The sequence below is a fragment of the Citrobacter freundii ATCC 8090 = MTCC 1658 = NBRC 12681 genome, assembly GCF_011064845.1.
In the GTDB taxonomy this organism is placed as follows: Bacteria; Pseudomonadota; Gammaproteobacteria; order Enterobacterales; family Enterobacteriaceae; genus Citrobacter; species Citrobacter freundii.
Genome location: NZ_CP049015.1, coordinates 628760 through 1090132 on the forward strand (window position 1 = coordinate 628760; position 461373 = coordinate 1090132).

Here is a 461373-nt window from a genome sequence, read left to right on the forward strand (position 1 = left end):
ACGTGCATATAACGTCTACCTTTATTGGTTGAACTATTATGATTTTGGTTGAGATGTTACATATATTGGTTAACCATTGATGCGATGAATGTCACATTGCGTTACATGTTTACATTATTACTGAGCAACAGGGCCGTAAAATGGCGATCTCAATAGAATAAATCGTGATTTGGTTAACCAATTTTAAGCTTCAGGTTGACATGTCATACCAAAAGGAGGAATTTATGTGCCATATCGTCGAGTCCATAACGTAACGAGGAATAAAACATGGAACAGACATGGCGCTGGTATGGTCCTAACGATCCGGTCACCTTAGCGGATGTACGTCAGGCGGGTGCCACAGGCGTTGTCACCGCCTTACACCATATCCCGAACGGGGAAGTGTGGACGGTTGATGAGATCCTAAAACGCAAAGCCATTATTGAGCAGGCGGGCCTGGTCTGGTCGGTCGTCGAAAGCGTGCCGATCCACGAAGACATTAAAACCCGTTCCGGCAACTATCTGCAGTGGATCGCCAACTACCAGCAAAGCCTGCGTAACCTGGCTCAGTGCGGTATTCGTACCGTGTGCTACAACTTCATGCCGGTTCTCGACTGGACCCGTACCGACCTGGAATACGTTCTGCCGGACGGCTCCAAAGCGCTGCGTTTTGACCAGATTGAGTTTGCCGCCTTTGAGCTGCATATCCTCCAGCGTCCGGGCGCGGAAGCGGACTACACCGCCGAAGAGATTGCTCAGGCAAATGAACGCTTCGCCACCATGAGCGATGAAGACAAAGCGCGTCTGACCCGCAACATCATCGCCGGTCTGCCGGGTGCGGAAGAGGGCTACACGCTTGACCAGTTTCGCCAGCATCTGGCGCGCTATAAAGATATCGACAAAGCCGCGCTGCGTGAGAATTTTGCCGTCTTCCTGAAGGCGATTATTCCGGTGGCGGAAGAAGCAGGCGTACGCATGGCGGTACACCCGGACGATCCGCCGCGCCCGATCCTTGGCCTGCCGCGCATTGTTTCCACCGTGGAAGATATGCAGTGGATGGTCGATACGGTCAACAGTATGGCGAACGGTTTCACCATGTGCACCGGCTCCTACGGCGTGCGGGCGGACAACGATCTGGTCGACATGATCAAACAGTTTGGTCCACGCATTTACTTCACCCATCTGCGCTCCACGCTGCGTGAAGATAACCCGAAAACCTTCCATGAGGCGGCGCATCTTAATGGCGATGTCGACATGTACGAGGTGGTGAAAGCGATCGTTGAAGAAGAACAACGCCGTAAAGCCGAGGGTAAAGAGGATCTGATCCCGATGCGTCCGGACCATGGCCACCAGATGCTGGACGATCTGAAAAAGAAAACCAACCCAGGCTACTCCGCGATTGGTCGCCTGAAAGGGCTGGCGGAAGTGCGCGGCGTTGAGATGGCTATCCAGCGCGCTTTCTTTAGCCGCTAAAGCGAGTTGCCGGCCACCTGTCTGGCCGGCTTTTTCTTTTCTCATCCGTTGGCCTTTCAACGGGTTCTGGAGTTCACGATGACAACGACAATTGCCAATAGCGACCTGCCGGTTGCGCGCCCTGCATGGGACCGCTCGCGCCTGCAATCCCGCATTGTTCACCTGGGATGTGGCGCTTTTCACCGCGCACATCAGGCGCTGTACACCCATCATTTGCTGGAAACCACTGACAGCGACTGGGGGATCTGTGAAGTTAACCTGATGCCGGGTAACGACTGCGTACTGATTGAAAATCTGCGCAAGCAGCAACTGCTGTATACCGTGGCGGAAAAAGGCGCGGACAACACCGTGCTGAAAGTGATCGGGTCAATGAAAGAAGCGCTGCACCCGGATCTTGACGGCTGTGACGGTATTTTACAGGCGATGGCGCGCCCGCAGACGGCAATTGTTTCGCTGACGGTCACCGAAAAAGGCTACTGCACCGATGCGGCCAGCGGTCAGTTAGATCTCAATAACCCGCTGATTAAACACGATCTGGCGAATCCGACCGCGCCGAAATCGGCGATTGGTTACATCGTACAAGCGCTGTACCTGCGCCGTGAGCAGGGGCTGGCGGCTTTTACCGTGATGTCCTGCGATAACGTGCGTGAAAATGGGCATGTGGCGAAAGTCGCAGTACTGGGGCTGGCGCAGGCGCGCGACCCGCAGCTGGCGCAGTGGATTGAAGCTAATGCGACTTTCCCGTGCACTATGGTCGACCGCATTGTTCCGGCGGCGACGCCGGAAACGTTGCAGGAGATTGCCGACCAGTTGGGCGTTTACGATCCGTGTGCTATCGCCTGTGAGCCGTTCCGTCAGTGGGTAATTGAAGACAATTTTGTCAACGGTCGTCCTGACTGGGACAAGGTTGGCGCACAGTTCGTGGCCGACGTGGTGCCGTTTGAAATGATGAAACTGCGCATGCTCAACGGCAGCCACTCTTTCCTCGCATATCTGGGCTATCTCGGCGGCTATGAAACCATCGCCGATACCATGACCAATCCGGCGTACCGCAAAGCTGCGTTTGCGCTGATGATGCAGGAGCAGGCGCCGACGCTCTCGATGCCGGAAGGCACCGATCTCAACGCCTACGCGACACTGCTGATCGAGCGTTTCAGCAACCCGTCTCTGCGCCACCGTACCTGGCAGATTGCGATGGACGGCAGCCAGAAACTGCCGCAGCGCCTGCTGGATCCGGTGCGTCTGCACCTGCAAAATGCCAGCGGCTGGCGTCACCTGGCGCTGGGCGTGGCGGGCTGGATGCGTTACACCCACGGTGTGGATGAGCAAGGGCAGGCCATTGATGTTGTCGACCCTATGCTGGCTGAATTCCAGCACATTAACCAACAGTACCAGGGCGCCGAGCGCGTGACGGCGCTGCTGGGGCTGTCTGGCATTTTTGGTCATGACCTGGCGGAAAACGCTGGCTTTGTGGAGACCATTATCGCGACGTATCAACAGCTATGTGAACACGGCGCACGTGAGTGCGTTGCGGCATTAAGCGCTGACGCATAACCTCCGAACTATGACGGGTCAATCAAAATATTGGTTTGGTTGACCCGTTTTCTGTTTTTGCCCTCCCGCAAATGCTATAGTTCGATACCTATTCCCCGTATCTGATTACACGCATCTGACGGACATAACACGATGAAATCGAACACTTCTCAGCAAAGACCCTACCAGGAAGTGGGTGCCATGATCCGCGATCTGATTGTCCAGACGCCGTACCAGCCCGGTGAACGCTTGCCGCCAGAGCGTGAAATTGCCGAGATGCTCAATGTCACTCGCACGGTGGTTCGCGAAGCGTTAATCATGCTGGAAATTAAAGGCCTGGTGGACGTGCGCCGCGGAGCCGGGATCTACGTGCTCGACAATGCGGATGCGCAGACTATCGACAGTACGGATGCAAATCATTGCAATGATGCGGGCCCGTTTGAACTGTTGCAGGCGCGACAGCTGCTGGAAAGCAACATTGCCGAATTTGCCGCGCTGCAGGCTACCCGCGAAGATATCGTCAAAATGCGCCAGGCGTTGCAACTGGAAGAGCGGGAGCTGGCTTCCAGCGAGCCGAACGGTTCTGAAAGCGGCGACATGCAGTTCCATCTCGCCATAGCTGAAGCCACGCATAACAGCATGCTGGTGGAGCTGTTTCGCCAGTCATGGCAGTGGCGTGAGAACAACCCGATGTGGATCCAGCTCCATAGCCACCTCGACGATACCCACTACCGGAAAGAGTGGATGGGCGACCATAAACAGATCCTGGCTGCATTAATCAAAAAAGATGCCCGCGCGGCCAAGCTGGCCATGTGGCAGCATCTGGAAAACGTCAAACAGCGTCTGCTGGAGTTTTCAAATGTCGATGACATTGATTTTGATGGTTATCTGTTTGATTCCTGGCCGCTGGATAAAGTTAACGCCTGATTTCCCTTCCTCTCATACGCGGGCTATTGCGGCCCGCACCGCGTTTTCCGCATTCTCATTCATTGCCCGGCAGGGCCGCTTTTCACGTTCTGAAAGTCACGTAAAAAATTGTTTCCATCGCCTCGGATGAACATTTTTTCGTCCCCTTTGTGCGGTGTAAATTGATTTAAATCAATTAAAAACAACTTATTTTCGCATGCGAAAAAATGTGTTATTTACCTTATTTTTACCTTTCCGTGCTTATTTTTAGACAAAACGGGTCTGGGTCAAGTGAGAATCAACGCGATCTCTGCAGTAATCAGGATAAGGTTTACCGGCATAACTACACATAAAAACAAGCGGTTCGCGTAAATGTAGACATTAATAACGATGCGTAACTTATTGGTCATAATGATGTTTTGAGTTGTGATATGTCTAATGTAAATTCCTCATGTTTTTTTAATCAAATGAATAAAAGACAATATGCGTAAAGTTAACATTACACATTATTCCATAATCAAGTTATCTTTCATTTGAAATATCGTTCCATTTTTCTGCTTTTTATTAACAGTTTCATTACTATTATGCCTGTATTTTGCCGTTGACATGTTTTTACACTAACTGCATATTTCATCGCCATAAGCGTGTTATTACGTTCAGGAGTTGAAAATGCCATCTCGAGACTATCCCGATATTCGAAAACCCAGAGGGACCCGATCAAAAGATATGGTTCTTTTAAGTGCCCGTGTCGATACCTCTTTGTGGGAATATGTGCGAACGCTGGCATTTGAAACCCGTAAAAGTAAACAAGATATTATTGCTGAAGCATTAATGTTGCATCGCTCAGTTAATGAGAGTGAAAGTCTCGAGTAATTATCGCTGTCCGGTTTTGATTGAAAATCCAAAAATGAATTATGTCTTGCCACTTCATTATTACCTTCATTGGTATTTTTTTGGTGTGTTATTGGTATTGCCCCTTAATCCATAGCTGTAATGGCATTAGGGGTAACCTCCGTTCATGCAGCGGAAATTTATAATAAAGATGGCAACAAGCTGGATCTCTACGGCAAAGTAAAAGCAGCCCATTCCTGGACTGATGGTACTAATGCTGATGAAACCTACGCACGTCTGGGTTTTCGCGGTGAGACGCAAATCAACGATCAACTGACCGGTTACGGGCAATTTGAAAGTCAGTTTGATGCCGCTAAAGCAGAAGGTTCGCAGAATGGCGTTAATACACGTCTGGCGTTTGCTGGCCTGGATTATGGTCATGACGTCAGTTTTGACTATGGTCGCAACTATGGTATCGCTTACGATGTGGGAGCTTATACTGATACTCTCTCAGAGTTCGGCGGTGACTCCTTTGAAAATACTGACCGCTTCCTTACTACACGCACTTCTGGCGTTGCAACACTTCGCACCAAAAATCTGTTCGGTGCCGTTGATGGTCTGAATGTTGGCGCGCAATATCAGGGTCAGGACGATACCAATAAGGATCCGACGAAACAACACGGCAATGGCCACGGCTTCTCCCTGGGTTATGACAACATTGCGGATTCTGGCATATCTGCAATTGCGGCCTATACCAACAGTTCTGTGACTGCTCAGCAGAAACAAAAAGGTTGGAATGGCGAAAACGCAGAGTTCTGGGGCGCGGGTCTGAAATATGATGCTAATGCTATCTATGTAGCGACTATGTACGGAGAGTCCCACAACCTGATTCAGGATGCGGACAAAGCTGAGCACTTTGAAGCGATGGCTGCGTATGTGTTTGATTTTGGTCTGCGTCCGAACGTGGCTTACGTCCACGCGCGTGATAACAACAATAATGACCTGATCGAATACGTCGCGCTGGGTACAGACTACTACTTCAACAAAAACATCGTGGCTGATGTAGGTTACAAAATTAACCTGCTCGATGGTAAAGACAGCGATAACCAGGTTGCTGCGGGTCTGACCTATCAGTTCTAACTTTTTGTTCTGGTATGAAAAAGGCGTCCTGGTTAAGACGCCTTTTTTTATATCTGCCGGCGTTTAAACCGGCTGACTCTCTTCCTGCTGTACACCGCTAAACAGCCATTGCCAGAGGCCCATTGCCATAAAAATGTTGTTGATAACAGGAAGATAATAAACAATCCCAGTGCGCCAAACCAGCCAAAGTCTTTATAATCCTTTAGCGTGCCAATTAAACCCGCCAAAATAATCAACCCCAGTAATATTTTTTTAAACCACGACATGTATTTTCCCGAAGATAGTGTTGATGTTGAATTAACATGTCCATTTTTACGCGTTTTAAATTGAGTTTATAAATGAACGGACGGGAATTATAAATTGTCTGGCGGGTCATTACCGATTATTTTAGGTTTATTAAATGTTGACATTTAATTGCGGACTAATCCGAATATACCTTCTTTAGAAGGTTGCCGGTTATACCCTTTTTGGCGAGGCGAAACGCTGTTTGTATAATTGCGTGAGGCTGATAAGTGCCGCAATCAACAACGCGACGGCGCCGCACACCGTGGCGTTAACGATCGCCAGTGCGCCGCTTCCCAGCAGGCTGGTTAATAGCGGACCAAGTATTTGCCCAATGCCGTAAGTCAGAGTGACCAGGCCCAGCAGATTAATATTGCGCGGTACGCTAAGTTGTCGGGCAAGCGGCATCACCAGTGAAGTGGTTCCCATAAACGTTGCGCCAAAACCCATGCTGCTTATCACCAGCAGCGGCAAAGAGCCGCTGGCGAGCGTCATGAGCACGCAGGCGCTTTGAATCAGCAAATTCGCCGTCAGGCATTGCAATACTCCCCAGCGTCGGGCGGCCCACAGCCAGGCGAAACACCCCGGAATTATCGATATGCCGACCAGCGACCAGAGATGGGCAGTCAACAGCGGCGAACCGGCGCTTTTCGCCATTAGCGGCAGGTAGGTGGCGACAATGATGTAGCCAAATCCGGCCAGCCCGTACAGCAGCGCCAGCAGCCACCAGGACATAGGCTGATGCTCTGTTTTTACCGGGGCCGCGGCGGGGAGCACGTGGTCGCGAGATGGCAGGAGTATAACCAGTAGCACAAAGAACAGAGCCGAGGCTGCCGCCGCGCCCAGCCAGAGCGTGTGCGAGGACAGCGCAAAATGCAGACCGCTAATGACATATTCATTGCCCAGCAAAATGCCTGCGCCAACGCCGGAGAACAACGCCGCGATCACAAAGGGATGCCGGGTATGATGCAGAACGATCATCGAGCCAAAGATCATCATACCGGCACTGGCGACGCCCGCCAGAAAGCGGATCAGCATCACCAGCGCGGGCTGCGTTAAGCTGGCCATCGCCAGAATCAGCCCTGCGGTAGCGAGCGCGGACGTTAGCAACATTGGACGTAAGCGTGAGGGAAGATGAAAGAGCCCAAAGGAGAAGAGCAGGCTTCCCGCCAGATACCCGGCGTAGTTGGCGCTGGCAATCCACGAGAGTTGGTCAAACGTAAATTGACCTTCTGACAGCAGTACCGGCAGCATTGGCGTATACAGAAAGCGCCCAATCCCCATGCCCAGCGTTAAGACCAGCATGCCAAAGAGCGCGACACTGATGGCATGGCGATTTGAATCTGGGCTTCCCTGGGGCATACGGACTCTCATTTCGCGCTGTTAGCTGATAATTGTTATATTACATACGTAAATGATAATGAAAAGTAAAAATAAAACCGCGTAACGCTGAATGCCATCAAAGGTTACGGCTGTAGACCCGCGAGGCTTCTCCCCACGGATGATAGCCCGGCCCGTTGAAGTAAAACCCTGCTTTCTCGTATAAACCTTTCAGGTCAGTACACAGATGGAGCTGTGTAAAACCCAACTGTCTGGCCTGCTGTGCAATATGTTCGATCAGGCGAAACGCCAGACCGTGACCACGATAGCGAGGATCGATATAGAGCGCGCATAGCCACGGCCACAGTTCGCCGCGACTAATAAAATCATTGGTGATCAATCCAGCGCAGCCAACAATGCTGCCACCATCCTGTAGCCAGTACCACTGCGGTAGCGGGTTCTTTGCGCCAATACAACGGCGCAATGCATCCTCGTATACCGCCATGGAGTCTTCTGAGGCCCATTGCTGCTGAAAGTAAGCGGTGATCTCGTGCAGCTTTTCTGGCGTCTCGCGCAGGGAAAAAATGCGGATGTTCATCGTCATTGAATCTTTCTCCTTAAAAATTCGCCAGCGTCAGCAGGGACGGAATTTGCGACAACAGATATAACACCAGCCCGATTGAACCGCCAACCAACGTGCCGTTGACGCGAATAAACTGCAAATCTTTACCGATGTTTAACTCAATTTGCTGCGACATATCGCGTGCATCCCAACTTTTCACCGTGTCGCTAATATGGCGCGTCAGGAAGGTGGCGAACTCCGGGGCAACTTTATGCGCAGCCTGCTCCAGATGCCCATTTAGTGAGGCACGCAGGGCGCTGTCGGCTACCAGCGTTTCGCCGAACCACTGCCCGGCGCTGGCGATGCGCTGCTTCACGCGGGAATCATCTGCGTTAATGTCGGTTTTCACCCACTGACGCAGGTCTGCCCACAGCTCGCCAAGATAACGGTTGAAGGCTTCATCTTCCTTCAGATAGCTTTTCATGCTTTCGGCCCGCGCGGTCATCTCCGGATCGTGTTTGAGCTTATCGATGAGCTTAAATGTAGCGCGATCGAAGGCATGGCGGATCTGATGCGCGCGATCGTGGCTGATGTCATCCAGCAAGGAGTTAACGGCATCAGACACCAGCTCGGCGCTGTGCTCGCCCAGCCATTCGGTTGGCAGGATCTTCGCTTTCAGCGGATGTTCGGTTTCCAGCCAGTGCACTACTTGTCTGGCGATAAACGCTCGCGAGCTGTCGCGCTGGAGCAGGGCGATCAGTTGGGCGATCAGCGTATCGAGCAGCACCTGATGGCGATTGTTTTTGGTCATGCTTTCCAGCATCAGCGCGCTGGTTCCGGAGAGATCGACCTTGTCGATAGCCTTGTGCACCGCCCGCTTGATCAGCCGCTGAATGCGCGAGTCGTCGGTCAGTTCGAGAAAACCGCTCATGATCTGCAACAGATGCTGGCCGATGCGCTGGGCGTTTTCCGGCTGGCTGAACCAGGTGCCGATCAACAAGGCCGGTTCATGGCGGCGGATCAGGGCTATCAGCGACTGGGTATCGAGGAATTTCTCTTGTACAAACTGACCAAGATTTTCGCCGATCCGATCCTTATTGCGCGGGATAATAGCCGTGTGTTGCGAGATAAACGGGATCGGCACCCGGCGAAAAAGCGCCACCACGGCAAACCAGTCCGCCAGCGCGCCGACCATCGCCGCTTCGGCAATCGCTTTGATCCCGAGTACCCAGAAGTTAGGTGGCAGAAATAGCGTGATGACGAAGGTCGCGGCAGCGATCAGCAGCAATGAGAGCGCCAGTCGCTTGGCACGTTTGAGTTCAGCAATTTTATTCATAGGCTTAAGGATAGAGCCAGACGAGGGGATCGCGCAAAAAATGTGGTGCGCCTCCCATTTTCAGGTGGGCTGGGTTTACTCCGGGATCCAGTTATCCCACGCCGGTAAGGGACCAAGTTCTGCGACCAGAAAATCGATAAACGATCGCACCTTCGGATTGCTGTACTTGCTGGGAAAGTACAGCGCATACAGGGCATGAGTTTCACAGGTGATGGTGCCGTCGAGCATCAGCGGCGTGATCTCCTCTTTTTGAATATGATCGCCAATCAAATAAGTGGGCAAATATGCCACCCCCTGATCTTCTAACACCGACTTCAACAGCACCAGGCTGCTGTTGGCCTGGATCGGCATATGTAGTTTCAACTGATGCAGTCGATCCTGTTCATCTGCCACCTTCAGTACCGGCGTGAGGCCCGGGTAAACCAGGCAATCATGATCTACCAGATCGCTGCGACGCTGGGGCATGCCTTTTTTAGCGAGGTAGCCGGGTGAGGCACAGTACGCCCAGCGAACGGGCACCAGCTTGCGCATCGCATAGTTTTGCGGCGGCGCGGTGGAAATTCGCAGGGCAATGTCGAAATCCGTTTCGTTCAGATTGACGAAGTTATCGTTGAGATCGATATACAGATTCACATCCGGGAACTGGGAGCGGTATTTATCCACCAGGTTCACCAGCCGGGAATAACCAAACGCAATTGAGCAGGTTATGCGTAATTCACCCTGCGGGCTGTGGTAATAACCGGAGGTGGTATTCAGCGTTTCATCGAATTCTTTCAACAGCTTATTAGCGCGGTTGAAGAGATATTGCCCGGCGTCGGTCAGAGTAATACTGCGGGTGGTGCGTTTAATTAATGTCGTGCCTAACGTATCTTCCATCGCTGTCAGGCTTTTGCTGACCGCAGACGGCGAGACGTTGAGCTGCGCCGCGGCTTCTGACAATCCTCCGCAGTCGACGATTTTAGTAAAAAACTCCAGATGCTTGAGTGAAATCGGCGTACTCATAATTTCCTTAAATTCACAAGTGATTTGCAAAAACGGTACGAATAGGCCGTTACATTCGCCTTTTAAACATGCAACTATTGAATCACAGGAAACAACTTGCTGGCAAAATGAAAAAATAACAACTTAGGTGAGTTACGTCACAAATTAAAAGGAGGCGAAACGGAAACTCATCACATTGTGAATTTAATCTCATTAATTATTATTCTAAAGGTACCGATTATGTGGTCACGACTAGAACCCTACAGATCGTCGATTATTTTATTAGTTGCTCTGGTGATTGGCGGCTTATTAGGTATTTATGCCCCATCGTTTGCAAGTAAACTCCAGCCAATAGGTCAGATATTCTTAAACCTGTTATTTATGATTATTGTGCCGCTGGTGGGGATCAGCGTCATGTCTTCGATCGCCAGTATGACCGACCTGAAAAGGTTGGGGCGTATTATGGCGATTATCTTTATTGTTTCGATCGCGATGGCCTTTATTCCGGCGGCAGGGATCGTCGCGCTGGCGCTCTGGTATAACCCGGCGCAGGGCGTCACTATCGATCTCTCGCAGTCGGTGCAGGCGGGCAGCGGCAAGATGGATTTTGTCAGCATGATCACCACCAGCGACTTTATTGGGCTGTTCTCTAAGTCCAATATTCTGGCACTGATCGTGATGGCGATCATCGCCGGTGTGGCGATTGGCCAGTCGGATCAGGCCGGTAAACGCATTGCGTCGCTGCTGGAAGACGCCAATACCGTGATCATGAAGATCGTTTCGATCATTATGAAGGTCGCGCCGATTGGTCTGGGCTGCTACTTCGCCGCCACCATGGCCAGTCAGGACTCTGCACTACTGTTAACCTTTGCCCGTGCCATCGGCCTGTTTATGGTTGCCACGCTGGTCTATTTTGTTTTTGGCTCGATTCTCTATTCGTATATTGGCGGCGGTATTCCGGCGGTCAAAGCCTTCTGGCGTAACGCGATTGAACCGTCTGCAACTGCGCTGGGGACCTGCTCTTCGCTGGGGACGCTCCCGGTGACGCTGCGTGCCGGTAAGGCGATGGGGATTAACCCGGAAATCGTTGATGTTTCCATTCCACTGCTGGTTAACCTGAACAAAGGCGGTGTGGCGATGATTGCCGCGCTGAAAATCGTCTTTATCTATTCCGTGCTGGGCATGGAATTCACCACCGAAACCTTCTTCCTGACGATGCTGATTGCGGTGCTCTCCGCCATTATCGTTGGTGGCGTGCCGGGCGGGGCGTTCCTCGGTGAAATCTTTATCGTCACCACGCTGGGCCTGCCGATGGAGGCAATCCCGATGCTGGTGGTGCTGGGCACCATTACCGATGCGCCGGCCACACTGATTAACGTTATCCATGATTTGAATGCGGCGCAGATTGTTGAACGGTTCGCTGGAAAAAAGCAGACCAACACTGAAATAAACTCTACTGCTGCGGTGGTATAGGTTTCACACGGATTAAGAACAGGAGATGTTATGAAAGACGCAATGAAGCTTGAGACGCAACTGGTTGTTGCTGGTCGTGACAAACGCTACACCCAGGGAGCGGTGAATCCGGTTATCCAACGTGCCTCTTCACTGGTATTTGATACCGTGAAGGACAAGAAATTTGCCACCGCCAATCGCGCAAACGGTGAGCTGTTTTACGGTCGTCGCGGAACCTATACCCACTTTGCCTTCCAGAAGGCAATGAGCGAACTGGAAGGCGGCGTTGGCTGCGCGCTGTACCCATGTGGTGCTGCGGCGGTGACCAATGCGATTCTGGCGTTTGTTCAGGGTGGCGATCATATCCTGATGACCGGCGCGGCCTACGAGCCAACCCAGGATTTTTGCAATAAGATCCTGAGTAAATTCAATGTTGAAACAACGTATTACGATCCGCTGATTGGTGCAGGTATCGTCGATCTTCTGCGTCCGGAAACGAAGGTTGTATTCCTTGAGTCACCAAGTTCTATCACTATGGAAGTCCAGGACGTGCCGGGGATGGTGAAGGCTATCCGCGCGGTGAATCCGGAGATTGTCATTATGATCGACAACACCTGGGCGGCGGGTGTGCTGTTCAAAGCGCTGGATTATGGCGTGGATATTTCCATTCAGGCGGGAACGAAGTACACCATCGGTCATTCGGACGGCATGCTGGGCACGGCGGTGTCTAACGCCCGTTGTTGGGATCGTCTGCGCGAGAACTCCTATCTGATGGGGCAAACGCTGGATGCCGATACCGCCTACAACGGCAGCCGCGGATTGCGTACCCTGGCGGTACGCCTTAAGCAGCATCAGGAGAGCAGTATCCATATTGCTCGCTGGCTGTCGGCAAGACCGGAAGTGGCGCGGGTGAACCATCCGGCGTTACCGGAATGTCCGGGCCATGAGTATTTTCAGCGTGATTTTACCGGAAGCTCAGGCCTGTTCTCATTTGTGCTGAAAAAGAGACTGACCGACGAACAGATGGCGAATTTCCTCGATAATTTCTCGCTGTTCCATATGGCCTATTCGTGGGGTGGATTTGAGTCGCTCATTCTGGCGAACCAGCCGGAAGAGCTGAACAGCATTCGCCCGGCTGGAGAGGTGGATTTCAGCGGCACGCTGGTCAGGGTGCATATTGGCCTGGAGGATATTGGCGACCTGATTGCCGATCTCGAAGCGGGATTTGCACGCATTGCGTAAGGTGATGTGAGCGTAGCCGGATGCGGCGCAAGCGCCTTATCCGGCCTACATAGTTGTCGTAGGCCGGATAAGCGGGCAGGTTAGTTTTCAGTGACTAACGTCGTTGCCTCATGTTGGCGTACCCGTTTGAGTAAGCCTGCCAGAGTGAACACGACAGCGAGCCCCGCCACAACCGCCAGCAGATGAAACGAAATCCTGCCGCCGTTAAACCATAACCAACGCCCAATTTCGACAGAAACCGCCATCACCGTCAGGATCACCATATTCAGCGATGCCGAGACCGTTCCTTTAGGTAAGTTGTTGGAAAAAAGTGTAAAGCGGAACAGCGTCGGGAAGATCATCCCAATACCAAACGCATACAGGCTGGTTCCCAGCACCGACCACAGCCAGACGTGCGGCCACAGCAAATTGCCCGCGATCAGCACCGCTAACCCGCTCAGTTGAACAGGCACGGCGCGCCAGATAAAACTGGGTTGGGTTGGATCCTTCACAAAACGCACCACCACCATATTGGCGACGATCACTGCACCAAACACCGGGGCCTGTGCCCAGGCAAACTGCGATGTAGTCATGCCGCCCGCATCAATCAGGATCACCGGCGAGACTGCCACCCAGCTCATCATCGGGATATAGCTTAGCGATAGCGTGGCTGCGCCAAACAGGAATACCCGGTTGCGGAAAACGTCGCGGAAATCACGCAGTACGCCGCGTGCGCTGAACGGCACCGCGCCGCGCTGGACGGTTTCCGGCATGGCTAACGCTAGCCCAATCAGGGCGATAAGCCCCATGACGGCGATAATGGCAAACAGGATCTTCCAGTGTACAAAGTGCATTAGCGCTGCTCCGGAGAGCGGGCCGATAACCGGTGCAACCAAAACAATGGAAGTGATTATCGCCATTAACTTAATGGCCTTCGTTTGCCCAAACGCCTCCTGTACCGTGACATAGCCAACGGTTGCGATAAAGCAAATGCTGGTGCCCTGCACAAATCGGGCGATCAGAAATTGCGTCATTGAAGTAGTAAACAGCGTGGCAGCGCAGGCGAGGGTAAAGATTAACGCCCCCGCAATCAGCACGGGTCGACGGCCAATCCGGTCGGAAAGCGGCCCCAGCAGCCATTGCAGCGCCATGCCGCCTGCCAGATAGAGGCTCACCGCAGCGGGCGCCAGGCTGACGTCGGCGTTGAAATCGCGTACGACATTAATGATGCCGGGCTGAATCAAGTCCGTCGACAGATAGGCGGCGAAATCATACAAAATCAACGCAATAGGAAAAAATAGCGTCGTAGCGCGTTGGGAGAAAAACGCGAGAATCCGTTGCATAAAACAGCTCCTTGTCGGGAGAAAACCCTCAACGGGAATAGCGAAATTCAATACCGTCTTTGAGACGTCAGGCCGATGACAGAATAAAAGCAGACTGCAAATGTACTGAATTTCATGTAATCAAAAACGCTGCCTGCGTGAAGCGCAAACAGGAGAAACGCTCACTAACGCGGGGTCAGAAAACGTAACGATTACAGGTAACAATCAGCACATCGCACCTCAGGAAGAGTAGGTTGAACGGGTAATAACCATCCGCAGTGTAATGCGGATTGGATATTAATTAAACGAGTTTATCCTGTTTATGTGTAGAAAATCGCACCGCAAATCAGACTACGATGCTCTGCAAAAACCGCAGCGCGATAGCACAGCCGAAGATAATCAATACACCGCCAGCTATACGCTCTACCCACAAGATCCCTCTGGTTAACCGCCGCTGGATCTGCGGTAAGCCGATGAACATCACGATCAGCAGATCCCAGCACAGCACCACGCTGGTCATCCAGATCCCGCTCATGGTTTGTTGTAGCAGCGTCACTGACGGGCCGAGCAGGGCGGTCATTAGCGCCAGATAGAACAGTGCATTTTTTGGGTTAAGCAGTGACGAACCCAATCCCAGCAGCAGCTGTTTACCAAATCCTGGACAGGTAGACCGGGCATCTGTTCCGGTCAGAGTTTGCGGGCGACTGCGTATCAGCAGGCTGCCTATCCACAATAAATAGAGCGCGCCCAGCAGCTCAATAATGGTAAACAGCAGGGGAAGCTGGCGCAGGATCCCCCAACCGATAATTGCCAGCAGGATATACAGCCCGTTGCCGATAGCGATCCCCACGCACAGCCCGGTGCTGTCGCGCATCCGGTATCGTACGGCATAACCGACCAGTAAAAAGAAGTCCGGACCGGGGCTGAGTAGTGCGACAAAATGTGCCAGCGCCAGCGCGGGAAAAGCAGACGGAAAAAGTACAGAAAGCAGCGACATAGCGACCTCAGACAATGAATCTGAGATCACCGTACGCCTGACGCAGCGCTAATTATTGTCTGATATTGATCGCCCCAACGCGTACTGGCGCGGTGTGGCGGCGGTGTAGCGAACAAAGGTGCGATGGAAATGGCTCTGGTCGGCAAACCCGCTCTGATAGCCGACATCGGCAATTTCGTCCCCGGCCCGCAGCCGCTGGCGGGCATAGTCAATCCGTATGATGTTCAGATAACTTCCTGGCGTCAGCCCGGTGTCCTGCTTAAAGGTACGGATCAGCGTTTCTTTACGCATGTGACACTCATGTGCCAGCTCATCGAGTGAGGGCGGAGCCTGCAGGTTGGACTGCAACCGTTCGCGCAGATACTGGCTGGCGGCGCTTAGGTTTTCCGGTGCTACCGACTGCAACGGCAGCGAACGTAGCAATGCTTGTGCGGCATCCGTTACCCGCGTCGTTTGCCGTTGCTGCATAAGTGCCACGAGGTTTACATAGTGCTGGAACAATTGCCGATCGCGGATAACGGGATCGCGCGTGCAAAGCCGCTGATTGTTGTTCTGCGCAGGCAGACTAGCAAGACACCATCGGGCATCAAGATAAAGCATGTGATAGCTGCGAAACTGCCCGTTAACGGGGTTGCAGCTGTGGGGTGCCAGTGGCGGGATCACAATCAGATCGCCCACCTGCAGATGGTATTCCTTGCCATCGCACAGGCAGCACGTTTCCCCCTCGAGAATTGCTCCAATCGAGAGCTGAGAGTGGTGATGCCGCTTATAGGCCTGCTGGCTTTGCCAGGTGCTGCGCAGTTCCAGCCACGGGAGCTGTTCATCACGCCAGAACGATTGTGGAATATCCCGGGTGTGCGTCACATCGCGTCCTCCCTGAAAGTAATGATTCGTTATAGCACAGGCCGAGTGGTGAAAAAGTGGGAATGTGCATTGAGATAGCGATTCTGCGTGACGGGTTCCAGACAAATGCAGACGTTACATAGGGACGTTTTCATCCCGGAAATCGTCTCGCAAACAGAGAAAGTTGCAGGTGAGGGTGTGGCTTCCTTATGGGGTTTGTTGAGCAAATTGTTTCCTTGCTACTTACTGGAGTGACTAATGACAGCCAGATAAAGACGCTGTTTAATTATATTTTGCAAACTGGCGATGCACCTCGCTTCAGTGAGTTTATTCGTGGGGTTGCTGAACGTTCACCGCAGCATAAGGAGCATTTGATGACGATCGCGGACAGATTGCATGAGGCTGGATTTCAAAAAGGGTGGCTCGAAGGTCAGCAGGAAGGCGCGCAAAAAGGCAAGCAGGAAGGTCTTATTGAGGGGCAACGTACTGAAGCGTTGCGTATTGCCCGCACCATGCTGGCCGACGGTACTGATCTCAGCACGGTGCAAAAAATTACCCGACTTTCCGTTGACGATATTCAGGGCGTAAGCCATTAAAAATGGCTTAATCCGTGCTATCGCCAGCCCGGTAGCACCGGGCGGTCTGATTTACTCTATCGCCAACTTTACCGCCTCGCCGAGCTTCTGCATCACTTCCCGATGCTTCTCGTTTGGCGGCAACGCGCAGTTGATGCGTACGCAGTTGCGATACTTTCCTGATGCGGAGAACAGCGAACCCGGCGCAACCTGGATTTTGAGGCGACAGAGCTGCTTAGCGACACAGACCATATCGACCTGGTGCGGCAGCTCAACCCACAGCATAAAGCCGCCTTTTGGTCGGGTGACGCAGATCCCGCAGGGGAAGTATTCCCGTACCCAACAGGTGTAGATCTCCATATTGCGCTGGTAGATCTGACGCATACGGCGAACATGCCGATGATAATGCCCCTCGCGCACGAAAGCGGCGGCCGCCAGCTGCGTAGCAGGAACGTTAGTGCCGATGACGGCATATTTCATATGCAGAAATTTATCGTGATAACGACCGGGAATAACCCAACCGACGCGCAACCCCGGCGCCACGGATTTGGTAAATGAACTGCACAGTAGCACCCGACCATCGCTGTCCCAGGAGTGTATTGTGCGCGGACGGGGATATTCCGTGGCAAGCTCTCCGTACACATCATCTTCAAAAATAACAATATCGTGCTGCTGGGCGAGGGCGAGCACCGCCCGTTTACGCGCATCCGGCATAATAAATCCGAGGGGATTATTGCAGTTAGGAACCAGAATCACCCCTTTAATCGGCCACTGATCCAGCGCCAGTTCCAGCGCTTCAATGCTGATCCCTGTATCCGGATCGGTTGGGATCTCTATAACTTTGATCCCTAATCCGCGTAGCAGCTGCATCGTGCCGTAATAGGCGGGCGATTCTACGGCGACGATATCCCCTGGCTGGCAGACTGCCAGCAGCGCCAGTGACATCCCGCTCTGACTCCCGCTGGTGATCACAATATCATCCGCATTGATGACCGAACCTCCGTCCAGCATGAGCCGGGCAATCTGTTGACGCAATTCGCGACAGCCTGGTAATTCATCGTAGCCCAGAACCGCCTTGAGATTATGCTGCGCCACGCGACTTAGCTCGCGCCAGAGCGGCTTCAGGCTGGGTTGATTGATATCGGGCACGCCACTGCTAAAAGGGATTATCGATTTGTCTGCATGACCTGCAAGCATGTCCAGCACCTGATCCCACTGGGTTATCTCGACTGGACGTTGGACCGGGCGCGACATCAGCGGCACCGGCGGCTGTGCTTTTTGTGGTGCGACAAAATAACCGGAACGCGGCTGCGGCGTGATCAGCCGTAGTTGTTCCAGCGTCTGATATGCCTGCTGGACGGTGCTGATGCTGACCCCGTGCTCCTGGCTCAGGCTGCGTACCGAAGGCAGTTTTTCGCCATGGCGATACAGACCTTGCTCAATGCGTTCGGCCAGCAGATTGGCCAGATGTTGGTAACGCGTCATGCTGTATCCCTCATGGGTACCATACAGATTAACAAACCGGTACAGATTGGCGTGAAAAAAGCGATGCAGAACTCTTTTTAACCAATCTGTATGTTAAATAAAAGTACTTTGTGAGTCTGTATTGTTTTGGGCCAAATCCGTGAAGATAAAGCCTCTGGCAAGGCGGGGAGGCAAGGTATGGAATTTCACGAGAATAAAGCAAAACAGCCGTTTATTGGGTTTGTACTGATCTGGCGGGCATACAAGGCGTGGCGGCTGCGAGCGCAAACGCGGCGCCTGTTGCAACAGATGAGCGACGAGCGGCTGCGGGACGTCGGACTGCGACGCGATCAGGTGGAGTGATTTTCTTTCATCGACAGAGGCTGGGGTTATCGCCCGGCCTCTTTTGTATTCATGAGATTTATCAATTCATGCTTCTGAATGCAGTGTTTCTTGATACTTACCCTGATAAGTATTATTTTCTTCTCAGCGATGAGGGGAAGGATACATGACTGAAGATGAACTGTTTGCCCGCCGCCCGATGGGGATGCGCATGGCAATGGTGGTGCGCCAGTGGCGGGCCATTATTGATGCAGCCATTACCGACACTGGCCTGACGCAGTCAAGCTGGACGGTACTGATGCAGCTGTATCAACTGGGAGACAACGTCTCGGTCAGTGAACTGGCGGAGGTGCAGGGTATTGAACTGCCGCCGCTGATGCGCACCCTCTCACAGCTGGAAAAACACGGCTATCTGCTGCGTTCCACATCGCCTTATGACAAACGCATTCGCCTGCTCACGCTGACCGAGCAAGGCCGCGCAAGGCTGGAAGAACTAAACCGGGTGATTGAGAACTACCAACATCGTGTCACGTGTACCATCCCCGAAGCGGAGCTTGCCGCCTTTAGCTCGACCTTAAATCAACTCGCCTGCAATTTGCGGACAATCCGCGAAGAAGACAATCAACACTAAAAAACTATGATGACCCCAGAACAAAAATTTGCCCGTTGGGTAAGGGTGAGTATTGCCGCTTTCCTGGTAATATTCGCCTGGTTTATCGTTGCCGATATCTGGATCCCGCTAACACCGGACTCTACGGTGATGCGTGTAGTAACGCCTGTTTCCTCACGCGTATCCGGCTACGTCTCGCAGGTGCATGTGCATAACAATAGCCAGGTGAAAAAGGGCGATTTGCTGTACGAACTGGATCCGACGCCGTTTATCAATAAGGTCGAGGCTGCGCAAATCGCCCTTGAGCAGGCAAAGCTGAGCAACCAACAGCTGGATGCGCAGATCGCCTCTGTGCGTGCCAACCTGCGCACCGCGCAATTCAACGCCCGGAACGACAAGACCACCTTTGACCGCTATCAGCGCCTGAGCGCCATGCAGAACGTGTCGCAAGCCGATCTCGACAAGGTGCGCACCGCCTGGCAAACCAGCGAGCAGTCGGTGTCGGCGCTCAATGCCAGTATTCAGAACCTGCTGATCCAACGGGGCGAGCGCGATGAAAACCGCAACGTGACGCTGCAAAAATACCGTAACGCGCTGGAAGAGGCGCAACTGAACCTCGGCTGGAGCAAAGTGTATGCACAGACCGACGGCACGGTGAGCAATCTCCAGCTTAGTCCCGGACTTTATGCCACTGCCGCCACGCCATTGCTGGCGCTGGTCAGCCACCAGACCGATATCGTGGCCGACTTTCGCGAGAAAAGCCTGCGCCACACCCGGGTGGATACCGATGCCGCCGTAGTGTTCGACGCCATGCCGGGCAAGGTTTTCTCTGCTCGCGTTACCAGCAGCGATGCCGGTATTCTGGCAGGTCAGGAGCAGGTTAACGGCCAGCTGTCGCAACCGGAACAGTCTACCCGCTGGGTGCGCGATGCCCAGCGTATGCGTATTCACGTCGCGCTGAACGAACCGCTCGACACGCCGTTGCCGACCGGGGCACGCGCCACAGTGCAGTTGTATAACAGCGAAGGGATGTTCGCCCGCACCTTTGCCGGAGCGCAGATCCATCTCGTTAGCTGGCTGCATTATGTCTATTAACACCCTGGCTCACGTCTTTACGCCGCACGGGAATATTGTCTACACCGCCAATGATTTTCGCCAGACCCTGCGTATCTCGGTTGCCGGGACAATCGCGCTGAGTATCTCGACCTTTTATAACGTGCAGTACGGCGTGTTCTTTGTGGTTTATCCGCTGATGCTGCTGTCGCTGGTACCGGTGTTCAACCGCCATGTGGCCAAACAGTTTGTGTTCAGCGCGGCGGTGAATTGCGTCGAAATGGTGCTGATTGTCGGCTATCTCTCACAATGGCCGCTGATTATGACGCTGGTGGTATTTGGCCTGTACGTGATGCGTTTTCGTTTGATGAGCAAAGGACCGCTGTTTCTGTTCGGCTCAATGGGCGTGGTGTGCCAGAGCACGATGCTCAATTTTATGAGCTATCCCACCACCAACTGGCATACGCTGATGTTCTCCAATATGGAAGCCTGCGTCATGGCGGTGGCGCTAAGCGCGTTGCTGCATTATCTGATCCCGGACGTGGAACCCCGCCAGCCGCCGCCGCGCATTGAGAAAGATGACGCCCGGGTTCGCCACGAGTCGCTGCTTTCTGGTTCGGTGGCGACAATGATTTTTGTGGTCTTTCAGATTTGCGACTTGAGCGATTCGCTGTCGGCGCTGATGGCGGGCATTTTGATCCTGTTTCCGATGCATTATCGCGGCGCGGTGTTGAGCTCTCTCTGGCGCGTGGTCGGCGTGGTGCTGGCCTGCCTGTATATTCTGCTGGTGCAACTGCTTATCTATGATTTCAGCAACCATATGCTGTTGATGATGCCGCTGATTGGCCTTGGACTGGCGTTCAGCGCCCGCCTGCACGTGATGGAAAAAGTCGGTGCGGGCGTGGGTTTTGCCAGTATCACCACCATCGGCATTATGTTCGGCCAGAACCTGCATCCGGATCAGGACCTGGTGTTCAGCGATCTCTATCGCATCACTTCCGTTACCGTCGCGCTGCTGGCCACGTTAACGATGGTATTTCTGGTGCACCGCGTTTTGAACTGCTTTGCGGCGACACGATTTGTGATCACCGAGTGAGTGGGGGGCCAGTGCCGGATGGCGGCTGCGCCTTATCCGACCTACAGAAGAAGGTTTGTAGGCCCGGTAAGCGCAGCGCGCGGGGATTATCCCTGTCTGCGTGTCTTGGCTGAAATTACGTCGATAAACTCCTGCACCTGCTGTTGCTTACGCGCGGACAGCTTGCACACCCGACGCAGCGACTGTAATAACGCCGGTTCTTCCGGCTCCGGCAGTTTTGCCGTCAGCACAATGCAGCCTGGCATCACTCTGACATCGAATGGGGTTCCAGTGGTAAAACCGGCGGCGGCCAGCCACTGGCCTTTCATAATAATTGCCGGAACATGCGTGTAATCCGGATAACGACTCGCATAGCTGACGGTACCCAGACGATTATTTGCCGGGGAGACTTCTGGATCGGTGAATTCTGCAATAGAATGCGGGGTAGTCATGATTGCTATTCCTTCGAAATAGGGATTGTGATTAGCGAGGCGCTCGTGTTGCAGCACGGGCGTCTTGCGATAAATACCTGGATATATCATCAGGGAATAGAAGGAAAGTCCAGCTGAAAATGAATGAAAATAACGGCGTGGATGCGGGGATGGATTATTTCTGGTGATGGGAATAAAGCGGCTATTTAGCCGCTTTATTGATTTCTGTGAGCGGGTTAATTTATGGCGGCGTCGGTGAGGGCGTCGGCCAGGTGGAGCTGGGTTTGTTGGGCGGATTGGAGCGAGATTTTTAGGTTTTCACAGATAAAAATATATTCTCTTATTTTTGACAAGATCAAATTTTGTTGATTAAGAGGTGGTAATGGAATTGTTATACCTCTGATCTTACCTACACTGAGATTATATAAACCGCTGGTGGTAACAGCGAGCCGTTGCATTTCTTTAATACCAGATGGAGAGTTTAGGTATAATGCAATAAATTCTTGATGTCCGTCCATTATTCCTCGAACTCTTATCAAATGATTTTGATAAACACATTTTTCTATTGGAGCCAGCCAAATAGCACAACGACCAATTTCATCAGCACTACCATTACCTTCAACAATTAGAATGTCATTTTTTTTCAACGACCAAAAAGTTAACTCATGAGGTTCTAGTTCGAATCTCTCAAGCTCATCAATATTAATATTGCCTCTTTGAACATTAGCAACCCGTAAATAAGGAAAATGGTTCTTAATAGGTCGTCTCTTGGGTTGTTTTTGTATTCCGCCGGAAACAAACGTTAAGTCATCAATACAGCACCATTCCCACCCATCCGGCAGCTCAAACGGTTTTTCCTCATCGCTAATCGGTGGCAACGGTTTTTGCTTTTTAATTTTCCCGTCTTTCACCAGTTGCGCTTTTTCCTGAGCAATACGTTTGAGCAGTTCAGAGGCCGGTTCATCGTTCGGATCCTGCGGCACCAATTTGCCCATCACCGCCAGTTGCAGAATGGTCTGTTTTAAGGCGTCAATGCTGGCTTCGGTGGTAAACAGCGTGTCGAAATGCTCGCTGATACGCGCCCAGTTTTTGGCCAGTTCATCGGCGTTCTGGCTGTCGGTTAGCGTGGTTAGCAGGATTTCAACCAGCTGTTGATGGGCGTCCAGACTGGTCAGGGAGTGCTGTTCTAGTTGGTCGCAGAGAGACATAAGCCTATCTATAGTGTCGACAATACGTATTTGCTCATTTAACGGAGGAATGGGCATGAGCAAAGGCTCAATATCTGTTTTAGATACGGCAACAAAGGTTGTACCTGTGGCTAATTCCTCAAGACGTCGTTGGGATGCTTTGAGTATGTACAAAAGATATTCATGTGGTGCATCACTCAAACAACGTATTGCCGCCAATCCCCTACCAATACAACAATGATAAGGTGATAAATTAGTTGGACCGACTGGTGCTCTAACAGAAAGTAAAACATCATTTTTTTGCGCTAGCTTTGTTGGTGATGTGCACCAATATCTGGCGGTAGGATACTTTTTCCCAAAATCCGCTTTCCCCTGGAAAAAAGGAATCCCTTCTTCGCTTTGATTGTAATATTGTGAGGAAGGACTTTGACCCATTTCAATATAAAATGCCTCCCCTAGTCGCACCCATTCCCACCCCGCCGGCAGCTCAAACGGTTTATCTTCCTCGCTAATCTCCGGCAGCGGCTTCTGTTTCTTAATTTTCCCCTGCTTCACCAGCTCGGCCTTTTCCACCGCAATGCGTTTGAGCAGCACCGACGCCGGTTCATCGTTCGGATCCTGCGGCACCAGCTTGCCGCGCACCGCCAGCTCAAGAATCAGCTCGCGCAGCTTCTTAATGCCGTACAGGTCAATCTTGCCCGAGCTGCCGCGCCCTGCCGTGGAGCGGGTTTGCAGCGCCGTGGTCCAGGTATCGATGTGGTCGACAATCAGTTTTTCCACCGCCATCAGTTGACCTCCTTACCGGAGAGCGCCGCGCCGAGAATATCGCGCAGCTGGTGGCGCAGGGTCTGGATCGCTTCCTGCTGTTTGGCATATTGCGCCAGCAGTTCATCCGGGTCGTGGCTGACGGTTTCCGCCTGGTGCGGGTTTTTGATATCGAGGTTAAAGTTGCGGGCAATCACCTCGTCGATGCTGACCTTCCACGCCTGCTCGTTCTCGACGCGGCTGGCGAAGCTGTCGGCCTCGTTGCCCCACCAGTCGATCTCGGCCTGGAATTCGTCAAACTTCATCGGTTTGGTTTTGCTGTAGTTCTTCACGCCCGCCGGGTACGGGTGCTCGTAGAACCAGATCGTTTTCGTCGGCTGGCCTTTGGTAAAGAACAGCAGGTTGGTTTTGATCCCGGTGTACGGGTTAAACACGCCGTTTGGCAGACGCACGATGGTGTGCAGGTTGCACTCCTCGGTGAGCAGCTTTTTGATCTTGGTTTTCACACCTTCGCCAAACAGCGTGCCGTCCGGCAGCACCACCGCCGCGCGGCCGTTTTTCGCCAGCACTTCAATAATCAATTGCAGGAACAGATCCGCCGTCTCGCGGGTCTGCATCTCTGCCGGAAAGTTCTTCTCGATGCCGTCTTCTTCGGTGCCGCCGAACGGCGGGTTGGTGACGATCACATCCAGCTGTTCATCCCACGACGACAGCGGCTTGTTGAGGGTGTTGTCGTGACGAATTTGCACCGGCACTTCGATGCCGTGCAGCAGCATATTGGTGGTCGCCAGCAGGTGCGGGAGCTGCTTTTTCTCCACGCCGTGGATCTGCTGTTGCAGCGTCTGGTGATCGGCCACGCTCTTTACGTAGTTGTTTTTTACGTGATCGAACGCGCAGGCGAGGAAGCCGCCGGTGCCGCAGGCCGGGTCCATAATTGACTCGCCGAGCTTCGGATCAACGCGATCGACCATAAAGCGGGTGACGGCGCGCGGGGTATAAAACTCACCGGCATTACCCGCTGATTGCAGATCTTTGAGGATCTGTTCGTAAATGTCGCCGAACAGGTGGCGTTCGCTGGCGCTGGTGAAGTCGATTTCGTTGAGCTTGTTGATCACCTGACGCAGCAGGGTGCCGTTTTTCATGTAGTTATAGGCATCGCTGAACGCCTGTCTGACCACAAAGCCGCGCGGGTTTTTATCGATGGGGGCGGTGAGGTTTTTCAGCGCCGGGAACAGGTCATCGTTGACGAACTCCAGCAGGGAATCGCCGGTAATGCCTTCGGCGTTTGCCGCCCAGGTGCGCCACAGGTAGCGCTGTGGGATCGGATACTGATAGTTATCCTGCTCCAGTTCCAGCGCCTCTTCCTGGGCGTCAAAGATTTTCAGAAACAGCAGCCAGGAGAGCTGGCCGAGGCGCTGCGCATCGCCGTCCACGCCGGCGTCTTTGCGCATAATGTCCTGTAAGGATTTGATAACTGAACTGATTGACATGATGTATTCCATGTTTCATTAACAATAAGGCCTTCTGCTACGCGGTGGCAGCAGAAGGCGCAAAAGGGGAGTGGTTACGCGGAGCGGGGCGGTAAGTGGTAGATTTCGCTCTCCAGCTCGCTGATGGCCTGATTATACCCGTTACGGTCGCCGAATCCGCTTTTAATGATCTCCGGCAGCGTACCCATGCTGTCGAACGGCTTGAGCTTCAGCACCTGAATACTCTCTATTTCCTGCACGCCCGCATCGGCGTATTTATCCAGCAGCGTATTCAGTACCGCCTGCGCGGCGTCGGAGTATTTGGTGAAGTAATTGCGCTTACGCACGTTCTCCGCCCGCTCTTTGCGGGTTAACGGCGGCTGACCATACACCACGTGGCACAGCATGTCGAACGGGTCGAGCTCTTTCCCGACCTCTTCCGCCAGCACTTCCCAGATGATCCCCTGCTGCTCCAGCTCCTTGATGATGGCCTCTTTGCGCTCGGCGTCCTGCCATTTGCGGGTGAAATCATCCAGCGAGGCGTACTCTTTGAGCAGCGTTTTGCGGGTGTAGTCTTTGAAGGATTCGGTGACTAGCTTGCCGTCGGCGTCGTAATACTGCACGCGCTGGGCGATCACGCCGACGGCCACGCCGTTGACGTGAAACTTGCGCACTTTGTTTTCTTCGTCTTCCGGCAGCGGGCCGACATCGTCTGCACCGGTGACGGTATACGGCGCGGGATCTTCATCGGCACCGGTAACAACGTCTTCAACCTCTTCGTCGTGCTCTTCGAACTGCTCTTCAAAATCAGACTCCGGGTCGGCGATATCTTCCGGCGTGGTGTCCATCACCTTTTCCGGGATGCCGTCGAAGCGCTCGTCGGCGAACAGTTCGGTAGCCTTTTTGAAGTCGAGGATGGTGAACCATAGCTTGCCGTAGCGTTCATCAATGCGGGTGCCGCGGCCGATGATCTGCTTGAATTTGGTCATCGACTGAATGTTTTGGTCCAGCACCACCAGTTTGCAGGTCTTTGCGTCGACGCCGGTGGTCATCAGCTCGGAAGTAGTAGCGATAACCGGATAGGCCTTTTTGGGATTAATAAAGTTATCCAGTTGGGCTTTGCCGATGTCGTCATCGCCGGTGATTTTCATCACGTACTTGTCGTTCTTCTTGACCTGCTCCGGGTTGAGATTGACCAGCGCGCGGCGCATCCGCTCCGCGTGATCGATGTCGTTGCAGAAGATGATGGTTTTATCCATCGGGTTGGTGCGCTTGAGGTAATCGGTGATGGTTTTCGCTACCAGTTCGGTGCGCTCATCAATCACCATCGTGCGGTCAAAATCTTTCTGGTTGTAGATGCGGTCGTCGATCAGCTCGCCGTTTTTATCCGTCTGGCCTTTGGTCGGGCGCCAGCCCTGGAGATCGACGTCGATGTCAACGCGCACCACTTTGTATGGGGCAAGGAAGCCGTCTTCGATGCCTTCTTTCAGCGAGTAGATATACACCGGGTCGCCGAAGTAATCGGTGCTGGAGACTTCATGGGTCTCTTTCGGCGTGGCGGTTAAGCCAATCTGCGTGGCGGCGCTGAAGTAGTCGAGGATTTCGCGCCACGCGCTGTCTTCGGAAGCGCTGCCGCGATGGCATTCGTCAATCACAATCAGGTCAAAGAAATCCGGCGCTACCTGTTTAAAGGCTTTTTGATCTTCCTCCGGGCCGGTGATGGCCTGGTACAACGCGAGGTGGATTTCAAATGCCGGGTCGATGGTACGCCCGGTGACCTTGGTCATCGCCGTGCCAAACGGCAGGAAGTCGTTATTTTTGGTCTGATCGACCAGAATGTTGCGATCGGCGAGGAACAGGATCCGCTTCTTACTTTTCGCTTTCCATAAGCGCCAGATAATCTGGAAGGCGGTATAGGTTTTTCCCGTTCCGGTCGCCATCACCAGCAGAACGCGGTTCTGCCCGGCGGAGACGGCTTCAATGGTTTTGTTGATGGCCTGTAGCTGGTAATAACGCGGCGCTTTGCCGCTGCCGTCGTCGTAGTAGTCCTGAGTAATCACCGGGAGCTGAGCGGCGGTGTAGCCTTTTGATAAGCAGAATTTTTGCCACAGTTCCGAGGGAGAAGGGAATTCGCCGAGGGTAATCGGTTTTTCCATTAATTCGCCGTCAGCAACCGTGGCATCACGGAAAATAAAACCGTCGCCGTTAGTGGCAAAGACGAAAGGAACGTCCAACAGGCGCGCGTACTCGATGCCTTGCTGCATCCCTTTGCCGATTTCGTGTTTGTTGGCTTTGGCTTCAATGACCGCCAGTGGAATCCCCGGCTTGTGATACAGCACGATATCGGCAGATTTCACCGTTCTACGCGCCGCGACTTTGCCGCGCACGATGACCTTACCGTCCCGGAGTTTGACCTCTTGTCTGATTTGCGTTGTGTCGTTCCAGCCAGCATCAAGGATGGCGGGCATAACGCGTTTGGTGATGATGTCTGCTTCCGTCAGGGTACTCAGGTTCAGGTCAGCCATGTCCGTTCTCTACCGATAATGGGATTGCTCTGATTTTACACAATATTGTTATGCAAGCCATGAACAGAAATGGCTTTGCTACCGCGCTTTGCACGTTACTCAATCTCCAGCTCATCAAACAGCTGTAAATCCACGTCCAGCAGCTCGACCGCATTGCTGCGTCGAATCCCGACGTTATTTTCAATCAACATTTCAAGCAGGCGATCGCCGTCAATCAGCGTGATAGGGGCGGCTCCCGGAAACAGTGCTGCTTCCGCGCATTTGGCGGCAAACTTGCCAGTAGTGATCAGCGTGCCGCGAATGGCTTTGTGGTAAGGCAGTGCGCCGCGTAGCTGATCGATATACGGACGCGTGATGGTGTTCTGCATCCGTTTTACCTGCACCACTTCGGTGATGGTGGTAATGCCCACCTGTACCTGACCAATCACGTCCACGCCTTTATCGCCGGAGGCTTTGGTCACTTCAACCTGTTCGTAGCCCATGGCTTCCAGCAATTGCCCAACAAGATGCTCAAACTTGTACGGATTCATGGTGCTGATTTGTTCGCGCAGCAGCTCTTTTTGCTGCTCGTTGTAGCGCTTCACGGCGTCCAAAAGCTCTTTACGCGGATCGCTTTTTCGTGCCGGTAGCGCTTTTCCAAGCCAGACGCGTCCGGCATCGGTGATGCGATAGCTCATGCCTTCGCGGTTCACCATCTCACGGTCGATCAGGTTATACAGGCGAGAGTAGAGTGTGCTTTTTACTGAACTGGCAGAGGCGAATTTGGAGTGCTGGTGCAAAAAGGCCTGCCATTCGGGAAGTAAATCCGCGCGACGCGACATTTCCCTGCCTGCCAGCAGTTCCAGAAGCTGCAGGATGCCTTCCTGATCGTCTAATGAGCGCAATGTCTTTTCGTCATCATGCAGAAATTGTTGCCCACGGGGAGTGGGTTGCCAGGCATCATCTGGCGTGCTTTTCATCAGGTCAAACTGAGGATAGTTAAGGAATAAGTAGCAGCCGTAGCTGTGGCGAGGGTTCAGAATATGGTTATCGGTATCCCAGATGCGGCGGGCGATTTCGGCATCTTCACCTGACAAGCGCTCGCTGATCCACAGATCCGGTTCGGACCAGTCAACGGGTTGTTGCGGTGTTCCTGTTTGCTCGTGAATGGCAGTAATCATATCGCGCACGGCTTTCAGGGAATAGCCTGAAACGGCTTTCATCATCGCTTTTACCTGGGCGTAGGTCGGAAAAAGCGGGGTAATCACTTTGTAATTTTTCACGTTGGTCCCTTAACGAGTGCAATGGCAATAGCTTGCCACACCAGGTGAAAAATTCCATGGGATGAATCACTTATCGGAATGAAAACTGCCTGTGCCGGATGGCGGCTGCGCCTTATCCGGCCTACTAAAGTTCATCCTATCAACAGCAAAATGTGATGTTATTTCCAACAATTTCGCTATAATCATAAGATAATTGTAGATACATTTTTGTATATACAATTAGGGATGAAATACATGCCAATGGAGTTTGAATGGGATGCAAACAAGGCACAAAGTAACCTGAGAAAACACGGTGTCCGGTTTGAGGATGCGGTGCTGGTGTTTGACGATCCCCAACATCTTTCGCGGCAGGATCGGCATGAGAACGGTGAGTATCGCTGGCAGACCATCGGCCTCGTTCATGGCATTGTGGTTATTCTGGTTGCCCATAGCGTTAGGTTTGAAAGTGGCTTTGAAGTCATTCGTATCATCAGTGCCAGAAAAGCAGACAGTAAGGAGAGGAGTCGTTATGAACATGGTTAAGCATAAACGCGGCAGCATATCTGCGCTGAGTGCTCAGCATGAGGCTGAACTGAAAGCGCTGGCGAATAAACCGGACGATGATATCGATTACAGTGACATTCCCGTGACCGAAGATAAGCAGTGGTCAGAGGCCACACGCGGTAAGTTTTTCCGTCCGTTAAAAACGCAGGCCTCGGTGCGTATTGATGCCGATGTGATGGAGTGGCTGAAACGTCCAGGAAAAGGATATCAGACGCGCCTTAATGCCATTTTGCGCGAAGCGATGCTGCGCGAGCAAAATAAGAAATAGTCAGAATATACTGGGGCAGTGAATGCCGGATGGCGGCTGCGCCTTATCCGGCCTACAAAAAATCTACTTCTTCAACCCCGCAAACGCGGCTCTGATCTCGTCTTCCGGCAGGTTAATGCCGATAAACACCAGTTGGCTGTACGGTTGTTCGTCGCCCCACGGGCGGTCCCAGTCGGCGCTGTACAGGCGCTGGACGCCCTGGAACAGCAGGCGATTTGGCTCGCCTTCAATCCACAGCATACCTTTGTAGCGCAGCAGCTTCTCAGCGGATTCCAGCAGCAGATTTTCCATCACTCGGGACACGTCGCTGATGTTCACCGGGTAATCCAGCTCGACGACGATCGAGGAGATATCGTTTTGCTTGTCGGCGATAAAGTGGAAGCGCGGTTTGGCGCTGACCACGTTTTCTTCCAGCATGAAACCGTTGGTGTCGAACAGCAGGGATAGGTCGATATCGCCATGCGTGACGGTATACACCGGGGCGCGGGCGTTGATGCGCGCCAGGCGCTCACGCAGTTTTTCGCTTTCACCTGCTACGTCGGTTTTGGTCAGCAGGATGCGGTCGGCGTAGCCCACCTGAGACTGGGCAATGGTGAACTGGTTCATCTGCTCGTCGGCATGCACCGCGTCAACCAGCGCAATCACGCCGTCCAGCAGGTAGCGTTCGCAAATTACTTCATGGGAGAAAAAGGTCTGAATAATCGGGCCGGGATCGGCCATGCCGGTGCATTCGATCACCAGACGGTCGAAATTGATGGTGCCTTTGTCGAGGTTGTCGAGCAGATCGAGCAACGCGTCTTCCAGTTCGCTCGAACGGGTGCAGCAGATGCAGCCGTTGGTCAGGGTTTTGATCTGTGTTGCGCGATCGCCAATCAGCTGATCGTCCACCGAGACTTCGCCGAATTCGTTTTCGATAACGGCAATCTTGTAACCGTGCTGCTCGTTGAGAATATGGCGCAGCAGGGTGGTTTTACCCGCGCCAAGAAAGCCGGTGAGTAGGGTAACTGCAATCGGGGTCATTCACTTCTCCTTCTAACAGCAACTGCTTCCGCCGCTACCGTAGCGGGCTTCCTGGCGCTCGCGGAAGAATTCTTCGTAGGTCATGTACGGCTTATCGGGATGGTTGGTCTTCATGTGCTCGACGTAGTTGTCGTAGTCCGGAATGCCAATCAGCATTTTCGCCGCCTGACCGAGATATTTTTTTGCCTGACCTAAAGTACCAAACATTCTGCCGTCCTGTTAATGAATAAAGCCGGATGGCGGCTTGCGCCTTATCCGGCCTACATACTGCACATTTTGTAGGCCGGATGAGCGCAGCGCCATCCGGCAATTACGGCTTAATGATGTGAAGAGGTTTTCACGCCGCCTTCCGGCACCGGTACATACGGTGTCTCTTTATCAGATCGACCGTCGATGGCGCGGGCTTTCTGCCAGGTACGGAACCCGTAGAAAATGATGCTGTACACCACCACCAGGAACAGAATACTTAAGCCGGCGTTGGTGTAGTTGTTGATGACGATATGGTTCATATTGGCAATCTGCTGCGCGGTCAATTCACCGCCGTTAGCAATCTTCTCTTTGTACTGACTTGCCATAAAGAAGAAGCCTTCCATCTGTGGGTTGGTGCTGAACAGTTTCAGACCCAGCGCCCAGGTGGTGCAGATCAGCAGCCATACAGCCGGAACAACGGTAACCCAGATGTATTTGGTACGTTGCATTTTAACCAGCACCACGGTGCCGAGAACCAGCGCCACGGCAGCCAGCATCTGGTTAGAGATACCGAACAGCGGCCACAGGCTCTTCACGCCGCCCAGCGGGTCAACCACGCCTTGATACAGCAGGTAGCCCCACAGGCCTACGCAGCCCGCAGTACCCACGATGCCTGCAACTAGGGAGTCGGTTTTCTTCAGGAACGGAACGAAGTTACCCAGTAAATCTTGCAGCATAAAGCGGCCAGAACGGGTACCGGCGTCCAGTGCGGTCAGGATGAACAGCGCTTCGAACAGGATACCGAAGTGGTACCAGAAGCCCATGTCAGCCATCGGCAGCACTTTGTGGAACACGTGGGCGATACCTACGGCCAGCGTCGGTGCGCCACCTGCGCGGTTCAGAACGGACGGCTCGCCGATGTCTTTCGCGGTTTGCAGGATCTGCTCAGGTGAAATCACAAAGCCCCAGGAGCTGACGGTTGCCGCTGCGTGTGCGGTAACGTCTTTCAACTGCGCCATAATCAGCGGGGCGTTCTCACCGCTCATTTCATGCAGGTTCGGCATGGTGATGCCAAGGCCCGCAGGCGGGGTGTTCATTGCGAAGTACAGACCCGGTTCGATGATGGACGCAGCAACCAGCGCCATAATCGCCACGAAGGATTCCATCAGCATCGCGCCGTAACCAATGAAACGCGCGTCGGTTTCACAGGCAAGCAGCTTCGGTGTAGTACCGGAAGCGATCAGCGCGTGGAAGCCAGATACCGCACCACACGCGATGGTGATGAACAGGAACGGGAACAGAGCGCCTTTCCACAGCGGGCCAGTACCATCAACGTACTGGGTCATCGCCGGCATTTTCAGTTCCGGGTTGAGAATAACAATCCCCACCGCCAGACCGACGATAACGCCGATTTTCAGGAAGGTAGCCAGATAGTCGCGCGGGGCAAGGATCAGCCATACCGGCAGCAGCGCGGAGATAAACGCGTAACCGATCAGGGTGAAGGTAATGGTGGTGTCTTTAAAGGTCAGCGCCGGGCCCCAGTACGGGTCGTGCGCAATCACGCCGCCGAAGTAGATGGAGGCAACCAGCAACACAATACCAATCACCGACACTTCGCCCACGCGTCCTGGGCGCAGGAATCGCATGTAGATCCCCATGAACAGCGCGATAGGTACGGTTGAGCAGACGGTGAACACACCCCACGGGCTTTCAGCCAGTGCTTTCACCACGATCAACGCCAGTACCGCGAGGATGATGATCATGATTAAGAAGCAGCCGAACAGCGCAATGGTTCCCGGCACCGGGCCCATCTCTTCTTTGATCATCTCACCCAGAGATGCGCCGTTACGGCGAGAAGAGATAAACAGCACCATGAAGTCCTGTACCGCACCGGCCAACACTACGCCCGCCAGCAGCCACAGCGTACCAGGCAGGTAGCCCATCTGCGCGGCCAGTACCGGCCCAACCAGCGGACCTGCACCTGCGATAGCGGCAAAGTGGTGACCAAACAACACGTTACGGTTGGTTGGAACGTAGTTCAGACCATCATTGTTGATGACCGCCGGCGTGGCGCGCGTCGGGTCAAGTTTCATCACCTTTTGGGCGATGTACAGACTGTAGTAACGATAAGCCACCAGATAAACAGAAACTGAGGCGACTACGATCCACAGGGCACTAATGTGTTCACCCCGACGTAATGCCACTACCGAGAGGCAGAATGCACCGATGATTCCGAGAATCACCCAGGGTATGTGCTTGAATATCTTTTTCGTATCCATAGTAAAACCTGGTATCTAATTAATAATTGGCCGAAGCCGCGTGGGTTAGATCTTGTGTTTGAGGAGGTTATTTGACTGCTATGTTGGGGGGATCTTGCCAGAGAATTACGCGCGTAAAGTAAGGTAAATAAGTGAGCGGTTGTATGTCAGCTTAAGCGGTCCCAAGTGTCAGCGAGCGGTAAGCGGTGGGGACTAACGGGTATATTTATGTGATTGAGATCACTAATAAACCCGCTTAGCGCTTTAGCAGACGGCGTAGATCGACGAATCGTCGATGCTGAGATCGATTCAACTAGCACAAATTTCATAAAGTTTTCCCTTTCCAGGCCGAAAATTCTGACATCTGTCTAGCGGAAAGAGAAAACATGTTAAAACGTATGAAGATTGTTACCAGCTTACTGCTGGTATTGGCGCTATTTGGCCTTTTACAGCTCGCCTCGGGCGGCTTGTTTTTTAACTCACTTAAGAATGACAAAGAGAACTTTACCGTTCTGCAAACCATTCGCCAGCAACAGTCTGCGCTGAACGCCACCTGGGTTGAGCTGCTGCAAACGCGTAACACCCTGAACCGGGCAGGCATTCGCTACATGATGGATCAGAGCAATATCGGCAGCGGCGCGACCGTTGCCGAGCTGATGCAGGTGGCGAGTACGGCGCTGAAGCTGACGGAAAAAAACTGGGCGATTTACGAGTCGCTCCCGCGCGATCCGCGCCAAAGCGAAGCCGCTTTCCAGGAGATCAATCGCACCTATGACATCTATCACGGTGCGCTGGCGGAGCTGATCCAGTTACTGGGTGACGGGAAGATCAACGCGTTCTTTGATCAACCGACGCAGAGCTATCAGGATGGCTTTGAGAAGCAGTATATGAGTTACATGCAGCAGAACGATCGCCTGTATGACATCGCGGTGGAAGATAACAACAGTTCTTACAGCCAGGCGATGTGGGTGCTGATCTGCGTGCTGATTACCGTACTGGCGGCGATTATTGCGGTGTGGTTTGGTATTAAACTGACCCTTATCTCCCCAATGAACCGTCTGATTGACAGCATTCGTCATATCGCCAGCGGCGATCTGGTGAAGCGCATTGAAGTGGAAGGTTCCAACGAGATTGGGCAACTGGCGGAAAGCCTGCGTCACATGCAGGGTGAGCTGATGAATACCGTGGGTGACGTGCGTAACGGCGCCAACGCGATTTACAGCGGGGCCAGCGAGATTGCGATGGGCAATAACGATCTCTCCTCCCGTACCGAACAGCAGGCGGCCTCTCTGGAAGAAACCGCAGCCAGCATGGAACAGTTGACGGCAACCGTGAAGCAGAACGCCGAAAACGCGCGTCAGGCCAGCCATCTGGCGCTGAGTGCGTCGGAAACCGCGCAGAAAGGCGGCAAAGTGGTGGACAACGTGGTGCAAACCATGCGTGATATCGCTTCCAGTTCGCAGAAGATCGCCGACATTATTAGCGTCATCGACGGCATTGCCTTCCAGACCAATATTCTGGCACTCAACGCCGCGGTAGAAGCCGCACGTGCGGGCGAGCAGGGCCGTGGATTTGCGGTGGTTGCGGGTGAAGTACGTAACCTGGCCCAGCGTAGTGCGCAGGCCGCGCGCGAGATTAAGAGCCTGATTGAAGACTCGGTCAGCCGTGTGGATGTTGGTTCAACGCTGGTTGAAAGCGCCGGTGAAACCATGGATGAGATCGTCAATGCGGTGACCCGCGTGACCGATATCATGGGTGAAATCGCCTCTGCTTCTGATGAACAGAGCCGCGGTATTGATCAGGTTGGTCTGGCCGTTGCCGAGATGGATCGTGTGACGCAGCAGAACGCCTCGCTTGTGGAAGAATCCGCCGCTGCCGCTGCCGCGCTGGAAGAGCAGGCCAGCCGCCTGACTCAAGCCGTTGCCGTGTTCCGTATTCAGCATGACCAACAGCGCGCGCGTGACGTTGCGGCCGCTAAACCGGTTTCAACGGTCCAGCCGCGTAAAGCCGCGGTAGCGGATGCCGGGGATAACTGGGAAACGTTCTAAGACTGTGATGCCGGATGGCGCTATCGCTTATCCGGCCTACGGGAATGTTACGTAGGCCCGATAAGGCGTAGCCACCATCGGGCAATTAGCGCAACATCAGGCGCATGGCGCAGCGCGATTCATATGCCAGTCCATGCGCCGCTTCCTCTTCTCTTTTCTGGCGCAACTTTGCAGGCAGCGTCTCTTCAGCCAACATTTCAAATCCCAGACGCGCGTACCATGGCGCATTCCACGGCACATCGCGGAAGGTGGTCAGCGTGAGCGACGTGTAACCTTTCTCGCACGCCTGTTCGGCAACATAGCAAATTAATCGGCGGCCAATTCCTTTTCCCTGCCACTCCTGATGCAGCGACAGTTCCGCAATAAACAGCGATGAATCCAGCGTTTCGGCGACTAAAAAGCCGACCGGATGCTCATCGGCCAGCACCAGCCAGCTCAAGCCAGTGGCGGCAAATGCCTGATGCTGAGCAGCCGATATAATCTGGTCATCAGCAATCCACGCCAGTTCCGGGATCTGTAAAAAACGTTGCCCCGCAGATCGTTCGATGGCGGGAAGAGCGGCTGTATCTGCCAGAGTAGTTGCGCGTAAGGTGATGTTCATACGAGGAGCATAACATGCCCGATAAGCACGGTGTTATCGGGCATCTGGAGGATTAATCTTTACGTGGATCGCTAATGGGCTGGCGAACCAGGAAGATGTAGGCAAGGGCCCCCACCATGGTGACACAGCCGCAGATGATCAGCGCCAGGCGGAAAGAGTTGGTGGTATCAACAATAAATCCGGTGACGATCGGCGCAAACGACGCGCAGATAAAGCTGGCAAAGTTCTGGATACTGCCCACGGAAGCGGTCATGCGTGAGGCGACGGCGACGTGGATCAGGCCCCAGCACGAGGTACCGGCGAAGTGGATACAGAACAACGCCATACCGATCAGTAACACGGCTGCCATTGACGTTGTGGCCTGCGGCACAACGAAGGTGAAGGCTGCAGAGCAGAACATCCCGGCGATTATACAAATCTTACGGCTCTTAATCGGCGCCATACCGCCCTTCACCAGCCAGTCGGTGACAAAACCGTTAATCAACATGCCGGCTGCGCCAAACAGGAACGGGATCGCCGCCATTAATCCGGTGCTTTTTAAATCCAGGTTGTAGGAGGTTTGCAGGTAGCCCGGCAGCCAGGCCAGGTATAACCATGCGGTATAGTTGATGCCGCTAAAGCCCAGCATCATGCCCCACATAGTGCGGTTGCGAAACAGACTGCGCCATTCGGCAAAGCTCAGCGGATCGCGGCGGGCATTGACGCTACCAGCGTTCAGGTACGCTTGTTCCGTGGCGCTCAGCTCAATTTGCTCGCGGTTGCGATACAGCATGTACCAGCCGATGGCGAGGAAAATACCCAGCACGCCAATGGTGATGAACATCCAGCGCCAGCCCATTACCAGCATCATGGCAGCCAGAATCGGCGGGCTAATGGCAACCCCGATGGTGGAGGCGGCGTTGAATAATCCCATCGGGCGGCCGCGCTCTTTGATGTTAAACCAGTCGTTGATGACCTTTACGCCGCACGGGTTCATTGGCGCTTCGCCGATCCCCATCCCGATACGCACCAACACAAACTGGGTGAAGCTGTGTACCATGCCAGACATTGCCTGAAACAGCGACCAGAAGAACATCCCCAGTCCCAACATAATGCGCGGACCTTTGCGATCCAGCAGCGGGCCGCAGGGCAATTGCGCAATACCGTAAGCGAGAGAAAATACCGACAGCAGCACGCCGATTTGCGTGGCGCTTAGCCCCAGTTCTTCACGAATCGTTAAGTTGGCGACCGACAGAGAACTGCGGTCGAGGTAATTAATAACCGCAGCAAAAAATAATAAAATCATTGCCGTGGTTTGAATACGTTTTATTCGGCTACTGCGTTGCACCATGCCCTCAGGCGGAACATTAATATCCACAGATGATGACGTGCCAAACGAAGAACTCGGGTCGAGGGTAATATTATTTTTTTCCACGCCGGACTCCTGAACCTCAATAATTTATTTTTCACACAGCAGAACTGTGCAGTATTGAAAAAATACCGGTGATGAATCAATTTGCTCATCACCGCTCACAAAAGTTTTTAATGCAGTCGACTTAGCGTGAGCATAGGCAAGAGGTATTTTTCAGGCGTTTTTATTTTTATAAAATCGTGCTCCCGGTAATGATTTGCTGTTTTTTATCGGTACTTAATGGGCGGCGCTATGACTCTGGTTGATGGAACGAATCATTGATTGTTTGGCTGAATTCAAATGGTTACAGAGCGCCAGGGTGGCATCCAGGTCGCTGCGGCAGATCAGCGCGCTGAGGATGGTCATATGCTCATCGATGGCAATGATGTTGCGTTGTTTGAGGTCGCTCTCATCCCACTGATAGTGGAAGTGGAAAATCACGGAGATGATTTCAAGTGATTGATTGAAAAATATATTATCGGCAGCAGAGAGCAGCAAGGCATGAAACTCACGGTCTAACTGCGAGAACATACGAAAGCTGCTGCCGATGCTGTCGCGCAGGATCCGGTGGCGTTCCAGCAGCGTTTTCGCTTGCAGCCAGCGTGGGTCATCGTCAGGCAGATTGAGAAAATGCTGCAGGGAATGGGTTTCCAGCATTTCTCTGAGTTCAAACAGCTGCTCCGCATAGGCCTGATCGAACTGCTTCATGCTCCACTGACCGCGTTTTTCGTTTTTGATCAGGTTGTAACGTTCGAATTTTAAAAGATATTCCCGTACGACTACCGGACTGACGCCCGCGGCTCTGGCAAGCTGCAGTTCGGAGAAGCTCTCGCCTGCACGCAGCTGGCGCTGGTTGATCATGGTGAAAAAAGCCTGCTCAAAAATCCGGTTTTGCTCGGTCATGGAGGCGGTGGTGCAGGCAAAACCGTCGTCATGGTCGGGTTTACGCACGATAACATAGTGGCTGCCGACCTGGGTCAGCACGCCGCACTCGCCTAAGTGGCTCAGCATATGACGCACGGTGGTGCGGCTGATGTTGTACATCTCCGCTAGTGCGCTTTGCGACGGGAGAGGGGAAGGGATATGACCACGCGCCATATCATCGATAATCTGGTTAATCACATTGTGGCGTAAGTTCTGCGAACGGCTCATGGCTTCTCCTTTTTATCTATTAAAACCCGATTTAAAACATTTTTATGCGCTGGGATTCACAGATTGTGTTTCTGCTTTCTCCGTCTTTTTTATTTTCGTTGATATCTGAGGCAACAAAAAACAGGAGAGCAGAATCATGTCTACGATGAATACGTTGATTTGCCAGGAACCTAAAAAATTAGTCTGGAAAGAACGCGAAATACCTATTCCGGGTGAGAGCGAAGCATTAATAAAAATTAAATCGGTAGGGATTTGTGGTACCGATATTCATGCCTGGGGTGGCAATCAACCTTTTTTCAGCTACCCACGTGTATTAGGGCATGAAATATGTGGGGAAATTGTCGGGCTGGGTAAGAATATACAGAATCTGAAAAATGGTCAGCAGGTGGCGGTTATTCCTTACGTGGCCTGCCAGCAGTGTCCGGCATGCCTGAGCGGGCGCACCAACTGCTGCGAGAAGATTTCAGTAATTGGCGTGCACCAGGATGGCGGTTTCAGTGAATATTTGTCCGTTCCGGTGACCAACCTGCTGGATGCGCAGGGGATTGACCCGCAGGCGGCGGCGCTGATTGAGCCTTATGCCATCAGCGCGCATGCGGTACGCCGGGCGGCGGTGGCGCCGGGTGAGCAGGTGCTGGTGGTCGGCGCTGGTCCGATTGGCCTGGGGGCTGCAGCGATTGCCAAAGCCGATGGCGCACAGGTGGTGGTCGCCGATACCAGTCCCGCACGCCGAGACCATGTGGTTTCCCGCCTGGGACTTCCGGTTATCGACCCATCCGCTGAAGATTTTGATGCGCAGCTGCGCGCTCAGTTTGGCGGTTCGTTGGCGCAAAAGGTCATTGATGCCACGGGGAATCAGCATGCGATGAATAACACGGTGAATTTGATTCGTCATGGCGGCAGCATCGTTTTCGTTGGGTTGTTTAAAGGCGATTTGCAGTTCTCTGACCCTGAGTTCCACAAGAAAGAGACCACCATGATGGGCAGTCGCAACGCCACGCCGGAAGATTTCGCCAAAGTGGGCCGCCTGATGTCGGAAGGCAAATTGACCGCCGACATGATGCTTACGCACCGTTACGCGTTTGCCACACTGGCTGAAATCTACGAGCGGGATGTGATCAACAACCGTGAACTGATTAAAGGCGTGATCACGTTCTGAGAGGGAAAACAGGATGAAAACATTGAATCGACGTGATTTTCCGGGAGCCAGCTACCCAACGCGTGTGATCCAGTTTGGAGAAGGTAACTTTCTGCGGGCGTTTGTCGACTGGCAACTGGATATCCTCAACGAGCATACCGATCTGAACGCTGGCGTGACCATCGTTCGGCCAATTAATACCAATTTCCCGCCGTCGCTGAATACCCAGGACGGGCTGTATACCACGCTGATTCGCGGGCTAAACGAGCAGGGTGAGGCGGTGAGTGAGGCGCGGCTTATCCGGTCGGTGAATAACGAAATCAACCCGTACCAGGATTTCGCGGCGTATCTGACGCTGGCGCACAATGCGGATATTCGTTTTGTGTTTTCAAATACTACCGAAGCCGGAATTAGCTATCACGCGGCAGACTGTGTGGATGATGCGCCGCCGGTGAGCTTTCCGGCCAAACTGACGCGCCTGCTGATGGAGCGCTTTAACCACTTTGAGGGCGCGGTGGATAAGGGCTGGGTAATTATCCCGTGCGAGCTTATCGACTATAACGGTGAGGCGCTCAAAACCCTGGTACTGCGGTATGCGCAGGAGTGGCATCTTCCTCCGGCATTTGCCGACTGGGTGGAGACGGCAAACACGTTCTGTTCCACGCTGGTTGACCGTATTGTCACCGGCTACCCGCGCGAAGAAGCCGCAGCGCTGGAGGCTACACTTGGCTATCACGATGCGTTTCTCGATACCGCGGAGCATTTTTACCTGTTTGTGATCCAGGGGCCGCAGTGGCTGGCAGAGGAGCTGAAGCTGGCGCAGTGTCCGCTGAATATCCGTGTAGTGAGCGATATCAAACCGTACAAAGAGCGCAAAGTCGCTATTCTCAATGGCGCGCATACGGCGCTGGTGCCGGTGGCGTGGCTGTGCGGGTTGGAGACCGTTGGCGAGGCGATGCAGGATGCTGATATCCGCCGCTTTGTCGAGCGGGCGATTAGTGAGGAGATTATTCCGGTGTTGGATCTCCCGGCGGACGAACTGCGAGAATTTGCCGACGCGGTGAGCGGGCGTTTTCAGAACCCCTACATTCGCCACCAGTTGCTTTCCATTGCGCTTAACGGGATGACTAAATTCCGCACCCGAATTTTGCCGCAACTGTTGGCGGGTGAGCAAAATGGGCGCTGGCCAGTGCGGTTAACGTTTGCCCTCGCTGCGCTGCTGGCGTTTTATCGCGCAGAGCGTAACGGGGAACGCTATCCGATACAGGATGATGAGCAGTGGGTAAGCCTCTATGCCAGCCTGTGGCCGCGAGTTGGCAATGATTTAACGCTGCGTGAACTGGTGGATGCAGTGCTTGGCGATGCGGAGCACTGGGGAGAGGATTTGACGTTGTTACCTGGGCTTGCCGGGCAGGTGACGGCCAACCTGGAGATGATTCTGGTGCAGGGTATGCGCCAGGCGGTGAACGGTCTGGAATAAGGTTGCCATGCAGCGCCCGGTGTGGTGTTGGGCGCTGTTTTTTTTATCCCTGAGCAGCCACTATTTTGATTTCAACCATCCCGATCCCCAGCTTACGCGGCGAGTGGCCGAGAATATTGCCCTCGTTGGTGGCAACCGGATCGGGCGGGACAATCACCAGCGTATCGGCGTCCGACGGATTATCAAAATGCAAGGTGGTGGTGCTGACATCATGGCCTAACACCAGCGTCTGTTCCTCGTTGCCAACGCGCACGGGAATAGGGCGATTAGCGTTGTCGCCGAAGGCTTTCGCGGTAATGACCAGATCGAATTTCTTCGGCAACGGGGCTTTGTATTCGATGGTTACTTCTTCGCTGAGCTGCGCATTGGACCAGCGTCCCCAGGATTCGGGGCGTGAAATACCGCTAAATTGTTTCACCTCTTCCGGCGCGCCCGCCACGTTGAAAACGAAGCTATCTGCTTTGTAGCGAATGTCGTTATCGACAATTTTCAGCGTATCGACGTTACCTTTGTAGCGCTCCATGTCGATCACCGTATCTTTAAATACGGTTTTACTTTTCCATTTGGCTTTGTCGACGTGCTGCACAATTTGCTGCCCGCCTAACTGACCCTGTGAAACGCACCAGTCGGTAGAAAGCGCCAGCTCCGGCGCCCACAGTTGCGCCATTTTGTAGCAGCGATCGACCCAGACAAAGTTATCGCGCGGGGCGAAATCCGCCAGCTGGAAGCGCAGCGGGGCCGAGTATTCGCTTTCCGGCAGCGGCTCGACGCGTTTGTCCGATACACGCAGCAGCAACGGCAGGCGGAAATGGCTGCCGGAGAAGGAGATCATATTTTTGTCCTGGTCGACGGTGAACTCTTTCATCTCTTTCGGGAAATTCCACAGGCGAATGATATCGGGCTTCCACGCCAGCATTTTTTCTTTAATGTTCAGGAATACTTCCGACACGGATTCGCTAGACAAGCTGCTACGGCCAAGACCGATAAAGTTATCGCCGCCGAGAATATCCAGTACCGTTGCGCCGTTATCCATCGTATTACGTTTTACCGCCAGCGTGTCCTGTTGCGGTTGGTCGCCGCGCAGCACGAAGAACAGGTTGTTACGATCCTGCTTGTTCAGATACTTCCATGCGGTGTTGTTCATCGCCAGATGATCGGAAGAAACAACGATAACGGTATCTTTAAACCACGGCGATGCTTTGATTTTATTGATAAATTCGGCAATGTTTTCCTGGCTGCAACTGACCGCGCTGAACGACTGGTTGGCCTTCCCGTCGATGTCATAACGTTTACGGTTGCAGCTACGTGAGATAAATCCATCCGGATGATGGGTGTCCACGGTCAGGGTAAACAGTGAAAAACGCTGGCCCGAGCGCGAAAGCTCTTCGAATTTTTTCCATGCTTCGTCCAGCACGGTATCGTCGTAGAAGCCCCAGTCGTTACGATAGGCCGGGTCCGCCACCACGCTTTTTAACTCTTCCGCACCGTACAGATGGTCAAAGCCGTGAGATTTCAGGAACACGTCTTTGCCGGCAAAGCGCAGGTTGGCACCCTGCACAAAGTAGTTCTGATAGCCGGAGTTTTTCAGGATATCGCCCAGACAGATATTGTTAGGGAAGAAACTTGAGACCGACGCCGAGGCGTTGCCTTCAAATGGCGCAAACAGCGGAATACCGCACTGGGAGGCGACCATGCCAGCGATGGTGTAATCGGTACCCGGCAGTTGCATGGTATTGCTGAAATCCAGACCTTCATTTTTTAACGCGCCGAGCTCCGGGGTCAGATCCGGGAACGCGTCGTTATTAAAATAGGTGCGCTCGAGGCTCTCACCGTAGATATACACCAGGTTCAGCTTCGGGTTGGGAATGGTTTTCGACGGCTCTTTATAATACGTCGTGAAATCCGGATCGCCATCGCGCGACTGCGACTTCACCAGTTCGGTTATCTGGTGAAACGCCGGGCTGGCGTCAACGGAGGCCAGCGCCAGCAGCAGGGCCAGCAGACTGTAACCCACATGATGCGGGTGATGGCGACGGCGGCGCAGGATCCAGCCGAGCGCGACAAAAACCGTCGTCAGCGCCAGCGCGATGCCGACCCCCGGCAAAATATATTTTCCAATCCCCGCGCCGGTCAGACTGTTGGTCAGCGTGTACAGAACCGCATCATTGATCCCGTCGCCGGTGAAATAGTCACTGGCGTACAGCGTGATATTCAGGACAATAAAAATCCCCAGCACCGATAACGTGGCGGCAAACCACCAGGTGTTGCGACCCGCTTTCCAGGCGTAAATCAGCACTGAAGCGAGAAACAGAGTGATGGAGATTAATTCTGACAACGGTCGATCCTCAGTAAACCGGGCACATGCCTGGCAGGCTAATCATTAGGGGGAAAGCACAATGTAATAGCGTTGTTACATTGCTGCAATTGTAGTGACATTAAATTACGTTGTTATTCAGAATTGGTTTAGATATGCGCGTTTTTGTGGGGAATTACTATTTATTTGAAATGTGAATGCATTGACGGAAATAAATAGATGCCGCGCAGGTTATACGCGGCATGTCGTGCGTCAGGAAATGAAGTTCATGCCCTGTTTTAACACCAGATCGCAGGCCTTGGTTTTAACCTGCTTCGCCAGCGAGCTGTTGCCAATCGTGTTCAGGTCCAGCTGTTGACCATCTTTGGCGTTGAGCAGACCCTGAATCCCGTCCATATAGTTGGTGTCTTGCTTCTGCTCAGGAGCACTGAGCCCCAGTTTATCCAGCACCTGGTTTTTGACGTTTTGCGTGTCGGTGACCGAGGCCAGCTTCTGTTTCGCGCAATATTCCAGGATCCCGGCGGCGTTATTCATGCTGCTGGAGGTCAACGACTGATTGCTGCCATTCAGCAGGCTGGTCAGGGAAGAGAGCGACGAGCTGCTTTGCGAGCCGGAGCTTTGTTTGCTTAGCTCACTGGCCGCGCTGGAGAGCGAATCCTGCCAGGAGGCGGCGAAAACGCTGGTGGAGATGAGCGTGCTGGCGGCAAGCGCACAGCACAGCAGACGTTTGGTAGTTTTCATCATTATATGCAACTCGTGTTATGCCTTTTCAGCGCAGTATAGCGCTGGCAGTCTTAGGAGTGGTCCTAATACGTTAATACTCTTTACCGGTGACCCGACTACGGTAGCTTTCCCAGTTAAAAATGACCCACAGGCTGTTGCCAAGGCGCATACGATCCATCACGCGCTCGCCCAACAGCTTGTTCATTTCATCCATATTGCTGTTAGTTAACATGCCGGTCGGACGTTTTGAGGATGAACGGCGATCGACAATTTGATTAATAATCACTTTTTCATAGCGGGATTCGGTCTGCATGCCGATCTCGTCGATCACCAGCAGATCCACATTGCTCAGATCGTTGAGTAGCTGTTCTTCGCTGGTTTCACGATTGCTGAACGTTTCTTTCATCGCCGACATGATATCGGCCACGGTAATGATCAGTACCGACTTGCCGCGCAATAGCAGTTCGTTGCAGATAGCGGCGGCCAGATGGTTTTTGCCGGTGCCGGGTTTGCCGGAGAAGATAAAGCTGGCGATGTTGCCGTCAAACTCTTCAACGTATTGGCGGGCTTTGCTCAGGGCGTTCATCTGACCTTCGCACTCTACCCGATAGTTTTCGAACGAACAGTTCTGATGCAGCGGACGGATACCGGATCGGTTGAATGTGCGCTGCATTTTCATGGCCCGGTTTTCGCGGGCCAGCGCTGCGGCACGAATTTCACCTTGCTCTTTTTGCCATGCCAGCAGCTCCTCGCCCGTTTTAAAGGCGGGCTCGACATTAGGTGGCATCATTTTTTGCAGACGTTTCATCAGGTCGCCAACGTTTTTCATCGTTATCCTCTAAAACCCGGTGGAATGTGGCTGTCAGGTTCACTGACGCTGTTCACATCGCGCTTTGGCATTCCGCCATTGCTGGCCCGTCCAATCTGAATGCTGCGCGCCAGTTTTTGCTGCCACTGAATATGGTGAAAGACTTTGCCTTCAGCCTGCCAGTAGGCAACAAATGAGGCCAGTTCTTCAGCAGTAACCGGCTCTCGCAACGCTACGCCCCATAAAGCGGCCTGACGCTGAAAATCGGCATCAGGCTGCCAGGCAGCGTACATCGCAAATTTCCCCATTGGCACGGCAACGGGAGCGGTTTGCGGCTCTTCATAAAATTGATCATCCAATGTCACATCGCTTCCCGGGCGTGACAGTTTCTCCTCAAGCGCCAACAGCTCAGCCAGTCTCGCAGGCGTCACCGCGTAAAACGCTGGTGCATTGTTAGCGAATACGGCTACGGCGCCACCCGCAGACTTGGCCAGCACAGCGTGGTGATCGTGTAGTAAGGCGTCAATGCTCGTGACGTCTGGCGTCAAAATTTTGCAGGGCATAATGTTTCTCAATACTGAACAACAACCGAGAAGGGGACTGCTTTTATAGTAACACAGAGAAGAAGGAGAGCAGCAGGTGAGGGGAGATTCCCCTCTCTGCACGGTAATAAAGAAAGTGCACCGTTAAACGCGTGGACGTTTGCGATACAGCCATAATCCTGGCACGGACAGACCGATGGAGAGCGCACCGACAATCGATGAGGCTTTCAGGAAGTTGGTCAGCAGGGTAATCATCAGCACTTCGCTGTAACCGAAATGGCCGATTTTTACTGCTGAGATCATGGCGGTGTAGGCGGAGATCCCGGGAAACATGGGGATTACTGCCGCGACGGTGAAGACTTTCGGATGCGCCAGATACCAGCGCGACCACTGGATCCCAATGCAGCCGACCAGCAGCGACGCCATAAATGTTGACCATTCAATATTAAACCCTGCGGTCATCATCACCATTCGTGAGCCGTGACCGAGTGCGCCGAGTAATGCGCACCATGGGAGCGCCCGATGGGGGACATTGAATACCATGGCAAAGCCAAGCGCCGGGATCGCCGACAGGATCATATCCTGCATTAGCGCCAGTATGAAATCGATCACGCCCATCCGCGCAGCCCCCATAAGGTCATCGACACGATCACGCCAATACAGGTCGCCAACGTAAGCAGACTGGCAATAGCCCAGCGAGCGAGTCCGGTATTAATGTGTCCCTTAAACATATCCGCGACGGAGTTGATCAACGGAAAGCCCGGAACCAGCAGTAGCACGCTGGCGGCCATAGCGATAGTCGGAGTATTGCTAAAGGTCGGCAACGTCAGCAGCAAACCTGAAATGGTGGTCGCCACAAAGGCGGTGATGCAAAAATTGATTTGCGGATGTAAATGCCGGGATGCCAGTATCTGGCGGATATACATCGCCACCATGCTGGCAAAAAAGGTGATCACCGCACCATCCCATCCGCCGTTATTGAGTTTACAAAAACAGGCGCAGGATAAACCGACCATCAGGGCGACCAGCCATCTTGGATAGCGCAGTGGTTTAATCTGGCTAAAGCGTTTCTCTACGCCTTTAACATCCAGCAGTTTATGTTCCGCCAAAATGACAATGTGCTGCACTTCCGTCACGACGTGCATATTAATGCCGCGATCCTGATTTTTTCGCGTTGATGTCAGGCATTGCCCATCTTTAATGGTGGTCAGGACGATAGCGTTAGAGGAGATAGCGCTTTCTACACTATCCATGCCAAGCGCCAGCCCGAGGCGGGTGGATAGCTCGTCAACCAGCGCGCTTTCTGCCCCATGCTGAAGTAAAAAAAGACCGCATTGAATACATAACCGTGTAACCGTTCGCTGTGACGACTGCTCTGTTTGCATGGTTCGCTCTGACTGAAAAGGATCTCTTTGAGTGACGAATGTTTACTTTTATCATGAAGCATGAGCCCGCTGGCTCTGGCTAAGATCAATCTTTGTGTCGAAAAAAGACACCGACGATACGGTTATGGCATATTAACACTTCCCACTCGCCGAGGTATGAGAGGGCGCATGACTGTAATGTAGCGTTATTTACCCGGATGGCAAATACATAAGCCATGCTAACGATCTATTGTAGTTATTTTAATTTTACAAATAACGTATTTATGCGTAATCATGTAATAATAGCTTGACAGTTTGGCTTTATCTGGATTGTAGTGCCAATACTTTTATTTTAATAAACGCCAAGGATAAGCAATTCACCCCGTTTATTGTTCGGAGTATTTTCCCGTGAATTAATGGCTATTAATTTATTCGGGAGAACTGAATTAAGTATGATTACGGACTGGTGAGTGTGGAGGGGATATGTTGCAAGGACGCTGCAAAAACGCAATTATTATTAGTAAATCACCGATTATACAGACCGGGCTTAAAGGTATAATACAGGCGCAGTTTGCCGATTACGAACTTACATACTGTTGTTCTGTTGAAGAACTAACATTATTACAACTACGGTACGCTGATTTGGTGATTGCTGATTTAACTGGAGACTGCAATTATCCTCGTTCAGTCTGCGAACAATATTATTCTTTATTATCTCAATACCGTGATATTCACTGGGTCTTTCTCGTCTCTCGTATTTTTTATCCTTTGGCTATTGAGCTACTGATGTGTCCTGTCAGTTCGCTGCTCTCTGATGCAGAGCCGATAGAAAGTTTAGTGAGCGTCATTCACGCAGGAAATGCGCGAGCAGAAAGAATAAGTAAGACACTACTTTCTCCACCTGCCATGCCGCAATTGTTAGATCATAGCGCGCGCTCAATAGTCCTCACTCTCTCTGAAAGGAAAGTGTTGCGCCTCCTTGGGAAAGGCTGGGGAATTAATCAGATTGCGATGTTGCTGAAGAAAAGCAATAAAACAATCAGTGCCCAAAAGAATAGCGCTATGCGTCGCTTGTCGATAAATAGCAATGCAGAAATGTATGCCTGGATAAATAGTTCTCAAGGATCGCGAGAACTTAATTTACCTTCAGTTTATGGAGAAACCACGGAATGGAAAGCAGAATCATCAAAAGAAACGTTGCACTGGTAGAAAAGTGTACAATGAGCAGTGTAGGTATTAATAGTTTATTTAATACCATGCCAGATGACCAATATAAACTTCATCTCTTTTCTAGCCAGCCCACTTTTAGTCAGGTAATGTTAAAGATGTCGTTTTCGGCAGTTATTTTTTCTCTCTCTGCAATCAGAAGCGATCGCAGAGCTGGGTTGGCCTATTTAACGGAACTGGCGATAAATTTTCCACGGATTCGCCGTGTGGTGATTGCCGATGATGACGCTGAAGCGCGTTTAATTGGCTCCTTGTCCCCCTTGCCGCTGGATGGCGTTGTGAGTAAAGCTTCTTCGTTAACGGTGCTACAGGACGCTTTATTTACGGCGTTAAGCTGCCCAAGCCGAGGAACCGAAAGCACGAAAAACCATTGGTATATTAATCAAAGCCGCATGCTCAGTCCGACAGAACGAGAAATACTGCGCTTTATGTCAAATGGCTATTCGATGCCGCAGATTGCCGCTCAGCTTGAACGGAACATTAAAACCATTCGGGCACACAAATTTAATGTGATGTCCAAACTGGGAGTAAGCTCAGATGCCGGGTTACTGGATGCTGCCGATATCCTGCTGTACCTGCGTGCTGGCGAGCCAGCGCCTTTTATGCAGGCGGCTTCGTGACAGGCAACGTTGACGTGCTTTGTGCCGGGTTTGGTCGCCGATTTGGCGCGTGAAGCATTACTGACACACGTCAACCCAGGTGGCAGAAGTCAGTTCAGCCATCCTCTCAGGCGTGATGCGAACCGCGCTGTGGATGGCACCTGCGGCAGGCAACACTTCAGCGTAGTGCTTCAGAGAAACATCACAGTACACTGAAATCGGTGTTTCTAATCCGAAGGGGCAAACGCCGCCAACGGGATGCCCCGTCGCGCTCACGACCTCATCACTACTCAACATACGGGCTTTGGCACCGAACGTACTCTTTAGCTTTTTATTATCCAGTCGGGCATCACCTTTTGCCACGACCAGGATGATGTCGTTCTTCACCTTTAGCGAAAGTGTTTTCGCTATCTGGCCAGGTTCAACGTTATGGGCTTTTGCTGCCAGATCAACGGTTGCTGTGCTCTGATCTAATTCGATAATCTCAATATCTGGTGCATGTTGCGCCAGGAATTGACGTACTGATTGCAAACTCATTCTTCTCTCCCTATCGCTTACAGATAACCCTGCACAGCAGAAAACATGCAGGATGTAATTTGTCATAGGGGCAACCGCACTGTAAATATTTTATTGTAACAATATAGCAACATCAGCAGTTTTTCGATCGTCTTCACAATCAAAGAAACCGGTTACAGTAACCGGTTGCAGAATGCTGAAATGACGATTAATACTGAAGTTGTCACTTCCTCTGTATCACATAATAAGAGCCATCTATGAAACTTAACTCGAATAGCGGTAGTGCTGGTGTTCCTCCCGGCACGGTTGCGAAAAGTGGTAATGGGCTTTACGTGGTGGTGTTGATGCCAACACGGTTGCAAGGTTTTGCACAACGGGAGAACGGCTATGTCTACTAACCATGCTGTGTTTAACGTGATTTTCCGCTTTGTTGAAAACTATGTTAGCCCTGTTGCCGGGCGCATCTCTTCACAACGTCATGTCATGGCTATTCGTGACGGTTTTATTTCGGCGATGCCTTTTATGATTGTAGGCTCTTTTCTGCTGGTTTTTGCCTATCCGCCGTTTTCTCCCGATACCACCTGGGGATTCGCCCGTGCGTGGCTGGATTTAGCAAAACAGTTTGAAGGCCAAATCCTCACACCGTTTGATATGACGATGGGGATCATGTCGGTCTACATATGTGCGGCTATTGCTTATAACCTGGGCAAGCACTATGTGAAGTCGTATCAGTTAGATCCGTTTATGTGTGCGATGCTATCAATCATGGCTTTTTTGCTGATTGCCGCGCCAAAAACCAAAGGCACGATGCCGGTTGATAGTCTGGGAGGAACGGGGATTTTCACCGCCATCCTGGTAGCCATTTACTGCGTTGAAATGATGCGCTTCCTGAAGGCGCACAACATTGGCATCCGTTTACCCGATCAGGTGCCGCCGATGATCAAAAACTCTTTCGATCTGCTGATCCCGGTGCTGGTGGTGGTGCTGACGCTGTACCCGCTAAGCCTGGCGATACAGTCGCAGTTTGACATGCTGATCCCGCAGGCCATTATGGCCATTTTCAAACCACTGGTGTCGGCTGCAGATTCTCTCCCGGCGATCCTGCTGGCGGTATTGATCGGCCATCTGCTGTGGTTTGCCGGTATTCACGGCGCGGCTATTGTGTCGGGAATGCTGCAAATGTTCTGGCTCACCAATCTCGGGATGAACCAGTCGGCGCTGGCGCAGGGTGCGCCGTTGCCGCATATCTTTATGGAAGCGTTCTGGACGTTCTTCATTGTGGTTGGTGGTTCCGGCGCGACGATGGGGTTGGTGATTTGCTATCTGCGGAGTCGTTCCGCTCATCTACGCTCGATTGGGCGTCTGAGCGTGGTCCCCAGCATTTTTAATATTAACGAACCGGTGATATTCGGTACGCCGATTGTCATGAACCCGGTGTTTTTTATCCCCTTCCTGCTGGCTCCGATGGTGAATGCGGTACTGGCGTGGGCGGCGATGAAACTGGATTTAATTGGGCGGGTAATTTCAGTGGTTCCCTGGACGGCCCCGGCACCGGTTGGCGCCGCATGGGCGTTAGGTTGGGATTATCGTGCGGCTATCCTGGTGGTGCTGTTGGCGCTGGTATCGGCCGTTATCTACTTCCCGTTCTTTAAGGTCTACGAAAAGCAGTTATTAGCGCAGGAAAAAGAAGAAGCGCAGCGTATGGAAGAGGAAAACCAGCAAGTTGCATAAATATCTGGCGAGGGGCTACGGCTCCTTGCTTACTTCAGCGTGCAGTCTCCGCATTGCTGAACGTCAGGCAGGCGATAGCGTTGGCAGCAGGTTCTGCGCACTAACAGCCCTTCACGCGGAACAACGGTACGCCATAGAGGATTATCCTGACCGCAGGAAAGTTGTTTCTCAAAAAAGCAGGTCTGGCGCAGCGTGGTCAGCAGTTCTTCACCTAACAACGGCTTCATTTCCGTTAAATACCAGTGAATTAAGTATCCGGTGTTGCTCCAGATAAGCTTTGCGTTGATCTCACCCGTTGCTTCCAGCGCCTGCACAACCGGCGTTAGCGCTGAGAGAATCAGTGTTTCCATGCGTTGTTGAGGAGACAGGGCTGTAGCCAGATGATCCTGATGGACATCGATCCAGAAGCAGGCTGCTCGGCCCGTTTCGTGGAATTCTACGTGCATGTGTTCAGGAGAGACGTCTATAGCCTCTTTTTGCGTCAGCAGGGCCACCATTAACGGAGGCATCATCAGGCCAATATACCATTGCGCCCAAAGAGATATCAGGGGCTTATTTTCGCGGGGCAGCGTGGGCTGGTTGCGATAGATATGGTCTGAATAAACAGCGAGCAATGAACTTAGCGTCGTCGGTTGCGTCCATTCATGCAGCGTCATTGCACCTGGCACAGGCGTTTCGTCAAGACGAATGAAGTCCAGCAAGTGCTCGCGAGTTTTGGCTATCGTTGCGCGTACGGCAGCAGCCAGCGAGGGCATCTCTGAGGGGAGATGGCTACGCCAGATGACATCTTCAACGATCGGTGCGGAACGATAAGCCATGTCGATATAAGGATGTTAATCTTAATGATAATGATTGCTAATCCTATAATTGGTGTTAGGCGATAGCAAGATCTTTGTCGCCATCTCGGGTGGCACCGCACAGAAAGCTCAGATAGAAGGGCAGTTTACCCGTAGCTCATCGCTGACCAGAGTATTGTTACGCCCAAGATTCTTGGCCTCGTAAAGGGCTTTATCCGCTTTGGCAATAGCAGCATCAATATCCTGTTCGACCAGAGGTGCAATGCCGATACTGACGGTTACGTTGGTTGCCACGCTCTCATTAAACATGTGAGGGATTTTAAGGTCGTACACTTTCTGGCGGATACGTTCGGCGGCAGCCTGGGCCTGCTGTGGATCGACTGCGGTCAGCAAAATCATAAACTCTTCACCGCCAAAACGCGCCACCACATCCCTGGAGCGGACGGAGTCTCGGATGGCGGCAGAAACACGGATCAACGCCTGGTCGCCCATCATATGTCCGTAATGATCGTTATAGGATTTGAAATGGTCGATATCCAGCAGCAGAACGAAGTGTCTCGAATTACTTAGGGCCAACAGCGTATCGAGCCGGTGTTGCAGCCCCCGGCGATTATACAAACCGGTTAGCGGGTCGAGCATGCTGAGCCCGTTCAGGGTTTCTCGTTCTTCCAGCAGTTTGTACATCAGTTGCTGAGCGAACCCATCGTAGCGCTTTTGTATCACATGCTGGATGGCGATACCGGCCATAGGCAGCGCCATAAAATAGAAAATCCGCAAACCATGCTCGCTGCCGTTAAGCCATAAACAAACGGCGACGGAGGGGAGTGAGTGGAGCGTAAACGCGATGATATTATTGGCAAAAGCGATAGAGCCAATAAACAGTACGCTGAGAAGCGCTATTAACAGGAAATAATAATCATTCTGACCTAAAGCATTATATTTCAATAATATGTGTAACGCCCATAACAAGCCAAAAACGATTGAAATAAAAGGGAGATTAATTCTTTTATCTGCGTATTTCCCATGCCATACCAGCAGCAGTGTACTCATCACCAGTATCAGCAACGCCGATACTGATAAGGCTTTGACCGCAAACAGTGGGAAAAAAAGCGTAAACAGCGCGGAGACTGCGTTGAGCAGCAGAAACAGTCGTAAAGAGAGTTGGTATTTTTTGGTGCGCAGAGTTCGCCAGGATTGTACTGTCATAGGTAAATATTGTTAGTTATCTGCAATGTACGAAGGTGTGTTGGTAAATAAAACAAATAACGAACGGGGTATCATTCGCAGAGGTTTTTATTGTTTTTAGTTGAAGAGCTAACCGGTGAGCAATTTATCACCTTGGGTTATTCATGTCATCAATCGTTAAGTAAAACTCATATAATTGATAGTGCTTCACGGCTGACAAATGAGAAATTTTATCATATGATATTGGTTATCATTATCAGTGTCATAGGTGGAATCATGTTGCAACGTACGCTGGGCAGTGGATGGGGTGTTCTGCTGCCGGGAATGCTGATTGCCGGGATGGCATATAGCGACCTGTCGGTCTACGTATGGAAGGTGATGATTGTATTAGGATTACTACTGACTTCGCTCATGTTGTACCACAAGCGTTTACGGCACTTTGTTTTGTTACCTTCATGCGCGGCGCTGATTGGTGGCATTGTTCTGGTAATGATGAACTGGAATCAGGGATGAACAAAACTAGAGAAGGAAATCGAGAGGGAAATAAGATAATTGGTGCGAGGGGGGGGACTCGAACCCCCACATCCTAAGGACACTAACACCTGAAGCTAGCGCGTCTACCAATTCCGCCACCTTCGCACAGTCATCTTATTTGTTTGATATCGCCTCGTTGGTGCGAGGGGGGGGACTCGAACCCCCACATCCTAAGGACACTAACACCTGAAGCTAGCGCGTCTACCAATTCCGCCACCTTCGCCCAGTGCGAGCAATATCAACGTGGATTATGGTGCGAGGGGGGGGACTTGAACCCCCACGTCCGAAAGGACACTAACACCTGAAGCTAGCGCGTCTACCAATTCCGCCACCTTCGCATACCATCGACACTCAAAAAGTATCGTTACCACGGAGGCGAATTCTAGAGATTTTATGCAGGGCGTCAACTGTTAATTATCGAACTTAACGTGATTGCCGAAAAAAAAGGCGTTTCTTCTGCTTTGGCGTTTTATGCAGGCCGGATAAGCGATAGCGCCATCCGGCGTTGCTCGGTGTCACGCCAGATGGCGGCGTAAACGCCTTATCTGGCCTACAGCGGTTAGGCTTTTTTCGCCTGGCGCGTCATGATGGTGCGATAGACCTTAAAGCGCCCGGTCTGCGCGATAACTTCGTGGAAGCCAAACACTTCATCCAGAACCTTCGGATAAGGCAGGAAGGCGTTTGCCACGATACGCAGTTCACCGCCACTGTTCAGATGACGCACGGCGCCGCGAATCAGCGTTTGCGCGGCATCAAGGCTGGTCTGCATTCCGTCGTGGAACGGTGGGTTGGAGATGATCATATCAAATCGGCCCGTTACGTCAGAAAAGACGTTACTGGCGATGACGTCACCTTCAATGCCATTGGCTGCAAGCGTTGCGCGGCTTGCTTCAACGGCGGCGGCGCTAACATCGCACAGGGTTAAGCGCACTTTCGGCGAGTGGCTGGCCAAGGCGACGGAGAGAACGCCTGCGCCACAGCCGACATCCAGCACTTTGCCTTTGGTGTGCGGCGTCAGCGTGGAGAGCAGCAGTTGGCTGCCAACATCCAGGCCGTCACGGCTGAAGACGCCCGGCAGCGTTTTGATGGTCAGATTTTCTGTCTGGTATTCATCCCAGTATTTTTCTGCATCAAAGACCGGCTGTTTTTCCAGACGACCGTGGTACAGGCCACAGCGACGTGCGCTGTCGACTTTGTTTAACGGTGCGTATTCGGCCAGCATCTGCTCTGCGCTACGTACGCCGCTGCGATTCTCACCGACAACAAAAATATCGGTGCCAACCGGTAACAGCGACAGAATGTTCATCAACTGGAACTGGGCTTCCGGCTTATTCTTCGGCCAGTAGTAGATCAGCGTATCGCTATCGGCAACGTCATCGGCCTGCGCGATGAGGCTGAAGCGGACGTTGTCGCCCATCTGGCGGTTAAGCACCTGCCAGTGGTGAAGCTGCTGAGTGTGCGCTCGGCTGGCGGCGCTTTCAAAATGGGCAGGCAGGTCATCCTGCAAATCACCGGCAAACAGAATACGGCTTTGTTCGAAATCATCACTGTGGCGCAGCAAGACTTCACTTGCCGGGGTAAAAGCAGACATGGAATGCTCCTTAAATTGTACAGCGGGGGATTATAGTTGTTTGATGGCACGGATTCGACAAATTTGCTATATTTGCGCCCCTGATAGACAGGAGTGTTTCGCTATGACATCCCGACGAGACTGGCAGTTACAGCAACTGGGCATTACGCAGTGGTCGTTGCGTCGTCCTGGCGCACTGCAGGGCGAGATCGCGATTTCCATTCCTGCGCATGTCCGTTTGGTGATGGTTGCTGCACAGTTACCCGCGCTAACCGAACCATTGATGAGCGATATTTTACGCGCATTAACCGTCAGCCCGGATCAGGTTTTACAACTGACGCCTGACCGTGTCGCCATGCTGCCGCAAGGCAGTCGCTGTAATAGCTGGCGGCTGGGAACCGAAGAGCCGCTGCTGCTGGAGGGCGCTCAGGTCGAGAGTCCTGCGTTTAATGAATTACGGGAAAACCCAGCGGCACGCGCCGCGTTATGGCAACAAATCTGCGCATATGAACACGATTTCTTCCCTCGAACCGACTGATTTACCCGCAGCATTTCATATTGAAAAACGCGCCCACGCTTTTCCGTGGAGTGAAAAAACATTTGCCAGCAACCAGGGCGATCGCTATCTCAATTTTCAGTTGAGGGTTGATGACGTGATGGCGGCTTTTGCGATTACGCAGGTCGTGCTGGATGAAGCTACGCTGTTCAATATTGCCGTCGATCCTGACTTTCAGCGCCGTGGGCTGGGGCGTGAGCTGTTGGAGCATTTGATCGATGAGCTGGAAAAGCGTGGCATTTTGACGCTGTGGCTTGAAGTGCGCGCTTCGAATGCGGCCGCTATCGCGCTGTACGAAAGCTTAGGCTTTAACGAGGCGACGATCCGTCGCAATTACTATCCAACGGCCGATGGTCACGAAGACGCCATCATCATGGCGTTGCCAATCAGCATGTAAGACAAGGTGTAATGATGAAGAAGTGGGACTGGATTTTCTTTGATGCCGACGAAACGCTGTTTACATTTGACTCGTTTACCGGCTTACAGCGGATGTTTCTCGACTATAGCATTACCTTTACCGCTGAAGATTTTCAGGACTACCAGGCCGTGAATAAACCGCTGTGGGTGGATTACCAAAACGGCGCGATTACCTCATTACAACTGCAGCATGCCCGTTTTCAGAGCTGGGCCGAACGCCTGAAGGTTGAACCGGGCCAGCTTAATGATGCATTCATCAATGCGATGGCGGAGATCTGCTCGCCGTTGCCGGGGGCGGTTTCTCTGCTCAATGCGATTCGTGATAAAGCGAAAATCGGCATCATTACTAACGGCTTTACCGCGTTGCAGCAAATCCGCCTTGAGCGGACGGGGCTGCGCGATTATTTCGATCTGCTGGTGATTTCTGAGCAGGTTGGGGTGGCAAAACCTGATTCCCGTATTTTTGACCATGCGCTGGAGCAGGCGGGCAATCCTGACCGTTCTCGCGTGCTAATGGTGGGTGACACCGCAGAGTCCGATATTCTTGGCGGCATTAACGCCGGGCTATCCACCTGCTGGCTAAATACGCATCACCGCGAGCAGCCAGCGGGCATTCAGCCGACCTGGACCGTAGCGTCATTAAGCGAACTGGAGCAGCTCCTGTGTAAACACTGATTGCCTCCCCCCCGTTGATGGGTAAAATAGCCGCAATTTTTCGTATTCAACTTGCCCGGCCCGTTGCCGTGCTTACCTAAGAAGATTTGACTATGACGTTGTCTCCTTATTTGCAAGAGGTGGCCAAACGCCGCACTTTTGCCATTATTTCTCACCCGGATGCCGGTAAAACGACAATTACTGAAAAGGTACTGTTATTCGGACAGGCCATTCAGACCGCCGGTACGGTAAAAGGCCGTGGCTCCAGCCAGCATGCAAAATCTGACTGGATGGAAATGGAAAAGCAACGTGGTATCTCCATTACCACCTCTGTGATGCAGTTTCCGTATCATGACTGTCTGGTGAACCTGCTGGACACCCCGGGGCACGAAGACTTCTCCGAAGATACCTATCGTACTCTGACGGCGGTGGACTGCTGCCTGATGGTTATCGATGCTGCAAAAGGCGTTGAAGATCGTACCCGTAAGCTGATGGAAGTTACCCGTCTGCGCGATACGCCGATCCTGACCTTTATGAACAAACTCGACCGTGACATCCGCGATCCGATGGAGCTGCTGGATGAAGTTGAGAACGAACTGAAAATCGGCTGTGCGCCGATCACCTGGCCGATTGGCTGCGGTAAGTTGTTCAAAGGTGTCTACCACCTTTATAAAGATGAAACTTACCTGTATCAGACCGGTAAAGGCCACACCATTCAGGAAGTGCGTGTTGTTAAAGGTCTTAACAACCCGGAACTTGATACTGCCGTGGGTGAAGACCTGGCGCAGCAGCTGCGTGACGAGCTGGAGCTGGTGCAGGGCGCGTCCAACGAGTTCGACCATGAGTTGTTCCTTGCGGGCGAAATCACCCCGGTCTTCTTCGGTACCGCGTTGGGTAACTTCGGCGTTGACCATATGCTGGATGGCTTAGTGGAGTGGGCGCCTGCGCCGATGCCGCGTAAAACCGACACCCGCGTCGTCGAAGCCTCAGAAGAGAAGTTCACCGGTTTCGTGTTTAAAATTCAGGCCAACATGGACCCGAAACACCGTGACCGTGTGGCGTTCATGCGTGTGGTATCCGGCAAGTATGAGAAAGGCATGAAAATGCGCCAGGTGCGCATTGGTAAAGACGTGGTGATCTCCGATGCACTCACCTTTATGGCCGGTGACCGTTCTCATGTGGAAGAAGCGTATCCGGGCGATATTCTCGGCCTGCATAACCACGGCACAATCCAGATCGGCGATACCTTTACCCAAGGCGAAATGATGAAGTTCACCGGTATTCCGAACTTCGCGCCGGAGCTGTTCCGTCGTATTCGCCTGAAGGATCCATTGAAGCAGAAACAGCTGCTTAAAGGGCTGGTTCAGCTTTCAGAAGAGGGTGCAGTGCAGGTATTCCGTCCGATCGCCAACAACGATCTGATCGTCGGTGCGGTGGGTGTGCTGCAGTTTGACGTGGTGGTTTCACGTCTGAAGAGCGAGTACAACGTTGAAGCGATTTATGAATCCGTCAATGTGGCGACTGCACGCTGGGTAGAATGTTCTGACGTGAAGAAATTCGAAGAATTTAAGCGTAAGAACGAAATTCAGCTGGCGCTGGATGGCGGCGATAACCTCACCTATATCGCGCCAACCATGGTTAACCTGAATCTCACCCAGGAACGTTATCCGGACGTTCAGTTCCGTAAAACACGCGAACACTAATCGACCTTCCAGGGCACGGTATCCGCCGTGCCCTGCAACTTTCCCTGTCTTTTAAATCCCTTGCGGAATGTTCTTAAAACTTCGCGTTTTTCTTTTGTTTGCCTGTTTTTTAGTCAAATTGGGCAGCGATCACGAAATCCTGAACTATATTTAACAATGTGATGACATAAATATCGGCGTTAAATGCTTTTTAGGCTGCCTGTTGCAGCTTCTATTGCTGATATTTATTCCACTTACAAAATTAGTTGCTGGTTCAGGCCGTGTAACGGCAGAGCCTGGCTTTTAGCAAAACATACAGGAATACATCGATGACAATGACAGGACTTAAGATTTCTAAAACGCTGCTGGCCGTGATGCTGACCTCCGCTGTTGCAACGGGTTCTGCTTATGCAGAAAACGCCACGACGGATAAAGCGCAATCCGGCGTCGAAAGTGCGGGGCAGAAAGTCGATAGCTCTATGAACAAAGTCGGTAATTTCATGGATGACAGCACCATCACCGCGAAAGTAAAAGCCGCGCTGGTGGACCACGATAGCATTAAGAGCACCGATATTTCCGTCAAGACCGATCAGAAAGTAGTAACGCTAAGCGGCTTTGTTGAAAGCCAGGCGCAGGCTGAAGAAGCGGTGAAAGTGGCGAAAGGCGTTGAGGGTGTGACCTCCGTTAGCGACAAACTGCACGTGCGTGATAGTAAAGAAACCTCCGTTAAAGGCTATGCGGGCGATACGGCAATCACCAGTGAAGTAAAAGCCAAGCTGCTGGCCGATGATATTGTCCCTTCACGCAAGGTGAAAGTTGAGACCACCGATGGCGTTGTGCAACTTTCAGGCTCTGTCGATTCACAAGCTCAAAGCGATCGCGCTGAGAGCATCGCCAAAGCGATCGATGGCGTGAAAAGCGTCAAAAACGACCTCAAAACTCACTAATTAGACTTAATTCGCCCTCCTGACGTTTGTCGGGAGGCGTATTGTGCACCACACTGAAAATATCGCCGATGGGTAGCCTGAGCGCTCATATCAAGCGGTGAAATTAACTATGGTAAAGGAGAAGCATATGTTTCGATGGGGCATCATATTTCTGGTTATCGCGTTAATTGCCGCTGCACTGGGTTTTGGTGGACTGGCGGGTACCGCTGCAGGCGCAGCGAAAATTGTTTTTGTGGTGGGTATCATTCTGTTTCTGGTCAGCCTGTTCACCGGGCGTAAACGACCCTAGTACGTAAACCGTAAAGATAACTTGCTACTGAGCCAGTCCAGCGGACTGGCTTTTACGGTTTTAGCTGCAGGCAATTTGCGTTACTTTGTTGTCCTATTACAAAAACAACAGGAAGGCAGAGGTGGGGCAGAGAATACCCGTCACGCTCGGTAATATCGCGCCGTTATCGTTACGTCCGTTTCAACCTGGCAGTATGGCGCTGGTGTGCGAGGGCGGGGGACAAAGAGGCATCTTCACCGCAGGCGTACTGGATGAATTCATGCGCGCGCAGTTCAATCCCTTTGATCTCTTCTACGGGACGTCCGCTGGTGCGCAAAACCTTTCAGCTTATCTCTGTAACCAGCCCGGTTACGGTCGTAAAGTCATCATGCGTTACACTACCCGACGTGAGTTTTTTGACCCGGTGCGCTTTGTGCGCGGGGGAAACTTAATCGATCTCGACTGGCTGGTGGATTCGACCTCGTCCCAAATGCCGCTGGCGATGGACAACGCTGAGCGCTTGTTTGCCGCGGGGAAAGCGTTTTATATGTGCGCCTGTCGGGGTGATGACTACACGCCGGGCTATTTTTCGCCGAACCGGCAAAACTGGCTCGATCTTATTCGTGCCTCCAGCGCGATTCCCGGGTTCTACCGCACAGGGGTTGTGCTGGACGGCGTGAATTACCTGGATGGGGGCGTCAGCGACGCCATTCCCGTGCAGGAAGCGGCGAAGCAGGGGGCGAAAACGCTGGTGGTTATCCGCACTGTGCCTTCGCAAATGTATTACACCCCGCAGTGGTTCAAGCGTATGGAACGCTGGCTGGGCGAAAGCAGCCTGCAACCACTGTTGAATCTGGTGCAGCACCATGAAGCCACCTATCGCGCGATTCAGAGCTTTATTGAGAAACCGCCGGGCAAGCTGCGTATCTTTGAGATTTACCCTCCCAAACCGCTCCACAGCATGGCGTTGGGAAGCCGTATTCCGGCCTTGCGGGAAGACTACAAAACCGGACGTCTGTGCGGTCGTTACTTCCTCGCTACCGTCGGCAAACTGCTGGGGAAAAACGTGCCGCTGCCTCGTCAGACGCCGAAGATTGTGGTGCCGGGACCGGTGGTGGTTCCTCCCGCGCCGGTGGCCAACGATGCCCACGCGCCGGTGGTGGCCAATGCGCCTCAGGCCAACGATACAACGTTTAATAATGAGGATTTGGCGTGAGTTATCGTTTTATCGATACGCACTGTCACTTTGATTTCCCGCCGTTTACCGGCGATGAACCTGCCAGCATTCAGCGCGCGGCGGAGGTTGGTGTACAGAGCATTATCGTTCCGGCCACCCAGGCGGCGAATTTTTCCCGTGTACTGGCGTTAGCGGAAAATTATCCTCCGTTATTTGCCGCGCTTGGTCTACATCCCATTGTTATTGAACAACATAGTGATGACTGCCTGGACCAGTTGCAACAGGTGCTGGATAAGCGCCCACAAAAGCTGGTGGCGGTAGGTGAGATTGGATTGGATCTGTATCGCGACGATCCGCAATTCGACAAGCAAGAGCGAGTGCTGGAAGCGCAACTTAAGCTGGCGAAGCGGTACGAACTGCCGGTGATCCTGCATTCGCGACGCACGCATGACAAGCTGGCGATGTACCTTAAACGCCATGCTTTGCCACGAACAGGCGTGGTGCATGGGTTTTCCGGGAGCGTGCAGCAGGCCGAACGCTTTGTGCAACTGGGATACAAAATTGGCGTGGGCGGCACCATTACCTATCCGCGCGCCAGTAAAACCCGCGAGGTAATGGCGCAGTTGCCGCTCGAGTCGCTGTTGCTGGAAACCGACGCGCCGGATATGCCGCTCAACGGCTTTCAGGGGCAGCCTAATCGCCCGGAGCAGGTAGTCAGAGTCTTTGACGTCTTATGTGAACTGCGCCCGGAACCTGCGGACGTGATCGCTGACGCGCTGTATCGTAATACCACGGCGTTGTTTGATTTTTGAATTCCGGATGCGGCGCTATTGCATCGCATCCGGCCATCACAGGTACAGCGCCGGGAAAATCAAATTATCCACCCCACGTTCGCGCAATCTTTGCGCCAGGTGTTCCACATCCTCCGGCGTGGCGCTCGGCCAGTCCTTCGCTTCGCCATACACCCCGTGCGCATGAAAGGCATTCAGCCGTACCGGCACGTCACCTGAACCTCTGATAAACGCCGCCAGCGCATCAATATGCTGTAGATAATCCACCTGACCAGGGATAACCAGCAGGCGCAGTTCCGCAAGTTTCCCTTGCCCGGACAGAAAGGTAATGCTTTGTTTAATCAGCGTGTTATCGCGACCGGTCAACTGACGATGACACGTGCTGTCCCAGGCTTTTAAATCCAGCATTACGCCGTCGCACACCGGCAGCAGCTTCTGCCAGCCGGTTTCGCTCAGCATGCCATTGCTGTCGACCATACAGGTCAAGTGTTGCAGTTGCGGATCGGTTTTGATCGCACGAAACAGCGCCACAATAAACGGTAGCTGGGTTGTCGCTTCGCCGCCGCTGACCGTAATTCCCTCAATAAACAGTGCTGCCTTGCGAATATGCTGCAGCACCTCATCAACGCTCATGGTCTGCGCCATCGGCGTGGCCTGCTGGGGGCACATATGAAGGCAGGTGTCACACTGCTGACACAAATCGGACTGCCACCACACTTTCCCCGCGCTCAGGCTCAGCGCCTCATGCGGGCAATGCAGCACACACTCCCCGCAGTCGTTGCAGCGTCCCATCGTCCACGGATTGTGGCAATTTTTACAGCGCAGATTACATCCCTGCAGAAACAGAGCCAGGCGACTGCCCGGCCCGTCGACGCAGGAGAAAGGGATAATCTTACTTACCGAAGCGCATCTGCTGTTCATGGCTAATCACGCGAGGTTGTCGTTCCAGAATGCGCGTATTACGCGCTGCTTCTTCGCCAAGCCAGGTGGTGTTGGTGCGAGAACCTTCGGCGCGATATTTTTCCAGATCCGACAGACGCACCATGTAACCCGTAACGCGAACCAGATCGTTGCCGCTCACGTTGGCGGTAAACTCACGCATCCCGGCTTTAAATGCGCCGAGGCACAGTTGCACCAGCGCCTGAGGATTGCGCTTGATGGTTTCATCCAGCGTGAGAATGTCGCTGATCCCGGCGTGATAAAACGCGTGATGTGGCGCGACGGTTTGCAGATGAGTGATCGGGTCTGGTTCATCGCCGTAAGGCAGGCGTGCACCCGGTGTGGTGCCGATGTCAGAACTGATCCCCGACTGTGCATGCAGCATCGCGCGCTGCTTCCAGCCATATTTCACCGGGGTGCTTTCGACAAACTCCGCCAATTGGGCGCTGATGCGATAGCCAAGCTGATTGGCGAACTCATCTTTTCCGTAGCGCGCATTTTGTCCCGCCTTATCGCACAGTAGATTCACCGCCTCCGCCAGGCCATACATGCCGAACATAGGCACAAAACGTTCGGGATCAATCAACCCTTCCTGCACGAGGAAGCTATTCTCAAAGAAATGTGATTTTTCATAGAGGAATTCACATCGTGAATCAATGATGGCGATTTGCTGTTGACAATAGTGCGGTAGGGTGCGCGTAAAGAAGTCATCGACAGAGGCGCTGCGCTCTGCGATGGCTTTCAGATTAAGCCTGACCAGCGTGCTACCACCCCCGGCGAGCGGCAAAGAGTTGTAACAGCTGACGACGCCATACTGACTTTTTGTGAAAATTTTATCATTTTCAGGGCCATTGGAAATATGCGGCTTACTGCACTCGCAGATATTTTTCGCCACGCTGAGCAGCAGATCGTCAGGTGTGATTTGCGGGTCATAAATGAATGTCAGATTAGGCGAAACCTGCTTTAATTCTGCATCTGCGCGTAAAATTGCACGGGTAACTGGAGTATCGGCGGGGCCGATATTGGCATGCATAAACGCGTCTGGCAGGGTTCTGTCGAGATAACGCCAGAAACGTTTTATTCGAATATCGATCTCTTCTTGTGTTAGAATTCTAACATACGGTTGCAGCAGCGCATCGAGCTGGCCGAGATAAACCGGCATCGACGTCACTGACGGAACGTGGTGGTACATGATGGTGAGTAAGGATAACGCATCATCAAGATCGCTGGCGCCTTCCAGCTCCAGCCACGATGAACCATTGGCCAGAAAACGCGCGTAATCGGGTAAAACGTAGCGCGGTTTGAACGGGGCATGACCTTCGTACATATCGCAGATTACCCCATCATCCAGCGCCTGACGTGCCTGTGCAGGTAGTTGCGGATAAGGCAGCGCGTTTTCAGCTTCCAGCGCCAGAAAGTGGCGTTTCTGCTCAGGGCTGAGCACCGGGCTGGTCACGATTTGTTGGCAACGCTGTTGCAGCGCGAGTTCGCTTGAAGTGGGCATCGTTGATTCCTTTTTGTCCCGAAGGTGTAACGCCATTGTAGAAAGCAACGCCGCCACAACCTTTGATCCGGATGCGCCTGATGCCACGGCATCCCTTTAGAAAAGGTAATTTATTTGAAGTAGATCTCATTAGAGTAATGCAAATCTGTATGTGGTTTTCATTAACTGTGATGTATATCGAAGTGTAATAGCGAGCGGATGTTAGAATACTAACAAACTCGCAAGGTGAAATTTTATACGGCGATGCCGTTGGAGAATGTTATGACCGATTTAACAGCAAGCAGCCTGCGTGCACTGAAACTGATGGACCTGACCACCCTGAATGACGACGACACCAATGAAAAAGTGATCGCGCTGTGTCATCAGGCGAAGACCCCGGTTGGCAACACCGCCGCAATCTGTATCTATCCGCGTTTCATCCCTATTGCGCGTAAGACTCTGAAAGAGCAGGGTACGCCGGATATCCGCATTGCAACCGTCACCAACTTCCCGCACGGCAACGACGACATCGAGATTGCGCTGGCGGAAACCCGCGCGGCGATCGCCTACGGTGCCGATGAAGTTGACGTGGTGTTCCCGTACCGTGCGCTGATCGCCGGTAACGAGCAGATTGGTTTTGATCTGGTTAAAGCTTGCAAAGACGCGTGTGCGGCGGCAAACGTGCTGCTGAAAGTGATCATCGAAACCGGTGAGCTGAAAGAAGAAGCACTGATTCGCAAAGCGTCTGAAATCTCCATCAAAGCCGGTGCTGATTTCATCAAAACGTCTACCGGTAAAGTGCCGGTCAATGCGACGCCGGAAAGCGCACGCATCATGATGGAAGTGATCCGCGACATGGGTGTTTCTAAAACAGTAGGTTTCAAACCGGCTGGCGGCGTGCGTACTGCAGAAGATGCACAGCAGTTCCTGGCGATTGCCGATGAACTGTTTGGCGCTGACTGGGCTGATTCTCGTCACTACCGTTTTGGCGCATCCAGCCTGCTGGCTAGCTTGCTGAAAGCGCTGGGTCACGGCGACGGCAAGAGCGCAAGCAGCTACTAAGCCCGTAGGCCGGATAAGGCGCAGCCGCCATCCGGCATTAAGACGACTGCCGGGTGGCGCGTTGCTTACCCGGCTTACAACGGCCTTCTACTCTTTTCCCCTGGGGGTTACCGTGTTTCTCGCACAAGAAATTATTCGTAAAAAACGTGATGGTCATGCGCTGAGCGATGAAGAAATTCGTTTTTTTATCAATGGCATTCGCGACAATACCATCTCTGAAGGGCAAATCGCCGCCCTGGCGATGACCATTTTTTTCCACGATATGACAATGCCTGAGCGTGTTTCGCTGACCATGGCAATGCGTGATTCAGGAACCGTGCTGGACTGGAAAAGCCTGCAGTTGAACGGCCCGATTGTGGATAAACACTCTACCGGCGGTGTAGGTGACGTAACGTCACTGATGTTAGGCCCGATGGTTGCTGCGTGCGGCGGCTATATTCCGATGATCTCCGGGCGTGGCCTGGGGCATACCGGCGGTACGCTCGATAAACTGGAAGCGATTCCTGGATTTGACATCTTCCCGGACGACACGCGTTTCCGTGAAATTATTAAAGACGTGGGTGTGGCGATTATTGGGCAAACCAGCTCGCTCGCACCGGCGGATAAACGTTTTTATGCCACCCGCGATATTACCGCGACGGTGGATTCCATCCCGCTGATTACCGGTTCCATTCTGGCGAAAAAACTGGCGGAAGGGCTGGATGCGCTGGTGATGGATGTGAAAGTGGGCAGCGGTGCTTTTATGCCGACCTACGAGCTTTCTGAAGCCCTTGCTGAAGCGATTGTCGGCGTGGCAAACGGTGCGGGTGTACGTACCACCGCGCTGTTAACTGATATGAACCAGGTGTTGGCCTCCAGCGCAGGTAACGCGGTCGAAGTCCGCGAAGCGGTGCAGTTCCTGACCGGTGAATACCGCAATCCACGTCTGTTAGACGTCACCATGGCGCTGTGCGTGGAAATGCTGATCTCCGGCAACCTGGCGAAAGATGACGCCGAAGCCCGTGCGAAATTGCAGACGGTGCTGGATAACGGCAAAGCAGCAGAGATTTTTGGTCGCATGGTGGCGGCGCAAAAAGGCCCGACCGATTTCGTCGAAAATTATGCGAAGTACCTGCCGACGGCAATGCTCAGCAAAGCGGTATATGCTGATACCGAAGGCTTTGTCAGCGCGATGGATACCCGTGCGCTGGGAATGGCGGTTGTTTCCATGGGTGGCGGTCGTCGTCAGGCATCGGACACCATTGATTACAGCGTTGGCTTTAGCGATATGGCGCGTCTGGGCGACAGCGTAGACGGACAGCGTCCACTGGCGGTGATCCACGCCAAAGACGAAGCCAGCTGGCAGGAAGCGGCGAAAGCGGTCAAAGCGGCAATTAGCCTTGACGATAAAGCGCCAGAAATTACACCGACAGTCTATCGTCGTATTACCGAATAACTGTATACTGATCTGATCGCTTTTTTGCGGCGCAGATGTATGGAGAACAAGATGAAACGTGCATTTATTATGGTGCTGGACTCCTTTGGTATTGGTGCGACTGAAGATGCGGATCGCTTTGGCGACGTAGGTTCAGACACTATGGGACACATTGCAGAAGCCTGTGCGAAAGGTGAAGCTGACAATGGTCGCAAAGGTCCACTGAATCTGCCTAACCTGACCCGTCTGGGCCTGGTGAAAGCTCACGAAGGTTCTACTGGTAAAATTGCTGCTGGCATGGACGGCAACGCGGAAGTGATTGGTGCCTACGCATGGGCGCATGAACTTTCTTCCGGGAAAGACACGCCGTCTGGCCACTGGGAAATCGCGGGTGTTCCGGTTCTGTTTGACTGGGGATATTTCTCCGATCATGAAAACAGCTTCCCGCAAGAACTGCTGGATAAACTGGTAAAACGTGCCAACCTGCCGGGCTACCTCGGCAACTGCCACTCTTCTGGTACCGTGATCCTGGATCAACTGGGTGAAGAGCATATGAAAACCGGCAAGCCGATTTTCTATACCTCCGCTGACTCCGTGTTCCAGATTGCCTGCCACGAAGAGACTTTTGGCCTGGATAAGCTCTATGAGCTGTGCGAAATCGCCCGTGAAGAGCTGACCGAAGGTGGTTACAACATCGGTCGTGTTATCGCCCGTCCGTTTATCGGTGATAAAGCCGGTAACTTCCAGCGTACCGGTAACCGCCACGACCTGGCCGTTGAGCCGCCAGCACCGACCGTGCTGCAGAAACTGGTCGACGAAAAAGATGGTCACGTGGTTTCCGTCGGTAAAATCGCGGATATCTACGCTAACTGCGGCATCACCAAAAAAGTGAAAGCCACCGGTCTGGACGCGCTGTTCGACGCCACCATCAAAGAGATGAAAGAAGCCGGTGATAAGACCATCGTCTTCACCAACTTCGTTGATTTCGACTCTTCCTGGGGACATCGTCGCGATATCGCCGGTTATGCTGCGGGCCTGGAACTGTTCGACCGCCGTCTGCCTGAGCTGATGGAGCTGGTGGGTGAAGATGACATTCTGATCCTGACCGCTGACCACGGCTGCGACCCAAGCTGGACCGGCACTGACCATACCCGTGAACACATTCCGGTACTGGTTTACGGCCCAAAAGTGAAACCTGGTTCTTTAGGTCACCGTGAAACCTTCGCGGATATCGGTCAGACGCTGGCGAGCTACTTTGGTACGTCGCCGATGGACTACGGTAAAAATATGCTCTGATGCAATTGCCCGGTGGCGCTTCGCTTACCGGGCCTACGGTTTTGTAGGCCGGGTAAGGCGCAACCGCCACCCGGTAAAAACAACAATATAAAAGGAACTGAAGATGGCAACTCCACATATTAATGCAGAAATGGGTGATTTCGCTGACGTCGTATTGATGCCGGGCGACCCACTGCGTGCAAAGCATATTGCTGAAACTTTCCTCGAAGATGTTCGTGAAGTGAACAACGTTCGCGGTATGTTAGGCTTCACCGGTACTTACAAGGGCCGTAAGATTTCCGTAATGGGCCACGGTATGGGTATCCCGTCCTGCTCCATCTACACCAAAGAGCTAATCACCGACTTCGGCGTGAAGAAAATCATTCGCGTAGGCTCCTGCGGCGCTGTGCGTATGGACGTTAAACTGCGTGACGTGGTTATCGGTATGGGTGCTTGCACCGACTCCAAAGTTAACCGTATCCGTTTTAAAGATCATGACTTTGCAGCTATTGCTGACTTCGACATGGTGCGTAACGCAGTTGATGCGGCAAAAGCGCTGGGTGTAGACGCTCGCGTTGGCAACCTGTTCTCCGCTGACCTGTTCTACTCTCCGGACGGTGAAATGTTCGACGTGATGGAAAAATACGGCGTGCTGGGCGTGGAAATGGAAGCGGCGGGTATCTACGGCGTGGCGGCGGAATTCGGTGCGAAAGCGCTGACCATCTGCACCGTATCCGACCATATCCGTACCCACGAGCAGACCACTGCCGCTGAGCGTCAGACGACCTTCAACGACATGATCAAAATCGCACTGGAATCCGTTCTGCTGGGCGATAAAGAGTAAGTTTTGTTGTGGCCCGGAGGCGCTGCGCTGGCCGGGCCTACGGGAATGCCGCTATTAATGCCTGATGGCGCTTCGCTTATCAGGCCTACGGGAGCGGTCTTGTAGGCCGGATAAGGCGCAGCCGCCATCCGGCAATTCGCCACTAATCGCTTAGCGCACGGCCTTTGCTACCCAAGCAGCCAGCTCACGCAACTCGCTTTCCTGATCTGGATACTCCGCAAGCAGCGCTTCACAAGTCTGCTGTAAAATATCGGCGCGATACTGGCAGCCCTGTAGTCGTTCTGCCAGTACTTCCAGCGGCGCAGGATTGAGGCTATCGGTGTAGACTTGGGTGCGGGTAATCACGCCTTTTTCGACGTCAAAATGAAGCTCTACGCCGCCCCAGGTGAAACGTTCGTCCAGTAAATGTGAAAAAGCAGGCGCCTGGCCAAAATTCCACTCCCAACTGCTCTGGCGGGCAAATGTTTCGGCGAAGTTCGGCAGATCCGGCGCTTTGTCTGGGGAGATGATCTCGGCTTCTACGCGTTCGCCGTAGTGGGCGAAAAAGGCTTCCGTGATGGCCTGACAGACCTGTTGATGAGTGATGCCCGGTAACAGCTCGGTCAAATTCGCTACGCGCGAGCGAACCGAAGTGATGCCTTTGGCGGCAAGTTTCTTTTTATCGGGATTGAGATAGTTTGCCAGGCGGCTGAGATCGGCATTCAACAGCAGCGTGCCGTGGTGGAATCCGCGATCTTTCGTTTCCCGATAAGCAGAGCCGGAAACTTTGCGATCGCCGTCCGGCGTTTTCACCACCAGATCGTTACGCCCGGAGGCATCAGCTTCTACGCCCAGCGAATTCAGCGCATTGAGGACGATCGCGGTGGAGATGGTTTTGTCGTATTCCGGTTTACCAGCCATAAAGGTAAAGCAGGTATTGCCTAAGTCATGGAACACCGCGCCGCCACCGCTGCTGCGCCTGGCGAGCCGCACGTTGTCTTCTTCCATGCGGCGTGTATTACACTCTTTCCACGGGTTTTGCGCCCGGCCAATTACCACCGTATCGGCGTTACGCCACAAGAACAGAACGCGCTGCGTGGCGGGCATCTGGCGAAAAATGCACTCTTCGACCGCGAGGTTAAACCACGGATCGTAAGAGTCTGAGATAAGCAGGCGTAGTGTTGTCATGGTTGATTTCCCTTCTGTTTTACAGTTTTTACAGCTTTTATTCTATCTTCTCGTTGTCTTCTTCCTGCACCGGTTTGTTGGCAGTGAGAAGGAAAGGAGATTGCTGCCAGCGGGTACGCTTACCTTGCAATAAGGTGCGGGTCAGCACTACACCGATTGCCAGTGACAGTAGCAGCATCAGGCGTAAGATGTTGGTGGTGTTATCCACCTGCTTGGCTTCAGTGGCAAGAGTGTGGGTATCCAGCGTCAGTCGCAGATAGCCCAGCGGACCATTTTTTCCCTGAATGGGTTCGACGATCTGCTGGTTAAAATAGCCCCCGGCTTTTTTGCCGTCGAGCGCCAGACGATCACGAACATTGACGCTCTCACCGGTGCGCGTAATCAGGTCTCCCTGTTCGTCGTACACGCCTGCGTCCAGAATACGGCTACTCTCCGTCAACTGCGTGAGCACCGCCTTAATACGCTTTTCATCCGGCGTTTCAGTACGCATCAGCGGGGCGACGTTCAGCGAGACCTGACGGGCCAGCGTGCGGGCCAGCTCTTCGAGCTGCGGATTACGCTGCTGCTGGTGGCTTTGACTAAACCAGGAAGCCCCCTGCATCAGCGCGACGAGCAGCGCAAGGCAGGACAATACAATCACTGCACGATGAAGTCGGAATTTCAGTTTTGTGCGAGCCATATTCCACCTGCTGAAAATTTGAGACTTAATGTTGCCAGAAGCGCTGGTTACAGGGTAGCCTCATGCGTTATTTTCCCCTGATGATTCCGACCCGAACGATTTTACAGGAGCTTTAATGCCTAACATTACCTGGTGCGATCTACCTGAAGATGTCTCTCTGTGGCCAGGTCTGCCCCTCTCTTTAAGCGGTGATGAAGTGATGCCGCTGGATTACCACGCGGGCCGCAGTGGCTGGCTGCTGTACGGTCGTGGGCTGGATAAACAACGGTTAACGCAATACCAGAGTAAACTGGGCGCGGCGATGGTGATCGTGGCGGCGTGGTGCGTTGAGGATTATCAGGTAATTCGTCTGGCGGGCTCGTTAACGCCGCGTGCGGCAAAACTGGCGCATGACGCCAAACTGGATGTTGCGCCGCTGGGTAAAATTCCGCATCTGCGCACGCCGGGTTTACTGGTGATGGACATGGATTCAACGGCTATCCAGATCGAATGCATTGATGAAATTGCTAAACTGGCCGGAACCGGCGAGATGGTTGCCGAAGTCACCGAACGCGCAATGCGCGGCGAGCTGGACTTTACCGCCAGCCTGCGCAGCCGCGTGGCGACGCTGAAGGGCGCTGATGCCAATATTCTGCACCAGGTGCGCGAAACATTGCCGCTAATGCCAGGCCTGACTCAGTTGGTGTTAAAACTGGAAACGCTTGGCTGGAAAGTGGCTATCGCTTCCGGCGGGTTTACTTTCTTTGCCGATTATCTGCGCAACAAGCTGCGCCTGACGGCAGCTGTGGCGAATGAGCTGGAGATCATGGACGGTAAATTTACTGGCAACGTGATCGGCGATATCGTCGATGCTCAGTACAAAGCCAGTACTCTGACCCGCCTGGCGCAAGAATATGAGATCCCGATGGCGCAGACGGTGGCGATCGGCGACGGTGCCAACGATCTGCCGATGATCAAAACGGCCGGGCTGGGGATTGCGTATCATGCGAAACCCAAAGTGAATGAAAAGACGGAGATTACTATCCGTCACGCTGACCTGATGGGCGTGTTCTGCATTCTCTCTGGCAGTATGAATCAGAAATAATGAGGTAAAACGTGGCAAAAGCTCCTAAACGCGCCTTTGTTTGTAATGAATGCGGGGCCGATTACCCGCGCTGGCAGGGGCAATGCAGCGCCTGTCAGGCCTGGAATACCATTACCGAGGTGCGCCTTGCCGCATCGCCAACGGTGGCGCGCAACGAGCGACTCAGCGGCTACGCCGGAAATGCGGGCGTTGCAAAAGTGCAGAAGCTCTCTGACATCAGCCTTGAGGAACTGCCGCGTTTTTCTACCGGATTTAAAGAGTTTGACCGCGTGCTCGGCGGTGGTGTGGTACCCGGCAGCGCCATACTGATTGGCGGTAACCCTGGCGCGGGCAAATCAACGCTGCTGTTGCAAACGCTGTGCAGGCTCGCCGAGCAGATGAAAACCCTGTACGTCACCGGCGAAGAGTCGCTGCAACAGGTGGCGATGCGCGCGCATCGGCTTGGCCTGCCGACGGCGAACCTGAACATGCTGTCGGAAACCAGTATCGAACAAATTTGCCTGATTGCTGAAGAAGAACAACCGAAGCTGATGGTGATCGACTCCATTCAGGTGATGCACATGGCGGATATTCAGTCTTCGCCGGGCAGCGTGGCGCAGGTGCGTGAAACCGCTGCTTACCTGACGCGCTTTGCTAAAACGCGCGGCGTGGCGATTGTGATGGTCGGCCACGTCACCAAAGATGGCTCGCTGGCCGGGCCGAAGGTACTGGAGCACTGTATTGACTGCTCGGTGTTGCTCGACGGCGACGCCGATTCCCGCTTCCGTACACTGCGTAGCCATAAAAACCGCTTTGGCGCGGTGAATGAGCTGGGCGTCTTTGCCATGACGGAACAGGGGCTGCGTGAAGTCAGCAACCCTTCTGCAATTTTCTTAAGCCGTGGCGATGAAGTCACTTCCGGTAGTTCGGTGATGGTAGTCTGGGAAGGCACGCGCCCGCTGCTGGTCGAGATTCAGGCGCTGGTCGATCACTCAATGATGGCGAACCCGCGTCGTGTGGCGGTCGGTCTGGAACAGAACCGTCTGGCGATTCTGCTGGCAGTGTTACATCGTCATGGCGGCTTGCAGATGGCGGATCAGGACGTGTTCGTTAACGTAGTTGGCGGCGTAAAAGTCACCGAAACCAGCGCCGACCTGGCGTTGCTGCTGGCAATGGTCTCCAGCCTGCGCGACAGGCCGCTGCCACAGGATTTAGTGGTCTTTGGCGAAGTGGGGTTGGCGGGAGAAATCCGTCCGGTACCCAGCGGGCAGGAGCGTATTTCGGAGGCGGCGAAACACGGTTTTCGCCGGGCGATTGTTCCTGCCGCTAACGTACCGAAAAAAGTACCGGAAGGGATGCAGGTCTTTGGCGTTAAGAAGCTTGCGGATGCGTTAAGCGTGTTTGACGACCTATAATCAAATACCCGTACGTACTGAATTTGTAGGCCTGATAAGCGATGCGTCATCAGGCAGTGTTACGCGATTTTTCCAGCAGGAGGCTCTTGTGTCATTTGATTATCTGAAAACCGCCATTAAGAAAAAGGGTTGTACCCTGCAACAGGTGGCAGATGCCAGTGGCATGACCAAGGGATATCTAAGCCAGCTTCTGAATGCCAAAATTAAAAGCCCCAGCGCGCAAAAGCTGGAGGCGTTGCACCGTTTTCTCGGACTGGAGTTTCCGCGCCAGCAGAAAAATATCGGTGTGGTATTTGGTAAGTTTTATCCGCTGCATACCGGCCATATCTATCTTATCCAGCGCGCCTGTAGTCAGGTTGATGAACTGCATATCATCATGGGCTATGACGACACGCGCGATCGCAGCCTGTTTGAAGACAGTGCCATGTCGCAACAGCCTACGGTGCCCGATCGTCTGCGCTGGCTGCTGCAAACCTTTAAGTATCAGAAAAATATCCGTATTCATGCCTTCAACGAAGAGGGCATGGAGCCGTATCCACACGGTTGGGACGTGTGGAGCAACGGGATCAAAACGTTTATGCAGGAGAAAGGGATCCAGCCAAACTGGATCTACACCTCTGAAGAATCAGATGCCCCGCAGTATCTCGAACATCTGGGGATCGAAACCGTGCTGGTGGATCCCAAGCGGACGTTTATGAGCATCAGCGGCGGGCAAATCCGTGAAAACCCGTTTCGCTACTGGGAGTATATTCCGACCGAAGTGAAGCCGTTTTTCGTGCGCACCGTGGCGATCCTCGGCGGGGAGTCGAGCGGTAAATCGACGCTGGTGAACAAGCTCGCCAACATCTTTAACACCACCAGTGCGTGGGAATATGGGCGTGATTACGTCTTCTCCCATTTGGGCGGCGACGAGATGGCATTACAGTATTCTGACTACGATAAAATCGCCCTGGGACAAGCACAATACATTGATTTTGCTGTTAAGTACGCCAATAAAGTGGCGTTCATCGACACCGATTTTGTGACCACTCAGGCTTTCTGCAAAAAGTATGAAGGGCGTGAACACCCGTTTGTGCAAGCGCTGATTGACGAGTATCGCTTCGACCTGGTTATCCTGCTGGAAAACAACACCCCGTGGGTAGCGGATGGCTTGCGCAGCCTTGGAAGTTCGGTTGACAGAAAAGCGTTTCAGACGCTGTTGGTCGAGATGCTGCAGGAGAACAATATCAATTTTGTGCACGTTCAGGAGCCGGACTACGATGGTCGCTTCCTGCGCTGCGTGGAGCTGGTGAAAGAGTTGATGGGCGAGCAGAGATAGGTTTTTAATGCCGGATGCGCTGCGCTTATCCGGCCTACAAGTCGCACTAACCTCGTAGGCCGGATGTGGCATCACGCCGCCATCCGGCGCTTAACGCTAATTACTTAGAAATACGCTTGTACTTAATACGCTTCGGCTCCAGCGCATCGGCGCCCAGCGTGCGTTTCTTGTACTCTTCGTATTCGGTAAAGTTACCTTCGAAGAACTCAACCTTACCCTCATCCTGGTAATCCAGAATGTGGGTCGCGATACGGTCAAGGAACCAACGGTCGTGCGAGATAACCATCGCGCAGCCCGGGAACTCCAGCAGGGCGTTTTCCAGCGCGCGCAGGGTTTCGATATCCAGGTCGTTGGTTGGTTCATCGAGCAGCAGCATGTTGCCGCCAACTTGCAGCAGCTTCGCCAGGTGCAGACGACCACGCTCACCGCCGGACAGCTCGCCAACGCGTTTACCCTGATCCACACCTTTGAAGTTGAAGCGGCCCACGTAGGCACGGCTTGGCATTTCGGTGTTGCCGATCTTCATGATATCCAGCCCGCCGGACACTTCTTCCCACACGGTTTTGCTGTTGTCCATGGCGTCACGGAACTGGTCAACGGAGGCCAGTTTGACGGTTTCACCCAGCGTGATGGTACCGCTGTCAGGCTGTTCCTGGCCGGACATCATACGGAACAGGGTTGATTTACCCGCACCGTTCGGACCGATGATGCCGACGATAGCGCCTTTCGGTACAGAGAAGCTCAGGTCGTCAATCAGCACGCGATCGCCGTAGGATTTACGCAGATTGGTAACTTCAACGACTTTATCGCCCAGACGTGCTCCAGGTGGGATAAACAATTCGTTGGTTTCGTTACGTTTCTGGTATTCAGTGTTGTTCAGCTCTTCAAAGCGTGCCAGACGGGCTTTGCCCTTAGACTGACGGCCTTTCGCGCCCTGACGAACCCACTCCAGCTCTTTCTCAATGGATTTACGGCGAGCCGCTTCCTGAGAGGCTTCCTGGGCCAGACGCTGATCTTTCTGCTCCAGCCAGGAAGAGTAGTTACCTTCCCATGGAATACCTTCACCACGGTCCAGCTCCAGGATCCAGCCGGCAACGTTGTCGAGGAAGTAACGGTCGTGGGTAATCGCCACCACGGTACCTTCGAAGTCGTGCAGGAAGCGTTCCAGCCACGCGACGGATTCGGCGTCCAGGTGGTTAGTCGGTTCGTCGAGCAGCAGCATGTCTGGTTTTTCCAGCAGCAGGCGGCACAGCGCGACGCGGCGGCGTTCACCACCGGAGAGATTCTCAATTTTAGCGTCCCAGTCCGGCAGACGCAGGGCGTCAGCGGCACGCTCAAGCTGCACGTTCAGGTTATGACCGTCGTGCGCCTGAATGATCTCTTCAAACTTGCCCTGCTGTGCGGCCAGCTTATCGAAGTCAGCGTCCGGTTCGGCGTACTTGGCGTACACTTCATCCAGACCTTTCAGCGCGTTAACCACTTCGGCAACCGCTTCTTCCACGGATTCACGAACGGTATGTTCCGGGTTCAGTTTTGGTTCCTGTGGCAGGTAACCGATTTTAATGCCAGGCTGTGGGCGAGCTTCACCTTCGATATCAGTATCAATACCGGCCATGATGCGCAGCAGGGTAGATTTACCCGCACCGTTCAGACCGAGAACACCGATTTTGGCGCCAGGGAAGAAGCTCAGTGAGATGTTTTTAAGAATATGACGTTTCGGCGGAACGACCTTGCCGACACGATGCATGGTATAAACGAATTGGGCCACGTTGGACTCGCCTCTATGTTTATCCCGTCATACTTCAAGCCGCAGATGCGTTGGCTGTGTCGTTCACCCCAGTCACGTACTTTTGTACGCTCAGGGGATTCACTTCCTCGCCGCCTTGCTGCAACTTGAATTATTTAGGGCTAATTATTGGTAAATAGTTATCAAAGGCGAAGTGTAGCCTTTTTCATTGTCCAATCCCAGCCAGCAGATCCCACTCGCAACAAAAGTAAAAAAGTGTCCGTGACGTGGCGCATTCTGCAATGTCTGGTTAGCATGAATGAATTAAGCGGCATGATGCTGCACAGACGTAACATGAGAAGAGGAAGAGCTTGTGGACAAAGCCAAACAATTTACCTGGCGCCTGCTGGCTGCCAGCGTATGTCTGCTGACGGTCAGTCAAGTAGCGCGAGCGGATTCCCTGGATGAGCAGCGCAATCGCTATGCGCAAATTAAGCAGGCCTGGGATAACCGGCAGATGGATGTCGTAGAGCAGATGATGCCTGGCCTGAAGAACTATCCTCTGTATCCTTATCTGGAATATCGCCAGATCACTGACGATCTGATGAATCAGCCCACCATTACCGTCACCAATTTTGTGCGCGCCAACCCGACGCTGCCCCCGGCGCGTACTCTGCAATCTCGTTTCGTGAATGAACTGGCGCGCCGCGAAGACTGGCGTGGGCTGCTGGCGTTCAGTCCGGAAAAACCGGGCACCACCGAAGCGCAATGTAACTATTACTTCGCGAAATGGAGTACCGGACAAACTGAAGAAGCCTGGCAGGGGGCGAAAGAACTGTGGCTGAGCGGAAAAAGTCAGCCGAACGCCTGTGACAAATTATTCGGCGTATGGCGTGCCTCAGGCACCCAGGATCCGCTGGCGTATCTGGAGCGTATTCGTCTGGCGATGAAAGCCGGGAATACCGGACTGGTCACGGCGTTGGCCGGACAGATGCCCGCGCAATACCAAACCATTGCTTCAGCGATCATCGCGCTGGCCAACGATCCGAATTCGGTAATGACCTTTGCTCGCACCACCGGCGCAACGGATTTCACCCGACAGATGGCGGCGGTCGCCTTTGCCAGCGTGGCGCGTCAGGATGTGGAGAATGCCCGCCTGATGATCCCTTCCCTGGTGCAGGCGCAACAGCTGAATGACGAGCAAACCCAGGAGCTGCGCGACATTGTCGCCTGGCGTCTGATGGGCAATGACGTTACCGACGAGCAGGCCAAATGGCGTGATGATGCGATTATGCGCTCCAACTCCACCTCGCTTGTGGAGCGCCGGGTGCGCATGGCGCTGGGAACCGGCGATCGTCGTGGCCTGAATACCTGGCTGGCGCGTCTGCCAATGGAAGCCAAAGAAAAAGATGAGTGGCGCTACTGGCAAGCGGATCTGCTGCTGGAGCGCGGACGCGATGCGGAAGCCAAAGAGATCCTGCACCAACTCATGCAGCAGCGCGGTTTCTATCCGATGGTGGCGGCACAGCGCCTGGGCGAAGAGTACGAGCTGAAAGTGGATAAAGCACCAGCTAACGTTGATTCTGCGCTGACTCAGGGCCCGGAAATGGCACGCGTACGCGAGCTAATGTACTGGAACATGGATAATACCGCGCGCAGTGAATGGGCGAATCTGGTCACCAGCCGTACCAAGTCCGAGCAGGCTCAGTTGGCGCGTTACGCGTTCAACAATCACTGGTGGGATCTAAGCGTTCAGGCGACGATCGCCGGAAAGTTGTGGGATCATCTGGAAGAGCGATTCCCGTTGGCCTATAAAGATCTTTTTACCCGTTACACCAGCGGCAAGGATATTCAGCCAAGCTATGCGATGGCGATAGCGCGTCAGGAAAGCGCCTGGAACCCGAAAGTGAAATCACCGGTTGGCGCAAGCGGGCTGATGCAGATTATGCCGGGTACGGCGACGCATACGGTGAAAATGTTCTCGATTCCAGGTTACAGCAGTCCGAGCCAGCTATTGGATCCTGATACCAACATCAACATCGGAACCAGCTATTTGCAGTACGTGTATCAGCAATTTGGCAATAACCGCATCTTTGCGTCAGCAGCCTATAACGCCGGTCCGGGACGCGTTCGCACCTGGCTTGGCAATAGCGCTGGCCGCATTGATGCCGTCGCGTTTGTCGAGAGCATTCCATTCTCAGAGACGCGTGGTTATGTGAAGAACGTGCTGGCTTACGATGCGTACTATCGCTATTTCCTCGGCGATAAACCGGAGTTGATGAGCGACGCAGAATGGCAACGTCGTTACTGATCGTGTCGATTGTGTTATGCTATCGTACTCGTTAAAGAGTACAAAAGGGGGAGGCAAGCACGCTTCCCCCGCAACGATGGCGATATCTTATGACTCAGCAATCACCCTATTCAGCAGAGATGGCAGAACAACGTCACCAGGAGTGGTTACGTTTTGTCGATCTGCTTAAACACGCCTACGAACAAGATTTACACCTGCCACTGCTCAATTTGATGTTAACGCCGGATGAGCGTGAAGCGTTGGGCACGCGTGTGCGTATCATTGAAGAGCTGCTGCGCGGTGAGATGAGCCAGCGTGAGCTTAAAAACGAGCTCGGGGCGGGGATTGCTACTATTACGCGAGGGTCGAACAGCCTCAAATCCGCACCGGTGGATCTGCGTCAGTGGCTGGAACAGGTGTTGCTCGGGAAAAATTGATCCGCCGGATGTGGCTTTGCCTTATCCGGCCTACGATTGAACATCCGGCACAATGCTATAAATACACCGCGTTATGAAACGGGCTGAGCGCCAGAATCACCGCCTGGTGGTAGACGCTCGAACGCGTCAGCTTACCCGCGGTAAAGACGCCGATTGCGCCCTCTTTACGGCCAATCTCATCAATACCTGTATAGTCCGACATCACCGGGCCGAGTGCTTCACCTTTGCGGACTCTGTCGAGAATGACAGCAGGCAATGGCAGCGTGGCTGAACGGGCTTCACCGCGCTGGATGCCGTTATCAATCACCACCCAACTGAAGGTGGCATCGTCGTCAATTCCTGCTTCAATGGCGACCCAGAAATCAGCCTGTGGGTGCTGGCGGCGAGCGTTATCAACGCGATTTCGTGCGCCAGTGCGCGTTTCCTGGTTTCCGAAAGGTTGTTCCGGCACGCCACTCTCGACGGCGACGGGTTCAATATGGCAGGATCCTTCCCCGAAAATCTCTTCAAATGCCCGCAGAATTGCCTGAATTTTGGCAGGATTGGTGGTCGCAGAGATAACCTTGTGCATAATTAAGCTCAGTTTGAAAATTCATCGCATCGCAGTATAACGGAAAAAAAGCATGTTACAGGTATACCTTGTTCGCCATGGCGAAACGCAGTGGAACGCCGAGCGACGTATTCAAGGCCAGTCAGACAGCCCACTAACCGCTAAAGGTGAACAGCAAGCCATGCAGGTGGGTGAACGCGCTCGCTCGTTTGGTATTACGCATGTCATCAGTAGCGATCTTGGTCGTACACGACGCACCGCAGAAATCATCGCCCAGGCCTGTGGCTGTGATATCACCTATGACTCCCGTCTGCGCGAGCTAAATATGGGTGTGCTGGAAAAACGTCACATCGATACGCTGACGCCGGAGGAAGAGGGCTGGCGTCGCCAGTTGGTGAACGGTACGGTGGATGGGCGTATCCCTGAAGGGGAATCGATGCAGGAATTGAGCGATCGCGTCAACGCAGCGCTGGCATCCTGTCTGGAATTGCCGCCGGGAAGTCGTCCGCTGCTGGTCAGTCACGGTATCGCGCTGGGTTGCCTGGTGAGTACAATTCTTGGATTACCGGCATGGGCTGAACGTCGCTTGCGTCTGCGCAACTGTTCTATTTCTCGCGTTGATTACCAGGAAAGCTTATGGCTGGCGCCGGGATGGGTCGTTGAAACGGCAGGGGACATCTCACATCTGGACGCCCCTGCGTTGGATGAACTACAGCGCTAGCGGCGAATCGGAATCAGGAATTCGCAGCGCAGGTTGATCGGGCGATCTCCCGCTTTGGCATCTTCTGCCGGGTAATATCGCTCGATATCCTGTCCTTTACGGCGCGTCAGGTTCAGCATTGGCATGCATGTGCCGTAAACCGTCAGGATAAACTCTTGCACGCCGGTTCCCAGCCCTTCGTAGGTAAACATCACGTACTCGCCACCCTGTAACAGGATAGGCTGCGCCGACGGCACATAGCCATTGGCCTGTTCCGGCGTCAGTGCAGTGGTGTAAAACACTTCCTGCTCGTCATCTTTTTCAATGCTCGGACGCGTTTCGTTAAGCCCGTACAGGACTGGCGGGATCGCAGGAGCCTGACTGAGGAAGTCGCGCCAGAACTGAATACGCATTTCATGACGGAAATCTGAAATCTGTTCCAGCGAGCAGGAATAGCTTTGCGTGGTGCCGAGTAGTTGCGTATCTTCCAGGGTGACAAACTCGTGCGCAGGCATCGCAAATTCACCTAGGCGCATTGGCGGGCGAATACCAAACGCACTCCATTCCGGGGAGCGACGATACAGCGCAGGCGTTTGGGAAAACTGTTTCTTGAACGCGCGAGTAAAGGTTTGTTGAGAGTCGAAGCGATATTGCAGCGCAATATCCAAAATTGGGCGCGCAGTCAGGCGCAGCGCCACTGCAGATTTCGATAAACGACGGGCGCGGATATAGGCGCCAATAGCATGGCCCGTCACGTCCTTAAACATTCTCTGCAGGTGCCACTTGGAATAGCCCGCTTTTGCCGCCACATTGTCAAGCGACAAAGGCTGATCCAGATGACCTTCCAGCCAGATTAATAGGTCGCGAATAATGCCAGCCTGATCCATAAAATATCCTCATCCTTTCAACAACGAGTACCTGACGTCAGGTATGAGGATAATAGCATTTTTTGCTGTTTTAGCATTCAGTGTTTTTTTTGCTCATAAATGCTTTTTTCGGACATACGAAAGCGTGATTATTGTAATCCTGTGATCTGTATACGTTTTATCTTAGAATGTCGAATAATTGCACAGAGTAACTTTTAAAAATGGTAACAATATGAAATATAAGAGCTTAGTCATTTCCTCAATTCTGCTGATGTTGGCGCAGGTTGCCCATGCGGAGCAGATTGGATCTGTCGATACGGTGTTCAAAATGTTCGGCCCGGATCATAAAATTGTGGTCGAAGCGTTTGACGATCCGGATGTTACCAACGTGACCTGCTACGTGAGTCGGGCGAAGACTGGCGGCATCAAAGGTGGTCTGGGGCTGGCGGAAGATACCTCCGATGCCGCCATTTCCTGCCAGCAGGTTGGGCCGGTAGAACTGAGCGACAGAATCAAGAACGGTAAAGCTCAGGGCGAAGTGGTATTTAAAAAACGTACCTCGCTGGTGTTTAAATCTTTACAGGTCGTGCGTTTTTACGATGCGAAACGTAATGCGCTGGCCTATCTGGCTTATTCAGATAAAGTCGTCGATGGATCGCCCAAAAATGCCATTAGCGCGGTACCCATCATGCCGTGGCGGCAATAATAAGGAAGCACAATGCAACAGCCGTTGATCTGGTTGGTTGAGGATGAGCAGGGAATCGCTGATACGCTTATCTACATGCTGCAGCAAGAGGGGTTTAGCGTAGAGGCGTTTGAGCGCGGATTTCCCGTGCTGGAGAAATCTCGCCAGCAATGCCCTGATGCCATCATTCTGGATGTCGGGCTACCGGATATAAGCGGTTTTGAACTGTGCCGACGTTTACTTGAACGCCACCCGGCGTTGCCGATCATGTTTCTGACCGCACGCAGCGATGAAGTGGATCGCCTGTTGGGGCTGGAAATTGGCGCGGATGACTATGTTGCCAAGCCTTTCTCGCCGCGTGAAGTGTGCGCTCGTGTGCGTACGCTGCTGCGGCGGGTGCAAAAATTCTCCACGCCTTCATTGACAACGCGCTGTGGGGATTTTGAACTTAATGAGCTGGCCGCGCAGATTACCTGGTTCGGCATGCCGTTGAACCTGACGCGCTATGAATTCCTGCTGCTGAAAACACTGCTGATGTCGCCGGGACGTATTTACTCCCGCCAACAACTGATGGATTTAGTCTGGGCCGATGCGCAGGATACCTTTGACAGAACGGTCGATACCCACATCAAAACGCTGCGCGCCAAGCTGAGGGCCATCAACCCCGAGCTTTCCCCCATCAACACGCATCGCGGTATGGGATACAGCCTGAGGAGCGCCTGATGCGCATTGGCATGCGTTTGCTGCTCGGCTATTTTTTGATTGTTGCCGTCGCTGCCTGGTTCGTTCTGTCGATCTTTGTGCAGGAAATTAAGCCAGGCGTCCGTCGAGCGACTGAAGGCACATTGATTGATACCGCCACGCTGCTGGCTGCGCTGGCGCGTGATGACTTACTCTCTGACACCCCCACCAACGGCAAGCTGGCGCAGGCCTTTTCGCAACTGCATAACCGCCCATTCCGCGCCAATATCAGCGGCATTAACAAAGTACGTAATGAATACCATGTCTACATGACGGACGCGCAGGGCAAGGTGGTGTTTGATTCAGCTAACCAGGCCGTCGGTCAGGACTACTCCCGCTGGAACGACGTGTGGTTAACGTTACGTGGGCAGTATGGCGCTCGTAGTACGCCGCTAAACCCGGATGATCCGGAAAGCTCGGTGATGTACGTTGCCGCGCCGATTGTAGACGGTGGTCGTATTATCGGTGTGCTCAGTGTCGGCAAACCAAATGCAGCGATGGCGCCGGTGATTAAACGCAGTGAACGGCGAATGCTGTGGGCCAGCGCCGTATTGCTGGGTATTGCCCTGGTGATTGGCTTCGGGATGGTATGGTGGATAAACCGCTCCATTGCCCGGCTGGCGCGTTATGCCGATTCCGTTACTGAGAATCGCCCCGTCCCACTGCCTGATTTAGGCAGTAGCGAGTTACGCAAACTGGCGCAGGCGCTGGAAAGTATGCGTCTGAAGCTCGAAGGCAAGAACTACATTGAGCAGTATGTCTACGCGTTAACGCATGAGCTGAAAAGCCCGCTGGCGGCCATTCGTGGCGCGGCAGAGATACTGCGCGAAGGTCCGCCGCCAAACGTGGTAGCGCGCTTTACCGATAATATTCTGACGCAAAATGCGCGCATGCAGGCGCTGGTTGAAACCTTGTTACGTCAGGCGCGACTGGAGAATCGGCAGGACATTACGTTGACGCCAGTGGCGGTAGATGCACTGTTTGCTCAGCTCAAAGAGGCGCGTAGCGTGCAGCTGGCGGCAAAAAACATCACGCTGACCATTTTGCCTTCATCGCTTAGCGTCGCAGCCGATCCCGCGTTACTGGAGCAGGCATTGGGGAATTTACTCGACAACGCTATCGACTTTACGCCACAGGACGGGACGATTGTGCTGAGTGCACATCAGCACGAGGATCGGGTCACGTTGCAGGTTACCGACAGCGGTAGCGGGATCCCTGACTTTGCGTTGCCGCGTATTTTTGAGCGCTTCTACTCGCTGCCCCGTGAGAATGGACACAAGAGCAGCGGTTTGGGGCTGGCGTTTGTCAGTGAAGTTGCACGACTGCATGAAGGCGCGGTGACATTATCTAACCGACCAGAGGGCGGCGCACAAGCTTCGTTTACGCTTCACCGTCACTTCACATAACTTCAAATTCTCCGCACATAGCTGTTCTACCTTGCTGATATTGCAAAGGAGAACGCTATGTTGAAATCACCCCTGTTCTGGAAAATCGTCACTCTGGGTGGCGCCATGCTGCTGCTGTTAATTCCCCTGACAATGGTCAGGCAGATAATCGTAGAGCGATCGGATTATCGCAATGACGTTGAAGATGCAATCCGCCAAAGCACCAGCGGACCGCAAAAGATGGTCGGCCCGTTGATAGCCATTCCGGTGACAGAGCTTTATACCTCGCTGGAGGATGGCAAAGAGATCCAGCGTAAGCGAAGCTATATCCATTTCTGGCTGCCGGAGTCGTTGGTGGTTGAGGGGGGTCAGAACGTTGAAGCGCGTAAAATCGGTATTTATGAGGGCCAGGTCTGGCACAACGATATCTCGGTGAAGGCCGAGTTTAACGCTGAACGTTTGCGTGATTTAAACCATCCCAACGTCAGCGTCGGCAAACCATTTATCGTGGTTGGCGTGGGGGATGCGCGCGGGATTGGTGTGGTGCAAGCGCCGCAGGTCAATGGAACGTCGCTGGCGGTTGAGCCGGGGACGGGGTTGGATGGACGTGCGCAGGGGATCCACATTCCGTTACCCGACGCGAGCTGGGCGGAGCAAAACCTGAGCATGACGCTGTCGCTGAATTTGAGCGGAACAGGAGATTTCTCCGTTGTTCCGGTTGGCCGTAACAGTGAAATGACCTTAACCAGCAATTGGTCGCATCCCAACTTTCTTGGGGATTTTCTTCCGGCTAAGCGCGAAATCAGTAAGTCTGGATTCAATGCCCAGTGGCAAAGCAGTTGGTTTGCCAATAACCTCGGCGAACGCTTTGATGGCGAAAAGATTGGCTGGGAGGGAATGCCTGCATTTAGCGTCGCTGTCGCCACGCCTGCGGATCAATACCAACTGACGGACAGGGCGACAAAATATGCCATTTTGCTGATTGTGCTGACCTTTATGTCTTTCTTTGTTCTTGAAAGCATGACCAGCCTTCGACTGCACCCGATGCAGTACCTGCTGGTGGGATTATCGCTGGTGATGTTTTATCTGTTGCTGCTGGCGTTGTCAGAACATATTGGTTTTACCGCCGCGTGGATTACGGCGAGTCTGGTGGGGGCGTTGATGAACGGTGTGTATCTGCAGGCGATATTACAGGGTTGGCGTAAGAGTATTTTGTTCACCGTAGCGCTGCTGGGGCTGGATGGTGTGATGTGGGTGTTGCTCCGTTCACAGGACAGCTCTTTACTGCTGGGAACCGGCGTGCTGTTGGTCGCGTTGTGTGGCGTGATGTTCCTGACGCGTCATCTTGACTGGCACTCGCTGGCACAGCCAAAACCAAAGCCGACAGAAATTCCGGAGTCTCAGCCTGCGCAGAGTGACGAGTTTCGCTTATGGAAATAGGGTTGTGGTGAAATGAAAAACGGCGCATATTGCGCCGTTTTTTTACCTGTGAGGATCGAATTAATCCTGCAGGTCGCCGCAGAAACGGTAGCCTTCACCGTGAATGGTGGCGATGATTTCTGGCGTATCCGGCGTTGATTCGAAATGTTTACGAATGCGGCGGATAGTCACGTCAACGGTACGGTCATGCGGCTTCAGTTCGCGACCGGTCATTTTTTTCAGCAGTTCTGCGCGAGACTGGATTTTGCCCGGATTCTCACAGAAGTGAAGCATGGCGCGGAATTCGCTGCGTGGCAGTTTATACTGCTCGCCATCAGGACCAATCAGAGAGCGGCTGTTGATGTCCAGCTCCCAGCCATTGAATTTGTAGCTCTCGACGCTACGGCGTTCTTCGCTGACGGTACCCAGGTTCATGGTACGCGACAGCAGGTTACGAGCACGGATAGTCAGTTCGCGCGGGTTAAACGGCTTGGTGATGTAATCGTCTGCGCCGATTTCGAGGCCGAGAATTTTATCGACTTCGTTATCACGGCCCGTCAGGAACATCAGCGCAACGTTAGCTTGTTCGCGGAGTTCGCGCGCTAACAGGAGGCCATTTTTCCCAGGCAGATTGATATCCATAATCACAAGGTTGATGTCATATTCAGAGAGAATCTGATGCATTTCCGCGCCATCTGTCGCTTCGAATACATCATAGCCTTCTGCTTCGAAAATGCTTTTCAACGTGTTGCGTGTTACTAACTCGTCTTCAACGATAAGAATGTGCGGGGTCTGCATGTTTGCTACCTAAATTGCCAACTAAATCGAAACAGGAAGTACAAAAGTCCCTGACCTGCCTGATGCATGCCGTAAATTAACATGATCGGCGTAACATGACTAAAGTACGTAATTGCGTTCTTGATGCACTTTCCATCAACGTCAACAACATCATTAGCTTGGTCGTGGGTAGTTTCCCTCTGGACCCGACAGTGTCAAAAACGGCTGTCATCCTAACCATTTTAACAGCAACATAACAGGCTAAGACATGCCGGACACCCAATAAAACTACGCTTCGTTGACATATATCAAGTTCAATTGTAGCACGTTAACAGTTTGATGAAATCAACGTATCCAAATGTTTGCTTTCATCACAAAATTGCAATATTACAACTAGTTGCACGCGCTAATTAATAAATGTAATGAATCCAACCAATGCGATCCATTTTAAATTAAATTATCATGGATAAACAGAAGGATATGCAACTTTTGTTAACATAAAAGGCAATAGTTCAGCCTGGAAATAGTTTAGCATTTTTTACTGGATGCGAAATGCTTTTTCAGTGATTTCTGTTAAAAATATGTAAATTCGCGCTGCGTAATATGTTGATGCACGTCACATTATTACCTGCACATAGGCTAAAAGAGTATCGAAATGCGTTTAACAATTATTCTGGTTGCCCCCGCCAGAGCGGAAAATATTGGTGCGGCAGCCCGTGCGATGAAGACCATGGGATTCACCCAGTTGCGGATCGTTGACAGCGAGGCCCACCTGGAACCTGCCACGCGATGGGTTGCGCATGGCTCGGGTGATATTATTGATAATATTAACGTTTTTCCAACGTTAGCCGAGGCGCTTCACGACGTGGATTTTACCGTCGCGACCACGGCGCGCAGCCGCGCGAAGTTTCATTATTACGCTACGCCGGTCGAACTGGTTCCCCTGTTGCAGGAAAAATCAACGTGGATGGATCACGCCGCGCTGGTTTTTGGTCGTGAAGATTCGGGGCTGACCAACGAAGAATTGGCTCTGGCGGATGTCCTCACCGGGGTACCGATGGTGGCTGACTATCCATCACTCAATTTGGGGCAGGCGGTGATGGTGTATTGCTATCAATTAGCAGGTTTAATACAACAACCGGCCAGAAACATTGAGATGACGGATGAGCATCAGCTACAGGCATTGCGCGAACGTGTTTTGCGTTTATTAGCCACGCTGAACGTTTCTGACGACATTAAGTTGACGGACTGGCTGCAACAGCGAATGGGTCTGTTAGAGCAGCGAGACACGGCAATGTTGCACCGTTTTTTACATGATATAGAAAAAAATCTAACAAAATAAAGTTTTGATCAATTTTTGTTGTGCAGTGTTTTGCTCTGGTTTCAAGTGGGCGAGACATGCTGTATTGGTTGAAAGTAAAAGGGCAAGCAGTCGCTCATGAACAAGTTTCGGAATGTGATCAATTTAAAAATTTATTGACTTAGGTCAGCAGATACTTTAACCCTAAAAGAATACAAGACAGACAGATAATAATTACAGAGCACACAACATCATGAAACGCATCAGCATCACTATTACCACAACCATCACCATTACCACAGGTAACGGTGCGGGCTGACGCGTACAGGAAACACAAGAAAAAGCCCGCACCTAAACAGTGCGGGCTTTTTTTTCGACCAAAGGCAATGAGGTAAACCATGCGAGTGTTGAAGTTCGGCGGTACATCAGTGGCAAATGCAGAGCGCTTTCTGCGGGTTGCCGATATTCTGGAAAGCAATGCCAGACAGGGGCAGGTCGCGACCGTGCTCTCTGCCCCCGCAAAAATTACCAACCATCTGGTGGCGATGATTGAGAAGACCATCGGTGGTCAGGATGCTTTAGCCAATATCAGCGACGCCGAACGTATTTTCTCTGAGCTATTGGTGGGTTTGGCCGCCGCGCAGCCGGGTTTTCCGTTGGCCCCGCTCAAAGCCTTTGTTGAACAAGAGTTTGCCCAGATTAAACACGTCCTGCATGGCATCAGCCTGTTGGGACAGTGCCCGGACAGCATCAATGCCGCGCTTATCTGCCGTGGCGAAAAAATGTCGATCGCCATCATGGCAGGCCTGCTGGAAGCGCGCGGGCACAACGTGACGGTCATCGATCCGGTGGAGAAATTGCTGGCAGTCGGCCATTACCTCGAATCTACCGTTGATATCGCCGAATCTACGCGCCGCATTGCCGCCAGCCGTATTCCTGCGGACCACATGATTTTGATGGCCGGATTTACCGCCGGGAATGAGAAAGGTGAGTTAGTGGTGCTGGGGCGTAATGGCTCCGACTACTCTGCCGCCGTACTGGCCGCCTGTTTGCGCGCTGATTGTTGTGAGATCTGGACCGATGTTGACGGCGTATATACTTGCGATCCGCGCCAGGTACCCGACGCCCGACTGCTGAAGTCGATGTCTTATCAGGAAGCGATGGAGCTTTCTTACTTCGGCGCCAAAGTGCTGCACCCGCGCACCATTACCCCTATTGCCCAGTTCCAGATCCCTTGCCTGATTAAAAATACCGGCAATCCACAAGCGCCTGGCACGTTGATTGGCGCCAGCAGTGATGACGACGATTTGCCGGTAAAAGGTATTTCTAATCTCAATAACATGGCGATGTTTAGCGTTTCCGGCCCAGGAATGAAAGGCATGGTGGGTATGGCGGCACGCGTTTTTGCCGCAATGTCGCGTGCGGGCATCTCGGTAGTGCTGATCACCCAATCCTCTTCCGAATATAGCATCAGCTTCTGCGTCCCGCAGGGCGACTGCGCGCGTGCGCAACGCGCCATGCAGGATGAATTCTACCTCGAACTGAAAGAAGGCCTGCTGGAGCCGCTGGCGGTAACTGAGCGTCTGGCTATCATCTCTGTTGTTGGCGATGGTATGCGTACTCTGCGTGGCATTTCGGCGAAATTCTTTGCCGCATTGGCTCGCGCGAACATCAATATCGTGGCGATCGCCCAGGGGTCGTCTGAGCGTTCTATTTCGGTGGTGGTGAACAACGACGACGCGACCACCGGCGTTCGCGTGACCCATCAAATGCTGTTCAACACCGACCAGGTGATTGAAGTGTTTGTGATTGGCGTAGGCGGCGTGGGCGGTGCGCTACTGGAGCAGCTTAAACGTCAGCAAACCTGGCTCAAAAAGAAGCATATCGATCTTCGCGTGTGCGGCGTGGCGAATTCGAAGGCTCTGCTGACCAACGTCCATGGACTGAATCTGGAGAACTGGCAGTCGGAGCTGGAAAGCGCGAAAGAGCCATTCAACCTTGGGCGCTTAATTCGCCTGGTGAAAGAATATCATCTGCTTAATCCGGTGATTGTCGACTGTACGTCAAGCCAGGCGGTGGCGGATCAGTATGCTGATTTCCTGCGCGAAGGCTTCCATGTGGTTACGCCGAACAAAAAGGCCAACACCTCGTCGATGGATTACTACCATCAGTTGCGTTTTGCCGCCGCGAAGTCCAGGCGTAAATTCCTCTACGACACCAACGTGGGCGCAGGCTTGCCGGTAATTGAAAACCTGCAAAACCTGCTCAGCGCAGGTGATGAATTGCAGCGTTTCTCCGGTATTCTTTCCGGCTCGCTGTCGTTTATTTTCGGCAAGCTGGATGAAGGCATGAGCTTCTCGCAAGCCACCACCATGGCGCGTGAGATGGGCTATACCGAGCCCGATCCGCGTGACGATCTTTCCGGCATGGATGTGGCACGTAAGCTGCTGATCCTCGCCCGTGAGACCGGTCGTGAGCTGGAGCTTTCAGACGTGGTCATTGAGCCAGTTCTGCCAAACGAGTTTGATGATTCCGGTGATGTATCCGCGTTTATGGCGAAATTGCCACAGCTGGATGACGTCTTTGCCGCGCGCGTGGCGAAAGCCCGTGATGAGGGAAAAGTATTGCGTTATGTTGGCAATATCGAAGAGGACGGCGTTTGTCGCGTGAAAATTGATGCAGTAGACGGCAACGATCCGCTGTTTAAAGTGAAAAACGGTGAGAACGCGCTGGCATTCTATAGCCACTACTATCAGCCGTTACCATTGGTTCTGCGCGGATATGGCGCGGGTAACGACGTGACGGCAGCGGGCGTCTTTGCCGACCTGCTACGCACCCTTTCATGGAAGTTAGGAGTCTGACATGGTGAGAGTTTATGCCCCGGCTTCCAGTGCCAATATGAGCGTCGGGTTTGATGTGCTTGGTGCGGCAGTAACTCCGGTGGACGGTTCGCTGTTGGGCGATGTGGTGTCCGTTGAGGCGGCTGATCAGTTCAGCCTGAACAACCTTGGGCGCTTTGCCAACAAGCTGCCGTCAGAGCCGCGCGAAAATATTGTCTATCAGTGTTGGGAGCGATTCTGCCAGGTGCTGGGTAAAACGGTTCCGGTGGCGATGACGCTGGAAAAAAATATGCCGATTGGCTCCGGGTTAGGCTCCAGCGCCTGTTCCGTCGTGGCGGCGCTAGTCGCTATGAACGAACACTGCGGTAAGCCGCTCAACGATACGCGCCTGTTGGCGATAATGGGCGAGCTGGAAGGGCGTATCTCCGGCAGTATTCATTACGATAATGTTGCCCCGTGCTTTTTGGGCGGCATGCAGTTAATGATCGAAGAAAACGGCATTATCAGCCAGCAGGTGCCAGGCTTTGATGAGTGGCTATGGGTACTGGCGTATCCGGGGATTAAAGTGTCGACGGCAGAAGCGCGGGCGATTCTACCTGCGCAGTATCGCCGTCAGGACTGTATCGCCCACGGGCGACATCTGGCTGGATTTATCCATGCCTGCTATTCCCGTCAGCCTGGGCTTGCCGCGAAGCTGATGAAGGACGTCATTGCTGAGCCGTATCGTACCCGCTTGCTGCCAGGCTTTAGTCAGGCGCGTCAGGCGGTAACAGAAATTGGCGCGCTGGCCAGCGGGATCTCCGGGTCAGGGCCGACGCTGTTCGCCTTGTGCGATAAGCCGGATACGGCGCAGCGCGTTGCAGATTGGCTGAGTAAAAATTACCTGCAAAATCAGGAAGGTTTTGTTCATATTTGCCGGCTGGACACGGCGGGCGCACGGGTACTGGGATAATCAATGAAACTGTATAATCTGAAAGATCATAACGAGCAGGTCAGCTTTGCGCAGGCCGTCACGCAAGGGCTTGGCAAGAATCAGGGATTGTTTTTTCCGCACGATCTACCGGAATTCAATCTGACAGAAGTGGATGAGATGCTGAACCAGGACTTCGTTAGCCGCAGCGCGAAGATCCTGTCCGCATTTATTGGTGATGAGATCCCTCAGGAAATTCTGGAAAAACGCGTGCGTGCTGCATTTGCTTTTCCGGCACCGGTTTCTCAGGTTGCCGCAGATGTCGGCTGTCTGGAACTGTTCCACGGCCCTACGCTTGCATTTAAAGACTTTGGCGGGCGCTTTATGGCGCAAATGCTGACGCACATCAGCGGCGACAAGCCGGTAACCATTCTGACGGCGACCTCAGGTGATACTGGCGCGGCGGTTGCACATGCCTTTTATGGCCTGAAAAATGTGCGCGTGGTGATCCTCTACCCGAACGGCAAGATCAGCCCATTACAGGAAAAACTGTTCTGTACGCTGGGCGGTAACATTGAAACTGTAGCGATTGATGGCGATTTTGATGCCTGCCAGGCGCTGGTGAAACAGGCGTTTGATGACGAAGAGCTGAAGGTGGCTCTGGGACTGAACTCGGCTAATTCAATTAACATCAGCCGTCTGCTGGCGCAAATCTGTTACTACTTTGAGGCTGTGGCTCAGCTACCGCAAGAGGCGCGGAATCAGCTGGTGATTTCTGTTCCCAGCGGTAACTTTGGCGATCTGACCGCCGGGCTGCTGGCGAAATCACTGGGCTTGCCGGTGAAGCGTTTTATCGCGGCGACTAACGTTAACGATACGGTTCCGCGTTTCCTTGCTGAAGGTGAGTGGGCGCCGAAAGCGACTCAGGCGACGTTATCGAATGCGATGGATGTCAGCCAGCCGAACAACTGGCCGCGCGTGGAAGAACTGTTCCGCCGTAAAATCTGGCGTCTGAATGAGCTGGGTTATGCCGCCGTTGATGATGCCACGACTCAGGACACCATGCGTGAGTTACATGAGATAGGCTACACCTCAGAACCGCATGCGGCGGTGGCTTACCGTGCGCTGCGTGACCAACTGAACCCTGGCGAGTACGGCCTGTTCCTTGGTACTGCGCATCCGGCGAAGTTTAAAGAAAGCGTTGAAGAGATTCTTGATCTGACGCTGGCGTTGCCAAAAGAGCTGGCGGAACGCGCGGACTTGCCGCTGCTTTCTCATCACCTGCCTGCTGATTTTGCGCAACTGCGTAAGCTGATGATGACCCGCAGTTAACGGTGGTGCCCGCTGGCGCTTTGCTTAGCGGGCCTACAAAACCTGTAGGCCGGATAAGGCGTTAGCCGTCATCCGGCATGTAAATTATTGCTCGTGGCGTTTAAACACCAGTTCGCCGTTTCCTGACGCTTCTTCATCAAAGAAATAGCCTTCGCTGTTAAATGCGGTCAGCTGTTCCGGCTGCGTTAAGCGGTTCTCAATGATGTAGCGGCTCATCAGGCCGCGCGCTTTCTTGGCATAAAAGCTGATGACTTTGAACTTGCCGTTTTTCTCGTCTAGGAAGACTGGTTTAATCAGCTCGGCATTGAGCTTTTTCGGCTTCACGGATTTAAAATACTCATCCGAAGCGAGGTTAATCACCACGCTGTCGCCTTGTGCTTCAAGTGCTTCATTAAGTTTATCGGTGATGATATCTCCCCAGAACTGGTAGAGATCTTTACCCTTCGCATTGGCCAAACGAATGCCCATCTCCAGACGATAAGGCTGCATCAAATCCAGCGGACGTAGAACACCGTACAGTCCGGACAACATCCGTAAATGCTGCTGAGCGAAGTCGAAATCCGCCTCGCTGAAGGTTTCAGCCTGCAGCCCGGTATACACGTCGCCCTTAAATGCCAGAATGGCCTGGCGCGCATTGTCCGGCGTGAAGTCAGGCTGCCAGTCATGGAAACGCGTGGCATTCAAATCCGCCAGTTTGTCGCTAATTCCCATCAGCTTGCCAATCTGCGGCGCAGAGAGCTGGCGCGCCACATGGATAAGCTGCTGAGAGTGATCCAGCAGTTCGGGTAGCGTATGGCGTGTTGTTGCCAGCGGACTTTGGTAGTCGAGCGTTTTTGCAGGTGAAATCAGAATCAGCATATCCAGTCCTTGCAGGAAATTTACTGCGACTTTAGCAAAAAAAACGACAGATTTGATCGATGGTTGTGATTGCCGCGCTATCCGCGCGGCGTTTCATCCCAGCTTTCGGGGGCAAGCTGTTGTCTGATATCAGGATAACGGTGCGGATCGAATTCCGGGCGCACCCCGAGTTTACGCTGGCGCAGATAATCGCTGGCGATGGTATGGACAACCGGAGAAAGCAGCAAAATCGCCGTCAGGTTAGTGATGGCCATACAAGCCATAATGATATCGGCCAACTGCCAGACCAGCGGGAAGCTGACAAACGTTCCGCCGATAATGGTGCTAATGGTAGCGATTCGCAATAGCCAGATGACGCGCATATTGTCCAGTTTCAGAAAGACGAGATTGTTCTCCGCATAGATGTAGTTGGCGACGATCGAGCTAAAGGCAAACAGAATCACAATAAAAGCCACGAATCCGGCTCCCCATTCTCCCGTCAGCGTTACCATTGCTTTCTGAAGTAACTGGATGCCTTCCATTTGCACATAGCTGGTGCCATTGCCTGCCAACAGAATAATCATCGCGCTAGCCGTACAGACCACGAGAGTGTCGCCTAATACCCCAATCATTTGCACAATGCCTTGTGCCGCAGGATGCGGTGGCCAGGAGGCGGCCGATGCGGCTGCATTCGGCGTAGATCCCATTCCGGCTTCGTTAGAAAACATGCCGCGCTGAAAACCGTTGGCAATAGCCTGGCTTAGCGTATATCCGGCCGCACCCGCTGCTGCTTCCTGCCAGCCAAAGGCGCTTTTTATAATGGTGACGATAATGTCGGGAAGCTGCCCGATATGCCACAGACAGATGATGATGCTACATCCAACCCACAGCAGTGCCATCATCGGAACGAACCATTGCATCAGGCGTGCGACGCCTTTAATACCGCCGACGATGACCAGTAATGACACTATTGCCAGTGCGATACCGGAGAAGAGGGGAGGGATGTCAAAAGCAAAGGTCAACGCACGAGAGACCGAGTTCGCCTGAACGCTGTTAAAAATCAGTCCATAGGCAATCAGTAAAAAGATGGCAAAAAGGACGCCCATCCAGCGCATGCCCAGACCACGTGCCATATACCACGCAGGACCACCGCGGAACTGTCCTTTGCTATCGCGTTCTTTATACAGTTGGGCAAGTGAGCACTCGGCGAATGACGTTGCCATACCAATGACCGCTGAGACCCACATCCAGAAAATGGCTCCAGGACCGCCAGCGGCGATCGCCAACGCTACGCCGGCCAGGTTCCCGCTACCGATACGCGCGGCAAGGCTGGTGCACAGAGCCTGAAAGGAAGTTAAACCGCCCGGCTGCGGGCTAATGCTGTTTTTAAGACTTGTGCCAAACTGGCGAATGTAGCGGAACTGCACGAACCCTGTACGCCAGGTGAACCAACATCCTGCGCCAAGCAGGAGGTAGATCATCACCGATCCCCAGAGTATTTCATTAATAAATGAGAAAAAATCAGGCATTAACATCCCTCTTGTTGATGCCGGTAAGCGCGAAGATTTCCGTGTAAGCGCTACCAATAATCGACCAGTATATACCTTGTCATGAGAGTGATTGCGGGAGTTTATCATAACAATCGTTATATCCCGCAATTGCGCATCACAGGCTTTGAGATGCGTAATCAGGGCTGAGCAGCGGGTCGGACAATCCAGGCGGTTGCGCTGAGAGTGCGTCGTGCTATCATCAGGGAAGATCGGTTACATCCCCCTAACAAGCTGTTTAAAGAGAATCGCTATCATGACGGACAAATTGACCTCCCTTCGTCAGTTCACCACAGTAGTGGCCGACACCGGAGACATCGCGGCAATGAAGCTGTATCAGCCTCAGGATGCCACAACTAACCCTTCTCTCATTCTTAACGCAGCGCAGATCCCAGAATACCGCAAGCTGATTGATGACGCTGTAGCCTGGGCTAAGCAGCAGAGCAACGACCGCGCACAGCAGATCGTCGACGCGACCGACAAACTGGCAGTAAATATCGGTCTGGAGATCCTGAAACTGGTCCCGGGTCGTATTTCTACTGAAGTTGACGCTCGTCTGTCTTACGACACCGACGCGTCCATCGCGAAAGCAAAACGTCTGATCAAGATGTACAACGACGCTGGCATCAGCAACGATCGCATTCTGATTAAACTGGCTTCAACCTGGCAGGGCATCCGTGCCGCTGAGCAGCTGGAAAAAGAAGGCATCAACTGTAACCTGACTCTGCTGTTCTCCTTCGCGCAGGCACGTGCATGTGCAGAAGCTGGCGTATACCTGATTTCTCCGTTCGTTGGTCGTATTCTTGACTGGTACAAAGCCAACACCGACAAGAAAGAGTATGCACCGGCAGAAGATCCGGGTGTGGTTTCCGTAACGGAAATCTACGAGTACTACAAACAGCACGGTTACGAAACCGTGGTGATGGGTGCGAGCTTCCGTAACATCGGCGAAATCATTGAGCTGGCAGGCTGCGATCGTCTGACGATTGCTCCGGCACTGCTGAAAGAGCTGGCGGAAAGCGAAGGCGCTATCGAACGTAAACTGTCCTTCTCCGGCGAAGTGAAAGCGCGTCCTGCACGCATCACCGAAGCTGAGTTCCTGTGGCAGCACAACCAGGATCCGATGGCTGTAGATAAACTGGCGGACGGTATCCGTAAGTTTGCTGTAGACCAGGGTAAACTGGAAAAAATGATCGGCGATCTGCTGTAATCATTAACGCGTGGCCCTGATATGGGTCACGCTACCTCTTCTGAAACCTGTCTGTCCTTCCTTTCGCAGTGTATCATTCTGTTTAACGAGACTGTTTAAACGGAATAATCATGAATACTTTACGCATTGGCCTGGTTTCCATTTCTGACCGTGCTTCCAGCGGCGTTTACCAGGATAAAGGTATCCCGGCCCTTGAAGAGTGGCTGGCATCTGCCCTTACCACCCCTTTTGAGCTGCAAACGCGACTGATCCCGGATGAACAGGCGATCATCGAACAGACCTTATGCGAGCTGGTGGATGAAATGAGCTGTCATCTGGTGCTGACTACCGGCGGAACGGGTCCGGCACGTCGCGACGTGACCCCCGATGCTACGCTTGCCGTGGCTGACCGCCAGATGCCAGGCTTTGGCGAACAGATGCGCCAGATAAGTCTGCACTTTGTGCCAACGGCTATTCTCTCCCGCCAGGTCGGTGTGATTCGCAAACAGGCGTTGATCCTGAATCTGCCTGGGCAGCCGAAATCGATCAAAGAAACGCTGGAAGGCGTGAAAGATGCCGACGGTAAGGTTATCGTACCGGGTATTTTTGCAAGTGTACCGTATTGTATACAGTTGCTGGATGGGCCGTATGTGGAAACCGCACCGGCTGTTGTAGCATCTTTTCGTCCTAAAAGCGCAATTCGCGATACAAACAGCTGAAAGTAGCCCGATCGTGACATAAGTGCCAATCACAGTGGAGTATTGAATTGTTTACGATATAGTAATTTTTGCTTTACATATATCGACAGACAGATTCAATAACTCCACTGACTGATGGTTTGCTATGTCACAACACACTCGACCGCTGAATCGCCAGGATTATAAAACTCTTACGCTTGCTGCCCTCGGCGGCGCGCTTGAGTTTTATGATTTCATTATCTTCGTCTTCTTTGCCGCTGTTGTTGGTGAACTCTTCTTTCCGGCAGACATTCCTGAGTGGCTACGTCAGGTGCAAACCTTCGGCATTTTTGCCGCCGGATATCTGGCGCGTCCGCTGGGTGGCATCATCATGGCGCACTTTGGCGATCTGGTCGGGCGTAAGAAAATGTTCACCCTGAGCATTTTGCTGATGGCGATACCGACGCTGGCGATTGGTCTTTTGCCTACCTACGCTTCAATGGGGATCCTCGCACCGCTGCTGTTACTGCTGATGCGCATTTTGCAAGGCGCTGCCATCGGCGGAGAAGTGCCGGGCGCGTGGGTGTTCGTGGCGGAGCACGTACCGGAGCGCCGCATCGGCATTGCCTGTGGCACGCTGACCGCCGGGCTGACGGTGGGGATTCTGTTGGGGTCGGTGGTTGCGACGCTAGTGAATACCAACCTGACGCAACAGGCGGTGCATGACTACGGCTGGCGTATCCCGTTCCTGCTGGGGGGCGTTTTTGGGCTGGTGGCGATGTACCTGCGCCGCTGGTTGCAGGAAACGCCAATCTTCCTCGAAATGCAGCAGCGTAAAGCACTTGCGCAAGAGCTACCGGTGAAGTCGGTGGTGAGTAAGCATAAAAAAGCGGTGGTTATTTCAATGCTGCTGACCTGGTTGTTATCGGCCGGGATTGTGGTGGTGATCCTGATGTCACCAGTCTGGTTGCAGAAGCAGTATGGCTTTGCACCCGCGCTAACGTTACAGGCCAACAGTGTCGCTACCATTATGCTGTGCGTCGGCTGTCTGCTGGCCGGATTTATTGTCGACCGGGTCGGCGCCAGCAAAACCTTTATTGTCGGCAGCCTGCTGCTGGCCTGTTCGAGCTGGTTTTTCTATCACCTGACCGGCAGCCATCCTCAGCACTTGTTCCTGTTATACGGGCTGGTGGGATTATGCGTTGGCGTAGTCGGCGCAGTGCCTTATGTCATGGTGCGGGCGTTTCCGGCGGAAGTCCGTTTTACCGGTATTTCCTTTTCCTATAACGTCTCATATGCCATTTTTGGTGGTCTGACGCCAATCGCCGTGACGATGTTAATGAGCGTGTCGCCAATGGCTCCGGCCTGGTATGTGCTGGCGTTATCGCTGGTGGGGTTAGGTCTGGGAATTTGGCTGCGACAGGATATTTATCATCGCGATACGAGCGTACAGGGAGAGTTACAGCGTTTGTAAGGAATACCCCCCCGTCAGGGGGGATATTGTCAGATTAGTGCGCTTCACCAATCGGCAGGATGGTACGGCCAAACTGTTCGTTCAGCACTTCACCCATCGCCAGGTAAATAGCGCTTGCGCCACACACTAAGCCAACCCAACCCGCTACGTGAATGATTGCTTCGTTACCTGCAATGTTGCCAACGGCCAGCAGGGCGAACAGCACTGTCAGGCTCAGGAACACGAACTGCAGCATGCGCGCGGCTTTCAGCGTACCGAAGAACATGAACAGAGTGAACACGCCCCACAGACCCAGGTAAGCGCCCAGGAACTGACCATTGGTTGCATCCGCGAGGCCCATTTTCGGCATCAGCAGAATCGCAACCAGCGTCAGCCAGAACGAACCGTAGGAGGTAAAGGCGGTTAAACCGAAGGTGTTGCCTTTTTTATATTCCAGAAGACCGGCAAAAATTTGCGCGATACCGCCGTAGAAAATGCCCATCGCCAGAATAATAACGTCTAAAGCGAAGAAACCCGCGTTATGCAGGTTAAGCAGAATGGTGGTCATGCCAAAGCCCATCAGGCCCAGCGGTGCCGGATTAGCCAACTTAGTGTTGCCCATAATTCCTCAAAATCATCATTGATTGAATGGTGAAATAGTTTCCCCAAATAACGATCACTGTCTTCGGGGCGCGGCATAATAATCAGGGGAGAGGGCACTGTCTATGATCTAACGAAGGGAAAACGAATTATTTTCCCTGTGATGGGCATCACGCTTGTGCGTGGTTGAACATTCTGCGCAGGCAGGCAATGTGGAGTACAGCCGGGATCGTCACCCGATAAGCGCTGCCGCTCACCGCTTTAACCCCGTTTAAAGCCGCACCTACCGGGCCGCCAAGTCCGGCTCCGCGCAGTAATCCGTGCCCGATTACGCTGACGGCGGCGTGGGTTCGCAGAATTTTGGTTAACTGGCCGGAGAGCAGGTGAGAGACGCCTTTTGCCAGGTGACGATCCTTCAATAATAACGGTAGCAGTTCTTCCAGTTCAGAAACTTTTGCATCGACAGCCTGCAGAAATTCCTGCTTTTGTCCGGCATCCATTTTTTGCCAGGCATTGCGTAAAAAGTGCTCCAGCAGAGACTGTTCAATTTCGAACGTGGACATCTCTTTATCAGCTTTAATCTTCAGACGCTTCGAAACGTCCAGCAAAATCGCCCGATACAGTTTTCCATGTCCACGGAGTTTATTGGCAATGCTGTCGCCCCCATAATGCTGCAGTTCGCCAGCAATCAGTTGCCAGTTGCGGCGGTGCTGTTCCGGATGTCCTTCCATCGATTTAAATAAATCGTTGTGGTTGAGAACGCTCGACAGACGGGCTTTCCCCTTTTCATTATGTGTAAGCAGGCGGGTAATATTGGCGAGCTGCTCCTCACTGCAATGCTGAAGAAAATCGAGATCGTCGTCATTCAAATAGGTGACATTCATGTTTCTATGGCTTTTGAATAAAAGTATGGGGAATTAGTCGTCGCCGATGATTTTCAGCGTCGCCATATCAGAAGAGTTCACCGTATGGCCGGAGAAGGTAATTTTTTTCACGCAGCGCTTATTGTCGTTGTCGCTATTGATGTTGATCCAATTGGTCGTTTGCCCTTCTTTGATGGAGGAAGGTACGTTCAGACTCTGGCTGGACATGCGGGCAGCTTTGAAATAAACCGATGCACCACTGAGCTGTAAATCACCATGATCGGCCGTAAGTTGAATGCGTTTCACCACGCGGCAAACGGGAAGTTTCAGCGTCAGATCGTTGGTTTCATTACGAGGCATGGCGATCACGCCGAGGACTTTATGATCGTTAGCGTGTGCGGCGCTGCTTAGCAGCAGGCCCATAAGCAGGCTGGCGGAAAGGGTTAATACGGATTTCATGGAATTTCTCTTTGACGGCTGTAAAAGTGTGTCGTTTCAGACCATCTTACCGCTGTCAGAATCATGATTCATGCTTGTAATCTTTTCTTTTTATTACAATTTTTATGTGAATGGCTGTGCTGATTTTATCTGTTTTATGAATTAATTTTTATTTGAGACTATTCATTTTTTAATCTTTTAACCTTTTTTCTGCGATTTTATTGCCACAAGGCTAAAAAAAATTTTCATGCCCCCCTTGATGACGTGGGTTACGACCCCATCTTGTAAGCAACCGCAGTGGTGAGTCTGAAAAAAAACGATTCAGGGTAGTTGAAACCGCACGTTTCGCCCTTATTACAGATTCACAACCACATGATGACCGAATTTTTAGTGGAGACGTTTAGATGGGTAAAATTATTGGTATCGACCTGGGTACTACCAACTCTTGTGTAGCGATTATGGATGGCACTACTGCACGTGTGCTGGAGAACGCCGAGGGCGATCGCACCACGCCTTCTATCATTGCTTATACCCAGGATGGTGAAACTCTGGTTGGTCAGCCGGCTAAACGTCAGGCAGTGACAAACCCGCAAAACACCCTGTTTGCGATTAAACGCCTGATTGGCCGCCGCTTCCAGGACGAAGAAGTACAGCGTGATGAAGCCATCATGCCGTACAAAATCATCGGTGCTGACAACGGTGATGCATGGATTGACGTAAAAGGTCAGAAACTGGCACCGCCGCAGATTTCTGCTGAAGTGCTGAAAAAAATGAAGAAAACGGCTGAAGATTACCTGGGTGAGCCGGTAACTGAAGCAGTTATCACCGTACCTGCATACTTTAACGATGCTCAGCGTCAGGCAACTAAAGACGCCGGTCGTATCGCAGGTCTGGAAGTAAAACGTATCATCAACGAACCAACCGCAGCTGCGCTGGCTTACGGTCTGGATAAAGAAGTCGGCAACCGTACTATCGCGGTATATGACCTCGGTGGTGGTACTTTCGATATCTCTATTATCGAAATCGACGAAGTTGACGGCGAAAAAACCTTCGAAGTTCTGGCAACCAACGGTGATACCCACCTGGGTGGTGAAGACTTCGACAGCCGTATGATCAACTACCTGGTTGACGAGTTTAAGAAAGATCAGGGTATCGACCTGCGTAATGACCCGCTGGCGATGCAGCGTCTGAAAGAAGCCGCTGAGAAAGCGAAGATCGAGCTGTCTTCCGCTCAGCAGACCGACGTGAACCTGCCGTACATCACTGCAGACGCGACCGGTCCGAAACATATGAACATCAAAGTGACCCGTGCGAAACTGGAAAGCCTGGTTGAAGACCTGGTTAACCGTTCTATCGAGCCGCTGAAAGTTGCTCTGCAGGATGCTGGCCTGTCCGTATCTGATATCAACGACGTTATCCTCGTTGGTGGTCAGACGCGTATGCCGATGGTGCAGAAGAAAGTCGCTGAGTTCTTCGGTAAAGAACCGCGTAAAGACGTTAACCCGGACGAAGCCGTAGCAATCGGTGCTGCTGTTCAGGGTGGTGTATTGACCGGTGATGTTAAAGACGTGCTGCTGCTGGACGTTACCCCGCTGTCTCTGGGTATCGAAACCATGGGTGGCGTAATGACTCCGCTGATCGCGAAAAACACCACTATCCCGACCAAGCACAGCCAGGTGTTCTCTACCGCTGAAGACAACCAGTCTGCGGTAACCATCCATGTGCTGCAGGGTGAACGTAAACGTGCTGCTGATAACAAAGATCTGGGTCAGTTTAACCTGGATGGTATCAGCCCGGCTCCGCGCGGTATGCCGCAGATCGAAGTTACTTTTGACATCGATGCCGACGGTATCCTGCACGTTTCCGCGAAAGACAAAAACAGCGGTAAAGAGCAGAAGATCACCATCAAGGCTTCTTCTGGTCTGAACGAAGAAGAAATTCAGAAAATGGTTCGCGAAGCAGAAGCGAACGCAGAATCTGACCGTAAGTTTGAAGAGCTGGTTCAGACCCGTAACCAGGGTGACCATCTGCTGCACAGCACTCGCAAGCAGGTTGAAGAAGCAGGCGACAAACTGCCGGCTGACGACAAAACTGCCATCGAGTCTGCACTGACCGCGCTGGAAACTTCTCTGAAAGGTGAAGACAAAGCGGATATCGAAGCGAAAATGCAGGCGCTGGCACAGGTTTCCCAGAAACTGATGGAAATCGCTCAGCAGCAGCACGCACAGCAACAGGCTGGTGCAGCAGGCGCTGATGCTTCTGCAAATAACGCGAAAGATGACGACGTTGTCGACGCCGAGTTTGAAGAAGTGAAAGACAAAAAATAATCGCCCTTTGAACGGGTAATTACTGGCACGGGCGAAGAGGTTTCCTCTCCGCCCGTGCACGCATGTTAGGGGCAGATAAAAAGAGATGGCTAAGCAAGACTATTACGAGATTTTAGGCGTTTCCAAATCAGCGGAAGAGCGTGAAATCAAAAAGGCCTACAAGCGCCTGGCCATGAAATATCATCCGGACCGCAACCAGGGTGATAAAGAGGCCGAAGCCAAGTTTAAAGAGATCAAAGAAGCGTACGAGATCCTGACCGATGCGCAAAAACGTGCGGCCTACGATCAGTACGGTCATGCTGCGTTTGAGCAAGGCGGTATGGGCGGCGGCGGCGGTTTTGGCGGCGGGGCTGACTTCAGCGATATCTTTGGTGACGTGTTTGGCGATATCTTTGGCGGCGGTCGTGGTCGTCAGCGCGCCTCACGTGGTGCTGATTTACGTTACAACATGGATCTCACTCTGGAAGAAGCCGTGCGTGGCGTCACCAAAGAGATCCGTATTCCGACTCTGGAAGAGTGTGACGTCTGCCACGGTAGCGGCGCAAAGGCGGGCACTCAGCCGCAAACCTGTCCAACCTGTCACGGTTCCGGTCAGGTGCAGATGCGTCAGGGCTTTTTTGCCGTACAGCAGACCTGTCCACACTGTCAGGGCCGCGGTACGCTGATCAAAGATCCGTGCAACAAATGCCACGGGCATGGTCGCGTTGAGAAGAGCAAAACGCTGTCTGTTAAAATCCCGGCTGGGGTTGATACCGGCGACCGTATCCGTTTGTCTGGTGAAGGCGAAGCCGGTGAGCATGGCGCGCCAGCAGGTGATTTGTACGTTCAGGTGCAAGTAAAACAACACCCAATTTTCGAACGTGAAGGCAATAACCTCTACTGCGAAGTGCCGATTAACTTTGCGATGGCTGCTCTGGGCGGCGAGATTGAAGTCCCGACGCTGGACGGTCGCGTGAAGCTAAAAATTCCGGGCGAAACGCAAACTGGCAAACTTTTCCGCATGCGTGGAAAGGGCGTCAAGTCTGTACGCGGTGGCGCTCAGGGAGACCTGCTGTGCCGCGTGGTAGTGGAAACCCCGGTTGGCCTGAACGACAAGCAGAAGCAACTGCTGAAAGATTTGCAGGACAGCTTTGGCGGCCCGACGGGTGAACAAAACAGTCCGCGCTCCAAAAGTTTCTTCGACGGTGTGAAGAAGTTCTTTGACGATCTGACTCGCTAACGACAAGCCAAAAAACTTTCTCGTTTGAAAAAACCGGTATTCCCTTTTAAGGGAATACCGGTTTTTTATTGTCAAGGATAAAAGTGAGTTGGATGGCCTTGAATGTGAGTTTTCTAACATGTCAGGTAAATATATTAGGGGAGGTTAGTAAGAAGATATTGATGCGCTTACTAACAAATATGAACTTATCATATCTACAGCAACATTATTTGACACATTATTTTAAGCAGTCATTATCTATTCTGATGTGAGATTTACATCACTATCTTGTAATTACATTTGTTTAATATTTATCACCGCAGCGAACCTTCATTCATTGATGAAAAAATTATAATTATGGGGAATAAATTCAATGCCTCGGATAAAGGAAATACTACTGGCTAGTCTTGTATTAGCCACTCCAGCTCTTTTTAGCCAAAATGTACAAGCTCTGGAATATAAAAACTCTTTTGGGTCAATTAACGCTGGTTATGCAGACTGGAATAGCGGTTTTGTGAATGTGCACCGCGGTGAAGTTTGGAAAGCAACGGCTGATTTTGGCGTCAATTTTAGAGAGGCTGAATTCTATTCTTTTATTGAAAGCAACGTATTAAACCATGCAGTGGCGGGCCGTAACCATACCGTCTCTGCTATGACCCATGTGCGTCTTTTTGATTCTGACTATACCTTCTTTGGCAAGATATACGGTCAATGGGACAACTCATGGGGTGACGATCTGGATATGTTTTATGGACTCGGTTATCTGGAGTGGAGTGGAGATTGGGGTTTCTTTAAACCTTATATCGGCTTGCATAACCAATCAGGTGACTATGTATCACCGAAATATGGACAGACCAGTGGATGGAATGGATATGTTATTGGTTGGACTGCTGTTTATAACTTCTCTTTATTTGGTGAAAGCTTTGTTTTATCTGACTGGAATGAAGTCGAGATTGATAGAAATGATGCTTACACGGAGCAGCAATTCGGTCGAAATGGTTTAAATGGAGGATTAACGCTGGCATGGAAGTTTTATCCACGATGGAAGGCATCTGTAACGTATCGTTATTTTGAGAACAAATTAGGTTATGACGGATATGGGGATCAGATGATTTATATGGTCGGATATTCATTTTAATTAAAATTAAAGGAACTGAAATGAAAAGAACAGTCATTGCCAGCATGATTGGGCTGGCACTGTGCGCCGGGAGCACATTACAAACCGCGCAGGCTGCTGCGGATAAACGCCCTAATTTAGTCATCATTCTTGCGGATGATTTGGGTTATGGCGATCTGGCGGTTTATGGTCATCAAATCGTTAAAACACCGAATATCGATAAATTGGCTCAGGATGGTGTGAGATTTACGGATTACTATGCGCCAGCTCCGCTTTGCTCCCCTTCTCGTGCTGGGTTATTGACTGGACGTATGCCGTTCCGCACGGGGATCCGTTCCTGGATCCCGGAAGGGAAAGATGTGGCATTGGGCCGTAATGAGCTGACGATTGCTAATCTGCTGAAAGCGCAAGGCTACGACACGGCGATGATGGGTAAATTACACCTCAATGCCGGCGGTGATCGAACAGACCAACCGCAAGCTAAGGATATGGGGTTTGACTATGGCCTGGTGAATACAGCCGGGTTTGTGACCGATTCCACTTTAGATAACGCGAAAGAGCGCCCACGCTATGGCACCGTGCATCCGACCGGATTCGCGCGTAATGGCAAACCGATTGGCAGAGCAGAAACATTTAGCGGTGAACTGGTTAGTTCAGAAGTCGTTAACTGGCTGGATAACAAGAAAGACGATAAACCGTTCTTCTTATACGTTGCATTTACCGAGGTCCATAGCCCGCTGGCCTCACCGAAAAAGTACCTCGATATGTATTCGCAATATATGAGTGCCTACCAGAAACAGCATCCGGATCTGTTCTACGGTGATTGGGCTGATAAACCTTGGCGTGGCACAGGTGAGTATTACGCCAACGTCAGTTATATGGATGCTCAGGTTGGTAAAGTAATGGATAAGATAAAGGCAATGGGTGAAGAAGATAACACCATTGTTATCTTTACTAGTGATAACGGACCTGTCACTCGTGAAGCGCGTAAAGTGTATGAGTTAAACCTGGCGGGTGAAACGGATGGTCTTCGCGGTCGTAAAGATAATCTGTGGGAGGGCGGGATCCGCGTTCCGGCAATTATCAAATATGGTAAGCATATTCCGCAGGGAATGGTGACAGATACGCCTGTCTATGGCCTCGACTGGTTGCCGACGCTGGCAAACATGATGAACTTCAAGCTCCCTACCGATCGCACCTATGATGGGCAGTCTTTGATTCCATTGCTGGAACAGAAAACCTTAAAACGTGAAAAACCGCTGATTTTCGGTATCGATATGCCATTCCAGGATGACCCTACTGATGAATGGGCTATTCGTGATGGCGACTGGAAAATGATCATCGATCGTGAGAATAAACCCAAGTACCTCTATAACCTGAAAAAAGATCGTTTCGAGACACTGAACCAGATCGGCAAACAGCCTGATATTGAGAAACAACTCTACGGTAAATTCCTGAAATATAAACAGGATATTGATAACGACTCGTTAATGAAAGCACGCGGTGATAAGCCTACGCCGGTCACCTGGGGCTAATCGAATAATTATAAGAAATACCATGTATGCCACTTAGGGCTCTGCCCGCCTGGCTCAGCGTTTTAGCTCTGAGCCAGGTTCTTTTATTTATAGGCTTGAATGATGATGAGCAGGAAAAGTTGCCAGGTCATGATTAAACCGACGGGTTCGGTATGCAATCTGGATTGTAAATACTGTTTTTACCTGGAGAAAGAGAAGCTCTATCCCCAGAGAAAAGCCAATTACAGGATGTCTGAAGATACGCTTGAATTGTTTATCAAACAGCATATCGCCGCGCAGGATGTGGATGAGGTGATTTTTGCCTGGCAAGGAGGGGAGCCAACGTTGATGGGGCTGCCATTTTTTCGACGGGCGGTCGAACTTCAGCAGATATACGCGGGTGAAAAGACAATAATCAATACTTTCCAGACCAACGGTATTTTGATTGATAACGAATGGGCGATGTTTTTTAAGCAGCATAACGTCCTGGTTGGGATTTCTATTGACGGTGATGCAGCTTTGCATGATGAATGGCGCGTTACGCGTTCAGGAAAGCCGACACACGAAAAGGTTGAGCAAGCCATTAAATGTCTGGTACGTCACGGTGTCGAGTTTAATACGCTGACGGTCGTTAACCGTACAAATATGCGTTATCCGCTGCAGGTCTATGAATATCTTAAAAGCATTGGCAGCCGCTATATGCAGTTTATTCCGCTGGTTGAGAGAGGTGGTGACGCAGGATTGGCACATCCTGTTGATAAACAAACTGTAATGATGTCCTGGTCTGTTGATCCCATCGAATTTGGCCATTTTCTTAATGCAATCTTTGATGTCTGGATCCGTAACGACATTGGCGATGTAGGTGTACAGATTTTCGAGCAAACTTTAGTGGCCTGGTGTGGATTACCGCCACAGGTATGTGTATTTGCGCCAACCTGCGGTAGTGCGTTTGCGCTGGAAATGAATGGTGATGTCTATAATTGCGATCATTTTGTTTACCCACAGTACAAACTGGGAAATATCCAGGATATGACGTTGCGCGCAATGAACAACAGTCAACAGAATCGACAGTTTGGCGACGATAAGCGCCGAACAATGGCACGGGAATGTCATGCCTGTCAGTGGCAGTTTGCCTGTTATGGTGGTTGCCCTAAGCATCGTTTTTTACCTTCGGTTTCTGGTTCTTCGAATCAAAACTACCTGTGCGCGGGTTACCAGGCTTTTTTTGCCCATACCAGCCCAACGATGAATGCGATGAAAACGCTCTATGAAAATGGATTTTCACCCGCAGAGATAAAATCAATATTTGTGTGATAGCAATATTCGCAGGGAGTGAATATGTTTTCTCAAATCAATGTAGATGTGTGTAAAACACCCGATTGTAAAAACCTCGGAGTCTTTAATAGCCCTGATTATTTGGCACAGGGGAAAAATATCCTGTGCCGGGAATGTGGCTTTTTTTTCCCTATCATTTCTGAGCGCTCTCTTAACCTTTTTCGTCAGTCGGTAAACCAGTCATGGAAGGGGTTGGTTAAGGTTTGCCCAACATGCGGCAGTTCCTCATTAAAAAAGTATGGTTTTTCCGCTCAGGGGGAACCGCGAGTTTATTGCCTGCAATGTCATAAAACGTTTATTTCTCCTGTCAGGCATAAAGACGATCCTCGTCTGGAAGATCTTGCCCGGCTTATCCTGGAGGGTGCTTCACTTGTTGATATTCGTACGGCGCTTTCTGTCGACAGCACGGGCCTGAACCGCGTTCTACTAAAATTATCCCGTAAGGCAAATCAGGCTGAACGTGAGTTTGTTATTCCGAAATTCGACCTGGTGATGAGTACGCGTGCTTTTCGGATTAGATTTAACGGTAGTGACAACAGTCTGTATGTTCTGGTTACCGTTGAGGAGAATAGCGGTCGGGTTATTGCCGTTTCGACTAATTATTCAACCCAGCCTGTTGAGGGTGAGTACCAGTATGCTTCCTACTATGAAGAACGTTTACCCCCCGGAACGTTAGCGCATCTTGTCCAGCGCAAGGAACTGATGACAATGCGACGAAATACCTTGTTTGATGTGGATTATGGTCCTGCAACGCTATACAGAAACGATTCCGGAATGCTGGTAAAACCTGTCCTGCCGGCTTATCGGCATTTTGAGTTAGTCAAAACACTTACTGATGAACGCTCCCTCAATGTTCAGCATTACATTGACCATGAGTGCTTCATATTAGGTGGTTGTATGATGGCTAATTTACAGCACGTTCAGCAAGGGCGCTGCCATATCTCGTTTGTGAAGGAAAGAGGGGACAGGCCTGCGCAAAGTGATATTCCGTACCGCATGTTTCAAAGTGGGGGGATTCGTAATAATGTCTGGCGTACCTATTCTACCCAAGATTATGCGATAGCGGCATGTAACCTAACGAGTAATAAAAAAACAGGCATGCTACGTCATGCTACGCTTGCCGGAGCAACGGAATTTATTACGTACATCAATAATCATCCGTTTCTGACACAAATTAACCATATGTCACCCGGTAATGTCGTCTCAACGCTGGATTATCTCCGCTATGCATTCAATGCCCGTCACATCGAACGACATGACTACTAAGAGTACTGATTTTCAGCCGTTCCCACCTGGATTCATTCTTCGTAAAAACCGATCTATCAATCACAAATAATCTAATTTTAACGAGCTTTTTGAGGGTGTAAGATAGTATTTACGAAGTATTCACCCAATAGAGAGAATAAAAGTGAAACATCTGCATCGTTTTTTTAGTAGTGACGCCTCGGGGGGCATCATTCTGATCATCGCTGCCGTGGTCGCTATGCTGATGGCAAACATCGGGGTAACCAGTGGATGGTACCACGCCTTTTTGGAAACGCCCGTTCAACTGCGGGTTGGCGCGCTTGAGATCAACAAAAATATGCTGCTGTGGATCAACGACGCGTTGATGGCGGTGTTCTTCCTGTTGATTGGTCTGGAGGTGAAGCGTGAGTTGATGCAAGGCTCGCTGGCCAGCCTGCGTCAGGCAGCGTTTCCGATCATTGCCGCTATCGGGGGCATGATTGTCCCGGCGCTGCTGTACCTGGCATTCAACTATGCCGATCCCATCACCCGTGAAGGGTGGGCGATCCCGGCGGCAACGGACATCGCTTTTGCGTTAGGTGTGCTGGCGTTGTTGGGCAGCCGCGTTCCGCTGGCGTTGAAAATATTCCTGATGGCGCTGGCGATTATTGATGACCTCGGCGCTATCGTAATCATCGCACTGTTCTACACCAGCGATCTCTCGCTGCTGTCGCTGGGCGTTGCCGCGTGTGCCATTCTCGTCCTGGCGGCCTTGAATCTGTGTGGCGTGAGACGTACCGGGATTTATATTCTGGTGGGCGTGGTGCTATGGACTGCGGTACTGAAGTCCGGCGTGCATGCGACGCTGGCTGGCGTGATCGTCGGTTTCTTCATTCCGTTAAAGGAAAAACACGGGCGTTCACCGGCGAAGCGACTGGAGCATGTTCTGCATCCATGGGTGGCATACCTGATCCTGCCACTGTTTGCCTTCGCCAACGCGGGCGTTTCACTGCAGGGCGTTACTATTGATGGACTGACCTCGGTGTTACCGCTGGGGATCATTGCTGGTTTGTTGATCGGCAAACCGCTGGGTATCAGCCTGTTTTGCTGGCTGGCGTTACGCCTTAAGGTGGCGCAATTGCCGGAGGGAACGAACTTCCAGCAAATTATGGCGGTCGGCATTCTGTGCGGCATTGGCTTTACGATGTCGATTTTCATCGCCAGCCTGGCGTTTGGGAACGTCGATCCTGAGCTGATTAACTGGGCGAAACTGGGGATCCTGATCGGTTCCTTGCTGTCGGCGGTAATAGGTTACTGCTGGTTACGCACCCGGTTGAACGCGTCAGCCTGACGGGATAACCCTTTTGTGACAATTTTCAGGGAGTGAGTATGTCTCATATAAACTACAACCACCTGTACTACTTTTGGCATGTCTATAAAGAAGGTTCGGTGGTTGGCGCTGCAGAAGCGCTTTATCTGACGCCGCAGACCATTACCGGGCAGATTAAAGCGCTTGAGGAACGTTTGCAGGGAAAGCTGTTCAAGCGCAAGGGGCGTGGACTGGAGCCTAGTGAGTTAGGCGAATTGGTTTTTCGTTATGCGGATAAGATGTTCACCTTAAGCCAGGAAATGCTGGATATCGTGAACTACCGCAAAGAGTCTAATTTACTGTTTGATGTCGGCGTGGCGGATGCGCTATCGAAGCAGCTGGTCAGCAGCGTGCTGGATGCCGCTGTGGTTGAAGATGAACAAATCCATCTGCGTTGTTTTGAGTCAACACATGAGATGCTGTTGGATCAACTCAGTCAGCATAAGCTGGATATGATTATCTCCGACTGCCCGATCGACTCTACGCAGCAGGAAGGGCTGTTCTCAGTGCGGATAGGCGAATGCAGCGTGAGTTTTTGGTGCACCAAACCGTTGCCTGAAAAACCCTTCCCGGCCTGCCTTGAGGAGCGTCGATTACTGATCCCTGGACGTCGTTCAATGCTCGGTCGTAAGCTGCTGAATTGGATCAACTCACAAGGATTGAATGTCGAAATCCTCGGCGAGTTTGATGACGCTGCGCTGATGAAAGCGTTTGGCGCAACGCATAATGCCATTTTCGTTGCACCTACGCTGTATTCACACAATTTCTATGCCGATGATTCTATTGTTGAAATTGGACGCGTAGAGAATGTGATGGAGGAGTATCACGCCATATTTGCTGAAAGGATGATCCAGCATCCGGCGGTGCAGCGTATTTGCAATACGGACTACTCAGCACTGTTCAAGTCGCCACAGGTCTAAACGCCTTCATGTTGCCGGCTGCGGTGTACTAACCGCAGCCGGACTGTGACTACAGTTTCAACATATTACGATACTGCCCGCCTTCGCGGATAAATACCGGAATTCTGTTCAGGGGAGCGTCATAGCGCAGCGTTTGTCCTCCCTGATAGCTCTCGCCGGTTGCAAGATCCGTCCATGTTTCACCTTCCGGTAGCCAAACGTCACGCTCGCGCATACCTTCAAGCATGACGGGCGCAACCAGCAGGTCGGGGCCAAAACAGTACTGGTCGGTAATCTCCCAACTCCTTGTCTGTTCTGGGAATTCAAAAAACAGGGTGCGCATAACCGGGGCATTGCGTTCGTGTGTTTCCGCCATCACCGCTTTGATGTACGGCTTTAACTTTTCTCGCAACGTCAGACAGCCGGTCAACACTTCGCACACCTCTTCACCATAGCTCCACACTTCGTTTGCCGCCCCGGTCGGACACTGGGCAATACCGTCACGGTAAGGATGTTCTGGTAAAATCTGCGGATCGCGGTTGCCGTGCAGGCGCATCACTGGGCTAAACACGCCCCACTGGAACCAGCGAATCAGCAACTCATGAAAGTGTGGGTCGTGAATATTGCCGCCATGAAAGCCGCCAATATCTGTTGTCCACCACGGGATACCTGCAATACCCATGTTCATCCCGGCGGCAAACTGATTGCGCAGAGAACGAAACGATGAGTGGATATCACCTGACCAGACCAGCGCGCCGTATTTCTGACTTCCGGCCCAGGCGCAGCGTAGCAGGTTGATAACCTGGTCTTCGCCATCGGCTTTCATGCCGTCAAAAAAGGTTTTGGCGTACATTCGCGGGTAGATATTGCCCACTTCCAGCACCGGTCCGGCGTGGTAGCGATAATTATCGTAGTCGTAAACGCTGAACTCCGGCTCGGCTTCGTCTAGCCAGAAGAGCTTCACGCCTTTATCGTAATAGTTGCGTTTTGCTTTACCCCATACGTAGTCGCGAGCGTCGGGATGGGTGGCATCAAAGAAAGTGGTATTGCCGAGGAAATCCATATTAATCGGCAATCCGCGCTCTGTTTGCACCAGCCAGCCGTTTTCGCGCATCTCCCGATAACTCTCGGTTCGGCTATCCACGGTTGGCCAGACGGAGACCATTAGCTCAATACCCAGCGATTTTAGCTCGGCGATCATGGCATCGGGATCGGGCCAGTCCCGCGAGTCGAACATCCAGTCCCCCTGATTTGGCCAGTGGAAGAAATCGATCACGATTACCGAGATGGGGAGATTGCGCCGTTTGTACTCGCGGGCGACGGCGAGCAACTCCTCCTGAGTGCGATAACGTAACTTGCACTGCCAGAAGCCCATGGCGTAATCCGGCATCATCGGCGGCGTGCCCGTGGCGAGCGCATACGCCCGGCTAATTTCTGCCGGGGTATCGCCAGCGGTGATCCAGTAGTCCAGCTGCTCGCTGATTTGAGCTTCCCACTCGGTCACGTTGTGGGCGAATGTCACGCGGCCGACCGCCGGATTGTTCCATAAAAATCCGTAGCCCAGGCTTGAGAGCATAAAGGGCACCGAGGCCTGAGAGTTGCGCTGGGCCAGTTCGAGCACGCATCCTTTGAGATCCAGATTGGCCTGCTGATATTGGCCCATGCCGTAAATTTTTTCCCCTTCGGTGGCTTCGAAGCGGGCTTTAAGTGAATATTTCCCACCCTGAATAGGGCGGAATTCGCGTCCCTCAAGGTTGAGTGCGCTGACGTACTGGCCGTGAGAAGATTCATCCTCGCCAATTTCGCCCCGCAGGCGCCAGAACTCCTGCAACAGGGGTTTGTGTGGATGACGGTAAAAGGTAACTTGTCCTTTTTGATTGACGATAGCGATAATTTTGCCGTTGGTCATTGTCGCCTGGTGGTGCTCATAATCGATGTGGCAGTGGCTTTCTGCGACTGGCTCAGTCAATGCCCAGTCTTCATTTCTCATTACCGGCAGATGACGACCACTGCGTACGCGCAGGCTGTTCTCGCCCCAGGGTTCAATCCACAAATAGCGATCGTTTTGCTGCCAGACCAGACGACGCGGGTCATGTTGCACAAATGGCATGGTGGTGCCTCCATATTTTGAGGGTAAAGATTAAGAAAGTTATTGGGTGATGGTTTCCAGATCGTGGCGAATCGTCTCTTCCATTGCTTCGTACTTACGGAAGAAAAGTAGCGGGATCGCCGCGAGTGCGAAGAGTAGGGCGGGCGCCCAGATAAAGGCCCAGGTAATGCCTTCCAGGCCCGCAGCGCTTTGGGCATGGTTCGGGACATAGCCAAAACTGTTCATGATCCAGGCGGCGAAAGCGGTACCCAGACCACTGCCCATCTTGATGCAGAAAGTACTGCCGAAGGCGATAAGAATGCCCGTGGCCTTGATGCCCGTTTTCCAGGCACCGAAGTCGACGGCAAAGCCCAACATGGCAAACGGCATTGAGCAGGCGATTCCGCTACCGATATTGCCGAGCACCCAGGCCGCGATGAGGAAAGGTATGTTGTCCGCCGCCAGCCACATCAAGACGCCGCCGAACGTGGCGACCAGCAAGCCTCCTACCCATATCCAGGTTTTAGCCAGGAATTTGCTAAAGAAAGGGATGGCGATGATGAACAGGATCTGAATCGTCGCCAGACTGTTAATCAGCGGAACCAGGTCTTTGCGATCGAGGTTGTAGGTCAGATAATAAACAATGGTTGTGGACCGCTGTTGCAGGGCAATCCAGAAGATCAGATTGGCCAGCACCATCAGGATCCATGGCCAGTTACCTTTCATTGCCGTGAAACTTTTTTTCATCGGCAGTTTGGGTTCTTGCTGTATTTTATCCGCATCCATTTCGCGGATATTTTTAAAGGCGAAAAGCGTTAGCGAACAGGATATCGCAGCAAACAGAATTGCCGTGTAAATAAATCCGGCATGATCATTTCCGTTGCCTAAAAATGCAACCAGGGGTAATGCTGTGGCATTCATTAATAAAACCCCAATTTGTCCCCCGGTCATTCTCCAGGAATTTAATACCAGCCGTTCCTTAGGGGACAGAGTCATTAGAGGTAATATTGCGCTGAGCGGTGTATTGAGTCCGGTAAATAAAATACTGGCAATCATGTAGGATATTGCTGCATATATGGCTTTTCCTGTCATACTGATATCTGGAGACCAAAATGACAGCGCGCTGAATACACCAAAAGGCAGCGGTAGCCATAAGAACCAGGGACGACATTTACCGTAACGTGAACGTGTTTTATCGATAATGATCCCCCAGATTGGGGCATCTATACCATCTACGATACGCGCCAACAGCAGGATGACACCTGCTACGGCGAGACTAATACCCGCAACGTCAGTGTAGAAATATAAGATGTAGGTTGAGCCGAAACAGTACAGTAGATTACCTGCCACATCCAAAGAGCCGTAGCTAATACGCTGTAGTAAAGATAATGATGCTGACCCGCAAGACTGGGTATCCTCAATAACAGAACTCATAATAATAACTCCGATATTGGTGCGATACGCCCAGAAAAACAACTTTTACTTTCCAAGCAAGTTTTAAATATTATTTTTTATGTCGTTACTGAATTTAACCTCAGATTAAAATGAGTGAGTAAGGTGTACATGGAAAGTAGTTGACCCTACCGCAGCAATCAATTATCAAATCTTACATCAGGATTGCGTTTATTCGTTTTTGAATGAGCGATGTTTCTATTTGCTAAGGTGGTCACAGTTTTTTTAATAATGAAATAAAAAAAGGAAAACAGTGAAAGAAAATAACTTTCAAGTATTACGCGACGCGACGCGACGCGACTAACTAAGGGAGGGATAGCTGAAAAAACAGGCTGGTCAGGAAGAGCGTGGGCGAGTGAGAACAACATCAGTGGTTGAAGAGAAAAACGCCAGATAGCAGGCATAAAAAAACCCGCTTGCGCGGGTTTTTTCACAAAGCGTCGACAAGCAGGCGATTAAGCCAGTTTGTTGATCTGTGCAGTCAGGTTTGCTTTATGACGTGCAGCTTTGTTTTTGTGGATCAGACCTTTAGCAGCCTGACGGTCCACGATTGGTTGCATTTCGTTAAATGCTTTCAGTGCAGTAGCTTTGTCGCCAGCTTCGATAGCTGCGTATACTTTCTTGATGAAAGTACGCATCATAGAGCGACGGCTAGCGTTGTGCTTGCGGGCCTTTTCAGACTGAACGGCGCGCTTCTTAGCTGATTTGATATTAGCCAAGGTCCAACTCCCAAATGTGTTCTATATGGACAATTCAAAGGCCGAGGAATATGCCCTTTTAGCCTTCTTTTGTCAATGGATTTGTGCAAATAAGCGCCGTTTAAATTCCAGCACTCGTTGCGTAGTGATGGCGCAGGATTCTACCAGCTTGCGTGGCGTGAATACAGCTTTTCGACGAGAAAAATTGCATTGGTGTACCCGTGAAGGGCGTCAATTTGTTTCATAACAATGAAAACCATCCTCTTTCTGTTTCGTAGAAACAATCGCCGGTTAACCTTGACCGCGGTACAGGGTATACTTTCACGATTTTCACTGTTTTGAGCCAGACATGAAGCTGATACGAGGCATACATAATCTCAGCCAGGCCCCGCATGGGTGTGTGCTGACTATTGGTAATTTCGACGGTGTGCACCGTGGCCACCGTGCGTTGCTGCAAGGCTTACGGGAAGAAGGGCGCAAACGCAATTTACCGGTGGTGGTAATGATTTTCGAGCCACAGCCGCTGGAACTTTTTGCGACGGACAAGTCACCTGCGCGCCTTACCCGCCTGCGGGAAAAACTGCGTTATCTGGCCGAATGCGGTGTGGACTACGTGCTGTGTGTGCGTTTTGACAGGCGTTTCGCCGCATTAACGGCGCAGACCTTCATCAGCGACCTGCTGGTGAAGCGCCTTGGTGTACAATTTCTTGCCGTTGGCGATGATTTCCGCTTTGGCGCTAGCCGTGCGGGCGATTTCTTGTTATTACAGGAAGCGGGCGCTGAGTATGGTTTTGATATCACCAGCACCCAAACCTTCTGTGAAGGCGGTGTGCGTATCAGCAGCACCGCAGTACGTCAGGCGCTGGCCGAAGATAACCTGCAACTGGCCGAAAGCCTGCTTGGGCATCCTTTTACTATCTCAGGACGCGTCGTTCACGGTGATGAGTTAGGGCGCACCATCGGTTTTCCGACGGCAAACTTACCGCTTCGTCGTCAGGTTTCTCCGGTGAAAGGTGTTTATGCGGTTGAAGTGATGGGACTGGGTGACAAACCGTTGCCCGGCGTCGCCAACATCGGCACCCGCCCGACGGTAGCAGGCGTACGCCAGCAGTTGGAAGTGCATCTATTGGACGTTGTAATGGACCTGTATGGTCGCCATATAGATGTAGTACTGCGTAAAAAAATACGCAGCGAACAGCGATTTGCCTCGCTGGATGAACTAAAAGCGCAGATTGCGCGTGATGAGTTGACTGCCCGTGAATTTTTTGGGCTAACAAAACCGGCTTAATGCCTATACGAGTTTTAAATACGGAACCGAGAATCTGATGAGTGACTATAAATCAACCCTGAATTTGCCGGAAACAGGGTTCCCGATGCGCGGCGATCTCGCCAAGCGCGAACCGGGAATGCTGGCGCGTTGGACTGATGATGACCTGTACGGCATCATTCGTGCGGCCAAAAAAGGCAAAAAAACCTTCATTCTGCATGATGGCCCTCCTTATGCGAATGGCAGCATTCATATTGGTCACTCGGTTAACAAGATTCTGAAAGACATTATCGTGAAGTCCAAAGGACTCACGGGCTATGACTCGCCGTACGTTCCGGGCTGGGACTGCCACGGTCTGCCGATCGAGCTGAAAGTAGAGCAGGAATACGGCAAGCCGGGCGAGAAGTTCACCGCTTCTGAGTTCCGCGCCAAGTGCCGTGAATACGCTGCTACGCAGGTTGACGGTCAGCGTAAAGACTTTATCCGTCTTGGCGTACTGGGCGACTGGTCGCATCCGTACCTGACCATGGACTTCAAAACCGAAGCCAATATCATTCGCGCGCTGGGTAAAATCATTGGCAACGGCCATCTGCATAAAGGCGCGAAGCCGGTGCACTGGTGCGTTGACTGCCGTTCCGCGCTGGCGGAAGCGGAAGTTGAGTATTATGACAAAACCTCCCCGTCCATCGACGTGGCGTTCCACGCTGCCGATCAGGATGCGGTGAAAGCGAAATTTGGCGTTTCTGACGTCAACGGCCCGATCTCTCTGGTTATCTGGACCACTACCCCGTGGACGTTACCGGCGAACCGCGCAATCTCTCTGGCACCTGATTTTGACTATGCGCTGGTGCAGATTGACGGCCAGGCTGTGATTCTGGCGAAAGATCTGGTTGAAAGCGTCATGCAGCGTATTGGCGCGGCTGAATACACCATTCTCGGCACAGTGAAAGGCGCTGAGCTGGAACTGCTGCGCTTTACCCATCCGTTTATGGGCTTTGACGTGCCGGCTATCCTTGGCGATCACGTTACGCTGGACGCGGGTACCGGCGCGGTCCATACCGCTGGCGGTCACGGTCCGGATGACTACGTCATCAGCCAGAAATACGGTCTGGAAATCGCTAACCCGGTTGGCCCGGACGGCGCATATCTGGCGGGTACCTATCCGGATCTGGACGGTGTGAACGTCTTTAAAGCCAACGACAAAATCGTTGCGCTGCTGAGCGAAAAAGGCGCGCTGCTGCACGTTGAGAAGATGCAGCACAGCTACCCATGCTGCTGGCGTCACAAGTCACCGATCATCTTCCGTGCGACCCCGCAGTGGTTCGTTAGCATGGATCAGAAAGGCCTGCGCGCGCAGTCGCTGAAAGAGATCAAAGGCGTACAGTGGATCCCGGACTGGGGCCAGGCGCGTATTGAATCGATGGTTGCCAACCGTCCTGACTGGTGTATCTCCCGTCAGCGTACGTGGGGTGTGCCGATGTCTCTGTTTGTTCACAAAGACACCGAAGAGCTGCATCCGCGCGCTATCGAACTGATGGAAGAAGTGGCTAAACGTGTTGAAGTTGACGGTATCCAGGCGTGGTGGGATCTCGATCCGAAAGATATCCTCGGCGACGAAGCTGACCAGTATGTCAAAGTCCCGGATACGCTGGACGTGTGGTTCGACTCCGGTTCAACCCACTCATCCGTCGTGGATGTGCGTCCTGAGTTTGCGGGCCATGCGGCAGATATGTATCTGGAAGGTTCTGACCAGCACCGTGGCTGGTTCATGTCTTCCTTGATGATCTCCACCGCCATGAAAGGCAAAGCACCTTATCGCCAGGTACTGACCCACGGTTTCACCGTTGATGGTCAGGGCCGTAAGATGTCCAAATCTATCGGTAACACCGTTTCTCCGCAGGACGTGATGAACAAACTGGGCGCGGATATTCTGCGTCTGTGGGTTGCTTCTACCGACTATACTGGCGAAATGGCCGTTTCTGACGAAATCCTGAAACGTGCTGCCGACAGCTATCGTCGTATCCGTAACACCGCGCGCTTCCTGCTGGCGAACCTGAACGGGTTCGATCCGGTTAAAGACATGGTGAAACCGGAAGAGATGGTGGTGCTGGATCGTTGGGCGGTAGGTTGTGCGCAAGCGGCGCAGGACGAAATCCTGAAAGCCTATGAAGCCTATGACTTCCACGAAGTGGTACAGCGCCTGATGCGCTTCTGCTCCGTAGAAATGGGTTCGTTCTACCTCGACATCATCAAAGACCGTCAGTACACCGCGAAAGCGGACAGCGTGGCGCGTCGTAGCTGCCAGACTGCGCTGTTCCATATTGCAGAAGCGCTGGTTCGTTGGATGGCGCCGATCATGTCCTTCACCGCCGATGAAATCTGGGGCTACCTGCCGGGCGATCGTGAGAAGTACGTCTTTACCGGTGAATGGTACGAAGGTCTGTTTGGCTTAGGTGAAACCGAAGCGATGAACGATGCCTACTGGGACGAGCTGCTGAAAGTGCGCGGCGAAGTGAACAAGGTTATCGAGCAGGCGCGTGCGGATAAGAAAGTCGGCGGTTCTCTGGAAGCGGCAGTGACCCTGTACGCTGAACCTGAGCTGGCGGCGAAACTGACCGCGCTGGGTGAAGAGTTGCGTTTTGTACTGCTGACCTCTGGTGCGACGGTTGCGGATTATGCGGCTGCTCCTGCTGATGCTCAGCAGAGCGAACTGCTCAAAGGTCTGAAAATCGTACTGAGCAAAGCTGAAGGTGAGAAATGCCCGCGCTGCTGGCATTACACTACCGACGTCGGCCAGGTGGCGGAACATGCAGATATCTGCGGACGCTGTGTCAGCAACATCGCCGGTGATGGCGAACAACGTAAGTTTGCCTGATGAGTAAGCCTCTTTGTTCAACAGGACTACGCTGGCTGTGGCTGGTGGTAGTCGTGCTGATTATCGATTTAGGCAGCAAATACCTGATCCTCCAGAACTTTGCTCTGGGGGATACGGTGTCGCTGTTTCCGTCGCTTAATCTGCACTACGCGCGTAACTATGGTGCGGCGTTTAGCTTCTTAGCTGACAGCGGCGGCTGGCAACGTTGGTTCTTTGCCGGTATCGCTATCGGTATTTGCGTCATCCTGATGGTGATGATGTATCGCTCGAAGGCGACGCAGAAGCTGAACAACATCGCGTATGCGTTAATCATTGGCGGTGCGCTGGGCAACTTGTTTGACCGCCTGTGGCACGGCTTCGTGGTTGATATGATTGACTTTTACGTCGGCGACTGGCATTTCGCGACCTTCAATCTGGCCGATACAGCTATCTGTATCGGGGCGGCATTGATTGTTCTCGAAGGCTTCCTGCCGTCGAAAGAGAAAAAAGCCGCATAAAAAAATGCCGGATGGCGCTATGCTAATCCGGCCTACAATTTACTGCGATCCTTGTAGGCCCGGTAAGCGTAGCGCCACCGGGCAGACAGGCGGCAGCAATTTTAAAGAGCAACCTGCATGTCTAAATCAGTACAGAGTAACAGTGCGGTGCTGGTGCACTTCACCCTTAAGCTCGACGATGGCTCCACCGCAGAGTCAACCCGCAATAACGGCAAGCCTGCGCTGTTTCGCCTGGGCGACGGTTCTCTGTCTGAAGGACTGGAGCAACACCTGCTGGGGCTAAAAGAAGGCGATAAAACCACCTTTGCTCTGGAGCCGGATGCCGCCTTTGGCGTATCAAGTCCGGACTTAATTCAGTATTTCTCGCGTCGGGAATTTATGGACGCGGGCGAGCCAGAAATTGGCGCTATCATGCTCTTTACCGCAATGGACGGCAGTGAGATGCCTGGCGTGATCCGTGAAATCAACGGTGACTCGATCACGGTTGATTTCAACCATCCGCTGGCTGGGCATACCGTTCATTTTGATATTGAAGTGCTGGAAGTCGAACCGGCACTGGAGGCGTAAAATGCAGATCCTGTTGGCCAACCCGCGCGGTTTTTGCGCTGGCGTAGACCGCGCTATCAGCATTGTCGAAAACGCGTTGGCTATTTACGGCGCACCGATTTATGTCCGTCATGAAGTGGTACATAACCGTTATGTGGTGGATAGCCTGCGCGAGCGCGGCGCTATTTTTATCGAGCAAATCAGCGAAGTGCCGGATGGCGCGATCCTGATTTTCTCCGCTCATGGCGTGTCTCAGGCGGTGCGTAACGAAGCCAAAGGCCGCGACCTCACGGTTTTTGATGCAACCTGTCCGCTAGTCACGAAAGTGCATATGGAAGTTGCCCGCGCCAGCCGTCGTGGCGAAGAATCCATTCTGATTGGTCACGCCGGACACCCGGAAGTCGAAGGCACGATGGGCCAGTACAGCAACCCGCAAGGCGGAATGTATCTGGTTGAATCACCAGATGATGTGCTGAAACTGAATGTGAAAAATGAAGGCAAATTATCCTTCATGACGCAGACCACGCTCTCCGTTGACGATACTTCTGACGTTATTGATGCTTTGCGTCAACGCTTCCCGAAAATTGTCGGACCGCGTAAAGACGATATCTGTTATGCCACCACCAACCGTCAGGAAGCGGTTCGCGCGCTGGCGGAACTGGCTGATGTTGTGCTGGTGGTCGGCTCGAAGAACTCCTCTAACTCCAACCGTCTGGCTGAACTGGCACAGCGAATGGGGAAAGCGGCGTATTTGATTGACGATGCGACCGACATCCAGGAAGCGTGGGTGAAAGAGGCGAAGTGCGTAGGCGTGACGGCCGGAGCCTCGGCGCCGGATATCCTGGTGCAAAACGTGATTGCTCGCCTGCAGGAGCTTGGCGGTGGGGAAGCTATTCCGCTGGAAGGCCGCGAAGAGAACATCGTTTTCGAAGTGCCGAAAGAGCTGCGTGTGGATGTTCGTGAAGTAGAGTAAGTCTTTCCGGTTACGATTATGAGAAGATGCCAGACTTAACGTCTGGCATTTTTTATGGAGAAACCATGCGCTTACCGATCATTCTTGATACCGATCCCGGCATTGATGATGCCGCCGCCATTGCCGCCGCGCTGTTTGCCCCTGAGCTGGATCTGCAACTGATGACCACGGTAGCAGGCAATGTGTCGGTGGAAAAAACCACCCGTAATGCGTTGCAACTGCTGCACTTCTGGAATGCGGATGTTCCACTGGCGCAGGGAGCATCGATGCCGCTGGTGCGGCCGCTGCGTGATGCCGCTTCCGTGCACGGCGAGTCCGGTATGGAAGGGTATGAATTTGTCGAACACGACCGCCAGGCGATGGCAAAACCCGCCTTCCAGGCGATTCGCGATGCGCTGATGCATGCCCCGCAGCCCGTGACGCTGGTGGCAATTGGCCCGCTGACCAACATTGCGCTGCTGCTGACCCATTATCCTGAATGCGTATTCAACATTCACCGTCTGGTGATTATGGGCGGCTCTGCCGGGCGCGGGAACTTCACACCCAACGCCGAGTTTAATATTGCTATCGATCCCGAGGCTGCCGCAAAAGTCTTCCAGAGCGGGCTGGATATTGTGATGTGTGGGCTGGATGTTACTAACCAGGCCATGCTCGCCCCGGACTATCTGGCGACGCTCCCCCAGCTTAACCAGACGGGAAAAATGCTGCACGCGCTGTTTAGCCATTACCGTAGCGGCAGTATGAATACGGGGCTGCGAATGCACGATCTGTGTGCCATTGCCTGGCTGGTGCGCCCGGAACTGTTTACCCTGCAGTCGTGTTTCGTGGCGGTTGAAACCCAGGGCGAATATACCTCAGGTACGACGGTGGTGGATATCGAAGGACGTCTGGGGCATCCAGCAAATGCGCAGGTTGCGCTGGGTCTGAACGTTGAAGGTTTCCAGCAGTGGGTGGCAGAGGTGCTTGCACTGGCCCCTTGAGGCTGTGATCCGGCCCGCAATATGCAGACAGAATTAGCAGGTTAATCGATTAATCTGCTAATCTGATCCTGTTGTTCTCCTCGGGCCGGAGACACATATGAACCTTTCTTTTATCCAGCCACCGCAGGTGGCGTGGGCAAGCGGCGCTTTGGCCGATGGCCCGTTATTGCGCAAATCTACCCGTATTCAGGATCTTACTGACGTTTTTGCCGATGAAAACGCCCGTCAGCAATTGGCTGGTGAGCAGGTCGTGTATGACGTTGAGATGCTGGATACGTCTTCCGCTGAAGGTGAACTCTACACCGGCGTTACCCATCTTTATCCTGGCCGGGTCGGCTGCGAGTATTTTATGACCCGCGGGCATTTCCATGAGCGCCGCGAACAGGGGGAAGTCTATTTCGGTCTGCGTGGCGCTGGTTTGCTGCTGTTGCAAACCGAACAGGGCGACACGAGGCTGGAAAAGGTATTCGCCGGATCCATCCACATTATCCCCGGCTTTACCGCGCACCGGTTAATCAACACCGGGGAAGAGGTACTGTCGGCGCTCGCCGTATGGCCGGGGATTGCGGGTCATGATTATGCGGCGCTCGCCAGGGGCTTCAGAATAAGAGTCTTTGAGGAAAATAATCGGGTTCAGGCGAAGGAGGTACAGAATGGCTGACTTAGCGCATTCTTACGGCCTCGATATGACGGTTCATCATCGCCCGCTTGGCTTTAGCTATGGGGATGAGGTTACCGGGCCGATGCCGGAAATTCGTCAACTCGATGACATCCGCTCCTCGCTGCGCGATCCGCACTGTGAAGGGCCGCAAGAGGTGTATGCCATTGCGATGGATGTGGCGCGAATGCAGGATCGCGAAGAGTTGAAAAAGCGGATGCTGTTATTTGGCGTGGTGACTTATGCGGCGGGACGACTGGGGGAAGAGCCGGTGCGTAGTCAGGGACATATTCATCGTATCAGTCAGCACAGCGGCTGGTCCCCGCCGGAGCTTTACGAAATCTGGCAGGGAAAAGCGATAATCTATATGCAGGAGTATGTTGAGGATGACCCTGGTCGCTGTTTTGCTGTAATTGCCGGACCCGGTGAGAAAGTGTTGGTACCACCCGGCTGGGGGCATGCGACCATATCCGCAGATCCGGATGTCCCGTTAACCTTTGGTGCGTGGTGCGATCGTGAATATGGTTTTGAGTACGACGCCGTGCGTGCGCATAAAGGGTTGGCGTGGTACCCGTTACTGCAGGGAAACAACGTTATCTGGCAGCATAATCCGCGTTACATTCCCGGACGATTGCAGGCCGTAACGCCCCGACAATATACGGAGTTCTCAATTAGTTCTGCACCAGTTTACCAGCAGTTCATCGAGGACCCGGCGCGCTTTCAATTTATCTCACGCCCGGACAAATATCCCGAGCTGTGGCAAAACTTTCACCCATAAAGAGCCGGGGCATAGCCCCGGTTGTATCGTTTTCTGTGTATTACCCCGCAAACAGGCCCGTGGCGACGCCAAGCGCCGCCAGGACCAGCAGCAATACCATCGCTTTCACTGGCGACACACCACGCTTGGCCATCAGATACCAGGTGCCAAGTACCACTATCAGCGGCAGTAACTGCGGGAAGATACCGTCCAGCATTTGTTGAACATGGATATTCACCCCATCTTTGGTAATAAATTCCAGCCCGGTACCAAGCTTAACGTAACTTGCCGCCACGCCCCCCATGACAAACACGCCCAGCAGCGATAATGCTTCACGCAGACGGGCAGACTTGCTACTCACCAGCATTTCCACCGAGCCGGAACCCATCTTGTAGCCTTTCAGGAACAGGAACCACGAGCCGGGAATTATGATAGCCAGCCAGGCAACGGTATAAAACAGCGGCCCCAGAATATTACCGCCGGCCGCCAGGGCCATGCCGATGCTGAGCAGGATAGGGATCAACATGCCGGGGATCATTGAATCGCCGATCCCGGCAATAGGGCCCATCAGACCAACCTTCAAGGTATTGATGGTCTCGCCATCGATCGGCTCACCGTTCGCTTTTTTCTCTTCCAGCCCCAGCACCATGCCATTTACGATCGCGCCTATCTGGGGTTCCGTATTATAAAACGAGGCGTGGCGGCGCAGCATCTCTGTACGTTGGGTTGCGTCGGGATAGAGCTTTTTCGCCACCGGGAGCATACTTAGGCAAAAGCCAAAAGACTCCAGACGCTCAAAGCTCATCGATGACAAGTTGTGCATCATCCATGCGCGCCAGCAGCGGCGAAGATCTTTACGCGTAAGTGTACGTTCTTCCATCAGAATTCATCCTCATCATCATCTACCGACTTTGCAGTCGCGGCCTGCGGCGGTTCCGGTTTGTAGTTGTAATGGATCAACGCCAGCAGCGAACCGACGATCACCAGCGCGACCATGTTGAGTTTTAAAAAGACGATGCAGACAAAACCGACGAGGAAGTAGATCAGCATGGTGTAGTTTTTGATGATCTGCTTGAGCAAAATCGCGATCCCGACTGCAGGTAAAATGCCGCCCAGTACGTTCATCGTCGACAGAACAATTTTCGGCAAACTGTCCATAAAGCCGCTGATGTATTGTGCCCCGAAGTAAACCGCAATAAAGGTCGGTACAAAACGCAGGACAAAGTTTGTCACCTGTGGCCAGATGGCGCTGTTCAGGTAAATGCCGCGTTCGTCGCCCCGTTCCAGCGCCACATCTGCCCGGTGATTCCAGAAGGAGTTCAGTACCATCATCGCGTTAAACAAAATGGTTCCGGCTATACCGATAGTTGCCGCCAGCGCGACCGCGACCTCGGGGCCTTTTCCGGAAAGGATCCCTAAAGCAATTGCCGGGTAAGCCACAAAGTTGAGGTCGGCGGGCATCGAACCGCCGGGTGTAACCATCGCGATATACACCGCCTGAACCGCGACGCCAATCATGATCCCGGTTTTAATGTCGCCGAGGATAATCCCGACCAGCATTCCGGAAATCAGCGGGCGGGTGATCAGGTACCAGCCGCCGGTCAGTCCCAGCAACCAGGGGCTGCTAAGGGCGCCGAGATAGCAAAGTATGCCAATCAACGTAGCTTCGATAATCATCGTGCGCTCCTTATTTCAGCTTCTGACGTGCGTCCTGCCAGCTGTAGCAACTGGCATCAGGCACCAGGCGAAACTCAACCAGGTGGCCATGCTGTGTCAGCCAGTCAAAGGCGGCAATTTCATCCCCGTTGACCGACTGATTCGGGCCGATGGTGGTGGTATCAGCACGAGCACTCATTGGACCCACATTAATCTTGCCGTTGGCATTTTTCAGGCTGATACCAGCTTCTTCAATGCGTTTGAGCGTCACGGGGGATTTGCCAATGACGAAATAACGTTTCTCGCTGGCAATGACTTTCGGCAGTTTTTCAATTGCGGTGGCCGTATCAAACAACCAGACTTTGGTGTCCTGCACAGCACCTTTCATCACCGAAGAGAGCAGAGGGTCGGCCGCGACGGCGTCGTCTATAGCGACAATTCCGTCACAGGGCAGCTCTTTGGCCCAACGTGTCACGAGCTGCCCATGGATTACGCGGTCATCGATACGTACAAAAGAAATACTCATAGTGGTTTCCTTTAAAAATCGTCGGACTGAACGGATAAAACCGGGACGGCTTTAATCAGCGTGGGTACCGTCAACGCCAACAGCTCGACGGCTGCGGCATGAACGTCCGTTAAATGGCAGATCTCTTCGCTTTGTAACAACATTGGGAAATTGACTCCCGCTACCACGGCAACAGGAGGAACCGTTTGTGCAGAAAACGCATGATGGCAGGCGACATTCCAGGGGGTACCGCTTTGCATGTCACACAGCACCAGAACGCCGTCAGCGCCTTTCCCGGCTCTGGCGAGGACCTGAGAAAACGTCTGCTTAAACCCTTCGATACCTGCCTGTTCACTCAGCGTGACGGGATAAACATGCGGTAATTCTCCGTAAACCATACGACCGCTGGCGAGAAGCGCTTCCGCCAGGGGACCATGGGTGGCAACAATAACGTTAATCATGCGCTTATCCTCTGACCCAGGCTTTAATCGTGGCAAGCTGTTGACCGATGCCTTTGCCAAACGGCGAAATGCGATACTCTCCAACGGCGGCTGGGATGATAAAGGTCTCTGCATAGTTGACGACAAACGGGGCAAACGCGCCGCTCGGGCTTTCGACAACGGCCTGAGCTCCTTCGACAAGGTTAAGGACGTTTACGCCGCCATGGGTATGGTGAGTGACCGGTGCCGTAAACCAGTGGCGACGCGTTTCGATAAATTCGCGTTCGTGCATCCCGGTTCTTTCTTCTCGCCAACCTTCTCCTTCAGCGATGGGGTCAATACGGTTGACCAGATTGTCGTGTACCCATTGCGTGTCACGCTGCCAGTCAATAACCTGTTGGCCGTGATCCAGATGCACCGGACGCGGTAAGCCGTCTAATCCTAAGCGACCCCAGTCCCACAGTTTGAAGGTGAAAATATACGGCGTTGCGCTGATCTCCAGCACCATGGTGCCTGCTCCTGAACAGTGGACGGTTCCGGCGGGGATCAGGAAGTGATCGTGTTTATGCGCAGGGATCTGGTTCACGAATCGTTCATCATCAAACGTTTTTTCACCACGCCCCGCTGCCCGGAGAGCGTCGAGCATATCTTGCGGCGCGATCCCGGTTTTGGTGCCGAGATACACCACGGCGTCCGGCTCGGCTTCGAGGATGTAATAGCTCTCATCCTGGGTATAGTGCATGCCAAACTGCTGCTGAATGTATTCGGTGAGCGGATGAACCTGAAAGCTCAAATTCTGGCCACCAATAGTGTCAAGAAAGTCAAAACGGATCGGGAATTCCGCGCCAAAGCGCGCATGGACTTTTTCGCCCAGCAGTGGGCGGGGACAGGTCAGCACCAGATCCTGAGAGGGGATCTCGATCCGCACGTTGCCAAAACGCAGTAACAGGCTGTTTTCCTCGGGCACGCAATCAAAACACCACGCGTAATTGGGGGCTGAGGGATCGAGATCGAAGCGTTGTTTCATCCATTGCCCGCCCCAGACGCCAGGGTCAAAGAAAGGGGCAACGCGAAACGGTTGTTGGGTGGTTTGTTGCAGACCGGCGCGTAGCGCGTCGCCGCTGACCATCGCGGGACTATTTTTTACCGTGGTATCGAGCAAATAATCGGCACGTTTGAGTAACGGCGTTTTGTGTTTGTCGAAGACCCGCCATTCAATGAAAAAAGCACGTTTGTAACGACGAAGAATATCTTCATCCTGGTTTTTTGCCCCCCAGTTACCCAGCCCGTCATGGCGCATGCGCTGCTGAATTTCCCAGCGCGGAAGGTCAGCATAAACCAGCACGTCACCCGGGTGTGCCAATGCAGCGCCAGAGCCGTATACCACGACCAACCCTTCACTAATGGCATCAATCTGTTGGCGGAGCTGGCTGAGTTTGTCGCTATCAAAAAATTCATCCAGGTGATGACAGGAAAGCACGCCGAATACGCGATCGTCGGTCAGGTTACGCGCCAGTAAATCATGCAGGGCCTGCTCATCGCAGCGGGCGGATTCAATATTCAGCACCAGTGCGGCATCTAATGTCGTAACGAGCTGTTGCTCCAGCTCGTCAAGCCGCACGCCCGGATAGCAATCCACGATCAATACGGTTTTGGCTGCGCCAGATACTTTGGTGTTAATCACTGAATGGATCGACGACCAACCCTGCCAGGCGTGGTTGTCATAGCCCTGAATGCTAACCTCAGGGAATTTATTATAGGTTGTACGCATTTTCTGTCTCCGTGTTGGCTTATTTAAGATTAATCGATTAACCTTATTTTCATAGTGTGGTTAACGCGATTAACCCGCCATATTCAGGATCCAGCGCGGTGAAAAGCACGTTAGCGTGATGTGAATCACACGTAAAAAGACAAGATTTCGGTTATTCGATTAACCTTTGCAATAAATTCAGGAGAAGTCATGACAACAGTCACGTTGGCGCAGGTAGCGGAACGCGCGGGAGTCTCCACGGCAACCGTTTCAATGGTATTGCGTAACCGGGGACGCATTTCTCAGGCCACGCGTGACCGCGTGCTCAAAGCGCTGGACGATACTGGCTACGTTTATAATCAAACCGCCGCCAACCTGCGTAACCGGAGCAGTAATCAGGTCGGATTGTTGTTACACGATATCACTAACCCTTTTTACGGTGAGATGACGGCAGGGCTGAGCCATGAGATGGAGCGGCATGACCTGCTGCTGTTTCTGGCAAACAGCGAAGAGTCAGGAGAACGGCAGCAAAAATTTGTCGACTCGTTGATGCGCAATAATGCCTGCGGCATGGTGCTCTGCGCGGCGCGTGAAACGCCGACATCCTTCTTCGAAGCGCTGAAACGGCGCAATATTCCCGCCATCATGGTGGTCCGTCCCCTTAGCGATCCTGATTTTGATTTTGTGGGCACCGATAACTTTCTCGGTACGCAAATGGCCACCACCCATTTAGTCAAAATGGGGCACAAGAATATTGCGTTTATTGGGGGGAGCCCAAGTTCCGGGAGCCGGGCGCAGCGTATAGGTGGATTCACCAGCACGTTGCTGGAGCATAGAATATCGCCTAATCCGGAATGGATAGTGGCGACGCAGGCCAGCCAAATTGATGGCGCAAAAGCGGCGGAGTCTCTTCTTCTGCGCTTCCCGCAAATTACCGCTGCCGTTTGTTATCAGGATATCGTGGCGCTTGGGGTCATGCAGGCATTACGTAAAATGGGGCGTGAACCAGGGCGCGATTTTGCGCTGGTGGGGTTCGACGACATCACCGAAGCGGCGCTGGTACAACCTGCGCTCACCACTGTGTCGGTGGCGGCAAAAGAGATTGGTCGCAAGGCTGGGGAGCTGCTTTACAGTCGCATTCAGGGAAATGACGAACCACCGAAACGTATTATTCTGCCGCCTGCGCTGGTGGTCAGAGAATCATGTGGTTTTAGCTGATCGTCATGCCTTTTACTGATATCTCTGCCTGTTTATCATTAAATTCTAATTATCGACGTTTTCGGCTGGCGGCGCAGCGTTGTGCTGGTTAATCTGAAAACGATTTACGTAAAATTAACAAAAGAGAATAGCTATGCATGATGCACAAATCCGCGTTGCCATCGCGGGAGCCGGAGGACGCATGGGGCGTCAGTTGATTCAGGCCACTCTCGGCATGGAAGGCGTACAGCTGGGCGCGGCGCTAGAGCGCGAAGGTTCCTCCTTATTAGGAAGCGATGCCGGAGAGTTAGCGGGAGCCGGGAAAACGGGCGTTACCGTACAAAGTAGCCTTGAAGCGGTGAAAGATGATTTCGATGTTTTCATCGATTTTACCCGCCCGGAAGGCACGCTGACGCATCTGGCGTTTTGCCGCCAGCACGGTAAAGGGATGGTGATTGGCACCACCGGCTTTGATGACGCGGGTAAACAGGCTATTCGTGATGCCGCGCAGGAGATTGCTATCGTTTTCGCCGCGAACTTTAGCGTCGGCGTGAACGTTATGCTTAAGCTGCTGGAGAAAGCGGCGAAAGTGATGGGCGATTACACCGATATTGAGATTATTGAAGCCCACCACCGCCATAAAGTTGATGCGCCGTCAGGCACTGCGCTGGCGATGGGCGAGGCGATTGCCGGGGCGCTGGATAAAGATCTGAAAGACTGCGCAGTCTATTCGCGTGAAGGTTACACCGGCGAGCGCGTACCGGGCACGATCGGCTTTGCCACGGTGCGGGCGGGGGATATCGTTGGTGAGCATACCGCGATGTTTGCTGATATTGGCGAGCGTATTGAGATCACGCATAAAGCGTCCAGCCGCATGACTTTTGCGAACGGTGCGGTGAGATCGGCAATTTGGCTAAAATCAAAGTCAAATGGTCTTTTTGATATGAAAGATGTGCTTGATTTACGTAATTTATAGCTTTTACTACCCTTCGTGATGTGGTTATTGTAATCATAATTATTTGATTGCATGGGGCAATATTTTATTGCCCTTTAATTTTTATCTTTTGAATGTATTTTTTCTTTTAAATGAGTGTTTGTATATGTTTTGTTGGGTTTTTATGTTACCTCAATGTAAATTTTGACCAAATGGTCCACTTTTTTCTCTCCCGCATTCTGTTTTTACACTCTTTGCCTACCGCAAGCGTTTTCCACCACAAGTTAGCTGATCTTTTTGCCTGTTAAATCGTGTGATTTATCCCAGTGGCGCAAAATAATAATAAAAATTACCCTTTTGGGTAGACTTTTACGTGGGCTATCTCTAGAATGCCGCCGTTTGCCAGAAATCCATAGGTAAGCAAATTTGCATTGATTCATGAGGTGTTAATGAATTAATATGCAAATAAAGTGAGTGAATATTCTCTGGAGGGTGTTTTGATTAAGTCAGCGCTATTGGTTCTGGAAGACGGAACCCAGTTTCACGGTCGGGCCATAGGGGCAACAGGTTCGGCGGTTGGGGAAGTCGTTTTCAATACTTCAATGACCGGTTATCAAGAAATCCTCACTGATCCTTCCTATTCCCGCCAAATCGTCACTCTTACTTATCCTCATATCGGTAATGTCGGCACCAATGAAGCCGATGCAGAATCTTCACAGGTACATGCGCAAGGCCTGGTCATCCGCGACCTGCCGCTGATTGCCAGCAACTTCCGCGATACCGAAGACCTCTCTTCTTACCTGAAGCGCCATAACATTGTGGCGATTGCTGATATCGATACTCGTAAGCTGACGCGTTTGCTGCGTGAAAAGGGCGCACAGAACGGCTGCATCATCGCGGGCGATAACCCGGATGCGGCGCTGGCACTGGAAAAGGCAAAAGCTTTCCCTGGCCTGAACGGTATGGATCTGGCGAAAGAAGTGACCACCGCGGAGCCTTATAGCTGGACGCAGGGTAGCTGGACGCTGGCGGGTGACCTGCCGGAAGCAAAATCTGCCGATGAACTGCCGTTCCACGTTGTGGCTTACGATTTCGGCGCTAAACGTAACATTCTGCGTATGTTAGCGGACCGCGGCTGCCGCCTGACGGTTGTACCGGCGAAAACCTCAGCAGAAGACGTTCTGAAGATGAATCCGGACGGTATCTTCCTGTCCAACGGCCCTGGCGACCCGGCGCCGTGCGACTACGCGATTACCGCGATTCAGAAATTCCTCGAAACCGATATTCCGGTATTTGGCATCTGCCTCGGCCATCAGCTGTTGGCGCTGGCGAGCGGTGCGAAGACCATTAAGATGAAGTTTGGCCACCACGGCGGCAACCATCCGGTAAAAGATATTGATAACAACACCGTGATGATCACCGCGCAGAACCACGGTTTTGCTGTAGATGAAGCCTCCATGCCTGCCAACCTGCGCGTGACCCACAAGTCACTGTTCGACGGCACTTTGCAGGGGATTCATCGTACCGACAAACCGGCATTCAGCTTCCAGGGGCACCCTGAAGCGAGTCCGGGGCCGCACGACGCTGCACCGCTGTTCGACCACTTTATCGAGTTAATTGAGCAATACCGTCAGTCCGCGAAATAATCAGGAGTAAAAGAGCCATGCCAAAACGTACAGACATAAAAAGTATCCTGATTCTGGGCGCGGGTCCGATTGTTATCGGTCAGGCGTGTGAGTTTGACTATTCCGGCGCACAGGCGTGTAAAGCCCTGCGTGAAGAGGGTTACCGCGTTATTCTGGTGAACTCCAACCCGGCAACCATCATGACCGACCCGGAAATGGCCGATGCCACCTACATCGAGCCGATTCACTGGGAAGTGGTACGCAAAATCATTGAGAAAGAGCGCCCGGATGCGGTGCTGCCAACCATGGGCGGTCAGACGGCGCTGAACTGTGCGCTGGAGCTGGAACGCCAGGGCGTACTGGCTGAATTCGGCGTGACCATGATTGGCGCAACGGCGGATGCCATTGATAAAGCGGAAGACCGTCGTCGCTTTGATATCGCGATGAAGAAAATTGGTCTCGACACCGCGCGCTCTGGCATCGCTCACACCATGGAAGAAGCGCTGGCGGTTGCTGCTGACGTGGGCTTCCCGTGCATCATCCGACCGAGCTTCACCATGGGCGGCACCGGCGGCGGTATCGCTTATAACCGTGAAGAGTTCGAAGAGATTTGCGAACGCGGTCTGGACCTTTCCCCAACCAACGAGCTGCTGATTGATGAATCGCTGATTGGCTGGAAAGAGTACGAGATGGAAGTGGTGCGTGATAAAAACGACAACTGCATCATCGTCTGCTCCATCGAAAACTTCGACGCGATGGGCATCCATACCGGTGACTCCATCACCGTAGCACCTGCCCAGACGCTGACCGACAAAGAATATCAAATCATGCGTAACGCCTCGATGGCGGTACTGCGTGAAATCGGCGTGGAAACCGGCGGTTCTAACGTCCAGTTTGCGGTAAACCCGAAAAACGGTCGCCTGATTGTCATCGAGATGAACCCGCGCGTATCCCGCTCCTCGGCGCTGGCGTCCAAAGCTACCGGCTTCCCGATTGCGAAAGTCGCCGCCAAGCTGGCCGTAGGTTACACCCTCGACGAACTGATGAACGACATCACCGGCGGCCGTACTCCGGCCTCGTTTGAGCCGTCCATCGACTACGTTGTGACGAAAATTCCACGCTTCAACTTCGAGAAATTCGTTGGTGCTAATGACCGTCTGACCACGCAGATGAAATCTGTTGGTGAAGTGATGGCGATTGGCCGCACCCAGCAGGAATCGCTGCAGAAAGCGCTGCGCGGTCTGGAAGTGGGCGCGACCGGCTTCGACCCGAAAGTCAGCCTGGACGACCCTGAAGCGCTGACCAAAATCCGTCGCGAACTGAAAGACGCTGGCGCTGAGCGTATCTGGTACATCGCCGATGCCTTCCGTGGCGGCCTGTCCGTCGATGGTGTGTTCAACCTGACCAACATCGACCGCTGGTTCCTGGTGCAGATTGAAGAGCTGGTGCGCCTGGAAGAAAAAGTCATTGACCTTGGCATCAACGGCCTCGACGCTGACTTCCTGCGCGTACTGAAGCGCAAAGGCTTCGCTGATGCGCGTCTGGCAAAACTGGCCGGCGTTCGCGAAGCGGAAATCCGCAAACTGCGTGACCAATATAACCTTCACCCGGTCTACAAGCGCGTGGATACCTGTGCGGCAGAATTCGCGACCGACACCGCTTATATGTACTCCACTTATGAAGATGAGTGTGAAGCGAATCCGTCCGTCGACCGCGATAAAATCATGGTGCTGGGTGGTGGTCCAAACCGTATCGGTCAGGGCATTGAGTTCGACTACTGCTGCGTACACGCTTCGCTGGCGCTGCGTGAAGACGGCTACGAGACCATCATGGTCAACTGTAACCCGGAAACCGTCTCTACTGATTACGACACTTCCGACCGCCTGTACTTCGAGCCAGTCACGCTGGAAGACGTACTGGAAATCGTGCGTATTGAGAAGCCGAAAGGCGTCATCGTACAGTACGGCGGCCAGACCCCGCTGAAGCTGGCGCGTGCGCTGGAAGCGGCAGGTGTACCGGTAATCGGCACCAGCCCGGATGCCATCGACCGCGCGGAAGACCGTGAGCGTTTCCAGCAGGCGGTTGACCGTCTGAAGCTGAAGCAACCGGCGAACGCTACCGTAACGGCTATCGAACAGGCTGTTGAGAAGGCGAAAGAGATTGGCTACCCGCTGGTGGTGCGTCCGTCGTATGTTCTCGGCGGCCGCGCGATGGAAATTGTCTACGACGAAGCCGACCTGCGTCGCTACTTCCAGACTGCGGTCAGCGTTTCTAACGATGCGCCGGTACTGCTGGACCGTTTCCTTGACGATGCGGTTGAAGTGGACGTGGACGCTATCTGCGACGGCGAAATGGTGCTGATTGGCGGCATCATGGAGCACATCGAACAAGCGGGCGTACACTCCGGTGACTCCGCATGTTCTCTGCCAGCGTACACCCTGAGCCAGGAAATTCAGGATGTGATGCGTCAGCAGGTGCAGAAACTGGCCTTCGAACTGCAGGTTCGCGGTCTGATGAACGTTCAGTTTGCGGTGAAGAATAACGAAGTTTACCTGATTGAAGTGAACCCGCGTGCGGCGCGTACCGTTCCGTTCGTCTCCAAGGCAACTGGCGTACCGCTGGCGAAAGTTGCGGCGCGCGTGATGGCCGGGAAAACACTGGCACAGCAGGGCGTAACCAAAGAAGTTATCCCGCCGTACTACTCAGTAAAAGAAGTGGTGCTGCCGTTCAACAAATTCCCGGGCGTTGACCCGCTGTTAGGGCCAGAAATGCGCTCTACCGGGGAAGTGATGGGCGTGGGCCGTACCTTCGCGGAAGCGTTCGCCAAGGCACAGCTGGGCAGCAGCTCCACCATGAAAAAACAGGGGCGTGCGCTGCTCTCTGTTCGCGAAGGCGATAAAGAGCGCGTGGTTGACCTGGCGGCGAAACTGCTGAAGTTTGGTTTTGAGCTGGATGCAACGCACGGCACGGCGATTGTGCTGGGCGAAGCGGGTATCAATCCACGTCTGGTGAATAAGGTGCATGAAGGGCGTCCGCACATTCAGGACCGTATCAAGAATGGCGAGTACACTTACATCATCAACACCACCGAAGGTCGTCAGGCGATTGAAGACTCTAAGCTGATTCGCCGTAGCGCCCTGCAGTACAAAGTGCATTATGACACTACCCTGAACGGCGGTTTCGCGACGGCGATGGCGCTGAATGCCGATGCCACTGAGAAGGTGACCTCGGTACAGGAAATGCACGCGCAGATCAAAAAGTCATAAACAAAGAGTCCGGTGATAATTGCGTTAATCGGACCTGCAATATAATCTTGAAAGGGTTTCTGTAAAGAAACCCTTTTTTTATCTCTCGTAAGGTCATTCCTGGCCAAATGCAGTTTCATAACCACATTTTCAATGTAATAAGCACGATATTGCTCACACTAATCAACATTCAAGTCGCATACTATCTTTTATATCCACAATTTTAATATGGCTTAGTTTTTATTAATTTGGACAGGCCGTAGCCAGATTTTTAATTTGTGAAATGGTGTGCTTATGTGTGAAAAATATGTTGAAAGACCGCTTTATTTGTTAATTGCTGACTGGATGATGGCTGAAGATCGTTGGATCACCGCAAAAGAAATTTCCCGCCATTTTGATATTGAACACTGCAAAGCAATTAATACGCTCTCTTATATTCTGTCGGAAGTGGGAGAAATTGTTTGTGAAGTTAAGATGATCCCTAATCAGATTGCAGGCCGGGGCTGCCAGTGCCAGCGTCTGGTAAAAGTCATCAGTATTGATTCTCACCTCTACAACCGATTGAGCCACAATTTGCAGGAAAAAAAGGTGAGTGTGGCGAAAACGCCGCGGCTGTCTGCCGTTCCCCCAACAGAGCTCAACCGTGAGCAGAAATGGCAGATGATGCTCTCCAAGAGTATGCGTCGCTAATTGTTAGTTGCCTGATGGCGGCATAAACGGTGGTTGACGCGTAGGCCGGATAAGCGTGAGCGCATCCGGCATCAATTACTGTGCTGATTTGGGTTTTACGTCCGTCGTGCCTTTCAGGCGCGGCCGGTTTTTTTCGACCCGCGTTAATGGCTGCGTCTCGTGTAGGCTTGTTTGGCAGCGGGTTGCAAGGTCCTGATACTCTTTGGTGTTCAGCCGTTTCCAGTGCAGCTCCTGATCTGTGACTTCACGCAATACGCGAGCGGGTGAGCCCACCAGCATCTGCCTTGCCTCCCCCTGAAATCCGGCTTTGACAAAGCTCATGGCGGCGACAATGCTCTCTTCACCAATCACTGCGCCGTCCATAATGACGCTGTTCATGCCGATCAGCGCATCTCTGCCCACCACGCAACCGTGCAGGATTGCGCCATGGCCGATATGCCCATTCTCATGCACGATGGTGTCAGTGTCGCAATAACCGTGCATGATGCAGCCATCCTGCAAGTTAGAACCTGCCTCCAGAATCAGGCGACCATAGTCACCGCGCAGTGAGGCATGTGGGCCGACGTAGACGCCAGCCCCCACGATCACATCACCAATCAACACAGCGCTGGGATGAACATACGCCTCTGGATGCACTACCGGAATCAGGCCTTCAAAGGCGTAATAGCTCATCTGTTATCAGCGTCCTTTCCACACCGGATCGCGTTTTTCCGCAAACGCCTGCGGTCCTTCGAGCGCATCTTCGGAGTGCAGCACTGACGGATAGTGCTTCAGCACGCCGCTGCGGATGTAGCGGTAGCCTTCTTCTACCGGCATTTCGCTGGTCGCGCGATAAATCTCTTTCAGCGCGGCGATCGCCAGTGGGGCGCTATTCACCAGCTGCTGCGCCAGTTCGCGCGCACTATCCATCAGTTCGCTCTGGCTGACAACGCGGTTGATGATACCCCAACGCAGCGCTTCTTCGGCACTCATTCGTCTGCCGGTCATCACCATTTCGTTGACGATAGCCGGTGGCAGTAGCTTCGGCAGACGGAGAACGCCGCCGCTGTCAGGCACGATCCCGAGCTTGGCTTCCGGTAGCGCGAAGCTGGCATTTTCCGCGCAGACGATAAAATCCGCCGCCAGCGCCAATTCAAAACCACCGCCAAACGCATAGCCGTTTACCGCAGCGATGACCGGTTTATCGAGGTCGAAAATTTCGGTTAAACCGGCAAAGCCGCCTGGGCCAAAATCGGCATCCGGCGCTTCACCTTCAGCTGCCGCTTTTAAGTCCCAGCCCGCAGAAAAGAATTTCTCACCGCCGCCGGTGATTATCGCTACGCGTAATTCCGGGTCATCACGAAAATTAAGAAACGCTTCACCCATGGCAAAGCTGGTTTTGGCATCAATGGCATTGGCTTTAGGCCGGTCGAGGGTAATTTCCAGAATCGGGCCGTTACGAGTCAGATGTAATGATTCACTCATAGTTCATCTCCAGATAAATAGATTTCCCGGCAGGAGGAATTCCTACCGGGAGGGTTATTTCAGATTTTTTTTGATTATTTTTCCTGAACAATTGCGCGGCAGGTCGGTTCTTATCTCCATAAACGAGGGAACCTTGAATTTCGCCATATTGTTTTCGCAGAAGCTGAAGAACTCGGCTTCGCTTAATGTTTCACCTTCATTAAGGACGATAAACGCTTTAATGGCTTCATCACGGATTGAATCTTTAATACCGACAACCACAATGTCCTGAATTTTCGGATGCGCAGAAATAATATTTTCCAGCTCGACGCAGGAGACATTTTCTCCGCCGCGTTTAATCATGTTGCAGCGTCTGTCGACGAAATAAAAATAGCCATCCGCATCCTGATAGCCCGAATCTCCGGTATGTAACCAGCCTTCAGGTTCCAGCGCTTTGGCGGTAGCCTCCGGCTGGGCATAGTACTCTTTGAAGATTGTTTTGCCCGGCACGCCTTTAATACAGATTTCGCCAATTTCTCCGGCGGGCAGGGGACGGTTGTGATCGTCACGGATTTCGGCTTCATAGCTAAATCCCACGCGGCCAATGGAGGGCCAGCGTCGTTTGTCACCGGGACGGTCGCCGATAATACCGACGATGGTTTCAGTCATACCGTAGGAGGTCAGCAGCCTGACGCCAAAGCGTTCGGTAAAGGCGTCTTTTTCCTGTGCGGATAAATTGAGATAGAACATTACCTCGCGCAGGTGATGCTGTCTGTCGGTTGGCGCGGCAGGTTGTACCATCAGCGTTCTGATCATCATCGGAATGCATTCGGTAACCGTCGCCTTATATCTATGCACCTGATTCCAGAACGCCCTGGCACTGTACTTCTCTAGCAGCACAAAGGTGCTGCCAGCGGAGAATGCGGGCATTGTGGCGGTACACTGACAGTCGATATGAAAAGCGGGCATCACCGTCATGTAGACGTCATCATCGCGCAGAGCGATTTGCCAGGAAGTGTAGTAGCCTGCAAAACGCAGGTTGTAGTGGGTAATCACCACCCCTTTAGGCCGTGAAGTGGTGCCTGAGGTAAACAGAATTTCCGCCGTATCGTCAGTGGATAACGCGGGCGTATAACACAGCGTAGTCGACTGGCGGGATTGCAGTTGGGTAAAGTGGCTCACGCCGTCGTCAACCGGAAGCTGTTCGCCAATCAGACAGATATGATTAAGCGGTGTGGTATTTTCCAGCCGTATCTGGCGGTACATAGGATAAAACTGGGCGCTGGTGACCAGCAGGCTTACCTGGCTGTTTTGCAGGATCCAGGCACTTTCTTCGCCCAGTAAGCGGGCATTAATCGGTACCATAATGGCGCCAATTTTTGCCAGCCCAAACCAGCAAAAAATGAATTCCGGACAGTTATCCAGATGCAATGCGACCTTATCGCCCTTGCGGATCCCTAAGGAATGGAACAGGTTTGCCGTGCGGTTAATCTCTTCATTGAGCGAGGCATAGCTAAACTGCCGAACGACTCCTTCGCAGGATTCGAAAATTAACGCCGTTTTATCTCCGTACACCCCGGCCAGGTCGTCCCACATCTGACGTAAGTTTTGTCCGCCAACGATATCCATATTGCTTTATCCACTGAAATCAGGCGTGAGCGCTAACCCACTCGCGGGTCAGCGCGTCGCGTTTATTCCTCAACTCTGGCCAGGCCTTTGCCGACCAGCTCATTTATGTCTGCTTCGCTATAACCAATGTTTTTCAGAATGGCGGCAGTATCCATGCCATGTGACGGCATGCCACGCCAGATTTTCCCCGGGTTGTTTTTAAATTTCGGCATGATGTTTGGCCCTTTGCAGGTGCGGCCATCCATTGTTTGCCACTGAGTAATGGATTCACGAGCAACGTACTGAGGGTTGCCTTCCAGTTCCGGAATGGTCAGCACCTTCGCGCAGGCGATATTCAGCTCAGCAAAACGCGCCTGGACTTCGGCGATGGTGTGTGTTGCCAGCCACGCGTCCAGTTTCTCTTCCACGAGCGGGCCGTAAGGGCATTCCACGCGATGGATAAGCTGGGTGCCTTCCGGTACTTCCGGTGTGCCAAGAATGTGGGCGAGGCCAATATCTTTGAAGCACTCGTTGATTTGCGTGATGCCGACCAGCTCCATGACGATATAGCCATCGGCGCATTTATACAGGCCGCAGCCAGCGTAATACGGGTCTTTGCCTTTGGTCATGCGTGGGCAAATTTCGCCGCCGTTGAAGTAATCCATCATGAAATACTGACCCATGCGCAGCATCACCTCGTACATGGCGATATCGATGCTTTCACCTTTACCCGTTTCGCGGACTTTGTGCAGAGCCGCCAGCGCCGCTGTCGTCGCGGTCATCCCGGAGAAGTAATCGGCGGTGTACGGAAAGGCTGGCATTGGCTGATCCACGTCACCGTTTTGGATCAGATAGCCACTGAACGCCTGTGCGATGGTGTTATACGCCGGAAGATTGGTGTACTCCTCGGTACCAAACTGGCCGAAGCCGGAAAGGTGGGCGATAACCAGTTTCGGGTTATGTTCCCACAGCACTTCATCGGTAATACCGCGGCGGGCAAAGGCCGGGCCTTTACTGGCTTCAATGAAAATATCGGTGGTTTCCATCAGCTTCAGAAACGCTTCCCGGCCTTCATCTTTGAAAATATTCAGCGACAGGGCATGCAGATTACGGCGTGAGAGCTGCGGATAGTTAGGTTGCACGCGGATGGTATCGGCCCATGCGACGTTTTCAATCCAGATAACCTCAGCACCCCATTCGGCGAACATCTGTCCGGCGAACGGACCGGCAATTTCGATCCCTGAAAAGACAACGCGTACCCCGGAAAGCGGGCCGAAGGATGGCATTGGTAAATGATTCATCATTTTTCTCCTGGCATTTTTTTGTAGGCCCGGTAAGCGCAGCGCCACCGGGCATATTGCCGGATGGTGGCGTAAACGCCTTATCCGGCCTACGAAACGAACGAATCAACGGTATTGCTTCAATACCGCACGACCCAACGTCAGGATCTGCATTTCGTCAGAACCACCAGAAACACGGTCAACGCGCAGGTCACGCCAGAAGCGCGTGATGCGATGGTTACCCGCGATACCCACGCCACCCAGCACCTGCATGGCGGTGTCTACCACCTCAAATGCCGCGTTGGCGCAGAAGTATTTGCACATGGCCGCGTCGCCCGAGGTAATAGTGCCGTTATCCGCTTTCCATGCGGCTTCCAGCAGCATGTTTTTCATGGAGTTCAGTTTGATCGCCATGTGCGCGAACTTCTCCTGAATCAGCTGGAAACGGCCGATCGTTTCGCCAAACTGTACGCGTTGGTTGGCATAACGCGCTGCGTCTTCAAAAGCGCACATTGCCGTACCGTAGTTGGTCAGTGCGACGAGGAAGCGTTCATGGTCAAACTCTTCTTTCACGCGGTTGAAGCCATTACCTTCCCGACCGAACATGTCTTTCTCGTCCAGTTCAACGTCATCAAAGGTGATTTCACAGCAGCTATCCATGCGCAGACCGAGTTTCTCCAGTTTGTTGACCTTGATACCCGCCTTGCTCATGTCAACAAACCACTCGGTATAAACAGGTTTATCCGGCGATGCACCATCTCTCGCCATCACTACGATGTACGGGGTATAGGCGCTACTGGTGATAAAGCACTTACTGCCATTAAGATAAACCTTACCATTTTTACGTGTATAAGTGGTTTTCAGACTGCCAACATCCGATCCCGCTCCCGGTTCTGTGATCGCCGAGTTCCACATCTGCTTACCGGTCCCCTGGAACGCCATGATTTTATCAATTTGCTCTTGGGTACCTTCACGCAGAAAAGTGTTAAAACCGCCAGGTAATTGGTACAACACGTAAGTCGGTGCGCCAAGACGTCCGAGTTCCATCCAGACGGCGGCAACGGTGACAAAACCGGCTTCCAGCCCGCCGTGTTCTTCCGGGATCAACAGGCTATCGATGCCCATATCCGCCAGTGCTTTTACAAAACGCTCAGGGTAGACGCTGTCGCGATCGCACTCGGCAAAATAAGCTTCCCAGTTCTCACTGGCCATCAGTTCACGAATACCGGCGACAAACAGTTCCTGCTCGTCATTTAAGTTGAAATCCATCTTTCAGCCTCTTGATCAATTGGGTTAATAAGAATTACTTGTCTTTCCAGTGCACTTTGGCGTCTTTAATAAAGGACAGCGTCACCATGATGTTGACGAAGAACAGCGGACATCCTCCGGCGATAATTGCGGTCTGAATGGGCTTCAGCCCACCCAGCGCCAGCAGAACGATGCCGATGACGCCGACCAGAACGGACCAACCGATACGCACCAACAGCGGCGGTTCTTCACCATCGCGAACTTCGCGACAGGTGGACATCGCCAGGGTGTAGGAGCAGGCGTTAATTAGCGTGACGGTTGCAATAAAGCAGAGGATAAAGAAGCCCCACATGGTGGCGGTGCTGAATGGCAAGGCGGCCCAGGTTTCGATAATGGCGCGCGCCACGCCGTGTTGTTCAATCAGCTGCGGGATGTTGAGAATGTTTTTATCCATCAGCAGCAGCGTGTTGCTGCCAAGGACTGTCCACAGGATCCAGGTGGAAGCGGTCAGGCCCAGCACCATCCCAAAGCACAGTTCACGTACGGTACGACCTCGAGAAATACGCGCCAGGAAGATACTCATCTGGATGGCGTAAATGACCCACCACGCCCAGTAGAAAACAGTCCAGCCCTGCGGGAATCCGCCTTTGCCGATGGCATCGGTATAGAACAACATGCGCGGCAGATACATCAGCAGCATGCCGACCGAGTCGGTGAAGTAGTTCATGATGAAGCTGGCGCCGCTGACGATAAACACCCAGCCCAGCATCAGGAAGCTCAGGTAGCTACGCACGTCGCTGGCGATTCTGACTCCTTTTTGCAGGCCACAGGCTACGCAAATGGCGTTCAGAATGATCCAGCAGGTAATGATGATGGCATCTAATTGCAGCGTATGCGGAATACCGAACAGCCATTGCATACACTCAGTTACCAGCGGCGTCGCCAGACCGAGGCTGGTACCCATCGCGAAGATCAGTGCCACCAGGTAGAAGTTATCAACGATGGTGCCGAACAGCCCTTTCGCATGCTTTTCGCCCACTAACGGTACCAGCGTGGAGCTGGGACGGATGACGTCCATCTTGCGCACAAAGAAGAAATAGGCGAAGGCCACAGAAAGGAAGCTGTAGGTTGCCCACGGCAACGGCCCCCAGTGGAACAGGCTGTACGCCAGACCGATCTCTTTCGCACCCGTGGAATTGGGCTCCAAAGCGAACGGCGGGGTAGAGATATAGTAGTAGATCTCGATGGAACCCCAGAACAGCACCGCGGCGGATGTACAGGAGGCGAACATCATAAAAATCCAGCTGGCGGTACTAAACTCGGGTTTTTCGTCGCCTAATTTCTTTTTGGCATACGGGCCAAAGACTAACCAGAACCAGCCGAAGAGCATGACGACCATATACCATTCGAATGCCCAACCCCAGACGTTGGTGACATAACTGAATACCGCATTAATAACGACGTTAGCGGCATCAAGATCTCTTACTGTTAGCCAACAAAGTATCCCAACAATTATTAATGGCGGAAAAAAAACCTTCGGTTCAATTCCCGACTTTCTCTTTTCATTTTTCATAAGTGAATTCCAGTGTGAAAACGAAATTTATTTAGCGTGCCCGTATGTGATCGTTTGTTTATTTATTATTAATGATTTGTTGATGACTTTTTAACCTCTGGGGCGCCTCAGTGAGTAACTCATAATGGGTATTCATTTCCGGCTATTCTGTTATGTGCGTCACACTTTTTTATGCTGGTTATTTTGTCTGGAAATCTGGATAATTTCCTTATTAATCAAAATCTTGATATTGGTTTTTTAACTTTTTTAAGTGACTGGCGTTCAATATTGTTGAACCAGCAGACAATATTGAAAATTTTCATATTTGACGTGATTCTTTCAATATTGGTGAGGCATGTAACACTATTGAAAGTTACGAATTTCAATGTGTGACATTTTCAATATTGGTGATTAAGGTTTTATTTCCGAATTAAAGAGCGTGATATCTGTATTTAACACCGCCGATATAAATACGTTTCCTTCATGATTTCTGGAGATGCAATGAAGATAATTACTTGCTACAAATGCGTACCTGATGAGCAGGATATTGCGATTAATAATGCTGATGGAACACTCGATTTCAGCAAAGCAGATGGCAAAATCAGCCAATATGATCTGAATGCGATCGAAGCGGCTTGCCAGTTAAAACAGCAGGTGGGAGAGGCTCAGGTTGTGGCCATGAGCGTCGGAGGCAAAGCGCTGACCAATGCAAAAGGGCGCAAAGATGTGCTTTCCCGTGGCCCTGATGAACTGATTGTTGTCATTGACGATCAATTTGAACAGGCGCTGCCGCAACAAACTGCCACTGCGCTGGCTGCCGCCGTGCAAAAATCCGGTTTTGATCTGCTTATTTGCGGCGACGGTTCTTCCGATCTTTATGCTCAGCAGGTTGGTCTGCTGGTGGGCGAAATGCTGGACGTGCCGGCGATAAACGGCGTGAGCAAAATCCTCTCTCTTACCGACAGCACTCTGACGGTAGAGCGTGAACTGGAAGATGAAGTTGAAACCCTGAGTATCCCGCTTCCGGCGGTTATCGCGGTCTCTACTGACATCAACACCCCTCAAATCCCTTCCATGAAAGCCATTCTTGGTGCGGCGAAAAAACCGGTTCAGGTTTGGTCACCTGCAGACATTGGGCTGAACAGCGTGCAGGCGTATTCCGCACAACAGGTTGCTGCGCCGAAACAGCGCGAGCGTCAGCGCGTTGTCATTGAAGGTGACGGTGAAGAACAGATTGCCGCGTTTGTCGAGAATCTTCGCAAAATCATTTAATTATCAGGGGATGTTATGAACAAATTTTCCAGTATCTGGGTATTCAGCGATACCCCTTCTCGTCTGCCGGAACTGATGAATGGTGCGCAGGCTTTAGGTGAAAAAGTTAACACGTTTGTGCTCAGCGATGCGGACAGCGCAACGGCATGTCATTTAGGCGCGGATCATGTCTGGCTGCTCAGCGGCAAACCAGAAGACCGTATGGTTGAAGACTACGCCGATGTGATGGCTCAGACCATTCGTCAGCACAGCGAGGGCGGCGCGGTGCTGCTGCCGAATACACGTCGGGGCAAGCTGTTAGCGGCAAAGCTGGGCTTTCGCTTGTCGGCTGCAGTCTCAAATGACGCCAGCGCAGTCGCGGTGCAGGATGGAATAGCGGCGGTCAAACATATGGTCTACGGTGGCCTGGCGATGGGAGCAGAAACAATCGCTTCACCGTTTGCCGTGATCACTCTCAGTAGCGGAACGTTTGACGCGCAGCAACCGGATACCACCCGCAGCGGCGAGATGCATACCGTACAGTGGCAGGCTCCGGCCATTGTCGTGACCCGTACGGCAACTCAGGCGCGTCAGAGCAACAGCGTCGATCTCGACAAAGCCCGTCTGGTGGTCAGCGTGGGACGCGGTATTGGTAGCAAAGAAAATATCTCGCTGGCAGAAGCGCTGTGCCAGACGATTGGCGCTGAGTTGGCCTGTTCCCGTCCGGTGGCGGAAAACGAGAAGTGGATGGAGCATGAACGCTACGTCGGCATCTCCAACCTGATGCTTAAGCCTGAACTGTATCTGGCCGTGGGGATCTCCGGGCAGATCCAACATATGGTCGGCGCCAACGGCGCACAGACGATTTTCGCCATCAACAAAGACAAAAATGCGCCGATTTTCCAGTATGCAGATTATGGCATCGTTGGCGATGCGCTGAAGATCCTGCCTGCGCTGACGGCTGCCTTAGCGCGTTAAACCATTCGGGCAGGATGCGAAGGTATCCTGCCGCTGACAGGAGTACGTATGTCCGAAGATATCTTTGATGCCATCATAGTGGGTGCAGGTCTGGCTGGTTCGGTTGCGGCGCTGGTGCTGGCTCGGGAAGGTGCACAGGTGCTGGTTATCGAGCGCGGCAATTCTGCTGGCGCGAAGAATGTCACCGGTGGGCGCATGTATGCGCATAGCCTGGAGCGCATCATTCCCGGTTTTGCTGAGCAGGCCCCCATTGAACGCATAATCACCCACGAAAAGCTCGCCTTTATGACCGACAAAGGGGCGATGACCATCGACTATTGCAATGGTGAAGAGGCCGCATCGTCGCAGGTTTCTTATTCCGTCTTACGTAGCAAATTTGACGCCTGGCTGATGGAGCAGGCCGAGGAGGCGGGCGCCCAGCTTATCACCGGTATTCGTGTGGATAACGTTGTGCAGCGCGAGGGTAAAGTCGTGGGCGTGGAAGCCGACGGCGATATTCTGGAAGCCAAAGTGGTGATCCTCGCCGACGGGGTGAATTCTCTGCTGGCTGAAAAGCTGGGTATGGCAAAGCGCGTCGAGGCATCGCATGTTGCCGTCGGCGTAAAAGAGCTGATCGAACTGCCAAAATCGGTAATTGAAGATCGTTTCCAGTTACAGGGGAACGAAGGTGCAGCCTGCCTGTTTGCCGGATCGCCAACCGATGGGTTGATGGGCGGTGGCTTTCTCTATACGAATGAAACAACCCTTTCTCTGGGGCTGGTCTGCGGCCTTCATCACCTGAAAGACGCGAAAAAATCGGTCCCGCAAATGCTGGAAGATTTCAAACAGCATCCGGCGGTTGCCCCACTGATCGCCGGTGGCAAGCTGGTGGAATATGCCGCGCACGTCGTACCTGAAGCCGGTATGAATATGCAGCCTGAACTGGTGGGGGACGGTGTGCTGATTGCCGGTGACGCTGCCGGAATGTGTATGAACCTCGGCTTTACCATTCGCGGTATGGATCTCGCCATTTCCGCAGGCGAAGCGGCGGCGAAAACGGTGCTTTCAGCGATGAAGCGTGACGACTTTAGCAAGCAGTCGCTGGGTGAATACCGTCAGCATCTGGACGATGGCCCGATGCGCGATATGCGTATGTACCAGAAGCTTCCTGCTTTTCTTGATAACCCGCGCATGTTTACCGCCTATCCCGAAATGGCGGTCAGTATCGCACGCGACCTGTTCACCGTAGATGGTTCCGCCCCAGTGCCAATGCGTAAAAAAATCCTGCGCCATGCGAAGAAAGTGGGCTTCATCAACCTGATGAAAGATGGCCTGAAAGGAGTGACCGTATTATGACATCTCCCGTCAATGTGGACGTCAAACTGGGCGTCAATAAGTTCAATGTCGATGAAGACAGCCCGCATATCATTCTCAAAACCGATCCTGATAAACAGGCGCTGGCAGTGCTGATTAAGGCCTGTCCAGCAGGGCTGTATAAAAAACAGGACGACGGCAGCGTACGGTTTGATTACGCCGGATGCCTGGAGTGCGGAACGTGCCGCATTCTCGGGCTCGATACAGCGCTGGAAAAGTGGGAATACCCGCGTGGGACATTTGGCGTGGAGTTTCGCTACGGTTAATAAGTACGAGGTTGTGCACCCGTAGGCCGGATAAGACGCGCTAGCGTCGCCATCCGGCAATCATGTGACGCCAGTGCCGGATGGGGGCGTAAACGCCTTATCCGGCCTATAGATGATGCTTTGCCCGTGTTGAAACAGGAAGTCGCTATGCAGCAGCCCAGGAACTTTGATGACATCAAATTTACCTCTATTCACCGCCGGATAATGCTGTGGGGAAGCGGTGGGCCATTTCTGGATGGTTATGTGCTGGTGATGATTGGCGTAGCGCTGGAACAGCTCACGCCAGCATTGAAACTGGACGCACAGTGGATTGGTCTGCTGGGTGCCGGCACGCTCGCCGGTCTGTTTGTGGGGACGTCGCTGTTTGGCTACATTTCCGATAAGGTCGGGCGGCGCAAAATGTTCATCATCGATATTATCGCCATTGGCGTGATATCGGCAGCAACCATGTTTGTTTCCTCGCCCGTTGAGCTGTTGGTGATGCGTGTGCTGATCGGCATTGTGATTGGTGCCGATTATCCGATTGCTACCTCGATGATTACCGAGTTCTCCAATACCCGCCAGCGCGCTTTCTCCATCGGTTTTATCGCCTCGATGTGGTATGTCGGCGCCACCTGTGCCGATCTGGTCGGTTACTGGCTGTATGATGTTGAGGGAGGATGGCGCTGGATGCTGGGCAGCGCGGTGATCCCCTGTATTTTGATCCTGATTGGGCGCTTCGATCTTCCTGAATCGCCGCGCTGGCTGCTGCGTAAAGGTCGGGTGAAAGAGTGTGAAGCGATGATGATCAAACTGTTCGGCGAACCGGTGGTGTTCGACGAAGAGGCGCCGCAGGAGACGCGTTTTCTCCAGCTGTTTAACCGCCGTCATTTCCCGTTTGTCCTGTTTGTTGCCGCTATCTGGACCTGTCAGGTGATCCCGATGTTCGCCATTTATACCTTTGGTCCGCAGATTGTTGGACTATTGGGGCTTGGTGCCGGGAAAAGCGCCGCGTTGGGCAATGTGGTGATAAGCCTGTGCTTTATGCTGGGGTGCATTCCGCCCATGTTCTGGCTCAATAGCGCGGGTCGCCGACCGCTGTTGATTGGCAGTTTTATTATGATGACGCTGGCGCTGGCTGTACTGGGGTTAATTCCTGATATGGGGGCGTGGCTGGTGGTGCTGGCATTTGCCGTGTACGCGTTTTTCTCGGGGGGACCGGGAAACCTGCAGTGGCTATACCCAAACGAACTGTTCCCTACCGACATTCGCGCGTCTGCCGTCGGGGTGATTATGTCCTTAAGCCGCATCGGTACTATTGTTTCAACCTGGGCGCTGCCGGTATTCATCACCAAATACGGTATCAGCAATGTCATGCTGATGGGCGCAGGAATTTCGCTGATTGGCCTGCTTGTGTCCATCGCTTTCGCCCCAGAAACGCGAGGTCTGACGCTGGCGCAAACCAGTCAAATGACGATTCGCAGTAAGCCCGTGACCAGGGCGGGCTATTAGGAGTGTTCTGTATTTTCCCTGCAACTCAGTCAGTTAGCCTACAGTTAACTGGGTATATCACTGAAAACAACTGAAAAGCAGGGAGAACACCATGCAAAAACATATCCTGATCACCTCAATTTTTACCGCAGCAGCACTGTTTACCGTGGTCGGTTGTTCCTCAAACCAGGCGGTTAAAACCACCGATGGCAAAACAATCGTCACTGACGGCAAACCGCAGGTTGATGATGATACTGGTCTGGTGTCGTACAAAAATGCTCAGACGGGTAAGACGGAACAGATTAACCGCGATCAGGTTAAGGATATGAGCGAACTGGACAACTAGTTCAGTTTTCTCCATTCAGCCACTCAATAATATTGACTGTTAGCCTGTGGATTAAGTGACTAAACTCACTGTTATTACAATAATGCAGTGACACAGGCTAATCATGATTCTCATCATTTATGCGCATCCCTATCCGCAGCATTCGCATGCGAATAAGCGGATGCTTGAACAGGCAAGGACGCTGGAGGGCGTGGAGATACGCTCGCTCTACCAGCTCTACCCCGACTTCAATATCGATATTGCCGCTGAACAGGATGCGCTGGCGCGCGCTGATTTGATCATCTGGCAGCATCCGATGCAGTGGTACAGCACACCTCCATTACTCAAGCTGTGGATGGATAAAGTCCTTTCGCACGGCTGGGCGTATGGCCATGGCGGTACTGCGCTGCACGGTAAACAACTGCTGTGGGCGGTGACGACCGGCGGCGGTGAAAATCACTTCGATATTGGCTCCCATCCCGGATTTGATGTGCTTTCTCAGCCTTTACAGGCAACAGCGCTCTATTGCGGCCTCAAATGGCTGCCGCCGTTTGCGATGCACTGTACGTTTATCTGTGATGATGAAACGCTGCAAGCGCAGGCGCGTCACTACAAACAGCGTCTGATGGAATGGCAGGAGGCACACCATGGATAGCCATACGCTGATACAGGCGCTGATTTATCTCGGATCGGCGGCGCTGATTGTACCCATCGCCGTACGGCTGGGATTAGGGTCGGTACTGGGGTATCTCATCGCCGGATGCATTATCGGACCCTGGGGTCTGAGGCTGGTGACGGACGCCGAATCCATCCTGCATTTTGCGGAGATCGGTGTGGTACTGATGCTGTTTGTCATCGGTCTGGAGCTGGATCCGCAACGTTTGTGGAAATTGCGGGCATCGGTGTTCGGCGGCGGTGCGCTACAGATGGTGGTTTGCGGCGGCTTAATTGGTTTGTTCTGTATGTTCCTTGGCCTGCGCTGGCAGGTAGCGGAACTGATCGGCATGACGCTGGCGCTTTCCTCAACGGCTATCGCTATGCAGGCAATGAATGAACGCAACCTGATGGTTTCGCAAATGGGCCGCAGCGCGTTTGCCGTGCTGCTGTTCCAGGATATCGCTGCTATTCCATTGGTGGCGATGATCCCGTTACTGGCGGCGAGCGGCGCATCGACTACGCTTGGGGCGTTTGCATTGTCTGCCCTGAAGGTAGCCGGCGCACTGGTATTGGTGGTGGTATTGGGGCGTTATGTCACACGTCCGGCCTTGCGTTTTGTTGCGCGTTCGGGCCTGCGGGAAGTATTCAGTGCCGTTGCGCTGTTCCTCGTGTTTGGCTTCGGTCTGCTCCTGGAAGAGGTTGGCCTGTCGATGGCGATGGGGGCCTTTCTGGCCGGGGTGCTGCTGGCAAGCTCTGAGTATCGCCACGCGCTGGAAAGCGACATTGAGCCATTTAAAGGATTGCTGCTGGGACTGTTTTTCATTGGCGTGGGGATGTCTATCGACTTTGGTACGCTGATTGATAATCCCTTGCGCATTATCATTTTGCTGGTCGGTTTCCTGGTTATCAAAACCGTCATGCTGTGGTTGATAGCAAAACCGTTGCAGGTGCCGAACAAGCAGCGTCGCTGGTTTGCCGTATTGTTAGGGCAGGGCAGTGAGTTTGCCTTTGTGGTGTTTGGTGCGGCGCAAATGGCAAATGTGCTCGATCCTGACTGGGCGAAATCGCTGACACTGGCGGTGGCGTTGTCGATGGCGGCTACGCCGATTTTGCTGGTGATTTTGACGCGTCTGGAAAAATCGGCGACTTCGGAAGAGCGGGAAGCCGATGAAATCGATGAGGAGCAACCGCGGGTGATCATCGCTGGATTTGGGCGATTTGGCCAGATAACCGGTCGTCTGTTGTTGTCGAGTGGGGTCAAAATGGTGGTTCTTGATCATGACCCGGACCATATCGAAACGCTGCGTAAATTCGGGATGAAGGTTTTCTATGGCGATGCGACCCGGATGGATCTGCTGGAGTCTGCCGGGGCGGCGAAAGCTGAAGTCATTATTAATGCCATTGACGATCCGCAAACCAGCCTGCAGTTAACCGAAATGGTGAAAGAGCATTTCCCGCATCTGCAAATTATTGCTCGTGCGCGCGATGTGGATCATTACATCCGCCTGCGCCAGGCGGGCGTGGATATGCCGGAACGCGAAACCTTTGAAGGTGCACTGAAGACCGGACGTCTGGCGTTGGAGGGGCTCGGGCTTGGGCGCTATGAGGCACGTGAGCGGGCCGACGTATTCCGCCGATTCAATACCATGATGGTAGAGGAGATGGTGAAAGGGGAAAATGACGCGACTTCCCGCGCGGCCGTTTATAAACGCACCAGCGCAATGCTGAGTGAAATTATTGCGGAAGATCGTCAGCACTTATCGTTAATTCAACGCCATGGCTGGCAAGGCACGGATGAAGGTAAGCATACGGGCGACGTCGCCGATGAGCCGGAAGTGAAACCGTCAGCATAGGGTAAAAAATGTGATGTTCTGCAAACTTTACTGCTAATTGGCTGTTTTTGAACTACTGTAATGCTGGCGTACCACCTTAAATAGGTCGGTTCGCCAGCAGAACGGAAAATTTTCCTGTTCATCCTCTTTCCGCCAGTCGACGAAAGATTGCGCTTTCCGTATAGTGGCGACAATTTTTTTGTATCCGGGAAATATTCAATGATCAGTCTGATTGCGGCGTTAGCGGTAGATCGCGTCATCGGTATGGAGAACGCCATGCCGTGGAACCTCCCTGCCGATCTCGCCTGGTTTAAACGTAATACCTTAAACAAGCCGGTTGTCATGGGACGCCACACCTGGGAATCCATCGGGCGACCGTTACCTGGGCGTAAAAATATCGTCATCAGCAGCAAGCCTGGCACTGACGATCGTGTGCAGTGGGTGAAGTCTGTTGATGAAGCCATTGCGGCCTGCGGTGATGAACCAGAGATTATGGTGATTGGCGGTGGGCGCGTGTATGAGCAGTTCCTGCCAAAAGCGCAGAAGCTGTATCTGACGCACATTGATGCTGAAGTCGAAGGGGATACGCATTTCCCGGACTACGAACCGGATGACTGGGAGTCGGTGTTCAGTGAATTCCACGATGCCGACGCGCAAAACTCTCACAGCTACTGCTTCGAGATTCTGGAGCGTCGTTAATCCTGTAAGTGCCGGATGGCAGCGAAAAGTCTTATCCGGCCTACTCTTGTGCCAGATGTAGGCCTGATAAGCGTAGCGCCATCAGGCATAAATCTCTCAGGCGTTGACCGCTTCGCCAGGATCCAGATTCAGATGGCGATTTGATGGCTGCACAAAGTACTGTTTGTCTTCCCAGCGCAGACAGGTGAGATCGCCTCCCCAGCAACACCCCGTATCCAGCGCGTAAATACCTTCTGGTGTGCCTTTGCCTTCCAGCGATGCCCAGTGCCCGAATGCAATGCTGTACGCTTCACTGACAGGTCCAGGAATGGCAAACCACGGCTTCAGCGGGGCAGGTGCGTCTTCTGGTGACTCTTTGCTATACATATCCAGTTGACCGTTGGGGAAGCAGTAACGCATGCGGGTAAAGGCGTTGGTAATAAAACGCAGGCGTGCCAGCCCCGTTAGTTCCGGGGTCCAGTTATTGGGCATGTCGCCGTACATTGCATCAAGGAAGAAGGGATATGAGTCGCTCGACAACACGGCTTCAACATCGCGAGCACAGTCTTTTGCCGTCTGCAGGTCCCACTGTGGGGTGATACCGGCATGCGCCATCACCAGCTTCTTCTCTTCGTCTACCTGCAACAGCGGTTGACGGCGGAGCCAGTTAAGTAATTCGTCGGCATCCGGTGCTTCGAGCAGCGATGTGACCCTGTCTTTAGGTTTATTACGACTGATACCAGCAAATACGGCCAGCAGGTGTAAATCGTGATTACCCAATACTAACCGCACGCTGTCGCCCAGTGATTTCACGTAGCGCAAAACGTCCAGCGAGCCCGGCCCACGAGCGACCAGATCGCCGGTGAGCCATAGGGTATCTTTTTTGGAATTAAAGTCTACCTGATGCAGCAAGGCTACCAGTTCATCGTAACAACCGTGAACGTCGCCAATAAGGTATGTCGCCATAGTTATTGTTTTAATGAATGAGTGTTGGAACGGCGAGTCGGAATACGGGAATGTCGATGGTAAAGGCGATGCCTTGTTCATCGATCATTTCGTAGTGACCCTGCATGGTGCCCAGCGGCGTTTCAATCACCGCACCGCTGGTATACTGGTACTCTTCGCCGGGTTCGATATGGGGCTGGACGCCAACCACGCCTTCACCCTGGACTTCTGTTTCGCGGCCATGACCATTAGTGATTAACCAATAACGCCCCAACAGCTGCACAGGCGCTCGCCCCAAATTGCGGATAGTTACGGTGTAAGCAAAAACGTAACGTTCATCATCAGGTGAGGATTGCGCCTCAATGTAGACGCTTTGTACCTGAATGCACACTCGGGGCGAATTGATCATGTTTAACTCTCCTTCGATGGCGCGTTTTCTGACAGATAGTTAGCCATCCGGCAGTATTGCGCGACAGAGATATTTTCCGCTCGCATCGCCGGATCAACGCCCAGCTCTGTCAGTACTTCAACGCTAAATAGGTTGCCGAGACTGTTACGTACCGTTTTACGGCGCTGATTAAACGCTTCGGTGGTAATACGGCTCAGCACACGAACATCTTTAACCGGGTACGGCATCGTCGCGTGAGGGACCAGACGCACAACAGCTGAATCAACTTTAGGCGCTGGCGTAAATGCGGAAGGCGGTACTTCAAGTACCGGGATCACATTGCAGTAATACTGCGCCATGACGCTTAATCGACCATACGCTTTACTGTTTGGCCCTGCAACCAGACGATTGACCACCTCTTTTTGCAACATGAAATGCATGTCGGCAATGGCATCAGTATAGGAAAAAAGATGGAACATGAGTGGCGTGGAGATGTTGTACGGCAGGTTGCCGAATACACGCAGCGGCTGTCCCATCGTTTGTGCCAGTTCGCCGAAGTTCATGGTCATAGCATCTTGCTGATAAATCGTCAGCTTAGGCCCTAAAAACGGGTGTGTCTGTAAGCGTGCTGCCAGATCGCGGTCTAGTTCAATGACCGTGAGCTTGTCCAGACGTTCGCCTACTGGTTCGGTCAATGCCGCCAGGCCTGGGCCGATTTCGACCATAGCCTGACCTTTCTGCGGGTTGATAGCAGAGACAATACTTTCGATCACAAACTGATCGTTGAGGAAGTTCTGCCCGAAACGTTTACGGGCTAAATGGCCCTGATGGACTCGATTATTCATTGGTATTAACAATCATTTTGATGGCGAGATTAAGCGCCGTAATAAAACTGCCGACATCTGCTTGTCCATGGCCCGCGAGTTCAAGTGCGGTGCCGTGATCGACGGATGTGCGAATAAAGGGCAGGCCCAGCGTGATATTCACACCGCGACCAAATCCCTGGTATTTTAGCACGGGGAGACCCTGATCGTGGTACATTGCCAGCACGGCATCCGCGTGGTCGAGATATTTGGGCTGAAAAAGCGTATCTGCGGGCAGCGGGCCGTTTAATTTCATCCCCTGCGCACGCAGTTCATCGAGTACCGGAATGAGGGTGTCTATCTCTTCCGTTCCCATATGACCGCCTTCACCAGCATGCGGGTTAAGACCGCACACCAGAATATGTGGATCGGCAATGCCGAACTTAGTGCGTAAATCATGATGCAAAATGCCGATCACTTCCTGAAGCAGGGCGGGCGTAATGGCGTCGGCAACGGCTCTGAGCGGCAAATGCGTGGTTGCCAGGGCAACGCGCAGCTCTTCGGTCGCCAGCATCATAACAACTTTCTTTGCCTGTGAGCGCTCTTCAAAAAACTCGGTATGCCCGGTAAACGGAACGCCTGCGTCATTGATTACGCCCTTGTGAACCGGACCGGTGATCAACGCCGCAAACTCACCTTGCAGACAACCATCGCAGGCGCGAGCCAGCGTATCCACTACATATTGCCCGTTTTCTACCGCCAACTGACCCGCGACAGCAGGTGCCCGCAGCGCAACCGGTAACAGCGTCAATGTGCCTGCTGATTGCGGTCTGGCTGGGGTATCTGGAGAGTAAGGGAGGAGTGAAAGCGGTAAACCGAGCATCGCTGCTCGGTCACTGAGAAGTCCTGCATCCGCACAGACAACGAGTTCTACAGGCCAATCGCGCTGGGCGAGCTGAACCACCAGGTCCGGGCCAATCCCGGCGGGTTCGCCGGGAGTGATAACAACACGTTGAGTACGAGCCATTAGTTGCTCAGAACTTTAACGTAAGCGCTGGCGCGCTGTTCCTGCATCCAGGTTGCTGCTTCTTCCGAGAATTTACGGTTCATCAGCATACGGTAAGCTCTGTCTTTCTGCGCCGCGTCAGTTTTATCAACGTTACGCGTGTCCAGCAGTTCGATCAGATGCCAACCGAAAGAGGAGTGCACCGGGGCGCTCATCTGGCCTTTATGAAGTTTGGTCAGCGCATCGCGGAAAGCTGGGTCGAAAATATCCGCTGCAGCCCAACCCAGATCGCCGCCCTGGTTGGCAGAGCCTGGATCCTGAGAAAACTCTTTAGCGGCTGCCGCGAAGGTCGTTTTACCGCTCTTAATATCTGCCGCGATTTGTTCCAGCTTCAGACGCGCCTGCTGATCGGTCATGATCGGCGACGGCTTAAGCAGAATATGGCGGGCGTGAACTTCAGTCACGGAGATGCTCTGGCTTTGGCCACGCATATCATTGACTTTCAGGATGTGGAAGCCGACGCCTGAACGAATTGGGCCGATGATATCGCCTTTTTTCGCAGTGCTTAACGCCTGGGCGAAGATACCCGGCAGCTCCTGAATACGTCCCCAACCCATCTGGCCGCCTTTCAGCGCCTGCTGGTCAGCGGAATAAGTAATAGCCAGTTTGCCGAAATCACTACCGTTACGCGCTTCATCAACAACAGAGCGCGCCTGGCTTTCAGCCGCGTTAACCTGGTCGGAAGTTGGGTTTTCCGGTAATGGGATCAGAATGTGGCTCAGGTTCAGTTCGGTGCTGGCATCGTTTTGGTTGCCTACCTGTTGCGCCAGGGCATCCACTTCCTGAGGCAGGATGGTGACGCGACGGCGAACTTCGTTGTTACGCACTTCAGAGATGGTCATCTCTTTGCGGATCTGGCTACGATAGGTCGAATAGCTTAAACCATCCTGTGCCAAACGACTGCGCATCTGATCCAGCGTCATGTTGTTCTGCTTGGCGATGTTGGCAATAGCCTGATCCAACTGCTCGTCAGAGATTTTAACACCCATCTTCTGACCCATTTGCAGGAGGATTTGATCCATGATCAAACGTTCCAGGATCTGATGACGCAGCGTGGCGTCGTCCGGTAACTGCTGACCAGCCTGACCCGCATTAAGTTTTACTGACTGCATTAAGCCATCGACGTCGCTTTCGAGAACGACGCCGTTATTGACGACGGCTGCGACTTTATCGACTACCTGTGGGGCAGCGAAACTGGTATTCGCGATCATGGCGATACCGAGAAGCAGCGTTTTCCAGTTCTTCATACTTTTTCCATTTCAATTAACCGCGATGCGGATTACGTTGTAAATCAATCAGATCATAAAGCGCTTTGATACGGCAAAATATTCGAACGCAACATTTGGTTGGTGCCGAGACCGTAGTTGGAGCTCAGGCCGCGCAGTTCGATATTAAAGCCGATCGTGTTGTCATAAATCGCGTGTTTCTGGGTGTTATCCCAGCCGTTCAGCTTACGTTCGTAACCGAAGCGAATGGCGTAACAGCAGGAGTTGTACTGCAGCCCCAGCATTGAATCTGCTTCTTTGTTCACGTTGGTATCGAAGTAGTAAGCGCCAACAATCGACCAACGGTCGGCGATTGGGAAGCTTGCCACTGCGCCCACCTGTGAGATCCCGTTTTTATACTGCTCTGCCGTAGAGTAGTAAGACGGCAGAGTAGCCTGGATATACTCCGAGCTGGCATAACGGTAGTTCAACTGCAGCATACGGTTTTCGTCGCGACGATATTCGATACTGCTGCTACTGGTTGCAACGCTGTCCAGACGGGTATCGTACTGGATCCCACTGCGTAACCCCCAGCGATCGGAGATGCGCCAGTAGGTATCGCCCGCCCATACCAGTGAGCCCGTTTTGTCGTCATTCTCCCATTTAATGTTGTCATCGCCGGTGCGAGACTCGGTGAAATAGTAGATTTGACCCACGGATATATTAAAACGTTCAACGGCTGCGTCATCATAAACGCGAGATGTGACCCCGGTTGTGACCTGGTTGGCGGAGGCAATGCGGTCCAGACCGCCATAGGTACGGTCACGGAACAGGCCGCTATAGTCGGATTGCAGCAGGGACGAGTCATAGTTATAGATATGACTTTGGTCGCGATACGGTACGTACAGGTACTGCGCGCGCGGCTCCAGCGTCTGGGTATAACCCGGCGCCAGCATTTGCATGTCACGCTCAAACACCATCTTGCCGTCAACTTTAAACTGCGGCATGACGCGGTTAGCTGAATCATCGAGCTTGGTGTTCTGCGGGTTGCTGTTGTACCAATCCAGATTAGTCTGCTGATAGTGCGTTGCCAGCAGTTTTGCTTCGGTATTGATGCTTCCCCAGTTGTTCGACAATGGCAGATTGATGGTCGGTTCAAGGTGAACGCGCGTCGCTTCCGGCATGTTGTCGTTGGTGTTAACGAAGTGCACCGCCTGACCATAAATACGGGTATCAAACGGACCAACGTCATTCTGGTAGTAGTTGACGTCTAACTGCGGCTGCGCAGAGTAGCTGTTACTGTTTTGCGCGTCGAAGACCTGGAACTGCTTGGTCGAAACTGTGGCATCAAAGTTCTGTACCGCGTAGCCGACGCTGAATTTTTGCGTGGCGTAGCCGTCGGTACTGGAACCGTATTTGTTATCGAAATCATTAAAGTAGCTGGTGTCGCTGACCTTGGTATAGTCAACGTTGAAACGCCACACCTGGTCCATCACCCCAGAGTGTTGCCAGTAAAACAGCCAGCGACGTGAATTGTCATCCTTCGGATGTTCGTCCTCATACACTTTATCGGAGTTCAGGTAGTCGAACTCCATCAGGCCCGCACCCGCTTGGGTGAGGTAGCGGAATTCGTTCTCCCACATGATCCCGCCACGACGGTGCATATAATGTGGCGTGATGGTGGCGTCCATGTTGGGCGCAATGTTCCAGTAATATGGCAGGTAGAACTCAAAATAGTTATTAGTGGAATATTTTGCGTTCGGGATCAGGAAACCGGAACGGCGCTTATCGCCGACGGGTAACTGTAAATAAGGACTGTAAAAGACCGGAACCGGACCCAGTTTAAAACGGGCGTTCCAGATCTCTGCGACCTGTTCTTCACGGTCGTGGATCACCTCGCTACCGACGACGCTCCAGGTATCGGAACCTGGCAGACAGGAGGTAAAGCTACCGTTTTCCAGAATGGTATAACGGTTTTCGCCACGCTGTTTCATCAGATCGGCTTTCCCGCGTCCCTGACGGCCCACCATCTGGTAATCACCTTCCCAGATGTTGGTATCTTTGGTATTCAGATTCGACCAACCCTTCGGCCCCTTCAGAATAACCTGATTGTCATCATAATGGACGTTGCCCAGCGCATCGACGGTACGTATTGGCTCCGGCTGGCCTTCAGCCTGCTTCTGATGAAGCTGTACTTCGTCGGCCTGCAGGCGGCTGTTACCCTGTGCGATGTCCACGTTGCCGGTAAACACCGCGTCATCGGGATAATTCCCTTTAGCGTTGTCGGCATTGATGGTGACGGGTAATTCATTAGTCTCGCCCTGTACCAGAGGACGGTCATAGCTCGGCACGCCCAGCATACACTGTGAGGCGAGATCGGCTGCCAGGCCCTGATGGCTATAGAGGGCACTGGCAATCATGGTGGCCAGAAGAGTGGGAATACGTTTTTTCATACGTTGTATTTATTGTTCCATCATCAGTAGCGTCGCGCGTGACAAACGGTCACAGCCTAACTTATCTCATCTTCACTGCGCTAGTGTTAATCCTGCCCATTTAGGCATCCGTGGTGTTAGGCACGGCATTGAATGACAGGTATGATAATGCAAATTATAGGCGATGTCCCACAATTGACCGCAGCCGTAAATCGGTAAAAGCACCTTATATTGTGGGACATAGCCTGGCTGAGAGCATAAAGATTTGGGGAGTCTATGCAGTATTGGGGAAAGATAATTGGTGTAGCCGTGGCCTTAATGATGGGTGGCGGCTTCTGGGGTGTGGTTCTGGGGCTGTTAGTTGGCCACATGTTCGACAAAGCCCGCATGCGCAAAATGGCGTGGTTTGCCAACCAACGTGAACGCCAGGCGCTGTTTTTTGCCACCACTTTTGAGGTGATGGGACATCTGACCAAATCCAAAGGTCGCGTCACGGAAGCCGATATTCATATCGCCAGCCAGTTGATGGATCGGATGAATTTGCACGGTGATTCGCGAACGGCTGCACAACACGCCTTCCGGGTAGGAAAATCGGATAATTATCCATTACGTGAAAAGATGCGTCAGTTTCGCAGCGTCTGTTTTGGTCGATTCGATCTGATCCGCATGTTTCTGGAAATTCAAATCCAGGCGGCATTTGCCGATGGGTCGTTACATCCTAATGAGCGTGAAGTGCTGTATGTGATTGCTGAAGAGTTGGGGATCTCACGTACCCAATTTGATCAGTTCCTGCGCATGATGCAGGGCGGCGCACAGTTTGGCGGCGGATATCAGCAGCAGTCTGGCGGCGGTAGCTGGCAGCAGGCGCAACGCGGCCCGACGCTGGAAGACGCCTGTAATGTGCTGGGTGTGAAAACGACCGATGATGCGACTACCATAAAGCGCGCTTACCGTAAGCTGATGAGCGAGCACCATCCGGACAAACTGGTCGCGAAAGGTCTGCCGCCAGAGATGATGGAAATGGCGAAGCAAAAAGCGCAGGAAATCCAGAAGGCTTACGAGTTAATCAAAGAACAAAAAGGCTTTAAATAATAATTATGCCGGATGCGGCTAGCGCTTTATCCGGCCTACGGTAATGAATGTAGGCCGGGCAAGCGAAGCGCCCCCGGCATAAATTGGCTCAGAATTTAAAAATCCGCCGGGACTTTAAACGTCATACTGTTGCCGTATTCGGGATGCGTGATGGTTAGCATCTCGGCGTGCAGCAGCAGGCGGGGTGCCAACGCCAGCGCTTCAGGCAGAGCATAGAAGCGATCGCCGAGGATTGGATGCCCTAACGCCAGCATATGCACACGCAGCTGGTGGGAGCGTCCGGTAATCGGTTTAAGCACGACCCGGGCGGTGTTATCCGCCGCGAACTCCACCACCTCATACTCTGTCTGCGCTGATTTCCCGGTCTCATAACACACTTTTTGCTTTGGCCTGTTCGGCCAGTCGCAAATCAGCGGTAAATCAACCAGACCCTCGGCCGGAGCGGGATGCCCCCAGACGCGTGCAACATACTGTTTTTTCGGTTCGCGCTCGCGAAACTGGCGTTTTAGCTCGCGCTCTGCCGCTTTGGTTAGCGCGACTACAATCACGCCGCTGGTGGCCATATCCAGACGATGGACGGATTCAGCCTGCGGATAATCGCGCTGGATACGCGTCATCACGCTGTCTTTGTGCTCATCCAGACGACCCGGCACAGACAACAAACCGCTCGGCTTGTTGACCACCATAATGTGCTCATCCTGATACAGGATGACCAACCAGGGTTCCTGCGGCGGATTGTAGTTTTCCATCCCCATGTATGGCTCCGTTACTGATGCGTCACGACGATCAGGCGCAGGGCATCCAGACGCCAGCCCGCCTGATCCAGGCTTTCCATCACCTGCTGACGGTTGCTTTCAATTGCGCTGAGTTCGTCATCACGGATGTTCGGGTTAACGGCACGCAGCGCTTCCAGACGGGAGAGTTCCGCAGTCAGTTTTTCGTCCGCTTCTTTACGCGCCGCGTCGATCAGCGCGCGGGCTGATTTTTCCACCTGTGCTTCACCGAGTTGCAGAATAGCATGAACGTCCTGCTGCACGGCGTTGACCAGTTTACTGCCGGTGTGGCGGTTAACGGCGCTGAGCTGACGGTTAAAGGTTTCGAACTCAACCTGTGCAGCGAGGTTATTGCCGTTTTTATCCAGCAGCATACGTACCGGCGTTGGCGGCAGGAAGCGGTTCAGCTGCAGCTGTTTCGGCGCTTGCGCTTCAACCACATACACCAGCTCAACCAACAGAGTTCCGACCGGCAATGCTTTGTTTTTCAACAACGAAATGGTGCTGCTGCCGGTGTCGCCAGAGAGGATAAGATCCAGACCATTACGGATTAACGGATGCTCCCAGGTAATAAACTGAGCGTCTTCACGCGACAGAGCGACATCACGCTCAAACGTAATGGTGCAGCCATCTTCCGGCAATCCAGGGAAATCTGGCACCAGCATATGATCGGACGGTGTCAGCACGATCAAATTGTCACCACGGTCATCCTGATTAATACCAACGATATCAAACAGGTTCATGGCGAAGGCGATCAGGCTGGTATCATCGTCCTGTTCTTCAATACTCTCAGCCAGTGCCAGCGCTTTTTCACCGCCGTTAGAGTGGATCTCCAGCAGACGATCGCGACCTTGCTCCAGCTGAGCTTTCAGCGCGTCATGTTGTTCGCGACAGGTTTTGATCAGATCGTCAAAGCCATCGGTATTTTCTGGTTCAGCCAGGTAGCCGATCAGATTGTTATAGACCGTGTCGTAGATGGTACGGCCGGTCGGGCAGGTATGTTCAAACGCATCCAGACCTTCATGGTACCAGCGCACCAGCACGGATTGTGCGGTTTTTTCCAGGTACGGAACGTGGATCTGAATATCATGTGCCTGACCAATACGGTCCAGGCGGCCAATACGCTGTTCCAGCAGGTCCGGGTTGAACGGCAGGTCAAACATCACCAGATTGCTGGCGAACTGGAAGTTACGCCCTTCGGAGCCGATTTCAGAACACAGCATTACCTGGGCGCCGCTATCTTCTTCGCTAAACCAGGCTGCGGCGCGGTCACGCTCAATGATCGACATCCCTTCATGGAACACGGCAGCGCGGATACCTTCGCGCTCGCGCAGAACCTGCTCCAGCTGAAGCGCGGTGGTGGCTTTTGCACAGATAACTAATACTTTTTGCGAGCGGTGGCTGGTCAGATAGCCCATCAGCCATTCCACGCGCGGGTCAAAGTTCCACCAGGTGCCGGTATCGCCTTCGAATTCCTGATAAATCTGTTCCGGGTAGAGCATATCGCGCGCCCGGTCTTCCGCGCTTTTACGCGCACCCATAATGCCGGAGACTTTAATCGCCGTCTGGTATTGGGTCGGCAGCGGCAGCTTGATGGTGTGCAGCTCGCGTTTTGGGAAGCCTTTCACACCATTACGGGTGTTACGGAACAGCACGCGGCTGGTGCCATGGCGGTCCATCAGCATCGAAACCAGCTCCTGACGCGCGCTCTGGGCATCTTCGCTGTCGCTGTTTGCCGCTTGCAATAGCGGCTCAATGTCCTGCTCGCCAATCATGTCGCCTAACATGTTCAGCTCACTGTTACTCAGCTTGTTGCCTGCCAGTAACATAGCGACGGCGTCGGCGACCGGACGATAATTTTTTTGCTCTTCAACAAACTGGGCGAAATCGTGGAAACGGCTGGGGTCCAGCAGGCGCAGACGAGCAAAGTGACTTTCCATGCCCAGCTGCTCCGGTGTAGCGGTTAGCAGCAGGATGCCCGGCACACGTTCTGCCAGTTGTTCAATGGCCATATATTCGCGGCTGGGCGCGTCTTCGCTCCACACCAGGTGATGCGCTTCATCGACGATCAGCAGATCCCATTCGGCGTCACACAGATGCTCCAGGCGCTGTTTACTGCGACGGGCAAAGTCCAGCGAGCAGATGACCAGTTGTTCGGTTTCAAACGGGTTGTAGGCGTCGTGCTGCGCTTCTGCATAACGCTCATCATCAAACAGGGCAAAACGCAGGTTGAAGCGACGCAGCATTTCGACCAGCCACTGGTGCTGTAATGTCTCCGGCACGATGATCAGCACGCGCTCTGCGGCGCCTGACAGCAGCTGTTGATGCAGGATCATCCCGGCTTCAATGGTTTTACCTAAACCCACTTCGTCTGCCAGTAAAACGCGAGGGGCATGACGACGGCCAACATCATGGGCAATGTTCAGCTGGTGAGGAATCAGGCTGGTACGTTGACCACGCAAACCACTCCACGGCATACGGTATTGTTCGCTCTGAAATTTACGCGCGCGATAGCGCAGAGCAAAGCGATCCATGCGGTCAATCTGGCCGGCAAACAGGCGATCTTGTGGTTTGCTGAATACCAGTTTGCTGTCGAGTAGTACTTCACGCAGCATGACACCGGTTTCTTCGGTATCCAGGCGGGTTCCGATATAGGCAAGCAGGCCGTTTTCTTCTTTTACTTCATCGACATGCAGTTGCCAGCCTTCATGGCTTGTTATCGTATCGCCTGGATTGAACATCACGCGGGTCACGGGGGAATCACTGCGCGCATACAGACGGTTTTCGCCCGTCGATGAGAAAAGTAATGTGACGGTTCGCGCATCCATGGCGACAACGGTACCAAGTCCCAATTCGCTTTCTGTATCGCTGATCCAGCGTTGACCAAGTGTAAAAGGCATATATGTTCGGCTCTATATCTTTAGTTGCAGGCAATACTCACCCTCTGCCAGAGTAAAGTGGCAGCAAGTGTATTGGGGTCCAGGAATGGAAAGGGCGCTATGGTACTGGATGGCGACGGTTTCGTCACGCGTCAAAATAACCCCAGTTGCCCTGTGAGTAGTGTAGCAAAATTATCGTCAATAAAGGGAAGAATTCCCTCGGCAACGGGTTGGATCTGGCGTGTCAGATAATGCTCGTAATCGAGCACAGATAGCTGATAATCAACAGGTTCTGGGCCATTGACCGTCCAGACATATTTTATGGTTCCGCGATTTTGATACTGCGGTGGACGCCCCAGCTTTACATTCTGCTCATCGGCGAGGCGCGCGGCGCGCACGTGTGGTGGAACATTTCGCTGGTATTCGCTTAACGGGCGGCGCAGGCGTTTGCGGTACACCAGTTGTTCATCCATTTCACCGGCCATCAGACGGTCAATAGTCTCGCGAACAAACTCCTGATAAGGTTCGTTACGAAAAATTCGCAGGTATAGCTCCTGCTGAAACTGTTGGGCCAGCGGCGTCCAGTCGGTTCGTACCGTTTCCAGTCCCTTAAACACCATACGTTGCTCAGTACCGTCCTGAATCATCCCTGCATAGCGTTTTTTACTGCCGGTATCTGCACCGCGAATGGTCGGCATCAGAAAGCGACAAAAATGGGTTTCAAATTCCAACTCCAGCGCACTGGTCAGGTTTTGTTGTTTCAGCGACTGCGCCCACCAGTCGTTGACGTAGCTCACCAGCTCACGGCCAATCCGGGCGGCATCATCTTCTGAGTGCGCCTTTTTCAGCCAGACAAAGGTCGAGTCGGTATCGCCATAGATAACGTCGTAGCCCTGAGCTTCAATCAGTGCTTTGGTCTGGCGCATGATCGCATGACCGCGCATGGTAATGGACGAGGCCAGTCTCGGGTCGAAAAAGCGACAGGCGGTGGTTCCCAGCACGCCGTAAAATGCGTTCATGATGATTTTCAGCGCCTGCGAGAGCGGCTTATTGCCGCGGCGTTTTGCTTCATCGCGACCATGCCAGATCCGGGTCACGATTTCCGGCAGGCAGTGCTTTTCACGTGAGAACCAGGCGTCAAGGAACCCTTCGGTGCTGTGCTCCGGATCCGGCTGCGCCATTCCTTCGATAAGCCCCACCGGATCGATTAAAAAAGTACGAATTATTGAGGGGTACAGACTTTTGTAATCCAGCACCAGTACCGAGTCGTATAAGCCGGGGCGCGAGTCCATCACGTAGCCACCGGGGCTGGCGTGCGCGGGGACTTCACCCAGGTTCGGTGCCACATAACCCGCCCGGTGCATTCGTGGCAGGTAGAGATGTCCGAAGGCGGCAACTGAACCACCGTGCCGGTCGACCGGCAGACCGTTGACCGTCGATCGTTCCAGCAGAAATGGCATGATCTCGGTTTTATGAAAAATACGCGTGACCAACTCACAGTCTTTGAGATTGTAGGTGGCGAGCGCGGGCTTATCCTGGGCAAACCGGCGATCGATTTCGTCCATCCTGTCCCAGGGATTATCAATTGACTTCCCTTCGCCCAGTAGCTCCTGCGACACCGTCTCCAGCGAAAATGACGAGAAATTCCAGAATGCGGATTTGAGCGCCTCAATGCCGTCGATAATCAGGCGACCTTTAGCCTGCGCGAAGAAAACGCCGTTTTTGAAGCCATGCTCGCGCCACTCCAGCTCGCTATTGTCACGACCAAAACGCAGGGGAATGCGGTAACGTTCGGCGTGCTTTTGCAGGACGCGTAAATCGAATTGCACGACGTTCCAGCCGATTATCACATCAGGATCGTGACGGGCAATCCAGTCATTGAGCTTTTCCAACAACTGCGGGCGGCTTGCAACGTACTCAAGTTCAAAATCCAGCGCAGAGGCATCACCGTTTGCCGGGCCGAGCATATAGACAATACGCTGCCCACAGCCCTCAAGACCGATGCAGTAGAGTTCGCCGTGGCGCGTGGTTTCGATATCCAGCGATACCCATTTTAGCGGTGGTCGATAGTCAGGGTTCGGCTTCAGGCGGGCATTAACCAGCATGTCGTCATGTCTGTCGCCTTCGACCCAAACAGGGGAGGTGATAAAGCGCTCCATCAGATACCGCTCCGGCGGCCGTACGTCGGCTTCGTAGACGGTGACTGCGTTTTCGCGCAGCAGTTTTTCCAGCCGCATAAGCTGGCGATGTGAGCGGCAATACAGGCCGGAAACGGGCTGGCGATGGAAGTCTTGCAACTGAAGAGGCGTCAGGCGATAGCCGTTTTCAGTACGTAATAATGACGTGACGCGAGGAACCTGACTAGTGGGAATAAACGCGACTGACTCCTGAGGCGCAAGCGTGACCTGCAGCGGCCCATCGTCTGTAGCCAGCCAGAATGAGACCTCTGTTCCCTGCGGAGTGTCCCGCCAGTGTCGGGTTAGAATAAAGCCTGCCTGCGCCACGCTGTGTATCCGTCAAAAAGCCAGACACTATTATAGCCTGGTTTACATGATTGTACTGTTATTTTGTACAGTTATTCGGCGTAAGACGCGGTACCCGCTGGAGTAAAAAGCGTCTCTGAGTAAAAAATGTGTTGTGTCAGCCTGGGTTATCTTCGTATTTAATATATGAATATCGTGCCTAAGACGAGTTGCAGTGAACTATTTTATTGGTGTGGCTGTTGTTTTAAATGGCGATTGTCCATCTGGGTTATGTATTGAATTGATATTATAAAGTCCATTATCAGATGTTTGCTGTTTTTCGGATTTGTGCTTATTTATTTTTGCTACATCTTTCTCGGATTCAGGAAAAGTTACTTTTTTTATTTGTGTTTATTAATGGTTGATGTAAAGATTTTATTCGAAGCATCCGGATATGAGTTTTAAATATAATATATATTTAATCGTGTTTATTGCCGAATAGAAACGGATTTTCAGTTCGAATTCGTCGGGAATCTCTCTGTAGAATTTGGTTTTTATCTCGGGATATAATTTATTTTCAGCTTACTGTTCGGGTGCTTCTTAATACATATCCGGGAAAGTGATGAGATGGAGTTTTTATGAATGTTTATACTCAGGCAATTTTGCCTGGATACCAGCACTATCTATTTGTTAATACTCAGCTATCAAACCCATTAATTAAAGCTGTGAGCAAATATATTGAGTACAAAACATGGACCGGACAAATTTGGCGGACTGAAATAATTGAAAGTGGAAACGCTTTTTTTCACTGGCAGGGGCATGACAGAAGAAATGGTCATCGTGATACGGTAATTAATTATTTGTTGTGTGGGCAGAAATGGCAGTCAACGATAACAGATTATATTTTCTTCCATTCACTGGAAGGAGAGGAAACTCATGGGAATTATGACAATGTGATTGAGTATGTTTCTTCTAATAACTGTGTTTATCAAAGTGCTTTTGCTGAATATATAGCCGAGTAGAAATAAAGCGCGCGACGATCAAAACGCGCTTATATAAAGGTTACTGCCCGTAGTAGGCTTTAGCACCGTGTTTACGCAGGTAATGCTTATCTAACAGGGTTTGTTGCATATCTGGCAATTGCGGCGCGAGCTGGCGACAGAAGATCCCCATGTAGGCGACTTCTTCCAGCACGATGGCGTTATGCACTGCATCTTCGGCATTTTTTCCCCAGGCAAACGGACCGTGAGAGTGCACTAGCACGCCAGGCATCTGCGCGGCGTCAATACCTTGTTTCTCAAAGGTTTCAACGATCACATTGCCGGTTTCCCATTCATATTCGCCGTTGATTTCTTCGTCGGTCATTTTCCGTGTGCAGGGAATCGAACCGTAGAAATAGTCCGCATGGGTGGTACCCGTGGCCGGAATCGACTGACCCGCCTGCGCCCAGATGGTTGCATGACGCGAATGGGTGTGAACAATGCCGCCAATGGTCGGGAATGCCTGATACAGCAGTCGGTGCGTTGGGGTATCGGAAGAGGGCTTCTTCTGGCCTTCGACTACTTCACCCGTGGCGATACTGACTACCACCATATCGTCTGCGGTCATTACGCTGTAATCGACCCCGGAAGGTTTAATCACAAACACGCCGCGCTCGCGATCGACGGCGCTGACGTTCCCCCAGGTCAGGGTGACCAGATTGTGCTTAGGCAACGCCAGATTGGCTTCCAGTACCTGACGTTTAAGATCTTCTAGCATGTTAACTCCTGAATGCCGGATGGCGCTTCGCTTATCCGGCCTACGGTGATTTGTAGGCCCGGTAAATGAAATGCCACCGGGCAATCCGTTTCGACAATTAACGTTTGAACCCGTAATACACTTCGTTCCAGCGCAGCGCGTCCTTAAAGGCCGGCAGGCGGGTATCGTTATCGATCACCGCGATCTCGATATCGTGCATTTCAGCGAACTGGCGCATATCGTTCAGATCCAGCGCGTGGCTGAACACGGTGTGGTGCGCGCCGCCGGCCAGGATCCAGGCTTCAGATGCGGTCGGCAGATCGGGTTGAGCTTTCCACAGCGCGTTAGCTACAGGCAGTTTCGGCAGGGAGTGCGGTGTCTGTACCGTGTCGATGCAGTTAACCAGCAGGCGAAAACGATCTCCGAGATCGATCAGGCTGGCAACCACGGCCGGGCCGGCTTTGGTGTTGAAGATCAGACGGGCGGGATCGTCTTTACCACCAATGCCGAGGTGCTGTACGTCGAGGATCGGTTTCTCTTCCACCGCGATGGACGGGCAAACTTCCAGCATGTGCGAACCGAGTACCAGATCGTTGCCTTTCTCGAAGTGGTAGGTGTAATCCTCCATAAATGAGGTGCCGCCCTGCAGACCGGTTGACATCACCTTCATGATGCGAAGCAGAGCGGCGGTTTTCCAGTCGCCTTCGCCCGCAAAGCCATAGCCTTGCTGCATCAGACGCTGTACGGCCAGACCCGGAAGCTGTTTCAGGCCGTGTAAATCTTCAAATGTGGTGGTGAAGGCGTGGAATCCACCCTGTTCCAGGAAGCGCTTCATCCCCAGTTCAATACGGGCAGCTTCCAGGACGTTCTGACGTTTTTCACCGTGGACTTGCGTCGCCGCCGTCATGGTGTAAGTGCTTTCATACTCATCGATTAGCGCGTTGATTTCGCCGTCGCTAATTGCGTTCACGACCTGCACCAGATCGCCCACGGCCCAGGTGTTTACCGAGAAGCCGAACTTGATCTGCGCAGCGACTTTATCGCCATCGGTGACCGCAACTTCGCGCATGTTGTCGCCAAAGCGGCAGACTTTCAGGTGGCGGGTATCCTGTTTGGACACGGCCTGGCGCATCCAGGAGCCAATACGTTCATGCGCTTGTTTATCCTGCCAGTGACCGGTGACCACGGCATGCTGCTGACGCATACGTGCGCCGATGAAGCCGAACTCACGACCGCCGTGCGCGGTTTGGTTCAGGTTCATAAAGTCCATATCAATGCTGTCCCACGGCAGGGCGGCGTTGAACTGGGTGTGGAACTGAAGTAGCGGTTTATTAAGGATAGTCAGGCCGTTGATCCACATTTTGGCCGGGGAGAAGGTATGCAGCCAGACCACAATCCCTGCACAGCGATCGTCGTAGTTAGCGTCACGACAGATTGCGGTAATCTCGTCAGGGGAAGTGCCCAGCGGTTTTAATACCAGCTTACAGGGCAGTTTGGCTTCAGTATTCAGTGCGTTAACGACGTGCTCCGCATGTTGGGTTACCTGACGCAGGGTTTCAGGGCCATACAGATGCTGGCTACCAATCACAAACCACACTTCATAGTTATCAAAAATCGTCATTGTCGTGTCCTTAATGTGTCAGGGTTGCCAGGTCTACCGGGGCTTGTTGCGCCGGAGCGGCAGTCGGAAGGTATTGTTGTTCAGCGCTTACCGCCCACTGCTGATAGCGGCGGTAGAGTTGTTCAAAACGTTGAGCCTGCTCTGGGCGAGGTTGCAGCGTGTTTTCCACGGCGCTTGCCATTTGCTGCTGAGCGGCTGGGATATCCGCGTGTACTTTCGCGGCAACGGCAGCGAAGATAGCCGCACCGAGTGCGCAGCACTGGTCTGAAGCGACAATCTGTAGCGGGCGGTTCAGCACGTCACAGCAGGCCTGCATGATGACCGGGTTCTTGCGCGCGATACCGCCAAGCGCCATTACGTTGTTAACCGCAATGCCTTGTTCGGTGAAGCATTCCATAATGGCGCGTGCGCCAAAGGCCGTGGCGGCAATCAGCCCACCGAACAGCGCTGGCGCGTCAGTTGCCAGGTTCAGATCGGTAATTACCCCTTTCAAACGCTGGTTGGCATTGGGCGTACGGCGACCGTTGAACCAGTCGAGCACCACCGGGAGATGCTCCAGTGATGGATTTTTCGCCCATGCTTCAGTGAGTGCAGGCAGCAGCTGTTTTTGACTGGCTTTAATCTGGGACTGCAGTTCCGGATGCTGTGCGGCAAGCTGTTCCAGAGGCCAGCTCAGCACGCGGCTAAACCAGGCATAGATATCGCCGAATGCAGACTGGCCAGCTTCGAGGCCAATAAAACTAGGTACCACGCTGCCATCAACCTGGCCGCAAATGCCTTTCACCGCGCGTTCGCCAACGCTGTGTTTGTCGGCAATCAGAATGTCGCAGGTCGACGTGCCGATGACTTTCACCAGCGTGTTAGGCTGTGCGCCTGCGCCAACCGCGCCCATATGGCAGTCAAAAGCACCGCCTGCAATCACCACGCTTTCCGGTAGCCCCAGGCGCTGTGCCCACTCAGCGCACAGGGTGCCAACCGGCAGATCCGCGGTGAAGGTATCGGTAAACATTGGGTATTGCAGATGGCGGTTGAGGATGGGGTCGAGTTCGTCAAAGAAACTGGCTGGCGGCAGACCACCCCAGCTTTCATGCCACAGGGATTTATGTCCGGCGCTGCAGCGACCGCGACGAATATCCTGTGGGCGTACGGTGTTGGAGAGCAGGGCCGGAACCCAATCGCATAGCTCAATCCACGAGACCGCAGCTTCGGCTACCGCATGGTCCTGACGAGTTACATGCAGGATTTTGGCCCAGAACCATTCGCTGGAATAAATGCCGCCGATATAGCGGGAGTAATCGATCTTGCCCGGTGTGTGGCACAGGCGGGTGATTTCTTCGGCTTCTTCTACTGAGGTATGATCTTTCCACAGGACAAACATTGCATTCGGGTTTTCCGCGAACTCCGGACGCAGTGCCAGTACGTTACCGTCTGCATCGATGGGCGCCGGGGTTGAGCCGGTACTGTCAACGCCGATCCCGACCACTTCCGCGCGCTGTTCAGCGCTCAGTTCGGCCAATACGGTTTTCAGCGCCGCTTCCATGGATTCAATGTAGTCGCGCGGATGATGGCGAAACTGGTTGTTTGGGCCATCGCAATACTGCCCTTCCTGCCAACGTGGATACCACTCAACGCTGGTGGCGATCTCTTCGCCGGTGGCACATTCCACCGCCAAAGCGCGTACTGAATCACTACCAAAATCGAGGCCAATTGCAATCGCCATCGTCTTACTCCATCCAAAAATACGGGTATGGATAAACAGTAGTGAGTAGCGATAAAAACCGTCAGGCAGGATCCGCTAATCTTATGGATTAAAATGCTGTGGCATCACAAAGTGTGACGCTGTGCAAATAATCAATGTGGACATTTCTGCCGTAGTTATAGACACTTTTGTTAGCCGATTTTGACGTTGGCGTAGTACATGTTTTTTACAAAGAGCTTTTCACAAGCGGGATTGGTGGTCCATTACCGCAAATACAGCGGCCCGCAGGGGCGACAGCGATGATGTCTGGCGTAATATGGACAAATTGTTTCTTGGCAGGACATAGGGAGTATTGAAATTATGGCTGAAACGCAAAACGATCCCCTGTTGCCAGGTTATTCGTTTAACGCGCATTTGGTGGCCGGATTAACCCCCATTGAGGCGAACGGATACCTGGATTTTTTTATCGACAGGCCGCTGGGTATGAAGGGTTATATCCTCAATCTCACCATCCGTGGCGAAGGGGTTATCAATAATCAGGGCAAGCAGTTTGTCTGTCGGCCTGGCGATATTCTGTTGTTTCCACCAGGAGAAATTCACCACTACGGACGCCACCCTGACGCCAGCGAGTGGTATCACCAGTGGGTTTACTTTCGCCCGCGCGCCTACTGGCAGGAGTGGCTGACCTGGCCAGCCATTTTTGCCCAGACCGGTTTTTTCCGCCCGGATGAAGCGCATCAGCCGCATTTTAACGAGCTGTTTGGGCAGATAATTAACGCCGGGCAGGGAGAAGGTCGTTATTCCGAACTGCTGGCGATTAATTTACTGGAACAGTTGTTGCTCCGACGTATGGAAGCCATCAATGAATCGCTACACCCGCCCATGGACAACCGCGTCCGCGATGCCTGCCAGTACATCAGCGATCACCTGGCGGACAGCAATTTTGATATCGCCAGCGTCGCGCAGCACGTCTGCCTGTCGCCTTCCCGTTTGTCGCATCTGTTCCGTCAGCAGTTAGGTATCAGCGTATTAAGCTGGCGCGAGGACCAGCGCATCAGCCAGGCGAAGCTATTACTGAGTACCACACGTATGCCCATTGCCACCGTAGGTCGCAATGTTGGTTTTGACGACCAGCTCTATTTCTCTCGTGTTTTCAAAAAATGTACCGGCGCCAGTCCGAGCGAGTTTCGCGCTGGATGTGAATAAAAAGTGAATGATGTATCCTGAAAGTTGTCATAACTCGCAATCTATTCAGACAATTGATGGCTTGACGAAGTTGAGAGGGGTTATCAAAATCCCTGCTTCGTAAATCTGACGGACACATTATGCAAGCATTGCTGGAACACTTTATTCTCCAGTCCGCCCTGTACTCTCTGATCGCCGTACTTCTGGTGGCTTTTTTGGAGTCGCTGGCGCTGGTTGGCCTGATTCTACCCGGGACCGTGATGATGGCGGGGCTGGGTGCGCTGATTGGCAGCGGTGAACTGAACTTCTGGCATGCCTGGCTTGCGGGCATTATAGGTTGCTTATTGGGGGACTGGATCTCTTTTTGGCTGGGCTGGCGCTTTAAAAAGCCATTGCACCGTTGGTCGTTCATGAAAAAGAACAAGGCGTTGCTGGATAAAACCGAGCACGCCCTGCATCAGCACAGCATGTTTACTATTCTGGTGGGGCGTTTTGTCGGACCGACGCGTCCGCTGGTGCCGATGGTAGCAGGCATGCTGGATCTGCCTGTCGCTAAATTTATCGTCCCGAATATTATCGGCTGCGTGCTGTGGCCACCGTTCTACTTCCTGCCGGGGATCCTGGCGGGAGCGGCAATTGATATTCCTTCTGATATGCAGAGCGGGGATTTCAAATGGTTGCTGCTGGCGACGGCGGTGTTGCTCTGGGTTGGCGGCTGGTTTTGCTGGCGGCTATGGCGCAGTGGCAAAGCGGCTGTCGATCGCTTAACGGCGTATTTCCCCCGCAGCCGTTTGCTGTATCTGGCGCCGTTGACGCTCGGGATCGGTGTGGTTGCGTTGGTGGCGTTACTGCGCCATCCACTGATGCCGGTGTATATCGATATTCTGCGTAAAGTCGTGGGTTACTGACGAATCTTTTGCCGGATGGCGGCTTCGCCTTATCCGGCAACGCATTATGCTTTAATGCCCAATAGCGCCGAGGCGCTAGCGTTGCCGCTTAACAGATCGTCCGTATCGCCCTGCCAGGCGATGCGCCCGTCGGCGACCACAATCGAGCGGGGCGCAATTCGCGCCGCATCTTCTACGCTGTGGGAAACCATCAGTAACGTCAGCTGCTTCTCGCGACAGACTTCGGCCACCAGCGTTAGCATCTCCTGGCGCAGCGCGGGATCAAGTGCAGAGAACGGTTCATCAAGCAGTAAAATAGGTTGTTCCCGCACCAGACAACGCGCCAGCGCCACGCGCTGCCGCTGCCCGCCGGAAAGCTCACCGGGGAGGCGTTCCAGCAGAGAGTCGATCCCCATTTGCTGGGCGATGTGGAGTATTTTCTCCCGCTGCGATGCGTTAAGCTTCAATCCAGGATTCAGGCCCAGGCCGATGTTTTGCTGTACGCTCAGATGGCTGAACAGGTTGTTTTCCTGAAACAGCATAGAAACAGGACGGCGCGAGGGTGGTGTCGTGGTGTGATCTTCACCGTCAATCACCATGTTACCGCTGGCAGGCGTGAGAAAGCCGGCAATCAGATTCAGTAGCGTACTTTTCCCGGCGCCGCTGGGCCCGAGTATCGCTATCTGATCACCGCGCGCGACCGACAGCGTAAAGCGCATGGGCAGATGGTGATAAAGCCATGTGATATCAATCAGTTTTAACATTTCGACCCGGCAATTTCTCAATAACGGTAAACAGCGTAAAGCACAGGATCAGCAGTAATAACGCCGTAACTGCGCCATCCTGACTGCGATAAGAGCCAATCTGCTGATATAAATAAAACGGCAGGGTGCGGAAATCCTCATTACCAAATAACGCCACTACGCCAAAATCGCCAATCGACAGCACGCAGGCAAACGCCATCGCCTGTGCCAGCGGGCGCTTCAGGGCGCGCAGTTCAACCACTTTCAGGCGCGACCATCCCTCAATGCCCAACGACTGGCACAACATACTATAGCGCGCAGTGACGTCACGCATTGGGTTTTCCAGCACCTTCAAAGCATAAGGGATCGCCATCAGCGCATTGGTAAAAATGACAATGCCGTCGGCAGATTCGGGAAGCCCAATAGTGTTATTGAGCAGCAGAAAGAAGCCGGTTGCCAGCACGATACCCGGCATGGCGAGGATCATCATGCCGCTCAGCTCCAGCATCTGACCTGCCAGCACCTGCTGTCGTGCACGAAGTTCACGACTGCTCCATAACAGCATCATGGTGAGTATGACGCATAACGCTCCTGCTGCTAATGCGATGCGCAGCGAGGTTCCCAGCGCCTGCCACAGCACTGGCTGCATCAGTACATCCAGAACATGGCGGTTTAAGCCATCGACAATCACCGCCAGCAGCGGCGGCAGCAACAGCAACAGGGCCAGAATAATCAGGATTGCGTCAGTCAGTCGGCTGTGCAGGCGATCGTCAGGATCGCGCCAGCCTTGTACCAGGGTAGCACCGGGAGCAATCGCGCGGCTCAGACGTTGACTGAGAAGCACCAGCGCCAAACAACAAACCATCTGGATCAACGCCAGCATGGCTGCGCGGGCAGGATCGTAATCAAAATTCAGCGCCTGATAGATAGCCAGCTCGATGGTCGTGGCCTGTGGCCCGCCGCCCAGCGACAGAACGGTGGCGAAGCTGGCGAAGCACAGCATAAAGATGAGTGCTGCGACGGGCAGGATCTGACGACGCAGCCACGGCCATTCAACAAAACGGAAGAAATGCCAGCCGCGCATCCCGAGTTGAGCGGCTAACTGTCGCTGTTCGCCGGGAATATTCTCCAGCGACTGCAACAGCAGACGGCTGGCCATTGGCAGATTGAAAAAGACGTGCGCCAGCAGAATGCCCTGCAAACCGTAAGGCGAAAAGGTCCATTCCAGCCCGAAGACATGCCAGAGTGAGGCCAGCCAGCCCTGACGACCATAGACGCTAAGAATACCGAAGACCGCGACCAGCACCGGCAGGATTAACGTCATGGCGCACAGGCGCAGCAGCGCCAGACGTCCTGGAAAACGGCGACGATAGAGCGCTCTGGCAAGGAAAATCGCCGGGACAACCGACAGCACAGCGGATAGAAAAGCCTGCCAGAAAGAAAAGCGCACCACGTGCCACAGGTAGTCATCTTGCCACAGCGAGAACCACTCTCCCTGCGGGGCGTTAAACCACAGTGCCAGAAACGCGGCCAGGGCAACGGCCACCATCAGCGTGGCGGCGGTAAGCCCTGGAACCAGCCAGCCGGGGATTAACGGCTGACGGCGCGTTGCCATTCGCTAATCCATGCCTGACGTTGAGTTGCAACCTGCTGCGGCGTAAATTCCAACGCGGTGGTCGGTTTATTCAGGTGCTCGAATCCTGACGGCAGGGCGACTTGCGTCACAGGATACATCCAGTTGCCGGTCGGAATCGCATTCTGGAATGCCGGAGACACCATGAACTTCAGGAATTTCTCGGCCAGTTCCGGCTGCTTGCTGGCCGCTGTGCGGGCGGCGACTTCCACCTGCAAATAGTGGCCTTCACTAAAATTAGCGGCGGCGTAGTTGTCTTTTTTCTCGGCGATGATGTGATAGGCCGGAGAGGTGGTGTAGCTGAGCACCAGATCGCTTTCACCTTTCAGGAACAGGCCGTAGGCTTCGCTCCAGCCCTTGGTGACGGTGACGGTTTTGGCTGCCAGTTTCTGCCACGCCTCTGGCGCTTTATCACCATAGACTTTCTGCATCCATAGCAGCAGACCCAGACCTGGCGTGCTGGTGCGTGGATCCTGATAAATGACGCGCCATTTTTGGTCGCTCTCTACCAGTTCTTTCAGGCTTTTGGGCGGATTCTTCAGCTTGCTCTTATCATAAACGAAGGCGAAATAACCGTAGTCAAACGGCACGAAGGTATCGTTTTTCCAGCCGCCGGGTACGTTAACGGTGTCGTTTGCTACACCACTTTTGGCAAACAGTTTGGTTTGTGTGGCGGCTTCCAGAAGGTTGTTATCCAGACCCAGCACGACGTCGGCTTTGCTGTTTTTTCCTTCCATGCGCAGGCGGTTAAGCAGCGAGACGCCATCTTCCAGCGCGACCAGTTTCAGCTCGCAATTGCAGTCAGCTTCAAAGGCTTTTTTGATTGTTGGGCCCGGGCCCCAGTCAGCTGCGAACGAGTCGTAGGTATAGACGGTCAGTACAGGTTTGGCGAAGACAGGCGCTGCGCACAGCAGTAAAAGCGGAAGACATTTTTTAAACACTTTGCACCTCAAGAGTTGGGTGGCAAAGGACTTGAGATAAGCCTCAAATCCCTTCGCCGGCATTATCCGGATCAGGTTCGACGGGTATCTCTCAGCCCATACGCAGATCGAATGATTTTGTGTATGTTTTTATTTAGCACCCCGTTGAGAACGGCGTTAGTGTAATGATTTTGTTGCTTAGCAGCAATTAAGGATCCGGCGGAGCAAACCACGCCGATTTAAAATCAAACCAGCCGAGGGTATTCATGCGCAGCCCGCGCATACTGCGCTGTCCCTGAATGATCAGCCAGTGGTGGATTAATGGCACAATGGCCTTTGTGGCGAGCAGCTGTTGGCACCATGCTGCCAGGCTCATTTCGCCCGTTCGCCAGCGAGCCGCATCGTTTTCCCAGTCCCGCGAGATACAGTTTTGCAGCAACGGGACTTCGCATAAATGGGCGAACAGTGAGAAGTCGAGCGGTAGGGTAAAGTTGGCGCTGTTGAGCCAGATATCGCTGACGATTTCACCTGCATGCCATTGATCGTAGTCGATCTCCTGAATATTCAACTGCACCTGATGTTGCGCGAGCAATGTCTTCATGATCTGCGCGATAATCCGGTGTTCGATGTGATCGCGATAGTAAGTGATTGTCAGCGTTTCCAGCCCGGCGGGTTTTTCACCATGGCCGGGTTTTGCGTGATGCCAGCGGGGGAGTAAACCATACGCGGGAAACCACAGTCGCTGGTACTGTTCGTCGGCGTGGCAGATTAAATTCGTTGGCGAGAGAATGCGGCTTACCCATTCACGGACCTCCTGGTTAGTGCCACGGTGGCTACGCGCATCAAACAGCAGGTAGTAGCAACCTTCTTCGAGGCGGCTTTCGATCGCCTTTTCATCCTCTGTGGGACCTTTTAGCGTTAACCCGCCGCCAGGCTCTTCTCCGATGTCGGGTAATACCCAAACGTTAACTTCGTCGATCAGGGCCCGGTAGCCAAAGTAATCATCAAATGCATGAATTTTCAGTTGGTTATTGGTGTTTCGTATTACCGCATACGGACCGGTACCAATCGGGTGACTGGAGAAGTTGTTTAGCGTTTCCCATTCCCGCGGCAGGATCATGGCGGGGACCTGCCCCAATAGCCAGGGAAGCCAGCGGTCTGGCTGGGCCAGATGGATATCCAGCGTCCAGGCCGTGGGAGAGACGATCTGCGTGATGTGTGAGTACAGCGGCAGGCTGTTAATGCGCATCAGTGAGGCGATAACATCTGCCATTTCCAGCTCGCGGCCATGATGAAAATGGATCCCCGGACGCAGGAAGAATCGCCAGTGTAAAGGTGAAATTTGCTGCCAGTGATGGGCAATGTCCGCTTCCAGTTCCCCATTTTCCTCATTTACCCGAATTAAGGCGCTGAAGATTTGCCGGGCGATATGGGTTTCGGAGCGGCGTAATGCCGTGCCGGGGAGCAGGTTGTGCATGGGGCGATAATAGAGAACGCGCATGATATGCCGACCCTGGCGAAAGCTGCGACCCAGATGGGAGACCAGCATTTGCCGTACGGCCGTTTTATCACCGACCAGTTGCACCAGTTGATCGATGCGATCCTGTTCCAGTAGGTCTTCTGCGCGCTGCTGCTGGAGCGCCAGCCCGGTATAGAGGAATGTCAGCCGCGAGCGTTTACCTCGTCCAACTTCAGCTTCCCACGTTAACCAGCCGCGATCTTGCATGGTATTAAGCAGCGTACGCATATGGCGGCGCGAGCAGCTCAGCAGATCCGCCAGCTCGTTGAGCGTCGTGTCTTGCGTTTTGCCGTCACAGCATTGCCACAGACGGATGAACTGTTGTTGCAAACGACCAGAAGACATAAAAGGGGAACTCCTGCGGAAAACTCAGCAATTTTATAATCCCTATATTAAGCCAATAATAGATTCCGATGAAGCGATGAGACAACGAAGGGGTCATCTATGCGTCAGTTCTGGTTGAAGTACTTTACCACGACGGAAAAATCGTCCTGGTTGGCTTGCCTGAGCGCACCGCAGCGCTTAAAGATGCTCGAAGAGCTGATGCAGTGGGAGATGACATCTGACTCCTGAATTGGAAATTGCAGACATCATGTGTGACTGAGTATTGGTGCAGGCTGTATCCTGCCATTATATCTGAGCATCGCTGGTGGCTATTTTTTCACATGGCAAGGCGCGAACAGTGAAATTTGGTGAACCAAATAAGGTGTGAGCAACACAGCTATGTGAAAAAATGGCCCCAGCCCTCCGGGACGCGTGTAAAAAACGCATACTCTGCGTTGTCAGGCTTGGGAATAGATTTCTATACCCAGCGCCCTCCGCCTGGATTATGCGTTTTTTACCCAGCGTCGATGCCAGATATAATGGCAGGATACAGCCTCGTTCACCCGCCAGCAGGTATTATCTGCTGGCTTTTTTCGTTTCAGCTGCGCTTAAAAGGAAAGATATGCTCTGGATTATGACCATGGGACGGCGCCTCAACGGCGTTTACGCGGCATTTATGCTGGTCGCTTTTATGATGGGCGTGGCGGGGGCATTGCAGGCACCCACCCTGAGTCTGTTCCTGAGCCGTGAAGTCGGGGCGCAGCCATTTTGGGTCGGGCTGTTTTACACCGTCAATGCGATTGTCGGGATCGTCGTCAGCCTTGGCCTGGCGAAACGATCCGACAGCCAGGGCGATCGGCGCAAGCTGATCATGTTTTGCTGCCTGATGGCGATTGGCAATGCGCTGCTGTTTGCCTTTAATCGCCACTATCTCACGCTGATCACCTGCGGTGTGCTGCTGGCCTCGCTGGCGAACACCGCCATGCCGCAGCTGTTTGCGCTGGCGCGAGAATATGCTGATAACTCCGCGCGTGAAGTGGTGATGTTTAGCTCGGTGATGCGTGCGCAGCTTTCGTTGGCCTGGGTGATAGGACCGCCACTGGCATTCATGCTGGCGCTGAATTACGGCTTTACGGCGATGTTTTCCATTGCCGCAGGTATTTTTGCCATTAGCCTAGTGCTGATTGCGCTGATACTGCCGTCTGTCGCGCGGGTGGAGCAGCCTGTAGACGTGCCGCTGGAACAGACCGGCGGTTGGCAGGACAAAAATGTGCGTATGTTGTTTATTGCCTCCACGCTGATGTGGACCTGCAACACCATGTACATCATTGATATGCCACTGTGGATAAGTCTTGAACTGGGCTTGCCGGACAAGCTGGCCGGGATCCTGATGGGGACGGCGGCTGGGCTGGAAATTCCGGCGATGATTCTGGCAGGCTATTACGTGAAGCGCTTTGGTAAACGGCGAATGATGATCGCGGCCGTAGCGGCAGGCGTGCTGTTTTATATTGGTTTGATCTTCTTTCACAGCCGTATGGCGCTGCTGGTGCTGCAACTGTTTAACGCGGTATTTATCGGTATTATCGCCGGGATAGGCATGCTGTGGTTTCAGGATCTGATGCCTGGACGTGCGGGGTCAGCGACCACATTATTTACCAACAGTATTTCAACGGGAGTCATTCTGGCAGGGGTGATTCAGGGGGCAGTTGCGCAAAGCTATGGTCACTATGCCGTCTATTGGGTGATTGCGGTGATTTCGGTGGTTACGCTGTGGATGACCGGGCGGGTGAAGGACGTTTAGTCCGGCGCAGTCCTGGCGTCGTAGTGCCCGGCCTGGCGATATTTTGCATTAGTTTTTGTCGTTTTTGTCGGCCGGATAAGGCGTTTACGCCGCCATCCGGCAACCTGTCCCTACGGCCTGAACGCGTTACGCTTATCAGGCCTATCCTTCTTTTTTTATCTTGCACGTAAATGTAACGTTGATCACATAACGATCATTTTCCTCTTCCTGGATCTTCTTTTTTCTACTGTTACGCGTATACAGTTACGCGTAACAGTTATCAAAAAAGGAGTTTTTTCATGAAAAACCTATTCGACCTGACCGGTAAACGCGCGCTGATTACCGGTTCCGCTCAGGGCATTGGTAACCTGCTGGCCAGCGGTCTGGCGGCGCACGGTGCTGAGATTGTTATTAACGACATTACCCAGCAGCGGGCGCAGGCGGCGGCGGACAAACTGGTGGCCGAAGGCTATCGCGCTGTTGGCTATGGATTTGATGTTACCAGCGGGGAAGAGGTGGCGTGCGCCATCGCGCAAATTGAAAAGGACGTTGGGGCCATTGATATTTTAATTAACAACGCCGGAATCCAGCGTCGTTATCCCTTCACCGAATTCCCGGAGACTGAATGGGACAAAGTGATTGATGTAAACCAGAAATCGGTCTTTCTGGTATCACAGCAGGTTTCCCGCTACATGGTGCAACGCCGCCGCGGGAAGATTATTAATATCTGCTCAATGCAAAGTGAATTAGGTCGTAAAACCATTACCCCCTACGCGGCGTCAAAAGGCGCGGTCAAAATGTTAACCCGTGGCATGTGCGTGGAACTGGCGGAATACAATATTCAGGTCAACGGTATTGCTCCCGGCTATTTCGCTACCGACATGACCACCGCGCTGGTTAACGATGAAGCATTCTCCGCCTGGCTGTTCCAGCGCACGCCCGCTGCTCGCTGGGGTAACCCGGAAGAGTTGATCGGCGCGGCGGTTTATCTCGCTGCGCCCGCCTCTGACTTTGTGAATGGGCATCTTCTGTTTGTCGATGGCGGCATGCTGGCCGCTGTTTGATCGCTAACGAGGCCGCGGGAAGCAACCTCATCCTTTAATGATAATCCAAGGAGTGAGTATGAATATGCTCGCAAAACTGCCAGCGCGTCGCTGGTGGTATTTAATGCCGATTATTTTTATTACCTACAGCTTAGCTTATCTCGACCGCGCCAATTACGGCTTTGCCGCTGCCGCTGGTATCGAACACGATTTAGGGATCACCCAGGGCACGGCCTCGCTGATTGGCGCGCTCTTTTTCCTGGGATATTTCTTTTTCCAGGTGCCTGGCGCCATGTATGCCGTTAAACATAGCGTCCGTAAAATGATTTTTTACAGCCTGATCCTCTGGGGGCTTTGTGCCGCGGCGACCGGCTTTGTCAGCAATATCCCAACGCTGATGGCGATCCGCTTTATTCTCGGCATCGTCGAAGCGGCGGTGATGCCCGCGATGCTGATTTATATCAGCAACTGGTTTACCAAAACTGAACGCTCGCGCGCCAACACCTTTTTAATTCTCGGTAACCCGGTCACAGTGCTGTGGATGTCGATTGTCTCTGGCTACCTGATTGAAGCCTGGGGCTGGCGCGAAATGTTTATCATTGAAGGTATTCCTGCGGTGATCTGGGCTTTCTGCTGGGTGATTCTGGTGCGCGACAAACCGGCGGATGCGGGTTGGTTGAGCGAGCAGGAGAAGCAGGCGTTACAGCAGGCGATGGACCGCGAGCAGCGGGACATCAAACCGATGCGCAACTACGGTGAAGCGATGCGTTCACGCAGCGTCATTATGCTTTGCGCGGTGCATGCGCTGTGGAGCATCGGGGTGTATGGCTTCATGATGTGGATGCCGTCGATTCTGAAAAACGCGGCGCAGATGGATATTGTGGCGGTGGGCTGGCTGGCGGCAGTGCCGTATCTGGCGGCGATCTGCCTGATGCTGACGGTTTCCTGGCTGTCCGATAAATACCAGAACCGTAAGCTGTTTATCTGGCCGCTGCTGCTGATTGCTGCCATTGCGTTCTTTGCCTCGTGGATGCTGGGCAACCAGTCCTTCTGGCTCTCTTACGCGCTGCTGGTCGTGGCCGCCGCCTGTATGTATGCGCCTTACGGACCGTTCTTTGCGCTGATCCCCGAACTGCTGCCGCGCAACGTCTCCGGCGTGTCGATGGGAATGATCAACAGTTTTGGCGCGTTAGGGGCATTCCTCGGCGCGTGGCTGGTGGGTTACCTCAACGGCGTGACCGGCGGGCCGGGCGTCTCCTACACCTTCATGGCGATTGCTCTGCTGTCATCGGTGGTGCTGATGTACTGCGTTCGTGCGCAAAATGAAACCACGTCGCCGTCGGCTGAGATGGTAACGCGTTAAGGTTGAGCGAGGAGTGCAGTCGCTAACCGGCTGTGATAAGGTTCTCTGCGAGCATAATGGGATGTTGGTCGTAGAGAACCTCATGAAAAACAATCGGATGACATTACAGGATATCGCTAATCTGGCCGGTCTGAATAAGATGACGGTCAGCCGTTATCTGCGTAACCCGAATCAGGTGTCGCAACGCAGCCGTGAATTGATTTCGAAAGTGATGGAAGAGAACAACTACATTCCTAACCGCGCGCCGGAAATATTGCTCAATGCGCGCAGTAAAACCATCGGCGTGTTGATCCCTTCTTTTCGTAACCAGATTTTTGCCGACGTGCTGGCGGGAATTGAATCCGTCACCTCGGCTTGCCAGTACCAGACGTTGATCGCCAACTACGAATATGACGCCGAGCGTGAAGAACGCGAGGTGCTGAATCTGCTCTCTTACAATATCGACGGCCTGATCCTCACGGGAAAGCTGCATACCGAGCGGATGATCCAGTACGTGCGCGCCAGCGGCGTACCTGTGGCGGAACTGATGGATATTAGCGGCCAGTATCTTGATATTCAGGTTGGGTTTGATAACGAAAAAGCCGCGTTTGAAATGACGCAGGCTTTTATCGACAGCGGCAAACGCAGCATTGCTTTCTTTGGCTCGATGGACGACCCCCGCGACCTTAGCCGTTTTCGCGGTACCGGGAAAGCGCTGGCAGCGCAGGGGCTGGAAGCGTACCACCTGGCGCCAAAAACGATTTCGTCGGTGGCGCTGGGCCGCAAGATGTTTCAGCAGGCGATGGCGGAAAAGCCGGATATTGACGCTATTTTCTGTACCAACGATGACCTGGCGGTTGGCGTGCTGCTGGAGTGTCAGGCACAGCAGTACGATGTGCCGGGAAAAATGGCGATTGCCGGTTTCCACGGGCTGGAAATTGGCCGCGCGCGGCTGCAAAAAATCGCCAGCGTGATTACACCACGCTATGAGATTGGCAAAACGGCGGCAGATATTCTGATTAAGCGTTTGAACGGTAAAGATGCGCCGGGCAGCGTTAACCTCGGTTACCAAATCTATTACGGCGATACGCTGTAGGCGAAGAGTAGAGGCTGGCCACCGTGCGGTGACCAGCGGGAGAGATTACTGCATAAACGCTGGCTGCTTGTCTTCGTATTCGGTGATGGCCGCTTCATGCTGCAGCGTCAGCCCGATGCTGTCCAGACCGTTCAGCATGCAGTGGCGGCGGAAGTCGTCGATTTTAAAGCTGTAGGACTTATCGCCCGCTTTCACCACCTGCGCTTCCAGATCCACTTCAAATTTAATGCCCGGATTGGCTTTCACCAGGGTAAACATTTCATCTACCTGCGCGTCGCTCAGAGTCACCGGCAGCAGTTGGTTATTGAAACTGTTGCCGTAGAAGATGTCGGCGAAGCTTGGGGCAATCACCACTTTAAAACCGTAATCGGTCAACGCCCACGGCGCATGTTCGCGTGACGAACCGCAGCCGAAGTTTTCGCGCGCCAGCAGAATTGATGCCCCTTTATATTCCGGGAAGTTCAAAACGAACTCAGGATTTGGCTGTTGCCCTTTTTCGTCCAGAAAACGCCAGTCGTTAAACAGATGAGCGCCAAAACCGGTACGCGTAACCTTCTGCAAAAACTGTTTGGGAATGATTGCGTCGGTATCAACGTTGGCGGCATCCAGTGGGACAACCAGGCCGGTATGCTGGGTAAATTTCTCTGCCATGGTAGTTTCCTTATTTGATGCTGCGAATGTCGGCAAAATGACCGGTAACGGCGGCAGCGGCGGCCATGGCCGGGCTGACTAAATGCGTGCGACCACCGCGGCCCTGACGGCCTTCAAAATTACGGTTGCTGGTGGAGGCGCAGCGCTCGCCCGGATTCAGGCGGTCATTGTTCATGGCCAGACACATGGAACAGCCTGGTAAACGCCATTCGAATCCTGCTTCGATAAAGATCTTGTCCAGACCTTCTGCTTCCGCCTGCGCTTTCACCGGACCAGAGCCCGGCACCACCAGTGCCTGTACGCCTGGCGCAACTTTACGTCCTTTGGCGATTTCCGCCGCGGCGCGTAAATCTTCAATACGCGAGTTGGTGCAGGAACCGATGAACACTTTATCGATAGCCACTTCCGTTAACGGAATACCTGGCTTCAGCCCCATATACGCCAGCGCTTTTTCAGCCGATGCGCGCTCAACGGGATCGGCAAAGGATGACGGGTCGGGAATATTATCGTTCACCGAAATGACCTGACCCGGGTTTGTTCCCCAGGTGACCTGCGGCGCAATCTCTTCCGCTTGCAGGGTGATGACGCTGTCGAAAGTGGCGCCTTCATCCGTTTGCAGGGTTTTCCAGTAGGCGACCGCGTCGTCAAAGTCTTTGCCTTTCGGTGCATGCAGACGGCCTTCGACATAGTTGAAGGTGGTCTGGTCTGGCGCGACCAAGCCCGCTTTCGCGCCCAATTCGATCGCCATGTTGCACAGGGTCATGCGGCCTTCCATGCTCAGCGCGCGGATGGCTTCGCCACAAAACTCAACTACGTGTCCGGTACCGCCTGCACTACCGGTTTTACCGATAATCGCCAGCACAATATCTTTGGCGGTAATGCCAGGGGCTGCTTTACCGTTGACTTCAATCTTCATGGTTTTGGCGCGCCCCTGTTTCAGGGTCTGCGTCGCCAGAACGTGTTCAACTTCAGAGGTGCCAATACCAAACGCCAGCGCGCCGAACGCGCCGTGTGTAGCGGTGTGGGAATCGCCGCAGACGATGGTCATACCCGGCAACGTCACGCCTTGTTCTGGCCCCATCACGTGAACGATACCCTGATACGGATGGTTCAGGTCATACAGCTCGACGCCAAATTCGTTACAGTTCTTAATCAGCTCTTGCATCTGGATGCGTGCCATCTCACCCGACGCGTTGATGTCTTTGGTCTGGGTAGAGACGTTGTGATCCATGGTGGCAAAGGTTTTACCCGGCTGGCGTACCTGACGGCCATGCGCGCGCAGGCCATCAAACGCTTGCGGAGAGGTCACTTCATGCACCAGATGTCTGTCGATGTACAACAGCGGGGTTTCGTTTTGCGCTTCAAAGACGACGTGCGCATCAAACAATTTTTCGTATAACGTTTTGGCCATGATTACACCCCTTCTGCGACGTAACGGGCAATGATGTCACCCATTTCATCGGTACTGACTGCGGCAGCGCCACGGGCTAAGTCACCGGTGCGGATGCCTTCTTCTAATGCGCGGTTGATGGCGCTCTCAATTGCGGTTGCCGCATCATTGGCATCCAGGCTGTAGCGCAGCAGCAGCGCCAGCGACAGGATTTGGGCGATAGGGTTGGCAATGTTTTTCCCGGCGATGTCAGGAGCGGAGCCGCCAGCAGGCTCGTACAAACCGAAGCCCTGATCATTCAGGCTGGCGGACGGTAACATACCCATTGAACCGGTGATCATGGCGCACTCGTCAGACAGAATGTCGCCAAACAGGTTAGAGCACAGCAACACGTCGAACTGGGAAGGATCTTTGATCAATTGCATCGTCGCGTTGTCGATGTACATATGCGCCAGTTCAACGTCTGGGTATTCATTAGCAATTTCATTGACGATTTCGCGCCACAGAATAGACGTTTGCAGTACGTTAGCTTTATCAATCGACGTGACTTTACGGCGACGTTTACGGGCGGATTCAAACGCGATACGCGCAATACGTTCGATCTCGAAACGGTGATAAACCTCGGTATCAAAGGCTTTTTCATGTTGTCCGCTGCCTTCGCGGCCTTTTGGTTGACCGAAGTAAATTCCGCCAGTCAGTTCGCGTACGCACAGGATGTCGAAACCGTTCGCGGCAATATCTGCGCGCAGAGGGCAAAACGCTTCCAGACCCTGATAGAGCTTAGCTGGGCGCAGATTGCTGAATAATTTGAAGTGCTTACGCAATGGCAGCAGCGCGCCACGCTCTGGCTGCTGGTTTGGCGGCAGATTTTCCCATTTCGGGCCGCCAACGGAGCCAAACAGAATGGCGTCAGCTTGTTCACAGCCTTCAACCGTTGCAGGCGGCAGCGGCTGACCGTGGTTATCGATAGCGGCACCACCCACGTCGTAGTGGCTGGTGGTAATGCGCATGTTAAAGCGGTTGCGGATTGCGTCCAGTACCTTCAGGGCTTGCGCCATCACTTCCGGGCCAATACCGTCACCCGGCAAAACAGCAATATGATAATTCTTCGACATCACACGGTTTCCTTGTTGTTCTCGTTGTTCTGAGCTTTGCGTTGCAATTCTTTTTCGACTTCTTCGGCGCGCCAGATGTTGTTCAGCACATGAACCATTGCTTTAGCGGAAGATTCGACGATATCTGTCGCCAGACCGACGCCGTGGAAACGACGACCGTTATAGTTGGCAACGATATCCACCTGACCCAGCGCATCTTTACCGTGCCCTTTGGCGGTCAGGCTGTATTTCACCAGTTCGACGTTGTACTCAGTTACACGGTTGATTGCCTGATAAATGGCATCGACCGGACCGTTACCGTTCGCCGCTTCGGCTTTGACTTCTTCACCACAGGCCAGCTTGACGGAGGCGGTGGCGATGTCGTTTGAGCCGGACTGCACGCTGAAGTAATCCAGACGGAAATGCTCCGGTTCTTCCTGCTGTTTATTAATGAAGGCCAGCGCTTCCAGGTCGTAATCAAATACCTGACCTTTTTTGTCCGCCAGTTTCAGGAATGCGTCGTACAGGTTGTCCAGGCTGTATTCATTTTCTTTATATCCCATCTCGTCCATACGGTGTTTCACCGCGGCACGTCCGGAACGGGACGTCAGGTTCAGCTGTACCTGGTTCAGGCCGATGGATTCAGGCGTCATGATTTCGTAGTTTTCACGATTTTTCAGTACGCCGTCCTGATGGATGCCGGAAGAGTGGGCAAAGGCACCACTACCGACAATGGCTTTGTTAGCAGGAATAGGCATGTTGCAGATTTGGCTGACTAATTGACTGGTGCGCCAGATCTCCTGGTGATTGATGCGGGTCTGTACATTCAGGATATCTTTACGCACTTTGATCGCCATGATCACTTCTTCCAGTGAGCAGTTACCGGCGCGTTCGCCGATACCGTTCATCGCGCCTTCCACCTGACGCGCTCCGGCGTGAACGGCTGCCAGTGCGTTGCCTACGCCCAAACCTAAATCATCATGGGTGTGTACGGAGATGATGGCTTTATCGATATTTGGTACGCGTTCATACAGGCCAGAAATGATTGCCCCAAATTCGAAAGGCATGGTGTAACCGACGGTATCGGGGATGTTAATGGTTTTGGCTCCCGCGTTAATGGCAGCTTCAACCACGCGAGCCAAATCGGCGATAGGGGTACGGCCTGCATCTTCGCAGGAGAACTCCACGTCATCGGTATAATTACGCGCACGCTTAACCATGTAGACCGCGCGCTCAATGACCTCATCCAGCGTACTGCGTAATTTCGTCGCGATGTGCATCGGCGAGGTGGCGATAAACGTATGAATACGGAAAGCCTCAGCGACTTTCAGAGATTCTGCGGCAACGTCGATATCTTTTTCTACGCAGCGAGCTAAGGCACAAACGCGGCTGTTTTTAACCTGACGAGCGATAGTCTGAACTGACTCAAAGTCGCCCGGTGAAGAAACGGGGAAACCCACTTCCATCACGTCAACGCCCATACGCTCAAGGGCCAGCGCAATCTGCAGTTTTTCTTTCACACTCAGGCTTGCCTGTAACGCCTGTTCACCATCGCGTAAGGTGGTATCGAAAATAATGACTTGCTGGCTCATGGTTTAGGTCCTTGGTTTCTTAGGGCGCCTTGCTTCGAGCATAAAAAAACCCGCGCAACGGCGCGGGTTTTTTGTCTTAACTGGAGCTGACTTAATGCTGAATGTCGTCCACCAGTCCACCGCGCAACGAAGATGCGTTTAGTAGTAGTAGACCGTTGAAACGAGCAATGTAAGTCATCAATTAAGCTCCAGGCGAATGCGATATGCTTTTAGTGGTACTGGATATGAAGACTGATGTCAACCCTCACTCCAGCAAATGCCTCGTTAGAGGGGGGAAGTTTCTGCAAAACTTAAGCGAATTGTGCTGAATTTTTCGGGCTACATAAAATTAATCAGTTGATGGTTGTACATAATTTTCATGTTTTGACATATTTGAGCATAGTTATTTGCATTTATTGTAACGGCGAACTGAAGGAAAAGTCGCTCTTGGAATTTCATATCTTAATGATTTATCTGTTTTTATAGTAATTATGAATGGCTATGGGTGGTGTAACACCACAAAATTGATAAATTAATGTTAACTTTTAATGTATTAATAATATAAACATTTAATTAAAACTTAAATACACATTCACTATACGTATGATTGTATATTCGCCATGCTTATGGTTATATTGTTTTTGAAATTTAAACATATGAATCACCGTGCAGTGACACTGCCACACTGCGATCGCATTGGTCTTTTGTTCATTTAGGTTTGTGCCTTTATGTTTTCCTAATTTTAATGTTTTTTCTTTTTCTCATCTTATATGTATGGTAAATCATATTAACGGAGATTATTTCTTCACTCCGTCTGGGAAAAGGGAGTTTAGAGTGACAGTGGAGTTAAATATGCCAGAAGTAAAAATAACAGATAAAACAAATATTATAGATATTGGGAAACCACAGCTTCGCATGGTTGATCTTAATTTATTAACCGTCTTTGATGCGGTGATGCAAGAACAAAACATCACCCGTGCCGCGCATACTTTGGGGATGTCGCAACCTGCTGTCAGTAATGCGGTCGCGCGCCTGAAAATTATGTTTAATGATGAGCTTTTTGTTCGTTATGGACGCGGTATCCAGCCGACAGCAAGAGCCTTCCAGCTATTTGGTTCTGTTCGTCAGGCATTGCAATTAGTGCAGAATGAACTGCCTGGATCGGGTTTTGAGCCAGCCAGCAGCGAGCGCGTATTCAATCTTTGCGTATGCAGCCCATTGGATAATATTCTGACCTCGTTGATTTATAATAGGGTTGAGCAAGTTGCACCAAACATTCATGTCGTATTTAAATCTTCACTCAATCAAAATACAGAGCATCAATTACGTTACCAGGAAACTGAATTCGTTATTAGCTATGAAGAGTTCCGACGTCCTGAATTTACCAGTATTCCGTTATTCAATGACGAAATGGTGTTAGTGGCAAGTAAAAAGCATCCGCGCATTAGTGGTCCTTTACTGGAAAGCAATGTCTATAATGAACAGCATGCGGTGGTGTCACTTGATCGCTTCGCATCATTCAGCCAACCGTGGTATGACACACCGGATAAACAATCCTCCGTGGCTTATCAGGGCATGGCATTAATTAGCGTTCTTAATATTGTGTCGCAAACGCATTTGGTCTCTATTGCGCCACGTTGGTTAGCAGAAGAATTTGCCGATTCTTTAGAACTACAGATCTTGCCTTTACCGTTAAAATTGAACAGCCGCACATGCTATCTTTCATGGCATGAAGCCGCAGGCCGGGATAAAGGACATCAATGGATGGAAGAGTTGTTAGTCTCCGTTTGTAAGCAGTAGCATTTAGCAGAGTAAACCGGACGGTGCATCCTGTTTATTCTGCTTTTAACTTTATAACTGAAATTTTATGCTGAACTCTATTTTTTACGTCTGTCCAAAAGTGTCAAAAAATAGAGTAATCGCTGTAAGTCCCCATTTTTAAGCGATTATTTATCATACTGATTGCTTATGCTGGTTTAATTCTCCGTTTATTCGCGTCTTTCCTCCTTTTTATTCTTATTTACTCCAGTGCCACCCCTTCGGAGTCAATTGCCATGCGTCATCGTCAGCGGTTAATGTGTTGTTAAACCGCAATTCATTATAAGAGTGAGGCAAGCCATGGAGATGTTGTCTGGAGCCGAGATGGTCGTCCGATCGCTCATCGATCAGGGTGTGAAGCAGGTATTCGGTTATCCCGGAGGGGCCGTCCTCGATATTTATGATGCCCTGCATACGGTCGGCGGTATTGATCATGTGCTGGTCCGCCATGAACAAGCGGCGGTACATATGGCTGATGGCCTTGCGCGTGCCACGGGAGAAGTGGGGGTCGTATTGGTCACCTCCGGGCCGGGGGCGACCAACGCGATTACCGGGATCGCAACGGCTTACATGGATTCCATTCCGCTGGTGATCCTCTCCGGACAGGTCGCAACGTCGCTGATTGGCTACGATGCCTTCCAGGAGTGCGACATGGTAGGTATATCCCGCCCGGTGGTGAAACATAGCTTCCTGGTCAAACAAACGGAAGATATCCCGCAGGTGCTGAAAAAAGCCTTCTGGCTGGCAGCAAGCGGTCGTCCGGGGCCAGTGGTGGTGGATTTGCCGAAGGATATTCTGAATCCGGCGAAGAAACTGCCTTATAGCTGGCCGGACTCGGTGAGTATGCGCTCGTATAATCCGACGACGACGGGACATAAAGGACAGATAAAACGGGCGTTGCAGACGCTGGTCGCGGCGAAGAAACCGGTTGTCTATGTGGGCGGTGGCGCGGTCAATGCCGCTTGCCATGAGCAGTTAGCTCAGATTGCTGAAGCGCTGAATCTGCCGGTTGTCTCCTCGCTCATGGGGTTGGGCGCGTTTCCGGCCACGCATCGTCAGGCGCTGGGCATGTTGGGCATGCACGGTACCTACGAAGCCAATATGACCATGCATCATTCCGATGTGATCTTTGCCGTTGGCGTTCGCTTTGACGATCGAACGACGAATAACCTGGCAAAATATTGTCCTAATGCGACCGTGCTGCATATCGATATCGATCCGACCTCTATTTCCAAAACCGTTACTGCGGATATTCCGATTGTGGGGGATGCCCGCCTGGTGCTGGATCAGATGCTCGAACTACTGGAGCAGGAGAAATCTCAGCAGCCGCTGGATGATAATCGTGACTGGTGGCAACGGATTGAGCACTGGCGTGCCCGTCAGTGTCTGAAATACGACACGCAAAGCGAAAGTATTAAGCCGCAGGCGGTGATTGAAACCATCTGGCGTCTGACGAAAGGGGAGGCGTATGTGACCTCTGACGTTGGCCAACACCAGATGTTTGCCGCACTTTACTATCCGTTCGATAAACCGCGTCGCTGGATTAACTCAGGCGGCCTCGGGACTATGGGATTCGGTTTACCTGCGGCGTTAGGGGTGAAAATGGCTTTGCCGGATAAAACGGTAGTGTGCGTCACCGGGGATGGCAGCATTCAGATGAATATCCAGGAGCTGTCGACGGCGCTGCAATATGAACTGCCGGTGCTGGTACTCAACCTTAACAACCGTTATCTCGGCATGGTCAAACAGTGGCAGGACATGATCTACTCCGGGCGTCACTCACAGTCTTACATGCAGTCGCTGCCCGATTTCGTGCGCCTTGCTGAGGCTTATGGACATATCGGTATCCAGATTAATCGGCCTGAAGAACTTGAGAGCAAGTTGGGCGAAGCGCTGGAACATGTGCGTAACCATCGTCTGGTGTTTGTCGATGTCACCGTCGACGGTAGTGAACATGTCTACCCGATGCAGATTCGTGGGGGTGGGATGGATGAAATGTGGTTAAGCAAAACGGAGAGGACCTGATTATGCGCCGGATATTATCAGTATTGCTTGAAAACGAGTCAGGTGCATTATCGCGTGTGATTGGCCTCTTCGCCCAGCGTGGTTACAACATTGAAAGCCTGACCGTCGCGCCGACCGACGATCCGACCTTATCGCGGATGACGATTCAGACGGTAGGGGATGAGAAAGTCCTTGAGCAGATCGAAAAGCAGCTCCACAAACTGGTGGATGTTCTGCGCGTTAGCGAGCTGGGACAGGGCGCCCACGTTGAACGAGAAATCATGCTGGTGAAAATCCAGGCCAGCGGTTATGGCCGGGAAGAAGTGAAACGCAACACGGAGATTTTCCGCGGGCAAATCATCGATGTCACGCCTTCTATCTACACCGTACAACTGGCGGGCACCAGCGATAAGCTGGATGCGTTTCTGGCAACGCTGCGTGAAGTCGCTAAAATTGTGGAAGTTGCTCGCTCCGGCGTGGTTGGGCTTTCCCGCGGCGATAAAATCATGCGTTAATCATGATCGGGTTCTTAATTCGCAAGCCCAACGACTCAGGTTGGGCTTTTTTTTGCGAAATCAGCGGTAACCAGAGACAAAAGCGGTTGCCGGAGTCATTATTCTGCGCTTAGATGTTAATAAATTTAACCCATGCCATCACAAAGGTTATGGTTTGTACATTTTACGCAAGGGGCAATTGTGAAACTGGATGAAATCGCTCGGTTGGCCGGCGTTTCGCGAACGACTGCAAGCTACGTTATTAATGGCAAAGCAAAGCAATATCGCGTAAGCGACAAAACGGTTGAAAAAGTCATGGCGGTGGTGCGCGAGCATAATTACCACCCGAATGCCGTGGCGGCCGGGCTGCGTGCTGGACGCACACGTTCTATCGGGCTGGTGATCCCGGATCTTGAGAACACGAGCTATACCCGGATCGCAAACTATCTGGAGCGCCAGGCGCGTCAACGTGGGTATCAGCTGTTGATTGCCTGCTCTGAAGATCAGCCAGATAACGAAATGCGCTGTATTGAGCATCTTTTACAGCGCCAGGTCGATGCCATTATTGTGTCGACTTCCTTGCCGCCTGAACATCCGTTCTACCAACGCTGGGCAAACAGTTCATTCCCGATTGTGGCGCTGGATCGTGCACTGGATCGCGAACATTTTACCAGCGTTGTGGGTGCAGATCAGGATGATGCGGAAATGCTGGCGGAAGAGTTACGCAAATTCCCTGCTGAAACCGTCCTCTATCTGGGCGCGCTTCCTGAATTATCCGTCAGTTTCCTGCGCGAACAGGGTTTTCGTACCGCGTGGAAGGACGATCCGCGTGAAGTCCATTTCCTGTACGCCAACAGCTATGAGCGGGAAGCTGCAGCGCAGCTGTTTGATAAATGGCTGGAAACGCACCCAATGCCTCAGGCGTTGTTTACCACGTCGTTTGCTCTGTTGCAGGGGGTGATGGATGTGACCCTGCGTCGTGATGGGCAGTTGCCGTCTGATTTAGCGATTGCGACTTTTGGCGATCACGAACTGCTCGACTTCCTGCAGTGCCCTGTTCTGGCAGTGGCACAGCGCCATCGTGATGTCGCGGAACGCGTGCTGGAGATTGTACTGGCAAGTCTGGACGAACCGCGTAAACCAAAACCAGGTTTAACGCGTATACGGCGTAATCTGTACCGTCGCGGTATTCTCAGCCGTAACTAAGTTCCCTCAATTGATGACGTCGGCGGGATAAGCCTCTGACGTCTTCAGTTTTTCTATTCTCAGAAATAACCGCATTATATTTAAGAATATTCTTTAGAATTATCTGAAATGTATTCTTGAAATACCCCGAATTAAAAATGCAACTATCCATTTTTGGGTTATTGATACGTAACGACGCGTTACGGTTGTATTATTTTGTTACATGCATGTGTGGATTTGCCGAATTAACAAACACTTTGCTCTCGTATTGCGGCCATCTGGTGCTTACCTTGGTCCTGCGCGGCGTACAGACCGATTAACTGGTACTGTTAACTCGCTGCATATTGTCCTAAAATGCCGCTCGCGTCGCAAACTGACACTTTATATTTTCTTCTGATGATATTCAGTTGTTTTAAACAATGATGAGTTGTTGGATTTTTTTCTTACAAATATTCATGACGTTAATTTGCTTCGTTTGCTGTACGGATTTTGTTCAACGCTGATATTAGCCGTAAACAATGGGTTTTTTGCTCCGCTAAGCGCCGCGACTTGCTTGACAAGGTTTTCCTCCGCTCCGTAAACTCCTTTAAGTGGGAATTTGTGGGATAAAGTGGTAATCGGGGGTGAGACTGGCATGTTCCGGGGAGCAACGTTAGTTAATCTCGACAGTAAAGGGCGCTTATCCGTGCCTACCCGTTATCGGGATCAACTGCTTGAGAGCGCTACCGGTCAAATGGTTTGCACCATTGACATCCATCACCCGTGCCTGCTGCTGTACCCCCTGCCTGAATGGGAAATAATCGAGCAGAAGCTATCGCGTCTGTCGAGCATGAATCCAGTTGAGCGTCGCGTACAGCGCTTATTGTTGGGTCATGCCAGCGAATGTCAGATGGATAACGCTGGTCGATTACTGATAGCGCCCATTCTGCGGCAACACGCAGGGCTAACGAAAGAAGTGATGCTGGTTGGGCAGTTCAATAAGTTTGAGCTGTGGGATGAAACGACCTGGTATCAACAGGTCAAGGAAGATATCGACGCTGAGCAGTCTGTTACTGGCGCGTTGTCGGAACGATTGCAGGATTTGTCTCTATAAAATGACGGAAAATTATAAACATACAACGGTGTTGCTGGATGAAGCCGTAAACGGCCTGAATATTCGTCCAGACGGCATCTACATTGACGGGACATTTGGTCGCGGTGGTCACTCACGTCTGATCCTCTCCCAGCTTGGCGAAGAGGGGCGTTTACTGGCAATCGATCGCGATCCGCAGGCTATTGCCGTTGCTAAAACGATTACCGATCCTCGCTTCTCCATCGTACATGGACCTTTCTCTGCGCTGGCTGACTATGTCGCTGAGCGTGGACTGACCGGTAAGATCGACGGGATTCTTCTCGATCTGGGCGTTTCTTCACCGCAGCTCGATGACGCAGAGCGCGGTTTTTCGTTTATGCGTGACGGTCCGTTAGATATGCGTATGGACCCAACACGCGGTCAGTCAGCGGCCGAATGGCTGCAAACCGCCGATGAAGCAGACATTGCCTGGGTGATTAAAACCTTTGGCGAAGAGCGCTTCGGCAAACGCATTGCCCGAGCCATCGTGGAGCGTAACCGCATCGAACCGATGACCCGCACCAAAGAACTGGCGGAAGTTATTGCGGCGGCAATGCCGGTGAAGGACAAATTCAAACATCCCGCGACCCGTACCTTCCAGGCGGTGCGCATTTGGGTGAACAGTGAACTGGAGGAGATAGAGCAGGCGCTAAAAAGCTCGCTCAGCGTGCTGGCTCCAGGTGGTCGCCTTTCGATCATCAGTTTCCATTCGCTTGAAGACCGCATTGTGAAACGCTTTATGCGTGAACAAAGCCGTGGTCCTCAGGTACCGGCTGGAATACCGATGACCGAAGCGCAGATCAAAAAACTGGGCGGCCGTGAGTTAAGAGCACTAGGCAAGATGATGCCGGGTGAAGAAGAGGTCGCTGAGAATCCTCGTGCCCGTAGTTCAGTTCTGCGTATTGCAGAGAGGACGAACGCATGATCAGCAGAGTGACAGAAGCCCTCAGCAAAGTTAAAGGATCGATAGGAAGCAACGAGCGCCATGCCTTGCCTGGCGTGATCGGTGACGATCTTTTGCGGTTTGGGAAGCTGCCACTCTGCCTGTTCATTTGCATTATTTTGACGGCGGTTACCGTCGTGACAACAGCGCACCACACGCGGTTACTGACTGCGCAGCGTGAGCAACTGGTCCTGGAGCGAGATGCGCTGGATATCGAATGGCGTAACTTGATCCTTGAGGAGAACGCGCTCGGCGACCATAGCCGTGTTGAACGGATCGCAACGGAAAAGCTGCAAATGCAGCATGTCGATCCCTCACAAGAAAATATCGTAGTACAAAAATAAGGATAAACGCGACGCATGAAAGCAGCGGCAAAAACGCACAAACCAAAACGCCAGGAAGAACAAGCCAACTTTATCAGTTGGCGTTTTGCGTTACTGTGCGGCTGTATTTTGCTGGCACTGGGTTTTCTGCTGGGTCGCGTTGCCTGGCTGCAAATCATCGCGCCGGACATGCTGGTGCGTCAGGGTGATATGCGCTCTCTACGCGTCCAGGAAGTGTCTACATCGCGCGGAATGATTACCGACCGCTCTGGTCGTCCGCTGGCGGTGAGTGTTCCGGTTAAAGCTATATGGGCCGACCCGAAAGAAGTACATGATGCCGGCGGAGTGAGCGTTGGCGAACGCTGGAGAGCGCTGTCAACCGCGCTGAATCTCCCGCTCGATCAACTGGCTTCCCGCATTAACGCCAACCCGAAAGGGCGCTTTATCTATCTGGCGCGTCAGGTAAACCCTGACATGGCTGACTACATCAAAAAACTGAAGCTGCCAGGTATCCATCTGCGCGAAGAATCCCGCCGTTACTACCCTTCCGGGGAAGTGACTGCTCACCTCATCGGTTTTACGAACGTCGACAGCCAGGGCATTGAAGGCGTTGAGAAGAGCTTCGACAAGTGGCTCACCGGACAACCGGGCGAGCGTATTGTACGTAAAGACCGGTATGGCCGCGTCATTGAAGATATCTCTTCTACCGACAGCCAGGCGGCGCATAACCTCGCGTTGAGCATTGATGAGCGTTTACAGGCACTGGTCTACCGTGAACTGAATAACGCCGTGGCGTTCAACAAGGCGGAGTCAGGCAGTGCGGTACTGGTGGATGTGAACACCGGTGAAGTGCTGGCAATGGCCAACAGTCCGTCCTACAACCCGAACAATCTCACCGGTACGCCAAAAGACGCGATGCGTAACCGCACCATTACCGACGTGTTTGAACCGGGTTCTACCGTTAAACCGATGGTGGTGATGACCGCGCTGCAGCGCGGTGTGGTACGCGAAAATACGGTCCTCAACACTATCCCTTACCGAATTAATGGTCACGAAATCAAAGACGTGGCACGTTATAGCGAATTAACCCTCACCGGGGTTTTGCAGAAGTCGAGTAACGTCGGTGTTTCCAAGCTGGCGTTAGCGATGCCGTCCTCAGCGTTAGTAGATACTTACTCACGTTTTGGGCTGGGAAAAGCGACCAATTTGGGGTTGGTCGGAGAACGCAGTGGCTTATATCCTCAAAAACAACGGTGGTCTGACATAGAGAGGGCCACCTTCTCTTTCGGCTACGGGCTAATGGTAACGCCGTTACAGTTAGCGCGAGTCTATGCAACGATCGGCAGTTACGGCGTTTATCGTCCACTGTCGATTACTAAAGTTGACCCTCCAGTTCCGGGCGAGCGTATCTTCCCGGAAGCGACCGTACGTACCGTGGTGCACATGATGGAAAGCGTGGCGCTGCCCGGCGGCGGCGGCGTGAAGGCGGCGATTAAAGGTTATCGTATCGCCATTAAAACCGGTACAGCGAAAAAAGTAGGGCCGGATGGCCGCTACATCAACAAATACATTGCTTATACCGCAGGCGTTGCGCCTGCGAGTCAGCCGCGCTTCGCGCTGGTTGTTGTTATCAACGATCCGCAGGCGGGTAAATACTACGGTGGCGCCGTTTCCGCGCCGGTCTTTGGTGCCATCATGGGCGGCGTACTGCGTACCATGAACATCGAGCCGGATGCGCTGACAACGGGCGATAAAAATGAATTTGTGAATAATCAAGGCGAGGCAACAGGTGGCAGATCGTAATTTGCGCGACCTTCTTGCTCCATGGGTGCCGGGTGCACCGGAGCGAGCACTGCGGGAGATGACGCTTGACAGCCGTGTGGCTGCATCGGGCGATCTCTTTGTCGCAGTATTAGGTCATCAGGCGGACGGGCGTCGGTATATCCCGCAGGCGATAGCGCAAGGTGTGGCTGCCATTATTGCAGAAGCGAAAGATGAAGCTACTGATGGTGAAATCCGTGAAATGCACGGCGTTCCGGTCATCTATCTTAGTCAGCTTAACGAACGTTTATCTGCACTGGCAGGCCGTTTTTACCACGAGCCTTCTGAGAAAATGCGTCTGGTCGGCGTGACCGGGACCAACGGTAAAACCACCACCACCCAGCTGCTGGCACAGTGGAGCCAACTGCTTGGCGAAACCAGCGCGGTGATGGGAACAGTAGGCAATGGCCTGCTGGGCAAAGTGATCCCGACGGAAAATACCACCGGTTCAGCCGTTGATGTCCAGCATGTGCTGGCGGGGCTGGTTGCGCAGGGCGCAACGGTTGGCGCAATGGAAGTCTCTTCACACGGTCTGGTTCAGCATCGCGTGGCGGCGCTGAAGTTTGCCGCATCAGTATTTACTAACTTAAGCCGTGACCATCTCGACTACCACGGCGACATGGAACATTACGAAGCCGCGAAATGGCTGCTGTATTCCACGCACCATTGCGGTCAGGCCATCGTCAATGCGGATGATGAAGTCGGTCGTCGCTGGCTGGCGAAACTCCCGGATGCGGTTGCCGTTTCGATGGAAGACCACATCAACCCGAACTGTCACGGTCGTTGGTTAAAAGCGGTTGACGTGAAGTATCACGACAGCGGGGCAACGATTCGTTTTACCTCCTCATGGGGCGACGGTGAAATTGAAAGCCGCCTGATGGGGGCGTTTAACGTCAGCAATCTGCTGCTGGCGCTGGCAACGCTGCTGGCACTGGGCTATCCGTTAGCTGATTTACTGAAAACGGCGACACAATTGCAGCCGGTTTGCGGGCGTATGGAAGTGTTCAGTGCGCCGGGTAAAACCACCGTGGTTGTTGATTACGCCCATACGCCAGATGCGCTGGAAAAAGCGCTACAGGCGGCACGTTTGCACTGTACTGGCAAACTGTGGTGCGTCTTTGGCTGCGGCGGCGATCGCGATAAAGGCAAACGTCCGTTGATGGGCGCAATTGCCGAGCAGTTTGCAGATGTTGTCGTGGTGACTGATGACAACCCGCGTACCGAAGAGCCGCGCGCCATTATTAACGACATTCTGGCGGGGATGCTGGATGCCGGACAGGCGAAGGTGATGGAAGGTCGCGCAGAAGCGGTGACAAACGCCATTATGCAGGCGAAAGAAAATGATGTGGTGCTGGTGGCCGGTAAAGGTCATGAAGACTACCAGATCGTTGGTTCACAGCGCCTCGATTATTCTGACCGCGTCACGGCAGCGCGTCTGCTGGGGGTTATCGCATGATTAGCGTAACGCTCAGCCAACTGGCGGAGATCCTCCGTGGCGAATTGAAAGGGGCCGATCTGACCCTTGATGCCGTAACAACCGATACGCGTAAAGTGACGCCGGGCTGCCTGTTTGTGGCACTGAAAGGCGAACGCTTTGATGCCCATGATTTTGCAGACAAAGCGCAAGAGAGCGGGGCCGGTGCGCTGTTGGTCAGCCGCCCGTTGGACACCAACCTGCCGCAGCTGATTGTTAACGATACGCGTCTGGCGTTTGGTGAACTGGCTGCGTGGGTTCGCGCCCAGGTTCCGGCGCGCGTTGTCGCGCTGACCGGCTCATCCGGTAAAACGTCCGTCAAAGAGATGACGGCTGCCATTCTGAGCCAGTGTGGTAACACCCTATATACCGCGGGCAACCTGAATAACGACATCGGTGTACCGATGACGCTGCTGCGCTTAAACAACGATTACGACTATGCCGTGATTGAGCTCGGTGCCAACCATCAGGGCGAAATCGCCTGGACCGTCGGCCTGACGCGTCCGGAAGCGGCGCTGGTGAACAACCTGGCCGCCGCGCACCTGGAAGGCTTCGGCTCTCTGGCGGGCGTTGCGAAGGCAAAAGGTGAGATTTTTACCGGTCTGTCAGCGAACGGTATCGCCATTATGAATGCCGACAACAACGACTGGCTGAACTGGCAAAGCATCATCGGCGATCGCAAAGTCTGGCGTTTCTCCCCGAATGCAGCCAATAGCGACTTTTCGGCGACCAACGTTCATGTGACCTCGCATGGCACGGAATTTTCTCTGCAAACGCCGACCGGAAGCATTGATGTCCTGCTGCCGTTACCGGGTCGCCATAATATCGCTAACGCCCTTGCGGCGGCGGCGCTCTCTATGGCGGTAGGCGCGACGCACGAGGCGATCAAAGCGGGGTTGAAGGATCTGCAAGCGGTACCGGGGCGTCTGTTCCCGATTCAACTCGCGGAAAATCAGCTGCTGCTGGACGACTCCTATAACGCGAACGTCGGTTCGATGACCGCAGCGGTGCAGGTGCTGTCTGAAATGCCGGGCTATCGCGTACTGGTCGTTGGCGATATGGCAGAGCTTGGCGCAGAAAGCGAAGCATGCCATGTACAGGTGGGTGTTGCTGCGAAAGCTGCAGGCATCGACCGTGTACTGAGTACGGGAAAACTGAGTCAGGCAATTAGCGACGCCAGTGGCGTTGGCGAACATTTTGCGGATAAAAGTACGCTGGCCGCGCATCTTAAAGCATTGATTGCAGAACATCAGGTCATGACGATTTTAGTGAAGGGTTCACGTAGTGCCGCCATGGAAGAGGTAGTACGCGCATTACAGGAGAATGGGACATGTTAGTTTGGCTGGCCGAACATTTGGTCAAATATTATTCCGGCTTTAACGTCTTTTCCTATCTGACGTTTCGCGCCATCGTCAGCCTGCTGACCGCGCTGTTCATCTCTTTGTGGATGGGCCCGCGCATGATTGCCCGCTTACAAAAAATGTCCTTTGGACAGGTCGTACGTAACGATGGTCCGGAATCGCACTTCAGTAAACGCGGTACGCCAACCATGGGTGGGATCATGATCCTCACCGCGATAGTTATCTCCGTACTGCTGTGGGCATATCCGTCGAACCCGTACGTATGGTGCGTGCTGGTGGTATTGATTGGCTACGGCATTATCGGTTTTGTCGATGACTACCGCAAAGTGGTGCGCAAAGATACCAAGGGCCTGATTGCCCGCTGGAAGTACTTCTGGATGTCGGTGATTGCGCTGGGTGTAGCCTTTGCGCTGTACCTCGCCGGTAAAGACACCCCGGCTACCGAGCTGGTGGTGCCGTTCTTTAAAGACGTGATGCCGCAACTGGGTCTGTTCTATGTTCTGCTGGCGTACTTCGTGATTGTGGGGACCGGCAACGCGGTCAATCTTACCGATGGCCTGGATGGTCTGGCGATTATGCCGACCGTGTTCGTAGCAGCGGGTTTTGCGCTGGTGGCATGGGCTACCGGTAACATGAACTTTGCCAACTATCTGCACATTCCCTACTTACGCCATGCAGGCGAACTGGTGATCGTCTGTACGGCGATTGTCGGCGCGGGATTAGGTTTCCTGTGGTTTAACACCTATCCGGCGCAGGTCTTTATGGGTGACGTCGGTTCGCTGGCGCTGGGTGGCGCGCTGGGCATTATTGCCGTGCTGCTGCGTCAAGAGTTCCTGCTGGTAATCATGGGCGGCGTATTTGTTGTAGAAACACTGTCGGTCATTCTGCAGGTTGGCTCCTTTAAGCTGCGCGGACAGCGCATCTTCCGTATGGCGCCGATTCACCATCACTATGAACTGAAAGGCTGGCCGGAACCGCGCGTCATTGTGCGCTTCTGGATTATTTCGCTGATGCTGGTGCTGATTGGCCTGGCAACGCTGAAGGTACGTTAATCATGGCTGATTACCAGGGTAAAAAAGTCGTCATTATCGGTCTGGGATTGACCGGGCTGTCCTGCGTGGATTTCTTTCTGGCGCGTGGCGTGACGCCGCGCGTGATGGATACCCGTGCGACGCCGCCTGGTCTGGATAAATTACCGGAAGCAGTTGAGCGTCATGTTGGTAGCCTGAATGATGACTGGCTGCTGGCCGCCGATCTCATCGTCGCCAGCCCTGGTATTGCCCTGGCGCACCCTTCGTTGAGCGCTGCTGCTGATGCCGGGATTGAAATTGTTGGCGACATTGAGCTGTTTTGTCGCGAAGCACAGGCACCGATCGTCGCGATCACCGGTTCCAACGGGAAAAGTACCGTCACTACGCTGGTCGGCGAGATGGCGAAAGCAGCCGGCGTGAACGTGGGGGTTGGCGGAAATATTGGCCTGCCCGCGTTGATGCTGCTGGATGACGAACGCGAGCTGTATGTACTGGAGCTGTCGAGCTTCCAGCTGGAGACAACCTCCAGCTTACAGGCCGTAGCCGCCACCATTTTGAACGTCACCGAAGATCATATGGACAGATATCCGTTTGGCTTGCAGCAGTACCGTGCGGCCAAACTGCGTGTCTATGAGAATGCGAAAGTGTGTGTGGTCAATGCTGATGATGCGCTGACCATGCCGATTCGCGGGGCGGATGAGCGCTGCGTGAGCTTTGGCATCAATATGGGTGACTATCATCTCAATCGTCAGCAGGGTGAAACCTGGCTGCGGGTGAAGGGTGAAAAAGTCCTGAACGTGAAAGAGATGACGCTTACCGGCCAGCATAACTATACCAACGCCCTGGCGGCGCTGGCGCTGGCGGATGCTGCGGGTCTGCCGCGGGCGTCCAGCCTGAAAGCGCTGACTACCTTTACCGGTCTGGCGCATCGTTTCCAGTTGGTACTGAATCATAACGGTGTGCGTTGGATCAACGATTCAAAAGCCACCAACGTCGGCAGCACCGAAGCTGCACTGAATGGTCTGCACATTGAGGGTACGCTGCACCTGCTGCTGGGCGGTGACGGGAAATCCGCCGACTTTATGCCGCTGCAACGTTACCTGACTGGCGACAACATTCGTCTGTACTGCTTTGGTCGCGATGGCGCACAGCTTGCCGCTCTGCGCCCTGAGGTTGCGGAACACACTGAAACCATGGAGCAGGCAATGCGTCTGCTCGCACCGCGTGTGAAGTCGGGTGATATGGTGCTGCTGTCGCCAGCCTGTGCCAGCCTTGACCAGTTCAAGAACTTTGAGCAACGTGGTGACGTCTTTACCCGTTTGGCGAAGGAGTTGGGTTGATGCGCTTCTCTCTCCCTCGTCTGAAAATGCCGCGCGTACCGGGACTGGGTGTCCTGGCGTGGATCTTCGCGGCACTTAAAGGCTGGGTGATGGCTTCGCGTGATAAAGACGCGGACAGCCTGATCATGTATGACCGCATGCTGCTGTGGCTGACTTTTGGTCTGGCAGCGATCGGTTTTGTGATGGTGACATCGGCATCGATGCCCGTAGGGCAACGCCTGGCAGGCGATCCCTTCCTGTTCGCTAAACGTGACGCGCTGTATATCTTCCTCGCGTTCTGTCTGGCGATGGTGACGCTACGTCTGCCGATGGAGTTCTGGCAAAAGTACAGCACGACGATGCTGATCGCCTCGATCATCATGTTGTTGATCGTTCTGGTGGTGGGGAGCTCCGTTAACGGGGCATCGCGCTGGATCGCGCTGGGTCCACTGCGTATTCAGCCTGCGGAATTCACCAAGCTGTCGCTGTTCTGTTATCTCGCCAACTACCTGGTGCGTAAAGTCGATGAAGTGCGTAACAACCTGCGCGGCTTCTTAAAGCCGATGGGTGTGATTCTGGTGCTGGCAATCTTGCTGCTGGCGCAGCCTGACCTTGGTACGGTAGTGGTGCTGTTTGTCACGACGCTGGCGATGCTGTTTCTTGCTGGAGCGAAACTGTGGCAGTTCATTGCCATTATCGGTATGGGGATTTCGGCGGTAGTGCTGCTGATCCTTGCCGAACCGTATCGTATTCGCCGCGTAACCTCCTTCTGGAACCCATGGGAAGATCCGTTTGGCAGCGGCTACCAGTTAACGCAATCGCTGATGGCTTTTGGTCGCGGTGAGATTTGGGGACAGGGGTTAGGTAATTCGGTGCAAAAACTGGAATATTTACCGGAAGCGCACACCGACTTCATCTTCGCCATCATTGGGGAAGAGCTGGGTTATATCGGTGTGGTATTGGCACTTTTAATGGTATTCTTCGTCGCTTTTCGCGCGATGTCGATTGGCCGCAAAGCGCTGGAAATTGACCACCGTTTTTCAGGCTTTTTAGCCTGTTCCATCGGGATTTGGTTTAGCTTCCAGGCGCTGGTAAACGTCGGTGCGGCAGCTGGTATGCTGCCAACCAAAGGTCTGACGTTACCGCTGATCAGTTATGGTGGTTCCAGTTTGTTGATTATGTCGACGGCCATCATGTTTTTGTTACGTATTGATTATGAAACGCGTCTGGAAAAAGCCCAGGCGTTTACACGAGGTGCACGATGAGTGGTCAACCGAAGCGGTTAATGGTGATGGCAGGCGGTACCGGTGGGCATGTGTTCCCTGGGCTGGCGGTCGCGCATCATTTAATGGCTCAGGGCTGGCAAGTTCGTTGGCTGGGCACCGCCGATCGTATGGAAGCGGACTTAGTGCCGAAGCATGGCATTGAAATTGACTTTATTCGCATCTCCGGTTTGCGTGGCAAAGGTGTCAACGCTCTGCTTGCCGCCCCCGTGCGTATTTTTAATGCCTGGCGTCAGGCGCGCGCCATCATGAAGCAGTTTAAGCCTGATGTGGTGCTGGGTATGGGCGGCTACGTGTCCGGCCCTGGCGGTCTGGCAGCCTGGTCATTAGGCATTCCGGTTGTACTGCATGAGCAGAATGGCATTGCGGGATTAACCAACAAGTGGCTGGCGAAAATTGCCACTACGGTGATGCAGGCTTTTCCTGGCGCTTTTCCGAATGCGGAAGTGGTGGGTAACCCGGTACGCACCGACGTTCTGGCGCTGCCGTCGCCCGAAGTACGTCTGGCAGGGCGTGAAGGCCCGGTTCGCGTGCTGGTCGTCGGGGGTTCTCAGGGAGCACGCGTATTGAACCAGACGATGCCGCAGGTTGCCGCAGAGCTTGGTGACGCGGTGACTATTTGGCATCAGAGCGGCAAAGGTGCGCAGCAAACCGTTGAACAGGCATATGCTGACGCGGGACAACCGCAGCACAAGGTCACTGAGTTTATTGATGATATGGCAGCCGCCTACGCGTGGGCGGATGTCGTAGTTTGTCGCTCAGGTGCGCTGACGGTAAGTGAAATTGCTGCCGCAGGTTTGCCTGCGCTGTTTGTGCCTTTCCAGCACAAAGACCGACAGCAGTACTGGAATGCGCTGCCGCTGGAGAAAGCGGGCGCCGCCAAAATTCTTGAGCAGCCGCAGTTTACTGTGGATGCCGTCGCTAACACCCTTTCCGGGTGGTCGCGAGAAACCTTATTAACCATGGCAGAACGTGCGCGCGCCGCATCCATACCGGATGCCACAGAGCGTGTTGCTAATGAAGTGAGCCGGGCTGCCCGGGCGTAATTGTGGTGATGCCTTTTGCATCGCATGAACTAAGAAGTTAATGGCTAAAGAATGAATACACAACAACTGGCAAAACTGCGTTCCATAGTGCCCGAAATGCGTCGCGTTCGGCACATTCACTTTGTCGGCATCGGTGGTGCTGGTATGGGCGGTATTGCCGAAGTTTTGGCCAACGAAGGTTATCAGATCAGCGGTTCTGACCTGGCGCCGAATCCGGTGACTCAGCAGTTGACGAATCTGGGCGCCACGATTTTCTTCAACCATCGCCCGGAAAACGTGCGTGATGCGAGCGTGGTGGTGGTATCCAGCGCCATTTCTGCGGATAACCCGGAAATTGTTGCGGCGCATGAAGCACGTATTCCGGTGATCCGTCGTGCTGAAATGTTGGCTGAATTAATGCGTTTTCGTCACGGTATCGCCATTGCCGGGACGCACGGTAAAACCACGACCACAGCGATGGTCTCCAGTATCTACGCGGAAGCGGGGCTGGATCCGACGTTTGTCAACGGCGGTCTGGTGAAGGCTGCAGGCGTCCATGCGCGTCTGGGTCATAGCCGTTATTTAATTGCGGAGGCAGATGAGAGCGATGCGTCGTTCCTACATTTGCAGCCGATGGTGGCGATTGTTACCAATATCGAAGCCGATCATATGGATACCTACCATGGCGACTTTGAAAATTTAAAGCAGACGTTTATTAATTTCCTGCATAACTTACCGTTTTATGGTCGTGCGGTGATGTGCGTTGACGATCCGGTGATCCGCGAGTTGTTGCCGCGGGTCGGTCGTCAAACCACAACCTATGGTTTCAGCGATGATGCTGATGTGCGCGTTGAAGATTACCAGCAGATTGGTCCACAAGGGCACTTCACGCTGCTGCGTCAGGGGATGGCCGATTTACGTGTGACATTGAACGCACCGGGCCGTCACAATGCGCTGAACGCGGCGGCGGCGGTGGCAGTTGCAACAGAAGAAGGCATTGAAGACGACGCAATTCTGCGCGCGCTGGAAAGTTTCCAGGGCACCGGACGCCGTTTTGACTTCCTCGGCGAATTTCCGCTTGAGCCGGTAAACGGTAAAGCCGGGACGGCGATGCTGGTTGATGATTATGGCCATCACCCAACGGAAGTGGATGCCACGATTAAAGCTGCACGCGCGGGCTGGCCGGACAAAAATCTGGTAATGCTGTTCCAGCCGCACCGCTTTACGCGTACACGCGATCTATATGACGACTTTGCCAACGTGCTGACTCAGGTCGATGCGCTGTTGATGCTGGATGTATACGCCGCGGGTGAAGCCGCGATTCCGGGGGCTGACAGCCGCTCGCTGTGCCGTACGATCCGTGGTCGCGGTAAGATCGACCCGATTCTGGTATCCGATCCGGCTCAGGTGGCAGAAATGCTGGCGCCGGTATTAACCGGCAATGATCTTATTTTGGTGCAGGGCGCTGGAAATATCGGCAAAATCGCGCGTTCCTTAGCTGAAATCAAACTGAAGCCGCAAAACCCGGAGGAAGAACAACATGGCTGATAAAATCGCGGTCCTGTTAGGAGGAACCTCCGCAGAGCGTGAAGTTTCGCTGAATTCCGGCGCGGCCGTACTGGCAGGGTTACGTGAAGGTGGTGTCGATGCCCATCCGGTTGACCCTAAAGAGATTGATGTCACTCTTCTGAAATCTATGGGTTTTCAGAAGGTGTTTATTGCGCTGCACGGTCGTGGCGGGGAAGATGGCACGTTGCAGGGCATGCTGGAGCAAATTGGCCTGCCATATACCGGCAGCGGCGTCATGGCGTCCGCAATTTCGATGGACAAACTGCGCAGCAAGCTGCTGTGGCAGGGCGCAGGTTTACCCGTCGCGCCCTGGGTTGCATTGACCCGCTCTGAGTTCGAAAAAGGTCTTAGCAATGAATCGGTTACAAAAATCTCTGCGTTAGGTTTGCCGCTGATTGTGAAGCCAAGCCGTGAAGGCTCCAGCGTAGGGATGTCAAAAGTTGAAGAAGAAAATGCTTTGCAGGGTGCATTAGCATTGGCTTTTCAGCATGATGAAGAAGTACTGATCGAAAAATGGCTCAGTGGCCCGGAATTTACAGTTGCGATACTTGGTGAAGAAATTTTACCGTCAATACGTATCCAACCCGCGGGAACCTTCTATGATTATGAGGCGAAGTATCTCTCTGATGAGACACAATATTTCTGCCCTGCAGGTCTGGAAGCCGAACAAGAGGCCCGTTTGCAGGAATTAGTCCTGAAAGCATGGACCGCATTGGGCTGTAAAGGTTGGGGTCGCATTGACGTCATGCTGGACAGCGATGGCCAGTTTTATCTGCTGGAAGCGAATACCTCTCCGGGTATGACCAGCCACAGCCTGGTGCCGATGGCGGCACGTCAGGCTGGCCTGAGCTTCTCGCAGTTGGTGGTAAGAATTCTGGAGTTGGCGGACTGATATGTCGCAGGCTGCGCTGAACACGCGAAACGGTGATGAAGAAGAAGTAAACTCCTCACGCCGCAATAATGGAACGCGTCTTGCAGGAATACTGTTCCTGCTGACAGTGCTGTGCACCGTGTTTGTCAGCGGCTGGGTAGTGTTGGGGTGGATGGAAGATGCGCAGCGGTTGCCATTGTCAAAGCTGGTGTTAACCGGCGAACGGCATTACACGCGCAATGACGATATTCGTCAGTCCATTCTGGCTCTGGGCGCTCCGGGAACCTTTATGACTCAGGATGTGAACATCATTCAGAGTCAAATTGAACGTCTCCCCTGGATTAAACAGGCGAGCGTCAGAAAGCAATGGCCCGATGAATTGAAGATTCATCTGGTTGAATATGTGCCCATTGCGCGTTGGAATGACCAGCATATGGTGGATGCCGAAGGCAATACGTTCAGCGTCCCAACCGGTCGGGCCAATAAGCAGGTATTACCTATGTTGTACGGACCGGAAGGCAGCGCAAGTGAAGTGTTGCAAGGGTTCCGTGATATGGGGCAGGTGCTGGCTAAGGATAGATTCACCCTGAAGGAAGCGGCGATGACCGCTCGTCGTTCCTGGCAGTTGACGCTGAATAACGATATTAAGCTCAATCTGGGCAGGGGCGATACGATAAAACGTTTGGCTCGCTTTGTGGAACTCTACCCGGTTTTACAGCAGCAGGCGCAAACCGATGGCAAACGGATTAGCTACGTTGATTTGCGTTATGACTCAGGAGCGGCAGTAGGCTGGGTTCCCTTGCCTCCTGAGGAATCTAATCAGCAACAGAATCAGGCACAGGCAGAACAACAATGATCAAGGCGACGGACAGAAAACTGGTAGTTGGACTGGAGATTGGCACCGCGAAGGTAGCCGCTTTAGTAGGGGAAGTTCTGCCCGACGGTATGGTCAATATCATTGGCGTGGGCAGTTGCCCATCGCGAGGTATGGATAAAGGCGGGGTGAATGACCTTGAGTCAGTGGTGAAGTGCGTACAGCGCGCCATTGACCAGGCTGAACTGATGGCAGATTGCCAGATTTCCTCGGTGTATCTGGCACTTTCCGGTAAACATATTAGCTGTCAAAATGAAATTGGTATGGTGCCCATTTCCGAAGAGGAAGTGACGCAGGAAGATGTGGAAAACGTGGTACATACGGCAAAATCCGTACGCGTTCGCGATGAACATCGTGTTCTGCACGTTATTCCGCAGGAATACGCCATTGACTACCAGGAAGGCATTAAAAATCCGGTAGGTCTTTCCGGCGTACGTATGCAGGCAAAAGTCCACCTTATTACCTGCCACAACGACATGGCGAAGAACATTGTCAAAGCTGTTGAACGTTGTGGTCTGAAAGTTGACCAACTGATTTTTGCCGGGTTGGCAGCCAGTTATTCCGTGTTGACGGAAGATGAACGTGAGCTGGGTGTCTGCGTGGTGGATATTGGTGGTGGTACAATGGACATCGCCGTTTATACTGGCGGGGCGTTGCGCCACACTAAAGTTATCCCTTATGCAGGGAATGTAGTGACCAGTGATATCGCGTATGCCTTTGGTACGCCGCCGAGCGATGCTGAAGCCATTAAAGTGCGCCATGGCTGTGCGCTGGGGTCCATCGTGGGTAAAGACGAAAGCGTTGAAGTGCCAAGCGTAGGTGGTCGTCCACCGCGTAGCCTGCAACGTCAGACCCTGGCAGAAGTCATTGAGCCGCGTTATACCGAGCTGCTCAACCTGGTCAACGAAGAAATTTTGCAATTACAAGAACAGCTTCGCCAGCAGGGTGTGAAACATCATCTGGCGGCGGGGATTGTGTTAACCGGTGGTGCTGCGCAAATTGAAGGTCTTGCGGCCTGCGCACAGCGCGTGTTCCATACGCAAGTACGTATTGGCGCGCCGCTGAATATCACTGGTCTGACGGATTATGCTCAGGAGCCGTATTATTCAACGGCAGTGGGGCTGCTTCACTACGGAAAAGAATCCCATTTGAGTGGTGAGGCTGAAGTAGAAAAACGCGTAACGGCATCAGTTGGCTCGTGGATCAAACGACTCAATAGCTGGCTGCGAAAAGAGTTTTAATTTTTAAAGAGACCAACGCACATTAACGGTCTCAGGCGACAGGCACAACGGAGAGAGAAACTATGTTTGAACCTATGGAACTTACCAATGACGCGGTGATTAAAGTCATCGGCGTCGGCGGCGGTGGCGGTAATGCCGTTGAACACATGGTGCGCGAGCGCATCGAAGGTGTTGAATTCTTCGCAGTGAATACCGACGCTCAGGCGTTGCGTAAAACGGCGGTTGGACAGACCATTCAGATTGGTAGCGGCATCACCAAAGGTCTGGGCGCGGGTGCGAACCCGGAAGTCGGCCGTAATGCGGCAGACGAAGATCGTGAAGCTCTGCGTGCAGCGCTTGACGGGGCAGACATGGTGTTTATCGCAGCAGGCATGGGCGGCGGTACCGGTACCGGTGCAGCGCCAGTGGTTGCTGAAGTAGCAAAAGATTTAGGTATTCTGACCGTTGCTGTCGTGACTAAGCCTTTCAACTTTGAAGGCAAGAAGCGTATGGCATTCGCGGAGCAGGGTATCACCGAGCTGTCCAAACATGTGGACTCTCTAATTACTATTCCGAATGACAAACTGCTGAAAGTACTGGGTCGCGGTATCTCCCTGCTGGATGCGTTTGGCGCAGCGAACGACGTACTGAAAGGCGCAGTTCAGGGTATCGCTGAACTGATTACTCGTCCGGGCCTGATGAACGTCGACTTTGCAGACGTGCGCACCGTGATGTCCGAAATGGGCTACGCGATGATGGGTTCTGGCGTGGCGAGCGGTGAAGACCGTGCAGAAGAAGCGGCTGAAATGGCTATCTCTTCTCCGCTGCTGGAAGACATCGATCTGTCCGGCGCACGCGGCGTGCTGGTCAACATTACTGCGGGCTTCGACCTGCGTCTGGATGAGTTCGAAACCGTGGGTAACACCATCCGTGCCTTTGCATCGGATAACGCGACCGTGGTAATCGGTACCTCTCTGGACCCGGATATGAACGACGAACTGCGTGTGACCGTTGTTGCGACTGGAATTGGTATGGACAAGCGTCCTGAAATCACTCTGGTAACCAACAAGCAGGTACAGCAGCCGGTAATGGATCGTTACCAGCAACACGGCATGGCGCCGTTGACGCAAGAACAGAAGCCGGTAGCGAAAGTGGTTAACGACAATACGCCGCAAACCACTAAAGAGCCGGATTATCTGGATATCCCTGCATTCCTGCGTAAGCAAGCTGATTAAGAATTAGCTGGAATTTGGGAATCTGCGCTCTTTGTGCTAAACTGGCCCGCCGAATGTATAGTACACTTCGGTTGGATAGTTAATTTGGCGAGATTATACGATGATCAAACAAAGGACACTTAAACGTATCGTTCAGGCGACTGGCGTCGGTTTACATACCGGCAAAAAAGTCACGCTGACGCTACGCCCTGCGCCGGCCAACACCGGGGTCATCTATCGTCGCACCGACTTGAATCCTCCGGTAGATTTCCCGGCCGATGCCAAATCTGTGCGTGATACCATGCTCTGTACGTGTCTGGTCAATGAGCATGATGTGCGGATTTCAACCGTAGAGCACCTGAATGCTGCTCTGGCGGGCTTAGGTATCGATAACATTGTTATTGAAGTTAACGCCCCGGAAATCCCGATCATGGATGGTAGTGCTGCTCCATTCGTATATCTGCTGCTCGATGCGGGTATTGAAGAACTGAACAGCGCTAAGAAATTTGTTCGCATCAAAGAGACCGTTCGTGTCGAAGATGGTGATAAGTGGGCTGAATTCAAACCGTTTAATGGTTTCTCGTTGGATTTTACCATCGACTTTAACCATCCAGCGATTGATGCCAGCACGCAGCGCTACGCGATGAACTTCTCTGCAGATGCGTTCATGCGTCAGATCAGCCGTGCGCGTACTTTCGGCTTCATGCGTGATATCGAATATCTGCAGTCCCGTGGCCTGGCCTTGGGCGGCAGCTTCGATTGTGCCATCGTTGTTGACGATTATCGCGTATTGAACGAAGACGGTCTGCGTTTTGAAGATGAATTCGTTCGTCACAAAATGCTCGACGCGATTGGTGACTTGTTCATGTGTGGTCACAACATTATTGGTGCATTCACCGCGTATAAATCCGGTCATGCATTGAATAACAAACTGTTGCAGGCGGTCCTGGCAAAACAGGAAGCTTGGGAATATGTGACCTTCCAGGACGATGCAGAACTGCCTCTGGCGTTCAAAGCACCTTCGACCGTACTGGCATAACGACATACGCTGTCGTATAAATTCGACTGGTAAATCTGGCACTCTCTCCGGCCAGGTGAGCCAGTCGTTTTTTATGTACTCATTAGCGCAGCCTTTTCCAACGCAAATATTTCCCTGCCACTAGGTTAAAATAGTGTGCGATCGCTGCTTTCTTGAGCATATTTACCCATGGCCGGTTGTCATTACTGCTGTGGAGCGTACGCTTTAATGATAAGATTCGTGCGCAAAAAAATGTTTTGCATTCGTAACCCCAAACGCAGGGTATATCAGGTGGCAAAAACGTGAGTGGAATACTGACGCGTTGGCGACAGTTAGGCAGACGGTACTTCTGGCCGCATCTCCTGTTGGGGATGGTCGCGGCGAGTTTTGGCCTGCCCGCGCTCGGTAATGCTGCTGAACCCAATACCCCCGCGAAGGCGACCGCCAGCAATCACGATCAATCCGCTAAAGTTAACTTTAGCCAGCTTGCTTTGCTGGAAGCGACTAATCGCCGCCCAAATTTTACCGTCGATTACTGGCATCAACATGCCATTCGTACGGTTATCCGCCATCTTTCTTTTGCCATGGCGCCTCAGGCGTTGCCTGTTGCCGAAGAGCCGTTGCCAATCCAGGCGCACCATCTTGCGTTACTGAATACGCTCAGCGCGATGCTGACGCAAGAAGGCACTCCGCCCGCGACAGTAAGTCGCGTGACATACGCCCACTTTACTTCTCAGGCCGCGTTTAGCGTTCCGGTCTGGATCAGCCAGCTGCAGGGTATCCGCGCTGGTCCTCAACGCCTCAGCTAAAAAAGAACCTTCCAACTTATAATTTTTGACTCCGCATCGCGGGGCGTTTGAGATTTTATTATGCTAATCAAATTATTAACCAAAGTATTCGGTAGCCGTAACGAGCGTACGCTGCGTCGTATGCGTAAAGTGGTCAATGTCATCAACGCAATGGAACCGGAGATGGAAAAACTCTCCGATGATGAACTGAAAGCGAAGACCGCTGAATTCCGCGCCCGTCTGGAAAAAGGTGCCAGCGTTGAGAGCCTGATCCCGGAAGCGTTCGCAGTGGTGCGTGAAGCGAGTAAACGCGTGTTCGGTATGCGCCACTTCGACGTTCAACTGCTGGGCGGTATGGTGCTTAACGATCGCTGCATCGCAGAAATGCGTACTGGTGAAGGTAAAACCCTGACCGCGACGCTGCCAGCCTACCTGAACGCATTAAGCGGGAAGGGCGTACACGTGGTTACCGTGAACGACTACCTGGCTCAGCGTGATGCCGAAAATAACCGCCCGCTGTTTGAATTCCTCGGCATGACCGTTGGTATCAACATGTCTGGCCTGCCAGCGCCAGCCAAGCGTGAAGCCTACAACGCCGATATTACTTACGGTACCAACAACGAATACGGCTTTGACTACCTGCGCGACAACATGGCGTTTAGTCCGGAAGAGCGTGTTCAACGTAAACTGCACTATGCGCTGGTCGATGAAGTTGACTCCATCCTGATCGATGAAGCGCGTACGCCGCTGATCATTTCCGGCCCGGCTGAAGACAGCTCGGAAATGTATAAAAAAGTGAACAAAATCATCCCACACCTGATCCGTCAGGAGAAGGAAGATTCCGACACGTTCCAGGGGGAAGGCCACTTCTCTGTTGATGAGAAAGCGCGCCAGGTTAACCTGACCGAACGTGGTCTGGTACTGATTGAAGAGTTGTTGGTTAACGAAGGCATTATGGATGAGGGCGAGTCTCTGTACTCTCCAGGCAACATTATGCTGATGCACCACGTGACTGCCGCACTGCGTGCGCACGTGCTGTTTACCCGCGATGTTGACTACATCGTGAAAGACGGCGAAGTTATCATCGTTGATGAACACACCGGCCGTACCATGCAGGGGCGTCGCTGGTCTGATGGTCTGCACCAGGCTGTTGAAGCTAAAGAAGGCGTAGAGATCCAGAACGAGAACCAGACGCTGGCATCTATTACCTTCCAGAACTACTTCCGTTTGTACGAAAAACTGGCCGGTATGACCGGTACAGCAGATACCGAAGCCTTTGAATTTAGCTCCATCTACAAGCTGGATACCGTAGTTGTACCAACTAACCGTCCGATGATCCGTAAGGATTTACCGGATCTGGTGTACATGACCGAAGCGGAAAAAATTCAGGCGATCATTGAAGATATTAAAGAGCGTACCGCAAATGGCCAGCCGGTGCTGGTGGGTACTATCTCCATTGAAAAATCTGAAGTGGTCTCTAACGAGCTGACCAAGGCAGGCATCAAACATAACGTTCTGAACGCCAAGTTCCATGCCAGCGAAGCGGATATCGTCGCACAGGCGGGTTACCCGTCTGCCGTGACAATCGCTACTAACATGGCGGGTCGTGGTACCGATATCGTGCTGGGTGGTAGCTGGCAGGCAGAAGTTGCCGAGCTGGAAAACCCAACTCCGGAACAAATCGCGCAGATCAAAGCCGAGTGGCAGGTTCGCCATGACGCGGTATTAGCTGCTGGTGGTTTGCATATTATCGGTACTGAGCGTCACGAATCTCGTCGTATCGATAACCAGCTGCGTGGTCGTTCTGGTCGTCAGGGGGATGCGGGTTCTTCTCGTTTCTATTTGTCGATGGAAGATGCGCTGATGCGTATTTTTGCCTCTGACCGCGTGTCCGGCATGATGCGTAAACTGGGTATGAAGCCTGGTGAAGCCATTGAACACCCTTGGGTGACCAAAGCAATTGCTAACGCGCAGCGTAAAGTGGAAAGCCGCAACTTCGATATTCGTAAGCAGTTGCTGGAATATGATGATGTTGCCAACGACCAGCGTCGTGCTATCTACACCCAGCGTAACGAACTGCTGGACGTAACTGACGTTAGCGAAACCATTAACAGCATTCGCGAAGACGTATTCAAAGCGACGATTGATGCCTATATTCCGCCGCAGTCTCTGGAAGAAATGTGGGATATTCCGGGTCTGCAGGAACGTCTGAAAAACGACTTCGATCTGGATATGCCGATTTCAGAGTGGCTGGATAAAGAACCTGAGCTGCACGAAGAAACGCTGCGCGAACGTATTCTGGCAAACGCAGTAGAAGTTTATCAGCGCAAAGAAGAAGTTGTGGGCGCGGAGATGATGCGTCACTTCGAAAAAGGCGTGATGCTGCAAACGCTCGACTCTTTGTGGAAAGAGCACCTGGCTGCGATGGATTACCTGCGTCAGGGTATCCACCTGCGTGGTTACGCGCAAAAAGATCCGAAGCAGGAATACAAGCGTGAATCCTTCTCTATGTTTGCATCAATGCTGGAATCACTGAAGTACGAAGTGATCAGCACTCTGAGCAAAGTTCAGGTGCGTATGCCTGAAGAAGTAGAAGCGATGGAGCAGCAGCGTCGCGAAGAAGCTGAGCGTTTAGCGCAGATGCAGCAGTTGAGCCATAAAGGTGATGATTCTGCTGCGGCAGAAGAGCTGGCGGCACAAACCGGCGATCGTAAAGTGGGTCGTAACGATCCGTGTCCTTGCGGTTCCGGCAAGAAATACAAACAGTGTCATGGCCGTCTGAGCTAAGAAAATAACTTATTGAAAAGGCGCAGACTTCTGCGCCTTTTTTATGGACGATGAAAATGAAAATATTGCAGATCGCCGTCGGGATTATTCGTAATCAGCACAATGAAATTTTTATCACCCAGCGTGCGGCTGATGCCCACATGGCCAATAAGCTGGAGTTCCCCGGCGGGAAAATTGAAGCGGGCGAAACGCCGGAGCAGGCGCTGATTCGCGAGCTACAGGAAGAAGTAGGGATCACGCCGACTCAAAGTTCATTGTTCGAAAAGTTGGAGTATCAGTTTCCGGACAGGCATATCACTCTGTGGTTCTGGCTGGTTGAAAGCTGGGAAGGCGAGCCGTGGGGAAAAGAGGGGCAACCGGCGCAGTGGATAGCGCAATATGCTCTGAATGCGGAAGATTTCCCGCCGGCGAATGCACCGGTCATTGAAAAGCTGATTACTGGATAATGGTGTTCGTAGGCCGGATAAGGCAACACCGCCATCCGGCAAATTATGGCGGGGGTGCTACGCTTGCCCGCCCTACGTATTAGCAGAATTACTTCTGCTCCTCACTCCAGTCGTCGCTTTCCGACAGATCGCCTGAGCTTGGGATGCGTTTCTCTTCTGCAGCCCACTCTCCCAGATCGATTAACTGGCAGCGCTTGCTGCAGAATGGGCGAAACGGACTGACTTCAGCCCATACTACAGGCTTGCCGCAGGTTGGGCAGTTGACGATGGTTTGTTCAGACATGTTGACTCCTTAACAGCACGCCAGTTCAAAATCGAGGCGCTCAGGCACCTGACCATTTTCGCTATCCAGCGGCATAAAGCGGATGGCAAAACGGCTCTTATGACCAGAAATTTGCGGATAAAGCTGCGAATCAAGCGGCAGCTGCAAGCGCAGCAGATCTGCATCTTCGCCGTTGTCCTGATAAAAACCATTCAGGCTGGTTTGCTTACGAAACGGCGCTGAGTTGCGAATTAAATCCAGCACCAGCGACAGCGCTTGATTGAGCGGATTCAGGCTGGCAAGCCAGGTTTCAACCTGCGCGTCACGATACGATTGCGCCAGGTGTAACCAGATATGCAGAGTCGGCAGATCGAAACTGCAGCACCCGCCAGGAATACTTAAACGCTGACGTACGAGACCAATCAGACGATCTTCGCGCAGCGTCTGTCCAATACGCGGGGCAGAAATCAGAATGCTGCCTGCACTTTTTAACTGCTGGCGCAAAGAGTCGATTCTGCTTTGATCGACGCCGGGAACTTCGACCCAGGCCTGGAGTTTACGCTGCTGTCGCTCCAGTTCTTTGAGGAGTTCGGTACGGACTTCGCCGCGTTCAAATACATCCAGTAAATCTCCGATATTGCGGAAAAAATGCAGAGCGCCGGCATGGTCAGCAATGGGTAAATTAACGGAGAGCTGTTGGATTAAAAATTCAATGCGCAGCCATGTACGCATCTTCTCATTGAGAGGGTGTTCAAAAAGGACCTGGGTGTGCATTACGGTTTTTCCTGTGAGACAAACTGCGACGCGCATTGCAAATAGAGCGCGTGCAGGCGGGCGACATCCGAGGCGATGGCTTCCGGTGCGCCATTATTATCAATAACATCGTCTGCCACGGCCAGCCGCGCTTCACGCGTTGCCTGGGCAGCAAGAATTTGTTCAACATGCTCACGTGTGACGTCATCACGCTGCATGGTGCGTCTGAGCTGGGTTTCGGGCGTGACATCCACCACAAGTACGCGGTCGGCTTTTTTATACAGCGAATTTTCCACCAGCAAAGGGACAACCCATAACAGGTAAGGTGAGGTCGCTTGCTGAAACTGGCGCTGCGTTTCCTGCTGAATAAGCGGATGGAGCAGGGCATTCAGCCAGCTTTTCTCCTCTGGGGCGGAAAAAATGCGTTCGCGTAAAATGCGCCGCTGCAACGATCCGTCTGCGGCGATAACCTCGGAACCAAAATGTTCTTCGATTGCCTTAAGAGCAGGTGTGCCGGGTTCAACCACCTGGCGCGCAATAATATCTGCATCAATGATGTTTATTCCGAGGTCAGCGAACGCATTTGCAACGGTGCTTTTACCACTGCCAATGCCGCCGGTTAAGGCTACCGTATACCTCATAGATGCCGATCCTGGAGTTTAAGTTTGATTATCAAACAGTTAAAAGTTAAGCGTGCGAAGGCGAGGCTGTTGCAGGATTAACCTACTATTCGCCAGGTAAATTTATGGGATTGTAGCGTAAAAAAAGAGAATTTCGCAGTCTTGCGCGGCATTGATTAGTGCGTATGATAGCGTCACTGGAGTTGTGAGTTTCGATTTTTCGCCATTAACCCCAGGAATCCGCACATGCGTATCGAAGAAGATCTGAAGTTAGGTTTCAAAGACGTTCTTATCCGCCCTAAGCGTTCTACTCTCAAAAGCCGTTCCGATGTTGAGCTGGAACGTCAATTTACCTTTAAGCATTCAGGTCAGACCTGGTCCGGCGTACCTATTATTGCCGCGAACATGGACACTGTCGGGACGTTTGCCATGGCAACGGCGCTGGCATCCTTCGACATCCTGACCGCTGTGCACAAACACTATTCTGTTGAAGACTGGGCCGCCTTCATCGCAGAGACTTCTGCCGATGTACTCAAACACGTAATGGTTTCAACCGGCACGTCTGACGCAGACTTCGAAAAAACCAAACAGATTTTGGCGCTCAACCCAGCGCTGAATTTTATCTGCATTGATGTGGCAAATGGCTACTCAGAGCATTTTGTTCAGTTTGTGTCGAAAGCGCGTGAAGCATGGCCGACAAAAACGATTTGTGCGGGCAATGTAGTCACCGGTGAAATGTGTGAAGAGCTGGTGCTCTCCGGTGCTGATATTGTCAAAGTAGGCATAGGCCCGGGTTCTGTATGCACCACACGTGTAAAAACCGGCGTTGGCTATCCACAGCTTTCTGCGGTTATTGAATGTGCGGATGCAGCCCACGGTCTGGGCGGCATGATTGTCAGCGACGGCGGCTGCACAATGCCGGGTGACGTTGCAAAAGCGTTTGGCGGCGGCGCAGACTTCGTTATGCTCGGCGGTATGTTGGCCGGTCACGAAGAAAGCGGCGGCAAAATTGTTGAAGAAAACGGTGAGAAATTCATGCTGTTCTACGGTATGAGCTCAGAATCTGCTATGACCCGCCATGTTGGTGGTGTTGCTCAGTATCGTGCCGCTGAAGGTAAAACCGTTAAGCTGCCTCTGCGCGGCCCGGTTGATAATACCGCTCGCGATATTCTCGGCGGTTTGCGTTCTGCTTGCACCTATGTAGGCGCATCCCGTCTGAAAGAGCTGACCAAACGTACAACGTTTATTCGTGTACAGGAACAAGAGAACCGCGTATTCAATAGCCTGTAAAACAGGTCGTTCTGTGAAATGCCGGATGGCGTTACGTCGCCATCCGGCATTTGAATTTATCCCACTCCGCTCATCGCATCTCCCAAATGGAAAATCGGTAAATACATCGCGACAACCAGCGTACCGATGATAAGCCCCGTAATGACCAGCAACGCAGGCTCAAGTAATGCAGCCAAATTCTCAGCTTGAGCCAGGGTTTTCTCGCCATGGTGATGCGCGAGATTGCGCAGCATTGCATCCAGCGAGCCGGAAGCTTCACCTGTTCGGACCAGCTGTATGCACAATGGGCTGAATTCACCGCTATTTTTAAGCGCTAACCAGACCGGCTTTCCGGCGCTAATGTCGTGCTGAACCAGCGCTAAACGTTGCGACCAGAAAGGGTTAGCCAGCGTTTCGGTAACGCTCTCAAGACCCTGCAAAAAGGGAATGCCCGCATTTTGCGTTAACGCCAGAACGGTGAAGATCTGCGTGAGCTTTTGCCCTCTCACCATCGGCCCTATGACCGGGAGGCTGAGCAGCAATTTCTGGCGCAGAACGAGCCAGTACGGTTTCTGATTTATCAAATGATGTGCCGCAACCGCTACCAGGCCAAGTGCTACCGCCAGCCATCCCCATTGGCTGCTATAGTGTGCGATGGTAATAATCCACTGAGTGAGGGCCGGTAGCGGGGTGTTGAATGTCTGGTAGATGGCGGCAAACTCAGGGAGTACAAACTGCAACATCGCAAATACGACCAACACCGCCATTGTGATGATGATAATCGGATAGCGCAGGGCTTTTTTAACTTTATCAGCAAGTTGCTGTTGTTTCTTTTGCTGGTAGGCGAGTTCAAAACAGCAGTCGTCCAGCTTACCCGTAAGCTCTCCGGTGCGGATCATTGCCTGGTAAAGGGGCGGAAAAACGTGTTGCCATTGTGATAGCGAGGTGGAGAGGGTAATGCCCTGTTCCATATCGTAAGCCAGCGTACGCAGTAGCGCCTGCCATTGACTGCTGGAATGTTGTTCAGCAAGCAGAGCTAGCCCTGCTGAGAGCGTTAACCCTGCTTTTAGCAATGTCGCCAACTGGTGTATGGTTTCGGCACTTCTTGTACGGCTCCAGTGCGAGGTTTTGACACGCATACGCTTAATGCGTAGCGGCGTAATCTGTTGTTTCTCAAGAGCCAGCATTAATGACGGTTGGGTATCGGCCCATAGTGTACCTTCCAGCGATTTACCTTTGTTGTTAATGCCTTGCCAGCGCCAAAGCTGTTTAGCGGACATGAGGCATGCCCAGTACACGAATCAGCTCTTCAAATGTCGTTAATCCTTGCTCGACGGCCTGACAGCCATTCTCGAAAAGCGTTCTCCCTGATAGCTGAGCATCAGGTTCCACTCCGTCTACGGGGGCGTCACTGGCAATACTCTGACGTAATGCCGGAGTAACAGGGAGTACTTCAAACAATGCCGTACGGCCATAAAATCCGTGATAACAATGTTTGCAGCCAGGGGCCTGCCAATTCGGTAGTGGTGTAGGCCAGACAGCTTTCGGGAGTGTGATAGGCGTACTCTGACGTTGTCGGCAATGGGGGCACAACTTTCTGACCAATCGCTGTGCAATGACGAGCGTCAGCGCGGAGGCGATCATCCAGCGTGCGACCCCCATTTGTTGCAGACGCACCAGCGTTTCACTGGTGGAATTGGTATGCAGCGTAGAAAGAACCAGATGACCGGTTTGTGCGGCTTTAAGGGCTATTTCTGCTGTTTCTCCATCGCGGATTTCACCCACCATGATAATGTCGGGATCCTGACGCAACAGAGCACGTAAGACTCCCTGAAAAGTCAAACCGGCGCGTGGGTGAATTTGCGTCTGGTTGATGCCTGCGATCGGGATCTCTACCGGATCTTCTACGCTACAGAGATTAACATCTGGCGTGTTTCGGGTTTGCAGCGCACTGTACAGTGTGACCGTTTTACCGCTTCCGGTAGGCCCGGTAACCAGAATCAGCCCCTGAGGCTGCTGCAAGGCTTGCGAAAATGCGGCCAGTTGCGCGTCTTGCATTCCCAGTGCGGCGATCTCCAGTGACTGCTCGACCTGATGAAGTAGCCGCAACACGACTTTTTCGCCGTAGCGACAGGGCAGGGTGGCGATGCGAAACGAGATAGGTTCTCCTGAAATCTCAACGGTAAATTGTCCGTCTTGTGGAAGCCGATGCTCGGCAATATCCAGACTGCCCAATACTTTTAACCTCGCGGTGATGGCAATGCCCATCTCGGTCGTGACTTCCGGTAAAGCGTGGAGTACTCCATCCACACGTAATCTGATCCGATAGTGATTTTCCGCTGGCTCAAAATGAATATCAGAAGCCCGTTTCTCCAGAGCGGAATGAAACGTCTGATTCAGCAAGTCTGCTGCGCTGGCGCTGCTTTTTGTGACTACTGCAGGGAGCATTTTTTGCGGTGTATGCGTGTGGCCTTCCATTTGCTGACGTGTCCAGCAGACAATGTCGATGCGCCGGGTGGTGGCAAAATGCAGTGCATCCAGCAGTTCGTGTGATGGGGCGTCTACGACGGCGATATGCACCACTTCATTGTCTGCATCCAGTAATATTCCCTGATAACGTTGGCATAGCGCTGTAAGCTGGGTGGTATTCATCTCTGTTCCTTAGTGGGTATCGAAGCGGAAAACATCTTCACAGGCCTGCTGCAATGCGCTGTCGTTCTGGATGATGCAGTTACGGTTCCAGCCGGTAATGCCGTTGGCATTGTCCCAAGCCGGCGTCATGGTGATGCTTAACCCGTTCAGGCTTTCCTGCCCACTAAGACTGACAACGCCTTTTTCAATGCTCATGGCTGAGACGTAACGGGTAGTTGTTGGAGTGGGAATACCATTCGTTCCGGCATCGCAGGTATCTGTTCCTCCATGTTCCAGTGCACAGAGCTCAACCGCTGTGCGATAGGGGACAAAGGTTTGCAGCATGTCTGTCAGCGCGGCCTTGCGCAGATAGTTTTGATATGCCGGAATACCGATGGCGCTAAGAATGGCAATAATGCCAATCACCACCATGAGTTCGATAAGCGTAAAGCCTCGTTGCTTGTTCATTGTTCACTCCTTGAGTTTGCTGGCGCTACTTTGGCAAACCGACGGGAGGACGGCGAGAGACAAAAAACAGAATGGGAAGGCGGATTCCGAGGACTTTTACGAAATTACAGAATCAGACAATGTATTTGCTAAGAGGCTCGAAGAAACTGCCGGATGGCGGCGTAAATGCCGTATCCGGCTTACAGAATAAACCTGTGTAGGAGGCCCGATAAGCGAAGCATCATCGGGCAATACAATCAGCAATTAGCGAAAACGCATGGAGAGATCGAGAGCGCGAACATGTTTGGTCAGCGCGCCAACAGAGATGAAATCCACGCCGGTTTCGGCAAATTCGCGCAGCGTTTCATGGGTGACATTGCCCGAGACTTCCAGACGCGCCTGGCCGTTGGTGCGTTTTACCGCTTCGCGCATTTGGTCGGTTTCGAAGTTATCGAGCATGATGATGTCGGCCCCGGCTTTCAGCGCGTCGTCCAGCTCATCCAGGCTTTCTACTTCGACTTCAACCGGCACATCCGGGTGCAACCAGAATGCTTTTTCTACGGCCTGACGTACCGAGCCGGAAGCAATAATGTGGTTTTCTTTAATCAGGAAAGCGTCGGACAGCCCCAAACGATGATTCGCGCCGCCGCCGCACAATACGGCGTATTTTAGCGCGGTACGCAGTCCTGGCAGGGTTTTACGCGTATCCAGCAGTTGGGTCTTGGTCCCAGCTAACAGGTCGACGTATTTACGCACCTCGCTTGCTACACCTGAAAGCGTCTGCACAAAATTAAGCGCGGTACGTTCACCGGTCAGTAACACGCGGGAAGGGCCGTCCAGTTCAAACAGTGGCTGATTAGCCTTAATGCTGTCGCCATCTTCGACATGCCAGGTGATGTTTACATCATCGCCAGCCAGTTGAATAAAGACCTCTTCCACCCAACGTTTCCCACAAAAAACGCCATCTTCGCGGGTAATTACGGTAGCGTGGGAGCGCATGTCTTCGGGTAAAAGCTGTGCGGTGATATCGTTATTGGCATCAACTTCTCCGCCTAAATCTTCACGCAGCGCCTGAGCGACAGCGGCAGGGATATCGAGATTTATGCGTTCCAACAGCGCGTCACGTCGGTAGTCAGGGTTATAGCGGCGAGGCGGCATGATAAAACTCCAAATTGCTAACGAATCATAAGGTGGAAACATGCTACCCTGAACCTGATATGAGCACCACCAATAAGGAGATTCTGCATGTTGTTAGACGAGGGCTGGCTGGCAGAGGCGCGACGCGTTCCCTCTCCGCATTACGATTGCCGCCCGGATGACGAAAACCCTTCTCTGCTGGTGGTGCATAATATCAGCCTGCCGCCCGGCGAGTTTGGCGGCCCGTGGATAGACGCGCTGTTCACTGGCACGATTGATCCCAACGCCCATCCTTATTTTGCCGGAATCGCCCATTTGCGCGTTTCGGCCCATTGTTTAATTCGCCGTGATGGTGAAATCGTGCAGTATGTCCCCTTTGATAAACGCGCCTGGCATGCCGGCGTCTCGAGCTATCAGGGCCGTGAACGCTGTAATGATTTCTCAATTGGTATTGAGCTGGAAGGGACGGATACGCTGGCCTATACCGACGCGCAGTACCAGCAACTGGCAGCCGTGACCAATGCCCTGATTACGCGTTATCCGGCTATTGCTAACAATATGACAGGACATTGCAATATTGCGCCCGAGCGTAAGACCGATCCCGGGCCCTCATTTGACTGGGCAAGGTTTCGCGCCCTGGTCACCCCCTCGTCGCACAAGGAGATGACATGACGCTGTTTACAACATTACTGGTGTTGATTGTTGAACGCCTGTTTAAGCTGGGTGAGCACTGGCAGCTTGATCACCGGGTTGAAGCTTTTTTCCGCCGGATTAAGCATTTCTCGATGATGCGTACGGTAGGCATGACTCTTATTGCGATGGGAGTGACGTTTCTGCTACTGCGCGCACTTCATGGGCTGCTGTTTAACGTTCCGTTGCTGGTGGCGTGGATCTTAATTGGCTTGCTGTGCATCGGCGCAGGCAAGGCGCGCCTTCACTATCACGCTTACCTGAACGCGGCCGCTCGCGATGACGCTCACGCTCGTGAGGCGATGGCCAGCGAGCTGACGCTTATCCATGGTGTTCCGCCGGACTGTGACGAGCGTGAGTTCCTGCGTGAACTGCAGAACGCGCTGTTATGGAACAACTTTCGCTTTTACCTGGCGCCGTTATTCTGGCTGATTGTCGGTGGCCCGTGGGGACCTGTGACGCTGGTTGGTTATGCCTTTTTACGTGCCTGGCAGTCCTGGCTGGCGCGCTATCAGACACCGCACCAGCGTCTGCAATCGGGTATTGATGCGATCCTGCATGTGCTGGACTGGATCCCGGTGCGTCTGGCGGGCGTGGTCTATGCGCTGTTAGGACACGGCGAGAAGGCGTTGCCAGCCTGGTTTGCGTCGCTTGCTGATCTGCATACTTCGCAATATCAGGTGCTTACGCGTCTGGCGCAGTTCTCGCTGGCGCGCGAACCTCATACCGATAAAGTCGAAACGCCAAAAGCGGCTGTTTCGATGGCGAAGAAGACCTCATTTGTGGTGGTGGTGATTATTGCGTTGCTGACCATTTATGGGGCATTAGTATAGCGTTGTGCCGGATGGCGCTAACGCTTATCCGGCCTACAATGGAAAAACGTGTAGGCCCGGTAAGCGTTAGCGCCACCGGGCAGTGCAACAGTTTAGTTCGTATCAGCAGGCGGGATGCCAAAATCTGGCATGCCGTTTTCGTCCCAACGCACGAGCTTCAGACGAGTGTGGCGGTTTGGGTCGTACAGCGGATCGCCCTCGATTTCGGTGTAATTTCTCGCGTGATACACCAGCACATCTTCACCTTCTGGCGTTTGCGTAAAGCTGTTGTGTCCTGGCCCAAACTGGCGGTTTTCATAGCTGGTGGTAAAGACCGGGCGCGGTGATTTGTGCCAGTTCTGCGGGGTGAGCGGATCTGCGTCTAAGTCAATCCACAATAATCCCATACAGTAGTTCTCATCGGTAGCGCTGGCGGAATAGCTGATAAACAACTTGTCGCCGTGAACCATGACGGCAGGACCTTCGTTGACCCAAAAACCCCGGCATTCCCAGTCATATTCAGGATGGCTTAGCATGACCGGCTCGCCTTTAATCGTCCATGGATTTTCCAGTTCTGCGAGATAGATATTGGAGTTTCCGGCGATATCGGGCGATTTCTGCGCCCATAGATACCACTGTTTTCCCTGATGGTTAAAGGTGGTGGCATCGAGCGCAAAGGTATCAAACTGCGTTTTAATCTGACCTTTCTCCGTCCACTTTCCGGTCAGCGGATCGGCGTCGGCACATTCGAGCGCAAACATGCGATGCTGGAACATCCCCAGCTTGTCGAGCGACTGTGTGTGGGTGGCGGCAAAATAGATGTACCACTTGCCTGCCAGATGATGGATTTCGGGCGCCCAGATGAGTTGGCTCATGGGGCCGCTTTCTGGCTTGCGCCAGATGATAACCGGGGCGGCGGTGCGCAACCCTTCCAGCGAGTCGGCCCGGCGTATCTCCAGCCGGTCATATTCAGGTACTGAAGCAATGAAATAGTAGTGGCTACCGTCACGTAAGATAAACGGATCGGCACGCTGTTCAATAAAGGGATTTGGCCACTGATTCATTAGGCTTTCCTTACGGTTTCAGTCGTTTTTATATCGTGGTATTCATTCAGTTCACGGTAGTTGGCGCGGCGCTTTTCTAAATCTGTCTGGATTTGCTGCATAAACTCGCGGTCAACTTTCAGCAGACGAACCACGCCTGCAGTAATCAGGTAGCCTGCGCCCGGTATGATGGTAAACAGCAGCATAATACCGTTAATGGCGGAGTCGCTTTGCGTTTTCGCCCCAGCGTCGTAGCCGTACCAGGAGAGCAGGAAGCCGACCATCGCTCCGGCAATCGCCAGACCCAGTTTCAGGAAGAACAGGTTACCGGAGAAGCTGATTCCGGTGATACGTTTACCGGTTTTCCACTCGCCATAGTCATCGACATCCGCCATCAGCGACCAGTGCAGCGGGGATGGGATCTGATGCAGGATGTTGAGCAGGAAGTAGAGCACCATAATCATCATGGTGGCTTTCGGATCGAAGAAGTAAAACGCGGCGGAGAAAATCGCCAGGATGATATTGGTCCAGAAGAACACTTTCAGTTTGCACCAGCGATCGGTTAACACCTTCGCCAACATGCTGCCGATCATCATGCCTACAACGCCAAGACTGATAAACAACGTCGCAAATTGTGTACTCTGCTGCATAACCCAGGTCACGTAGTACATGGTGGCAGCCATGCGAATAAAACCCGGACAGACGTTGCACAGGGTTAACAGCAGAATTTTTACCCACTGATCGTTCTTCCACACATCTTTTAGATCGGCTTTTAAATCGTCATTGGTCGGGACGGCAGGACGGACACGCTCACGGACGGTTGCAAAGCAGAACAGGAACATACACATGCCGATGAAGGCCAGTACCGCCATCGCCATTTGATACCCTTTGGCTTTGTCTTCCCCGCCGAACCAGTCGGCCATGGGGAGCAGGGTGAGTGACAGCAGCAGAGTTGCAATTCCTACCAATACAAAGCGATATGACTGGCAGGCGACGCGTTCTTGCGGATCGTTGGTGATGACGCTGCCGAGAGAGCAATAGGGGATATTGATCGCCGTATAGGTAATTGAGAGCAGGAAATAGGTAACAAAGGCATAGATAACTTTGCTGTTATAGGTCCATTCCGGGGTGGTAAACATCAATACGCTGAATAATGCGTATGGGAAAGCCATCCACAAAAGCCATGGACGAAATCGACCATATTTGCTGCGCGTACGGTCGGCCATTGCGCCCATAATGGGATCAGTAACGGCATCAATAACGCGTACTGAGAGCAGTAATACGCCGACCAGAGCAGGCGCCAGACCAAAAATGTCTGTGTAAAAATAGTTAACAAACAACATGATGGCGCCAAAGATGATGTTGCATCCGGCGTCGCCCATTCCATAGCCAATCTTTTCTTTCACCGTGAGCTTACTGGTTTCCATCAACTGCACTCCATGAATGAGATATGGAGAGAATTATTGTCTGGTACCGGTGTTTTTGCGTTGCAGGATAACGCCGCTGATATGGACTAAACAGTCGTGAGTGGGAAAGTGTGAGGCAGGTAACAACCCCCACCTGGCGCAGGTGGGGGAGGAAAAATTAATGTGCTTTAACCGTGCCGGCCGTTTTCTGTTTGAACAGGTAACCAATGCCAAGAATAGCAATCCATACCGGGATTAAGTACACCGAGATCGCCATGCCCGGCGTCATCAGCATAATCACCAGTACTGCAGCCATGAAAATCAGGCACACCCAGTTACCCAGCGGATAGAGTAGCGCCGGGAAGCGGGTGGTAACACCCTGCTGCTGTTTGGCTTTGCGGAACTTCATGTGCGCAAGGCTAATCATTGCCCAGTTGATCACCAGTGCGGAAACTACCAGCGCCATCAACAGGCCAAAGGCAGATTCTGGCGCCAGGTAGTTGATCAGCACGCACAGAGCCGTCACCAGTGCGGAAACCAGAATGGTGTTCACCGGCACGCCGCGCTTGTCGACGTTCATCAGCGCTTTCGGCGCATTGCCCTGCTGTGCCAGACCGAACAGCATACGGCTGTTGCAGTACACACAGCTGTTATAGACAGAAAGGGCGGCAGTCAGCACCACGATGTTCAGGGCATTAGCAACAAACGTGTCGCCCAGTTCGTGGAAAATAAGGACAAACGGGCTGGTATCAGCCGTAACGCGCGTCCACGGCATCAGGGAAAGCAGAACCGCCAGCGAACCCACATAGAAAATCAGGATACGGTAGATAACCTGGTTGGTTGCTTTGGGAATGCTTTGCTCCGGGTTATCCGCTTCTGCTGCGGTGATCCCAACCAGCTCCAGTCCACCGAAAGAGAACATGATAATCGCCATCATCATCACCAGACCGGTGAAGCCATGCGGCAGGAAGCCCCCCTGGTTCCACAGGTTGCTGACGCTGGCCTGCGGCCCGCCGTTGCCGCTGAATAGTAGCCAGCCGCCGAAGATGATCATCGCGACGACAGCAATGACTTTAATAATGGCGAACCAGAACTCCATCTCACCAAACACTTTCACGTTGGTCAGGTTAATGGCGTTGATAATCACGAAGAAGGCTGCAGCAGAGGCCCAGGTTGGGATCTCCGGGTACCAGAACTGGATATATTTACCGACTGCAGTCAGCTCAGCCATGGCAACCAGCACGTACAGTACCCAGTAGTTCCAGCCAGAGGCGAAACCCGCGAAACTGCCCCAGTATTTATAAGCAAAGTGGCTAAAGGAGCCTGCTACCGGCTCTTCAACCACCATTTCACCTAACTGACGCATAATCAAAAAGGCGATAAAGCCGGCAATAGCGTAACCCAGAATAATACCCGGTCCTGCAGACTGGATAACGGATGCGCTACCGAGGAATAACCCGGTACCAATCGCGCCACCCAGCGCGATTAGCTGTATATGGCGGTTCTTAAGACCGCGCTTGAGCTGATCGCCATGCTGTTGACTTTCCATCATGAAACCTCGTGTGTGGTTTTACTCTTCATATTTCGAGTACTTATTTTTTGAACTACGCAGCAATGCGTGTGTAAGTTTGCAATTCCGTTTGTTGTATTAATTTGTTTACAGATGCTTTTGATAAAATGTTGCCTTAATACTTTTGTCTTGATCAGAATAATGATATGCGAGCGCGAATGCACCTGCTTTATGCGGGGAAGATGAAGAGTTGAATAAAAAGAAACCATTTGTAAATGCGAGTTTATCTACCACAAAATTTCCATTTTGAATTTCTATTCATTAATAGTGATTTAAGTATCGATAAATAAGCAGGTGAATCGGTTCAGATGAGATAATTTTTCGTTTCAATTCCGTTAAAACTACCTCGAGGTGGGTAAATTTAACATTTGTGCATAGTTACATGTTTGAAACGTTATTTCTGTAATGTTGTTAAAATATGCCTCCTTTACTGATTTCAATCAAAACCTGTATGGACAGAAGGTGAATACTTTGTTACTTTAGCGTCAAGAACATGAAATTGGTAAGACCAATTGACTCCGGGCAAATGGCTTAAGACAGGAAATCATGGCCTACAGCAAAATCCGCCAACCAAAACTCTCCGATGTGATTGAGCAGCAGCTGGAGTTTTTAATTCTTGAGGGGACACTTCGCCCCGGAGAAAAACTCCCACCGGAACGCGAGCTGGCAAAACAGTTCGACGTCTCCCGCCCCTCCTTACGCGAGGCGATCCAACGCCTTGAAGCGAAGGGGTTACTGCTTCGTCGTCAGGGCGGTGGCACTTTTGTTCAGAGCAGCCTGTGGCAGAGCTTTAGCGACCCACTGGTAGAGCTGCTCTCCGACCATCCTGAATCCCAGTTTGACCTGCTTGAGACGCGCCATGCGCTGGAAGGTATTGCAGCTTATTACGCTGCACTGCGCAGCACGGATGAAGACAAAACGCGTATCCGTGAACTCCACCATGCGATCGAGCTTGCTCAACAGTCCGGCGATCTTGACGGTGAATCTGATGCAGTACTCCAGTATCAAATTGCTGTCACCGAAGCGGCACATAATGTGGTGCTGCTCCATTTGCTAAGGTGTATGGAGCCGATGCTGGCCCAGAACGTTCGGCAAAACTTCGAATTGCTGTATGCGCGTCGTGAAATGCTGCCACTGGTTAGCAGTCACCGTACCCGTATTTTTGAAGCAATTATTGCCGGGAAGCCGGAAGAGGCGCGTGAAGCGTCCCACCGTCACTTGGCGTTTATCGAAGAGATTCTGCTGGACAGAAGCCGTGAGGAAAGCCGTCGTGAACGCGCCTTACGCCGTCTGGAGCAACGAAAGAATTAGTGATTTTTCTGGCAGAACGTTAACCAGAAGATGTTGTAAATCAAGCGCCATATAAAGTGCGCGGCAACTAAACGCAGAACCTGTCTTATTACGCTCTCTGGCGAGAACGTAATGGGACAGGTTCCAGATAACTCAACGTATTAGATAGATAAGGAATACCCCCATGTCAGAACGTTTCCCAAATGACGTGGATCCGATCGAAACTCGCGACTGGCTACAGGCGATCGAATCGGTCATCCGTGAAGAAGGTGTTGAGCGTGCTCAGTATCTGATCGACCAACTGCTTTCAGAAGCCCGCAAAGGCGGCGTGAAAGTAGCGGCAGGTGCAGGGGCCAGCAATTATGTAAACACTATTGCCGTTGAAGATGAACCGGAATACCCGGGCAATCTGGAGCTGGAACGTCGTATTCGTTCTGCTATCCGTTGGAACGCCATCATGACCGTACTGCGCGCGTCTAAAAAGGACCTCGAGCTGGGTGGCCACATGGCATCCTTCCAGTCCTCCGCAACGGTATATGATGTTTGCTTCAACCACTTCTTCCGTGCACGCAACGAGCAAGATGGCGGCGATCTGGTGTACTTCCAGGGTCACATCTCTCCGGGCATCTACGCACGCGCATTCCTGGAAGGTCGTCTGACTGAAGAGCAGATGAACAACTTCCGTCAGGAAGTACATGGCAAAGGCCTGTCTTCCTACCCGCACCCGAAACTGATGCCAGAATTCTGGCAGTTCCCGACCGTATCTATGGGTCTGGGCCCAATCGGTGCTATCTACCAGGCTAAATTCCTGAAATATCTGGAACACCGTGGTCTGAAAGATACCTCTAAACAAACCGTTTACGCCTTCCTGGGCGACGGCGAGATGGATGAGCCAGAATCAAAAGGTGCGATCACCATCGCGACCCGTGAAAAACTGGACAACCTGGTCTTTGTTATCAACTGTAACCTGCAGCGTCTTGACGGCCCGGTAACCGGTAACGGCAAGATTGTTAACGAACTGGAAGGCATCTTCGCGGGCGCTGGCTGGAACGTTATCAAAGTCATGTGGGGCGGTCGTTGGGATGAGCTGCTGCGTAAAGACACCAGCGGTAAACTGATCCAGCTGATGAACGAAACCGTTGACGGCGACTACCAGACCTTCAAATCCAAAGATGGCGCATATGTACGTGAGCACTTCTTCGGTAAATACCCGGAAACCGCAGCACTGGTTGCTGACTGGACTGATGAGCAGATTTGGTCTCTGAACCGCGGTGGTCACGATCCGAAGAAAGTTTACGCTGCACTGAAAAAAGCGCAGGAAACCAAAGGCAAAGCAACTGTAATCCTCGCCCATACCATCAAAGGTTACGGCATGGGTGACACCGCTGAAGGTAAAAACATCGCTCACCAGGTTAAGAAAATGAACATGGACGGCGTGCGTTATATCCGCGACCGTTTCAACGTTCCTGTGACCGATGAGCAGGTTGAAAACCTGTCTTACATCACCTTCCCGGAAGGTTCTGAAGAGCACACTTATCTGCACGCTCAGCGTCAGAAACTGCATGGCTACCTGCCAGCTCGTCAGCCGAACTTCACTGAGAAGCTGGAACTGCCGGCTCTGGAAGACTTCGGTGCGCTGCTGGAAGAGCAGAACAAAGAAATCTCCACCACTATCGCTTTCGTTCGTGCCCTGAACGTGATGCTGAAGAACAAGTCGATCAAAGATCGTCTGGTTCCGATCATCGCTGATGAAGCACGTACTTTCGGTATGGAAGGTCTGTTCCGTCAGATCGGTATCTACAGCCCGAACGGTCAGCAGTACACCCCGCAGGACCGTGAGCAGGTTGCTTACTATAAAGAAGACGAGAAAGGTCAGATCCTGCAGGAAGGTATCAACGAACTGGGTGCTGGCGCATCCTGGCTGGCTGCTGCGACCTCTTACAGCACCAACGATCTGCCGATGATTCCGTTCTACATCTACTACTCCATGTTCGGGTTCCAGCGTATCGGTGACCTGTGCTGGCAGGCAGGCGACCAACAGGCTCGTGGCTTCCTGATTGGTGGTACTTCCGGTCGTACGACGCTGAACGGTGAAGGTCTGCAGCACGAAGATGGTCACAGCCATATTCAGTCTCTGACTATCCCGAACTGTATCTCTTACGATCCGTCTTACGCGTACGAAGTTGCGGTCATCATGCACGATGGTCTGGAGCGTATGTACGGTGAGAAACAAGAGAACGTTTACTACTACATCACCACGCTGAACGAAAACTACCACATGCCGGCAATGCCAGCAGGTGCCGAGGAAGGTATCCGTAAAGGTATCTACAAACTCGAAACCCTCGAAGGTAAGAAAGGTAAAGTTCAGCTGCTGGGCTCCGGTTCTATCCTGCGTCACGTCCGTGAAGCAGCACAGATCCTGGCGAACGACTACGGTGTAGGGTCTGACGTTTACAGCGTAACCTCCTTCACTGAACTGGCGCGTGATGGCCAGGATTGTGAGCGCTGGAACATGCTGCACCCGATGGAAACTCCGCGCGTTCCGTACATCGCTCAGGTGATGAACGACGCTCCGGCAGTAGCATCTACTGACTATATGAAACTGTTTGCCGAACAGGTTCGTACTTATGTACCGGCTGATGATTATCGCGTACTGGGTACTGACGGTTTCGGTCGCTCTGACAGCCGTGAAAACCTGCGTCACCACTTCGAAGTTGATGCTTCCTACGTGGTTGTAGCGGCCCTGGGCGAACTGGCTAAACGTGGCGAAATCGATAAGAAAGTGGTTGCAGACGCAATCACCAAATTCAACATCGATGCAGATAAAGTTAACCCGCGTCTGGCGTAAGAGGTAAAAGAATAATGGCTATCGAAATCAATGTACCGGACATCGGGGCTGATGAAGTTGAAATCACCGAGATCCTGGTCAAAGTGGGCGACAAAGTTGAAGCTGAACAGTCGCTGATCACCGTAGAAGGCGACAAAGCCTCTATGGAAGTTCCGTCTCCTCAGGCTGGTATCGTTAAAGAGATTAAAGTCTCTGTTGGCGATAAAACTGAGACCGGCAAACTGATCATGATTTTCGATTCCGCCGACGGTGCAGCAGCAGCTGCACCTGCTCCGGCAGAAGAGAAGAAAGAAGCGGCTCCGGCAGCAGCACCTGCTGCTGCGGCGGCGAAAGACGTACACGTACCGGACATCGGCGGCGACGAAGTTGAAGTTACCGAGATCATGGTTAAAGTGGGTGACACCGTTGCGGCTGAACAGTCTCTGATCACCGTTGAAGGTGACAAAGCGTCAATGGAAGTTCCGGCACCGTTCGCAGGTACCGTTAAAGAGATCAAAATCAACACCGGCGACAAAGTGTCTACCGGTTCCCTGATTATGGTCTTCGAAGTAGCGGGCGCAGCGCCTGCTGCAGCACCGGCTCAGGCGGCTGCTCCAGCAGCAGCGGCGGCTCCGGCTGCTTCCGGCTCGAAAGAAGTTAACGTACCGGATATCGGCGGTGACGAAGTCGAAGTCACTGAAGTGATGGTTAAAGTGGGCGATAAAATTGCCGCTGAGCAGTCACTGATCACCGTTGAAGGCGATAAAGCGTCAATGGAAGTTCCGGCACCGTTCGCGGGCACCGTGAAAGAAATCAAAATCAGCACTGGTGACAAAGTTAAAACCGGTTCTCTGATTATGGTCTTCGAAGTCGAAGGCGCAGCACCTGCAGCCGCTCCAGCACAAGCAGCTGCTCCGGCTCCGGCCGCAGCACCAGCGCCTGCGCAAGCCGCAGCTCCGGCCGCGAAAGCGGAAGGCAAATCTGAGTTTGCTGAAAACGACGCTTACGTTCATGCAACACCGCTGATTCGTCGCCTGGCGCGCGAATTCGGTGTGAACCTGGCGAAAGTGAAAGGTTCTGGCCGTAAAGGTCGTATCCTGCGTGAAGACGTTCAGGCTTACGTGAAAGACGCTATCAAGCGTGCTGAAGCGGCTCCGGCTGCAGCAGCAGGCGGCGGTATCCCGGGCATGCTGCCTTGGCCGAAAGTGGACTTCAGCAAGTTTGGTGAAATCGAAGAAGTGGAACTGGGCCGTATCCAGAAAATCTCTGGTGCTAACCTGAGCCGTAACTGGGTGATGATCCCGCACGTTACTCACTTCGATAAGACCGATATCACCGATCTGGAAGCGTTCCGTAAACAGCAGAACGCCGAAGCTGAAAAACGTAAACTGGACGTGAAATTCACCCCAGTAGTCTTCATCATGAAAGCCGTTGCCGCAGCTCTGGAACAGATGCCGCGCTTCAACAGCTCCCTGTCTGAAGACGGTCAGCGCCTGACCCTGAAGAAATACATCAACATCGGTGTAGCGGTTGATACTCCGAATGGCCTGGTTGTTCCGGTCTTCAAAGACGTGAACAAGAAGAGCATTACCGAGCTGTCTCGTGAACTGACCGTGATCTCCAAGAAAGCGCGTGATGGCAAGCTGACTGCTGGCGAAATGCAGGGCGGTTGCTTCACCATCTCCAGCATCGGTGGCCTGGGTACTACCCACTTCGCGCCGATTGTGAACGCGCCGGAAGTGGCTATCCTCGGTGTCTCCAAGTCCTCTATGGAGCCAGTGTGGAACGGTAAAGAGTTTATGCCACGTCTGATGATGCCGATTTCGCTCTCCTTCGACCACCGTGTAATTGACGGTGCGGATGGTGCGCGCTTTATCACCATCATCAACAACATGCTGTCTGACATTCGCCGCCTGGTGATGTAAGCGAAAAAGCCGGCCCGACGGCCGGCTTTTTTCTGGTAATCTCATGAAGTCAGTGAGGTTATTGTGCGAAAGACAAATCGGTTGCCGTTTGTTGTTTCAAAATTGTTAACAATTTTGTAAAATACGGGCGGATAGAACGACCCGGTGGACGACGGGTATAAATTAAGAGGTCATGATGAGCACTGAAATCAAAACTCAGGTCGTGGTACTTGGGGCAGGCCCTGCAGGTTACTCTGCTGCCTTCCGTTGCGCAGATTTAGGTCTGGAGACCGTCATCGTAGAACGTTACAGCACCCTCGGTGGTGTTTGTCTGAACGTCGGCTGTATCCCTTCTAAAGCGCTGCTGCACGTAGCAAAAGTTATCGAAGAAGCCAAAGCGCTGGCTGAACACGGTATCGTTTTTGGCGAGCCGAAAACCGATATCGACAAGATTCGTACCTGGAAAGAAAAAGTTATCACTCAACTGACTGGCGGTCTGGCTGGTATGGCCAAAGGCCGTAAAGTGAAAGTGGTTAACGGTCTGGGTAAATTTACCGGGGCGAACACCCTGGAAGTTGAAGGCGAAAACGGCAAAACCGTAATCAACTTCGACAACGCGATCATCGCGGCGGGTTCCCGTCCGATCGAACTGCCGTTCATTCCGCACGAAGATCCGCGCGTGTGGGACTCCACTGACGCGCTGGAACTGAAAACTGTTCCTAAGCGCCTGCTGGTTATGGGCGGCGGTATTATCGGTCTGGAAATGGGTACCGTGTACCATGCACTGGGTTCAGAGATCGACGTGGTTGAAATGTTCGACCAGGTTATCCCAGCTGCCGACAAAGACGTGGTTAAAGTCTTCACCAAGCGCATCAGCAAGAAATTCAACCTGATGCTGGAAACCAAAGTGACCGCCGTTGAAGCGAAAGAAGACGGTATCTACGTTTCCATGGAAGGCAAAAAAGCCCCTGCCGAAGCTCAGCGTTACGATGCTGTGCTGGTAGCTATCGGTCGTGTACCGAACGGTAAAAACCTCGACGCGGGCAAAGCTGGCGTTGAAGTTGATGACCGTGGCTTCATCCGCGTTGACAAACAGTTGCGCACCAACGTGCCTCACATCTTTGCTATCGGCGATATCGTCGGTCAGCCGATGCTGGCGCACAAAGGTGTTCACGAAGGTCACGTTGCCGCTGAAGTTATCGCCGGTAAGAAACACTACTTCGATCCGAAAGTTATTCCATCCATCGCGTACACTGAACCAGAAGTTGCATGGGTTGGCCTGACTGAGAAAGAAGCGAAAGAAAAAGGCATCAGCTACGAAACCGCCACCTTCCCGTGGGCTGCTTCTGGCCGTGCTATCGCTTCTGACTGCGCAGACGGTATGACCAAACTGATTTTCGACAAAGAATCTCACCGTGTGATCGGTGGTGCGATTGTCGGTACCAACGGCGGCGAGCTGCTGGGTGAAATTGGTCTGGCGATCGAAATGGGCTGTGACGCTGAAGACATCGCGCTGACCATCCACGCTCACCCGACTCTGCACGAGTCCGTTGGTCTGGCAGCTGAAGTGTTCGAAGGTAGCATCACCGACCTGCCGAACCCGAAAGCGAAGAAAAAGTAATTTTCCCGCTTTTGTGAAAACGCCTCTTCGGAGGCGTTTTTTTTCCCGAAAGCTACCAGTTCTGGTAGTCATCTTATTGATATCTCCACTAAAAAAAATTGCGCAACTGCCGATACTTTTTTCGCCATTGTGTGGCTACTGGCCGCGCGGTTAAGAGGCTCTGGACTCTCTATTACACGAAAAAAGGAAAATACATGTCTTTAAAAAAAATCGCGGTTGTTGGCATGATTGTCGCGACAATGACACTGACCGGTTGTGGCGCGATGACCACCGCCGTTAAAAAACGTAACCTTGAAGTGAAAACGCAGATGAGTGAAACCATCTGGCTGGAGCCTTCCAGCGAGAAGACCGTCTACATTCAGGTAAAAAATACCTCTGACAAAGACATGAGTAACCTGCAAACTCTGCTGGCAAATGACCTGTCCGCGAAAGGTTATAAGGTGACCAGCTCACCAGACAGCGCTTATTACTGGGTACAGGCGAACGTATTGAAAGCGGACAAAATGGATCTGCGTGAAGCTCAGGGCTTCCTGAAAACGGGTTATGAAGGTGCCGCGATGGGCGCAGCGTTGGGTGCGGGGATTACCGCCTACAATAGCAACTCCTCTGGTGCGGCGCTGGGTGTTGGTATCGCGGCGGGGCTGATCGGCATGGCTGCGGATGCGATGGTGGAAGATGTAAACTACACCATGGTCACTGACCTGCAGATCTCTGAACGCAGCAAAGCGAAAGTGACAACGGATAACGTTGCGGCGTTGCGTCAAGGGACATCCGGTATCAAGTTGCAAACCAGCAGCGCGCAAGGCGATCGTGCAAAATATCAGACTCGCGTCGTGTCTAATGCTAACAAAGTGAATCTGAAGTTCGAAGAAGCGAAGCCGGTTCTGGAAGCTCAGTTGGCGAAATCTGTCGCTAACATCCTGTAATTTGCTGTGGGTTGCCGGGGGGCGACTACGCCTTACCCGGCCAACTTATCTTTCGAATTGGTATCAGGGCGCTACGGGCTGCCAGGTTTTATCCGGATGGAATGTGGTTAACACCTGTGCTTTTTGCTGAGAATCAACGCCGAGATCGGCCTGATAGACTTTATCATCACCGTTAATCATAAAACTCATCACGCCGGTGTGATCATAGCTAACAGGCCAGGCCACCATGGCAAAACCGCTGGTTTTGTCGGGAAGGATACGAAAATGATAGCCGTGATAGCCCGTGCCAGGTTCCTGTGGACTAAAGGCCGGACCGAGCGGGCTTGGCGCTTCGCCGGGCGAAACAGGCCAGTACAGACCATCCTTTTTCCCTTCAGAACTGACAATCTTTTGCGCGTATTTCTGGTTCATCGCAAAATAGCTCTGCTGGGCGTCTACATAAGCGTGTAACGCCTCGATAGCCGCGAGTTCGTTACGTCCAATCTCACGGGTCAGGATCTCTTCGGCCGCTTCCTTGATATCAAATTGCCAGCCTGAAGCGTTTTTGACGACCGGGATTGGCAGTTGCCAGTCGCTATCCCCGACCACCAGATGCGCGGTATTGCCGTCGACAACGGTATTATGGCGAACCTTCCAGTCGCGCAGGAAACGATCAACCGCATCAGGATCGACGCCTTCTGGCGGTAGAAAATCACGCCAGTTTTCCCCGAGCAGGTTGCTCATTGCACTTTCATTTTGCTCACTAATCGCGTTTGCCAGCGCATCGGTCGCCTGGTCTGGTGTGCTGAAGGATTGTTGTGCCATCGCGGCAGCCGAAACCATGAACAACACCATTCCACTGAGTAGTTTATTTTTCATGTCGGTTCCCTTAACGATGACGGAATTCACGGTGTTCAGCACGCCCGCCAGAAGGCTGGCGCGATGGCTGATTACGGGCGACCTGCCGGCTCTGTGCCCCCCGCTGTTGCTGCGCCTGCCAGTTGGCGGAGCGACTGTCGTTCCCGCTCAGCGCATTGGCGCGTGGCTGGCTGGTCCGTTGTTGAAGATTGCGCTGCTGCGCCGGTTGCGTGACCCGTTTCTCCTGTCGCTGGGCGACTGCCTGACGATTCTCACGTTGCTGTGTGCTTGTCCGTTTCGCGGTTTGCGGTTTGGTATCGTAACCACGGTAGTTATTACGTTGGGAAATTTGCTTCAGCTGTTGGCTGGATGCCTGACGCTGGGCGTCTTTCGTGCCCGTACGCGCCGTCTGCGGGAATGTTTTTCCCGTTGATTTTTCCATTTGGCTCATCGCAGCCTGGCGTTGGCTATCACGGTTGACCGGTCTTTGCTGGGTTGAACTTAAACCTGTAGCCGTGTTAGTGGAGTGGAAGCGGTTATTGAGCTGGTTATTTGGGTATGGCACACCCTCACGATAGGCCGGGTTGTGCTGCCAGGTACGGTTGGCGTCTGTCAGTCGTTGCCCACTGATTTTATTAAAGTTATCAACGTTAATATTGATGTTGTTATCACCATTACGGTTATAGCCGCCATGGTTATCCCAGTCATCATTATGATGGTGATCGTCGTCGTCATCCCAGTCGATGTTGCTGAAGATGGCATAAGTTGTGGCAACACCGAGGCTGAAGCCTAAACCATTAACGAAGCTGTTACCAAACTGCTCACCGGGCGTTGGCGGCAGATAGGTTGGCGGATAGGCGGTGTTCGGCCAGGTACCGTAAACCGTATTCGGGTTATAGGTAGGAACGTACACCACCTGCGGATCGGCGGATTCAATTTTGATTACCGTTGGAGCCGGTGGGGCCGTCGATTGAACTGTTACTCCTTCTTGAGTTTGGGTACGAGGAGGAGGCACATTTTTCACACTCGTGGTGACTGTCTGCTGCGGTGTCGATTGCAACGCACCGGTCTGTTGCGCCAGTGCACGCAGGCGTTGAACGGAATCCATAACATCTTTTGGCTGCGCAAGGAAAGCATCGCCCAGACTTTGTACCCACGGCGGATTTTCACCCATCAGCGACATCAACTGAGGAAAGGCGACCAGCGATTTCACGCTGGGATCCCAGGGCTGGCTGGCAACGGCCTGAATGGCGGCATCGCCCTGCATTTTGGGATTGTCTTTTGACCACTGTGCGGCCTGGATGACGTTAGCCGGATAGGTTGAGGCCATCAAAATTTGCGACAGCAGCGAGTCTGGATAGAGTGCGATAGGTGCAACCCACTGATCGATTTGTGCTGCCGAGTAGGTTGGTGCCACGACGGGCGCTGTTTGGTCGGCCGGGGCAGGGGCCGCTATTGGCGCTGGAGCCGGTGCTGACGGTTGCTGTGCAACGGGGGCCGGAGCCGCAGGCTCCGTAGCACGACTTTTAACGAACATCACGCCTGAGGCGGCAAACAGCCCGACACTGCACAAAAGGACAAGCAGATGTGGCTTAAGGGGCAACTTCATAAAATGACTCCAACGAGACAAGCGCTGTGCCGTGAGGCGTTCCTGTTGCCGCGAGTATTATTCACCCGTGTTAGACAGTTTTGACTTTTATTGGGGATTCACCCGGTAGGTCCGGAAAAAGAGTGTGAGGATTTATTACACAATTATATCTGATGGCTGAAAAGTCGCTGGAAAATCCAGCATCTCGCGCTTGAAAATCAACCGTTTCAGGGTGGTTTTAGGTAGCCTGAATTGCGTTCCTCCTTGCCGCTACACCATTCTTAACGATTCAGCCAATTTTTTATGTTGCTTTTTTGTAAACGGATTAACACTTAATGAAAATCCTGTTATTGTGCCTTATGCGGTACCGGGCATTTACCCTACTAACTACTGTCTCACAGGAGCGTGAAGAGAATCGCCCATCTACAAAAGCGCCGCATTATGACAATGAGAGCGAGGAGATATCGTCGTGCTAGAAGAATACCGTAAGCACGTAGCTGAGCGTGCTGCCCAGGGGATTGTGCCAAAACCTTTAGACGCAACCCAAATGGCCGCACTTGTCGAGCTGCTGAAGACCCCGCCTGTGGGCGAAGAAGAATTCCTGTTAGACCTGTTGATCAACCGTGTTCCTCCTGGCGTAGATGAAGCCGCTTATGTTAAAGCTGGTTTTCTCGCTGCCGTCGCGAAAGGCGACACCACCTCCCCGCTGGTTACTCCAGAAAAAGCCATTGAACTGCTGGGCACCATGCAGGGTGGTTACAACATTCATCCGCTGATCGACGCGCTGGATGACGCCAAACTGGCACCGATTGCCGCCAAAGCGCTCTCTTCAACGCTGCTGATGTTCGATAACTTCTACGATGTGGAAGAAAAAGCCAAAGCGGGCAACGAATATGCGAAGCAGGTAATGCAATCCTGGGCCGATGCCGAATGGTTCCTGAACCGTCCGGCTCTGGCTGAAAAAATCACCGTTACCGTCTTTAAAGTGACCGGTGAAACCAACACCGATGACCTTTCTCCGGCACCGGACGCATGGTCCCGCCCAGATATCCCGCTGCACGCGCTGGCGATGCTGAAAAACGCCCGTGAAGGTATCGAACCGGATCAGCCGGGCGTAGTTGGCCCGATCAAACAGATCGAAGAATTGCAGAAAAAAGGTTACCCGCTGGCTTATGTGGGTGATGTTGTCGGTACCGGTTCTTCGCGTAAATCCGCGACCAACTCCGTGCTGTGGTTCATGGGTGACGACATTCCTCATGTGCCGAACAAGCGCGGCGGCGGCCTGTGCCTCGGCGGCAAAATTGCACCTATCTTCTTCAACACCATGGAAGATGCGGGCGCACTGCCGATTGAAGTGGACGTGTCGAACATGAACATGGGCGACGTGATTGACGTTTACCCGTTCAAAGGCGAAGTACGCAACCACGAAACAGGCGAACTGCTGGCCAGCTTTGAGCTGAAAACCGATGTCCTGATCGACGAAGTACGTGCCGGTGGTCGTATTCCGTTGATCATCGGTCGTGGCCTGACCACCAAAGCGCGCGAAGCGCTGGGTCTGCCGCACTCAGACGTCTTCCGTCAGGCGAAAGACGTGGCGGAAAGCAGCCGTGGCTTCTCCCTGGCACAGAAAATGGTTGGCCGCGCCTGCGGCGTGAAAGGTATCCGTCCGGGCGCGTACTGCGAACCGAAGATGACCTCCGTGGGATCTCAGGATACCACCGGTCCAATGACCCGTGACGAACTGAAAGACCTGGCGTGCCTGGGCTTCTCAGCTGACCTGGTGATGCAGTCCTTCTGTCACACCGCTGCCTATCCGAAGCCGGTTGACGTGACCACGCACCACACGCTGCCAGACTTCATCATGAACCGTGGTGGTGTTTCCCTGCGTCCGGGCGATGGTGTTATCCACTCCTGGCTGAACCGTATGCTGCTGCCGGATACCGTAGGTACCGGTGGTGACTCCCATACCCGTTTCCCTATCGGGATCTCCTTCCCGGCAGGTTCTGGTTTGGTGGCGTTTGCTGCAGCGACCGGCGTGATGCCGCTGGATATGCCGGAATCGGTACTGGTGCGCTTCAAAGGTAAAATGCAGCCGGGTATCACTCTGCGTGACCTGGTTCACGCCATTCCGCTGTACGCGATCAAACAGGGTCTACTGACCGTTGAGAAGAAAGGTAAGAAGAACATCTTCTCTGGCCGCATCCTTGAAATCGAAGGTCTGCCGGATCTCAAAGTGGAGCAGGCGTTCGAACTGACCGATGCTTCCGCAGAGCGTTCTGCTGCGGGCTGTACCATCAAGCTGAACAAAGAGCCGATCATTGAGTATCTGAACTCTAACATCGTTCTGCTGAAGTGGATGATCGCGGAAGGCTACGGCGACCGTCGTACGCTGGAACGTCGTGTGCAGGGCATGGAAAAATGGCTGGCGGATCCGCAGTTGCTGGAAGCCGACGCTGACGCAGAATACGCGGCGGTGATCGACATTGACCTGGCTGACATCAAAGAACCAATCTTGTGTGCACCGAACGATCCGGACGACGCGCGTCTGCTGTCTGACGTACAGGGTGAGAAGATCGACGAAGTGTTCATCGGCTCCTGCATGACTAACATCGGCCACTTCCGTGCCGCAGGTAAGCTGCTGGATGCGCACAAAGGCCAACTGCCGACACGTCTGTGGGTGGCTCCGCCAACCCGTATGGATGCGGCACAGCTGACCGAAGAAGGTTATTACAGCGTGTTCGGTAAGAGCGGTGCGCGTATCGAAATCCCAGGCTGCTCTCTGTGCATGGGTAACCAGGCGCGTGTCGCCGACGGCGCAACGGTGGTCTCGACCTCTACTCGTAACTTCCCGAACCGTTTAGGTACCGGGGCAAACGTCTACCTGGCTTCTGCGGAGCTGGCGGCGGTTGCGGCGCTGATTGGCAAACTGCCGACGGCGGAAGAGTACCAGACCTATGTGGCGCAGGTGGATAAAACTGCCGTGGATACTTACCGTTATCTGAACTTCGACCAGCTGTCTCAGTATACGGAGAAAGCCGATGGTGTGATTTTCCAGACCGCGGTGTAATGCGCTAACGCGTTTTGTGTAAAAACACATCAATGCCCGAAGAAGTCTGCTTCTCCGGGCATTTTTATTTCTATTCCTTATACCCACTACGCTTTTTTTCTGCCGCGCTGCTGCGATAATTACAGCAAGGCGCGATGCGGTATTGGCGCATTGCCGGGAGTAGAGGAAGACATTATGGATTACGAATTTCTGCGCGATATTACCGGGGTGGTAAAAGTGCGTATGTCCATGGGCCACGAGGTGGTGGGGCACTGGTTTAATGAAGAAGTGAAAGAAAACCTGGCCTTACTTGATGAAGTGGAGCAGGCGGCGCGTGCGGTTAAGGGCAGTGAGCGCTCCTGGCAGCGAGCAGGGCATGAATACACGCTCTGGCTGGATGGCGAAGAAGTGATGGTTCGCGCTAATCAGTTGGAGTTCTCTGGAGATGAGATGGAAGAGGGGATGAGCTATTACGACGAAGAAAGTTTTTCGCTTTGTGGTGTAGAGGACTTTCTTCAGGTTGTGGCGGCATACCGCGAATTTGTGCAACAGCGTTAATTCATGCGGAGCCAGCGGGCTCCGCTATGTCTGTTACTTCACGTACGCCAGCAGGCTCAGAGAATCACGCGCCAGTGCTTTGCATTTCTTTGCCGTGGGGATGCCGATACCGCTGAGATCGCGGTAGCTGTCTTCACCCAGCGCTTTCATATTGAAGGTATCGTAATTACTCAGGTCCCACTGGTTTTGCTGGGCAAAAAAGACCAGTGCGCGACGGATCTGCCCATTAGGCAAATTCTGGTATCCACAGTCATTTTTCAGAAAAACAAAAACTGCCGTTAAATCGGCCATATCTTCGGCTTCGGACTCGCTGAGCGCGTAGCTGTTTGCGCATACGGCCATCAGGCTGCCGAACAAAACTGTTCTGAAAAACGTCTTCATTGCTTCTACCACTGCATCACGGAATTTAAACGTTAGCATACTGCGAGCGAAGCGACGACCTTTATTATTAGCCGTTCACTTGACCTTCCCGTAAGGGGAAGGCTTATGCTTAAAAGATAGCCTGCTTAAGCTGCTGAATATAAGGAAGTGATTATGCAACGTCGTGATTTTTTAAAGTACTCCGTGGCGCTGGGCGTAGCGTCAGCGTTACCTCTGTGGAGCCGGAGCGTATTTGCCGCCGACCGTCCCGCCTTACCCATTCCTGATCTGTTAACCGCCGATGCTTCGAATCGCATCCAACTGATCGTGCAAGCCGGGCAGTCAAACTTTGCCGGTAAGACGGCCACGACCTGGGGATATAACGGCAATCTGCTCGGACCGGCGGTCAAGCTGAACAAAGGGCAATCGGTGAACGTGGATATCCATAACCAGCTTGCCGAAGAGACGACGTTGCACTGGCACGGGCTGGAAATCCCTGGTGAAGTCGACGGTGGGCCGCAAGGCATAATCCCGGCGGGCGGGAAACGTTCAGTGACCTTCACGCCGGATCAGCGCGCGGCAACCTGCTGGTTCCACCCTCATCAGCATGGAAAGACCGGTCATCAGGTAGCGATGGGGCTGGCCGGACTGGTGCTGATTGAAGACGAAGAGATTCGCAAGCTGATGCTGCCTAAGCAGTGGGGAATTGATGATGTGCCGGTAATTATTCAGGACAAACAGTTCTCTGCTGATGGGCAGGTTGATTATCAACTGGACATCATGACCGCCGCAGTCGGCTGGTTTGGCGATACGCTGCTGACCAATGGGGCGATTTATCCTCAGCATGCCGCACCGCGCGGCTGGCTGCGCCTGCGTCTGTTGAATGGTTGTAACGCGCGCTCGCTGAACATTGCGGCCAGCGACAATCGTCCTTTGTACGTCATTGCCAGCGACGGTGGACTGTTGGCGGAACCGGTAAAAGTGACCGAGCTTCCTATGCTGATGGGCGAGCGCTTTGAAGTGCTGGTGGATGTCAGTGACGGCAAAGCTTTTGATCTGGTCACTCTGCCGGTCAGCCAGATGGGGATGGCAATTGCGCCATTTGATAAGCCGCACCCGGTGATGCGCGTTCAGCCGCTGCTGATTACCGCTTCCGGCACGCTGCCGGATACGCTGACATCCATGCCATCGCTGCCGTCACTGGAAGGTCTGACGGTGCGCAAGCTGCAGCTGTCGATGGATCCGATGCTCGATATGATGGGCATGCAAATGCTGATGAAGAAATTCGGCGGTCAGGCCATGGCGGGTATGGATCATGGAAAGATGATGGGCCATATGAATAATGACAATATGGACCACGGCAATATGAATCATGGCAATATGAACCATGGTGAGATGGGGAATATGCAGCATGGCAACATGGGCAACATGAAGCATGGCGGATCGTTTGATTTCCATAATGCCAACCGGATTAATGGTCAGGCGTTTGATATGAATAAACCGATGTTTGCCGCGGCAAAAGGGCAGCATGAACGCTGGGTGATTTCCGGTCAGGGCGACATGATGCTGCATCCGTTCCACATTCACGGCACGCAGTTCCGCATTCTGTCTGAGAATGGCAAAGCGCCTGCGGCACACCGTGCGGGATGGAAGGACACGGTGCGGGTAGAAGGCGGCGTGAGCGAGGTATTGGTTAAGTTTGACCATGACGCGCCAAAAGAGCATGCCTATATGGCGCACTGCCATCTGTTAGAGCATGAAGATACCGGGATGATGCTCGGCTTCACCGTCTAAAAAAATCGCGCTGTGCTTATCCGGCCTACAGAAATCTCTCGTAAGCCGGATGAGACACAGTCTCTTTACAGCGTTTCATCGCACGACTCCCTCCTCCTGCTAATTCTGCTATTGCACATAAAGTAATCGCCTTTAGAGCCGATAATCATTGGGTACCCAATGTGAGTTCAATGGATGAAATACTATGATTAAAAATGTGCGCGTTATTACCGGCATTCTTCTGGTTCTCGCCATTTTCTGTTTGCTACAGGCCGTGACAGGAAGTTTTTTTTATTCTGCAGTAAACAATGATCGCCATAATTTCCAGAACTCAGGCACCCTGAATGCCCAACAGGAAAATCTGAGTGATAGCGTCAATACGCTGATTAAAACCCGGGTAACGGTAACCCGCGTAGCAATTCGTTTCTTAAAGAACCAACGCGATCCGGCCTCACTGGCGGCAATTGATACTTTGCTAAAAACGGCGAGTGAGTCGATGAAGAAGGCTGAAGGATACTTCGCGCATTATCAGTCATTGCCGCAGGTGTCGGGGCAGAATCCGCAAATTGCATCTGAAATGGAAAAACAGTATCGGCAGATGCACGACGTGATGGCGTTATCGATAGAGTATCTGCGCGCGAATAACTATCAGGCCTATGGCGATCTTGATGCTCAGAAGGCGCAAGATGAAATGGAAGCCAGCTATGACCAGTGGCGTAACGAAAATAACGCGTTGCTTCAGCACGCGGCGGCGGAGAATCAGCACAGCTTTACCCGCATGCAATGGACATTAGGGGCAATTGTCGTCGCTGTGCTCATCGTTCTGGGCATGATCTGGAGTGGGTTGCAGCATATGCTGCTTAAACCCCTGGCGCAGATTATGGAGCATATTCGCATTATTACCCGTGGTGATTTGACCCATCAACTCGACGTCCAGGGACGTAATGAAATGGGGCGTTTGGCGACGGGGTTAGATGAAATGCGACAGTCGCTGATTTCGACAGTCACGTCGGTGCGTAACAGCTCAGAAACGATTCATAGCGGTGCAGCGGAAATCTCGTCAGGTAACAACGATCTGTCTTCGCGTACCGAACAGCAGGCTGCTTCACTTGAAGAGACTGCCGCCAGCATGGAACAGCTTACTGCAACCGTGAAGCAAAATACGGACAATGCGAAACAGGCGACTCAACTGGCTAAGAATGCGTCTGATACTGCCGCGCGTGGTGGACGGGTTGTTGATACTGTCGTGCACACGATGAGTGAAATTGCCGGTAGTTCACAGCAAATTGCGCAGATCACCAGCGTCATCGACAGTATTGCTTTCCAGACCAATATCCTGGCGCTCAACGCGGCGGTTGAGGCAGCCAGAGCAGGAGAGCAGGGACGAGGATTTGCTGTTGTAGCGGGTGAAGTCCGTACTCTGGCAAGCCGTAGCGCTCAGGCAGCCAAAGAGATCAAAGCGTTGATTGATAACTCAACTCACAGCGTGGGGATGGGATCTCAGCAGGTGTCGGACGCGGGTAAAACGATGAAAGAGATTGTCGCTGCGGTCACCCGCGTGACGGACATCATGGGGGAAATCGCTTCAGCCTCAGAGGAACAGAGTCGGGGGATTGAGCAGGTGAGTCTCGCGGTCTCGCAGATGGACAGTGTTACACAACAAAACGCCGCGCTGGTAGAAGAGTCTGCCGCCGCCGCCGCTTCGTTGGAACAACAAGCTGAACAGTTACGCCTGGCCGTGGCAGCATTTCGCATCACTCGCGATACCTCCAACAGTGAGCATCGGAAACCGCCTAAGGATGCTCCACAAGCAACCTCTGCGGGGAGTACGACACAAGACCCGCATTGGGAAACGTTTTAGCCACATGCTGTCGTGCGAACCAGGTTTTGCTTAATAAGCATACAAAAAACGACGCAAACGGGTTCTCCTGTGAACTATCAGAGGAACCCGCTCTCTTTACTGGTATACTTCATCAACTGAATTGTTTGTATGCTGTCGCAAGTTTTGTGGTTAGAGCGGGTCGCCGTCTGTCAGTCGGTGTATCAACGTAAGCGCTTTCTTTCGATCTGCATGATGTGTCAACTGATAAAAATCAGTGAGTTATAGGGTTTATGAAACATACTGTTGAAGTGATGATCCCGGAAGCGGAGATCAAAGCGCGTATTGCTGAACTGGGGCGCCAGATTAACGAACGTTACAAAGACAGCGGCAGCGATATGGTGCTGGTTGGTCTGTTACGTGGCTCATTTATGTTTATGGCGGATCTGTGCCGTGAAGTGCATGTCTCCCACGAAGTCGATTTCATGACGGCATCCAGCTATGGCAGCGGAATGTCTACTACGCGTGATGTTAAAATCCTGAAAGACCTGGATGAAGACATTCGTGGCAAAGACGTGCTGATTGTCGAAGACATCATCGACTCCGGCAATACGCTGTCCAAAGTGCGTGAAATTCTGAGCCTGCGCGAGCCGAAATCCCTGGCTATCTGCACGCTGTTGGACAAACCTTCTCGTCGTGAAGTGAATGTTCCGGTCGAGTTTATCGGATTCTCTATTCCAGATGAGTTTGTGGTCGGTTACGGCATTGACTATGCCCAGCGTTATCGCCATCTGCCGTATGTTGGCAAAGTGGTGCTGCTGGACGAGTAATTGGCGGGAGCGCCTGATGGCGCTTCGCTTATCAGACCTACGGCGTAGGTTTGTAGGCCGGGTAAGGCGTCTCCGCCTCCCGGCAATGTCACATTATTTATGGTTGCTGTGTTTCTGACTCAGGTTAGACAACCCCTGGCGATAGCGCTGCTCCAGCGTTTCGCGGCTGGTGGCGGTGACGTCGAGATCGCGCAATAGACCGTCATGAATACCGTAAGCCCAGCCGTGAATGGTAACTTTCTGACCGCGCTTCCAGGCTGAACGCATAATGGTTGAGTGGCCGAGGTTGTAGACCTGCTCCATGACATTCAGTTCGCATAGGGTGTCCATGCGACGTTCCTGCGGCATTTCGCCCAGCAGTGAGCTGTGTTTGAACCAGATATCGCGGATGTGCAGTAACCAGTTATCAATCAGCCCTTGTTCTTTATTTTCAATCGCCGCCTGGACGCCGCCGCATCCGTAGTGGCCGCATATAATAATATGTTCCACTTCCAGCACATCCACCGCATACTGAACGACTGAGAGACAGTTCAGGTCAGTGTGAATAACCAGATTGGCAACATTGCGGTGAACAAATAATTCGCCCGGTTCAAGACCGGTTAATCGTTCAGCGGGAACGCGGCTATCGGAACATCCAATCCATAGAAAACGCGGATTCTGTGCATGCGTCAGCGTTTCAAAAAATCCGGGATCCTCTTCTACCAGCATCTTTGACCATAGTGCATTGTTGCTGATGAGTGTATCTATGTCTTTCATGGAGTTGTACGACCCGAAGCCAGATAAATTCGATGGGCTAATATAGGGTAACTCCAGCATTAATTAAACTATATATAAAATGTCAGAACGTAAGGTAAGTAAAAAACCATGACCATTGCTCTGGAACTTCAACAACTTAAAAAAACCTATCCCGGTGGCGTTCAAGCGTTACGCGGGATAGATTTGCAAGTCGAAGCGGGTGATTTTTATGCGCTTTTGGGACCGAATGGCGCAGGAAAGTCCACCACCATTGGAATAATCAGCTCGCTAGTGAACAAAACCTCCGGGCGGGTGAGCGTCTTCGGATACGATCTCGAAAAAGATACGGTTAACGCGAAACGCCAGCTTGGTCTGGTACCGCAGGAGTTTAACTTTAACCCGTTTGAAACCGTGCAGCAGATCGTGGTCAACCAGGCGGGTTACTACGGCGTTGAGCATAAAGAGGCGGTCAAACGCAGCGAATTATATTTAAAGCAGCTCGATTTATGGGAAAAACGTAACGAGCGTGCGCGCATGCTTTCCGGCGGGATGAAACGCCGCCTGATGATTGCTCGAGCTCTGATGCACGAGCCAAAATTACTCATCCTGGATGAACCAACGGCGGGTGTCGACATTGAACTGCGTCGTTCAATGTGGGGCTTTTTAAAGGATTTAAACGACAAAGGCACCACCATTATTCTGACCACTCACTACCTCGAAGAAGCAGAAATGCTGTGTCGTAATATCGGCATTATTCAGCACGGCGAGTTGGTGGAAAACACCTCGATGAAGGGTCTGCTCTCCAAGCTGAAATCCGAGACCTTTATCCTCGATCTGGCGCCGAAAAGCCCGCTGCCGAAACTGGACGGTTATCAGTACCGGCTGGTCGACACTTCCACGCTGGAAGTGGAGGTGCTGCGTGAACAGGGGGTTAACAGCGTCTTCTCTCAGCTGAGCGCGCAGGGCATTCAGGTATTGAGTATGCGTAACAAAGCGAACCGACTGGAAGAACTGTTTGTTTCTCTGGTTCATGAAAAACAAGGAGATCGCGCATGATGCAACTTTATTGGGTGGCGCTGAAAAGCATCTGGGCGAAAGAAATCCACCGCTTTATGCGTATCTGGGTTCAGACTCTGGTTCCCCCCGTCATCACCATGACGCTCTATTTTATTATCTTTGGTAACCTGATCGGCTCGCGTATCGGCGAAATGCATGGTTTTAGCTACATGCAGTTTATCGTGCCAGGGCTGATTATGATGGCGGTGATCACCAACTCGTACGCAAACGTGGCATCGTCATTCTTCAGCGCTAAGTTTCAACGCAATATTGAAGAGCTGCTGGTTGCCCCGGTACCAACGCACGTGATCATCGCCGGTTTCGTTGGCGGCGGCGTGGCACGTGGCTTGTGTGTAGGCATTCTGGTAACGGCTATTTCACTGTTCTTCGTGCCTTTCCAGGTGCATTCCTGGGTCTTTGTGGCGCTTACGCTGATGTTAACGGCGGTACTGTTCTCGCTGGCCGGTTTGCTGAACGCTGTCTTTGCTAAAACCTTTGACGATATCAGCCTGATCCCAACCTTCGTACTGACACCACTGACCTATCTGGGTGGCGTGTTCTATTCGCTAACGCTGCTGCCACCGTTCTGGCAGGGGCTGTCGCATCTGAACCCGATTGTCTACATGATTAGCGGTTTCCGCTACGGCTTTCTGGGGATTCATGATGTTCCGCTGGTCACCACGTTTGGTGTGCTGGTGGTGTTTATCGCTGCGTTTTATTTGCTGTGCTGGTACCTGATTCAGCGCGGACGCGGCCTACGCAGCTAATTCTTTCTTCCTCTCCTTGCCTGGGAGAGGAAGACTTTTGATGCTTGTCACCATTATGGATTTATCACACTGATAAACTACTTGCCTGCTAAGGAGGTAGGCAATGTTAGGTTGGGTAATTACCTGTCATGACGATAAGGCACAGGATATGCTGCATCGTCTGGAGAAAAAGTACGGCCCGTTGGCCCAATGTCAGGCGGTAAGTTTTTGGCGTGGACTCAGCTCGAATATGCTAAGCCGCATGATGTGCCATGCTCTGCATGCTACAGATTCAGGTGAGGGTGTGGTATTCCTGACGGATATGGCTGGGGCTGCGCCTTACCGTGTAGCGTCGTTAATGAGTCATAAACATCCCCAGTGTGAAGTGATTTCAGGTATCAGCTATCCATTGCTTGAGCGAATGATTTCGTCACGGGAATCGCTGAGCAGTTCTGCGTTTCGGGATTGCATCGTCGCACTTGGAGGCCCCGAAGTCTCCAGCCTCTGGCATCAACAACAAAAAAATCCCCCCTTCGTATTGAAGCATGATTTGTATGAGTATTAATCATTGGTATTGATGATGCTTTTGCTACAATAGCCGAGGTTACTCGCCTCGGTTATCTCATATGGTTATGCGCGTTCTGCTTGTTTTATTGCTCCTGTTTTCTGGCAGCGTCGCTGCGGCTTTGCCTGCTCGTTATATGCAAACCACCGAAGCCGCCGCCGTATGGGCGCAGATTGGCAATAAGATGGTGACGGTTGGGAATATTCGCGCCGGGCAGATCCTCGCTGTTGAGCCTATTGCGGCAGACTATTACGAATTTTCCTTTGGTTTTGGCACCGGGTTTATTGATAAGGGACACCTGGAGCCCGTTCAGGGGCGGCAGAAAGTCGATGATGGTCTGGGCGATCTCAATAAACCGCTCAGTAACCAAAGTCTGATAACCTGGAAAGATACATCGGTTTATAACGCTCCGGATGTCGGTAGCGCCCCGTTTGGCGTGCTGGCGGATAATCTGCGTTATCCGATTATCAGCAAGCTTAAAGACCGACTCAACCAGACCTGGTACCAGATTCGCATTGGTGGCCGACTGGCCTATGTTAGCGCGCTGGATGCGCAGGAAGACAACGGCATCCCGGTGTTAACCTACCATCATATTTTGCGCGATGAAGAGAATACCCGCTTTCGCCATACCTCCACCACAACCTCCGTACGCGCTTTCAGCAACCAGATGGCCTGGCTTCAGGATCGCGGCTACACCACGTTGACGATGTATCAACTGGAAGGCTACGTGCAGAATAAAATGAATCTCCCGGCGCGGGCGGTGGTGCTGACTTTTGATGATGGTCTCAAGTCAGTGAGCCGTTATGCTTACCCCATTTTGAAGCAGCACGGCATGAAGGCCACGGCGTTTATCATCTCCTCACGCATCAAGCGCCACCCGCAGAAGTGGGATCCGAAATCGCTGCAGTTTATGAGTCTTTCTGAACTGAACGAGATCCGCGACGTGTTCGACTTCCAGTCGCATACCCATTTTTTGCATCGGGTTGATGCGAATCGCCGGCCGATCCTATTGAGTCGCAGCTATCATAATATTCTGTTCGATTTCGCCCGTTCGCGCCGGGCATTGTCCCAGTTTAATCCTCATGTTCTGTATCTTTCGTATCCGTTTGGGGGTTATAACGCCACGGCGGTAAAAGCAGCAGGCGACGCGGGATTCCACATGGCGGTCACCACGGTGAGAGGGAAGGTTAAGCCGGGAGATAATCAGTTCTTATTGAAAAGGCTTTATATTTTAAGGACGGATTCGCTGGAGACGATGTCGCGGCTGATAGTCAATCAGCCGCAGGGGTAAGTACTGTCAGGCAACCTGTACCGGAATAGCTTTCGCGGTGCGCTTCATCTCGTTGTCGCCTTCAAAATAGGCCACTTTCGGACGCCAGGTGCGGGCTTCTTCGTCAGACATGGTGACGAAGCTGGCGATAATTACAATATCGCCAACATCAGCGCAATGCGCCGCTGCTCCGTTCACCGAGATGATTCTGGAGCCGCGTTCAGCCGCAATTGCATAGGTTGAGAAACGTTTACCGTTGGTTACGTTCCAGATATCAATAGCTTCGTTTTCCAGAATACCTGAGGCATCGAGGAAATCCTGGTCGATGGCGCAGGAGCCTTCGTAATGCAGGTCCGCCTGCGTGACTTTTACGCGGTGGAGCTTGCCTTGCAGCATGGTGCGAATCATAACTTCTATACCCTGTCGTTTACCTTGGCTAAGCAGACGAAACTGGCCTGCTTTGAGAAATTCTCAGGCAGTATTGCCCGATTTTTAACCCCTGTCTACTGGGCTAATGTAACGCTTTGATTATCGATCAGACGCGCCTGACCCAGCCAGGCGGCAGCCAGAATCACCGCGCGTTTGCTGGTTTCCGTCAGCTCCAGCAGCGTGTCGGCATCACGAATCTGAATATCGTCGGCGCGGAAGCCTTTTTCATTCAGCTCCTGCTCGGCAATAGCAATAATCTCCTGCAACTCACGATTACCCGCAATCAGTTTTTCTGCGATGCTATTCATCACTTTGTGCAGACCCGGCGCAATTTTACGCTGTTCTGCGGTCAGATAACCGTTACGTGAGCTAAGCGCCAGGCCGTCTTTGGCGCGAATAATCGGCACGCCAACGATCTCAATGTCATAACCCATATCCGCCACCATTTTGCGGATCAGCGCCAACTGTTGGAAATCTTTCTCGCCGAAGCAGGCGAGGTCAGGCTGGATAAGGTTGAACAGCTTGCTGACGATAGTGGAAACGCCACGGAAATGGCCCGGACGGCTGGCACCTTCCAGCATGGTGGAGAGACCGGGAACCTCAACAAAAGTCTGGCCTTCCAGACCCTGTGGATAGATTTCCTCAACGGCTGGTGCAAAAACATAATCGACTTTGCGCTTGTTCAGCTTTTCACAATCTTCCTGCAGTGTGCGCGGATAACGCACCAGATCGTCCGGTCGGTCAAACTGCATCGGGTTGACGAAAATGCTGGCGATTACCACATCAGCCCGGGCTTTTGCCTCATCGACCAGCTTCATATGGCCGTCGTGCAGATTTCCCATGGTGGGAACCAGTGCGATGCGTTTACCTTCCTGACGCAGACGACGAATATGCTGGCGCAGCAGCGGCAGGGTTTCAATAATTAACACAACAAGACTCCTTAAATACGATGCCTGATGGCGCTTCGCTTATCAGGCCTACGCGTGAAGATGTAGGCCGGATAAGGCGCGTAGCGTCACCATCCGGCGTAATGGCGTGCTGGCGGATAAATTAATGGAAGCTGTGTTCTTCGCCCGGGTAAACGCCGGACTCCACTTCAGTCATATACTGCCGCACTGCGGCGCGCATGTCGCCTGCTTCATTGAGGAAATTCTTCGCAAATTTCGGGATATGACCACCGGTAATGCCAAACGCATCGTGCATGACGAGAATTTGCCCGTCCGTGACGTTACCTGCGCCAATACCGATAACCGGAATAGAAAGTGCTTCAGTGACGCGCTTCGCCAACTCAACCGGCACGCACTCCAGCACCAACAGCTGAGCGCCAGCGGCTTCTAAGGCCAGCGCGTCATCCAGCAGCACTTGTCCGGCATCGCCGCGGCCCTGAATTTTATAGCCGCCAAACACGTTCACCGACTGCGGAGTTAACCCCAGATGGCCGCAAACCGGTACGGCGCGTTCGGTGAGCATTTTCACCGTATCAACCAGCCACGCGCCGCCTTCAATTTTGACCATGTTGGCGCCCGCACGCATAACCACCGCGGCGTTTTCAAACGCCTGTTCCGGGGTGGCGTACGTCATAAATGGGAGATCGGAAAGCAGTAGACAGTTAGGGGCGCCGCGACGCACAGCGCGAGTGTGGTAGGCGATATCGTCAACGGTGACAGGCAGAGTGGAGTCATGTCCCTGGATCGTCATGCCCAGCGAGTCGCCAACCAGCATCACGTTAATGCCCTCGTCAGCAAATAGTTTGGCAAAGCTGTAGTCGTAGGCGGTAATTGTCGCGAAGCGTTTTTTCTCTTGCTTGCATTTCTGCAGCAGTGAAATGGTAGTGGGTTTCATAACATTTCCTGATGATGAAAGTCATATTTATCGGCATTCTAACAGTCACATTCAGGGGGGCAATTGTTTTAAGCAATCGTTTGGCGCTAAAGCAGTAAACGCTAAAGGGGAGGAGATACTTTACCAGTGTGCAGGTTTTGCAGTACCAAGATGGGTGAGGTGCTGATGCAGTCTGATTCCATCCGGAAAAATAAGCTCAGGCGCAATTTCGAATAACGGCCACAGCATAAAACCACGATTTTTCATGTCGTAGTGCGGCACGGTTAAACGTTCCGTGTTAATCACTTCATCGCCGAACAACATAATATCCAGATCCAGCGTTCGCGGTCCCCAGCGTTCAGCTTTGCGCACCCGGCCCTGTTGCAGTTCAATTCGCTGGGTATGATCCAGCAACGCTTCGGGGGCGAGAGCGGTATCCAGAGCCACGGCGGCGTTCAGATAGTCGGGCTGATCCTGTGGACCCAACGGGGGGGTACGATAAAACGAAGAAACCGCAACGATACGGCTGTCAGGGATTTCGCCGATCGCTTGCACGGCAGCATTCACCTGCTCCAGGGGAGAAGCTAAATTACTGCCGATGGCGATATAAACGACGGTCACGCGCTACCTTCGCGACGCGGCGCACGCTTACGCGGGCGGCGATGGCGACGGCGTACGTCAGGCTCTTCATCCAGTTCGTTCAGCATGCCTTTTTGTTCCGGCGGCGCGGAAACCTGGAATTCACCCCACCATTTCGCCAGTCGTTGCAGTTCAGCGTTGTGTTCTACTTCGGCACGCAGTGCTAACAGGTCATAAGCTGCGCGGAACTTTGGATGTTCCATCAGCTTCCAGGCGCGTTTACCCTGACGACGGGACATACGTAATTGCAACTGCCAGATATCGCGGGTTAGCGAGGTCAGACGTTTCGGGATCGCCAGCGAGCGGCAGGCTTCGTCCAGCACGTCGTTCATTGCCAGCGCGAAAGCGTCGTAGTAGGCCAAACCGCTTTCTTGCGCAATTTTCTGCGCGGCTTCCAGTAACGGATACCAGAACATCGCGGCGAACAAGAACGCCGGGTTAACGCGCATATCATTGTTAATGCGGTTATCGGTATTCTTCAGCACCTGAGCGATAATGCGTTCCATCGGGCTGTCACCGTCTTCGGTGAAGTAGCGTGTAATGGTTGGGAACAGCGGCTGGAACAGGCTGTACTCACGCAGTTTTTTATAGGTTTCATACCCATAGCCCGCCTGTAACAGCTTAAGTGCTTCTTCAAACAGGCGTGCGGGAGGAATGTCGTTCAGCAGCGTTGCCAGACGCGGGATCGGCTCTGCGGTTTCCGGGCTGATACGCATGTCGAGCTTGGCGGCAAAGCGCACGGCGCGCAGCATACGCACGGGATCTTCGCGATAGCGCGTTTCCGGATTACCGATCAGGCGAATGATGCCCTCTTCGAGGTCCTGCATACCGCCGACGTAATCACGCACGGTGAAATCGGCCACGCTGTAATACAGGCTGTTTATCGTGAAATCGCGACGTTGGGCATCTTCTTCAATGGAGCCGAAGATGTTGTCGCGCAGCAACATACCGTTTTGCCCGCGTTGCGACGTGGTACGATCGGCTTCGCTGCCTTCATGATGGCCGCGGAACGTCGCCACTTCGATAATTTCTGGACCGAACATGACATGAGCCAGACGGAAACGGCGACCGACCAGGCGACAGTTACGAAACAGTTTACGCACCTGATCCGGCGTTGCGTTAGTAGTGACATCAAAATCTTTCGGCTTTTTGCCCAGCAAAAGATCGCGTACACCACCGCCAACCAGCCATGCCTCGTATCCGGCCTTATTGAGCCTGTACATTACCTTCAGGGCATTTTCACTGATATCTTTGCGGGAGATAGAGTGCTGCTCACGCGGAATTACCGTCATATGTGGACGGGCGACGGCGAGCTCAGCCTCGCGCTCCTCGCGGCTTAGCACCTTGCGGCAAAAATTAGCGACTCGGGTAAAAATAGTGCACCTCGGTAGTGTCAAACTTCAATCAGAACAAGTGTTGCTGTGTAAAAATAGCGGCTAATCATAGCTCAGCGTGGCGCATTTGAGAATGCCGGATTTAAGATCGCTGATTCTGGCACTGTTGTCAGACGCCAGTTCTCAACGGCAAACTCCAGGATCTGGTCCACACGCATCTCCTGCCACGGGATATCGGCACGCTGGCCGAGAAAGCGTAGCGCGGCAATAATCACCGGGCGCGGATCGCCTTGTGGTAGCGCAGGTGCATGATTTTGTTTTGAAAGTTTAGCGCCTTGTTCGTTGAGCGCCAGCGGAAGATGAATATAGTCAGGCGCTTGCCAGCCAAACTGCTGATACAAAGAGATTTGCCGCACCGTGGGTTCGATGAGATCGGCGCCGCGAACAATCTCCGTTACGCCCTGAAAGTGGTCATCAACTACCACGGCGAGGTTATAGGCAAACAGCCCGTCGCGGCGGTGGATGATAAAATCTTCACCAGCAAGTTGCGGGTCAGCCTGAATCACACCGCGTAGCCGGTCAGTAAACTGCATCACGGGATGGCGTTGTTTAATACGGACGGCCGCCTGTTCTGGCCCGAGGCGTAACTCACGGCAGTGACCGTCGTAAATACCGCCGACGCTTTGAATACGCGCTCGCGTGCAGGTGCAGTAATAGCTCAGATCTTGCTGATGCAGCCAGGTAAGCGCCTCGCGGTAGGCTTCGTGGCGTTGGGATTGCCATAAAATATCGCCATCCCAGTGCAGGCCGTAATGTTCCAGCTGACGCAGGATCGTATCTGCGGCACCGGGAACTTCACGAGGGGGATCAATATCTTCAATGCGTACTCGCCAGATTCCGCGCCGGGCACGAGCCTGCAGGTAACTGCCGAGGGCGGCAATCAGTGAACCGAAGTGCAGTTCGCCGGAGGGGGAAGGGGCGAAGCGGCCAATATAGTGTGAATCGCTCATTTTACGGACTGACAAATAATAAGGCGGGAGAAACTCCCGCCTGTAGTAAACGTGGTAAAAATGACCGGAATTAACCTGCCATCTGTTTTTCGCGGATTTCTGCCAGCGTTTTGCAGTCGATACACAGATCGGCTGTCGGACGCGCTTCCAGACGGCGAATACCAATTTCTACGCCGCACGATTCGCAGTAGCCGAAATCTTCGTCTTCTACCTTCTTCAGCGTCTTCTCGATCTTTTTGATCAGTTTGCGTTCACGGTCACGCAGCTCAAGGCTGAATTCTTCTTCCTGCGCGGCGCGGTCCACCGGATCAGGGAAGTTAGCCGCTTCGTCTTGCATATGAGATACGGTGCGATCAACTTCATCCCTAAGTTGATTACGCCATGCCTCAAGAATACGCCTGAAGTGCGACAGCTGGGCTTCGTTCATATACTCTTCGCCCGGTTTCTCCTGGTACGGCTCCACCCCAGCGATGGCGAGAATACTCAGGGACGATGTTTTACGGTTTTGCCCTTCTTGCATGTTGCTTCTCCTTAACACGCACTATCGATCCCCATGTTCGGGGGAAAAATCAGGTCGCTATAAATAGCAGATGCTTTTCCGGATAGCAATTATCTAAACGTAACACTTGACAACCCTGTGAGGAAAAGCGTATTTGCCCACGCGTCCAGAATACTAATTAACCAAATGTTTACACCATTACAAGGTAATGGGCAACGGCTCTTTAAGAGTCATGCCATGGGCAGAAAGTTCCGCTTTATAAACCAGAATTTCTACCCCCTTAAGCTGTGCTTCAACTAATAATTGCGCATATTTTGCATCGATATGGTGCGCGGGTGAAAACCGTGTAATAGCTGAATGCAGCACGGCGAAAAATATCACTGCCCGCTTGCCTTCAGCCGCTACGCTCATCAATTCCCGAAGATGCTTCTGACCTCGTTCAGTGATGGCATCGGGAAAATAACCCTGCTCTTTTTCCGCCAACGTGACTGATTTCACTTCAATATAGCAGTCAGGTCGGGAATCTGCCTGTAACAAAAAGTCGATACGGCTCCCTTCGGCGCCGTATTTTACTTCACTTTTCAAGACGCTGTAGCCTGAAACTTCTGAAATTAGCGACTGCTGAATCGCCTCTTTCGTTAATCTATTGGCCCACAGCGTGTTAACACAAATAAATGCCCCGGATTGGGTTTGCGTTAATTCCCAGGTATGTGGATATTTCCGTTTAGTATTTTCTGATGTCGAATACCAGACGGTATCACCCGGGGTGGCGCATCCGGTCATCGCGCCAGTATTTGGGCAGTGTAACGTTAACGTTGAGCCATCCGGTGTGATCACATCCGCTAAAAAACGCTTGTAGCGCTGGATGAGCGTTGCAGGTTGTAAAGGTGGAGAAAATTGCATAAACAGTCCCTTTAATTATTCAGTCAGCGTCCAGCGTTGCAGCTGCGTATAACGCGTGCGTCCTCGTGCGAATGAAGAGGAGTAAAGTGCGAACTCCGTGACCGGAAATGACCAGCCAAAGCCCGGTGGGGGGATGGGAACCGCGTGTCCGGCATCGCGCAGCAGCGTGATATGTGGGTGAAACGGCTGCGGGCTTTGATAACATCCGCTGCGTGCGGCCTGCGCCCGCAGCATATTCGCCAGTTGTAACAGTCCGCGCGGTGGCTGACGCATCCCCAGCCACACGACCCGCGAGCGCAGCCATTGCCCGGCATCATCCAGTTTGAGCGTAAAACCTGGTTGGCGAATGCGTCCGGCTAGTTGCGACAACGCCTGTTGCTTCTCTGCGCTGACATCACCTAAAAAGGCCAGCGTCAGATGCAGGTTTTCTGCTGCAACGGGACGCCCGGCTTCTGCGGGGAACTGCTCCGCACGCCAGTGAACAATTGGCTCACGGATTGCGCCAGGCAATTCAATCGCAAAGAACAGCCTTTTTGGCTCAGACATGATGGATACTCGGTTATGAATTAACGCGATGCTACAATGCAGCGCGAAGAATGTTAACCCTCTGGAGCTATTTGTGACGTCGTTGCCCGTTGCCGCCGTAGTGCCTGAACTGTTTACCGCCCTTGATGCCTCGCCGCAGGTGCTGCTGACCGCGCCGACCGGTGCCGGGAAATCGACCTGGCTGCCGTTGCGACTGCTTGAACATGGTGGCATCAAGGGGCGGATTATTTTGCTGGAGCCGCGTCGTCTGGCGGCACGCAACGTGGCGCAGCGGTTGGCGGAGTTGCTGAACGAAAAGCCCGGTGAGACCGTGGGTTATCGCATGCGCGCGCAAAGCTGCGTGGGGTCGCAGACCCGGCTGGAAGTGGTGACGGAAGGCGTCCTGACGCGCATGATCCAACGCGATCCCGAACTCACTGGCGCCGGGTTAGTGATCCTCGATGAATTTCACGAACGGAGCTTGCAGGCCGACCTGGCGCTGGCGCTGTTGCTGGATGTACAGCAAGGTCTTCGTGACGATCTGAAACTATTGATCATGTCCGCAACGCTCGATAACGGGCGCTTGCAGCAGTTATTGCCCGATGCGCCCATGATTATCTCTGAAGGCCGCACATTCCCCGTCGAGCGACGGTATCAGCCGCTGGCGGCACATCTGCGTTTTGACGAAGCGGTGGCGATAGCCACGGCGGAGCTACTGCGCCATGAAAGCGGGTCGCTGCTGCTGTTTTTACCGGGCGTTGGGGAAATCCTGCGTGTGCAGGAACAACTGGCAACGCGTGTGGGCGGCGATGTTGTGTTATGTCCGTTGTACGGCGCGTTGACGCTGGCTGAGCAGCGTCAGGCGATTTTGCCCGCGCCGCAAGGTAAGCGCAAAGTGGTGCTGGCGACCAATATTGCCGAAACCAGCTTAACGATTGAAGGCATCCGGTTGGTGGTGGATTGCGCCCAGGAGCGCGTGGCGCGCTATGACGCGCGTACCGGTTTAACGCGGTTGATTACCCAGCGCATTAGCCAGGCATCGATGACACAGCGAGCCGGGCGAGCTGGTCGTCTGGAGCCAGGTATCTGCCTACATTTGCTTGCCAAAGAGCAGGCGGAAAGAGCGGCGGCGCAGGGAGAGCCTGAGATATTACAGAGCGATCTGTCCGGACTACTGATGGAGCTGCTGCAATGGGGATGTACCGATCCTGAGCAACTGAACTGGCTGGATACGCCGCCCGCTATTAACCTGCAGGCGGCAAAACGGCTGTTGCAGATGCTGGGCGCGCTTGAGGGCGACAGGCTCAGTGCCCGTGGGCAGAAAATGGCGGCTTTGGGTAATGATCCCCGTTTAGCGGCTATGCTGGTTAGCACCAAAAATGACGATGAAGCGGCATCGGCCGCAAAACTGGCCGCAATTCTGGAAGAGCCGCCGCGCGGGGGCAGCACCGATTTAGCTGTGGCGTTTTCACGAAATCAGCCCGCCTGGCAGCAGCGCAGTCAACAATTATTGAAACGGCTTAACGTACGCAGCGGGCAGCCCGACATCGCGTTGCTCCCTTTGTTGCTGTCGCAAGCGTTTGCCGATCGGATCGCCCGTCGACGTGGACAAGAAGGGCGCTATCAACTGGCCAACGGCATGGGCGCGATGCTGGATGTCGATGACGCCCTGGGGCGCCATGAGTGGCTGATAGCGCCGCTGTTACTGCAGGGTAGCGCATCGCCAGATGCGCGTATTTTGTTAGCGTTGCCGCTGGATATTGAAGCGTTGATGCAGACGTGTCCTGAACTGCTGCAACAGTCCGACACCATCGAATGGGATGAAGCCCAGGGAACGTTAAAAGCACTGCGTCGGTCGCGTATCGGCCAGTTGACGGTAAAAGTACAGCCGCTAGCCAAGCCCTCGGAAGAAGAGTTGCATCAGGCGATGCTGAATGGTATTCGCGATAAAGGGCTAAGTGTGCTCAACTGGACGCCGGAGGCCGAGCAGTTTCGGCTGCGTTTGCAATGTGCGGCAAACTGGTTACCGGAGTACGACTGGCCTGCGGTAGATGAGGATTCTCTGCTGAAGACGCTCGAGCTCTGGCTGTTGCCGCACATGAGCGGTGTGCACTCTTTACGCGCGTTAAAAGCACTCAATGTGGGTCAGGCATTGCGCGGTTTGCTGGACTGGTCAATGCTGCAACGTCTGGATAGTGAACTGCCAGCGCATTACACTGTGCCAACGGGAAGCCGGATTGCCATTCGCTATCATGAGGATAATCCTCCTGTATTGGCCGTTCGGATGCAGGAAATGTTTGGTGAAGCAAACACCCCGACTATCGCCCAGGGACGCGTGCCGCTGGTACTGGAGCTGTTGTCTCCGGCCCAAAGACCGCTACAGGTGACGAGCGATCTAAGCGCGTTCTGGCAGGGATCGTACCGCGAGGTGCAAAAAGAGATGAAAGGGCGTTATCCCAAACATGTCTGGCCGGACGATCCGGCGAATACCGCGCCAACGCGGCGCACCAAAAAGTATTCATAAATTGAGAGATTTCTTCTTCTGTCGCAGGACGGAAGAACAGAGAATCGGGCCTTTGCGCCTGAATGTTGCGGAGAAAAAGCATGGCGGGGAATGACCGCGAGCCAATTGGACGTAAAGGGAAACCCTCGCGTCCGGTGAAACAAAAGGTGAGCCGTCGTCAACTCAGAGATGAAGAGTATGACGACGATTATGATGATGATGACTATGAGGATGAAGAACCGATGCCGCGTAAGGGTAAAGGCAAAGGGCGTAAGCCTCGTGGTAAACGCGGCTGGTTCTGGCTGCTGGTAAAACTGTCGATTGTTTTTTTGGTGCTGATCGCCATTTACGGCGTCTATCTGGACCAAAAAATCCGTAGCCGTATCGACGGTAAAGTCTGGCAGCTTCCGGCGGCAGTATATGGCCGCATGGTTAACCTTGAGCCAGAAATGCCCATCGGCAAGAACGAGATGGTGAAGCTGCTAGAGGCCACGCAGTATCGTCAGGTCTCGAAGATGACGCGTCCGGGCGAATTCACCGTACAGGCGAAGAGCATTGAGATGATTCGTCGTCCGTTTGACTTCCCGGACAGTAAAGAAGGGCAGGTGCGCGCACGTCTGACCTTTGATGGCGATCATCTGGACACTATCGAGAATATGGATAACAACCGCCAGTTCGGTTTCTTCCGTCTCGATCCACGCCTGATTACCATGCTCTCTTCACCTAACGGCGAGCAGCGCCTGTTTGTCCCGCGCAGTGGATTCCCGGATCTGCTGGTAGATACGCTGCTGGCAACCGAAGACCGTCACTTCTATGAGCATGATGGCGTCAGCCTCTACTCGATTGGTCGTGCGGTGCTGGCCAACCTGACGGCCGGTCGCACGGTGCAGGGGGCGAGTACGCTGACTCAGCAACTGGTGAAGAACTTGTTCCTGTCCAGCGAACGTTCTTACTGGCGTAAGGCCAACGAAGCCTACATGGCGCTGCTGATGGATGCGCGTTACAGCAAAGATCGCATTCTTGAGCTGTACATGAACGAAGTCTATCTCGGTCAAAGCGGCGATAATGAAATTCGCGGCTTCCCGCTTGCGAGCCTCTATTATTTCGGTCGTCCGGTGGAAGAACTGAGTCTCGACCAGCAGGCGTTGCTGGTGGGGATGGTTAAAGGGGCGTCAATCTATAACCCATGGCGTAACCCGAAGCTGGCGCTGGAGCGTCGTAACCTCGTGCTGCGTTTGCTGCAACAGCAGCAGATCATCGATCAGGATCTGTATGACATGCTGAGCGCGCGTCCGTTAGGCGTACAGCCGCGTGGTGGAGTGATCTCGCCACAGCCTGCCTTTATGCAGATGGTGCGTCAGGAGCTACAGGCGAAACTCGGCGATAAAGTTAAAGATCTCTCCGGCGTGAAAATTTTCACCACCTTTGATTCCGTGGCGCAGGACGCTGCGGAAAAAGCGGCGGTGGAAGGCATTCCGGTGCTGAAGAAACAGCGTAAGCTGAGCGATCTGGAAACCGCGATTGTGGTGGTTGACCGATTCAGTGGCGAAGTTCGCGCCATGGTTGGCGGGGCAGAGCCGCAGTTCGCGGGCTATAACCGTGCGATGCAGGCGCGTCGTTCGATTGGTTCTCTGGCGAAGCCGGCGACCTATCTGACTGCGCTCAGCCAGCCGAAGCTTTACCGCCTGAATACCTGGATTGCCGATGCGCCGATTGCGCTACGTCAGCCGAACGGTCAGGTCTGGTCGCCACAGAACGATGATCGTCGCTATAGCGAAAGCGGAAAAGTGATGCTGGTGGATGCGTTAACCCGCTCCATGAACGTACCGACGGTAAATCTGGGGATGGCGCTGGGCTTGCCTGCCGTGACTGATACCTGGTTGAAGCTGGGCGCGCCGAAAGATCAGCTTAACCCGGTTCCGGCCATGCTGCTCGGGGCGTTGAACCTGACGCCAATCGAAGTAGCACAGGCGTTCCAGACTATCGCCAGCGGCGGGAACCGTGCGCCGTTGTCGGCGCTGCGTTCGGTGATTGCCGAAGATGGTACCGTGCTGTACCAGAGCTTCCCGCAGGCTGAGCGTGCCGTTCCGGCGCAGGCGGCGTATATGACGCTGTGGACCATGCAGCAGGTGGTTCAGCGTGGTACGGGTCGTCAGCTTGGCGCGAAATATCCTGGCTTGCATCTGGCAGGGAAAACCGGGACCACCAACAACAACGTGGATACCTGGTTTGCCGGGATCGACGGCAGCCAGGTGACCATCACCTGGGTGGGCCGCGATAACAACCAGCCAACCAAGCTGTACGGTGCCAGCGGCGCGATGTCGATTTATCAGCGTTATCTGGCTAACCAGACGCCAACACCGCTGGTGCTGACGCCACCGGAGGATGTGGTGGATATGGGCGTAGACTACGACGGTAACTTCGTTTGTAGCGGCGGGATGCGCACGCTTCCGGTATGGACCACCGATCCTGATTCGCTGTGTCAGCAGGGTGAAATGCTGCAGCAGTCGGGGAATCCGTTCGATCAATCTTCTCAACAGCCGCAGCAGCAGCCTCAACAGCAGCAACCGCCGCAGCAAGAGAAGAAAGACAGCGATGGCGTGGCTGGTTGGATAAAAGATATGTTTGGCGGTAACTGATTTTTTAGCTGTCCTCCCCCGCATCGGTGCCTGCTGATGTGGGGGAATTCTCCCTCTTGCTGTATTCGCATTTCGGTCTGTATAGCAAGCTCAGGATAGGGTGAACAGTGATGGTGTTTCCTGCCTATATTTTCCGTTTAATCATAAATTCAATATATTATTTTTTTTGTATGTATCATCGGTTGGTTGATTTTATTCTATTTTTTCTGCGTTTTTTTATTATCTACCCGTATGCATATGTGAGTGATATTGTTTTTATGAATATGTTTATGCTGGCTAAAACCACCATTAAGAAAATATTATTTCCATAAATTGTTCTGCTAAAACAAGATGTTGTGTGTTGTTTCTTTATTTTTGGTGAATGTGTTGATTAGCTTTTATTCATCATGGTACGTAGAATAGATGACACAAGGGAATGTTTTAAACTGAATGAGTTGATAAAGATATATTATATCTATGATGTTGTTGGATTTATATTCCAGCACTTCTCCAGCCATTGTCTATTTCCCCTCTGTGTTAACTTTTCTCTTCATTGATTTTTGTGAACATATGTAAGGAATACGTTATGTGCAAAAAAATTATCATCTCGTTGCTTGTCAGTAGTGCAATGGCAACTGTAGCAACATCTGCTTTTGCCGTTGATACCGGGACGGTAACGTTTAATGGGAAAATTCTTCCCGATAGTTGCGTGGTTGATGTAAACGGTACAGCGACAAACGGTACTGTGACGTTTAACAACCTTTCTCAAACTGCGTTTGGCGAAGATAAAAAAGTCGGCGACACGCAATCTTTTGCGATTACGCTGACAGAATGTGATGCTGCGGTTGCCAACCTCAATATCAAATTTGATGGGACGCGTATTGCCGGATACGACGATGAAGTCTTGCAGGCGACAGGGACTGCGCAGAACCTCGGGGTACGTATGCTTCCAGAAGGGAGCAGCAACTACGTGAAATTTGATGGCTCAGATCCTGAAGCGGCACTGAATAAGACTAACGGCGAGAGCGTGGTTTTTAATTATAAAGCTGAGGTTATCCAGGTTGGTAGCACTTTACCAACTACCGGTGATTATACCGCACAAGCGACCTATACTCTGCTTTATCGTTAATCATCATAAACCTGGCCCAGGCAGGGCCAGTATTTCAATGGAATGGAAAGATGAAACGACTTATCACAGCATTAATACTTATATTAACCTCGGGATTAAATTCGGTTCAAGCTGGCGTAGTAGTGGGTGGCACACGAATTATATATCCGGCTAACCAATCTGAAGTACAGATTGCTTTAAAAAATAAAGATAATGATAAACGTTATCTGGTGCAGAGCTGGGTCAGTAATATTGATGACAGCAAAGCGCCATTTATTATGACACCGCCAATTTACAAATTGGACGAAAACCGCCAGACGCTGCTACACGTGGTTTATACCGGAAATAAATCGGCGCTGCCTCAGGATCGTGAGTCATTATTTATGGCGAACATCAAATCTGTTGCAGCGATCCCAGAAGAATTGCATGACAAGAACACGTTACAATTTGCCATTAAAACTAAATTAAAACTGTTTTATCGCCCGGCCTCATTGACAGAAGACGAGGCAAAAATGGCCTGGCAATCGTTGCAATTTAGCCGCCATCAAAATCGACTGGTGGTGAAAAACCCCACACCCTTCTATGTCACCTTCGGACAGATCTCTGTGGCGGGAAAAGCGATTAAACCGGCTACAAACCAGTCCTCTCCGACGGCATTAACGATGATGGTCGCTCCATTTGGTGAGCAGCGTTTTCCGCTGCCATCGGCAGTAAAAGGCAACGTTGTCTGGACCGCAATTAATGATTTTGGCTCAGAAACCGAACAGCGTAAACAGTCGCTGTAAATCAGCTATCGATGAGTTATGGGGTGACATTTATGCCTTCACATCGTACTGCCCGGCTTTTTGCTCTCAATACGCTGACATTCGCTATATTGACTGCGAGTGGTTCCGTTTGTGCTGATGATTATTTCAATCTCAGTGTACTTGAAACGGGAACCCCACTTGAGAATACCGGGGCGCTTGAAGCTTTTTTACAGCATAATGGTTTATCCCCCGGACGTTATTTAACGTCGATTGTTTGGGATCAGGATCGCATTGATAAACGAAATTTAAATTACCTCCTTTCAAAAGATAACAGCAAACTGATTCCGCAATTTACCAAAGCGGAGCTGCGCGAACTGGGCGTTAAAGTTGATACGGTTCCGGCATTAAATAATGTTAACGAAGATACGTTGCTGGGTGATATTAGCGAATATATCGCGGATGGACGCTATGACTTCAATCCGGAAACACAGGTGCTGCAATTACGTATTCCGCAGATCTACCGCGACCGCAAAATTTCGGGCGAAAGCAATCCCACTTTCTGGGATGACGGCATTCCGGCTCTGTGGACCAGTTACTATATTTCGGGATCGCACCAACAATCCGGAGGTCAAAATAATGTTTCGAACTGGGCAAGTTTGAATTCAGGGATGAATATCGGCCCCTGGCGTTTGCGTAACACCAGCAATTGGGGGAGTGATAATGGTTGGCAATCTATTAATACGACGCTTGGACGCGATGTCAAAGCATTGCGTAGCCAGCTTCAGATAGGGCAAACCTACACTAACGGCGAACTGTTCGATAGCGTGCAGATGACGGGCGTTAAGCTGGAGACAGATACCAGTATGCAGCCCAGTGGATTACAGGGCTTTGCCCCGGTCGTTCGTGGGATTGCTAATAGCGATGCCAAAGTCACCATTAAGCAAAACGGTTACACCATCTACCAGACCAACGTCTCGCCTGGCCCGTTTGAAATTCGTGATTTAACGCAGGTGACGGCAGGAGCGGATCTGGAAGTCACCGTGACGGAGGCCGACGGTACAGATCGCAGCTTTATTCAGGCCAGCTCCTCGGTGCCGATTATGCAACGTGAAGGCGCGCTGAAGTACAGCCTGGCAGCCGGGAAATATCGCGATGTTGATAACGGTGAGGAGCCGGAATTCAGCCAGGCTACGGCAATTTATGGCTTACCTTTCGGAATTACCGCTTACGGCGGTCTGCAGGGCGCGTCGATGTATCGCGCCGGACTGGTCGGCATCGGAGCTGATTTACGCGATTTTGGTTCGCTGTCGATGGATCTGACGGCGGCGAGAACCGCGTTTGACGACGAACGCGCGGATGCGAATGGCCAGTCGTGGCGCGCGCAGTACGCAAAAGATTTTCCGTTAACCAATACCACGGTCACGCTGGCCAGCTATCGTTATTCCACCTCCGGGTTTTATACCTTTCAGGAGGCTCTCGATCAGCGTAATAACAGCTACGACGATGACAGCATCTATAGCTATCGCGATAACTATAACCGTCGCAGCCGCCTGCAACTTAATCTTTCTCAGTCGTTACAGAACTGGGGATCGGTATACGCCAACGCTTATCAGCAAGATTACTGGGGAATGGAAGGCCATGAACGAAGCGTGAGTCTCGGTTACAGCAGCAGTTGGCAGGGCGTTAACTGGTCGCTGAATTACAGCATGACAAAAACGCCATCAACCACTAACGATCAGCAGTTTTCTATCTCAATGAATGTCCCTCTTTCGCGTTGGCTGGCGAATGCCTGGGGAACATATACTCTGACAAGTTCAAAAAATGGTAATAGTGCACATCAGGTTGGCGTCAGTGGAACGTTACTGGAAGATAACAATTTAAATTATAACCTTCAGCAAACCTACACCGATAACGATGTCGGTTATGGTGCCTATCTCTCTTCCCGGTATCGGACATCGGTTGGCGAGTTCAGCGCCAATTACAGTTATCAAAAAGACAGTAAACAGTGGGGCTATGGCGCCCAGGGTTCCGTTGTTGCGCATTCGCAGGGAATAACGCTTGGACAATCCATTCAGGATGCTTTTGCCATTGTGCACATTACCGATGGCGATAATGTAAAAATACAAAATTCCCGGGGGGTTTACACCGATTATTGGGGCAATGCCATTGTGCCAACTTTAACCAATTATCGCCGTAATACTATTACTGTGAATACTCAGGGACGTGATGATATTGATATTCAGGATGCTTCTCTGGATGTGGTTCCGACAAAAGGGGCCGTCCTGAAGGCTGACTTCACGGCGCGTTCAGGTAAGCGTGCATTACTTACCTTAAAACATGGTCAGAGCGTGGTTCCTTTTGGTGCTCTGTTAAGTATGGACGGTACGACATCGATCGTGGGTGACGACGGTGAAGTGTATGTCACTGGGCTAAAAGGAACACAGCGCATTGAGGTGCAATGGGGAAATACCGCACAGACGAAATGTACGGGTAGCGTAAGCGTGCCTGAGAACATGGGTACGGGAATTCTCTCAGCTACGGTTAATTGCCAATAATGGAAGATGGCTTATGAATACGGAAATTGTCAGATATGAGTAAAAGGAACATAAACATTTTCAGGGCTATGTTGATCATATTGATTTTAGCTGGATCTGCGGCACCTGTTTATGCCGCCACATGTACCGGAAATTACCCGGAAAATGGCGCAATGACCTTTCAGCTACCGGCAAGCATCACTGTGGAGCCTGACGTATCAGTTGGTACGGTTATTTATGAGGGAAGCATTGAGAGCGGCCAAATCGATATGGATTGCCAGGATACTGGCAACAAATACAAAGGTTACGCAGTGTTAACGGATGCCGATGCCCGCAATGGAGTGCTGGAAGGCGTTTATCAGACTAGCGTTCCAGGTATAGGTATCCGCATGGCTGAAGCGGAAGAACGAACACCTACCTTTACCTCTGAGGATATCGTCACACCCATGCATTTTTATAGCTATGGAGCAAGCGGATGGAACAGTATTCATACAAAGTACCATGCGTCAATGCAGTTGGTTGTGACGGGCGACGTCGAGGATGGTTATCTTGATACCTCCCGGCTGACAGCGCAAGAGAAGTGGGGTAATGATGTGATAGCTCAGATATTGGTATCTCCCACCAGCATTCATATCCAGACTAATACCTGTAACCTGGAGGATAAAAATATCTACGTGCCGCTGAAGACGATTAATGTCGATAACTTTGACAGTCAATTTTCAGAAGTACTCACCGATAACAGTTTCAAAATCGAGATTTCTGATTGTCGGGCAGGTACCCAAATCGATTATAAGTTCAACAGTGCTGGTTCGACAGGTGTTACGGATGGCAATATTTTGGCTATCGCCAGTGGAGACAGCTCTGCCAGCGGTGTCGGTATCCAGATTCTGGACACGAACAATAATGTGCTGAGTTTTGATCAAACCTATACCGCTGTGAGCAGCACCAGCGCTAACGAAGTGGTAGAAATTCCGCTGAAGGCACGCTATGCCAAAACCGGCAATGTCAAAGCCGGGAAAGTGGACGCCGTCGCGACTTTTGAGGTCTTTTACCGCTAACGCCTTGCGACCCGCTGCGGCGGGTTGTCAGCGCTCTAACATTCCAGCCTAATTTATTAACCCTTTCTTTTCATCTGGTTATTTCTTAACCCCTCAGTTTTAGTAGGGGCGCGTATTGCTTGCTATCTCGCCAGAGTTTCGAATATTATGCTGCCGTTATAATAATAATTCTCGTTTACGTTATCATTCACTTTCATCAGAGAAATACCAATGGCGCGTCTTAAAACTGCTCAGCCAAGTTCATCACTGCGTAAAATCGCAGTAGTGGTAGCCACAGCGGTTAGCGGCATGTCTGTCTATGCACAGGCGGCGGTTGACCCGAAAGAAGAAACCATCACCGTAACTGCAGCTCCTGCTCCGCAGGAAAGCGCATGGGGGCCAGCTCCGACCATTGCTGCTAAGCGTTCCGCTACTGCGACCAAGACTGATACGCCTATAGAAAAGACACCACAGTCTGTTTCGGTAGTGACCAACGAAGAGATGCAAATGCATCAATTCCAGTCGGTGAAAGAGGCTCTGGGATATACGCCTGGTGTGACTGTTAACAGTCGTGGCGCATCTAACACCTATGATTTTGTGATTATCCGTGGTTTCTCTTCCGTCGGCCTGAGCCAGAATAACTATCTGGATGGACTGAAATTGCAGGGTAACTTCTATAACGATGCGGTTATTGATCCCTACATGCTTGAACGTGTTGAGTTGATGCGTGGCCCAACGTCTGTACTCTATGGTAAGAGCAATCCTGGCGGCATCATCTCTATGGTCAGCAAGCGCCCGACCACAGAGCCGTTAAAAGAAATTCAGTTCAAAATGGGGTCGGACAATTTGTTCCAGACCGGTTTTGATTTTAGTGATGCGCTGGATGACAACGGGGAATTTTCCTACCGTTTAACCGGGCTGGCGCGCTCAACAAATGAGCAGCAGCAGGGTTCTGAATCACAGCGTTATACGATCGCGCCTTCCTTCTCATGGCGTCCTGATGACAAAACCAACTTTACGTTCCTGTCCTATTTCCAGAACGAACCGGAAACAGGTTACTACGGTTGGTTACCAAAAGAAGGCACCGTTGAACCGCTGCCAAACGGCAAGCGTTTGCCGACCGATTTCAATGAAGGTGCCTCAAACAATACTTATTCCCGCAATCAGAAAATGGTGGGATACAGCTTTGAGCATGGCTTTAACGATACATTTACCGTTCGCCAGAACCTGCGCTTTACTGAAATGAAGACGTCGCAGCAGAGTGTATACGGCACCGGGATCGCTTCCGATGGCCATACATTGAACCGTGGAACGGTCGTGGATGATGAGCGCCTGCAAAACTTTAGCGTCGATACGCAACTGGAAAGCAAATTTGCTACCGGTGCTGTGGAACATACTTTGTTAACTGGTGTTGATTTCATGCGCATGCGTAATGATATCAATGCTGCGTTTGGTAGTGCGCCACCCATTGATCTTAACGGCAACTATGACCCTGAGTATTTTGCATTTGGTGATACCGAACCGTATCAGATGAATGAAACCAAACAGACTGGTATCTACGTTCAGGATCAGGCTGAGTGGAATAAGTGGGTGTTTACCGTCGGCGGTCGCTACGACTGGTCTCAGCAAGCTACAACAATACGCCAGAACTCTTATACGCCAACGGAAGGATATATTGAGCGTAATGATCACCAGTTCACCTGGCGTGGTGGTGTAAACTACCTGTTTGATAATGGGATTACGCCGTATATCAGCTACAGTCAGTCGTTTGAACCGAGTTCATTTGACTTGTGGAGCGTGCCACGCGTTTCCTATGAGCCGTCCAAAGGCGAGCAGTATGAAGCCGGGATTAAGTATGTACCGAAAGATCTGCCGATTGTCGTCACCGGTGCGGTTTATCAGTTGACGAAAACCAATAATCTGACTGCTGATCCAACGAATCCACTGGCTCAGGTTCCTGCCGGTGAAATCCGTGCTCGTGGTGTTGAACTGGAAGCTAAAGCGGCGCTTACCGCGAATATCAACATGACTGCGTCTTATACCTATACCGATGCGGAATACACGAAAGACACCAATCTTAAGGGAAATACACCTGAGCAGGTGCCAGAACAAATGGCTTCTCTGTGGGGTGATTACACCTTCTATGAAGGTCCGTTATCTGGCCTGACGCTGGGTACCGGTGGGCGCTTTATTGGTTCAAGCTATGGCGATCCAGCAAATACCTTTAAGGTGGGTAGCGCAGCAGTCATGGATGCTGTTGTAAAATACGATTTAGCGCGTTTCGGTATGGCTGGCTCCAGTATTGCGGTTAACGTTAATAACTTGCTTGATCGTGAATACGTCGCCAGCTGCTTCCAGACCTATGGCTGCTTCTGGGGCGCAGAACGTCAGGTCGTTGCAACCGCAACCTTCCGTTTCTAATTTCTATTGGGCACGCTTTGCGTGCCCGTTTTACAAGTTGGCTGCTATGCAGGAAAACAGATCCCATCCCGACACTACTTTTGCGTTGCGTAATGTCTCCTTTCGTGTGCCTGGCCGCACGCTTTTGCATCCTCTCTCATTAACTTTTCCTGTGGGTAAAGTGACCGGCCTTATCGGCCACAACGGTTCCGGAAAATCGACGTTATTGAAAATGCTGGGACGTCATCAGCCGCCGTCAGAAGGTGAAATCCTGCTCGACGAACAGCCGCTGGAGAACTGGAGCAGTAAAGCGTTTGCCCGCAAGGTCGCCTATCTGCCGCAGCAGTTGCCGCAGGCCGAAGGGATGACTGTGTGCGAACTGGTGGCGATTGGCCGCTATCCGTGGCACGGAGCGCTGGGACGTTTTGGCGTTGCCGACAGAGAGAAAGTAGAAGAGGCGATTTCGCTGGTTGGCTTAAAACCGCTGGCGCACCGTTTGGTTGATAGTCTGTCCGGCGGAGAACGCCAGCGCGCGTGGATTGCCATGCTGGTAGCGCAGGACAGCCGCTGTCTGCTGCTTGATGAACCGACTTCCGCGCTGGATATCGCTCATCAGGTTGACGTACTGGCACTGGTGCATCGCTTAAGTCAGCAGCGCGGGCTGACGGTGATTGCGGTGCTGCATGATATCAACATGGCGGCCCGCTACTGTGATTACTTAGTTGCGCTGCGCGGTGGTGAAATGATTGCACAAGGGACGCCTGCTGAACTGATGCGCAGTGAAACTCTGGAACAGATTTACGGTATCCCGATGGGCATTTTGCCGCATCCGGCCGGTGCCGCACCCGTGAGTTTTGTCTATTAATGATTGAATTACATCATATTACCCGTCGGCGGCTGCTTGCGGCGATGGCGCTGTCGCCGCTGCTGTGGCGGATGAATACGGCACACGCTGCGGCGGTTGATACGCAGCGCATTGTGGCGCTGGAATGGCTACCGGTAGAGCTATTGCTGGCGCTGGGTATTACGCCGTATGGCATTGCCGATATCCCTAACTACAAGCTGTGGGTCAGTGAGCCCCCGTTGCCGGATTCTGTGATTGATGTCGGGCTACGTACGGAGCCCAATCTCGAACTGTTGACCGAAATGAAACCCTCGTTTTTGCTGTGGTCGGCAGGCTATGGTCCTTCCCCTGAAAAGCTGGCGCGGATTGCGCCTGGCCGGGGATTTAACTTCAGTGACGGTAAAAAGCCGCTGGCCGTTGCGCGACAATCGCTGCAGGAAATGGCGCAATTGTTCAATCTGCAAGCCTCTGCTGAACGCCATCTGACCGAGTACGATCGTTTTATCGCCAGCCTGAAACCGCGCTTCATTCAACGCGGCGCACGCCCTGTACTTCTCACTTCCTTGCTTGATTCGCGACATATGCTGGTGTTTGGACCAAACAGCCTGTTTCAGGACGTGCTGGATGATTATGGGATCCCCAACGCCTGGCAGGGCGAGACAAACTTTTGGGGCAGCACTGCCGTGAGTATTGACCGTCTGGCTGCTTATAAGGATGTCGATGTGCTGTGTTTTGATCACGGCAACGATAAAGAGATGGCTGCGCTAATGTCTACGCCGTTGTGGCAGGCGATGCCGTTTGTCCGCAGCGGACGTTTTCAGCGTGTGCCTGCCGTCTGGTTCTATGGCGCCACGCTCTCGGCGATGCATTTTGCCCGCATTCTGGATAATGCGCTGGGAGGCAAAGCGTGAGTAAACGAATTGCGCTATTCCCGACCCTTCTTCTGGCGGTTCTGTTTGTCGCTGCCTGTTGGCTGACCTGGGTAAACTTCTCTGTTGCACTACCGCGCAGTCAGTGGCAACAGGCTATCTGGTCACCGGATATCAATGCTATTGAGCAGATGGTTTTCCACTACAGTCTGCTGCCGAGGCTGGCGATTTCACTGTTGGTCGGTGCCGGGCTGGGGCTGGTCGGTGTCTTGTTTCAGCAGGTGCTGCGTAACCCACTGGCAGAACCCACTACGTTAGGTGTCGCAACCGGGGCGCAGTTGGGCATTACGGTTACCACGCTGTGGGCTATTCCCGGTGCGCTGACCACGCAATTTGCGGCGCTGGCGGGAGCATGTGTTGTTGGGGCACTGGTGTTTGGCGTTGCCTGGGGCAAACGTCTTTCTCCGGTGACGTTAATCCTTGCCGGGCTGGTGGTCAGCCTGTACTGCGGGGCAGTTAACCAGTTGATGGTTATCTTCCATCACGATCAACTGCAAAGCATGTTTTTATGGAGCAGCGGTACGCTAACGCAGACCGACTGGAGCGGCGTACAGCGTCTGTGGCCGCAACTGCTGGGCGGTGTGATGCTGACGCTGTTGTTATTACGCCCAATGACGCTGATGGGACTGGATGACGGTGTGGCGCGTAACCTCGGTCTGGCGCTATCGCTGGCACGTCTGGCGGCGTTATCGCTGGCCATTGTTATCAGCGCTTTACTGGTTAACGCGGTTGGGATTATCGGCTTTATTGGCCTGTTTGCACCGCTGCTGGCGAAAATGCTCGGCGCGCGTCGTCTGCTGGCGCGTCTGATGTTGGCCCCGCTGATTGGTGCGTTGATCCTCTGGCTCTCCGACCAAATCATTCTGTGGCTGACCCGCGTATGGATGGAAGTTTCCACTGGTTCGGTGACGGCGCTGATTGGCGCGCCATTGCTGCTGTGGCTGTTGCCGCGCCTTAGAAGTATGAGCGCGCCGGATATGAATGCCAGTAACCGCATCGCTGCTGAGCGCCAGAATGTACTGATGTTTGCCCTGGCGGGAGGGGCGATATTGCTGCTTACCGTTATTGTGGCGCTCGCGTTTGGCCGCGATGCGCACGGCTGGACATGGGCCAGCGGCGCGATGCTGGATGAGCTCATGCCCTGGCGCTGGCCGCGTGTTCTGGCAGCGCTGATTGCCGGGGTAATGTTAGCGGTAGCTGGCTGTATTATTCAGCGTCTGACCGGAAATCCAATGGCCAGTCCGGAAGTATTAGGAATTAGCTCCGGGGCGGCATTTGGCGTGGTGCTAATGTTATTTCTGGTCCCCGGCAATGCCTTTGGCTGGCTGCTGCCGGCCGGGAGCCTCGGTGCGGCAGCCACCTTGCTTATCATTATGATTGCCGCCGGGCGCGGGGGCTTTTCACCGCACCGCATGTTGCTGGCAGGGATGGCGCTCAGCACGGCGTTTACAATGCTGCTGATGATGCTGCAGGCCAGCGGCGATCCGCGTATGGCGGGGGTGCTAACCTGGATCTCCGGCTCAACCTATAACGCGAGTGGCGAACAGGTGCTGCGCACCGGGATTGTAATGGTTATCCTGCTGGCGATGACGCCGTTGTGCCGCCGTTGGCTGACAATTTTACCGCTCGGCGGCGATACGGCGCGGGCTGTCGGTATGGCTATTACGCCATCACGCGTGGGATTACTGCTGCTGGCGGCAGGGCTGACGGCGACAGCCACCATGACCATTGGACCGTTGAGCTTTGTCGGGCTGATGGCGCCGCATATTGCCCGGATGATGGGTTTTCGTCGGGCGATGCCGCATATGCTGATTTCAGCGCTGGCGGGTGGCGTGTTGCTGGTTTTTGCTGACTGGTGCGGCAGGATGGTGTTGTTTCCGTATCAGATCCCGGCGGGATTACTGTCGACGTTTATTGGCGCGCCGTACTTTATCTATTTGTTGAGAAAGCAGAGCCGCTGAGGCTGATTCTTTTCATGTAGGCCGGATAAGACGCTTTGCGTCGCCATCCGGCAATAAAAAAGCCGGGTGGCGGCTTCGCCTTACCCGGCCTACGTTGCTTCTGGACGTTCTCCTTTACAGTTTCGCAAACACCCGGCGCGCGGCGTCGATGGTGTTATTGATATCTTCTTCACTGTGCGCCACGGACATAAAGCCTGCTTCGAACGCGGACGGCGCCAGATAAATTCCTTCATCCAGCATCATGTGGAAGAAACGCTTGAAGCGTTCAACGTCGCATGCCATCACATCCTGATAGCAGGTTACGGTTTCTGCATCAGTGAAGAAAATCCCGAACATCCCGCCTACATGGTTAACTACCAGCGGAATATTCGCTTCTTCGGCAGCTTCCAGCAGACCTTCCGCCAGACGCGTCGTCAGTTCGTTCAGCGTTTCATGAATACCCGGCTGGGCGACTTCGGTCAGACAGGCATAACCTGCCGCCATCGCGATTGGGTTACCGGAAAGCGTCCCCGCCTGGTAAACCGGTCCAGTCGGCGCCAGTGCGTCCATCACATCGCGACGCCCACCGAATGCGCCAACGGGCATTCCGCCACCGATGATTTTGCCAAGACAAGTCAGATCCGGCACGACGCCGTAATAATCCTGTGCACCGGCCAGCGCCACGCGGAAACCGGTCATCACTTCATCGATGATCAACAGCGCGCCAAACTCATCGCACAGTGCACGCAGGCCCGGCAGGAATTCCGGCAGCGGCGGGATGCAGTTCATGTTGCCTGCGACCGGCTCAACGATGATGCAGGCGATCTCCTGCGGATATTGTTCAAATGCCGCACGTACTGAAGCGAGATCGTTATAGGTGCAGGTCAGGGTGTGTTTCGCGAAATCAGCCGGAACGCCCGGGGAGTTAGGCTGACCCAGCGTTAACGCTCCCGAACCCGCTTTGACCAGCAGACAGTCGGCATGACCGTGGTAGCAGCCTTCAAATTTGATGATCTTATCGCGACCGGTGAAACCGCGCGCCAGACGGATTGCGCTCATAGTCGCTTCCGTGCCGGAGTTCACCATGCGCACCATGTCCATGGTCGGCACGAGTTCAGTGACCAGCTCCGCCATTTTCACTTCCATTTCGGTCGGTGCGCCAAAGCTTAAACCGCGCTCCGCAGCTTCAATCACCGCATTACGGATTGCCGGGTGATTATGGCCCAGCACCATCGGTCCCCAGGAACCGACGTAGTCAACATAGGCTTTACCATCGACATCGTACAGATACGCGCCGTCGGCTTTTTCGATAAACAGCGGAGTACCACCCACGCCAGTAAAGGCGCGAACGGGGGAGTTAACGCCGCCAGGGATAAGTTCGCGTGCTGCGCTGTAGAGATTTTCAGACTTACTCATGGATGGGGTCCTGGTTCGTAGAAAAAGTAAATGCCCGCTATTCTAGTTATTCAGAGAAGGTTATGAAAGTTTTACGCATTTGAAACAATACGATTTGCAGGGGATTTTCGTGAAATGTGCGAGTAGAATGCCGATTCCGTATTTGTATTACCAATTAATGATCATCTGATGAAGACAGACACTCCCTCTTTTGAAGCACAACAAATTGTGCGTTTACGCCGCAGGGATCAAATCCGTCGACTCCTGGAACGAGACAAAACGCCGTTGGCGATCCTGTTGATGGCTGCCGTAGTGGGTACAGTGACAGGGCTTGTTGGCGTGGCATTTGAGAAAGCGGTGACCTGGGTGCAGAATCAGCGCATTGGCGCGCTGGCTCAGGTTGCGGACCATGCCATTCTGCTGTGGCCGCTGGCATTTATTCTCTCTGCGTTGCTGGCGATGGTTGGCTACTTTCTGGTGCGTAAATTTGCGCCGGAAGCCGGTGGTTCGGGGATCCCAGAGATTGAAGGCGCGCTGGAAGAGCTGCGGCCTGTGCGCTGGTGGCGCGTACTGCCGGTGAAATTTTTCGGCGGTATGGGCACGCTGGGTGCCGGTATGGTGCTCGGGCGAGAAGGACCGACCGTGCAGATCGGTGGTAACCTCGGGCGCATGGTGCTGGATATTTTCCGCATGCGTAGCGCAGAAGCGCGACATACCTTATTGGCTACCGGTGCGGCAGCGGGCCTTTCGGCGGCGTTTAACGCCCCTCTGGCGGGGATCCTGTTCATTATTGAAGAGATGCGCCCGCAGTTTCGCTATAACCTTGTCTCGATCAAAGCCGTGTTTACCGGCGTCATCATGTCGAGCATTGTGTTTCGTGTTTTCAACGGCGAGGCACCGCTTATTGAAGTTGGGAAGCTCTCCAATGCGCCGGTGAACACGCTGTGGTTGTATATGGTCCTGGGGATTATTTTTGGCTGTGTCGGGCCATTTTTCAACACTATGGTGTTGCGGACTCAGGATATGTTCCAGCGTTTCCATGGCGGCGATCTCAAAAAATGGGTGCTGATGGGCGGTGCGATCGGCGGTCTGTGCGGGATTCTTGGCTTAATTACACCTGAAGCGGCTGGAGGCGGGTTTAACCTGATACCTATCGCTGCGGCAGGGAATTTCAGCGTTGGTTTACTGCTGTTTATCTTTATTGCCCGCGTCATTACCACGCTGCTGTGCTTCTCGTCCGGCGCGCCCGGCGGGATATTTGCCCCGATGCTGGCATTAGGCACGTTGCTTGGCACCGCGTTCGGTATGGCGGCAGCGGCCTCTTTTCCGCATTATCATCTGGAGGCCGGGACCTTCGCCATCGCCGGAATGGGAGCATTGTTGGCGGCGTCGGTAAGAGCGCCGCTCACCGGTATTGTGCTGGTGCTGGAGATGACCGATAACTATCAGCTCATTTTGCCAATGATTATTACCTGTCTTGGCGCAACACTATTAGCCCAATTTATGGGCGGAAAGCCGCTATACTCGACTATCCTTGCCCGTACGCTGGCAAAACAGGAAGCGGAGCAGGCGGCTAAAAGCCAGGGTACAGCCGCTGGCGAGAATACTTGAACGAAATACCAGGGTATTAGATAATGGCCTTAACCATTGGGTTATAATTTGCCCAATTGCCAATGTCGTTTGGAGCAAAATATGAGTGATGACGTAGCGCTGCCACTGCAATTTACTGAAGCAGCAGCCAATAAAGTAAAAAGCCTGATCGCTGACGAAGATAACCCGAATCTGAAATTACGTGTGTATATCACCGGCGGTGGTTGCAGCGGTTTCCAGTACGGTTTCACCTTTGACGATCAGGTGAACGATGGTGATATGACCATTGAGAAACAAGGTGTTGGTCTGGTGGTTGACCCGATGAGCCTGCAATATCTAGTGGGTGGCGCGGTTGACTATACCGAAGGTCTGGAAGGTTCCCGCTTCGTTGTGACTAACCCGAATGCGAAAAGCACCTGCGGGTGTGGTTCTTCTTTCAGCATCTGATTGCTGTCTGTAATACCAGTGGTCTGATGGTGTAGGCCCGGTAAGCGTAGCACCACCGGGCAATGTGCCGGATGGCGGCGTAAACGCCTTATCCGGCCTACATATTCTGCATCATCATGTCAACGTCCGTTATCATCCAGAGCAAACGTCGGTAATTTCAAATGCCAGCGAATGGCGGCAAGCCGAATCAGCAGGGTGACAATCATCCCCATCATACTGGCGTTTTCCAGTGAAACATCAAAGGTATAAAACGCCGTCGCATGCACGATCCCGCCGATAATACAGGCTGTGGCGTAGATCTCGGTACGCAAAATCATCGGGACTTCACGTGCTAATACATCGCGAATGATCCCACCGCCGACGCCGGTAATCACCCCCATACAAATCGCCACCAAGGGGCCTGTTCCTGCGAGAAAGGCCTTGTTGACGCCAATACCCACGAACACCGCCAGGCCAACGGCATCGAGTACCGGAAGGATCCATTTCGGCAGGCGTCTTGGCTGCCGTACCAACAGGATCGTCAGCATGCTGGTGATCATCGCCACGACCAGATCGGTTGGATCTTTAACCCAAAAAACCGGTCCATTATCCAGCGCCATATCGCGGATCGTGCCACCTCCGACGGCGGTAACCACGCCGAGGACCAGGACGCCAAACGGATCCATACGTAATTTCCCGGCCAGTAATACGCCAGAGATTGCAAATACCGCGGTGCCGACAATATCAAGCCAATAGACGAGCATTTTTAAATCCTCACAACAGACCTGGTGGGGGCAGGCGCTAATTTATCTGTGAAAGCGCATTACAGAGTTGTTTTGCGGCGAGGATAATACGCGGGCTCGCGCGTTCGAACCAGTCACTATTAAGTGTAATAACGGGTATTTTTAGCTGGTTTCCCCAGTATTGCTCAATTTTCAGAGTTTCGCCCGGACCGCCGGTTGCAACAATAGCCTGGGGGGCTCGTGCCAGGACCTGCTCACGGCTAACCTGCGGCCAGGGAACCCGGCTACCGGCAAAGATGTTTTCTCCGCCGCATACCTCAAGAACTTCGTGCTGAATAGAACCTTTTCCACTGGTAAACAGAGGATTGGCACCAAACTGGAGAAACACGCGTTTTTTCGGTTTGTTGGCATACTGAAATTTAAGTAAAGCATAGTCATCAAGCATGGTTTGCGCCGCCTGTTTAGCTTGTTCAGGCTTGGGGCTCCACGCAGCCAACTGGCGTAGCGCATCGGCAACCTGCTCAATGGTAACGGCGTCCACCCAGATGACCTTAATTCCCAGGGAGGTCAGTTGATTCACCTGCCGCTCAGCATTTCCCCCGCGCCAGGCGATGACCAAATCAGGCTTCAGCGCCACAATACGCTCAAGATTCATACCTTGCCATGTTGAGACCTCTTCAATATTTTTGGCTTCTGGCGGGTAGTTTGAGTAGCTGCTGACGCCAACTGGGGTAATGCCTGCGGCAAAAGCGAGTTCGGTATTGGCAGGAGAAAGCGTTACAACACGCGGTGCGGCGTAAAGGAACGCCGGGAGAGTGAAAAGCAGGGCGACCAGCGCCCTGGAGAATAATTTAGCCATGCGCCAGTTTCTGCACCAGCGTTTCAACCATCAGGCTTGACTGCTTCGCGGCAACCACCAGGAATTCGTCAAAGCTGAGATGGGACTGCTGATCGGCAACGTCAGAGATAGCGCGAACCACGACAAATGGCACCTTAAAGTTGTGGCAAACGTGCGCAATTGCGGTCGCTTCCATCTCAACGGCAATCGCCTGCGGGAAGTTATGCTTAATTTTAGCCAGCCCCACGGAACCATTAATGAATGCATCGCCGCTGACGATAAGTCCGCGAACAGCGTTCAGATTGAGTTCGGCGATGCAAGATTCTGCGGCTGCAATCAACGCAGGATCGGCTTTAAAACCAGCCGGGCAACCCGGTAGCTGACCAAATTCATAACCAAAGGCAGTGACGTCGGCGTCGTGATAGCGCGCTTCATCAGAAACTACGATATCGCCGACTTTCAGCGTAGAGGCCAGGCCGCCCGCGGAACCGGTATTAATGATGGCGTCCGGCTTGCAGCGTTCAAGCAGCAGCGTAGCGCCGAGCGCCGCAGCCACTTTACCGATACCTGATTTCAGAAGCGCAACCTCAGTACCGTTCAGTTGGCCGGTGTAAATTTCACAACCGCCGAGCGTGATGGTCTGACGGTTTTCGATTTTGTCACGCAGCAGCGTAACTTCTTCTTCCATTGCACCAATGATGCCGATTTTCATAGATTTACTCGCGATAAGCCAGATTTGAGGGCATAGTCTATCATGCGCTTAAGGGGTAGCGCATTTCTCAGGCGGGAGAGGATATGGTACAGATCGATTTCCGAAAAAAAATAAACTGGCATCGCCGTTACCGTTCGCCGCAGGGCGTGAAGACGGAGCATGAGATCCTGCGAATTTTTGAAAGCGATCGTGGACGTATTATCAATTCTCCGGCTATTCGCCGGCTGCAACAAAAAACCCAGGTCTTTCCGCTGGAGCGTAATGCAGCGGTGCGTACGCGTCTGACGCACTCGATGGAAGTGCAGCAGGTTGGGCGCTATATCGCGAAAGAGATCCTCAGCCGACTGAAAGAGCTAAAGCTGCTGGAGCAGTATGGTCTGGATGAACTGACGGGACCGTTTGAGAGTATTGTCGAAATGTCGTGCCTGATGCATGACATTGGTAATCCTCCGTTTGGTCATTTTGGCGAAGCGGCGATTAATGACTGGTTTCGCCAGCGGTTGTATCCCGCCGACGCGGAAAGTCAGCCTCTGAGTGATGACCGCTGCCAGGTGACGGCATTACGTTTGCGTGAAGGTGAAGAGTCGCTGAATGATATTCGCCGCAAGGTACGCCAGGACTTGTGTCATTTTGAAGGCAATGCGCAGGGTATTCGTCTGGTGCATACTTTGATGCGTATGAACCTTACCTGGGCGCAGGTTGGCGGTATTTTAAAATATACCCGTCCGGCATGGTGGCGCGGCAGTGCACCCGAGACGCACAACTATTTAATGAAGAAGCCTGGTTATTACCTTTCCGAGGAACCCTATATTGAGCGGTTACGTAAAGAATTATCATTAGCACCTTACAGTCGTTTTCCATTAACCTGGATTATGGAAGCTGCCGATGACATCTCATATTGCGTGGCCGACCTGGAAGATGCCGTTGAGAAAAGAATCTTTAGCGTCGAGCAACTTTACCATCATCTGCATGAAGCGTGGGGGCATCACGAAAAAGGCTCTCTGTTTAGTCAGGTTGTTGAGAACGCCTGGGAAAAATCACGTTCAAATACATTAAGCCGCAGCACCGAAGATCAGTTCTTTATGTATTTACGCGTCAATACGCTGAATAAACTGGTTCCGTATGCGGCCCAGCGGTTTATTGATAATTTGCCGCAGATTTATGAAGGCAGCTTTAATCATGCGCTGTTAGAAGATGCCAGTAGCTTCAGCCAGTTACTGGGCGTTTATAAGAATGTGGCGGTAAAACATGTGTTTAGCCATCCGGATGTTGAGCAACTGGAATTACAGGGCTATCGGGTGATCAGCGGGTTGCTGGAGATCTATCAACCGTTATTGAAAATGTCTCAGTCAGATTTTACTGAACTGGTCGACAATGAAAGAGTAAAACGTTTTCCTATCGAGTCCCGTTTATTTCAGAAGTTGTCTACCCGCCATCGTCTTGCGTATGTTGAGGCGGTTAGTAAAATATCGACGGAGTGCGCTGAGTATTCGGTTCTGGAATATTATTATCGCTGCCGGTTGATCCAGGATTATATCAGCGGGATGACAGATTTGTATGCCTGGGATGAATATCGTCGCTTGATGGCCGTAGAACAATAAATACTCATTTGTAAAGACGGCCAATAAAATTTTACTTTTTCCTTAAACTCAATTCTGGAACTTAGCGTTATAAAACGACTCTGACGTATACAGCAATTTTGCGTTACCTGTTAATCGAGAACGAAACACATGAAAAAAACCACATTAGCAATGAGTGCACTGGCTCTGAGTCTAGGTTTGGCGTTGTCCCCCCTGTCTGCAACTGCGGCTGAGACGTCGTCTTCAGCAATGACCGCCCAACAGATGCCAAGCCTGGCCCCGATGCTCGAAAAAGTGATGCCATCGGTGGTAAGTATTAACGTCGAGGGGAGCACGACGGTGAATACGCCGCGTATGCCGCGTAATTTCCAGCAGTTCTTTGGTGATAATTCACCGTTCTGCCAGGACGGATCTCCGTTCCAGAGTTCACCGTTCTGCCAGGGCGGCGCACCGGGCGCTGGTAACGGCGGCGGCCAGCAGCAGAAATTTATGGCGCTGGGTTCCGGCGTAATTATTGATGCTGCGAAAGGGTATGTCGTGACCAACAACCACGTGGTGGATAACGCTACGGTAATTAAGGTTCAGTTGAGCGATGGCCGTAAATTTGACGCGAAGATCGTGGGCAAAGATCCGCGCTCCGATATCGCGCTGATCCAAATTCAGGATCCGAAAAACCTGACGGCGATTAAGCTGGCAGACTCCGACGCGCTGCGCGTGGGTGACTACACCGTAGCAATCGGTAACCCGTTTGGCCTCGGTGAGACCGTGACCTCCGGCATCGTTTCTGCTCTGGGCCGTAGCGGCCTGAATGCGGAGAACTATGAAAACTTTATTCAGACGGATGCTGCGATCAACCGGGGTAACTCCGGTGGCGCGCTGGTCAATCTGAACGGTGAGCTGATCGGCATTAACACCGCGATCCTCGCGCCGGACGGCGGTAACATCGGTATCGGTTTTGCAATCCCAAGCAACATGGTGAAAAACCTGACTTCGCAGATGGTTGAGTTTGGTCAGGTTAAACGTGGTGAGCTGGGTATTATGGGGACCGAACTGAGCTCTGAGCTGGCGAAAGCGATGAAAGTTGACGCTCAGCGTGGCGCATTCGTCAGCCAGGTAATGCCGAACTCTTCCGCAGCGAAAGCCGGTATTAAAGCCGGGGATGTGATTACCTCCCTGAACGGCAAACCAATCAGCAGCTTCGCCGCTCTGCGTGCGCAGGTGGGGACGATGCCGGTCGGCAGCAAAATCACCCTGGGTCTGCTGCGTGACGGTAAGCCGGTCACCGTGAACCTGGAATTGCAGCAGAGCAGCCAGACTCAGGTTGATTCCAGCTCTATCTTCAAAGGCATTGAAGGTGCCGATATGAGCAACAAAGGCCAGGATAAAGGTGTCGTGGTAAGCGACGTGAAACCGAATTCTCCGGCTGCACAGATCGGCCTGAAGAAAGGGGATGTGATTATCGGTGCGAATCAGCAGCCGGTGAAAAACATCGCCGAATTGCGCAAAATCCTCGACAGCAAACCCGCTGTACTGGCGCTGAACATTCAGCGTGGCGACAGCTCCATCTATCTGTTGATGCAGTAATCTCCCTCAACCCCTTCCTGTACAGGAAGGGGTTCTTTTTGTGATACCTCCCACAACTCCATATTTCTCCCTTCCGCTTTGTGCATTTGCACAATGTCGCCGCTTATTATCTTCCCTATGCTTGAGCTCTGCTCACAGGAGGGGTTTATGGCTGGCTGGCATCTTGATACCAAAATGGCGCAGGATATCGTGGCGCGAACCATGCGCATCATTGATACCAATATCAACGTAATGGATGCCCGTGGGCGGATCATTGGCAGTGGCGATCGTGAACGCATTGGTGAATTGCACGAAGGTGCGCTGTTGGTACTTTCGCAGGGCCGGGTGGTGGACATTGACGATGCAGTGGCGAGGCATTTGCACGGCGTGCGTCAGGGGATAAACCTGCCGTTGCGTCTGGAAGGCGAAATCGTTGGCGTTATCGGGCTTACCGGTGAACCGGAACATCTACGTAAATACGGCGAGCTGGTGTGCATGACAGCCGAAATGATGCTGGAGCAGTCGCGCCTGATGCATCTGTTAGCGCAGGATAGCCGCCTGCGTGAAGAGCTGGTGATGAATTTGATTCAGGCGGAAGAGAATACCCCGGCGCTGATGGAGTGGGCGCAACGTTTAGGCATTGATTTGAACCAGCCGCGCGTGGTGGCAGTGGTAGAGGTTGATAGTGGCCAGCTTGGCGTTGACAGCGCGATGGCGGAGCTACAGCAATTGCAGAACGCGTTGACTACGCCTGAACGTAATAATCTGATTGCGATTGTTTCCCTGACCGAGATGGTGGTGCTGAAACCGGCGCTCAATCAGTTTGGTCGCTGGGACGCGGAAGATCACCGCAAGCGTGTTGAGCAGCTCATTGCTCGCATGAAAGAGAACGGACAGCTGCGTTTTCGCGTGTCGCTGGGCAACTATTTTACCGGGCCAGGCAGTATTGCCCGTTCGTATCGTACGGCGCGCACGACCATGATGGTCGGCAAGCAACGGATGCCGGAAAGCCGTAGCTATTTCTACCAGGATTTGATGCTGCCAGTTCTGCTGGACAGCCTGCGAGGCGGCTGGCAGGCCAACGAGCTGGCGCGTCCGCTGGTACGGTTGAAAGCAATGGATAACAACGGCTTACTGCGTCGAACATTAGCGGCGTGGTTTCGGCATAACGTTCAGCCGCTGGCGACCTCAAAAGCGTTATTTATCCACCGTAATACGCTGGAATATCGCCTGAACCGAATTTCAGAGCTGACCGGGCTGGATTTAGGGAATTTTGACGACCGACTGCTGCTGTATGTCGCGCTACAACTGGATGAGCAGCATTAATTCCTTGTCTGTTGGCGCTACGCTTATCAGGTAAAATGCCGGGGGGCGACTTCGCCTTACCCGGCCTACGAACACATTCACTCGCGGTTATTTACGCGTTAGTTTTTCCAGATCGGCTTCAATTTCGCTGATCTTGTTGGTCACGACGCTTTCCAGATGACGTAAATCATCAAGGATCTTGCGTTTAAGATCGACTTCGCTGCGATCGCGCTGGCAGATCTGATCCAGTTCGTCGATCACATAGCGCAGGTTGGGACTGATCTCCTGCACTTCTTTGTAACCCTGGCCGACGCCATCGGCGACAACCGTTTTACGCTGACGGGGATATTTGAACTTCACGCTCTTGGCAAAAAACTCGCCTTTATCCTTCTGGAAATAGATTTTCAGGATATCGTTGTTGGCTTCTTGCCGCAGGCTGTAACGATCGATTTCTTCAGGATTAGTAATGCCCAGACTTTTCAGATTGTCATACATAGCGGTACCCTTAAGCTCACCATAACCATTGAATAATTAACGAAAAGCCTTGTTTATGCCACTCGCAGATGTAAAAAAAGCGGGCTAAGCCCGCTTTTTCAAATCACTGTTAGTCGATGGTGCGTAACAGTTCGTTGATTCCTACTTTGCCACGCGTTTTGGCATCGACTTTCTTCACAATCACCGCGCAGTACAGGCTGTATTTGCCATCTTTCGACGGCAGGTTGCCGGAGACAACCACAGAGCCCGCTGGAACGCGGCCATAATGCACTTCGCCGGTTTCACGATCGTAAATACGGGTGCTCTGACCAATGTACACGCCCATAGAGATAACAGAGCCTTCTTCGACGATCACGCCTTCAACCACCTCAGAACGTGCGCCGATGAAGCAGTTGTCTTCGATGATGGTCGGGTTAGCCTGTAACGGCTCCAGTACGCCACCGATGCCAACGCCGCCGGACAGGTGAACGTTTTTACCAATTTGCGCGCAGGAACCCACGGTCGCCCAGGTATCAACCATCGTACCTTCATCCACATAAGCGCCGATGTTCACGTAAGACGGCATCAGCACGGTGTTACGGGCGATAAACGCACCCTGGCGTACGGCCGCTGGCGGAACCACGCGGAAACCTTCTTTCTGGAAGCGTGCTTCGTCGTAGTTGGCGAATTTCATCGGCACTTTATCGAAGTAACGACTTTCCGCACCCTCGATAACCTGATTATCGTTAATACGGAAAGAGAGCAGGACCGCCTTTTTCAGCCACTGATGCGTGACCCACTGACCCTCAATCTTTTCTGCGACGCGCAGTGCACCGGAATCCAGTAAAGCAATAACCTGATTCACCGCTTCGCGGGTTACGGTATCTACATTTGCCGGAGTAATGTCGGCACGGCGCTCGAAAGCGGACTCAATAACGTTCTGTAACTGCTGCATTGTTAAACTCTTTCCATAATAAATAAAAACATCACCCTTTATCGTTTGGATTGAGGGCCTCTGTCAACCGTTGATGCACTTCCTGCTGCAGCTCATTATTAAGGGCGCGCCGGTCGGCGGTGGCGATTATGAATAAATCTTCTACTCGCTCGCCAATGGTTGTAATTCGGGCGCCATGCAGCGAAATTCCCAGATCGGCAAAAATCTGCCCGACCCGCGCCAGCAGTCCAGGCTGGTCGAGAGCGATAAGCTCAAGGAATGATTTTCGGTCGGTGTGGGTCGGCAGGAAAGTAACCTCGGTATCGACGGTAAAGTGGCGTAATTTTGCCGGCTGACGACGTGGTTGCGGTGGCTGCCAGCTGCGCTGCGTGATCGCCTGTTCCAGTCCAAAACGGATCGCTTCGTGTCGGTCTGAAGACAGCGGGCTGCCGTCCGGTTCCAGCACGATGAACGTATCCATCGCCATCCCATCGCGGGTAGTGAAAATCTGCGCATCGTGGACGCTTAGATTGCGCCTGTCCAGTTCGGCGCAGACGGCGGCAAACAGGTAAGGGCGATCGGGGCTCCAGATAAAAATTTCCGTTCCGCCGCGCGTGGCCTGCGGGCTGAGCAGGATTAGCGGCTTACTGAGATCGTGCTGCAGCAGATGACGCGCATGCCAGGCCAGTTGATTTGGGCTGTGGCGCACGAAATAGTTGGCGCGACAGCGCGACCAGATGTGGTGCAGCGCTTCTTCATCAATGTTGTCCATACGCAGTAGCGCCAGTGCCTGAAGCTGATGATGGCGAACGCGTTCGCGCATATCTGGCGTGTTTTGCATCCCACGACGTAGTTGTTTTTCCGTCGCAAAGTACAGCTCGCGCAGCAGACTTTGCTTCCAGCTATTCCACAGCGTTTCGTTAGTAGCGCAAATATCCGCGACGGTCAGGCACACTAAAAAGCGCAGACGATGTTCCGTTTGTACTTCTTCAGCGAATTGCTTGATCACTTCCGGATCCTGAATATCACGGCGCTGAGCGGTCACCGACATCAGCAAATGCTGACGCACCAGCCAGACGATCAGCTGCGTTTCACGTGAGTTCAGACCGTGCAGTTCGGCGAATTTGAGCACGTCCTGGGCGCCGAGAACCGAGTGATCGCCGCCGCGACCTTTGGCGATATCGTGGAACAGCGCGGCAATCAGAATTAGCTCCGGCTGTCGCAAGCGCGGCCACAGATCTACGCACAGCGGATGGCGCGGGCGGGTCTCTTCGTTAGCAAAACTCTCCAGCTTGAGCATCACACGGATAGTGTGCTCATCCACCGTATAGGCATGAAACAGGTCAAACTGCATTTGGCCGACAATGTGCGACCATTGCGGCATATAGGCCCACAAAACGCTGTGCCGATGCATCGGCAGCAGGCCGCGACTCACCGCGCCCGGATGGCGCAACATACTGAGAAACAGCGAACGCGCTTCCGGAATGTAGCATAGTGGCTGGGTTAAATGACGGCGGGCATGACGCAAATGGCGCAGCGTGGTGGAGTAAATCCCGCTGATCGCGCTGTTACGTACCATGATGTAGAACATCCGCAATATCGCTTCGGGTTTACGGATAAACAGGTCGTCGTTGCGCAGATCGATCAATGTGCCGCGCAGTTGAAAGTCGTCATCAATCGGGCGCGGTTTTTCATCGGCTGGCAGGGCGAGGATCGCTTCGTCGAACAGTTGCAACAGCATATGGTTCAGTTCGCTGACCCGTCGCGTGACCCGGAAATAGTCTTTCATCATCCGCTCGATCGGCTCGTTGCCTTCGCCGCCGTAGTTTAGCCGTTGCGCCACGCTGAGTTGGCGGTCAAACAGCAGGCGGTTGTCGTAACGACTAACGACCAGATGCAGGGCGAAGCGAATCCGCCACAGGATATGCAAACATTCATTCAGTTCGGCGCGTTCTGCCAGCGTCAAAAAGCCGAAGCCGACCATTTCGTCCAGCGAGGTGGCGCCAAAATGGCGACGGGCCACCCATTGCAGAGTATGGATATCGCGCAGGCCGCCGGGACTGCTTTTGATATCCGGCTCCAGGTTGTAGCTGGTGCCGTGATAACGCTGGTGGCGCTGATTTTGCTCTTCCACTTTGGCGGCGTAAAATTTATCGGACGGCCAGAAACCTTCGCTAAAAATATGCTTTTGCAGCTCAAGAAATAACGCCACATCGCCGATAAGCAGGCGTGTTTCAATCAGGTTAGTGGCGACGGTTAAATCTGATAATCCTTCCAGCAGACACTCTTCCAGCGTACGCACGCTGTGCCCAACCTCCAGCCTCACGTCCCATAGCAGCGTTAACAGCTCACCGACTTTTTCTGCCTGCGAATCAGGTAGCTTTTTACGACTGAGGATCAGCAGGTCAATATCGGAGAGCGGATGCAGTTCGCCGCGCCCGTAGCCGCCAACGGCAACCAGCGCCAGGTCGGCAATTTGACCGAAACCGGCTTCAATCCACAGGCGCTGAAGCAACTGATCAATAAATTCGGTGCGGGCCTCAATGAGCTGTTCTGCGGAAATTCCACTGTCAAACGCTTCGCCTAACCAGCTCTGGAAGGTGTCGATATGCGCTTTAATACCGGTGCAGTTGAGGTCGTGCTGTGGCCATGTCCCTGGGTTTTGTGGCTGGCCAGGCAGGGTGGGGAGGGCAGTATTTGCGTGCTGTTCAGGAAGAGTATTCATTATGCGCCACCCATTAAAAAGCCGGATGATGGCGTGAACGCCTTACCCGGCCTACTAAGTAGTACAATTTGTAGGCCTGATAAGATGCGAATGCATCGCCATCAGGCAAAACATTATTCGCCGTGAGTGATGATCGCCGGGATGGTGTCATCCTTGCGTAACGTCAGAATCTCACAGCCGTTTTCCGTCACTACAATAGTATGCTCGTACTGTGCAGACAAGCTCCGGTCTTTGGTTTTCACCGTCCAGCCGTCTTTCATGGTGCGGATGCGGTAATCACCGGCATTCAGCATCGGTTCTACGGTGAACGTCATGCCCGGCTGCAGTACCACACCGCCGTCGTCTGCATCGTAGTGCAGAACCTGCGGCTCTTCATGGAAGCCGCGACCGATACCGTGACCGCAGTATTCACGAACGACAGAGAAACCTTCACCTTCCGCGTATTTCTGAATTGCAGCGCCCAGCGTGCGCAGGCGAATGCCCGGTTTCACCATCCGCAGCGCCAGATACAGGCTTTCCTGCGTGACGCGGCACAGACGCTCGCCCAGAATAGTAGGTTTGCCGACGATAAACATTTTCGAGGTGTCGCCGTGGTACTCGTCTTTAATCACAGTCACATCGATGTTGACGATATCGCCGTCTTTCAGAAGTTTGGCGTCGTCCGGGATCCCGTGGCACACCACTTCATTAATAGAGATACACACGGACTTCGGATAGCCGTGGTAACCCAGGCAGGCGGAAATGGCCTGCTGCTCATTCACGATATAGTCATTACAGATACGATCCAGTTCGCCGGTGCTGACGCCCGGTTTAACAAACGGTTCGATCATTTCCAGTACATCAGCGGCCAGGCGGCCAGCGACGCGCATTTTTTCGATTTCTTCAGGGGTCTTGATTGAGATAGCCATGAATTCTGTCCATCAGTGCCGATGATATCGGCAATAATTGTTTAAGTGCTGCCAATGGTATCAGTCCCGCATACGTGCTGCCAAATTGAGAATCATTAACAGCACACAGTGCCAACAATTATTGGTGTCTATGGCGTATTTGTGGTATAAAGCGCGCCGGACTTCCGATCCATTCGAAGACTACACACGATGGACGGGAGCGACAAATCTCACTTTGTGTAACAACACACACGTATCGGCACATATTCCGGGGTGCCCTTTGGGGTCGGTAATATGGGATGCGTGGAGGCTTAACCCCAACTTTTATATATAGAGGTTTTAATCATGGCAACTGTTTCCATGCGCGACATGCTCAAGGCTGGTGTTCACTTCGGTCACCAGACCCGTTACTGGAACCCGAAAATGAAGCCGTTCATCTTCGGTGCGCGTAACAAAGTTCACATCATCAACCTTGAGAAAACTGTACCGATGTTCAACGAAGCTCTGGCTGAACTGAACAAGATCTCTGCTCGTAAAGGTAAAATCCTTTTCGTTGGTACTAAACGCGCTGCAAGCGAAGCGGTGAAAGAAGCTGCTAACAGCTGCGACCAGTTCTTCGTGAACCATCGCTGGCTGGGCGGTATGCTGACTAACTGGAAAACCGTTCGTCAGTCCATCAAACGTCTGAAAGATCTGGAAACTCAGTCTCAGGACGGTACTTTCGAAAAGCTGACCAAGAAAGAAGCGCTGATGCGTACTCGTGAGCTTGAGAAACTGGAAAACAGCCTGGGCGGTATCAAAGACATGGGCGGTCTGCCGGACGCTCTGTTCGTAATCGATGCTGACCACGAGCACATTGCTATCAAAGAAGCAAACAACCTGGGTATCCCAGTATTTGCAATCGTTGATACCAACTCTGATCCGGACGGTGTTGACTTCGTTATCCCGGGTAACGACGACGCAATCCGTGCTGTGACCCTGTACCTGGGCGCTGTAGCTACTACCGTTCGTGAAGGCCGTTCTCAGGATCTGGCTTCCCAGGCGGAAGAAAGCTTCGTAGAAGCTGAATAATAAGGCACGCTCGTTAGAGCCCTTATAGACCAGGTAGTATCACGTTTGGTTAGGGGGCCTGTATATGGCCCCCTTTTTCACTTTTAAATCTGTGCGGTTTCATGCCGGGCAGATCAAATCTTCCGAGGATTTTAGAATGGCTGAAATTACCGCATCCCTGGTAAAAGAGCTGCGTGAGCGTACTGGCGCAGGCATGATGGATTGCAAAAAAGCACTGACTGAAGCTAATGGCGACATCGAGCTGGCAATCGAAAACATGCGTAAGTCCGGTGCAATCAAAGCGGCGAAAAAAGCAGGCAACGTTGCTGCTGACGGCGTAATCAAAACCAAAATCGACGGCAACATCGCTTTCATTCTGGAAGTTAACTGCCAGACTGACTTCGTTGCTAAAGATGCTGGTTTCCAGGCATTTGCTGACAAAGTACTGGACGCTGCCGTTGCTGGCAAAATCACTGACGTTGAAGTTCTGAAAGCACAGTTCGAAGAAGAACGTGTTGCTCTGGTTGCTAAAATCGGTGAGAACATCAACATCCGTCGCGTTGCTTCCCTGGAAGGCGAAGTTCTGGGTAACTACCAGCATGGTGCTCGTATCGGTGTTCTGGTTGCTGCAACTGGCGCTGACGAAGAACTGGTTAAACAGCTGGCAATGCACGTTGCTGCAAGCAAACCAGAATTCGTTAAGCCGGAAGACGTTTCCGCTGAAGTGGTAGAAAAAGAATACCAGGTTCAGCTGGACATCGCTATGCAGTCTGGCAAGCCGAAAGAAATCGCAGAGAAAATGGTTGAAGGCCGCATGAAGAAATTCACCGGCGAAGTTTCTCTGACCGGTCAGCCTTTCGTCATGGAACCGAGCAAATCTGTTGGTCAGCTGCTGAAAGAGCATAACGCTGACGTAACAGGCTTCATCCGCTTTGAAGTGGGTGAAGGCATCGAGAAAGTTGAGACTGACTTTGCTGCAGAAGTTGCTGCGATGTCCAAGCAGTCTTAATTTTGAAAGGAGCCGCCTGAGGGCGGCTTCTTTTTGTGTCTGGCTTGTAAATTCAGCGAACCGCTATAGTGGTCCTGCTGAAAAGCGACATACAATGTCGCTGGAATTAACTCATCTCATTCGTTGACAGTCTCAGGAAAGAAACATGGCTACCAATGCAAAACCCGTCTACAAACGTATTCTGCTTAAGTTAAGTGGCGAAGCTCTGCAAGGTTCAGAAGGCTTCGGTATTGATGCAAGCATCCTTGACCGCATGGCTCAGGAAATCAAAGAGCTGGTTGAGCTGGGTATTCAGGTTGGCGTAGTGATTGGTGGTGGTAACCTGTTCCGTGGCGCTGGTCTGGCGAAAGCAGGGATGAACCGCGTTGTGGGCGACCACATGGGCATGTTAGCCACCGTAATGAACGGTCTGGCGATGCGCGATGCGCTTCACCGCGCCTATGTGAACGCTCGCTTGATGTCCGCAATTCCTCTGAACGGCGTGTGTGATAACTACAGTTGGGCTGAAGCTATCAGCCTGCTGCGTAACAACCGCGTTGTTATTTTGTCTGCGGGTACCGGTAATCCGTTCTTCACCACCGATTCAGCAGCCTGCCTGCGTGGTATTGAAATTGAAGCGGATGTGGTACTGAAAGCCACCAAAGTCGATGGCGTATTTACTGCCGACCCGGCTAAAGATCCAACGGCGACCATGTACGAACAGTTGACCTACACTGAAGTACTGGATAAAGAGCTGAAAGTCATGGATCTGGCTGCGTTCACGCTGGCTCGTGACCACAAATTACCGATTCGTGTCTTTAACATGAACAAACCAGGTGCACTGCGCCGTGTTGTTATGGGTGAAAAAGAAGGCACGTTAATCACGGAATAATTCCCGTTGCGGCTAAATGCAGGTAATATTCCGCTTTAATGTCGCGGGATACGTCCCTCAAAATTAATCAAGACTATACTTGTCACATCTTGCGCGGCGGGTATGGTCTGACTGAAACAAGCTTTCAAGGATTCGTAACGTGATCAACGATATCAGAAAAGATGCTGAAGTACGCATGGACAAATGCGTCGAAGCGTTCAAAAACCAAATCAGCAAAATTCGCACGGGTCGTGCTTCTCCTAGCCTGCTGGATGGTATTGTCGTGGAATATTACGGCACACCGACTCCGCTGCGCCAGCTGGCAAGCGTAACGGTTGAAGATTCCCGTACCCTGAAAATCAACGTGTTTGACCGTTCTATGGGGCCAGCCGTTGAGAAAGCCATCATGGCTTCCGACCTCGGTCTGAATCCAAGCTCTGCGGGTTCCGACATCCGCGTTCCGCTGCCGCCGCTGACCGAAGAACGTCGTAAAGATCTGACCAAGATCGTGCGTGGCGAAGCTGAAGGCGCGCGTGTTGCGGTACGTAATGTGCGCCGCGATGCAAACGACAAAGTGAAAGCGTTGTTGAAAGAAAAAGAGATCAGCGAAGATGACGATCGCCGTTCTCAGGACGACGTACAGAAACTGACTGACGCTGCAATCAAGAAAGTTGATGCGGCGCTGGCAGAGAAAGAAGCGGAACTGATGCAGTTCTGATTCGCCTGTACGCTAAAAACGCCGCTTAGAAGGCCTGAGAAGGCTGGATGGCGGCGTTTTGCTTTTTTCTGTCTATATGCCTTAAAGGGTAAAATTCTTCTGGATGTCTCATGAAGCAATTAACCATCCTGGGATCAACCGGTTCCATTGGTTGCAGTACGCTGGATGTAGTACGCCATAACCTGGAAAAATTTCGTGTTACTGCGTTGGTGGCGGGTAAAAATGTCGCCCGCATGGTAGAGCAATGCCTGGAGTTTTCTCCTCGCTATGCGGTAATGGACGATGAAAAAAGCGCTGCGTTGGTAAAAGCAGCTCTGCTGGAGCAGGGCAGTCGCACTGAGGTCATGAGCGGTCAGCAGGCTGCCTGTGATATGGCTGCGCTGGATGATGTTGATCAGGTCATGGCGGCAATTGTCGGCGCAGCGGGCTTATTGCCAACGCTGGCGGCAATTCGTGCGAGCAAAAGTATTTTACTGGCGAACAAAGAGTCTCTGGTGACCTGCGGTCGTCTGTTTATGGACGACGTGAAACGCCACAAAGCGCAGCTTTTGCCGGTAGATAGCGAGCATAACGCGATTTTTCAGAGTTTACCGCAACCTATCCAACACAATCTGGGATACGCTGACCTTGAGCAAAACGGCGTTATGTCAGTTCTGCTTACCGGGTCTGGTGGCCCATTCCGTGAAACGCCATTGCGCGATCTGGTCTCTATGACCCCCGATCAGGCATGTCGTCATCCGAATTGGTCGATGGGACGGAAAATCTCTGTCGATTCCGCCACCATGATGAACAAAGGTCTGGAATACATTGAAGCGCGTTGGTTATTTAATGCCAGTGCAAGCCAGATGGAAGTGCTGATTCACCCACAGTCGGTTATTCATTCGATGGTCCGTTATCAGGATGGTAGTGTTCTGGCGCAGTTGGGTGAACCGGACATGCGTACACCTATTGCCCATACCATGGCATGGCCAGAACGAGTGACGTCCGGTGTTAAGCCTGTCGATTTTTGCAAACTCAGTGCGCTGACGTTTTCTGCACCTGATTACCAGCGTTATCCGTGCCTGAAACTGGCGATGGACGCGTTTGAGCAAGGGCAGGCGGCGACGACCGCACTTAATGCCGCGAATGAAATTACCGTTGCCGCGTTTCTGGCGCAGCAGATCCGATTTACCGATATTGCTGACCTGAACTTATCCGTGCTGGATAAGATGGATTTGCAGGAGCCGCAGAGCGTTGATGACGTGCTGAAGGTTGATGCCATCGCGCGGGACGTCGCCAGAAAAGAAGTGATGCGACTCTCAAGCTGATGATAATCCCTCTACGGAGAATCGTGCTATTTGTTAGCGTTGGGCTTCAGTGATATAGTCTGCGCCACCCGATCGCGGGTATTTGCTTTTTTTCGGTCGGGTAAGCCGTGGTTTGACACGGCTTTTTTGTGGATGGGCTTCAGTATTCCTGAGTACCGTAAATCCTTTCAGGGACTAATAACGCGTTATGTTGTCTGCAACTAAACCATTAAGCGAAAATTTGCCAGCACATGGTTGTCGCCATGTCGCAATTATCATGGATGGCAATGGCCGCTGGGCGAAAAAGCAAGGGAAGATTCGCGCCTTTGGGCATAAGGCCGGAGCAAAATCCGTCCGCCGGGCTGTCTCTTTTGCTGCCAATAACGGTATTGATGCGTTAACGCTGTATGCCTTTAGCAGTGAGAACTGGAACCGACCTGCGCAGGAAGTGAGCGCGTTAATGGAACTGTTTGTGTGGGCACTTGATAGTGAAGTGAAAAACCTGCACCGCCATAACGTACGTCTGCGTATTATCGGGGATATCAGTCGATTTAACTCTCGTTTGCAAGAACGGATTCGCAAATCAGAAGCGATTACTGCCCAGAATACCGGGTTGACGCTGAATATTGCAGCGAATTACGGTGGACGGTGGGATATAGTCCAGGGTGTCAGGCAACTGGCACAACAGGTGCAGGATGGTCTGCTGCGTCCAGAGCAAATCGATGAAGAGATGCTTGGGCAGCAAATTTGTATGCATGAACTGGCTCCTGTGGATTTAGTGATAAGGACTGGGGGAGAGCATCGAATTAGTAATTTTCTGTTGTGGCAAATTGCCTATGCCGAACTTTACTTTACGGATGTTCTCTGGCCCGATTTCGATGAACAAGACTTTGAAGGTGCGCTGCATGCCTTTGCTAATCGTGAGCGTCGTTTCGGCGGCACCGAGCCCGGTGATGAAAAAGCCTGATGGGGGTCGCTTTTGCTGAAGTATCGCCTGATTTCTGCTTTTGTTTTAATACCCGTTGTCATCGCGGCGCTGTTTTTGCTGCCGCCGGTGGGGTTCGCCATTGTCACGCTGGTCGTTTGTATGCTGGCCGCCTGGGAATGGGGACAGTTAAGCGGTTTTACCACGCGTACACAGCGAGTCTGGCTGGCGGTTTTGTGCGGGCTATTGCTGGCGCTAATGCTGTTCTTACTGCCGGAATACCATCGCAATATTCATCAGCCGCTGGTTGAAGTATCGCTGTGGGCGTCGCTGGGCTGGTGGGTCGTGGCGCTGTTGCTGGTATTGTTTTATCCCGGCTCTGCGTCGGTCTGGCGTAATTCCAAAACATTACGCATAATTTTCGGCGTGTTAACCATTGTTCCGTTCTTTTGGGGAATGCTGGCGCTACGTGCATGGCACTATGATGAGAATCATTATAGTGGCGCGCTATGGCTGCTGTATGTCATGATCCTCGTTTGGGGAGCGGACTCGGGTGCTTATATGTTTGGTAAGCTGTTTGGCAAACATAAGCTGGCACCGAAGGTTTCTCCTGGTAAAACCTGGCAGGGTTTTATTGGCGGACTCGCCACTGCGGCCGTAATCTCATGGGGTTATGGCATGTGGGCGAATCTTGAAGTTGCGCCTGTCACCTTGCTCATTTGCTCCATCGTTGCAGCCCTGGCCTCCGTGCTGGGTGACCTGACCGAGAGTATGTTTAAGCGTGAAGCAGGTATTAAGGACAGTGGTCACTTAATTCCAGGACACGGCGGTATTCTGGACCGTATTGATAGCCTGACGGCTGCGGTACCGGTATTTGCCTGCCTGTTGTTACTGGTATTCAGGACGCTCTAACGGATGGTCTTATGCTGAGTATTCTCTGGAATCTGGCTGCATTCATTGTCGCACTTGGTGTGCTTATCACCGTGCATGAATTTGGTCATTTCTGGGTTGCGCGGCGCTGCGGAGTCCGCGTCGAACGCTTTTCCATTGGTTTTGGAAAAGCGCTTTGGCGGCGTACCGATAAATTAGGTACGGAATACGTTATCGCCCTGATTCCCCTCGGCGGTTACGTCAAAATGCTGGATGAGCGCGCTGAACCAGTCGCACCGGAGTTGCGCCATTACGCCTTCAACAATAAAACGGTTGGACAACGCGCAGCCATCATCGCCGCAGGTCCGATTGCAAACTTCCTTTTTGCTATTTTCGCTTACTGGCTGGTGTTTATCATCGGTGTCCCTGGCGTTCGTCCGGTTGTTGGTGAAATAACACCCAACTCGATTGCCGCGCAGGCGCAAATTCAGCCGGGTACGGAACTAAAAGCGGTTGATGGCATCGAAACCCCTGATTGGGATGCCGTGAGATTGCAACTGGTAGCCAAAATTGGCGATGAGCATACGACTCTCAGCGTAGCGCAGTTTGGCAGTAACCAGCGTCAGGACAAAACGCTGGATTTACGTCAGTGGGCATTTGAGCCAGACAAAGAGGATCCCGTCTCCAGTTTAGGGATTCGTCCGCGCGGTCCGCAGATTGAACCGGTGCTGTCAGAAGTGCAGGTTAACTCCGCTGCAAGTAAGGCAGGTTTGCAAGCAGGCGACAGGATCGTTAAAGTCAATGGTCAGCCGCTGACGCAATGGATGACGTTTGTGACGCTGGTGCGCGATAATCCGGATAAGCCGTTAGCGCTAGATATTGAAAGACAAGGAAGTTCCTTGTCTTTAACGTTAACCCCAGATTCAAAACAGGTTAACGGGAAGGCAGAAGGTTTTGCGGGCGTGGTGCCTAAAGTTATTCCTCTGCCTGATGAGTATAAGACTGTACGCCAGTATGGGCCATTCAGCGCCGTCCTCGAAGCCTCGGATAAAACGTGGCAGTTGATGAAGCTGACGGTCAGTATGCTGGGAAAATTGATTACCGGTGATGTAAAACTGAACAACCTCAGTGGGCCGATTTCTATCGCCCAGGGGGCTGGGATGTCAGCGGAATTCGGGGTTATTTATTACCTGATGTTCCTTGCGCTTATCAGCGTGAACTTAGGGATAATCAACCTGTTTCCGTTGCCCGTTCTTGACGGGGGGCATCTGCTGTTCCTGGCGATTGAAAAGCTGAAGGGCGGTCCGGTATCCGAGCGGGTTCAAGACTTTAGTTATCGCATTGGCTCTATCTTGCTGGTGTTGTTAATGGGGCTTGCACTTTTCAATGATTTCTCTCGGTTGTAAGAGAGTGTTAGGAAGAACGCATAATAACGATGGCGATGAAAAAGTTGCTCATAGCGTCGCTGCTGTTTAGCAGCGCCACCGTATACGGTGCTGAAGGGTTCGTAGTGAAGGACATTCATTTCGAAGGCCTACAGCGAGTCGCCGTTGGTGCGGCTCTCCTCAGTATGCCGGTGCGCACAGGCGACACGGTTAATGATGAAGACATCAGTAATACCATTCGTGCTCTGTTCGCCACCGGTAACTTTGAGGATGTCCGCGTCCTGCGCGATGGTGATACCCTTCTGGTTCAGGTAAAAGAGCGTCCGACGATTGCCAGCATCACTTTCTCCGGTAATAAATCGGTGAAAGATGACATGCTCAAGCAAAACCTCGAGGCGTCTGGCGTGCGTGTTGGCGAGTCTCTGGATCGCACCACGCTTGCCGATATCGAAAAAGGCCTGGAAGATTTCTACTATAGCGTCGGTAAGTACAGCGCCAGTGTGAAAGCGGTGGTGACGCCGTTGCCGCGTAACCGCGTTGACCTCAAGCTGGTCTTCCAGGAAGGTGTTTCGGCGAAGATCCAACAGATCAATATCGTCGGCAACCATGCCTTCACGACTGACGAACTTATCTCTCACTTCCAGTTGCGTGATGAAGTACCGTGGTGGAACGTGGTGGGCGATCGCAAATACCAGAAACAGAAACTGGCGGGCGACCTTGAAACCCTGCGCAGTTACTATCTGGATCGCGGTTATGCCCGCTTCAATATCGATTCCACTCAGGTCAGCCTGACGCCGGATAAAAAAGGTATCTACATCACCGTTAACATCACAGAAGGCGAGCAGTACAAGCTTTCTGGTGTTCAGGTGAGCGGTAACCTGGCCGGGCACTCCGCCGAAATTGAGACCCTGACGAAGATCGAGCCAGGTGAACTCTATAACGGCACCAAAGTGACCAAAATGGAAGATGATATCAAGAAGCTCCTGGGTCGCTATGGCTATGCCTATCCGCGCGTACAGTCGCAGCCTGAAATCAACGACGCTGACAAAACCGTTAAATTACGCGTAAACGTGGATGCGGGTAACCGTTTCTATGTGCGTAAGATTCGCTTTGAAGGTAACGACACCTCTAAAGATTCCGTTCTGCGTCGCGAAATGCGTCAGATGGAAGGTGCATGGTTGGGCAGCGATCTGGTCGACCAGGGTAAAGAGCGTCTGAACCGTCTGGGTTACTTTGAAACAGTTGATACCGATACTCAGCGTGTTCCGGGCAGACCGGATCAGGTTGATGTAGTCTACAAGGTCAAAGAGCGTAACACCGGTAGCTTTAACTTCGGCGTCGGTTACGGTACCGAGAGCGGCGTGAGCTTCCAGGCTGGCGTTCAGCAAGATAACTGGTTAGGTACCGGTTATTCTGTTGGCATCAACGGCACCAAAAACGACTACCAGACCTATACTGAGTTGTCTGTGACTAACCCGTACTTCACCGTTGATGGTGTGAGCCTGGGTGGCCGTGTCTTCTATAACGACTTTGAAGCGAATGATGCGGATCTGTCCGACTATACCAACAAAAGTTATGGTACAGACGTAACGCTTGGCTTCCCGGTAAACGAATACAACACGTTGCGTGCCGGCCTGGGTTATGTACATAACAAACTGTCCAACATGCAGCCGCAGGTTGCGATGGATCGTTATCTTGAGTCAATGGGCGAGACCAATACCAACAGCTTTGCCGCTGATGACTTCACCTTTAACTACGGTTGGACGTACAACAAACTGGACCGTGGATATTTCCCAACGGACGGTACACGCGTCAACCTGAACGGTAAAGTGACCATTCCGGGTTCTGATAACGAATACTACAAAGTGTCGATGGATACCGCGACCTATGTGCCGATCGATGACGATCACAAGTGGGTGGTTTTAGGACGTACGAAGGTAGGCTATGGCGACGGCATTGGCAGCAAAGAAATGCCGTTCTATGAGAACTTCTATGCAGGTGGTTCCAGCACCGTGCGTGGCTTCCAGTCGAATACTATCGGTCCAAAAGCAGTCTACAAAAACGGTGCTTACGCCAGTGGTTCTGATAATAGTGACTACGAAGAGTGTTCCAACGCAGACGGTAAGGACTGTAAATCGGATGACGCAGTGGGCGGTAACGCCATGGCTGTCGCCAGCCTGGAGTTTATTACCCCAACGCCGTTCATTAGCGACAAGTATGCCAACTCGGTTCGTACCTCGTTCTTCTGGGATATGGGTACCGTTTGGGATACTAACTGGCAGGATAGCGCTCAAACACGTGCTATAGGTGTGCCGGACTACAGTGATCCAAGTAATATCCGTATGTCAGCGGGTATCGCTTTACAATGGATGTCCCCATTGGGGCCGTTGGTTTTCTCCTACGCCCAGCCGTTCAAGAAGTACGATGGAGACAAAGCGGAACAGTTCCAGTTTAACATTGGTAAAACCTGGTAATTGTTCTTCGCAAAGGAATGTAGTGGTAGTGTAGCGATGACTTTAGGCGATCTTGCATGGGATCGCCTGGCCACGCAAAGAACTGCACCTTCGGGTGCAAATGGGATGGTAAGGAGTTAATTGTGAAAAAGTGGTTATTAGCTGCAGGTCTCGGTTTAGCGATGGCAACGTCCGCACAAGCGGCTGACAAAATTGCAATCGTCAACATGGGTAGCCTGTTCCAACAGGTTGCACAGAAGACAGGCGTTTCTGCTACGCTGGAAAACGAGTTCAAAGGCCGTGCCAGCGAACTGCAGCGTATGGAATCCGATCTGCAATCTAAGATGCAGCGTCTGCAATCAATGAAAGCAGGTAGCGATCGTACCAAGCTGGAAAAAGACGTTATGGCTCAGCGCCAGACTTTCTCTCAGAAAGCTCAGGCTTTTGAGCAGGATCGTGCGCGTCGCTCCAACGAAGAACGTGGCAAACTGGTTACTCGTATCCAGACTGCTGTGAAATCTGTTGCCAGCAGCCAGAGCATCGATCTGGTCGTTGACGCAAACACCGTTGCATACAACAGCAGCGATGTAAAAGACATCACCGCTGACGTACTGAAACAGGTTAAATAAGTAATGCCTTCAATTCGACTGGCTGATTTAGCAGAGCAGTTGGATGCAGAATTACACGGTGATGGCGATATCGTCATCACCGGCGTAGCGTCCATGCAATCTGCGCAAACTGGCAATATCACGTTCATGGTGAATCCTAAGTACCGTGAACACTTAGGCGTATGCCAGGCTTCTGCCGTAGTAATGACGCAGGACGATCTTCCTTTTGCTAAAAGTGCCGCGTTGGTAGTGAAGAATCCCTACCTGACCTATGCACGTATGGCGCAAATTTTAGATACCACGCCTCAGCCTGCACAGAACATTGCACCGAGTGCAGTGATCGATGCAACGGCGAAGCTGGGTAATAATGTCTCTGTGGGCGCAAATGCGGTCATTGAGTCTGGCGTAGAACTGGGTGATAACGTCGTTATCGGCGCAGGCTGCTTCGTCGGAAAAAATACTAAAATCGGTGCAGGTTCACGCTTGTGGGCGAATGTGACGATTTACCACGACATTCAGATCGGTGAGAATTGCCTGATCCAGTCAAGCACTGTCGTTGGATCTGATGGATTTGGTTACGCGAACGATCGCGGTAACTGGGTAAAGATCCCGCAACTTGGTCGCGTGATTATCGGCGATCGCGTTGAGATCGGCGCTTGTACCACCATTGACCGTGGTGCTCTGGACGATACTGTGATCGGTAATGGTGTTATCATTGATAACCAGTGCCAGATTGCGCATAACGTTGTGATTGGCGACAATACGGCAGTAGCCGGTGGCGTCATTATGGCGGGTAGCCTGAAGATTGGCCGTTACTGCATGATTGGCGGCGCCAGCGTGATCAATGGGCATATGGAAATATGCGACAAAGTCACGGTGACTGGCATGGGTATGGTGATGCGTCCTATCACCGAACCTGGCGTCTATTCCTCAGGCATTCCGCTACAACCCAATAAGGTATGGCGTAAAACAGCTGCACTGGTGATGAATATTGATGATATGAGCAAGCGCCTCAAAGCGATTGAGCGCAAGGTTAATCAACAAGACTAAAGCACCGTTTTTGCATGTCTGACTTTTCGGCCTGTCCCATTCATACGATTGCGACAGGCCGTGTTATTATTGCCTTTTAGTATATTTTGACAGGAAGAGTATTTTGACTACTAACACTCATACTCTGCATATTGAAGAGATTTTAGAACTTCTGCCGCACCGTTTTCCGTTTCTGCTGGTTGATCGCGTGCTGGATTTTGAAGAAGGTCGTTTTCTGCGCGCAGTGAAAAATGTATCCGTTAACGAGCCTTTCTTTCAGGGCCACTTCCCGGGTAAACCTATTTTCCCTGGCGTATTGATTCTGGAAGCGATGGCACAGGCTACCGGTATCCTTGCGTTTAAAAGCGTAGGAAAACTGGAACCAGGCGAACTGTATTATTTCGCGGGTATTGACGAAGCACGCTTTAAGCGTCCTGTCGTGCCTGGCGATCAGATGATCATGGAAGTGACTTTCGAGAAAACGCGCCGTGGCCTGACCCGTTTTAAAGGGGTTGCGCTGGTCGACGGTAAAGTTGTGTGCGAAGCAACGATGATGTGTGCCCGTAGCCGGGAGGCCTGATACGTGATTGATAAATCCGCCTTTATTCACCCGACCGCCATTGTAGAAGAGGGCGCCAGCATTGGTGCCAATGCTCACATTGGCCCATTTTGTATTGTTGGACCCCATGTTGAAATTGGTGAGGGTACCGTACTGAAGTCTCACGTTGTCGTGAATGGCCATACAAAAATTGGTCGCGATAACGAGATCTATCAGTTTGCCTCCATCGGTGAAGTTAACCAGGATCTTAAATATGCTGGCGAACCGACCCGTGTGGAAATTGGCGATCGCAACCGCATCCGCGAAAGCGTCACCATTCATCGTGGCACAGTGCAGGGCGGTGGAGTGACGAAGGTGGGCAGCGATAACTTACTGATGATTAATGCGCATGTCGCGCATGATTGTACGGTAGGAAACCGCTGTATTCTGGCGAATAACGCCACGCTTGCCGGACATGTTTCGCTGGATGATTTTGTTATCATCGGCGGCATGACTGCGGTGCATCAGTTCTGCATCATCGGTGCTCATGTGATGGTTGGCGGCTGTTCTGGTGTAGCCCAGGACGTGCCTCCGTACGTTATCGCCCAGGGCAACCACGCGACGCCGTTTGGCGTCAATATCGAAGGTCTGAAGCGTCGTGGATTCACCCGCGAAGCGATTACCGCGATTCGTAACGCCTACAAAGCGTTGTACCGTAGTGGTAAAACGCTGGAAGAAGTGAAACCAGAAATCGCGGAACTGGCGAAACAGTACCCCGAAGTTCAGGCTTTCAGCGACTTCTTTGAGCGCTCAACGCGTGGCCTGATTCGTTAATGACTGAACAGCGTCCTTTAACGATTGCCCTCGTCGCCGGAGAAACCTCCGGCGATATTCTTGGTGCAGGGTTAATCCGTGCACTCAAGGCTCGCGTTCCCAATGCGCGTTTTGTTGGTGTGGCGGGTCCGCTGATGCAGGCCGAAGGCTGTGAAGCCTGGTACGAAATGGAAGAGCTGGCGGTCATGGGCATTGTTGAAGTGCTCGGACGTCTGCGCCGTTTACTGCATATTCGTGCCGACCTCACTCGCCGATTCACCGACTTAAAGCCGGATGTTTTCGTTGGCATTGATGCACCTGATTTCAACATTACCCTCGAAGGGAACTTGAAAAAACAGGGCATTAAAACCATTCATTATGTCAGTCCGTCCGTCTGGGCGTGGCGACAGAAACGCGTTTTCAAAATAGGCAGATCCACCAACATGGTGCTGGCCTTTCTGCCTTTCGAAAAAGCGTTTTATGACAAATTTAACGTCCCGTGCCGCTTTATCGGTCATACCATGGCGGATGCCATGCCGTTGGACCCGGATAAAAACGCGGCACGTGATATTCTGGGCATTCCTCATGACGCTCACTGCCTGGCGCTACTGCCAGGAAGCCGTGGTGCAGAAGTGGAGATGCTCAGCGCCGATTTTCTGAAAACGGCGCAGCTATTACGCCAGCATTATCCGGATCTCGAAGTGGTGGTGCCGTTGGTGAATGCCAAACGTCGCGAGCAGTTTGAACGCATTAAAGCGGAAGTTGCACCGGAGCTTTCCGTACATCTGCTCAATGGTATGGGACGTGAAGCAATGGTGGCCAGCGACGCCGCACTGCTGGCTTCAGGTACCGCCGCGCTGGAATGTATGCTGGCAAAATGCCCGATGGTGGTTGGCTACCGTATGAAACCCTTCACCTTCTGGCTGGCGAAGCGTCTGGTGAAGACTGATTACGTTTCGCTACCTAACCTGTTGGCGGGAAGAGAACTGGTTAAAGAGCTGTTGCAGGAAGAGTGTGAACCGCAGGCGCTGTCGCAAGCGCTGTTGCCGTTGCTGGCGAAGGGTAAAACCAGCCATGCGATGCACGACACATTCCGTGAACTGCACCAGCAGATCCGTTGCAATGCTGATGAGCAGGCAGCGGATGCGGTCCTGGAGTTAGCGCAATGATTGAATTTGTGTATCCGCATACGCATTTAGTGGCGGGTGTGGATGAAGTCGGACGCGGCCCTTTAGTCGGCGCGGTCGTCACTGCTGCCGTCATTCTGGATCCGGCTCGCCCTATTATCGGTCTTAACGACTCAAAAAAACTGTCAGAAAAACGTCGCCTGGCGCTATTTGATGAAATTAAAGAAAAGGCGTTAAGCTGGAGCCTGGGTCGGGCGGAACCGCATGAAATCGACGAACTGAACATTTTGCATGCTACCATGCTGGCCATGCAGCGTGCGGTTGCGGGTCTGCATATTGCGCCCGAATACGTGCTGATTGACGGCAATCGTTGCCCGGCATTACCGGTACCGTCGATGGCGGTGGTCAAAGGTGATAGCCGTGTGGCGGAGATCAGCGCTGCATCGATTCTGGCAAAAGTGACCCGTGACGCTGAAATGGCGGCGCTGGATACGGTTTTTCCACAGTATGGTTTTGCACAGCACAAAGGTTATCCAACCGCATTTCATCTGGAAAAATTGGCACTGCATGGTGCGACTGAGCACCATCGCCGCAGCTTTGGCCCCGTCAAACGCGCACTGGGACTCTCGTCCTGATTCTTGTGTCGAAGGAATCTGAAGATGTCTGAACCACGTTTCGTCCACCTACGGGTGCACAGCGACTACTCCATGATCGATGGGCTGGCGAAAACCGGACCGCTGGTAAAAAAGGCGGCCGCGTTAGGCATGCCTGCGCTGGCGATCACCGATTTTACCAACCTGTGTGGTCTGGTGAAGTTTTACGGAGCGGGCCATGGCGCGGGTATCAAGCCGATAGTTGGCGCAGATTTTCATGTCCGCAGTGAGCTGTTGGGCGATGAACTCACGCAGCTTACCGTGCTGGCCGCAAATAATACCGGCTATCAGAACCTGACGTTGTTGATTTCGAAAGCCTATCAGCGCGGCTATGGCGCAGAAGGACCGGTTATCGACCGGGACTGGTTGGTCGAGTTAAAAGAAGGTTTGATTTTGCTCTCCGGCGGTCGCATGGGTGATGTCGGACGAAGTCTGCTGCGCGGCAATAACGCACTGGTTGACGAGTGCGTGGCGTTTTACGAAGAACATTTTCCCAATTGCTATTTCCTCGAACTGATTCGCACCGGCAGGCAAGATGAAGAAAATTATCTGCACGCAGCCGTAGCACTGGCCGAAACGCGTGGTCTACCGGTGGTGGCGACTAACGATGTCCGCTTCCTTGAAACCGGAGATTTCGATGCGCATGAAATCCGCGTAGCGATCCACGACGGCTTTACCCTTGATGACCCGAAACGCCCGCGTAACTATTCGCCGCAGCAGTACATGCGCAGCGAAGATGAGATGTGCGAGCTGTTCTCCGATATTCCGGAAGCACTGCAAAACACCGTCGAGATAGCTAAACGCTGCAACGTGACGGTGCGTCTGGGCGAATATTTCCTGCCGCAGTTCCCGACCGGCGATATGACCACCGAAGATTTCCTTGTGGCGAAATCACGCGAAGGGCTGGAAGAACGTCTCGAATTTTTGTTCCCTGACCCTGAAGTTCGTGCGCAGAAGCGCCCACCTTACGATGAACGTCTGGAAGTTGAACTTAAAGTTATCAACCAGATGGGATTCCCGGGCTACTTCCTGATCGTTATGGAATTTATCCAGTGGTCGAAAGATAACGGCGTACCGGTAGGCCCGGGACGTGGTTCCGGTGCTGGCTCACTTGTTGCCTATGCGCTGAAAATTACCGATCTCGACCCGCTGGAATTTGACCTGCTGTTCGAACGTTTCCTTAACCCGGAACGTGTCTCAATGCCCGACTTCGACGTTGACTTCTGTATGGAGAAACGCGACCAGGTCATCGAGCACGTGGCGGAAATGTACGGTCGTGATGCGGTTTCGCAGATTATTACCTTCGGTACGATGGCAGCAAAAGCGGTTATCCGCGACGTGGGCCGCGTACTGGGGCATCCGTACGGCTTCGTTGACCGTATTTCGAAGCTAGTACCGCCCGATCCGGGTATGACGCTGGCAAAAGCCTTTGAAGCCGAACCCCAACTGCCGGAAATCTATGAGGCAGATGAAGAGGTTAAAGCGCTGATCGATATGGCGCGTAAGCTGGAAGGCGTCACGCGTAACGCCGGTAAGCACGCTGGTGGTGTGGTTATCGCACCGACCAAAATTACTGATTTTGCTCCGCTGTACTGCGATGAACAGGGGCTGCACCCGGTTACTCAGTTTGATAAGAACGATGTGGAATATGCCGGTCTTGTGAAGTTCGACTTCCTCGGCCTGCGTACGCTCACCATCATCAACTGGGCGCTGGAAATGATCAACGCGCGCCGTGAAAAGAACGGTGAGCCACCGCTGGATATTGCGGCTATCCCGCTGGATGACAAGAAAAGCTTCGATATGCTGCAACGCTCGGAGACCACGGCGGTCTTCCAGCTTGAATCCCGCGGCATGAAAGACCTGATCAAACGTCTGCAGCCTGACTGCTTCGAAGATATGATCGCACTGGTGGCTCTGTTCCGCCCTGGCCCGCTACAGTCGGGAATGGTAGATAACTTTATCGACCGTAAGCATGGTCGCGAAGAGATTTCCTATCCGGATGTACAATGGCAGCATGAGTGTCTGAAACCGGTACTGGAGCCGACCTACGGCATTATCCTGTATCAGGAACAGGTTATGCAGATTGCCCAGGAGTTGTCCGGGTACACCCTTGGCGGCGCAGATATGCTGCGTCGTGCGATGGGTAAGAAAAAGCCGGAAGAGATGGCCAAGCAGCGCGGCACCTTTGAAGAAGGGGCGAAAAAGCGCGGCGTAGACGGCGAACTGGCGATGAAAATCTTTGACCTGGTGGAGAAATTCGCCGGTTACGGATTTAACAAATCGCACTCCGCTGCCTATGCGCTGGTTTCTTACCAGACTCTGTGGCTGAAGGCGCATTATCCTGCCGAGTTTATGGCGGCGGTAATGACCGCCGATATGGATAACACCGAGAAAGTCGTCGGACTGGTGGATGAATGCTGGCGCATGGGGCTCAAAATCCTGCCGCCGGATATCAACTCCGGGCTTTACCATTTTCACGTGAATGATGATGGCGAGATTGTTTATGGCATCGGCGCGATAAAAGGCGTGGGTGAAGGGCCAATTGAAGCTATTATTGAGGCGCGTAACGAAGGCGGCTACTTCCGTGAGCTGTTTGATCTCTGCGCGCGCACGGATATCAAAAAACTTAACCGCCGGGTGCTGGAAAAGCTAATTATGTCCGGGGCGTTTGATCGCCTTGGCCCGCATCGTGCGGCGTTGATGAATTCGCTCAACGACGCACTAAAAGCCGCCGATCAGCATGCAAAAGCCGAAGCTATTGGTCAGGCCGATATGTTTGGCGTGCTGGCGGAAGAACCGGAGCAAATTGAACAATCCTATGCCAGCTGCCAACCGTGGCCGGAGCAGGTGGTATTAGACGGTGAGCGTGAAACGTTGGGGCTTTACCTGACGGGACACCCCATCAACCAGTATTTAAAAGAAATTGAGCGCTATGTCGGAGGCTACAGGCTGAAAGACATGCATCCGACAGAACGTGGTAAAGTCACCACGGCTGCGGGGCTCGTCATTGCTGCGCGGGTAATGGTCACCAAGCGCGGCAATCGTATCGGCATCTGTACACTGGATGACCGTTCCGGACGTCTGGAGGTTATGTTGTTTACCGATGCTCTGGATAAATACCAGCAATTGCTGGAAAAAGACCGCATACTTATCGTCAGCGGACAGGTCAGCTTTGATGACTTCAGTGGCGGGCTTAAAATGATGGCCCGTGAAGTCATGGATATTGACGAAGCCCGGGAAAAATATGCTCGCGGGCTTGCTATCTCGCTGACGGACAGGCAAATTGATGACCAGCTTTTAAACCGACTCCGTCAGTCTCTGGAACCCCACCGCTCGGGGACAATTCCAGTACATCTCTACTATCAGAGGGCGGATGCACGTGCGCGGTTGCGTTTTGGCGCGACGTGGCGTGTCTCTCCGAGCGATCGTTTGCTAAACGATCTCCGTGGCCTTATTGGTTCGGAGCAGGTGGAACTGGAGTTTGACTAATACAGGAATACTATGAGTCTGAATTTCCTTGATTTTGAACAGCCGATTGCAGAGCTGGAAGCAAAAATCGATTCTTTGACTGCGGTTAGCCGTCAGGATGAGAAACTGGATATTAACATCGATGAAGAAGTGCATCGTCTGCGTGAAAAAAGCGTAGAACTGACGCGTAAAATCTTCGCCGATCTTGGCGCATGGCAGGTAGCCCAACTGGCGCGCCATCCACAGCGTCCGTACACCCTGGATTATGTCCGCCTGGCGTTTGATGAATTTGATGAGCTGGCGGGCGATCGAGCCTATGCGGATGATAAAGCTATTGTCGGCGGTATCGCGCGTCTGGATGGCCGTCCGGTGATGATCATTGGTCATCAGAAAGGCCGTGAGACCAAAGAAAAGATTCGCCGTAATTTCGGCATGCCAGCGCCGGAAGGCTATCGCAAAGCGCTGCGCCTGATGGAAATGGCCGAGCGCTTCAACATGCCGATCATTACCTTCATCGACACCCCAGGGGCTTACCCGGGCGTGGGCGCGGAAGAACGTGGTCAGTCAGAAGCGATTGCGCGCAACCTGCGCGAAATGTCACGTCTGAGCGTGCCGGTAATCTGCACCGTTATCGGTGAAGGTGGTTCCGGCGGCGCGCTGGCTATCGGTGTGGGCGATAAAGTTAATATGCTGCAGTACAGCACCTATTCCGTTATCTCCCCGGAAGGTTGTGCTTCCATTCTGTGGAAAAGCGCCGACAAAGCGCCGCTGGCCGCAGAAGCAATGGGAATTATCGCGCCGCGTCTGAAAGAGCTGAAGCTGATTGACTCTATCATCCCGGAACCGCTGGGCGGCGCGCACCGCAACCCTGAAGTAATGGCTGCGTCCCTGAAGGCACAGCTGCTGGCCGATCTCGCCGATCTCGACGTGTTAAGCAAAGATGATCTGAAAAACCGTCGTTACCAGCGTCTGATGAGCTACGGTTACGCGTAAACTGCATTAATTCTGAAAAGGGCCACAATGCTGTGGCCCTTTTTTTTACCTGTGGTTTGGCCAGGCTATGATTAACTAAGGTTTTTCCAGGAGGAACGCATGAATATCATTGCCATCATGGGACCGCATGGCGTCTTTTATAAAGATGAGCCCATCAAGGAACTTGAACGTGCGCTGCAGCAGCAGGGGTTTCAGATTATCTGGCCGCAGAATAGCGTCGACCTGCTGAAGTTTATCGAACATAACCCGCGAATTTGCGGCGTCATTTTTGACTGGGATGAATACAGTCTGGAACTGTGCAGCGACATCAACCAGCTCAACGAGTATCTCCCGCTCTACGCCTTTATTAATACCCATTCGACGATGGATGTCAGTGCGCACGACCTGCGCATGGCGCTGTGGTTTTTTGAGTATGCGCTGGGTCAGTCTGAAGACATTGCCACCCGCATCCGCCAGTACACCAGCGAATACCTCGATAACATCACGCCTCCTTTCACCAAAGCGCTGTTTACCTATGTGAAGGAAGGGAAGTATACCTTCTGCACGCCTGGGCACATGGCGGGAACGGCGTACCAGAAAAGTCCGGTCGGCTGCCTGTTCTATGATTTTTTTGGCGGCAATACGCTGAAAGCCGACGTGTCCATTTCCGTAACCGAACTGGGCTCATTGCTTGATCATACCGGTCCGCACCTGGAAGCGGAGGAGTATATCGCGCGTACTTTTGGTGCAGAGCAGAGCTATATGGTGACCAACGGCACCTCGACATCGAACAAGATTGTCGGTATGTATGCTGCACCTGCAGGCAGTACGCTCCTGATTGACCGCAACTGCCATAAGTCACTGGCGCATTTGCTGATGATGAGCGATGTGGTGCCAATCTGGCTGAAGCCTACGCGTAACGCGCTGGGGATCCTCGGCGGTATACCCCGTCGGGAATTTACCCACGCAAGCATTGAACGCAAAGTTGAGGAAACCAATCAGGCGCAATGGCCGGTCCACGCGGTGATCACCAACTCCACCTATGATGGCCTGTTGTATAACACCAACTGGATCAAACAAACGCTGGATGTGCCCTCCATCCATTTTGATTCAGCCTGGGTGCCGTATACCCATTTTCATCCGATCTATCAGGGGAAAAGCGGGATGAGCGGCGAACGGGTACCGGGAAAGGTGATTTTTGAAACTCAGTCCACCCACAAGATGCTGGCGGCGTTGTCACAGGCTTCGCTGATCCACATTAAGGGCGACTATGATGAAGACACGTTCAACGAAGCCTTTATGATGCACACCTCTACGTCTCCGAGCTATCCGATAGTGGCGTCGATAGAAACGGCGGCGGCAATGCTGCGTGGCAATTCAGGCAAGCGGTTAATCAATCGTTCGGTGGAACGGGCGCTGCATTTCCGTAAAGAAGTGCAGCGTCTGCGTGAAGAGTCGGATGGCTGGTTCTTTGATATCTGGCAGCCGGAAAAGGTAGATGAAGCAGAATGTTGGCCGGTAGCGCCAGGTGAAGACTGGCACGGATTTGTTGATGCTGATGCCGACCACATGTTCCTCGATCCGGTGAAGGTTACCATTCTGACGCCGGGAATGGATGAGCAAGGAAATATGAGCGAAGAGGGGATCCCCGCGGCGCTGGTGGCGAAATTCCTTGATGAACGCGGCGTCGTAGTCGAGAAGACGGGACCGTATAACCTGTTGTTCCTGTTCAGCATTGGTATTGATAAAACCCGGGCGATGGGGCTGCTACGTGGCCTGACGGAATTTAAGCGCTCGTACGATCTGAATTTACGTGTGAAAAATATGCTGCCGGATCTATATGCTGAAGATCCCGATTTCTATCGCAATATGCGTATTCAGGATCTGGCGCAAGGGATCCATCAGTTGATCCGCCAGCATGATCTCTCCGGGTTGATGCTGCGGGCATTTGATACCTTGCCGGAAATGAAAATGACGCCGCACCAGGCCTAGCAGCGGCAGATCAAAGGTGAGGTCGAAACGGTAGCACTTGATCAACTGGTGGGGCGCGTTTCTGCCAATATGATCCTGCCTTATCCTCCCGGTGTGCCGCTTTTGATGCCCGGGGAAATGATCACTGCCAAAAGCCGGGCTGTCCTCGATTTTCTTCTGATGCTGTGCTCGGTAGGGCAGCGCTACCCTGGATTTGAAACCGATATCCATGGCGCTAAACTGGGTGAGGATGGCCTGTATCGCGTGAGAGTCTTAAAAATGGCATAACGACTTGCCTGACCCCAAGACGTTCGAGTAACGTTCTGACAGAAAAATGAAAGAGGCGATGACGCTATGCTGGGATTAAAACAGGTTCACCATATTGCCATTATTGCGACTGACTACGCGGCGAGTAAGGCATTTTACTGCGATGTGCTTGGCTTTACACTGATGAGCGAAGCCTATCGGGAAGAGAGAGACTCGTGGAAAGGCGATCTGGCATTGAACGGCCAGTATGTGATTGAGCTTTTTTCTTTCCCGTTTCCACCTTGCCGTCCGAGCCGACCGGAAGCCTGCGGTTTGCGTCATCTGGCGTTCAGCGTAGATGACGTGGAAAAGGCGATAATTCATCTGGAAAGCCATGATGTGAAATGCGAGCCGGTACGAATCGATCCGTTTACCGGCAAACGTTTTACGTTTTTTAACGATCCGGACGGATTACCCCTCGAACTGTACGAGCTGTAGGGCTTGTCATTGTGGCGTTAGCCCGGTAACGTGCCGGGCAATGCCATTGTAAGTAACCATCATGACGACACTCACGCTGAACACTTCGCTGCTGAATTCTCAATCGATTCTGGTCGCCTTTAGCGGCGGGCTGGATTCCACCGTATTGCTGCATCAGTTGGTGCAGTGGCGAGCGCTGCATCCTGATGTTGCTTTACGCGCAATCCACATTCATCACGGATTAAGCCCACACGCAGACAGTTGGGTACAGCACTGTGAGTCGGTATGCGCGCAGTGGCAGGTGCCGCTGGTGGTTGAGCGGGTATACCTTGAGGATGATGGTCTGGGCATCGAAGCCCAGGCGCGACGCGCGCGCTATCAGGCGTTTGCGCAGACCTTACTACCGGGCGAGGTGCTGATGACCGCACAGCATCTCGATGACCAGTGTGAAACCTTTCTGTTGGCGCTTAAGCGCGGCAGTGGTCCTGCCGGACTTTCCGCCATGGGGGAAAGCTCTCCGTTTGCCGGAACCCAGCTGATTCGACCGCTGCTGGCGCAAACGCGAGAGGCGCTTGAAGCATGGGCACAGCAGCATGAATTATGCTGGATTGAAGATGAAAGTAATCAGGATGATACCTACGATCGCAATTTCCTCAGATTGCGCGTTACCCCATTGCTCCAACAGCGCTGGCCGCACTTCGCGCAAGCCGTTGCCCGCAGCGCTGCGCTGTGCGCTGAGCAGGAGAGTTTACTGGATGAACTGCTGGCCAGCGATTTAGCCGATTGCATCACACCCCGCGGAACACTGTTACTAACGCCATTAATGATGATGAGTGGCGTGCGTCGTGCCGCGCTGCTTCGTCGCTGGCTGGCGGGGTTAAATGCGCCGATGCCTTCCCGTGATGGGCTGGAACGTATCTGGCAGGAAGTGGCGCTGGCGCGGGAAGATGCGTCACCAAGTTTTCGCCTCGGTGAGTACGAGGTCCGTCGTTATCAGTCACAGCTGTGGTGGGTGAAGTCAGTCGATGGGCAAAGCGAAACTGTTATCCCGTGGTTAGAGTGGAAAACACCGTTGATGCTGCCTACCGGATTGGGTTCGGTTCAGTTAATCTCTGCGGGTGATTTGCGCTTGCCACAAGCGGATGAAGTCGTCAGTATCCGTTTTAAAGCGCCAGGGTTATTGCATATTGTCGGGCGTAACGGCGGACGGAAATTAAAGAAAATCTGGCAGGAGCAGGGGATCCCGCCCTGGCGACGAGATACCACACCGCTGCTGTTTTACGGCGAAACGTTGATTTCGGCTGCGGGTGTTTTCGTGACGCGTGAGGGGACGGCAGAAGGTGAAGAAGGCGTAAGTCTGGTATGGCATGCCTGATGGCGCTGCGCTTATCAGGCCTACGTTTCACATGGAAAGTAGGCCGGATAAGGCGAAAAAAGTTAAGATTCGCTGACCACCACGGTACCGATCTGCGGGTGGCTGAAGCTGGCAATTTTGTCGAGACGAAGCTCCCGGGTTTCACCTGCGACATCTGCGACCAGATACTCCACGTTTTTACGTGAAACCAGGTCGTTCGCTTTCGCCTGCAAAACTTCGCCATCTTTTAGCGCCAGCGTCAGTAACAAATGGTGCTGGCAGGCGAGTTCAAGATTGTCGTAATCATCGCAGTTGATGGGTTGATACGTTTCATTCATTGACATAATCGCTCACCAGTAAGTTCGCGGCAGCATACGCCGCTTTTTCCCTGACCGACTCTGGAAGGGCGCTGTCTGCCGCCACTTCATTAAGCACCTTCAATACGCAACCCAGCGCATCCGGGATATACCCTAAGTCTCCGCTGGCGATTTCCGCGTACCGCTTGCGTATTAACTCACAATATTTTTCCACATGCCCTCCTGTCAGCACTCTGACTTAACCGTGGATGCAAGTCTAAGCCTACGAAGATAAACTCTGTTTAGCAAGGTGACTATACCATACTCATTCAAGCAATATCAGCGCCTTGATAGTGGAGCAGTTAGCAGCCTTTTGCCGCAGTTTTCGCTACAATGTGCGCCTGATTCGAAAGGAGTTCTCTCATGGCGCTTAAAGCGACAATTTATAAAGCCGTCGTCAACGTAGCGGATCTTGACCGCAACCAGTTCCTTGACGCGGCCTTGACGCTGGCGCGTCACCCCTCTGAAACCCAGGAGCGCATGATGTTGCGCCTGCTGGCCTGGATCAAATATGCCGATGAACGGCTGCAGTTCACGCGTGGTCTGAGTGCGGAAGACGAGCCTGAAGCATGGCTGCGTAACGACCATCTGGGTATCGATCTCTGGATTGAGCTGGGTCTGCCGGATGAGCGCCGTATTAAAAAAGCCTGTACCCAGTCTGGAGAGGTTGCCCTGTTTGCTTACAACAGCCGTGCGGCTCAGATCTGGTGGCAGCAAAATCAGAACAAGTGCGCGCAGTTTAAAAATCTGACCGTGTGGTATCTGGATGATGAACAACTGGCGCAACTGAGTGATTTTGCAGGTCGTACAATGGCGCTGCAGGCAACTATCCAGGACGGTGCTATCTGGCTGTCTGACTCTCAGAACAATCTGGAAATTCATCTGACCGCGTGGCAGCCGCGTTCATGATTGTTATCTCCCGAAACGTCTCTATCCCTGATAATGAGCTGGAAATCACGGCGATTCGGGCGCAGGGCGCGGGCGGTCAGCACGTTAACAAGACCTCGACGGCTATCCATTTGCGCTTTGACATTCGGGCCTCTGGCCTGCCAGAGTATTACAAGGAACGTTTGCTTGCCGCCAGCCATCATCTGATTAGCGGTGATGGCGTTATTATCATTAAGGCGCAGGAATACCGTAGCCAGGAACTTAATCGGGAAGCGGCAATCTCCCGGCTGGTAGCGGTGATAAAAGAATTAACCGCAGTGCAAAAAAGCCGACAGGCAACTCGCCCTACACGCGCCTCGAAAGAGCGCAGGTTGTCATCGAAGGCGCAAAAATCCACAGTGAAAGCACTGCGTGGGAGAGTTCGTCGAACGCAAGACTGACGAGCGGGAATAAAAATTTATAAGGAATTGATAGTGAAAACAGCAATATTGTCCGTAGTCGCTGCATGCACGCTTTTTTCCTTGATCGGCTGTAATAACCGTACTGAAGTTGAAGTACTACAGCCGACGCGGGCGGCAGAATTAAAACCGATGCAGCAAAGCTGGCGTGGCATCTTACCTTGCGCGGACTGTGAAGGGATTGAAACCTCTCTGTTTCTGGAAAAAGACGGTACATGGGTGATGAACGAACGTTATCAGGGCGTGCGGGATGAACCGTCTTCGTTTGCCTCTTATGGCACATGGGCGCGCACTGCCGACAAGCTGGTGCTGACCGACAGCAAAGGTGAAAAGTCGTACTACCGGGCTAAAGGCGAGGCGCTGGAAATGCTCGATCGTGAAGGTAACCCGATTGAGTCACAGTTTAACTACACGCTCCAGCCGGTTTCCGCCAGCTTACCGGTGACGCCAATGCCGATGCGAGGCATGTATTTCTATATGGCTGACGCGGCAATCTTTACCGACTGCGCAACGGGTAAACGGATGCCGGTGGCGAATAATGCTCAGCTTGAACGTGACTATTTAGCTGCGCGTGCGGAAAACGGACAGTCCGTATTGCTGACGCTTGAGGCGCATTTCACGCTGGAGTCAAACCCGGATACGGGTGAGAAAGTGAAAACGTTGATGGCGGATAAAGACGCGAAATTTATCCCCGGTAAAGCGTGTAATTAATCGATAGAAAAAAGGCCCTGATAATCAGGGCCTTTTTGTTGGTATTAGCCTTTAATGGCTTTGACCAGGAAGTCGACGATGTCGCCGGTTTTAATCAGCTCTTTCTCGCCGTTACGACGGTATTTGTATTCGATATCGTCGTTGTCGAGGTTACGGTCGCCCAGCACGATAGTGTGCGGAATACCGATCAGTTCCATATCGGCAAACATCACGCCCGGACGCTCTTTACGGTCGTCCATCAGCACTTCAATGCCGTGAGCGCGCAGCTCAGCGTACAGTTTTTCAGCCAGTTCCTGCACGCGGTAGGACTTGTGCATGTTCATCGGCAAAATCGCGACCTGGAACGGAGCAATGGCGTCTGGCCATACGATGCCGCGATCGTCATAGTTCTGTTCGATAGCAGCAGCAACCACGCGAGTGACCCCGATACCGTAGCAACCCATGGTCAGGATCTGGTTACGACCATCTTCGCCCTGTACGGCGGCTTTCATCGCTTCAGAGTACTTGGTACCCAACTGGAAGATGTGGCCGACTTCGATACCGCGTTTGATCATCAGCGTACCTTTGCCGTCCGGGCTCGGGTCGCCGGCGACCACGTTACGGATGTCTGCAACTTCCGGGGTGACTACGTCGCGATCCCAGTTGATACCGAAATAGTGTTTACCGTCGATGTTGGCACCGGCAGCGAAATCGCTCATTACTGCAACGGTACGGTCGATAACCACCGGAATCGGCATATTCACCGGACCGAGCGAGCCTGGACCTGCTTTTACCAACGCACGAATTTCTTCTTCGGTGGCAAAGGTCAGCGGGCTGGCAACCTGCGGCAGTTTTTCCGCTTTGACTTCGTTCAGCTCGTGATCGCCACGAACCAGCAGGGCGACCAGCGGGTAGCTGCTGCCTTCAACCGCTTTCACCAGCAGGGTTTTCACGGTTTTTTCGATAGGCAGGTTGAACTGCTCAACTAGTTCGGCGATGGTTTTGGCGTTCGGAGTATCAACCAGCGTCATTTCCTGAGTTGCTGCTGCGCGCGGCTCTTTCGGCGCAACGGCTTCGGCGAATTCGATGTTCGCCGCATAATCGGAGGAGTCGGAGAAGATCACATCGTCTTCGCCGCTCTGTGCCAGGACCTGGAATTCGTGAGAGGCGCTGCCGCCAATAGAACCGGTATCTGCTTGTACTGCACGGAAATCCAGCCCCATACGGCTGAAGATTTTGCTGTACGCAGCGTACATCGCATCGTAGGTTTCCTGCAGGGATTCCTGAGATGTGTGGAAAGAGTAGGCATCTTTCATCAGGAATTCGCGGGAACGCATCACGCCGAAGCGCGGACGGACTTCGTCACGGAATTTGGTCTGGATCTGATAGAAGTTCAGCGGCAGCTGTTTGTAAGAGCTCAGCTCGTTACGGATCAGGTCGGTGATCACTTCTTCATGCGTTGGGCCGAGGACGAACGAACGATCGCCACGGTCAGCAATACGCAGCAGTTCCGGGCCGTATTGTTCCCAACGGCCACTCTCTTCCCACAGTTCAGAAGGCTGAACGACCGGCATCAACACCTCGATCGCACCGGCGTTGTTCATCTCTTCACGCACGATATTTTCGACTTTTTTCAGGACGCGCACGCCGGTCGGCAGCCAGGTATATAACCCGGAGGCCAGCTTGCGGATCATCCCGGCGCGCAGCATCAGCTGGTGGCTGATGACTTCGGCGTCGGCAGGTGTCTCCTTCAGAGTGGAGAGCAGATATTGGCTAGTACGCATGTTGTTACGGTTCCAGTTGAACGATCGAACAGGCTCAAAACGAGCCTGGCACAAAACAAAAGTGGTTTAGTTTACCAGCGAGAAAGGGATGTCAAAAGAGTACGCGACGCAAATTAGCGGGCCTCCAGAGCAAAGACCTCAAATCCTGACGGTGTGACGCGCCAGCGGACGTTAAAGTCCAGCAGCCAGACGGCGTAGGTTTTGCCTTCTTCCTCATTTTTACGGTAGGCAGGACGCGGATCCTGCGCCAGCACTTCGGTAATAAACTGACGAAGACGCGGGTAACGTTGTTCGAGCTTCAGTAGCTGCTCCGCGAGATCTTCACTGAACGTCACCTCGACGCTGGCCTGAGGTGCGTCCTGGGCATAGCTGGCACGAGCATCAGGCAGCGATTCGGCAAACGGCAGATACGGCTTAATATCCACTACTGGCGTTCCGTCAACAAGGTCCAGTCCACCGAGTTCGAGGATTACGTGCTCTTTATGGCAGCGGATGCCCCGCAGCTCAACCAACGACATGCCAACAGGGTTAGGACGAAACGTTGAACGTGTGGCAAAGACACCCATTCTGGCGTTGCCACCAAGACGGGGAGGGCGCACGGTCGGACGCCATCCACCTTCCATTGTCTGGTGAAAAACAAAAATCACCCACAAATGACTGAAGGCTTCCAGGCCGCGAACGGCATCGGCCTGGTTATAAGGTGCGAGCAAATGCAGTTCACCGCAGGCGCTTTTCACCAGACCTGGCTGGCGTGGAACGGCGAACTTTTCTTTATATGGTGAGCGGATAACGCCTATTTGCTCGAACTGAAAATGGCTCATTTCGCCGAAATGTTCAGTGCAGAACCGATGCAAACCGCCTGACGATAGCAACCCGGCGTTCCGCTGGTCACTTCGCAACTGTGCAGCAATACCGCATTAGCTTTCATTTTTGATGCGTTAATCTGCATGCGTTTGCGCGCGGTTGGAATGCTCGGAGGGGAATCCTGGTTGGATGCCTGGCAGGATTCACCGCTAACTTCGCCAAGATCGCGGAACGGCTTGCCTACTAAATCTTCAGCGTTAGTAATGATTCTTACCGGCGTCGCGCGCGGTGCTTTCGGTTTTTCCGGCTCCGCTTTCGGCGGGGTTGCGGTGCTTTGAACGGGTTCAACAGGGGATCTGCTTAACATAGAACAGCCGCTCAGCAAGAGTGCTACTAAACAGATCGGTAAAGCACGCATAATATTTCCTCAATGAATGATCTAAACGTCAGATATTGAATCAGGTGCTTGCATAAATGACAAGACGGGCAAGCGCCCGTCCTGATGATATTACATATTCTGTAAACAGCCTAAAATTACCAGCCCTTAACAGCACCGCCGTTGAAGACTTTGTTTGCTGCTTCGTACACTTCATCAGACTGGTATGCCTGAACGAATTTCTTCACGTTCTCAGCATCTTTGTTGTCTTCACGAGTCACGATCAGGTTTACGTACGGAGAATCTTTATCTTCAACAAAGATACCGTCTTTTGCCGGGGTCAGGCCGATCTGGCTGGCGTAGGTGGTGTTGATGACCGCCAGTGCGATTTGAGCATCGTCCAGAGAACGCGGCAGCTGCGGCGCTTCCAGTTCAACCAGCTTCAGGTTTTTCGGGTTTTCAATCACGTCCAGCGCGGTCGGCAGCAGGCCAACACCGTCTTTCAGCTTGATTAAGCCCACTTTTTGCAGCAGCAGCAAGGAACGGCCAAGGTTAGTCGGGTCGTTTGGAATCGCGACCTGTGAACCGTCCTGCAGCTCATCCAGTGATTTGATTTTTTTGGAATAGCCCGCAATCGGGTAAACAAAAGTATTGCCTACAGCAACCAGCTTGTAACCGCGATCTTTGATCTGCTGATCCAGGTACGGTTTGTGCTGGAAGGCGTTAGCATCGATATCGCCTTTGCTCAGCGCTTCGTTAGGCAGAACGTAATCGTTAAACGTGACCAGCTCAACGTCCAGACCGTATTTTTCTTTAGCTACTTTCTGCGCGACTTCTGCAACCTGCTGCTCTGCGCCAACAATAACGCCCACTTTGATGTGATTAGGATCTTTTTCATCCTGACCGCAACCCACAAGTGCCAGAGAACCGATCAGGGCTCCAACTGCCGCAAAGGTTTTGAATTTGAACGCCATGCTTATTTCCTTTTCTTAATGAGTTTTTAGTGTTGTGTGCAACGTTATTTGTGCGTGACAGCCCGGACGATGCGATCGCCGGATAACTGAATTAAATAAACCAGAACGACGAGCAATACCAGCACTGTATTCATTACGGTAGCGTTGTAGCCAATGTAACCGTACTGATAGCCAATCTGTCCAAGACCACCGGCACCAACGGCGCCACCCATCGCGGAGTAACCAACCAGCGTGATAAGAGTGATGGTGGCCGCATTGACCAGTCCTGGCAGCGCTTCTGGCAGTAATACCTTACGTACAATTTGCAGCGGCGTGGCGCCCATCGCACGAGAGGCTTCTATTAGCCCGGTCGGGATTTCGAGCAGCGCGTTTTCCACCATACGGGCGATAAACGGCGCGGCGCCGACGGTCAGCGGGACGATAGCGGCCTGCAGTCCGATAGAGGTGCCTACGATCATGCGGGTGAACGGAATCATCCACACCAATAAGATGATGAACGGGATGGAACGGAAAATGTTCACCAGCGCAGAGAGCGTACGGTAGAGCTTCGCGTTCTCAATGATTTGCCCCGGACGCGTTACGTACAGCAACACGCCAACCGGCAGACCGATCACAAAACCAAAAAAACCGGACACAAAGGTCATTGCCAGCGTTTCCCATACGCCGCGAACCAGCAGCCACATCATCGGCTCAGACATAACCCAGTACCTCTACTTTTACATGGTGTTCCTGCAACCAGTTGATGGCTGCTTGTGTATCTTCCTGTGTGCCGTGCATTTCAGTCAGCATGATGCCGAATTTCACACCGCCGGCGTAATCCATCTGCGCGCTAATAATGTTGTTATTAACGTTAAAGCGACGGGCCGTCTCAGAGAGCAATGGCGCATCAACGGAATGACCGGTGAATTCCATGCGCAGCATTGGCACACTGTCTGCTTCTGGCTCGACTTTTAACCGTTCCAGATAATCTTCCGGGATATCCAGGTGCAGCGTGGACTGGATAAATTTCTGTGCCAGCGGCGTTTTCGGGTGTGAGAACACTTCGCTGACGGTGTCTTGCTCAATCAGTTCACCATTACTGATGACTGCCACGCAGTCACAAATACGTTTTACAACGTCCATCTCGTGGGTAATCAACAGAATGGTGAGTCCCAGACGACGGTTAATGTCTTTCAATAATTCAAGAATCGAGCGGGTCGTTGCCGGATCGAGTGCGCTGGTGGCTTCATCGCACAGCAACACTTTGGGATTGCTTGCCAGCGCACGGGCGATCGCCACACGCTGTTTTTGTCCACCGGAAAGATTGGCCGGGTAGCTATCGTGCTTGTCACCAAGACCAACCAAATCCAACAGTTCTGTTACACGGCGTTTGATCTCTTCTTTTGGCGTGTTATCCAGTTCCAGCGGCAGCGCGACGTTGCCAAACACGGTGCGGGAAGAGAGCAGGTTAAAGTGTTGGAAAATCATGCCGATTTGACGGCGAGCTTTGGTCAGCTCTGACTCAGAAAGCGTCGTGAGTTCCTGACCGCCGACCTGAACGCTGCCTTCGGTTGGGCGTTCAAGTAAGTTAACGCAGCGGATGAGCGTACTTTTACCGGCACCGGAGGCGCCAATAACGCCATAAATCTGCCCGGCAGGAACATGCAGGCTGACGTTATTTAACGCCTGAATGGTGCGAGTCCCCTGCTGGAACACTTTGGTGATATTCGAAAGTTTAATCATTGGTTATTTATTATCGTAATTAAGTTAGCCGTGGCATTTTCGTCTGTCAGGTACGGTCGAAGCCGTCAACAAGATGGATGTTAAGGCATCCAGACGTCTAAATCAATCAGGCTTTGCGCGATGAGCACTTTCTTGCCCGCTGAAACATGCGATACTAGAGCCACATGCCTTATTCAGGAGCTATAAAAGGTGGCAAAGTCTGTACCCGCAATTTTTCTCGACCGTGACGGTACCATTAATGTGGACCACGGTTATGTACATGAGATCGACGAGTTTGAGTTTATCGACGGCGTTATTGATGCCATGCGTGAACTTAAAAAGATGGGTTACGCGCTCATTATTGTGACGAACCAGTCTGGTATCGCGCGTGGTAAATTTACTGAGGCGCAGTTTGAAACGTTGACCGAATGGATGGACTGGTCGCTGGCCGATCGCGATGTTGAGCTGGATGGCATCTACTACTGCCCGCATCACCCACAGGGCACCGTGGAAGAGTATCGTCAGGTCTGCGACTGTCGTAAACCGCATCCTGGCATGTTTATCTCCGCCCGAGACTTCTTGCACATCGATATGGCCGCTTCTTATATGGTAGGCGACAAAATTGAAGATATGCAGGCGGCGGCAGCTGCAAATGTTGGCACGAAGGTATTGGTGCGCACAGGCAAACCCGTCACGCCGGAAGCAGAAAATGCGGCAGATTTAGTCATAAATAGTCTGGCAGACCTGCCAATGGCGATAAAAAAGCAGCAAAAGTAAGCGTTGTGGGTAAAAGGTGAGCGGTTGAAACAAAAATGCATTTTTCCGCTTGTCTTCCTGAGTCGACTCCCTATAATGCGCCTCCATCGACACGGCGGATGTGAATCACTTCACACAAACAGCCGGTTCGGTTGAAGAGAAAAACCTGAAAATGAGGGTTGACTCTGAAAGAGGAAAGCGTAATATACGCCACCTCGCGACAGAGCGCTAAAGCGCGTCGCAACTGCTCTTTAACAATTTATCAGACAATCTGTGTGGGCACTCGAAGATACGGATTCTTAACGTCGCAAGACGAAAAATGAATACCAAGTCTCTGAGTGAACATACGTAATTCATTACGAAGTTTAATTCACGAGCATCAAACTTAAATTGAAGAGTTTGATCATGGCTCAGATTGAACGCTGGCGGCAGGCCTAACACATGCAAGTCGAACGGTAGCACAGAGGAGCTTGCTCCTTGGGTGACGAGTGGCGGACGGGTGAGTAATGTCTGGGAAACTGCCCGATGGAGGGGGATAACTACTGGAAACGGTAGCTAATACCGCATAACGTCGCAAGACCAAAGAGGGGGACCTTCGGGCCTCTTGCCATCGGATGTGCCCAGATGGGATTAGCTAGTAGGTGGGGTAACGGCTCACCTAGGCGACGATCCCTAGCTGGTCTGAGAGGATGACCAGCCACACTGGAACTGAGACACGGTCCAGACTCCTACGGGAGGCAGCAGTGGGGAATATTGCACAATGGGCGCAAGCCTGATGCAGCCATGCCGCGTGTATGAAGAAGGCCTTCGGGTTGTAAAGTACTTTCAGCGAGGAGGAAGGCGTTGTGGTTAATAACCGCAGCGATTGACGTTACTCGCAGAAGAAGCACCGGCTAACTCCGTGCCAGCAGCCGCGGTAATACGGAGGGTGCAAGCGTTAATCGGAATTACTGGGCGTAAAGCGCACGCAGGCGGTCTGTCAAGTCGGATGTGAAATCCCCGGGCTCAACCTGGGAACTGCATCCGAAACTGGCAGGCTAGAGTCTTGTAGAGGGGGGTAGAATTCCAGGTGTAGCGGTGAAATGCGTAGAGATCTGGAGGAATACCGGTGGCGAAGGCGGCCCCCTGGACAAAGACTGACGCTCAGGTGCGAAAGCGTGGGGAGCAAACAGGATTAGATACCCTGGTAGTCCACGCCGTAAACGATGTCGACTTGGAGGTTGTGCCCTTGAGGCGTGGCTTCCGGAGCTAACGCGTTAAGTCGACCGCCTGGGGAGTACGGCCGCAAGGTTAAAACTCAAATGAATTGACGGGGGCCCGCACAAGCGGTGGAGCATGTGGTTTAATTCGATGCAACGCGAAGAACCTTACCTACTCTTGACATCCAGAGAACTTAGCAGAGATGCTTTGGTGCCTTCGGGAACTCTGAGACAGGTGCTGCATGGCTGTCGTCAGCTCGTGTTGTGAAATGTTGGGTTAAGTCCCGCAACGAGCGCAACCCTTATCCTTTGTTGCCAGCGGTTCGGCCGGGAACTCAAAGGAGACTGCCAGTGATAAACTGGAGGAAGGTGGGGATGACGTCAAGTCATCATGGCCCTTACGAGTAGGGCTACACACGTGCTACAATGGCATATACAAAGAGAAGCGACCTCGCGAGAGCAAGCGGACCTCATAAAGTATGTCGTAGTCCGGATTGGAGTCTGCAACTCGACTCCATGAAGTCGGAATCGCTAGTAATCGTGGATCAGAATGCCACGGTGAATACGTTCCCGGGCCTTGTACACACCGCCCGTCACACCATGGGAGTGGGTTGCAAAAGAAGTAGGTAGCTTAACCTTCGGGAGGGCGCTTACCACTTTGTGATTCATGACTGGGGTGAAGTCGTAACAAGGTAACCGTAGGGGAACCTGCGGTTGGATCACCTCCTTACCTTAAAGAACCTGCCTTTGTAGTGCTCACACAGATTGTCTGATGAAAAGTAAATAGCAAGGCGTCTTGCGATTGAGACTTCAGTGTCCCCTTCGTCTAGAGGCCCAGGACACCGCCCTTTCACGGCGGTAACAGGGGTTCGAATCCCCTAGGGGACGCCACTTGCTGGTATGTGTGAGTGAAAGTCGCCGACCTCAATATCTCAAAACTTACCTTCGGGTGACGTTTGAGATATTTGCTCTTTAAAAATCTGGATCAAGCTGAAAATTGAAACGACACACTGTTTCATTTCTCCGTAATAAGAAATGAAAAGCGGTGTGTTCGAGTCTCTCAAATTTTTGCAAGTCGATGATGTTTTACGAAACATCTTCGGGTTGTGAGGTTAAGCGACTAAGCGTACACGGTGGATGCCCTGGCAGTCAGAGGCGATGAAGGACGTGCTAATCTGCGATAAGCGTCGGTAAGGTGATATGAACCGTTATAACCGGCGATTTCCGAATGGGGAAACCCAGTGTGATTCGTCACACTATCATTACGTGAATACATAGCGTAATGAAGCGAACCGGGGGAACTGAAACATCTAAGTACCCCGAGGAAAAGAAATCAACCGAGATTCCCCCAGTAGCGGCGAGCGAACGGGGAGCAGCCCAGAGTCTGAATCAGCTTGTGTGTTAGTGGAACGGTCTGGAAAGTCCGACGGTACAGGGTGATAGTCCCGTACACCAAAATGCACAGGTTGTGAACTCGAAGAGTAGGGCGGGACACGTGGTATCCTGTCTGAATATGGGGGGACCATCCTCCAAGGCTAAATACTCCTGACTGACCGATAGTGAACCAGTACCGTGAGGGAAAGGCGAAAAGAACCCCGGCGAGGGGAGTGAAAAAGAACCTGAAACCGTGTACGTACAAGCAGTGGGAGCCTCTTTATGGGGTGACTGCGTACCTTTTGTATAATGGGTCAGCGACTTATATTCTGTAGCAAGGTTAACCGTATAGGGGAGCCGAAGGGAAACCGAGTCTTAACTGGGCGTTAAGTTGCAGGGTATAGACCCGAAACCCGGTGATCTAGCCATGGGCAGGTTGAAGGTTGGGTAACACTAACTGGAGGACCGAACCGACTAATGTTGAAAAATTAGCGGATGACTTGTGGCTGGGGGTGAAAGGCCAATCAAACCGGGAGATAGCTGGTTCTCCCCGAAAGCTATTTAGGTAGCGCCTCGTGAACTCATCTTCGGGGGTAGAGCACTGTTTCGGCTAGGGGGTCATCCCGACTTACCAACCCGATGCAAACTGCGAATACCGAAGAATGTTATCACGGGAGACACACGGCGGGTGCTAACGTCCGTCGTGAAGAGGGAAACAACCCAGACCGCCAGCTAAGGTCCCAAAGTCATGGTTAAGTGGGAAACGATGTGGGAAGGCACAGACAGCCAGGATGTTGGCTTAGAAGCAGCCATCATTTAAAGAAAGCGTAATAGCTCACTGGTCGAGTCGGCCTGCGCGGAAGATGTAACGGGGCTAAACCATGCACCGAAGCTGCGGCAGCGACACTATGTGTTGTTGGGTAGGGGAGCGTTCTGTAAGCCGTTGAAGGTGTATCGTGAGGTATGCTGGAGGTATCAGAAGTGCGAATGCTGACATAAGTAACGATAATGCGGGTGAAAAACCCGCACGCCGGAAGACCAAGGGTTCCTGTCCAACGTTAATCGGGGCAGGGTGAGTCGACCCCTAAGGCGAGGCCGAAAGGCGTAGTCGATGGGAAACAGGTTAATATTCCTGTACTTGGTGTTACTGCGAAGGGGGGACGGAGAAGGCTATGTTAGCCGGGCGACGGTTGTCCCGGTTTAAGCATGTAGGCGGAGGTTCCAGGTAAATCCGGTACCTTTTTAACGCTGAGGTGTGATGACGAGGCACTACGGTGCTGAAGTAACAAATGCCCTGCTTCCAGGAAAAGCCTCTAAGCATCAGGTAACACGAAATCGTACCCCAAACCGACACAGGTGGTCAGGTAGAGAATACCAAGGCGCTTGAGAGAACTCGGGTGAAGGAACTAGGCAAAATGGTGCCGTAACTTCGGGAGAAGGCACGCTGATATGTAGGTGAAGTGATTTACTCATGGAGCTGAAATCAGTCGAAGATACCAGCTGGCTGCAACTGTTTATTAAAAACACAGCACTGTGCAAACACGAAAGTGGACGTATACGGTGTGACGCCTGCCCGGTGCCGGAAGGTTAATTGATGGGGTTATCCGTAAGGAGAAGCTCTTGATCGAAGCCCCGGTAAACGGCGGCCGTAACTATAACGGTCCTAAGGTAGCGAAATTCCTTGTCGGGTAAGTTCCGACCTGCACGAATGGCGTAATGATGGCCAGGCTGTCTCCACCCGAGACTCAGTGAAATTGAACTCGCTGTGAAGATGCAGTGTACCCGCGGCAAGACGGAAAGACCCCGTGAACCTTTACTATAGCTTGACACTGAACACTGGTCCTTGATGTGTAGGATAGGTGGGAGGCTTTGAAGTGTGGACGCCAGTCTGCATGGAGCCATCCTTGAAATACCACCCTTTAATGGCTGGTGTTCTAACGTGGACCCGTTACCCGGGTTGCGGACAGTGTCTGGTGGGTAGTTTGACTGGGGCGGTCTCCTCCTAAAGAGTAACGGAGGAGCACGAAGGTTAGCTAATCCTGGTCGGACATCAGGAGGTTAGTGCAAAGGCATAAGCTAGCTTGACTGCGAGAGTGACGGCTCGAGCAGGTGCGAAAGCAGGTCTTAGTGATCCGGTGGTTCTGAATGGAAGGGCCATCGCTCAACGGATAAAAGGTACTCCGGGGATAACAGGCTGATACCGCCCAAGAGTTCATATCGACGGCGGTGTTTGGCACCTCGATGTCGGCTCATCACATCCTGGGGCTGAAGTAGGTCCCAAGGGTATGGCTGTTCGCCATTTAAAGTGGTACGCGAGCTGGGTTTAGAACGTCGTGAGACAGTTCGGTCCCTATCTGCCGTGGGCGCTGGAGAATTGAGGGGGGCTGCTCCTAGTACGAGAGGACCGGAGTGGACGCATCACTGGTGTTCGGGTTGTCATGCCAATGGCATTGCCCGGTAGCTAAATGCGGAAGAGATAAGTGCTGAAAGCATCTAAGCACGAAACTTGCCCCGAGATGAGTTCTCCCTGAGACTTTAAGTCTCCTGAAGGAACGTTGAAGACGACGACGTTGATAGGTCGGGTGTGTAAGTGTAGCGATACATTGAGCTAACCGATACTAATGAACCGTGAGGCTTAACCTTACAACGCCGAAGATGTTTTGGCGAAAGACAGACATCACATTCAGCTTGATACAGATTACATCAGAACGCATAAAGCGGTCTGATAACAGAATTTGCCTGGCGGCTGTAGCGCGGTGGTCCCACCTGACCCCATGCCGAACTCAGAAGTGAAACGCCGTAGCGCCGATGGTAGTGTGGGGTCTCCCCATGCGAGAGTAGGGAACTGCCAGGCATCAAATTGCAGTAAACCGGGATGAAGAATCCGGGTAGTGACAAAGAAATTCGGTGGAGCGGTAGTTCAGTTGGTTAGAATACCTGCCTGTCACGCAGGGGGTCGCGGGTTCGAGTCCCGTCCGTTCCGCCACTTATTAAGAGCCCTGAGCATTAGCTCAGGGCTTTTTCTTTGCCTGCAGTTTAATTATTGCTACATCCGCAAAAATCCTCTGCATTTATCACTCTTTTTCTATAAAGAGCTGGAAGTCATAATCCTCTTAGTTGATGAACATAGTGATTAAAAAGAGGAATTCTATGGCTATCCCTGCATTCGGTTTGGGTACTTTCCGCCTGAAAGACGACGTGGTTATCGCTTCTGTTAAAACGGCGCTTGAGCTGGGCTACCGTGCTGTCGACACTGCGCAAATCTATGATAATGAAGCGGCTGTTGGTCAGGCGATTGCTGAAAGTGGCGTACCGCGTAACGAACTGTACATCACCACCAAGATCTGGATTGAAAATCTCAGCAAAGAAAAACTGATCCCAAGTCTGAAAGAAAGCCTGAAGAAACTGCGTACAGATTATGTTGATTTGGTGCTGATCCACTGGCCATCTCCAGGAGATGCTGTATCTGTTGAGGAATTCATGCTGGCGCTGCTCGAAGCAAAACAGCAGGGACTGACTCGTGAAATTGGTATCTCAAACTTCACCATTGCGCTGATGGAAAAAGCCATTGCCGCAGTAGGCACAGACAATATTGCGACCAACCAGATTGAGCTTTCTCCGTATCTTCAGAGCCGTAAGGTGGTTGACTGGGCGAAAGCACACGGTATCCACATCACCTCTTACATGACGCTGGCTTACGGTAACGCGCTGAAAGATGAAGTGATTGCGCACATTGCCGCTAAACATAACGCGACCCCGGCGCAGGTTATTCTGGCATGGGCAATGGGGGAAGGTTACTCCGTAATTCCTTCTTCTACCAAACGTGAAAACCTGGCAAGCAACCTGCTGGCGCTGGAACTGCATCTGGATGCCGAAGATAAAAAAATGATCGCGGCACTGGACTGCAACGATCGTCTGGTCAGCCCGGAAGGTCTGGCTCCTGCCTGGGATTAATTGCCCGATCCTGTGTATCCCTTACCCCTCTTTTACAGCTCCTTCGGGAGCTGTTCTTATATATTCACTTAAAAAGTCTATAAATGCACGAATACGTGTACTGACCGCACGATCGCTGTAGTAAACGGCGCTGAAAGGCATTTTTACCGGCAGACGTTTATCGGCCAGCAGTTCCACTAGCTCTCCCCGCGCGATCTCTTTATCTATCATATAATCTGAAAGACAGGCGATGCCGTTGCCGTTCAGGCAAAGCTGTTTTAGCGTTTCCCCACTGTTGGAAGAAATGCCACACTCGACCTCATGCAGCTGTCCGTCGCTACAGGCAATCGGCCAGGTATTGAGCGAAACCGGTTCGGAAAACCCCAGACACAGATGCTGTTTTAACTCCTCGACGGTCTCTGGTCTACCAAAACGGGCAATGTACTCCGGTGAGGCAATAATCTTGCGATAGCTGGTAAATAACGGACGCGCACGTAGACTCGAGTCAGTCAGTGTACCCGCTCGTATAGCAACATCCACTTTTCGTTCAATAAGATTGATGAATGTTTCCGAGGAGACGAGAGACAACGTCATCTCGGGATACCGCTCCCGGAACGGTTTGATTAGCGGCATCAGGAAATGCAACATCACCGGTGTTGCTGCGTCGATGCGCAGCAGGCCGCGCGGAGTATTACGCGACTCCATGATTTCCGTTTCTGCTGCAGCCATCTCTTGCAGTATCTGCTGCACCCGCCTGAAGTAGCGCTCTCCTTCCTCAGTGAGACTTAGCTGTCGGGTCGTTCGATTAAGCAAACTGACGCCCAGTTTCATCTCCAGCTTTTTTACTGCCCGACTGACCGCGGAATTGGCTTGTCCAAGCTGTTCTGCCGCCCGGCTAAAGCTGCCGCTTTCCACTACCGCTACAAAAATCGCAAGTTCTTCAGAGGTTGCTTTCATTTTTGCACCTGACGCAAAATTATATTGAGATTTTGAATATTTTTGTCATTAAAACATCCAGGCATACTGCGTGTCATCTGATTACTGATGTTACGGAGTTATTTATGCCTCTCGCTTTATTTGCACTAACAATTAGTGCCTTCGCTATAGGCACTACTGAGTTTGTGATTGTTGGTCTGGTGCCGACCATCGCTCAACAACTGGCGATCTCGTTACCTTCCGCCGGGATGCTGGTTTCCATCTATGCGCTGGGTGTGGCGATTGGCGCACCGGTACTGACCGCTTTGACCGGACGCCTGCCACGTAAACAGTTACTGGTTGCGCTGATGGTTCTGTTTACGGCGGGGAATTTGCTGGCATGGCAGGCTCCCGGGTATATGACACTCATTGTCGCTCGTCTGCTGACTGGGCTGGCACACGGCGTATTCTTCTCGATTGGTTCTACCATCGCGACAAGTCTGGTGCCAAAAGAGAAAGCGGCCTCCGCCATCGCTATTATGTTTGGTGGCTTAACGGTGGCGCTGGTAACCGGCGTGCCGCTGGGTACGTTTATTGGTCAACACTTTGGCTGGCGCGAGACTTTCCTTGCGGTATCAATGTTAGGCGTGATTGCACTGATCAGTAGCCAGTTGTTGATCCCCGCCAATATTCCCGGTCGTGCAGCCGCCAGCATTCGCGACCAGGTGAAGGTGCTGACTCATCCCCGTCTGTTGCTGATTTATGCCGTTACGGCACTGGGCTACGGCGGTGTATTCACGGCATTCACCTTCCTGGCACCGATGATGCAGGATCTGGCGGGATTCTCTCCGGCAGCAGTAAGCTGGATCTTACTGGGTTACGGTGTTTCAGTGGCTATCGGTAATATCTGGGGTGGTAAGCTGGCGGATAAGCATGGTGCCGTTCCTGCGCTGAAATTCATTTTCGCCGCGTTGTTTGTTCTGTTGATGGTTTTCCAACTGACGGCTTCTACGCAGTATGCCGCGCTGGCTACCATCCTGGTAATGGGGATCTTTGCCTTTGGTAACGTACCGGGGTTGCAGGTCTACGTGGTACAGAAAGCGGAACAATTTACGCCTAATGCTGTAGATGTGGCGTCAGGGTTGAACATTGCGGCGTTTAACATTGGCATTGCACTGGGTTCAGTGATTGGTGGACAAACGGTCGAGCATTATGGTCTGGCGCAGACGCCGTGGATTGGCGCACTTATTGTCCTGGTTGCTTTCCTGCTGATGGGACTCAGCGGTCGTCTTGATAAGCCCGCGCGCGTTGCTTTGGGGTAAATCATTGATGTAAGCGCCCACTTACAAAACAAACTGCAATTGTTCGTTGAAAGTGAGTGCTAAAATCCCTATAACAGAAGAACCAGTCCGGCTGCGGACTGGTTGACGTTACAGAGGTTTGAAAGTCTAAAGTGCGAAAAAACACCTATGCCATGCGTTATGTTGCCGGACAACCCGCCGAGCGGATTTTACCGCCGGGGTCGTTTGCGCATATTGGACAGGCATTACCCGCAGGCGTTCCGTTAAGCAGTGAAGATCGCATTCGCGTGCTGGTATGGAATATTTTTAAACAGCAGCGCGCAGAATGGCAGTCGGTGCTGAAGAATTTTGGCAAAGATGCGCATCTGGTGTTATTGCAGGAAGCACAAACCACGCCAGAACTGGTGCAGTTTGCGACCGCTAACTATCTTGCTGCCGATCAGGTTCCGGCCTTTGTGCTGCCTCAGCATCCCTCTGGCGTCATGACGCTCTCTGCTGCTCATCCTGTTTACTGCTGTCCATTGCGCGAGCGTGAGCCTATTTTACGGCTGGCGAAATCGGCGCTGGTGACGGTGTACCCGTTGCCTGACACTCGGCTGTTAATGGTGGTGAATATCCACGCGGTTAACTTTAGCCTTGGCGTTGATGTCTATAGTAAGCAGTTACTTCCTATTGGCGATCAGATTGCTCATCACAGCGGTCCGGTGATCATGGCCGGCGATTTTAATGCCTGGAGCCGTCGACGGATGAATGCGCTGTACCGCTTTGCGCGTGAAATGTCGCTGCGCCAGGTTCGCTTTACTGACGATCAGCGCCGCCGTGCGTTTGGTCGCCCTCTCGATTTTGTGTTCTATCGCGGTCTGAACGTGAGTGAAGCCTCTGTGCTGGTCACCCGCGCATCCGATCACAACCCGCTACTCGTTGAATTCAGTCCCGGCAAACCTGAACAATAACGGTGTGTCAGGTCTGCCATAGGGCAGGCCTGTGATGGTTGCCCTTCATATTTCTCAACAACCGAAGGACAACACCATGACAACACGCTCTCACCATGACAACGTCGAAAAACAGTTTGGCTCTCAGGCTAATGCCTATTTAACCAGTACGGTGCACGCCTCTGGCCGTGACTTGCAACGTCTGGGGGAAAGGTTGTCGGCATTTCCACAGGCTCGCGTATTGGATATGGGATGCGGAGCAGGGCACGCCAGCTTTGTGGCCGCGCAACACGTAAAGCAGGTCATGGCTTATGATTTATCGTCGCAGATGCTTGAAGTGGTTGCTAAGGCGGCAAAAGACCGAGGTCTGGATAATATCGCCACACGGCAGGGGTATGCTGAAAGCCTGCCATTTGAAGATAACGTATTTGATGTGGTGATTAGCCGCTATTCCGCGCATCACTGGCATGATGTCGGGCGCGCGCTGCGGGAAGTGAACCGCGTTCTGAAGCCCGGTGGTGTACTGATTGTGATGGATGTGATGTCGCCTGGTCACCCAGTACGTGATATCTGGTTGCAAACCGTGGAGGCGTTACGCGATACCTCACACGTACGCAACTATTCCAGCGGAGAGTGGTTGTCGTTAATCAATGACGCCAATCTGATTGCCGATACCTTGTTAACCGATCGTTTGCCGCTGGAATTCAGTTCGTGGGTGGCGCGGATGCGTACGCCTGCAGCGTTGAGCGACGCGATTCGTGCCTACCAACAAAGTGCCTCTGCACAAGTGAAAGACTACTTTGCGTTACAGGAAGATGGCTCGTTTACCAGCGATACGATAATGGTTGAGGCACATAAAGCGGGATAAATAAAAAAGGCACTGGGGGGAAACCAGTGCCTTCATTTCTACAATGCTATCAGGAGTCCGGCATGTCGTTGTTTTTCACAAACAACGTTAGCTGATCGCCTGGCTGTAGATTATTCGTATCGCTGTTCCAGCGCATCACATCCTTGATGTTAACCCCGTGGCGTTTGGCAATACTCGAGAGCGAGTCGCCTTTACGCACACGATAGGTGATGCTATCGCTGTTGTTCGCCAGTCGCTGTGCGCTGCTACCAGCGCCCACCGTCAGATTCTGGCCTACCTTCAGCGACGACCCGCGCAGATTATTCCACTGCTTAAGGTCATTGATGCTCACGCCAAGACGTGAAGCGACGCCAGAAAGCGTATCGCCAGAGCGAACTTTGTAGCTACGGCTGTTCAGCGGCGTGTTATCCGCGACCAGCGTTGACTGCACTGCTGCAATTTCGCCTGAAGCCAGAGACTCACGCAGCTTCTCTGCATGCTTCTTTGGCACCATCACATATTGCGGGCCGCTGGCACCCAACGTGGAGCCTTTCACGCCTGCATTGAAGGTCTTCAGCTTGCTGACGGAAATACCCGCCATATCGGCAACCTGAGTCATCTCAACCGGGCTACTCAGGCGAACACGTGCCAACGCGCGGCTTTCGTCTGTTGTTGGCAGACGTACGCCATAGCGTTTGCTGTTTTTGAGTATATCGCTCAATGCCAGCATTTTGGGCACGTATAGCTTTGTTTCCTGAGGCAATGGCAACGACCAGAAGTCAGTGGGTTTACCACGAGCTTTGTTCGTTTTGATTGCCTTCATGACACGACCTTCGCCGCTATTATAAGCAGCAACGGTCAGCAGCCAGTCGCCATCAAACATCTTGTTCAGACGCTGCATCATGTCCAGCGCGGCGGTGGTGGAAGCCACAACGTCGCGACGTGCATCATAACTGCGGGTCTGTTTTAAACCATAATTGCGCCCCGTGCTCGGAATGATCTGCCAAATACCTGCGGCATTGGCGCCAGACGTTGCGTGAGGATCAAAAGCGCTCTCCACTATGGGTAGTAGTACCAGTTCCATAGGCATGTTACGTTTCTTAACCTGCCCGGCTATCCAGTACATATACGGCTCTGCCCGTAAAGTTACATCGTGGAGATAGCTCTTATTGCGTAAATACTTCTGTTTCTGTTCGCGAATCCGGCTGTTTTCCGGAATTCCCATCTTTAGCTCGTCACCAATGAAAGCCCACAAATCTTGATCAGCAGCGATAGATGTTCCGTCGTCCATCCATCGCGCCTGACTTGTAAACTTTCCTGCTTCCCCTTGACCAGCTGCAGAAAGGCTCTGTGCGTGTTGTTGGACGTTACCAGTATTCTGGCACCCAACAAGCAGGACAGAGGCGAGTAATATCGCTTTTGCCTTCATGTGTGTGTCAATAGTTGCTTAAAAGACGACCGATCATAACGGCGAAGTTTTCAAAAGGCAACCCGGAATTGTCAGAACGTATCTTTCTTTGACCTTAACCAGGCAAAACGCTCCTCAGGTTGTTGCAATATTGTTTCTTTGTTAATTTCATTAATTAAATCAATATCTTCTGTTCTTAAAAAAAGATTATTTCGCCGCTCATTTTTCAGAATTACGGGTAGTGTCATTTGTTTTTTTACGCGTAACTCATTAACTTTACGATAATATTCATTTATGAACGAATCGTGCGGGAGAATGCTTAAGGCAAACTTCATGTTTGCTAATGTGTACTCATGTGCGCAACAAATTAATGTATCGTCAGGAAGGGCGTTGATTTTTTTAAGTGATTGATACATTTGGGTTGCGGTGCCTTCAAAAAGTCGACCGCAACCGCCAGAAAAGAGTGTGTCACCACAAAATAAGTAAGGGTGGCTAAAGTAACAGATATGTCCTAAAGTGTGACCCGGAGTAGCAATTACCCTAAATTCATGCCCCAAAACGAGTGCAATATCGCCATCTTCGACTATGTGTGTCGTTCCCTTATCTTGCGTTTCAGCCGGTCCGTATACCACTATTTGTGGGAAATGCTGCAGAAGTTCTTTCACTCCGCCCACGTGATCCTGATGATGATGGGTTAGCAGAATGGCTTCAGGCACCCAGTTATGCTCTGCAATGGCTTTCAGAACAGGAGCCGCTTCACCCGGGTCCACAATCAGACAATGCTGGTCATTATTTGACAAGACCCAGATGTAATTGTCCTGAAATGCAGGAATACTGTTAAGATTCATATATTACCTCTAAATGCGTAACGGAAGGTTGTGATGAAACCGGCAAGGATCCCTCAAACTGTCGTAGCGCCCGTTAGCTGGGATGATCTGCCCTGGGGCGAACACTATCGTGAGGCGCTGGAGTATCAGCTTAACCCGTGGTTCGCAAAAATGTACGGTTTTCATCTGCTTAAGGTTGGTAATTTAAGCGCAGAAATCGATTCCGAAGCGTGCGCGGTTTCTCATCAGGTAAATGTTTCTTTGCAGGGTTCTCCCATGCAGGTGACGGCCGATCCTTTGCATCTTCCCTTTGCCGATAAGTCCGTGGATGTCTGTTTATTGGCCCATACGTTACCGTGGTGTTCCGATCCGCATCGCCTACTGCGTGAAGCCGATCGCGTGTTGATTGATGACGGTTGGTTGATTTTGAGCGGTTTTAACCCGGTAAGCCTGATGGGTTTGCGTAAACTGGTGCCCGTATTGCGTAAGACATCGCCCTATAACAGTCGGATGTTTACCCTCATGCGTCAATTGGACTGGCTATCATTACTGAATTTTGAAGTGCTGCACTATAGTCGTTTTCATGTTCTGCCCTGGAATAAGAAGGGCGGGAAAATGTTAAGCACCCATATCCCCGCGCTGGGCTGTTTACAGCTGGTGGTTGCGCGCAAGCGAACCATTCCGCTTACACTCAACCCGATGAAACAAAATAAAAGCAAAACGCCTATCCGTCATGCCGTTGGCGCGACCCGGCAATACCGTAAACCGGACGCTTAAGCCTCAGTCTGATACCCAATATCATCCTGAGTCGGGCTCATGGCCGCGGTGCGCGCAAGCTCATCGCAGCGTTCGTTTTCCGGATGGCCCGCATGGCCTTTAACCCATTCCCATTTGATTTGATGAGGGCCTAAAGCGGCATCGAGACGCTTCCACAGATCGACGTTCTTCACTGGTTTTTTATCTGCTGTTTTCCAGCCACGCTTCTTCCAGTTGTGGATCCACTGCGTAATGCCCTGGCGCACATACTGGCTGTCCGTGCTGAGTATCACTTCACACTGTTCTTTCAGGGCTTCCAGCGCAACGATTGCTGCCATCAGCTCCATGCGATTATTAGTTGTAAGGTTGTAGCCTTCGCTAAAGGTTTTTTCGCGCCCGCGATAGCGTAAAATCGCCCCATAACCACCCGGTCCTGGATTTCCCAGGCAAGAACCATCGGTGAAAATTTCTACCTGTTTAAGCATCTCTGGTAGACTTCCTGTTTTAGCAAATCGAAATCAAACGATAAGTCTGACATAAATGACCGTTATGAGCACTGGAATTACACGACAGATCGTCCTCGATACCGAAACCACCGGTATGAACCAGATTGGCGCCCACTATGAAGGCCACAAGATCATTGAGATCGGTGCGGTTGAAGTGGTGAACCGCCGCCTGACCGGCAATAACTTCCATGTTTACCTGAAGCCGGATCGGCTGGTGGACCCGGAAGCGTTCGGCGTACACGGAATCGCAGACGAATTCCTGCTTGATAAACCCACGTTTGCTGATGTAGCCGACGAATTTCTCGACTACATTCGCGGCGCGGAGCTAGTCATCCATAACGCATCGTTCGATATCGGTTTTATGGATTACGAATTCGCGAAGCTCAGGCGGGATATTCCGAAGACGAACGAATTCTGCAAAATAACCGATAGCCTGGCGCTGGCGAGGAAAATGTTTCCTGGCAAGCGAAACAGCCTTGATGCGTTGTGCTCGCGCTATGAGATAGACAACAGTAAACGAACCCTGCACGGCGCATTGCTTGATGCCCAGATTCTGGCCGACGTTTATCTGATGATGACCGGCGGGCAGACCACGATGGCGTTCTCAATGGAAGGCGACAGCCAGCAGAGGAATGACACGGGGATCCAGCGTATTGTGCGCCAGTCCAGCAAACTACGTGTTGTTTTCGCCACTGATGAAGAGTTAGCGGCCCATGAGTCACGCCTTGACCTGGTGCAGAAGAAAGGCGGAAGTTGCCTCTGGCGGGCATAGTTTGTACATTTACCGTATGAAAATGGCCATTCGGGTGATTTTTGCAGCAAACGATTAAAAAACGTGAGAAAAAGCGTTGACGAGGTGCGAGGCAATCCGTAATATTCGCTTCGTTCCCAAGCGGAACACAACGCGGAGTGGTAGTTCAGTTGGTTAGAATACCTGCCTGTCACGCAGGGGGTCGCGGGTTCGAGTCCCGTCCATTCCGCCACTATTCAGAAAGCCTGAATCAGCAATGATTCAGGCTTTCGTCGTTATTAACCCGCCAAAAATAATAATCTCATTCTCACGTTCTATCGACCGCGCCCGTGCTTTCGGGTGGGCAACACATCAGGTCATCCTTAACCCGACGCATATCCAGAAGGCGATTAACTTGCGAAGTGATTCATCACGCAGGCGAAGCGGGGTGAAAAGTTATCGCCAATAAGAACCGTTTCCTCATTCAGGTGCTTTAGCATATACAGCTTGTCGGCACGTTCGTAAGCGTCAAAGAAAAGATAATCTATAGCATCCGTTGCTTCATCATCCGGGGATTTTTCGCGTCCGTCGGGGGTGAGCATAAAAACGCCGGCGGTATGGCCGAGTGGTCGGGCATAGCGAAAGAACAGTTTTCGGTTAACAGCAAACTCGCCATCATCACTTTTGAGTTTCCCTTGTACTGACAATGAGAGGTGTCCAGAGTTGTAGCTGGTGATCAGCATTATTCCGTGGAGTTCCTTTTTGGTGTTTTGGATGTCGAGTATCGACGTGAATTCCGAGGAACAGGAAAAACTGATTTCTTGTTTTTTCGCATTCCCGGCGATAATAAAAAAAGCGATAGTCGCCAGCCCAAAAATGGCAATCACGACTGACCATAGTAAAGGAGAGTGATCGCTTTCCTGCTTCATATCATTCCTCATGATGGCGATACTGGCTGATGCAATGGTAATAGCCGAGGTTTAGCCCGCATTCAGCGGCAAATGACCACTCAACCAGATTATGGTTGCTCGCCCAGGTATTGAGATACAGATCTTTTGGATACGAACAGTTAGGGTTAATACCCACGGACTTGAAAATATCCAGCGCTTTTTTTTCGGTAATGGTGTCGGTGAGGGCGTTTCCTAATATATGCACACGGCACTGCTCGTAGTCGATAGTCCGCAGGATCGCCGCGTCCGTCATAGCGATTTTATTGGGTATCCATGTTAACCACGCTGTCGCCAGCACGGCGATGCCGGTAATTAACGTTGTTATCGTGACAGGCCACAGGTTTCGTTTCTTTTTCCTGGGCATCAATGCAACATTGGCTATTCTGGTGGGTGCTTGTGCTTCCTCCAGTTGCTGAATATTGATACTGGCGTCGCCCATCCGAAATCCTATTCGCGGAATGGTGACGATCAGTTCTGCAGGATGGCCCGTAGACGTTATTGCCTTGCGCAGAAATGAAATGTGCTGATTGAGATTAGCATCCGTCGCTCTGGCGCCATTATGCTGGAAAACATTCTGCAGAATTTCATCGCGCGAGGATATCTCTTTACCATTTTGCAACAGATAGAGCAGTAATTGTGTTGCCACATTATTCAATGTGGTCATTTCACCAGACGCCAGGTCTTTTAGGGTATTTTTATGTGGTCTGAAAACTAAGCCATCACCAATAATTACGGATTTGATTTTGTTTATTGGTATATGAGAAATCACTGATGTCTCCTTTAAAGCAGGATATCTCGCATTCGAGTGGGGGAAGCAATAGCATAACATAATTCATTTATAAAAAATGATTGTACCATAGAACTCTTTATTAATATTTATATAACAATCTTTTAATATATCTAATAGAATCCTCCTATGTCCTTCCTCTCTTTCACTATCTTATTGTCATTACTCGCTTTTGATACCTAATTTCATTTTTACAAAACTTTCATAAATACATTTTGCCTGTTCTTCTGGCTAAATAAAAAAATATTTGATAGATAAAAACTCTATAAAAACCATAAATAATAGCAATTAACACTGGGTGTGGTATGTTTTTTGGCTGTTTTTTAGGTAAACGATCGCTCGACAGACTGTGTTACAACACGATTCCCTGAGTTTGATTAATACCGGATTTTTGCATTGTGTCATTTTTTCGTCGACTTAATATAAGTCCCGAAACAGCGTAAACACCTGTGGACGGTATTTCAGATGGAATACCAATGAAGTTCAAAATACGGGGTGGCTTGAGATGGATTGTTTGCAAGGATATGCACTACCGCCACCTGCAGATCAGGATTTCCCTTGCATTGATTGTCTGCGGAAATAGATCGTCGGAATAACCAAAAAAAAGATATAAGGTTAAGTAGTAATATGAAAATGAAAAACGTGGCTGTGGCCTGTGCGCTGATGGCGGGAATGACTTTTACTGCATCTTCTGCTTATGCTGCAAAAAATGTTGAACCGACTAACGGTAAAATTCACTTCACTGGTTCTCTGGTTAATTCCGCATGCGGTCTGGCCCCAGAATCCAGCCCGGTGCAGGTAAATTTTGGTGAAATCCCAACCTCTCAGTTAAAAGACAACCAACGTGCAGGCGTTAAGCATGCCAAAATCGTGCTGCAGGGCTGTGATACGACCGTCGCGAAAACGGCTACTGTGACCTATACCCCGGCAACAATTGATTCAGATAACAGCGCGCTGGCCGCGTTCACCTCGGGTACTGCAAAGGGTGCGGGCATCGGTATGGTTGACAGCGGCAACCAGGACGTGGAATGGGGCAAAGCGGCCTCTCAGGTCAACATTACCGATGGCGAAACCGACATTGATTTCGTCGCTTACCTGCAGGCAAACAACGCATCTGCAGCGGTAACTCCGGGTGATTTCGAATCTACCGTTAATTTCCAGATCGACTACCAGTAACGATCTGCAGCAGGCGCAATTATGCGCCTGCCTAACCCTTCCTGCGAATAACTGAAAGGAAATGCGGTGATGCCTGGATGGCGTATTTTACTGCTTTTTATCTTTATATCGCCTGCATGGGTTTTGGCTGACACTCATCGTCTTGTCAGTACGCCCGGCAAAATGCGCATGCGGGGAAATATTATTGAAGCTGCCTGTTATGTCGATCCGCGCGACCGGTCGCTACTGGTTGAATTTGATGATCTCTCAGCCAGAGATATTTCCGGTAAACCTGAAAAAGTATCTGCGCATGATTTCAGCATTCATTTGCTGGGATGTTCCCTTGGGGATTCTCAACATCCGGGGAGTCTGTTTCAACGCGCCAATATTACCTTTTCCGGCGCACCCGATAGTGACAATCCTGATTATCTGAGCGTGCAATCGGAAACTGAAAATTTAGCGATAGAAATATATGACGGCAAAGGACAGCAAATTCATCTGGGTGAGCCATCACCGGACTATGCGCTTAACCCAGGGAAAAACACGCTCAATTTTACGGCTTATTTGATCTCCCGCGACGGAAGAATGACATCCGGCGAATTTACTGCGGTCACGCATTTTGTTGTGAATTATCTCTGAGCTGCACTGCAATTCGGGTATCTGAAGGTTTGCGAACGAAAATGATCACGCTGAAAACAGATAAAAAACGTCTGGCGCTTTTTATTGCTCTGGTCTGTGCCTCTTCATTTGTTGAAGCGGATGAGGCCATTGAATTTAATACCGACGTACTGGATGCCAGCGACAGGCACAATGTCGATTTGCAGCGTTTTTCCGAAGGCAACTTTGTGACTCCCGGAGAATATCTGCTGGATGTTCGTATTAACAGCCAGGAGATCCCTCAGCAGTCGATTCGTTATATCGTCGACCCTGCCAACCCGCATAAATCCATGGCCTGTCTGACGCCACAACAACTTGAATTACTGGCGCTCAAAGAAGAGGCGCTGACCTATATTCACCCGATCAGCGCGGCCTGCTATGACATTTCCCGCCTGCCGGGTGTGGTGCTGAATAATAGCGCCGGCGTACTGGACATTACCGTGCCTCAGGCATGGATGAAATATACCGATCCAGACTGGACGCCGCCGGAGCGTTGGGATAACGGTGTCGCAGGGCTAATTTTTGACTACAGCGTTTCAGGCCAGGCCACACATTACGAGCAGGGCGGCGATCGTTATCGCTCTCTGTCTGGCTATGGGCAGACTGGCTTTAACCTCGGCGCGTGGCGTTTTCGTGGCCAGTACCAAGCCAATTACGCTTCGGATGAGAACCGAGGGCGAATCGATTGGGATCAGATCTATGCCTATCGCCCGTTACCGATGCAGGCGGCAAAACTGACGCTCGGCGAAATCTACCTGAATTCTCAGGTTTTTGATTCGGTACGTTTCACCGGGGCGAACCTCGCCAGCGACGAACGCATGCTGCCGCCGAATTTGCAGGGCTACGCGCCCGAAGTACATGGCATCGCGCGCAGCAATGCGAAGGTCACTGTCAGTCAGCAGGGGCGTGTTATCTATCAAACCACCGTTCCTGCGGGGCCATTTAATATTCAGGATCTGCACGGCTCGGTACGCGGCACGCTGGATGTTCGCGTCGAAGAGCAGGATGGCAGTGTACAAACCTTTCAGGTCAATACGGCCGATATTCCTTACCTGACGCGCCCGGGCTATGTTCGATACAACGCCGCGGTCGGTAAGCCATCGCGTTATAACCACGACGTCCAGGGGCCTGCGTTTTATAGCGGTGATTTTTCCTGGGGGGTCAGCAATGCGTGGTCGCTGTATGGCGGCGCGTTGCTCACTGGCGATCGTTATAACGCCTGGTCGATGGGGATTGGGCGGGATTTGAGCTGGCTGGGTGCGCTGTCGGCTGACGCGACGCAATCCGTGAGTCGGGTGAAGCATCAGGCTGAACAAAAAGGGATGTCCTTTAAGCTCAGCTATGCCAAAACCTTTGATGAGTACAACAGCGCCATCACCTTTGCTGGTTACCGCTTTTCACAGCGTAACTTCCGCACCTTCTCGCAGTTCCTTGACGAGCAGTATGAAAATAACAACAGCGCCGGCAACGAAAAAGAGATGTACACCATCACCGGTAACAAGACCTTTTTTGCTGACGACCCGCAATTAGCGACCACGCTGTACCTGACCTATACCCACCAGAATTACTGGGATCGTGGCTCTCAGGATCGTTACGGGTTGTCGATGGGGCACAGCTTTTCGTTCGCAGGCATTCAGGGGATCAGCGCCAACCTTGCTGCTTACCGCTCTGAGTATCAGGGCAAACGGGACGACAGCCTTTCGCTGTCCATTTCTGTGCCATGGAGCGATGGCCGCTCCATGGATTATGAAGTGCAAAACAGCGGCAACCAGACCAGTCAGATGGTTTCGTATTCCGATAACCGCGACCGTAACAATCCATGGCGACTGCGCGCAGGGGTTTCCGGTGAAGGGCACACCGCGTTTGATGGTTACTACAAGCATCGCAGCATGATGGCTGAGCTTGAGTCTAACGTCAGCTGGCAGCAATCACGTTATTTCTCCGTTGGCGGCACGATGCGCGGCGGCTTTACCGCAACGCGTCACGGCGCGGCGCTGCATAACAGCCAGGCGTCAATGAATACCGCCAGGGTGATGGTTGATACCGACGGTGTGGCGAATGTACCGCTGAACGGTGAACAGGCGCACTCAAACCGCTTCGGTATTGCCGTCGTACCGGACGTCGTCAGCTATCACAGCTTTGATACCCGTATCGATGTGGACGCAATGGACGAGGATATTTCCGCGACCAAAGCCATCGTCACCAACACCCTGACGGAAGGCGCGATTGGTTATCAGCGCTTCGTCGTGGCGCAGGGGCAAAAAATGATGGCGCTGCTGCGCCTGAAGGATGGCTCTGTACCGCCGTTTGGTGCCGAAGTGTTTAACGCCAACGGTGTCAGCGTCGCCATGGTGATGGAAAACGGCATGGCCTGGATTGCGGGTGTGAATCCAGCTGAGCGTCTTTCTGTTGCCTGGGGCGGTCGTGCTCAGTGTCACTTACAGGTGCCGCAACAAATCAACCCGGAAGGTAACGTGCTGTTGCCTTGTGAATAATTTCAATAACCTGAATGAATTTTGTCATGAAAAATCAAGCTTTTTACTCCGTGCAGCGTTGGCTGAAACCCGTGGCCTGCGGTCTGCTTTTTATTGCAGAGATCAACGCCTCATGGGCGGGTATCGCACTTGACCGTACCCGCCTGATCATCACCGGTGATGCGCGCTCTGTCAGCGCGAACTTAACCAACACCAGTCCGAGCATTCCGTTTCTGGCTCAGTCGTGGGTGGAAGACGCCAATGGAACAAAAATTACTTCGCCGCTGATGGTTTTACCGCCGCTACAACGGATTAACGGCGGGCAAAAGGGCATTGCACGTGTGACGAAAACCAGCGGTATTAACGCTCTGCCACAGGATCGAGAAAGTCTGTTCTACCTGAACGTGCGCGAAATTCCGCCCAAGCCGGATAAGCCGAACGTGCTGCAGCTGGCGATGCAGTCGCGTATCAAACTGTTCTACCGTCCGACCGCCATCGTGCCGGAAACACCGGGCGCCGTGTGGCAAAACCAACTGGTCTTTCATAAGCAGGGCCTGCGCTGGAGTGTGGATAACCCAACGCCGTACTTCGTCACCTTGATCGGCTTAAGCCGCAAACCTGAAGCTCAGGGCGGCGACAGGCTGACTGACTTCCCTGGGGTTATGGTTTCACCAAAGTCATCTCGCGATTTCAGCGTGACCGACGGCAGCGTTAGCCAGTTCAGCATGATGTATGTGAACGATTTTGGCGGTCATCCCGAATTGAAATTCAGCTGCACAGGCAATGTGTGTAAAGCATTGCCAATGGAGCAACAGCCCCGGTAACAGGATTCGTAAATGAAAAAGATGCTTTGCGCTCTGCTGATGGCGGGCATGGCCTGCTCGGTTCAGGCCACAAGCGGTCGCCAGGATATGAGCAACGTGTCCGGTGAGTATGGCAATGTCCGCTTTCATGGTCGGGTATTCGTTTCGCCGTGCGTGCTGGATATGGCCTCCCGCGATCAGACTATCGATCTTGGTGATATTTCCGCCAGCCGATTTCGCCAGGGCGGCGATCGCAGCGATCCGGTAGTGGTCACGCTGTATCTGAACGGCTGTTTAAAGGGCTCCGGTCATACCTTAAGGGATTTTCCCGGGCAGACCAGTGAGATGCCTGAGCTTGCTTACAGCACGGTGGAGCGTGGTGTTTCGATGACGATGATGGCTGAAGGCGCACCGGAAAACAGCGATTTGGGGCGCATTCGTGGCGATGTTCGCGGCGCGGGCATCCGGCTACTGACTGAACGTAAGCAGTTGATCCACCTGAATCAACCGCAACGCATGTGGATCCTCAAACCGGGCGATAACGCCATTCATTTTCTTGCCGCGCTGGAATCTTTTGGGCGAGAGGTGACCGCCGGAGAATTTAACGGTCTGGTCAGACTTAAGCTGGAGTATCTATGAGCGTATTGCGCAAAATGCTGCTGTGGGCGGTGCTGGCAGGCTGTCCTCTGGCCGGGCAGGCATTTACACAGGGAGAAGGTGAGCCGGAAGGTGGGTCGCCGCATCAGTACGATATTGAACTGAACTCGCTGGATGTCAGCAAAAACCACGTGGGCGGCAGAACGGAGCCGTTTCCCTGGAATCTTGGCAGTTGGTATGTAGTGGATTTTCACTGCGAACAGGCTGACATCTCCCGACAACCGATTTACTACACCACCACGACCACGATGCCGCCTTCCAATCAGGGAGCGAACCGTTTTCGCCTAAACGAGTATCTGGATGTGGAAGTACAGGTGTGGGTCGCCGGGCGTTATAACAACTACGTTCAGGCACCTTTTACCAATTTTTCAAATCGTTATAACGATCATAGCTGCAAAAAGCGCAAAGGTTACGAGCGGGCTACCAACATAGAAAGTGGTTCAAAAGGGAAAGTGACGTTTATTGTCACAAAACCCATTATTAATGGCATCAATATTACCTCCCAGTCGCTGGTGGAGGTTGCTGGGCGCTTAGGGGATGCTGGTCCTACGCCGACAACGCCAATTTCCCGCGTGGTGATTAAATCCGGGCTGATTACCGTACCGGACAAATGCACCTTCAACCGGGGAGACAAAATCAGCATTGAGTTTGGCGATTTGCCAGGATCCGCTGCCCGGCTCAACGGCACTAACTATAGTAAGCCAATCCCTATACATGTGGTGTGTGAGGGCGGCAGCTTCGATCAGGGCGCGCTGAATATCAATCTTGGCGTGCAAACGACCACGGCGTCAGGCACGGCGGGATTTAACGGTAATCTCCTCGGCACGTTAAGCGGCGGACAAAAACGCGACGATCTCGGCATTATGCTTAAAGACGAGAGTGGTGGCACCGTTGTGCCCAATCAATTTTACAACGTGAAGGGGTTTTACCAGAATCAGGGCGACTGGAATCTCACCGCCGCGCCGGTGGCAAAGCCGGGCGTGGGAAGTGTGAAGGAAGGTGAATTTGAAGCCTCTGCCACCGTTGTCGCGCAGTTTCAGTAGGGGGATGTCATGAGATTCTCGGCGTTATTCGCGACCGGTATGTTACTGCTTGGCAGCATAGCACAGGCCGACACCAAACTGGTCGGCGGCGATATGTATTTTCACGGCACCATCAGAGCACTGGCCTGCAGCCTTGCACCGGGTGGCGACAAAATCGAGGTCGATTTCAAGCAAATCGCGACGCAGGATCTCTATCTCTCGGGGCGCAGTAAGCCGGAAAAATTCAGCATCAAGTTACGCGACTGCAATCCTGAGGTTTTCCGTGGGATCTCGGTTACCTTCAGCGGTCGTGAGGATGCGGAGCTGGCAGATCATCTGGCGCTGGATAGCAGTGAACAAGGCGGCGCGTCAGGGATCGGGATTGGGATGAGCGAAGAGGACGGCACGGCAATCCGCCTTGATGAGAGCACATCAGTCAAAGAGATAACAGAAGGTTCGATGACGCTGAATTTTTTTGCGTGGGTCGCAGCGGAGCCATCGGCGATAAAAAATCAGTCTCTCGAATACGGTCCGTTCAGCGCCAGCGGGACCTGGACGTTGAACTACCAGTAGCATGATGAACGTACTGAATCGGATTGCGCCGCTGCCTGCGCAGAAATTATTGCTCGGTATTAGTCTGTTTTTCTGGTGTGGGGCCATGCATCTCTACTGGCCGAACAACGGCGGCAGCGGTCTGTCGTTGCCGCTTAATATTACGAGCTGGATCTACGCTGTTGTACTGGCTGCAAGCGTATTGATGCTGGCGCCTCGTCAACGCTGGCGCATCACTGTGCCAGCTGCGGGTTTTACGGTCGGGGCGTTCATCCTGACGTTGCTTTGCCTGCTAACACCTGACGTCAGGCAGGCCGAGGCACTACTGGTGGCGGGGGCGTTACTGGGAGGTGTGAGCGTCTATCTGGTCACATTGCAAATTCCTCTCACGGCAAACACCCTGACGGCACTGCTGGCCCTGCTATGGGGGGCGTGCGTGATTGAATGTCTGGTGTTTGTCTATCAGTACTGGCATTTGCCGGGCGTGGATTACTGGGAGTTTGCCTGGCGACGTGGTACACGGCCTTACGGCATTTTTCAGCAGGTCAACCTGCTGGCCAGCTTTACGGCCTGTGGCGTGTTGCTGTCAGCCACGCTCTTTTTACGGCTGCGCGACGGGTATCGAATTGTCATCGGGGTTGGCCTGGTGATGATGGGATTTGTGCTGCATGAATCCCAGTCGCAAACCGGTTACCTGTCTCTGGTAGTCGGTGAAGTGCTGCTGCTGGCGGTTTTCCCGGCGCAACGGCGTACGTTGTTACTACTCCTGTTGCCGTTGGCGTCAGGCATGGCGGCGGGGTCGCTCGTTCGCCATTTTTTGTCCGTTGCAACGGTCGATCACTTCGCCACTTCCCAGGTGCGCTGGACGGTACTCAAAACGTCGTTGGCATTATTTGCCGAACGCCCGTGGACGGGGTGGGGCGTGGGCAGTTTTGCCGCCGTGTTTCTCGAACGTGCGGGACCGTTGGGGTTGAGCAGCATCTCGCATCCGCACAATGAACTGGTGTTATGGCTGGTGGAGGGCGGTCTGGTTGGGCTGGTGGGAGCGCTGTGTTTTATTGCGAGTGGTTTCTGGCTCTGGATGCATGGAAATCGTTGGCGTCGCGCCTGTCTGGTGGCGGCGCTGCCGGTGGTGATTCATATGCTGACGGAATACCCCGTCAGGCAGTCAACGCCGCATTGGCTACTGCTGATCCTGTTGCTTCGATGTGCAGACAGCGACCGAGCTGGAATACGCCTGGTGCTTACGTCGACGTGGCTGATTCGCGCGCCAGGGGTAATCTCGCTACTGACCGTCGCGCCATTGCTGCTTCTCACGCTGCATACGCAACAGCAACTGACGCTGGCAGAGCGGCAGTCAGCCCAGTGGCGTCTGGCCGAATCGCTCCCTGTGGGAGGCTGGCTTCTTGCCACTCGCTACCGGTTTGATGTCCAGATGGGGTATCTGCAGCGGTATCAGCGTACCCGGGACGCTCGTTGGCTGGAGGCGGTTCGCCGCTGGGCGCCTGACTATGTGCGCGTTCACCCAGACCCTAATGTCTCCTTCACGCAAATCTTGCTGGCGTTGCAACAGCGCGACCTTGTCGAGGCGCATCGTCTGGCGACGCGCTTTTGCCTGATATACCCGAACGATCGCCGTATCCCGTGGCTGCAGGATGCACGACGTCCTTTTAATAAAATAATGGAATGATATGAACAGATTCAGCGAACAGGCCCGTTATGTGCCAGAACTTCCCCGCAACGCCGAACTGCTGCAGATCACTGGGATCCGTTTGCAGCGCATTCATTTTTTTGATGACGTATCGCTGGATGTCTGTGAAGTGTTAAGTCAGGTACGCACTCCGCTCCCACTGGATTTGTTTTTCAAGCACCTTTCAATTGCGGCAAAACAGCAGCTTTTTCTATGGCAAATGCAACGGGTGCTGGCTCTTTCTGGAAGCTATTCGTTGAATTTATCCGTCAGGATGCTGACCTGTCTGTCATGGGTCACGCGTCTCACAAAGCAGGTGCATCAGGGGCGGATTGTTATTGAGATTCAGGATCCGGGCTCCATGATGCGGCTGGAGAAGGCAGAGCAGCAGGCCGTATGCATCGCCGTAAAAACGCTGGTGCGTCACGGGTTTCGCGTGTGGCTGGATGATGTTTCACCTGAGCTATTTTTTGTCTGGCGGCTGTCGGGCATCCGTTTCGATGCCATCAAAATTGAAAGTGGAATGTTTCATCAGTTCAGAACATCGGAGTGGCAGTTGAGGGTTCTGGTCAATCAGTTTCGTGGGCTGGGTGAACGGGTTGTCATTGAGGGGGTAGAAACGCCACAGGATTATGCCATTTGCCGTATGAGCGGCGCAGATGCTGTACAGGGTTTTCTGTTTGAACAGGCGATTTTACCGAAAAGCCTGAATCATTGCTGATCCAGGCTCTGGCAATTACTCGCTTAGCGTCTGTGCGATGTCTTTTTGCACCTGCTGGCGCTGTTCTGGAGTCAGCACTTTGTTCAGGTCAAAATAGTATTTCACGCGATAATAACGCGCCTGCTGTTCGATGTTGCTGAATGCCGAAAGCTGTTTTTTGACGGCTGTTTCATCCCACTTCCCGGACTTGATGACGTCAATCAACGCGCCGTCTTTAACATCCTTCACCGAAATCTGGCTTACGTTGGTTTCAAGCTGCTGGTGCAGTTTTTTAATCTGCGCAATCTGGTCTGTGCTCAACTTAAGATGTTGTACTATCGGATCCTGGGCTGGAGCCGGAACATTAGATGTGGTTGCTGCAAGGGTGCTAAAAGAAGCGCCAGCCACGGTAACTGCCAGCAAAGTCATGCGTAAGAAGTTCTTCATGTCGAGATCCTGATAAGGGAATTATTAACATTGTCAGTCACTCGCTGGTTACGAGTGATTATCTTTTGCAGGATACGATGCCCACCGCATGTCGCCACGCGAATTTGTTTTGCGGTTGGTTACGGAGTGAAACAATCCCGCCACGGAAAAACGTTATGCAGCGGGAGTGAAGGCGATAGTTATAGTGTGAATGGGTCGGCGTCCTGCCAGGCGGGAAATTTCTCGCGATATTCACGCAGCGCTGAGAGAGACAGTTCTGCGTCAATGCGTGTGGCCTGATGCGGCTCGGCGGTGGCAATAATCTCACCCTGCGGATTAATCACCCGGCTGTCACCGCGATAATGATGCCCGTTACCGTCAGTGCCCACGCGGTTACATCCTGCTACATAAGCCTGGTTCTCAATCGCCCGTGCGGCAAGCAGAACCTGCCAGTGCAGAGAACGCGGCGCCGGCCAATTGGCAACATACAACGCAAGGTCGTAATCGTTGCGATTGCGCGACCATACCGGAAAACGCAGGTCATAACAGACCAACGGCAGAATGCGCCAGCCGCGCCATTCAACAATAACGCGCGCGTCACCCGCCTGGTAATGCTGGTGCTCATCCGCCATGCGGAACAGATGGCGCTTGTCGTAGAAATGCACATTACCTTCGGGTTCAACCAGCAAAAAACGATTCACCGGTCCCCGTTCAGACTGTATCGCCGCGCTACCTGCTATCAGGGCATTTGTCTGCTGCGCTTTGCTACGCATCCAGCTTACAACTTCCTCTTGCGGCAACGATTTATTTGCCGCTTCCATGGCAAATCCGCTGGTAAACATCTCAGGCAATACAATGACATCACGTCCGGCGACGGTTTCCAGTTGTCGGTCAAAATGGCGCAGGTTGGCCGGACCATCCATCCAGATCAATGGTTGTTGCAGCAGAGTAATTTTCAAACCAGGCACGATCGAGGCTCCTCGTTGAACAACATTTTGACACTGTAGCATGAGCATTAATGAAAATGTGGCAATAAAAAGCCCCGCATTAAGCGGGGCTAAACGTCGTGCGAGTGTCGTTATGCGGCTTCGACTTTACGCACTTTCTCTGGCAGCTTTACCGGCTGAGTCGCCAGCTCCTTGGGTTCAAAGTCATCCACGTTGATACTGCGCAGGCGGCTCGCTTCGGCTTTCACCAGAATCGCGGCTTCATCTTTATCAATCAGCCCTTTCGCCAGCGCATTGTGCGCCAGTTCGTCGAGACGGGTAAATGGCAGGTTTTTACCCAACTCTTTACAGATCCGCTGGTGGATTGGGTCGGCTGCAATCACGTCCAGCAGCGCCTCTTCCAGCAAACCAACCGGGTTATGCTCGCTTGGCGTCAGATATTGACCGCGACCAATACGAGAACGAGTAGCGCTCGGAACCTGCAAAATCTTCGCGACTTTATGATCCAATTTGTCAGACGGTGCATGGTAGTGGCGACCGGTAGGGAAGATAACCACATTCAGCAAGCCCGCGACCAGACGGTTCGGGAAGTTCTTCAGCAGATCGTCCATCGCCTGTTCCGCTTTGTACAACGCATCCTGAACGCCCCAGTGAACCAACGGCAGGTCCGCTTCATGACGGCCTTCGTCGTCATAACGCTTCAGCACCGCGGAGGCCAGATACAGCTGACTTAACACATCGCCCAGACGTGCGGAGATACGTTCACGACGCTTCAGACTACCGCCCAGTACAGCCATCGACACATCTGAAAGCAGGGCCAGGTTGGCGCTCAGACGGTTCAGGTGCTGGTAGTAACGTTTGGTCGCATCGCCAGTTGGCGTGCTGCTGGTTAAACCACGCGTCAGGCCAAGCCAGAAGCTACGCACTTTGTTACTGCCGACGTGACCGATGTGTTTGAACAGCAGCTTGTCGAACGCATTCACATCGTTACTCTGTGCCGCAGCCATCTCTTCCAGAACATACGGATGGCAGCGAATCGCACCCTGACCGAAGATCATCATGCTACGGGTCAGAATGTTGGCACCTTCAACGGTAATAGCGATTGGCGCACCTTGATAAGCACGGGCGAGGAAGTTGCTTTCGCCAAGCATAATGCCTTTACCGCCAGTGATATCCATCGCATCGATGATTGACTGCTGCCCGCGGTGGGTGCAGTGATATTTCACGATGGCCGACAACACCGCCGGTTTTTCACCCAGCATAATGCCGTAGGTAATCAGTGATGCTGCAGCGTCCATCACGTAGGCGTTACCGGCAATACGTGCCAACGGCTCTTCAATACCTTCCATCTTGCCGATAGAGATTTTGAACTGGCGACGAATGTGCGCATACGCGCCGGTGGCCATCGCGACCGATTTCACGCCGCCCGTCGAGTTAGATGGCAGGGTAATACCACGTCCCACAGACAGGCATTCCACCAGCATGCGCCAGCCCTGACCGGCCATTTTCGGACCACCGATGATGTAATCAATTGGTACAAACACATCTTTGCCCAGTGTCGGACCGTTCTGGAACGGCACGTTCAGCGGGAAGTGACGACGCCCAATTTGTACACCTGGCGTTGAGGTTGGGATCAGCGCACAGGTAATGCCAAGATCTTCTTCGCCACCCAGCAGTTTTTCCGGGTCGGAGAGTTTAAATGCCAGACCCAGCACGGTAGCGATAGGCGCCAGCGTGATATAGCGTTTGTTCCAGGTCAGGCGCATACCCAGCACCTGCTGGCCCTGCCAGTCGCCCATACAAACCACGCCGGTATCAGGGATCGCGCCTGCGTCGGAGCCGGCTTCCGGGCTGGTCAGAGCAAAGCATGGGATCTCCTGACCGCGAGCCAGACGTGGCAGATAATGATTTTTCTGCTCTTCGGTGCCGTAATGTTGCAGCAGTTCGCCTGGGCCTAATGAGTTAGGCACGCCAACGGTGATCGCCAGGATCCCAGAAACGCCGGAGAGTTTCTGTAGAACGCGAGCCTGAGCATATGCTGAGAATTCCAGACCGCCGTACTCTTTCTTAATGATCATCGCGAAGAAGCGGTGTTCTTTCAGATATGCCCACAGTTCCGGAGGCAGATCCGCGAGTTCGTGAGTGATCTGAAAGTCGTTCGCCATGCGGCACGCTTCTTCCACTGGACCATCAATAAACGCTTGCTCTTCAGCAGTCAGATGCGGCTGAGGATAGTTATGCAGTTTTTTCCAGTCAGGCTTGCCCTGGAACAGATCACCTTCCCACCAGGTCGTACCGGCATCAATCGCTTCTTTCTCAGTACGCGACATTGGCGGCATGACTTTACGGAAACCGCGGAACACCGGTGCAGAGATCATAGATTTGCGCATCGGCGTAAAGTTAAACGGTACGAGAATAATGGCCAGAGGAACCAGCAGCCAGACTGACCACAGGCCAGCCACGCCAAGCGCGGCCGTCCAGGCGAGCAAAATTAAGCTGCTGAGGAATAAGCTCACGCGGTGATAAAACAGAACGCTGAGCAGAACAACCGTAGCGATAATACTCAAAATCATCATAACGAAAAGCTCCCTTGCTTGTAGGAGGTCTGACCACTTGTGATGATATGGTTGTAGTGGATGTAAATTCTTTTAGCAATGTGTTTACAAAATAATTACAACAAAGCTCACATTGTTGCTGTTTTAACCGGCACAAAAAATCAAAAGCCGTAGCCATTCCTGTGGCTTGTACTTCTCGCTGGTAGCGCTATCCGGTACACTGCACCTTGTCATTTACATTCATGCTGAAGGATATCCTCATGTACCAGGATCTTATTCGTAACGAACTGAGCGAAGCGGCGGAAACGCTGGCTAATTTTCTTAAAGATGACGCCAATATTCACGCCATTCAGCGCGCGGCGGTCCTGTTGGCAGACAGCTTTAAAGCCGGCGGTAAGGTACTCTCTTGCGGTAACGGCGGTTCCCATTGCGACGCGATGCACTTTGCCGAAGAGCTGACCGGACGCTATCGTGAAAACCGTCCTGGTTACCCTGCTATCGCTATCTCTGACGTCAGCCATATCTCCTGCGTCAGCAACGATTTCGGTTACGATTATGTGTTCTCTCGCTACGTAGAAGCCGTGGGTCGTGAGGGAGATGTCCTGTTAGGCATCTCGACTTCGGGTAATTCCGGTAACGTAATTAAAGCGATTGCCGCAGCGCGTGAGAAAGGGATGAAAGTTATCACCCTGACCGGTAAAGATGGCGGCAAAATGGCGGGCAGCGCGGATATCGAAATTCGCGTGCCGCACTTTGGCTACGCTGATCGTATTCAGGAAATTCATATCAAAGTGATCCATATCCTGATCCAGTTGATCGAAAAAGAGATGGTTAAACCATAAGAAGACGATTGCCGGATGGTGGCTGAAGCCTTATCCGGCCTACATGAGCGCCATGTAGGCCTGATAAGCGCAGCGCCATCAGGCAGTTCACGGTTTTAAGGTAGGTGATGTATGTGCGAACTGCTCGGGATGAGCGCCAATGTGCCAACCGATATCTGCTTTAGCTTCACCGGGCTGGTCCAGCGCGGCGGAGGTACCGGGCCGCACAAAGACGGCTGGGGTATTACGTTTTATGAAGGTAAGGGCTGCCGTACGTTTAAAGATCCGCAACCCAGCTTTAATTCGCCTATCGCCAAACTGGTACAAGACTATCCCATCAAATCCTGTTCCGTGATTGCCCATATTCGTCAGGCGAATCGTGGAGAAGTTGCGCTGGAAAATACCCATCCATTTACCCGTGAACTATGGGGACGTAACTGGACGTATGCCCATAACGGGCAACTCAGCGGTTATAAATCACTGGAGACCGGTAATTTCCGCCCGGTCGGTGAAACCGACAGCGAAAAAGCTTTCTGCTGGCTGCTCCACAAGCTGACGGAGCGTTATCCGCGCACGCCTGGCAATATGACGGCGGTGTTTAAATATATCGCGATGCTGGCAGGAGAACTGCGGGAGAAGGGCGTCTTCAACATGCTGTTGTCTGACGGACGTTATGTGATGGCCTTCTGCTCGACCAATTTGTTTTGGATCACGCGTCGTGCGCCGTTTGGCGTGGCGACATTGCTGGATCAGGATGTGGAGATTGATTTTAGCTCAGAGACCACACCCAATGATGTGGTCACCGTGATTGCCACTCAACCGTTAACCGGCAATGAAACCTGGCAAAAGATTATGCCAGGCGAGTGGGCATTATTTTGTCTCGGGGAGCGTGTAGTTTGATGCCAGTTGCGGCTGAACGACTTCGTGGCTCAACGGCTTGCTGACGACGTAACGACCATCGACGACGGAAACGGTCGGTGGCTTACGCGTTTGTTCAAAGTAATCGTATCCTGGCTTTAACTGGGCCCAGAAATCTTTGTAATACGAAAACTTATGGCGCTGCATGTTGGCATCGGTCATGCGGAACGGATAAATGCTCACCTGTACGCTGGATTGTCCGAACACCAGAGCGCCGGTCACAAACTGGAAAATCTCATCAATGCCGTTGTCGGTCATTGCGTAGCAGCCGACGGAAACACAGGCGCCGTGGATCATCAGGTATTTACCTTCATAACCGTGTGCGCGATCGTAGGCATTAGGGAAACCAATGTTAATCGCTTTATAGAAGCGGCTATCCGGTTTCAGCTGTCCACGCTGAACGCTGTAAAATCCTTCCGGACTTTTGAAATCACCCTGACGCTGTTTCGGCCCTAAGCCACCGGAATAATTACAGATCTTATAACTGTCGAGCAATTGATACTGTTCGCCCATCTTGACGTACAGATCCAACGTTCGCTCTTCTTTGAAGATCTGGATATAAACGGGGGAGCCCATTAATTGCTGCTTATATTCTTTGCTGACAGGCGTAGTCGGGCTGCTGCTGCTCAGCAAACCGGCAAACGAAACGCACGGCAATAAAAGCATCGCAAGAAAAAATGCGATTTTACGCATACTGCTTATTCCTTGATAAAACGATTACACACGCCAGGACGGCAAAAAGAGTCCCCAAATCGGATAAATCTGGATCTGGAGCGCTCACATTAGCACCAAGAGAGTTTTTCGCAAGTCTCTCGTGCGGCGTTTACACTTTAGTTTTTCTTTATACGGAAAATTGTGCTTAAAGGCAGTCAGACACTGGCTTGTTTTGCTGGTTAGCACACTGCATTTCGTCTTATTAGTGAAGAATGTCTATTCTATTGAATTTAAAAAATTAATTATTTAATAATCGAATATTAAAAAGGAATGATGGGCAATAGCGGTAGACTGCGGCGAACGTGTTTGACCAGGTATTCTTCTTTTCATGTTTTTTGTCTCTGCACCCCGTTGCTTCTTGCCGGGTCTGCTGTCTTTGTGTGTTGTGCTGTCTTTACCGTCTGTCGCCAAAGTTCAGCCCCATTTATCTGACGCCCATTTAAGCTATGCGACTCACTTGCGGATGCGTAACCGCGCCCGGCTGCTGAAGCAGTATCACGCGCAGGTAAAAAAGCAGGCAAGCTACGTGGTGGAAGGCAACGCAGAAAGTAAAAGCGCGCTGCGCCAGCAGAACCGGGCGCTGATTAAACAGCACCCGGAGTGGTTCCCTGGCCCACTAAAAGCCAGCGACCATCGCTGGCAGGAACTGGCTGAGAATGACCATTTTCTCAGTAGCAATCATCTACACAATATCACTGAAGTGGCCATCCACCGACTTGAGCAACAGCTCGGTAAACCCTATTTGTGGGGCGGTACCGATCCGGATGAAGGGTTTGACTGTAGCGGGCTGATTTTTTATGCCTACAACAAAATCCTGGCGGCAAAATTGCCCCGGACAGCGAATGAAATGTATCACTATCGACGGGCTACTATTGTCGCTAACCGCGATCTTCGCCGTGGTGATTTAGTGTTCTTTCATATTCACAGCCGGGATATTGCCGATCATATGGGCGTCTATTTGGGGCAGGGACAATTTATTGAATCACCACGGACAGGAGAAACAATTCGGGTGAGCAATTTATCCGATGACTTCTGGCAGGATCATTATCTTGGCGCTCGTCGTATTCTTACGGAAAATACGATTCTGTAATCAAAAAGGCGGTGTAATGACACCGCCTCGGCAGGCGTTAACTTAACGCCCCCATGATCTTTAATTCCAGTTCATCCGGAACTTCGTTATAAGACAACACCTGTAGGCCCGGGGCAAACAGGCGCGCATAGCGCGCGAGCAAAGGACGTAACTGCGGCGCGACCAGCAGCACAGGCTCTTTCCCCGCCGCTTTCATCTGTTCTTTTATCTGCGGCATATTGGTCTGAAACTGATTCAGCATATTGGGATCGACCGGCACGCTATCCAGCACCACTTTTCCACTTTGCTGAGCCTGATTCACCACATTCGCCAGCAGATTCTCCAGTTCACTGTTCAGCGTATATACGGCCAGCTCATCTTTGCGCACAAACGGGTGGGTAATGCTGCGACGTAGCGCCAGACGCACATCTGCCGTTAACAAAATATGATCTTTGGTCACGGTGCTACTGGCGACAAGTACGGTGGCTATGGTGACGATATCGCGCAATGACACACCTTCGATAAGCAGCGCCCGGTACACTTTCAAGAGCTGGCTGTAATTCAGCGCTGCGCTCAAATCTTCCGCCAGACGTGGCGCCATAGAAGAGAGGCGGTTATGCAACTGCGTAATATCATCGTAATTAAATAGCTCTGGAATATAGTTACGAATGATCTTATTCACATGCGTCGCAATGACGCTGGCACTATCAATAACCTGGTACCCCATATTTAACGCTTTAGCTTTTTGCGCCGGAACAATCCAGGTGACCGGCATACCATAGGCTGGATCGTGGCCTAAAACACCGTCGATCTCGCCATAGGTTTCACTGGAGGGCAGCGCCATCAGCTTATCTGCGGGAATATCGGCTTCATCGGCCTTGATCCCATTGATAAAAATGGCGTACTGGGTCGGTTTAAGGCGGAAGTTTTCGCGGATGCGAATTTCCGGCAGCAGTACGCCGTTCGTGTCTGAGATCACCTGTCGCACACCGCGAATGCGTTGAGTGAGCGGATTCCCTTTGGATTTATCGACCAACGACACCAGCTTATATCCCAGGCTTAGGCTGATAGGTTCTATTAAGGGGATGGTTTCCCAACTGACCTGCTGCTCGGTGGTTTCAGCGATGGTTTTGGTCAGCGTTTCGAGATTTTTCTCGTCGGTCTCAGCCACCTTCGGTCGCTTGCTCATGCGCCAGGCGGTGAATCCCAGCAGGGCGCTGAAAATCAGGAAGGGGAAATGCGGCATCCCCGGCACCACTGCCAGCACAAACATAATGCTGGTGGCGGTATACAGCACGGAGGGGCTGGCCAGCAGTTGGCTACGCACGTCCGTGGCAATATCGCCGCTGTCGCTTACGCGGGTGACGATGATCGCTGCAGCTGTCGACAACAGCAGAGAAGGGATCTGGGCGACCAGGCCGTCACCGATGGTCATCAGGACGTATTGCTGGAAGGCGGCTTCGGCGCTTAAATCGTATTTAAAGATCCCGATACAGACGCCGCCGATCAGGTTGATAGCCAGGATCATCATCCCAGCGATGGCATCGCCGCGCACGAACTTTGACGCACCATCCATCGCGCCATAGAAATCCGCTTCGCCCGCCACATCTTTACGTCGCGCTTGCGCCTGCGCCTGATTAATCAGTCCTGCGTTCAGATCGGCGTCGATCGCCATCTGCTTACCGGGCATGGCGTCCAGCGTAAAGCGGGCAGAAACTTCGGAGATACGCTCCGCACCTTTGGTCACCACGATAAAGTTAATGATCATCAGAATGATGAACACCACAAAACCGACGACAAAGTTACCGCCGATCACCACCTGACCGAAAGACTCAATCACCTTACCGGCAGCGCCTGCGCCCATATGCCCATGCAGTAACACCACGCGTGTTGACGCCACGTTCAGGGTCAAGCGCATTAAGGTGGTGATCAGCAAAATGGTCGGGAACAAGCTGAATTCGAGCGGGCGTTTTGCGGAAACGGCCACCAGCAGCACCATCACCGCCAGCACGATGTTAAAGGTGAACAGAATATCCAGCAGGGCCGGTGGTAACGGCAGGATCACCATCGCCAGGATACACAGTATGACCAGCGGAATGCCGATGTTACCGTTACGCAGCAGCGCGAGGAATTGTTTAGTTGTTTTCGGCATCCAGTTTAAGAACCTCTTTTGGAATGGAAATATGTCTGTTCAGAGAAGGGCGGGTTTGGGAACCATCACGCCAGTGTTTCATTTGCAGTACATAGGTCAGGACGTGTGCAATCGCCCGATACAGTTGAAATGGGATCTGTTGATTCACCTGGGTGGTGTAATAAACGGAGCGTGCCAGCTTAGGAAACTCAACGATTTCAATATTGCTTTCTGCCGCTACCTGCCTGATATACAGCGCGATTTCATCGGTGCCTTTGGCAACCACGAAAGGCGCTGCGGCGCGTGACTGGTCGTACTGTAGCGCCACGGCATAGTGGGTTGGGTTGGTGATCACCACATCGGCTTTTGGCACAACTTTGCGAATTTGCCCCATCGCCATTTGCCGTTGCAGGCGACGGATCCTGGCCTTAACCTCGGGTTTACCTTCTTGATTTTTATACTCTTCTTTCACTTCCTGTTTCGTCATCTTCAGCCCTTTGGTGAACATTTTTTTCGCCAGAGGGACATCGATCAACGCAAAGAAAACAAACAGGATGACGAAGTTGCGCATGATGCTGCTGTACAGCGCCAGACCATCGCTGATGGCCTGTTTGAAATGAAGCTCTTGTAAGCCGAGAAACGCGGCAACGTTATTGCGTACGCTGATCCATAGCATCACCAGCAGCACTATCGCTTTGAGCGTCATCTTGCCGGTATCCACCAGATGATCGGTAGAAAACAGGCGACCAATACCTTTGAGCGGGCTTAATTTGCTAAAGTCCGGCAAAATTTTCTTCGGCAGGAATAGCCAGCCTCCCGGAACAAGTGAGGCAAACAGCGCGGCAACCGGCATGGGTAACAGCGTCAGGATGAATTTCCCCAGAATCAGCAGATGGTGTTCAAGGAACTGACCGATGATGTCCGGGTCATTAATGTTCTGCGCGTACTGATGCACGCTGATAAAGCTTTCACGCACGAAATCTTCGTACCAGGGAAAGCTGCTGGAGATCACCATAAACGCGGCAAACAGACTGGCGGCAAGCCCCATATCTTTTGAACGCGGTAATTGTCCCTCTTGTCTGGCCTTGCGAAGTTTTTGCGCCGAGGGTTTTTCTGTTTTTTCTTCGCTACTGTTATCCGCCATAGTGCCCCTTCAGCGCGTCAAGCTGCTGTAAGACGAAATTCGCCAGGTGCAAATAGTGGTCGGGCAGGTTGTAAAGCAGAGTCGCAAAGCAGATCAGGCCCGCCAGCATGTTAATGGGAAAACCTAATGAGTACAGGTTGAGCGGCGGCGCAATACGGTTTAGCAGACCAAAGCAGCCCTGAACAATCAGCATGATAAAGGTTGTCGGCAGCGCCAGCAGCGTGGCGGCAGCGAATACCCAGCCCAGCGCCAGAGAAATCGTGCGCAGAGATTGCGGATGCAACGCATTGCCAATCGGCCAGTAAGTAAAGCCTTTGAATAAAATGCTCACCAGCAGCAGATGCCCATCCATGGCAAAAAACAGTATCACCGCGTAGATGTTGATCATTTCCGCCAGTACCGTCGTTGACGCGCCGCTGCTGGGGTCGTTCATCACCGCCATGCTCATCCCCATATTAAAAGAGAGGATTTGGCCCGCCAGTTGTAGCGCTAAAAATAAAAACTGCAGCATCAGGCCGAAAAGTATTCCCCACAGAAACTGCTCCGTGGTCAAAATAATACTGTTCATCGACAGCAGGCTGGTGGGCACCGGGTGGGGGATAAGCGGCGTAATGATAAAGGCCAACGCCAGTGACAAAATAATGCGTATACGTATGGTCAGCGCGGCATTATCCAGTACTGGTGCGTAGTGAATAAACGCCATAATGCGTACGAAGGGAAACCACATTCCCAGTATCAGATTACTTAACTGTGTAATATCGGTTTCGCGCATGTCAGTGCACCAGAATGGCGGCCTGAGTGAACAGATGCACGCAGAGATCGCTCAACTGGACGATCATCCATTTTCCGCAAATACCCAATACCGCGAGGGTGACGATTAGTCTGGGTAAAAAACTAAGTGTTTGTTCGTTAATCTGCGTCACAGCCTGAAAAATGCTGACCAACATACCGACCAGCAGGCTGGGAACGACCAACACACAGACTAAAATGATCACAACTTTTATACCGCTGGCAACGATGTCTGCGGCTACATCAATGGTTAGCATGTCTGATCTCCGTTAGCCCAGTCCCAGACCGCGAATGTTGGAGGTCAGCGTCCCAACGGTCAGCGCCCAGCCATCAATAAGCACAAACAGCATCAGCTTAAAGGGCAGCGAAACGATCAGCGGTGACAGCATCATCATCCCCATCGCCATCAGTACGCTGGCGACGATCAGGTCGATCACCAGGAACGGAATGTAAATCATAAAACCTATCTGGAAGGCGGTTTTGAGTTCGCTTAGCACATAGGCGGGAACGACAATGGAAAGATCCTGATCGACTGCATTCCCTTTCGCGTTGGCGATCTCCATGATCTGCGCTATCGCCTTTTTGTTAGTCTGCGCCAGCATAAAGCGCTTCAATGGCGAGGCGGCAGTGCTTAGCGCGTCGGGGAGCGTGATTTGATCGTTTTCAAAAGGGACAACGGCATGATCGTAAATATTGAGCCAGATTGGGCGCATTACCAGCATGGTTAACGACAGCGCAATGCCAATCAATATGCGGTTCGGCGGCGTTTGTTGCAGCCCTAACGCCTGACGCAGCAGAGAAAGAACAATAATAAAACGGGTAAAACAGGTCATCATCAGCACCAGGGTAGGCAGAATGCCCACCAGGGTCATCAGGATCAAGACCTGGATTTTTACGCTGTACTCCTGGCTATTTCCGTGTGAAATCACATTCAGCAACGGGATATCTCCCCCATGCGCGCAGGCAAAGGGAGAAAGGATGAGTAACGAGATACCCAGTAAGAGCGTGAGTGTTGGCGCGCGTTTCATGGTGCAAGGTCGTTGATTTCATGCGTGTTGAATTCAAGGACGCGCAGGCCATATTTTTCGTTAACCACAACCACTTCAGCCTTACCTAGCAGGATATTATTGACCTTAATATCCAGCGGTTCACCGGCGAGTTTATCCATCTCAATGACGGTGTCGTCATCAATGTTCAGCAGGTCGGCCAGCATCACCTCCACGGACGAAACCTCCAGCGTTAGCGTGACCGGAATACGTTTGAGTAATGACATCGACTCGGAAAAACGGTCTTCTAAACGCGCCACCAGCTTTTCTGTAACAGACGGCGCGGGTGGCGTAGTCGCTTCGGGGGCTAACTCGAAACCTTGCTCTAAAATATCTTCTGGCTTACTCATAGGATTTCTCCGTCTTGCTCGTTAATTCGGACAAAAACAGTTTGTCTTTATCCTCTACGATCAGGGCATTAAATAATTCGGATTTCCCGATATACACAGGGAAAGTATCAGGCATCGCAATCGGTAAAATATCGCCGGGTTTAATCGTCGTCAGGTCGGCAACATTCAGCGGAATTTCTGCAATCTTCACGTTCATGGTTAGCGGCAGCGTATGGATAATTTCTTTGATCAGCGTTTTTTTACGCGTCTCAGCGCTGGCTTTATCAATCTGCTTTTTTTTCTCGCCGTGCTCGCTATGGCGGATTAAATTCAGAATGTAATCGGTATGCGAATCGTCCAGTAAGATGCGGAAACTGCAATTCTCATCATCACCTAATACAAATGTAAGCTGATAAGCCCAGTGGGTTTGTATGGTGCTGCTGTCGGGTTTGAGTGTCAGTGGAATACCGGATATATTTTTATTAAAAATGGTATTACAAATATCCAGCGCCAGTCTGCTTCGCAACCGGATTTCTGTTTTGGTTGGTAAATCATCCTGTGACTTCTCGTCGGCGAGAGATGATGCCAATCCATAAAAGTTACCTAATAACATTAACAATAATGCGCGGTCGATATCAAAGGCCAGATGCCCAACCTGAGAAACTAATAATTCCGCACTTTTATTGATAACATCCATCTCGCAGTGTATTTTTTTAAGTGTTATATTTGTGCGATGTTTTTTCAGGAAGTAGTTTCCAAGATGTGATTCAATTGTATCAAAACTTCCCGTAAACATAGTCGGCAGACGATGATATGGACGTCCAAGCCGGTTTCCTTCAAGTTTAAAGATTCCGGGCGTTTGACTATATTTCAGCATGGTACGCTTTCTCAGCTGTAATTTCTGGGGCGGTTGAATTGATATCAAATCCCGCGGTTATCAAAAGAAATACAAATTCGCTTAATTTATTGTTCATCCTTGACGCTATTCTCATAGTGTTGAAGTCCATTAGATACGAAATACCGTACCCACTCACGTCTATGGAGTAGGGCTGGATATTAGATATTTTACCCCTCTCCTCTGCAAGTTATTAATGGCGTTAGGTTGTAATTAAAAAATAATTAATTACATATACGTGATGTTTCTCGCTTACTGCTTGTCGCAGATTAGGCTTCCCCCTTACGTCTGTTTTTTGCGCTACATTTACCTCAACGTATTGTTTTTAAATGAATAATATTTTTATTATCTTTTAATTTGAGATTGTTAATGGTACTGGTGTTAGTATTTTTTTAGGAAAAACCCTATTTGAAAATAGTCTTCGATAGGGCTGCCCCTTGATGGGGTGGTAAAACATGAGCAAGGATGGGATTAAGACATGGCACGGGCGATATCTATTATTCAATGATTGTGCTTTGGAATGATTTGTATATTTCTCGTAACGGATGTTAACTTTACTTCTAAGTGTAAATAATCATGTTTGAACTTATCGCCGAAGCAGCCTCAAGCATTAATGTTTTTTCAATGGCAAGGCGTATTGCTGCTTTTAATGTTCCTGTACTTATCCATGGCGAAACCGGTACGGGTAAAGAATGTATCGCCAAATTTATCCACTCGATTGCATTTGCGCAGGAGGCTTCAGCGCCTTATATCGGCGTGAACTGCGCCGCTATTCCTGAAAATATGCTTGAAGCAACGCTCTTTGGTTATGATAAAGGGGCGTTTACCGGGGCGGTGGCCACCGTACCGGGAAAGATGGAATTAGCCAATAATGGTACATTACTGCTGGATGAGATCGGTGACATGCCTTTGGCGCTACAGGCCAAAATACTGCGTGTATTACAGGAACAACAGGTTGAGCGTTTAGGCAGTAACCGTCTAATCAAATTAAATTTTCGTTTAATCGCCTGCACCAATAAGAATCTTGAAGAAGAGGTGGCCGCAGGACGCTTCAGAGAAGATCTCTATTATCGCATGTCAGTGATTCCGTTGACCATGCCGCCTTTGCGCGAGCGTATGGAAGACATTATTCCGCTGGCGGAATCCTTTATTAAAAAATACTCCACAGTGCTGGTAAAAAATATCAAGCTTTCTGAATCGTCACGCCGGGCGTTACTGAGCTATGCGTGGCCGGGTAATGTGCGCCAACTGGAGAACGCCATTCAACGAGGAATGATCCTTAATCGTGATGGCGTCATTTATCCCGATACGTTAGGCCTGCCATCCATTGAGTCCGATTCCTGGAGCGAGCCGCAATGGCAGCCAAAACCCACTGCGCAAATCACCACCAGCGACAATCTGGGCCAGCATGGTCGCAGCGCGCAATATCAATATATCGCTGACCTGATGCGCAAATATCAGGGTAATAAAACCAAAATCGCTGATTTATTAGGAATTACCCCACGTGCGCTTCGTTATCGTCTGGCATCAATGCGAAAACAGGGAATAGAAATCTTTTCCTGAATCAGTCTGTGGTACCGAGAACGCTTTTCTAATTTTAAGAGTAGGTCATGAGCATAAATACGATAGCCCCAGCCAGTACGATGCAGACGCAAATGATGCAGGACATGCAGCAGATGAAAGCGGTCGCACAAGCCCCTGTCCTTTCGCCGATGCAGATTAACGCCGTAGGTGCGCAGTCTGCATCATCTCCGGTTTCGTTTGACCGTGTTATGCAGGGCGCGCTCAACCATGTTGATCAATTTCAGCAGAGTGCAGAGCAAAAACAAACGGCCATCGAGATGGGGAAAAGCGATGACCTGGCGGGGGCGATGATCGCCAGTCAGCAGGCATCGTTATCGTTTTCCGCGCTGGTGCAGGTACGTAATAAAGTCGCTTCCGGATTCAACGACCTGATGAGCATGTCAGTCTAACGCTATGAATGAACTAATAAAAAAAGTAACTCAGTTTTTACCCTCGTTCTCTTTCAGGCTGGATGGTAATAAACGCCTGGCATTACTGGCGGCAGCGGCTATTGCGGCCACCGCCATTATTGTCAGCGTGTTGTGGAATGGCAACCACGGCTATGTTTCGCTTTACGGTAGCCAGGAGAATATCCCGGTTTCGCAGATAGTCACCGTGCTGGATGGTGAAAAACTGGAATATCGCATCGATCCGCAAAGCGGACAAATTCTGGTTCCGGAAGAGACTTTGTCTAAAACGCGAATGACGCTGGCGGCGAAAGGCGTGCAGGCCATGCTGCCCAGCGGCTATGAGCTGATGGACAAAGACGAAGTGCTGGGCGCCAGCCAGTTTGTGCAGAACATTCGCTATAAGCGGAGCCTGGAAGGCGAACTGGCGCAAAGCATTATGACGCTGGATGCTGTAGAGAGCGCCCGAGTGCATCTGGCGCTCAATGAAGAGAGTTCCTTTGTCGTCAGCGACGAGCCGCAAAACAGCGCCTCGGTGGTGGTGCGTCTGCATTATGGCAGCAAGCTGGATCTCGACCAGGTGAATGCCATCGTGCACCTGGTATCCGGCAGCGTGCCTGATTTGAAAGCTGCGCAGGTCAGCGTTGTCGACCAGGCGGGGAATTTATTGTCCGATGGTATTGGCGCGGGTGAAGCGGTTTCTGCGGCGACGCGTAAGCGCGACCAGATCCTCAAAGATATTCAGGATAAGACCCGCGCCAGTCTCGCAAATGTTCTCGACTCGCTGGTCGGAACCGGTAACTACCGGGTAAGCGTGATGCCGGATCTCGATCTGAGCAATATCGACGAAACCCAGGAGCATTACGGTGACACACCGAAGGTGAACCGTGAAGAAACGGTGCTGGATAGCGATACCAACCAGATCGCTATGGGGATCCCTGGCTCGCTGAGTAACCGTCCTCCGTTGGCGGCAAATCAGGTGGCGAATGGCACCAATGGAACCGCGCCAGAGGAGTCTCACCAGCCAGCCGCACTGTCAAAGCACAGTGAGAACAAGCGCGACTACTCGTGGGATCGTAGCGTTGAGCATATCCAGCATCCTGGTTTCGACATTAAACGTTTAAATGTGGCCGTGGTACTTAACCAGAGCGCGCCTGCGTTGAAGAACTGGAAACCGGAACAAACCACGCAATTGACGGCACTGTTAAATAACGCCGCCGGGATTGATGCCAGGCGTGGCGACAATCTGTCCTTATCGCTGCTTAATTTTGTGCCGCAGTCGATTCCCGTCGAGCCGGTGGTCCCCTTATGGAAGGATGACAACATTCTGGCCTGGGTGCGTCTGATTGGTTGCGGCCTGCTGGCTCTGCTGTTGCTGCTGTTTGTTGTTCGTCCGGTCATGAAACGGTTGACCGCCGAACGTCGCCGGACGTCGACGCCAGAGCTGGCGCTGGACGCCGCACCGATCGCGATTCCTGCGGACAAACCCCATTTTGCGGCCGCTGAAGATGAGCGCAAAAATATCGAACTGCCTTCTTTCCCTGGTGACGACAGCCTGCCTTCGCAGAGCTCCGGTCTGGAAGTGAAGCTGGAGTTCCTGCAAAAACTGGCGATGAGCGACACCGATCGCGTAGCTGAAGTTCTCAGACAATGGATTACCAGCAATGAGCGAATTGACAATAAATAACGGCAGCAACAACAGCTACCTGGAACAGGCCGCAATTTTATTGCTGTGTCTGGGCGAGGAGGCGGCAGCTACGGTGATGCAAAAACTCAGCCGCGAAGAGGTGGTTCGCCTGAGTGAAAACATGGCGCGTCTGTCTGGGGTAAAAACCAGCATGGCCAAAAAAGTGATCAATAACTTTTTTGATGAATTCCGTGAGCAGAGTGGTATCAACGGCGCATCGCGTTCCATGCTGCAAGGGATCCTCAATAAAGCGCTGGGCACAGAAATCGCCAGTAGTGTGATCAACGGGATTTACGGTGATGAGATCCGTTCGCGGATGGCGCGTTTACAGTGGGTGGAACCGCGCCAACTGGCGATACTGATCTCAGAAGAGCATTTGCAGTTACAGGCCGTATTCCTTGCCTTCCTGACGCCAGAGATCTCGGCCACGGTACTGTCTTACATGAATGAGTCGGTGCAAAACGAGATCCTCTACCGGGTTGCCAAACTCAACGATGTAAACCGCGACGTCGTGGATGAGCTGGATCGTTTGATCGAGCGTGGGCTGTCGGTGCTTTCCGAACATGGTTCGAAAGTGAAAGGGATCAAGCAGGCCGCGGATATCGTTAACCGCTTCCAGGGGAACCAACAGGTGATCCTCGATCAGCTGCGCGAACGCGATGAAGATGTTCTCGAACAGTTGCAGGACGAAATGTACGACTTCTTTATTCTGAGCCGCCAAAGTGACGAAGTGCGCCGTCGTCTGCTCGACGAAGTGCCGATGGAAGACTGGGCAGTGGCGCTGAAAGGTACCGAAGCGCTGTTACGCCGTTCGATTTATGCCGTGATGCCTAAGCGTCAGGTACAACAACTGGAGGCGATAACCTCACGTCTGGGGCCGGTTCCGGTGAGTCGTATTGAACAGATACGCCGTGAAATCATGGGAATTGCCCGCGAGCTTGAGGAAGCGGGTGAAATTCAGCTACAGCTGTTTGCTGAACAGACGGCGGAGTAACACATGGCGATTGAAACCATTCGTGGTCGTTACCGGCTGCATCGTTTTCCCCCTCGCCAGCGCCATCTCCAGGCTGAACAGCTTACGCCGGGGATCACACCGGCGGATTATCAGCGCCAACTGATGGACGGCTTCCAGGAAGGGCTGCAAAAAGGTTTTGAACAAGGGATGACAGAAGGCCAGGAGCAGGGCTTTCAGGAAGGTCATCAGAAGGGACACGATGAAGGCCGTCGTCAGGGATACACTGAAGGCAGCCTGGCCGGGCAGCAGGAAGGGCGCAAGCAGTTTGAACGAGCCGCCCAGCCGCTGGAGGCTATCTCCGGCAAAGTGAATGACTATCTGGCGCACGTTCAGCGCAAACAGCGGGAAGACCTGTTGCAGCTGGTTGAAAAGGTTACCCGCCAGGTGATTCGTTGTGAGCTGGCGCTGCAACCGACACAGCTATTATCGCTGGTCGAAGAGGCTATTTCGGCCTTTCCGGCGATGCCTGAGTCGCTACAGGTGCTGCTGAGTAACGAAGAATTTAACCGCATTAAAGATGCCGCTCCTGAGAAGGTCGCTGCATGGGGACTGACGCCATCTCCCGATCTGCAGGCGGGCGAATGCCGGGTGATTACCGATAAATCCGAGCTGGATATTGGCTGCGAGCATCGACTCGAGCAATGTATGTCGGCACTCAAAGAGTCGCTGCTGCCGGAGCCGACGGGTGAGTGATCTTTCCAGCTTCGACAACGCGCTGCGTTCCATTGAGTCGATCCCTTTAGCCCGGGTTGCCGGACGACTGGTGCGCGTGAACGGCATTTTGCTGGAGAGCGTGGGCTGTCCGCTGGTGACAGGCCAGTTGTGCCGCGTTGAAAGCGCCAACCATACGCTGATCGACGCGCAGGCGGTGGGATTTAATCGTGATATCACCTACCTGATGCCCTTCAAACACCCCGTCGGACTGATGGCGGGCGCACGCGTATTCCCCGAAGAAAAAGCTCAGGAGATCCTGATTAGCGAAAGCTGGTTGGGGCGGGTGGTCAATGGCCTGGGCGAACCGCTGGATGCCAAAGGCCGTCTGACCGGCAATGATGTGCTGCCGCCGCAGGCACCGTCTATCAACCCCCTCACGCGTCGGTTGGTGAATCAACCGCTGGATGTGGGTGTAAAAGCAATCAACGGGTTGTTAACTATCGGCAAAGGCCAGCGCGTAGGATTGATGGCCGGCAGCGGCGTGGGAAAAAGTGTGCTGTTGGGGATGATTACCCGCCAGACCAAGGCCGACATCGTGGTGGTGGGGTTAATTGGTGAGCGTGGCCGCGAGGTGAAAGAGTTTATCGATCATTCACTGGGCGCGGAAGGGTTGGCAAAATCTATCGTCGTCGCGGCTCCGGCGGATGAGTCGCCGTTGATGCGTTTGAAAGCCACCGAACTTTGCCACTCTATCGCCGCCTGGTTTCGCGATCGCGGACATCACGTTTTACTGCTGGTGGATTCGTTAACCCGTTATGCCATGGCGCAGCGCGAGATTGCGCTGTCGCTGGGGGAACCTCCGGCGACGAAAGGCTATCCGCCATCGGCGTTCGGCATGATCCCTAAACTTGTGGAAAGCGCCGGCAACAGCGAAAGCGAAGGCTCAATGACCGCCATTTACACGGTGCTGGCGGAAGGAGACGATCAGCAGGATCCGATCGTTGACTGCGCGCGCGCGGTGTTGGATGGACATATCGTGCTGACCCGTAAGCTGGCTGAAGCCGGGCATTATCCAGCCATCGATATTGGGCAGTCGATCAGTCGATGCATGACGCAGGTTACGCCCAACGAACACCAACAGTCGGCTCGTCTGCTAAAACAAAACTACGCCGCTTATATGGAAATTAAGCCGCTGATCCCGTTGGGGGGCTATGTTGCCGGAGCCGATCCCGGCGTTGATAAAGCTGTCAAAGCGTTCCCCGCTATCGAGCGTTTTCTGCGTCAGGAGGTGAGTGAACCCGCCTCACTTGAGCTGGTGCAAAGTCGCTTACAGGTCCTTTTCCCCCAGGCAAAGAAAACGGAGGGTAAATAATCATGCGACAAATTATCGATACCCTGGCGCAATTGCAGCGCCTGCGGGATAAATCAGTCAAAGACATGACGGTCCAGCTGGCTAAACAGCAGCAGGTCTGTACCGGCTTTGACAATAACATCAAAGCACTGGGCTACCTGATTCAAAAAACCGGCACTGGCGTAGAGGTCCCTTCCGTTGAATCTCTCAAAAACGTGACCGGATATAAAGGCACGTTACGCACGGTTATTGCCTGGCAAGAGCAGGAGAAAACGCTGGCAAAAATTAAAGAGCAGCGTATTCAAAAAAATCTGGTTGCCGCGGCCTGCGAAGAGAAAATTGTCTCTATGACGTTGGCAGATAAGCGTTACGCGCTGAGCAATGAAGCGCAGGTAAAAGAGCAAAAAGCCGTTGATGAAATTGCTACGCAGTGCTGGTTAAGGCAGAAGACGCTGGGAGTGGTATGAAAACGATCATTACGTTCGGCACGTTTGATGTTTTTCATATCGGGCATCTGCGTATTCTGCAACGTGCCGGGCAGTTGGGGGATCGACTGATTGTCGGTATCTCTTCAGATGCGCTAAATATGCAGAAAAAAGGCCGAGTGCCGGTTTACAGCCAAAGCGATCGCATGGGGATTATTGCCGGACTGAAATGTGTGGACAGCGTGTTTCTCGAAGAGTCGCTGGAGCAAAAAGCGGACTATATTCGCCAGTTTAACGCCGATACGCTGGTGATGGGCGATGACTGGGCAGGGCGCTTTGATAGTTTGTCGTACCTGTGCGAGGTGGTCTATTTCCCCAGAACACCATCTATATCCACCACCTCGATTATTGAGGTAATTACCAACCAAAATTCAAATCTATAAAATAATATGAAAATAAGACTATTCATTGAAACTAAAGAAGTTACGCTGCCGCTTCAAATGTCTAATTTTATTCAAGGTATGGATGGAGTGGTTAATATATTATTTACTTGTTCTGATAAATTGAGTGGGAAATGGCTGGGAGAGAATTCAAATCTTGTTCTTAAATATAATGAATCAACTTTACTGTCTGCGCTGGATAAAATATCGCAAGTGCTCATTAAACACTCGCCAACGACACTAGATATCCATGTTGCACTGGCTGAAAGCTATAATTTACTTATTCCGTTATTAATGAGGTTAAATGCTCTTCGGTCGTTAATCCATCTTCATGTTTATGAAGGAGAGATGGCTGAACTCGTTGCTGCTTCTGCACTTGAAAAAACCCCTGTAAATGTATTAGATAAATTAACTTCTGGGTATGCTAATGCTATAAATATTGCGTTAAATAAAAACCATCATATACCAAAAGAGGATTGGAATATTGCTGCCGGGTATGCATGGCATAAAGTATTAACAACAACATATTATCTACAGGAGAATAGCGCATTTAAAAAATCAATGAAGTTGCCTTGTAGTAATGTGCCGATAGTTGATGAGCGTAAAATAACGGATTTTCTGGAACTATTCAAGATACCATTTAGTATTTATTCTCAATTAAGAAAAATAAGCTCGTCATCTCTACTATTACTCAGCACTTCGCCTCGCTTTCCCTCTATGAAAAAACAACATCAGGAAGCGCTTGTAGAAGTTATCCTTCATGCAATAAATGAATGTGCAATTACTAAAGATAAAATTATACTCTTTCGTGAACAAAAAGATGGGGAAGTTGATAGTGAAATATTACGTCGATTAGGCTACATGGTGATCAAGCTCCCAGATTTAATCACCGTCAATTTATTAAAGGTTTTACAAATATTACCTGTAACCGTTGCCGGATGTTTTTCCGACGAACTGTATCAAGTGCCAGAGCAAAATATTCTCTTTTTGCTAACAACAAACTTACCAAAGGAGACTGATAAATACGTTAGTCAGATCAATCTCGATAGTAAAAAAAATTATTATGTAAATGAGTTGGGGGGTGTTAAAACCGGCTCGTTTAAAAAAAGGCTGTTCTATTGTCCTGGATCTATGGGGGATGCGATCTACGCTTTAGGTTGCCTGACTGCATTTAGAGAACATTATGATGAGGAATTTATCTTTATTGCACATAAATTATATCATGATCTCATCATTTCAAGTCCTATGGTTTCCCAATATTGGGATGCTAATGCATTGACAGAAGAAAATATTATTGATGCTGAGATAGCGCGTCAGGAAGATAAATTTCATTTTCTTGGCCGCTGGGAAGATATTGTTGCATCTCGACATATGACGGATGCATTTATCGGTGATGATATTCAAAACCATTCCTTGAGCAATAAACAGCCTATTATATCATTGGTATCATTAGATAAGAGCAATGTTGATGATTTTATTCAGGTTAATGGATTGCAGAAAGAAAAAATAGTTTTATTGCATCCTAATATTGGTTCTCCGAATAGGACGTGGACCGAAAAAGGATGGAATCAGCTCGCGAAATATTTTATTGCTGCAGGCTGGAAAGTTATCATTATTGGCAGCGATAATAATAAGTATCAGGAGAAGAAGATGATGGATATAGATATCCCAGAGGCTATCGATTGCATTAATCAGTTCTCTATGCTTGAGATGATTTATCTGATGGAACGCTGTCAGTTGCTGGTTGCGTGCGACTCTGGCCCAGTTGCGCTTGCTGGACTCACATCAATCGCAATTTGTGGGTTGTACTCCATTATTCCGGCCAAATATCGATTGCCTTACAGGAATGGAAGGTATGGATGGAATGCTATGGGTATTGATACGGGATGCCAGTATGGTCAATGCGGACACCTGATCATGAGTCCGCAATTCTTTAAAAACAAACTAGGTAAAGAATTTATGCCACCACGAGGTGATGAGTTTTCTATCTGGTGTCCAAATGATAAAAAATATCGATGTTTGAAGAAAATTACTGCTGAATATTTTTGGCATCAGATTCAATTATTTTTGAACTCTGATAGCTATGTGGGCAATTTTTAGATGTTTAATTAACTACATTATATGGAGTAATTATGGGTTTTTTAGGGCGATTTCCTTTACACAGAATTGTTGAAGAGCACCAGGTGACACATCTGATTGAAACTGGATACGGTATTGGGAATTCATGTCGAATGGCATTATCAGCTGGTTTCAATCATGCGCTATCTTGTGAGATCTATCAACCATTATATGAAAAAGCATTACAAGAAAAAAATGACAGCATTACGATTTTTCCCGATGATAGTTTATCATTTCTGAATTTGGAACAAGTCAATGGGATTTTGAAAAATCATCGTAGTCTTGTCTTTTTGGATGCGCATTATCCTGGTTCTGATTACTGCAACGAAAAATATCATAGCGACGAATGGGATAAAGATATTCGCTTGCCGCTTATTAACGAGTTGCGAGTGCTGAGAGGTAAAATTGACAATGCAATCGTTATTATTGATGATTGTAGAATATATCTAAAAGATTTTGCAGTAACAAGTGGTACTTTACCCGAATATGCCGATCATGGGTTCGATAATGCCAGTGAGTTTATTGAATTATTAGAAAGTTTTGCCGATACTCACGCCTTATACTGGTATGCTGAAGACACCGGATACGCTGTTTTATGGCCACATGCTTTAGCCGGGGAAGTGATCAAACCTCTAATTTTACCTGGCGATATTACCAGTCAATTTCTGATTAATCGGGGGGTTGTGGGTACGACCAGTATGTCTGTAAATCGCCGACTCATGGATGCCCGGTTTACTTCTCGTTGGTTTGTAGGTGCTGGATTGGATATCGGTGGTGGGCCTGACAGTATTGGTATTTACCGATCGCTTTTCCCACTAATGAGAACTGTGACTGTTTATGACTTACCACAAGGTGATGCCCAATATTTAGACAATGTTAGTGATAATAGTTTTGACTTTGTGTATTCTGCACATTGCCTGGAACATGTGGTTGACCCGTTTGTCGCTATCAATAATTGGATGCGAGTACTTAAACCAAATGGTCATCTCATTATTACAGTTCCTGATGAAGATATGTATGAGCAAAAAGTATGGCCATCGACTTTTAACTCCGACCACAAGCATACTTTCAGTATTTTCAAGAAAAATAGTTGGTCACCCGTTTCGATAAATGTATTGGAATTGATTCAGGCGATAACTACAAAGCATGATGTTCAAAAAATAGAATTGCTTAACCATAGCTACTTAGCAGGGCTTCCTCGATTTGATCAGACACGCACACCATTTGCGGAAAGCGGTATCGAGATTGTTATAAAAAAAACGCCCCAGTAAAATAAAAAACCACCGATTTAACGGTGGTTTTAATAGCTGGTTTATATCAGGGATTAGTTAAACAGTTTTTTCTGTAAACTATGTAAGAGAGCATTTGTATGGACACTATCTGCTTCCGTAAGTAATGCCACGATCTCTTTAGCGGCCCTTTGCCCTGCCTGGCCATCCATAAACGCATCACAATAATGGTGGCGAATTTCGGCTAACGGTGCTTCAAGCGCAGTCCAGTCAAATGCATCAGACAGCGCACTGCGCAACGCCTGTATATCCTGGGCTACCGGGAGAACGTCGCGAATACGTTGATCGGCGCTGTCTGGGGTCGAGAAACTTTGTTGGCCATCCAGCAGCGAGGTCATCTCTGGCCAGCTCAGTAAAATGACGCGTTTATTCATATGAATGGCATCAAAAATAAAGCCGCTGCTGTCCGTCAGGACGTAATCTGCCTGCGCCATAAGCGCCAGCAGGTGCTGCGGATCGTCAATTCGGTTTTTTAAGTAGCGCTGTGCCAGCACCAGCGAGGCACTTTCTTCCGGCCTGTGCAGAGTGCCATGGTGCAGTTTGGTGACGACGTTGTATTCATGGCTTAATCGGCTGAGCTGTTGTGCCCAATGGGGGAGCGAGCTTAGCGCGCCATAGGTTGGTGCATACAGGATGGTCTGCTTTTTCGCATTTAGCTTCACGCTTTTTGGCAGTGCGGTATCGTAAGTATGGTTATGCCATTCATCGAAACGGGGATTACCCACCACTTTGGCGCTGCCGCCAATATCAACCGCGTGCTGGCTATAGTGGCTGTAGCAGAGAATTCGATGATAAAAGGCATTCCACCAGGCATGATTCCATGCTTCTTTCGCCAGTCCATACATCGTCCGTACATGGGTATCCGCCAGCCCGTTCAGTAACGGGGTGTAATAAGGGCTGACAAGACATTTGAAGCGTTGACGTTTCTCAATCACCGCAGAAAGACGCGTTCCGCCCAACAGGGGATCGTTAATGGTTTTAATTGTTGCGGTCATTTCATCCAGAAACGACGCGTGTATTTTGTCGCTGACCAATAGAGAGCAGGTGTGCCCCATCGCCTGTAGCGCGGTTATGATCGGGCGATAGACCGCGTAGTGCAGCGACGTTTCCATATAGAAACCAATAGCATCTGTTCGGGGGGCAGTAGAAGGGAGCGGGGCATCAGTCAGTGCGTTGACGGCATCGGTTTTCTTATTGATTTTATTGAAGTAGTAGCCAATATTATCGGTTTCTTTTTTCTCGATATCGCTATAACCTGGGCGCTGATAGCAGATACTCGGATAGCAGGAAAGCCATTTTCCGTCACGTAGCAGCGGCTGCCACTGTCCTTCGAGGGTCTCTGAAAGGTCATATTCCATTTGCTGAGCCAGAACCGGGTAATAGCTGTTGTTAACCAGATAGGCGCACACCTTATTGCAATCGCGGGCATGAATCATCCCAGTCAGGCTTTTTAATATGCTTCCGCGTTTAATTTCACCGCCGAGGAGAATGACCTCCCACGGAAATTTAGGCAGGGCATTAAGCAGCGAGCTAAGTACCCGAATATGTTTTTCTTGTTTCAGAATAACGGCGTCATCTTCAAGCAGCAGGTAATTTTTCCATCCCATTTGTTGTGCCAACTTGAGTGCCCGAAGATGGGATTGACGGCGACCAATCTGGCCGTTAGTGGCAACTGACGCGGCAATGCGGGTGATCTTTTCCTCTGGGTAATTGAGAAACCCCAGCTCTTGTTGGATGTGCGCTAAACGATCCGGGCGTGAGTCCAGGTTTACGATCACCACCTGATCGATATAATCCCACTGGATCGGTTGATGATGAGTAGCGTTATGCAGGCTTTGATACCAGTTTTTCAGCATCGGGTCGGTAATCGCCTGCGCCAGCGGGGTTTCCAGTGGCTCGCTGCTTCCCAACACAAAGTCTTTGTCGAACGTATTTTGGCTGTGTGAGATACAAATAATGGTACGTTCACCCGGCAATTGCAGCGGGTTCGCGGTGAACTGGTTAGTGAATCCCTTTTCTTCACCTAAATTACACTCATCATCATAGCGGTGGTTCTTCAGGTAATTACGATGGTAACAGAAAGTGCCGTTGAGAATATTTTGTGGGCCAAAGCTGCGTGTTTTGAATATCCGGTTGATGTGGCTGTACCAGATGGGGATTTGATCGGAACCTGAAATCAACGCCCGGTGGCGCTGCATCATGTCGATGGTGTAAGAGATTTTATCCGCTGGATAATAGTCATCATCATCCATACAGAGAATATATTCACCTACCGCCAGCGCATTGAGCATATTGCGCTTTTTACCCAGATCGAGCTTTTCCGGGTGGTAGATATAACGAATATTATATTTCTCTGGGTGGTTCTGCGTTAGCCGGTCAATGATCGACTGATGGCTTTGCGGAGAATCATCCAGGATCACCAGTTCCCGCCGGTCAGCAGGGTAGTCCTGATAACGGAACATATACAGCAAATAAGGTAAGAAAACGCCGCGGTTCCATGTTGGCGTGATAACGCTGACAAACGGTTTTTCGCGGCCAGTGTCGAGCGTTTTAACGATGCCAGTCAGGGCGGAACGTGCTTTAGAGGATTCAGACATGGTGATGTGTATTCGCGGTTCGAAAAAGGACCGGGCATTCGCCCGGCCAACAGGCACTAACGTGTAATCAGGGAGAACGCCGAGAGCAGTGGATCTCCCGGAAGCATGTCCAGAATATGCTGACGTAACGAATGGGCATTCTCGCCGTTGCGCCACGCTTCAAACAACGCGAAAAGGGCGTAAATTTCGTCATGGTTTAGCGCAGAATCATCCATCGTCCACAGGCAAAACAGAGTGCGAATCATAAAGACGTCAGCCGCCAGCCAGAAGAAACGCTGCAGTGTGCTTTCACTCTCATGCTGTGGGAAGGTGTCGTGGTACAAGCGATAAATCAGATAGTTGCTGAAAATCCATGCTTCTTGAGCGAAATGGCGCTCCCAGGTCTGCAGCCACTGATCCTGTAACTGCTGCTGAAGCATGGCTTCACTGTTCGCATCCTGCAGCATCAGCAGGCTGACCTGCAGAGGTAATGTGAGTTTACGCGTACTTTCCGGCAGCAGATCCCAATTGAATTCACAACCGCCCATACGGGTAATTAATTCACGCTGTAGCTGGGGCAGGCTGGGCAGTTGCGCAAATTGCTCCTGCAGTTTTCCTTCCTGTACATGGCCTGCGAGGATCTGTGGCAACGATGCCAGCTTTTCCAGCACCGCTTCACTATCGCCTGGGCATTTTTCGGAAAAAGAGAGCATGATCCCCAGCGCATACAGGCGCAGCTCCGGCGATAAACCTGGAAGTGTGATGGTATGCAGAGCGGATTGATTCAATACCTGATCGCGTGGGGATAGCGCCGGGCTGTCCGGGTTGGCCGCACATTTTGAATGATGCAAGACAAAGGTATTGGGAGCGCCTAATGCAGCCTGACAGCTGGCCGGATCGGTTAAGACCAGACTCTGACGCACTTCCGTTTTCCAGCACAGGTTAACCCGTAAAGCGGAATCCGGATGGCGGGATAAAAACAACCGGACAAAGTCAGGTTCATAACAATCAATCATACTCATAATCTGTTCTCAGCAATCCCAATATTCAAAATCTGTTTATGACATTGCAATATCCATGCCTGAATTTTAATTCATTTATATCAATTAGTTAGGTGAAGCGCGGAAAGCAGGTTTCCGCGTCAGGGAAGGGCGTTTAGCGCTGGTAAATAAAATCCGGCTCGGTACCTAAAAAAGCCTGAATAAATTCATACTGGCGGATCAGCAGATCGCCGTTTTTTTCGTTGTACGCCTTGCAGCGTTTCGCTTTTAGCTCAAGGCTTTGCCACCAGCCCTCTGCGGCACTTTTCTGCACGCCCGGCAACCAACTAAAGACCTGCTCTATTCCTGCACGATTGACGCTTACGCCCAGCAGTTGCAGGATCGAACGGCGCTGTTGGCTGCTGTTTTGCAACTGCTCATAATGCTGTTGAATAAGTTCATTGATGGCCAGCAGCTTGTCGCTGTCGCGACGGATCATACACAGACGTTGTTGTTCCAACTGGTGTCTGAGCACGTCATACCGCGTTCCGTCTTCACGAATGCCCTGAAGCAGAGTTTTCACCTGCTGTAGCCTGGTGCTCACTGTTGTAGCCTCTTATTTCTGGAAAAAGCTGAGCATGTCCCCAGCCAGTTGATCGGTATCAACCTGCAAATCGCCTGAGGCCAGCATGGCCTGCATTTGCGCCACTTTGTCGTAATCAACGTCACTTTGCGTATCACTGTTCAGCGTTTGCTGCGCCGTTTGCAATCCCGCCTGAGTAATATCATCGGCGGAAAGCGATGCGGAACTGGACGTGCTCGTCTGCACGCTGCTCTTGTCTGCACGTGCCTGTTCGGTTGTCGATGCAGGGCGATTGCCAGGCAGACTCGGGGTAATTTTCATAGCAACCTCGTACATATTCCGTTGGGTTGGTTATCTGTTATTGACTAAAAGCGGCGGCAATAGAGGAAAACTTTAATCCCATCACAAAAAATCCCTTCACTGCTCAGCCGTTAACGTGGTGACCACGCCGGTATCGTCCACCACACCGCTGATGATCCGCTGGCTGCTGCTATTACGAATTTTTATCACATCCCCTTTACGACCATTCTTCAACGCCACGCCCGGCATTGAGGCGGTAATGCCAGCCATATGGGAGACGATCATCACTGGCTGGTCGCGTTTAACCAATATGGGCTGAACCAGCTCGCTACGGGTAATCGGTTTACCCGGTTGCAGGGCGCGCTTGCTGGTGAGGCCAATTGCTTCATCCATATTTGTTATCAACCCTTCCCGTTGGTTGCTGATATTGAATTTTTTAAGCTGCAGGTCGTCGGCGGTAATCACCGCATCTCGGGCAATCAACGACTTTGGCATCACTACCGGCACCGACACGTCGGGGCGCACTGCAACGTTATATTTCCAGCCCGCATTGCCTGGGCAGGTCACCACAAAGTTCATTCGTGACAAGGCCATCTCCGGGGAAGAGTTAGCGGTGATCTGTGGCGCCGACGCGCATAGCGCGCTGTTACTCACGGCTGAGGGGATATAGATATTGAACGTGTAGCGATAGTCCTGCCACTGCTGTTTGTGCGCCAGTGCGTCGATTTCATGACTGGCGGCAGTCAGAACAAGTGCGTTGATCTGTTCCCGGGCGCTGTGCTGAATGGGATGGACGGCGGCATGTACGGGTAAGACGCAGCATAAAGCCAGCATTATCTCCGCGGCAAAGGGGAAAGAAGGCTTCCTTACGTAGGAGGGGAGTTTCATAAAGTCATTTCTCATCAATCACTTAAAAGTTGGCATAGTTATTGCTAGTAATGGCGATATCTACGCAGGAGTGATGCAAGAAATGGGAATCAGTTTTCAGCAGGCATTGGGTGTACATCCGCAGGCAGTGAAGTTACGTCTTGAGAGGACCGAGCTACTGACTGCGAATCTGGCAAACGTCGATACACCAAATTTCAAAGCCAAAGATATTGATTTTGCCGCTGAGATGCAACGGGCAAGTCACACAAATGTTCTGCCCGAGGCTGACGTGAAATACCGGGTGCCGATGCAGCCCTCAGAGGATGGCAATACCGTAGAACTGAATACCGAGCAGGCCCGGTTTTCACAAAATAGTATGGATTATCAAAGCAGTCTGACTTTTTTGAATCTGCAACTTAGCGGAATCAAAGAAGCCATCGAAGGAAAATAACCATGTCGTTTACTGATATTTACCAGATTTCTGGCTCGGCGGTGACGGCGCAAACCATCCGTCTGAATACCGTCGCCAGCAACATGGCGAATGCGGAATATCCTGCCAGCAGCGAGGCGCAGGCCTATAAAGCGCGCAGCCCGGTTTTTGCTGCGGTTTACAACAATAGCCTGATTGGCGCAAACAACCGTCACGGCATTGATGGCGCCAGCGTGCAAGTGCAGGACGTGATGCAAAGCGGCGGGGCGGTGAAACGTTATGAGCCGCATCACCCAATGGCGGATCAGAACGGTTTTGTCTGGTACCCGGACGTCAACGTGGTCGAGCAAATGGCCGACATGATGTCCGCGTCACGTGATTTTGAAACCGACGTTGATGTGCTGAATAACGTCAAAAGTATGCAGCAAAGCTTACTCAAACTGGGAGAAGTGTAATGAATACCCTGGCTCTGTATGCCCAATCTCAGGCGCTGGCTTCTTCTCAGGAGAAGACGACGGTGGCTGAAAATACTGTGAGCGCCACGGCGCAAAGCAACAACCTGGGGGATAGCAGCTCTTCCTCTACCTCGTCAACCACCGATACCAGTGGAACCAGCGGCACACCGACGACGACAACGTCCACGGAAACGTCCGCGGTCGACACGTTTCTGACGCTGTTCGTAGCCGAAATTGAAAACCAGGATCCTACCGATCCGACCGACCCAACGGCCTATATCGACCAGCTTTCTTCCATGGCGCAGGTAGCGATGATGGAAGAGATGAGCGTTCAGGCCAATACCAACGCCGTGCTGATGAGCAACATTCAGGTGATGGCGCTGGGGAATATGGTCGGCGACGACATTATGGTGCAAACCACCTCGCTGGATATCGAAGATAACAGCAAGGAGATCCAGGGACGCGTCACGCTGGATGACAGCTGTACCGATGTGGATTTGCACTTTACCGATGAAGCGGGTGATGACTACACCGTGTCGCTGATTCCGGAAGGTGAAACCTCCGTCGGACCCGGCCAGGTGGATTTCGACATCAATCCTGCGGATTACGGCATCCCGCCGGGTGATTACAGCGTGTCCGTGGTGACCAATACCGGGGAAGAAGAAGTGCCGATTGAGGTGACGGGCAAAGTGGAAGATGTGCGTATTCCGCTCGATGGCAGCACGCCGGTGCTCAACGTTGACGGCGTTGGCGAAGTGCCATTCACCATGATCACCCAGTTTGGCGTACCGGACAGCACCGATGACACCACGCCGCCTGACACTGACGACGGCAGCGATAACGCCGACAGCAATACAGTGCTCTGATTTAGTTTATATTACAGGAAGAAACAATGAGTTATGAAATTGCAGCGACGGGGCTAAACGCCGTCAACGAACAACTGGACGGAATCAGTAACAACATCGCGAACTCCGGGACGGTCGGTTATAAATCAATGACTACCCAGTTTTCCGCGATGTACGCTGGGACGCAGGCGATGGGCGTGAGCGTGGCGGGTTCCGCGCAAAGCATCTCCACCGGTGGCTCGATGGTCTCTACCGGCAATGCGCTGGATCTGGCGATCAACGACGATGGTTTTTTTGTCATGTGCGACAGCGCAGGGAACATCTCCTATACCCGGGCCGGCTCCTTTGTGACTGACAAAAACGGCTATATCGTCAATGCGTCCGGTGATTATCTGCAAGGCTATCCGGTTGATGACAGCGGCACGCTGCAAACTGGTACCGTGACCGATATCCAGATTAAAACCGGCAATATCCCGGCGCAGGCCACGGACAGCATGACCTTTACGGCCAACTTTGACGCCAGTGATGAAACGATCGATCGCTCAAGCGTGCAGTTTGATGCCAACAACAGCGATACCTATACCGACAGCTACACCACCACCGTGTATGACTCTCTGGGTAACGAGCACTCGGTCAGCCAGTATTTTACCAAAACCGCGGATAACACCTGGGAAGTGCAGTACACCTTTGATGGTGAAGCGCAGACTGGTGTACCGCCAACCACGCTAACCTTCGATCCGAATACCGGCAAGCTGACCTCTCCGACCACGCCGCAAACCATCACCTTTACCACCGATGAAGCCGCGCCGATCTCGATGACCGTCGACTACTCCGACTGTACTCAGTACGGCTCTGATTTCTCGGTGACCACCAACTCCGCGACCGGTTACGCCTCCGCAACGCAAAACGGCGTGCAGGTGGATGACGACGGCAAAGTGTACGCCACCTACAGCAACGGAGAACGTATGCTGCAGGGCCAGGTTGTACTCGCCACCTTCCCGGACGAAAACGGGCTGGAAGCGGTAAGCGGTACCGCGTGGGTGCAGACCGGTGAATCCGGTACGCCGCTGATTGGCACGCCTGGCTCTGGCTCATGTGGCACGCTCTCCTCCGGCATGCTCGAAAGCTCCAACGTGGATATCACCAACGAACTGGTCAACCTGATGACCGCCCAGCGTAACTATCAGGCGAACACCAAGGTGATTTCGACCAGTACGCAGTTGGACCAGGCACTCTTCCAGGCGATGTAAGGCTAAGAAATGGATCGGTTGATTTATACCGCACTAAGCGGCGCCACCCAGACGCTGCTGGAGCAGCAAATTAGCGCCAACAACCTCGCCAACGTCAACACCAATGGTTTTCGCGCGGATATGGCGATGGCGAGTAATGACAAAGTCAAAGGCGGTGGCTTCGACACGCGTTTTATGGCGAAAGAGAGTCCCAGCGGCGTCAATGACAGCACCGGCGTGGCGGAAAAAACCGAGCGTCCGCTCGATGTCGCCATTCAGGGAACCGGCTATATCGCCGTGCAGGATAAAGCAGGAAACGAAGTTTATACCCGCAACGGCAATATCCAGCAGGACGATCAGGGTCAACTGACCATCGACGGCAACATTGTTCTCGGGGATAACGGCCCGATTATTTTACCGCCGAATGCGATTGCCTCTTTCGGTAGCGACGGCACGCTCTCCGTCACACCTGACGATGGCGATGTCACTGCCACGATGGATATCGATCGTCTGAAGCTGGTGGATATTCCGGTCGCCAATCTGGCGAAAAATAGCGAGGGAATGCTGGTGACGGCGGACGGCGTACCGGCACAACGCGATGAGAACATCAAAGTGAGCGGCGGGTTTCTGGAAGGCAGCAACGTGTCTGCGGTGAGCGAAATGATGTCGTCCATTGCGATGAACCGTCAGTTCGAAGCGCAAATCAAGATGATGAAAACGGCTGAAGATCTCAGCGACTCAGGCAACAGGCTGCTACGCGGCTCCTGAGCCGTAGTCTTTAATCAGGGATAAAGTGTTATGAACGCAGCGTTATGGATCAGTAAAACCGGCCTGTCGGCGCAGGATGCTGAGATGAGTGCGATTGCCAACAACATCGCTAACGTCAATACCACGGGCTTTAAGCGCGACCGCGTGATGTTCCAGGATCTGTTTTATCAGACTCAGGAAGCGCCTGGCGCCATGCTCGATCAAAACAACATCATGCCGACTGGAATGCAGTTCGGTAGCGGTGTACGCATTGTCGGTACGCAGAAAACCTTCACCGAAGGGAATGTGGAAACCACCGACAATACGATGAACGTGGCCATCATGGGGCAGGGATTTTGGCAGGTGCAAAAGGCGAACGGGGATATTGCGTATACCCGTGACGGCAACATGCAGGTTAACGCTGACGGCGTGTTAACTAACTCTGAAGGCTTGCCTCTGCAACCGGAAATCGATGTTCCGTCCGGCGCGACTAATGTGGCTTTTGGCGAAGACGGCACCGTGACGGCAATCCTGCCCGGCGACAGTGACCCTACCGAACTGGGGCAACTAACGCTGGTGAACTTCGCTAACCCGGCCGGGCTTTCAGCGGAAGGCGACAACCTGTATCTGGAAACCGCAGCCAGTGGTCAACCGACGGAAGGTATTCCCGGGGAAGATGGTCTGGGGACTTTGCAGGACAGCGCTCTGGAAGGCTCAAACGTGGATATCGTCAACGAAATGGTGGCGATGATCAACGTGCAGCGCGCCTATGAGATGAACGCCAAAATGGTCTCTGCGGCAGACGATATGCTGCAGTTTATTAGTCAGACGCTGTAACTCAAGAATGTGAAATGCCGGATGGTACAGCTCCATCCGGCAGAAATAGGCAGAACGTGAAAAATTATCTCTGGCTGATGGTACTGCTTCCCCTGTTAAGCGGGTGCGAATCGCAGGCTCTCCTGGTCAAAAAAAATGACGAATTCTTTGCTCCGCCCAAAACCGAGGCACCGCCAACGGCGGATGGCCGCGCGGGAGGGGTGTTCGAAACGGGTTACAAGTGGTCGCTGACAGCGGATCGCCGCGCCTATCGGGTGGGGGATATCCTGACCGTGATGCTGGAAGAATCTACCCAGTCGAGCAAACAGGCGAAAACCAATTTCGGTAAGAACAATACCGTGGATATTGGCGCGCCGACCCTCTTTGGGCATACCAAAGATAACCTTTCCGCGTCCGTGGACGCCAATCGTGACTTCAACGGGACGGCGACCTCGCAGCAGCAAAACAGTTTACGTGGCGAAATTACGGTGTCGGTACACTCGGTACAGTCGAACGGTATCCTGGAAATTCGCGGTGAAAAATGGCTCACCCTCAACCAGGGCGATGAGTACATTCGCCTGAGCGGCCTGGTGCGCGCCGATGACATTCAGAATGACAACTCCGTCTCATCGCAGCGTATTGCCGATGCGCGTATCTCCTATGCGGGTCGTGGCGCATTGAGCGATGCCAATGCGGCGGGCTGGCTGACGCGTCTGTTTAACCATCCTCTCTTCCCGATCTAATGCAGGATTTTACTATGCAACACTTAAGCGGGCGCTGGATGAAGGCGTTAAACGGCATCGTTATTGCCCTGAGTCTGGCGCTGCCTGGCGCGGCGCAGGCGCGATCTCTGGAGTCGCTGGTCAACGTCCAGGGCGTCAGGGAAAACCAACTTGTCGGCTACAGTCTGGTGGTCGGTCTGGATGGAACCGGGGATAAAAACCAGGTCAAATTCACCAACCAGACAATTACTAACATGCTGCGCCAGTTCGGCGTACAGCTGCCGAGTAAAATCGATCCGAAGGTGAAGAACGTTGCGGCGGTGGCGGTCAGCGCGACGTTGCCGCCCATGTACTCGCGTGGGCAAACCATTGACGTCACGGTCTCGTCGATCGGCGATGCCAAAAGCCTGCGCGGCGGTACATTACTGCTCACCCAATTACACGGTGCTGACGGAGAGGTTTACGCCCTTGCACAAGGGAGCGTGGTGGTCGGCGGGATGAACGCCACCGGGGCCAGCGGCTCCAGCGTCACTGTGAATACCCCCACCGCCGGGTTGATACCGAATGGGGCATCCGTGGAGCGGGAAATTCCCAGTGATTTCCAGATGGGCGATACCATCACGCTTAATCTGAAACGTCCTTCTTTCAAAGATGCCAACAATATTGCGGCGGCGATCAACGCGTCGTTTGGCGGTATTGCGACGGCGCGAAGCTCGACCAACGTCAGCGTCCGCGCGCCAACCAGCCCCGGTGCGCGCGTTGCCTTTATGTCTCAGTTGGATGACGTCCAGGTGCAGGCGGAAAAAGTGCGTGCCCGCGTGGTATTTAACTCGCGTACCGGCACAGTGGTGATGGGGGATGGCATTGCCCTGCACGCGGCGGCGGTATCGCATGGCAGCCTGACGGTGTCCATCAATGAAAGCAGCAACGTCAGCCAGCCGAATGCGTTTGCTGGTGGTCGTACGGCGGTAACGCCGCAGAGCAATATTTCGGTGAATCATGCCCGCCCGGGAATGATCAGTCTGCCAGAGTCCAGCAGTCTGAAAACGTTGGTTAACGCCCTTAACAGCCTGGGCGCCACGCCGGACGACATTATGTCGATTTTGCAGGCCCTGCATGAAGCCGGAGCGCTGGACGCCGATCTGGAGGTGATTTAATGGCCGACATCAAAGTGAATCATAGCGGGGGTATTGACGGCAGCGATGCGTTAATGGGCCCGAAAATTAAAGATAACGATTTACAGAAAGCCGCTCAGCAGTTTGAAGCCATTTTCTTACGCAACATGCTGAAAGAGATGCGTAAAACCAATGAGATCTTCGACTCAAAAGACAACCCGTTTAACAGCGACTCGGTACGCATGATGCAGGGATTTTATGACGATCAGCTGTGCAACAGTCTTGCCCAACAGCACGGCATTGGCATTGCGGCGATGATTGTCAAACAGCTCTCTCCGCATCACAAAGGATAAAGGTTGCCCGGCGGCTTAAGAACTGTGGTTTTTTCGCCGCTCTTAATCGGCAAGGTTGTTAACGACAGACCGGGTGACTGACCGGCGAGGACTCTTTGATGGACATGATTAATATTGGCTACAGCGGCGCATCGACGGCGCAGGTGGAGCTTAATGTAACCGCGCAAAACACGGCTAACGCCATGACCGACGGTTATACCCGGCAGGTTGCCATCACCAGTACCATTGGCGCCAGCTCCGGTTCAGCCAACAGTGCGGGTAACGGTGTGCAGGTGGACAGTATTCGCCGCGTTTCTAACCAGTATCAGGTGAACCAGGTGTGGTATGCCGCCAGTGATTACGGCTATTACAACACCCAGCAGGAGTATTTAACGCAACTGGAAACCGTTCTCAGCGACGATAACAGTAGCCTGAGCGGCGGTTTTGACAACTTTTTTGCCGCGCTAAACGAAGCCACCACCAGCCCGGATGATTCCGCCCTGCGTGAACAGGTGATCAGCGAGTCCGGTGCGCTGGCGCTGCGTGTGGATAACACGCTGGACTACATCGACTCGCAAAGCAGTGAGATCGTCAGCCAGGAACAGGCGATGGTGGCGCAGGTGAACACCCTGACTACCGGGATTGCCAGTTATAACCAGCAAATTGCGGAAGCTGAAGCCAACGGCGATAACGCCTCGGCGCTGTACGATGCTCGCGATCAGATGGTGGAGCAACTGAGCGGCATCATGGACGTGCAGGTCAATATTGATGATGAAGGTAACTACAACGTTACGCTGCAAAACGGTCAGCCGTTGGTCAGCGGGCAGGAGAGTTCCACCATTGAACTGGAGACTAACGCCGACGGTACGCAGAGCATGTCTCTGACCTTTGCCGGGACCACATCGTCCATGGATACCGATACCGGAGGCTCGCTGGGGGCGCTGTTTGATTATCAAAATCAGGTACTGACGCCGCTGACGGGAACGATTAACAGCATGGCGGAGCAGTTTGCCGATGCAGTTAACACCCAGCTTGCGCAGGGCTATGACCTGAACGGAAATCCCGGCGAACCGCTGTTTATTTATGATGAAAATTCATCTGATGGCCCGCTGGAAGTGAATCCCGATATCACCGCCGATGAGCTGGCGTTTTCCAGTTCGCCGGATGAAAGCGGTAACAGCGATAACCTGCAGGCGCTGATCAATATTTCTACCGAACCGTTGGATATAGAGGGGCTTGGTAGCGTAACCGTGGGTGAAGCCTGTTCGTCGATCATCAGCAACATTGGTATCTACAGCCAGCAGAACCAGACCGAAGCGGAAGCGGCGGCCAACGTCTACTCCGAAGCGCAGAACCAGCAGAGCAGCGTCAGCGGCGTCAGCATGGATGAAGAAGCGGTGAACCTCATTACCTACCAGCAAATTTACGAGGCCAACCTCAAAGTTATCTCAACGGGCGCAGATATTTTCGATTCTGTGCTGGAAATGTGTAGCTAACCTGGAGAGGAATGAATATGCGTGTATCTACTCAGCAATCTTATGTGTCCATGACGCAGAGTTTTAACGATCTCTCCAGCGATCTGTCCCATGTCGTTGAGCAAATGGCGACCGGGAAAAGTATTCTGCTGCCGTCTGACGATCCGATCGCGGCGACCCGTATTACCCAACTTAACCGCCAGCAATCGGCCCTCGACCAGTATCAGAGCAATATTGACTCCGCGACGGCGGGCATGAGTCAGCAGGAGTCGATCCTTGATGGCGTGAATAACGATCTGTTGGCGATTCGCGACGATCTGCTGGAAGCGGCGAACGGCACCAATACCGCCGATTCGTTAGCCAGCCTGGGGCAAGATATTCAGTCGATGACCGAAGCGATGGTCTCGGCATTAAATTACCAAGATGAAGACGGGCACTATGTGTTTGGCGGCACGGTCAACGATCGGCCGCCGATTGTCGCCGTGGACAACGACGGTGATGGCGTGACTGATAGCTATACCTACCAGGGTAACGGCGATCATCGCCAGACTACGGTTTCCAATGGCGTGGAAGTCGATACCAACGTGGCGGTCAGTGATTTCTTCGGCGATAGCCTGGACGTGCTGAACACCCTGACGTCGCTGTCGAAGGAGTTGCAGGATCCATCGGTTGACCCAGCCGACCCGCAGGTGCAAAGCGATATCGAAAGTGCCATCGATACGGTGGATGACGCTTCCGACTCGCTCAATGCTTCTATTGCCACCATCGGTGAAACGCAAAATACGATGAGTATGCTGAGCGGTGCGCAAACGGATATCGCCACCTCTAACGATCAGCTGATTGGTCAACTGAGCGATCTGGATTACGGCCCGGCTTCCATAACCTTTACCGGTCTGGAAATGGCGATGGAAGCCACTTTAAAAACCTACTCCAAAGTGAGTGAGTTGAACCTTTTCAGTGTGATTTAACAGCGAGCAGTAGCCCAGGAATAGTATGCAGGTCGGTTTAAATACAACATCACTCTCCGGAAGCGGAGCGCTCAATCCTTCTGTGCAACAACATAGCGTTGCGCAGAATGCCCCTGTCCGTCAAAAGTTACCCGCAACGGCGAGTGATTACCCGGCCTCACCGCTTATTACCACCCGGCCTCAGCGCTACAGTGTGCAGCTCAACGATCAGCTCACCACGCTGCAGCAGGCCGATCACTACCTGGGGCAACTGGAACAGCATTTGCTGGATTATCGCCATGCCTCGCGCCGTGGCGGGCAGACGCAGCAGCAAAAGGGCGCTGAGCTTACCCAGTGGCTGGATAAACGCACGGCATTATCCGGCGGCGCAGTTGACAGGCAGCTGCGTCCGGTATTGCAAGGCGAAGCGCGGGTGACCTTTCACTCGCCTGAACTGGCGCAGATGCTGCAAAAAAATGCCATAAGCTCGCGCATGTTTAGTGTCTCTGACGGACGGCAAACGCAGCACTCTGCGGTGGTGGTCGGTGAAGATCTGGATCCCGGTCAGTACAAAATGATGATGAGCAACGCGCTGCGTCGTGTCGGTGTGCAGGTGCATGACCAACAGGGCGCACTGACCTTCTCCACCACGGAAAAGGAGTGGCCGCAGATTGAACAAACCCTGAGCGTACGTGATATGGACGCAAAGTCTTCTGCGTATACGCAGCTGACGACTTTTGCCGATCCTTGCCGTACGGACGAATTACTGCAGAGCGTATTGCAGGGCAGTTCCCGCACTCAGGATGGGTTACAACAGGCGCTGGATACTATTGGCGATCAGCGCGCGCAGATGGCCGCGCAGCAGGAGAAGGCCCGGCAACTGATTGACGGTATGGCGCGTTTTCCGCAGGCAGAAAGTGCGGTAAAAGCCTCAGAGTCACTCGGTGGGGTATTAGATCATGCTAATCACAATTATCAGGTATTAGCACAAGCGGTTAATGGACAGGCCCGGCTTTCCAGTCAGACCGTCCGTAGTCTATTACGCTAGCTCTAGTTTGGCTGGCATGCTGTTGTTGAGAATATAAATGCAGAGGGGTCTGTGACTAACAGGCCTCCAACATCCTGAGTAAAAAGCAAATTTTGCTGTGGGTTTAAATGAATCCACCAGGCATGCAGATTGTGTTCAACAATAAAGGTACTGAAATCTGATAAGCGAAAGTCATTTTTATCGGCTTTCGCATCGCTAAAATGAAACTCACCCTGTTTAGACAATCCCGCGTAACGATTAATACATGCTGAGATCTTAAATGTTGACGGCGCTTTGTTATTTTGGTCCAGAGGGACGAGCGTCAGAGCAGTGTTTTTGTCCTGTGGGCTCATAATGAGTGCGTAATGCGCATTCTTGCCGCTATTAAGATCGTAATTAGCAATGACCGTGTTCTCAATGCGTGCATGAGCCATGAAGGTAAAAAATAAAGTTACAGTAGCCAGAAGATAGAGGAAGTAACTATTTGCATTTTGGCATTTCATTTAACATTTTCTCCACTTCTTTAATTAAAACACTATTCATTTCATTATCTTTATTGAGCCAGCTACTAAAATTCAATGCTAACTGCCAACTGTCATTGCATTGATTACTCAGTACAATATCAAGTGCGAATTTGTTCAGCGACACTCTGTAATACAAATCCATTGAGACATTGTGCGTCACCAACAGTTGATTGATTTGTTGCACTCCAGGGAGAATATGTTGCGAGAAAAGAGACGGCGATGTTTTTTTTTCATCTGGGTCGTAAAGATGGTAAACCGTAACATGACTGGCACTCTCAAGATTTTCTTTTACTAACTGTGGGGTTTCTTCCGTTTTCGTGACGGATGATGTTTTAAAATCAGACATCAGGACAAACAACAAAAGCGCGATAATAATGACGGGCAGGGTGATAAGAACGGCTCTGTAAGGATGACTTTTAGCATCCGCGGGTTTCTCTAATTCATTGTTTAATAAAGGTGTGTATGGTTTTTTCGGCACTCCCTGATTTGTGCTCGCGCTTTCTTCAGGCACGCTGTTTGCAGATAAAACAGCACTCTCTTTGGTTTCATCACTGGCGATGCCATCAACCACATTAATATTGTGGTCAATATCTTCGGACAGGTAGTTTTTATTAAACAAATACCCTTTTTTAGGGATCGTTTTTATAATTTCCTGTTGTTTTCCATCATCATCGATCGCGACGCGCAAGGCATGAACGGCTGTGGGCAGGCTATTTCCACCGACGATGCGATTCTTCCAGACTGCGGTCATTAAAAACGAACGCGATAAGACGACATCGGCATTTTTAGCTAATGTCTCTAACAGAATAAAATGGTATTCGCCGAGCCGACGCGTTTCGCCAGTCTCACAATGGATTAACGCATTAAGCGAAGAATCCATTCGCCAGTTATTGACTACAATACTCATGATTTTGTCTACCCGTGCAAGATTTTTTAAATCCTTGATGTCACACCGTTAAAAATCAGTGCATTAAAATTCTGAAGGAATTGAGATATCTTTTTCTGGCTGCCAGGATGAGACGTGGCAGCCTGATCGGTGTTGAGTGTTTTTTGTTCTGTCCGAAAAAGGACTGAAAATGTAACGAAAGTGTCCTGGACTCACAATATAAAAGTACGTTGTATTTGCAACTAAATGTAAATATAGACGTGAGTGATGTAGGTTAAATTATTTTTGATTAGGTTTAATCTTATTAATTTCATGGCGTTAACGTTCGATGTTTGACGGCGATCATTTCATTATTAGATATTTCTAATAATCTTTTAATTAAAAATTGATTGAGCTAATTCTTATGTTGTGAGGTGTGGTGAAAAATAGCACGGGATGCTAATAAAGGCAGCGCTTAGCGTTTGTTTATATCCCCTGAACTGATTTTTTAAACGAGTGAAAAAATTTTTTCTCCGTGCTTTAAGTTTTCCGAACGGGTGGTCGTTTTTACAGGGTATCGAAACGAAAACGATTATTCCCAAGGAGCAGTACCATGTTATCGATTAATACTAATACCGCCTCAATGGCAGCTGTAAACGCTATCAACAAAAGCAGCGCATCCCTGTCTACTTCGATGGAACGTCTGGCGACAGGTAACCGCATTAACTCTTCTGCTGACGATGCTGCAGGCAAACAGATTGCCAGCCGCCTGAGCGCACAATCCGACGGTATGGGCGTTGCACTGAGCAACATTCAGGACGCAACCGCAATGCTGCAGACCGCAGATAGCATGTTTGACGAAATGACCGACGTGCTGGGTCGCATGAAAGACCTGTCCACGCAGGCAGCGAACGGAACCTACAACAGCGACGACCTGCAGGCGATGCAGGATGAATACGACGAACTGGGCCAGCAGATGTCTGACATGCTGCAGAACACCACCTACGGTGGTACTAACCTGTTCGGTACGGCATCTGGCAGTAATACCGGTGTTTCTGGTCTGTTCCAGAGCGCAGTCACCTTCCAGGTGGGTGCTGAGTCTTCTGACACCATGACCGTGGACATCTCCAGCCAGCTGGGTGATCTGGTGACAGATCTGACAGCTGTCAGTGATGCTTTCTCTTCTGATCAGGCTGGTACTGGTGTTTCTGGTGGTACTGAGCTGACCGCTTCTGGTTCTGCTAACGGTATGATCAGCACTATCCAGACCGCAATGGACGATGTGTCCAAGATCCAGTCCAAACTGGGCGCGTCTATCAACCGTCTGAACGACACCGCAAACAACCTGACCAGCATGCAGGACAACACTAACGTAGCGATCGGTAACATTATGGATACCGACTACGCGACGGAAGCCTCCAACATGACGCAACAGCAGGTGCTGATGCAAACTGGCATCACTATGCTGAAGCAGTCCAACAGCATGTCCAGCATGGTGTCCAGCCTGCTGCAGTAATTCTGTTCTGTGGTGAAATTGCGCCATTCACAACACCGCCGACTGGCGGTGTTGTGCTTTCAGCGGCAGAAGGGGAGTCAGGAAGTTTCCTGTCCAACGGAAATTCGATTTCCATGTGCTTAGTAACTAATTGATTTTAAATAAATTAAAAACTGGCATACATTTTGCTTTAACAACGATAACGTCGCACGGAGTTATTCATGATCAACCCAAGAACTATGGCGAAAGCCGCAGCTTATGCCGATATCGCCACGCAGAGCGCCAACCCGGTACATGTACTGAAAGAGATCGTCCACCAGATCAAAGGGGTAATCAGTAAAAAGAAAATGGGGCCGGAGTTTCAGCGTCAGCTACTGATGTGCCTGTATGAGCTGCTGGAAATGGTTCAAAACGGCGGTCTGCGTATGCTGGATCAGCATATCGAGCAGCCGGAAGAAAGCACCATTTTCCAGAAATACCCGCTGGTGCTGACTCAGAAGCGACTGGTGACATTTATCGCCGATAACTTCCGTCTAATGGCGATGGGTAAAATCGATGCCCATGAACTTGAAGGGATTCTCGATCAGGAACTGGATACCGCGGAAGAATCTTTGTTAACCCCTTCGCGCTCCTTGCAGCGTACCGCAGAAGCGATGCCTGGATTCGGCATTTGTGCTGCGGTATTGGGCATTATCATCACCATGCAGTCCATCGATGGCTCCATTGCGCTTATCGGTTTGAAAGTGGCGGCGGCGTTGGTGGGGACATTCTTAGGGGTATTCATCTGTTATTGTCTGATGGACCCGCTGGCAAACGCTATGGAACAGCAGGCGCGGGCAGAGCATTCGCTGCTCGAATGCGTACGTACCGTGCTGGTGGCGCAAGCGGGCGGTAAACCGACGTTACTGGCGGTCGATGCTGGCCGTAAGCTTCTCCATCTGGCCTCTAAACCCACTTTCGCCAATCTGGATGCATGGGTTAATGCGATGCTGGAGCAGGAATAAGCATGAGGAAGGGGCCAAATCGTCGCGATCGCGGCGCGAAAACCACCATTATCCGCCGACAAATTAAAAAGCATCATGCAGGTCATCATGGCGGGGCGTGGAAGGTCGCCTTTGCTGACTTTACGCTGGCGATGATGGCGCTGTTTATGACGCTGTGGATTGTGAACAGCGTCAGCAAGGCTGACCGAGAAAATATTGTGGCGGCGCTGCACGGCCAGTCAATCTTTAACGGTGGCGGTATGGCACCTTTAAACAAGCTGGGCAAGCAGCCGATAGCGCCGGGTGCGCAGAAGAAAAACGTCACGCGCAACAAGCTGGATAAAACGGTTACCCCGCAAGAGACGGCGAAGATCACAGAAGATAACGCCAAAAAAGCGCTGGATGTAAATGAAAAAGCGGTGTTGCTGAAGCAAAAATCAGCGCGTGAATTGGGCGAGCTGGCGACCGATATTAACGTCATTGCCCGCAATGCACATATGGAAACCAACCTCGAGATGGAGATTGTTCCTCAGGGGTTGCGCGTACTGATTAAAGATGACCAGAACCGGAATATGTTTGAGCGCGGCAGCGCCAAAATTATGCCGTTCTTTAAATCGCTGCTGGTTGAGCTGGCCCCCGTGTTTGACTCGCTGGACAACAAGCTCATCATTACCGGACATACGGATGCGATGAGCTATAAGAGCAACATTTACAACAACTGGAATCTCTCCGGCGACCGTGCTTTGTCAGCACGACGCGTGCTGGAAGATGCCGGCATGCCGCAGGATAAAGTCATGCAGGTTAGCGCCATGGCGGACCAAATGCTGCTGGATGCGAAAAACCCAGAAAGCGCAGGCAACCGCCGTATTGAGATCATGGTGTTAACGCAAAGTGCTTCCGATACGCTGTATCAATATTTTGGTCAGCACGGCGAGAAAGTGGTTCAGCCACTGGTTGATAAGCTAGACAAACAAAAGCAGGTGGCCTCTTTACGTCAGCCCTCTGTTCCCGTCACTCATTAATTCTGTTTTCCGCCCCCCACGCAACGTGGGGGCAAATTATCCCTCAGGAAGGTAATGTGATAGATGTAACCCATATTATTCCATTGGATATTCATACTGATAACGTCACTGATGGGGCTTGTCAGGGCGCGCATTTCGACCCGGTTTCAGGTATCTGGTACACCGAGCCTCATGTGTTAAATGAGGGGCTTCGTGACTATGTCTACAACACCGACAGTTTTAACATCGTTGCGCCGTACTATCTGGTGATTACCTCGAAGATGCACTGCTGGAGCTGCCACCAGCTCACCCATATTCACGGGGTGATGTTTACCCGCTTTATCAGAAAAGATCAGGATGGCAAAGGCTGGCAATCTATTCGACGGAATACCTTTCTGTTCCACATTAATTCTCTGCCTGAAGAGATACAAAAGAACATCAAAGCCAGCAATTACTATCTGGATAAAAGTAAAACTACCGGGCTACGTTACTGGATGAATCATTGTGAAATTTGTGGAGAACGTCTGGGCGACTATGAGCTTTTCTGCGTGGAAAATGATGCATTTCGCCTGATGACGATCGAAAAATTGCTGCGGGCAAAGATTCGCAAAGTGAATAAACTTTTTGTCAGTACGGCGGGTAATCCCGCAGAACATAAGATCACGGACATCGTGCGTTACCTGTGCGATGCACGCTTCGTCATGAATGGTCCGGCCTAAGGCATAAACAGACTTCTCACAACATAAAAATACTGTATACTTAAACAGTGTTGTGGGAGGCGAGCGATGCGCAAAATCATACATGTCGATATGGACTGCTTTTTCGCGGCGGTGGAAATGCGCGACAACCCCGCCTTGCGTGATATTCCCATTGCTATTGGCGGCAGTCGTGAACGTCGGGGAGTCATCAGCACGGCCAATTACCCGGCGCGCAAATTTGGTGTGCGTAGCGCAATGCCGACCGGAATGGCGTTAAAACTGTGCCCGCATCTCACGTTATTACCTGGTCGTTACGAGGCCTATAAAGAAGCCTCCCGCCAGATTCAGGCTATTTTCTCCCGTTATACCTCGCTGATAGAACCGCTTTCGCTGGATGAAGCCTATCTGGATGTGACTGACAGCACTCACTGCCATGGCTCAGCTACGCTGATCGCTCAGGAGATCCGCCAGACAATTTTTACCGAGCTACAGTTAACCGCCTCTGCCGGAATTGCGCCGGTCAAATTTCTGGCAAAAATAGCCTCCGATCTCAACAAACCCAATGGGCAATATGTGATTACCCCTGCCGATGTTCCTGAATTTCTCAGAACATTACCGTTAGGCAAAATTCCCGGCGTTGGCAAAGTCTCTGCCGCTAAGCTGGAAGCGATGGGGTTGCGAACCTGCGAGGATGTTCAGAAATACGACCTGGCCATGTTGCTCAAACGTTTTGGTAAGTTTGGTCGCGTGTTGTGGGAACGTAGCCAGGGCATTGATGAGCGCGACGTCAACAATGACAGACTGCGCAAATCAGTCGGCGTCGAGCGTACTTTGGCAGAAGATATTCATGAGTGGGCTGAATGTGAGGAGATTATTGAGCGGCTATATCCCGAACTGGAACGACGTCTGGCCAAGGTAAAACCGGATCTGTTGATCGCCCGGCAGGGAGTAAAACTCAAGTTTAATGATTTTCAGCAAACCACGCAGGAGCACGTCTGGCCGCGCTTAAGTAAAGATGACTTAATTGCGACGGCGCGCAAAACCTGGAATGAACGTCGGGGAGGGCGGGGCGTAAGGCTGGTGGGATTACACGTCACGCTGTTGGATCCACAGCTGGAAAGGCAACTACTGTTGGGGCTGTGATGTTGATGTATTGCCGGATGGCTGCGTAAAAACTATATCCGGCCTACAAATCAGCATGTAGGCCGGATAAGCACAGCGCCATCCGGCGTTTAGCGCAGACTTACTTCGCCGGAATAGACTTCAGCAGTTCAGTCAGCAGCGTCCAGTAATGGCCGACGCTTTCGATATGAACCTGTTCATCCGGGGAGTGCGGGCCGGTGATGGTTGGCCCGATGGAAACCATGTCCATATCTGGATACGGTTTCTTGAACAGACCACATTCCAGACCGGCGTGGATGATTTGGATGTTAGGCGTTTTGTTGAACAGACGCTGATAGGTTTCACGAACCAGGTGCATAACCGGAGAGTTGGCATCCGGCTGCCAGCCAGGGTATCCGCCTTTTGCCTGGGTTTTCGCGCCAGCCAGTTTACCCAGTGAATCCAGCATGCTCACCACGTAGTCTTTACCGCTGTCGATCAGAGAACGAATGAGGCAGTGAATTTCAACGTTGTCGTCAGTCATGGTTACAACGCCGACGTTCAGGGAAGTTTCTACCACGCCTTTGGCGACGTCGGAGTTGCGGATAACACCGTTCGGGGTGGCGTTCAGCAGACGCACAAAGCTGTCACGAGACTCAGCGGTCAGCGCGGCTTTGTCTTGAGTAACGGCATCCAGCAGCAGAGCCAGGTTCTTCTCTTTGGCTTCCAGTTCGTTTTTCAGGATTTCCTGATAGGTGTTGACCAGCGCTTTTAACGCATCAACTTTATCTGCAGCCACGGCCAGGGTGGCAAAGGCTTCACGCGGAATTGCGTTACGCAGCGTACCGCCGTTGAAATCAACCAGACGCAGATCCAGCTCTTCAGCGTGGCCCGCCAGGAAGCGTACCAGCAGCTTGTTCGCGTTACCGAGACCCACGTGGATTTCGCCGCCGGAGTGGCCGCCTTTCAGGCCTTTTAACGTCAGCTTAAAGCTCTGGAAGCCAGCAGGGATTGCTTCACGGGACAGCGGCAGGTTAGAGGTAAAGTCGATTCCGCCTGCGCAACCCATGTAGATCTCACCTTCTTCTTCTGAGTCGGTGTTGATCAGGATATCTGCCTGCAGCCAGTTAGCCTGCAGACCAAACGCGCCATCCATACCTGCTTCTTCGGTCATGGTCAGCAGCACTTCCAGAGGACCATGTACCACGCTGTCATCAGCCAGAACGGCCAGCGCGGACGCCATACCGATACCGTTATCCGCACCCAGCGTGGTGCCACGGGCTTTTACCCATTCGCCATCAATATAAGGTTGGATAGGATCTTTGGTAAAGTCGTGCACGGTGTCGTTGTTTTTCTGCGGGACCATATCCAGGTGCGCCTGCAGAACGACCGGTTTACGGTTTTCCATGCCTGCGGTAGCGGGTTTGCGAATCAGGATATTACCGACTTGATCGCGCTCGACGTGGAAACCTTTTTCCTGGGCCCAGCTCAGAATGTGTTCAGCGAGCTGCTCTTCATGATAGGACGGATGAGGAATAGAACAGATTTTGGCAAAAATATCCCATAGCGGTTGCGGGGATAATTGAGACAGTTCAGACACGTTGAGTCTCCTTGGCGATGTCCTACAAAACTTGCTTGCAGGCCACGGGGTTAGCAGAATTAAAAACATCACAAGTCAGGCTTGCGCGATGCGATTGAGAATACCACTTTCTCCGCTGACGGCTAGCATAAAGCATGCAAAAAGAGGCGCGGATTCCGCGAAACACTGGTTTTTAGTGCGTCAGATCTCTATAATCTCGCGCAACCTATTTCCCCCTCGAACACTTTTTAAGCCGTAGATAAACAGGCTGGGACACTTCACATGAGCGAAAAATACGTCGTCACCTGGGACATGTTGCAGATCCATGCACGTAAACTGGCAAGCCGCCTGATGCCTTCTGAACAATGGAAAGGCATTATTGCCGTTAGCCGTGGTGGTCTGGTACCGGGCGCATTGCTGGCGCGTGAATTGGGTATTCGTCATGTCGATACCGTATGCATCTCCAGCTACGATCACGACAACCAGCGCGAACTGAAAGTGCTGAAACGTGCCGAAGGCGACGGTGAAGGTTTCATCGTAATCGATGACCTGGTTGACACCGGTGGTACCGCCGTTGCGATCCGCGAAATGTATCCTAAAGCGCATTTCGTTACTATCTTCGCTAAGCCGGCAGGCCGTCCGCTGGTGAATGATTATGTTGTTGATATCCCTCAGGATACCTGGATTGAACAGCCGTGGGATATGGGCGTGGTGTTCGTCCCGCCGATCTCTGGTCGCTAATCTAAAAAGTTTTCAACGCCTGGCAACTGCCGGGCGTTGTTCTTTTTGTGCAGTGTCAGGTTACACTATGCCTTAGTGAGTACTCATGGAGGCTGCAATCATGTCACAGGCTAACCTCAGCGAAGTCCTGTTTAAACCCCGCTTCAAACACCCTGAAACGTCAACGCTGGTTCGTCGTTTTAATCACGGCGCGCAGCCGTCCGTACAATCTGCCCTGGATGGTAAAACCATTCCCCACTGGTATCGCATGGTGAATCGTCTGATGTGGATCTGGCGTGGCGTCGACCCGCGTGAAATCCTTGAGGTGCAGGCACGTATCGTGATGAGCGAAGCCGAACGTACGGATAAAGAACTCTACGATACGGTTATCGGCTATCGCGGCGGGAACTGGATCTATGAGTGGGCGAAGCAGGCGATGGACTGGCAACAGAAAGCGTCTATGGAAGAGGATCCGCAGGTGAGCGGACGCCACTGGCTACATGCGTCTACGTTGTACAACATTGCCGCTTACCCACACCTGAAAGGCGATGAGCTGGCAGAACAGGCACAGGCTTTGGCCAATCGCGCCTATGAAGAGGCCGCGCAGCGACTGCCGGGGACATTGCGCGAGATGGAATTTGCCGTTACCGGCGGCGCGCCAATCACTGGATTCCTGCATATGCCAAAAGGCGACGGTCCGTTCCCGACGGTGCTGATGTGCGGTGGCCTCGATTCCATGCAAACGGATTATTACAGTCTGTATGAGCGCTACTTTGCTCCACGTGGCATTGCTATGCTGACGCTGGATATGCCGTCGGTTGGGTTCTCATCAAAATGGAAACTGACTCAGGATTCCAGCCTGCTGCATCAGCACGTATTAAAAGCGCTGCCTAATGTTCCCTGGGTGGATCACACTCGCGTGGCGGCCTTCGGTTTCCGCTTTGGCGCTAACGTAGCGGTACGTCTGGCATATCTGGAATCATCACGTCTGAAGGCGGTGGCCTGTCTGGGACCAGTGGTTCATGCGCTGCTTAGTGACCCGCAGCGTCAGGCGAGCGTCCCGGAAATGTATCTTGATGTACTGGCTAGCCGCCTGGGGATGCATGACGCCTCCGATGAAGCGCTGCGCGTTGAGCTTAATCGCTATTCATTAAAAGTGCAGGGCCTGCTGGGGCGACGCTGCCCGACGCCAATGCTTTCGGGGTTCTGGAAGAACGACCCGTTTAGCCCGGAAGAAGAGTCACGTTTAATCACATCTTCATCTTCAGACGGTAAGCTACTGGAGATCCCCTTCAATCCGGTGTATCGCAATTTTGACAAAGGGTTGCAGGAAATAACCAGTTGGATCAATCAGAGATTGTGTTAAAAGTTTGCTAAATTTTATCGATTTGGTAAAACAGGTGCTTCACCTAAGGAGATCGTAATGACGTTACCGAGTGGGCATCCGAAAAGTAGATTGATCAAGAAATTCACCGCGCTTGGCCCGTACATCCGGGAAGGGCAGTGCGAAGATAATCGATTTTTTTTCGATTGTCTGGCTGTTTGCGTCAACGTGAAACCGGCCCCTGAGAAACGCGAGTTCTGGGGCTGGTGGATGGAACTGGAGGCGCAGGAAAAACGCTTCACGTATAGTTATCAGTTTGGTTTGTTTGATAAAGACGGTAACTGGACTGCGGTGCCGGTGAAAGAGACTGAAGTGGTAGAGCGACTGGAATACACCTTACGTGAATTCCATGAAAAATTACTTGGCTTGTTAACGACGCTGAATCTGGCGCTGGAACCTGCTGACGACTTTAAGGATGAACCGGTTAAGTTAACGGCATAATGAACAGTGAAAAGCCGGATGGCGGCGCAACCCCATCCGGCTTTTTTTATGCTATATCAAAACTGGTAGACCATACCGACGGCAACGATATTATCATCGTTGATGCCCAGCTTATTATCGCTATCGAGCTGGTTGATTTTATAATCGACAAACGCGGACATATTTTTGTTGAAATAGTACGTTGCGCCGAGATCAATATAATTCACCAGATCTTCATTGCCGACGCCTTCAATATCTTTCCCTTTAGACAGCACATAACCCAGTGACGGACGCAGACCAAAGTCAAACTGGTACTGAACGACCGCTTCGAAGTTCTGTGTTTTATTAGCAAAGCCACCGGAAATTGGCGTCATATTGCGCGTTTCAGAATAGAACGTTGCAATATAAATATCGTTAGCATCATATTTTAAGCCAGTTGCCCAGGCTTCTGCTTTATCGCCTGTACCGCGAGTTTGCAGATTCTGCTGGTTAGTACGATCGGAGTTGGTATAAGCGCCGCTCACCGCAAAATCGCTGCCGCCAAAGTCATAGGTAACGGAAGTACCAAAACCGTCGCCGTTCTGTTTTTTCACATCGCGGTCCTGGTTTTTACCCTGATATTGCAGGGTCAGATCCAGGCCATCCACGACGCCGAAGAAGTCGGTGTTACGGTAAGTTGCCAGGCCGCTGGCACGTTTGGTCATAAAGTTATCGGTTTGTGCGGAGGAGTCGCCGCCGAATTCCGGGAACATATCGGTCCATGCTTCCACGTCATACAGCGCACCCAGGTTACGGCCATAATCAAACGAGCCAAAATCTTTTAATTTCACACCGGCGAAGGCCAGACGTGTTTTTTGTTGGTTAGAATCGCTTTCAGCTTTATTGCCGGCGAATTCAGCCTCCCAACGACCATAACCGGTCAGTTGATCGTTAATTTGCGTTTCGCCTTTAAAACCTAAACGGATATAGCTTTGGTCACCATCTTTGCTGTCATAATCCGTCATGTAATGCATGGCTTTTACTTTGCCGTATAAGTCCAGTTTATTACCGTTCTTGTTATACACTTCCGCAGCCTGTACGGATGCCGACGCAACAATTCCCATCACCACTAATGCCAGAGTGCTCTTTTTCATTTTCATTCCTGATTAAAAGTACGCGCTAATATTCACTGGGTGTGATCCCCGTTAAAAGACAGGAGGGTTTTTAACGTCTGGCAATGAACGTTTTATGACAAAGTAAGAATATTTTTAAAAAAGGATGTTTTTTTGTTTCTGTAATAAATGCGTCAAAATCTGCCGCTACGCTTGCTGATCCTGCGCAATAAAATTTCATGCTTTGTGCGCTGGTTGTTGGCAACCGGGGCCAGTCCTGCTAAAACGTTCGTTTGATATCATTTTCCCCAATTTTGAATGGCAGAGAATCATGAGTGACAGCCAGACGCTGGTGGTAAAACTTGGCACCAGTGTGTTAACGGGCGGATCCCGCCGCCTGAACCGCGCCCACATCGTAGAACTGGTTCGCCAGTGCGCGCAGCTCCATGCCGCAGGGCATCGTATTGTTATTGTTACCTCAGGCGCGATTGCCGCCGGACGTGAGCATCTTGGTTACCCTGAACTCCCGGCAACGATAGCCTCGAAACAGCTGTTGGCAGCGGTAGGGCAGAGCCGACTGATTCAACTATGGGAACAGCTTTTCTCGATTTACGGTATTCATATCGGGCAGATGCTGCTGACGCGTGCGGATATGGAAGACAGAGAGCGCTTCCTCAATGCCCGCGATACGCTGCGCGCGCTGCTGGATAACAACATCGTTCCGGTCATTAATGAGAACGATGCGGTGGCGACCGCTGAAATTAAAGTGGGTGATAACGACAACCTCTCAGCGCTGGCGGCAATTCTGGCTGGAGCCGATAAGCTGCTGCTGTTGACCGATCAGCAGGGCCTGTTCACCGCCGATCCGCGCACCAATCCGCAGGCGGAGCTGATCAAAGACGTGCACGGTATTGATGATGCGCTGCGCGCCATTGCCGGAGACAGCGTCTCGGGTCTGGGAACCGGCGGGATGGGAACAAAACTGCAGGCCGCCGATGTCGCGTGCCGCGCCGGGATCGACACCATAATTGCCGCAGGCAGCAAACCGGGCGTCATTGGCGACGTGATGGAAGGCGTTTCCGTTGGGACGCGTTTTCATGCTCAGGCATCTCCACTGGAGAACCGTAAACGCTGGATCTTCGGCGCGCCGCCTGCCGGAGAAATTACTGTTGATGAGGGCGCTACCGCAGCGATTCTGGAACGCGGCAGCTCATTATTGCCAAAAGGCATTAAAAGCGTGACAGGCAACTTCTCTCGTGGTGAAGTGATCCGCATCTGCAATCTCGAAGGGCGCGATATTGCCCACGGCGTCACCCGCTATAACAGCGATGCGCTGCGCCGTATTGCCGGACATCACTCACAACAGATCGACACCATCCTGGGCTACGAATACGGCCCGGTCGCTGTCCATCGTGACGACATGATCACCCGTTAAGGAACAGGCATATGCTGGAAAAAATGGGCATTGCTGCCAAAGCCGCGTCATATAAGCTGGCGCTGCTCTCCAGTCGCGAAAAAAATCGCGTACTGGAAACCATTGCTGATGAGCTGGAAGCGCAAACCGAAAGCATCCTCAGCGCGAACGTACAAGATGTTGAGCAGGCGCGAGCCAACGGCCTGAGCGATGCGATGCTCGACCGCCTGGCTCTGACGCCAGCGCGTCTGAAAGCGATTGCTGACGATGTACGCCAGGTGTGTAATCTCGCCGACCCGGTCGGGCAGGTGATTGACGGTGGGCTGCTGGACAGCGGTCTGCGTCTGGAGCGTCGTCGCGTCCCGCTGGGCGTGATTGGCGTAATTTATGAAGCGCGCCCAAACGTCACCGTTGACGTTGCCTCCCTGTGCCTGAAAACCGGCAATGCCGCGATCCTGCGTGGTGGGAAAGAGACCTACCGGACGAACGCCGCCACCGTGGCGGTTATCCAAAAGGCGCTGGAAGCCTGCGGTTTACCCGCGGCTGCCGTACAGTCGATTGATAACCCGGACCGCGCACTGGTCGCTGAGATGCTACGGATGGATAAGTACATCGATATGCTGATCCCTCGCGGTGGCGCGGGCCTGCACAAGCTGTGTCGTGAGCAGTCGACTATCCCGGTCATCACCGGCGGCATTGGCGTATGTCATATCTATGTTGATGATACCGCGGAGATCGCCCCGGCCCTGAAGATTATCGTCAATGCCAAAACCCAGCGTCCGAGTACCTGCAACACCGTAGAAACTCTGCTGGTGCATCAGGATATCGCCGCGCGTTTTCTGCCAGCATTGAGCCAGCAGATGGCACAAAGCGGCGTAACTCTGCACGGAGACGAAATGGCGCTGGCTACATTGAAAGCAGGACCTGCTAATGTGGTTGCGGTGAAAGCTGAAGAGTATGACGACGAGTTTCTGTCGCTGGATTTGAACGTGAAAATCGTCACCAGTCTGGATGATGCCATCGCCCACATCCGCGAGCATGGTACCCAGCATTCCGATGCGATCCTGACGCGTACGCTACGCAACGCCGATCGTTTTGTGAATGAAGTCGATTCTTCCGCTGTGTACGTTAACGCTTCTACGCGTTTTACCGATGGCGGCCAGTTTGGACTGGGTGCGGAAGTGGCGGTAAGTACGCAAAAACTGCACGCGCGTGGTCCAATGGGGCTGGAAGCACTGACTACATACAAATGGGTTGGCTTCGGCGACGACACGATCCGTGCGTAATTGAAAACGGGCGATTCCATAATAGCACTCTGATTTTCAAGGCTATTAAGGCATCGCCCTGTTAATTCTAACCTTCACTCCACTGCCACATTTTTCTATCCTGCGTTTTAACATCATCAGTCTGGTTATGACCCATGCGTCCCTGTGCCAGAAAGGCGATGTATCACAGAATTTTCCCTGCCAGCATGAATTTTCCTGGTCTTAAGTTCACGTATTGTTCCCATGGCCCGATCTATTAGAATCAGTCTCATTTTTATGAGGAGTTGTTGCGTGAAATCGGATATTCACAAACATCGCATTCCTGTAGTGCCGCTCGGCAACCCGTTTCCCCCCCGCCATTGTTCGCTGTGTCCAAAGGGAGCGGCAATTGATCGTGATAATCAACACCGATTAATAGACAAAAGAAGAAGGTTTAAAGCTGGGGAGATACTCGCCCGGCAGGATGAAGCCGCAAACATGCTTTTTGTTATTCACGAGGGATACTGCAAGTCCAGCGTGGAATGCGGTGATAACGATTTTATCAGTCGCTTTTATGTTCCGGGAGATATCATGGCGCTGGATGCTGTCGAAGGGGGGAAGTACCTGACAACGATTAAGGCGGCAACGGCTGCGGAGGTATGTCATATCGATATTGCGCGGTTGTTCAAAGTAGCAGAAAAGGATCCGTCGGTTGCTGCCGCAGTCATCAAGTTTCTCTGCAGGGACAATGGATTCATTGTTGAAAAACTGCGGCGCTATGCGAATAAACATGCTGAGGCCAGGATCGCTGCTTTTCTGGTGGAGTTTTACGAGATGCATTTACGTATTGGCAGGCCAGAAACGACGCTTCACTTGCCATTCTCCCGGGAGGAAATTGCCAGTTATCTCGACCTTAAAATTGAAACCGTTAGCCGGTCATTTAAATCCCTCGAACAACAAAATTTCATTACCCTACATCGGGTGCGAACGGTAACACTTAATAGTTATTTGGGATTAAAAGGTTTCAGCTAAATCTCTCCTGTTGAGCGTTATATAACTCTTGATATTCCAGGAATATTCTTTTTATATGGAAAATTCCTGGTTTTATTTATATGAAATAATTATCAATTCGAATACTAATCCTCCAGCTTGGCGATTATTTTATAAGAATATTCCCCCTCATATGAATATTTCATGAGAATTTTCTTGTGAAGTTAAAAAATTAGCATAATTGCAACAAATAATAAGCATTATAGAGAAAATATGGAGGCGTTAATTATCTTTATGTTTTGTAAGGGTTTTGCTTAGGTGGTATTTGTATGATCTTTTTGATATTTATCAAAAACATAAAAAAGATGAATTGTTTGGTATTGCTTATTTGTGTGGGTGATAATTCTGAAACAAGGCACATTTCAAGTAATTCTGTCTTAGGAGACTTCTTAGATAAAATTTTTTGTGGGAAAATTCTTAGTTTTTTGTAATTTTTGCGTTTCAGGGTTTGTTGAGATGTTACTTAATTCAAATGATAATTTTTTGGCGCGGCAATTCTGGCTCGCAATTAATGGAACCGCTGGAGTGACTTAAAAATAAGACTCGGTGGTGAGTTTGTTCTTAGGAGAAGATAAAAATGAAAAAATTATTATTAGTAACCTCTCTGGCTTCTGTATTTGTTGCAGCAAATGCAATGGCAGACGTTACTGCTTCTGCAACTGCCTCGTGGGACGCGACGGCAACAAAAGATACCACCAGTATGTTGGTTGTCACCCCGCTGAACTCTTTGACTTTCCAGTATGCTGAAGGACTGAAAGCCTTCAACTCTCAGGACGGTGCTTTTGATGTGACTATTCAGGGTCAGGAAACGGCAACTGATTTTGAGCTGACTGCTCAGATCATTAGTAACACGCTGACCAACGCCAGTGGCGATGCGTCTACCCTGAACGTAGGGGTGGCATGGAATGGCACCGCGCTGACTAACTCATCAGATACTGTCCTGGTTAACTCCAGCTCGACTTCTGGTCTTGAAAGCCTGATGGCTGATGGCGCTTATAACGGTGCTGCTCGTGTCAGCGATCAATCCAACTTCAAATTCACCATCGCGTCAGCGACTTCTGATGGTAGCCAGGCAGTAACGGATTACTCTGCTCTGCCAGACGGCTATTGGACTGGCGATGTAAAAGTACAGTTTAATGCAACCTGGACGACTCCGTCCGCCTAAGTAATAAAAATTCGGGAGAATTTTTTCTCCCGAATTTATCAGGAATGGCGTCATGAAAAAATATTTACCGGCAGTGATGTTGGTAGGGTTAGTAGCATCTTTTCCCGGATGGGCAATTAATGTGGGTGAAATCACATCGATAATGACTTCTGCTGAGAGTTCATTATCGAAAGAAATTACTAATACAACTGATGCGGCGCGTTATGTCAGTGTTTCGGTAAAACAATTGTCATCACCTTTGGCGGGGGGAGTCGAAATAAAGCCTGTCAATTCCGGAGAGTTACTTTCTACACCTGCCAATCTTATTCTTCCTGGTCAAGCAAAGGATGTTTTCCGCTTCTTTTATAAAGGACCAGCAGATGATCTCGAACGTTATTATCGTCTGCAATGGATAGATGAGCCGGTCACCGAGAGCGCGGAAACCCGGGCGAATAAAATGGCGGTAGCAACAGCGTCGGCAGAAATTGGCACTATTCTGGTGGTCGCGCCGCGAAAAGAACGTTTTGAATATAGCCGAAATGGCGATGTTATTACCAATACTGGCAATGTTTCGTTTCGTGTGATCGCCTATGGCGCCTGTAAGGATAAGGCTCGCGATCAGGGACGAGGTTGTCGCGAACGCTATTACATTATGCCAGGTACAAAAATAAAACTGCAGTTCACCGACATTAGTAATAGCCGCTCACGCATTGGTATCTGGCACGGTAAGCAGTTTATTACAGTGAAGTGATGGTCAATAGCAGCCATCTGTACGGGATAAATAAAAATACCGGATTGTAAGGATGCATATGACAACAAAATATATTGTCGGCGGTAGCATTTGTCTTTTTCTTGCGCTGACACCAGGAACTTCACATGCAGCCCCAGTAAAAGTGGGTAATTACGTTATTCCCAGCGCTTTCGCCCGTTCACTGGAGCAGGGAATGACGGTGCCGGTATATATTCGTTACAACGAGACTGACGAGAAAAGTCAGCAAAAAATTGCCGATGCGATGATTTCGCTTGTTGATGGCAATATTACAGTTAAAGCCCTGACTCTTGCTGAATTGCCTAATAATGCCGTGTTATCTGGAAAAACTCGTGCGTTGGTAGAAAAAATTCGTGATGTGAAATTTCACGATAACACCAATATCGAGCTATCGGACAATGCACGCCTGCAACTCAACGTCTCTTCATTTCACCTGGAGATGATAGTCAGCAAAGATGCGTTAACTGAAGCGATTGTCGCACGCAGTAGCCTGCTTGGACCTTCCAGCGTGGAGTCTCTCTCTAACGTCCTGAACTATAACTTTGGTACCTACTACAACGATTATCATAATGGCAGCAGTACCCGCAGCTATCTGACGGTGGACAATACAACATCGCTGCGTGAGCACCATATCAATATTAACGGTTCGTTTTACGGCATCGGCGACAGCAACGGCACCAGTAAACTCTATCGTGCGATGTATGAGCGTGATTATGACGGGTATCGACTGGCGCTCGGGATGCTCGACACCTGGAACGTGCAGTCTATTGCTAGTTTGAATGCGTTGAATGGTGGGAAAATTTACGGTGTGAGCTACGGAAACAAAGGAAGTACGGTTGTTGAGAATACCGCGCTTTCACTCACGCCGATTACCGTATTTTTGCCAGCCGCTGGCGAGGTTCATGTCTTCCGTGATGGGCGTTTGCTCAGCGTGCAGAACTTTAATATGGGCAGCTATGAAATTGATACCAGTCGCTTTCCGTATGGTGTTTATGACGTCACGGTAGATATCGTGGTCAATGGCCGGACAATTAATAGTCGTATTAGCAGGGTTAATAAAATCTTTGCCCGCCAACAAGCCGCCGGGATTGATCAGCTTTCGTGGCAACTGTTTGGTGGCTCACTGGATTATGACCGTGTGAGTTACAAGCGAAATCATTATCAAGATTTGGGCAACGAGCAGACCTGGATTGCCGGGGGGGCCGCATCGGTGACGCTGGCGATATTATCGGGGCTGGGCCTGAAATCCACGCTCTACGGTTTTGACAACAATGCGGTTAATGAAACGGATGTCACGCTCAATGTGAGTGAATACGTAAGCATTGGCAATCAGACGCTAGTGGCGAACGATTCGTCATGGCGAAATATCAGTAACATCAACCTTAATGTCCCTGAGGGATACGGTTCCCTATGGGCATCTCGTGAAGACAGTAAAATTGGCGATCGTCTGCCTATACAGGAGCGTGATAATTATTCCATTGGCGGGACTCTTAACCTCGGAAAGTTTATTCCTCATGGCGGCTCGCTCACCGTGAGTCAGACGGAGAATCGCTACTCGGGAAATAAATATCGTAATCTGGACTACAGCACGACCCTTTATTCAGGCAGGTATGCCACGGTTGGGTTGCGTGCAGGTATTCAGCGTTATTACTACAACAATCGGAATGACGATGGGCGACAGGAACGTTATGTCAGTCTGGATTTATCATTGCCGTTGGCGACCTGGTTGAGCATGGGCGTCTCCCGGGATCGTTATGGCAGTACTCAGGGTAATCTCAGCGCGCGTAAGCAGTATGCTGAGGGCCCGATTAAATCGGTCGGATTGTCGGCATCAACGCGTCTGAGTGGCGAACAGTATTACGACAATAATTATTCGGTAAACGGCAATTTGAGTTATGACACGAAATATAACGCCGGCACCGTATCGGTAACGCGTTCTGCTGACAACTCCACCAATATGAACTTCTCTTCCCAGGGTTCTCTGGCGTGGGCAGGTAAAGATTTCGGCCTGAGTAAAGAGCGGCAGCGGTCCGGCATCATTGTGAAAACAGATTTGACCGGTGAAGGGAAACTGGCTGCGAAGATTAATAACCGCAATTATCTTCTCAGCGGTAAATCAAATTTCATTGCACTGCCGCCCTATGCTCAGTACAAGCTGGAAATCCTCAATGATAAAAACTCTGAGGACAGCTTCGATATTGTTTCAGGACGCAAACAGGAGCTGACGCTATATCCGGGTAACGTGGGTGTTATCAATCCTGAAGTGAAAAGCATGGTCACTGTATTCGGGCGCATTCGTTATCCCGATGGACAATTGGCTGCAAATACCGATATCCATAACCACATCGGTAAAACGCGTACGGATGAAAAGGGTGAGTTTGCTATCGATATCGATAAAAAGTATCCGGTCATCACGTTAATTTCAGCCAATGGCAGCATATGCGAAGCCGATCTTGATTTGGAAAAAGCACGCGGCGCAGCGTGGGTTGGCGATGTGAAATGTGCAACGCAAACCACGATGGCGCAGAGGTAATAAAATGAAAGTATTAATTAAATTAGCTACTGTAATCTGTGCCGTAGGGAGTTTTTCACCTGTGCCTGCTTTGGCGTTGAATGCAATCTCTTCCGGCTCAGTTAGCAATAACTATTTGTTTATCGAAAATGCCATTGATAGTGAATACTTTATTACCCCATCGGCACTTGATCCGCGTTTCAGCGGGTCAAACACGTGGATAAAATACGGTACCTCTCAGGTGAGTCTCGGGTATTTAGGTTTTGTCGGCTGGACTGCGCCTGGAAATTATTATCAGGACATGTGGATTGATAACTCCCCGATTAACGGGCCTTTCCGGGGAATCCGTTGTTATAGTGGCACCCAGTGCCCATCAACCGGGTTTATTGCCGGATTGGGCACTGACAAAAACGGTTTTTATCATGCGCAGGTCGGCTCTGTCGCAGGCGTTATTGGTGGCGCCTACGGATTCGCTTCCCTGACCGATACTGCTTATGAGTACTTTCGCAATGTGCCTACCGGTAGCAGCGAAACCTACGTGTTCAACCGCTGTTATACTTCTGTAAATTATGATTATTCTTCCGGGCAACGGTGCAAAGACCAATCGACAGGATCATGGAATTACGTCAATTACACGTTAACTAAACGCGGTCATCTGTCACTTGTCTCGACTAACGCATTTCAGGAGCTTTGGGTTGCCAGCGACGGTACGCCGAGCATCACCAAAGACTCTGGTTATTGCGAACTTGGCGTGGTAGGCGGTACTGACGGTGTGATTTGCAAAATGGTGAGTTATAACCTGCAACAAACGGCCAATCTGACCGCCTCCTTGACGTTTCGCGCTTTTGTCGATACGGCGATGCTTGGTTTTACGCCCGGAGCGGCCACCGTGAGATACTCCGGGAATGGTTCAAACTGGTATAACTATGGTACTTCAACTGCTTATTACAACGTTTTTACGACCTCCGGAGAATACATTTATATTTTTCTGTCAAAAGCATTTTTGAAGAATCTTGTCGATTCAGGGATCAGCATTACTAACAGTCAGCCCTTTACCTTCGGCTTTTATAATGGCTTAACACCAGAGTCAGGACACTACCAGTTTACCCCTTCGCTACAGCTCAATATTGTGCCGAAGGAGTATGGGATCAGTATCGTCTCTTCGGACAACACAGCTTCTGCGAGCGGTAGTGGCACGATTGGCGATGCCGCTCCTATAGAAATGGAGTACACCGTAACCGTCTCAGGTCCCCGTCAAGCAGACAGTATTACCGCGCAAGTTATTGGGGAAAGTACGACGATAAACAGTGTCCCTTACTGTCTGTTTACGTCTGCGCAAGGCGGGCTGTCCGTCCCCATTCCCGCTTTTCTGCAGTACAACAGTCAGTCGGGGGGCGTGGTGCAAAAACGAAATAGCTGCAGTGAAGCGGCAGTCAGTATGAGAGATGCGCAGTGGCAACAGACGCCCTGGGACGCAAATAACAATGACGATGGAAGCTATTATGCTACTGATTTGAAATTGCTTTTCCCAATGAATGATTCACGTTCGATGTTAACCGTTTCCGGCGCTGACTGGGAAGGTGTCGTCAGCGCCAGTGGAGAGATAAAAGTCACGGCGAATTGGGTGGGAGTGACGCCATGAACCGCCGTCGTCTGGCGCTTAGATGGGTATTTATTCTACTTTCCGGTCTGACAGCATTCTCTACACAGGCAGTCTACCTGGAGTCGACCATTTATGAGATGCCATCGGATAAAGCATTTATCAGTAAACGAATCTATAACGATAGCCAGAAACAGAATTTATACAGTATCGGCGCAGTAAAAATTGATAAGCCGGGACCGGGAGGTGAAAACAGAAGTGCTATTGCTGAAGGCGAACTTCTGTTTACTCCGCTGAATTTTTCACTGGCTCCGCAGGCGAGTGAGTTTTTTAAGATTTTCTACCGCGGGCCGCAGGATGATAAAGAACGCTATTACCGAATTCTGTTTCGTGAAATGCCGATCACGCTGTTTACCGAACGTAATCAAGGGAAAGGCGGGCAGGCTCTCCCGGTGATCGCTATGGACACCATATTGGTTGTTCGCCCGAGAAACATAAATCTGGCCTACACCATTGATGAGGCTAACGGAACACTGAAAAACACTGGGAATACTTTTTTTAAAATCATCGTACACCAAGGGTGCAATTCAACCGATGATGAAGCCACCATGCGTTATGTGTTGCCGGGTGAAACCTGGCGTAGTAGTGAGCTCAAAACAAAAAACCGAAAGTTTATCGTAGCGTTGCAGAAATACATCCCAGTAGGTCAGGGGTGCTTCAAACTCAATCAATAGTAAGCATTGAGTCTGATCCGATATGTCATGGTTAGATATCGAACCTATACTGTAACTATCTTTATACAATGCAGTATTCAGCTCAGCACAGATGAAACTTTGGTCATTTGTACTCCATGTCACGGTATTCAAGAGTCAGGCAGTATGAAAAGTATAATTAATGATCAGGTTGAGTGCGATTCCACCAGAAAAAGCCTGAAACATCGCGATACTACAATAATCCTTTCGGCATCTACAGCGAGACTACTTGAGCTATTCATTGCCCATAAAAATCAACAACTCCATCGTGAGTTTATCATTGAAGAAGTATGGAAAAAGCATGGCATGGCCCCATCGGGTCATAGCCTTAATAAAAGTATCAGTATATTGCGAAAAGCATTTAGTGAGTTGGGGGCCGATAATCCCATTGAAACATTGCCCCGGCAGGGATTTTTGTTCCATGCTTCGGTCAATGATGAACAGTCATCTTTCAGTGGAGATGTACCTGTTCGTTCGGTAACAGAAACGGTGAACTCACCCGCAACACCGAAACGCAAAAATATTGTTCTGTTCATTTTATTGTTTGCCTTTCTTGGGAGCTCTGTTTTGATATTGCCAGCTCTTAATTCAGGTGCCACGAATTTTATCTATATCAGGGCAATAGGTGATTGTGAACTTTATACTGCCGATGACAATAATGCTGATAAAACGAAAGCGTTTTTATCTTCTGATATGTGGCGAAAAATAAATGCGACTTGTCATGATGGCAAGAAAACAATTGTTTTTTATGATGATAATAATTTATCGGCAGGTAATGATCTTAAAGAGAATTTTTTGGGGATCTGTACGCTGGATAAAGGAGGGGCTGCCCGTGAATGCGAAAATTATCTTTATTAGCGGGGCGATCTTTCTTGCGGTGATAACAGCATACTTTTTTTATCGCCATCAAGAACCTGAGACGCTGACCTGCTCTGCCAAGAATTACCTGCATCTGGAGGCGCAAACTCAGGGCGTAAAAATTGAAGGTGAAGTTCTGTTGGTTTTTCGTATTTCTTCCGCTACCGAAGGGCGGGTATCCCAGATAGGGAGCCTTAATATTCAGGGTAAGCACTATGCTGTAGATCGTAATGTTGTCCTGAATTTTATTGGCAAAGACCGTGACGGATATCTGCAGACTCGTCGCTTGGCTATTGTCAAAAATAAAAATGACAATGTTCCCGATGACATTACCGAACTGCTTATGTCTCAACAGGATATTTTCTATTATAAGGTCATCCGTATCGCAGGAAATGTCTATGCAATAAGAGATCTGCGACGTACGCTCATGGTTTGTCGGGCAGCATAAATCAAGGTAATGTGTTAGTATTTTGATTTTTGTGGTTGTATATTTTGTCGTTGCTTGCATTCGTGGTTTTTTATTTTGCCTTGTAGTGAAAATGAGTAAAAGGATTTGTACTGATGAAAATTAGGAATTTTCCTTTTTTGATATTTAAAATGGATTTACCATTTAATGGGAATACGCATATGGATAATTGTGATTATAAACTCTGAAATTACGTGATATGGCTTATGGATAAAGTTAATTCACGAACCGCCTTATAATTGCTGGAGGCTGAAGGTGTTGTATATTCTCTCGTGTATATAACGAGGGACCTGCTATGCCATAAATTTAAGTTGGTGGTAACTATGAATACGAAAAAGGTTTTTCTGCTCAGTTATGATATTTTTCTTTTCTCAGGGATAAAAGCGTGGCTGCCAAATCTGGTACTGGTTGATGCGCGATCATTTATTTCTGGTACACAGTCAGTTATTCCACGATACCCGTCCTGTTTGCTGGTGATCGATAACCGGTTACCATTGCTACTGGTCAGGAAATGGTTTCAGAGAAATAGCACGCAGTTTATCAACATCAACTGTATTGTTCTTCGGATGAATGAAACTCGTTCTGTTAATCGAGGATACGAGGAGTATGCTTTCATTAATGGACGAGAATTATCTGATCAATTGATTTCTCAGCTAAGAGCCAATTTAATGGCACCCAATGAGGTTGTGGAGGTCACTAAAGGTTCGACGATTTTTAATTTTCATTTGACTGAATTTGAAGAGGAAATGTTGTATTCATCATTCACAAAAGAAAAATTGCACGACTTTTGTATTGCTAACTCACTAACAACTAAGTCAGTTTATCGATATCGGGAGCGGATAACCGCTCGTCTGGGATTTTCTCATTTTAATGAAACTATCATTTTTTTAACCAGGAATAATTTATTGCATGAAGGCTACCCGACAAACAGTCATTCTGGTGAGAATGTAATTTATGGCGATGCATATGATGTTTCAGATTCTGGCCGACTGAGTATGGCAATAAGGAATGAAGAAATCATTCCTTATTTTCAGCCCATCGTAAATATCAATGGGGACGTCTGTGGTGTTGAGGTTTTAGCTCGGTGGCCACAGGGCCATAATTATGCGATTTCTCAGCGTGAGTTTATACCTCTGGCTGAAAAAAGTGGCTTAATGAATGAGTTAACGAGCTATTTAATGACCACCGTCGCGCGTAATCTGGTCGACGGAAGCGAGGATATTAATAAAACGCTATTCGTCTCCTTTAATGTCAGTCCATCAGGTTTAAGTAATCCTGTTTTTTATTGGGAATGCCTTAACTTTATGGAGATAACGCAAAGACTACCGATAAAATTAATGATTGAAATAACCGAAAATCAGACTCTAACTATCACTCCAGCTCTCAAAGAGCTGATACGATCGTTGCGAAACAGAGGGGTGCTGTTTGCTTTAGATGATTTTGGCACGGGATACGCTAATCTCTGCTATCTCAATGAGTTAGACCTGGATGTAATCAAAATTGATAAAACGTTCATCAAGGCTATTAAAGAAGTTGAGCAACATATCCCTATGCTCGAGTCAATCATTCATCTTTCCGGACTCCTGGGGTTACGCATGGTGGCGGAAGGCGTTGAATATGGCTATCAGCAGCAATGGTTGCGGAAAAATAATGTGGATTACCTGCAGGGTTATCAATTTTTACCGCCAGTGATGTTTGATGATTTTATGCGTTTTTACAAGCAGTCTGTAGGGCTGTTTGAATCAGCGTCGGATTCAACTTTTTCAGCGTAAACTTGTCGGGAACATCAGGGGCGGATGCCTCTGATGCCGGTTTTTTTGCCGAGGTTAGTACTACAGATCCTGCCTGTCTGGTGAAGACGATAGCCTGTTCTGAGTGAAACATTGTTTGTTTATGTGTCTTTTACAGGGTATTTATAGCGGTATCAGCGTTAATCAAACCGCTTCCGAGGTTAGTTAGTCTATAGCCATGCGTCATTTCCTGACAAAATTAAGAGTCTGGCTTCCACCACCACTCATCTTAATATTATTCCTCATCGCGGATGCGTTGACGGCGATCCCGCGTTTCATATTTGGCGCGGCGACTATCGTAATAAGTGCATTGTTGGCTAGCGCCAGTTTGGCGATGATACTGCATACCGCGTGGCAGATGCGGAAGAAACGTACGACGCTAAACCCACTGCATGCAGAGAAATCGACCACGCTTGTTACTGGCGGATGTTATGCCTGGAGCCGCAATCCAATCTATCTTGGAATGAGTGGACTCCAGTTAGCTTTTGCTCTCTACGTCGGTAGCCTGATTGGAATATTGGTTGCACCACTGTTTATGCTGGCGGTTGCCAGATTGCACATTGATTTTGAAGAGGAACAACTGCGAAAACATTTCGGGCTGGAATGGAAACACTATGAGCAGCGTGTTCGCCGCTGGTTATAGCGTTCCCTTGCTGCGTACAGGATGCCTGTGACGACACGATTCGTGCGTAATTGAATCCGGATGATGCAAAAATAGGCGTTTGATTCGCAAGGCCATTGACGCGTCGCCCGGTTAGTTTTAACCTTCTACCCCGTGCTCACATTCGTGGACATGTCCTTTTCAGGGCCGATATAGCTCAGTTGGTAGAGCAGCGCATTCGTAATGCGAAGGTCGTAGGTTCGACTCCTATTATCGGCACCATCCCTTAGTATTTCCAAGTCATCTCAAATCAACAAAACCCTTTAAAAACATAGATATTACGCGATTTTTCGTCATTTGACGTCAACCCCTATCTCTTGAAATCAACATACAATTGGGGGCACAATCGGGGGCATGTTCTGTTCGGTCTAGGAAATGTGCCCCCAATGATGCTGAATGCCCGCAAGGTTGAAGCCGCTAAAGGAAAAGAGAAGAGCTATAAGCTATCTGATGGAGGTGGCCTGTACCTTCAGGTAGAACCTAATGGCTCGCGTTACTGGCGTATGAAGTACCGTTTTGCTGGTAAAGAGAAGCGCTTGTCCTTTGGTGTCTATCCAACAGTCACCCTCGCAGATGCCAGACAAAAACGCGAAGACGCAAAGAAACTACTCGCAGCAGGTGAAGATCCTGGCGAAGTGAAAAAAGCAAAGAAGCATGCTTTAAACGCAGCGATCGAGACACTTAACCCATTCAGAGAAGTGGCGTTAGAGTGGCACAAAATGAAATCTCCCAAATGGTCTGAGGGCTATGCTTCAGACATCATTGAGGCGTTTGAGAAAGACATTTTCCCGCATATTGGACACAGACCTATAGCCGATATTCAGCCCCTAGAACTACTTGAAGTACTGAGGTTGATAGAAGCACGAGGCGCTATGGAGAAAGCGAAGAAAGTCCGTCAGCGATGCGGTGAAGTTTTCCGCTATGCCATCGTAACGGGTAGAGCAATCTACAATCCTGCACCGGATCTTGCCAGTGCGATGCAAGGACATGAAGCAGTCCACTATCCATTCCTCAAAGCCAACGAGCTGCCGGAGTTCTTTACTGCCCTTAACGCTTATTCAGGAAGCCCAATTGTATTGCTGGGGGCACATTTACTTATCCTGACGGGTCTAAGAACAGGAGAGCTAAGAGCAGGTGAGTGGCGTGAGGTGGATTTTGATAATGCGGTGTGGGAGATTCCCAAAGAACGTATGAAAATGCGACGTGCTCATATTGTGCCGCTTTCAAATCAAGCATTAGTCCATCTTGAAACCTTAAAAGAACTGACTGGAAACTATCCTTTGATGTTTCCTGGGCGTAACGATCCAAGTAAGTGCATGAGTGAGGCCAGTATTAATCAGGTCTTTAAGCGTATTGGATATGCTGGCCGTGTTACTGGCCATGGCTTCAGACACACAATGAGCACTATTTTGCATGAAAAAGGCTTCAATAGTGCATGGATTGAAACCCAGCTTGCACATTTGGATAAAAATGCTATTCGGGGGATATACAATCATGCTCAGTATCTTGAGGGGCGTCGGGAAATGATGCAATGGTACAGTGATTTTATTGGTGGAACGGAGTCTTGAGTAATGGCAAATAATACTCTTAAGCTTCATCGAACTCATTATAGCATTAGTGAGACCGCTAAAATATTGGGCTGCGATGAGCAAGATGTTATTTATATTGCGGATGAAAAAGACATTCCATTGTCGCTAAGAATGTGTGGGCGATGGTCTTTTTCAAAGCATAAAGTAAGAGATGTGGACTCTTTTATTCAGAATATAAACTCTTTGAAAAAAGACAAAGATGGTTTTAGTTATATATCTGAGTTTAGTTTGATTAAGATTAATGAAGTTAAAAAAGATAAAAAACTAGTACTGGCGAGTACAAAAGGCTATTTCCAAATGCCACCAAAAGTTAAAAGTGATTTTGTTTTTTATGAGGGGCAGTTCCCGGAGTACCCATCATTGTTATCTCCTGCTGGTACCACCTATTCTGAAATGGTCAAATATATTCAAATTGACTGGAAAAATGATGATGGGTTTGGATATGAGGGAGATGCGTACCTGGAGCGGGAAGATGTAAAGAAATTGCATCTAATATTAAATGATGATGTTTCTAATGATAAATATAAATCGTTATCAATTGCACAGCAAGAAAGACATGCTACCAAGAGAAATGAGATTCTAAGTGTAGCATTATATCTTTATAAAGAGGATATGGCATACCGAAAGGAAAATGCAGCAGCCCTTGCTGACCTTATCTTTAGTCGGGCTGAGGAATTTTGGCCTGATAAAAAAGAGCCTCCGCTATCACACCCAATTATTAGCAAACTAATATCATCTATATTCAAGAAACCATCATTTACAAAAAATTAACAATTTTGGCGAGTAAGGAGATTTTTCTTACTCGCCTTTTTTATATTTTTGAACGATGTTTTAATCCTCTTCGTTGATATAGATTGATACATAGAGAGGAACTCATTATGGGGTTTACTGATAATCGTCCTTCTGCTGACTCGCTCATTGATATGAAATTCATTACATCTGATTGTCTTTTTACTGATAAATGGATTTATAAACTGATTTCTCTGGGACGTTTTCCTAAACCAATCAAGTTAGGTCGTATGTCCCGATGGCGTGCTGGTGACTACTATGCTTGGCGTGATAGTCATTCTTCAGAGTAAAAACATTAGTATTAGAAGCATTTATGAGGAGTTTATATGAATTACCGTCTACAACCGGCGGGGAGTCAATACATATCCCTTCCAATTAAGAATGAATATGTTTCCGTGTTAGAAAACTATAAAGTAAGTCCGTTTAAAGAAAATCATAGCGACACTGCATGTATTGTGCGAATTATTGAAATATTTTCATTGAATAAGCTGCGCGCTAAAGGTGAAAAGCTGTATTCACTTACGGGGTTAACAGTACCTGATACGGAAGCTGTGGCGAATGAGATCAACCTGCTCCTAAGCCGTTATGCCCAGTTGTGTCGTCAGGAAGAGGAAGAGTTATCTTTCCGGCAGCGTGAAGTGACAAATGCGGAAGTTGCATGGAAAAGCACATTCTCAAAAAACGGCGTCAGTAGCATTGCTGAAGCCAAAACGAATAAAACGGGGCATGCTGAACGCGCGGATGCTGAACGGTGTTACCATCTGGCTGTTTCCCGGCTGAATGAGCAACATAGCCGACTGAGCACAATCAAGCTTTTACCGGGCGTACTGGCCGATGAAGTTAACTACATTGGTAAGGGAGTTGAGAAGCGTTTACTGAGCATATTTCCTCAATCCGGCCAGATCCCTGCTGATTTTATTTCTGTGTTTAATGACGGTGACGTTGTTCGTGATATTAAATTTATTACAGATGCACTCAAATCTTTGTCTGATTCTGTGAATGAAATTATTAGCCGTTGTAGTGTTCCAACCGATCGTTATGTATTAAATAACGGTGGAATGGCAAGAGCTATGGCTTACAGGGAGTACTATCGAGCAGATAATTATGTATTACGTTCAGTCGTTAGTGACCGGGATTATGTTGAGCATGTAATGAAATACAATCGGGTTACTGAGTACAAAAATAAAATCTTTTCTTAAATACTAAAAAAGGTGAAAAACTATGTATGCCTTCAAAACTGAAAGGCCGGACGCAGCACGTCGTTATCATAATAAATTCGTCACTGGTACTAACTATCAGGAGGAATCAAACAGACGTTTTGCATTAAGCGAACCCACTGAAAATATACTGCGTACCTCAATTCTGGAATCCGGGTGGCTTATTAAAAATATCACCCTACGTGATGTTAACGCCGTGTCAGGTAATGCCGTCAATATTGGTGCCAGTGAACTGCATACCGGACGTGTGGATGGTGGCCGTTTCCACAAAAAAATGGCAATCAATGGTACGGAGTTCTTTCTGACAGAGACGGATACCTGCGCCCGGATCAGCTATTCCGATATGTCTCATATTTACCATACCGGCGTGCCGGATGAGTTTGAGAAAACGGTTGAGAGCTTTTTTTCCCAGGCATATGCGCTGGACATGCTGCGGGTCGGTTTCAACGGTGTGTCGATTGCAAATACTACAAACCCGGAAATCAATAAAAAAGGCGAGGATGTCAATATTGGCTGGCATGCACTGGCGAAAGCCTACGGGAACGGGAAGCAAATCATCTCTGAGCCTGTCACTCTGGGAGAGACTGGCACCTGGAAAAATATTGATGCTCTGGCCAACCATCTGATTACTGAGCTTATTGCTGAGCAGTTTCGTGAAGATCCCCGTCTGGTTGTACTGGTTGGGGCAGAGCTGGCTGCACATCAACGCCTGAAGTTATTTAATGCTGCAGACCGCCCGGCTGATGTGAATGCCGCACAGATGGCTACAAGTTCTGTTGCTGGCCGCTTTGCGTTTATTCCCCCGTTTATGCCGGGTAAGCGTCTGGCAGTAACGACGCTGGATAATCTGCACATTTACACCCAGGCGATAACACGCTGGTTCCGTGCTGAGTTTGATGATGAAAACAGTGAATACGTACATTCCTACCTGCGCAATGAAGGCTATGCACTCGGTGAACCAGAACTGTACGCGGCTGTCGATGAGAGCGCTCTGACGTTTGCGGATTGACTTAGCGACAGAAAGACCCGCTCAGAGGCGGGTCTCGTTTACAGCATCAGGAAAAAATGAAGAACTATTTTTAAGCAGAGGCTTAAGCATGCCAGCGTTAATTAATCCAGGCAATGATCAGTTTTCGGTTATAAATTTCTTGCCTCACCAGGAATGCACGGGATATAGTTTAAAGGTTGCCGCAAAATCGGCAGCCGGGCGTGGAAACCCGAGTAATCTAACGGCGACACCAGACGCGCCATGCGTCTTTTTTTGTGTCTTTGCCTTTGTGCACCTGTTACCTGTACAGCGGTTTCTTTACTGCTGTAGCTATCGTGTAATGGTGGCTCAGGCGGGGCTGACCTCGGTCAGGCCGGTATCCGTTAGAGCCGGTATTTCCACCCCCGTCTGGGCTACCACCCATGAGCGTGGAAACTCCGGTGGTAGCGTTACCCGCTATCTAACGGAGGTTGCCATTATGGCTATAGTCCCTGCTTTATCTCACCCTGAATTTACCTTTGTCTTTCTGGCTGTCCGCCGTACAGACCGTGATGCCCGTCCACGTCCTGTGCGTGTAATCGCAGACTGTGAGCATGCTGCACGCCTTAAACTTGCCACTGAATTTATCCTGAGCTTTGCTGCCCGTATCCCTGTGAAAAACGCCGGGGAGGTGGTTGCATGAAATCCATGAATTTTAAGCAAGGCTGCATATTGAGTGAACTGGGGGAGAGTCGTCTGTTACGGGCGGCACTTGCCAGTGAGTTCCTTGCAGAGGTTCTGTCCGTTCCCACAGTGAATGGGGCGAGAACTGTTTCAGCAGAAGGCGCTGCGGCTTTAGTGGCCTGTATTGCCGAACAACTGGATGGCGTTGTTAAGGAAACCAGCACAATTAAGGGAGTGATGCGCGATGAATAATAATCAAAATTTAAAGGCGCATGCTTTACGAACAGCAGTCTTACGGTATTACATTGCTGATGCATTCATTTCCTTAATGGAACGTGTTCATAATGAACCTGTTTATATTGAAGATGGCGAACGAATAGAACTCACCCACGAAAAAGTGGTGAGTAATATTATTTACCATATTGAAATGCCGTGGGTGAATGAGTTTGGGGCTGATGCAGGTTGCATACTGGCCGCAGAGAAACTGGAAAAAATGCTTAAACCGGGCTTTATGTCAGAAAATATTCGCCTGTCAGTTTTTGGTGTCACAGAGATGCGTGAGGTTTACCGGGATATTATTTTCGGTGCACCTGATGGCGAACTACCCGAAGGTTTTGAATTTGTGAAGCCGGAAGGTCAGGAGGTGCTGCTGTGAAAACACCGTCTGTATCCACGATTTCCGGGGCTGCAATTGGGCGCTGGCCTTATATCCTGTCAGCATTAGGTATCAAAGTACCGTCCGCAGGACATCATGGGGCTTGCCCTGCCTGTGGTGGCAAAGATCGCTTTCGGCTGGACGATAAAGCGGGGCGTGGGACGTGGTTTTGTAATCAGTGCGGTCATGGCGATGGTCTTGATCTGGTTCGTCTGGTGACAGGAAGAAAGATAAAAGAAGTCGCCGGGATGGTATCTGAGGCGCTTGCATTACCAGAAATACAGGAGAAGCCCGCTTTGCCCGCCAGGAAAAAGGCCGCAGGAAAAGAAGCGGGCGCGGAGCGATATACCAGACTCAGACAGCAGTCCTGCAATGGTGAACCGGTTTATCTGACAAACAAGGGCTTACACGGGTATTCACTTCCCTTGCTGTCACAGCCTTTGAATCTGGCCGGAATAACATTTTCCTCCGGTTCATTACTGCTGCCGTTGACGGATATTTCCGGGAATATTACTGGTGGCCAGCTTATCAATCCTGACGGGGATAAAAGTCTGCTGCCCGGTAGCCAGCTGTCTGGCGCATTCATTGCCCTGACCGATATACCCGCTGAAACACCTGAACAGGTGATTATCACTGAGGGTTTTGCCACGGCGCTTACCGTCAGTCTGCTGACTGAAGGGTGGATCGTGGCGGCTGTTGCTGCCACCAATTTACTGAAGGTGACGGAGCAGATCCGGAAACGCTGGCCGGAAACCCGGATCATTCTGGCTGGCGATAATGATCTGGCTGACGGGAAAGAAAACACCGGGCGTATTCAGGCAGAGAAAGCCGCCAAAGCAGTGGATGGCTGGGTAACGCTCCCTCCGGTACGCCATAAGGCTGACTGGGATGATTATCGGCAGGAAGTGGGGAAAGAACGGGCGAGAGATGCCTTTCGTGAAGAAATGACGCTGCATGGCAAAGGGCAGACCCGTTTACCAGAAGGATTCCGGCTGACAAAAGAATATTTGTGGTACGACAAGCTGGTTAATAAATCTGATGGTGATACGGAGATACGAAATATCAAAATTTGCAGTCCGTTGCGGGTGACGGCAATCACCAGTGATGCTGATGGAAGTAATTACGGGCGTTTGCTGGAATGGGAAGATACCAACGGAAACAGCCGTAAATGGGCAATGCCGATGGAGATGCTGGGTGGCAGCGGGGAAGAGCTGCGCCGCGTTCTGCTGGTTAACGGGCTTTCTTACATCAACATTAACGGTATGGCCAGAGCATTCCTGATGGAATATATCTCGCTGTGTAAACCGGACAGAAAAGTAACCTGTGTGAATAAAACGGGCTGGCACGGCGGGGTTTACGTTCTCCAGGATGAAGTGATAGGGCGTGAAGCCCAGTCAGTCATCTTACAAACGTCGAGTGTGCAGGGGCGTGATTTTCGTGTCAGCGGTACATCAGAGGACTGGCGTGAAAATATAAGCCGTTACTGCATAAAGAATGCCCGTCTTGCCTTTGCGGTGAGTCTGGCATTTGCTGCCCCCCTTCTGAAACTGGTTGGTATCGGCGGTGGAGGTTATCACCTCAAAGGAGAATCGACGGACGGTAAAACCACGACGATGAAAGTGGCTGCATCAGTATGTGGTGGAACAGATTTCTGGCATACGTGGCGGGCGACGGGGAATGCCTTAGAAGGAACGGCGAGCCGCCGTAATGATGCCACGCTGATGCTGGATGAAATCCGGGAGGTTGACGGCAGGGAGGCGGGGAATATCGCTTATATGCTGGCTAACGGGCAGGGCAAAGCCAGAGCCAGAACAGATGGATCGGTAAGGGAAACCAACCGCTGGAATCTGTTGTTTCTGTCCACCGGGGAACTGTCACTGGTGGAACATGCGGCAAGCGCCGGGGAACGTACGTATGCCGGGGTTGAAGTCAGAATGATCCAGATCCCAAGCGATTCAGGCAAATATGGCGTGTTTGAAGAACTTCATGGCTTCAGTAGCGGGAAAACCCTGGCTGAGCATCTTGAGCAGTACGTAGCGCATTATCATGGTGCGCCATTCCGCGACTGGCTGCATTGCCTGACCGCTGATCTGCCGGAACTGACCAGCCAGGCGAAAGCCTTATTGAAAGAGTACACCCGAAGGCTGACGCCGGAAAATGCCGGGAATCAGGTTGGCCGGGCTGTTACCCGTTTTGCTCTGGTTGCGATGGCCGGGGAACTGGCCACAAAAGCGGGCATCACAGGATGGCCGGAGGGAGAGGCCTTTCGTGCCGCTCAAAGTTGTCTGGCTGCATGGATGGCTGACCGGGGCCATACAGCTAATCAGGAAGATAAAGCGGCACTTGAACAGGTACGGGACTTCATGACGCGTAATCAGTTCAGTCGATTTGCTGACTGGAATGACGACAGGAACCGGCCTGTTTCAATGATGGGATTCAGAAAAGTCGATAAAGGAGACAACGTGACAGAGCCGGTTGTAACGTTCTACGTTCTCCCGTCAGGCTGGAAGGAGATCTGTAAGGGATTTGATTCGCGTAAAGTGGCCAGGTTGTGTGTGGACGCGGGCTGGCTGAAACCCGGTGAAGATGGCCGGACGCAAAACAGCATTCGCCTGCCAGAAATAGGGCTTAAACGTGTGTACCAGTTCAATACACAGGTACTGGGAAGCGCCGAACCGGAGTAATTATCGCGTGAGTCTTATTTTTATGAGGTAACACTGGTAACAGAGGTAACACCCGCTACTGATACGGTGCTTCAGTGTTACCAGTCAAAAATACTGACTGGTAACAGAGGTAACAAAAAATGGTGTGTTACCACGCGTTACCTCTTGATTATGCTAACTGGTAACAGATTAAATCCTTTTAAATCAATAGTGTAACACGTGTTACCAGTGTTACACGTTCAGAACAAGAGGTAGGGATCCAAATCCCTTCTTCTGGCGGGCAACAGTATAGGGCACAGAACGATGAAGATGATGAGAATGTACTGCCCCACATGTCAGGCAGTAGCGCGGATAGGTAAAACAAACAGGAAACACCCACAGCTGTACGATGTGTATTGCTATTGCTCTAATGTGGAGTGCGGTCACTCGTTTGTGATGAATGTTGCTTTCTCCCATTCCGTTAGTCCAAGCGCGCTGAATGGGCAGGGGAGGGTTAAAGAGCTAATTGATGCCATTCCACCCGAGGAGCGGGAAAAGGCTTTAAAGTTGCTGCTGGCTGCGCAAAAGAATGGGTAAAGTATGCGTCGGGAATGGCCGATCCGTTCCCGGAACCTGAACACAGGATTTCAGTTTATGCGGACATAAAATTATTATTTTTCATATTGTTATATTTTTCGTGTTTCACGAACCTCCATAAAATTACACACCTAAAATAAATTATCCATTTAATATCATAGTGTTACGTATTCAGGCCACAAATGCGACGGACAGTAAAACTGAAAAAAGCTGAATTTCTTTTCATTCTTTTCAGTTCCTGTCTCGCAGAGCATCCCCAGAACGGGCGCGGGCTGGCGGTATCGTTTGTAAAAAATCACAACTGAAAAATTTTAGTGATATGAAAACCGCAGGCGGGTGCGGTGTAGTGCAATTTTGATAGGTTTCGGTTTAATGTGAGCTAACCGCTTGAAAATTTTCTGATGTGTAACATTATAGTGGTGACAATTGGTTACCGATGTGGTTTGTTGACTTTTTGTTAAAATCACTCGCTATGCTTACACTTGCTCTTAGGATGAAGAGATGCTCACAGCAACTATTACTTTTTACAAAATAGATGAGTTCGGTTTTTATAGAAGAAATAAAGAAAAATATCCAGACCGTTTCTTTGGCGATGTGAATTCTGTCTTTAGTGATTTCAGTAAATGGCTTGCTGCTCAAGAAAATCTCGGGAGTACTTGTACGTTCGAGGTGAATAAAGAAGAGGGAGGACAAAATATTTTTTGTAAGGATTATTATAAACATGAAGACGGAAATGAATATCTTATTATCTTATGGAATGAAATGTCCAATGCTGATAATAAGATTCTTGCTATGCCTAAAACGGCAAAAATAGGTTCTAATGGTGTCAAGGAACCCAAGACTGAAGACGATGATATTATTGGGTTGCCCTCATATTTTTGGTTTGTTCCGGATCTCGAACTTTTTGCTGTGGTTTACTTTAAGCATAGTGTTTCAAATATAAAGGCAATGCAACAATATATAAAAGAATACTGCCATGCGCTTAGCGGATTTGTCACTTTAGATAAAAAAGGAGTATCGTATTATACTGACGGTACGTCTCCTAAAGGGAAATATAGATTCAAATTCACTCATAAAAAAATAGTTAATAAAAATAAAAGACGTAAATTAGTTGATTCTCCTGAGAGAATTACAGAAATTGTTCGTAAGGTTGAAATACCGAAGGTTGTCACTGATCCGAGAAATAAAATTAGAAGAGCCATGAATGCTATACAAATAGGGCTGCGTAGAGTTGTGCCTGATTTCCTTAAGGATGGAGATGAGAATTCGAAAGAGATTAATGATGTTAATGAAGCCTTAAAAAATGCTTCCAGACAAATCATTGAGGTGAGAATACCATTCTCAGGTGATGAGGATACTATCAATTATATCCTTGATAAGTATGATGAAAATTTCGATGAGTCAGCCACGCAAAAACTAGGGTTTAAGCTAAAGGGGGATCCTAATGTAGTATGGTTGCATGAATCTGTTATCAAAACTGAGGTTGAATTGGATGTTAAAATTAGCGAGGACTCTTTACCAACAGCTGTTGATGTTATGACCGCTATTAGTGCAAAGCGTGATATAATATTAAAAGTGTTAAATGATTCTGACGAAATCAAAGATAAAGTGGCGGTATAATGAAAGCTCGGTATAAGTGGTTGTTAATGCTTGGAGGGTATGCACTTATTTGCTACCTTTTTCTTGCTGATTTGGCCTTATCTGTTAAGGTCCCAGTAAGTGATGTTATCAGTAACTTGATTGACTTATCCGCTATCTTTTTGGCGATAGTTGGAATGTGGGTTGCCTACAGCTACCCAGCTGCTATATCAAAAGTTGTCAATGATAATGATGATTTAAGCTTGATAACCTCTTATCATTCAGCGAAAAGACTTGAAGCACTAATTATGAATATATTGGTTGCTTCAATCGTCTTAATTAGTTGCTTATTATTAAACGCATTTATAATACCTATTGTTAAAAGCAGTGATTTTTTTAAGGAACACAGCACACTAACTAAGCAAATTGGATATTGCGGTATATGGTTCTTGTGCCTTATACAAGTAGTGATGATCTTACAAATTGTTCGTGCTAATCTAAGTTTCTTAGATGATTTAGATACTCTGATCATAAAACTGGCGTCGCAGCGCAAAAAAAATCCTCACCAAAAGCCGTAACTAGCCCTCCCCGTAAAATGCTTCATTATCATTTCATGATGGGGGCATTTTCGGGGGCATTTTTAAGTTCGTTTTATTAAAAACACTTATTTTTCATATAGTTAGTTGGTTCTTTTGTTCCTATTATCGCACCACCTTTTCTCGTAAAATCATCAAGTTACTATTGCAGTGTTTTGCTTTGTTCAGCACTAATGTGCATTTTGCGCGTTGCGGATGTGACAAAATGGAGGCAACTGATGATCAATATATTTGTTTCAATGAGTTGAACAATGCAAAGTGGGAGTTTTGTAAGACGTGCAATCGCAGGTCCTCGCCATTCTGTGAGCGGAGGTTTTAGCTCCGAATTACATGAAAACCACAATTTTACTTAGGGATGGGGTGATTTTACATGAATAAGAACATTTACCTAGAAAAAACAAGCGACTAACATAAACTTCTTGGCAGAAATCCTTGTCATCTTGCGCTGTATTTTTTAATCTATCTTCAATATCTACCAGAAGATAGGCCCCTCATGAAATTCCAGGACATTGCTACTTTTTCCGGAAATATTCTCACCTTTTTGGGATTGCCAGCACTGATTTTTTTTAATTTTTCCTCTTTTTTGTTTTTTCTGAATGAATGGAAGATTCCTTTCATATGTGGTTCTGTTGTCATTCTAATAACTACATTAATTTATCATCGAAAAAAAAGACGTTATCCCAACAAGTCGAGTTGCTTCTCATTGCTTGTGTTGTTTTTTGCAATGGGTTGTGCGATTTTCTACCAACCATATCCTGAATTTGCACAGATAAGCATTTCTGGCTTCTATAATGAAAAAGATGGGGGGTGGAACAGTAGTAATACAGATGAAAATGCTTATGACATCACTCACCAGATGGAGGAGACATGGAAAAGGGCCACATCTAAAGAGAATCCTTCATTCCAATTTGTGCCCCCGTTTGCGGTTGAGAACTGGCAATTTCCGACATTGTTTTTGACTCATCGTTCTAAACAGCAAATAATTAATTTGGCTGAAGCGAATTCTCGCTCAGTCGTAACGTTGGTAGGGTTTACACGTGATAATAAAATAGAGAAAATCCACTATAGTTTGAACGGGAAGTTGTTATCACCCAATGCGCATAGCATTAATTTAGAGAGTAGATGGTTTAATCAGATTTTTGATAAAATTATTTCGCAATCACAGTTAACTGATGCTCAAAAGCGAGAGATAATAGCTAAGATCCTCTTCATTGATATAAATGCCCGTACACTAAGTGCCCGAAAAGATGAAATGGACGCTATTGGTATGGCTAACTTGGTCGTTAAGATAAGGAGTGAGGTCATTGATTTAAAAGGGAGATATCCTTTTATAGACGATGAGCTCAACTTTTTGATGGCTGGTCTGACAGCTTCTTTCGTAGATGTTTATAGTGCAGAACTATCTGATGACGTCGCTGCTGGGTTTTTAGTGCAGGCACTCAGCTTTCATCCTTATTATCCTTATCCAGATAAGGAGAGTTTTCAACGCGCTTATGTCAAAAATAGTTATGATAAATGGAAACTAACTAATGACGCTGAAAATGATGTGACTTTATTGAGCCACCTGGCGCAGTTGACATATTTTATCGAAGATACTAAGGAAAAAGAAAAGATCATTGATGACTTTAAAAATCAGGTTTTTCTTCAAAACCAATCGCCTACGATTTTTTATTCAATGTTAGAAATGATCAAAACCAGTAATTCACTGCTTGATATACCAGTTAAACAAATTCATGAAATTAAAGAAATAGAAGATTATACGGATAATTTTCTTTATCAACATCCTGGCATGGATGATGAATTCATTGAGTTAAAAAGCGCATTGTTATACGGTGTATGCCATACCTGGTATGTTAATCATAATCGAAAAAAAGATGCTTCAAGGTTATTGAGAAAATTCACAAATATTGTGGATAATAATCCTAATGTGTTGCATTTTTTAATGAAAATGAAACAAGAGGATAGTGAATGAAAATAATAGTGCCTGAATCCTCGTTTTAGCTTGTAATAGCAAAAACGCGCTTAGACGCCCCTGTCTGTTGGTGGCTAACTGGTACTATATCACTTGGTTTTTCATTAAAATGGCTGATAATATCGAGCGGCCCTGCGCCAGGGCCGATTCGTTTACTGAGCAGATTTAGCAAGATGTAAATGCAATACGCTTCAACCCCTCTACCGCTTTTTCGAGGTAGGCGCGTGGACATCCCATGTTCAGGCGGATAAAACCTTTTCCAGCAGGACCAAAGCTATTTCCCATTGAAGGCGCAATACCGGCAACATCAAGCATTACCCATTTGAGCTGCTCATCATCCAGTCCAAGCGCTTTGCAATCTATCCACAGTAGATAAGTTGCCTGGGAAGGAACAACCCGAGCCCACGGGAGATGTTCATCAATTTGTTGAATAAACCAGCGTCGATTTTCAGCCAGATAGCCAAGTAACTCGTCTAACCATGGTGCACCATGTTGCCATGCTGCCGTACTCGCTTCGACGGATAGCGCATTGAATACATCCAGCCCATGTGCATCCAGACGGCGTAAAAAGTGTTCACGCAATGCCGGTGCCGGTATCAGAAAATTAGCAATACGCAATGTCGACAAACCAAACGTTTTACTGGCTGAAGTGGCTGAAATTACACGCGAATGCCAGCGTTCTCCCAGATGCAGAACTGAAGTAAATTGTTCTCCAGGAAGCAATAAATCTGCCCATATTTCATCAGACAGCAACGTCACATCATAGGTTTCGCACAGCGTAAGTAGCTGTTCCAGCTCCTGTACAGACCAACAACGGCCGGTTGGATTATGCGGATTACATAAAATCATCAACGGTGGACGTTCAGTCCGGAATAACATTTCCAGGTGAGCAAAATCCATTTGATAACCGGTAGCCGGGTCCTCATACAACGGATTTTCCAGCAACTGTCTGCCGTTCAAAGAGATAATTTTAGCGAATGAGCCATAATAAGGCCCCTGAACGACCACACCTTCACCGGGTTGACTCAGCATTTGTACGAGTAGCGATAATCCCGGAACAACACCTTCAATACTGCAGATCCACTCTTGCTTGATTTCCAGCTGATGCCGGGTTGAGAGCCATGAGATTAATGAATCAAAGTAGCTTTGTGGCCGTTCGCTGTAACCAAAAATACCGTGCCCGACGCGGTGAGTTAAAGCCTCCTGAACAGCGGGCGGGCAAGTGAAGTCAAAATCAGACACCCACATTGGCAACAGTTGATGTGTATCCTCGCCGAAATATCGCGCCATAAAGTCCCATTTCAGCGAGGCTGTATCGTGGCGATCGATAATCTTATTAAAATCCATTACATGCTCTCCCTATTCTGTTGCCGTAATATTTTTTTCTGTTTCTGTCACTGATGGCGCCTTCGCAATACCGATTCCCGTGAAGCCGTAAATCAAGGCGAAGAAGATTGCGGCATAGCACTGAATCGCCCATGGCAATAAATCCAGTGTGCTCACTCCTAATGTTGTGGCCATATAAACTCCGGCGGCGGTCCATGGCAACAACGGCTCAATGACGGTGCCAGCGTCTTCAATTGTGCGGGACAGATTTTTGGTATCCAGTCCCATGCGGCGGTATGCGTCTTTAAATAATTCAGCTGGAACCAGAAGAGCCAGCTTGCCGTCGCTTGTCGCTCCGGTAACAAGAAGGGTGGTACCAATGGTTGCCGCAATTAACTGACCGACGCTGTGAATGACCGTCAGTAAGCGGTTAATGATAATGTTGAGTGCGCCCGTTAACGTTAAGGCACCGGCAAAAGAAAATGCGCAAAATACCAGAAGAATAGTGCTCATCATTGAGAACATTCCGCCACGGTTCAGCAGGCGCGGAACATCAGCAATAATGCCCTCACTCCCTTGCGGGAACATAGTAATGTTGAACCCATCTATAAAGGCATCCAGCCCCTGCTTGATGCTGAGTCCTTGCATGACAACGCCCAGAATCAGGGCTAATACGCATGCGCTCAGCATTAAAGGAATGACCGGCTTTTTACGAATCGCGCCCCACAACACAATAACCGGCGGCAAAATCAGAATGATATTGAAGTGGTATAGCGACTCCAGAGCGTTGACAATATCTGTAACCCGTTGCGGTGTGGCGACCTCGCCGAGCATATTGCTGTGGCCCGCAATAAGATAAACCACGGCGGCAAGCAGAAAGCTGGGAATAGTGGTCCACAATAAGTGCTGGATATGCTCGAAAAGGGTGGTATCTGCGACAATGGCCGCAAAGTTGGTGGAGTCTGACAGCGGCGATATCTTGTCACCGAAGTAAGCGCCAGAAACAACGGCACCTGCCGCTGCTGCCAATGAGACATCCAGCCCGGCGGCAACCCCCATCAGCGCTACGCCAACCGTTCCGGCGGAACCCCAGGAGGTTCCGGTACACACCGATACGACGCTGGTCAAAAAGAACGCGGCGATGAGAATGTATTCGGGGCTGATGAGTTTAAGTCCCCAGTACACCATGTAAGGGATGGTGCCGCTGAACATCCATGTACCAATCAGGCCGCCAACACAGATAAGAATCATGATAACCGGCATTGCTTTGGCGAGTTTATCCACCACCGAATTAATGATGTCTTCCCAGCAATACCCTTGCCACCAGGCCATGCCCGCGGCGACTGCAGCAGAACAAAGCAATAAAGGTTCAATACGTAGCCCCATGATGCCGTAGCCAATAATTAACAGCAGTAGCATGGCTAAAATAGGGATCACTGCCAGTCCAAATGAGAGTGCTTTTTTCTGATTTTGAGAGGCATTCATTCATGAATCTCCAGTCTGTAAGGTCGCTCAAGAGTAGAGAACACTCTTTTGTCTGACTGTGATCGTTCATTGGCCCTCATGTAAGCGATTACATGAGGGCGCTAAATTTGAAGTCGATCACAACTCAGGGTCTTGACGATTTACGCATTGATTTCAGAGAGAGGGGGGAAGAACAGAATCGCGGATCACCAGCTCTGCAGTGAAACTATTCACGCTGGGACGCTGAGTTGCGCCCTTAAAAAGCTGTATCGCCAGCTGCGAAGCGCAGCGAGCCATGCGCTCAACGGGATAATGCATTGTTGTGAGTGCAGGGTAGAGATAGCGGGCCATCACCACATCATCAAATCCAACGATCGAAAGCTGTTGCGGAAGTGTAATTCCCTGCTGATGGAGGATGCGCATAATCCCGGCGGCCATCACATCATTAAACGTCACCGCTGCGGTGAAAGGAATGCCGCAATTAAGCAGTTGATGTGCAGCGCGTTCGCCACCTTCTTCATTAAAGGGCACGCTAATCACCCAATTTTTATCTGGCGTAATACCATATTCAGCCAGCGCCTGGCGATAACCTTCCAGCCGCTCACGGCGATCGATAATCGGTAAGTCACTTGTCACGCAGGCAATACAACGGTGTCCTTGCTCCAGGAGGTGTAGCGTGGCTGTTTTAGCTGCTTGACTATTTTCCAGCCACACGCAGCGATTGGCCATCCCGGCAATATAGCGATTTACGACCACCATGGCAGGAAAATGAGCGGCATATCGCAACAGTTCCTTTTCAGACAGTCTACTGGCATGGACCACAATAGCTTCACAGCCCTGGTTTATCAGGAAATCGAGTCCTGATTTTTCCATTCCTTCATCGTGGCCACCGCTGCATACCATCAGCCGAAATTGCTGCTGGCGTGATACTTCTTCCACGCCTCGTGCAAGCCTGGCAAAAAAGGGATCGGCAAGATTGCCGGTCAATAACCCGAGCATGTCACCGCTGCGTTTCGCTAATGCAATAGCGGCGGCATTGCGATGATAGTTCAGTTCGCGCATGGCTTTTTCAACACGTTCACGCGTCACGGGTTCAACCCATGCGGTTTGATTAATAACACGTGAAACTGTTGCGGTGGACACTCCCGCTAACTCTGCAACATCTTTTATCGTTGCCATGCTGGCTCTTTACCTTTTTAATTCTTAAGAATTTGCTTATCGCTGGTTTTTTTCCTTATCTTATTCAGGTTGGGGGGATTTGTCACCGATACATCCTCTGAGTAGATATACTCAGAGGCTTATTTTTAGTGTTTAATTATTCAATACTATCCTGAGTATTATTACACTTACATGCGATATTCGATCATTCCGCTCTTTTTGGCCACCCAGTCATACAGACGTTGCCCACGGAGGTTGGTTTCATGCGTATGCCAGTATAATCTTGACGCGTGATGTTTTTTGGCTTGTTGTTGGACATATTCGATAAGTTGTTTACCGATGTGTTGGCCGCGTACATCTTCGCTAACAAATAAATCTTCGAGATAGCAATAGTTTGATTCTGCCCAGGTTGAGCGGTGAAAGAGATAATGAACCAGTCCCACTATTTTCCCATCATATTTTGCAACAGCACAATAAACAGGTTCGCTCGGGGTAAAGAAACGCTCCCACGTTAATTTTGTTACTTCATCTGAAATTATAGTGCGGTAAAATGTTTGATAGTTTATCCATAAAGGAAGCCAGCTGGCGTAGTCTTTTTGTTCTGCACTTTCAATAGTAACGGCATTCATGTTAATCATATATATCCTGATATTTTATACGAGTAATGTGTTAGTATGATGATACTAAGAATTTTATAAACTCTCGTAAAGAGACACTTTCGATATATTGATAGGATCCACTTTAGTATAAAGGTTAATACAATGAAGAAAAACAATGCGCCTTTATTTCAAGGATTTGTTTTAGGAAAAGGTGCGGTTAAGGAGCAGGTTTACCAAATCCTCCGCGATCACATCCTCGAAGGGCGATTGCCGCCAGGAACAAAAATGCCGTCAACCAGGGCGTTGTCCGAAATGATGTCAATTTCACGAAACTCAGCGATCGCCGGTTATGACCGGCTATTAGATGAAGGGTATATCCTGACTCGTAAAGGGTCTGGAACGTATGTCTCACATCATATTCCGGATCGGAGTATCAGCAATAGCTATCCAGAGATGGCGTTGGTGGACGTCGTATCGCCTGATGAGCAGGTTCACAGCCGAAATAATCCTGCTCGCGATTTATGGTCAAATGAGTATGAAGGGCGCGGCATGAACCGTCTATTTGCGGTTGGTGTCGGGTGTACGGATCTCTTCCCGCATGGGTTATGGGGAAAGCTACTGCAACGAGTCTGGAGACAATCCCGGCATCAACTGGGAGCTCACACTCATCCTTGCGGGTACCTTCCTTTGAGAAAAGCGGTTTGCCGCTACATTAAAACAACGCGTGGAGTGAACTGTAACGAAGATCAAATAATCATCGTAAATGGTATTCAGCAGGCATTGAACATTACTGCACGAGCATTGCTGTCGGCAGGAAATGACGTTTGGCTGGACGACCCGGGTTACAAAGGCGCCCGCGGAACCTTCATGTCTGTTGGTGCTATGGTGAGGCCGGTACCGGTAGATAGCGAAGGAATGAACGTCCGCTATGGTATTGATCATTTTCCTGACGCCAGGCTGGCCTATGTCGTCCCGTCGGATCAATATCCATTAAGTGGAACGTTGAGTTTATCCCGGCGTTTTGAGTTGCTGGAATGGGCGAAGTCGAATCAGGCATGGATATTTGAAGATGATTATAATAGTGAGTTCCGTTATGCCGACCGTTCTTTACAAGCTCTGCAAGGATTAGATCAGAATCAACGCGTAATCTATGCCGGAACATTTTCTAAAATGATGTACCCGGAATTCCGTTTAGGTTTTTTAGTTGTTCCGCCGGGTTTACAAGAACAGATTATGGTGACCAAATATTATTCCGATCTCGGCACCAGCTATCTTGAACAAGCAGTGATGGCAAATTTTATTGAGGAGGGGCACTATGCCAGTCATGTGCGTCGAATTCGCAAAGCATGCTATGAAAGAAGAACAGCGTTGGTCAATGCTATTCAATACTATCTTGCTGATAAAATGATTATTCAACCTTCAGACTCAGGCGTTCATATCGTATGTTGGTTGCAAAATGGGATGACTGGGAGTGAAGTTGAAGAGAAAGCCAGATTACTAGGGATGGGAATACTATCACTAAGTCGTTATTACCAGAGCGATGTCTCACGACAGGGGATTTTGATTGGTTTTGCAAATCATCCGGTAGAGGCAATTGTTGATGGGATTCGCCGTCTGGCTCAGGTTATTTAACTTATAATTTATTCAGCTCTTAGCATTAATGCAGTAAATACGTTTCTTTTGCTACGTGTAAAAATATTGTGCCTGTTTTTTGTACTATTAAATAGTGTGGATCTGTTAAAAACACGCATTGTGGTTCTTTTGGACTGCCCTGTTTGATCATACTCTGCGCTGGTTTAGCCCTGTTTTGTAAGAGGTATGGATATGTCGGGCATCTTTAATCAATTTCATCAACCCGTTGGTATGACTTTGTCTGACTGGAAAGGCGCACCCTTTCCACAGGCTCAGCAAATTACAGGTCGCTATTGTAAGCTTGAACGTATTAACGCCGAACGCCATGCAAAAGAGTTGTATGAAGCGTACTGCGAAGCAAGCGATTGTCGCGACTGGACATATCTGGCGGTCGGGCCTTTTGAGACCTTCGATACCTTCCAGGATTATGTAAAAAAGATGGAAGAACAGACCGATCCGATGCATTTTGCTGTGATCGATTTAACCAGTATGAAACCTGTTGGTACGTTTGCACTGATGCGGATTGATCCCTCAAATGGCGTGATCGAAGTTGGCCATGTTTCCTACTCCGTACGCATGAAACGTTCGCGAATCTCAACAGAAGTCATCTCATTGCTTTTAAAGTACGTTTTTGAGGATCTGGGCTATCGCCGTTTTGAATGGAAATGCGATGCTCTCAATGCTCCTTCCCGTGAGGCGGCGGAGCGCTTTGGCTTCAGTTTTGAAGGCATATTTCGTCAGGCTGTCGTCACGCGGGGGCGTAATCGAGATACCGCATGGTACTCAATCATTGACGGTGAGTACCCGTCACTTCGACCGGCCTACGATATGTGGCTCGATGAGCGTAATTTCGATAATCAGGGACGGCAGATTAGGCGTCTTGGCGAGCTGATGGAAAGGGGATAAAAAAGCTCCCCGAATAAACCGGGGAGCCAGAAAGCGTAGCGCCCGTGTAGAATTATCTCTGCCGCGACTCAAGCCAGACCAGCGCCAGCGTGGAGAGTCCGCACATCAACAGAATGCCGACAAACCAAAACAGATACCACATCGTACAGTCCTCCTTAATAAAGTTCGTGGTTGTGGCGGCGGATCGTTTCTACATTGATGCGCCCGAGCATTTTGTAATAACTCCACACGGTATAAAGCAGAACGATCGGTAGAAAAATCAGCACAATAACCAGCATGATACTGAGTGTCATCTGGCTGGAGGTGCTGTCCCACACCGTCAGGCTGGAGAGCGGATACGCGCTTGAAGGCATCACAAACGGAAACAGGGTGATTCCAGCGGTGAAGATCACGCAGGCCTGGCCCAGTGAAGCAAACAAAAATCCCCATACGGCCCGACGTTGTCCGCAGGCATAGATCGCGAGCATCGGGAAAATCATGCCAAGCAGCGGAATAATTAACAGCAGTGGTGACTGATAAAAGTGCGCCATCCACGCGCCCGGCGAGGTAGTTACTGCTTTTAATAACGGGTTGGAAGGACCATTAGGATCCTGGCTTAGCAACACATAGCCATCGATACCCGTCCATAGCCAGTAACCGGCTAACAGAAAGCAGAGCACGACCAGCATCGCGCTGCGGCGGGTAGCAGACAGCGCACGTTGGTGAAGAATGCCGTCGGTCTTCAACTGGAGCCACACGCCCCCTTGCAGAATAACCAGCATCAGGCTTAATGCGCCGCACAGCAGGGCAAAGGGTGAGAGTAACTGCCAGAAGGTGCCCAGGTATTGCACATGAAGCTGTGGAGTGAAGATAAAAGGCACGCCCAAAAAAAGGTTGCCGAACGCGACGCCGAAGATAACTGGAGGGACCAGACTGCCAATCACCAACCCGGTGTCCCACATGGCGCGCCAGCGTGCATTGGCTATTTTTCCACGATAATCAAAGGCCAACGGGCGAAAGAAAAGGGCGCACAGCACCAGAATCATCGCCACATAAAACCCTGAAAATGCCGCGGCATAGACCCGTGGCCAGGCCGCGAATAATGCACCGCCCGCCAGAATGAGCCACACCTGGTTACCTTCCCAGTGCGCTCCGACGCTATTGATTAGTACCCGACGCTCATCATCGTTACGCGCGATCAGCGGCAACAGGCAGCCAACCCCCATATCAAACCCGTCGGTGACCATAAATGCCACCAGGATGATGCCAATCAGCAGCCACCAGATGAGCCGCAACGTTTCATAATCCAACATGATTATCTCCTTTATCCCTGTTGTTGCGCTGGTTGTTGGTTATGCATTGCATCCGGGCCAAGGCGCGCGTATTTCTGCATCAGGTAGACTTCGGCAATTAAAAACAAGGTGTAAAGCGTGAGAATTAGCCCCATGGAGAAGGCCAGTTGGCCTGCGCTTAACGCGGAGTGGGCGTACCAGGTCGGCAAAATATCCTGAATCGCCCACGGCTGGCGGCCAAACTCCGTCATAAACCAGCCCGCTTCAATGGCAATCCACGGTAGCGGCAAGCTCCACAGCGTCATGTGCAGTACCCAGCGATGCTGGTCGATACGCCAGCGTAAGGTCTGTATCTGCGCAATCGCCATCACCAGCAGCAGAAGTGAACCGCATGCAATCATGATGCGAAAACTCCAGAATACCGGTGCTACTTGCGGGATCGCACCGCGTTGCGCGGCCTGATATTGCTCCGGAGTGACATGGTTCATATCAGGTGCGTAGTTCGCCAGCAGGATGCCGTAACCCAGATCTTTCTCCACAGCGTGAAAAGCGTTCAGTACCTGAGGCGTGCGGTTACCTTTGGCGATTTCCTGCACCAGCAGCCACGCTTTCCGACCTCGTTGCAGGCGGGGAAGAGCATCCTCCATCAGATTTTTCAGCCCCGGAACCGGCGTGTCTAAAGAGTGCGTGGCCAGGATGCCCAGCAGAGCCGGTATCTTCACAGCAAAGGCGTTACGTTCTTGCTCCTGCTGCGGCCAGGCGATGACATGAAAGGGCGCGGGTGCCGGTTCGGTTTGCCATTCGCCTTCCATTGCCGCCAGCTTTACCGGCTGGCGTTGGGCAACCTCATAGGCTGAGCTATCACCCAGTTGCAGGGTGCCGAGGATAGCCAGCGTGCCAAAAACGGAACCCACCGCGAAGGAACGCCGGGCGAACTCGCGATTGCGACCGCGCAGCAAATACCAGGCGCTGATGGACATCACAAACATGGCGCCGGTGACATAACCGGACATCACGGTATGCACAAATTTCACCTGGCTGATGGGGTTAAAGACCAGCTCGCTAAAGCTGCTCATCTCCATACGCAAGGTATCAATATTAAAGTGAGCGCCGGTTGGATATTGCATCCAGCCGTTGGCGTTGAGGATCCACAGGGCCGAGATATTGGAACCAAACGCGACCAGCCAGGTGACCATCAGGTGTTGGTATTTGGTTAAGCGTTGCCAGCCGAAGAAGAACAGACCAACGAACGTGGATTCGAGGAAGAAGGCCAGCAGGGCTTCCATTGCCAGAGGCGCGCCAAAAATATCGCCCACATAGTTAGAATAGAGCGACCAGTTAGTACCGAACTGAAACTCCATGGTCAGGCCGGTTGCCACGCCGAGCGCAAAGTTAATCCCGAATAACTTGCCCCAGAAACGTGTCATGTCGCGGTAGACTGTTTTGCCGGTCACCACATAAATGGTTTCCATGATGGCCAGCATAAAAATTAGCCCCAGCGTCAGGGGAACAAACAGAAAATGGTACAGCGCGGTCAGCGCAAACTGCCAACGCGATAAGTCAATGACGTCCCACATGCGAACTCCATCAGGCATTAGAGAGTGAATAGATAAGGAAGAAAACGCCAGACCCGCAGCATAAAAGCATGCGGGCCGGGAGAGGGGGTCAGGCCGGTGGACCGGATGCCAGCCAGCCGCAGACTTCATCCAGGCGCTGGAGCGAGTCGCGAAGATCTTCCGGCGCAGCCTGCACCAGTTCCGGTAATGGACAGATCTCATAACTTTCGAGCAGAAGCCCTTTCAGGGTATCCAGACAGCGCACATGCCAGACATGGCGCAGCGCCGTGGCGTCGATTTGGCTCTCGCCGTAGCCGATAGTGCGGATCTGGATGTGTCCTTCGCCACATAACCGAGCAAGAAACAGGCGATCCGCATCGCTAATCGGCAGTTGGGTGAGGTTAATGCTATGGGGTTGCAAGGCCGGATCGCGCACGTGCGCCAGCAGTTCCTGAGCCAGCGTCAGGCCATTCATTAGCCCGTCCACCGGCGGGGGCAACAGGCTGTCGTCCGGCAGTGTATTGAACGTTGCCGCCAGCCACAGTGCACGCGGTGCGCTGCCTGCTTCCAGATGCTCCTCCCACTGCCCGTTGTCATTCTGACAACGCACCCGCCAGATACCGCAGAAAATCGACTCCTGGATCTCGCACGCTCTGCCGTCAGCATGCTGGATGCGCACTGAAACTTCGCCTTCGCCGAGCAGTGTATTCAAAAACGTGAGATCGTCTGCGTTGAGCGCGGATAAATCCCATCCCAGCACGTCCTGTTTGGCGGGAATGCGCCTCCTGAGCTGCTGGCGCACATCGGCTAACAATGCCATCACCGCCGGGCTGTGCGGACAGTTTTCCAGTGATGCCATGCTGGGGTCGCTGTTGACCTGGCAGGTGAGGGGTAAGGGATTCATGCTGAAGCTGTCATCGTTCGGCTGCGTTCCCGGCCCCAGCAGATGAAAAAAAGTGTCGCTCATCGTTCAGACTCCGGCGGCGTGCGTGGTTCAACTAAGGGGCGCATCAGGTTGAGCAGATCGGCCCACGGGTGGATGCCGCTGAGAATGCCGCTCAGTTCGCCGTGGATAAACACCAGTGTGGCCGGGAAGCGGAATACGCCAAAACGATCGCCAATCTCCTCGCTATGCTCGAGATCCGCCATGGCAATGTGCCAGTCAAACTGGGGAAACTCGCGGAGCAACTCGGCAATCATCACTGGATTATCGCTGACTTCCGGTGTACGGCGGGGATCGCTACTGAGTAACACCACACCGTCGCGAACGTGGGTTATCCAGTCATCCAGTTCGGGCGCGGTTAGCGGCTGCCAGCCCCTGGCCAGCATACGTTGCCATAGAGCAGGAAAAGGATTGTCATTCAACATGTTGCTTATCTCTCCAGCGTTACGCGATACTGGCGAATATGCACGCCTTCATAGTTTTCCATCGACAGGCATTCATAGTTCAGGCAACGCGTTTCATCGTTGGTCTGTGGCACAATCCCCCACGCAGCCAGTTGCGTAAGTGCGGCCTGCTCCGCCGCCGGAAGCTGAGCACGCGCGATGTCGGTCAGGCTGCCGCCATAGTCGTCCAGCTGTACCGGTTGAAGTCCTACAAGGGCGATGTGCGGGGGCAGATGGCCGCGAATGTCCGCCAGCGCCAGCACTTCGGAGAAACTGTTCTGATGCAGACTCATTTTTTTGGCGCTGAGGTAACTGGGGACTTTTTCACCGGCGTAGGTTTGCAGGGTGCCCGGCGCGAGACCGTAGTCGATGGCGTCCAGCAACAGCAGATGACTGGCCTGCTCAACGTAGCCCAGCAGATTCAGCCCCTGCGTGCCGCCGTCGACGATCTCAACGTATTCCGGCCAGTGATAATGGGCGTACAGGCGTTCGGCGACGCGAATGCCAAAGCCTTCATCTGCCCACAGCAGGTTGCCTAGACCCATCACGATGACGTGTGGTTCGCTCATGACGCCTCCTTGTCGTGCTGACCTTTGGGAAATTTGTGGCTACGGTAGCCATTGACCATGGTGGAGATGACGGTATCGTCAGACATGATGTCCTCACGAATCGCCATATACACATGGCCTACGATGAAGGCGGCGATGAACCACATCCCCAACCGATGCCAGCTGTGAATATCGAGAGAGTTCCCACCGGTCCAGTAGAAAAACTCTGTCACATAGCGGAAAGGGGTAAAAATGGCGTACTGGCTATGTTCGCTGTATAAGGCAAAACCGGTGAGGATCATAAAAACGGAGAGCAGGAAATAACCGCACATCGCCGCCTGCGCGATGGGGTTATGACCGATATCATCTCCCGGTTTTTTTTCCAGAAACAGATACCAGCGCACCACCGAAAACGCGCCTCGCCACCAGCTGCGCCGCCAGACCGGCACGATAAACAACTCGCGTGAATAGCGGTTACCGACAAAGGCCCAGTAAATGCGCATCAGCAGGATCACCGTGAATACCATGGCGGCGGAGAAATGTATCAGCCGGATGTCGCCCATATAGAACAGATAAGTGGCCTCACCGCTGACCGACGGCAGCGGTCGGCCAATGAAGTATCCGGTCACCATCAACACCAACATGCAGCCGACCGTCAGCCAGTGCCACAAGCGCACAGGCGCTTCAAACACATAGTGGCTGATAGCGGTATCACGCGCCTCCCCGACGCGTGGGGATGTTTTTCCAGTCATCGTTCCGTTCCTTAACGCTTAGCGAACCTGGACGGCGATAAGTTCGCTGCCGTCGTCGCCGAGTACGTGGGTTGAACATGCCAGGCAGGGATCGAAGCTGTGCAAGGTGCGCAGGATCTCCAGCGGTTGATCCGGTATCGCCATTTGGGTGCCCATCAGCGCCGCCTCGTAAGCGCCAATTTGTCCCTTCGGATCGCGCGGGCTGGCATTCCAGGTGGTCGGCACCACACACTGATAGAGATCGATTTTCCCGTCGCGAATCGATGCCCAGTGACCTAAAGCGCCGCGCGGTGCTTCGGTAAAACCGATCCCGCGGCACTGCTGCGGCCAACTTTCTGGCTCCCATTTTTCGGTGTTTGCGGTCGCCAGATTGCCGTTTTTCAGGTTGGTCATTAGCTTGTCGAAGAAATATTGCAGTTTGCTCACGGCCCACTGAGCTTCGTGCGCGCGGCACAGAATACGCCCCAGCGTCGACTGCATACCCGAAAGCGGCAGCTTGAGGGCAGACATCATGCGATCGACGGATTCAATCGTGGCGGCATCCCCTTTGTGATAGGCAATCAGCGTGCGCGCCAGTGGTCCAACTTCCATGGCGTGTCCGCGCCAGCGCGGGGCTTTAATCCACGAATAGCGTTCCTGTTCGTTGAGCTGTTTGATATCAATATCGCTGCCTTTGACATCGCCCGGGTTATACCAGGGTTCAGTAATCCCTTCGAACGGGTGACGACCTAATTGATCGTCCGGATAACGGTACCAGGCATGATCGACAAACTCCTGAATTTGTTGCGGATCGGCCAGATCCACTGGCAGCACGTTTTTAAAATCACCGTTAATCACCGCACCGCCTGGCATCAACAGGCTCTTCGCGCTGAAGTCATTGGCGATATCCGGGAACGCGCCGTAGCTCAGGACGCACTTATCAGAAAGCCCGGTGCCAATCTGGCTCCAGGACTTATTGAACTGGCCGATAGCCAGCGCGTCAGGCACCATGACGTTGTTGATGAAATCAGTGGTGCGGGTGATGATCGACTGCACCAGGTTCAGGCGTTCCATATCGACTGCGCCAACCGCGCCGCGCTGATCGATATTAATCGCGCACGGCATACCGCCGACAATCCAGTTAGGATGCGGGTTCTTACCGCCAAACACCGTATGGATTTTGATGATCTCGCGCTGAAAATCGAGTGCTTCCAGATAATGGGCAAAGCCCATCAGGTTAGCCTCAGGCGACAGTTTGTACTGCGGATGACCCCAATAACCGTTGCGGAAAATCCCCAGTTGACCGCCGTCGACAAATTTCTTCAGGCGATTTTGGACGTCAAAAAAGTAGCCAGGGGAGGACTTCGGCCAGGCAGAAAGGCTCTGCGCCAGCTGCGATGTGGCGCGCGGATCTGCTTTCAGGGCATTCAACACGTCAATCCAATCCATTCCGGCTAACTGGTAAAAGTGCACCAGATGGTCGTGGCACCACAGCGTGGCCAGCATAATATTGCGAATGATGTTGGCGTTGTCGGGCACCTTGATGCCAATGGCATCTTCAATGGCATACACCGATGCTAGGGCATGTACGCCGGTGCATACTCCGCAAATCCGTTCGACAAAGGCCCAGGCATCGCGCGGGTCGCGACCTTGTAGAATGATCTCCAGTCCGCGGAACATAGTGCCGCAGGAAACCGCGTTGGTGATGATGTTCTGTTCATCAATGTTCACTTCACAACGCATATGGCCTTCAATGCGGGTTATGGGGTCCACAACCAGGCGGCGACCCGCATTGTTTAACGTATATCCCTGGGTTTGATACGAGTTGCTCATGCCTGGTTATCCTCTTTGTCCGGCTGCGGTTGTTCGGCTTCTGTTAACTGCTGTTTGTGGCGGTTATGTTGATTGACGGCGCTGGCGACTGCGTGGACGCCTACACCAGCCGCCACTACGCCGAGCGCGGTGAGGCCCACGGTGTCAGCGGTAGAATGCGTTCCCATCTGTGGAATATCGACCACGCGGCTGTAGAACGAACCGCGATCCCAGAAGCCGTTCTCCGAACATCCCAGACAACCGTGGCCGGACTGGATGGGGAAGGAAACGCCACCATTCCAGCGGGTGGTGGAACAGGCGTTATAGGTGGTTGGCCCCTTGCAGCCCATTTTGTATAGGCAATAGCCTTTGCGGGCAGCGTCATCGTCCCAACTTTCAACGAACTCCCCGGCGTCAAAGTGGGCGCGGCGGTAGCATTTGTCATGAATACGCTGACCATAAAACATCAGCGGACGCCCCAGACGATCGAGTTCCGGCAGCCTGTCAAAAGTCACCATGTAGGTAATGATGGCGCTCATGACGTCTGGAATCGGCGGGCAACCGGGCACTTTCACGATCGGCTTATCGGTAATCACTTTATCGATCGGTGTTGCCTGAGTTGGGTTAGGCCGGGCAGCCTGCACGCAGCCCCAGGATGCGCAGGTGCCCCAGGCGATAATCGCGCTGGCACCGGCGGCGGCTCTTTTAAGCTTTTCAATAAACGGTCGCCCGCCGCTAATGCAGAACATCCCTTGTTCTCCCAGCGGAGGATTACCTTCGACGGCCAGAATGTATCGGCCGTGGTAGCGGCTTAGAATGTCTTCAAAGACCTCTTCGGCCTGTGTTCCGGCGGCGGCCATCAGAGTGTCGTCGTAATCAAGGGAAATCAGAGAGAGGATGACGTCTTTGGCGAGTGGGTGAGAGGAGCGGATAAATGATTCGGTACAGCAGGTGCATTCCAGACCGTGGATCCAGACGACCGGGATCCGGGGTTTGTTTTCCAGCGCCCAGGCGATTCTGGGCGTCATTCCAGCCCCCAACCCTAGCGATGTTGCCGCGAGGCTACAATATTTAAGAAAACTGCGTCTGCTCACGCCCTTGCGGCGCATCGACTGATAAAAGGTCTCCTCGTTATTCGTATTCATAACACGCGTTTCTTCCCCCGTTGAGTTCTGGCGCACGCCGCCAGCGATAATCTAAAAAAGCCTATCCGATTAGCGGGGAGAAACAATGCAAAGTGTGTGGTTATGTCCTATTGCGATATTTTCGTGCCTGTTATCTGTTTTTCGCTTTTCGGCAATAAAAAACGCACAGGGGGGACCGCCCTGTGCGTCGGGTTTATCGCGGAAGAACTTAAACCCCAAGGCGATCGCGTAAGCTGTAATAGGCCGCGCCCATGGCGGTAAACGGAATGCGCAGGCTGCGGCCTCCCGGGAACGGGTAATGCGGCAGTTTGGCGAACGCGTCAAAACGCTCGGCATCCCCGCGCAGCAGTTCCGAAATCAGCCGTCCTGCCAGGTGGGTACAAGTCACGCCGTGGCCGCTGTAGCCCTGCATATAGTAAATGTTGGTATCAAGACGGCCGAACTGCGGCATGCGCGACAGCGTTAACAGGAAATTACCGGTCCAGCGGTAATCAATTTTTACCCCCTGCAATTGCGGGAAGGTCTTCAGCAGTTTCGGCATTACCAGACGCTCAATATCGTCCGGATCGCGAGCGCCGTAGACAACACCGCCGCCGTACAGCAGGCGGTTATCGCCGGTCAGACGGTAGTAATCCAGCAGGTAGTTACAATCTTCCACGCAGTAGTTTTTCGGGATCAGCGAGCGCGCCATCTCCGCCGACAGCGGTTCGGTGGTTAACACCTGCGTGCCGCACGGCATGCTGCTTTTTGCCAGCGCAGGTTCCAGTTTGTCGCCGAGGTAGGCGTTGCCCGCGACAATCACAAAACGTGCCGTAACCTGACCTTTTTCGGTGCTGACAACCGCCGGGGTGGTGTGCTGAATACGCGTCACAGGCGATTGTTCGAAGACGCGCCCGCCGTTCAGACGAATGGCGTTAGCCTCGCCAATCGCCAGGTTTAGCGGATGAATATGACCACCGCTGTGGTCGAGTAGCGCGCCGACATAACGATCGCTGCTGACTTCGCGGCGAATTTCGCTGCTATCCAACAGTTCAAGCTGCGTATTGCCGTAGCGTTCCCAGTTCGATTTCTGCTCCTCCAGCGTTTCCATCTGTTTGTGGTTCAGGGCCACAAACAGCCCGCCAGGACGATAGTCGCAGTCGATCTGATAACGTTTGATACGTTCGCGAATGATATTGCCGCCTTCAAACATCATACTGCCAAGCATTTTAGCGGCGTCCGGGCCGTAGGTGCGTTCAATGACGTCGATATCGCGACTGTAGGAGTTCACCAACTGACCACCGTTGCGCCCGCTGGCTCCGAAGCCAATTCGTGCGGATTCCAGTAGCACCACGTCGTAACCCATCTCTGATAAATGCAGGGCGGAGGAGAGTCCTGTATAACCACCGCCCACGACGCAAACATCACAGCTTACCGATTCGCTAAGGGTCGGGAACGGTTCGTATTGATTGGCGCTTGCGGCGTAATAACTGCTGGTATGTTCAGTCATGATTAAGACTCCAGGGAGATCCAGATGGTTTTTAATTCGCTAAATTTTTCCAGCGCATGCAGGGATTTATCGCGTCCGTTACCGCTTTGTTTATAGCCGCCGAATGGCACGGTCATATCACCGTCGTTGTAGTTATTCACGAAGACCGAACCGGCCTTCAGGCGGCGACTCATGCGGTGCGCGCGCGACAAATCGCGGGTCCAGACCGCGGCGCCCAGACCGTAGTCGCTGTCGTTGGCCAGCGCCAGAGCTTCGGCTTCACTGCTAAAACGAGTGATGACCAGTACCGGGCCGAAGATCTCATCGCGGCTGACGTGGGCTTGCGGCGCGGTGTCGACAAAAATAGTCGGGCCGATGGCCGCCGGGTGTACGTGGCTGCGGCCATCCAGCGCCAGCGTGCCTTGCGCTTCACCGTCGCGAATAAAACTGTGAACGGTGTCGGCATGCGTGTTGTCGATAAGCGTGCCCATCGTGGTTTCCGGATCCAGCGGGTTGCCCGGCTGCCAGTTTTTCGCCTGCTCTTTTAAAAGCGCGATAAACTCGTCGGCAATACTTTCTTCCAGCAGCAGACGTGTACCGGCGATACAAACCTGGCCCTGATTATAGAAAATACCTGCCGCTGCATTAGCGGCGGCTTTCGGCAGATCCGGGCAATCGGCAAATACGATGTTGGCACTTTTACCGCCGGCCTCCAGCCAGACGCGTTTCATGTTGCTGTCGCCAGCATCTTTGAGCAGTTGCTTGCCGGTGCGGGTCGAGCCGGTAAACGTGATCACATCAACATCCGGATGCAGCGACAGTGCCTGGCCCGCTTCGTGACCGTACCCGCTCACAACGCTGAGCACGCCATCGGGCAAACCTGCTTTTTTAGCCAGTGCGGCCAGGCGAATCGCGGTCAGCGGTGATTTTTCGGAAGGCTTGAGGATCACGCTGTTACCCGCAGCCAGAGCCGGGCCGAGCTTCCAGCAGGCCAGCAGCAGGGGAAAATTCCACGGCACGATGGCCGCAATCACGCCCACCGGTTCGCGGACAATCAGCGCTAAATCGTTCACCGAGGTAGTGGCAACTTCACCATAGACTTTATCTATCGCCTCGGCGTACCAACGGATGGCGCGTGCCGCGCCGGGAATATCATCACGCAGGCTATGGCGAATCGGTTTACCGGTGTCGAGCGTTTCCAGTAGCGCCAGCTCCTCGTGATGCTGCTCCATTAAATCGGCGAGTTTGTGCAGCACCGCTTTGCGCTCTGCGGGTGATGCCTGCGACCAGTCCCCGCGTTCAAACACGGTGCGGGCTGCGGTGACCGCGCGGTCAACATCCGCTTTTTTGCCGCGGGCGACTTTGGCGAGCGGGCGTTGTCCTGCCGGATCCTGGGTAATAAAGGTTTCGTTATCGGCGGCGGCACAATATTCGCCGTTAATAAATAAACGGGTTTCCGGTGAATAATGGCTGGCTTTCTCACGCCAATATTTAAGATTCTGAAAGTTCATAGCTACTCCTTTTATATCAATAAGATAAAGTTCGTTGCTGATCTTTTTCAGGCAAAATCAGGCTGCACGATACCCCAGGGATGTACCCTGTTAATGCGCGTTATTTAAGAAGGCCTGAGAAATTCAGGCCGTTACTGATTAGAACGTGGTGGGAGTGTGGGCACTGATGATGCGGCAGATCCCCGCCGAGGTGTTGCTGAAGCTGTGTGGTATGCCGGTGTTAATGGCATAGCTTTGCCCTGCAACAAGAGGATACGTTTGACCGTTGATGGTCAGTATCACTTCACCTTCCAGTATTGTGCCAATCTCTTCACCCTGATGTTTAATTCTCTCCCCGGTTGTCGTGCCTGGCTGATAGGTTTCAAACATCATTGCCAGCGTACGATTCGGATTTCCGTTGTGTACCAGCTTCATGGATACTCCCTGACTCCCGATCTCAATCAAATCATCCTGATTGATAACCACCTGCGGTTCGTCAGGCTTTTCCGGTTCCGCGAAGAACTCGGAGAGCGACAGCCCATATACTTTCAATAGCTTTTGCAGCGTACTGATGGCAGGACTGACTTTATCCTGCTCTATGGTGCTGATGGCGCTATGCGTTAACCCAGACAGTTCGGCGGCACGACGCTGCGAAAGACCCAATTGCTGGCGGATCTCTGACAAACGTTTACCCGGCGCCAGGCCGTCATCGCTCATAATTGCATTTCCTTAACTGTAGTGGTCAGAGTCGCTGTTTTTCAGCGAGGTGGTTCTGACAAGCGGTGATAAAACCTTCAAGTAACAAACGCGACAGGGCGTATTCGCTACTGTTCCATTCCGGGTGCCACTGCACGCCGAGCGCGAAAGGATGGTCATGGACGCTGGCCGCTTCCACTAATCCATCCTGCGAGCGTGCTTCCACGCGCAGCTGCGGGCCAAGGGTTTTTGCGCCCTGACCATGCAAGGAGTTAACCCAAAACGTGCTGCAACCTGGTATTAACTGAGATAGCAATCCTCCCTGTTGAACCTGGACTTCATGAGATGGCGCATATTGCTGCTCCACCGGGAGTTCCGCATCTTCACGATGTTCCAGGAACTGTGAGTGATCGCACAGGCGACGATACAGAGTCCCGCCAGTGGCGACAACTAATTCCTGTAAGCCCCGGCAGATGGCGAAAATGGGAATGCGCCTTTCGAGCCCGGCGGTAATTAGCGCCATGCTCAGAAGATCACGCCCGGGATCGGCGTCAGACTCATCGCCATTTTCACCATAGAGGTGCGGCTGCACATTGCTTGGGCTTCCTGGCAGGAAGATACCATCCAGTTTCGGTAACAGCGCGTTCAGCAATTCGGGTTCCGCGAGCGCATGGGGCAGCGCTATCGGTAATCCACCGGCATTTAATACCGCATTCAGGTACTTTTCTTGCAGAGTCTGGGTCTCATGACCCTTAAGCCTGTTCCTACACATCACTACACCAATAACTGGCTTGTCAAATATATTGCCCATGATCGACCTCACGTTTTGGAATAAATTATTGCCAAACGGTTCCTTGTTGTGCAATTCCGTTCATTATTTTCTCAATCTAGCAGCGGAATAACCTTCTAGCAAACTTAATTTAACATTTGACAAACAATTTGTTTGCATCCAGAGTCGAATGGTGGACATTATATTTAACAGTCAAATCACAGAGCAGCTTACCAGGCCAACGGCGGTGAATCATGGAAACCAATATCGTAGAAGTTGAGAATTTTGTTCAGCATTCTGAAGAGAGACGAAGTAGCGCGTTTGCGCGCGAAGTTAAGCAGTATCTGGAACGCTATCCTAATACGCAGTATGTGGATGTGCTGTTAACCGACCTTAATGGTTGTTTTCGCGGTAAGCGCCTCCCGGTTGCTGGATTGCATAAGTTAGAGAAAGGCTGCTATTTCCCGGCATCTGTTTTCGCGATGGATATTCTTGGCAATGTGGTCGAAGAGGCGGGATTAGGCCAGGAGCTTGGCGAACCGGATCGGACTTGTGTACCGGTGGCAGGCACGTTAACCCCTTCGGCCGCCGATCCTGAATTTATTGCACAGATGATGCTGACGATGCTGGATGAAGATGGCGCTCCCTTTGACGTTGAGCCGCGGAACGTACTGAACCGACTCTGGCAGAAACTTCGCCAGCGCGGTCTGTTCCCCGTCGTAGCGGTAGAGCTGGAGTTCTATTTACTCGATCGTAAGCGCGATCCCGAAGGTTATCTGCAGCCGCCGTGCGCGCCGGGTACGGACGATCGCAATACCCAAAGTCAGGTTTACTCGGTTGATAACCTGAACCATTTTGCTGATGTGTTAAACGATATCGATGAACTGGCCCGTTTACAGCTGATCCCGGCTGACGGCGCAGTGGCTGAAGCCTCCCCTGGGCAGTTTGAAATCAACCTCTACCATACCGATAACGTGCTCGACGCCTGCGACGACGCGCTGGCGTTGAAACGTCTGGTACGGCTGGTGGCGGAGAAACATAAGAGGCATGCCACGTTTATGGCAAAGCCTTATGAGGAACACGCAGGGAGCGGGATGCATATCCACATCAGCATTATGAATAACAAAGGCGAGAACGTGCTGGCCGATGCGAATGGCGATGATTCCATGTTACTTAAGCGTGCGCTTGCCGGGATGATTGATCTGATGCCCGCATCAATGGCGCTGCTGGCGCCGAATGTGAACTCCTATCGCCGCTTCCAGCCGGGTATGTATGTGCCGACTCAGGCTTCCTGGGGGCATAACAACCGTACGGTGGCGCTGCGTATTCCCTGCGGCGATCGTGATAACCATCGGGTTGAATATCGCGTGGCAGGGGCGGATGCCAACCCGTATCTGGTGATGTCGACCATCCTGGCGGGGATCCTTCACGGTCTGGATAACGATCTGCCGCTGCAGGAAGAGGTGGAAGGCAACGGACTGGAGCAGGAAGGGCTACCGTTTCCTATCCGCCAGAGCGATGCGCTGTGGGAGTTTATGCAAAACGACAGTCTGCGTGAATTATTGGGTGAGCGTTTTAGCCACGTGTATCACGCCTGTAAAAACGATGAATTAATCCAGTTTGAACGTCTTATCACCGACACTGAAATTGAGTGGATGTTGAAAAACGCCTGACAGTCGTACAGGTCATTTAAAAAGAAGTCGCATCATGCGGGCTGAGCGGAGCCAGCCCGTCAAAATTGCAGGAATACCTGCCATTTCCCGGATGTCGCGTAATGGAGCGCGGGCGACAACGGGTCTTCAGATAACCGACAGAGTTTGTGACGAGGAAATGTGATGATGCCAATGTTTAAAAACCAGCCCCGCGTGAGCATCCATGGCTCCCGCAGTAAGTACGGACCGCATCTGTGCCGTGCAACATTGACGCCTTTCTTATGGCTTTCTACCCCGATACGACCCAGGTCTGCTGTTCCCACATTTCGAACGCAGATCTGGGCTCGTCGCGGGGAGGAAAGCTATGTCGACTAATTCTTCTGTGGATCTTGCAGCCCAGCCGGGCAAAGCACAGCTGCGTAAATCTCTCAAGCTGTGGCAGGTAGTGGTGATGGGGCTGGCCTATCTCACGCCGATGACAGTGTTTGACACCTTTGGCATTGTTTCGGGTATCAGCAATGGCCATGTTCCAGCCTCCTACCTGCTGGCCCTGGCGGGCGTACTGTTTACCGCCATCAGTTACGGAAAGCTGGTGCGCCAGTTTCCGCAGGCCGGTTCGGCCTATACCTATGCGCAAAAAGCGATTAATCCGCATGTGGGGTTTATGGTCGGCTGGTCGTCACTGCTTGACTACCTTTTCCTGCCGATGATTAACGTACTATTGGCGAAAATTTACCTTTCCGCGTTATTCCCGGGGGTTGCGCCATGGATTTGGGTGGTGCTGTTCGTGGCGATCCTTACCGCGGCCAATTTGAAAAGCGTTAACCTGGTGGCGAACTTCAATGCCCTGTTTGTCCTGGTGCAGGTGGCGATCATCGTGGTGTTTATTTTCCTCGTGGTGCAGGGGCTGCACAAAGGCGAAGGGGTCGGGACCGTCTGGTCGTTGCAACCGTTTATTAGTCAGAATGCGCATTTGATTCCGATTATCACCGGGGCGACCATTGTCTGCTTCTCGTTTCTCGGGTTTGACGCGGTAACGACTCTCTCTGAAGAGACGCCAGATGCTGCGCGCACCATTCCAAAAGCCATTTTTCTTACCGCGCTGTACGGTGGACTGATCTTCATTGCCGCTTCGTTCTTTATGCAACTGTTCTTCCCGGACATTAGCCGATTCAAAGACCCGGATGCGGCGCTGCCGGAGATTGCGCTGTACGTCGGCGGCAAGTTGTTCCAGTCTATTTTTCTGTGCACCACCTTTGTGAATACGCTGGCGTCAGGTCTGGCGTCGCATGCCAGCGTTTCTCGCCTGCTGTATGTGATGGGCCGCGATAACGTCTTCCCGGAGAAGTACTTTGGTTATGTCCATCCCAAATGGCGTACTCCCGCGTTGAACGTCATCATGGTCGGGATTGTGGCGCTGTCGGCCCTGTTTTTTGATCTGGTGACCGCTACGGCGCTGATTAACTTTGGCGCGTTGGTGGCCTTTACCTTCGTTAATCTGTCCGTGTTTAACCACTTCTGGCGTCGTGAAGGACGTAAGCATACCTGGCAGGAAAAGTTGCACTATCTGGTATTGCCAATGGTCGGTGCCGCCACGGTAGCCGTACTATGGGTGAATCTGGAAGTGACATCGCTGACGCTGGGACTGGTATGGGCCGGCGTTGGGCTGGTGTATCTCGCGTACCTGACCGGACGCTTTCGTAAACCGCCGCCGCAGTTTGACGCCGCGAAATCTGAGCGCGCATGGGAGTGATGGAAACGGAATCGGCAGAGATCTGGTAATGACGATTAATATTTAGCAGTGGCCAGATTTACACCATCGGATGTGAAAGTCGGCCGTAGCTTTCGGCTAGTCAAATGAAAACGGTATGCCACGGTGGAAAGTCGTGGCATACCTGCTTAGCGGTGTTGTTTACTGAACCGCAAGTCGATTTTTTTCCCTGATGCGATTGATCAATTCCATTTGCTCGTGGGTTGCCCTTACCAACAAACCGTCCAGAACGGCATCGTTATATTGTTCACTTGAATAGGTTAATTCAAATAACCCCATCTTAATGATAATATCGCGAACCGCTTCATTTGGATCGTTAGCAAGTCTCAGTCGGATTTTCTGGCTGCTTCGTGGAGCAAGGAGCCCACTAAACAGGCACCGAGCCAAATCGCTTCGAATCGTGACATCAGGATCATTTGCCAGTTGCTCTTGCACCAGAAGAGAGAGCGGATTCATGCGATCTGATTCTTCAATCAACTTTCTTTTAACGCTGTTATCTATATCCTTTGCTAACAATATCTGGACCTCTGGCGTTAACCTTTTATTTTTCGCCAATGCGAGCCTTATTCTGAGATCGTTATCTTTTATCAACCGATGCTGCACTTCTTCACTCAGTGGCGAATTGAAGAGTCCTTCCGAACCTCTAGCCAGTGCTTCCCTAACACAGATGGCATCATCTTCTACCAGTATGAGTTGTGCCGACGGATGCAGTTTAGGATAAGAGGCCATTTTCTGGCGAATTGACAGATCGCTATCTCTGGCAAGAAGGGTTTGTGTTAGAGGATTCAGTGTAAAGAGATAGTTTTCCTCCTCTGGTATCAGGTGGGCACGTACTCTTTGGTCTCTATCGTTTGCCAATTTCACCTGAACTGCTTTTCCTGGGCTTTGTGAGGCCGCAACTGCGCAGCGTACTTTGACCGATTTATCGTTCGCCAGTTGCCATTCGATCTCGCGATCTGTCCACCAATCACGTAACAGGGCGATGCGAACCTTGTCTTCATCATCAAGGAGCAGCTCGTGGAGAATCTTAGTATTCGTATTTTGGTTGGCCGCCAGTTTCTGACGCACATTGGCCTCTTTGTGCGTAACCAACTCTTCTTGCCCATCCCTACTCAACGCCGGGTTACTGGCTAACGCTTCGAGTATCTCTACGCTGCAGTTCTCCAGATTCAGGATTTTATTCTGTAGGGCTTCCGATAGCGCGGAATTACCAGCCAGCGCTAGCGCGATTTTTGTCACACTCTTCGTTGATGGTAAACCTGAGTTTGCCCTCATGCTGGCTAAAATCGACTGTACGCTTTCCATCGCCGTGGCCAGATTGTTTACCGCCAATTCTGTTTTATAGATGCGTTCCATTAACGGTTCGCCGATTTGTGGATTGCCCGCTAGATTCTCGCGTATCGCAGCTGAGCCCGAGTCGTAAAGCTGCGTATAGTACTCTTCATTGAGATGCTGATTTAGTGCAAGTGCCAGTTGTACTTCCTCTTCATCCTTTATTAATTTACCAATGATTGGAGCGGTAAGGGCATTGTTCCTGGCCAGTTGAACACGGATTTCGCTATCATGCATTTCAGCGAGCTGCGCCATGATTGGACCCGTCAGGTTGCGATTACCTGCTAACGCGTAATGCACTTCCTGGTTACCGTTATCCAGTAATTGCTGTTGAGTTAATGCACTTATAGTGGCGTTACTTGCCAGCTCTTTTTGAACATCGTAGATATCATTGGCTAGTCGCTGCTGTACTTCACTCGGTAGATTTTCAGTGTAAGCCAACGATTTTCGAACCTGATGGTTTTGATCCATCGCGAGATGATGTATAGCTTTCTCTGGCAGCGAATTGCGCCAGTGTACCAGGCGTGCACGAACATCATCATCGCTATCATCCATTAAGGTACAGATCGTGTCGTCCGCAATGTTAGCATTGCCAGCTAATGTCTCACGTACTTCTGTGCAGCTGTCTTTGGTCAGTTGTTCCTGAACCTCAGGGTGAAGAGCGTAATTGCTGGCAAGGGCAATACGTATTTTTTCTGACGGATGCTGGCTCAAATTGTTTTGCAACAGGGCGCTATCAAAGTGTTTGCTACCGGCGAGTTCTCTAAGAACTTCATCTGTGTCCTGGAGCAAAGAGTTTAATGCGGGATTGGACAGATTAGGGTGTTCGGCAAGCTTGCGACGAACCGAGACACGCGTATCCTGAGTCAGCCGTATCTGTGCGGTTGCAGTCAGGTTGGGGTTAGACGCTAATGACTCCCTAACTTCCGTACATTCATCTTTTGCTAACTCTAGTTGTACAGCTTCCGCGAGTAATCCTTCACGGCGGCGTTTAGCCAGTGTTTCACGCACGTCCTGATCGCTGTCCAGCGTCAGGATCTGTTGTACCTTTTCGCTAAGCCCATCAAGATCTGCTAGATCTTCACGCACGGTAAAATCGTGGTCCCTTGCCAGTATTTCCTGCGCCTCAGGGTGAAGATTGCTATTGCGCGCCAAACGTCGGCGAATAGAGACCCTGGAATCCTTCGCAAGTTGTAATTGCATTAATTTACTGAGATTTTTATTGGTAATCAGCATCTCGCAAACGTCTAATTCTGGATCACGCATTAAATGTTGAAGCAATGTACTATCTGTGCTGTTGCTGGCGAGCTGGAGTCGATGTTGAATAGTGAGCTGAAGCCGTTCGAATTGTGTTGCCATCAGATCATGCGGTGCATTTGCATGTATACAGGCCAGATGTAAAAGATCGATGTCAAACTCAGGCTGGTCATTAACAATGTTAATACGTTGGGTGAGTACCTGCTCAGGACAGTTCGGGTTACGATATACTGCTTTGCGTACGTTCAGGTCTGCATCTGCCGCCAGTTTTTCCAGTAAATCATCCGGACAATCTTCGCTATTAGCGACCTCTGCGCGGCGCAACGAGTTTGCACTATCCGCCATCTGAATCATCTGCGCTACGCTAAGACCATCGCTGGTGGAAGCTGGTTTGAGCTTGAGTTTCTCAAACAACTCTTCGTATTGGGCAACCTGTTCACGCAGGGTCTCACGTAACGGAACTGTAAGCTGGATAGCAGCTTCCAGATCTTTCAGCTCCAACTGGCGGTTTTCAAGGAATGCTATTTCTCGAGCTTCGTTGATAGCATTCTGAATATCTGCACCTGCATAATCACGGCACTGTGTTACCAGCTTATTGCGTTCATTCTGGGTCAGTTCAAGCGACTCACCTTTCAGATGGATGTCCAGAATAGCTGCTCGCTCTACGCCGTTGGGAAATCCGACGTAAAACACCTCATCGAACCGTCCTTTACGCAGCAACTCTGGAGGGAGCACGGTAATATTGTTAGCAGTGGCAATGACAAATACCGCACCGGTTTTTTCTTGCATCCAGGTCAAAAAATAGCCGAAAAGTCGTGAGGAAACCTCCGAACCACTGCCACTGTTCATGCCGACAAAGGCTTTTTCCAGTTCGTCGATCCACAAAATACAGGGGCTAATTGATTCTGCCATTGTTAGCGCCCGACGCATATTATGTTCACTTTCTCCGACGTACTTACCCAATAATGAGCCGATATCAAGACGTAGGAGTGGCAACTGGAATAAACCGGACGCTGCTTTGGCTGCAAGAGACTTCCCACAACCGGGCATACCGGCGATAAGTACACCTTTAGGCGCCTGTACGCGTGAATCGCGAGCTTCACTCAGGCGGCGGAAAATCTGGGCGCGGCGAGTGAGCCAGGTTTTAAGGTTCTCAAGACCGCCGATGTCAGTTGCATTTTCGATTACGTGCAGCATCTCAAGCACGCCACTTTTTGCGATAATCTGCTCTTTCCCATGCTGGATAAGAGCCAACGCCTCGTCATTAATTTGTTCATGCTGTTGACGAACTACTGCTAATACTGATCGGATCTCTTCCTGGTTCAGTCCGCAACACGCAGTATGCAGACGCTGATGCATATTTTCCGGGACAAACAGATCAAGCATCTGGCAAAAACTGCTGAGCTGCTGGTTAATTTCCTCACCCTGGGGCAGGGACAGGGGGAGCAAGGTGATTTGCGACTCGATTTGTACTGGGATGTGCAAAGTTTCTGAAACAAGTACTACAGCTGTTTTGCTCCGGTGGTGGCGCTGAATGCGGTTGAGCAATTGCTTTAACCGTGCAACGGCGAGTGGCTGGTTTTCCAGTGCACTGCGGGCATCTTTAATGATGAGGAGTTTTCCGTCCAAATCGTCATCGAGCAGCGAAGGTAAACTTTCTGCTAGTTCGGTGGCCTGACTCTGCGTGTTCCGAGGCTGCTTGTTATGGAAATCAACCCAGCCATATCCAAGGTTCCACTCTTTGGGAGACAGTGTCAGTTCTGTACTTATTTCCTGCAATAGCGTATCGACTCGGCTTTCTTCGCCGGAGTGGATGTAAAGCCCTGGATATCCAGCGAGGATATGGGATTTTATCTTGGTCTTAAGTTCGAGCAGATTCATCAGTATTTACCAGAATGAGAAAAGGTTTGAGGCAAAGTTACTGATACCCCGGCTAAAGGACTTAATGACATGACTCGTATTTTCAGTAACACTGGCAATGACTTTGGCAGCTGTTTTGGCAACAACCTTGCCCGCGTTATAGACGATTTCACCAATTTGCCCACCCGCTATACCACCTGCGACACCGCCAACAAACCCTCCAACGGCTGTACCGACTGGACCAAATACGGTACCAATCGCTGCGCCCAACGTGGCCCCCTCCGTTGCACCAGCAATAGCCATTGTCGTGGTTATAGTGGTGTTACCGATGGCATCGAGCGCTTCCTCTCCAGTCAGTTCACCTTTGCCCAGTTTATAAAGTACCTTTGCATTCTGTATGCCCACGCAGACGATATTGGTAATTAGGCCCGCAGGTGTACTGCGTAAGGCTGCGCCAAGAAAGCCGTTCTTGACAGCGACTACGACCGCTCCGGAAACAGCAACCTGTATAGCTGTTTGCGTACCGGTACGCAGCGAGCTTTCGAAAAAATCGTTGAGGTCTTCACTAGTGGATGGATTTTCACGACCGTTCAGGCGATTCCAGGCACGCCTTGCAAGGATTCTGGTTCCCTGCATACCCACCGCAATACAGGCACCGAGCACAGCCTGTTTACCAATTTGCTTGGCAATATCAATACGATTAGTGTCATTCCAGTCGTACTGACGTGCTTCGGCATCTTGTTGAGCTTTTTTCTGTAATTCTTTTGCTTTCTCTTTAGAAAGTGGCTGAGAAGACACTCCGTCAGCTTCAATAACCTCTGTGCTGTTGACCACATCTGCGCCTTGCCCCTCGGGAACTAGCGCTTGTTGATCGTTATAGTCGCCCCGATTGAGCTGTGTATTTGTGGCGTTTGAGTCAGCACCATATTTCGACTGATATTTGCAGACCACATTGCCGTTGCCGTCAACAATCTCAATATCAACGGAGTTTAGCTCCTGTGAACCAACAACCCGTGCACGATACGGACTGCCTTTGGTGGTTGCATCGATATTAAATGTATCGACGTGATGCTGTTCCGCAACAAGACCATCTAGATTGGGGTTTTGGTTGATATTCCCGGCCAGCGTGGTGATTGTTTTGCGCGCATTTTCGTTAGCGTCTACCAAGGCGCTATCGATAAGGCTGGCGTATTGGCCTACGTGTACCGAACCGGAAACTGCTGCATTTTTTTCTATCTCGCCAGCCAACCAGGAGGCACGGCTACGACCTTTATCCATATGCTGCTGTAATGAGTCGCGAGACTGATTAAAGGCTTCCGTAGACCGTATTATCTGCCGACGAGTGTTTAGTAACTCTTCTTCGTTTTTCCAGATCTGTGGATATTTACGAAATTCATCATCCAACCATTGCCCCAATGGCTGATCGCCGCGAGCCTGGCAGGAGGTTACGAAAGAGCTAATAATGGATGCGGTCTGCTCGGGAGCATTAATCTCCTCTACAACTTGCAATTCTACCTGTGTGATGGAGGAAAATTCATCATCGTTAATATTCTGAGCGAGATTATTATTTTGTTGTGTCATCATTTTTACCGTTAAATCTGCTGTGTGATATATCATCAAATGACTATGATAATTGACGCAAATGATATTAGCCGTAATGCTAAATGCAGACTAGCGCAGCGATCACTAATATTGATTATGAACTCTATGACTGAGGTAGCCAAAATCTTCAGGTTGCCACCCGATTTAAAGCTTCTTGGTCAGTTTCTCATTAGGGATTAATTTCGGGGAAATGCCACGTTTTTAAGGCTAAACCAGCCTATCATGCAGGAAAATCCTTCTCGCCGTTTTTTTTGCACAATACAAAACCTCCATATGGAGGAGCGTTAATCTCCATATAAATTTCAAAGATTCTCTAAAAAAACTCTTATTTTTAGGAGGGGGGGAGGCTCTACAACTCATGGCTGTATGGCAATATCTGTAGACTGATAGGTAGCAACAACACGATGTTATGACGTTAAGTTGTATGGTGTTTTGCTTAATTAATATGCAGTTTTAGTTAAGGGAATAAAAAAACCGGCACGGGAGCCGGTAAGTGGAACAATGTAGGAATATAATTATTATTATAATTCAGCCAACTCAATAGGAACGGGTTTCCCTATATGGTATCCCTGTAACCAACCAATACCCATGGTAATTAGCATCTTTTCAATTTCCTCATTTTCAACAAACTCAGCTACCACTTCCATATTTTTGAGTTTTGCTACTTCGCAGAAGGATCTGACGGCGCATCGACTAAATTCATCGGTCAGTATATTACGGATGAAGGAGCCATCAATTTTCAGAATATCTGCGTCTAATGTTCTGAGTCGTGAATAGCTTGACGCCCCTGTGCCAAAATCATCAATAGCAATTTTAGAACCTGCTTTACGTAATGCTCTCAGAACATCAGTGACATTAGCGTTGTCAATGATATCTGATTCAATGATTTCAAAAATTATACGTTTAGGTGCGATGGAATATTTTCTAAACAATGTGAAAACATTATCAAGAAAATCAATTTTATTAAGCGAGTCAGGTGTCAGATTAATGGAGAAATGACTGTTCGGGTCAGATTTCTGCCGTGACTGTATAAAACGAAATGTTTGCTCTATAACAGTGATATCCAGTGCAGGGAGTAATCCTGCTTCGCAAGCAACCGGTAGAATGGTATCTGGAAAGATTAACTTACCATCAACCATTTTTATCCGAATAAGTATCTCGTGATAACGTGTCAGTCCCGTAGTTGAAACGATAGGCTGAACAACCAGCATCGTTGATACGACGGGTTGAGCCATAAGCTCAAACGATTTTCTGTCAATTGCTTTTTGCAACATATGACGAATGACAGCCTGACTGACAATTTTATCACCTGGCACCTGCGGGCTGAGTAACAACGGTTGCCCCTGCATTAACGAGATGTAGCTTTGGGTATTAAGATGTTTAATTGCTTGTGATAAATTTTTAATCAGGTTTTTCTCGGTGGTATATGCCACACCACAAGATAGTCCCAATTGGTAATCCTTCCAGATAAAACGAAAAGAGTTTAGGTCTTTGTAAAGAGTAGGAATGTCAGGGGCAGTATTAAGGCGAAGAATTATTCCATGACCAGGTGCGTAATAAATGTTACCTGTATCCTTAATCAATTTACGTACATATGCGCTTAGCGCTTTTACAAATTCAAAACGGAATTCTATTCCATGAGTTTGCTCCAGCGTATTCAACTCTGTACAACGGATGTAACACAAGCACTCTGTTGCGTGTTTACGGATGTCCATTTGCAGGGCCTGAAAGTTAGGCAGTCCGGTATTAGGCTCTGATCTAAAAAGTTGTTTGAGGCGGCGGAGATATTTTCGGTTACGGACCACAAGTACACCGGTAACAACAATCGTAAGAGAAAAGACAAACACTATCGTGGAGGAAATCACGAGACTATGTAAATAATTATTATAGTTATCCGGTGAAATATAACTGTTTATATAATATCCCAACAGGATGAGCATTGTTACCCATACAGGGGATATAAAAGCATGGCCAATGCAGATCACTCCCCACAGCATTACTGGAAGTAACCACAGTAATGAATAGTCTGTAAATATAAGAATATCTTCTCTGATGACGATCAAAGCGGACATAATGCAGAGTAACAGCACCAGCCATAATACTTGATACAGAATAGGAGGGCCGGATTTTATCAGCGTCTTCACTTGTCTGATGTATAAAATGCACCATGCAGGGTTTTGAACGCTTCTAAGCAACAGATAACAAAAAGGGATGCCAGTCAGGCAAGAGTTCATCAACCACTGTAAGTTAATTAGTGTTTGTAGTGTAAAAAGGTTTGTGATCGGTGCTGAGGCAGTGTTCGACTGGAGCCAGTGATCAATCGAGATGAATAGTAAGGCGTTGCAGCACACGAGCCAGACAATACGCAGGGTTGTAAGCTGGCTACGACCAAAGCTAACCGCGCCTCGTTTACCTGTCGAGAAAAAGTAGAGTGTCTGGCTAATGAGAGCAGCCAGCAGCTGAGCCGTTAGCGTGAATACCGAAGATAAAGAGTAAGAATAAAGGGCATACAAGAAAAAGGCACCCAAAATTGGCAGCGCCTTTTGC

General features: G+C 51.8%; 408 protein-coding genes, 7 tRNA genes, 3 rRNA genes, 6 pseudogenes, 1 riboswitch and 1 other annotated feature (2 of these 426 only partly in view). Of the genes and pseudogenes, 256 read left to right on the top strand and 168 right to left on the bottom strand.

The genetic code is table 11. The features are described from left to right. Positions 1-8, bottom strand: partial view of a gluconate permease GntP gene (gene gntP, locus G4551_RS03095; protein WP_003033260.1) — the 5' end (the start) only. Its footprint begins 1336 nt before the window's first position; only the first 8 of its 1344 coding nucleotides appear in the window; its start codon is at positions 6-8; its stop codon lies beyond the left edge, outside the window. 259 nt (positions 9-267) lie between these two features. On the opposite strand from gntP, the gene uxuA reads away from it, so the two are divergent. From uxuA to G4551_RS03120, 5 genes are all read left to right on the top strand, one after another. Then, on the top strand, positions 268-1452 hold the full coding sequence (uxuA, locus tag G4551_RS03100; RefSeq protein ID WP_003837169.1) for a mannonate dehydratase: 1185 nt from the start codon (positions 268-270) through the stop codon (positions 1450-1452). Positions 1453-1530: 78 nt separating this feature from the next. Continuing rightward, complete coding sequence (locus G4551_RS03105) at positions 1531-3006, top strand: fructuronate reductase (RefSeq protein WP_003837172.1); 1476 nt, start codon at positions 1531-1533, stop codon at positions 3004-3006. Positions 3007-3138: 132 nt separating this feature from the next. Beyond that, on the top strand, positions 3139-3912 hold the full coding sequence (gene uxuR / locus G4551_RS03110; RefSeq protein ID WP_003033268.1) for a Uxu operon transcriptional regulator: 774 nt from the start codon (positions 3139-3141) through the stop codon (positions 3910-3912). 648 nt (positions 3913-4560) lie between these two features. Continuing rightward, entirely contained in the window at positions 4561-4764 is a 204-nt protein-coding gene (locus G4551_RS03115) for a hypothetical protein (protein ID WP_008322159.1), read from the top strand. A 120-nt stretch (positions 4765-4884) separates the two neighbouring features. Continuing rightward, positions 4885-5862, top strand: a complete 978-nt coding sequence (locus tag G4551_RS03120; protein ID WP_003837174.1) for a porin — start codon at positions 4885-4887, stop codon at positions 5860-5862. Positions 5863-5909: 47 nt separating this feature from the next. Here the strand turns inward: G4551_RS03120 and G4551_RS03125 are convergent, their stop codons facing one another. From G4551_RS03125 to G4551_RS03145, 5 genes are all read right to left on the bottom strand, one after another. Further along, positions 5910-6128: a hypothetical protein gene (locus G4551_RS03125; RefSeq protein WP_003837176.1), complete on the bottom strand. Its 219-nt coding sequence runs from the start codon at positions 6126-6128 to the stop codon at positions 5910-5912. 190 nt (positions 6129-6318) lie between these two features. Continuing rightward, a complete protein-coding gene (locus tag G4551_RS03130) occupies positions 6319-7506 on the bottom strand; it encodes an MFS transporter (protein WP_003837179.1) in 1188 nt (395 codons plus the stop codon). A 97-nt stretch (positions 7507-7603) separates the two neighbouring features. Further along, positions 7604-8068: a GNAT family N-acetyltransferase gene (locus G4551_RS03135; RefSeq protein ID WP_003837181.1), complete on the bottom strand. Its 465-nt coding sequence runs from the start codon at positions 8066-8068 to the stop codon at positions 7604-7606. A 13-nt stretch (positions 8069-8081) separates the two neighbouring features. Then, entirely contained in the window at positions 8082-9362 is a 1281-nt protein-coding gene (locus tag G4551_RS03140) for a DUF445 domain-containing protein (protein WP_003837183.1), read from the bottom strand. A gap of 75 nt (positions 9363-9437) precedes the next feature. After that, a complete protein-coding gene (locus G4551_RS03145) occupies positions 9438-10364 on the bottom strand; it encodes a LysR family transcriptional regulator (protein ID WP_003837185.1) in 927 nt (308 codons plus the stop codon). Positions 10365-10583: 219 nt separating this feature from the next. Here G4551_RS03145 and G4551_RS03150 point away from each other — a divergent pair, with 219 nt between their 5' ends. Together G4551_RS03150 and metC are read left to right on the top strand one after the other, a co-directional pair. After that, positions 10584-11816: a dicarboxylate/amino acid:cation symporter gene (locus tag G4551_RS03150; protein WP_003019196.1), complete on the top strand. Its 1233-nt coding sequence runs from the start codon at positions 10584-10586 to the stop codon at positions 11814-11816. Between the two features lie 30 nt (positions 11817-11846). Beyond that, positions 11847-13037, top strand: coding sequence for a cystathionine beta-lyase (metC, locus tag G4551_RS03155; RefSeq protein WP_003019195.1), 1191 nt, complete (start codon positions 11847-11849; stop codon positions 13035-13037). A gap of 80 nt (positions 13038-13117) precedes the next feature. Here metC and mdtM read toward each other — a convergent pair whose 3' ends face one another. The 3 genes from mdtM to G4551_RS03170 form a co-directional block, all read right to left on the bottom strand. Then, entirely contained in the window at positions 13118-14359 is a 1242-nt protein-coding gene (mdtM, locus tag G4551_RS03160) for a multidrug efflux MFS transporter MdtM (protein ID WP_003837191.1), read from the bottom strand. A gap of 325 nt (positions 14360-14684) precedes the next feature. Then, positions 14685-15335, bottom strand: coding sequence for a LysE family translocator (locus tag G4551_RS03165; protein ID WP_003837193.1), 651 nt, complete (start codon positions 15333-15335; stop codon positions 14685-14687). 48 nt (positions 15336-15383) lie between these two features. Further along, positions 15384-16199: a helix-turn-helix domain-containing protein gene (locus tag G4551_RS03170; protein WP_003837195.1), complete on the bottom strand. Its 816-nt coding sequence runs from the start codon at positions 16197-16199 to the stop codon at positions 15384-15386. 185 nt (positions 16200-16384) lie between these two features. Between G4551_RS03170 and G4551_RS03175 the strand changes: the two are divergent. After that, a pseudogene (locus tag G4551_RS03175) lies at positions 16385-16774 on the top strand (ISNCY family transposase); the annotation flags it as partial. Positions 16775-16825: 51 nt separating this feature from the next. Here G4551_RS03175 and G4551_RS03180 read toward each other — a convergent pair. Continuing rightward, a complete protein-coding gene (locus G4551_RS03180) occupies positions 16826-18238 on the bottom strand; it encodes an aminotransferase-like domain-containing protein (protein ID WP_003837198.1) in 1413 nt (470 codons plus the stop codon). A gap of 177 nt (positions 18239-18415) precedes the next feature. On the opposite strand from G4551_RS03180, the gene G4551_RS03185 reads away from it, so the two are divergent. The 4 genes from G4551_RS03185 (at position 18416) to G4551_RS03200 (ending at position 21318) form a co-directional block, all read left to right on the top strand. Further along, positions 18416-18580: a DUF1127 domain-containing protein gene (locus G4551_RS03185; protein WP_003019180.1), complete on the top strand. Its 165-nt coding sequence runs from the start codon at positions 18416-18418 to the stop codon at positions 18578-18580. 145 nt (positions 18581-18725) lie between these two features. After that, positions 18726-19190, top strand: a complete 465-nt coding sequence (locus G4551_RS03190) for a MarR family winged helix-turn-helix transcriptional regulator (protein ID WP_003019178.1) — start codon at positions 18726-18728, stop codon at positions 19188-19190. A gap of 6 nt (positions 19191-19196) precedes the next feature. Then, positions 19197-20264, top strand: a complete 1068-nt coding sequence (locus tag G4551_RS03195; RefSeq protein ID WP_003837201.1) for an HlyD family secretion protein — start codon at positions 19197-19199, stop codon at positions 20262-20264. Continuing rightward, positions 20254-21318, top strand: a complete 1065-nt coding sequence (locus G4551_RS03200) for a DUF2955 domain-containing protein (RefSeq protein ID WP_003837203.1) — start codon at positions 20254-20256, stop codon at positions 21316-21318. The genes G4551_RS03195 and G4551_RS03200 overlap by 11 nt, the downstream gene beginning before the upstream one ends. 86 nt (positions 21319-21404) lie before the next feature. On the opposite strand, the gene symE is transcribed toward G4551_RS03200, so the two are convergent. From symE to G4551_RS03225, 5 genes are all read right to left on the bottom strand, one after another. After that, a complete protein-coding gene (gene symE / locus G4551_RS03205) occupies positions 21405-21749 on the bottom strand; it encodes an endoribonuclease SymE (protein ID WP_003837204.1) in 345 nt (114 codons plus the stop codon). Between the two features lie 215 nt (positions 21750-21964). After that, complete coding sequence (locus G4551_RS03210) at positions 21965-23701, bottom strand: restriction endonuclease subunit S (RefSeq protein WP_003837206.1); 1737 nt, start codon at positions 23699-23701, stop codon at positions 21965-21967. After that, on the bottom strand, positions 23701-25170 hold the full coding sequence (locus G4551_RS03215) for a type I restriction-modification system subunit M (RefSeq protein WP_003837208.1): 1470 nt from the start codon (positions 25168-25170) through the stop codon (positions 23701-23703). Before G4551_RS03215 ends, G4551_RS03210 begins: the two co-directional genes overlap by 1 nt. A 74-nt stretch (positions 25171-25244) precedes the next feature. Next, entirely contained in the window at positions 25245-27674 is a 2430-nt protein-coding gene (gene hsdR / locus G4551_RS03220) for an EcoAI/FtnUII family type I restriction enzme subunit R (RefSeq protein WP_003837210.1), read from the bottom strand. Positions 27675-27769: 95 nt separating this feature from the next. Further along, positions 27770-28936: a restriction endonuclease gene (locus G4551_RS03225; protein ID WP_003837213.1), complete on the bottom strand. Its 1167-nt coding sequence runs from the start codon at positions 28934-28936 to the stop codon at positions 27770-27772. A 234-nt stretch (positions 28937-29170) separates the two neighbouring features. Here G4551_RS03225 and G4551_RS03230 point away from each other — a divergent pair, with 234 nt between their 5' ends. Together G4551_RS03230 and G4551_RS03235 are read left to right on the top strand one after the other, a co-directional pair. Continuing rightward, positions 29171-29458, top strand: a complete 288-nt coding sequence (locus G4551_RS03230; protein ID WP_003837215.1) for a BrnT family toxin — start codon at positions 29171-29173, stop codon at positions 29456-29458. Next, entirely contained in the window at positions 29445-29747 is a 303-nt protein-coding gene (locus G4551_RS03235) for a BrnA antitoxin family protein (protein ID WP_003837217.1), read from the top strand. Before G4551_RS03230 ends, G4551_RS03235 begins: the two co-directional genes overlap by 14 nt. 63 nt (positions 29748-29810) lie before the next feature. On the opposite strand, the gene yjiA is transcribed toward G4551_RS03235, so the two are convergent. The 3 genes from yjiA to btsT form a co-directional block, all read right to left on the bottom strand. After that, positions 29811-30767: a GTPase gene (gene yjiA / locus G4551_RS03240; protein WP_003837219.1), complete on the bottom strand. Its 957-nt coding sequence runs from the start codon at positions 30765-30767 to the stop codon at positions 29811-29813. A gap of 12 nt (positions 30768-30779) precedes the next feature. Continuing rightward, on the bottom strand, positions 30780-30974 hold the full coding sequence (locus tag G4551_RS03245; protein WP_003830038.1) for a YbdD/YjiX family protein: 195 nt from the start codon (positions 30972-30974) through the stop codon (positions 30780-30782). A gap of 110 nt (positions 30975-31084) precedes the next feature. Beyond that, positions 31085-33235 (bottom strand): pyruvate/proton symporter BtsT, encoded by a 2151-nt coding sequence (gene btsT / locus G4551_RS03250; protein ID WP_003837221.1) that lies wholly within the window; start codon positions 33233-33235, stop codon positions 31085-31087. 365 nt (positions 33236-33600) lie between these two features. Between btsT and tsr the strand changes: the two genes are divergently transcribed. Next, the gene (tsr, locus tag G4551_RS03255) at positions 33601-35262 is read left to right on the top strand and encodes a methyl-accepting chemotaxis protein (RefSeq protein ID WP_003837223.1); all 1662 of its coding nucleotides are present in this window, start codon (positions 33601-33603) and stop codon (positions 35260-35262) included. An 85-nt stretch (positions 35263-35347) separates the two neighbouring features. On the opposite strand, the gene G4551_RS03260 is transcribed toward tsr, so the two are convergent. The 3 genes from G4551_RS03260 to G4551_RS03270 all read right to left on the bottom strand — a co-directional run bounded on the left by G4551_RS03260 (position 35348) and on the right by G4551_RS03270 (position 38405). Continuing rightward, positions 35348-35863 carry a GNAT family N-acetyltransferase gene (locus tag G4551_RS03260; RefSeq protein ID WP_003837225.1) on the bottom strand — a complete coding sequence of 172 codons (516 nt, stop codon included), beginning with the start codon at positions 35861-35863 and terminating at the stop codon, positions 35348-35350. A gap of 52 nt (positions 35864-35915) precedes the next feature. Beyond that, entirely contained in the window at positions 35916-37277 is a 1362-nt protein-coding gene (locus tag G4551_RS03265; RefSeq protein ID WP_003837227.1) for an MFS transporter, read from the bottom strand. Between the two features lie 213 nt (positions 37278-37490). After that, entirely contained in the window at positions 37491-38405 is a 915-nt protein-coding gene (locus G4551_RS03270; RefSeq protein WP_003019148.1) for a GntR family transcriptional regulator, read from the bottom strand. Between the two features lie 136 nt (positions 38406-38541). Here G4551_RS03270 and G4551_RS03275 point away from each other — a divergent pair, with 136 nt between their 5' ends. Continuing rightward, a complete protein-coding gene (locus G4551_RS03275) occupies positions 38542-39564 on the top strand; it encodes a zinc-binding alcohol dehydrogenase family protein (protein WP_003837229.1) in 1023 nt (340 codons plus the stop codon). A gap of 13 nt (positions 39565-39577) precedes the next feature. After that, positions 39578-41023 (top strand): tagaturonate reductase, encoded by a 1446-nt coding sequence (locus G4551_RS03280; protein ID WP_003837231.1) that lies wholly within the window; start codon positions 39578-39580, stop codon positions 41021-41023. A gap of 43 nt (positions 41024-41066) precedes the next feature. Here the strand turns inward: G4551_RS03280 and opgB are convergent, their stop codons facing one another. The 6 genes from opgB to G4551_RS03310 form a co-directional block, all read right to left on the bottom strand. Then, positions 41067-43358 (bottom strand): phosphatidylglycerol--membrane-oligosaccharide glycerophosphotransferase, encoded by a 2292-nt coding sequence (gene opgB / locus G4551_RS03285; RefSeq protein WP_003837234.1) that lies wholly within the window; start codon positions 43356-43358, stop codon positions 41067-41069. 231 nt (positions 43359-43589) lie between these two features. Beyond that, on the bottom strand, positions 43590-44081 hold the full coding sequence (locus G4551_RS03290; RefSeq protein WP_003830016.1) for a YjjA family protein: 492 nt from the start codon (positions 44079-44081) through the stop codon (positions 43590-43592). 70 nt (positions 44082-44151) lie between these two features. Continuing rightward, positions 44152-44889 carry a DNA replication protein DnaC gene (dnaC, locus tag G4551_RS03295; RefSeq protein WP_003019133.1) on the bottom strand — a complete coding sequence of 246 codons (738 nt, stop codon included), beginning with the start codon at positions 44887-44889 and terminating at the stop codon, positions 44152-44154. A 2-nt stretch (positions 44890-44891) separates the two neighbouring features. Beyond that, positions 44892-45431 carry a primosomal protein DnaT gene (gene dnaT, locus G4551_RS03300; RefSeq protein WP_003019130.1) on the bottom strand — a complete coding sequence of 180 codons (540 nt, stop codon included), beginning with the start codon at positions 45429-45431 and terminating at the stop codon, positions 44892-44894. Between the two features lie 123 nt (positions 45432-45554). After that, positions 45555-46028, bottom strand: a complete 474-nt coding sequence (locus tag G4551_RS03305) for a threonine/serine exporter (RefSeq protein ID WP_003019127.1) — start codon at positions 46026-46028, stop codon at positions 45555-45557. Continuing rightward, a complete protein-coding gene (locus G4551_RS03310; RefSeq protein ID WP_003019122.1) occupies positions 46019-46795 on the bottom strand; it encodes a threonine/serine exporter family protein in 777 nt (258 codons plus the stop codon). Before G4551_RS03310 ends, G4551_RS03305 begins: the two co-directional genes overlap by 10 nt. A 462-nt stretch (positions 46796-47257) precedes the next feature. Between G4551_RS03310 and G4551_RS03315 the strand changes: the two genes are divergently transcribed. Both G4551_RS03315 and bglJ read left to right on the top strand, forming a co-directional pair. Then, positions 47258-47983 (top strand): helix-turn-helix transcriptional regulator, encoded by a 726-nt coding sequence (locus tag G4551_RS03315; RefSeq protein ID WP_003837239.1) that lies wholly within the window; start codon positions 47258-47260, stop codon positions 47981-47983. Next, positions 47944-48621, top strand: coding sequence for a DNA-binding transcriptional activator BglJ (gene bglJ / locus G4551_RS03320; protein WP_042268876.1), 678 nt, complete (start codon positions 47944-47946; stop codon positions 48619-48621). Before G4551_RS03315 ends, bglJ begins: the two co-directional genes overlap by 40 nt. 57 nt (positions 48622-48678) lie before the next feature. On the opposite strand, the gene G4551_RS03325 is transcribed toward bglJ, so the two are convergent. After that, complete coding sequence (locus tag G4551_RS03325) at positions 48679-49137, bottom strand: YbaK/EbsC family protein (protein WP_003019114.1); 459 nt, start codon at positions 49135-49137, stop codon at positions 48679-48681. A gap of 366 nt (positions 49138-49503) precedes the next feature. Between G4551_RS03325 and G4551_RS03330 the strand changes: the two genes are divergently transcribed. Beyond that, positions 49504-50847: a PTS sugar transporter subunit IIC gene (locus tag G4551_RS03330; RefSeq protein ID WP_003837245.1), complete on the top strand. Its 1344-nt coding sequence runs from the start codon at positions 49504-49506 to the stop codon at positions 50845-50847. A 29-nt stretch (positions 50848-50876) separates the two neighbouring features. On the opposite strand, the gene fhuF is transcribed toward G4551_RS03330, so the two are convergent. Beyond that, positions 50877-51665, bottom strand: coding sequence for a siderophore-iron reductase FhuF (fhuF, locus tag G4551_RS03335; RefSeq protein WP_003837247.1), 789 nt, complete (start codon positions 51663-51665; stop codon positions 50877-50879). Between the two features lie 108 nt (positions 51666-51773). Continuing rightward, the gene (locus G4551_RS03340) at positions 51774-52850 is read right to left on the bottom strand and encodes a GGDEF domain-containing protein (RefSeq protein WP_003837249.1); all 1077 of its coding nucleotides are present in this window, start codon (positions 52848-52850) and stop codon (positions 51774-51776) included. Between the two features lie 255 nt (positions 52851-53105). Here G4551_RS03340 and G4551_RS03345 point away from each other — a divergent pair, with 255 nt between their 5' ends. After that, positions 53106-53342: a DUF1435 domain-containing protein gene (locus tag G4551_RS03345; protein ID WP_003019100.1), complete on the top strand. Its 237-nt coding sequence runs from the start codon at positions 53106-53108 to the stop codon at positions 53340-53342. Between the two features lie 40 nt (positions 53343-53382). Here the strand turns inward: G4551_RS03345 and G4551_RS03350 are convergent. From G4551_RS03350 to rsmC, 4 genes are all read right to left on the bottom strand, one after another. After that, positions 53383-53468, bottom strand: a tRNA-Leu gene (locus G4551_RS03350). A gap of 32 nt (positions 53469-53500) precedes the next feature. Continuing rightward, a tRNA-Leu gene (locus tag G4551_RS03355) sits at positions 53501-53586 on the bottom strand. Between the two features lie 28 nt (positions 53587-53614). Continuing rightward, positions 53615-53701: transfer RNA gene (locus G4551_RS03360), tRNA-Leu, on the bottom strand. Between the two features lie 221 nt (positions 53702-53922). Then, positions 53923-54954, bottom strand: a complete 1032-nt coding sequence (gene rsmC, locus G4551_RS03365; RefSeq protein WP_003837251.1) for a 16S rRNA (guanine(1207)-N(2))-methyltransferase RsmC — start codon at positions 54952-54954, stop codon at positions 53923-53925. 103 nt (positions 54955-55057) lie between these two features. Here rsmC and holD point away from each other — a divergent pair, with 103 nt between their 5' ends. From holD to G4551_RS03405, 8 genes are all read left to right on the top strand, one after another. Then, positions 55058-55471 (top strand): DNA polymerase III subunit psi, encoded by a 414-nt coding sequence (holD, locus tag G4551_RS03370; protein ID WP_003837254.1) that lies wholly within the window; start codon positions 55058-55060, stop codon positions 55469-55471. Further along, entirely contained in the window at positions 55440-55886 is a 447-nt protein-coding gene (gene rimI, locus G4551_RS03375) for a ribosomal protein S18-alanine N-acetyltransferase (protein WP_003019092.1), read from the top strand. Before holD ends, rimI begins: the two co-directional genes overlap by 32 nt. 14 nt (positions 55887-55900) lie before the next feature. Then, on the top strand, positions 55901-56581 hold the full coding sequence (yjjG, locus tag G4551_RS03380) for a pyrimidine 5'-nucleotidase (protein ID WP_003019088.1): 681 nt from the start codon (positions 55901-55903) through the stop codon (positions 56579-56581). A gap of 92 nt (positions 56582-56673) precedes the next feature. Further along, positions 56674-58263 (top strand): peptide chain release factor 3, encoded by a 1590-nt coding sequence (gene prfC, locus G4551_RS03385; RefSeq protein WP_003019086.1) that lies wholly within the window; start codon positions 56674-56676, stop codon positions 58261-58263. A gap of 308 nt (positions 58264-58571) precedes the next feature. Further along, on the top strand, positions 58572-59189 hold the full coding sequence (gene osmY / locus G4551_RS03390; protein ID WP_003837258.1) for a molecular chaperone OsmY: 618 nt from the start codon (positions 58572-58574) through the stop codon (positions 59187-59189). 127 nt (positions 59190-59316) lie between these two features. Beyond that, positions 59317-59478, top strand: a complete 162-nt coding sequence (locus tag G4551_RS03395; RefSeq protein ID WP_003019081.1) for a DUF1328 domain-containing protein — start codon at positions 59317-59319, stop codon at positions 59476-59478. Positions 59479-59599: 121 nt separating this feature from the next. Further along, positions 59600-60673, top strand: coding sequence for a patatin-like phospholipase family protein (locus G4551_RS03400; protein ID WP_003837277.1), 1074 nt, complete (start codon positions 59600-59602; stop codon positions 60671-60673). Then, positions 60670-61446: a metal-dependent hydrolase gene (locus G4551_RS03405; protein ID WP_003019050.1), complete on the top strand. Its 777-nt coding sequence runs from the start codon at positions 60670-60672 to the stop codon at positions 61444-61446. The genes G4551_RS03400 and G4551_RS03405 overlap by 4 nt, the downstream gene beginning before the upstream one ends. A 36-nt stretch (positions 61447-61482) precedes the next feature. Here G4551_RS03405 and G4551_RS03410 read toward each other — a convergent pair whose 3' ends face one another. Together G4551_RS03410 and G4551_RS03415 are read right to left on the bottom strand one after the other, a co-directional pair. After that, positions 61483-62346: a YjjW family glycine radical enzyme activase gene (locus G4551_RS03410; RefSeq protein WP_003837280.1), complete on the bottom strand. Its 864-nt coding sequence runs from the start codon at positions 62344-62346 to the stop codon at positions 61483-61485. Beyond that, positions 62318-63868 (bottom strand): YjjI family glycine radical enzyme, encoded by a 1551-nt coding sequence (locus G4551_RS03415; protein WP_003837282.1) that lies wholly within the window; start codon positions 63866-63868, stop codon positions 62318-62320. The genes G4551_RS03410 and G4551_RS03415 overlap by 29 nt, the downstream gene beginning before the upstream one ends. A 261-nt stretch (positions 63869-64129) precedes the next feature. Between G4551_RS03415 and deoC the strand changes: the two genes are divergently transcribed. From deoC to deoD, 4 genes are all read left to right on the top strand, one after another. Then, positions 64130-64909 (top strand): deoxyribose-phosphate aldolase, encoded by a 780-nt coding sequence (gene deoC / locus G4551_RS03420; RefSeq protein WP_003019042.1) that lies wholly within the window; start codon positions 64130-64132, stop codon positions 64907-64909. Positions 64910-65021: 112 nt separating this feature from the next. After that, positions 65022-66344, top strand: coding sequence for a thymidine phosphorylase (deoA, locus tag G4551_RS03425; protein WP_003837284.1), 1323 nt, complete (start codon positions 65022-65024; stop codon positions 66342-66344). Positions 66345-66395: 51 nt separating this feature from the next. After that, positions 66396-67619 carry a phosphopentomutase gene (gene deoB / locus G4551_RS03430; protein ID WP_003019037.1) on the top strand — a complete coding sequence of 408 codons (1224 nt, stop codon included), beginning with the start codon at positions 66396-66398 and terminating at the stop codon, positions 67617-67619. Between the two features lie 103 nt (positions 67620-67722). Beyond that, positions 67723-68442, top strand: coding sequence for a purine-nucleoside phosphorylase (gene deoD, locus G4551_RS03435; RefSeq protein WP_000224864.1), 720 nt, complete (start codon positions 67723-67725; stop codon positions 68440-68442). A 150-nt stretch (positions 68443-68592) separates the two neighbouring features. Here deoD and lplA read toward each other — a convergent pair whose 3' ends face one another. Together lplA and G4551_RS03445 are read right to left on the bottom strand one after the other, a co-directional pair. Continuing rightward, the gene (gene lplA, locus G4551_RS03440) at positions 68593-69609 is read right to left on the bottom strand and encodes a lipoate--protein ligase LplA (RefSeq protein WP_003019035.1); all 1017 of its coding nucleotides are present in this window, start codon (positions 69607-69609) and stop codon (positions 68593-68595) included. A 37-nt stretch (positions 69610-69646) separates the two neighbouring features. Then, positions 69647-70288, bottom strand: a complete 642-nt coding sequence (locus tag G4551_RS03445) for a YtjB family periplasmic protein (protein ID WP_003837287.1) — start codon at positions 70286-70288, stop codon at positions 69647-69649. 115 nt (positions 70289-70403) lie between these two features. On the opposite strand from G4551_RS03445, the gene serB reads away from it, so the two are divergent. The 3 genes from serB (at position 70404) to nadR (ending at position 74084) form a co-directional block, all read left to right on the top strand. Continuing rightward, positions 70404-71372, top strand: coding sequence for a phosphoserine phosphatase (gene serB, locus G4551_RS03450; RefSeq protein ID WP_003019027.1), 969 nt, complete (start codon positions 70404-70406; stop codon positions 71370-71372). Between the two features lie 11 nt (positions 71373-71383). Beyond that, entirely contained in the window at positions 71384-72766 is a 1383-nt protein-coding gene (gene radA, locus G4551_RS03455; protein ID WP_001728171.1) for a DNA repair protein RadA, read from the top strand. Between the two features lie 88 nt (positions 72767-72854). Next, a complete protein-coding gene (gene nadR, locus G4551_RS03460; protein ID WP_003019021.1) occupies positions 72855-74084 on the top strand; it encodes a multifunctional transcriptional regulator/nicotinamide-nucleotide adenylyltransferase/ribosylnicotinamide kinase NadR in 1230 nt (409 codons plus the stop codon). A 100-nt stretch (positions 74085-74184) separates the two neighbouring features. On the opposite strand, the gene ettA is transcribed toward nadR, so the two are convergent. Then, positions 74185-75852 carry an energy-dependent translational throttle protein EttA gene (ettA, locus tag G4551_RS03465; protein WP_003019019.1) on the bottom strand — a complete coding sequence of 556 codons (1668 nt, stop codon included), beginning with the start codon at positions 75850-75852 and terminating at the stop codon, positions 74185-74187. 331 nt (positions 75853-76183) lie between these two features. On the opposite strand from ettA, the gene sltY reads away from it, so the two are divergent. Together sltY and trpR are read left to right on the top strand one after the other, a co-directional pair. Continuing rightward, positions 76184-78121, top strand: coding sequence for a murein transglycosylase (gene sltY, locus G4551_RS03470; RefSeq protein ID WP_003019016.1), 1938 nt, complete (start codon positions 76184-76186; stop codon positions 78119-78121). Positions 78122-78210: 89 nt separating this feature from the next. Beyond that, positions 78211-78537, top strand: a complete 327-nt coding sequence (trpR, locus tag G4551_RS03475; protein WP_003837292.1) for a trp operon repressor — start codon at positions 78211-78213, stop codon at positions 78535-78537. Between the two features lie 55 nt (positions 78538-78592). Here the strand turns inward: trpR and yjjX are convergent, their stop codons facing one another. Beyond that, on the bottom strand, positions 78593-79108 hold the full coding sequence (yjjX, locus tag G4551_RS03480; protein ID WP_003837294.1) for an inosine/xanthosine triphosphatase: 516 nt from the start codon (positions 79106-79108) through the stop codon (positions 78593-78595). Between the two features lie 52 nt (positions 79109-79160). Here yjjX and gpmB point away from each other — a divergent pair, with 52 nt between their 5' ends. Next, on the top strand, positions 79161-79808 hold the full coding sequence (gene gpmB, locus G4551_RS03485) for a 2,3-diphosphoglycerate-dependent phosphoglycerate mutase GpmB (protein WP_003019006.1): 648 nt from the start codon (positions 79161-79163) through the stop codon (positions 79806-79808). Here gpmB and robA read toward each other — a convergent pair. After that, positions 79805-80674, bottom strand: coding sequence for an MDR efflux pump AcrAB transcriptional activator RobA (gene robA, locus G4551_RS03490; protein WP_003837295.1), 870 nt, complete (start codon positions 80672-80674; stop codon positions 79805-79807). The genes gpmB and robA overlap by 4 nt on opposite strands. Before the next feature lie 211 nt (positions 80675-80885). Here robA and creA point away from each other — a divergent pair, with 211 nt between their 5' ends. From creA to creD, 4 genes are read left to right on the top strand one after another with little or no spacing between them, the layout of a single operon-like run. Beyond that, positions 80886-81359 (top strand): protein CreA, encoded by a 474-nt coding sequence (creA, locus tag G4551_RS03495; RefSeq protein ID WP_003018998.1) that lies wholly within the window; start codon positions 80886-80888, stop codon positions 81357-81359. Between the two features lie 12 nt (positions 81360-81371). Further along, positions 81372-82061, top strand: a complete 690-nt coding sequence (gene creB / locus G4551_RS03500) for a two-component system response regulator CreB (RefSeq protein WP_003837297.1) — start codon at positions 81372-81374, stop codon at positions 82059-82061. After that, the gene (gene creC, locus G4551_RS03505; protein ID WP_003837299.1) at positions 82061-83485 is read left to right on the top strand and encodes a two-component system sensor histidine kinase CreC; all 1425 of its coding nucleotides are present in this window, start codon (positions 82061-82063) and stop codon (positions 83483-83485) included. Before creB ends, creC begins: the two co-directional genes overlap by 1 nt. Positions 83486-83542: 57 nt before the next feature. Next, complete coding sequence (gene creD, locus G4551_RS03510; RefSeq protein WP_003837301.1) at positions 83543-84904, top strand: cell envelope integrity protein CreD; 1362 nt, start codon at positions 83543-83545, stop codon at positions 84902-84904. Positions 84905-84964: 60 nt separating this feature from the next. On the opposite strand, the gene arcA is transcribed toward creD, so the two are convergent. Next, the gene (gene arcA, locus G4551_RS03515; RefSeq protein WP_001194359.1) at positions 84965-85681 is read right to left on the bottom strand and encodes a two-component system response regulator ArcA; all 717 of its coding nucleotides are present in this window, start codon (positions 85679-85681) and stop codon (positions 84965-84967) included. A gap of 95 nt (positions 85682-85776) precedes the next feature. Here arcA and yjjY point away from each other — a divergent pair, with 95 nt between their 5' ends. The 6 genes from yjjY to thrC all read left to right on the top strand — a co-directional run bounded on the left by yjjY (position 85777) and on the right by thrC (position 92042). Beyond that, on the top strand, positions 85777-85917 hold the full coding sequence (gene yjjY, locus G4551_RS03520) for a YjjY family protein (RefSeq protein WP_042998021.1): 141 nt from the start codon (positions 85777-85779) through the stop codon (positions 85915-85917). Positions 85918-86315: 398 nt separating this feature from the next. Next, positions 86316-87002 carry a tRNA/rRNA methyltransferase gene (locus G4551_RS03525; protein ID WP_003018988.1) on the top strand — a complete coding sequence of 229 codons (687 nt, stop codon included), beginning with the start codon at positions 86316-86318 and terminating at the stop codon, positions 87000-87002. Positions 87003-87208: 206 nt separating this feature from the next. Next, positions 87209-87335, top strand: a sequence feature (Thr leader region). After that, positions 87214-87279 carry a thr operon leader peptide gene (gene thrL / locus G4551_RS03530; protein ID WP_032337689.1) on the top strand — a complete coding sequence of 22 codons (66 nt, stop codon included), beginning with the start codon at positions 87214-87216 and terminating at the stop codon, positions 87277-87279. (Overlaps the previous feature by 66 nt.) Positions 87336-87358: 23 nt before the next feature. Continuing rightward, complete coding sequence (gene thrA, locus G4551_RS03535; protein WP_003837305.1) at positions 87359-89821, top strand: bifunctional aspartate kinase/homoserine dehydrogenase I; 2463 nt, start codon at positions 87359-87361, stop codon at positions 89819-89821. Position 89822: 1 nt separating this feature from the next. Further along, positions 89823-90752: a homoserine kinase gene (gene thrB / locus G4551_RS03540; RefSeq protein WP_003837306.1), complete on the top strand. Its 930-nt coding sequence runs from the start codon at positions 89823-89825 to the stop codon at positions 90750-90752. A 3-nt stretch (positions 90753-90755) separates the two neighbouring features. Beyond that, entirely contained in the window at positions 90756-92042 is a 1287-nt protein-coding gene (gene thrC / locus G4551_RS03545) for a threonine synthase (protein WP_003837308.1), read from the top strand. 84 nt (positions 92043-92126) lie between these two features. Here thrC and yaaA read toward each other — a convergent pair whose 3' ends face one another. Then, positions 92127-92900: a peroxide stress protein YaaA gene (gene yaaA, locus G4551_RS03550; RefSeq protein WP_003018978.1), complete on the bottom strand. Its 774-nt coding sequence runs from the start codon at positions 92898-92900 to the stop codon at positions 92127-92129. Between the two features lie 77 nt (positions 92901-92977). Further along, positions 92978-94408: an alanine/glycine:cation symporter family protein gene (locus G4551_RS03555; RefSeq protein ID WP_003837310.1), complete on the bottom strand. Its 1431-nt coding sequence runs from the start codon at positions 94406-94408 to the stop codon at positions 92978-92980. 274 nt (positions 94409-94682) lie between these two features. Between G4551_RS03555 and tal the strand changes: the two genes are divergently transcribed. The 3 genes from tal (at position 94683) to G4551_RS03570 (ending at position 97766) form a co-directional block, all read left to right on the top strand. Continuing rightward, on the top strand, positions 94683-95636 hold the full coding sequence (gene tal / locus G4551_RS03560; protein WP_003018974.1) for a transaldolase: 954 nt from the start codon (positions 94683-94685) through the stop codon (positions 95634-95636). Positions 95637-95746: 110 nt separating this feature from the next. Next, positions 95747-96334: a molybdopterin adenylyltransferase gene (mog, locus tag G4551_RS03565; RefSeq protein WP_003837312.1), complete on the top strand. Its 588-nt coding sequence runs from the start codon at positions 95747-95749 to the stop codon at positions 96332-96334. 124 nt (positions 96335-96458) lie between these two features. Beyond that, positions 96459-97766, top strand: a complete 1308-nt coding sequence (locus tag G4551_RS03570) for an MFS transporter (RefSeq protein ID WP_003837314.1) — start codon at positions 96459-96461, stop codon at positions 97764-97766. Positions 97767-97800: 34 nt separating this feature from the next. On the opposite strand, the gene satP is transcribed toward G4551_RS03570, so the two are convergent. From satP to G4551_RS03585, 3 genes are all read right to left on the bottom strand, one after another. Further along, entirely contained in the window at positions 97801-98367 is a 567-nt protein-coding gene (satP, locus tag G4551_RS03575) for an acetate uptake transporter (RefSeq protein WP_003018969.1), read from the bottom strand. A gap of 148 nt (positions 98368-98515) precedes the next feature. Further along, the gene (msyB, locus tag G4551_RS03580; protein WP_003837316.1) at positions 98516-99229 is read right to left on the bottom strand and encodes an acidic protein MsyB; all 714 of its coding nucleotides are present in this window, start codon (positions 99227-99229) and stop codon (positions 98516-98518) included. Positions 99230-99262: 33 nt separating this feature from the next. Beyond that, entirely contained in the window at positions 99263-99667 is a 405-nt protein-coding gene (locus tag G4551_RS03585; RefSeq protein ID WP_003018965.1) for a DUF2541 family protein, read from the bottom strand. A gap of 383 nt (positions 99668-100050) precedes the next feature. Between G4551_RS03585 and dnaK the strand changes: the two genes are divergently transcribed. The 8 genes from dnaK (at position 100051) to nhaR (ending at position 110650) form a co-directional block, all read left to right on the top strand. Beyond that, positions 100051-101973, top strand: a complete 1923-nt coding sequence (gene dnaK / locus G4551_RS03590; protein WP_003018959.1) for a molecular chaperone DnaK — start codon at positions 100051-100053, stop codon at positions 101971-101973. Between the two features lie 85 nt (positions 101974-102058). Further along, on the top strand, positions 102059-103192 hold the full coding sequence (gene dnaJ / locus G4551_RS03595; protein ID WP_003837322.1) for a molecular chaperone DnaJ: 1134 nt from the start codon (positions 102059-102061) through the stop codon (positions 103190-103192). A gap of 352 nt (positions 103193-103544) precedes the next feature. Beyond that, the gene (locus G4551_RS03600) at positions 103545-104309 is read left to right on the top strand and encodes an outer membrane protein OmpK (protein WP_032941170.1); all 765 of its coding nucleotides are present in this window, start codon (positions 103545-103547) and stop codon (positions 104307-104309) included. 20 nt (positions 104310-104329) lie between these two features. Next, on the top strand, positions 104330-105823 hold the full coding sequence (locus G4551_RS03605; RefSeq protein ID WP_003837327.1) for a sulfatase family protein: 1494 nt from the start codon (positions 104330-104332) through the stop codon (positions 105821-105823). Positions 105824-105925: 102 nt separating this feature from the next. Then, positions 105926-107116 (top strand): anaerobic sulfatase maturase, encoded by a 1191-nt coding sequence (locus G4551_RS03610; RefSeq protein WP_032941172.1) that lies wholly within the window; start codon positions 105926-105928, stop codon positions 107114-107116. Between the two features lie 24 nt (positions 107117-107140). Beyond that, positions 107141-108403 carry an IS1/IS1595 family N-terminal zinc-binding domain-containing protein gene (locus G4551_RS03615; RefSeq protein ID WP_003837330.1) on the top strand — a complete coding sequence of 421 codons (1263 nt, stop codon included), beginning with the start codon at positions 107141-107143 and terminating at the stop codon, positions 108401-108403. A 142-nt stretch (positions 108404-108545) separates the two neighbouring features. Next, a complete protein-coding gene (gene nhaA, locus G4551_RS03620) occupies positions 108546-109712 on the top strand; it encodes a Na+/H+ antiporter NhaA (RefSeq protein ID WP_003018952.1) in 1167 nt (388 codons plus the stop codon). A gap of 38 nt (positions 109713-109750) precedes the next feature. Continuing rightward, on the top strand, positions 109751-110650 hold the full coding sequence (gene nhaR / locus G4551_RS03625) for a transcriptional activator NhaR (RefSeq protein ID WP_003837333.1): 900 nt from the start codon (positions 109751-109753) through the stop codon (positions 110648-110650). Between the two features lie 49 nt (positions 110651-110699). On the opposite strand, the gene G4551_RS03630 is transcribed toward nhaR, so the two are convergent. The 4 genes from G4551_RS03630 to rpsT all read right to left on the bottom strand — a co-directional run bounded on the left by G4551_RS03630 (position 110700) and on the right by rpsT (position 114889). Then, positions 110700-112739 carry a glycoside hydrolase family 31 protein gene (locus G4551_RS03630; RefSeq protein WP_003837334.1) on the bottom strand — a complete coding sequence of 680 codons (2040 nt, stop codon included), beginning with the start codon at positions 112737-112739 and terminating at the stop codon, positions 110700-110702. A 39-nt stretch (positions 112740-112778) separates the two neighbouring features. Then, a complete protein-coding gene (locus G4551_RS03635) occupies positions 112779-114152 on the bottom strand; it encodes an MFS transporter (protein WP_003837335.1) in 1374 nt (457 codons plus the stop codon). Between the two features lie 158 nt (positions 114153-114310). Beyond that, the gene (locus G4551_RS03640; protein ID WP_134855917.1) at positions 114311-114604 is read right to left on the bottom strand and encodes a hypothetical protein; all 294 of its coding nucleotides are present in this window, start codon (positions 114602-114604) and stop codon (positions 114311-114313) included. A gap of 21 nt (positions 114605-114625) precedes the next feature. Beyond that, positions 114626-114889 carry a 30S ribosomal protein S20 gene (rpsT, locus tag G4551_RS03645; RefSeq protein ID WP_003018940.1) on the bottom strand — a complete coding sequence of 88 codons (264 nt, stop codon included), beginning with the start codon at positions 114887-114889 and terminating at the stop codon, positions 114626-114628. A gap of 117 nt (positions 114890-115006) precedes the next feature. On the opposite strand from rpsT, the pseudogene G4551_RS23795 reads away from it, so the two are divergent. The 9 genes and pseudogenes from G4551_RS23795 to G4551_RS03690 all read left to right on the top strand — a co-directional run bounded on the left by G4551_RS23795 (position 115007) and on the right by G4551_RS03690 (position 123442). Next, positions 115007-115210: pseudogene (locus G4551_RS23795) on the top strand (DUF2575 domain-containing protein). A 7-nt stretch (positions 115211-115217) separates the two neighbouring features. Then, positions 115218-116156, top strand: coding sequence for a bifunctional riboflavin kinase/FAD synthetase (gene ribF, locus G4551_RS03655; RefSeq protein WP_003837336.1), 939 nt, complete (start codon positions 115218-115220; stop codon positions 116154-116156). Positions 116157-116193: 37 nt separating this feature from the next. Beyond that, a complete protein-coding gene (gene ileS, locus G4551_RS03660; RefSeq protein ID WP_003837337.1) occupies positions 116194-119010 on the top strand; it encodes an isoleucine--tRNA ligase in 2817 nt (938 codons plus the stop codon). Then, positions 119010-119507 (top strand): signal peptidase II, encoded by a 498-nt coding sequence (lspA, locus tag G4551_RS03665; RefSeq protein ID WP_003018932.1) that lies wholly within the window; start codon positions 119010-119012, stop codon positions 119505-119507. Before ileS ends, lspA begins: the two co-directional genes overlap by 1 nt. A gap of 117 nt (positions 119508-119624) precedes the next feature. Further along, the gene (gene fkpB, locus G4551_RS03670) at positions 119625-120074 is read left to right on the top strand and encodes an FKBP-type peptidyl-prolyl cis-trans isomerase (protein ID WP_003018929.1); all 450 of its coding nucleotides are present in this window, start codon (positions 119625-119627) and stop codon (positions 120072-120074) included. 1 nt (position 120075) lies between these two features. Then, positions 120076-121026 (top strand): 4-hydroxy-3-methylbut-2-enyl diphosphate reductase, encoded by a 951-nt coding sequence (gene ispH, locus G4551_RS03675; protein WP_003837339.1) that lies wholly within the window; start codon positions 120076-120078, stop codon positions 121024-121026. A 65-nt stretch (positions 121027-121091) separates the two neighbouring features. After that, positions 121092-122006 carry a ribonucleoside hydrolase RihC gene (gene rihC, locus G4551_RS03680; protein ID WP_003018923.1) on the top strand — a complete coding sequence of 305 codons (915 nt, stop codon included), beginning with the start codon at positions 121092-121094 and terminating at the stop codon, positions 122004-122006. A gap of 97 nt (positions 122007-122103) precedes the next feature. Then, positions 122104-122667 carry a glucose-6-phosphate isomerase family protein gene (locus G4551_RS03685; protein WP_003837342.1) on the top strand — a complete coding sequence of 188 codons (564 nt, stop codon included), beginning with the start codon at positions 122104-122106 and terminating at the stop codon, positions 122665-122667. Next, positions 122660-123442 carry a glucose-6-phosphate isomerase family protein gene (locus G4551_RS03690; RefSeq protein ID WP_003837344.1) on the top strand — a complete coding sequence of 261 codons (783 nt, stop codon included), beginning with the start codon at positions 122660-122662 and terminating at the stop codon, positions 123440-123442. Before G4551_RS03685 ends, G4551_RS03690 begins: the two co-directional genes overlap by 8 nt. A gap of 40 nt (positions 123443-123482) precedes the next feature. On the opposite strand, the gene G4551_RS03695 is transcribed toward G4551_RS03690, so the two are convergent. The 5 genes from G4551_RS03695 to G4551_RS03715 are packed head-to-tail and all read right to left on the bottom strand — an operon-like array spanning position 123483 to position 127793. Next, on the bottom strand, positions 123483-124301 hold the full coding sequence (locus tag G4551_RS03695) for a PTS system mannose/fructose/sorbose family transporter subunit IID (protein ID WP_003837346.1): 819 nt from the start codon (positions 124299-124301) through the stop codon (positions 123483-123485). Then, positions 124301-125098, bottom strand: coding sequence for a PTS mannose/fructose/sorbose/N-acetylgalactosamine transporter subunit IIC (locus tag G4551_RS03700; protein ID WP_003837348.1), 798 nt, complete (start codon positions 125096-125098; stop codon positions 124301-124303). The genes G4551_RS03695 and G4551_RS03700 overlap by 1 nt, the downstream gene beginning before the upstream one ends. Positions 125099-125108: 10 nt before the next feature. Beyond that, positions 125109-125603, bottom strand: coding sequence for a PTS system mannose/fructose/N-acetylgalactosamine-transporter subunit IIB (locus G4551_RS03705; protein WP_003837349.1), 495 nt, complete (start codon positions 125601-125603; stop codon positions 125109-125111). A gap of 11 nt (positions 125604-125614) precedes the next feature. After that, positions 125615-126043 carry a PTS sugar transporter subunit IIA gene (locus tag G4551_RS03710; RefSeq protein WP_003837351.1) on the bottom strand — a complete coding sequence of 143 codons (429 nt, stop codon included), beginning with the start codon at positions 126041-126043 and terminating at the stop codon, positions 125615-125617. A gap of 4 nt (positions 126044-126047) precedes the next feature. Beyond that, positions 126048-127793: a class I mannose-6-phosphate isomerase gene (locus G4551_RS03715; protein ID WP_003837352.1), complete on the bottom strand. Its 1746-nt coding sequence runs from the start codon at positions 127791-127793 to the stop codon at positions 126048-126050. Between the two features lie 189 nt (positions 127794-127982). On the opposite strand from G4551_RS03715, the gene G4551_RS03720 reads away from it, so the two are divergent. The 5 genes from G4551_RS03720 to caiF all read left to right on the top strand — a co-directional run bounded on the left by G4551_RS03720 (position 127983) and on the right by caiF (position 135463). After that, positions 127983-128990 (top strand): LacI family DNA-binding transcriptional regulator, encoded by a 1008-nt coding sequence (locus tag G4551_RS03720; protein ID WP_003837354.1) that lies wholly within the window; start codon positions 127983-127985, stop codon positions 128988-128990. A 133-nt stretch (positions 128991-129123) separates the two neighbouring features. Beyond that, a complete protein-coding gene (gene dapB / locus G4551_RS03725) occupies positions 129124-129945 on the top strand; it encodes a 4-hydroxy-tetrahydrodipicolinate reductase (protein WP_003018920.1) in 822 nt (273 codons plus the stop codon). A 455-nt stretch (positions 129946-130400) separates the two neighbouring features. Beyond that, entirely contained in the window at positions 130401-131549 is a 1149-nt protein-coding gene (gene carA / locus G4551_RS03730; protein WP_003018918.1) for a glutamine-hydrolyzing carbamoyl-phosphate synthase small subunit, read from the top strand. Positions 131550-131566: 17 nt separating this feature from the next. Continuing rightward, positions 131567-134794: a carbamoyl-phosphate synthase large subunit gene (carB, locus tag G4551_RS03735; RefSeq protein ID WP_003837357.1), complete on the top strand. Its 3228-nt coding sequence runs from the start codon at positions 131567-131569 to the stop codon at positions 134792-134794. A 273-nt stretch (positions 134795-135067) separates the two neighbouring features. Continuing rightward, positions 135068-135463, top strand: a complete 396-nt coding sequence (caiF, locus tag G4551_RS03740) for a carnitine metabolism transcriptional regulator CaiF (RefSeq protein WP_003018912.1) — start codon at positions 135068-135070, stop codon at positions 135461-135463. Between the two features lie 75 nt (positions 135464-135538). Here the strand turns inward: caiF and caiE are convergent, their stop codons facing one another. The 6 genes from caiE to caiT all read right to left on the bottom strand — a co-directional run bounded on the left by caiE (position 135539) and on the right by caiT (position 142615). Beyond that, on the bottom strand, positions 135539-136135 hold the full coding sequence (gene caiE / locus G4551_RS03745) for a carnitine operon protein CaiE (protein WP_003837359.1): 597 nt from the start codon (positions 136133-136135) through the stop codon (positions 135539-135541). A gap of 6 nt (positions 136136-136141) precedes the next feature. Then, positions 136142-136927: a crotonobetainyl-CoA hydratase gene (caiD, locus tag G4551_RS03750; RefSeq protein WP_003837361.1), complete on the bottom strand. Its 786-nt coding sequence runs from the start codon at positions 136925-136927 to the stop codon at positions 136142-136144. 54 nt (positions 136928-136981) lie between these two features. Beyond that, complete coding sequence (caiC, locus tag G4551_RS03755) at positions 136982-138535, bottom strand: crotonobetaine/carnitine-CoA ligase (RefSeq protein ID WP_003837362.1); 1554 nt, start codon at positions 138533-138535, stop codon at positions 136982-136984. A gap of 62 nt (positions 138536-138597) precedes the next feature. After that, the gene (gene caiB, locus G4551_RS03760; RefSeq protein WP_003837364.1) at positions 138598-139815 is read right to left on the bottom strand and encodes an L-carnitine CoA-transferase; all 1218 of its coding nucleotides are present in this window, start codon (positions 139813-139815) and stop codon (positions 138598-138600) included. 105 nt (positions 139816-139920) lie between these two features. Beyond that, positions 139921-141063: a crotonobetainyl-CoA dehydrogenase gene (gene caiA / locus G4551_RS03765; RefSeq protein WP_003018898.1), complete on the bottom strand. Its 1143-nt coding sequence runs from the start codon at positions 141061-141063 to the stop codon at positions 139921-139923. Positions 141064-141097: 34 nt separating this feature from the next. Beyond that, entirely contained in the window at positions 141098-142615 is a 1518-nt protein-coding gene (caiT, locus tag G4551_RS03770; protein ID WP_003018896.1) for an L-carnitine/gamma-butyrobetaine antiporter, read from the bottom strand. 480 nt (positions 142616-143095) lie between these two features. Between caiT and G4551_RS03775 the strand changes: the two genes are divergently transcribed. The 9 genes from G4551_RS03775 to folA all read left to right on the top strand — a co-directional run bounded on the left by G4551_RS03775 (position 143096) and on the right by folA (position 151425). After that, positions 143096-143866, top strand: a complete 771-nt coding sequence (locus tag G4551_RS03775) for an electron transfer flavoprotein FixA (protein ID WP_003018893.1) — start codon at positions 143096-143098, stop codon at positions 143864-143866. Positions 143867-143881: 15 nt separating this feature from the next. Continuing rightward, a complete protein-coding gene (locus tag G4551_RS03780) occupies positions 143882-144823 on the top strand; it encodes an electron transfer flavoprotein subunit alpha/FixB family protein (protein ID WP_003837367.1) in 942 nt (313 codons plus the stop codon). Between the two features lie 48 nt (positions 144824-144871). Further along, on the top strand, positions 144872-146158 hold the full coding sequence (locus G4551_RS03785; RefSeq protein WP_003018887.1) for an FAD-dependent oxidoreductase: 1287 nt from the start codon (positions 144872-144874) through the stop codon (positions 146156-146158). Next, positions 146155-146442 (top strand): ferredoxin-like protein FixX, encoded by a 288-nt coding sequence (gene fixX, locus G4551_RS03790; RefSeq protein WP_003837369.1) that lies wholly within the window; start codon positions 146155-146157, stop codon positions 146440-146442. Before G4551_RS03785 ends, fixX begins: the two co-directional genes overlap by 4 nt. Positions 146443-146589: 147 nt before the next feature. After that, the gene (locus G4551_RS03795; RefSeq protein ID WP_003837371.1) at positions 146590-147933 is read left to right on the top strand and encodes an MFS transporter; all 1344 of its coding nucleotides are present in this window, start codon (positions 146590-146592) and stop codon (positions 147931-147933) included. A 91-nt stretch (positions 147934-148024) separates the two neighbouring features. Continuing rightward, positions 148025-148258 carry a YgdI/YgdR family lipoprotein gene (locus G4551_RS03800; protein WP_003837373.1) on the top strand — a complete coding sequence of 78 codons (234 nt, stop codon included), beginning with the start codon at positions 148025-148027 and terminating at the stop codon, positions 148256-148258. Positions 148259-148361: 103 nt separating this feature from the next. Beyond that, positions 148362-148892, top strand: a complete 531-nt coding sequence (gene kefF, locus G4551_RS03805; protein ID WP_003018878.1) for a glutathione-regulated potassium-efflux system oxidoreductase KefF — start codon at positions 148362-148364, stop codon at positions 148890-148892. Further along, positions 148885-150747, top strand: coding sequence for a glutathione-regulated potassium-efflux system protein KefC (kefC, locus tag G4551_RS03810; RefSeq protein ID WP_003018875.1), 1863 nt, complete (start codon positions 148885-148887; stop codon positions 150745-150747). The genes kefF and kefC overlap by 8 nt, the downstream gene beginning before the upstream one ends. Before the next feature lie 198 nt (positions 150748-150945). Beyond that, positions 150946-151425 (top strand): type 3 dihydrofolate reductase, encoded by a 480-nt coding sequence (gene folA, locus G4551_RS03815; protein WP_003018873.1) that lies wholly within the window; start codon positions 150946-150948, stop codon positions 151423-151425. A gap of 96 nt (positions 151426-151521) precedes the next feature. On the opposite strand, the gene apaH is transcribed toward folA, so the two are convergent. From apaH to lptD, 6 genes are read right to left on the bottom strand one after another with little or no spacing between them, the layout of a single operon-like run. Continuing rightward, positions 151522-152370, bottom strand: coding sequence for a bis(5'-nucleosyl)-tetraphosphatase (symmetrical) ApaH (gene apaH, locus G4551_RS03820; RefSeq protein WP_003018869.1), 849 nt, complete (start codon positions 152368-152370; stop codon positions 151522-151524). Between the two features lie 10 nt (positions 152371-152380). Continuing rightward, complete coding sequence (apaG, locus tag G4551_RS03825; protein ID WP_003018867.1) at positions 152381-152758, bottom strand: Co2+/Mg2+ efflux protein ApaG; 378 nt, start codon at positions 152756-152758, stop codon at positions 152381-152383. 2 nt (positions 152759-152760) lie between these two features. Next, complete coding sequence (rsmA, locus tag G4551_RS03830; protein ID WP_003018865.1) at positions 152761-153582, bottom strand: 16S rRNA (adenine(1518)-N(6)/adenine(1519)-N(6))-dimethyltransferase RsmA; 822 nt, start codon at positions 153580-153582, stop codon at positions 152761-152763. Further along, positions 153575-154567: a 4-hydroxythreonine-4-phosphate dehydrogenase PdxA gene (gene pdxA / locus G4551_RS03835; RefSeq protein WP_003837378.1), complete on the bottom strand. Its 993-nt coding sequence runs from the start codon at positions 154565-154567 to the stop codon at positions 153575-153577. The genes rsmA and pdxA overlap by 8 nt, the downstream gene beginning before the upstream one ends. After that, the gene (gene surA / locus G4551_RS03840; RefSeq protein ID WP_003018860.1) at positions 154567-155853 is read right to left on the bottom strand and encodes a peptidylprolyl isomerase SurA; all 1287 of its coding nucleotides are present in this window, start codon (positions 155851-155853) and stop codon (positions 154567-154569) included. Before surA ends, pdxA begins: the two co-directional genes overlap by 1 nt. Positions 155854-155906: 53 nt before the next feature. Beyond that, positions 155907-158264 (bottom strand): LPS assembly protein LptD, encoded by a 2358-nt coding sequence (gene lptD, locus G4551_RS03845; RefSeq protein WP_003837380.1) that lies wholly within the window; start codon positions 158262-158264, stop codon positions 155907-155909. Between the two features lie 255 nt (positions 158265-158519). Between lptD and djlA the strand changes: the two genes are divergently transcribed. Continuing rightward, the gene (djlA, locus tag G4551_RS03850; RefSeq protein WP_003837382.1) at positions 158520-159335 is read left to right on the top strand and encodes a co-chaperone DjlA; all 816 of its coding nucleotides are present in this window, start codon (positions 158520-158522) and stop codon (positions 159333-159335) included. 95 nt (positions 159336-159430) lie between these two features. Here the strand turns inward: djlA and rluA are convergent, their stop codons facing one another. The 3 genes from rluA to polB form a co-directional block, all read right to left on the bottom strand. After that, positions 159431-160090, bottom strand: a complete 660-nt coding sequence (gene rluA / locus G4551_RS03855) for a bifunctional tRNA pseudouridine(32) synthase/23S rRNA pseudouridine(746) synthase RluA (RefSeq protein WP_003837385.1) — start codon at positions 160088-160090, stop codon at positions 159431-159433. Between the two features lie 11 nt (positions 160091-160101). Further along, positions 160102-163008 carry an RNA polymerase-associated protein RapA gene (rapA, locus tag G4551_RS03860; RefSeq protein ID WP_003837386.1) on the bottom strand — a complete coding sequence of 969 codons (2907 nt, stop codon included), beginning with the start codon at positions 163006-163008 and terminating at the stop codon, positions 160102-160104. A 131-nt stretch (positions 163009-163139) separates the two neighbouring features. Continuing rightward, entirely contained in the window at positions 163140-165491 is a 2352-nt protein-coding gene (gene polB / locus G4551_RS03865) for a DNA polymerase II (RefSeq protein WP_003837388.1), read from the bottom strand. Between the two features lie 596 nt (positions 165492-166087). Between polB and G4551_RS03870 the strand changes: the two genes are divergently transcribed. Continuing rightward, entirely contained in the window at positions 166088-166471 is a 384-nt protein-coding gene (locus tag G4551_RS03870) for a DUF4751 family protein (protein ID WP_003837391.1), read from the top strand. A gap of 40 nt (positions 166472-166511) precedes the next feature. On the opposite strand, the gene araD is transcribed toward G4551_RS03870, so the two are convergent. The 3 genes from araD to araB form a co-directional block, all read right to left on the bottom strand. Continuing rightward, positions 166512-167207 (bottom strand): L-ribulose-5-phosphate 4-epimerase, encoded by a 696-nt coding sequence (gene araD / locus G4551_RS03875; RefSeq protein ID WP_003018841.1) that lies wholly within the window; start codon positions 167205-167207, stop codon positions 166512-166514. Positions 167208-167304: 97 nt separating this feature from the next. Next, the gene (araA, locus tag G4551_RS03880; protein ID WP_003837393.1) at positions 167305-168807 is read right to left on the bottom strand and encodes an L-arabinose isomerase; all 1503 of its coding nucleotides are present in this window, start codon (positions 168805-168807) and stop codon (positions 167305-167307) included. A gap of 10 nt (positions 168808-168817) precedes the next feature. Next, the gene (gene araB, locus G4551_RS03885; protein ID WP_003837395.1) at positions 168818-170527 is read right to left on the bottom strand and encodes a ribulokinase; all 1710 of its coding nucleotides are present in this window, start codon (positions 170525-170527) and stop codon (positions 168818-168820) included. Between the two features lie 339 nt (positions 170528-170866). Here araB and araC point away from each other — a divergent pair, with 339 nt between their 5' ends. Continuing rightward, positions 170867-171712 (top strand): arabinose operon transcriptional regulator AraC, encoded by an 846-nt coding sequence (gene araC, locus G4551_RS03890; RefSeq protein WP_003018834.1) that lies wholly within the window; start codon positions 170867-170869, stop codon positions 171710-171712. A 119-nt stretch (positions 171713-171831) separates the two neighbouring features. Then, entirely contained in the window at positions 171832-172599 is a 768-nt protein-coding gene (locus G4551_RS03895) for a DedA family protein (protein ID WP_003837398.1), read from the top strand. 44 nt (positions 172600-172643) lie between these two features. Here G4551_RS03895 and thiQ read toward each other — a convergent pair whose 3' ends face one another. The 4 genes from thiQ to sgrR form a co-directional block, all read right to left on the bottom strand. Beyond that, positions 172644-173342, bottom strand: coding sequence for a thiamine ABC transporter ATP-binding protein ThiQ (gene thiQ / locus G4551_RS03900; RefSeq protein WP_003837401.1), 699 nt, complete (start codon positions 173340-173342; stop codon positions 172644-172646). Next, a complete protein-coding gene (thiP, locus tag G4551_RS03905; protein ID WP_003837403.1) occupies positions 173326-174936 on the bottom strand; it encodes a thiamine/thiamine pyrophosphate ABC transporter permease ThiP in 1611 nt (536 codons plus the stop codon). Before thiP ends, thiQ begins: the two co-directional genes overlap by 17 nt. Then, a complete protein-coding gene (gene thiB, locus G4551_RS03910; RefSeq protein ID WP_003837404.1) occupies positions 174912-175895 on the bottom strand; it encodes a thiamine ABC transporter substrate binding subunit in 984 nt (327 codons plus the stop codon). The genes thiP and thiB overlap by 25 nt, the downstream gene beginning before the upstream one ends. 30 nt (positions 175896-175925) lie before the next feature. Beyond that, positions 175926-176049: riboswitch (TPP riboswitch) on the bottom strand. A 33-nt stretch (positions 176050-176082) separates the two neighbouring features. Then, positions 176083-177738, bottom strand: a complete 1656-nt coding sequence (sgrR, locus tag G4551_RS03915) for an HTH-type transcriptional regulator SgrR (RefSeq protein WP_003837406.1) — start codon at positions 177736-177738, stop codon at positions 176083-176085. Between the two features lie 99 nt (positions 177739-177837). Here sgrR and sgrT point away from each other — a divergent pair, with 99 nt between their 5' ends. The 5 genes from sgrT to idnR all read left to right on the top strand — a co-directional run bounded on the left by sgrT (position 177838) and on the right by idnR (position 182978). After that, positions 177838-177966 (top strand): glucose uptake inhibitor SgrT, encoded by a 129-nt coding sequence (gene sgrT, locus G4551_RS03920; RefSeq protein WP_003018817.1) that lies wholly within the window; start codon positions 177838-177840, stop codon positions 177964-177966. A 373-nt stretch (positions 177967-178339) separates the two neighbouring features. Beyond that, entirely contained in the window at positions 178340-179518 is a 1179-nt protein-coding gene (locus G4551_RS03925) for a sugar efflux transporter (protein WP_003837408.1), read from the top strand. 278 nt (positions 179519-179796) lie between these two features. Next, a complete protein-coding gene (gene idnO, locus G4551_RS03930; protein WP_003837410.1) occupies positions 179797-180561 on the top strand; it encodes a gluconate 5-dehydrogenase in 765 nt (254 codons plus the stop codon). A gap of 58 nt (positions 180562-180619) precedes the next feature. Continuing rightward, on the top strand, positions 180620-181903 hold the full coding sequence (locus G4551_RS03935; protein ID WP_003837412.1) for an MFS transporter: 1284 nt from the start codon (positions 180620-180622) through the stop codon (positions 181901-181903). 82 nt (positions 181904-181985) lie between these two features. Then, the gene (gene idnR / locus G4551_RS03940) at positions 181986-182978 is read left to right on the top strand and encodes a DNA-binding transcriptional regulator IdnR (RefSeq protein WP_003837414.1); all 993 of its coding nucleotides are present in this window, start codon (positions 181986-181988) and stop codon (positions 182976-182978) included. 45 nt (positions 182979-183023) lie between these two features. On the opposite strand, the gene leuD is transcribed toward idnR, so the two are convergent. The 5 genes from leuD to leuL form a co-directional block, all read right to left on the bottom strand. Beyond that, positions 183024-183629 (bottom strand): 3-isopropylmalate dehydratase small subunit, encoded by a 606-nt coding sequence (gene leuD / locus G4551_RS03945; protein ID WP_003837416.1) that lies wholly within the window; start codon positions 183627-183629, stop codon positions 183024-183026. Positions 183630-183639: 10 nt separating this feature from the next. Continuing rightward, positions 183640-185040, bottom strand: a complete 1401-nt coding sequence (gene leuC / locus G4551_RS03950) for a 3-isopropylmalate dehydratase large subunit (protein ID WP_003837418.1) — start codon at positions 185038-185040, stop codon at positions 183640-183642. Between the two features lie 2 nt (positions 185041-185042). Continuing rightward, entirely contained in the window at positions 185043-186134 is a 1092-nt protein-coding gene (gene leuB, locus G4551_RS03955) for a 3-isopropylmalate dehydrogenase (RefSeq protein WP_003837420.1), read from the bottom strand. After that, a complete protein-coding gene (gene leuA, locus G4551_RS03960) occupies positions 186134-187705 on the bottom strand; it encodes a 2-isopropylmalate synthase (RefSeq protein WP_003837421.1) in 1572 nt (523 codons plus the stop codon). The genes leuB and leuA overlap by 1 nt, the downstream gene beginning before the upstream one ends. A gap of 91 nt (positions 187706-187796) precedes the next feature. Continuing rightward, entirely contained in the window at positions 187797-187883 is an 87-nt protein-coding gene (leuL, locus tag G4551_RS24035; protein WP_100225767.1) for a leu operon leader peptide, read from the bottom strand. Between the two features lie 653 nt (positions 187884-188536). Between leuL and leuO the strand changes: the two genes are divergently transcribed. The 23 genes from leuO (at position 188537) to mutT (ending at position 215663) form a co-directional block, all read left to right on the top strand. Further along, positions 188537-189484: a transcriptional regulator LeuO gene (gene leuO / locus G4551_RS03970; protein ID WP_003837423.1), complete on the top strand. Its 948-nt coding sequence runs from the start codon at positions 188537-188539 to the stop codon at positions 189482-189484. Positions 189485-189802: 318 nt separating this feature from the next. Further along, positions 189803-191527 carry an acetolactate synthase 3 large subunit gene (ilvI, locus tag G4551_RS03975; protein WP_003837425.1) on the top strand — a complete coding sequence of 575 codons (1725 nt, stop codon included), beginning with the start codon at positions 189803-189805 and terminating at the stop codon, positions 191525-191527. A gap of 2 nt (positions 191528-191529) precedes the next feature. Continuing rightward, positions 191530-192021, top strand: coding sequence for an acetolactate synthase small subunit (gene ilvN / locus G4551_RS03980; RefSeq protein ID WP_003829566.1), 492 nt, complete (start codon positions 191530-191532; stop codon positions 192019-192021). 180 nt (positions 192022-192201) lie between these two features. Then, positions 192202-193206 (top strand): catabolite repressor/activator, encoded by a 1005-nt coding sequence (gene cra, locus G4551_RS03985; RefSeq protein ID WP_003018794.1) that lies wholly within the window; start codon positions 192202-192204, stop codon positions 193204-193206. A gap of 613 nt (positions 193207-193819) precedes the next feature. Continuing rightward, a complete protein-coding gene (gene mraZ, locus G4551_RS03990; RefSeq protein ID WP_003018792.1) occupies positions 193820-194278 on the top strand; it encodes a division/cell wall cluster transcriptional repressor MraZ in 459 nt (152 codons plus the stop codon). A gap of 1 nt (position 194279) precedes the next feature. Further along, complete coding sequence (gene rsmH / locus G4551_RS03995) at positions 194280-195221, top strand: 16S rRNA (cytosine(1402)-N(4))-methyltransferase RsmH (RefSeq protein WP_003018789.1); 942 nt, start codon at positions 194280-194282, stop codon at positions 195219-195221. Beyond that, positions 195218-195583, top strand: coding sequence for a cell division protein FtsL (ftsL, locus tag G4551_RS04000; protein ID WP_000625651.1), 366 nt, complete (start codon positions 195218-195220; stop codon positions 195581-195583). The genes rsmH and ftsL overlap by 4 nt, the downstream gene beginning before the upstream one ends. Positions 195584-195598: 15 nt before the next feature. Continuing rightward, complete coding sequence (gene ftsI, locus G4551_RS04005) at positions 195599-197365, top strand: peptidoglycan glycosyltransferase FtsI (protein ID WP_003018783.1); 1767 nt, start codon at positions 195599-195601, stop codon at positions 197363-197365. Further along, complete coding sequence (murE, locus tag G4551_RS04010) at positions 197352-198839, top strand: UDP-N-acetylmuramoyl-L-alanyl-D-glutamate--2,6-diaminopimelate ligase (protein ID WP_003018780.1); 1488 nt, start codon at positions 197352-197354, stop codon at positions 198837-198839. Before ftsI ends, murE begins: the two co-directional genes overlap by 14 nt. After that, entirely contained in the window at positions 198836-200194 is a 1359-nt protein-coding gene (gene murF, locus G4551_RS04015; RefSeq protein WP_003837429.1) for a UDP-N-acetylmuramoyl-tripeptide--D-alanyl-D-alanine ligase, read from the top strand. The genes murE and murF overlap by 4 nt, the downstream gene beginning before the upstream one ends. Continuing rightward, positions 200188-201270, top strand: coding sequence for a phospho-N-acetylmuramoyl-pentapeptide-transferase (mraY, locus tag G4551_RS04020; RefSeq protein WP_003018774.1), 1083 nt, complete (start codon positions 200188-200190; stop codon positions 201268-201270). Before murF ends, mraY begins: the two co-directional genes overlap by 7 nt. Positions 201271-201272: 2 nt before the next feature. Further along, positions 201273-202589, top strand: a complete 1317-nt coding sequence (murD, locus tag G4551_RS04025) for a UDP-N-acetylmuramoyl-L-alanine--D-glutamate ligase (RefSeq protein ID WP_003837433.1) — start codon at positions 201273-201275, stop codon at positions 202587-202589. Further along, positions 202589-203833 (top strand): cell division protein FtsW, encoded by a 1245-nt coding sequence (ftsW, locus tag G4551_RS04030; RefSeq protein WP_003018770.1) that lies wholly within the window; start codon positions 202589-202591, stop codon positions 203831-203833. The genes murD and ftsW overlap by 1 nt, the downstream gene beginning before the upstream one ends. Beyond that, complete coding sequence (gene murG, locus G4551_RS04035) at positions 203830-204897, top strand: undecaprenyldiphospho-muramoylpentapeptide beta-N-acetylglucosaminyltransferase (RefSeq protein WP_003018767.1); 1068 nt, start codon at positions 203830-203832, stop codon at positions 204895-204897. The genes ftsW and murG overlap by 4 nt, the downstream gene beginning before the upstream one ends. A gap of 51 nt (positions 204898-204948) precedes the next feature. Continuing rightward, a complete protein-coding gene (gene murC / locus G4551_RS04040; protein ID WP_003837436.1) occupies positions 204949-206424 on the top strand; it encodes a UDP-N-acetylmuramate--L-alanine ligase in 1476 nt (491 codons plus the stop codon). Continuing rightward, positions 206417-207337: a D-alanine--D-alanine ligase gene (locus G4551_RS04045; protein ID WP_003837439.1), complete on the top strand. Its 921-nt coding sequence runs from the start codon at positions 206417-206419 to the stop codon at positions 207335-207337. Before murC ends, G4551_RS04045 begins: the two co-directional genes overlap by 8 nt. A gap of 1 nt (position 207338) precedes the next feature. Next, entirely contained in the window at positions 207339-208172 is an 834-nt protein-coding gene (gene ftsQ, locus G4551_RS04050; RefSeq protein ID WP_003018758.1) for a cell division protein FtsQ, read from the top strand. Beyond that, positions 208169-209431: a cell division protein FtsA gene (gene ftsA, locus G4551_RS04055; RefSeq protein ID WP_003018755.1), complete on the top strand. Its 1263-nt coding sequence runs from the start codon at positions 208169-208171 to the stop codon at positions 209429-209431. The genes ftsQ and ftsA overlap by 4 nt, the downstream gene beginning before the upstream one ends. A 62-nt stretch (positions 209432-209493) precedes the next feature. Continuing rightward, entirely contained in the window at positions 209494-210645 is a 1152-nt protein-coding gene (ftsZ, locus tag G4551_RS04060) for a cell division protein FtsZ (protein WP_003018753.1), read from the top strand. A gap of 100 nt (positions 210646-210745) precedes the next feature. Next, the gene (gene lpxC, locus G4551_RS04065) at positions 210746-211663 is read left to right on the top strand and encodes a UDP-3-O-acyl-N-acetylglucosamine deacetylase (protein ID WP_003018750.1); all 918 of its coding nucleotides are present in this window, start codon (positions 210746-210748) and stop codon (positions 211661-211663) included. Positions 211664-211944: 281 nt separating this feature from the next. Next, positions 211945-212451 carry a secA translation cis-regulator SecM gene (secM, locus tag G4551_RS04070; protein WP_003018748.1) on the top strand — a complete coding sequence of 169 codons (507 nt, stop codon included), beginning with the start codon at positions 211945-211947 and terminating at the stop codon, positions 212449-212451. Positions 212452-212511: 60 nt separating this feature from the next. Then, entirely contained in the window at positions 212512-215217 is a 2706-nt protein-coding gene (gene secA, locus G4551_RS04075; protein WP_003018746.1) for a preprotein translocase subunit SecA, read from the top strand. A 56-nt stretch (positions 215218-215273) separates the two neighbouring features. Next, entirely contained in the window at positions 215274-215663 is a 390-nt protein-coding gene (gene mutT, locus G4551_RS04080; protein ID WP_003837443.1) for an 8-oxo-dGTP diphosphatase MutT, read from the top strand. 88 nt (positions 215664-215751) lie between these two features. Here mutT and yacG read toward each other — a convergent pair whose 3' ends face one another. From yacG to coaE, 3 genes are read right to left on the bottom strand one after another with little or no spacing between them, the layout of a single operon-like run. Then, positions 215752-215946: a DNA gyrase inhibitor YacG gene (yacG, locus tag G4551_RS04085; protein ID WP_003018740.1), complete on the bottom strand. Its 195-nt coding sequence runs from the start codon at positions 215944-215946 to the stop codon at positions 215752-215754. A gap of 9 nt (positions 215947-215955) precedes the next feature. Further along, a complete protein-coding gene (zapD, locus tag G4551_RS04090) occupies positions 215956-216699 on the bottom strand; it encodes a cell division protein ZapD (RefSeq protein WP_003837445.1) in 744 nt (247 codons plus the stop codon). Then, positions 216699-217319 (bottom strand): dephospho-CoA kinase, encoded by a 621-nt coding sequence (gene coaE / locus G4551_RS04095; RefSeq protein ID WP_003837447.1) that lies wholly within the window; start codon positions 217317-217319, stop codon positions 216699-216701. The genes zapD and coaE overlap by 1 nt, the downstream gene beginning before the upstream one ends. A gap of 225 nt (positions 217320-217544) precedes the next feature. Here coaE and G4551_RS04100 point away from each other — a divergent pair, with 225 nt between their 5' ends. Further along, entirely contained in the window at positions 217545-218588 is a 1044-nt protein-coding gene (locus G4551_RS04100) for a GMP reductase (RefSeq protein ID WP_003018732.1), read from the top strand. 56 nt (positions 218589-218644) lie between these two features. On the opposite strand, the gene hofC is transcribed toward G4551_RS04100, so the two are convergent. From hofC to nadC, 4 genes are all read right to left on the bottom strand, one after another. Next, a complete protein-coding gene (hofC, locus tag G4551_RS04105; RefSeq protein WP_003837451.1) occupies positions 218645-219847 on the bottom strand; it encodes a protein transport protein HofC in 1203 nt (400 codons plus the stop codon). After that, positions 219837-221219: a type II secretion system protein GspE gene (gspE, locus tag G4551_RS04110; RefSeq protein ID WP_003837453.1), complete on the bottom strand. Its 1383-nt coding sequence runs from the start codon at positions 221217-221219 to the stop codon at positions 219837-219839. The genes hofC and gspE overlap by 11 nt, the downstream gene beginning before the upstream one ends. Before the next feature lie 9 nt (positions 221220-221228). Continuing rightward, a complete protein-coding gene (gene ppdD / locus G4551_RS04115; protein WP_003018724.1) occupies positions 221229-221666 on the bottom strand; it encodes a prepilin peptidase-dependent pilin in 438 nt (145 codons plus the stop codon). A gap of 243 nt (positions 221667-221909) precedes the next feature. After that, positions 221910-222803, bottom strand: a complete 894-nt coding sequence (gene nadC / locus G4551_RS04120) for a carboxylating nicotinate-nucleotide diphosphorylase (RefSeq protein ID WP_003837454.1) — start codon at positions 222801-222803, stop codon at positions 221910-221912. Positions 222804-222890: 87 nt separating this feature from the next. Here nadC and ampD point away from each other — a divergent pair, with 87 nt between their 5' ends. Together ampD and ampE are read left to right on the top strand one after the other, a co-directional pair. Further along, entirely contained in the window at positions 222891-223454 is a 564-nt protein-coding gene (gene ampD, locus G4551_RS04125; RefSeq protein WP_003018719.1) for a 1,6-anhydro-N-acetylmuramyl-L-alanine amidase AmpD, read from the top strand. Further along, a complete protein-coding gene (gene ampE / locus G4551_RS04130; RefSeq protein WP_003018711.1) occupies positions 223451-224305 on the top strand; it encodes a beta-lactamase regulator AmpE in 855 nt (284 codons plus the stop codon). Before ampD ends, ampE begins: the two co-directional genes overlap by 4 nt. Positions 224306-224397: 92 nt before the next feature. On the opposite strand, the gene G4551_RS04135 is transcribed toward ampE, so the two are convergent. The 3 genes from G4551_RS04135 to aroP form a co-directional block, all read right to left on the bottom strand. Next, positions 224398-225348, bottom strand: a complete 951-nt coding sequence (locus tag G4551_RS04135; RefSeq protein ID WP_003837458.1) for a glycoside hydrolase family 43 protein — start codon at positions 225346-225348, stop codon at positions 224398-224400. Further along, a complete protein-coding gene (locus tag G4551_RS04140; protein ID WP_003837460.1) occupies positions 225348-226754 on the bottom strand; it encodes a glycoside-pentoside-hexuronide (GPH):cation symporter in 1407 nt (468 codons plus the stop codon). The genes G4551_RS04135 and G4551_RS04140 overlap by 1 nt, the downstream gene beginning before the upstream one ends. A 157-nt stretch (positions 226755-226911) precedes the next feature. Then, positions 226912-228285, bottom strand: a complete 1374-nt coding sequence (gene aroP / locus G4551_RS04145; protein WP_085951556.1) for an aromatic amino acid transporter AroP — start codon at positions 228283-228285, stop codon at positions 226912-226914. Between the two features lie 564 nt (positions 228286-228849). On the opposite strand from aroP, the gene pdhR reads away from it, so the two are divergent. From pdhR to traT, 5 genes are all read left to right on the top strand, one after another. After that, positions 228850-229614 carry a pyruvate dehydrogenase complex transcriptional repressor PdhR gene (gene pdhR / locus G4551_RS04150; protein ID WP_003018699.1) on the top strand — a complete coding sequence of 255 codons (765 nt, stop codon included), beginning with the start codon at positions 228850-228852 and terminating at the stop codon, positions 229612-229614. A gap of 163 nt (positions 229615-229777) precedes the next feature. Next, positions 229778-232441, top strand: a complete 2664-nt coding sequence (gene aceE, locus G4551_RS04155; RefSeq protein ID WP_003837462.1) for a pyruvate dehydrogenase (acetyl-transferring), homodimeric type — start codon at positions 229778-229780, stop codon at positions 232439-232441. 14 nt (positions 232442-232455) lie between these two features. Continuing rightward, positions 232456-234345 carry a pyruvate dehydrogenase complex dihydrolipoyllysine-residue acetyltransferase gene (gene aceF / locus G4551_RS04160; protein WP_003018689.1) on the top strand — a complete coding sequence of 630 codons (1890 nt, stop codon included), beginning with the start codon at positions 232456-232458 and terminating at the stop codon, positions 234343-234345. A 175-nt stretch (positions 234346-234520) separates the two neighbouring features. Beyond that, a complete protein-coding gene (gene lpdA, locus G4551_RS04165; RefSeq protein ID WP_003018686.1) occupies positions 234521-235945 on the top strand; it encodes a dihydrolipoyl dehydrogenase in 1425 nt (474 codons plus the stop codon). 194 nt (positions 235946-236139) lie between these two features. After that, the gene (gene traT / locus G4551_RS04170; RefSeq protein WP_003837465.1) at positions 236140-236871 is read left to right on the top strand and encodes a complement resistance protein TraT; all 732 of its coding nucleotides are present in this window, start codon (positions 236140-236142) and stop codon (positions 236869-236871) included. A gap of 63 nt (positions 236872-236934) precedes the next feature. Here the strand turns inward: traT and G4551_RS04175 are convergent, their stop codons facing one another. After that, positions 236935-237729, bottom strand: a complete 795-nt coding sequence (locus G4551_RS04175) for a DUF2950 family protein (protein ID WP_003837467.1) — start codon at positions 237727-237729, stop codon at positions 236935-236937. 10 nt (positions 237730-237739) lie between these two features. Then, positions 237740-239317: a DUF3300 domain-containing protein gene (locus G4551_RS04180; RefSeq protein ID WP_003837469.1), complete on the bottom strand. Its 1578-nt coding sequence runs from the start codon at positions 239315-239317 to the stop codon at positions 237740-237742. Between the two features lie 448 nt (positions 239318-239765). Between G4551_RS04180 and acnB the strand changes: the two genes are divergently transcribed. Together acnB and yacL are read left to right on the top strand one after the other, a co-directional pair. Then, positions 239766-242363 carry a bifunctional aconitate hydratase 2/2-methylisocitrate dehydratase gene (gene acnB, locus G4551_RS04185; protein ID WP_003837471.1) on the top strand — a complete coding sequence of 866 codons (2598 nt, stop codon included), beginning with the start codon at positions 239766-239768 and terminating at the stop codon, positions 242361-242363. Between the two features lie 174 nt (positions 242364-242537). Then, positions 242538-242900 (top strand): protein YacL, encoded by a 363-nt coding sequence (gene yacL, locus G4551_RS04190; protein ID WP_003018670.1) that lies wholly within the window; start codon positions 242538-242540, stop codon positions 242898-242900. A 33-nt stretch (positions 242901-242933) separates the two neighbouring features. Here the strand turns inward: yacL and G4551_RS04195 are convergent, their stop codons facing one another. Beyond that, positions 242934-243281, bottom strand: a complete 348-nt coding sequence (locus tag G4551_RS04195) for a YacC family pilotin-like protein (protein ID WP_003018667.1) — start codon at positions 243279-243281, stop codon at positions 242934-242936. A 153-nt stretch (positions 243282-243434) separates the two neighbouring features. On the opposite strand from G4551_RS04195, the gene cueO reads away from it, so the two are divergent. The 3 genes from cueO to hpt all read left to right on the top strand — a co-directional run bounded on the left by cueO (position 243435) and on the right by hpt (position 247682). Continuing rightward, the gene (gene cueO / locus G4551_RS04200) at positions 243435-245054 is read left to right on the top strand and encodes a multicopper oxidase CueO (RefSeq protein WP_003837475.1); all 1620 of its coding nucleotides are present in this window, start codon (positions 243435-243437) and stop codon (positions 245052-245054) included. Positions 245055-245238: 184 nt separating this feature from the next. Beyond that, positions 245239-246894: a methyl-accepting chemotaxis citrate transducer gene (tcp, locus tag G4551_RS04205; RefSeq protein ID WP_003837476.1), complete on the top strand. Its 1656-nt coding sequence runs from the start codon at positions 245239-245241 to the stop codon at positions 246892-246894. A 251-nt stretch (positions 246895-247145) separates the two neighbouring features. Continuing rightward, positions 247146-247682 (top strand): hypoxanthine phosphoribosyltransferase, encoded by a 537-nt coding sequence (gene hpt, locus G4551_RS04210; RefSeq protein ID WP_003018658.1) that lies wholly within the window; start codon positions 247146-247148, stop codon positions 247680-247682. 93 nt (positions 247683-247775) lie between these two features. On the opposite strand, the gene can is transcribed toward hpt, so the two are convergent. Then, on the bottom strand, positions 247776-248438 hold the full coding sequence (gene can / locus G4551_RS04215; protein WP_003018654.1) for a carbonate dehydratase: 663 nt from the start codon (positions 248436-248438) through the stop codon (positions 247776-247778). 108 nt (positions 248439-248546) lie between these two features. Between can and G4551_RS04220 the strand changes: the two genes are divergently transcribed. From G4551_RS04220 to G4551_RS04235, 4 genes are all read left to right on the top strand, one after another. Then, positions 248547-249473 carry an ABC transporter ATP-binding protein gene (locus G4551_RS04220; RefSeq protein ID WP_003837480.1) on the top strand — a complete coding sequence of 309 codons (927 nt, stop codon included), beginning with the start codon at positions 248547-248549 and terminating at the stop codon, positions 249471-249473. Further along, entirely contained in the window at positions 249470-250240 is a 771-nt protein-coding gene (locus tag G4551_RS04225) for an ABC transporter permease (RefSeq protein ID WP_003018647.1), read from the top strand. The genes G4551_RS04220 and G4551_RS04225 overlap by 4 nt, the downstream gene beginning before the upstream one ends. Positions 250241-250343: 103 nt before the next feature. Then, positions 250344-250784 carry a PTS sugar transporter subunit IIA gene (locus G4551_RS04230; protein ID WP_003837482.1) on the top strand — a complete coding sequence of 147 codons (441 nt, stop codon included), beginning with the start codon at positions 250344-250346 and terminating at the stop codon, positions 250782-250784. 61 nt (positions 250785-250845) lie between these two features. After that, a complete protein-coding gene (locus G4551_RS04235; protein ID WP_003837485.1) occupies positions 250846-252075 on the top strand; it encodes a polysaccharide deacetylase family protein in 1230 nt (409 codons plus the stop codon). 6 nt (positions 252076-252081) lie between these two features. Here G4551_RS04235 and panD read toward each other — a convergent pair whose 3' ends face one another. The 9 genes from panD to thpR form a co-directional block, all read right to left on the bottom strand. Next, positions 252082-252462, bottom strand: coding sequence for an aspartate 1-decarboxylase (gene panD, locus G4551_RS04240; RefSeq protein WP_003018640.1), 381 nt, complete (start codon positions 252460-252462; stop codon positions 252082-252084). A gap of 95 nt (positions 252463-252557) precedes the next feature. Further along, on the bottom strand, positions 252558-253412 hold the full coding sequence (panC, locus tag G4551_RS04245; protein ID WP_003018638.1) for a pantoate--beta-alanine ligase: 855 nt from the start codon (positions 253410-253412) through the stop codon (positions 252558-252560). 121 nt (positions 253413-253533) lie between these two features. Further along, complete coding sequence (panB, locus tag G4551_RS04250; RefSeq protein WP_003018636.1) at positions 253534-254325, bottom strand: 3-methyl-2-oxobutanoate hydroxymethyltransferase; 792 nt, start codon at positions 254323-254325, stop codon at positions 253534-253536. Between the two features lie 120 nt (positions 254326-254445). Continuing rightward, complete coding sequence (folK, locus tag G4551_RS04255; RefSeq protein ID WP_003837487.1) at positions 254446-254925, bottom strand: 2-amino-4-hydroxy-6-hydroxymethyldihydropteridine diphosphokinase; 480 nt, start codon at positions 254923-254925, stop codon at positions 254446-254448. Further along, positions 254922-256319 (bottom strand): polynucleotide adenylyltransferase PcnB, encoded by a 1398-nt coding sequence (pcnB, locus tag G4551_RS04260; RefSeq protein WP_203237415.1) that lies wholly within the window; start codon positions 256317-256319, stop codon positions 254922-254924. Before pcnB ends, folK begins: the two co-directional genes overlap by 4 nt. Before the next feature lie 71 nt (positions 256320-256390). Beyond that, a complete protein-coding gene (gene gluQRS / locus G4551_RS04265) occupies positions 256391-257287 on the bottom strand; it encodes a tRNA glutamyl-Q(34) synthetase GluQRS (RefSeq protein WP_003837490.1) in 897 nt (298 codons plus the stop codon). 70 nt (positions 257288-257357) lie between these two features. Continuing rightward, complete coding sequence (gene dksA / locus G4551_RS04270; RefSeq protein ID WP_003837492.1) at positions 257358-257807, bottom strand: RNA polymerase-binding protein DksA; 450 nt, start codon at positions 257805-257807, stop codon at positions 257358-257360. A 177-nt stretch (positions 257808-257984) separates the two neighbouring features. Next, a complete protein-coding gene (gene sfsA / locus G4551_RS04275) occupies positions 257985-258689 on the bottom strand; it encodes a DNA/RNA nuclease SfsA (RefSeq protein ID WP_003837495.1) in 705 nt (234 codons plus the stop codon). Between the two features lie 15 nt (positions 258690-258704). Next, a complete protein-coding gene (gene thpR / locus G4551_RS04280) occupies positions 258705-259235 on the bottom strand; it encodes an RNA 2',3'-cyclic phosphodiesterase (protein WP_003018620.1) in 531 nt (176 codons plus the stop codon). A gap of 73 nt (positions 259236-259308) precedes the next feature. Here thpR and hrpB point away from each other — a divergent pair, with 73 nt between their 5' ends. The 10 genes from hrpB (at position 259309) to fhuB (ending at position 275894) form a co-directional block, all read left to right on the top strand. Next, positions 259309-261738: an ATP-dependent helicase HrpB gene (hrpB, locus tag G4551_RS04285; protein ID WP_003837500.1), complete on the top strand. Its 2430-nt coding sequence runs from the start codon at positions 259309-259311 to the stop codon at positions 261736-261738. An 80-nt stretch (positions 261739-261818) separates the two neighbouring features. After that, a complete protein-coding gene (mrcB, locus tag G4551_RS04290; RefSeq protein WP_003837501.1) occupies positions 261819-264356 on the top strand; it encodes a bifunctional glycosyl transferase/transpeptidase in 2538 nt (845 codons plus the stop codon). A gap of 565 nt (positions 264357-264921) precedes the next feature. Further along, complete coding sequence (locus G4551_RS04295; RefSeq protein ID WP_003837506.1) at positions 264922-265464, top strand: fimbrial protein; 543 nt, start codon at positions 264922-264924, stop codon at positions 265462-265464. Between the two features lie 50 nt (positions 265465-265514). Further along, positions 265515-266228, top strand: coding sequence for a fimbrial biogenesis chaperone (locus tag G4551_RS04300; RefSeq protein WP_168150125.1), 714 nt, complete (start codon positions 265515-265517; stop codon positions 266226-266228). Positions 266229-266260: 32 nt separating this feature from the next. Next, positions 266261-268744 (top strand): fimbria/pilus outer membrane usher protein, encoded by a 2484-nt coding sequence (locus G4551_RS04305; RefSeq protein WP_003837511.1) that lies wholly within the window; start codon positions 266261-266263, stop codon positions 268742-268744. A 35-nt stretch (positions 268745-268779) separates the two neighbouring features. After that, complete coding sequence (locus G4551_RS04310) at positions 268780-269781, top strand: fimbrial protein (protein WP_231501066.1); 1002 nt, start codon at positions 268780-268782, stop codon at positions 269779-269781. A 210-nt stretch (positions 269782-269991) separates the two neighbouring features. After that, on the top strand, positions 269992-272181 hold the full coding sequence (gene fhuA, locus G4551_RS04315; RefSeq protein ID WP_003018594.1) for a ferrichrome porin FhuA: 2190 nt from the start codon (positions 269992-269994) through the stop codon (positions 272179-272181). A 46-nt stretch (positions 272182-272227) separates the two neighbouring features. Beyond that, the gene (fhuC, locus tag G4551_RS04320) at positions 272228-273025 is read left to right on the top strand and encodes a Fe3+-hydroxamate ABC transporter ATP-binding protein FhuC (RefSeq protein ID WP_003837515.1); all 798 of its coding nucleotides are present in this window, start codon (positions 272228-272230) and stop codon (positions 273023-273025) included. Beyond that, complete coding sequence (fhuD, locus tag G4551_RS04325; RefSeq protein WP_003837517.1) at positions 273025-273915, top strand: Fe(3+)-hydroxamate ABC transporter substrate-binding protein FhuD; 891 nt, start codon at positions 273025-273027, stop codon at positions 273913-273915. Before fhuC ends, fhuD begins: the two co-directional genes overlap by 1 nt. Further along, on the top strand, positions 273912-275894 hold the full coding sequence (gene fhuB / locus G4551_RS04330) for a Fe(3+)-hydroxamate ABC transporter permease FhuB (protein WP_003837520.1): 1983 nt from the start codon (positions 273912-273914) through the stop codon (positions 275892-275894). The genes fhuD and fhuB overlap by 4 nt, the downstream gene beginning before the upstream one ends. Positions 275895-276008: 114 nt before the next feature. On the opposite strand, the gene hemL is transcribed toward fhuB, so the two are convergent. Next, the gene (hemL, locus tag G4551_RS04335) at positions 276009-277289 is read right to left on the bottom strand and encodes a glutamate-1-semialdehyde 2,1-aminomutase (RefSeq protein ID WP_003837523.1); all 1281 of its coding nucleotides are present in this window, start codon (positions 277287-277289) and stop codon (positions 276009-276011) included. 168 nt (positions 277290-277457) lie between these two features. Here hemL and clcA point away from each other — a divergent pair, with 168 nt between their 5' ends. From clcA to erpA, 3 genes and pseudogenes are all read left to right on the top strand, one after another. After that, complete coding sequence (clcA, locus tag G4551_RS04340) at positions 277458-278879, top strand: H(+)/Cl(-) exchange transporter ClcA (protein ID WP_003837525.1); 1422 nt, start codon at positions 277458-277460, stop codon at positions 278877-278879. Between the two features lie 23 nt (positions 278880-278902). Further along, positions 278903-278968: pseudogene (gene yadW, locus G4551_RS23740) on the top strand (small protein YadW). Further along, positions 278961-279305 (top strand): iron-sulfur cluster insertion protein ErpA, encoded by a 345-nt coding sequence (erpA, locus tag G4551_RS04345; protein WP_003018581.1) that lies wholly within the window; start codon positions 278961-278963, stop codon positions 279303-279305. The pseudogene yadW and the gene erpA overlap by 8 nt, the downstream one beginning before the upstream one ends. Positions 279306-279424: 119 nt before the next feature. On the opposite strand, the gene G4551_RS04350 is transcribed toward erpA, so the two are convergent. The 3 genes from G4551_RS04350 to mtnN are packed head-to-tail and all read right to left on the bottom strand — an operon-like array spanning position 279425 to position 281577. Beyond that, entirely contained in the window at positions 279425-280048 is a 624-nt protein-coding gene (locus G4551_RS04350) for a TRIC cation channel family protein (protein WP_003018578.1), read from the bottom strand. A gap of 37 nt (positions 280049-280085) precedes the next feature. Next, positions 280086-280886, bottom strand: coding sequence for a vitamin B12 ABC transporter substrate-binding protein BtuF (btuF, locus tag G4551_RS04355; protein WP_003837527.1), 801 nt, complete (start codon positions 280884-280886; stop codon positions 280086-280088). Next, complete coding sequence (mtnN, locus tag G4551_RS04360) at positions 280879-281577, bottom strand: 5'-methylthioadenosine/S-adenosylhomocysteine nucleosidase (protein WP_003018572.1); 699 nt, start codon at positions 281575-281577, stop codon at positions 280879-280881. The genes btuF and mtnN overlap by 8 nt, the downstream gene beginning before the upstream one ends. Before the next feature lie 83 nt (positions 281578-281660). On the opposite strand from mtnN, the gene dgt reads away from it, so the two are divergent. From dgt to cdaR, 3 genes are all read left to right on the top strand, one after another. Further along, on the top strand, positions 281661-283178 hold the full coding sequence (gene dgt, locus G4551_RS04365) for a dGTPase (RefSeq protein WP_003845805.1): 1518 nt from the start codon (positions 281661-281663) through the stop codon (positions 283176-283178). 129 nt (positions 283179-283307) lie between these two features. After that, a complete protein-coding gene (gene degP, locus G4551_RS04370) occupies positions 283308-284741 on the top strand; it encodes a serine endoprotease DegP (RefSeq protein ID WP_003018567.1) in 1434 nt (477 codons plus the stop codon). Between the two features lie 147 nt (positions 284742-284888). Beyond that, positions 284889-286046: a DNA-binding transcriptional regulator CdaR gene (cdaR, locus tag G4551_RS04375; protein ID WP_003018564.1), complete on the top strand. Its 1158-nt coding sequence runs from the start codon at positions 284889-284891 to the stop codon at positions 286044-286046. A gap of 87 nt (positions 286047-286133) precedes the next feature. Here the strand turns inward: cdaR and G4551_RS04380 are convergent, their stop codons facing one another. The 4 genes from G4551_RS04380 to map form a co-directional block, all read right to left on the bottom strand. Then, complete coding sequence (locus G4551_RS04380; protein WP_003018562.1) at positions 286134-286520, bottom strand: DUF3461 family protein; 387 nt, start codon at positions 286518-286520, stop codon at positions 286134-286136. A 109-nt stretch (positions 286521-286629) separates the two neighbouring features. Beyond that, positions 286630-287454 carry a 2,3,4,5-tetrahydropyridine-2,6-dicarboxylate N-succinyltransferase gene (gene dapD / locus G4551_RS04385; RefSeq protein WP_003837532.1) on the bottom strand — a complete coding sequence of 275 codons (825 nt, stop codon included), beginning with the start codon at positions 287452-287454 and terminating at the stop codon, positions 286630-286632. A 31-nt stretch (positions 287455-287485) separates the two neighbouring features. Next, positions 287486-290158 carry a bifunctional uridylyltransferase/uridylyl-removing protein GlnD gene (gene glnD / locus G4551_RS04390; RefSeq protein ID WP_003837534.1) on the bottom strand — a complete coding sequence of 891 codons (2673 nt, stop codon included), beginning with the start codon at positions 290156-290158 and terminating at the stop codon, positions 287486-287488. A gap of 113 nt (positions 290159-290271) precedes the next feature. Continuing rightward, a complete protein-coding gene (gene map / locus G4551_RS04395; RefSeq protein WP_003018555.1) occupies positions 290272-291066 on the bottom strand; it encodes a type I methionyl aminopeptidase in 795 nt (264 codons plus the stop codon). A 324-nt stretch (positions 291067-291390) separates the two neighbouring features. On the opposite strand from map, the gene rpsB reads away from it, so the two are divergent. The 20 genes and pseudogenes from rpsB to tilS all read left to right on the top strand — a co-directional run bounded on the left by rpsB (position 291391) and on the right by tilS (position 314868). Beyond that, complete coding sequence (gene rpsB, locus G4551_RS04400) at positions 291391-292116, top strand: 30S ribosomal protein S2 (RefSeq protein WP_003018553.1); 726 nt, start codon at positions 291391-291393, stop codon at positions 292114-292116. Positions 292117-292252: 136 nt separating this feature from the next. Further along, positions 292253-293104, top strand: a complete 852-nt coding sequence (gene tsf, locus G4551_RS04405) for a translation elongation factor Ts (protein ID WP_003018551.1) — start codon at positions 292253-292255, stop codon at positions 293102-293104. A 145-nt stretch (positions 293105-293249) separates the two neighbouring features. Continuing rightward, a complete protein-coding gene (gene pyrH, locus G4551_RS04410; RefSeq protein ID WP_003018549.1) occupies positions 293250-293975 on the top strand; it encodes a UMP kinase in 726 nt (241 codons plus the stop codon). A gap of 139 nt (positions 293976-294114) precedes the next feature. After that, positions 294115-294672 carry a ribosome recycling factor gene (frr, locus tag G4551_RS04415; protein ID WP_003018547.1) on the top strand — a complete coding sequence of 186 codons (558 nt, stop codon included), beginning with the start codon at positions 294115-294117 and terminating at the stop codon, positions 294670-294672. A gap of 110 nt (positions 294673-294782) precedes the next feature. Beyond that, positions 294783-295979, top strand: coding sequence for a 1-deoxy-D-xylulose-5-phosphate reductoisomerase (gene ispC, locus G4551_RS04420; protein WP_003837537.1), 1197 nt, complete (start codon positions 294783-294785; stop codon positions 295977-295979). 187 nt (positions 295980-296166) lie between these two features. Continuing rightward, on the top strand, positions 296167-296925 hold the full coding sequence (gene ispU / locus G4551_RS04425; RefSeq protein WP_003018543.1) for a (2E,6E)-farnesyl-diphosphate-specific ditrans,polycis-undecaprenyl-diphosphate synthase: 759 nt from the start codon (positions 296167-296169) through the stop codon (positions 296923-296925). A gap of 12 nt (positions 296926-296937) precedes the next feature. Next, positions 296938-297795, top strand: coding sequence for a phosphatidate cytidylyltransferase (gene cdsA, locus G4551_RS04430; RefSeq protein ID WP_003018541.1), 858 nt, complete (start codon positions 296938-296940; stop codon positions 297793-297795). Between the two features lie 11 nt (positions 297796-297806). Further along, positions 297807-299159 carry a sigma E protease regulator RseP gene (gene rseP / locus G4551_RS04435; RefSeq protein WP_003837540.1) on the top strand — a complete coding sequence of 451 codons (1353 nt, stop codon included), beginning with the start codon at positions 297807-297809 and terminating at the stop codon, positions 299157-299159. A 29-nt stretch (positions 299160-299188) separates the two neighbouring features. Continuing rightward, positions 299189-301612 (top strand): outer membrane protein assembly factor BamA, encoded by a 2424-nt coding sequence (gene bamA / locus G4551_RS04440; RefSeq protein ID WP_003018536.1) that lies wholly within the window; start codon positions 299189-299191, stop codon positions 301610-301612. A 122-nt stretch (positions 301613-301734) separates the two neighbouring features. Continuing rightward, a complete protein-coding gene (gene skp, locus G4551_RS04445) occupies positions 301735-302220 on the top strand; it encodes a molecular chaperone Skp (RefSeq protein ID WP_003018533.1) in 486 nt (161 codons plus the stop codon). A gap of 3 nt (positions 302221-302223) precedes the next feature. Then, positions 302224-303249, top strand: a complete 1026-nt coding sequence (lpxD, locus tag G4551_RS04450; protein WP_003018531.1) for a UDP-3-O-(3-hydroxymyristoyl)glucosamine N-acyltransferase — start codon at positions 302224-302226, stop codon at positions 303247-303249. Between the two features lie 103 nt (positions 303250-303352). Next, positions 303353-303808, top strand: coding sequence for a 3-hydroxyacyl-ACP dehydratase FabZ (gene fabZ / locus G4551_RS04455; RefSeq protein WP_003018528.1), 456 nt, complete (start codon positions 303353-303355; stop codon positions 303806-303808). Between the two features lie 3 nt (positions 303809-303811). After that, positions 303812-304600 carry an acyl-ACP--UDP-N-acetylglucosamine O-acyltransferase gene (gene lpxA, locus G4551_RS04460; RefSeq protein ID WP_003018525.1) on the top strand — a complete coding sequence of 263 codons (789 nt, stop codon included), beginning with the start codon at positions 303812-303814 and terminating at the stop codon, positions 304598-304600. Beyond that, positions 304600-305748, top strand: coding sequence for a lipid-A-disaccharide synthase (gene lpxB, locus G4551_RS04465; RefSeq protein WP_003018522.1), 1149 nt, complete (start codon positions 304600-304602; stop codon positions 305746-305748). Before lpxA ends, lpxB begins: the two co-directional genes overlap by 1 nt. Next, entirely contained in the window at positions 305745-306341 is a 597-nt protein-coding gene (rnhB, locus tag G4551_RS04470) for a ribonuclease HII (protein WP_003018518.1), read from the top strand. The genes lpxB and rnhB overlap by 4 nt, the downstream gene beginning before the upstream one ends. A gap of 24 nt (positions 306342-306365) precedes the next feature. After that, entirely contained in the window at positions 306366-309848 is a 3483-nt protein-coding gene (gene dnaE / locus G4551_RS04475; RefSeq protein WP_003018516.1) for a DNA polymerase III subunit alpha, read from the top strand. A 12-nt stretch (positions 309849-309860) separates the two neighbouring features. Continuing rightward, positions 309861-310820, top strand: coding sequence for an acetyl-CoA carboxylase carboxyl transferase subunit alpha (accA, locus tag G4551_RS04480; RefSeq protein WP_003018513.1), 960 nt, complete (start codon positions 309861-309863; stop codon positions 310818-310820). A 99-nt stretch (positions 310821-310919) separates the two neighbouring features. Further along, a pseudogene (ldcC, locus tag G4551_RS04485) lies at positions 310920-313058 on the top strand (lysine decarboxylase LdcC). 66 nt (positions 313059-313124) lie between these two features. Next, entirely contained in the window at positions 313125-313514 is a 390-nt protein-coding gene (locus G4551_RS04490; protein ID WP_003018507.1) for a VOC family protein, read from the top strand. A 61-nt stretch (positions 313515-313575) separates the two neighbouring features. After that, a complete protein-coding gene (tilS, locus tag G4551_RS04495; protein ID WP_003837548.1) occupies positions 313576-314868 on the top strand; it encodes a tRNA lysidine(34) synthetase TilS in 1293 nt (430 codons plus the stop codon). A 62-nt stretch (positions 314869-314930) separates the two neighbouring features. Here the strand turns inward: tilS and rof are convergent, their stop codons facing one another. Both rof and G4551_RS04505 read right to left on the bottom strand, forming a co-directional pair. Beyond that, positions 314931-315191: a Rho-binding antiterminator gene (gene rof, locus G4551_RS04500; RefSeq protein ID WP_003018503.1), complete on the bottom strand. Its 261-nt coding sequence runs from the start codon at positions 315189-315191 to the stop codon at positions 314931-314933. Beyond that, positions 315178-315378, bottom strand: a complete 201-nt coding sequence (locus G4551_RS04505) for a YaeP family protein (RefSeq protein WP_003018499.1) — start codon at positions 315376-315378, stop codon at positions 315178-315180. Before G4551_RS04505 ends, rof begins: the two co-directional genes overlap by 14 nt. Before the next feature lie 188 nt (positions 315379-315566). On the opposite strand from G4551_RS04505, the gene G4551_RS04510 reads away from it, so the two are divergent. From G4551_RS04510 to nlpE, 3 genes are read left to right on the top strand one after another with little or no spacing between them, the layout of a single operon-like run. Then, positions 315567-316112: a YaeQ family protein gene (locus G4551_RS04510; protein WP_003018497.1), complete on the top strand. Its 546-nt coding sequence runs from the start codon at positions 315567-315569 to the stop codon at positions 316110-316112. Next, positions 316109-316531, top strand: a complete 423-nt coding sequence (arfB, locus tag G4551_RS04515) for an alternative ribosome rescue aminoacyl-tRNA hydrolase ArfB (protein WP_003018489.1) — start codon at positions 316109-316111, stop codon at positions 316529-316531. Before G4551_RS04510 ends, arfB begins: the two co-directional genes overlap by 4 nt. A gap of 30 nt (positions 316532-316561) precedes the next feature. After that, positions 316562-317260: an envelope stress response activation lipoprotein NlpE gene (gene nlpE / locus G4551_RS04520; protein WP_085951559.1), complete on the top strand. Its 699-nt coding sequence runs from the start codon at positions 316562-316564 to the stop codon at positions 317258-317260. A gap of 44 nt (positions 317261-317304) precedes the next feature. Here nlpE and proS read toward each other — a convergent pair whose 3' ends face one another. From proS to metN, 6 genes are all read right to left on the bottom strand, one after another. Continuing rightward, entirely contained in the window at positions 317305-319023 is a 1719-nt protein-coding gene (gene proS / locus G4551_RS04525; protein WP_003018482.1) for a proline--tRNA ligase, read from the bottom strand. A 113-nt stretch (positions 319024-319136) separates the two neighbouring features. Then, the gene (gene tsaA / locus G4551_RS04530) at positions 319137-319844 is read right to left on the bottom strand and encodes a tRNA (N6-threonylcarbamoyladenosine(37)-N6)-methyltransferase TrmO (RefSeq protein ID WP_003018479.1); all 708 of its coding nucleotides are present in this window, start codon (positions 319842-319844) and stop codon (positions 319137-319139) included. After that, positions 319841-320245, bottom strand: coding sequence for an Rcs stress response system protein RcsF (gene rcsF, locus G4551_RS04535; protein WP_003018477.1), 405 nt, complete (start codon positions 320243-320245; stop codon positions 319841-319843). The genes tsaA and rcsF overlap by 4 nt, the downstream gene beginning before the upstream one ends. A gap of 116 nt (positions 320246-320361) precedes the next feature. Further along, complete coding sequence (metQ, locus tag G4551_RS04540; protein ID WP_003018474.1) at positions 320362-321177, bottom strand: methionine ABC transporter substrate-binding lipoprotein MetQ; 816 nt, start codon at positions 321175-321177, stop codon at positions 320362-320364. 44 nt (positions 321178-321221) lie between these two features. Then, entirely contained in the window at positions 321222-321875 is a 654-nt protein-coding gene (locus G4551_RS04545; protein ID WP_003018471.1) for a methionine ABC transporter permease MetI, read from the bottom strand. Then, a complete protein-coding gene (gene metN / locus G4551_RS04550) occupies positions 321868-322899 on the bottom strand; it encodes a methionine ABC transporter ATP-binding protein MetN (protein WP_003837554.1) in 1032 nt (343 codons plus the stop codon). The genes G4551_RS04545 and metN overlap by 8 nt, the downstream gene beginning before the upstream one ends. Positions 322900-323088: 189 nt before the next feature. On the opposite strand from metN, the gene gmhB reads away from it, so the two are divergent. The 7 genes from gmhB to dkgB all read left to right on the top strand — a co-directional run bounded on the left by gmhB (position 323089) and on the right by dkgB (position 330161). Further along, on the top strand, positions 323089-323655 hold the full coding sequence (gmhB, locus tag G4551_RS04555) for a D-glycero-beta-D-manno-heptose 1,7-bisphosphate 7-phosphatase (RefSeq protein WP_003829138.1): 567 nt from the start codon (positions 323089-323091) through the stop codon (positions 323653-323655). Between the two features lie 366 nt (positions 323656-324021). After that, a 16S ribosomal RNA gene (locus tag G4551_RS04560) occupies positions 324022-325563 on the top strand. A gap of 85 nt (positions 325564-325648) precedes the next feature. After that, positions 325649-325724, top strand: a tRNA-Glu gene (locus tag G4551_RS04565). Positions 325725-325943: 219 nt separating this feature from the next. After that, positions 325944-328850, top strand: a 23S ribosomal RNA gene (locus G4551_RS04570). Between the two features lie 95 nt (positions 328851-328945). Next, positions 328946-329061, top strand: a 5S ribosomal RNA gene (gene rrf / locus G4551_RS04575). Together the 16S, 23S and 5S rRNA genes with 2 tRNA genes alongside form the textbook arrangement of a ribosomal RNA operon. 55 nt (positions 329062-329116) lie before the next feature. Beyond that, positions 329117-329193, top strand: a tRNA-Asp gene (locus tag G4551_RS04580). 164 nt (positions 329194-329357) lie between these two features. Continuing rightward, the gene (gene dkgB / locus G4551_RS04585) at positions 329358-330161 is read left to right on the top strand and encodes a 2,5-didehydrogluconate reductase DkgB (protein WP_003838911.1); all 804 of its coding nucleotides are present in this window, start codon (positions 329358-329360) and stop codon (positions 330159-330161) included. A gap of 21 nt (positions 330162-330182) precedes the next feature. Here dkgB and yafC read toward each other — a convergent pair whose 3' ends face one another. Next, positions 330183-331097 (bottom strand): DNA-binding transcriptional regulator YafC, encoded by a 915-nt coding sequence (gene yafC / locus G4551_RS04590; protein WP_003838909.1) that lies wholly within the window; start codon positions 331095-331097, stop codon positions 330183-330185. A 104-nt stretch (positions 331098-331201) separates the two neighbouring features. Here yafC and G4551_RS04595 point away from each other — a divergent pair, with 104 nt between their 5' ends. From G4551_RS04595 to G4551_RS04605, 3 genes are all read left to right on the top strand, one after another. Further along, positions 331202-332377, top strand: coding sequence for an MFS transporter (locus tag G4551_RS04595; protein ID WP_003838907.1), 1176 nt, complete (start codon positions 331202-331204; stop codon positions 332375-332377). A gap of 131 nt (positions 332378-332508) precedes the next feature. After that, entirely contained in the window at positions 332509-333309 is an 801-nt protein-coding gene (locus tag G4551_RS04600; RefSeq protein ID WP_003031427.1) for an endonuclease/exonuclease/phosphatase family protein, read from the top strand. Between the two features lie 76 nt (positions 333310-333385). Further along, positions 333386-334156: a class I SAM-dependent methyltransferase gene (locus tag G4551_RS04605; protein WP_003838903.1), complete on the top strand. Its 771-nt coding sequence runs from the start codon at positions 333386-333388 to the stop codon at positions 334154-334156. A gap of 49 nt (positions 334157-334205) precedes the next feature. On the opposite strand, the gene mltD is transcribed toward G4551_RS04605, so the two are convergent. Then, positions 334206-335564: a murein transglycosylase D gene (gene mltD / locus G4551_RS04610; RefSeq protein ID WP_003838901.1), complete on the bottom strand. Its 1359-nt coding sequence runs from the start codon at positions 335562-335564 to the stop codon at positions 334206-334208. A 71-nt stretch (positions 335565-335635) separates the two neighbouring features. Beyond that, positions 335636-336391 carry a hydroxyacylglutathione hydrolase gene (gloB, locus tag G4551_RS04615; protein WP_003031418.1) on the bottom strand — a complete coding sequence of 252 codons (756 nt, stop codon included), beginning with the start codon at positions 336389-336391 and terminating at the stop codon, positions 335636-335638. Between the two features lie 33 nt (positions 336392-336424). On the opposite strand from gloB, the gene G4551_RS04620 reads away from it, so the two are divergent. Beyond that, positions 336425-337147, top strand: coding sequence for a class I SAM-dependent methyltransferase (locus tag G4551_RS04620; protein WP_003031413.1), 723 nt, complete (start codon positions 336425-336427; stop codon positions 337145-337147). Here the strand turns inward: G4551_RS04620 and rnhA are convergent. Further along, positions 337144-337722, bottom strand: a pseudogene (rnhA, locus tag G4551_RS04625) (ribonuclease HI). The gene G4551_RS04620 and the pseudogene rnhA overlap by 4 nt on opposite strands. Here rnhA and dnaQ point away from each other — a divergent pair. Together dnaQ and G4551_RS04635 are read left to right on the top strand one after the other, a co-directional pair. Beyond that, positions 337676-338404 (top strand): DNA polymerase III subunit epsilon, encoded by a 729-nt coding sequence (gene dnaQ, locus G4551_RS04630; RefSeq protein WP_003838895.1) that lies wholly within the window; start codon positions 337676-337678, stop codon positions 338402-338404. The pseudogene rnhA and the gene dnaQ overlap by 47 nt on opposite strands. Positions 338405-338538: 134 nt before the next feature. Then, positions 338539-338615: transfer RNA gene (locus tag G4551_RS04635), tRNA-Asp, on the top strand. Between the two features lie 157 nt (positions 338616-338772). Here G4551_RS04635 and G4551_RS04640 read toward each other — a convergent pair. Both G4551_RS04640 and G4551_RS04645 read right to left on the bottom strand, forming a co-directional pair. Beyond that, entirely contained in the window at positions 338773-339291 is a 519-nt protein-coding gene (locus tag G4551_RS04640) for a hypothetical protein (protein ID WP_003838893.1), read from the bottom strand. 1 nt (position 339292) lies between these two features. Then, on the bottom strand, positions 339293-339976 hold the full coding sequence (locus tag G4551_RS04645; RefSeq protein WP_231501074.1) for a winged helix-turn-helix domain-containing protein: 684 nt from the start codon (positions 339974-339976) through the stop codon (positions 339293-339295). Positions 339977-340726: 750 nt separating this feature from the next. On the opposite strand from G4551_RS04645, the gene G4551_RS04650 reads away from it, so the two are divergent. From G4551_RS04650 to G4551_RS04690, 9 genes are all read left to right on the top strand, one after another. Continuing rightward, a complete protein-coding gene (locus G4551_RS04650) occupies positions 340727-341275 on the top strand; it encodes a fimbrial protein (RefSeq protein ID WP_003838888.1) in 549 nt (182 codons plus the stop codon). 69 nt (positions 341276-341344) lie between these two features. Beyond that, complete coding sequence (locus tag G4551_RS04655; protein WP_003838886.1) at positions 341345-341893, top strand: fimbrial protein; 549 nt, start codon at positions 341345-341347, stop codon at positions 341891-341893. Between the two features lie 41 nt (positions 341894-341934). Beyond that, positions 341935-344406: a fimbria/pilus outer membrane usher protein gene (locus G4551_RS04660; protein ID WP_003838884.1), complete on the top strand. Its 2472-nt coding sequence runs from the start codon at positions 341935-341937 to the stop codon at positions 344404-344406. A 14-nt stretch (positions 344407-344420) separates the two neighbouring features. Beyond that, positions 344421-345209, top strand: coding sequence for a fimbrial biogenesis chaperone (locus G4551_RS04665; protein WP_032941272.1), 789 nt, complete (start codon positions 344421-344423; stop codon positions 345207-345209). A 12-nt stretch (positions 345210-345221) separates the two neighbouring features. After that, positions 345222-345827 carry a fimbrial protein gene (locus G4551_RS04670; RefSeq protein ID WP_003838880.1) on the top strand — a complete coding sequence of 202 codons (606 nt, stop codon included), beginning with the start codon at positions 345222-345224 and terminating at the stop codon, positions 345825-345827. Continuing rightward, entirely contained in the window at positions 345824-346888 is a 1065-nt protein-coding gene (locus G4551_RS04675) for a fimbrial protein (protein WP_003838878.1), read from the top strand. The genes G4551_RS04670 and G4551_RS04675 overlap by 4 nt, the downstream gene beginning before the upstream one ends. A 9-nt stretch (positions 346889-346897) precedes the next feature. Then, the gene (locus G4551_RS04680; protein ID WP_003838876.1) at positions 346898-347440 is read left to right on the top strand and encodes a fimbrial protein; all 543 of its coding nucleotides are present in this window, start codon (positions 346898-346900) and stop codon (positions 347438-347440) included. 1 nt (position 347441) lies between these two features. Then, positions 347442-349109, top strand: a complete 1668-nt coding sequence (locus tag G4551_RS04685; protein WP_003838875.1) for an O-antigen ligase family protein — start codon at positions 347442-347444, stop codon at positions 349107-349109. A gap of 1 nt (position 349110) precedes the next feature. After that, entirely contained in the window at positions 349111-349830 is a 720-nt protein-coding gene (locus G4551_RS04690; RefSeq protein WP_003838873.1) for an EAL domain-containing protein, read from the top strand. 15 nt (positions 349831-349845) lie between these two features. Here the strand turns inward: G4551_RS04690 and G4551_RS04695 are convergent, their stop codons facing one another. The 3 genes from G4551_RS04695 to fadE form a co-directional block, all read right to left on the bottom strand. Continuing rightward, positions 349846-350256 (bottom strand): Spy/CpxP family protein refolding chaperone, encoded by a 411-nt coding sequence (locus G4551_RS04695; protein ID WP_003838871.1) that lies wholly within the window; start codon positions 350254-350256, stop codon positions 349846-349848. A gap of 179 nt (positions 350257-350435) precedes the next feature. Beyond that, on the bottom strand, positions 350436-351203 hold the full coding sequence (locus G4551_RS04700; protein WP_003031394.1) for an amidohydrolase: 768 nt from the start codon (positions 351201-351203) through the stop codon (positions 350436-350438). Between the two features lie 110 nt (positions 351204-351313). Beyond that, positions 351314-353758: an acyl-CoA dehydrogenase FadE gene (gene fadE / locus G4551_RS04705; protein ID WP_003838869.1), complete on the bottom strand. Its 2445-nt coding sequence runs from the start codon at positions 353756-353758 to the stop codon at positions 351314-351316. A gap of 239 nt (positions 353759-353997) precedes the next feature. On the opposite strand from fadE, the gene lpcA reads away from it, so the two are divergent. Together lpcA and G4551_RS04715 are read left to right on the top strand one after the other, a co-directional pair. Continuing rightward, the gene (lpcA, locus tag G4551_RS04710) at positions 353998-354579 is read left to right on the top strand and encodes a D-sedoheptulose 7-phosphate isomerase (RefSeq protein ID WP_003031390.1); all 582 of its coding nucleotides are present in this window, start codon (positions 353998-354000) and stop codon (positions 354577-354579) included. A gap of 111 nt (positions 354580-354690) precedes the next feature. Beyond that, a complete protein-coding gene (locus G4551_RS04715; protein ID WP_003031388.1) occupies positions 354691-355458 on the top strand; it encodes a class II glutamine amidotransferase in 768 nt (255 codons plus the stop codon). Here G4551_RS04715 and dpaA read toward each other — a convergent pair. Then, a complete protein-coding gene (gene dpaA / locus G4551_RS04720) occupies positions 355429-356169 on the bottom strand; it encodes a peptidoglycan meso-diaminopimelic acid protein amidase (RefSeq protein ID WP_003830823.1) in 741 nt (246 codons plus the stop codon). The two genes, G4551_RS04715 and dpaA, sit on opposite strands and share 30 nt — an antisense overlap. A 349-nt stretch (positions 356170-356518) precedes the next feature. On the opposite strand from dpaA, the gene G4551_RS04725 reads away from it, so the two are divergent. Next, positions 356519-357280 (top strand): C40 family peptidase, encoded by a 762-nt coding sequence (locus G4551_RS04725; RefSeq protein ID WP_003838866.1) that lies wholly within the window; start codon positions 356519-356521, stop codon positions 357278-357280. Between the two features lie 37 nt (positions 357281-357317). Here G4551_RS04725 and flhA read toward each other — a convergent pair whose 3' ends face one another. Genes flhA through G4551_RS04760 form a run of 7 tightly spaced genes read right to left on the bottom strand, consistent with a single transcriptional unit; the run spans position 357318 to position 363575 of the window. Beyond that, entirely contained in the window at positions 357318-359411 is a 2094-nt protein-coding gene (gene flhA, locus G4551_RS04730) for a flagellar biosynthesis protein FlhA (protein WP_003838865.1), read from the bottom strand. Next, on the bottom strand, positions 359395-360534 hold the full coding sequence (gene flhB, locus G4551_RS04735; protein WP_003838863.1) for a flagellar biosynthesis protein FlhB: 1140 nt from the start codon (positions 360532-360534) through the stop codon (positions 359395-359397). The genes flhA and flhB overlap by 17 nt, the downstream gene beginning before the upstream one ends. Next, the gene (fliR, locus tag G4551_RS04740; protein ID WP_003838861.1) at positions 360524-361306 is read right to left on the bottom strand and encodes a flagellar biosynthetic protein FliR; all 783 of its coding nucleotides are present in this window, start codon (positions 361304-361306) and stop codon (positions 360524-360526) included. The genes flhB and fliR overlap by 11 nt, the downstream gene beginning before the upstream one ends. Position 361307: 1 nt before the next feature. After that, positions 361308-361580 carry a flagellar biosynthetic protein FliQ gene (locus G4551_RS04745; RefSeq protein ID WP_003838859.1) on the bottom strand — a complete coding sequence of 91 codons (273 nt, stop codon included), beginning with the start codon at positions 361578-361580 and terminating at the stop codon, positions 361308-361310. 12 nt (positions 361581-361592) lie between these two features. Further along, the gene (gene fliP, locus G4551_RS04750) at positions 361593-362351 is read right to left on the bottom strand and encodes a flagellar type III secretion system pore protein FliP (RefSeq protein WP_003838858.1); all 759 of its coding nucleotides are present in this window, start codon (positions 362349-362351) and stop codon (positions 361593-361595) included. Next, on the bottom strand, positions 362348-362719 hold the full coding sequence (locus G4551_RS04755; RefSeq protein ID WP_003838856.1) for a FliM/FliN family flagellar motor switch protein: 372 nt from the start codon (positions 362717-362719) through the stop codon (positions 362348-362350). Before G4551_RS04755 ends, fliP begins: the two co-directional genes overlap by 4 nt. Then, positions 362712-363575, bottom strand: coding sequence for a FliM/FliN family flagellar motor switch protein (locus G4551_RS04760; protein WP_003838855.1), 864 nt, complete (start codon positions 363573-363575; stop codon positions 362712-362714). Before G4551_RS04760 ends, G4551_RS04755 begins: the two co-directional genes overlap by 8 nt. Positions 363576-364169: 594 nt before the next feature. Between G4551_RS04760 and G4551_RS04765 the strand changes: the two genes are divergently transcribed. The 10 genes from G4551_RS04765 to G4551_RS23745 are packed head-to-tail and all read left to right on the top strand — an operon-like array spanning position 364170 to position 374524. Continuing rightward, positions 364170-365156: a sigma-54 interaction domain-containing protein gene (locus G4551_RS04765; protein ID WP_003838853.1), complete on the top strand. Its 987-nt coding sequence runs from the start codon at positions 364170-364172 to the stop codon at positions 365154-365156. 47 nt (positions 365157-365203) lie between these two features. Then, positions 365204-365566: a flagellar hook-basal body complex protein FliE gene (locus G4551_RS04770; protein WP_032939102.1), complete on the top strand. Its 363-nt coding sequence runs from the start codon at positions 365204-365206 to the stop codon at positions 365564-365566. Positions 365567-365570: 4 nt separating this feature from the next. Continuing rightward, complete coding sequence (gene fliF / locus G4551_RS04775; protein ID WP_003838849.1) at positions 365571-367250, top strand: flagellar basal-body MS-ring/collar protein FliF; 1680 nt, start codon at positions 365571-365573, stop codon at positions 367248-367250. After that, complete coding sequence (locus G4551_RS04780) at positions 367228-368244, top strand: flagellar motor switch protein FliG (RefSeq protein WP_003838846.1); 1017 nt, start codon at positions 367228-367230, stop codon at positions 368242-368244. Before fliF ends, G4551_RS04780 begins: the two co-directional genes overlap by 23 nt. A 3-nt stretch (positions 368245-368247) precedes the next feature. Next, complete coding sequence (gene fliH / locus G4551_RS04785; protein WP_003838845.1) at positions 368248-368958, top strand: flagellar assembly protein FliH; 711 nt, start codon at positions 368248-368250, stop codon at positions 368956-368958. Continuing rightward, positions 368951-370291, top strand: coding sequence for a flagellar protein export ATPase FliI (gene fliI / locus G4551_RS04790; RefSeq protein WP_003838842.1), 1341 nt, complete (start codon positions 368951-368953; stop codon positions 370289-370291). Before fliH ends, fliI begins: the two co-directional genes overlap by 8 nt. Positions 370292-370293: 2 nt before the next feature. Then, entirely contained in the window at positions 370294-370737 is a 444-nt protein-coding gene (fliJ, locus tag G4551_RS04795) for a flagellar export protein FliJ (protein ID WP_003838841.1), read from the top strand. Then, on the top strand, positions 370734-371138 hold the full coding sequence (locus tag G4551_RS04800) for an adenylyltransferase/cytidyltransferase family protein (protein WP_003838838.1): 405 nt from the start codon (positions 370734-370736) through the stop codon (positions 371136-371138). Before fliJ ends, G4551_RS04800 begins: the two co-directional genes overlap by 4 nt. 6 nt (positions 371139-371144) lie before the next feature. After that, complete coding sequence (locus tag G4551_RS04805) at positions 371145-373235, top strand: glycosyltransferase family 9 protein (RefSeq protein ID WP_231501075.1); 2091 nt, start codon at positions 371145-371147, stop codon at positions 373233-373235. A 32-nt stretch (positions 373236-373267) separates the two neighbouring features. After that, entirely contained in the window at positions 373268-374524 is a 1257-nt protein-coding gene (locus G4551_RS23745) for a methyltransferase domain-containing protein (RefSeq protein WP_080691858.1), read from the top strand. A 53-nt stretch (positions 374525-374577) separates the two neighbouring features. Here the strand turns inward: G4551_RS23745 and G4551_RS04815 are convergent, their stop codons facing one another. From G4551_RS04815 to flgA, 5 genes are all read right to left on the bottom strand, one after another. Then, entirely contained in the window at positions 374578-377139 is a 2562-nt protein-coding gene (locus G4551_RS04815; RefSeq protein ID WP_003838833.1) for a glycosyltransferase, read from the bottom strand. 56 nt (positions 377140-377195) lie between these two features. Next, entirely contained in the window at positions 377196-378140 is a 945-nt protein-coding gene (locus tag G4551_RS04820; RefSeq protein WP_032941275.1) for a hypothetical protein, read from the bottom strand. Between the two features lie 133 nt (positions 378141-378273). Then, positions 378274-378702 (bottom strand): flagellar protein FlgN, encoded by a 429-nt coding sequence (gene flgN, locus G4551_RS04825; protein ID WP_003838829.1) that lies wholly within the window; start codon positions 378700-378702, stop codon positions 378274-378276. A gap of 12 nt (positions 378703-378714) precedes the next feature. Then, the gene (gene flgM, locus G4551_RS04830) at positions 378715-379002 is read right to left on the bottom strand and encodes a flagellar biosynthesis anti-sigma factor FlgM (protein ID WP_003838827.1); all 288 of its coding nucleotides are present in this window, start codon (positions 379000-379002) and stop codon (positions 378715-378717) included. A 96-nt stretch (positions 379003-379098) separates the two neighbouring features. Further along, positions 379099-379869 (bottom strand): flagellar basal body P-ring formation chaperone FlgA, encoded by a 771-nt coding sequence (gene flgA / locus G4551_RS04835; RefSeq protein WP_080602212.1) that lies wholly within the window; start codon positions 379867-379869, stop codon positions 379099-379101. An 82-nt stretch (positions 379870-379951) separates the two neighbouring features. Between flgA and flgB the strand changes: the two genes are divergently transcribed. The 12 genes from flgB (at position 379952) to G4551_RS04895 (ending at position 390009) form a co-directional block, all read left to right on the top strand. Beyond that, positions 379952-380299, top strand: a complete 348-nt coding sequence (gene flgB / locus G4551_RS04840; protein WP_003838822.1) for a flagellar basal body rod protein FlgB — start codon at positions 379952-379954, stop codon at positions 380297-380299. Positions 380300-380301: 2 nt separating this feature from the next. Next, entirely contained in the window at positions 380302-380733 is a 432-nt protein-coding gene (gene flgC / locus G4551_RS04845) for a flagellar basal body rod protein FlgC (RefSeq protein ID WP_003838820.1), read from the top strand. Beyond that, the gene (locus G4551_RS04850; RefSeq protein WP_003838819.1) at positions 380733-381599 is read left to right on the top strand and encodes a flagellar hook capping FlgD N-terminal domain-containing protein; all 867 of its coding nucleotides are present in this window, start codon (positions 380733-380735) and stop codon (positions 381597-381599) included. Before flgC ends, G4551_RS04850 begins: the two co-directional genes overlap by 1 nt. Positions 381600-381625: 26 nt before the next feature. Beyond that, a complete protein-coding gene (gene flgE / locus G4551_RS04855) occupies positions 381626-382828 on the top strand; it encodes a flagellar hook protein FlgE (protein WP_003838817.1) in 1203 nt (400 codons plus the stop codon). Between the two features lie 9 nt (positions 382829-382837). Next, the gene (locus G4551_RS04860; protein WP_003838815.1) at positions 382838-383575 is read left to right on the top strand and encodes a flagellar basal body rod protein FlgF; all 738 of its coding nucleotides are present in this window, start codon (positions 382838-382840) and stop codon (positions 383573-383575) included. Between the two features lie 30 nt (positions 383576-383605). Then, complete coding sequence (gene flgG, locus G4551_RS04865; RefSeq protein WP_003838810.1) at positions 383606-384391, top strand: flagellar basal-body rod protein FlgG; 786 nt, start codon at positions 383606-383608, stop codon at positions 384389-384391. A gap of 56 nt (positions 384392-384447) precedes the next feature. Then, positions 384448-385113 (top strand): flagellar basal body L-ring protein FlgH, encoded by a 666-nt coding sequence (gene flgH / locus G4551_RS04870; RefSeq protein ID WP_003838808.1) that lies wholly within the window; start codon positions 384448-384450, stop codon positions 385111-385113. A gap of 14 nt (positions 385114-385127) precedes the next feature. Further along, positions 385128-386249, top strand: coding sequence for a flagellar basal body P-ring protein FlgI (locus G4551_RS04875; RefSeq protein ID WP_003838806.1), 1122 nt, complete (start codon positions 385128-385130; stop codon positions 386247-386249). 8 nt (positions 386250-386257) lie between these two features. After that, a complete protein-coding gene (locus G4551_RS04880; protein WP_029139422.1) occupies positions 386258-386560 on the top strand; it encodes a rod-binding protein in 303 nt (100 codons plus the stop codon). Positions 386561-386658: 98 nt separating this feature from the next. Next, positions 386659-388035, top strand: a complete 1377-nt coding sequence (gene flgK, locus G4551_RS04885) for a flagellar hook-associated protein FlgK (RefSeq protein WP_003838802.1) — start codon at positions 386659-386661, stop codon at positions 388033-388035. A gap of 17 nt (positions 388036-388052) precedes the next feature. Continuing rightward, positions 388053-388982 carry a flagellar hook-associated protein FlgL gene (gene flgL / locus G4551_RS04890; RefSeq protein ID WP_003838800.1) on the top strand — a complete coding sequence of 310 codons (930 nt, stop codon included), beginning with the start codon at positions 388053-388055 and terminating at the stop codon, positions 388980-388982. A gap of 25 nt (positions 388983-389007) precedes the next feature. Then, positions 389008-390009 (top strand): hypothetical protein, encoded by a 1002-nt coding sequence (locus G4551_RS04895; protein WP_003838798.1) that lies wholly within the window; start codon positions 389008-389010, stop codon positions 390007-390009. A 2-nt stretch (positions 390010-390011) separates the two neighbouring features. On the opposite strand, the gene G4551_RS04900 is transcribed toward G4551_RS04895, so the two are convergent. Beyond that, on the bottom strand, positions 390012-390491 hold the full coding sequence (locus tag G4551_RS04900; protein ID WP_003838796.1) for a hypothetical protein: 480 nt from the start codon (positions 390489-390491) through the stop codon (positions 390012-390014). Continuing rightward, the gene (locus G4551_RS04905; protein WP_032941276.1) at positions 390469-391419 is read right to left on the bottom strand and encodes a transcriptional regulator; all 951 of its coding nucleotides are present in this window, start codon (positions 391417-391419) and stop codon (positions 390469-390471) included. The genes G4551_RS04900 and G4551_RS04905 overlap by 23 nt, the downstream gene beginning before the upstream one ends. Positions 391420-391990: 571 nt before the next feature. On the opposite strand from G4551_RS04905, the gene lafA reads away from it, so the two are divergent. From lafA to dinB, 5 genes and pseudogenes are all read left to right on the top strand, one after another. Further along, entirely contained in the window at positions 391991-392893 is a 903-nt protein-coding gene (gene lafA, locus G4551_RS04910; protein ID WP_003838793.1) for a lateral flagellin LafA, read from the top strand. A 263-nt stretch (positions 392894-393156) separates the two neighbouring features. Continuing rightward, positions 393157-393876, top strand: a pseudogene (locus G4551_RS04915) (MotA/TolQ/ExbB proton channel family protein); the annotation flags it as partial. Positions 393877-393878: 2 nt separating this feature from the next. After that, entirely contained in the window at positions 393879-394877 is a 999-nt protein-coding gene (lafU, locus tag G4551_RS04920; protein ID WP_003838790.1) for a putative lateral flagellar export/assembly protein LafU, read from the top strand. Between the two features lie 56 nt (positions 394878-394933). Beyond that, positions 394934-395575, top strand: coding sequence for a hypothetical protein (locus G4551_RS04925; protein WP_003838789.1), 642 nt, complete (start codon positions 394934-394936; stop codon positions 395573-395575). Positions 395576-395641: 66 nt separating this feature from the next. Beyond that, complete coding sequence (dinB, locus tag G4551_RS04930; protein ID WP_003031382.1) at positions 395642-396697, top strand: DNA polymerase IV; 1056 nt, start codon at positions 395642-395644, stop codon at positions 396695-396697. A 100-nt stretch (positions 396698-396797) separates the two neighbouring features. Here the strand turns inward: dinB and pepD are convergent, their stop codons facing one another. Next, positions 396798-398255, bottom strand: coding sequence for a cytosol nonspecific dipeptidase (gene pepD / locus G4551_RS04935; protein WP_003031381.1), 1458 nt, complete (start codon positions 398253-398255; stop codon positions 396798-396800). Positions 398256-398516: 261 nt separating this feature from the next. Here pepD and gpt point away from each other — a divergent pair, with 261 nt between their 5' ends. The 3 genes from gpt (at position 398517) to crl (ending at position 400779) form a co-directional block, all read left to right on the top strand. Continuing rightward, the gene (gene gpt / locus G4551_RS04940) at positions 398517-398975 is read left to right on the top strand and encodes a xanthine phosphoribosyltransferase (protein WP_003031380.1); all 459 of its coding nucleotides are present in this window, start codon (positions 398517-398519) and stop codon (positions 398973-398975) included. Positions 398976-399075: 100 nt separating this feature from the next. Next, positions 399076-400320, top strand: a complete 1245-nt coding sequence (gene frsA, locus G4551_RS04945; RefSeq protein ID WP_003031378.1) for an esterase FrsA — start codon at positions 399076-399078, stop codon at positions 400318-400320. A 57-nt stretch (positions 400321-400377) separates the two neighbouring features. Further along, complete coding sequence (gene crl, locus G4551_RS04950; protein WP_003031376.1) at positions 400378-400779, top strand: sigma factor-binding protein Crl; 402 nt, start codon at positions 400378-400380, stop codon at positions 400777-400779. A 56-nt stretch (positions 400780-400835) separates the two neighbouring features. Here the strand turns inward: crl and phoE are convergent, their stop codons facing one another. Continuing rightward, positions 400836-401891 (bottom strand): phosphoporin PhoE, encoded by a 1056-nt coding sequence (gene phoE / locus G4551_RS04955; RefSeq protein WP_003031375.1) that lies wholly within the window; start codon positions 401889-401891, stop codon positions 400836-400838. A 289-nt stretch (positions 401892-402180) separates the two neighbouring features. Between phoE and proB the strand changes: the two genes are divergently transcribed. The 26 genes from proB (at position 402181) to G4551_RS05085 (ending at position 429395) form a co-directional block, all read left to right on the top strand. Further along, entirely contained in the window at positions 402181-403284 is a 1104-nt protein-coding gene (gene proB / locus G4551_RS04960; RefSeq protein WP_003031373.1) for a glutamate 5-kinase, read from the top strand. 11 nt (positions 403285-403295) lie between these two features. Next, positions 403296-404549: a glutamate-5-semialdehyde dehydrogenase gene (proA, locus tag G4551_RS04965; RefSeq protein ID WP_003031370.1), complete on the top strand. Its 1254-nt coding sequence runs from the start codon at positions 403296-403298 to the stop codon at positions 404547-404549. Between the two features lie 270 nt (positions 404550-404819). Then, positions 404820-405539, top strand: a complete 720-nt coding sequence (locus G4551_RS04970; RefSeq protein WP_003838784.1) for a Crp/Fnr family transcriptional regulator — start codon at positions 404820-404822, stop codon at positions 405537-405539. 595 nt (positions 405540-406134) lie between these two features. After that, positions 406135-406722: a common pilus major fimbrillin subunit EcpA gene (ecpA, locus tag G4551_RS04975; protein ID WP_003031365.1), complete on the top strand. Its 588-nt coding sequence runs from the start codon at positions 406135-406137 to the stop codon at positions 406720-406722. 52 nt (positions 406723-406774) lie between these two features. Beyond that, positions 406775-407452 carry an EcpB family pilus assembly chaperone gene (locus tag G4551_RS04980; RefSeq protein WP_003031363.1) on the top strand — a complete coding sequence of 226 codons (678 nt, stop codon included), beginning with the start codon at positions 406775-406777 and terminating at the stop codon, positions 407450-407452. 58 nt (positions 407453-407510) lie between these two features. Beyond that, positions 407511-410003, top strand: a complete 2493-nt coding sequence (locus tag G4551_RS04985; protein WP_003843781.1) for a CS1-pili formation C-terminal domain-containing protein — start codon at positions 407511-407513, stop codon at positions 410001-410003. A gap of 4 nt (positions 410004-410007) precedes the next feature. Continuing rightward, entirely contained in the window at positions 410008-411624 is a 1617-nt protein-coding gene (locus G4551_RS04990) for a hypothetical protein (RefSeq protein WP_008324500.1), read from the top strand. Then, positions 411621-412316: a fimbrial biogenesis chaperone gene (locus tag G4551_RS04995; protein WP_003031358.1), complete on the top strand. Its 696-nt coding sequence runs from the start codon at positions 411621-411623 to the stop codon at positions 412314-412316. The genes G4551_RS04990 and G4551_RS04995 overlap by 4 nt, the downstream gene beginning before the upstream one ends. Before the next feature lie 144 nt (positions 412317-412460). Continuing rightward, positions 412461-413192, top strand: coding sequence for a winged helix-turn-helix domain-containing protein (locus tag G4551_RS05000; RefSeq protein WP_003838778.1), 732 nt, complete (start codon positions 412461-412463; stop codon positions 413190-413192). Then, positions 413167-413640, top strand: coding sequence for a hypothetical protein (locus G4551_RS05005; protein ID WP_003838775.1), 474 nt, complete (start codon positions 413167-413169; stop codon positions 413638-413640). The genes G4551_RS05000 and G4551_RS05005 overlap by 26 nt, the downstream gene beginning before the upstream one ends. Before the next feature lie 341 nt (positions 413641-413981). Next, complete coding sequence (locus G4551_RS05010) at positions 413982-415430, top strand: EAL domain-containing protein (protein ID WP_003838773.1); 1449 nt, start codon at positions 413982-413984, stop codon at positions 415428-415430. A 352-nt stretch (positions 415431-415782) separates the two neighbouring features. Further along, a complete protein-coding gene (locus tag G4551_RS05015) occupies positions 415783-416091 on the top strand; it encodes a methyltransferase family protein (RefSeq protein WP_003838771.1) in 309 nt (102 codons plus the stop codon). A gap of 164 nt (positions 416092-416255) precedes the next feature. Beyond that, positions 416256-416331, top strand: a tRNA-Thr gene (locus tag G4551_RS05020). 164 nt (positions 416332-416495) lie between these two features. Continuing rightward, complete coding sequence (locus tag G4551_RS05025) at positions 416496-417677, top strand: tyrosine-type recombinase/integrase (protein ID WP_003838768.1); 1182 nt, start codon at positions 416496-416498, stop codon at positions 417675-417677. Between the two features lie 3 nt (positions 417678-417680). Next, positions 417681-418469 (top strand): hypothetical protein, encoded by a 789-nt coding sequence (locus G4551_RS05030; RefSeq protein ID WP_003838766.1) that lies wholly within the window; start codon positions 417681-417683, stop codon positions 418467-418469. A gap of 107 nt (positions 418470-418576) precedes the next feature. Then, positions 418577-418777, top strand: a complete 201-nt coding sequence (locus G4551_RS05035; protein ID WP_000507057.1) for a helix-turn-helix transcriptional regulator — start codon at positions 418577-418579, stop codon at positions 418775-418777. Between the two features lie 36 nt (positions 418778-418813). After that, positions 418814-419686: a hypothetical protein gene (locus G4551_RS05040; RefSeq protein WP_032941278.1), complete on the top strand. Its 873-nt coding sequence runs from the start codon at positions 418814-418816 to the stop codon at positions 419684-419686. A gap of 22 nt (positions 419687-419708) precedes the next feature. Continuing rightward, on the top strand, positions 419709-420713 hold the full coding sequence (locus tag G4551_RS05045; RefSeq protein ID WP_003838760.1) for a P2 family phage major capsid protein: 1005 nt from the start codon (positions 419709-419711) through the stop codon (positions 420711-420713). 88 nt (positions 420714-420801) lie between these two features. Then, a complete protein-coding gene (locus tag G4551_RS05050; protein WP_080602211.1) occupies positions 420802-421374 on the top strand; it encodes a host cell division inhibitor Icd-like protein in 573 nt (190 codons plus the stop codon). Then, positions 421371-421607, top strand: a complete 237-nt coding sequence (locus G4551_RS05055; RefSeq protein ID WP_003838756.1) for a hypothetical protein — start codon at positions 421371-421373, stop codon at positions 421605-421607. The genes G4551_RS05050 and G4551_RS05055 overlap by 4 nt, the downstream gene beginning before the upstream one ends. Further along, positions 421600-422010 carry a hypothetical protein gene (locus tag G4551_RS05060; RefSeq protein WP_001063903.1) on the top strand — a complete coding sequence of 137 codons (411 nt, stop codon included), beginning with the start codon at positions 421600-421602 and terminating at the stop codon, positions 422008-422010. The genes G4551_RS05055 and G4551_RS05060 overlap by 8 nt, the downstream gene beginning before the upstream one ends. Further along, the gene (locus G4551_RS05065) at positions 422007-424694 is read left to right on the top strand and encodes a DUF927 domain-containing protein (RefSeq protein WP_003838753.1); all 2688 of its coding nucleotides are present in this window, start codon (positions 422007-422009) and stop codon (positions 424692-424694) included. Before G4551_RS05060 ends, G4551_RS05065 begins: the two co-directional genes overlap by 4 nt. 282 nt (positions 424695-424976) lie before the next feature. Then, the gene (locus tag G4551_RS05070; RefSeq protein WP_000783295.1) at positions 424977-425249 is read left to right on the top strand and encodes an Ogr/Delta-like zinc finger protein; all 273 of its coding nucleotides are present in this window, start codon (positions 424977-424979) and stop codon (positions 425247-425249) included. Positions 425250-425750: 501 nt separating this feature from the next. Continuing rightward, positions 425751-426869, top strand: a complete 1119-nt coding sequence (locus tag G4551_RS05075) for a hypothetical protein (protein ID WP_003838750.1) — start codon at positions 425751-425753, stop codon at positions 426867-426869. Beyond that, positions 426869-427405: a hypothetical protein gene (locus tag G4551_RS05080; RefSeq protein WP_003838748.1), complete on the top strand. Its 537-nt coding sequence runs from the start codon at positions 426869-426871 to the stop codon at positions 427403-427405. The genes G4551_RS05075 and G4551_RS05080 overlap by 1 nt, the downstream gene beginning before the upstream one ends. A gap of 511 nt (positions 427406-427916) precedes the next feature. Beyond that, positions 427917-429395 carry a hypothetical protein gene (locus G4551_RS05085; RefSeq protein ID WP_032941279.1) on the top strand — a complete coding sequence of 493 codons (1479 nt, stop codon included), beginning with the start codon at positions 427917-427919 and terminating at the stop codon, positions 429393-429395. Between the two features lie 165 nt (positions 429396-429560). On the opposite strand, the gene G4551_RS05090 is transcribed toward G4551_RS05085, so the two are convergent. From G4551_RS05090 to G4551_RS05105, 4 genes are all read right to left on the bottom strand, one after another. Continuing rightward, positions 429561-430742: a MalY/PatB family protein gene (locus G4551_RS05090; RefSeq protein ID WP_003838744.1), complete on the bottom strand. Its 1182-nt coding sequence runs from the start codon at positions 430740-430742 to the stop codon at positions 429561-429563. A 12-nt stretch (positions 430743-430754) separates the two neighbouring features. Beyond that, positions 430755-432206: a Na+/H+ antiporter NhaC gene (gene nhaC / locus G4551_RS05095; RefSeq protein ID WP_003838742.1), complete on the bottom strand. Its 1452-nt coding sequence runs from the start codon at positions 432204-432206 to the stop codon at positions 430755-430757. Between the two features lie 153 nt (positions 432207-432359). Further along, positions 432360-433364, bottom strand: a complete 1005-nt coding sequence (locus tag G4551_RS05100; RefSeq protein ID WP_003838740.1) for a LacI family DNA-binding transcriptional regulator — start codon at positions 433362-433364, stop codon at positions 432360-432362. A 167-nt stretch (positions 433365-433531) separates the two neighbouring features. Then, positions 433532-433981: a GNAT family N-acetyltransferase gene (locus tag G4551_RS05105; protein WP_003838738.1), complete on the bottom strand. Its 450-nt coding sequence runs from the start codon at positions 433979-433981 to the stop codon at positions 433532-433534. Between the two features lie 123 nt (positions 433982-434104). Between G4551_RS05105 and pdxR the strand changes: the two genes are divergently transcribed. Both pdxR and G4551_RS05115 read left to right on the top strand, forming a co-directional pair. After that, entirely contained in the window at positions 434105-435574 is a 1470-nt protein-coding gene (gene pdxR, locus G4551_RS05110; protein ID WP_003838735.1) for a MocR-like pyridoxine biosynthesis transcription factor PdxR, read from the top strand. Positions 435575-435766: 192 nt separating this feature from the next. Next, positions 435767-436480 (top strand): GNAT family N-acetyltransferase, encoded by a 714-nt coding sequence (locus tag G4551_RS05115; RefSeq protein ID WP_003838733.1) that lies wholly within the window; start codon positions 435767-435769, stop codon positions 436478-436480. Between the two features lie 52 nt (positions 436481-436532). Here the strand turns inward: G4551_RS05115 and cbdX are convergent, their stop codons facing one another. From cbdX to puuD, 13 genes are all read right to left on the bottom strand, one after another. Next, positions 436533-436622 carry a cytochrome bd-II oxidase subunit CbdX gene (gene cbdX / locus G4551_RS05120; protein WP_003838732.1) on the bottom strand — a complete coding sequence of 30 codons (90 nt, stop codon included), beginning with the start codon at positions 436620-436622 and terminating at the stop codon, positions 436533-436535. Between the two features lie 13 nt (positions 436623-436635). Next, the gene (gene appB / locus G4551_RS05125) at positions 436636-437772 is read right to left on the bottom strand and encodes a cytochrome d ubiquinol oxidase subunit II (protein WP_003838730.1); all 1137 of its coding nucleotides are present in this window, start codon (positions 437770-437772) and stop codon (positions 436636-436638) included. Positions 437773-437783: 11 nt separating this feature from the next. Then, complete coding sequence (gene appC, locus G4551_RS05130; RefSeq protein ID WP_003838728.1) at positions 437784-439328, bottom strand: cytochrome bd-II oxidase subunit 1; 1545 nt, start codon at positions 439326-439328, stop codon at positions 437784-437786. Positions 439329-439416: 88 nt separating this feature from the next. Then, entirely contained in the window at positions 439417-440274 is an 858-nt protein-coding gene (locus G4551_RS05135; RefSeq protein ID WP_003838727.1) for a hydrogenase expression/formation protein, read from the bottom strand. Continuing rightward, positions 440271-440675, bottom strand: a complete 405-nt coding sequence (hyaE, locus tag G4551_RS05140; RefSeq protein ID WP_003838724.1) for a hydrogenase-1 operon protein HyaE — start codon at positions 440673-440675, stop codon at positions 440271-440273. The genes G4551_RS05135 and hyaE overlap by 4 nt, the downstream gene beginning before the upstream one ends. Positions 440676-440680: 5 nt before the next feature. Then, positions 440681-441262, bottom strand: coding sequence for a hydrogenase 1 maturation protease (gene hyaD, locus G4551_RS05145; RefSeq protein ID WP_003838722.1), 582 nt, complete (start codon positions 441260-441262; stop codon positions 440681-440683). Next, a complete protein-coding gene (gene hyaC, locus G4551_RS05150; protein WP_003838720.1) occupies positions 441259-441993 on the bottom strand; it encodes a Ni/Fe-hydrogenase b-type cytochrome subunit in 735 nt (244 codons plus the stop codon). Before hyaC ends, hyaD begins: the two co-directional genes overlap by 4 nt. A gap of 18 nt (positions 441994-442011) precedes the next feature. Continuing rightward, positions 442012-443805, bottom strand: a complete 1794-nt coding sequence (gene hyaB, locus G4551_RS05155; protein ID WP_003838718.1) for a Ni/Fe-hydrogenase large subunit — start codon at positions 443803-443805, stop codon at positions 442012-442014. Continuing rightward, complete coding sequence (gene hyaA, locus G4551_RS05160; RefSeq protein WP_071524300.1) at positions 443802-444929, bottom strand: hydrogenase 1 small subunit; 1128 nt, start codon at positions 444927-444929, stop codon at positions 443802-443804. Before hyaA ends, hyaB begins: the two co-directional genes overlap by 4 nt. A 208-nt stretch (positions 444930-445137) precedes the next feature. After that, positions 445138-446418, bottom strand: coding sequence for an NAD(P)/FAD-dependent oxidoreductase (locus G4551_RS05165; protein WP_003838714.1), 1281 nt, complete (start codon positions 446416-446418; stop codon positions 445138-445140). Positions 446419-446420: 2 nt separating this feature from the next. Further along, the gene (gene puuC / locus G4551_RS05170) at positions 446421-447908 is read right to left on the bottom strand and encodes an aldehyde dehydrogenase PuuC (protein WP_003838712.1); all 1488 of its coding nucleotides are present in this window, start codon (positions 447906-447908) and stop codon (positions 446421-446423) included. Between the two features lie 138 nt (positions 447909-448046). Beyond that, complete coding sequence (puuR, locus tag G4551_RS05175; RefSeq protein WP_003830877.1) at positions 448047-448604, bottom strand: HTH-type transcriptional regulator PuuR; 558 nt, start codon at positions 448602-448604, stop codon at positions 448047-448049. 25 nt (positions 448605-448629) lie between these two features. Beyond that, on the bottom strand, positions 448630-449394 hold the full coding sequence (gene puuD, locus G4551_RS05180) for a gamma-glutamyl-gamma-aminobutyrate hydrolase (protein ID WP_003838709.1): 765 nt from the start codon (positions 449392-449394) through the stop codon (positions 448630-448632). Positions 449395-449606: 212 nt separating this feature from the next. On the opposite strand from puuD, the gene G4551_RS05185 reads away from it, so the two are divergent. Both G4551_RS05185 and G4551_RS05190 read left to right on the top strand, forming a co-directional pair. Beyond that, positions 449607-451025: a glutamine synthetase family protein gene (locus tag G4551_RS05185; protein ID WP_003838707.1), complete on the top strand. Its 1419-nt coding sequence runs from the start codon at positions 449607-449609 to the stop codon at positions 451023-451025. Between the two features lie 343 nt (positions 451026-451368). Further along, positions 451369-452757: an APC family permease gene (locus tag G4551_RS05190; protein ID WP_003838705.1), complete on the top strand. Its 1389-nt coding sequence runs from the start codon at positions 451369-451371 to the stop codon at positions 452755-452757. A gap of 159 nt (positions 452758-452916) precedes the next feature. Here the strand turns inward: G4551_RS05190 and G4551_RS05195 are convergent, their stop codons facing one another. The 3 genes from G4551_RS05195 to G4551_RS05205 all read right to left on the bottom strand — a co-directional run. Continuing rightward, complete coding sequence (locus G4551_RS05195; RefSeq protein ID WP_003838703.1) at positions 452917-457245, bottom strand: AAA family ATPase; 4329 nt, start codon at positions 457243-457245, stop codon at positions 452917-452919. 6 nt (positions 457246-457251) lie between these two features. Beyond that, complete coding sequence (locus G4551_RS05200; protein WP_032937030.1) at positions 457252-458808, bottom strand: hypothetical protein; 1557 nt, start codon at positions 458806-458808, stop codon at positions 457252-457254. Between the two features lie 539 nt (positions 458809-459347). Then, positions 459348-461373: the 3' portion of an EAL domain-containing protein gene (locus G4551_RS05205; protein WP_003838698.1), read on the bottom strand. Its footprint extends 197 nt past the window's final position; the window shows 2026 of its 2223 coding nt (coding positions 198-2223); its start codon lies beyond the right edge, outside the window; the stop codon is at positions 459348-459350.

What these genes read in the sequence shown, in the direction of transcription:
- uxuA (WP_003837169.1), top strand. Translation starts at nt 268, where the DNA reads ATGGAACAGACATGGCGCTGGTATGGTCCTAACGATCCGGTCACCTTA.
- G4551_RS03105 (WP_003837172.1), top strand. Translation starts at nt 1,531, where the DNA reads ATGACAACGACAATTGCCAATAGCGACCTGCCGGTTGCGCGCCCTGCA.
- uxuR (WP_003033268.1), top strand. Translation starts at nt 3,139, where the DNA reads ATGAAATCGAACACTTCTCAGCAAAGACCCTACCAGGAAGTGGGTGCC.
- G4551_RS03115 (WP_008322159.1), top strand. Translation starts at nt 4,561, where the DNA reads ATGCCATCTCGAGACTATCCCGATATTCGAAAACCCAGAGGGACCCGA.
- G4551_RS03120 (WP_003837174.1), top strand. Translation starts at nt 4,885, where the DNA reads ATGGCATTAGGGGTAACCTCCGTTCATGCAGCGGAAATTTATAATAAA.
- G4551_RS03125 (WP_003837176.1), bottom strand. Translation starts at nt 6,128, where the DNA reads ATGTCGTGGTTTAAAAAAATATTACTGGGGTTGATTATTTTGGCGGGT.
- G4551_RS03130 (WP_003837179.1), bottom strand. Translation starts at nt 7,506, where the DNA reads ATGCCCCAGGGAAGCCCAGATTCAAATCGCCATGCCATCAGTGTCGCG.
- G4551_RS03135 (WP_003837181.1), bottom strand. Translation starts at nt 8,068, where the DNA reads ATGACGATGAACATCCGCATTTTTTCCCTGCGCGAGACGCCAGAAAAG.
- G4551_RS03140 (WP_003837183.1), bottom strand. Translation starts at nt 9,362, where the DNA reads ATGAATAAAATTGCTGAACTCAAACGTGCCAAGCGACTGGCGCTCTCA.
- G4551_RS03145 (WP_003837185.1), bottom strand. Translation starts at nt 10,364, where the DNA reads ATGAGTACGCCGATTTCACTCAAGCATCTGGAGTTTTTTACTAAAATC.
- G4551_RS03150 (WP_003019196.1), top strand. Translation starts at nt 10,584, where the DNA reads ATGTGGTCACGACTAGAACCCTACAGATCGTCGATTATTTTATTAGTT.
- metC (WP_003019195.1), top strand. Translation starts at nt 11,847, where the DNA reads ATGAAAGACGCAATGAAGCTTGAGACGCAACTGGTTGTTGCTGGTCGT.
- mdtM (WP_003837191.1), bottom strand. Translation starts at nt 14,359, where the DNA reads ATGCAACGGATTCTCGCGTTTTTCTCCCAACGCGCTACGACGCTATTT.
- G4551_RS03165 (WP_003837193.1), bottom strand. Translation starts at nt 15,335, where the DNA reads ATGTCGCTGCTTTCTGTACTTTTTCCGTCTGCTTTTCCCGCGCTGGCG.
- G4551_RS03180 (WP_003837198.1), bottom strand. Translation starts at nt 18,238, where the DNA reads ATGACGCGTTACCAACATCTGGCCAATCTGCTGGCCGAACGCATTGAG.
- G4551_RS03185 (WP_003019180.1), top strand. Translation starts at nt 18,416, where the DNA reads ATGGAATTTCACGAGAATAAAGCAAAACAGCCGTTTATTGGGTTTGTA.
- G4551_RS03190 (WP_003019178.1), top strand. Translation starts at nt 18,726, where the DNA reads ATGACTGAAGATGAACTGTTTGCCCGCCGCCCGATGGGGATGCGCATG.
- G4551_RS03195 (WP_003837201.1), top strand. Translation starts at nt 19,197, where the DNA reads ATGATGACCCCAGAACAAAAATTTGCCCGTTGGGTAAGGGTGAGTATT.
- G4551_RS03200 (WP_003837203.1), top strand. Translation starts at nt 20,254, where the DNA reads ATGTCTATTAACACCCTGGCTCACGTCTTTACGCCGCACGGGAATATT.
- symE (WP_003837204.1), bottom strand. Translation starts at nt 21,749, where the DNA reads ATGACTACCCCGCATTCTATTGCAGAATTCACCGATCCAGAAGTCTCC.
- G4551_RS03210 (WP_003837206.1), bottom strand. Translation starts at nt 23,701, where the DNA reads ATGGCGGTGGAAAAACTGATTGTCGACCACATCGATACCTGGACCACG.
- G4551_RS03215 (WP_003837208.1), bottom strand. Translation starts at nt 25,170, where the DNA reads ATGTCAATCAGTTCAGTTATCAAATCCTTACAGGACATTATGCGCAAA.
- hsdR (WP_003837210.1), bottom strand. Translation starts at nt 27,674, where the DNA reads ATGGCTGACCTGAACCTGAGTACCCTGACGGAAGCAGACATCATCACC.
- G4551_RS03230 (WP_003837215.1), top strand. Translation starts at nt 29,171, where the DNA reads ATGCCAATGGAGTTTGAATGGGATGCAAACAAGGCACAAAGTAACCTG.
- G4551_RS03235 (WP_003837217.1), top strand. Translation starts at nt 29,445, where the DNA reads ATGAACATGGTTAAGCATAAACGCGGCAGCATATCTGCGCTGAGTGCT.
- yjiA (WP_003837219.1), bottom strand. Translation starts at nt 30,767, where the DNA reads ATGACCCCGATTGCAGTTACCCTACTCACCGGCTTTCTTGGCGCGGGT.
- G4551_RS03245 (WP_003830038.1), bottom strand. Translation starts at nt 30,974, where the DNA reads ATGTTTGGTACTTTAGGTCAGGCAAAAAAATATCTCGGTCAGGCGGCG.
- btsT (WP_003837221.1), bottom strand. Translation starts at nt 33,235, where the DNA reads ATGGATACGAAAAAGATATTCAAGCACATACCCTGGGTGATTCTCGGA.
- tsr (WP_003837223.1), top strand. Translation starts at nt 33,601, where the DNA reads ATGTTAAAACGTATGAAGATTGTTACCAGCTTACTGCTGGTATTGGCG.
- G4551_RS03260 (WP_003837225.1), bottom strand. Translation starts at nt 35,863, where the DNA reads ATGAACATCACCTTACGCGCAACTACTCTGGCAGATACAGCCGCTCTT.
- G4551_RS03270 (WP_003019148.1), bottom strand. Translation starts at nt 38,405, where the DNA reads ATGAGCCGTTCGCAGAACTTACGCCACAATGTGATTAACCAGATTATC.
- G4551_RS03275 (WP_003837229.1), top strand. Translation starts at nt 38,542, where the DNA reads ATGTCTACGATGAATACGTTGATTTGCCAGGAACCTAAAAAATTAGTC.
- G4551_RS03280 (WP_003837231.1), top strand. Translation starts at nt 39,578, where the DNA reads ATGAAAACATTGAATCGACGTGATTTTCCGGGAGCCAGCTACCCAACG.
- G4551_RS03290 (WP_003830016.1), bottom strand. Translation starts at nt 44,081, where the DNA reads ATGATGAAAACTACCAAACGTCTGCTGTGCTGTGCGCTTGCCGCCAGC.
- dnaC (WP_003019133.1), bottom strand. Translation starts at nt 44,889, where the DNA reads ATGAAAAACGTTGGCGACCTGATGAAACGTCTGCAAAAAATGATGCCA.
- dnaT (WP_003019130.1), bottom strand. Translation starts at nt 45,431, where the DNA reads ATGCCCTGCAAAATTTTGACGCCAGACGTCACGAGCATTGACGCCTTA.
- G4551_RS03305 (WP_003019127.1), bottom strand. Translation starts at nt 46,028, where the DNA reads ATGGGCGTGATCGATTTCATACTGGCGCTAATGCAGGATATGATCCTG.
- G4551_RS03310 (WP_003019122.1), bottom strand. Translation starts at nt 46,795, where the DNA reads ATGCAAACAGAGCAGTCGTCACAGCGAACGGTTACACGGTTATGTATT.
- G4551_RS03315 (WP_003837239.1), top strand. Translation starts at nt 47,258, where the DNA reads ATGTTGCAAGGACGCTGCAAAAACGCAATTATTATTAGTAAATCACCG.
- bglJ (WP_042268876.1), top strand. Translation starts at nt 47,944, where the DNA reads ATGGAAAGCAGAATCATCAAAAGAAACGTTGCACTGGTAGAAAAGTGT.
- G4551_RS03325 (WP_003019114.1), bottom strand. Translation starts at nt 49,137, where the DNA reads ATGAGTTTGCAATCAGTACGTCAATTCCTGGCGCAACATGCACCAGAT.
- G4551_RS03330 (WP_003837245.1), top strand. Translation starts at nt 49,504, where the DNA reads ATGTCTACTAACCATGCTGTGTTTAACGTGATTTTCCGCTTTGTTGAA.
- fhuF (WP_003837247.1), bottom strand. Translation starts at nt 51,665, where the DNA reads ATGGCTTATCGTTCCGCACCGATCGTTGAAGATGTCATCTGGCGTAGC.
- G4551_RS03340 (WP_003837249.1), bottom strand. Translation starts at nt 52,850, where the DNA reads ATGACAGTACAATCCTGGCGAACTCTGCGCACCAAAAAATACCAACTC.
- G4551_RS03345 (WP_003019100.1), top strand. Translation starts at nt 53,106, where the DNA reads ATGTTGCAACGTACGCTGGGCAGTGGATGGGGTGTTCTGCTGCCGGGA.
- rsmC (WP_003837251.1), bottom strand. Translation starts at nt 54,954, where the DNA reads ATGTCTGCTTTTACCCCGGCAAGTGAAGTCTTGCTGCGCCACAGTGAT.
- holD (WP_003837254.1), top strand. Translation starts at nt 55,058, where the DNA reads ATGACATCCCGACGAGACTGGCAGTTACAGCAACTGGGCATTACGCAG.
- rimI (WP_003019092.1), top strand. Translation starts at nt 55,440, where the DNA reads ATGAACACGATTTCTTCCCTCGAACCGACTGATTTACCCGCAGCATTT.
- yjjG (WP_003019088.1), top strand. Translation starts at nt 55,901, where the DNA reads ATGAAGAAGTGGGACTGGATTTTCTTTGATGCCGACGAAACGCTGTTT.
- prfC (WP_003019086.1), top strand. Translation starts at nt 56,674, where the DNA reads ATGACGTTGTCTCCTTATTTGCAAGAGGTGGCCAAACGCCGCACTTTT.
- osmY (WP_003837258.1), top strand. Translation starts at nt 58,572, where the DNA reads ATGACAATGACAGGACTTAAGATTTCTAAAACGCTGCTGGCCGTGATG.
- G4551_RS03395 (WP_003019081.1), top strand. Translation starts at nt 59,317, where the DNA reads ATGTTTCGATGGGGCATCATATTTCTGGTTATCGCGTTAATTGCCGCT.
- G4551_RS03410 (WP_003837280.1), bottom strand. Translation starts at nt 62,346, where the DNA reads ATGAACAGCAGATGCGCTTCGGTAAGTAAGATTATCCCTTTCTCCTGC.
- G4551_RS03415 (WP_003837282.1), bottom strand. Translation starts at nt 63,868, where the DNA reads ATGCCCACTTCAAGCGAACTCGCGCTGCAACAGCGTTGCCAACAAATC.
- deoC (WP_003019042.1), top strand. Translation starts at nt 64,130, where the DNA reads ATGACCGATTTAACAGCAAGCAGCCTGCGTGCACTGAAACTGATGGAC.
- deoB (WP_003019037.1), top strand. Translation starts at nt 66,396, where the DNA reads ATGAAACGTGCATTTATTATGGTGCTGGACTCCTTTGGTATTGGTGCG.
- deoD (WP_000224864.1), top strand. Translation starts at nt 67,723, where the DNA reads ATGGCAACTCCACATATTAATGCAGAAATGGGTGATTTCGCTGACGTC.
- lplA (WP_003019035.1), bottom strand. Translation starts at nt 69,609, where the DNA reads ATGACAACACTACGCCTGCTTATCTCAGACTCTTACGATCCGTGGTTT.
- G4551_RS03445 (WP_003837287.1), bottom strand. Translation starts at nt 70,288, where the DNA reads ATGGCTCGCACAAAACTGAAATTCCGACTTCATCGTGCAGTGATTGTA.
- serB (WP_003019027.1), top strand. Translation starts at nt 70,404, where the DNA reads ATGCCTAACATTACCTGGTGCGATCTACCTGAAGATGTCTCTCTGTGG.
- trpR (WP_003837292.1), top strand. Translation starts at nt 78,211, where the DNA reads ATGACTCAGCAATCACCCTATTCAGCAGAGATGGCAGAACAACGTCAC.
- yjjX (WP_003837294.1), bottom strand. Translation starts at nt 79,108, where the DNA reads ATGCACAAGGTTATCTCTGCGACCACCAATCCTGCCAAAATTCAGGCA.
- gpmB (WP_003019006.1), top strand. Translation starts at nt 79,161, where the DNA reads ATGTTACAGGTATACCTTGTTCGCCATGGCGAAACGCAGTGGAACGCC.
- robA (WP_003837295.1), bottom strand. Translation starts at nt 80,674, where the DNA reads ATGGATCAGGCTGGCATTATTCGCGACCTATTAATCTGGCTGGAAGGT.
- creA (WP_003018998.1), top strand. Translation starts at nt 80,886, where the DNA reads ATGAAATATAAGAGCTTAGTCATTTCCTCAATTCTGCTGATGTTGGCG.
- creB (WP_003837297.1), top strand. Translation starts at nt 81,372, where the DNA reads ATGCAACAGCCGTTGATCTGGTTGGTTGAGGATGAGCAGGGAATCGCT.
- creC (WP_003837299.1), top strand. Translation starts at nt 82,061, where the DNA reads ATGCGCATTGGCATGCGTTTGCTGCTCGGCTATTTTTTGATTGTTGCC.
- creD (WP_003837301.1), top strand. Translation starts at nt 83,543, where the DNA reads ATGTTGAAATCACCCCTGTTCTGGAAAATCGTCACTCTGGGTGGCGCC.
- arcA (WP_001194359.1), bottom strand. Translation starts at nt 85,681, where the DNA reads ATGCAGACCCCGCACATTCTTATCGTTGAAGACGAGTTAGTAACACGC.
- yjjY (WP_042998021.1), top strand. Translation starts at nt 85,777, where the DNA reads ATGACTAAAGTACGTAATTGCGTTCTTGATGCACTTTCCATCAACGTC.
- G4551_RS03525 (WP_003018988.1), top strand. Translation starts at nt 86,316, where the DNA reads ATGCGTTTAACAATTATTCTGGTTGCCCCCGCCAGAGCGGAAAATATT.
- thrA (WP_003837305.1), top strand. Translation starts at nt 87,359, where the DNA reads ATGCGAGTGTTGAAGTTCGGCGGTACATCAGTGGCAAATGCAGAGCGC.
- thrB (WP_003837306.1), top strand. Translation starts at nt 89,823, where the DNA reads ATGGTGAGAGTTTATGCCCCGGCTTCCAGTGCCAATATGAGCGTCGGG.
- thrC (WP_003837308.1), top strand. Translation starts at nt 90,756, where the DNA reads ATGAAACTGTATAATCTGAAAGATCATAACGAGCAGGTCAGCTTTGCG.
- yaaA (WP_003018978.1), bottom strand. Translation starts at nt 92,900, where the DNA reads ATGCTGATTCTGATTTCACCTGCAAAAACGCTCGACTACCAAAGTCCG.
- G4551_RS03555 (WP_003837310.1), bottom strand. Translation starts at nt 94,408, where the DNA reads ATGCCTGATTTTTTCTCATTTATTAATGAAATACTCTGGGGATCGGTG.
- tal (WP_003018974.1), top strand. Translation starts at nt 94,683, where the DNA reads ATGACGGACAAATTGACCTCCCTTCGTCAGTTCACCACAGTAGTGGCC.
- mog (WP_003837312.1), top strand. Translation starts at nt 95,747, where the DNA reads ATGAATACTTTACGCATTGGCCTGGTTTCCATTTCTGACCGTGCTTCC.
- G4551_RS03570 (WP_003837314.1), top strand. Translation starts at nt 96,459, where the DNA reads ATGTCACAACACACTCGACCGCTGAATCGCCAGGATTATAAAACTCTT.
- satP (WP_003018969.1), bottom strand. Translation starts at nt 98,367, where the DNA reads ATGGGCAACACTAAGTTGGCTAATCCGGCACCGCTGGGCCTGATGGGC.
- msyB (WP_003837316.1), bottom strand. Translation starts at nt 99,229, where the DNA reads ATGAATGTCACCTATTTGAATGACGACGATCTCGATTTTCTTCAGCAT.
- G4551_RS03585 (WP_003018965.1), bottom strand. Translation starts at nt 99,667, where the DNA reads ATGAAATCCGTATTAACCCTTTCCGCCAGCCTGCTTATGGGCCTGCTG.
- dnaK (WP_003018959.1), top strand. Translation starts at nt 100,051, where the DNA reads ATGGGTAAAATTATTGGTATCGACCTGGGTACTACCAACTCTTGTGTA.
- dnaJ (WP_003837322.1), top strand. Translation starts at nt 102,059, where the DNA reads ATGGCTAAGCAAGACTATTACGAGATTTTAGGCGTTTCCAAATCAGCG.
- G4551_RS03600 (WP_032941170.1), top strand. Translation starts at nt 103,545, where the DNA reads ATGCCTCGGATAAAGGAAATACTACTGGCTAGTCTTGTATTAGCCACT.
- G4551_RS03605 (WP_003837327.1), top strand. Translation starts at nt 104,330, where the DNA reads ATGAAAAGAACAGTCATTGCCAGCATGATTGGGCTGGCACTGTGCGCC.
- G4551_RS03610 (WP_032941172.1), top strand. Translation starts at nt 105,926, where the DNA reads ATGATGAGCAGGAAAAGTTGCCAGGTCATGATTAAACCGACGGGTTCG.
- G4551_RS03615 (WP_003837330.1), top strand. Translation starts at nt 107,141, where the DNA reads ATGTTTTCTCAAATCAATGTAGATGTGTGTAAAACACCCGATTGTAAA.
- nhaR (WP_003837333.1), top strand. Translation starts at nt 109,751, where the DNA reads ATGTCTCATATAAACTACAACCACCTGTACTACTTTTGGCATGTCTAT.
- G4551_RS03630 (WP_003837334.1), bottom strand. Translation starts at nt 112,739, where the DNA reads ATGCCATTTGTGCAACATGACCCGCGTCGTCTGGTCTGGCAGCAAAAC.
- G4551_RS03635 (WP_003837335.1), bottom strand. Translation starts at nt 114,152, where the DNA reads ATGAGTTCTGTTATTGAGGATACCCAGTCTTGCGGGTCAGCATCATTA.
- ribF (WP_003837336.1), top strand. Translation starts at nt 115,218, where the DNA reads ATGAAGCTGATACGAGGCATACATAATCTCAGCCAGGCCCCGCATGGG.
- ileS (WP_003837337.1), top strand. Translation starts at nt 116,194, where the DNA reads ATGAGTGACTATAAATCAACCCTGAATTTGCCGGAAACAGGGTTCCCG.
- lspA (WP_003018932.1), top strand. Translation starts at nt 119,010, where the DNA reads ATGAGTAAGCCTCTTTGTTCAACAGGACTACGCTGGCTGTGGCTGGTG.
- fkpB (WP_003018929.1), top strand. Translation starts at nt 119,625, where the DNA reads ATGTCTAAATCAGTACAGAGTAACAGTGCGGTGCTGGTGCACTTCACC.
- ispH (WP_003837339.1), top strand. Translation starts at nt 120,076, where the DNA reads ATGCAGATCCTGTTGGCCAACCCGCGCGGTTTTTGCGCTGGCGTAGAC.
- rihC (WP_003018923.1), top strand. Translation starts at nt 121,092, where the DNA reads ATGCGCTTACCGATCATTCTTGATACCGATCCCGGCATTGATGATGCC.
- G4551_RS03685 (WP_003837342.1), top strand. Translation starts at nt 122,104, where the DNA reads ATGAACCTTTCTTTTATCCAGCCACCGCAGGTGGCGTGGGCAAGCGGC.
- G4551_RS03690 (WP_003837344.1), top strand. Translation starts at nt 122,660, where the DNA reads ATGGCTGACTTAGCGCATTCTTACGGCCTCGATATGACGGTTCATCAT.
- G4551_RS03695 (WP_003837346.1), bottom strand. Translation starts at nt 124,301, where the DNA reads ATGGAAGAACGTACACTTACGCGTAAAGATCTTCGCCGCTGCTGGCGC.
- G4551_RS03700 (WP_003837348.1), bottom strand. Translation starts at nt 125,098, where the DNA reads ATGATTATCGAAGCTACGTTGATTGGCATACTTTGCTATCTCGGCGCC.
- G4551_RS03705 (WP_003837349.1), bottom strand. Translation starts at nt 125,603, where the DNA reads ATGAGTATTTCTTTTGTACGTATCGATGACCGCGTAATCCATGGGCAG.
- G4551_RS03710 (WP_003837351.1), bottom strand. Translation starts at nt 126,043, where the DNA reads ATGATTAACGTTATTGTTGCCACCCATGGTCCCCTGGCGGAAGCGCTT.
- G4551_RS03715 (WP_003837352.1), bottom strand. Translation starts at nt 127,793, where the DNA reads ATGCGTACAACCTATAATAAATTCCCTGAGGTTAGCATTCAGGGCTAT.
- G4551_RS03720 (WP_003837354.1), top strand. Translation starts at nt 127,983, where the DNA reads ATGACAACAGTCACGTTGGCGCAGGTAGCGGAACGCGCGGGAGTCTCC.
- dapB (WP_003018920.1), top strand. Translation starts at nt 129,124, where the DNA reads ATGCATGATGCACAAATCCGCGTTGCCATCGCGGGAGCCGGAGGACGC.
- carB (WP_003837357.1), top strand. Translation starts at nt 131,567, where the DNA reads ATGCCAAAACGTACAGACATAAAAAGTATCCTGATTCTGGGCGCGGGT.
- caiF (WP_003018912.1), top strand. Translation starts at nt 135,068, where the DNA reads ATGTGTGAAAAATATGTTGAAAGACCGCTTTATTTGTTAATTGCTGAC.
- caiE (WP_003837359.1), bottom strand. Translation starts at nt 136,135, where the DNA reads ATGAGCTATTACGCCTTTGAAGGCCTGATTCCGGTAGTGCATCCAGAG.
- caiD (WP_003837361.1), bottom strand. Translation starts at nt 136,927, where the DNA reads ATGAGTGAATCATTACATCTGACTCGTAACGGCCCGATTCTGGAAATT.
- caiC (WP_003837362.1), bottom strand. Translation starts at nt 138,535, where the DNA reads ATGGATATCGTTGGCGGACAAAACTTACGTCAGATGTGGGACGACCTG.
- caiB (WP_003837364.1), bottom strand. Translation starts at nt 139,815, where the DNA reads ATGAATCATTTACCAATGCCATCCTTCGGCCCGCTTTCCGGGGTACGC.
- caiA (WP_003018898.1), bottom strand. Translation starts at nt 141,063, where the DNA reads ATGGATTTCAACTTAAATGACGAGCAGGAACTGTTTGTCGCCGGTATT.
- caiT (WP_003018896.1), bottom strand. Translation starts at nt 142,615, where the DNA reads ATGAAAAATGAAAAGAGAAAGTCGGGAATTGAACCGAAGGTTTTTTTT.
- G4551_RS03775 (WP_003018893.1), top strand. Translation starts at nt 143,096, where the DNA reads ATGAAGATAATTACTTGCTACAAATGCGTACCTGATGAGCAGGATATT.
- G4551_RS03780 (WP_003837367.1), top strand. Translation starts at nt 143,882, where the DNA reads ATGAACAAATTTTCCAGTATCTGGGTATTCAGCGATACCCCTTCTCGT.
- G4551_RS03785 (WP_003018887.1), top strand. Translation starts at nt 144,872, where the DNA reads ATGTCCGAAGATATCTTTGATGCCATCATAGTGGGTGCAGGTCTGGCT.
- fixX (WP_003837369.1), top strand. Translation starts at nt 146,155, where the DNA reads ATGACATCTCCCGTCAATGTGGACGTCAAACTGGGCGTCAATAAGTTC.
- G4551_RS03795 (WP_003837371.1), top strand. Translation starts at nt 146,590, where the DNA reads ATGCAGCAGCCCAGGAACTTTGATGACATCAAATTTACCTCTATTCAC.
- G4551_RS03800 (WP_003837373.1), top strand. Translation starts at nt 148,025, where the DNA reads ATGCAAAAACATATCCTGATCACCTCAATTTTTACCGCAGCAGCACTG.
- kefF (WP_003018878.1), top strand. Translation starts at nt 148,362, where the DNA reads ATGATTCTCATCATTTATGCGCATCCCTATCCGCAGCATTCGCATGCG.
- kefC (WP_003018875.1), top strand. Translation starts at nt 148,885, where the DNA reads ATGGATAGCCATACGCTGATACAGGCGCTGATTTATCTCGGATCGGCG.
- folA (WP_003018873.1), top strand. Translation starts at nt 150,946, where the DNA reads ATGATCAGTCTGATTGCGGCGTTAGCGGTAGATCGCGTCATCGGTATG.
- apaH (WP_003018869.1), bottom strand. Translation starts at nt 152,370, where the DNA reads ATGGCGACATACCTTATTGGCGACGTTCACGGTTGTTACGATGAACTG.
- apaG (WP_003018867.1), bottom strand. Translation starts at nt 152,758, where the DNA reads ATGATCAATTCGCCCCGAGTGTGCATTCAGGTACAAAGCGTCTACATT.
- rsmA (WP_003018865.1), bottom strand. Translation starts at nt 153,582, where the DNA reads ATGAATAATCGAGTCCATCAGGGCCATTTAGCCCGTAAACGTTTCGGG.
- pdxA (WP_003837378.1), bottom strand. Translation starts at nt 154,567, where the DNA reads ATGGCTCGTACTCAACGTGTTGTTATCACTCCCGGCGAACCCGCCGGG.
- surA (WP_003018860.1), bottom strand. Translation starts at nt 155,853, where the DNA reads ATGAAGAACTGGAAAACGCTGCTTCTCGGTATCGCCATGATCGCGAAT.
- lptD (WP_003837380.1), bottom strand. Translation starts at nt 158,264, where the DNA reads ATGAAAAAACGTATTCCCACTCTTCTGGCCACCATGATTGCCAGTGCC.
- djlA (WP_003837382.1), top strand. Translation starts at nt 158,520, where the DNA reads ATGCAGTATTGGGGAAAGATAATTGGTGTAGCCGTGGCCTTAATGATG.
- rluA (WP_003837385.1), bottom strand. Translation starts at nt 160,090, where the DNA reads ATGGGGATGGAAAACTACAATCCGCCGCAGGAACCCTGGTTGGTCATC.
- rapA (WP_003837386.1), bottom strand. Translation starts at nt 163,008, where the DNA reads ATGCCTTTTACACTTGGTCAACGCTGGATCAGCGATACAGAAAGCGAA.
- G4551_RS03870 (WP_003837391.1), top strand. Translation starts at nt 166,088, where the DNA reads ATGAATGTTTATACTCAGGCAATTTTGCCTGGATACCAGCACTATCTA.
- araD (WP_003018841.1), bottom strand. Translation starts at nt 167,207, where the DNA reads ATGCTAGAAGATCTTAAACGTCAGGTACTGGAAGCCAATCTGGCGTTG.
- araA (WP_003837393.1), bottom strand. Translation starts at nt 168,807, where the DNA reads ATGACGATTTTTGATAACTATGAAGTGTGGTTTGTGATTGGTAGCCAG.
- araB (WP_003837395.1), bottom strand. Translation starts at nt 170,527, where the DNA reads ATGGCGATTGCAATTGGCCTCGATTTTGGTAGTGATTCAGTACGCGCT.
- araC (WP_003018834.1), top strand. Translation starts at nt 170,867, where the DNA reads ATGGCTGAAACGCAAAACGATCCCCTGTTGCCAGGTTATTCGTTTAAC.
- G4551_RS03895 (WP_003837398.1), top strand. Translation starts at nt 171,832, where the DNA reads ATGCAAGCATTGCTGGAACACTTTATTCTCCAGTCCGCCCTGTACTCT.
- thiQ (WP_003837401.1), bottom strand. Translation starts at nt 173,342, where the DNA reads ATGTTAAAACTGATTGATATCACATGGCTTTATCACCATCTGCCCATG.
- thiP (WP_003837403.1), bottom strand. Translation starts at nt 174,936, where the DNA reads ATGGCAACGCGCCGTCAGCCGTTAATCCCCGGCTGGCTGGTTCCAGGG.
- sgrR (WP_003837406.1), bottom strand. Translation starts at nt 177,738, where the DNA reads ATGTCTTCTGGTCGTTTGCAACAACAGTTCATCCGTCTGTGGCAATGC.
- sgrT (WP_003018817.1), top strand. Translation starts at nt 177,838, where the DNA reads ATGCGTCAGTTCTGGTTGAAGTACTTTACCACGACGGAAAAATCGTCC.
- G4551_RS03925 (WP_003837408.1), top strand. Translation starts at nt 178,340, where the DNA reads ATGCTCTGGATTATGACCATGGGACGGCGCCTCAACGGCGTTTACGCG.
- idnO (WP_003837410.1), top strand. Translation starts at nt 179,797, where the DNA reads ATGAAAAACCTATTCGACCTGACCGGTAAACGCGCGCTGATTACCGGT.
- G4551_RS03935 (WP_003837412.1), top strand. Translation starts at nt 180,620, where the DNA reads ATGAATATGCTCGCAAAACTGCCAGCGCGTCGCTGGTGGTATTTAATG.
- idnR (WP_003837414.1), top strand. Translation starts at nt 181,986, where the DNA reads ATGAAAAACAATCGGATGACATTACAGGATATCGCTAATCTGGCCGGT.
- leuD (WP_003837416.1), bottom strand. Translation starts at nt 183,629, where the DNA reads ATGGCAGAGAAATTTACCCAGCATACCGGCCTGGTTGTCCCACTGGAT.
- leuC (WP_003837418.1), bottom strand. Translation starts at nt 185,040, where the DNA reads ATGGCCAAAACGTTATACGAAAAATTGTTTGATGCGCACGTCGTCTTT.
- leuB (WP_003837420.1), bottom strand. Translation starts at nt 186,134, where the DNA reads ATGTCGAAGAATTATCATATTGCTGTTTTGCCGGGTGACGGTATTGGC.
- leuA (WP_003837421.1), bottom strand. Translation starts at nt 187,705, where the DNA reads ATGAGCCAGCAAGTCATTATTTTCGATACCACCTTACGCGATGGTGAA.
- leuL (WP_100225767.1), bottom strand. Translation starts at nt 187,883, where the DNA reads ATGACTTACATTGCTCGTTTCAACGGTCTACTACTACTAAACGCATCT.
- leuO (WP_003837423.1), top strand. Translation starts at nt 188,537, where the DNA reads ATGCCAGAAGTAAAAATAACAGATAAAACAAATATTATAGATATTGGG.
- ilvI (WP_003837425.1), top strand. Translation starts at nt 189,803, where the DNA reads ATGGAGATGTTGTCTGGAGCCGAGATGGTCGTCCGATCGCTCATCGAT.
- ilvN (WP_003829566.1), top strand. Translation starts at nt 191,530, where the DNA reads ATGCGCCGGATATTATCAGTATTGCTTGAAAACGAGTCAGGTGCATTA.
- mraZ (WP_003018792.1), top strand. Translation starts at nt 193,820, where the DNA reads ATGTTCCGGGGAGCAACGTTAGTTAATCTCGACAGTAAAGGGCGCTTA.
- rsmH (WP_003018789.1), top strand. Translation starts at nt 194,280, where the DNA reads ATGACGGAAAATTATAAACATACAACGGTGTTGCTGGATGAAGCCGTA.
- ftsL (WP_000625651.1), top strand. Translation starts at nt 195,218, where the DNA reads ATGATCAGCAGAGTGACAGAAGCCCTCAGCAAAGTTAAAGGATCGATA.
- ftsI (WP_003018783.1), top strand. Translation starts at nt 195,599, where the DNA reads ATGAAAGCAGCGGCAAAAACGCACAAACCAAAACGCCAGGAAGAACAA.
- murF (WP_003837429.1), top strand. Translation starts at nt 198,836, where the DNA reads ATGATTAGCGTAACGCTCAGCCAACTGGCGGAGATCCTCCGTGGCGAA.
- mraY (WP_003018774.1), top strand. Translation starts at nt 200,188, where the DNA reads ATGTTAGTTTGGCTGGCCGAACATTTGGTCAAATATTATTCCGGCTTT.
- murD (WP_003837433.1), top strand. Translation starts at nt 201,273, where the DNA reads ATGGCTGATTACCAGGGTAAAAAAGTCGTCATTATCGGTCTGGGATTG.
- ftsW (WP_003018770.1), top strand. Translation starts at nt 202,589, where the DNA reads ATGCGCTTCTCTCTCCCTCGTCTGAAAATGCCGCGCGTACCGGGACTG.
- murG (WP_003018767.1), top strand. Translation starts at nt 203,830, where the DNA reads ATGAGTGGTCAACCGAAGCGGTTAATGGTGATGGCAGGCGGTACCGGT.
- murC (WP_003837436.1), top strand. Translation starts at nt 204,949, where the DNA reads ATGAATACACAACAACTGGCAAAACTGCGTTCCATAGTGCCCGAAATG.
- G4551_RS04045 (WP_003837439.1), top strand. Translation starts at nt 206,417, where the DNA reads ATGGCTGATAAAATCGCGGTCCTGTTAGGAGGAACCTCCGCAGAGCGT.
- ftsQ (WP_003018758.1), top strand. Translation starts at nt 207,339, where the DNA reads ATGTCGCAGGCTGCGCTGAACACGCGAAACGGTGATGAAGAAGAAGTA.
- ftsA (WP_003018755.1), top strand. Translation starts at nt 208,169, where the DNA reads ATGATCAAGGCGACGGACAGAAAACTGGTAGTTGGACTGGAGATTGGC.
- ftsZ (WP_003018753.1), top strand. Translation starts at nt 209,494, where the DNA reads ATGTTTGAACCTATGGAACTTACCAATGACGCGGTGATTAAAGTCATC.
- lpxC (WP_003018750.1), top strand. Translation starts at nt 210,746, where the DNA reads ATGATCAAACAAAGGACACTTAAACGTATCGTTCAGGCGACTGGCGTC.
- secA (WP_003018746.1), top strand. Translation starts at nt 212,512, where the DNA reads ATGCTAATCAAATTATTAACCAAAGTATTCGGTAGCCGTAACGAGCGT.
- mutT (WP_003837443.1), top strand. Translation starts at nt 215,274, where the DNA reads ATGAAAATATTGCAGATCGCCGTCGGGATTATTCGTAATCAGCACAAT.
- yacG (WP_003018740.1), bottom strand. Translation starts at nt 215,946, where the DNA reads ATGTCTGAACAAACCATCGTCAACTGCCCAACCTGCGGCAAGCCTGTA.
- zapD (WP_003837445.1), bottom strand. Translation starts at nt 216,699, where the DNA reads ATGCACACCCAGGTCCTTTTTGAACACCCTCTCAATGAGAAGATGCGT.
- coaE (WP_003837447.1), bottom strand. Translation starts at nt 217,319, where the DNA reads ATGAGGTATACGGTAGCCTTAACCGGCGGCATTGGCAGTGGTAAAAGC.
- G4551_RS04100 (WP_003018732.1), top strand. Translation starts at nt 217,545, where the DNA reads ATGCGTATCGAAGAAGATCTGAAGTTAGGTTTCAAAGACGTTCTTATC.
- hofC (WP_003837451.1), bottom strand. Translation starts at nt 219,847, where the DNA reads ATGTCCGCTAAACAGCTTTGGCGCTGGCAAGGCATTAACAACAAAGGT.
- gspE (WP_003837453.1), bottom strand. Translation starts at nt 221,219, where the DNA reads ATGAATACCACCCAGCTTACAGCGCTATGCCAACGTTATCAGGGAATA.
- ppdD (WP_003018724.1), bottom strand. Translation starts at nt 221,666, where the DNA reads ATGAACAAGCAACGAGGCTTTACGCTTATCGAACTCATGGTGGTGATT.
- nadC (WP_003837454.1), bottom strand. Translation starts at nt 222,803, where the DNA reads ATGCCGCCTCGCCGCTATAACCCTGACTACCGACGTGACGCGCTGTTG.
- ampD (WP_003018719.1), top strand. Translation starts at nt 222,891, where the DNA reads ATGTTGTTAGACGAGGGCTGGCTGGCAGAGGCGCGACGCGTTCCCTCT.
- ampE (WP_003018711.1), top strand. Translation starts at nt 223,451, where the DNA reads ATGACGCTGTTTACAACATTACTGGTGTTGATTGTTGAACGCCTGTTT.
- G4551_RS04135 (WP_003837458.1), bottom strand. Translation starts at nt 225,348, where the DNA reads ATGAATCAGTGGCCAAATCCCTTTATTGAACAGCGTGCCGATCCGTTT.
- G4551_RS04140 (WP_003837460.1), bottom strand. Translation starts at nt 226,754, where the DNA reads ATGGAAACCAGTAAGCTCACGGTGAAAGAAAAGATTGGCTATGGAATG.
- aroP (WP_085951556.1), bottom strand. Translation starts at nt 228,285, where the DNA reads ATGATGGAAAGTCAACAGCATGGCGATCAGCTCAAGCGCGGTCTTAAG.
- pdhR (WP_003018699.1), top strand. Translation starts at nt 228,850, where the DNA reads ATGGCCTACAGCAAAATCCGCCAACCAAAACTCTCCGATGTGATTGAG.
- aceE (WP_003837462.1), top strand. Translation starts at nt 229,778, where the DNA reads ATGTCAGAACGTTTCCCAAATGACGTGGATCCGATCGAAACTCGCGAC.
- aceF (WP_003018689.1), top strand. Translation starts at nt 232,456, where the DNA reads ATGGCTATCGAAATCAATGTACCGGACATCGGGGCTGATGAAGTTGAA.
- lpdA (WP_003018686.1), top strand. Translation starts at nt 234,521, where the DNA reads ATGAGCACTGAAATCAAAACTCAGGTCGTGGTACTTGGGGCAGGCCCT.
- traT (WP_003837465.1), top strand. Translation starts at nt 236,140, where the DNA reads ATGTCTTTAAAAAAAATCGCGGTTGTTGGCATGATTGTCGCGACAATG.
- G4551_RS04175 (WP_003837467.1), bottom strand. Translation starts at nt 237,729, where the DNA reads ATGAAAAATAAACTACTCAGTGGAATGGTGTTGTTCATGGTTTCGGCT.
- G4551_RS04180 (WP_003837469.1), bottom strand. Translation starts at nt 239,317, where the DNA reads ATGAAGTTGCCCCTTAAGCCACATCTGCTTGTCCTTTTGTGCAGTGTC.
- yacL (WP_003018670.1), top strand. Translation starts at nt 242,538, where the DNA reads ATGGATTACGAATTTCTGCGCGATATTACCGGGGTGGTAAAAGTGCGT.
- G4551_RS04195 (WP_003018667.1), bottom strand. Translation starts at nt 243,281, where the DNA reads ATGAAGACGTTTTTCAGAACAGTTTTGTTCGGCAGCCTGATGGCCGTA.
- cueO (WP_003837475.1), top strand. Translation starts at nt 243,435, where the DNA reads ATGCAACGTCGTGATTTTTTAAAGTACTCCGTGGCGCTGGGCGTAGCG.
- tcp (WP_003837476.1), top strand. Translation starts at nt 245,239, where the DNA reads ATGATTAAAAATGTGCGCGTTATTACCGGCATTCTTCTGGTTCTCGCC.
- hpt (WP_003018658.1), top strand. Translation starts at nt 247,146, where the DNA reads ATGAAACATACTGTTGAAGTGATGATCCCGGAAGCGGAGATCAAAGCG.
- can (WP_003018654.1), bottom strand. Translation starts at nt 248,438, where the DNA reads ATGAAAGACATAGATACACTCATCAGCAACAATGCACTATGGTCAAAG.
- G4551_RS04220 (WP_003837480.1), top strand. Translation starts at nt 248,547, where the DNA reads ATGACCATTGCTCTGGAACTTCAACAACTTAAAAAAACCTATCCCGGT.
- G4551_RS04225 (WP_003018647.1), top strand. Translation starts at nt 249,470, where the DNA reads ATGATGCAACTTTATTGGGTGGCGCTGAAAAGCATCTGGGCGAAAGAA.
- G4551_RS04230 (WP_003837482.1), top strand. Translation starts at nt 250,344, where the DNA reads ATGTTAGGTTGGGTAATTACCTGTCATGACGATAAGGCACAGGATATG.
- G4551_RS04235 (WP_003837485.1), top strand. Translation starts at nt 250,846, where the DNA reads ATGGTTATGCGCGTTCTGCTTGTTTTATTGCTCCTGTTTTCTGGCAGC.
- panD (WP_003018640.1), bottom strand. Translation starts at nt 252,462, where the DNA reads ATGATTCGCACCATGCTGCAAGGCAAGCTCCACCGCGTAAAAGTCACG.
- panB (WP_003018636.1), bottom strand. Translation starts at nt 254,325, where the DNA reads ATGAAACCCACTACCATTTCACTGCTGCAGAAATGCAAGCAAGAGAAA.
- gluQRS (WP_003837490.1), bottom strand. Translation starts at nt 257,287, where the DNA reads ATGAGCGATTCACACTATATTGGCCGCTTCGCCCCTTCCCCCTCCGGC.
- dksA (WP_003837492.1), bottom strand. Translation starts at nt 257,807, where the DNA reads ATGCAAGAAGGGCAAAACCGTAAAACATCGTCCCTGAGTATTCTCGCC.
- sfsA (WP_003837495.1), bottom strand. Translation starts at nt 258,689, where the DNA reads ATGCAATTTTCTCCACCTTTACAACCTGCAACGCTCATCCAGCGCTAC.
- thpR (WP_003018620.1), bottom strand. Translation starts at nt 259,235, where the DNA reads ATGTCTGAGCCAAAAAGGCTGTTCTTTGCGATTGAATTGCCTGGCGCA.
- mrcB (WP_003837501.1), top strand. Translation starts at nt 261,819, where the DNA reads ATGGCGGGGAATGACCGCGAGCCAATTGGACGTAAAGGGAAACCCTCG.
- G4551_RS04295 (WP_003837506.1), top strand. Translation starts at nt 264,922, where the DNA reads ATGTGCAAAAAAATTATCATCTCGTTGCTTGTCAGTAGTGCAATGGCA.
- G4551_RS04300 (WP_168150125.1), top strand. Translation starts at nt 265,515, where the DNA reads ATGAAACGACTTATCACAGCATTAATACTTATATTAACCTCGGGATTA.
- G4551_RS04305 (WP_003837511.1), top strand. Translation starts at nt 266,261, where the DNA reads ATGCCTTCACATCGTACTGCCCGGCTTTTTGCTCTCAATACGCTGACA.
- G4551_RS04310 (WP_231501066.1), top strand. Translation starts at nt 268,780, where the DNA reads ATGAGTAAAAGGAACATAAACATTTTCAGGGCTATGTTGATCATATTG.
- fhuA (WP_003018594.1), top strand. Translation starts at nt 269,992, where the DNA reads ATGGCGCGTCTTAAAACTGCTCAGCCAAGTTCATCACTGCGTAAAATC.
- fhuC (WP_003837515.1), top strand. Translation starts at nt 272,228, where the DNA reads ATGCAGGAAAACAGATCCCATCCCGACACTACTTTTGCGTTGCGTAAT.
- fhuD (WP_003837517.1), top strand. Translation starts at nt 273,025, where the DNA reads ATGATTGAATTACATCATATTACCCGTCGGCGGCTGCTTGCGGCGATG.
- hemL (WP_003837523.1), bottom strand. Translation starts at nt 277,289, where the DNA reads ATGAGTAAGTCTGAAAATCTCTACAGCGCAGCACGCGAACTTATCCCT.
- clcA (WP_003837525.1), top strand. Translation starts at nt 277,458, where the DNA reads ATGAAGACAGACACTCCCTCTTTTGAAGCACAACAAATTGTGCGTTTA.
- erpA (WP_003018581.1), top strand. Translation starts at nt 278,961, where the DNA reads ATGAGTGATGACGTAGCGCTGCCACTGCAATTTACTGAAGCAGCAGCC.
- G4551_RS04350 (WP_003018578.1), bottom strand. Translation starts at nt 280,048, where the DNA reads ATGCTCGTCTATTGGCTTGATATTGTCGGCACCGCGGTATTTGCAATC.
- btuF (WP_003837527.1), bottom strand. Translation starts at nt 280,886, where the DNA reads ATGGCTAAATTATTCTCCAGGGCGCTGGTCGCCCTGCTTTTCACTCTC.
- mtnN (WP_003018572.1), bottom strand. Translation starts at nt 281,577, where the DNA reads ATGAAAATCGGCATCATTGGTGCAATGGAAGAAGAAGTTACGCTGCTG.
- dgt (WP_003845805.1), top strand. Translation starts at nt 281,661, where the DNA reads ATGGTACAGATCGATTTCCGAAAAAAAATAAACTGGCATCGCCGTTAC.
- degP (WP_003018567.1), top strand. Translation starts at nt 283,308, where the DNA reads ATGAAAAAAACCACATTAGCAATGAGTGCACTGGCTCTGAGTCTAGGT.
- cdaR (WP_003018564.1), top strand. Translation starts at nt 284,889, where the DNA reads ATGGCTGGCTGGCATCTTGATACCAAAATGGCGCAGGATATCGTGGCG.
- G4551_RS04380 (WP_003018562.1), bottom strand. Translation starts at nt 286,520, where the DNA reads ATGTATGACAATCTGAAAAGTCTGGGCATTACTAATCCTGAAGAAATC.
- dapD (WP_003837532.1), bottom strand. Translation starts at nt 287,454, where the DNA reads ATGCAGCAGTTACAGAACGTTATTGAGTCCGCTTTCGAGCGCCGTGCC.
- glnD (WP_003837534.1), bottom strand. Translation starts at nt 290,158, where the DNA reads ATGAATACTCTTCCTGAACAGCACGCAAATACTGCCCTCCCCACCCTG.
- map (WP_003018555.1), bottom strand. Translation starts at nt 291,066, where the DNA reads ATGGCTATCTCAATCAAGACCCCTGAAGAAATCGAAAAAATGCGCGTC.
- rpsB (WP_003018553.1), top strand. Translation starts at nt 291,391, where the DNA reads ATGGCAACTGTTTCCATGCGCGACATGCTCAAGGCTGGTGTTCACTTC.
- tsf (WP_003018551.1), top strand. Translation starts at nt 292,253, where the DNA reads ATGGCTGAAATTACCGCATCCCTGGTAAAAGAGCTGCGTGAGCGTACT.
- pyrH (WP_003018549.1), top strand. Translation starts at nt 293,250, where the DNA reads ATGGCTACCAATGCAAAACCCGTCTACAAACGTATTCTGCTTAAGTTA.
- ispC (WP_003837537.1), top strand. Translation starts at nt 294,783, where the DNA reads ATGAAGCAATTAACCATCCTGGGATCAACCGGTTCCATTGGTTGCAGT.
- ispU (WP_003018543.1), top strand. Translation starts at nt 296,167, where the DNA reads ATGTTGTCTGCAACTAAACCATTAAGCGAAAATTTGCCAGCACATGGT.
- rseP (WP_003837540.1), top strand. Translation starts at nt 297,807, where the DNA reads ATGCTGAGTATTCTCTGGAATCTGGCTGCATTCATTGTCGCACTTGGT.
- bamA (WP_003018536.1), top strand. Translation starts at nt 299,189, where the DNA reads ATGGCGATGAAAAAGTTGCTCATAGCGTCGCTGCTGTTTAGCAGCGCC.
- lpxD (WP_003018531.1), top strand. Translation starts at nt 302,224, where the DNA reads ATGCCTTCAATTCGACTGGCTGATTTAGCAGAGCAGTTGGATGCAGAA.
- lpxB (WP_003018522.1), top strand. Translation starts at nt 304,600, where the DNA reads ATGACTGAACAGCGTCCTTTAACGATTGCCCTCGTCGCCGGAGAAACC.
- rnhB (WP_003018518.1), top strand. Translation starts at nt 305,745, where the DNA reads ATGATTGAATTTGTGTATCCGCATACGCATTTAGTGGCGGGTGTGGAT.
- dnaE (WP_003018516.1), top strand. Translation starts at nt 306,366, where the DNA reads ATGTCTGAACCACGTTTCGTCCACCTACGGGTGCACAGCGACTACTCC.
- accA (WP_003018513.1), top strand. Translation starts at nt 309,861, where the DNA reads ATGAGTCTGAATTTCCTTGATTTTGAACAGCCGATTGCAGAGCTGGAA.
- G4551_RS04490 (WP_003018507.1), top strand. Translation starts at nt 313,125, where the DNA reads ATGCTGGGATTAAAACAGGTTCACCATATTGCCATTATTGCGACTGAC.
- tilS (WP_003837548.1), top strand. Translation starts at nt 313,576, where the DNA reads ATGACGACACTCACGCTGAACACTTCGCTGCTGAATTCTCAATCGATT.
- rof (WP_003018503.1), bottom strand. Translation starts at nt 315,191, where the DNA reads ATGTCAATGAATGAAACGTATCAACCCATCAACTGCGATGATTACGAC.
- G4551_RS04510 (WP_003018497.1), top strand. Translation starts at nt 315,567, where the DNA reads ATGGCGCTTAAAGCGACAATTTATAAAGCCGTCGTCAACGTAGCGGAT.
- arfB (WP_003018489.1), top strand. Translation starts at nt 316,109, where the DNA reads ATGATTGTTATCTCCCGAAACGTCTCTATCCCTGATAATGAGCTGGAA.
- proS (WP_003018482.1), bottom strand. Translation starts at nt 319,023, where the DNA reads ATGCGTACTAGCCAATATCTGCTCTCCACTCTGAAGGAGACACCTGCC.
- tsaA (WP_003018479.1), bottom strand. Translation starts at nt 319,844, where the DNA reads ATGAGCCATTTTCAGTTCGAGCAAATAGGCGTTATCCGCTCACCATAT.
- rcsF (WP_003018477.1), bottom strand. Translation starts at nt 320,245, where the DNA reads ATGCGTGCTTTACCGATCTGTTTAGTAGCACTCTTGCTGAGCGGCTGT.
- metQ (WP_003018474.1), bottom strand. Translation starts at nt 321,177, where the DNA reads ATGGCGTTCAAATTCAAAACCTTTGCGGCAGTTGGAGCCCTGATCGGT.
- G4551_RS04545 (WP_003018471.1), bottom strand. Translation starts at nt 321,875, where the DNA reads ATGTCTGAGCCGATGATGTGGCTGCTGGTTCGCGGCGTATGGGAAACG.
- metN (WP_003837554.1), bottom strand. Translation starts at nt 322,899, where the DNA reads ATGATTAAACTTTCGAATATCACCAAAGTGTTCCAGCAGGGGACTCGC.
- dkgB (WP_003838911.1), top strand. Translation starts at nt 329,358, where the DNA reads ATGGCTATCCCTGCATTCGGTTTGGGTACTTTCCGCCTGAAAGACGAC.
- yafC (WP_003838909.1), bottom strand. Translation starts at nt 331,097, where the DNA reads ATGAAAGCAACCTCTGAAGAACTTGCGATTTTTGTAGCGGTAGTGGAA.
- G4551_RS04595 (WP_003838907.1), top strand. Translation starts at nt 331,202, where the DNA reads ATGCCTCTCGCTTTATTTGCACTAACAATTAGTGCCTTCGCTATAGGC.
- G4551_RS04605 (WP_003838903.1), top strand. Translation starts at nt 333,386, where the DNA reads ATGACAACACGCTCTCACCATGACAACGTCGAAAAACAGTTTGGCTCT.
- mltD (WP_003838901.1), bottom strand. Translation starts at nt 335,564, where the DNA reads ATGAAGGCAAAAGCGATATTACTCGCCTCTGTCCTGCTTGTTGGGTGC.
- gloB (WP_003031418.1), bottom strand. Translation starts at nt 336,391, where the DNA reads ATGAATCTTAACAGTATTCCTGCATTTCAGGACAATTACATCTGGGTC.
- G4551_RS04620 (WP_003031413.1), top strand. Translation starts at nt 336,425, where the DNA reads ATGAAACCGGCAAGGATCCCTCAAACTGTCGTAGCGCCCGTTAGCTGG.
- dnaQ (WP_003838895.1), top strand. Translation starts at nt 337,676, where the DNA reads ATGAGCACTGGAATTACACGACAGATCGTCCTCGATACCGAAACCACC.
- G4551_RS04640 (WP_003838893.1), bottom strand. Translation starts at nt 339,291, where the DNA reads ATGAAGCAGGAAAGCGATCACTCTCCTTTACTATGGTCAGTCGTGATT.
- G4551_RS04645 (WP_231501074.1), bottom strand. Translation starts at nt 339,976, where the DNA reads ATGACCACATTGAATAATGTGGCAACACAATTACTGCTCTATCTGTTG.
- G4551_RS04650 (WP_003838888.1), top strand. Translation starts at nt 340,727, where the DNA reads ATGAAAATGAAAAACGTGGCTGTGGCCTGTGCGCTGATGGCGGGAATG.
- G4551_RS04655 (WP_003838886.1), top strand. Translation starts at nt 341,345, where the DNA reads ATGCCTGGATGGCGTATTTTACTGCTTTTTATCTTTATATCGCCTGCA.
- G4551_RS04660 (WP_003838884.1), top strand. Translation starts at nt 341,935, where the DNA reads ATGATCACGCTGAAAACAGATAAAAAACGTCTGGCGCTTTTTATTGCT.
- G4551_RS04665 (WP_032941272.1), top strand. Translation starts at nt 344,421, where the DNA reads ATGAATTTTGTCATGAAAAATCAAGCTTTTTACTCCGTGCAGCGTTGG.
- G4551_RS04670 (WP_003838880.1), top strand. Translation starts at nt 345,222, where the DNA reads ATGAAAAAGATGCTTTGCGCTCTGCTGATGGCGGGCATGGCCTGCTCG.
- G4551_RS04675 (WP_003838878.1), top strand. Translation starts at nt 345,824, where the DNA reads ATGAGCGTATTGCGCAAAATGCTGCTGTGGGCGGTGCTGGCAGGCTGT.
- G4551_RS04680 (WP_003838876.1), top strand. Translation starts at nt 346,898, where the DNA reads ATGAGATTCTCGGCGTTATTCGCGACCGGTATGTTACTGCTTGGCAGC.
- G4551_RS04685 (WP_003838875.1), top strand. Translation starts at nt 347,442, where the DNA reads ATGATGAACGTACTGAATCGGATTGCGCCGCTGCCTGCGCAGAAATTA.
- G4551_RS04690 (WP_003838873.1), top strand. Translation starts at nt 349,111, where the DNA reads ATGAACAGATTCAGCGAACAGGCCCGTTATGTGCCAGAACTTCCCCGC.
- G4551_RS04695 (WP_003838871.1), bottom strand. Translation starts at nt 350,256, where the DNA reads ATGAAGAACTTCTTACGCATGACTTTGCTGGCAGTTACCGTGGCTGGC.
- fadE (WP_003838869.1), bottom strand. Translation starts at nt 353,758, where the DNA reads ATGATGATTTTGAGTATTATCGCTACGGTTGTTCTGCTCAGCGTTCTG.
- lpcA (WP_003031390.1), top strand. Translation starts at nt 353,998, where the DNA reads ATGTACCAGGATCTTATTCGTAACGAACTGAGCGAAGCGGCGGAAACG.
- G4551_RS04715 (WP_003031388.1), top strand. Translation starts at nt 354,691, where the DNA reads ATGTGCGAACTGCTCGGGATGAGCGCCAATGTGCCAACCGATATCTGC.
- dpaA (WP_003830823.1), bottom strand. Translation starts at nt 356,169, where the DNA reads ATGCGTAAAATCGCATTTTTTCTTGCGATGCTTTTATTGCCGTGCGTT.
- G4551_RS04725 (WP_003838866.1), top strand. Translation starts at nt 356,519, where the DNA reads ATGTTTTTTGTCTCTGCACCCCGTTGCTTCTTGCCGGGTCTGCTGTCT.
- flhA (WP_003838865.1), bottom strand. Translation starts at nt 359,411, where the DNA reads ATGCCGAAAACAACTAAACAATTCCTCGCGCTGCTGCGTAACGGTAAC.
- flhB (WP_003838863.1), bottom strand. Translation starts at nt 360,534, where the DNA reads ATGGCGGATAACAGTAGCGAAGAAAAAACAGAAAAACCCTCGGCGCAA.
- fliR (WP_003838861.1), bottom strand. Translation starts at nt 361,306, where the DNA reads ATGCGCGAAACCGATATTACACAGTTAAGTAATCTGATACTGGGAATG.
- G4551_RS04745 (WP_003838859.1), bottom strand. Translation starts at nt 361,580, where the DNA reads ATGCTAACCATTGATGTAGCCGCAGACATCGTTGCCAGCGGTATAAAA.
- fliP (WP_003838858.1), bottom strand. Translation starts at nt 362,351, where the DNA reads ATGAAACGCGCGCCAACACTCACGCTCTTACTGGGTATCTCGTTACTC.
- G4551_RS04755 (WP_003838856.1), bottom strand. Translation starts at nt 362,719, where the DNA reads ATGAGTAAGCCAGAAGATATTTTAGAGCAAGGTTTCGAGTTAGCCCCC.
- G4551_RS04760 (WP_003838855.1), bottom strand. Translation starts at nt 363,575, where the DNA reads ATGCTGAAATATAGTCAAACGCCCGGAATCTTTAAACTTGAAGGAAAC.
- G4551_RS04765 (WP_003838853.1), top strand. Translation starts at nt 364,170, where the DNA reads ATGTTTGAACTTATCGCCGAAGCAGCCTCAAGCATTAATGTTTTTTCA.
- G4551_RS04770 (WP_032939102.1), top strand. Translation starts at nt 365,204, where the DNA reads ATGAGCATAAATACGATAGCCCCAGCCAGTACGATGCAGACGCAAATG.
- fliF (WP_003838849.1), top strand. Translation starts at nt 365,571, where the DNA reads ATGAATGAACTAATAAAAAAAGTAACTCAGTTTTTACCCTCGTTCTCT.
- G4551_RS04780 (WP_003838846.1), top strand. Translation starts at nt 367,228, where the DNA reads ATGAGCGAATTGACAATAAATAACGGCAGCAACAACAGCTACCTGGAA.
- fliH (WP_003838845.1), top strand. Translation starts at nt 368,248, where the DNA reads ATGGCGATTGAAACCATTCGTGGTCGTTACCGGCTGCATCGTTTTCCC.
- fliJ (WP_003838841.1), top strand. Translation starts at nt 370,294, where the DNA reads ATGCGACAAATTATCGATACCCTGGCGCAATTGCAGCGCCTGCGGGAT.
- G4551_RS04800 (WP_003838838.1), top strand. Translation starts at nt 370,734, where the DNA reads ATGAAAACGATCATTACGTTCGGCACGTTTGATGTTTTTCATATCGGG.
- G4551_RS04805 (WP_231501075.1), top strand. Translation starts at nt 371,145, where the DNA reads ATGAAAATAAGACTATTCATTGAAACTAAAGAAGTTACGCTGCCGCTT.
- G4551_RS23745 (WP_080691858.1), top strand. Translation starts at nt 373,268, where the DNA reads ATGGGTTTTTTAGGGCGATTTCCTTTACACAGAATTGTTGAAGAGCAC.
- G4551_RS04815 (WP_003838833.1), bottom strand. Translation starts at nt 377,139, where the DNA reads ATGTCTGAATCCTCTAAAGCACGTTCCGCCCTGACTGGCATCGTTAAA.
- G4551_RS04820 (WP_032941275.1), bottom strand. Translation starts at nt 378,140, where the DNA reads ATGAGTATGATTGATTGTTATGAACCTGACTTTGTCCGGTTGTTTTTA.
- flgM (WP_003838827.1), bottom strand. Translation starts at nt 379,002, where the DNA reads ATGAAAATTACCCCGAGTCTGCCTGGCAATCGCCCTGCATCGACAACC.
- flgA (WP_080602212.1), bottom strand. Translation starts at nt 379,869, where the DNA reads ATGAAACTCCCCTCCTACGTAAGGAAGCCTTCTTTCCCCTTTGCCGCG.
- flgB (WP_003838822.1), top strand. Translation starts at nt 379,952, where the DNA reads ATGGGAATCAGTTTTCAGCAGGCATTGGGTGTACATCCGCAGGCAGTG.
- flgC (WP_003838820.1), top strand. Translation starts at nt 380,302, where the DNA reads ATGTCGTTTACTGATATTTACCAGATTTCTGGCTCGGCGGTGACGGCG.
- G4551_RS04850 (WP_003838819.1), top strand. Translation starts at nt 380,733, where the DNA reads ATGAATACCCTGGCTCTGTATGCCCAATCTCAGGCGCTGGCTTCTTCT.
- flgE (WP_003838817.1), top strand. Translation starts at nt 381,626, where the DNA reads ATGAGTTATGAAATTGCAGCGACGGGGCTAAACGCCGTCAACGAACAA.
- G4551_RS04860 (WP_003838815.1), top strand. Translation starts at nt 382,838, where the DNA reads ATGGATCGGTTGATTTATACCGCACTAAGCGGCGCCACCCAGACGCTG.
- flgG (WP_003838810.1), top strand. Translation starts at nt 383,606, where the DNA reads ATGAACGCAGCGTTATGGATCAGTAAAACCGGCCTGTCGGCGCAGGAT.
- G4551_RS04875 (WP_003838806.1), top strand. Translation starts at nt 385,128, where the DNA reads ATGCAACACTTAAGCGGGCGCTGGATGAAGGCGTTAAACGGCATCGTT.
- flgK (WP_003838802.1), top strand. Translation starts at nt 386,659, where the DNA reads ATGGACATGATTAATATTGGCTACAGCGGCGCATCGACGGCGCAGGTG.
- flgL (WP_003838800.1), top strand. Translation starts at nt 388,053, where the DNA reads ATGCGTGTATCTACTCAGCAATCTTATGTGTCCATGACGCAGAGTTTT.
- G4551_RS04895 (WP_003838798.1), top strand. Translation starts at nt 389,008, where the DNA reads ATGCAGGTCGGTTTAAATACAACATCACTCTCCGGAAGCGGAGCGCTC.
- G4551_RS04900 (WP_003838796.1), bottom strand. Translation starts at nt 390,491, where the DNA reads ATGAAATGCCAAAATGCAAATAGTTACTTCCTCTATCTTCTGGCTACT.
- G4551_RS04905 (WP_032941276.1), bottom strand. Translation starts at nt 391,419, where the DNA reads ATGAGTATTGTAGTCAATAACTGGCGAATGGATTCTTCGCTTAATGCG.
- lafA (WP_003838793.1), top strand. Translation starts at nt 391,991, where the DNA reads ATGTTATCGATTAATACTAATACCGCCTCAATGGCAGCTGTAAACGCT.
- lafU (WP_003838790.1), top strand. Translation starts at nt 393,879, where the DNA reads ATGAGGAAGGGGCCAAATCGTCGCGATCGCGGCGCGAAAACCACCATT.
- dinB (WP_003031382.1), top strand. Translation starts at nt 395,642, where the DNA reads ATGCGCAAAATCATACATGTCGATATGGACTGCTTTTTCGCGGCGGTG.
- gpt (WP_003031380.1), top strand. Translation starts at nt 398,517, where the DNA reads ATGAGCGAAAAATACGTCGTCACCTGGGACATGTTGCAGATCCATGCA.
- frsA (WP_003031378.1), top strand. Translation starts at nt 399,076, where the DNA reads ATGTCACAGGCTAACCTCAGCGAAGTCCTGTTTAAACCCCGCTTCAAA.
- crl (WP_003031376.1), top strand. Translation starts at nt 400,378, where the DNA reads ATGACGTTACCGAGTGGGCATCCGAAAAGTAGATTGATCAAGAAATTC.
- phoE (WP_003031375.1), bottom strand. Translation starts at nt 401,891, where the DNA reads ATGAAAAAGAGCACTCTGGCATTAGTGGTGATGGGAATTGTTGCGTCG.
- proB (WP_003031373.1), top strand. Translation starts at nt 402,181, where the DNA reads ATGAGTGACAGCCAGACGCTGGTGGTAAAACTTGGCACCAGTGTGTTA.
- proA (WP_003031370.1), top strand. Translation starts at nt 403,296, where the DNA reads ATGCTGGAAAAAATGGGCATTGCTGCCAAAGCCGCGTCATATAAGCTG.
- ecpA (WP_003031365.1), top strand. Translation starts at nt 406,135, where the DNA reads ATGAAAAAATTATTATTAGTAACCTCTCTGGCTTCTGTATTTGTTGCA.
- G4551_RS04980 (WP_003031363.1), top strand. Translation starts at nt 406,775, where the DNA reads ATGAAAAAATATTTACCGGCAGTGATGTTGGTAGGGTTAGTAGCATCT.
- G4551_RS04985 (WP_003843781.1), top strand. Translation starts at nt 407,511, where the DNA reads ATGACAACAAAATATATTGTCGGCGGTAGCATTTGTCTTTTTCTTGCG.
- G4551_RS04990 (WP_008324500.1), top strand. Translation starts at nt 410,008, where the DNA reads ATGAAAGTATTAATTAAATTAGCTACTGTAATCTGTGCCGTAGGGAGT.
- G4551_RS04995 (WP_003031358.1), top strand. Translation starts at nt 411,621, where the DNA reads ATGAACCGCCGTCGTCTGGCGCTTAGATGGGTATTTATTCTACTTTCC.
- G4551_RS05000 (WP_003838778.1), top strand. Translation starts at nt 412,461, where the DNA reads ATGAAAAGTATAATTAATGATCAGGTTGAGTGCGATTCCACCAGAAAA.
- G4551_RS05010 (WP_003838773.1), top strand. Translation starts at nt 413,982, where the DNA reads ATGAATACGAAAAAGGTTTTTCTGCTCAGTTATGATATTTTTCTTTTC.
- G4551_RS05015 (WP_003838771.1), top strand. Translation starts at nt 415,783, where the DNA reads ATGATACTGCATACCGCGTGGCAGATGCGGAAGAAACGTACGACGCTA.
- G4551_RS05025 (WP_003838768.1), top strand. Translation starts at nt 416,496, where the DNA reads ATGATGCTGAATGCCCGCAAGGTTGAAGCCGCTAAAGGAAAAGAGAAG.
- G4551_RS05030 (WP_003838766.1), top strand. Translation starts at nt 417,681, where the DNA reads ATGGCAAATAATACTCTTAAGCTTCATCGAACTCATTATAGCATTAGT.
- G4551_RS05035 (WP_000507057.1), top strand. Translation starts at nt 418,577, where the DNA reads ATGGGGTTTACTGATAATCGTCCTTCTGCTGACTCGCTCATTGATATG.
- G4551_RS05040 (WP_032941278.1), top strand. Translation starts at nt 418,814, where the DNA reads ATGAATTACCGTCTACAACCGGCGGGGAGTCAATACATATCCCTTCCA.
- G4551_RS05045 (WP_003838760.1), top strand. Translation starts at nt 419,709, where the DNA reads ATGTATGCCTTCAAAACTGAAAGGCCGGACGCAGCACGTCGTTATCAT.
- G4551_RS05050 (WP_080602211.1), top strand. Translation starts at nt 420,802, where the DNA reads ATGCCAGCGTTAATTAATCCAGGCAATGATCAGTTTTCGGTTATAAAT.
- G4551_RS05055 (WP_003838756.1), top strand. Translation starts at nt 421,371, where the DNA reads ATGAAATCCATGAATTTTAAGCAAGGCTGCATATTGAGTGAACTGGGG.
- G4551_RS05060 (WP_001063903.1), top strand. Translation starts at nt 421,600, where the DNA reads ATGAATAATAATCAAAATTTAAAGGCGCATGCTTTACGAACAGCAGTC.
- G4551_RS05070 (WP_000783295.1), top strand. Translation starts at nt 424,977, where the DNA reads ATGAAGATGATGAGAATGTACTGCCCCACATGTCAGGCAGTAGCGCGG.
- G4551_RS05075 (WP_003838750.1), top strand. Translation starts at nt 425,751, where the DNA reads ATGCTCACAGCAACTATTACTTTTTACAAAATAGATGAGTTCGGTTTT.
- G4551_RS05080 (WP_003838748.1), top strand. Translation starts at nt 426,869, where the DNA reads ATGAAAGCTCGGTATAAGTGGTTGTTAATGCTTGGAGGGTATGCACTT.
- G4551_RS05085 (WP_032941279.1), top strand. Translation starts at nt 427,917, where the DNA reads ATGAAATTCCAGGACATTGCTACTTTTTCCGGAAATATTCTCACCTTT.
- G4551_RS05090 (WP_003838744.1), bottom strand. Translation starts at nt 430,742, where the DNA reads ATGGATTTTAATAAGATTATCGATCGCCACGATACAGCCTCGCTGAAA.
- nhaC (WP_003838742.1), bottom strand. Translation starts at nt 432,206, where the DNA reads ATGAATGCCTCTCAAAATCAGAAAAAAGCACTCTCATTTGGACTGGCA.
- G4551_RS05100 (WP_003838740.1), bottom strand. Translation starts at nt 433,364, where the DNA reads ATGGCAACGATAAAAGATGTTGCAGAGTTAGCGGGAGTGTCCACCGCA.
- G4551_RS05105 (WP_003838738.1), bottom strand. Translation starts at nt 433,981, where the DNA reads ATGATTAACATGAATGCCGTTACTATTGAAAGTGCAGAACAAAAAGAC.
- pdxR (WP_003838735.1), top strand. Translation starts at nt 434,105, where the DNA reads ATGAAGAAAAACAATGCGCCTTTATTTCAAGGATTTGTTTTAGGAAAA.
- G4551_RS05115 (WP_003838733.1), top strand. Translation starts at nt 435,767, where the DNA reads ATGTCGGGCATCTTTAATCAATTTCATCAACCCGTTGGTATGACTTTG.
- cbdX (WP_003838732.1), bottom strand. Translation starts at nt 436,622, where the DNA reads ATGTGGTATCTGTTTTGGTTTGTCGGCATTCTGTTGATGTGCGGACTC.
- appB (WP_003838730.1), bottom strand. Translation starts at nt 437,772, where the DNA reads ATGTTGGATTATGAAACGTTGCGGCTCATCTGGTGGCTGCTGATTGGC.
- appC (WP_003838728.1), bottom strand. Translation starts at nt 439,328, where the DNA reads ATGTGGGACGTCATTGACTTATCGCGTTGGCAGTTTGCGCTGACCGCG.
- G4551_RS05135 (WP_003838727.1), bottom strand. Translation starts at nt 440,274, where the DNA reads ATGAGCGACACTTTTTTTCATCTGCTGGGGCCGGGAACGCAGCCGAAC.
- hyaE (WP_003838724.1), bottom strand. Translation starts at nt 440,675, where the DNA reads ATGTTGAATGACAATCCTTTTCCTGCTCTATGGCAACGTATGCTGGCC.
- hyaD (WP_003838722.1), bottom strand. Translation starts at nt 441,262, where the DNA reads ATGAGCGAACCACACGTCATCGTGATGGGTCTAGGCAACCTGCTGTGG.
- hyaC (WP_003838720.1), bottom strand. Translation starts at nt 441,993, where the DNA reads ATGACTGGAAAAACATCCCCACGCGTCGGGGAGGCGCGTGATACCGCT.
- hyaB (WP_003838718.1), bottom strand. Translation starts at nt 443,805, where the DNA reads ATGAGCAACTCGTATCAAACCCAGGGATATACGTTAAACAATGCGGGT.
- hyaA (WP_071524300.1), bottom strand. Translation starts at nt 444,929, where the DNA reads ATGAATACGAATAACGAGGAGACCTTTTATCAGTCGATGCGCCGCAAG.
- G4551_RS05165 (WP_003838714.1), bottom strand. Translation starts at nt 446,418, where the DNA reads ATGACTGAACATACCAGCAGTTATTACGCCGCAAGCGCCAATCAATAC.
- puuC (WP_003838712.1), bottom strand. Translation starts at nt 447,908, where the DNA reads ATGAACTTTCAGAATCTTAAATATTGGCGTGAGAAAGCCAGCCATTAT.
- puuR (WP_003830877.1), bottom strand. Translation starts at nt 448,604, where the DNA reads ATGAGCGATGACGGCCTGGCGCCGGGTAAACGTTTGTCAGAGATCCGC.
- puuD (WP_003838709.1), bottom strand. Translation starts at nt 449,394, where the DNA reads ATGGGCAATATATTTGACAAGCCAGTTATTGGTGTAGTGATGTGTAGG.
- G4551_RS05185 (WP_003838707.1), top strand. Translation starts at nt 449,607, where the DNA reads ATGGAAACCAATATCGTAGAAGTTGAGAATTTTGTTCAGCATTCTGAA.
- G4551_RS05190 (WP_003838705.1), top strand. Translation starts at nt 451,369, where the DNA reads ATGTCGACTAATTCTTCTGTGGATCTTGCAGCCCAGCCGGGCAAAGCA.
- G4551_RS05195 (WP_003838703.1), bottom strand. Translation starts at nt 457,245, where the DNA reads ATGAATCTGCTCGAACTTAAGACCAAGATAAAATCCCATATCCTCGCT.
- G4551_RS05200 (WP_032937030.1), bottom strand. Translation starts at nt 458,808, where the DNA reads ATGATGACACAACAAAATAATAATCTCGCTCAGAATATTAACGATGAT.